At 63.9% G+C, this 450,521-nt stretch carries 438 protein-coding genes, 1 tRNA gene, 8 pseudogenes and 1 riboswitch (2 of these 448 running past the window's edge); of the genes and pseudogenes, 176 read left to right on the forward strand and 271 right to left on the reverse strand.

Annotation, left to right across the window (positions count from 1 at the left end):
• The 11 genes from M9955_05355 to M9955_05405 form a co-directional block, all read left to right on the forward strand.
• Positions 1 to 955, forward strand: the 3' portion of a protein-coding gene (locus M9955_05355) for an ABC transporter substrate-binding protein (GenBank protein MCO5081070.1). It extends 164 nt beyond the left edge of the window; 955 of the gene's 1,119 nt are visible here — the last part of the coding sequence; its start codon lies off the left edge, out of view; the stop codon is at positions 953 to 955.
• Positions 952 to 1,689: an ABC transporter ATP-binding protein gene (locus M9955_05360; protein ID MCO5081071.1), complete on the forward strand. Its 738-nt coding sequence runs from the start codon at positions 952 to 954 to the stop codon at positions 1,687 to 1,689. The genes M9955_05355 and M9955_05360 overlap by 4 nt, the downstream gene beginning before the upstream one ends.
• Positions 1,658 to 2,662, forward strand: coding sequence for a branched-chain amino acid ABC transporter permease (locus M9955_05365; GenBank protein ID MCO5081072.1), 1,005 nt, complete (start codon positions 1,658 to 1,660; stop codon positions 2,660 to 2,662). Before M9955_05360 ends, M9955_05365 begins: the two co-directional genes overlap by 32 nt.
• Complete coding sequence (locus tag M9955_05370; GenBank protein MCO5081073.1) at positions 2,659 to 3,414, forward strand: ABC transporter ATP-binding protein; 756 nt, start codon at positions 2,659 to 2,661, stop codon at positions 3,412 to 3,414. The genes M9955_05365 and M9955_05370 overlap by 4 nt, the downstream gene beginning before the upstream one ends.
• 8 nt (positions 3,415 to 3,422) lie before the next feature.
• The gene (locus M9955_05375) at positions 3,423 to 4,301 is read left to right on the forward strand and encodes a branched-chain amino acid ABC transporter permease (protein MCO5081074.1); all 879 of its coding nucleotides are present in this window, start codon (positions 3,423 to 3,425) and stop codon (positions 4,299 to 4,301) included.
• A gap of 18 nt (positions 4,302 to 4,319) precedes the next feature.
• The gene (locus M9955_05380) at positions 4,320 to 4,652 is read left to right on the forward strand and encodes a cupin domain-containing protein (protein ID MCO5081075.1); all 333 of its coding nucleotides are present in this window, start codon (positions 4,320 to 4,322) and stop codon (positions 4,650 to 4,652) included.
• A gap of 11 nt (positions 4,653 to 4,663) precedes the next feature.
• Positions 4,664 to 6,187 (forward strand): AMP-binding protein, encoded by a 1,524-nt coding sequence (locus M9955_05385; GenBank protein MCO5081076.1) that lies wholly within the window; start codon positions 4,664 to 4,666, stop codon positions 6,185 to 6,187.
• An 18-nt stretch (positions 6,188 to 6,205) separates the two neighbouring features.
• Positions 6,206 to 7,372: an acetyl-CoA acetyltransferase gene (locus tag M9955_05390; protein MCO5081077.1), complete on the forward strand. Its 1,167-nt coding sequence runs from the start codon at positions 6,206 to 6,208 to the stop codon at positions 7,370 to 7,372.
• A 3-nt stretch (positions 7,373 to 7,375) separates the two neighbouring features.
• Positions 7,376 to 8,137: an aldolase/citrate lyase family protein gene (locus M9955_05395; protein MCO5081078.1), complete on the forward strand. Its 762-nt coding sequence runs from the start codon at positions 7,376 to 7,378 to the stop codon at positions 8,135 to 8,137.
• A gap of 51 nt (positions 8,138 to 8,188) precedes the next feature.
• Positions 8,189 to 9,169: a LysR family transcriptional regulator gene (locus tag M9955_05400; protein ID MCO5081079.1), complete on the forward strand. Its 981-nt coding sequence runs from the start codon at positions 8,189 to 8,191 to the stop codon at positions 9,167 to 9,169.
• Positions 9,170 to 9,350: 181 nt separating this feature from the next.
• Positions 9,351 to 9,914 carry a class I SAM-dependent methyltransferase gene (locus M9955_05405; protein MCO5081080.1) on the forward strand — a complete coding sequence of 188 codons (564 nt, stop codon included), beginning with the start codon at positions 9,351 to 9,353 and terminating at the stop codon, positions 9,912 to 9,914.
• A 32-nt stretch (positions 9,915 to 9,946) separates the two neighbouring features.
• Here M9955_05405 and M9955_05410 read toward each other — a convergent pair whose 3' ends face one another.
• The 33 genes from M9955_05410 to M9955_05570 form a co-directional block, all read right to left on the reverse strand.
• Positions 9,947 to 10,183, reverse strand: a complete 237-nt coding sequence (locus M9955_05410) for a DUF2274 domain-containing protein (protein ID MCO5081081.1) — start codon at positions 10,181 to 10,183, stop codon at positions 9,947 to 9,949.
• A 1-nt stretch (position 10,184) separates the two neighbouring features.
• Entirely contained in the window at positions 10,185 to 11,423 is a 1,239-nt protein-coding gene (locus tag M9955_05415) for a TrbI/VirB10 family protein (GenBank protein ID MCO5081082.1), read from the reverse strand.
• Positions 11,424 to 11,428: 5 nt separating this feature from the next.
• A complete protein-coding gene (trbG, locus tag M9955_05420; protein ID MCO5081083.1) occupies positions 11,429 to 12,520 on the reverse strand; it encodes a P-type conjugative transfer protein TrbG in 1,092 nt (363 codons plus the stop codon).
• Complete coding sequence (trbF, locus tag M9955_05425; GenBank protein ID MCO5081084.1) at positions 12,517 to 13,200, reverse strand: conjugal transfer protein TrbF; 684 nt, start codon at positions 13,198 to 13,200, stop codon at positions 12,517 to 12,519. Before trbF ends, trbG begins: the two co-directional genes overlap by 4 nt.
• A 2-nt stretch (positions 13,201 to 13,202) precedes the next feature.
• A complete protein-coding gene (gene trbL, locus M9955_05430) occupies positions 13,203 to 14,555 on the reverse strand; it encodes a P-type conjugative transfer protein TrbL (GenBank protein ID MCO5081085.1) in 1,353 nt (450 codons plus the stop codon).
• Position 14,556: 1 nt separating this feature from the next.
• Positions 14,557 to 14,889, reverse strand: coding sequence for a putative entry exclusion protein TrbK-alt (gene trbK-alt / locus M9955_05435; GenBank protein MCO5081086.1), 333 nt, complete (start codon positions 14,887 to 14,889; stop codon positions 14,557 to 14,559).
• On the reverse strand, positions 14,876 to 15,637 hold the full coding sequence (gene trbJ / locus M9955_05440; protein MCO5081087.1) for a P-type conjugative transfer protein TrbJ: 762 nt from the start codon (positions 15,635 to 15,637) through the stop codon (positions 14,876 to 14,878). Before trbJ ends, trbK-alt begins: the two co-directional genes overlap by 14 nt.
• Positions 15,634 to 18,093: a conjugal transfer protein TrbE gene (trbE, locus tag M9955_05445; protein MCO5081088.1), complete on the reverse strand. Its 2,460-nt coding sequence runs from the start codon at positions 18,091 to 18,093 to the stop codon at positions 15,634 to 15,636. The genes trbJ and trbE overlap by 4 nt, the downstream gene beginning before the upstream one ends.
• A 15-nt stretch (positions 18,094 to 18,108) precedes the next feature.
• Positions 18,109 to 18,390 (reverse strand): VirB3 family type IV secretion system protein, encoded by a 282-nt coding sequence (locus M9955_05450; GenBank protein ID MCO5081089.1) that lies wholly within the window; start codon positions 18,388 to 18,390, stop codon positions 18,109 to 18,111.
• The gene (locus M9955_05455; GenBank protein MCO5081090.1) at positions 18,390 to 18,722 is read right to left on the reverse strand and encodes a TrbC/VirB2 family protein; all 333 of its coding nucleotides are present in this window, start codon (positions 18,720 to 18,722) and stop codon (positions 18,390 to 18,392) included. Before M9955_05455 ends, M9955_05450 begins: the two co-directional genes overlap by 1 nt.
• Positions 18,719 to 19,714, reverse strand: a complete 996-nt coding sequence (gene trbB, locus M9955_05460; protein MCO5081091.1) for a P-type conjugative transfer ATPase TrbB — start codon at positions 19,712 to 19,714, stop codon at positions 18,719 to 18,721. Before trbB ends, M9955_05455 begins: the two co-directional genes overlap by 4 nt.
• A gap of 189 nt (positions 19,715 to 19,903) precedes the next feature.
• Positions 19,904 to 23,269, reverse strand: coding sequence for a VPA1262 family protein (locus tag M9955_05465; protein MCO5081092.1), 3,366 nt, complete (start codon positions 23,267 to 23,269; stop codon positions 19,904 to 19,906).
• A 54-nt stretch (positions 23,270 to 23,323) separates the two neighbouring features.
• Positions 23,324 to 23,749 (reverse strand): CopG family transcriptional regulator, encoded by a 426-nt coding sequence (locus M9955_05470; GenBank protein ID MCO5081093.1) that lies wholly within the window; start codon positions 23,747 to 23,749, stop codon positions 23,324 to 23,326.
• A 7-nt stretch (positions 23,750 to 23,756) separates the two neighbouring features.
• Complete coding sequence (locus tag M9955_05475; GenBank protein MCO5081094.1) at positions 23,757 to 25,739, reverse strand: conjugal transfer protein TraG; 1,983 nt, start codon at positions 25,737 to 25,739, stop codon at positions 23,757 to 23,759.
• 40 nt (positions 25,740 to 25,779) lie between these two features.
• Entirely contained in the window at positions 25,780 to 27,519 is a 1,740-nt protein-coding gene (locus M9955_05480; GenBank protein MCO5081095.1) for a relaxase/mobilization nuclease and DUF3363 domain-containing protein, read from the reverse strand.
• 244 nt (positions 27,520 to 27,763) lie between these two features.
• Positions 27,764 to 28,480, reverse strand: coding sequence for a lytic transglycosylase domain-containing protein (locus tag M9955_05485; GenBank protein MCO5081096.1), 717 nt, complete (start codon positions 28,478 to 28,480; stop codon positions 27,764 to 27,766).
• A 4-nt stretch (positions 28,481 to 28,484) separates the two neighbouring features.
• A complete protein-coding gene (locus M9955_05490; protein MCO5081097.1) occupies positions 28,485 to 28,832 on the reverse strand; it encodes a DUF736 domain-containing protein in 348 nt (115 codons plus the stop codon).
• A gap of 67 nt (positions 28,833 to 28,899) precedes the next feature.
• Positions 28,900 to 29,445 (reverse strand): conjugative transfer signal peptidase TraF, encoded by a 546-nt coding sequence (gene traF / locus M9955_05495; GenBank protein ID MCO5081098.1) that lies wholly within the window; start codon positions 29,443 to 29,445, stop codon positions 28,900 to 28,902.
• Positions 29,442 to 29,963, reverse strand: a complete 522-nt coding sequence (locus tag M9955_05500) for a DUF2840 domain-containing protein (protein MCO5081099.1) — start codon at positions 29,961 to 29,963, stop codon at positions 29,442 to 29,444. The genes traF and M9955_05500 overlap by 4 nt, the downstream gene beginning before the upstream one ends.
• Positions 29,960 to 30,211 carry a hypothetical protein gene (locus M9955_05505; protein ID MCO5081100.1) on the reverse strand — a complete coding sequence of 84 codons (252 nt, stop codon included), beginning with the start codon at positions 30,209 to 30,211 and terminating at the stop codon, positions 29,960 to 29,962. The genes M9955_05500 and M9955_05505 overlap by 4 nt, the downstream gene beginning before the upstream one ends.
• The gene (locus M9955_05510; GenBank protein MCO5081101.1) at positions 30,208 to 30,861 is read right to left on the reverse strand and encodes an AAA family ATPase; all 654 of its coding nucleotides are present in this window, start codon (positions 30,859 to 30,861) and stop codon (positions 30,208 to 30,210) included. The genes M9955_05505 and M9955_05510 overlap by 4 nt, the downstream gene beginning before the upstream one ends.
• On the reverse strand, positions 30,858 to 31,994 hold the full coding sequence (locus M9955_05515) for a replication initiator protein A (GenBank protein MCO5081102.1): 1,137 nt from the start codon (positions 31,992 to 31,994) through the stop codon (positions 30,858 to 30,860). Before M9955_05515 ends, M9955_05510 begins: the two co-directional genes overlap by 4 nt.
• Before the next feature lie 18 nt (positions 31,995 to 32,012).
• Positions 32,013 to 32,294 (reverse strand): helix-turn-helix domain-containing protein, encoded by a 282-nt coding sequence (locus tag M9955_05520; GenBank protein ID MCO5081103.1) that lies wholly within the window; start codon positions 32,292 to 32,294, stop codon positions 32,013 to 32,015.
• 138 nt (positions 32,295 to 32,432) lie between these two features.
• Complete coding sequence (locus tag M9955_05525; GenBank protein ID MCO5081104.1) at positions 32,433 to 32,747, reverse strand: DUF2285 domain-containing protein; 315 nt, start codon at positions 32,745 to 32,747, stop codon at positions 32,433 to 32,435.
• A 220-nt stretch (positions 32,748 to 32,967) separates the two neighbouring features.
• Positions 32,968 to 33,192, reverse strand: coding sequence for a DUF6499 domain-containing protein (locus M9955_05530; GenBank protein ID MCO5081105.1), 225 nt, complete (start codon positions 33,190 to 33,192; stop codon positions 32,968 to 32,970).
• Positions 33,193 to 33,305: 113 nt separating this feature from the next.
• Positions 33,306 to 33,578, reverse strand: coding sequence for a DUF2285 domain-containing protein (locus M9955_05535; GenBank protein MCO5081106.1), 273 nt, complete (start codon positions 33,576 to 33,578; stop codon positions 33,306 to 33,308).
• Between the two features lie 111 nt (positions 33,579 to 33,689).
• Positions 33,690 to 33,944 (reverse strand): helix-turn-helix transcriptional regulator, encoded by a 255-nt coding sequence (locus tag M9955_05540; GenBank protein MCO5081107.1) that lies wholly within the window; start codon positions 33,942 to 33,944, stop codon positions 33,690 to 33,692.
• Positions 33,945 to 34,138: 194 nt separating this feature from the next.
• On the reverse strand, positions 34,139 to 34,468 hold the full coding sequence (locus M9955_05545; protein MCO5081108.1) for a DUF736 domain-containing protein: 330 nt from the start codon (positions 34,466 to 34,468) through the stop codon (positions 34,139 to 34,141).
• 612 nt (positions 34,469 to 35,080) lie between these two features.
• Entirely contained in the window at positions 35,081 to 35,962 is an 882-nt protein-coding gene (locus tag M9955_05550) for an HlyD family secretion protein (protein ID MCO5081109.1), read from the reverse strand.
• Positions 35,959 to 36,168: a DUF1656 domain-containing protein gene (locus tag M9955_05555; GenBank protein MCO5081110.1), complete on the reverse strand. Its 210-nt coding sequence runs from the start codon at positions 36,166 to 36,168 to the stop codon at positions 35,959 to 35,961. Before M9955_05555 ends, M9955_05550 begins: the two co-directional genes overlap by 4 nt.
• Positions 36,165 to 38,222, reverse strand: coding sequence for an FUSC family protein (locus M9955_05560; GenBank protein MCO5081111.1), 2,058 nt, complete (start codon positions 38,220 to 38,222; stop codon positions 36,165 to 36,167). Before M9955_05560 ends, M9955_05555 begins: the two co-directional genes overlap by 4 nt.
• 1 nt (position 38,223) lies before the next feature.
• A complete protein-coding gene (locus M9955_05565) occupies positions 38,224 to 38,691 on the reverse strand; it encodes a MarR family transcriptional regulator (protein ID MCO5081112.1) in 468 nt (155 codons plus the stop codon).
• A 316-nt stretch (positions 38,692 to 39,007) separates the two neighbouring features.
• On the reverse strand, positions 39,008 to 39,481 hold the full coding sequence (locus M9955_05570) for a hypothetical protein (protein ID MCO5081113.1): 474 nt from the start codon (positions 39,479 to 39,481) through the stop codon (positions 39,008 to 39,010).
• 213 nt (positions 39,482 to 39,694) lie between these two features.
• Between M9955_05570 and M9955_05575 the strand changes: the two genes are divergently transcribed.
• Complete coding sequence (locus M9955_05575) at positions 39,695 to 40,717, forward strand: IS110 family transposase (GenBank protein ID MCO5081114.1); 1,023 nt, start codon at positions 39,695 to 39,697, stop codon at positions 40,715 to 40,717.
• 397 nt (positions 40,718 to 41,114) lie between these two features.
• Positions 41,115 to 41,210 (forward strand): annotated as a pseudogene (locus tag M9955_05580) (carboxymuconolactone decarboxylase family protein).
• A gap of 10 nt (positions 41,211 to 41,220) precedes the next feature.
• Here M9955_05580 and M9955_05585 read toward each other — a convergent pair.
• From M9955_05585 to M9955_05635, 11 genes are all read right to left on the reverse strand, one after another.
• Entirely contained in the window at positions 41,221 to 42,147 is a 927-nt protein-coding gene (locus M9955_05585; GenBank protein ID MCO5081115.1) for a DUF2493 domain-containing protein, read from the reverse strand.
• Between the two features lie 334 nt (positions 42,148 to 42,481).
• Positions 42,482 to 43,522 (reverse strand): toprim domain-containing protein, encoded by a 1,041-nt coding sequence (locus M9955_05590; protein MCO5081116.1) that lies wholly within the window; start codon positions 43,520 to 43,522, stop codon positions 42,482 to 42,484.
• Complete coding sequence (locus tag M9955_05595) at positions 43,522 to 47,934, reverse strand: strawberry notch family protein (GenBank protein MCO5081117.1); 4,413 nt, start codon at positions 47,932 to 47,934, stop codon at positions 43,522 to 43,524. Before M9955_05595 ends, M9955_05590 begins: the two co-directional genes overlap by 1 nt.
• A gap of 409 nt (positions 47,935 to 48,343) precedes the next feature.
• Positions 48,344 to 49,078 carry a hypothetical protein gene (locus tag M9955_05600; GenBank protein ID MCO5081118.1) on the reverse strand — a complete coding sequence of 245 codons (735 nt, stop codon included), beginning with the start codon at positions 49,076 to 49,078 and terminating at the stop codon, positions 48,344 to 48,346.
• Positions 49,079 to 49,400: 322 nt separating this feature from the next.
• Positions 49,401 to 51,545 carry a ParB/RepB/Spo0J family partition protein gene (locus M9955_05605; protein ID MCO5081119.1) on the reverse strand — a complete coding sequence of 715 codons (2,145 nt, stop codon included), beginning with the start codon at positions 51,543 to 51,545 and terminating at the stop codon, positions 49,401 to 49,403.
• A gap of 555 nt (positions 51,546 to 52,100) precedes the next feature.
• Positions 52,101 to 53,306, reverse strand: a complete 1,206-nt coding sequence (locus M9955_05610; GenBank protein MCO5081120.1) for a DUF932 domain-containing protein — start codon at positions 53,304 to 53,306, stop codon at positions 52,101 to 52,103.
• Positions 53,307 to 53,520: 214 nt separating this feature from the next.
• Positions 53,521 to 54,333, reverse strand: a complete 813-nt coding sequence (locus M9955_05615; protein MCO5081121.1) for a hypothetical protein — start codon at positions 54,331 to 54,333, stop codon at positions 53,521 to 53,523.
• Between the two features lie 74 nt (positions 54,334 to 54,407).
• Complete coding sequence (locus tag M9955_05620; protein ID MCO5081122.1) at positions 54,408 to 54,899, reverse strand: GNAT family N-acetyltransferase; 492 nt, start codon at positions 54,897 to 54,899, stop codon at positions 54,408 to 54,410.
• Between the two features lie 32 nt (positions 54,900 to 54,931).
• On the reverse strand, positions 54,932 to 55,216 hold the full coding sequence (locus M9955_05625; GenBank protein MCO5081123.1) for a DUF1778 domain-containing protein: 285 nt from the start codon (positions 55,214 to 55,216) through the stop codon (positions 54,932 to 54,934).
• Between the two features lie 117 nt (positions 55,217 to 55,333).
• Positions 55,334 to 56,623, reverse strand: coding sequence for a site-specific integrase (locus tag M9955_05630; GenBank protein MCO5081124.1), 1,290 nt, complete (start codon positions 56,621 to 56,623; stop codon positions 55,334 to 55,336).
• A 402-nt stretch (positions 56,624 to 57,025) separates the two neighbouring features.
• The gene (locus M9955_05635) at positions 57,026 to 57,505 is read right to left on the reverse strand and encodes a hypothetical protein (protein MCO5081125.1); all 480 of its coding nucleotides are present in this window, start codon (positions 57,503 to 57,505) and stop codon (positions 57,026 to 57,028) included.
• 264 nt (positions 57,506 to 57,769) lie between these two features.
• Between M9955_05635 and M9955_05640 the strand changes: the two genes are divergently transcribed.
• Positions 57,770 to 58,576 (forward strand): endonuclease, encoded by an 807-nt coding sequence (locus M9955_05640; GenBank protein ID MCO5081126.1) that lies wholly within the window; start codon positions 57,770 to 57,772, stop codon positions 58,574 to 58,576.
• Here M9955_05640 and M9955_05645 read toward each other — a convergent pair.
• From M9955_05645 to M9955_05670, 6 genes are all read right to left on the reverse strand, one after another.
• On the reverse strand, positions 58,570 to 59,598 hold the full coding sequence (locus M9955_05645; protein MCO5081127.1) for a hypothetical protein: 1,029 nt from the start codon (positions 59,596 to 59,598) through the stop codon (positions 58,570 to 58,572). The two genes, M9955_05640 and M9955_05645, sit on opposite strands and share 7 nt — an antisense overlap.
• Positions 59,591 to 60,391 (reverse strand): ABC transporter ATP-binding protein, encoded by an 801-nt coding sequence (locus M9955_05650; GenBank protein ID MCO5081128.1) that lies wholly within the window; start codon positions 60,389 to 60,391, stop codon positions 59,591 to 59,593. The genes M9955_05645 and M9955_05650 overlap by 8 nt, the downstream gene beginning before the upstream one ends.
• On the reverse strand, positions 60,388 to 61,389 hold the full coding sequence (locus M9955_05655; protein MCO5081129.1) for an iron ABC transporter permease: 1,002 nt from the start codon (positions 61,387 to 61,389) through the stop codon (positions 60,388 to 60,390). Before M9955_05655 ends, M9955_05650 begins: the two co-directional genes overlap by 4 nt.
• Positions 61,386 to 62,234 (reverse strand): ABC transporter substrate-binding protein, encoded by an 849-nt coding sequence (locus M9955_05660; protein MCO5081130.1) that lies wholly within the window; start codon positions 62,232 to 62,234, stop codon positions 61,386 to 61,388. The genes M9955_05655 and M9955_05660 overlap by 4 nt, the downstream gene beginning before the upstream one ends.
• Before the next feature lie 3 nt (positions 62,235 to 62,237).
• Complete coding sequence (locus M9955_05665) at positions 62,238 to 64,205, reverse strand: TonB-dependent receptor (protein ID MCO5081131.1); 1,968 nt, start codon at positions 64,203 to 64,205, stop codon at positions 62,238 to 62,240.
• Positions 64,206 to 64,395: 190 nt separating this feature from the next.
• A riboswitch (cobalamin riboswitch) is annotated at positions 64,396 to 64,602 on the reverse strand.
• 40 nt (positions 64,603 to 64,642) lie between these two features.
• On the reverse strand, positions 64,643 to 65,344 hold the full coding sequence (locus M9955_05670; GenBank protein ID MCO5081132.1) for an adenosylcobinamide amidohydrolase: 702 nt from the start codon (positions 65,342 to 65,344) through the stop codon (positions 64,643 to 64,645).
• Positions 65,345 to 65,574: 230 nt separating this feature from the next.
• Between M9955_05670 and M9955_05675 the strand changes: the two genes are divergently transcribed.
• Positions 65,575 to 66,396, forward strand: coding sequence for a histidinol phosphate phosphatase (locus tag M9955_05675; protein ID MCO5081133.1), 822 nt, complete (start codon positions 65,575 to 65,577; stop codon positions 66,394 to 66,396).
• Positions 66,393 to 67,742, forward strand: coding sequence for an aspartate aminotransferase family protein (locus M9955_05680; protein MCO5081134.1), 1,350 nt, complete (start codon positions 66,393 to 66,395; stop codon positions 67,740 to 67,742). Before M9955_05675 ends, M9955_05680 begins: the two co-directional genes overlap by 4 nt.
• On the opposite strand, the gene M9955_05685 is transcribed toward M9955_05680, so the two are convergent.
• Positions 67,732 to 68,967 carry a Zn-dependent hydrolase gene (locus M9955_05685; GenBank protein ID MCO5081135.1) on the reverse strand — a complete coding sequence of 412 codons (1,236 nt, stop codon included), beginning with the start codon at positions 68,965 to 68,967 and terminating at the stop codon, positions 67,732 to 67,734. The genes M9955_05680 and M9955_05685 overlap by 11 nt on opposite strands.
• A gap of 260 nt (positions 68,968 to 69,227) precedes the next feature.
• Between M9955_05685 and M9955_05690 the strand changes: the two genes are divergently transcribed.
• A complete protein-coding gene (locus M9955_05690; protein ID MCO5081136.1) occupies positions 69,228 to 70,013 on the forward strand; it encodes an HAD-IIA family hydrolase in 786 nt (261 codons plus the stop codon).
• Here M9955_05690 and M9955_05695 read toward each other — a convergent pair.
• Complete coding sequence (locus M9955_05695; GenBank protein MCO5081137.1) at positions 70,003 to 72,129, reverse strand: LamG domain-containing protein; 2,127 nt, start codon at positions 72,127 to 72,129, stop codon at positions 70,003 to 70,005. The genes M9955_05690 and M9955_05695 overlap by 11 nt on opposite strands.
• 398 nt (positions 72,130 to 72,527) lie before the next feature.
• Here M9955_05695 and M9955_05700 point away from each other — a divergent pair, with 398 nt between their 5' ends.
• The 4 genes from M9955_05700 to M9955_05715 all read left to right on the forward strand — a co-directional run bounded on the left by M9955_05700 (position 72,528) and on the right by M9955_05715 (position 77,859).
• Positions 72,528 to 74,090 carry an ABC transporter substrate-binding protein gene (locus M9955_05700; protein MCO5081138.1) on the forward strand — a complete coding sequence of 521 codons (1,563 nt, stop codon included), beginning with the start codon at positions 72,528 to 72,530 and terminating at the stop codon, positions 74,088 to 74,090.
• A 183-nt stretch (positions 74,091 to 74,273) separates the two neighbouring features.
• Positions 74,274 to 75,254 carry an ABC transporter permease gene (locus tag M9955_05705; protein MCO5081139.1) on the forward strand — a complete coding sequence of 327 codons (981 nt, stop codon included), beginning with the start codon at positions 74,274 to 74,276 and terminating at the stop codon, positions 75,252 to 75,254.
• A 5-nt stretch (positions 75,255 to 75,259) separates the two neighbouring features.
• A complete protein-coding gene (locus M9955_05710; protein MCO5081140.1) occupies positions 75,260 to 76,195 on the forward strand; it encodes an ABC transporter permease in 936 nt (311 codons plus the stop codon).
• Positions 76,192 to 77,859, forward strand: coding sequence for an ABC transporter ATP-binding protein (locus M9955_05715; GenBank protein ID MCO5081141.1), 1,668 nt, complete (start codon positions 76,192 to 76,194; stop codon positions 77,857 to 77,859). The genes M9955_05710 and M9955_05715 overlap by 4 nt, the downstream gene beginning before the upstream one ends.
• A 46-nt stretch (positions 77,860 to 77,905) precedes the next feature.
• Here the strand turns inward: M9955_05715 and M9955_05720 are convergent, their stop codons facing one another.
• Positions 77,906 to 79,306, reverse strand: coding sequence for an amidase (locus tag M9955_05720; protein ID MCO5081142.1), 1,401 nt, complete (start codon positions 79,304 to 79,306; stop codon positions 77,906 to 77,908).
• Positions 79,307 to 79,521: 215 nt separating this feature from the next.
• Here M9955_05720 and M9955_05725 point away from each other — a divergent pair, with 215 nt between their 5' ends.
• Both M9955_05725 and M9955_05730 read left to right on the forward strand, forming a co-directional pair.
• Entirely contained in the window at positions 79,522 to 80,478 is a 957-nt protein-coding gene (locus M9955_05725; GenBank protein ID MCO5081143.1) for a phosphotransferase, read from the forward strand.
• Positions 80,475 to 81,419 (forward strand): phosphotransferase, encoded by a 945-nt coding sequence (locus tag M9955_05730; protein MCO5081144.1) that lies wholly within the window; start codon positions 80,475 to 80,477, stop codon positions 81,417 to 81,419. Before M9955_05725 ends, M9955_05730 begins: the two co-directional genes overlap by 4 nt.
• A 64-nt stretch (positions 81,420 to 81,483) precedes the next feature.
• Here the strand turns inward: M9955_05730 and M9955_05735 are convergent, their stop codons facing one another.
• The 5 genes from M9955_05735 to M9955_05755 form a co-directional block, all read right to left on the reverse strand.
• Complete coding sequence (locus M9955_05735) at positions 81,484 to 82,410, reverse strand: helix-turn-helix domain-containing protein (GenBank protein MCO5081145.1); 927 nt, start codon at positions 82,408 to 82,410, stop codon at positions 81,484 to 81,486.
• A gap of 45 nt (positions 82,411 to 82,455) precedes the next feature.
• Complete coding sequence (locus tag M9955_05740; protein MCO5081146.1) at positions 82,456 to 83,262, reverse strand: DeoR/GlpR family DNA-binding transcription regulator; 807 nt, start codon at positions 83,260 to 83,262, stop codon at positions 82,456 to 82,458.
• 378 nt (positions 83,263 to 83,640) lie between these two features.
• Positions 83,641 to 84,648: a phosphotransferase family protein gene (locus M9955_05745; GenBank protein MCO5081147.1), complete on the reverse strand. Its 1,008-nt coding sequence runs from the start codon at positions 84,646 to 84,648 to the stop codon at positions 83,641 to 83,643.
• A 44-nt stretch (positions 84,649 to 84,692) separates the two neighbouring features.
• Positions 84,693 to 85,898 carry an acyl-CoA dehydrogenase family protein gene (locus M9955_05750; GenBank protein MCO5081148.1) on the reverse strand — a complete coding sequence of 402 codons (1,206 nt, stop codon included), beginning with the start codon at positions 85,896 to 85,898 and terminating at the stop codon, positions 84,693 to 84,695.
• Positions 85,899 to 85,906: 8 nt separating this feature from the next.
• Positions 85,907 to 86,656 carry a glucose 1-dehydrogenase gene (locus M9955_05755; protein MCO5081149.1) on the reverse strand — a complete coding sequence of 250 codons (750 nt, stop codon included), beginning with the start codon at positions 86,654 to 86,656 and terminating at the stop codon, positions 85,907 to 85,909.
• A 120-nt stretch (positions 86,657 to 86,776) separates the two neighbouring features.
• Here M9955_05755 and M9955_05760 point away from each other — a divergent pair, with 120 nt between their 5' ends.
• Complete coding sequence (locus M9955_05760) at positions 86,777 to 87,517, forward strand: TetR/AcrR family transcriptional regulator (GenBank protein ID MCO5081150.1); 741 nt, start codon at positions 86,777 to 86,779, stop codon at positions 87,515 to 87,517.
• On the opposite strand, the gene M9955_05765 is transcribed toward M9955_05760, so the two are convergent.
• The 11 genes from M9955_05765 to M9955_05815 all read right to left on the reverse strand — a co-directional run bounded on the left by M9955_05765 (position 87,505) and on the right by M9955_05815 (position 100,199).
• Complete coding sequence (locus M9955_05765; protein MCO5081151.1) at positions 87,505 to 88,236, reverse strand: GntR family transcriptional regulator; 732 nt, start codon at positions 88,234 to 88,236, stop codon at positions 87,505 to 87,507. The genes M9955_05760 and M9955_05765 overlap by 13 nt on opposite strands.
• A 170-nt stretch (positions 88,237 to 88,406) precedes the next feature.
• Positions 88,407 to 91,898, reverse strand: coding sequence for an indolepyruvate ferredoxin oxidoreductase family protein (locus tag M9955_05770; GenBank protein ID MCO5081152.1), 3,492 nt, complete (start codon positions 91,896 to 91,898; stop codon positions 88,407 to 88,409).
• 24 nt (positions 91,899 to 91,922) lie between these two features.
• A complete protein-coding gene (locus M9955_05775) occupies positions 91,923 to 92,276 on the reverse strand; it encodes a RidA family protein (GenBank protein ID MCO5081153.1) in 354 nt (117 codons plus the stop codon).
• 19 nt (positions 92,277 to 92,295) lie between these two features.
• Complete coding sequence (locus M9955_05780) at positions 92,296 to 93,018, reverse strand: ABC transporter ATP-binding protein (GenBank protein MCO5081154.1); 723 nt, start codon at positions 93,016 to 93,018, stop codon at positions 92,296 to 92,298.
• A gap of 2 nt (positions 93,019 to 93,020) precedes the next feature.
• Complete coding sequence (locus tag M9955_05785) at positions 93,021 to 93,803, reverse strand: ABC transporter ATP-binding protein (GenBank protein ID MCO5081155.1); 783 nt, start codon at positions 93,801 to 93,803, stop codon at positions 93,021 to 93,023.
• A complete protein-coding gene (locus M9955_05790; GenBank protein ID MCO5081156.1) occupies positions 93,790 to 94,686 on the reverse strand; it encodes a branched-chain amino acid ABC transporter permease in 897 nt (298 codons plus the stop codon). Before M9955_05790 ends, M9955_05785 begins: the two co-directional genes overlap by 14 nt.
• Positions 94,679 to 95,572: a branched-chain amino acid ABC transporter permease gene (locus M9955_05795; protein ID MCO5081157.1), complete on the reverse strand. Its 894-nt coding sequence runs from the start codon at positions 95,570 to 95,572 to the stop codon at positions 94,679 to 94,681. Before M9955_05795 ends, M9955_05790 begins: the two co-directional genes overlap by 8 nt.
• 29 nt (positions 95,573 to 95,601) lie before the next feature.
• Entirely contained in the window at positions 95,602 to 96,723 is a 1,122-nt protein-coding gene (locus M9955_05800; protein ID MCO5081158.1) for an ABC transporter substrate-binding protein, read from the reverse strand.
• Positions 96,724 to 96,778: 55 nt separating this feature from the next.
• Positions 96,779 to 97,582, reverse strand: a complete 804-nt coding sequence (locus M9955_05805) for an aspartate/glutamate racemase family protein (GenBank protein ID MCO5081159.1) — start codon at positions 97,580 to 97,582, stop codon at positions 96,779 to 96,781.
• Between the two features lie 10 nt (positions 97,583 to 97,592).
• Positions 97,593 to 98,834, reverse strand: coding sequence for a D-amino acid dehydrogenase (locus M9955_05810; protein MCO5081160.1), 1,242 nt, complete (start codon positions 98,832 to 98,834; stop codon positions 97,593 to 97,595).
• A 162-nt stretch (positions 98,835 to 98,996) separates the two neighbouring features.
• Complete coding sequence (locus M9955_05815; protein MCO5081161.1) at positions 98,997 to 100,199, reverse strand: acetyl-CoA C-acyltransferase; 1,203 nt, start codon at positions 100,197 to 100,199, stop codon at positions 98,997 to 98,999.
• Between the two features lie 128 nt (positions 100,200 to 100,327).
• Here M9955_05815 and M9955_05820 point away from each other — a divergent pair, with 128 nt between their 5' ends.
• From M9955_05820 to M9955_05840, 5 genes are all read left to right on the forward strand, one after another.
• Positions 100,328 to 102,127 (forward strand): acyl-CoA dehydrogenase, encoded by a 1,800-nt coding sequence (locus M9955_05820; protein ID MCO5081162.1) that lies wholly within the window; start codon positions 100,328 to 100,330, stop codon positions 102,125 to 102,127.
• A gap of 61 nt (positions 102,128 to 102,188) precedes the next feature.
• Positions 102,189 to 103,433 carry a TetR family transcriptional regulator gene (locus tag M9955_05825; GenBank protein ID MCO5081163.1) on the forward strand — a complete coding sequence of 415 codons (1,245 nt, stop codon included), beginning with the start codon at positions 102,189 to 102,191 and terminating at the stop codon, positions 103,431 to 103,433.
• Positions 103,434 to 103,517: 84 nt separating this feature from the next.
• Entirely contained in the window at positions 103,518 to 104,309 is a 792-nt protein-coding gene (locus M9955_05830; GenBank protein ID MCO5081164.1) for an SDR family oxidoreductase, read from the forward strand.
• A 49-nt stretch (positions 104,310 to 104,358) separates the two neighbouring features.
• Complete coding sequence (locus M9955_05835; GenBank protein ID MCO5081165.1) at positions 104,359 to 105,246, forward strand: SDR family NAD(P)-dependent oxidoreductase; 888 nt, start codon at positions 104,359 to 104,361, stop codon at positions 105,244 to 105,246.
• Positions 105,239 to 105,724, forward strand: coding sequence for a MaoC family dehydratase (locus tag M9955_05840; GenBank protein MCO5081166.1), 486 nt, complete (start codon positions 105,239 to 105,241; stop codon positions 105,722 to 105,724). The genes M9955_05835 and M9955_05840 overlap by 8 nt, the downstream gene beginning before the upstream one ends.
• A 5-nt stretch (positions 105,725 to 105,729) precedes the next feature.
• On the opposite strand, the gene M9955_05845 is transcribed toward M9955_05840, so the two are convergent.
• From M9955_05845 to M9955_05890, 10 genes are all read right to left on the reverse strand, one after another.
• Positions 105,730 to 106,581 carry an amidohydrolase family protein gene (locus tag M9955_05845; protein ID MCO5081167.1) on the reverse strand — a complete coding sequence of 284 codons (852 nt, stop codon included), beginning with the start codon at positions 106,579 to 106,581 and terminating at the stop codon, positions 105,730 to 105,732.
• On the reverse strand, positions 106,578 to 107,510 hold the full coding sequence (locus M9955_05850) for a Gfo/Idh/MocA family oxidoreductase (GenBank protein ID MCO5081168.1): 933 nt from the start codon (positions 107,508 to 107,510) through the stop codon (positions 106,578 to 106,580). Before M9955_05850 ends, M9955_05845 begins: the two co-directional genes overlap by 4 nt.
• On the reverse strand, positions 107,507 to 108,451 hold the full coding sequence (locus M9955_05855; GenBank protein ID MCO5081169.1) for a threonine/serine dehydratase: 945 nt from the start codon (positions 108,449 to 108,451) through the stop codon (positions 107,507 to 107,509). Before M9955_05855 ends, M9955_05850 begins: the two co-directional genes overlap by 4 nt.
• A complete protein-coding gene (locus M9955_05860; protein ID MCO5081170.1) occupies positions 108,448 to 109,476 on the reverse strand; it encodes a succinylglutamate desuccinylase/aspartoacylase family protein in 1,029 nt (342 codons plus the stop codon). Before M9955_05860 ends, M9955_05855 begins: the two co-directional genes overlap by 4 nt.
• A 33-nt stretch (positions 109,477 to 109,509) precedes the next feature.
• Positions 109,510 to 110,601, reverse strand: a complete 1,092-nt coding sequence (locus M9955_05865; protein MCO5081171.1) for a DUF4432 family protein — start codon at positions 110,599 to 110,601, stop codon at positions 109,510 to 109,512.
• Between the two features lie 23 nt (positions 110,602 to 110,624).
• The gene (locus tag M9955_05870) at positions 110,625 to 112,103 is read right to left on the reverse strand and encodes an amidohydrolase family protein (protein ID MCO5081172.1); all 1,479 of its coding nucleotides are present in this window, start codon (positions 112,101 to 112,103) and stop codon (positions 110,625 to 110,627) included.
• The gene (locus M9955_05875; protein MCO5081173.1) at positions 112,100 to 113,191 is read right to left on the reverse strand and encodes an ABC transporter ATP-binding protein; all 1,092 of its coding nucleotides are present in this window, start codon (positions 113,189 to 113,191) and stop codon (positions 112,100 to 112,102) included. The genes M9955_05870 and M9955_05875 overlap by 4 nt, the downstream gene beginning before the upstream one ends.
• Positions 113,188 to 113,970 (reverse strand): ABC transporter permease, encoded by a 783-nt coding sequence (locus M9955_05880; GenBank protein ID MCO5081174.1) that lies wholly within the window; start codon positions 113,968 to 113,970, stop codon positions 113,188 to 113,190. Before M9955_05880 ends, M9955_05875 begins: the two co-directional genes overlap by 4 nt.
• Positions 113,964 to 114,836 (reverse strand): ABC transporter permease, encoded by an 873-nt coding sequence (locus M9955_05885; GenBank protein ID MCO5081175.1) that lies wholly within the window; start codon positions 114,834 to 114,836, stop codon positions 113,964 to 113,966. The genes M9955_05880 and M9955_05885 overlap by 7 nt, the downstream gene beginning before the upstream one ends.
• A 67-nt stretch (positions 114,837 to 114,903) precedes the next feature.
• On the reverse strand, positions 114,904 to 116,064 hold the full coding sequence (locus M9955_05890; GenBank protein MCO5081176.1) for an extracellular solute-binding protein: 1,161 nt from the start codon (positions 116,062 to 116,064) through the stop codon (positions 114,904 to 114,906).
• A gap of 145 nt (positions 116,065 to 116,209) precedes the next feature.
• On the opposite strand from M9955_05890, the gene M9955_05895 reads away from it, so the two are divergent.
• A complete protein-coding gene (locus tag M9955_05895; GenBank protein ID MCO5081177.1) occupies positions 116,210 to 116,983 on the forward strand; it encodes a helix-turn-helix domain-containing protein in 774 nt (257 codons plus the stop codon).
• Between the two features lie 26 nt (positions 116,984 to 117,009).
• On the opposite strand, the gene M9955_05900 is transcribed toward M9955_05895, so the two are convergent.
• The 10 genes from M9955_05900 to M9955_05945 all read right to left on the reverse strand — a co-directional run bounded on the left by M9955_05900 (position 117,010) and on the right by M9955_05945 (position 126,742).
• Entirely contained in the window at positions 117,010 to 118,062 is a 1,053-nt protein-coding gene (locus M9955_05900) for an ornithine cyclodeaminase (GenBank protein ID MCO5081178.1), read from the reverse strand.
• Positions 118,059 to 118,715: an FMN-binding negative transcriptional regulator gene (locus M9955_05905; GenBank protein MCO5081179.1), complete on the reverse strand. Its 657-nt coding sequence runs from the start codon at positions 118,713 to 118,715 to the stop codon at positions 118,059 to 118,061. Before M9955_05905 ends, M9955_05900 begins: the two co-directional genes overlap by 4 nt.
• 2 nt (positions 118,716 to 118,717) lie before the next feature.
• The gene (locus tag M9955_05910) at positions 118,718 to 119,599 is read right to left on the reverse strand and encodes a branched-chain amino acid ABC transporter permease (GenBank protein MCO5081180.1); all 882 of its coding nucleotides are present in this window, start codon (positions 119,597 to 119,599) and stop codon (positions 118,718 to 118,720) included.
• 3 nt (positions 119,600 to 119,602) lie between these two features.
• A complete protein-coding gene (locus tag M9955_05915) occupies positions 119,603 to 120,307 on the reverse strand; it encodes an ABC transporter ATP-binding protein (protein MCO5081181.1) in 705 nt (234 codons plus the stop codon).
• A 19-nt stretch (positions 120,308 to 120,326) separates the two neighbouring features.
• Positions 120,327 to 121,499, reverse strand: a complete 1,173-nt coding sequence (locus M9955_05920; GenBank protein MCO5081182.1) for an ABC transporter substrate-binding protein — start codon at positions 121,497 to 121,499, stop codon at positions 120,327 to 120,329.
• Between the two features lie 31 nt (positions 121,500 to 121,530).
• Complete coding sequence (locus M9955_05925; protein MCO5081183.1) at positions 121,531 to 123,363, reverse strand: branched-chain amino acid ABC transporter ATP-binding protein/permease; 1,833 nt, start codon at positions 123,361 to 123,363, stop codon at positions 121,531 to 121,533.
• A 2-nt stretch (positions 123,364 to 123,365) separates the two neighbouring features.
• A complete protein-coding gene (locus M9955_05930; protein MCO5081184.1) occupies positions 123,366 to 124,547 on the reverse strand; it encodes an FAD-binding oxidoreductase in 1,182 nt (393 codons plus the stop codon).
• Between the two features lie 289 nt (positions 124,548 to 124,836).
• On the reverse strand, positions 124,837 to 125,034 hold the full coding sequence (locus M9955_05935; protein ID MCO5081185.1) for a hypothetical protein: 198 nt from the start codon (positions 125,032 to 125,034) through the stop codon (positions 124,837 to 124,839).
• Between the two features lies 1 nt (position 125,035).
• Entirely contained in the window at positions 125,036 to 126,241 is a 1,206-nt protein-coding gene (locus M9955_05940) for an NnrS family protein (GenBank protein ID MCO5081186.1), read from the reverse strand.
• Between the two features lie 60 nt (positions 126,242 to 126,301).
• Positions 126,302 to 126,742 (reverse strand): pseudoazurin, encoded by a 441-nt coding sequence (locus M9955_05945; protein MCO5081187.1) that lies wholly within the window; start codon positions 126,740 to 126,742, stop codon positions 126,302 to 126,304.
• 209 nt (positions 126,743 to 126,951) lie between these two features.
• Here M9955_05945 and M9955_05950 point away from each other — a divergent pair, with 209 nt between their 5' ends.
• Positions 126,952 to 127,665, forward strand: coding sequence for a Crp/Fnr family transcriptional regulator (locus M9955_05950; protein MCO5081188.1), 714 nt, complete (start codon positions 126,952 to 126,954; stop codon positions 127,663 to 127,665).
• On the opposite strand, the gene M9955_05955 is transcribed toward M9955_05950, so the two are convergent.
• From M9955_05955 to M9955_05980, 6 genes are all read right to left on the reverse strand, one after another.
• A complete protein-coding gene (locus M9955_05955; protein ID MCO5081189.1) occupies positions 127,647 to 127,883 on the reverse strand; it encodes a DUF1858 domain-containing protein in 237 nt (78 codons plus the stop codon). The genes M9955_05950 and M9955_05955 overlap by 19 nt on opposite strands.
• A gap of 85 nt (positions 127,884 to 127,968) precedes the next feature.
• Positions 127,969 to 128,430: an Rrf2 family transcriptional regulator gene (locus M9955_05960; GenBank protein ID MCO5081190.1), complete on the reverse strand. Its 462-nt coding sequence runs from the start codon at positions 128,428 to 128,430 to the stop codon at positions 127,969 to 127,971.
• Between the two features lies 1 nt (position 128,431).
• A complete protein-coding gene (locus tag M9955_05965; protein ID MCO5081191.1) occupies positions 128,432 to 128,863 on the reverse strand; it encodes a group III truncated hemoglobin in 432 nt (143 codons plus the stop codon).
• Between the two features lie 71 nt (positions 128,864 to 128,934).
• A complete protein-coding gene (locus M9955_05970) occupies positions 128,935 to 129,273 on the reverse strand; it encodes a metal-sulfur cluster assembly factor (GenBank protein MCO5081192.1) in 339 nt (112 codons plus the stop codon).
• Positions 129,270 to 129,800, reverse strand: coding sequence for a DUF2249 domain-containing protein (locus tag M9955_05975; protein ID MCO5081193.1), 531 nt, complete (start codon positions 129,798 to 129,800; stop codon positions 129,270 to 129,272). The genes M9955_05970 and M9955_05975 overlap by 4 nt, the downstream gene beginning before the upstream one ends.
• Positions 129,801 to 129,817: 17 nt before the next feature.
• Positions 129,818 to 131,173 carry a hypothetical protein gene (locus tag M9955_05980; GenBank protein MCO5081194.1) on the reverse strand — a complete coding sequence of 452 codons (1,356 nt, stop codon included), beginning with the start codon at positions 131,171 to 131,173 and terminating at the stop codon, positions 129,818 to 129,820.
• A gap of 323 nt (positions 131,174 to 131,496) precedes the next feature.
• Here M9955_05980 and M9955_05985 point away from each other — a divergent pair, with 323 nt between their 5' ends.
• Positions 131,497 to 131,787 carry a DUF6522 family protein gene (locus M9955_05985; GenBank protein MCO5081195.1) on the forward strand — a complete coding sequence of 97 codons (291 nt, stop codon included), beginning with the start codon at positions 131,497 to 131,499 and terminating at the stop codon, positions 131,785 to 131,787.
• A gap of 32 nt (positions 131,788 to 131,819) precedes the next feature.
• Here the strand turns inward: M9955_05985 and ccoS (M9955_05990) are convergent, their stop codons facing one another.
• The 10 genes from ccoS (M9955_05990) to M9955_06035 form a co-directional block, all read right to left on the reverse strand.
• Positions 131,820 to 131,963, reverse strand: a complete 144-nt coding sequence (ccoS, locus tag M9955_05990) for a cbb3-type cytochrome oxidase assembly protein CcoS (protein ID MCO5081196.1) — start codon at positions 131,961 to 131,963, stop codon at positions 131,820 to 131,822.
• Between the two features lie 65 nt (positions 131,964 to 132,028).
• A complete protein-coding gene (locus M9955_05995; GenBank protein ID MCO5081197.1) occupies positions 132,029 to 132,814 on the reverse strand; it encodes a DUF2189 domain-containing protein in 786 nt (261 codons plus the stop codon).
• A 12-nt stretch (positions 132,815 to 132,826) separates the two neighbouring features.
• Positions 132,827 to 133,042 (reverse strand): hypothetical protein, encoded by a 216-nt coding sequence (locus M9955_06000; GenBank protein MCO5081198.1) that lies wholly within the window; start codon positions 133,040 to 133,042, stop codon positions 132,827 to 132,829.
• The gene (gene ccoP / locus M9955_06005) at positions 133,039 to 133,920 is read right to left on the reverse strand and encodes a cytochrome-c oxidase, cbb3-type subunit III (GenBank protein ID MCO5081199.1); all 882 of its coding nucleotides are present in this window, start codon (positions 133,918 to 133,920) and stop codon (positions 133,039 to 133,041) included. Before ccoP (M9955_06005) ends, M9955_06000 begins: the two co-directional genes overlap by 4 nt.
• A 3-nt stretch (positions 133,921 to 133,923) precedes the next feature.
• Entirely contained in the window at positions 133,924 to 134,094 is a 171-nt protein-coding gene (locus tag M9955_06010) for a cbb3-type cytochrome c oxidase subunit 3 (GenBank protein ID MCO5081200.1), read from the reverse strand.
• Between the two features lie 5 nt (positions 134,095 to 134,099).
• Positions 134,100 to 134,834 carry a cytochrome-c oxidase, cbb3-type subunit II gene (gene ccoO / locus M9955_06015; GenBank protein ID MCO5081201.1) on the reverse strand — a complete coding sequence of 245 codons (735 nt, stop codon included), beginning with the start codon at positions 134,832 to 134,834 and terminating at the stop codon, positions 134,100 to 134,102.
• Between the two features lie 2 nt (positions 134,835 to 134,836).
• On the reverse strand, positions 134,837 to 136,498 hold the full coding sequence (ccoN, locus tag M9955_06020) for a cytochrome-c oxidase, cbb3-type subunit I (protein ID MCO5081202.1): 1,662 nt from the start codon (positions 136,496 to 136,498) through the stop codon (positions 134,837 to 134,839).
• Positions 136,499 to 136,509: 11 nt separating this feature from the next.
• Positions 136,510 to 136,950 (reverse strand): Rrf2 family transcriptional regulator, encoded by a 441-nt coding sequence (locus M9955_06025; GenBank protein ID MCO5081203.1) that lies wholly within the window; start codon positions 136,948 to 136,950, stop codon positions 136,510 to 136,512.
• 265 nt (positions 136,951 to 137,215) lie between these two features.
• On the reverse strand, positions 137,216 to 137,689 hold the full coding sequence (locus tag M9955_06030) for a redoxin family protein (protein MCO5081204.1): 474 nt from the start codon (positions 137,687 to 137,689) through the stop codon (positions 137,216 to 137,218).
• 2 nt (positions 137,690 to 137,691) lie between these two features.
• The gene (locus M9955_06035) at positions 137,692 to 138,264 is read right to left on the reverse strand and encodes a MarR family transcriptional regulator (protein MCO5081205.1); all 573 of its coding nucleotides are present in this window, start codon (positions 138,262 to 138,264) and stop codon (positions 137,692 to 137,694) included.
• A gap of 87 nt (positions 138,265 to 138,351) precedes the next feature.
• Between M9955_06035 and M9955_06040 the strand changes: the two genes are divergently transcribed.
• Positions 138,352 to 139,086: a hypothetical protein gene (locus M9955_06040; protein MCO5081206.1), complete on the forward strand. Its 735-nt coding sequence runs from the start codon at positions 138,352 to 138,354 to the stop codon at positions 139,084 to 139,086.
• 81 nt (positions 139,087 to 139,167) lie between these two features.
• Entirely contained in the window at positions 139,168 to 139,683 is a 516-nt protein-coding gene (locus tag M9955_06045) for a DUF2478 domain-containing protein (protein MCO5081207.1), read from the forward strand.
• 16 nt (positions 139,684 to 139,699) lie between these two features.
• Here the strand turns inward: M9955_06045 and M9955_06050 are convergent, their stop codons facing one another.
• The 3 genes from M9955_06050 to M9955_06060 form a co-directional block, all read right to left on the reverse strand.
• A complete protein-coding gene (locus tag M9955_06050; GenBank protein ID MCO5081208.1) occupies positions 139,700 to 140,020 on the reverse strand; it encodes a cupredoxin family copper-binding protein in 321 nt (106 codons plus the stop codon).
• A 10-nt stretch (positions 140,021 to 140,030) separates the two neighbouring features.
• Entirely contained in the window at positions 140,031 to 140,552 is a 522-nt protein-coding gene (locus M9955_06055; GenBank protein ID MCO5081209.1) for a DUF4142 domain-containing protein, read from the reverse strand.
• Positions 140,553 to 140,641: 89 nt separating this feature from the next.
• On the reverse strand, positions 140,642 to 141,340 hold the full coding sequence (locus M9955_06060) for an RNA polymerase sigma factor (GenBank protein ID MCO5081210.1): 699 nt from the start codon (positions 141,338 to 141,340) through the stop codon (positions 140,642 to 140,644).
• Positions 141,341 to 141,432: 92 nt separating this feature from the next.
• On the opposite strand from M9955_06060, the gene M9955_06065 reads away from it, so the two are divergent.
• Together M9955_06065 and M9955_06070 are read left to right on the forward strand one after the other, a co-directional pair.
• Entirely contained in the window at positions 141,433 to 141,732 is a 300-nt protein-coding gene (locus M9955_06065; protein ID MCO5081211.1) for an XRE family transcriptional regulator, read from the forward strand.
• 56 nt (positions 141,733 to 141,788) lie between these two features.
• Positions 141,789 to 142,025: a hypothetical protein gene (locus M9955_06070; GenBank protein ID MCO5081212.1), complete on the forward strand. Its 237-nt coding sequence runs from the start codon at positions 141,789 to 141,791 to the stop codon at positions 142,023 to 142,025.
• A gap of 12 nt (positions 142,026 to 142,037) precedes the next feature.
• On the opposite strand, the gene M9955_06075 is transcribed toward M9955_06070, so the two are convergent.
• Entirely contained in the window at positions 142,038 to 142,886 is an 849-nt protein-coding gene (locus tag M9955_06075) for a LysR family transcriptional regulator (protein ID MCO5081213.1), read from the reverse strand.
• A gap of 107 nt (positions 142,887 to 142,993) precedes the next feature.
• Here M9955_06075 and M9955_06080 point away from each other — a divergent pair, with 107 nt between their 5' ends.
• The 3 genes from M9955_06080 (at position 142,994) to M9955_06090 (ending at position 145,977) form a co-directional block, all read left to right on the forward strand.
• A complete protein-coding gene (locus M9955_06080; GenBank protein ID MCO5081214.1) occupies positions 142,994 to 143,641 on the forward strand; it encodes a 5-formyltetrahydrofolate cyclo-ligase in 648 nt (215 codons plus the stop codon).
• 105 nt (positions 143,642 to 143,746) lie between these two features.
• Positions 143,747 to 145,339 carry a cytochrome c oxidase subunit I gene (gene ctaD / locus M9955_06085; GenBank protein ID MCO5081215.1) on the forward strand — a complete coding sequence of 531 codons (1,593 nt, stop codon included), beginning with the start codon at positions 143,747 to 143,749 and terminating at the stop codon, positions 145,337 to 145,339.
• An 11-nt stretch (positions 145,340 to 145,350) separates the two neighbouring features.
• Entirely contained in the window at positions 145,351 to 145,977 is a 627-nt protein-coding gene (locus M9955_06090; protein ID MCO5081216.1) for a Tim44/TimA family putative adaptor protein, read from the forward strand.
• On the opposite strand, the gene M9955_06095 is transcribed toward M9955_06090, so the two are convergent.
• The gene (locus M9955_06095; GenBank protein ID MCO5081217.1) at positions 145,978 to 146,328 is read right to left on the reverse strand and encodes a DUF488 domain-containing protein; all 351 of its coding nucleotides are present in this window, start codon (positions 146,326 to 146,328) and stop codon (positions 145,978 to 145,980) included.
• 336 nt (positions 146,329 to 146,664) lie between these two features.
• On the opposite strand from M9955_06095, the gene M9955_06100 reads away from it, so the two are divergent.
• The 5 genes from M9955_06100 to M9955_06120 all read left to right on the forward strand — a co-directional run bounded on the left by M9955_06100 (position 146,665) and on the right by M9955_06120 (position 151,246).
• Positions 146,665 to 147,930 carry a Glu/Leu/Phe/Val dehydrogenase gene (locus M9955_06100; protein ID MCO5081218.1) on the forward strand — a complete coding sequence of 422 codons (1,266 nt, stop codon included), beginning with the start codon at positions 146,665 to 146,667 and terminating at the stop codon, positions 147,928 to 147,930.
• A 252-nt stretch (positions 147,931 to 148,182) separates the two neighbouring features.
• Positions 148,183 to 149,742, forward strand: coding sequence for an aldehyde dehydrogenase family protein (locus M9955_06105; protein MCO5081219.1), 1,560 nt, complete (start codon positions 148,183 to 148,185; stop codon positions 149,740 to 149,742).
• 128 nt (positions 149,743 to 149,870) lie between these two features.
• The gene (locus M9955_06110; protein ID MCO5081220.1) at positions 149,871 to 150,485 is read left to right on the forward strand and encodes a LysE family translocator; all 615 of its coding nucleotides are present in this window, start codon (positions 149,871 to 149,873) and stop codon (positions 150,483 to 150,485) included.
• A gap of 16 nt (positions 150,486 to 150,501) precedes the next feature.
• Positions 150,502 to 150,729 (forward strand): hypothetical protein, encoded by a 228-nt coding sequence (locus tag M9955_06115; protein ID MCO5081221.1) that lies wholly within the window; start codon positions 150,502 to 150,504, stop codon positions 150,727 to 150,729.
• A gap of 91 nt (positions 150,730 to 150,820) precedes the next feature.
• Complete coding sequence (locus M9955_06120; GenBank protein ID MCO5081222.1) at positions 150,821 to 151,246, forward strand: OsmC family protein; 426 nt, start codon at positions 150,821 to 150,823, stop codon at positions 151,244 to 151,246.
• Positions 151,247 to 151,306: 60 nt separating this feature from the next.
• Here M9955_06120 and M9955_06125 read toward each other — a convergent pair whose 3' ends face one another.
• Positions 151,307 to 151,951 (reverse strand): carbonic anhydrase, encoded by a 645-nt coding sequence (locus tag M9955_06125; protein ID MCO5081223.1) that lies wholly within the window; start codon positions 151,949 to 151,951, stop codon positions 151,307 to 151,309.
• Between the two features lie 92 nt (positions 151,952 to 152,043).
• Between M9955_06125 and M9955_06130 the strand changes: the two genes are divergently transcribed.
• Positions 152,044 to 152,457 (forward strand): ACT domain-containing protein, encoded by a 414-nt coding sequence (locus M9955_06130; GenBank protein ID MCO5081224.1) that lies wholly within the window; start codon positions 152,044 to 152,046, stop codon positions 152,455 to 152,457.
• 16 nt (positions 152,458 to 152,473) lie between these two features.
• On the opposite strand, the gene M9955_06135 is transcribed toward M9955_06130, so the two are convergent.
• The 3 genes from M9955_06135 to M9955_06145 form a co-directional block, all read right to left on the reverse strand.
• Positions 152,474 to 153,508, reverse strand: coding sequence for an aspartate-semialdehyde dehydrogenase (locus M9955_06135; protein ID MCO5081225.1), 1,035 nt, complete (start codon positions 153,506 to 153,508; stop codon positions 152,474 to 152,476).
• A gap of 321 nt (positions 153,509 to 153,829) precedes the next feature.
• On the reverse strand, positions 153,830 to 155,017 hold the full coding sequence (locus tag M9955_06140; GenBank protein ID MCO5081226.1) for a caspase domain-containing protein: 1,188 nt from the start codon (positions 155,015 to 155,017) through the stop codon (positions 153,830 to 153,832).
• A gap of 18 nt (positions 155,018 to 155,035) precedes the next feature.
• Positions 155,036 to 156,070, reverse strand: coding sequence for an OmpA family protein (locus M9955_06145; GenBank protein MCO5081227.1), 1,035 nt, complete (start codon positions 156,068 to 156,070; stop codon positions 155,036 to 155,038).
• Between the two features lie 237 nt (positions 156,071 to 156,307).
• Between M9955_06145 and M9955_06150 the strand changes: the two genes are divergently transcribed.
• From M9955_06150 to M9955_06175, 6 genes are all read left to right on the forward strand, one after another.
• Positions 156,308 to 157,138: a UDP-2,3-diacylglucosamine diphosphatase gene (locus tag M9955_06150; protein MCO5081228.1), complete on the forward strand. Its 831-nt coding sequence runs from the start codon at positions 156,308 to 156,310 to the stop codon at positions 157,136 to 157,138.
• A gap of 41 nt (positions 157,139 to 157,179) precedes the next feature.
• Positions 157,180 to 158,418 (forward strand): DUF3419 family protein, encoded by a 1,239-nt coding sequence (locus tag M9955_06155; GenBank protein ID MCO5081229.1) that lies wholly within the window; start codon positions 157,180 to 157,182, stop codon positions 158,416 to 158,418.
• A gap of 12 nt (positions 158,419 to 158,430) precedes the next feature.
• On the forward strand, positions 158,431 to 159,108 hold the full coding sequence (locus tag M9955_06160) for a class I SAM-dependent methyltransferase (protein ID MCO5081230.1): 678 nt from the start codon (positions 158,431 to 158,433) through the stop codon (positions 159,106 to 159,108).
• 105 nt (positions 159,109 to 159,213) lie between these two features.
• Complete coding sequence (locus M9955_06165; protein ID MCO5081231.1) at positions 159,214 to 159,603, forward strand: DUF6152 family protein; 390 nt, start codon at positions 159,214 to 159,216, stop codon at positions 159,601 to 159,603.
• A gap of 5 nt (positions 159,604 to 159,608) precedes the next feature.
• Complete coding sequence (locus M9955_06170) at positions 159,609 to 160,058, forward strand: hypothetical protein (GenBank protein ID MCO5081232.1); 450 nt, start codon at positions 159,609 to 159,611, stop codon at positions 160,056 to 160,058.
• Positions 160,059 to 160,139: 81 nt separating this feature from the next.
• Positions 160,140 to 160,898, forward strand: a complete 759-nt coding sequence (locus tag M9955_06175) for a DUF805 domain-containing protein (protein MCO5081233.1) — start codon at positions 160,140 to 160,142, stop codon at positions 160,896 to 160,898.
• Between the two features lie 57 nt (positions 160,899 to 160,955).
• Here the strand turns inward: M9955_06175 and leuB are convergent, their stop codons facing one another.
• From leuB to leuD, 4 genes and pseudogenes are all read right to left on the reverse strand, one after another.
• The gene (gene leuB, locus M9955_06180) at positions 160,956 to 162,068 is read right to left on the reverse strand and encodes a 3-isopropylmalate dehydrogenase (GenBank protein ID MCO5081234.1); all 1,113 of its coding nucleotides are present in this window, start codon (positions 162,066 to 162,068) and stop codon (positions 160,956 to 160,958) included.
• A gap of 109 nt (positions 162,069 to 162,177) precedes the next feature.
• Positions 162,178 to 162,564: pseudogene (locus tag M9955_06185) on the reverse strand (RidA family protein).
• Positions 162,565 to 162,568: 4 nt separating this feature from the next.
• Positions 162,569 to 163,399, reverse strand: coding sequence for a hypothetical protein (locus tag M9955_06190; protein ID MCO5081235.1), 831 nt, complete (start codon positions 163,397 to 163,399; stop codon positions 162,569 to 162,571).
• Positions 163,400 to 163,449: 50 nt separating this feature from the next.
• Positions 163,450 to 164,055: a 3-isopropylmalate dehydratase small subunit gene (gene leuD, locus M9955_06195; protein MCO5081236.1), complete on the reverse strand. Its 606-nt coding sequence runs from the start codon at positions 164,053 to 164,055 to the stop codon at positions 163,450 to 163,452.
• Between the two features lie 129 nt (positions 164,056 to 164,184).
• Between leuD and M9955_06200 the strand changes: the two genes are divergently transcribed.
• Positions 164,185 to 164,952 (forward strand): DUF72 domain-containing protein, encoded by a 768-nt coding sequence (locus M9955_06200; protein MCO5081237.1) that lies wholly within the window; start codon positions 164,185 to 164,187, stop codon positions 164,950 to 164,952.
• Between the two features lie 186 nt (positions 164,953 to 165,138).
• On the opposite strand, the gene M9955_06205 is transcribed toward M9955_06200, so the two are convergent.
• Positions 165,139 to 166,308 carry an FAD-binding oxidoreductase gene (locus M9955_06205; protein MCO5081238.1) on the reverse strand — a complete coding sequence of 390 codons (1,170 nt, stop codon included), beginning with the start codon at positions 166,306 to 166,308 and terminating at the stop codon, positions 165,139 to 165,141.
• A 92-nt stretch (positions 166,309 to 166,400) separates the two neighbouring features.
• Between M9955_06205 and M9955_06210 the strand changes: the two genes are divergently transcribed.
• Together M9955_06210 and M9955_06215 are read left to right on the forward strand one after the other, a co-directional pair.
• On the forward strand, positions 166,401 to 167,297 hold the full coding sequence (locus tag M9955_06210; protein ID MCO5081239.1) for a CoA ester lyase: 897 nt from the start codon (positions 166,401 to 166,403) through the stop codon (positions 167,295 to 167,297).
• Positions 167,298 to 167,334: 37 nt separating this feature from the next.
• On the forward strand, positions 167,335 to 167,541 hold the full coding sequence (locus M9955_06215) for a DUF1737 domain-containing protein (protein ID MCO5081240.1): 207 nt from the start codon (positions 167,335 to 167,337) through the stop codon (positions 167,539 to 167,541).
• Between the two features lie 14 nt (positions 167,542 to 167,555).
• Here the strand turns inward: M9955_06215 and M9955_06220 are convergent, their stop codons facing one another.
• Positions 167,556 to 167,978, reverse strand: a complete 423-nt coding sequence (locus M9955_06220) for a metallopeptidase family protein (GenBank protein MCO5081241.1) — start codon at positions 167,976 to 167,978, stop codon at positions 167,556 to 167,558.
• Positions 167,979 to 168,155: 177 nt separating this feature from the next.
• Between M9955_06220 and M9955_06225 the strand changes: the two genes are divergently transcribed.
• Genes M9955_06225 through M9955_06235 form a run of 3 tightly spaced genes read left to right on the forward strand, consistent with a single transcriptional unit; the run spans position 168,156 to position 173,912 of the window.
• On the forward strand, positions 168,156 to 169,151 hold the full coding sequence (locus tag M9955_06225) for a hypothetical protein (protein ID MCO5081242.1): 996 nt from the start codon (positions 168,156 to 168,158) through the stop codon (positions 169,149 to 169,151).
• Positions 169,093 to 170,526: a DNA polymerase Y family protein gene (locus tag M9955_06230; GenBank protein MCO5081243.1), complete on the forward strand. Its 1,434-nt coding sequence runs from the start codon at positions 169,093 to 169,095 to the stop codon at positions 170,524 to 170,526. The genes M9955_06225 and M9955_06230 overlap by 59 nt, the downstream gene beginning before the upstream one ends.
• The gene (locus M9955_06235) at positions 170,523 to 173,912 is read left to right on the forward strand and encodes an error-prone DNA polymerase (protein MCO5081244.1); all 3,390 of its coding nucleotides are present in this window, start codon (positions 170,523 to 170,525) and stop codon (positions 173,910 to 173,912) included. The genes M9955_06230 and M9955_06235 overlap by 4 nt, the downstream gene beginning before the upstream one ends.
• A 149-nt stretch (positions 173,913 to 174,061) precedes the next feature.
• On the opposite strand, the gene fba is transcribed toward M9955_06235, so the two are convergent.
• The 3 genes from fba to M9955_06250 form a co-directional block, all read right to left on the reverse strand.
• Complete coding sequence (fba, locus tag M9955_06240) at positions 174,062 to 175,126, reverse strand: fructose-bisphosphate aldolase class II (GenBank protein MCO5081245.1); 1,065 nt, start codon at positions 175,124 to 175,126, stop codon at positions 174,062 to 174,064.
• Between the two features lie 103 nt (positions 175,127 to 175,229).
• Positions 175,230 to 175,871 (reverse strand): dihydroxyacetone kinase subunit DhaL, encoded by a 642-nt coding sequence (gene dhaL, locus M9955_06245; GenBank protein ID MCO5081246.1) that lies wholly within the window; start codon positions 175,869 to 175,871, stop codon positions 175,230 to 175,232.
• 2 nt (positions 175,872 to 175,873) lie between these two features.
• Positions 175,874 to 176,872 carry a dihydroxyacetone kinase subunit DhaK gene (locus M9955_06250; protein MCO5081247.1) on the reverse strand — a complete coding sequence of 333 codons (999 nt, stop codon included), beginning with the start codon at positions 176,870 to 176,872 and terminating at the stop codon, positions 175,874 to 175,876.
• Positions 176,873 to 177,035: 163 nt separating this feature from the next.
• On the opposite strand from M9955_06250, the gene M9955_06255 reads away from it, so the two are divergent.
• From M9955_06255 to M9955_06270, 4 genes are read left to right on the forward strand one after another with little or no spacing between them, the layout of a single operon-like run.
• Entirely contained in the window at positions 177,036 to 178,010 is a 975-nt protein-coding gene (locus tag M9955_06255) for a zinc-binding alcohol dehydrogenase (GenBank protein MCO5081248.1), read from the forward strand.
• Between the two features lie 8 nt (positions 178,011 to 178,018).
• Positions 178,019 to 178,414, forward strand: coding sequence for a 6-carboxytetrahydropterin synthase (locus M9955_06260; protein ID MCO5081249.1), 396 nt, complete (start codon positions 178,019 to 178,021; stop codon positions 178,412 to 178,414).
• A 4-nt stretch (positions 178,415 to 178,418) separates the two neighbouring features.
• The gene (locus tag M9955_06265) at positions 178,419 to 179,465 is read left to right on the forward strand and encodes a glycosyltransferase family 4 protein (protein MCO5081250.1); all 1,047 of its coding nucleotides are present in this window, start codon (positions 178,419 to 178,421) and stop codon (positions 179,463 to 179,465) included.
• The gene (locus tag M9955_06270; protein ID MCO5081251.1) at positions 179,462 to 180,223 is read left to right on the forward strand and encodes a class I SAM-dependent methyltransferase; all 762 of its coding nucleotides are present in this window, start codon (positions 179,462 to 179,464) and stop codon (positions 180,221 to 180,223) included. The genes M9955_06265 and M9955_06270 overlap by 4 nt, the downstream gene beginning before the upstream one ends.
• Positions 180,224 to 180,235: 12 nt before the next feature.
• Here M9955_06270 and M9955_06275 read toward each other — a convergent pair whose 3' ends face one another.
• The 4 genes from M9955_06275 to M9955_06290 all read right to left on the reverse strand — a co-directional run bounded on the left by M9955_06275 (position 180,236) and on the right by M9955_06290 (position 185,035).
• Entirely contained in the window at positions 180,236 to 180,517 is a 282-nt protein-coding gene (locus M9955_06275; GenBank protein MCO5081252.1) for a hypothetical protein, read from the reverse strand.
• A 1-nt stretch (position 180,518) separates the two neighbouring features.
• A complete protein-coding gene (locus tag M9955_06280; protein MCO5081253.1) occupies positions 180,519 to 181,739 on the reverse strand; it encodes an aminomethyltransferase family protein in 1,221 nt (406 codons plus the stop codon).
• 130 nt (positions 181,740 to 181,869) lie between these two features.
• Positions 181,870 to 183,429: an NAD(P)/FAD-dependent oxidoreductase gene (locus M9955_06285; GenBank protein ID MCO5081254.1), complete on the reverse strand. Its 1,560-nt coding sequence runs from the start codon at positions 183,427 to 183,429 to the stop codon at positions 181,870 to 181,872.
• Positions 183,416 to 185,035 carry an NAD(P)/FAD-dependent oxidoreductase gene (locus M9955_06290; protein MCO5081255.1) on the reverse strand — a complete coding sequence of 540 codons (1,620 nt, stop codon included), beginning with the start codon at positions 185,033 to 185,035 and terminating at the stop codon, positions 183,416 to 183,418. The genes M9955_06285 and M9955_06290 overlap by 14 nt, the downstream gene beginning before the upstream one ends.
• A 149-nt stretch (positions 185,036 to 185,184) precedes the next feature.
• Here M9955_06290 and M9955_06295 point away from each other — a divergent pair, with 149 nt between their 5' ends.
• Genes M9955_06295 through M9955_06305 form a run of 3 tightly spaced genes read left to right on the forward strand, consistent with a single transcriptional unit; the run spans position 185,185 to position 187,800 of the window.
• The gene (locus tag M9955_06295) at positions 185,185 to 185,976 is read left to right on the forward strand and encodes a methyltransferase domain-containing protein (GenBank protein MCO5081256.1); all 792 of its coding nucleotides are present in this window, start codon (positions 185,185 to 185,187) and stop codon (positions 185,974 to 185,976) included.
• A 6-nt stretch (positions 185,977 to 185,982) separates the two neighbouring features.
• A complete protein-coding gene (betI, locus tag M9955_06300; protein ID MCO5081257.1) occupies positions 185,983 to 186,699 on the forward strand; it encodes a transcriptional regulator BetI in 717 nt (238 codons plus the stop codon).
• Positions 186,700 to 186,717: 18 nt separating this feature from the next.
• Complete coding sequence (locus tag M9955_06305) at positions 186,718 to 187,800, forward strand: extracellular solute-binding protein (GenBank protein ID MCO5081258.1); 1,083 nt, start codon at positions 186,718 to 186,720, stop codon at positions 187,798 to 187,800.
• 61 nt (positions 187,801 to 187,861) lie between these two features.
• Here the strand turns inward: M9955_06305 and M9955_06310 are convergent, their stop codons facing one another.
• The 4 genes from M9955_06310 to M9955_06325 all read right to left on the reverse strand — a co-directional run bounded on the left by M9955_06310 (position 187,862) and on the right by M9955_06325 (position 191,837).
• Positions 187,862 to 188,890: an SIS domain-containing protein gene (locus M9955_06310; GenBank protein MCO5081259.1), complete on the reverse strand. Its 1,029-nt coding sequence runs from the start codon at positions 188,888 to 188,890 to the stop codon at positions 187,862 to 187,864.
• Between the two features lie 97 nt (positions 188,891 to 188,987).
• On the reverse strand, positions 188,988 to 190,274 hold the full coding sequence (locus M9955_06315; protein ID MCO5081260.1) for a cysteine desulfurase-like protein: 1,287 nt from the start codon (positions 190,272 to 190,274) through the stop codon (positions 188,988 to 188,990).
• 23 nt (positions 190,275 to 190,297) lie between these two features.
• Positions 190,298 to 190,969 carry an amino acid ABC transporter permease gene (locus M9955_06320; GenBank protein MCO5081261.1) on the reverse strand — a complete coding sequence of 224 codons (672 nt, stop codon included), beginning with the start codon at positions 190,967 to 190,969 and terminating at the stop codon, positions 190,298 to 190,300.
• A 70-nt stretch (positions 190,970 to 191,039) separates the two neighbouring features.
• Positions 191,040 to 191,837, reverse strand: coding sequence for an ABC transporter substrate-binding protein (locus tag M9955_06325; GenBank protein ID MCO5081262.1), 798 nt, complete (start codon positions 191,835 to 191,837; stop codon positions 191,040 to 191,042).
• 470 nt (positions 191,838 to 192,307) lie between these two features.
• On the opposite strand from M9955_06325, the gene M9955_06330 reads away from it, so the two are divergent.
• A complete protein-coding gene (locus M9955_06330; protein ID MCO5081263.1) occupies positions 192,308 to 193,399 on the forward strand; it encodes an LLM class flavin-dependent oxidoreductase in 1,092 nt (363 codons plus the stop codon).
• Positions 193,400 to 193,414: 15 nt separating this feature from the next.
• Here M9955_06330 and M9955_06335 read toward each other — a convergent pair whose 3' ends face one another.
• The 4 genes from M9955_06335 to M9955_06350 all read right to left on the reverse strand — a co-directional run bounded on the left by M9955_06335 (position 193,415) and on the right by M9955_06350 (position 197,191).
• On the reverse strand, positions 193,415 to 193,804 hold the full coding sequence (locus tag M9955_06335) for a cupin domain-containing protein (GenBank protein ID MCO5081264.1): 390 nt from the start codon (positions 193,802 to 193,804) through the stop codon (positions 193,415 to 193,417).
• 131 nt (positions 193,805 to 193,935) lie between these two features.
• A complete protein-coding gene (locus M9955_06340; protein ID MCO5081265.1) occupies positions 193,936 to 194,880 on the reverse strand; it encodes a 2-hydroxyacid dehydrogenase in 945 nt (314 codons plus the stop codon).
• Positions 194,877 to 196,166 (reverse strand): phosphopyruvate hydratase, encoded by a 1,290-nt coding sequence (gene eno / locus M9955_06345; GenBank protein ID MCO5081266.1) that lies wholly within the window; start codon positions 196,164 to 196,166, stop codon positions 194,877 to 194,879. The genes M9955_06340 and eno overlap by 4 nt, the downstream gene beginning before the upstream one ends.
• Complete coding sequence (locus M9955_06350) at positions 196,163 to 197,191, reverse strand: aminoglycoside phosphotransferase family protein (GenBank protein ID MCO5081267.1); 1,029 nt, start codon at positions 197,189 to 197,191, stop codon at positions 196,163 to 196,165. The genes eno and M9955_06350 overlap by 4 nt, the downstream gene beginning before the upstream one ends.
• A gap of 166 nt (positions 197,192 to 197,357) precedes the next feature.
• On the opposite strand from M9955_06350, the gene M9955_06355 reads away from it, so the two are divergent.
• From M9955_06355 to mtnA, 3 genes are all read left to right on the forward strand, one after another.
• A complete protein-coding gene (locus M9955_06355) occupies positions 197,358 to 198,485 on the forward strand; it encodes an S-(hydroxymethyl)glutathione dehydrogenase/class III alcohol dehydrogenase (protein ID MCO5081268.1) in 1,128 nt (375 codons plus the stop codon).
• Between the two features lie 100 nt (positions 198,486 to 198,585).
• A complete protein-coding gene (gene gfa / locus M9955_06360) occupies positions 198,586 to 199,155 on the forward strand; it encodes an S-(hydroxymethyl)glutathione synthase (protein ID MCO5081269.1) in 570 nt (189 codons plus the stop codon).
• A 132-nt stretch (positions 199,156 to 199,287) separates the two neighbouring features.
• Positions 199,288 to 200,391 carry an S-methyl-5-thioribose-1-phosphate isomerase gene (gene mtnA, locus M9955_06365; protein ID MCO5081270.1) on the forward strand — a complete coding sequence of 368 codons (1,104 nt, stop codon included), beginning with the start codon at positions 199,288 to 199,290 and terminating at the stop codon, positions 200,389 to 200,391.
• Positions 200,392 to 200,409: 18 nt separating this feature from the next.
• Here mtnA and pcaF read toward each other — a convergent pair whose 3' ends face one another.
• The gene (gene pcaF / locus M9955_06370) at positions 200,410 to 201,618 is read right to left on the reverse strand and encodes a 3-oxoadipyl-CoA thiolase (protein MCO5081271.1); all 1,209 of its coding nucleotides are present in this window, start codon (positions 201,616 to 201,618) and stop codon (positions 200,410 to 200,412) included.
• Positions 201,619 to 201,678: 60 nt separating this feature from the next.
• Positions 201,679 to 202,308 carry a DUF480 domain-containing protein gene (locus M9955_06375; GenBank protein ID MCO5081272.1) on the reverse strand — a complete coding sequence of 210 codons (630 nt, stop codon included), beginning with the start codon at positions 202,306 to 202,308 and terminating at the stop codon, positions 201,679 to 201,681.
• Positions 202,309 to 202,401: 93 nt separating this feature from the next.
• Between M9955_06375 and M9955_06380 the strand changes: the two are divergent.
• A pseudogene (locus M9955_06380) lies at positions 202,402 to 202,883 on the forward strand (hypothetical protein).
• Positions 202,884 to 202,926: 43 nt separating this feature from the next.
• On the opposite strand, the gene M9955_06385 reads toward M9955_06380, so the two are convergent.
• Genes M9955_06385 through sdhC form a run of 4 tightly spaced genes read right to left on the reverse strand, consistent with a single transcriptional unit; the run spans position 202,927 to position 206,342 of the window.
• Entirely contained in the window at positions 202,927 to 203,706 is a 780-nt protein-coding gene (locus tag M9955_06385; protein ID MCO5081273.1) for a succinate dehydrogenase iron-sulfur subunit, read from the reverse strand.
• Between the two features lie 10 nt (positions 203,707 to 203,716).
• Entirely contained in the window at positions 203,717 to 205,549 is a 1,833-nt protein-coding gene (gene sdhA / locus M9955_06390) for a succinate dehydrogenase flavoprotein subunit (protein ID MCO5081274.1), read from the reverse strand.
• A gap of 3 nt (positions 205,550 to 205,552) precedes the next feature.
• Complete coding sequence (gene sdhD / locus M9955_06395) at positions 205,553 to 205,936, reverse strand: succinate dehydrogenase, hydrophobic membrane anchor protein (GenBank protein MCO5081275.1); 384 nt, start codon at positions 205,934 to 205,936, stop codon at positions 205,553 to 205,555.
• A 7-nt stretch (positions 205,937 to 205,943) separates the two neighbouring features.
• Entirely contained in the window at positions 205,944 to 206,342 is a 399-nt protein-coding gene (sdhC, locus tag M9955_06400) for a succinate dehydrogenase, cytochrome b556 subunit (GenBank protein MCO5081276.1), read from the reverse strand.
• A 362-nt stretch (positions 206,343 to 206,704) separates the two neighbouring features.
• Here sdhC and M9955_06405 point away from each other — a divergent pair, with 362 nt between their 5' ends.
• Positions 206,705 to 207,088, forward strand: coding sequence for a hypothetical protein (locus M9955_06405; protein MCO5081277.1), 384 nt, complete (start codon positions 206,705 to 206,707; stop codon positions 207,086 to 207,088).
• Positions 207,089 to 207,090: 2 nt separating this feature from the next.
• Here the strand turns inward: M9955_06405 and M9955_06410 are convergent, their stop codons facing one another.
• A complete protein-coding gene (locus tag M9955_06410; GenBank protein MCO5081278.1) occupies positions 207,091 to 208,278 on the reverse strand; it encodes a GGDEF domain-containing protein in 1,188 nt (395 codons plus the stop codon).
• 133 nt (positions 208,279 to 208,411) lie between these two features.
• Positions 208,412 to 209,821, reverse strand: a complete 1,410-nt coding sequence (gene leuC, locus M9955_06415) for a 3-isopropylmalate dehydratase large subunit (GenBank protein MCO5081279.1) — start codon at positions 209,819 to 209,821, stop codon at positions 208,412 to 208,414.
• Between the two features lie 328 nt (positions 209,822 to 210,149).
• Between leuC and M9955_06420 the strand changes: the two genes are divergently transcribed.
• Positions 210,150 to 211,256 carry a phosphatase PAP2 family protein gene (locus M9955_06420; protein MCO5081280.1) on the forward strand — a complete coding sequence of 369 codons (1,107 nt, stop codon included), beginning with the start codon at positions 210,150 to 210,152 and terminating at the stop codon, positions 211,254 to 211,256.
• 27 nt (positions 211,257 to 211,283) lie between these two features.
• Here M9955_06420 and M9955_06425 read toward each other — a convergent pair whose 3' ends face one another.
• Complete coding sequence (locus M9955_06425) at positions 211,284 to 211,847, reverse strand: MgtC/SapB family protein (protein ID MCO5081281.1); 564 nt, start codon at positions 211,845 to 211,847, stop codon at positions 211,284 to 211,286.
• Positions 211,848 to 212,031: 184 nt separating this feature from the next.
• Here M9955_06425 and M9955_06430 point away from each other — a divergent pair, with 184 nt between their 5' ends.
• The 3 genes from M9955_06430 (at position 212,032) to msrB (ending at position 214,198) form a co-directional block, all read left to right on the forward strand.
• The gene (locus M9955_06430) at positions 212,032 to 212,478 is read left to right on the forward strand and encodes a GNAT family N-acetyltransferase (protein ID MCO5081282.1); all 447 of its coding nucleotides are present in this window, start codon (positions 212,032 to 212,034) and stop codon (positions 212,476 to 212,478) included.
• A 57-nt stretch (positions 212,479 to 212,535) separates the two neighbouring features.
• Positions 212,536 to 213,726, forward strand: coding sequence for a VWA domain-containing protein (locus tag M9955_06435; protein ID MCO5081283.1), 1,191 nt, complete (start codon positions 212,536 to 212,538; stop codon positions 213,724 to 213,726).
• Between the two features lie 70 nt (positions 213,727 to 213,796).
• Positions 213,797 to 214,198, forward strand: a complete 402-nt coding sequence (gene msrB, locus M9955_06440) for a peptide-methionine (R)-S-oxide reductase MsrB (protein MCO5081284.1) — start codon at positions 213,797 to 213,799, stop codon at positions 214,196 to 214,198.
• 12 nt (positions 214,199 to 214,210) lie between these two features.
• On the opposite strand, the gene M9955_06445 is transcribed toward msrB, so the two are convergent.
• Together M9955_06445 and M9955_06450 are read right to left on the reverse strand one after the other, a co-directional pair.
• Positions 214,211 to 214,555, reverse strand: a complete 345-nt coding sequence (locus tag M9955_06445; GenBank protein ID MCO5081285.1) for a hypothetical protein — start codon at positions 214,553 to 214,555, stop codon at positions 214,211 to 214,213.
• 12 nt (positions 214,556 to 214,567) lie between these two features.
• Positions 214,568 to 215,734 carry an MFS transporter gene (locus M9955_06450; protein MCO5081286.1) on the reverse strand — a complete coding sequence of 389 codons (1,167 nt, stop codon included), beginning with the start codon at positions 215,732 to 215,734 and terminating at the stop codon, positions 214,568 to 214,570.
• Positions 215,735 to 216,030: 296 nt separating this feature from the next.
• On the opposite strand from M9955_06450, the gene M9955_06455 reads away from it, so the two are divergent.
• Complete coding sequence (locus M9955_06455; GenBank protein MCO5081287.1) at positions 216,031 to 216,930, forward strand: SH3 domain-containing protein; 900 nt, start codon at positions 216,031 to 216,033, stop codon at positions 216,928 to 216,930.
• Between the two features lie 194 nt (positions 216,931 to 217,124).
• Positions 217,125 to 217,871 (forward strand): phosphatase PAP2 family protein, encoded by a 747-nt coding sequence (locus M9955_06460; protein MCO5081288.1) that lies wholly within the window; start codon positions 217,125 to 217,127, stop codon positions 217,869 to 217,871.
• Here the strand turns inward: M9955_06460 and pyc are convergent.
• Positions 217,862 to 221,320 carry a pyruvate carboxylase gene (gene pyc, locus M9955_06465; GenBank protein ID MCO5081289.1) on the reverse strand — a complete coding sequence of 1,153 codons (3,459 nt, stop codon included), beginning with the start codon at positions 221,318 to 221,320 and terminating at the stop codon, positions 217,862 to 217,864. The two genes, M9955_06460 and pyc, sit on opposite strands and share 10 nt — an antisense overlap.
• Positions 221,321 to 221,540: 220 nt before the next feature.
• Between pyc and M9955_06470 the strand changes: the two genes are divergently transcribed.
• Entirely contained in the window at positions 221,541 to 221,921 is a 381-nt protein-coding gene (locus M9955_06470) for a YciI family protein (GenBank protein MCO5081290.1), read from the forward strand.
• Between the two features lie 71 nt (positions 221,922 to 221,992).
• On the opposite strand, the gene M9955_06475 is transcribed toward M9955_06470, so the two are convergent.
• The 9 genes from M9955_06475 to M9955_06515 all read right to left on the reverse strand — a co-directional run bounded on the left by M9955_06475 (position 221,993) and on the right by M9955_06515 (position 231,607).
• On the reverse strand, positions 221,993 to 223,111 hold the full coding sequence (locus M9955_06475; GenBank protein ID MCO5081291.1) for a branched-chain amino acid ABC transporter substrate-binding protein: 1,119 nt from the start codon (positions 223,109 to 223,111) through the stop codon (positions 221,993 to 221,995).
• Positions 223,112 to 223,248: 137 nt separating this feature from the next.
• Complete coding sequence (locus M9955_06480) at positions 223,249 to 223,581, reverse strand: hypothetical protein (protein ID MCO5081292.1); 333 nt, start codon at positions 223,579 to 223,581, stop codon at positions 223,249 to 223,251.
• Positions 223,582 to 223,615: 34 nt separating this feature from the next.
• A complete protein-coding gene (locus tag M9955_06485; GenBank protein MCO5081293.1) occupies positions 223,616 to 224,341 on the reverse strand; it encodes an ABC transporter ATP-binding protein in 726 nt (241 codons plus the stop codon).
• Entirely contained in the window at positions 224,341 to 225,642 is a 1,302-nt protein-coding gene (locus tag M9955_06490; GenBank protein MCO5081294.1) for an ATP-binding cassette domain-containing protein, read from the reverse strand. The genes M9955_06485 and M9955_06490 overlap by 1 nt, the downstream gene beginning before the upstream one ends.
• Positions 225,642 to 227,159 (reverse strand): high-affinity branched-chain amino acid ABC transporter permease LivM, encoded by a 1,518-nt coding sequence (gene livM, locus M9955_06495; GenBank protein MCO5081295.1) that lies wholly within the window; start codon positions 227,157 to 227,159, stop codon positions 225,642 to 225,644. The genes M9955_06490 and livM overlap by 1 nt, the downstream gene beginning before the upstream one ends.
• Before the next feature lie 7 nt (positions 227,160 to 227,166).
• Positions 227,167 to 228,069: a branched-chain amino acid ABC transporter permease LivH gene (locus M9955_06500; protein MCO5081296.1), complete on the reverse strand. Its 903-nt coding sequence runs from the start codon at positions 228,067 to 228,069 to the stop codon at positions 227,167 to 227,169.
• 323 nt (positions 228,070 to 228,392) lie between these two features.
• Complete coding sequence (locus tag M9955_06505; GenBank protein ID MCO5081297.1) at positions 228,393 to 229,394, reverse strand: 4-hydroxyproline epimerase; 1,002 nt, start codon at positions 229,392 to 229,394, stop codon at positions 228,393 to 228,395.
• 10 nt (positions 229,395 to 229,404) lie between these two features.
• Positions 229,405 to 230,679 carry an FAD-binding oxidoreductase gene (locus M9955_06510; GenBank protein MCO5081298.1) on the reverse strand — a complete coding sequence of 425 codons (1,275 nt, stop codon included), beginning with the start codon at positions 230,677 to 230,679 and terminating at the stop codon, positions 229,405 to 229,407.
• Positions 230,680 to 230,695: 16 nt separating this feature from the next.
• Positions 230,696 to 231,607, reverse strand: a complete 912-nt coding sequence (locus M9955_06515; GenBank protein ID MCO5081299.1) for a dihydrodipicolinate synthase family protein — start codon at positions 231,605 to 231,607, stop codon at positions 230,696 to 230,698.
• Between the two features lie 100 nt (positions 231,608 to 231,707).
• Between M9955_06515 and M9955_06520 the strand changes: the two genes are divergently transcribed.
• Positions 231,708 to 232,376 carry a GntR family transcriptional regulator gene (locus M9955_06520; protein ID MCO5081300.1) on the forward strand — a complete coding sequence of 223 codons (669 nt, stop codon included), beginning with the start codon at positions 231,708 to 231,710 and terminating at the stop codon, positions 232,374 to 232,376.
• A 12-nt stretch (positions 232,377 to 232,388) separates the two neighbouring features.
• Here the strand turns inward: M9955_06520 and M9955_06525 are convergent, their stop codons facing one another.
• Positions 232,389 to 232,733, reverse strand: a complete 345-nt coding sequence (locus tag M9955_06525; GenBank protein ID MCO5081301.1) for a hypothetical protein — start codon at positions 232,731 to 232,733, stop codon at positions 232,389 to 232,391.
• A 214-nt stretch (positions 232,734 to 232,947) separates the two neighbouring features.
• On the reverse strand, positions 232,948 to 234,444 hold the full coding sequence (locus tag M9955_06530) for a CoA-acylating methylmalonate-semialdehyde dehydrogenase (protein ID MCO5081302.1): 1,497 nt from the start codon (positions 234,442 to 234,444) through the stop codon (positions 232,948 to 232,950).
• Between the two features lie 154 nt (positions 234,445 to 234,598).
• On the opposite strand from M9955_06530, the gene M9955_06535 reads away from it, so the two are divergent.
• Positions 234,599 to 235,480, forward strand: coding sequence for a LysR family transcriptional regulator (locus M9955_06535; protein ID MCO5081303.1), 882 nt, complete (start codon positions 234,599 to 234,601; stop codon positions 235,478 to 235,480).
• A gap of 12 nt (positions 235,481 to 235,492) precedes the next feature.
• On the opposite strand, the gene M9955_06540 is transcribed toward M9955_06535, so the two are convergent.
• The 4 genes from M9955_06540 to M9955_06555 all read right to left on the reverse strand — a co-directional run bounded on the left by M9955_06540 (position 235,493) and on the right by M9955_06555 (position 239,697).
• A complete protein-coding gene (locus M9955_06540) occupies positions 235,493 to 236,746 on the reverse strand; it encodes a D-amino acid dehydrogenase (protein MCO5081304.1) in 1,254 nt (417 codons plus the stop codon).
• A gap of 18 nt (positions 236,747 to 236,764) precedes the next feature.
• Complete coding sequence (gene alr, locus M9955_06545) at positions 236,765 to 237,880, reverse strand: alanine racemase (protein ID MCO5081305.1); 1,116 nt, start codon at positions 237,878 to 237,880, stop codon at positions 236,765 to 236,767.
• 111 nt (positions 237,881 to 237,991) lie between these two features.
• Complete coding sequence (locus tag M9955_06550; GenBank protein MCO5081306.1) at positions 237,992 to 239,230, reverse strand: multidrug effflux MFS transporter; 1,239 nt, start codon at positions 239,228 to 239,230, stop codon at positions 237,992 to 237,994.
• Complete coding sequence (locus M9955_06555) at positions 239,227 to 239,697, reverse strand: MarR family transcriptional regulator (GenBank protein MCO5081307.1); 471 nt, start codon at positions 239,695 to 239,697, stop codon at positions 239,227 to 239,229. Before M9955_06555 ends, M9955_06550 begins: the two co-directional genes overlap by 4 nt.
• Positions 239,698 to 239,832: 135 nt before the next feature.
• Between M9955_06555 and M9955_06560 the strand changes: the two genes are divergently transcribed.
• Both M9955_06560 and yghU read left to right on the forward strand, forming a co-directional pair.
• Positions 239,833 to 241,881 (forward strand): M3 family metallopeptidase, encoded by a 2,049-nt coding sequence (locus M9955_06560; GenBank protein ID MCO5081308.1) that lies wholly within the window; start codon positions 239,833 to 239,835, stop codon positions 241,879 to 241,881.
• Positions 241,882 to 241,927: 46 nt separating this feature from the next.
• Entirely contained in the window at positions 241,928 to 242,803 is an 876-nt protein-coding gene (gene yghU, locus M9955_06565; GenBank protein MCO5081309.1) for a glutathione-dependent disulfide-bond oxidoreductase, read from the forward strand.
• A 9-nt stretch (positions 242,804 to 242,812) separates the two neighbouring features.
• Here the strand turns inward: yghU and M9955_06570 are convergent, their stop codons facing one another.
• Together M9955_06570 and M9955_06575 are read right to left on the reverse strand one after the other, a co-directional pair.
• A complete protein-coding gene (locus M9955_06570; protein MCO5081310.1) occupies positions 242,813 to 244,546 on the reverse strand; it encodes an adenylate/guanylate cyclase domain-containing protein in 1,734 nt (577 codons plus the stop codon).
• A gap of 140 nt (positions 244,547 to 244,686) precedes the next feature.
• The gene (locus tag M9955_06575) at positions 244,687 to 244,911 is read right to left on the reverse strand and encodes a hypothetical protein (GenBank protein MCO5081311.1); all 225 of its coding nucleotides are present in this window, start codon (positions 244,909 to 244,911) and stop codon (positions 244,687 to 244,689) included.
• Between the two features lie 214 nt (positions 244,912 to 245,125).
• Between M9955_06575 and typA the strand changes: the two genes are divergently transcribed.
• Positions 245,126 to 246,943: a translational GTPase TypA gene (typA, locus tag M9955_06580; protein ID MCO5081312.1), complete on the forward strand. Its 1,818-nt coding sequence runs from the start codon at positions 245,126 to 245,128 to the stop codon at positions 246,941 to 246,943.
• Between the two features lie 56 nt (positions 246,944 to 246,999).
• Here typA and M9955_06585 read toward each other — a convergent pair whose 3' ends face one another.
• The 4 genes from M9955_06585 to M9955_06600 all read right to left on the reverse strand — a co-directional run bounded on the left by M9955_06585 (position 247,000) and on the right by M9955_06600 (position 250,364).
• Positions 247,000 to 247,914 carry an SMP-30/gluconolactonase/LRE family protein gene (locus M9955_06585; protein ID MCO5081313.1) on the reverse strand — a complete coding sequence of 305 codons (915 nt, stop codon included), beginning with the start codon at positions 247,912 to 247,914 and terminating at the stop codon, positions 247,000 to 247,002.
• A gap of 111 nt (positions 247,915 to 248,025) precedes the next feature.
• Positions 248,026 to 248,661 carry a class I SAM-dependent methyltransferase gene (locus tag M9955_06590; protein ID MCO5081314.1) on the reverse strand — a complete coding sequence of 212 codons (636 nt, stop codon included), beginning with the start codon at positions 248,659 to 248,661 and terminating at the stop codon, positions 248,026 to 248,028.
• A gap of 89 nt (positions 248,662 to 248,750) precedes the next feature.
• Positions 248,751 to 249,599, reverse strand: coding sequence for an amino acid ABC transporter permease (locus M9955_06595; GenBank protein ID MCO5081315.1), 849 nt, complete (start codon positions 249,597 to 249,599; stop codon positions 248,751 to 248,753).
• Between the two features lie 12 nt (positions 249,600 to 249,611).
• Positions 249,612 to 250,364, reverse strand: coding sequence for a transporter substrate-binding domain-containing protein (locus tag M9955_06600; GenBank protein MCO5081316.1), 753 nt, complete (start codon positions 250,362 to 250,364; stop codon positions 249,612 to 249,614).
• A 288-nt stretch (positions 250,365 to 250,652) separates the two neighbouring features.
• On the opposite strand from M9955_06600, the pseudogene M9955_06605 reads away from it, so the two are divergent.
• Together M9955_06605 and M9955_06610 are read left to right on the forward strand one after the other, a co-directional pair.
• Positions 250,653 to 250,802, forward strand: a pseudogene (locus M9955_06605) (DUF2312 domain-containing protein).
• A 104-nt stretch (positions 250,803 to 250,906) separates the two neighbouring features.
• Positions 250,907 to 251,167, forward strand: a complete 261-nt coding sequence (locus tag M9955_06610) for a DUF2312 domain-containing protein (GenBank protein MCO5081317.1) — start codon at positions 250,907 to 250,909, stop codon at positions 251,165 to 251,167.
• Between the two features lie 457 nt (positions 251,168 to 251,624).
• On the opposite strand, the gene M9955_06615 is transcribed toward M9955_06610, so the two are convergent.
• Positions 251,625 to 251,888, reverse strand: coding sequence for a helix-turn-helix domain-containing protein (locus tag M9955_06615; GenBank protein ID MCO5081318.1), 264 nt, complete (start codon positions 251,886 to 251,888; stop codon positions 251,625 to 251,627).
• A 177-nt stretch (positions 251,889 to 252,065) separates the two neighbouring features.
• Here M9955_06615 and M9955_06620 point away from each other — a divergent pair, with 177 nt between their 5' ends.
• From M9955_06620 to M9955_06640, 5 genes are all read left to right on the forward strand, one after another.
• Positions 252,066 to 254,195, forward strand: coding sequence for an AAA family ATPase (locus tag M9955_06620; protein MCO5081319.1), 2,130 nt, complete (start codon positions 252,066 to 252,068; stop codon positions 254,193 to 254,195).
• A gap of 27 nt (positions 254,196 to 254,222) precedes the next feature.
• Positions 254,223 to 254,564, forward strand: coding sequence for a hypothetical protein (locus M9955_06625; GenBank protein ID MCO5081320.1), 342 nt, complete (start codon positions 254,223 to 254,225; stop codon positions 254,562 to 254,564).
• Positions 254,527 to 256,116: an AAA family ATPase gene (locus tag M9955_06630; protein MCO5081321.1), complete on the forward strand. Its 1,590-nt coding sequence runs from the start codon at positions 254,527 to 254,529 to the stop codon at positions 256,114 to 256,116. Before M9955_06625 ends, M9955_06630 begins: the two co-directional genes overlap by 38 nt.
• A gap of 97 nt (positions 256,117 to 256,213) precedes the next feature.
• A complete protein-coding gene (locus M9955_06635) occupies positions 256,214 to 256,936 on the forward strand; it encodes a hypothetical protein (GenBank protein ID MCO5081322.1) in 723 nt (240 codons plus the stop codon).
• Positions 256,933 to 257,691 (forward strand): metallophosphoesterase, encoded by a 759-nt coding sequence (locus tag M9955_06640; GenBank protein MCO5081323.1) that lies wholly within the window; start codon positions 256,933 to 256,935, stop codon positions 257,689 to 257,691. The genes M9955_06635 and M9955_06640 overlap by 4 nt, the downstream gene beginning before the upstream one ends.
• Before the next feature lie 121 nt (positions 257,692 to 257,812).
• Here the strand turns inward: M9955_06640 and M9955_06645 are convergent, their stop codons facing one another.
• Positions 257,813 to 259,252, reverse strand: a complete 1,440-nt coding sequence (locus M9955_06645) for a DNA cytosine methyltransferase (GenBank protein ID MCO5081324.1) — start codon at positions 259,250 to 259,252, stop codon at positions 257,813 to 257,815.
• A 685-nt stretch (positions 259,253 to 259,937) separates the two neighbouring features.
• On the opposite strand from M9955_06645, the gene M9955_06650 reads away from it, so the two are divergent.
• The gene (locus M9955_06650; protein ID MCO5081325.1) at positions 259,938 to 261,461 is read left to right on the forward strand and encodes a Fic family protein; all 1,524 of its coding nucleotides are present in this window, start codon (positions 259,938 to 259,940) and stop codon (positions 261,459 to 261,461) included.
• A 108-nt stretch (positions 261,462 to 261,569) separates the two neighbouring features.
• On the opposite strand, the gene M9955_06655 is transcribed toward M9955_06650, so the two are convergent.
• Positions 261,570 to 262,256 (reverse strand): hypothetical protein, encoded by a 687-nt coding sequence (locus M9955_06655; protein MCO5081326.1) that lies wholly within the window; start codon positions 262,254 to 262,256, stop codon positions 261,570 to 261,572.
• A 209-nt stretch (positions 262,257 to 262,465) separates the two neighbouring features.
• On the opposite strand from M9955_06655, the gene M9955_06660 reads away from it, so the two are divergent.
• Complete coding sequence (locus tag M9955_06660; GenBank protein ID MCO5081327.1) at positions 262,466 to 262,618, forward strand: hypothetical protein; 153 nt, start codon at positions 262,466 to 262,468, stop codon at positions 262,616 to 262,618.
• A gap of 100 nt (positions 262,619 to 262,718) precedes the next feature.
• Here M9955_06660 and M9955_06665 read toward each other — a convergent pair whose 3' ends face one another.
• Complete coding sequence (locus tag M9955_06665) at positions 262,719 to 263,159, reverse strand: DedA family protein (GenBank protein MCO5081328.1); 441 nt, start codon at positions 263,157 to 263,159, stop codon at positions 262,719 to 262,721.
• Positions 263,160 to 263,243: 84 nt separating this feature from the next.
• Positions 263,244 to 264,689 carry an NAD-dependent succinate-semialdehyde dehydrogenase gene (locus tag M9955_06670; protein ID MCO5081329.1) on the reverse strand — a complete coding sequence of 482 codons (1,446 nt, stop codon included), beginning with the start codon at positions 264,687 to 264,689 and terminating at the stop codon, positions 263,244 to 263,246.
• Positions 264,690 to 265,246: 557 nt separating this feature from the next.
• Here M9955_06670 and cueR point away from each other — a divergent pair.
• Positions 265,247 to 265,645 (forward strand): Cu(I)-responsive transcriptional regulator, encoded by a 399-nt coding sequence (gene cueR, locus M9955_06675; protein ID MCO5081330.1) that lies wholly within the window; start codon positions 265,247 to 265,249, stop codon positions 265,643 to 265,645.
• 104 nt (positions 265,646 to 265,749) lie between these two features.
• On the opposite strand, the pseudogene M9955_06680 reads toward cueR, so the two are convergent.
• From M9955_06680 to M9955_06695, 4 genes and pseudogenes are all read right to left on the reverse strand, one after another.
• Positions 265,750 to 266,097: pseudogene (locus M9955_06680) on the reverse strand (efflux RND transporter permease subunit).
• Between the two features lie 293 nt (positions 266,098 to 266,390).
• Positions 266,391 to 266,939 carry a hypothetical protein gene (locus M9955_06685; GenBank protein ID MCO5081331.1) on the reverse strand — a complete coding sequence of 183 codons (549 nt, stop codon included), beginning with the start codon at positions 266,937 to 266,939 and terminating at the stop codon, positions 266,391 to 266,393.
• 644 nt (positions 266,940 to 267,583) lie between these two features.
• Positions 267,584 to 267,808, reverse strand: a pseudogene (locus tag M9955_06690) (nucleotidyl transferase AbiEii/AbiGii toxin family protein).
• On the reverse strand, positions 267,801 to 268,394 hold the full coding sequence (locus tag M9955_06695; protein MCO5081332.1) for a type IV toxin-antitoxin system AbiEi family antitoxin domain-containing protein: 594 nt from the start codon (positions 268,392 to 268,394) through the stop codon (positions 267,801 to 267,803). Before M9955_06695 ends, M9955_06690 begins: the two are co-directional and overlap by 8 nt.
• Before the next feature lie 516 nt (positions 268,395 to 268,910).
• On the opposite strand from M9955_06695, the gene M9955_06700 reads away from it, so the two are divergent.
• The 9 genes from M9955_06700 (at position 268,911) to M9955_06740 (ending at position 276,056) form a co-directional block, all read left to right on the forward strand.
• The gene (locus tag M9955_06700; GenBank protein MCO5081333.1) at positions 268,911 to 269,153 is read left to right on the forward strand and encodes a copper chaperone PCu(A)C; all 243 of its coding nucleotides are present in this window, start codon (positions 268,911 to 268,913) and stop codon (positions 269,151 to 269,153) included.
• A 170-nt stretch (positions 269,154 to 269,323) separates the two neighbouring features.
• Positions 269,324 to 269,656 (forward strand): metalloregulator ArsR/SmtB family transcription factor, encoded by a 333-nt coding sequence (locus M9955_06705; GenBank protein ID MCO5081334.1) that lies wholly within the window; start codon positions 269,324 to 269,326, stop codon positions 269,654 to 269,656.
• 72 nt (positions 269,657 to 269,728) lie between these two features.
• Positions 269,729 to 270,772, forward strand: coding sequence for an ACR3 family arsenite efflux transporter (arsB, locus tag M9955_06710; protein MCO5081335.1), 1,044 nt, complete (start codon positions 269,729 to 269,731; stop codon positions 270,770 to 270,772).
• An 11-nt stretch (positions 270,773 to 270,783) separates the two neighbouring features.
• Positions 270,784 to 271,206, forward strand: coding sequence for an arsenate reductase (glutaredoxin) (arsC, locus tag M9955_06715; protein ID MCO5081336.1), 423 nt, complete (start codon positions 270,784 to 270,786; stop codon positions 271,204 to 271,206).
• Positions 271,207 to 271,339: 133 nt separating this feature from the next.
• On the forward strand, positions 271,340 to 272,542 hold the full coding sequence (gene chrA, locus M9955_06720; GenBank protein MCO5081337.1) for a chromate efflux transporter: 1,203 nt from the start codon (positions 271,340 to 271,342) through the stop codon (positions 272,540 to 272,542).
• Positions 272,543 to 272,675: 133 nt separating this feature from the next.
• A complete protein-coding gene (locus tag M9955_06725; GenBank protein MCO5081338.1) occupies positions 272,676 to 273,011 on the forward strand; it encodes a metalloregulator ArsR/SmtB family transcription factor in 336 nt (111 codons plus the stop codon).
• A 29-nt stretch (positions 273,012 to 273,040) separates the two neighbouring features.
• On the forward strand, positions 273,041 to 274,450 hold the full coding sequence (locus M9955_06730; protein ID MCO5081339.1) for an FAD-dependent oxidoreductase: 1,410 nt from the start codon (positions 273,041 to 273,043) through the stop codon (positions 274,448 to 274,450).
• On the forward strand, positions 274,447 to 275,661 hold the full coding sequence (locus M9955_06735) for an MFS transporter (protein MCO5081340.1): 1,215 nt from the start codon (positions 274,447 to 274,449) through the stop codon (positions 275,659 to 275,661). The genes M9955_06730 and M9955_06735 overlap by 4 nt, the downstream gene beginning before the upstream one ends.
• A gap of 218 nt (positions 275,662 to 275,879) precedes the next feature.
• On the forward strand, positions 275,880 to 276,056 hold the full coding sequence (locus tag M9955_06740) for a hypothetical protein (protein ID MCO5081341.1): 177 nt from the start codon (positions 275,880 to 275,882) through the stop codon (positions 276,054 to 276,056).
• A gap of 248 nt (positions 276,057 to 276,304) precedes the next feature.
• Here the strand turns inward: M9955_06740 and M9955_06745 are convergent, their stop codons facing one another.
• Positions 276,305 to 277,273: a LysR family transcriptional regulator gene (locus M9955_06745; GenBank protein ID MCO5081342.1), complete on the reverse strand. Its 969-nt coding sequence runs from the start codon at positions 277,271 to 277,273 to the stop codon at positions 276,305 to 276,307.
• Between the two features lie 110 nt (positions 277,274 to 277,383).
• On the opposite strand from M9955_06745, the gene M9955_06750 reads away from it, so the two are divergent.
• The gene (locus M9955_06750) at positions 277,384 to 277,617 is read left to right on the forward strand and encodes a heavy-metal-associated domain-containing protein (GenBank protein MCO5081343.1); all 234 of its coding nucleotides are present in this window, start codon (positions 277,384 to 277,386) and stop codon (positions 277,615 to 277,617) included.
• A gap of 74 nt (positions 277,618 to 277,691) precedes the next feature.
• Positions 277,692 to 279,638 carry a cation-translocating P-type ATPase gene (locus M9955_06755; GenBank protein ID MCO5081344.1) on the forward strand — a complete coding sequence of 649 codons (1,947 nt, stop codon included), beginning with the start codon at positions 277,692 to 277,694 and terminating at the stop codon, positions 279,636 to 279,638.
• Between the two features lie 147 nt (positions 279,639 to 279,785).
• Here the strand turns inward: M9955_06755 and nirK are convergent, their stop codons facing one another.
• From nirK to M9955_06860, 21 genes and pseudogenes are all read right to left on the reverse strand, one after another.
• Positions 279,786 to 280,985 (reverse strand): copper-containing nitrite reductase, encoded by a 1,200-nt coding sequence (nirK, locus tag M9955_06760; GenBank protein MCO5081345.1) that lies wholly within the window; start codon positions 280,983 to 280,985, stop codon positions 279,786 to 279,788.
• A gap of 61 nt (positions 280,986 to 281,046) precedes the next feature.
• Positions 281,047 to 281,490 carry a pseudoazurin gene (locus M9955_06765; protein ID MCO5081346.1) on the reverse strand — a complete coding sequence of 148 codons (444 nt, stop codon included), beginning with the start codon at positions 281,488 to 281,490 and terminating at the stop codon, positions 281,047 to 281,049.
• Positions 281,491 to 281,744: 254 nt separating this feature from the next.
• Complete coding sequence (locus M9955_06770; protein ID MCO5081347.1) at positions 281,745 to 282,206, reverse strand: hypothetical protein; 462 nt, start codon at positions 282,204 to 282,206, stop codon at positions 281,745 to 281,747.
• A gap of 51 nt (positions 282,207 to 282,257) precedes the next feature.
• Positions 282,258 to 283,310: a type II glyceraldehyde-3-phosphate dehydrogenase gene (locus M9955_06775; protein MCO5081348.1), complete on the reverse strand. Its 1,053-nt coding sequence runs from the start codon at positions 283,308 to 283,310 to the stop codon at positions 282,258 to 282,260.
• A 51-nt stretch (positions 283,311 to 283,361) separates the two neighbouring features.
• The gene (locus M9955_06780; protein MCO5081349.1) at positions 283,362 to 284,534 is read right to left on the reverse strand and encodes an acetate/propionate family kinase; all 1,173 of its coding nucleotides are present in this window, start codon (positions 284,532 to 284,534) and stop codon (positions 283,362 to 283,364) included.
• A 16-nt stretch (positions 284,535 to 284,550) separates the two neighbouring features.
• Positions 284,551 to 286,938 (reverse strand): phosphoketolase family protein, encoded by a 2,388-nt coding sequence (locus M9955_06785; protein ID MCO5081350.1) that lies wholly within the window; start codon positions 286,936 to 286,938, stop codon positions 284,551 to 284,553.
• 19 nt (positions 286,939 to 286,957) lie between these two features.
• Positions 286,958 to 287,491: an SRPBCC family protein gene (locus M9955_06790; GenBank protein MCO5081351.1), complete on the reverse strand. Its 534-nt coding sequence runs from the start codon at positions 287,489 to 287,491 to the stop codon at positions 286,958 to 286,960.
• A 14-nt stretch (positions 287,492 to 287,505) separates the two neighbouring features.
• Positions 287,506 to 287,961, reverse strand: a complete 456-nt coding sequence (locus M9955_06795; protein MCO5081352.1) for a DUF411 domain-containing protein — start codon at positions 287,959 to 287,961, stop codon at positions 287,506 to 287,508.
• Complete coding sequence (locus tag M9955_06800) at positions 287,958 to 288,887, reverse strand: ribose-phosphate pyrophosphokinase (GenBank protein MCO5081353.1); 930 nt, start codon at positions 288,885 to 288,887, stop codon at positions 287,958 to 287,960. Before M9955_06800 ends, M9955_06795 begins: the two co-directional genes overlap by 4 nt.
• A complete protein-coding gene (locus tag M9955_06805) occupies positions 288,884 to 290,434 on the reverse strand; it encodes a thymidine phosphorylase family protein (GenBank protein MCO5081354.1) in 1,551 nt (516 codons plus the stop codon). The genes M9955_06800 and M9955_06805 overlap by 4 nt, the downstream gene beginning before the upstream one ends.
• Positions 290,431 to 291,795 (reverse strand): MBL fold metallo-hydrolase, encoded by a 1,365-nt coding sequence (locus tag M9955_06810; GenBank protein ID MCO5081355.1) that lies wholly within the window; start codon positions 291,793 to 291,795, stop codon positions 290,431 to 290,433. Before M9955_06810 ends, M9955_06805 begins: the two co-directional genes overlap by 4 nt.
• A 5-nt stretch (positions 291,796 to 291,800) precedes the next feature.
• Positions 291,801 to 292,472, reverse strand: a complete 672-nt coding sequence (locus M9955_06815) for an isoprenylcysteine carboxylmethyltransferase family protein (protein MCO5081356.1) — start codon at positions 292,470 to 292,472, stop codon at positions 291,801 to 291,803.
• Between the two features lie 3 nt (positions 292,473 to 292,475).
• Positions 292,476 to 292,754, reverse strand: coding sequence for a DUF2933 domain-containing protein (locus M9955_06820; GenBank protein ID MCO5081357.1), 279 nt, complete (start codon positions 292,752 to 292,754; stop codon positions 292,476 to 292,478).
• A gap of 60 nt (positions 292,755 to 292,814) precedes the next feature.
• Complete coding sequence (locus M9955_06825) at positions 292,815 to 293,429, reverse strand: Spy/CpxP family protein refolding chaperone (protein ID MCO5081358.1); 615 nt, start codon at positions 293,427 to 293,429, stop codon at positions 292,815 to 292,817.
• 57 nt (positions 293,430 to 293,486) lie between these two features.
• Positions 293,487 to 294,656: a beta-propeller fold lactonase family protein gene (locus tag M9955_06830; GenBank protein MCO5081359.1), complete on the reverse strand. Its 1,170-nt coding sequence runs from the start codon at positions 294,654 to 294,656 to the stop codon at positions 293,487 to 293,489.
• A gap of 26 nt (positions 294,657 to 294,682) precedes the next feature.
• A complete protein-coding gene (locus M9955_06835) occupies positions 294,683 to 296,107 on the reverse strand; it encodes a multicopper oxidase family protein (GenBank protein MCO5081360.1) in 1,425 nt (474 codons plus the stop codon).
• Between the two features lie 63 nt (positions 296,108 to 296,170).
• Positions 296,171 to 296,590 carry a hypothetical protein gene (locus M9955_06840; protein ID MCO5081361.1) on the reverse strand — a complete coding sequence of 140 codons (420 nt, stop codon included), beginning with the start codon at positions 296,588 to 296,590 and terminating at the stop codon, positions 296,171 to 296,173.
• Positions 296,591 to 296,719: 129 nt separating this feature from the next.
• Positions 296,720 to 298,108: pseudogene (merA, locus tag M9955_06845) on the reverse strand (mercury(II) reductase).
• A gap of 125 nt (positions 298,109 to 298,233) precedes the next feature.
• Positions 298,234 to 300,183, reverse strand: a complete 1,950-nt coding sequence (gene cadA, locus M9955_06850) for a cadmium-translocating P-type ATPase (GenBank protein MCO5081362.1) — start codon at positions 300,181 to 300,183, stop codon at positions 298,234 to 298,236.
• A 365-nt stretch (positions 300,184 to 300,548) separates the two neighbouring features.
• Positions 300,549 to 301,064 carry a hypothetical protein gene (locus M9955_06855; GenBank protein ID MCO5081363.1) on the reverse strand — a complete coding sequence of 172 codons (516 nt, stop codon included), beginning with the start codon at positions 301,062 to 301,064 and terminating at the stop codon, positions 300,549 to 300,551.
• 5 nt (positions 301,065 to 301,069) lie between these two features.
• Positions 301,070 to 302,164 (reverse strand): XRE family transcriptional regulator, encoded by a 1,095-nt coding sequence (locus tag M9955_06860; protein ID MCO5081364.1) that lies wholly within the window; start codon positions 302,162 to 302,164, stop codon positions 301,070 to 301,072.
• Between the two features lie 842 nt (positions 302,165 to 303,006).
• Between M9955_06860 and M9955_06865 the strand changes: the two genes are divergently transcribed.
• A complete protein-coding gene (locus tag M9955_06865; protein ID MCO5081365.1) occupies positions 303,007 to 303,447 on the forward strand; it encodes a DUF305 domain-containing protein in 441 nt (146 codons plus the stop codon).
• Between the two features lie 55 nt (positions 303,448 to 303,502).
• On the forward strand, positions 303,503 to 303,835 hold the full coding sequence (locus M9955_06870) for a four-helix bundle copper-binding protein (GenBank protein MCO5081366.1): 333 nt from the start codon (positions 303,503 to 303,505) through the stop codon (positions 303,833 to 303,835).
• Positions 303,836 to 304,017: 182 nt separating this feature from the next.
• Here M9955_06870 and M9955_06875 read toward each other — a convergent pair whose 3' ends face one another.
• Entirely contained in the window at positions 304,018 to 304,473 is a 456-nt protein-coding gene (locus M9955_06875) for a cytochrome c (GenBank protein ID MCO5081367.1), read from the reverse strand.
• A 196-nt stretch (positions 304,474 to 304,669) separates the two neighbouring features.
• Positions 304,670 to 307,192 carry a heavy metal translocating P-type ATPase gene (locus M9955_06880; GenBank protein ID MCO5081368.1) on the reverse strand — a complete coding sequence of 841 codons (2,523 nt, stop codon included), beginning with the start codon at positions 307,190 to 307,192 and terminating at the stop codon, positions 304,670 to 304,672.
• A gap of 165 nt (positions 307,193 to 307,357) precedes the next feature.
• Here M9955_06880 and M9955_06885 point away from each other — a divergent pair, with 165 nt between their 5' ends.
• The 3 genes from M9955_06885 (at position 307,358) to M9955_06895 (ending at position 309,974) form a co-directional block, all read left to right on the forward strand.
• The gene (locus M9955_06885) at positions 307,358 to 307,555 is read left to right on the forward strand and encodes a heavy-metal-associated domain-containing protein (GenBank protein ID MCO5081369.1); all 198 of its coding nucleotides are present in this window, start codon (positions 307,358 to 307,360) and stop codon (positions 307,553 to 307,555) included.
• Positions 307,556 to 307,845: 290 nt separating this feature from the next.
• A complete protein-coding gene (locus M9955_06890; GenBank protein ID MCO5081370.1) occupies positions 307,846 to 309,195 on the forward strand; it encodes a hypothetical protein in 1,350 nt (449 codons plus the stop codon).
• 191 nt (positions 309,196 to 309,386) lie between these two features.
• On the forward strand, positions 309,387 to 309,974 hold the full coding sequence (locus M9955_06895) for an SOS response-associated peptidase (protein ID MCO5081371.1): 588 nt from the start codon (positions 309,387 to 309,389) through the stop codon (positions 309,972 to 309,974).
• A gap of 48 nt (positions 309,975 to 310,022) precedes the next feature.
• On the opposite strand, the gene M9955_06900 is transcribed toward M9955_06895, so the two are convergent.
• From M9955_06900 to M9955_06910, 3 genes are all read right to left on the reverse strand, one after another.
• Positions 310,023 to 313,286 (reverse strand): error-prone DNA polymerase, encoded by a 3,264-nt coding sequence (locus M9955_06900; protein ID MCO5081372.1) that lies wholly within the window; start codon positions 313,284 to 313,286, stop codon positions 310,023 to 310,025.
• A gap of 174 nt (positions 313,287 to 313,460) precedes the next feature.
• Entirely contained in the window at positions 313,461 to 314,855 is a 1,395-nt protein-coding gene (locus M9955_06905; protein MCO5081373.1) for an MFS transporter, read from the reverse strand.
• 6 nt (positions 314,856 to 314,861) lie between these two features.
• Entirely contained in the window at positions 314,862 to 315,101 is a 240-nt protein-coding gene (locus M9955_06910; GenBank protein ID MCO5081374.1) for a DUF2798 domain-containing protein, read from the reverse strand.
• Positions 315,102 to 315,221: 120 nt separating this feature from the next.
• On the opposite strand from M9955_06910, the gene M9955_06915 reads away from it, so the two are divergent.
• From M9955_06915 to M9955_06925, 3 genes are all read left to right on the forward strand, one after another.
• Positions 315,222 to 316,130, forward strand: a complete 909-nt coding sequence (locus M9955_06915) for a LysR family transcriptional regulator (protein ID MCO5081375.1) — start codon at positions 315,222 to 315,224, stop codon at positions 316,128 to 316,130.
• A gap of 107 nt (positions 316,131 to 316,237) precedes the next feature.
• Positions 316,238 to 317,254: an NAD(P)-dependent alcohol dehydrogenase gene (locus tag M9955_06920; GenBank protein ID MCO5081376.1), complete on the forward strand. Its 1,017-nt coding sequence runs from the start codon at positions 316,238 to 316,240 to the stop codon at positions 317,252 to 317,254.
• 175 nt (positions 317,255 to 317,429) lie between these two features.
• Positions 317,430 to 317,801 (forward strand): hypothetical protein, encoded by a 372-nt coding sequence (locus M9955_06925; protein ID MCO5081377.1) that lies wholly within the window; start codon positions 317,430 to 317,432, stop codon positions 317,799 to 317,801.
• Positions 317,802 to 317,951: 150 nt separating this feature from the next.
• On the opposite strand, the gene M9955_06930 is transcribed toward M9955_06925, so the two are convergent.
• The 8 genes from M9955_06930 to M9955_06965 all read right to left on the reverse strand — a co-directional run bounded on the left by M9955_06930 (position 317,952) and on the right by M9955_06965 (position 324,871).
• Positions 317,952 to 318,254 (reverse strand): GNAT family N-acetyltransferase, encoded by a 303-nt coding sequence (locus M9955_06930; GenBank protein ID MCO5081378.1) that lies wholly within the window; start codon positions 318,252 to 318,254, stop codon positions 317,952 to 317,954.
• Between the two features lie 160 nt (positions 318,255 to 318,414).
• Positions 318,415 to 319,371, reverse strand: a complete 957-nt coding sequence (locus M9955_06935) for a class I SAM-dependent methyltransferase (protein ID MCO5081379.1) — start codon at positions 319,369 to 319,371, stop codon at positions 318,415 to 318,417.
• 14 nt (positions 319,372 to 319,385) lie between these two features.
• On the reverse strand, positions 319,386 to 319,757 hold the full coding sequence (locus tag M9955_06940; GenBank protein ID MCO5081380.1) for a hypothetical protein: 372 nt from the start codon (positions 319,755 to 319,757) through the stop codon (positions 319,386 to 319,388).
• Positions 319,754 to 321,001 (reverse strand): methylamine utilization protein, encoded by a 1,248-nt coding sequence (locus tag M9955_06945; protein MCO5081381.1) that lies wholly within the window; start codon positions 320,999 to 321,001, stop codon positions 319,754 to 319,756. Before M9955_06945 ends, M9955_06940 begins: the two co-directional genes overlap by 4 nt.
• Positions 321,002 to 321,119: 118 nt before the next feature.
• Positions 321,120 to 322,349: a FixH family protein gene (locus tag M9955_06950; GenBank protein MCO5081382.1), complete on the reverse strand. Its 1,230-nt coding sequence runs from the start codon at positions 322,347 to 322,349 to the stop codon at positions 321,120 to 321,122.
• A 98-nt stretch (positions 322,350 to 322,447) separates the two neighbouring features.
• Positions 322,448 to 323,239: an AraC family transcriptional regulator gene (locus M9955_06955; protein ID MCO5081383.1), complete on the reverse strand. Its 792-nt coding sequence runs from the start codon at positions 323,237 to 323,239 to the stop codon at positions 322,448 to 322,450.
• A gap of 119 nt (positions 323,240 to 323,358) precedes the next feature.
• Positions 323,359 to 324,165 carry a DJ-1/PfpI family protein gene (locus M9955_06960; protein MCO5081384.1) on the reverse strand — a complete coding sequence of 269 codons (807 nt, stop codon included), beginning with the start codon at positions 324,163 to 324,165 and terminating at the stop codon, positions 323,359 to 323,361.
• Between the two features lie 163 nt (positions 324,166 to 324,328).
• On the reverse strand, positions 324,329 to 324,871 hold the full coding sequence (locus M9955_06965; protein MCO5081385.1) for an SRPBCC domain-containing protein: 543 nt from the start codon (positions 324,869 to 324,871) through the stop codon (positions 324,329 to 324,331).
• Between the two features lie 116 nt (positions 324,872 to 324,987).
• Between M9955_06965 and M9955_06970 the strand changes: the two genes are divergently transcribed.
• Both M9955_06970 and M9955_06975 read left to right on the forward strand, forming a co-directional pair.
• Positions 324,988 to 325,920, forward strand: coding sequence for a LysR family transcriptional regulator (locus tag M9955_06970; GenBank protein MCO5081386.1), 933 nt, complete (start codon positions 324,988 to 324,990; stop codon positions 325,918 to 325,920).
• Positions 325,921 to 326,222: 302 nt separating this feature from the next.
• Positions 326,223 to 326,894 (forward strand): hypothetical protein, encoded by a 672-nt coding sequence (locus tag M9955_06975; GenBank protein MCO5081387.1) that lies wholly within the window; start codon positions 326,223 to 326,225, stop codon positions 326,892 to 326,894.
• A gap of 209 nt (positions 326,895 to 327,103) precedes the next feature.
• Here M9955_06975 and M9955_06980 read toward each other — a convergent pair whose 3' ends face one another.
• From M9955_06980 to M9955_06990, 3 genes are all read right to left on the reverse strand, one after another.
• A complete protein-coding gene (locus M9955_06980) occupies positions 327,104 to 328,624 on the reverse strand; it encodes a DNA polymerase Y family protein (GenBank protein ID MCO5081388.1) in 1,521 nt (506 codons plus the stop codon).
• Positions 328,539 to 329,288 carry an ImuA family protein gene (locus M9955_06985; GenBank protein ID MCO5081389.1) on the reverse strand — a complete coding sequence of 250 codons (750 nt, stop codon included), beginning with the start codon at positions 329,286 to 329,288 and terminating at the stop codon, positions 328,539 to 328,541. Before M9955_06985 ends, M9955_06980 begins: the two co-directional genes overlap by 86 nt.
• Before the next feature lie 399 nt (positions 329,289 to 329,687).
• Positions 329,688 to 330,164 carry a very short patch repair endonuclease gene (locus tag M9955_06990; protein ID MCO5081390.1) on the reverse strand — a complete coding sequence of 159 codons (477 nt, stop codon included), beginning with the start codon at positions 330,162 to 330,164 and terminating at the stop codon, positions 329,688 to 329,690.
• 134 nt (positions 330,165 to 330,298) lie between these two features.
• Here M9955_06990 and M9955_06995 point away from each other — a divergent pair, with 134 nt between their 5' ends.
• From M9955_06995 to M9955_07020, 6 genes are all read left to right on the forward strand, one after another.
• Complete coding sequence (locus M9955_06995; GenBank protein ID MCO5081391.1) at positions 330,299 to 331,375, forward strand: DNA cytosine methyltransferase; 1,077 nt, start codon at positions 330,299 to 330,301, stop codon at positions 331,373 to 331,375.
• Positions 331,368 to 334,370, forward strand: coding sequence for an ATP-binding protein (locus tag M9955_07000; GenBank protein ID MCO5081392.1), 3,003 nt, complete (start codon positions 331,368 to 331,370; stop codon positions 334,368 to 334,370). The genes M9955_06995 and M9955_07000 overlap by 8 nt, the downstream gene beginning before the upstream one ends.
• A complete protein-coding gene (locus M9955_07005; GenBank protein MCO5081393.1) occupies positions 334,367 to 336,106 on the forward strand; it encodes a response regulator receiver domain in 1,740 nt (579 codons plus the stop codon). Before M9955_07000 ends, M9955_07005 begins: the two co-directional genes overlap by 4 nt.
• 143 nt (positions 336,107 to 336,249) lie before the next feature.
• Entirely contained in the window at positions 336,250 to 337,089 is an 840-nt protein-coding gene (locus M9955_07010; GenBank protein ID MCO5081394.1) for a DUF3883 domain-containing protein, read from the forward strand.
• 586 nt (positions 337,090 to 337,675) lie between these two features.
• On the forward strand, positions 337,676 to 338,983 hold the full coding sequence (locus M9955_07015) for a hypothetical protein (GenBank protein MCO5081395.1): 1,308 nt from the start codon (positions 337,676 to 337,678) through the stop codon (positions 338,981 to 338,983).
• Complete coding sequence (locus M9955_07020; protein ID MCO5081396.1) at positions 338,973 to 340,181, forward strand: hypothetical protein; 1,209 nt, start codon at positions 338,973 to 338,975, stop codon at positions 340,179 to 340,181. Before M9955_07015 ends, M9955_07020 begins: the two co-directional genes overlap by 11 nt.
• Here M9955_07020 and M9955_07025 read toward each other — a convergent pair.
• A protein-coding gene (locus tag M9955_07025; protein ID MCO5081397.1) for an IS3 family transposase occupies positions 340,178 to 341,325 on the reverse strand; the annotation gives its coding sequence in 2 pieces (ribosomal slippage) (positions 340,178 to 341,076 and positions 341,076 to 341,325; 1,149 coding nt in all). The genes M9955_07020 and M9955_07025 overlap by 4 nt on opposite strands.
• A 62-nt stretch (positions 341,326 to 341,387) precedes the next feature.
• Between M9955_07025 and M9955_07030 the strand changes: the two genes are divergently transcribed.
• Positions 341,388 to 343,640 carry a VPA1269 family protein gene (locus M9955_07030; GenBank protein MCO5081398.1) on the forward strand — a complete coding sequence of 751 codons (2,253 nt, stop codon included), beginning with the start codon at positions 341,388 to 341,390 and terminating at the stop codon, positions 343,638 to 343,640.
• 35 nt (positions 343,641 to 343,675) lie between these two features.
• Entirely contained in the window at positions 343,676 to 344,428 is a 753-nt protein-coding gene (locus tag M9955_07035; GenBank protein ID MCO5081399.1) for a hypothetical protein, read from the forward strand.
• A gap of 196 nt (positions 344,429 to 344,624) precedes the next feature.
• On the opposite strand, the gene M9955_07040 is transcribed toward M9955_07035, so the two are convergent.
• Positions 344,625 to 345,347, reverse strand: coding sequence for a hypothetical protein (locus M9955_07040; protein ID MCO5081400.1), 723 nt, complete (start codon positions 345,345 to 345,347; stop codon positions 344,625 to 344,627).
• Positions 345,348 to 345,896: 549 nt separating this feature from the next.
• Complete coding sequence (locus M9955_07045) at positions 345,897 to 346,079, reverse strand: hypothetical protein (protein MCO5081401.1); 183 nt, start codon at positions 346,077 to 346,079, stop codon at positions 345,897 to 345,899.
• A gap of 365 nt (positions 346,080 to 346,444) precedes the next feature.
• Between M9955_07045 and M9955_07050 the strand changes: the two are divergent.
• Positions 346,445 to 346,567 (forward strand): annotated as a pseudogene (locus M9955_07050) (DUF2312 domain-containing protein).
• Positions 346,568 to 346,622: 55 nt separating this feature from the next.
• Here the strand turns inward: M9955_07050 and M9955_07055 are convergent.
• A complete protein-coding gene (locus M9955_07055; protein ID MCO5081402.1) occupies positions 346,623 to 348,068 on the reverse strand; it encodes an amidase in 1,446 nt (481 codons plus the stop codon).
• 536 nt (positions 348,069 to 348,604) lie between these two features.
• Here M9955_07055 and ccoN (M9955_07060) point away from each other — a divergent pair.
• The 9 genes from ccoN (M9955_07060) to M9955_07100 all read left to right on the forward strand — a co-directional run bounded on the left by ccoN (M9955_07060) (position 348,605) and on the right by M9955_07100 (position 357,164).
• Positions 348,605 to 350,215 (forward strand): cytochrome-c oxidase, cbb3-type subunit I, encoded by a 1,611-nt coding sequence (ccoN, locus tag M9955_07060; protein ID MCO5081403.1) that lies wholly within the window; start codon positions 348,605 to 348,607, stop codon positions 350,213 to 350,215.
• Between the two features lie 9 nt (positions 350,216 to 350,224).
• Positions 350,225 to 350,956 carry a cytochrome-c oxidase, cbb3-type subunit II gene (gene ccoO, locus M9955_07065; protein MCO5081404.1) on the forward strand — a complete coding sequence of 244 codons (732 nt, stop codon included), beginning with the start codon at positions 350,225 to 350,227 and terminating at the stop codon, positions 350,954 to 350,956.
• A gap of 10 nt (positions 350,957 to 350,966) precedes the next feature.
• The gene (locus tag M9955_07070) at positions 350,967 to 351,119 is read left to right on the forward strand and encodes a cbb3-type cytochrome c oxidase subunit 3 (GenBank protein MCO5081405.1); all 153 of its coding nucleotides are present in this window, start codon (positions 350,967 to 350,969) and stop codon (positions 351,117 to 351,119) included.
• A gap of 2 nt (positions 351,120 to 351,121) precedes the next feature.
• Positions 351,122 to 351,985, forward strand: coding sequence for a cytochrome-c oxidase, cbb3-type subunit III (gene ccoP / locus M9955_07075; protein ID MCO5081406.1), 864 nt, complete (start codon positions 351,122 to 351,124; stop codon positions 351,983 to 351,985).
• A 149-nt stretch (positions 351,986 to 352,134) separates the two neighbouring features.
• Positions 352,135 to 353,694, forward strand: a complete 1,560-nt coding sequence (gene ccoG, locus M9955_07080; protein ID MCO5081407.1) for a cytochrome c oxidase accessory protein CcoG — start codon at positions 352,135 to 352,137, stop codon at positions 353,692 to 353,694.
• Positions 353,691 to 354,188, forward strand: a complete 498-nt coding sequence (locus M9955_07085; protein ID MCO5081408.1) for a FixH family protein — start codon at positions 353,691 to 353,693, stop codon at positions 354,186 to 354,188. Before ccoG ends, M9955_07085 begins: the two co-directional genes overlap by 4 nt.
• Positions 354,185 to 356,467, forward strand: coding sequence for a cadmium-translocating P-type ATPase (gene cadA, locus M9955_07090; protein ID MCO5081409.1), 2,283 nt, complete (start codon positions 354,185 to 354,187; stop codon positions 356,465 to 356,467). Before M9955_07085 ends, cadA (M9955_07090) begins: the two co-directional genes overlap by 4 nt.
• Positions 356,464 to 356,655, forward strand: coding sequence for a cbb3-type cytochrome oxidase assembly protein CcoS (gene ccoS, locus M9955_07095; GenBank protein MCO5081410.1), 192 nt, complete (start codon positions 356,464 to 356,466; stop codon positions 356,653 to 356,655). Before cadA (M9955_07090) ends, ccoS (M9955_07095) begins: the two co-directional genes overlap by 4 nt.
• A 104-nt stretch (positions 356,656 to 356,759) precedes the next feature.
• A complete protein-coding gene (locus M9955_07100; GenBank protein MCO5081411.1) occupies positions 356,760 to 357,164 on the forward strand; it encodes a host attachment family protein in 405 nt (134 codons plus the stop codon).
• A gap of 79 nt (positions 357,165 to 357,243) precedes the next feature.
• On the opposite strand, the gene M9955_07105 is transcribed toward M9955_07100, so the two are convergent.
• Both M9955_07105 and M9955_07110 read right to left on the reverse strand, forming a co-directional pair.
• Positions 357,244 to 358,080 carry a universal stress protein gene (locus M9955_07105; GenBank protein ID MCO5081412.1) on the reverse strand — a complete coding sequence of 279 codons (837 nt, stop codon included), beginning with the start codon at positions 358,078 to 358,080 and terminating at the stop codon, positions 357,244 to 357,246.
• A gap of 218 nt (positions 358,081 to 358,298) precedes the next feature.
• On the reverse strand, positions 358,299 to 358,820 hold the full coding sequence (locus tag M9955_07110) for a GNAT family N-acetyltransferase (protein MCO5081413.1): 522 nt from the start codon (positions 358,818 to 358,820) through the stop codon (positions 358,299 to 358,301).
• Positions 358,821 to 359,098: 278 nt separating this feature from the next.
• On the opposite strand from M9955_07110, the gene M9955_07115 reads away from it, so the two are divergent.
• Entirely contained in the window at positions 359,099 to 359,926 is an 828-nt protein-coding gene (locus M9955_07115; GenBank protein ID MCO5081414.1) for a universal stress protein, read from the forward strand.
• Between the two features lie 117 nt (positions 359,927 to 360,043).
• On the opposite strand, the gene M9955_07120 is transcribed toward M9955_07115, so the two are convergent.
• The 3 genes from M9955_07120 to M9955_07130 form a co-directional block, all read right to left on the reverse strand.
• Positions 360,044 to 360,202: a DUF3309 domain-containing protein gene (locus tag M9955_07120; protein ID MCO5081415.1), complete on the reverse strand. Its 159-nt coding sequence runs from the start codon at positions 360,200 to 360,202 to the stop codon at positions 360,044 to 360,046.
• A 94-nt stretch (positions 360,203 to 360,296) separates the two neighbouring features.
• On the reverse strand, positions 360,297 to 363,476 hold the full coding sequence (locus M9955_07125; protein ID MCO5081416.1) for an efflux RND transporter permease subunit: 3,180 nt from the start codon (positions 363,474 to 363,476) through the stop codon (positions 360,297 to 360,299).
• Between the two features lie 12 nt (positions 363,477 to 363,488).
• Entirely contained in the window at positions 363,489 to 364,628 is a 1,140-nt protein-coding gene (locus tag M9955_07130) for an efflux RND transporter periplasmic adaptor subunit (protein MCO5081417.1), read from the reverse strand.
• Positions 364,629 to 364,997: 369 nt separating this feature from the next.
• Here M9955_07130 and M9955_07135 point away from each other — a divergent pair, with 369 nt between their 5' ends.
• The gene (locus M9955_07135) at positions 364,998 to 365,612 is read left to right on the forward strand and encodes a TetR/AcrR family transcriptional regulator (protein ID MCO5081418.1); all 615 of its coding nucleotides are present in this window, start codon (positions 364,998 to 365,000) and stop codon (positions 365,610 to 365,612) included.
• Here M9955_07135 and M9955_07140 read toward each other — a convergent pair whose 3' ends face one another.
• On the reverse strand, positions 365,613 to 366,200 hold the full coding sequence (locus M9955_07140) for a hypothetical protein (GenBank protein ID MCO5081419.1): 588 nt from the start codon (positions 366,198 to 366,200) through the stop codon (positions 365,613 to 365,615).
• Between the two features lie 187 nt (positions 366,201 to 366,387).
• On the opposite strand from M9955_07140, the gene ispG reads away from it, so the two are divergent.
• Together ispG and M9955_07150 are read left to right on the forward strand one after the other, a co-directional pair.
• Positions 366,388 to 367,638 (forward strand): flavodoxin-dependent (E)-4-hydroxy-3-methylbut-2-enyl-diphosphate synthase, encoded by a 1,251-nt coding sequence (gene ispG, locus M9955_07145; GenBank protein MCO5081420.1) that lies wholly within the window; start codon positions 366,388 to 366,390, stop codon positions 367,636 to 367,638.
• Between the two features lie 16 nt (positions 367,639 to 367,654).
• Positions 367,655 to 368,488 (forward strand): lytic transglycosylase domain-containing protein, encoded by an 834-nt coding sequence (locus tag M9955_07150; GenBank protein MCO5081421.1) that lies wholly within the window; start codon positions 367,655 to 367,657, stop codon positions 368,486 to 368,488.
• Between the two features lie 44 nt (positions 368,489 to 368,532).
• Here the strand turns inward: M9955_07150 and M9955_07155 are convergent, their stop codons facing one another.
• Both M9955_07155 and M9955_07160 read right to left on the reverse strand, forming a co-directional pair.
• Positions 368,533 to 370,854: a response regulator gene (locus M9955_07155; GenBank protein ID MCO5081422.1), complete on the reverse strand. Its 2,322-nt coding sequence runs from the start codon at positions 370,852 to 370,854 to the stop codon at positions 368,533 to 368,535.
• A gap of 101 nt (positions 370,855 to 370,955) precedes the next feature.
• On the reverse strand, positions 370,956 to 371,837 hold the full coding sequence (locus M9955_07160; protein ID MCO5081423.1) for a polyprenyl synthetase family protein: 882 nt from the start codon (positions 371,835 to 371,837) through the stop codon (positions 370,956 to 370,958).
• Between the two features lie 166 nt (positions 371,838 to 372,003).
• On the opposite strand from M9955_07160, the gene M9955_07165 reads away from it, so the two are divergent.
• The 6 genes from M9955_07165 (at position 372,004) to M9955_07190 (ending at position 376,032) form a co-directional block, all read left to right on the forward strand.
• Positions 372,004 to 372,711, forward strand: coding sequence for a transglycosylase domain-containing protein (locus M9955_07165; GenBank protein MCO5081424.1), 708 nt, complete (start codon positions 372,004 to 372,006; stop codon positions 372,709 to 372,711).
• Between the two features lie 141 nt (positions 372,712 to 372,852).
• Positions 372,853 to 373,035, forward strand: a complete 183-nt coding sequence (gene rpmF / locus M9955_07170) for a 50S ribosomal protein L32 (GenBank protein MCO5081425.1) — start codon at positions 372,853 to 372,855, stop codon at positions 373,033 to 373,035.
• A gap of 94 nt (positions 373,036 to 373,129) precedes the next feature.
• Positions 373,130 to 373,528 carry a hypothetical protein gene (locus tag M9955_07175; GenBank protein MCO5081426.1) on the forward strand — a complete coding sequence of 133 codons (399 nt, stop codon included), beginning with the start codon at positions 373,130 to 373,132 and terminating at the stop codon, positions 373,526 to 373,528.
• 128 nt (positions 373,529 to 373,656) lie between these two features.
• On the forward strand, positions 373,657 to 374,241 hold the full coding sequence (locus M9955_07180; GenBank protein MCO5081427.1) for a 5-formyltetrahydrofolate cyclo-ligase: 585 nt from the start codon (positions 373,657 to 373,659) through the stop codon (positions 374,239 to 374,241).
• 53 nt (positions 374,242 to 374,294) lie between these two features.
• Entirely contained in the window at positions 374,295 to 375,119 is an 825-nt protein-coding gene (locus M9955_07185; GenBank protein MCO5081428.1) for a YmdB family metallophosphoesterase, read from the forward strand.
• Positions 375,120 to 375,261: 142 nt separating this feature from the next.
• Positions 375,262 to 376,032 (forward strand): TerC family protein, encoded by a 771-nt coding sequence (locus M9955_07190; protein MCO5081429.1) that lies wholly within the window; start codon positions 375,262 to 375,264, stop codon positions 376,030 to 376,032.
• A 168-nt stretch (positions 376,033 to 376,200) separates the two neighbouring features.
• On the opposite strand, the gene M9955_07195 is transcribed toward M9955_07190, so the two are convergent.
• The 5 genes from M9955_07195 to M9955_07215 all read right to left on the reverse strand — a co-directional run bounded on the left by M9955_07195 (position 376,201) and on the right by M9955_07215 (position 383,182).
• Positions 376,201 to 377,640, reverse strand: coding sequence for a PLP-dependent aminotransferase family protein (locus M9955_07195; GenBank protein MCO5081430.1), 1,440 nt, complete (start codon positions 377,638 to 377,640; stop codon positions 376,201 to 376,203).
• Positions 377,641 to 378,206: 566 nt separating this feature from the next.
• Complete coding sequence (locus tag M9955_07200) at positions 378,207 to 379,835, reverse strand: hypothetical protein (protein ID MCO5081431.1); 1,629 nt, start codon at positions 379,833 to 379,835, stop codon at positions 378,207 to 378,209.
• A 541-nt stretch (positions 379,836 to 380,376) separates the two neighbouring features.
• Complete coding sequence (locus M9955_07205) at positions 380,377 to 381,372, reverse strand: cytochrome-c peroxidase (protein ID MCO5081432.1); 996 nt, start codon at positions 381,370 to 381,372, stop codon at positions 380,377 to 380,379.
• Between the two features lie 451 nt (positions 381,373 to 381,823).
• A tRNA-Arg gene (locus M9955_07210) sits at positions 381,824 to 381,900 on the reverse strand.
• Between the two features lie 118 nt (positions 381,901 to 382,018).
• Complete coding sequence (locus tag M9955_07215) at positions 382,019 to 383,182, reverse strand: M20 family metallopeptidase (protein MCO5081433.1); 1,164 nt, start codon at positions 383,180 to 383,182, stop codon at positions 382,019 to 382,021.
• Positions 383,183 to 383,370: 188 nt separating this feature from the next.
• On the opposite strand from M9955_07215, the gene M9955_07220 reads away from it, so the two are divergent.
• Positions 383,371 to 384,507, forward strand: a complete 1,137-nt coding sequence (locus M9955_07220) for a D-alanyl-D-alanine carboxypeptidase (GenBank protein MCO5081434.1) — start codon at positions 383,371 to 383,373, stop codon at positions 384,505 to 384,507.
• An 8-nt stretch (positions 384,508 to 384,515) separates the two neighbouring features.
• Complete coding sequence (locus M9955_07225; protein MCO5081435.1) at positions 384,516 to 385,646, forward strand: GTP-binding protein; 1,131 nt, start codon at positions 384,516 to 384,518, stop codon at positions 385,644 to 385,646.
• A gap of 13 nt (positions 385,647 to 385,659) precedes the next feature.
• Here the strand turns inward: M9955_07225 and M9955_07230 are convergent, their stop codons facing one another.
• The 5 genes from M9955_07230 to M9955_07250 form a co-directional block, all read right to left on the reverse strand.
• Positions 385,660 to 385,890, reverse strand: a complete 231-nt coding sequence (locus M9955_07230) for a sulfurtransferase TusA family protein (GenBank protein ID MCO5081436.1) — start codon at positions 385,888 to 385,890, stop codon at positions 385,660 to 385,662.
• Positions 385,887 to 387,218 carry a hypothetical protein gene (locus M9955_07235; protein MCO5081437.1) on the reverse strand — a complete coding sequence of 444 codons (1,332 nt, stop codon included), beginning with the start codon at positions 387,216 to 387,218 and terminating at the stop codon, positions 385,887 to 385,889. The genes M9955_07230 and M9955_07235 overlap by 4 nt, the downstream gene beginning before the upstream one ends.
• 165 nt (positions 387,219 to 387,383) lie before the next feature.
• On the reverse strand, positions 387,384 to 388,334 hold the full coding sequence (locus M9955_07240; GenBank protein ID MCO5081438.1) for an acetyl-CoA carboxylase carboxyltransferase subunit alpha: 951 nt from the start codon (positions 388,332 to 388,334) through the stop codon (positions 387,384 to 387,386).
• A gap of 61 nt (positions 388,335 to 388,395) precedes the next feature.
• The gene (locus M9955_07245) at positions 388,396 to 389,343 is read right to left on the reverse strand and encodes a site-specific tyrosine recombinase XerD (GenBank protein MCO5081439.1); all 948 of its coding nucleotides are present in this window, start codon (positions 389,341 to 389,343) and stop codon (positions 388,396 to 388,398) included.
• Complete coding sequence (locus M9955_07250; GenBank protein ID MCO5081440.1) at positions 389,340 to 389,498, reverse strand: histidine kinase; 159 nt, start codon at positions 389,496 to 389,498, stop codon at positions 389,340 to 389,342. Before M9955_07250 ends, M9955_07245 begins: the two co-directional genes overlap by 4 nt.
• 136 nt (positions 389,499 to 389,634) lie before the next feature.
• Here M9955_07250 and M9955_07255 point away from each other — a divergent pair, with 136 nt between their 5' ends.
• Genes M9955_07255 through M9955_07265 form a run of 3 tightly spaced genes read left to right on the forward strand, consistent with a single transcriptional unit; the run spans position 389,635 to position 392,331 of the window.
• Complete coding sequence (locus M9955_07255) at positions 389,635 to 390,222, forward strand: shikimate kinase (GenBank protein ID MCO5081441.1); 588 nt, start codon at positions 389,635 to 389,637, stop codon at positions 390,220 to 390,222.
• Positions 390,219 to 391,337, forward strand: a complete 1,119-nt coding sequence (gene aroB / locus M9955_07260; protein MCO5081442.1) for a 3-dehydroquinate synthase — start codon at positions 390,219 to 390,221, stop codon at positions 391,335 to 391,337. Before M9955_07255 ends, aroB begins: the two co-directional genes overlap by 4 nt.
• Before the next feature lie 10 nt (positions 391,338 to 391,347).
• Positions 391,348 to 392,331, forward strand: a complete 984-nt coding sequence (locus M9955_07265) for a CBS domain-containing protein (GenBank protein MCO5081443.1) — start codon at positions 391,348 to 391,350, stop codon at positions 392,329 to 392,331.
• Here M9955_07265 and M9955_07270 read toward each other — a convergent pair.
• Positions 392,317 to 392,508 (reverse strand): DUF1192 domain-containing protein, encoded by a 192-nt coding sequence (locus M9955_07270; protein ID MCO5081444.1) that lies wholly within the window; start codon positions 392,506 to 392,508, stop codon positions 392,317 to 392,319. The genes M9955_07265 and M9955_07270 overlap by 15 nt on opposite strands.
• 103 nt (positions 392,509 to 392,611) lie before the next feature.
• Between M9955_07270 and M9955_07275 the strand changes: the two genes are divergently transcribed.
• Entirely contained in the window at positions 392,612 to 393,616 is a 1,005-nt protein-coding gene (locus M9955_07275; GenBank protein MCO5081445.1) for an NAD(P)H-quinone oxidoreductase, read from the forward strand.
• 26 nt (positions 393,617 to 393,642) lie between these two features.
• Here the strand turns inward: M9955_07275 and M9955_07280 are convergent, their stop codons facing one another.
• Positions 393,643 to 393,936 (reverse strand): hypothetical protein, encoded by a 294-nt coding sequence (locus tag M9955_07280; GenBank protein MCO5081446.1) that lies wholly within the window; start codon positions 393,934 to 393,936, stop codon positions 393,643 to 393,645.
• Positions 393,937 to 394,402: 466 nt separating this feature from the next.
• Positions 394,403 to 394,882, reverse strand: a complete 480-nt coding sequence (locus M9955_07285) for a VOC family protein (GenBank protein ID MCO5081447.1) — start codon at positions 394,880 to 394,882, stop codon at positions 394,403 to 394,405.
• A gap of 307 nt (positions 394,883 to 395,189) precedes the next feature.
• On the opposite strand from M9955_07285, the gene M9955_07290 reads away from it, so the two are divergent.
• Positions 395,190 to 395,891 (forward strand): DUF1013 domain-containing protein, encoded by a 702-nt coding sequence (locus M9955_07290; protein MCO5081448.1) that lies wholly within the window; start codon positions 395,190 to 395,192, stop codon positions 395,889 to 395,891.
• Positions 395,892 to 395,933: 42 nt separating this feature from the next.
• On the opposite strand, the gene M9955_07295 is transcribed toward M9955_07290, so the two are convergent.
• Positions 395,934 to 398,339, reverse strand: coding sequence for a transketolase (locus tag M9955_07295; GenBank protein MCO5081449.1), 2,406 nt, complete (start codon positions 398,337 to 398,339; stop codon positions 395,934 to 395,936).
• Positions 398,340 to 398,470: 131 nt separating this feature from the next.
• Here M9955_07295 and M9955_07300 point away from each other — a divergent pair, with 131 nt between their 5' ends.
• On the forward strand, positions 398,471 to 398,935 hold the full coding sequence (locus M9955_07300; protein MCO5081450.1) for an Lrp/AsnC family transcriptional regulator: 465 nt from the start codon (positions 398,471 to 398,473) through the stop codon (positions 398,933 to 398,935).
• A gap of 2 nt (positions 398,936 to 398,937) precedes the next feature.
• On the opposite strand, the gene M9955_07305 is transcribed toward M9955_07300, so the two are convergent.
• A complete protein-coding gene (locus M9955_07305; protein MCO5081451.1) occupies positions 398,938 to 399,774 on the reverse strand; it encodes an MBL fold metallo-hydrolase in 837 nt (278 codons plus the stop codon).
• 174 nt (positions 399,775 to 399,948) lie between these two features.
• On the opposite strand from M9955_07305, the gene M9955_07310 reads away from it, so the two are divergent.
• Positions 399,949 to 400,698, forward strand: coding sequence for a YebC/PmpR family DNA-binding transcriptional regulator (locus M9955_07310; protein MCO5081452.1), 750 nt, complete (start codon positions 399,949 to 399,951; stop codon positions 400,696 to 400,698).
• Complete coding sequence (locus M9955_07315; protein ID MCO5081453.1) at positions 400,695 to 400,991, forward strand: SelT/SelW/SelH family protein; 297 nt, start codon at positions 400,695 to 400,697, stop codon at positions 400,989 to 400,991. Before M9955_07310 ends, M9955_07315 begins: the two co-directional genes overlap by 4 nt.
• Here M9955_07315 and M9955_07320 read toward each other — a convergent pair whose 3' ends face one another.
• The 10 genes from M9955_07320 to htpX all read right to left on the reverse strand — a co-directional run bounded on the left by M9955_07320 (position 400,992) and on the right by htpX (position 410,985).
• Complete coding sequence (locus M9955_07320) at positions 400,992 to 401,255, reverse strand: metalloregulator ArsR/SmtB family transcription factor (protein ID MCO5081454.1); 264 nt, start codon at positions 401,253 to 401,255, stop codon at positions 400,992 to 400,994.
• 31 nt (positions 401,256 to 401,286) lie between these two features.
• Entirely contained in the window at positions 401,287 to 402,534 is a 1,248-nt protein-coding gene (locus M9955_07325) for an MFS transporter (GenBank protein MCO5081455.1), read from the reverse strand.
• Positions 402,535 to 402,642: 108 nt separating this feature from the next.
• On the reverse strand, positions 402,643 to 403,113 hold the full coding sequence (locus tag M9955_07330) for an NUDIX hydrolase (protein MCO5081456.1): 471 nt from the start codon (positions 403,111 to 403,113) through the stop codon (positions 402,643 to 402,645).
• Positions 403,114 to 403,273: 160 nt separating this feature from the next.
• On the reverse strand, positions 403,274 to 404,110 hold the full coding sequence (locus M9955_07335) for an EamA family transporter (GenBank protein MCO5081457.1): 837 nt from the start codon (positions 404,108 to 404,110) through the stop codon (positions 403,274 to 403,276).
• A 118-nt stretch (positions 404,111 to 404,228) separates the two neighbouring features.
• Complete coding sequence (gene purH, locus M9955_07340) at positions 404,229 to 405,845, reverse strand: bifunctional phosphoribosylaminoimidazolecarboxamide formyltransferase/IMP cyclohydrolase (GenBank protein MCO5081458.1); 1,617 nt, start codon at positions 405,843 to 405,845, stop codon at positions 404,229 to 404,231.
• An 85-nt stretch (positions 405,846 to 405,930) separates the two neighbouring features.
• Positions 405,931 to 406,422, reverse strand: a complete 492-nt coding sequence (gene tsaA, locus M9955_07345; GenBank protein MCO5081459.1) for a tRNA (N6-threonylcarbamoyladenosine(37)-N6)-methyltransferase TrmO — start codon at positions 406,420 to 406,422, stop codon at positions 405,931 to 405,933.
• Between the two features lie 6 nt (positions 406,423 to 406,428).
• Positions 406,429 to 406,635 (reverse strand): molybdopterin-binding protein, encoded by a 207-nt coding sequence (locus tag M9955_07350; GenBank protein ID MCO5081460.1) that lies wholly within the window; start codon positions 406,633 to 406,635, stop codon positions 406,429 to 406,431.
• Between the two features lie 100 nt (positions 406,636 to 406,735).
• On the reverse strand, positions 406,736 to 408,385 hold the full coding sequence (locus M9955_07355) for a heparinase II/III family protein (GenBank protein ID MCO5081461.1): 1,650 nt from the start codon (positions 408,383 to 408,385) through the stop codon (positions 406,736 to 406,738).
• A gap of 141 nt (positions 408,386 to 408,526) precedes the next feature.
• Positions 408,527 to 409,969, reverse strand: coding sequence for a methyltransferase domain-containing protein (locus M9955_07360; protein MCO5081462.1), 1,443 nt, complete (start codon positions 409,967 to 409,969; stop codon positions 408,527 to 408,529).
• The gene (gene htpX, locus M9955_07365; GenBank protein MCO5081463.1) at positions 409,927 to 410,985 is read right to left on the reverse strand and encodes a zinc metalloprotease HtpX; all 1,059 of its coding nucleotides are present in this window, start codon (positions 410,983 to 410,985) and stop codon (positions 409,927 to 409,929) included. Before htpX ends, M9955_07360 begins: the two co-directional genes overlap by 43 nt.
• 96 nt (positions 410,986 to 411,081) lie before the next feature.
• On the opposite strand from htpX, the gene M9955_07370 reads away from it, so the two are divergent.
• The 4 genes from M9955_07370 (at position 411,082) to M9955_07385 (ending at position 415,245) form a co-directional block, all read left to right on the forward strand.
• Entirely contained in the window at positions 411,082 to 411,303 is a 222-nt protein-coding gene (locus tag M9955_07370; GenBank protein ID MCO5081464.1) for a DUF1674 domain-containing protein, read from the forward strand.
• Positions 411,304 to 411,420: 117 nt separating this feature from the next.
• Positions 411,421 to 412,290, forward strand: a complete 870-nt coding sequence (locus M9955_07375) for a transglutaminase family protein (GenBank protein MCO5081465.1) — start codon at positions 411,421 to 411,423, stop codon at positions 412,288 to 412,290.
• A gap of 268 nt (positions 412,291 to 412,558) precedes the next feature.
• Positions 412,559 to 414,037, forward strand: a complete 1,479-nt coding sequence (locus M9955_07380) for a pilus assembly protein (GenBank protein ID MCO5081466.1) — start codon at positions 412,559 to 412,561, stop codon at positions 414,035 to 414,037.
• A 278-nt stretch (positions 414,038 to 414,315) separates the two neighbouring features.
• Positions 414,316 to 415,245: an SMP-30/gluconolactonase/LRE family protein gene (locus tag M9955_07385; GenBank protein MCO5081467.1), complete on the forward strand. Its 930-nt coding sequence runs from the start codon at positions 414,316 to 414,318 to the stop codon at positions 415,243 to 415,245.
• Between the two features lie 112 nt (positions 415,246 to 415,357).
• Here M9955_07385 and acs read toward each other — a convergent pair whose 3' ends face one another.
• Positions 415,358 to 417,313: an acetate--CoA ligase gene (acs, locus tag M9955_07390; protein MCO5081468.1), complete on the reverse strand. Its 1,956-nt coding sequence runs from the start codon at positions 417,311 to 417,313 to the stop codon at positions 415,358 to 415,360.
• Between the two features lie 212 nt (positions 417,314 to 417,525).
• On the opposite strand from acs, the gene M9955_07395 reads away from it, so the two are divergent.
• Both M9955_07395 and holA read left to right on the forward strand, forming a co-directional pair.
• The gene (locus M9955_07395) at positions 417,526 to 418,572 is read left to right on the forward strand and encodes an NAD(P)-dependent alcohol dehydrogenase (protein ID MCO5081469.1); all 1,047 of its coding nucleotides are present in this window, start codon (positions 417,526 to 417,528) and stop codon (positions 418,570 to 418,572) included.
• 69 nt (positions 418,573 to 418,641) lie between these two features.
• Complete coding sequence (gene holA, locus M9955_07400; protein MCO5081470.1) at positions 418,642 to 419,685, forward strand: DNA polymerase III subunit delta; 1,044 nt, start codon at positions 418,642 to 418,644, stop codon at positions 419,683 to 419,685.
• A 25-nt stretch (positions 419,686 to 419,710) separates the two neighbouring features.
• On the opposite strand, the gene M9955_07405 is transcribed toward holA, so the two are convergent.
• The 8 genes from M9955_07405 to hemE all read right to left on the reverse strand — a co-directional run bounded on the left by M9955_07405 (position 419,711) and on the right by hemE (position 428,363).
• The gene (locus M9955_07405; protein MCO5081471.1) at positions 419,711 to 420,577 is read right to left on the reverse strand and encodes a ParB/RepB/Spo0J family partition protein; all 867 of its coding nucleotides are present in this window, start codon (positions 420,575 to 420,577) and stop codon (positions 419,711 to 419,713) included.
• A gap of 15 nt (positions 420,578 to 420,592) precedes the next feature.
• Entirely contained in the window at positions 420,593 to 421,390 is a 798-nt protein-coding gene (locus M9955_07410; GenBank protein MCO5081472.1) for a ParA family protein, read from the reverse strand.
• Complete coding sequence (gene rsmG / locus M9955_07415) at positions 421,387 to 422,022, reverse strand: 16S rRNA (guanine(527)-N(7))-methyltransferase RsmG (GenBank protein ID MCO5081473.1); 636 nt, start codon at positions 422,020 to 422,022, stop codon at positions 421,387 to 421,389. The genes M9955_07410 and rsmG overlap by 4 nt, the downstream gene beginning before the upstream one ends.
• Positions 422,019 to 423,884, reverse strand: coding sequence for a tRNA uridine-5-carboxymethylaminomethyl(34) synthesis enzyme MnmG (gene mnmG / locus M9955_07420; protein ID MCO5081474.1), 1,866 nt, complete (start codon positions 423,882 to 423,884; stop codon positions 422,019 to 422,021). The genes rsmG and mnmG overlap by 4 nt, the downstream gene beginning before the upstream one ends.
• Positions 423,885 to 423,973: 89 nt before the next feature.
• Complete coding sequence (mnmE, locus tag M9955_07425) at positions 423,974 to 425,287, reverse strand: tRNA uridine-5-carboxymethylaminomethyl(34) synthesis GTPase MnmE (protein ID MCO5081475.1); 1,314 nt, start codon at positions 425,285 to 425,287, stop codon at positions 423,974 to 423,976.
• An 86-nt stretch (positions 425,288 to 425,373) separates the two neighbouring features.
• Positions 425,374 to 426,639: a transcription termination factor Rho gene (gene rho, locus M9955_07430; protein MCO5081476.1), complete on the reverse strand. Its 1,266-nt coding sequence runs from the start codon at positions 426,637 to 426,639 to the stop codon at positions 425,374 to 425,376.
• A 156-nt stretch (positions 426,640 to 426,795) separates the two neighbouring features.
• Positions 426,796 to 427,335, reverse strand: coding sequence for a protoporphyrinogen oxidase HemJ (gene hemJ / locus M9955_07435; protein MCO5081477.1), 540 nt, complete (start codon positions 427,333 to 427,335; stop codon positions 426,796 to 426,798).
• The gene (gene hemE, locus M9955_07440; GenBank protein MCO5081478.1) at positions 427,335 to 428,363 is read right to left on the reverse strand and encodes a uroporphyrinogen decarboxylase; all 1,029 of its coding nucleotides are present in this window, start codon (positions 428,361 to 428,363) and stop codon (positions 427,335 to 427,337) included. Before hemE ends, hemJ begins: the two co-directional genes overlap by 1 nt.
• 399 nt (positions 428,364 to 428,762) lie before the next feature.
• On the opposite strand from hemE, the gene M9955_07445 reads away from it, so the two are divergent.
• Genes M9955_07445 through dnaQ form a run of 5 tightly spaced genes read left to right on the forward strand, consistent with a single transcriptional unit; the run spans position 428,763 to position 432,407 of the window.
• Complete coding sequence (locus M9955_07445; GenBank protein MCO5081479.1) at positions 428,763 to 429,578, forward strand: kinase/pyrophosphorylase; 816 nt, start codon at positions 428,763 to 428,765, stop codon at positions 429,576 to 429,578.
• Positions 429,579 to 429,609: 31 nt separating this feature from the next.
• Positions 429,610 to 430,209, forward strand: coding sequence for a Maf-like protein (locus M9955_07450; GenBank protein MCO5081480.1), 600 nt, complete (start codon positions 429,610 to 429,612; stop codon positions 430,207 to 430,209).
• Positions 430,202 to 431,041: a shikimate dehydrogenase gene (locus M9955_07455; GenBank protein ID MCO5081481.1), complete on the forward strand. Its 840-nt coding sequence runs from the start codon at positions 430,202 to 430,204 to the stop codon at positions 431,039 to 431,041. The genes M9955_07450 and M9955_07455 overlap by 8 nt, the downstream gene beginning before the upstream one ends.
• On the forward strand, positions 431,038 to 431,634 hold the full coding sequence (coaE, locus tag M9955_07460) for a dephospho-CoA kinase (GenBank protein MCO5081482.1): 597 nt from the start codon (positions 431,038 to 431,040) through the stop codon (positions 431,632 to 431,634). The genes M9955_07455 and coaE overlap by 4 nt, the downstream gene beginning before the upstream one ends.
• A gap of 56 nt (positions 431,635 to 431,690) precedes the next feature.
• Positions 431,691 to 432,407: a DNA polymerase III subunit epsilon gene (dnaQ, locus tag M9955_07465; protein MCO5081483.1), complete on the forward strand. Its 717-nt coding sequence runs from the start codon at positions 431,691 to 431,693 to the stop codon at positions 432,405 to 432,407.
• Positions 432,408 to 432,459: 52 nt separating this feature from the next.
• On the opposite strand, the gene secB is transcribed toward dnaQ, so the two are convergent.
• Positions 432,460 to 432,960 carry a protein-export chaperone SecB gene (secB, locus tag M9955_07470; GenBank protein MCO5081484.1) on the reverse strand — a complete coding sequence of 167 codons (501 nt, stop codon included), beginning with the start codon at positions 432,958 to 432,960 and terminating at the stop codon, positions 432,460 to 432,462.
• 110 nt (positions 432,961 to 433,070) lie between these two features.
• Positions 433,071 to 433,568 (reverse strand): membrane protein FxsA, encoded by a 498-nt coding sequence (gene fxsA / locus M9955_07475; GenBank protein ID MCO5081485.1) that lies wholly within the window; start codon positions 433,566 to 433,568, stop codon positions 433,071 to 433,073.
• A gap of 196 nt (positions 433,569 to 433,764) precedes the next feature.
• On the opposite strand from fxsA, the gene M9955_07480 reads away from it, so the two are divergent.
• From M9955_07480 to M9955_07500, 5 genes are all read left to right on the forward strand, one after another.
• Complete coding sequence (locus M9955_07480; protein ID MCO5081486.1) at positions 433,765 to 434,469, forward strand: Tim44/TimA family putative adaptor protein; 705 nt, start codon at positions 433,765 to 433,767, stop codon at positions 434,467 to 434,469.
• Between the two features lie 27 nt (positions 434,470 to 434,496).
• On the forward strand, positions 434,497 to 435,597 hold the full coding sequence (locus tag M9955_07485; protein ID MCO5081487.1) for a murein transglycosylase A: 1,101 nt from the start codon (positions 434,497 to 434,499) through the stop codon (positions 435,595 to 435,597).
• On the forward strand, positions 435,597 to 436,133 hold the full coding sequence (locus tag M9955_07490; protein MCO5081488.1) for a Smr/MutS family protein: 537 nt from the start codon (positions 435,597 to 435,599) through the stop codon (positions 436,131 to 436,133). The genes M9955_07485 and M9955_07490 overlap by 1 nt, the downstream gene beginning before the upstream one ends.
• Positions 436,130 to 436,492, forward strand: a complete 363-nt coding sequence (locus M9955_07495) for a helix-turn-helix domain-containing protein (protein ID MCO5081489.1) — start codon at positions 436,130 to 436,132, stop codon at positions 436,490 to 436,492. Before M9955_07490 ends, M9955_07495 begins: the two co-directional genes overlap by 4 nt.
• A gap of 67 nt (positions 436,493 to 436,559) precedes the next feature.
• Positions 436,560 to 436,946, forward strand: coding sequence for a DoxX family protein (locus M9955_07500; protein ID MCO5081490.1), 387 nt, complete (start codon positions 436,560 to 436,562; stop codon positions 436,944 to 436,946).
• Here M9955_07500 and M9955_07505 read toward each other — a convergent pair whose 3' ends face one another.
• The 5 genes from M9955_07505 to hslV all read right to left on the reverse strand — a co-directional run bounded on the left by M9955_07505 (position 436,947) and on the right by hslV (position 441,010).
• Complete coding sequence (locus M9955_07505; protein ID MCO5081491.1) at positions 436,947 to 437,906, reverse strand: DUF1402 family protein; 960 nt, start codon at positions 437,904 to 437,906, stop codon at positions 436,947 to 436,949.
• A gap of 140 nt (positions 437,907 to 438,046) precedes the next feature.
• A complete protein-coding gene (hslU, locus tag M9955_07510) occupies positions 438,047 to 439,360 on the reverse strand; it encodes an ATP-dependent protease ATPase subunit HslU (GenBank protein ID MCO5081492.1) in 1,314 nt (437 codons plus the stop codon).
• Entirely contained in the window at positions 439,360 to 439,959 is a 600-nt protein-coding gene (locus M9955_07515; protein MCO5081493.1) for a DUF2585 domain-containing protein, read from the reverse strand. The genes hslU and M9955_07515 overlap by 1 nt, the downstream gene beginning before the upstream one ends.
• Before the next feature lie 3 nt (positions 439,960 to 439,962).
• Positions 439,963 to 440,469, reverse strand: coding sequence for an acetyltransferase (locus M9955_07520; protein MCO5081494.1), 507 nt, complete (start codon positions 440,467 to 440,469; stop codon positions 439,963 to 439,965).
• Entirely contained in the window at positions 440,453 to 441,010 is a 558-nt protein-coding gene (hslV, locus tag M9955_07525) for an ATP-dependent protease subunit HslV (GenBank protein MCO5081495.1), read from the reverse strand. Before hslV ends, M9955_07520 begins: the two co-directional genes overlap by 17 nt.
• A 193-nt stretch (positions 441,011 to 441,203) precedes the next feature.
• Here hslV and hisB point away from each other — a divergent pair, with 193 nt between their 5' ends.
• From hisB to coaA, 8 genes are read left to right on the forward strand one after another with little or no spacing between them, the layout of a single operon-like run.
• The gene (gene hisB, locus M9955_07530; GenBank protein MCO5081496.1) at positions 441,204 to 441,803 is read left to right on the forward strand and encodes an imidazoleglycerol-phosphate dehydratase HisB; all 600 of its coding nucleotides are present in this window, start codon (positions 441,204 to 441,206) and stop codon (positions 441,801 to 441,803) included.
• Complete coding sequence (locus M9955_07535) at positions 441,800 to 442,279, forward strand: DUF2628 domain-containing protein (GenBank protein MCO5081497.1); 480 nt, start codon at positions 441,800 to 441,802, stop codon at positions 442,277 to 442,279. Before hisB ends, M9955_07535 begins: the two co-directional genes overlap by 4 nt.
• Complete coding sequence (gene hisH, locus M9955_07540; GenBank protein ID MCO5081498.1) at positions 442,279 to 442,929, forward strand: imidazole glycerol phosphate synthase subunit HisH; 651 nt, start codon at positions 442,279 to 442,281, stop codon at positions 442,927 to 442,929. The genes M9955_07535 and hisH overlap by 1 nt, the downstream gene beginning before the upstream one ends.
• Entirely contained in the window at positions 442,926 to 443,225 is a 300-nt protein-coding gene (locus M9955_07545; GenBank protein ID MCO5081499.1) for a DUF1330 domain-containing protein, read from the forward strand. The genes hisH and M9955_07545 overlap by 4 nt, the downstream gene beginning before the upstream one ends.
• A 1-nt stretch (position 443,226) precedes the next feature.
• Complete coding sequence (gene hisA, locus M9955_07550) at positions 443,227 to 443,988, forward strand: 1-(5-phosphoribosyl)-5-[(5-phosphoribosylamino)methylideneamino]imidazole-4-carboxamide isomerase (GenBank protein ID MCO5081500.1); 762 nt, start codon at positions 443,227 to 443,229, stop codon at positions 443,986 to 443,988.
• Positions 443,985 to 444,770 carry an imidazole glycerol phosphate synthase subunit HisF gene (gene hisF, locus M9955_07555; protein MCO5081501.1) on the forward strand — a complete coding sequence of 262 codons (786 nt, stop codon included), beginning with the start codon at positions 443,985 to 443,987 and terminating at the stop codon, positions 444,768 to 444,770. The genes hisA and hisF overlap by 4 nt, the downstream gene beginning before the upstream one ends.
• A 19-nt stretch (positions 444,771 to 444,789) precedes the next feature.
• A complete protein-coding gene (locus M9955_07560) occupies positions 444,790 to 445,110 on the forward strand; it encodes a phosphoribosyl-ATP diphosphatase (GenBank protein MCO5081502.1) in 321 nt (106 codons plus the stop codon).
• Between the two features lie 7 nt (positions 445,111 to 445,117).
• A complete protein-coding gene (coaA, locus tag M9955_07565; GenBank protein MCO5081503.1) occupies positions 445,118 to 446,077 on the forward strand; it encodes a type I pantothenate kinase in 960 nt (319 codons plus the stop codon).
• Positions 446,078 to 446,099: 22 nt separating this feature from the next.
• Here the strand turns inward: coaA and M9955_07570 are convergent, their stop codons facing one another.
• From M9955_07570 to iolG, 3 genes are all read right to left on the reverse strand, one after another.
• Positions 446,100 to 447,239 carry a phosphatase PAP2 family protein gene (locus M9955_07570; GenBank protein MCO5081504.1) on the reverse strand — a complete coding sequence of 380 codons (1,140 nt, stop codon included), beginning with the start codon at positions 447,237 to 447,239 and terminating at the stop codon, positions 446,100 to 446,102.
• Between the two features lie 97 nt (positions 447,240 to 447,336).
• The gene (locus M9955_07575) at positions 447,337 to 448,167 is read right to left on the reverse strand and encodes an SDR family oxidoreductase (GenBank protein MCO5081505.1); all 831 of its coding nucleotides are present in this window, start codon (positions 448,165 to 448,167) and stop codon (positions 447,337 to 447,339) included.
• Position 448,168: 1 nt separating this feature from the next.
• On the reverse strand, positions 448,169 to 449,158 hold the full coding sequence (gene iolG / locus M9955_07580; protein MCO5081506.1) for an inositol 2-dehydrogenase: 990 nt from the start codon (positions 449,156 to 449,158) through the stop codon (positions 448,169 to 448,171).
• Positions 449,159 to 449,325: 167 nt separating this feature from the next.
• On the opposite strand from iolG, the gene iolC reads away from it, so the two are divergent.
• Positions 449,326 to 450,521, forward strand: the 5' portion of a protein-coding gene (iolC, locus tag M9955_07585; GenBank protein ID MCO5081507.1) for a 5-dehydro-2-deoxygluconokinase. The gene runs 724 nt beyond the window's last position; the window shows 1,196 of its 1,920 coding nt (coding positions 1-1,196); the start codon lies at positions 449,326 to 449,328; its stop codon lies beyond the right edge, outside the window.

The following is a 450,521-nucleotide window of genomic DNA, read 5'->3' on the forward strand; positions in this document are numbered from 1 at the left end:
CGGCGTCCTGGGCCGAAAGCTGGAGGTGATTGTCGAAGACAACCAATCCAATCCGCAGGAGGCCGTCACCGTTTATCGGAAGATGGTGAATTCGGATAAAGTCAACATATTCTCTAGTGGCTGCGTATCAGCCGGCAATACCGCCGCAGCTCCCATGTTGGCGAAGGCTGAGCTTCCGATGATCCTCTGCTCAATTCTGCCGTCGCAGAAACGCGACGTCACCTGGGCGTTCACTACTGTACCGCCGGCGGGCTTCGAGGTCGAAAAACGGTTGGAGTATCTGCGCGACAAGACCCAGGTCCGCAAGGTCGGCGTGCTCCATGACCCGACGCCCTACGCGCTCTTGCAGAAAGATGTCGCGCAAAAGGTTGCGGCGAAATACGGCATCGAAGTCGTATCGGTCGAGGCCTATCGGCAGGACGATGCCGACCTCAGCGTTCAACTCAGCAAAATGCAGGCTGCCGGCGCGGGAGCAGTCATCAAGATCGGCCTTGGCGGGACGACGTTGACCGCAGCCAAGAACCTCAAGCAGCTCGGCTCGAATATGCTGCTGCTCACGAGCCTGGAAGACCTCGCTGTATTCAAGCCGGTCGCAGAGGTATTGGGCGACAAGTTCTTCTTCGTCGCTTCACCGTCGCAGGTCTATGATGCCTATCCTGACGGGCCACTGAAGACTGCGATCGGAGACTTCCTCAAACCGTGGCGTGAAAAGTTCGGCGCCCGCGACCCGAACTGGGCCTCCCGCGGTTGGGACAGCATCATGCTAACTGCGGAGGCCATCGAAAAAGGAAAATCTTTCGAAGGTGCGTCAGTACGCAACAATCTAGAGAAGATCACCGGCTTTCAGGGCACGACCGGCACCTACGATTTCTCGGCCGACCAACATCAAGGCATCTCGACCAATCCCTTCGTGATCGCCCAGATCATCGACGGCAAGGTAAGGATCGCCAAATGACAACCGCGACTGTCCAACAGACGGCCGGTCCGGTTCTCGAATTGAAGGGACTGAGTGCCAACTACGATCACGTCGAAGCCCTGAAGAGCGCCGATATCCATATCGGAAAAGGCGAACTCGTTGCGGTGCTCGGTCCGAACGGCGCTGGAAAGTCGACGCTTCTTCGCGCGATCATGGGGCTCGTGCCTAATCGGGGCGACGTCCGCTTCTTGGGCAGCAGCCTGCCACGCCGCGACCCCGTCGGAGCGGCGAGTCGGGGGGTGGTGCTGGTGCCGGAAGGGCGCGGCATTTTCGGTCCGATGACCGTCTACGAGAATCTTGAGCTCGGTGCATACAGGATCGGTCGCGACCGGCATGAGTTTCAGCGGCGCTTGGCACATGTCTTCGAGCTTTTTCCTCGACTCAAGGAGCGGCTGACACAGGTCTCAGGCTCAATGTCGGGCGGCGAACAGCAGATGGTCGCAATTGGCCGCGCTTTGATGGCTGATCCGAAGGTGCTGCTGCTCGATGAGCCGTCGCTCGGTCTCGCTCCTCGTGTCACCGACGAAATCCTCGATACGCTTGGCCAACTGAGCGCGAGCGGTCTGCCAGTGCTGCTAGTCGAACAAAAGGCACCACTCGCGTTGAAGCTTGCTCGCCGGGCCTATCTTCTTTCCCTCGGTCGCATCGTGGCAACGATCGATCCCCGCGAGGTGAAATCGCATGACGAACTCGCCCAGTATTACTTCACCTGACGCCGCCATGATCACTGACCGCACAGCCTTGCAACGCTCCCGCCCGCTCGCCACGATCGGCATTTGGGTCATTTGCATACTAATTGTCGGCTACGCGGTGATTTTTGGTGGATATATTTCAACCGTCATCGCGTTCGCGCTGATCTACAGCGTCTTCGTGTCGGGGCTCAACATCTTCATGGGCCTGACAGCGCAGGTGTCGTTCGGGCAAAGCGCCTTTGCAGCGATTGGCGGTTATACGTCCGCCGTGCTGACAACGACCTATGAATGGATGCCCGTTCCAGCGATGGTCGTGGGAATCGCCTTAGCGCTGGTCATTGCTTTCCTGATCGGATTTCCGACGCTGCGCCTTAAGGGCCACTACCTTGCCATGGCGACGCTCGCCATTGGCCTTATCACATATGAGATTGCCGTCGAATGGGAGCCGGTGACGCAAGGCTATCTCGGTATTTCCGGCATCCCGCCACTCGGCATAGGGCCGTTCGAGGCGGTGAGCGATCGCCAAATATTGGTCACACTATCGATAATCGTAATCCTGGTTGCACTCGCCATCACCAACATCCGCCGATCGCGGCTTGGTCGCGCTTTCGCGGCGATTGCCGGCAGCGAAGAGGCGGCGAGTGCGCTCGGCATTAATGTCGCCCAATACAAGCTGCTGTCCTTCCTGCTTGCCGCGGTTCTTGCCAGTATCTCCGGTTCGCTCTTCGTCCATGTTGTTGGTTATGTCAGTCCTGAAGTTTTCGGCCTCCACATGGTCGTCCAAGCCTTCGCCATGGTCTATATCGGCGGTCTCGGCACGGTCGTCGGCCCGATCATCGGTGCACTGATTGTCAGCCTGCTGCCTGAACTTTTCCGCAGCTTGCGCGACAGCCAAGACCTCGCCTATGGCGTCGCATTGATCCTGATTCTGATCTACGCGCCCAAAGGTTTGGCGGGTCTAGCAAACGCTCTCGACGCGCGGAGGGCGAAATGAACGCAATCCTCGAAGTCCGGAACGCGACGCAACGTTTCGGTGGGCTTGTCGCGCTCAACAACGTCAGCTTCTCCGTACCGTCAAAGGGCGTGACGGCGGTCATCGGCCCGAACGGCGCCGGCAAGACAACGCTTTTCAACATCATTGCCGGCACGTTTCCGTTGAGTGAAGGCACGATCTTTTTAGGCGGCGAGGATGTTACGCCGTTGAAGCCCGCAACCAAGGCGGCGCGTGGCCTGATCCGCACCTTTCAGCTCGTAAAGCTTTTCCGGGACCTGACTGCGATCGAAAACGTCAAGGTAGGTTTCCACCTGCAGACCAAAGGCGGCCTCCTCGCCGCGCTTGTGCGGCCCGGTTGGTTCCGCAAGGCCGAACGTGACGTCGATGTCAGTGCGGCGGAGTTACTCGATTTCGTCGGCTTGGGAGAGGTGAAGGACAGCCCGGCATCTGTACTCCCCTACGGGCAGCAGCGACTTCTGGAGATCGCACGTGCGCTCGCTGCCAGGCCGCAAGTTCTATTGCTCGATGAGCCAGCGGCTGGACTTAACGCGGAGGAAAGTGAGCGGCTGGCGCAGACGATCCGCCGGATCGCCAGTGATGGCACCGCCGTCTTGCTCATTGAACACGATATGAAGCTGGTGATGGGCATCGCCGATGACGTCGTAGTCCTCGACTATGGTCGCAAGATTGCCCATGGCACGCCTGACACGGTCAAGAAAGATCCCGCGGTGATCGCGGCATATCTCGGATAGGGATCGCCATGGACAGTCTCAACCTCATCTTCCAGAGTCTTGTCAGCGGCATCAGCATCGGCTGTGTTTACGGCCTGATCGGCATCGGCTTCTGCGTCATCTACAATGCCAGCGGTATCGTTAATTTCGCCCAGGGCGCCTTCGTCATGCTGGGCGGGATGATCACCTACGTCTTAATGGACCGGTTCCATTGGCCATATCTGTTTGCAGCGATCGGCGCTGTTGTCGTGACAGCCGCCGTCGGGGCGGGCCTTCAGCGATTGGTGGTACGGCCACTCTGGAAACGCAACGCCCCAATGTTCGTGATGATCCTAGCGACGCTCGCCGCCGAAATCGTCATCGAGCGTCTGACCTTCTTTCTTGTCGGCGACCAGCCCAAGACTTTGCCCACCATCAGCGACCTACCGCCTGTCATGCTCGGCGGGGTGGCGATCAACTTCCAGTCACTCCTCATCATGGTGGGTTCGGTACTAATCGTCGTGGCGCTCGGTCTATTTTTCAAATCCACACTTATCGGCAAAGCCATGCGGGCAGTCTCGATTAATGCTGAGGCGGCCGCACTCCAAGGCATTCCGGTATCGCTGATGCTGACGCTCGCCTTCGCGCTAAGCGCTGTGCTCGGTGCGGTTGCTGGCATATTGCTGACGCCCACACAGTACACAGCCTTCAACATGGGCGTGCCTTTCGCGATTTCCGGCTTCATTGCCGCCATTATCGGCGGTTTCGGCAGGCCGCTCGGCGCCTTTCTCGGTGGCATTGCACTCGGCCTCATCCAGTCGATGGCGATCCTCGAACTCGGTGCAGGCTCCAGAAACGTCGCAGCGTTGTCCCTGCTCCTCCTCTTCCTCTTCTTCCGCCCCTCCGGACTGCTTGGCAGTTCGCGGTGACAACTTGGGAACACAACCATGAACATAAAATCAATCGATTGGAATAGCATCCCTTGGACGCCTGTGCGCGAAGGCGTGGAACGCAAAGCCATCTCGGGCGAAGGTGCTACGGTTGCTTTGCACCGGTTACAACCGGGCCACGAGCCGAAGCCGCATTCGCACGAAAACGAGCAGATTGCCTACATTCTCAAAGGCACGATTCGGTTCTTCGTGGGTGAGGAGGTGCGCCTGATTGGCCCAGGCGAGCTCCTGGTGATTCCTCCGAATGTCCGTCATTGGGGCGAGGTGGTGGGCGACGAGGAGGTGCTGAACCTCGACGTCTTCACGCCGCCTCGGCCGGAATACGGTTGAGGAGGCGGATCGTGAACATTGGACTATGGTTGGCCCGTACGGCCGAATGTTTTCCGAACCTGCCCGCCGTCGCATTGGGCACGCAAACGATCGCCAACTATCGCGATCTCGCTAACGAGGTTGCGCGCCTTGCCGGCAGTCTAACGACGAGGCTGGGAGTCAAGCCGGGAGACAGGATCGCCATCGCTGCGAAGAACGAACCGGATTACGTCACGGCGCTCTACGCGATCTGGTTTGCTGGCGCTGTTGCCGTACCTTTAAATGCCAAGCTGCATGCGCAGGAGATCGCTTACGCGCTCGAACATTCCGGCGCGCGCGTCGTCTTCGCGTCAAAGGGGTTGGATTCGGATGTTGCCAGCTCAGCCGTCACGAACGTGACGCATCTAATCACGCTCGGCAGCCCAGCTTTCCACCAACTCTGCAATGGTGACCCCATAAAACCGGTCCTACGCGCCGCCGATGATCTCGCGTGGCTATTCTACACCAGCGGCACGACGGGGCGGCCGAAGGGCGCCTGCCTATCGCATCGCAATCTCGCCGCCATGTCTTATGCCTATCTTGCCGAAGTCGATCCCACAGCGCCGGGTGACTCGATTGTCCATGCGGCCCCGATGAGCCATGGCTCAGGCCTTTACATGATGGCGCATATTCTGCGTGGTGCCATCAACATTGTGCCGGAATCGGGAGGCTTCGAAACAGACGAGATTTTTACGCTGGCGCAACATTGGCGCCGCATGTCGCTTTTTGCAGCGCCGACCATGGTCAAGCGGATGGTCGCGCAGGCGTCGGGCGCAGACGTTTCGGCTTTCCGCAGCATCGTCTACGGCGGCGGACCGATGTATGTCGAGGACGCCGTTGCTGCGCTCGATGCTTTTGGCCCACGCCTTGCCCAGATTTATGGTCAGGGCGAGACGCCGATGACGATAACCACACTCGATCGCTCGATCATTGCCGACCGTAGCCGGCCTGATTGGCGCGCCTGCCTGGGCAGCGTCGGCCGGCCTTTCGATCTTGTCGACGTCATCGTTGCGGGAGAAGACGACCAACCGCTGCCACTTGGCGAGACCGGCGAAGTCCTGGTGCGTGGTCCGACTGTGATGAGCGGCTACTGGAACGACGAAGTGGCCACCGCGAAAACTCTCCGTAATGGCTGGCTGCATACGGGCGATATCGGTGCCTTTGACGGAAGCGGCAACCTTACGCTCAAGGATCGCTCCAAGGACGTGATCATCTCTGGCGGCACGAACATTTATCCGCGCGAGGTAGAAGAGGTACTTCTCTCCCACTCCGGCGTGCGTGAAGTCTCGGTCATCGGTCGGCCGGATTCCGAGTGGGGCGAAGTTGTCATCGCCTATGTGGTCGGGGATGTTTCGACCAGCGAATTAGACGCCTTGTGCCTCGCCAATATCGCACGTTTTAAGCGGCCGAAGGACTATGTGTTCGTGGCGGCATTGCCAAAGAACAACTACGGCAAGGTCGTCAAGACGGAACTGCGTGAGTACGACGCTAAGTCAGTGCTCACCAGAACGGAATAGCACGGGCGGGAGGAAATTATGACTGATCCAATTATCGTGGGCTGGGCCCATACACCTTTCGGCAAGCACGAAGACAAGGATGCGGAAGCGCTGGTGGCCGACGTCGCCGGCGCTGCCATTGAAAACGCCGGGTTGGAGGCCGACGACATCGACGCCGTTTTCGTCGGCATGTTCAACAGCGGCATGTCGAAACAGGACTTTCCGGCAAGCCTCGTGCTGCAATCCGTTCCGGAGCTGCGCTTCAAGCCGATGAGCCGGGCGGAGAATGCCTGCGCCTCGGGGAGTGCCGCCCTCCATGCCGGCCGTAATTTCCTCAAGGCGAGACAGGGGCGCAATGTCCTCGTCATCGGCGTAGAGAAGATGACCGGGACGAGCACGGCGCATGTCGGCGACGCGCTGCTCGGCGCGAGCTACCGCAAGGAGGAAGCCGACATGCCGGCGGGTTTCGCCGGCGTGTTTGCCCATATGAGCCGCGCCTATTTCCAGAAATTCGGCGACCAGTCGGACGCGCTCGCCATGATCGCGGCCAAGAACCACCGCAACGGCGTCGACAACCCCTATGCGCAGATGCGCAAGGATCTCGGCTTCGACTTCTGCCGCACTATCAGCGACAAGAATCCGATGGTCGCGCCACCGCTCAGGCGGACGGATTGCTCGCCCATTTCCGATGGTGCCGCCGCCCTCGTACTTTCGCTCGATGATGACGCTATGAATTTCAGGCGTGCAGTCCGTTTCCGCTCTGCCGCTCACGTCAATGATCACATGCCGCTTTCAAAACGTGATGTCTGGCGGTTGGAAGGCGCGTCGGAGGCCTGGCGGCGGGCGCTGGAGGCGGCAAACGCCAGGATCGGCGATCTCTCCTTCGTGGAGGTGCACGACTGCTTCACCATTGCCGAGCTCATGTCCTACGAGGCCATGGGGCTGACGGGCGAAGGTGAAGGCGCAAGGGCGATCCTGGAAGGTTGGACCGAGAAGGACGGGCGGCTGCCGGTCAACCGCTCCGGCGGCCTCAAGGCGAAGGGCCATCCGGTCGGGGCGACCGGCGTTTCTATGCATGTGCTCGCCGCCATGCAGCTCACCGGCGAAGCCGGCGACCTGCAATTGCCGAAGGCTGACCTGGCCGGCGTGTTCAATATGGGCGGCAGTGGCGTCGCCAATTACGTCTCGATATTGGAGGCGGTGTAAGACATGCTTGGCACCAAAGGAGGCTTACGCCAGCGCACGCTGGCGGGTGATATTCTGGGCGGCACGTTCCAGAAGACGCCTTCGCGTCATATTACCGAAATACTGGCGCTAAGTGGGCTTGATTTTGCGGTTGTCGACGCTGAGCATGCTCCATTCGGCATTGAAGCTATCGATGACATCCTAGCGGCGGCAAAAGGATTTCCCGTACTCGTACGAATCCCGGCGCTAGGCTCGCCACTTCTCGGCCAGAGCCTCGATGCAGGGGCGACCGGCATCGTCGTTCCGCATGTCGTCGACAGGGAAAGTGCGGCTGCCGCAGTTGCTGCCGCACGTTTTCATGGCGGCAAACGCGGGCTTTCGGCATCCGGTCGAGCAGGTCTTTATGGCGGTCTGCCACTCGACGGCTACATGAAAGCGAGCGACGCCGATGTCAGCATCTGGTGTCAAATTGAGGATGCAGAGGCCATCCGTAATATCGAAGAGATCTGTGCCACACCCGAAGTCGACGTTCTTTTCGTGGGACGGGCGGATCTGATGCAATCGCTCGGAGCATCGCGGCTCGACGATCCCTCTGTAGAGCGCGCCGTGGCGCGGGTTGCCGAAGTGGCCCAGGCCACAGGCAAGCGGCTGGCTATCTTTCTAGGTGATACCTCGGAGGTGACGAAATGGAAGTCGCTTGGCTTTTCAATTCTCGTTTGCGGCTCAGATCAGTCTATGCTCCGTTCCGCGACACGATCCATTAAAATGGTTGCTGACGAAGGGTAACTTTGAAATTTCCTCATCAGTTGTTTCCATATTAATAGTCAGAAATCGGGAATGGCAAAAAGTGCTAGCTTTATAGAACTTCGCCACCTACGTTACTTCGTAGCAGCCGCCGAGCATGGCAGCTTCCGGAAAACGGGAGCAGCCCTAGGCATATCGCAGTCCGCCATCAGTCGATCCATACGTCATCTCGAAGACAGACTCGGCGTGTCACTCTTTCATCGCCACACAAGCGGGGTGTCACTTACCTACGCTGGCGAACGCTTTCTTCGTCGAACGCGGCAGGGTCTTAGGGCCATCGACGAAGGCGAGCGAAGCCTTGCCGTAATAGGGCGTGGTGAAGAAGGCGTCTTACGAATTGGCATTTTTTCGTCGCTTGCCTCGGGATTTTTATCCGATTTGCTCGGAACTTACGAAAAGACACACAATAAAGTTCGGCTGGATTTCATTGACGGAAGTCCAGCGGATCACATTGCAGCGATCAGGCAACTCCAACTTGATGTGGCATTTATAACCGGCACATCGGCGTGGAGCGATTGTGAAACACAGCACCTCTGGTCCGAGCGCGTTTTCGTGGTACTTCCTGACCATCATCCTTTGACTGTAAAAAGCGAGGTTGGCTGGGCGGATTTAGCTGGAGAGGTTTTCATTGTCAGCGATATTGCTCCTGGCCCAGAGATTCACGATTATTTGGTCCAACGGCTCGCTGATCTTGGCCACCACCCACAGATCGAGCCTCAAAAAGTAGGACGGGACAATCTACTTACTCTCGTGGCACTGGGGCGCGGATTGACGGTAACAAGCGAAGCAACCACAGCAGCACGAATTCCGGGTGTCGTTTATCGGTCGATTGTCGGTGAGGTACTTCCGTTCAGCGCTGTATGGTCTTCGAAAAACGATAATCCCGCCTTTCGGAAATTGCTTAGTCTAGCCCGATCGATGGCGCGCTCAAATAAGAGAAAGGCTTACGGTCATATGTCAACTGATGGAGCAGATCCCATTTCTTCCCTGCAAAATTTCAGCTCCTCGTCATAATGCGGGCAATCATTTTTGGGATAAGCCGATAAGCTCGCAGCGTTCCTCTCCCAAGGCGATGAAATTTCTCCACGAGTGATCAAATCGCGGCTGTAGCTAGCGGGTTGCAGCGGTGTTTATTGTCGCTTCAATACTGGCGATCAGGTCAAAATCCGATCGCAAAGACCGTGCGAGGATTGATATGGTTCGTACAACCCCCTTCGACTTCATCCAGGAAGCGACCCGTCAACATCGTCAACGCCATCGCTGTGGCGCTTACACTTTCGAAGACGGAGCCGGGTTGATCGCTCTGGCGAAAGCGGAGGCGCCCCGGCGGGTTGTCGAGCTCGGGACTGCACTCGGCTTTACGGCTTGCTGCCTTGCATTTGGTACCGACGACACAATGGTCGACACCGTTGAAGGCGATCCGGAGCATGTAATGCTTGCCCGTCGATATATTGCCGAAGCTGGGCTTCAAGATCGTGTGAAGGTTCATCAAGGCGACTTTCACTCTGTCCTGCCGCGTCTTGTCGGTCCCTATGATCTCGCTTTTTTTGACGGCTTTGCGCCTGATGATAAGCTTATCTGGGAACTATGCATGCTCTTGCGAGATGGCGGGGTGCTTGTTTGCGCTAACCTTGGCCTTGCCGAAGCTTCTAGCAGACGCGCCCTTGAACATGACCTTACTGATCGTTCTCGGTGGACAAAGATCGCAACATTGGAGGGCGGCTCCACACAGGTATACCGAAAGCTACCCGAGAAATGATGGCAGGAGCTTCTACAATTCGGATGAAATCGTCAGCACTTTGTAGAAGAGAGGTTCGTGCGCTTCATCTTCATAAAGCCTCGATCCGTCGCGATGAAGCGCTCCAGCATGGGCACGATCAGGCGGACGGGATCGGTCGGCGGCTGCCCGGCGTCGCGGCCAAGGATTTCGGCATAGGCGATCAGGTCGCGATGGAGGCTGGCAGGCAGCTCCACCGCGACCTTCACGGGCTTGTCGTCGGCGATCGGGCCGAGTTTCAGCTTCGCCATGTCAGCCTCCATACGGTTCGAGGACGAGATCGCGCGTGACGATCACCCGGACGGGGAAGCCCGGCCGGATGGTCAGCGTCGGCGCGATGTTGAGCTGGCGGCTGACGATCTGCTGGCCGGTCTGGCTGACGCTGTTCGACGCCCCCTGACGGAGCGCCTGGACGAGGCTGTTTTCGTTCTGACTGGTTCCAGCTTCGGCGCCAACGCTCAGAATCGTGGACAGCGCGGCGGCCTTGAACAGCTCGCCCCAATGGTAATCGACGCCATCCTCTAGACCGGCATAGCCTTCGGCGTCGGCGCCGGGCTGGCGTTCGAGCACGATCGAGCGACCGTTGGGGAAGATCAGTCGATTCCACACCAGCAACACGCGGCGTTGGCCGAAGCCGACGCCGTTGTCATACTGGCCGATGACGCGCGTGCCCTGTGGGATGAGCAGGATCTTGCCCGTCGGGCTGTCGTAGATGTTCTCTGTCACCTGCGCGGTGATCTGGCCAGGAAGATCGGAGCGGATGCCGGTGATGAGCGCGGCGGCAATCACCGCCCCGGCCTGAAGCACGTTGACCGACGCGGGCGCCGTGACGCGATCGGGCGAGACGGTGCGCTTGTCGGGTGTCTGATTGAGGAAGGCGAGCTGGCGGTCCTGCGCCGAAGGCGTCGAGGGCTGCGGCGCGAGGCCGAGGCTGGCGAGGTCGGTCTGCGGAATCGGCGTCGCAGTTGCAGTCGTCGGGCTGCTCGCCGGCCGCCTCTCGGTGGAGGAGAACAGCCGCGCGGTGCGTGCGGACTCAGTTTCCTGAAGCCGGCGCTGTTCCTCCTGACTGATGCCGGGATTCGGCATCGCCATCGGCGGGACGGGCACGGCCTGGCCGGCGTTCTGCGCGCTGAGGATCGGACGGCCAAGATCGCCGGGCAGAGGCGGACCGAGCTTGGGCACGCCGGAATAATCCTTCGGCAGACCGGCGAGGCCGTCCGGCGTGGTGCGGTTGTCGGTGGAATAGAGTTCCTGGCCCTGATTGCCGCCGTGGCGGGTCTGAAGCGCATAGATCAGCGCGCCGCCGAGGCCGACGCTCGTCACCAGCGCGATCCCGGCGAGCGCCTTGCGCGACAGCCGGGTGACGCGCGGCGGCTCGGGGCGCAGCCGCATGGTCGCGGCCGGCTCGCCGGTCAGCGGCCGGGCGTCCTCCGCCGCCTCCGGCGAACGCGGGCCCTCCGGCTTCTGCCCTTCTTCCTTTCCGGAATCGATCTCGCTCACGATGCCGGCCTCCCGTCAGTCCGGGAGATGCGGACGTGCTTCTGATCCTTCGCCGCGCCAAAGCGCAGCTCGGCCGCGGCGAAGAGGCGATCGACGATCATGTAGTTGCCGCGCACGCGGTAGTTCACCAGTTCCGAGGTGTCGCCCTCGGGGCCGACGACGAAGAGCGGCGGCATCTCGCCCTGGCCGATGCCGCGCGGAAACTCGATGAACACCTGCTTGCCGTCGTCGAAGGCGCGCAGCGGCCGCCATGGCGCGCGGTCGCCCGTCACCTCGTAACGGAAATTGACCTTCGCCAGATCGATACCGGACGAAACGGGCTGCGCGGCCTGCGCCTCGGTATTCTGCCGGCGCAGCGCGATGAGCTGGTCCTGCGGATACTGCCACGAGACCGAGGCCATATAGGTCTTCTCGGTCGAGCGCAGTTCCATGTGATAGGTGCGCCGGTCGGTATTGATGACGAGATTGGTCATCAGCTCGGGGCGCGTCGGCTTGACGAGGATGTGGACCTGCTTGCCAGTGCTCGTGCCGCTCTCGGTGTCGCCGATGATCCAGCGCACGGTGTCGCCGGCGGCGACGGGGCCGGAGCCGACGAGGGTTTCGCCGGGTTGGAGTGCGATGTCAGTGATCTGCCCCGGTGACGAATAGACCTGATAGAGCGCGCCATCGACGAAGGGATAGACCTGCATCGAGTTGATGAAGCCGTTGCGCACGGGCTGCACGCGCGCGGCGGCATTGGCCTGATTGACGCGCACGGTCGGGTCGGCGGCTTCCGGCTCGGGTTTGCTGTCCTTACCGACCGGCTTCAACTGGCCGGGAAGAGGAAGCGGCTTCGGCAGTTCCACCACCCTGACCGGCGCGGGCGGATCGGACGCCTGCACGGCTGGCAGCTCGTTATCGTAGGAGATTTCCGGGGGCTTCTCGAAGGTCGCGCAGCCGGCGAGCGTCGTCGTGCAAATCAGCAAAACCGGGAAAACGGATTTACGGAAAATCCGGGAACCGCCGAAGCGGAACCCCGCAAAGGCGGGATTGAGGAAAGCCGATAATCCCACTCTCCGAGGGGCGACTTTGCGGAGGGCGGGTGTCATTGTCCAAGCTCCTTCGACCAGTTGATGGCGTTGATGTAGATTCCGAGCGGATTGGCACGGAGTTTGTCGGCATCTCGGGGCGGCTGCACGGCGACGGTGAGGATGGCCGACCAGCGTTCGGTGCTGCTGAGCGAGCCGTCCTGATAGCGGCGCTCGATCCAGGCGACGCGGAAGCTCGACGGCGAGGCGCGGATGACGCTGGAGATTTCGATGGCGACCTGGACCTTGCCGACATTGGCGAAGGGATCGTTGGCGCGGGCGTAATCGTTGAGCGCCAGCGCGCCGCCCTGCGTGGTGAAGTCGTAGGCGCGCAGCCAGTTCTGCCGCACGATGATCGGATCGGCGGGAATGCCGCGCACCTCTTCAATGAAGCGCGCGAGGTAGAAGGCGATCTGCGGATCGTTCGGCTGATAGTCGGCGGTGGCAGGCGCCACGGTCTGCGCCTGGCCGAGCTTGTCGACCTGCACCACCCACGGCACGATCGAGCCATTGGCGGATTGCCAGACCAGCGCGGCGGACAGGCCCGCCGACAAAGCAAGCGAGCCGAAGGCCATCAGCCGCCAGTTTTTCGCCTGCACGCGAGCCGAACCGATGCGCTCGTCCCAAACCTGCGCGGCGCGCTGATAGGGCGTCTCGGGCTGCGGGGATTTGCCGTAATGGGTCGATGGTCGTTTGAACATGATCAGTCGCTTTCGGAGAGGTTGACGGAGGAGCCGCCGCCATGGCTGTCGCCGCTGCGCACGGCATGGGCGGCGGCCTGAACGCCGTGGGTCATCTGCTGCGAGCGCTTCATGCGCTGCGCCCAGGCGGGCGGCTGATTGGGAGATGACATCGCGGCGGATGCTGCGCCGCCACCGGCGTCCCCTCCACCCGAACCGGATGAGCCTTCGGCGATCTCCGTCGCGGCACGGCTGCCGGCCTGATAGCTGGATTTGAGACTGTCGGCGGCCCGCGAGGCCGCGCGCTTCAACGGCGAGATGGCAGCCTGCGCGCCGGCATTGGCGACGCCGCCAAGGCCGGAAGCGACGCCCGATGCGCCGGACTGACCGGCGGCGCCAAGGCTGTAGGCGGTGGAGGCTCCACCGGCGAGTGCGGCCCCGCCACGCGCGGCAGCGGCAGCGCCGCCCGCGAGCGCCGCGCCACCGGAGGCGACGGCGCCGATAGCCGCTCCACCCGCCGCAACCATGCCGCCGGCGGCAAGGCCGGTTCCGATCGCCGCGCCCGCGCCGAGCTGCGGGCCGCCGGAGACGAGGCCATTGGCGATGCCGGGACCAAAGATGCCGAGCCCGAGCAGCGATAGCGCCGCGAGCACGATCGCCATCGCCTGATCGATGCTCGGCGTGGCGCCCCCGAACCCAGCGGTGAACTGCGAGAACAGCGTCGAGCCGATGCCGATGATGACGGCCAGTACCAGCACCTTGATGCCGGACGAGATGACGTTACCGAGGACGCGCTCGGCCATGAAGGCGGATTTGCCGAACAGGCCGAAGGGGATCAGCACGAAGCCGGCGAGCGTCGTCAGCTTGAACTCGATCAAGGTGACGAAGAGCTGAACGGCGAGGATGAAGAAGGCGAGCAGCACCAGCGCCCAGGCGAACAACATGCAGGCGATCTGGATGAAGTTCTCGAAGAAGGACCAGTAGCCCATCAGGTTCGAGATCGAATCGAGCAGCGGGCGGCCGGCGTCGAGGCCGGTCTGCGCGACCTTGCCGGGTTGCAGCAATTGCGCCGTGGTGAAGCCGGTACCGGACGCCTTCAGGCCGAGGCTGGCGAAGCTCTCGAAGATGATTCGGGCGAGATTGTTCCAGTTGGAGATGAGGTAGGCGAAGACGCCGACGAACAGCGTCTTCTTGACGAGGCGAGCGATGATGTCGTCATCGGCGCCCCAGGACCAGAACAGCGCGGCCAGCGTCACGTCGATAACAATGAGGGTCGAGGCGATGAAGCCGACCTCGCCACGCAACAGGCCGAAGCCGCCGTCGATATAGCGGGTGAAGACCGCGAGGAATTGGTCGATGACGCCGGTGCCGCCCATGTCAGCGCGCTCCGCTCATGGCCGGCGCGGGAACGCTCGCGGGCGCATCGGCGACAGCGGGTTGGCCGAGGAAGCGGCGACGGTTCTCGGCCCACGCCTTCAGGCAGGACGGATCGCGCGGCCCGGCTTCACCAAGGCCGCTGCATCGTGCGAGTTCCGCATCGAGCGGATCGCGCGCGATTATTGCAGGCCCCGGCATGGTGAAATCGGCCTGACGGTCGTCGGGACGGTTCATGTCGATCACCGCCGCGACGATGGCGAGCGCGACGAAGGCTATGGCGCCGATGCGCGCGAGGGTCTTGCCGTCCATCACGCCGCCCTCAGTTACTGCCATAGAACATCTGCGCGTTGCCGGGCTGATAGCCCGTGCCCGGCGTCAGAAAGCGACGGCGCTGCTCCTGCCCCTGCGCGGCGGCGGCGGCCTGTTCCGCCGATTGCAGCGCCTGTGCGCGGCCATTGGCGGAGACGACGGCGGTGAGATCGGCGAGTTGTTGCGCCTGAAGGGCGAGAAGCTGATTGCCCGCCTGCGTCGCCTGAAGAGCGCCGGTCGCCGACTGGCTCGCGCCGACCAGTGCCGACATCTGCGTCGAGTTGGTCGAAAGGTTGCCGACAACGGTCGCCTGCGTGCGCATGGCGTCCTGCAAGCCGCCGACCGTGTTCTGCCAGCGGGTCTTGGCGTCGGCGATGAGCTGCGCGTCCGAGGCCGACACCGAGACATTGGCGTATTTGCTTTGGAACGCCTGATCAATCGACTGGACATTGTAGGCGATGTTCTGCGCCTGGTTCAGAAGCTGTTGGGTCTTCTGGACCGACTGCTGCAACTGTTGGAGCGACGAATACGGCAGGCTCGCGAGATTGCGGGCCTGGTTGATGAGCATCTGCGCCTCGTTCTGAAGCGAGGTGATCTGGTTGGTGATCTGTTCGAGGCTGCGCGCGGCGGTGAGCACGTTCTGCGCATAGTTCGAGGGATCGAACACGATCCATTGCGCGTGGGCGGGCGTCGCCAGCATTGGCGCGAACGCCACGGGCGCGGCGAGGAGCGCCAGGGCGAAACGCCGGGCGCAAATACGGGAACGGATCATGGGAGAACCTCCGTGGTTTTCGTTGGCGGGATGACGTTGGTGAGGTCAGCGATCATGTCGGCGGCCCAGGCGAGGCTGTTTTCGCAGAGCCATTCGTAGAGGAAGCCATTCGTGCCCGAGCGCGCATGGACCTCGGCGATGAGCTGCTGATGCTGGCGCGAGGACGCAGCGCAAAGCGACAGCGCCACCTCGGAAAGGCCCAGCTCGAACAGCCGGTTGCCGCGTCGCGACTGGCAGTAATAGTCGCGCTTGGGCATGGCCCGCGCGACGATCTCGATCTGGCGATCGTTGAGACCGAAGCGGCGATAGATGGCGGTGATCTGCGGCTCGATCGCGCGTTCGTTCGGGAGCAGAAGCCGGGTCTGGCAGCTCTCGATGATGGCGGGCGCGATAGCGGAGCCGTCGATGTCCGACAGGCTCTGCGTGGCGAAGATGACGCTGGCGTTCTTCTTGCGCAGCGTCTTCAGCCATTCGCGGAGCTGGCCGGCGAAGCCTTCGTCGTCGAGGGCGAGCCAGCCTTCATCGACGATGATGAGCGTCGGCGATCCGTCGAGCCGGTCCTCGATGCGGTGGAAGAGATAGGCCAGAACGGCGGGCGCGGCCTCCGTGCCGATCAGCCCTTCGGTCTCGAACGCCTGCACGGTGGCGGTGCCGAGATGCTCGCTCTCAGCGTCGAGCAGCCGGCCCCAGGCGCCGCCGATGCAATAGGGACGCAACGCCTGTTTGAGGTCGTTGGACTGCAACAGCACGCAAAGGCCGGTGATGGTGCGCTCCTCGACCAGCGCGGAGGCGAGCGAGGTCAGCGCCGTCCAGATGTGCTCTTTCACCTCCGGGCTGATCGCGACGCTCTCGCGCGTGAGGATGGCCACGATCCAGTCGGCGGCCCAGGCGCGTTCGGCCGTATCATCGACGCGGGCGAGCGGTTGCAGCGACACGCTGGCGGCGCTGCCCTCGGTGAGGCCGCCGCCGAGATCGTGCCAGTCGCCGCGCATGGCGAGCGCCGCCGCCCGGATCGAGCCGCCGAAGTCAAAAGCGAACACCTGTGCGCCGGCATAGCGCCGGAACTGCAAGGCCATCAGCGCCAGTAGCACGGATTTGCCGGCGCCGGTCGGGCCGACGATCAGCGTATGGCCGACATCGCCGACATGGAGAGAAAACCGGAACGGGGTCGAGCCTTCGGTCTTGCCGAACAGCAGCGGGGGTGCTGCAAAGTGCTCGTCCCGTTCCGGCCCTGCCCACACCGCTGACAAGGGTATCATGTGGGCGAGATTGAGCGTCGAGATCGGCGGCTGCCGGACATTGGCGTAAACATGGCCGGGCAACGAGCCGAGCCAGGCGTCCACGGCGTTGATGGTCTCGGGCATCGCCGTGAAATCGCGGCCCTGGATGACCTTCTCGACGAGGCGCAGCTTCTCGTCGGCGGCACGCGGATCGGCGTCCCACACCGTCACGGTGGCGGTGACATAGGCGATGCCGGCATAGTCGGCGCCGAGTTCCTGCAATGCGAGATCGGCGTCCGCCGCCTTGTTCGAGGCATCGGTATCGACCAGCGCCGAGGCTTCGTTGGTCATCACCTCCTTCAGGATCGCGGCGATGCTCTTCCGTTTCGCGAACCATTGACGGCGGATTTTGGTCAGCAGCTTCGTTGCGTCGGTCTTGTCGAGCAGGATGGCGCGCGTGGACCAGCGATAGGGAAAAGCGAGCCGGTTCAGCTCGTCGAGCAGGCCGGGCGTCGTCGCGGTCGGAAAGCCGGTGACGGTCAGCACGCGGATGTGCTGCGAACCCAATCGCGGCTCCAGCCCGCCGGTGAGCGGCTGATCGGCGAGCAGCGCATCGAGATACATCGGCGTCTCGGGCACGCGGACACGATGGCGCTTGGTAGAGACGCAGGCGTGCAGATAGGTCAGCGTCTCCGCGTCATCGAGCCAGACGCATTCCGGCATGAAGGCTTCGACCAGACGCAGGATGCGGTCAGTGCGGTCAGCGAAGCCGGTCAGCGCCTCGCGCGGATCAAGGCCCCTCTGGTCGCGCCCCTCATAGAGCCAGCTTTCCGCGCGGGCGGCGTCTTCGGCGGGCGGTAGATAGGCGAAGGTCAGGAAGTAGCTCGACTCGAAATGCGCGCCGGCTTCCTCGAAGTCGGCTTTGCGCTCGGCATCGACCAGCGCCGACGCCGAATCCGGGAACGTGCTCTCGGGATAGCGGTTCGAGACATGGCGCTGCGCCTCGACGAAGATCGCCCAGCCGGAGCCGAGACGACGGAAGGCGTTGTTCAGCCGTCCGGCGACGGCGACCAGTTCGGCGGGCACGGCCGAATCCAGATCGGGGCCGCGAAACCGCGCGGTGCGCTGAAACGAGCCGTCCTTGTTGAGCACGACGCCTTCGCCGATCAGCGCCACCCAGGGCAGGAAATCGGCGAGCCGGCTATTCTTGTTGCGGTATTCGGCAAGGTTCATCATCGGCGCGGCCCTCGCTCAAACCGACAGGTGCGCGGGGATGCGCAGATGACGGCGCACCACATCTACGAAGAGCGGATCGCGCTTGGCCGCCCAGACGGCGGCGACGTGGCCGACCGCCCAGATGGCGAGGCCGACCAGCCAGAGGCGAAGCCCGAGGCCGACCGCACCCGCCAGCGTCCCGTTCAGAATGGCGATGGCGCGCGGGGCGCCGCCGAGCAGGATCGGCTCGGACAGCGCCCGGTGCAGCGGGACCGTGTAGCCGGGAACCTCTCCGACCTGTTCATTGAGCCCGGCCATCAGACGAGCGCCCCGCCGCTGAATGAGAAGAACGACAGGAAGAACGAGCTGGCCGCGAACGCGATGGAGAGGCCGAACACGATCTGGATCAGGCGGCGGAAACCGCCCGACGTGTCGCCGAAGGCGAGCGCAAGGCCCGTGGCGATGATGATGATGACCGCGACGATCTTGGCGACCGGGCCTTCGATCGATTGCAGGATCTGTTGCAGCGGCTGTTCCCACGGCATCGACGAGCCGGAGGCATGGGCGGGCGCGGCCGTCATCAAACCGAGGACGGCAACGGAAACCGACGCGGCGAGGCGGCGGCGCAGGCGAGAAATGACAGGCATCATGAGAGGCTTCCTTCTTCGGGCTGGGGAGAAACGGGATCGAGGGCGATGACGCGGTAATCGCCATCGGGCCCGAGGCCCTCCACACGGGCGAGTTCGGCAAGGCGGCGCTTGGAGCCGCGACCGGCGAGCACGGCGACGAGATCGATCGTCTCGGCGATCAGCGCGCGCGGCACGGTGACGACCGCTTCCTGGATGAGCTGCTCCATCCGGCGCAGCGCGCCGATGGCCGAACCCGCGTGGATGGTGCCGACGCCGCCGGGGTGGCCGGTGCCCCACGCCTTCAACAGATCGAGCGCTTCGCTACCGCGCACCTCGCCGACCGGGATACGGTCGGGGCGTAGGCGCAGCGACGAACGGACGAGATCGGAGAGCGAGGCGACGCCATCCTTGGTGCGCATGGCGACGAGATTGGGCGCGGCGCATTGCAGCTCGCGCGTATCCTCGATGATGACGACGCGATCGGAGGTCTTCGCCACCTCCGCCAGCAAGGCGTTGGTCAGCGTCGTCTTGCCGGTGGATGTGCCGCCGGCGACGAGGATGTTGGCGCGAGACGCAACGCCCTGACGCAGCGCCTCGGCCTGTGCCGCCGACATGATGCCGGCCGCGACATAATCGTCGAGCGTGAACACCGCGACGGCAGGCTTGCGGATCGCAAACGCGGGCGCCGCGACCACAGGAGGCAACAGGCCCTCGAACCGCTCTCCGGTTTCCGGCAACTCGGCCGAGACGCGCGGGGCGCCTGCATGGACCTCGGCGCCGACATGGTGCGCGACCAAGCGCACGATGCGCTCGCCATCGGCGGGCGAGAGCCGCTCCCCTGTGTCAGACAGCCCTTCAGAAAGACGATCAATCCAGATGCGCCCGTCCGGGTTCAGCATCACCTCGACGACGGAGGCGTCTTCCAGAAACCGCGCGATCGCCGGGCCGAGCGCGGTGCGCAGCATCCGCGCGCCCCGCGCCAAGCCTTCAGAATTGTGATGTGAAGCCTTCATGTCGCGCCCCAAGTTCAGCGGGGATCGACAGACCTTCCCCTTGCGGGGTCGATTAAAAGAGCCCGATTTAGGGCGGATTCAACAAGGATTTACCGGCGTAGTAGCGTAGCGTGCAAATACAGGAGAACGGCGGAAGGGACAATACTGCGTTATAGACCGTCCATCCGTAGGTGCGAGCAGGCATGTTAACTATTGACTTCCGCTTGTCGACTCGTCGAGTGAGTTCAGCAGCGCTTCCGCTTGGTCGAGGAACGCGGCAAGTTCGCCCGGCTTGCCCGTACTTATCGACTGCCATTCACTCATCGGCCGGACCATCGCAAGCTCGCTGGCGCTCTGCGACAGTTCGTCCAATTCGCTGACGGTCATGCCTCGGCTGCGGAGGTAATACTGCGCCCACCGGGTAAAGGTCAGAAGCCACATCGCAACCGTCAGGGCGGCGTTCCACCGTGTCCAGTCGGAAGTGCTGGCAAGGGGCTGTTGCACCGTTCGCTGCTGCCGCCTCAGGATCGCCTTCAGCGACTTTAGGCTGGCCTGCTGCCGCTCGGGGCTACCGTGGGCGAAGAGATACGCGGTAATATTGGTCGTCTGGCCCTCGCGCGCTCGGTCAAATAGCGGCGTCTTGTGTTTGGGCTCCGGCTCCAACATAGCGGCCAGCTCTTGAACCCAGATATCGCAGGCATCGTCGAATTTGGCTCGATCATTCTGCAATAGCGGAGAGATCACATCCTGGAAAAGCCACGGCTCTGCCCAGGCTAGTTGGCGCATGTGCCCTCGCATCGAATTGACTAGGTGTCTCAACTCGTCCGCGGGGATCGTCGCCCGCAACGCCCCATGCAGCGCTGCTACCAAGCCGCTGTAGGTCTCTTCTGCCTTAGGATTCCGTGCCGCGCGTTGAACCATCCAGCCCAAAGTTCGCACCTGCTCATCGTATGGAAAAGCAGCGAGCAATTGCAGCACGATGGCGAGCCCTCCCGCTTTTTCCAGCCGCCGCTCGATTGCATTCAGTCCTAACCACTGCAGCAGGCCGTTGCCGCTGCGCATGAGGCGCTCCCGTTGCACATCGCCGATGTCAAACTGCACTGACAGCGAAATCTCGCTGACGATTTGGCCCAATAGGGACAGCCGCACCACATCCTGAACTTGAGGCTCGTCTGGCACAGAGACTATCTGGGCTTCGGCGATCGCCAGCAGAGCGTCGGGCGCATACCACCATAAAAATTTGATGGCGAAGAACTCCGACCAGGTCAGGGCTGCGTATTTAGTTGGATGGAATAAGTGGTCAGGGTGATAAGAGCTATGTAACAGACTCTCGATGGGCTCCCGCAAAATCCGTGCGTCCATCACGGCTAATTCCTTGTCGGCCCCGTCGTACGCCCGGTGGAATGATGCCTGGATGAACTGCGCCAGAAACTCCAGAAAGCTGCGCTCGGATTGTAGCTCTCGATGGTCGTGGTCCCCAGCGTGTGAATGCGCGAGTAACTCACCTATCACCGCCCAAGCCCGGGTGAAACACGCGAAGTCACCTGTCTGTTGGTCAAGACAATTGCGCAAACCAGCCGTACCGGGCAACGCGAGGGCGTCACCCTTGAGAAGCCCCAACGTCGCTATCTGAGCCTTCAACGGCTCGCCGCTCAAGCCTTGGAGAGATGCCTCGCCAGTCCAATTGCACAGCACATCGCCAGCTTCAGCCATATCTAGGAAACGTAGCGGCTCATAACGCCGCGGCGCTGTCGCCGACGCCGTCGAGTCGAGAAGAAGACGCATCGGCGGGTTTTCGGTCTCGCCGGCGCCCTGCACGGCTTGCGCCTCCTGGACCAACCCAATCTTGTAATCCTCGACCTTGAGGAGGACATCCATGGGAATTGGTGTGACCAGTAATGGATAGTTTTCCGCGGCTTTCTGAAACGAATTGGACAGGTTGAAACCTGCTACCGGCAAACCGTCCGGAGCCATAATCAAAATATAGCGATCATGCAGCCGGCCTTCCTTTAGGCCGAAAATGCGAAGCTTTATGCGTTTCAAAAGGTGGCGATTTTGCTCACAGTTCGCCAACAGGTTGTCAATCCCGCTTGGGGACGGATTGTCGGAAGCTGGCTGCGTAGCCTCGTTCGCCCTCGATGGCTTGGGCAGGGACCTGAAGACAACGTAGTCAGCCTTCGGGGCGGCATAGAGCAACATCAGGCTTAGGCCGGCCGACTCGAAATAAGGATCGAAAATGATCACCTGATGCTGGTCGTACCTCGCCAGCAGCGTTTTGAACCATTCCACGAATTGAAGTCGCCCCTCGCCGTCGCCCTGGCCCCAACGCGGGAAGAACCGCCCCTCCGACTTCGGTGGGTGGAGCCGGGCAAGAAGCGATGCGAGATCGCGGCTGATCGGGACCCAAGGGTCGGCCGCACGCCCACCGATGCGGTTGGTGAAGCCCAAATTGTCGCGATTGATCGTTAGGGCTGCCTTTGTCCGCTCTGACGCGGCCGCCCGAGTGGTTTTTTCCAGCCAGTCGAACTTGACCGGGTGGGCGCCGTGGCCCAGCACGTGACCTTGTAGATGAAGCTCCCGAATGTACCCAATTCGCCACCGGCAACACAGCGTCCCCTGGCGGGAATGGTCGTCATCGAAACCGAAGATCTCCAGTTCAGTGCTGTCGGTTCTGCCGTGCAGCTGGTCGCTTAGCTCGAATTGGCATTGGAACACGCCCTCCGCATCGCGTTCCGCCATGGCGATGCCCGAGTAAGCGATTTGGTCACCATTCGTGATGCTTAGACGAAACTGAAAAGCGGCAAAGTTCGGCACCTGCATCTGGTTGAACCGGGCAACCAAGGCAAGCGGCTTGTCGATCCAACTCACGCTCAACAGGGACCTCTCTTGGTCGTCCAGCGCGGGAAAAACCATCAATTCCAGGTCGCCAAACCGGGCGGCGTCGGCACCGCCGAAGTCCAGACCTGTATCTGCGTTTAGATGTTCGATGATTGTTTCAGTCAGAACGACGTCGTAGTTCTGACCGAGGCGAAACAGCGCCCCCTTGTCAATTTGGCTGATTGAAGCGCTCAATGCACCAGCTCCGCCGTGAGGACTGGACGGCGAAACACGGTCATGCGCATCGCGGTTGAGTAGATAAGCGACGGGGCGATAGACGAGCTTATCGGCGGGAAGTGAGGCCACTCCAAACCGTGCCCTGATCTTGTCGGGGAGTCCAAGCTTCAATTCTTCGCTGATTGCCGCAATAGTTCGACCTGCGCTCAATTGCCGGAGGATCTCCGCGCAGTGGACGCTTTTGACGTACAGGTTCAGCCGAATAACCTGCGCATTGACGGGTCCAAAAGGACGGAAGTTATTGTCGTTGCTGGAAGACCAGCTATCGCTTGAATGGTTGTAGGGGAGCAGGCGACCGTAAAGGATTCGATTTTCAAGTGACTGTGTGGATTTTATTTGCAATATCCAGAGTTGAAGCGCACAGGCGCGCGCATCTTTTGAGAACAATCGCGCCAGCCGGCTATCGCTGAGGAGATCTTCCAGAACTGGAGCTGTAATTTCTGTATCGGCATCTTTCCGCATTGTCACGTCGCCGCCTTGAGCTTGGATGGCCTGTCTAAATTAGCCGGTATCACATCATTCTTCTAACACAACATCCTCCGCGATCTCCTGCCGCAGCTTCGGCCCCTTGGCTAGCCGCCGCCCGAGCGCAGTGACGAAGGCGCCGTAGCGCTCGGCGGCCTTGGCGTGCGCAGCCTTCGCAACAGGTTCGGAGAGCGTGGGCGTGGTGGCGAGCCAGAAGCGCACGAACACGGCGAGCATCTCGACGGAAATCCCGACATCGCGCTCAAGCCGGACCATGCGTCGGTCGAACTGGTCGAGCCTTTTGGTGATCGCGGCTTCCTGCCGCTCGGCCGCGTCGGGCGACAGGAAGGATTCGATCGCGGCCTCCGCGATCAGCGAGCGGGATTGATCCCGCCGCGCGGCGTGATCGGCGAGGCGGTTCATCACGGCGGGATCGAGATAGACGGATAGGCGCTGCTTGCGGGCGGGTTTGCTCATCGGCGCCTCACAGGTCCATACCGTCGGCGGGATCGAGCGACGCCTGACGCGCCACACCCTGCATGAGCCGGTTCATCCGGCTGTTGCGGGCGGCGTCATCCTCATCGTCGTCGTTGAGGCCGATCTCGAACTCGTTCTCGATCGCCTCCGTCTTCTCGACCGGCTGTACGCGGTTGAGTTCGGGCTGGCGGCGACGTTCGGATTCGGTCGGATCGTCATCATCGGCTTCCGGTGCGGGCTTCGGTTCCGCGATCTGCGGACGCGGCGGCACGGGCAACGCGGTCCAGTCATCCGGGCGGCCCTGCGTCGCCTTCAGCGCGGGCGGCGGCAGGATTCGTTCCTGCAAACGACGATCTTCGAAGTAGCGCGCCTTCTTCGCCCGGATCGGCGGCGTGCCCGCGACCATGACGATCTCGTCGGTCGCGGGAAGCTGCATCACCTCGCCGGGGGTGAGCAGCGGCCGGGCGGTTTCGGAGCGCGACACCATCAGGTGCCCGAGCCAGGGCGACAGGCGACTGCCGGCATAGTTCTTCATCGCCTTCATCTCGGTCGCGGTGCCGAGGGCGTCCGACACACGCTTGGCGGTGCGCTCGTCATTTGTGGCGAAGCTGACGCGCACATGGCAGTTGTCGAGGATCGAGTTGTTGGCGCCATAGGCTTTCTCGATCTGGTTCAGCGACTGCGCGATCAGGAAGGACTTGAGGCCATAGCCGGCCATGAAGGCGAGCGCAGACTCGAAGAAGTCGAGCCGCCCCAGCGCCGGAAACTCGTCCAGCATGAGCAGTAGCCGGTGACGCCCGGCTTTGGCCTGCAAGTCTTCGGTCAGGCGGCGGCCGACCTGATTGAGGATCAGGCGGATCAGCGGCTTGGTGCGGTTGATGTCCGAAGGCGGCACGACGAGGTAGAGCGTCGTCGGCTGCTTGCCCTCCACGATGTCGGTGATGCGCCAGTCGCAGCGGCGCGTCACCTCGGCAACCACGGGATCACGGTATAGACCGAGGAAGGACATGGCGGTGGAGAGCACACCCGACCGCTCGTTGTCGGATTTGTTCAGCAACTCGCGGGCGGCGCTGGCAATGACCGGGTGCGGCCCCGCGTCGCCGAGATGGGCGGTCTTCATCATGGCGGCGAGCGTCGACTCGATCGGACGCTTGGGATCGGAGAGGAAGGCGGCGACGCCGGCGAGCGTCTTGTCCGCCTCGGCGTAGAGGACATGGAGGATCGCGCCGACCAGCAGGGCGTGGCTGGTCTTCTCCCAATGGCTGCGCTTCTCCAAGCTGCCCTCGGGATCGACCAGGATGTCGGCGATGTTCTGGACGTCGCGCACCTCCCACTCGCCGCGCCGCACTTCGAGCAGCGGATTGTAGGCCGAGGATTTGGCGTTAGTCGGATCGAACAGCAGCACGCGGCCGTGCCGGGCGCGGAAACCGGCGGTGAGCTGCCAGTTCTCGCCCTTGATGTCGTGGACGATGGCGGAGCCCGGCCAGGTCAGCAGCGAGGGGATGACGAGGCCGACGCCCTTGCCGGAACGGGTCGGCGCGAAGCACAGCACATGCTCCGGTCCGTCGTGCCGGAGATAGTCGTGGGTATAGCGGCCGAGCACGACGCCATCGGGGCCGAGCAGCCCGGCGGCCTTCACCTCCGCGGCTTCGGCCCAGCGCGCCGAGCCGTAGGTCTCGACTTTCTTGGCCTCGCGCGCCCGCCAGACCGACATGCCGATGGCGACGGCGGCGGCGATCAGACCGCCGGACGCCGCGATATAGGCGCCCTCGACGAAGATCGACGGCGCATAGGCGTCGTAGCCATACCACCACCAGAAGAAGGCGGCCGGAAAGTAGAAGGGGAAGCCCAACACCTTGAACCATGGCGTCCCGAGTTCGGGCTGGAAGGCGAGCCGCCAGGCGACCCATTCGGTCGCGCCCCAGAGGCAGACGAGGACGATGGCGAAGACGGCGAGGATCTGGCCCCAGAGGATTTTCGTCGCGGACATAGGCAATTCCTTTTTGGGCAAAGGTTCTCAGGCGAAAGGATCAGAGGCCGAGGCCGCGCTTGCGCCCGAAGCTCCAGTCGATGCCGCCGTCGTCGCGGGCGATGCCGGAGACGTGGCGGCCGAGCTGCTTTTCGAGCGAGGGCGTCCACGGCACGAGTTGGAAGCCGAGGCCGTCGTCGATCATGGCGAAGCGGCCGGAGGCGAGCGTGAAGCGCTGGCGATAGGAGCCGGCGACATATTCGCCGCCGCCGGCCCTGTTGAAAGGTTGGCCGGTCTCGGCGGCGAGCTTCTCACCGAGCGCATCCAGCTCCCGGCCGCGCAGCGTCTCGATCAGGTTGCGACTGAAGGTGACGCGCTGGCCGTGCCGCTCGCCGAAGCCCTGTTCGACCAGATGATCGGCGCGGGCGTTCATGGCGTTACGCACCTCGGCGCCAAAGCCGCCCTCTGACAGGGCGACCGGCTCGCGGGCGATGTTCTGGCGGTCGAGCCAGGTCGCCCCGGTCGCGGTGATCTGGCGATCGATGTCGAGATCGGAACGCACGGCGAGCGCCACGCGGCGTTCGCCTTTGGCGTCCTCGAACCTGCGCAGCTCGACGATCGATCCCGTCGCGCTGTCGCCGGCAGCGTCGAGATCGCGCAGCCTGATGTGATGGGTCCGGCCGTCGACGCCGTCGACCACGGCATAGGCCGTACCCTTCAGCTCGTCGTCGAGACCGCGAGCCACCAGCCGACCGATGATCGGCGTGTCGAGATTTTCGGCGGCGAGCACATAGCCCGCCGATCCGCGCTCGATGCCGCGTTCGGTCAGCGCCCGGTGCATCCGCTTGATGATGTCGCCGCGCTCGCCCATCTCACGCAGCGTCGCCTCAGCGTCGTCGGCGATCATCCATTGGCTGGGCGCGACCTGATCGGCGAGGCCGAGGGATTCCAGCTTGCGCAGACGCCCGGCCTTCAGGGCGTGATATTCGTCGGGCTTCGTTTCGCGGTCGGGCGCCATGTCGATGACGCCGGTCTCGCGCCCGTCGCGGACGAGCTGACGATCGAGCTGGGTCCAGCGCTCGGCCTCGACCTGCCGCTCCAGATCACGGTGGATGTCGAGATCGGTGCGCGGTCCCAAGTCCTGCGTGACGAGATCGGCGGCACGGGCGCGCATCCCTTCCTTGATGTAATCGCGTGCGATGACGAGATCTTGCCCGTCCTCGGCGCGGCCGCGCAGGATGATGTGGACGTGGGGATTGTCGGTGTTCCAATGATCGACGCCGGCCCAATCGAGCTTCGTGCCGAGGTCGCTCTCCATCTGGGTCATCAAATCGCGGGCGAAGCTCCGGAGGTCGGTCATCTCCACCGCGTCCTCCGGCGAGACGATGAACCGGAAGTGATGGCGGTCTTCCTCGCAGCGCTCCGCGAAAGCCCGGCCATCCACGTCGTCGCGGTCCGGTCCGAACAGCCGGGCCTTCTCTCCGTCACGGGTCACGCCTTCGCGGCGCAGATAGTTGAGATGGGCTTTGAGCGGCGTGGCGCGCGCATGGTGGCGCACCACCCGCGTCTTGATGACGACGATGCGGGAGCGGCCGGTCAGGAGACGATTGGCGCGAACGCTCGCCGTGCGGCCACGGCCGAAGGTCGAGCGGTTGCCGGGGGTGATCCTTCCCGAGCGTGAGATGCGGGCGCCGGCCTTCTGCGCGGCGGCAAGTGCCTGCGCAATGAAGGGGCGCGCGGCCTGTTTGCCGGATGAGCGGATGCGGCCTGGCCGGACGCGGAAATCGCTGTCGCCGGTCATGGCCGAGACCCCGCACATCGCGTCAGGCCACGGATAAAGCTCACAAATCGGCAAAACTGCGAGGTGCGCTTAAAATTCGCACCTCGCGAAATCGCTGCATAACCTATTGAAATAACACGACCGCCAACCGCCGCGCCTCGCGGCTTTTTATCTCGCCATCCTCCGGTCGTGTTGCCCGTGCTCCCCCTCAGCGCCCTCCATGACACGCTGGAACGCGCTATCGTGCGATCAGGAACCCGCGCGATCATGGCGCCGTTCCTCCGCTCGCCCGCGCGACGAACAGGCCATTCGACTGCGGCACGATGGCGGAAACATCGCGCACGATCGGCGTCGCCGGAGCATCGCTCGGCGGACGTTCGGCCGGCACGGAATCGGCGGTCGGCTTGCTCGTCTGTTGCGTGACGAACAGCGCCGAACGTGTCCAGGCCAGCGGATCGATCGCCGCGACCATGGTGACGCCGGGATCGCCGGTGCCGTCGAGATTGGGCGCGACGGCGGCGACATAGGCGCGGGTCTCGGGCGGCAATGGGCGCCCCCTCAGCGACGCCTCGTAGCGACCGGGTCCGGCGTTGTAGGCGGCGATCCAGCCGGGCGATCCGTAGCGATCGTAGAGCAGCCGGATGTAGGCCGCGCCTGCGATGATGTTGTCGTGCGGATCGTAAGGGTCTGCACCGAGACGATGGCGGATGCGCAGATCGCTCCATGTCGTGGGCATCACCTGCATCAGGCCCATCGCGCCTTTGGGCGAAATGGCGCGCGGATCGCCGTTGCTTTCGGCGGCGAGCACGGCGCGTATCCAGGCAATGGGAAGCTGGAAACGTTGCGCCGCCTCGGCAATGTGCTCGCCATAGGGATCGCGCGGCGACGGGCGGATGACGCCCGGCGGTTGCGCGAAGGCCGGTCCCGAAATCCCGCAAGCGAGCGACAGGCCGGAAAGGAGAAGGAAGGCGGCGCAGCGCATGGCGTCACTCCTTCCCGTCGTATTTGGACTGGCGGCTCCAGTGCAGCGACCAGGCATTGCCCGCGTCGTCGTCACGGAACAGGTTGGCGCGGATCGGCTGCGGCAGAGCCGGATCGTCGATGACCAGTGCGAGGTATTCGCCCGCGCGCTCGCCGGTGCGTTTCCAGGCGGCGCCGATGTCGCCAGCGGCCTCGTTGTTCATGCCGTCGAAGACGTGGACGCGATAATCGGGCGCGTTCGCGGCATCCGACGGTTCGGCCGCGATGATGATGACGTCCTGGTTCAAATGCAGCGTCGTCAGATGTCCAATGAAGCCGGTTTCGTCGCGGGTGAATGTGCCGATCTGTGGCATGGTCCTGTCCTTCGCGGCGAGGTTGGAGAACCATCAACGGGCACCGCTCCCGCCGATGGGAAAGCGGTCAGCGTGTCGGCGCACGCCAGAAGAAGCGGCCATCGCCGGCTTCGTCGGTGTAGAGGGGCGTTGCCTTGCCGATGACGTCACGCGCGGGAAGCGGGCCGAAATAGCGGCCGTCGAGGCTGTCCGGCACGGACGGGTTCATCAGGAAGATGTCGCCATCCGCGATGCGCCGGCAGCCCTGCCAGACCGGCAGCGGACGGCCGCGCCTGTCGTGATCGAGCGCGTCGCCGAAGGGCACGCCATCGACCGTCACGGCGTTGCCGGTCCGGCAGACATCCTGCCCCGGCAGCGCGGCGATGTGCTTTAACAGCGGCACGCCGCGGCCGATATAGCCGCGCCCGACCATGAAGTCGGCGAGCGGCTTGTCCGGCATCACCGCGACCAGATCGCCAGCTTTGAGATGGCGTGGCGCATCGAGATCGTAGAACCCGATCGGCGTGCTGGCCGAAGCGTTCCACAGCAGTTTGACCGGCAGGGAAACGCAGGACGCGATGGCGACGCCCATCACGGAAAAATACGTCACCATGACGTAGCCGAAGCGGGTCATCCTTCAACCCTCCGCCGCTTGAGCCACGCCTGATGGCGTTCCACCGTGTAGGCGCGCGGCTCGTGGCCGGCGCTCAGACGGTGATGAACATGGCGCCAGTGGTCGGGGCAGACTTCGCAGGCGTCGATGCCGGCGGCTTCCACCGCGTCGATGTGGCGGAGCACCTGTTCGACCTTGGGCCAGCCCTCGATCTTCAGAAGAATGTCGCCACCGGGGCGCACGAAAGGAAGCGTCTGGTAGGGCTCGCCGGGCTTCACCGCGCGCACGATGTCGATGCGCGAGATGATCGTGCCGAAGTCGTTGGCCGCCCAACGGACGAAGGCGAAGATGCTGCTGGGACGGTAGGAAAAGACGCGGCGGCGGCGGTCGAGCACCTGCTCGTGCGCCTCGCGACCGAACCTGATCCAGTTCTCGATGCGCTTCTCCACCCAGGTCAGTTCGACATAGGTGAGACTGTCGGAGCGTTGCGCGATCGGCACGGGGCCGCCGCGCACGCGGGGGGCCGCGTCGCCGGTCATGATGGGTCTCCAGGGGTCGAGGGGAATTCACGCGCGAGCAACTCGCGCAGCATGTCGGCGACGGTGACGCCGCGCTTGAACGCGGCGATCTTGATCCGGCCGCGCAGATCCGGCGTCACGTCGATGGTGAGCCGCGCGGTGAAACCGGCGGCCTCCGCATCACGAAGCGGAACATCCGTCGCCTTGATCCACTGTTCGGGATCGGCGGGCCGGGCGGCGAAGCCGCGACGGATCGGGCGTTCGCTCATCGCGCCGCCCTCCCGAGACGTAAGCTTTCGATTTCGTCGGCCAGCGCGGCGATCTCGCGCGCGCCGGGCGCGGCATCATCGAGTTCGCAGACGAGGCGGCCTGATTGCGCGGCGACGGCAAAGGCGATGCGCTGGCCGATGGTAGCGGCGAGCACCGGAGGATCGTGATCGGCCAGTGTCTCGGCCGTTTCGCGCGCGAGCAAGGTACGGGCGGCGCGACGATTGAGCACGAAGCGCGCGGTTAGCTCGGGCCGATAGATGCGCGCCTCGGCAACGAGCGCCAGCATCTCGGCCGAAGCCCAGCCATCGAGCGGCGACGGTTGCACGGGGATCAGCACGAGATCGGCGGCGAGCAATGCCGAGCGCATCAGGCCGGCGACGCGCGGCGGCCCGTCGATGACGACGTGATCGGCGTCGCGGGCAAGCTCTGGGGCCTCCCGATGCAGCGTATCGCGCGCCAGGCCGACGACGCCGAACAGGCGCGCGAGGCCCTCGCGGCTGCGCTGCTGCGACCAGTCGAGCGCCGAGCCTTGTGGGTCCGCGTCGATCAGCGTGACCCGCTTTCCCTTTCCGGCCCATTCTCCGGCCAGGTTCAGCGCCAGCGTCGTCTTGCCGACGCCGCCCTTCTGGTTGAGGAGGGCGACGATCATGGCCGGCCTCCCGAGCGGCTACCGAAAGGAAGCTGCGGGGCGTCGGGCGCTGGCTGACGCGCAAGATTTCGGCGCGTTTTTGCGCCCGAACCGAGGGCGTCAGCGGCCTCTCGGATGAGGTTTTCCACCTTGCGCGCGCGCTCTACAGAGTTAGATTCTTTGTTAGACTCTAAGTTAAAGGCGCGAATTTCTGTTGTGACGCTTGGGGTTACACCCCGTTCGGGTTCCTGCTGGCACGATAGGGCGGTTCCCGATGGCACGTGTCCACGGGTTCCCGATGGTACGAGGCCATCCACAGGTTTTCCACAGGGCGGAAATGGCTCAAAGGCGAGCAGCGTGCGGCCGCCGATCTCGACTTCGAGAAATAGCCGGTAGCCGGGCAAAGGCTGGCGGCGGATGATGTCGCGCAGCTCGAAGGCGAAGCGTTTGAACGGCGACAGCGCGCCGGATTTCTGGTGCAGATGGCGAAAGTCGAAGCGCCAACCATTGCGCTGCCGACCGCCATGCTTGCGCACGATGCGGTAGAGCCAGCGTTCGAGGCCGCCGACCAGATCGAAGTAGGCGCGGTCGATGGTCAGCACGAGCGCGTCATCGAGCACGGCCTGGTAGAACCAGTCGGGCAAGATCATCTCGATACCGTCGGGCCGACCGTTGCGGTCGGTACGCTCCTTCCACTCGTTGATCCACGAGAAGCGGTGACGGCGACCCTCGGCGGGCTGGCGGATCGACGTGCAGACGGTGGTGGACTGGAGCCGGTCGAGCGCGGCCTTCAGGCGCTGGTAATCGCGCAAGCTGGTGCCGCGGCCGATGAAGCGCAGGATTTCGTAAGGGGTGGCGGCCATCAGGCGTGAAGTTCGCAAGCCCGCATCGCGCGCTTCGACGATCTGGCTCGCCGCCCAGATTAGGATGTCGGCGTCCCAGATGGTCGCCATGCCGTGATTGGGCACGGCCTCGACGCGGATCGTCACGTCACCAGCGACGAAATCGATCGGCGCGACGCGATGGGATTTGGAGAGGGAAAAGAACGGATAGGCCATGAGATCCTGCGCGTCTCGTGGCGCGAAGTCGCCGGGGAGCGCCCGGAACAGATCGAGCTGTTTGCGCTCCGATAGGGACCGATGCCGCGCCGCCATTGGGAAAGCCGCCTGCGGTCAGCGTGCGTAGCGGCCGGGCTGCGGCATGGCGGGCAACGTCTGCCGCTTGGCCGGCAGCACCGCGCCGCGCGGGTCGGAGGTGGAGGTGACGGCGCCGCGTGCCGCCCAGGCTTCGAGATCGTCGACTACATAGACGACGCGGCCGCCGAGCTTGCGATAAGCCGGGCCGGTTCCATAGGTGCGATGCTTCTCCAGCGTACGGGCGGAAAGGCTGAGGAATTCAGCGGCTTCCTTGGTGCGCAGAAAGCGCGGCGGCATAAGTGAGAGATCGGGTCGCATGGGTCGGCCTTTCGTGGGTTCGTGGACGTCGTCGAAGATCGACGGCGGACGAAGGCCACGATGGCGAAGGGAAACCTGCGAGATGGAGGACGAATTTGGGGGGTATCGATTTCCTCCCCTATCGGGCGACGGATCGCGCTAATCTGGGCGACGATGACGAAGCAGCTTGAGATAGCCGCCCGCGATCATGGCGCGGGCATCGCGGATGAGCGTCTTCACGGCCTGGCGGACCGAGGACGTTTGCCATTCATCACGGCTAACGGAATCGATATTGAAAATGACCTGCGCAATCTCTCGCCGCGTGGCGCCCGCGCGATAACCGTCGAACGCTTGCAGCATCCGGCGCAGGCGCGCCCGCTGCTGGCGGGTCAGGCGTGTGTCCGGCGGGATCGCGCGACCATGGATGGCAGCGAGAAAGCGATGGACCGCTTCGAGCCGATCCAGTCCCTCCATGCCGAGTGGTACGAGCGCGGCAGTGGGCGCAACGTGGTCATGGATGAGCTGAAGATGTTGGCCATTGCCGAGGTCTATCAGGACGTAGGCGGCGCCATCTACGTTCAACGAAACCGTAGCGTCCATTTTCGGCAAGGGATTTACCGGCAGCAGCGCAGGGGGCGCAGCCCCTAGCACAACAATGCTGCTGTCGTGCTGAGGCAACCAGAATATCGGGGCATCAGGTGGAGCTTTCAGGGGGTCGGTCGGGAAATCGCAACCCCCATTGCTGGCGGATTCTCTCTGTCAGCACTTGCGGGTCGATCACGGAGCGAGCGAATGATTCAAAATCATGATCGTAATCGTCGTTGCGACGGAGCCACTCCCAAGCGATGTCGGATGCGGTGAGAGCATCGACGTGGTCGTAGTGCGCAGACAAGCGCCATTGGGATGCGTCCGGCGTCATCGCGTTCCTCCCCTCGTTATTTCAAGGTGCGGGGGGATCGACACTTCCCGGAAAAGTTGCTTTCAGGAAGTCCATTTGGGTGCAGAGAGTGATGCCGCAGCGGCATCGCCCTATCAGTGCTGCTGGTTTTCGCGGACGAGTTCCCGATAGCCGTGTTCGGACATCCATTGCGCACGGGCCAGGTGAGTGTCATGCACATGACGACAGCGCTGCGGATCGAGATCGGGATCGAGGCCAAACAAAATCTGCACGGCTTCGCGCCAATTGGCGCCGTCGCGCGCCGCATCGAGCAGGCGTAGATAGAGCTTCATATGCTCACGGTCGTAAGGCGTGAGTTTATTGCTCTTCGGCGGTTCATTCAGAAATGTCGGTAACGCCTGTCCCATTAGGGCGCCTCTTTACGCGACTCTTGCCTATCGCTTCCCGCACTATGTGTCATTGATCCAAGACACACGAAAGGCCAAATGGTTCGCGCACAAGGCGGCCTGATAAGCAGATCAGTCTCCTGATTTTCGTGTTTCCTGATCATCGAGCAACAGCAATCCTTTGCCTGTGTCGGTCGACAGGAAAACGATGCCTGCGGCTTCCAATGCCCGCCTGACCTGATCAGATGTCGATTCATACACCCTCAGCCCGCTCTCGGACTCAAGGCGTTTCAACGCGGTCAGCGATACTCGGGCCTTGTCAGCGAGCGTCTCCTGCGTCCAACCCAGCAACGCGCGTGCGGCCCGCGACTGTCGGGCGGTGATCATGCATGATCACCTCCCATCGCGACCGGCGCGCATTCCAGAACTACGGCTATTTTAGTCGTTCTTGTTTAAAACGCTACTCGAATAAATGGCTACTGCACTCGTATTTTTGGTTTTAGAACAGCGCAACACCGAACTGATTCGGTCGGTGGTGGAAATTGGCCCCGGCCTTTCGGGCCGGGGCCTTGCACCGGGGCTCAGTCGCCCCGGCGCCCGTTGGGGCGGGACCAGATGAGCGAGTAGGTCTCGCCGTCCTCGTCGTCGAAGAGGTTGGCGTAGATGGGAGCGTTGAAGCTCGGATCGTCGAGCTTGAGACCCAGGTAGTCGCGGCCCTCGTTGGCGGAGCGCTTGGACCAAGCTGCGCCGATCTCGGCGCGGCCGACCAGTACGCGGTGGCTGGGGGCGTTCTCGCCGGTGGAGCGCATGTCGGGGACGATGCGCACGCCCTTGGCCTGGACGCTGAGGGTAACGATTTCGCCGGTGAACTCGTTCGTGCCGGTCTTCTTGAAGGTGCCGATGGTCGCCATGGTAAGTCTCCGTTTTCCGTTTTCGAGCCCGCACCATGCGGCCTCGATGGCGATCGACGAGCCGGAGGCGACCGACGACGCATCGCTTGCGACCGAAGCGCAGCGGAGGACGGCGCAGACGCGATTTTCTTGCCTCGCGAGGAATGGGTGAAACCCAGGGGAAGAAAGTCGTGACGCGCCGTTGCGGCATAGGCGGTCGAGGCTCCAGCCGTCCTTCGGCCAGATCAGCCCATCGAAGAGGCCGTTTGGAGCGCTCGCCAACGGATTGGGAACGGAGACGATGGCGGGCTTTTGTTATCGGAAAGGGATTGCGCCGATGAAACACCAGCGTTGTCCCACCTTCCCGGTCGGCTCGCGAGCGCTTTTCCACCGCGTCTCTTCGTCGCCGGAACGTCCGCCCCTCGTATTGTTCGGCTCTGTGACGGGGCGCCACCGCTCCAGCTCACTCTGCCCAGTCACACTAGACTAGCGATGCTCTAGATCGGAGAGGGCATGAAGCGAGCAGGTCCTCGACACCGGTTGGCTTCTGGACATCGAGATCGTCGTTTTTCCCACACCGACGACAACTGTGGGCGTTCGGTTGTCACGGACACCGAAACGGCCCGATAGCAGTCATCGGTCATTACCCGACAAAACAGAAACGGTTGCGGTACGGCCGGCGATGAGGTGCACGCCCGCGGGCAGATCATCGATCGCGATCCGGACGGGAATGCGCTGGGCCAGACGGACCCAAGCGAAGGTCGGGGCCACATTGGCGAGAAAACCTACTGTGTCGCTGCGCTCTCTATCTTCTATACCACCGGCAATACTGACGACACGGCCGAAGATCGAACGAGGCTCTCCCATGACATCGATTCGAGCCGGATCGCCGGTGTGGATGCGAGGCAGTTTTGTTTCCTCGAAATATCCCGCGACGTAGAAGCTATCTTCATCGACCAATGCCCCGATAGCGCTTCCCGCGGTCGCGTAGTTGCCCGGGCGCAGCGAGAAATTGGTGATGATGCCGTTGACCGGTGCTCTCACGCTGGCGCGTTCGAGATTGAGGCTCGCCACATCTCTGCTCGCAAGCGCTGTTTCGTATGCTGCTTCAGCCTGCTTTACCGTGGCTTCAGCCTGCTGCCTCTTTTGAAGGCTTACGACTTCGTTCGCCGCCAGTTTTTGGTACCGATCGTGATCCATGCGAGCCAGATCCAACGCCGCCTTGGTGTTGGCCACCTGAGCTTCCGTCTGCCGGAAGGCAATCTCGAAGCGGCTGGTATCAATTCGGAAGAGCATGTCGCCTTTACGCACGTTCTGATTATCATTAACCAGAACCTCGCTGACAAGGCCCGACACATCAGGCGCCAGACGCACCACGTCGGCACGAACGTGGCCATCACGTGTCCAAGGCGCGTCCGTGTAGTAGGCCCAGATATACTGGCCCAAGATCGCCGCACAGACCACCATGACCGCGGTCAGAAGGAAGCGACCGGAAAGAACAAGACGAGTTTTCATAATTGATATCGTTGGCAAAGGAGCACGAGCACTCCCAGAGTGGAAACATAGGTGGCAAGCTCGAAAAGTGGGCGATGCCACACGAACCGGTAAAAGCCGATGCGCGCGAGCCCTCGTCCAAGAAGACGGCTAATAACCAAAGCGGAAAGCGCCAGAACGATTAGCGTTGGGATGAAGACGCCGTAGATATCGATTTGCTGAGTCATGTGGCGACCCTCGTTATCTCACGCTGCGGTACTACCGGTCCGAAGTCTGCGGCATCGGGGAAAAGGCAAAGCCGCAACGAAGCGAGCAACATTCGCAATTTGCGGCTGCTCCCATCGCCGGGAGCGCGGAAAGTTTCGGCAAGACATGCGTCAATGATGTTGGTGAGCCGTTCCGGAGCCCGCGCAACCCCTTGCGTCGTCCCGACGTAGAAGTCAGTTACCTCACTGAAGAGTGAACCCAGCGGGCCGTCCGCCAAAGCCGGCGCTTCAACTCGGAAGTCGCGAAGATCAGCCAGATTTATTCCGACTCTCAAGTCGCGCAGAAGATCTGCCGATGCCACGTCCGAATCGGGAGAGACAGCGGCAATCCTCGGGGCGAGCAACCCGAGCAGGTCGAGCAGCCGGTGAACGATCCGGTCGCGATCGAGCTTCGGGCGAGACATGATCGTCGCAATCTCCCGGTGCGCGGCTCGGAGAATACGGCGAGCGCTAGCTTCCGCTCCAATGGACTTGACGAGGCCGGTCGCAATCATGGCACAAACCCCGGCTAGTACTGTCGCGATATTATTGTTGAGAAAGGATGCCAGATCCATGCTCAATCGCGCTGACAACACCAGCATGAAAATAAAATTCACGCAAAGCCCCATACCAACAAGAAAAAGCGATGGAACGGCGAGGCAAACACCCGCGGGTATCAGAAAAAGACCCAGCGCTGCGACCAGCGGTACGAAGCCATCCACTATCGGCAGGACGGCAAAAATGTAAACGAAAGCGAAGAGAGCAGCCCAAACGTTGATGGTGACGAACTTCCGCATTGCGGGAATCGGATCGTCTATCGCAGCCAAAATGCAGCAGAATACTCCGGCCAGCTGCGCCACCGCCATTCCGTCGGACTGTCCCGAGCCTATCCAGAACAATGTCCCGAGTAAGATGGCCAGGGCAGCGGCGAGCGCCGACACGAAGGCCATACCATAGTCCAAATGCGGCCGCACTTGGCCGGATGCGGCAATGATGCGGCGGGATCTGGAGGAAATTTTCTCATCGCGGATGTCAGCCCGCAAGCTCTGGCAATCGCTCCAGATTTCGACGAGGTTGTGCAAGCGGTGCGATGCGTTGACGAGAAGCGCTCCTTCCCAGGTGAAGTTCTGCTCGTTTGCTGCCTCGATCGCCGCAATGTCCCGATGTAGCCCAGCCTTTTTCCACGGACTAGCATCTGCTCCATGCTCGACCCATGCGGCAACCCGCTCGAAAACCCGTTCCGCCTCTGTGGTAGCGGGAGTTGAGAGCCGCCTCAGAGCCGCGAGATGATCCTCAATCGTTGATAGGAGCGGGAGCAGCAATACCATCCGCTGCTGCAATCCGCGCATGAGGTCTGTAAGCTCGCTGTGATGGGACGCATCGTAGGAGACGTGTGTGGTAAAGGCTCGCATGTCGACAGCATCGGATGCGAGACGCTGACGCTCCCTTACTTTGGCATCTGAAGCCGTTCCCGAGAACGAGTCACGCACAAGTGTTGCGGCGTTGGACAGCCACGCGTCGACCCGGCCCAGAAGGACAGGCCCAGCATGACGCGGGAAGACAATGCGGCTGACAAGTGCTGCACAGATGATCCCAAGGCCGATTTCCTCGACACGCGCGACAGCCGTGTCGAAGGCGTTGCCTGGTGTGTCCACCAGCGGCAGCCCGGCCATCAGGACCGTATAGCCGGAGAGTTGGAAAGCATAGCTTCTAGGCGTTCTGTCGAGCAGGCTGACAAACAGGCAAATGCCGACCCAAAGCGCGATTGCAATAGTCAGGATTTCCGGCGAGTTCACCAGATTCGGAACGAGAACGACGGTCATGATACCGCCGGCAATCGTGCCGAAAAGACGATAAACAGCCTTGGAGGTGATTGCGCCGGAGAGGGGATGTGCGACGATATAGACTGTGCCGACGGCCCAATAGGGCCGGGACAGGTCGAAGTAAATCGCTATCCCGTACGCCATCATTGCCGCGGCGAATATCTTTGCCGAGAAAAGCACATCTGCAACGGGCAAGGCGGGACGGTTCGGCATATCAGGGCCTTCGCTTGCCTAAACGAACCCCGAGAGCTGCACTCATAGCATGCAGAAGCCGCTGCGTTGCCCGGATGTCCTCGATACCGACGCCTTCCAAAAGCTCGCTTCGCAATTGCGCGAAAACGTGCTCGCTGCGGGCGGCAAGTGCACGCCCTTCCTCGGTCAAGAAAATGCGCTTCGCACGCCGGTCGCGATCATCTTCCTGCCTGCGGACCAGCCCGTCCCGCTCAAGGCTGTCGAGAACCCGGACCACCGAGGTTCCTTCTAGGCCAAGCATGTCTGCCAATTCGTTCTGGCGCTTCCCGTCGCCGTGACGACTGAGCATCGTCAGTGGCAAGGCGGTGGCATCTGAAAGACCCTGGTCGGCGAGGGCCTGTGCAAGCGCGCGTCGCCAGGACTGCGCGACAGCCATGAGCTGAGGAGCAAGCTCGGCGTTGGTATCGGGGACATTTGTATGTATCATCATTAAATGACATATCACCTATTCGACTCTGAGATGACATACCATCTATTCCGTGTCAACTCCCCTTTTCGAGTCGCCGAGTCGTCGACGCCAATCTGAACAAGTCCTGGCCCGGAGGGATGGTGGCCGCCATCGCCGCCCCGCACAGGAATGTGGTCGCGCCGACCGAAGCCGCGCCGACGATTGAGAACACGATCTGCTAGGCTTACCTCCGCCAGCTACGCAATTGGGATCACTGTCGCCGCTTATGAAATAGCAGGCCGGAGCAGCATAAGAAAAGCAGAAGGCCGTATCAGGCCTTCTGCGAATGAGGGAGGCTTCACGCCTCCCAAATGTCATCTTTCACGGACCGGTAAGCCGCAATGAAACGCACGCCGGTTTCGCGCCGGATCGTCCGGAAGATGTCTTGCAAGCCCTCCAGCGAGGCGGCCGGCACAAGCCCGTAGCCCCGCAGGCTCCTGCGGTAAGCATCGACGCTGCCATCGGCGTAGATCCAGACGTGATCGATAACCGAGACCGGTCCCTTGTCGAGCCAGGCTGCCTGAAAGAACCAGCTTCCCTCGTTCATGATCTCCCAAAGCGCGTCACCTTCCGGCGTGCCACGTTCAGCGTCGATCTCTGCCTGAAACGCAACATCATGGCGAAGATCGGCGAGAACTTGCTCGATCTTCGAAAGCGTCATGTCATGAACCTGACGGGCGAAGTCCGTCTCGCATGCCTTGCGGTTTATCTCGATCTGAGCCTTGAAGCCGAGAAACGTGTCGATGAGCGGTACCGGATTGAAGTCGAACATATAAATCTCCTTTTCGTTCTGACGAAAAGGGACCACACCGCAGTCCGTGAGGAGTCAGGGACCCGGAGCGCGGCCGCCGTGCGGCGAGCGGGGGAACCGAATTTCCGGCGCGGACTCATGGCCGCGACTGAAATTGATGATGTGGACGGCCCTCCGAACCCGTCGCGCGAGATGCTAAGATCATTCTGCGCAACTCAGAGAAGGAACCGTGTCATGACTTTCGAGAAGATCACTGTCGTCGGCCTGGATCTGGCCAAGAACGTGTTTCAAGTTCATGCTATCGATGACGTCGGCAATGTTATTGTCCGGCGGCAGCTTCGCCGAAATCAGCTCCTGCATTTCTTCGAGCAGTTGCCACCCTGCCTCGTCGGCATGGAAGCTTGTTCGACTTCACATTACTGGGCGAGGGAACTCGGTGCCTTGGGCTTCGATGTGAAGCTTATGCCTCCGGTATATGTAAAGCCGTATGTGAAGCGCGGGAAAAACGATGCAGCAGATGCCGAAGCGATTTGCGAGGCAGTCACCCGTCCAACCATGCGCTTCGTACCGGTGAAAAATTGCGAGCGTCAGGCTCTTCTTATGCAGCACAAGACCCGAGATCTTTTTGTGCGGCAGAGAACGGCTCTGATCAACGCACTCCGAGGCCATTTGGCCGAATTCGGTATCATCACGCCTCAAGGAAAGTTCGGGCTGAAAGCTGCTCTCGAAGCCTTACACGTCGCGAAAGACCATCTTCCTGAACCGTCGTGGCAACCCTTCAAGCACATTCAGATGCAGCTAGAAGAGCTGAGCAATAAGATCGCCGAGCTTGATCGCACCATAATGCAGTGGTGCCGGGACCAAGCTGCCGCTCGGAGGCTGATGACCATCCCAGGCGTCGGCTTTCTCACGGCGGCCGCAATCGCGGCTTCGGTTGGGAATGCCGAGGAATTCAAATCAGCGCGACAGTTCGCGGCTTGGCTTGGCTTAACGCCGCGACAAAATAGTAGTGGCGGAAAGGAGAGGCTAGGGCGGATCAGCAAGCAGGGCGATCGGACAATCCGACGATTGCTGGTAGTCGGCGCCACTGCCGTCATACGACGAGCGCGCATTGATGCTCCATCATTCCCGTGGATCGCGAAGCTCTTGCAGCGCAAACCGGCACGCATGGTGTCGGTAGCGATCGCCAACAAGACCGCCCGCGTCGCGTGGGCTCTTCTGAGAAGAGAGGAGACTTACCGGCACGCAGCCGTTTGAAGGAATCCGGCTCGGCAATCGTCGACCGGAGGAATGAAGGACTGAGTAATGATGGCGAACCGGTTGGACCGGGGATGGAGCAAAGCCTAGGTTCCCCCAGAGCCTTGAGCTCGACAAATTGATTGGCTCTCCATCCGCGGACTTCATCAGGGCCAGTGGCTACAATGCCACGATAAAAGGCCGGACACATGACTGAACCTGACCGATCCCATCGATACAGAGTCTTGCATTCCACGGGCCGTCCACACATGGGGGAACCGTTCGTCCTTGACGCCGGAACGGCAGGTGTAAACTTGGATGTCAGAAGAAGAGCCCCCGCGCCCAAAGGGCGCGGTCCTTGTCCGGCGGTGAGCCGGCCCGGGCAACATCGAACTCCTGGATGAATCCTTAGGAGAAGGAGATCGTCGAAATTCTGATGCAGATCGCGGTCTATGCAGGATTCCCCGCCGCGCTCAATGGGCTGTTCGCGGCGAAAGAGGTTTTTGCGAAGTAGGTGGCGGCGCTCACGCGCCACCCTTGCCAAACCGATAGACCGGGATGCCCATCTTGCGAGCCTTGTCGGCGAGATTGTCCTGAATGCCGGTGCCAGGGAAGATGATGACGCCGATCGGCAGGACGGCAAGCATTTGATCGTTGCGCTTGAAGGGCGCGGCCTTGGCGTGTTTCGTCCAGTCGGGTTTGAAGGCGATTTGCGGCACCTTGCGGATGTCGGCCCAGCGGGCGGCGATCTTCTCGGCGCCCTTGGGCGAACCGCCGTGCATCAGCACCATGTCGGGGTGCTTGGCGTGGATCTGGTCGAGCTTGGCCCAGATGAGCTTGTGGTCGGTGCTGTCACCGCCGGAGAAGGCGATCTTCGGTCCTGCGGGCACGAGCACCTCGGTCTCGGCGCGGCGCTTGGCGGCGATGAAGTCGCGGCTGTCGATCATCGCGGCGGTCATGTTGCGGTGGTTGACCTTGGAGCCGGTGCGCGGTTTCCAGCTCGACCCGGTGTGCTGCTCGAAGTGGTCGGCGGCCTGGTCGCGCATCAGCTCGAAGGCGTCGCGGCGTTCGATCAGGGTCTGGCCCTCGGCGGTGAGGCGTTCGAGTTCGCTCGCTTTGACCTCGCTGCCGTCCTGTTCGCGCTGGAGGCGGCGCTGCGCCTGCTCGTTGTCGTCCAATTCGCGGTCGATCCGGTCGGTGGCGCGGTGGAAGAGATTGACGGTCGACCACAGGAGATCGTCGAGGTCGGGTTCGAGGCGCGTGTCCTCCATCGTCGAGATCAGCGCGTCGAAGATGTCGGCGATGGCCCCGGCGACGCGATTGCCCTCGGGGAGCGGCCGGGGGTCGGGTTCGTCCGCGAAGGGACGGTAGCCGTAGAGCTGAAGCTCCTGCAGAACGTGGTCGGTCGGGGAAGAGGCGTGGTGGGGTTCGTAGTCGTCGTGCCCGCTCATGGGATGCTCCGTCGATTGGACCGCGACCATCGCGGCCTTCTGGCGACGAAAGCCCACGGGCGGAACGGCCCAGCACCCGGAGCAAGGCGAGAGGGCCGAAGCGCAGCGGAGGATGGCGAAGGCCGGCTATTTTGCTTCGCGATGGAAAGCGGCCCGCAGGGACGCGCCGGAACCGAAGGTCAGCGAAGCTAAAATAGCCGGGCGCAGCCATTGCCGGGACGGGCCGTTTGTGGGCCGATCGCCCTCTCGAAGGCCGTGGCGCGGTTCTTTTCGACGGATGAACGCATACCTGCGGGTATGATGACGGCGGTTCTCACCACCTTCCCGGCGCCGGCTACGCTGCCCGAGCCATGAAGCGGGCGACGTCCTGGGGGGCGAGTTGCACCCGGAGATTGGCCCGAAGCGCGTCGACGCCGAGCTGCCGGAGATCCTCGTTGAAGTCCCCTGATATCGGCGAGAGCGTGATCGCCTCGATCCCTGCCGCGTTCGCCCGTTCGATCAATGTCGCCATCGCGCCGTCGCCTGCGGGATCATTGTCGCGAATGATGTAGAGCCACCGTAGCGTGTCGGGGAACAGGATGGCCGCGAGGTGTGATGCGGATAATGCGGCCGCTGCCGCCATGCCGGGAATGATCTCACGCACTGACAGGACGCTTTCGATGCCTTCGCCCGCCGCCATCACGTCGCCGGGGATACCGAAGCGAACCGCGTGCCCGAGCAGGTCGCCCATCGCCTTGCGCGGCGTGTCGATCGGCGCCTTGTCGGAACCGTCTGGCGCGAGCCAGGTGCGGTGTGCGCCGGTGATCTGACCGGACAGATCGGTGACGGCGGCGATCAGCGCCGGCCACGTCTCGGTTGGGCTGTCGTCGTCGGGCCGATAATAGCAGCGCGGATGGAAGCGGAGGTTTCCGGTTCCGTGCAAAGCCGTGACGCCGCGTTTGCGCAAATACGTTTCCGCGATCGTGCCGCCGATCGGCTGCGACATGGCAAAAAGCCGCCGCGCCGCCTCGGACGAGCCGGTTTGCACTGGCGCCCTTGTGTGCATCCTCGGCGGCGGCTCCGGTTCAGGATGCGGCAGACTGAGGAACCGCCGGGCCTCCTCGGCGACATCGGCGAAGTCGACGAGACCGAGAGATTCGCGGATCACGTCGAGCAGGTCGCCATGCTCTCCCGTCGCGGCGTCGGTGAATTTGCCGGCCGGGCCTTTGGGCGAATCCTTCAACCGCACGAACATCGAGCGTCCCGGCGTATTGCGCACGTCGCCGACCTGCCAGTAGTTGCCTTGGCGGCGGCCGGCGTCGAGATAATGACGGCACACCGCCTCGGCCTGCCGGCCGAGACGCTGCGCCAGATCGGAAGCGTCGAGACGCGCCATCACGCCACCTCCCGATCCGAGATGCGCGCCACCGGGTAGGTATCGAGCAGTTTCGCCAGCACCGTGGGACCGGCGGCGTCGACGGGGACGAAGAAGCGCAGCTTCCACGAGATGATCTCGGTGAAGAGGCCATAGGCGCGCAGGCGCTCGCGCATCGCCTCGGTGAACCCCGAAAGTTCGATGCGATTGGCGCCCATGACGCGGACGCGGCGAAGCTGAAGACCTTCGGCGAGGTCGAGGATGGTCCGCCCGTCGATTAGCGCGGCATAGGCGTCATCGGCGGACAGACTGGAGACGCCGGATTCCGCTGCATTCGCCGCCCACGCGGGCGACACCCGCCGTCCGATGATGCGTTCGCCGTCATCGGTCTGGAGCCGATAGACCCGCGTCGACTCGTTCGGCAGGCGCTTCCAGACCGGCAGAAGCAGGCCGGCGACGATGTGCAGCGTGCTCTCGGTGAAGGCCGGCACGTCATCGAGTTCGCGCGTCCATGCCAGCGCGAAAGTATCTCGGTCGACTTCTTCCCAGTGGCTGTCAGCCATCATCTTGAACGAGGCGTGATGGTGCTCCATCGGCCGGATCAGCCGGACGCGACGTTCGATCTCGCCGTCGTCGAGCATCAGCGAGGGCGCCGGAACCTGCACCGCGGCGCGGCCCGATTTGGCGTTGACCAGTAGCTTGCCGTGATCGGCATCGACATAGGCCAGCGCATCGTCGAGCGTCATCGGCCGGTTGCGGCGCTTCTCGGCGATGGTGAGCAGCCGGGTTTCGGCGCCGGTCGTGGGATGCGTGTAGATCGTCTTGCGGTCGGTGACGGTGAAGCTTTCGGCCGTCAACGTCTCCAGCCCGACGTCATAGACGCCGCTGGCGATCGCGCCCTGCACCTTGGCGTCGAGCAATTGCTCGAAGGCGGTGAAGAGGATGCCCTGAAGCTCGATGGTCAGCGCCAACAGGCGATTGAGGAAGGTGGTGATCGGCGGCAACTCGTCCTTGACGCCATTGGTGTCCATCAACTTCAGGCCGGTCGCGCTCTCGAAGCGTTGAAGCGAGCAACCGTCGATCTTGCCGCGCACGATCAGCAGATAGAGCTGGCGTAGCGCATCGCGGGCGTATGGCGATTCCAGATTGTCCTCGGGCCGGAACAGGCCCTGGCCGCCGGTCTGCCGCTGTCCGCGCGTGATGGCGCCCAGCGTGTCCAGCCGCCGGGCGATGGTCGAGAGAAAACGCTTCTCCGCCTTCACGTCGGTAGCGATCGGTCGGAACAGCGGCGGCTGCGCCTGGTTGGTGCGGTTGGTGCGCCCCAGGCCCTGAATGGCGGCGTCGGCCTTCCAGCCCGGTTCGAGCAGGTAGTGGATGCGCAGACGCTGGTTCTTCGCCGACAGGTCCGCGTGATAGCTACGGCCCGTGCCGCCGGCGTCAGAGAAGACGAGGATGCGCTTTGCATCATCCATGAAGGCGGCGGTTTCGGCGAGATTGGCGGAGGGCGCGCGGTTCTCCACGGCAAGGCGGTCGCCGACGCCGCCCGCGCCGGACTTGCGCACGATACGGCGTGAGCGCCCCGTCACTTCGGCCACCATGTCGGTTCCGAACCGCTGTACGATCTGGTCGAGCGCGCCGGGCACGGGTGGCAGCGATGCAAGGCGCTCGATCAGCTCGTCGCGGCGGGCGACGGCTTCGCGGCTTTCGACGGGCTGGCCATCGCGGAAGACCGGCCGCGACGACAGATTGCCCTCGGCGTCGGTGAAGGGTTCATAGAGTTGGGTGGGGAAGCTGTGCGCCAGATAGTCGAGCACATATTCCCGAGGAGTGATGTCGACGCGGACGTCGTTCCATTCCTCGGTGGGGATGTCCGCCAAACGGCGCTCCATCAGCGCTTCGCCGGTCGAGACGATCTGAATGACGGCGGCATGGCCTTCCTCCATGTCGCGCTCAATGGAGCGGATCAGCGTCGGCGTCTTCATGCTGGTGAGGAGATGGCCGAAGAAGCGCTGCTTGGTCGACTCGAAGGCCGAGCGGGCAGCGGATTTGGCCTGCCGGTTCAGCGTGCCGTCGCTGCCGGTGATATTGGCGGCTTCCATCGCCGCGTCGAGATGATTGTGAATGATCGAGAACGCCCCGGCATAGGCGTCGTAGATGCGGCGCTGTTCATCGGTCAGCGCGTGCTCGACCAGCTCGTATTCCACGCCGTCATAGGAGAGCGAACGCGAGGTGTAGAGGCCGAGCGAACGCAGATCGCGCGCCAGCACCTCCATCGCCGCGACGCCGCCATCCTCGATGGCTTCGACGAACTCGGCACGGGTGGCGAAGGGAGTGACGACCGATGCCTGCAAGGCACAAATCGCTCCAGTGGAGCGATTTGAGGAAGGAACGCCCCGAGCCTCCGGCGAGGGGCCTGAGCCGCCCCACAGGCCGAGCCGTTGCGCATAGGCGAGATTGTGAACCGTGGTGGCGCCGGTCGCCGAGACATAGACGACGCGGGCGTCGGGCAGCGCATGTTGCAGGCGAAGGCCTGCGCGCCCCTGTTGCGAGGGGGCGACGTCGCCGCGTTCGCTTTTTCCGCCGCCGGCGTTCTGCATGGCATGGCTTTCGTCGAAAATGAGCACCCCGTCGAAATCGGAGCCCAACCAATCGACGATTTGCCGAACGCGCGAAACCTTCTCGCCACGCTCGTCGGAGCGCAGCGTGGCGTAGGTTGCAAATAGGACGCCTTCGGTGAGCACGATCGGCTTGCCCTGCGGGAAACGTGACAGCGGCGTCACCAGCAAACGCTCCATGCCGAGCGCCGACCAGTCGCGTTGCGCATCCTCGATCAGCTTGTCGGACTTGCTGATCCACACGGCCTTGCGGCGACCCTGCATCCAGTTGTCGAGGATGATGCCGGCGGACTGGCGGCCCTTGCCGGCGCCGGTGCCATCGCCGAGCATGAAGCCACGGCGGAATCGGACGGTGTTCGAGGCGTCGGCGGGCGCGGCGCTCACGCTGTCCCAGGTCTCATCGACCGTCCACGATCCGGCGAGATGGTCGCCATGCGCTTCGCCGGCATAGATGACGGTTTCGAGCTGGGCGTCGGAGAGCAGAGCCCGGATGTTTGTCGGCAGCATTGGCCGATAGCTCGGCTTGGGCGGCGCGACGCTCGCCATCGCCGCCGATTGCACCAGCTTGGTGGGGTGGCCCTGAGAACCGGGAATACGGATCGACTGCAATCCGTATTCCTCATAGATCGCCTCAGTCAGGTGCGCGCCCTCGGGCGGCGTCCAGTCCACGATGTCGTAGGCGAGCGGAATACCCTCGGGATCAACGACGCCGGAGGCAGTCGGGCGAGCCATCGTCGTGCGGGCGAGAGTGCCCCGCACCGTTTTCGGCGGAGCGGCGGAAATAGGCGCCGCATTGGCGGGCAGCGTGACAGGCAGGCGCGCGGACACATGCGTCCCGATCCAGTCGAGCAGCGTCGCGGCATCGGGCGCCATGCCTGGTGAGGCCGGGAACGTCGTCGGATCATCGGCGGGCAGCTTGTCGATAACCGTCAGGCGCGTCGGAAAGGTCGTCCCATGCTTGGCATAGACCGCGCCGGCGATGGCGGCGCTGAACACGATGCGTCCGCGCTCCTGCAAGCGGACGAAGGCGTCACGCCAGTCGGGCATATCGGGACCAACATTGGCGCCGGTGATGGCGACAAGTCGGCCGCCAGGCGCGAGCCGGTTCAGCGCTGAGGCGATATGGCGGAAGCCGGCGTCCTGCACGCGACCCGCGACATGCGCCATCGCCGAGAACGGCGGGTTCATCAGCACGACGCTGGGAACCGTGGCCAGATCGAGATGATCGTCGATCTGCGCCGCGTCGAAGCGGGTGACGGGAATGGCCGGAAAGAGGAAAGAAAGCAGGTCGGCGCGCGTGTCGGCCAGTTCGTTGAGGATCAGCGAACCGCCGGTTGTCGCCGCCAGGATGGCGAGCAGGCCCGTGCCGGCCGAGGGTTCCAGAACGCGGTCGGCAGGCGTGATCGCCGCCGCCGTCAGTGCGGCGAGGCCCAGCGGCAGCGGCGTCGAAAATTGCTGGAGCGCCTGGCTTTCCTCGGAGCGGCGGGTGTGCGTCGGCAGGAGGGCCAGCACCTTCCCCAGCACGGAAAGGCGTGCAGCCGGAGAAGCGGTTTTGCGGAACAGCGCTTTTCCGTATTTGCGCAGGAACAGGACGGTCGCGACCTCGCACGCCTCGTAGGCCGCTTTCCAATCCCAGGCGCCCGATGCGTCGGACGCGCCGAACGCGGTTTCCATCGCGCGGCGCAGGATCGCGACATCGATCTGTGCGCCGCGTTCGAGATGAGGAAGCAGCCGTTCGGCAGCGGCGAGAATCCCCGACGACGGGGCGAGCAGACGCGACGTGGCCGGCGCGGCGGCCACGGTAGACAGGATGTTCATGGGATGAAGCCTCGGAGAGCGGAACTGGACAAGCCCGCGCGCCGCTCTCTCTCGACCGCCCGGACTCACCCCGTCCCGGCGGCCCTCTCACTCTCAAAGACCGGACATGAGAAAAGCGCCCGACCGCGAGGTGGGCGCTTTTCAGAGGATCAGTTCCAGTGTTCGTCCAAGATCTCGCCGGCGACGAGCGCGCGGGCTTTGCGTATCAGATCATCGCCGCAGATCGCTATGTGGCCGAAGAACCTCGCATGGGCGCCGTGCTCCCAATCGGCATAGGCGCAATGTTCGAGTAGCAAAAAGCCTAACGCTCGCTGCCGCCAGGCGTCGGCAATAGCGCGTATATTCGACCCGTTGCGGGCCTCCCCGAAGTGCAGAAATCAAATTGTCTCTTGTAGCGCTTGGTCGCGCACTATTTCCACCGTAGCCATTGAAGCGTCAAGTCCTCATGCGATCTGTCGTCCTCCCAACTCAGCGTCAGCCAGTTAGTAGAAGTAGGATAAGAGATCAGAAACCGGCCTGGTCGATATTTTGCGTCACGCAGCCATGGATACTTATTTAAGTCGGCTTCTTCGAACAACAAAACGAAGCGAAGCCCCATGATATTAATTGCAAGAGCTTCGATTTCGTCATGCTCGTTTGTCAGGGGCTGGAACTGAAAGCGCAGCGTGTTCTCAGTCATGTCTCCCGTGTTCATAGTGCAGTACAAACCCGCACCACCCGACCAGTGCCGAGGGTCATCGAGCAGGTCAAGAAGCAAAGCATCACGAGAGAATGCCCCCGAAAGTCGTTCGCCGCCGCGTGCCAGATTCCGCGACACAGCCGCTGCTTTTGCCGTCTTCAACAGCCAGCGTTCGAGGTCATGCCCGGAGATAATTGCATGCCGTGAACCGTTATCGTGTTTGAGATACGACATGAGCGACGCGAAAAAGTAATGCGCCGCCGAATCGAGCGGGCTAAGTGAGCTGTTGTGCTTGGTACAAAGGCATTTCGCTTCTATCGGCGGGAGGATTTTCACTTCACCCGCTTCGAGCCATGGAACGCCAGAGATCGAAAAATCGCCGCCGTCCATCAATACATGGCAGACGGAGTTCGAGATTATATGTTCGCCGGAAATCGGCGCAACGCACGAACCCAGCTCCTTCATGTAGCATCGTTCGACGCGCCCGGTCGAAGGCAATGCACGTAGTCCAAGAACAGCAGGCGACTTGTGCCATCTGTTATTGTTGAAGCAACAAAGCCGCGCGGGTTTAGTTGAACCACACGGACATGGTCCGTTTAAAACCGCCTCTTCCTTTCGCTTTCGTTCGCCCATAACGTTGCTTTATACAGCAAAGCATGACTTCGTGTGCGTCAAAATTTCAGCCGCGTCAGGCTCCTGAAACGAAAAAGCCCGGTGCGAAGCCGGGCAAGTGTGGGTCTGGGGATGGCGGCGGAGAGCGGATTGCGCCGCTCCCCACCGGGATCGATCACTCGACGGCGATCATGGCGTCCTCGTCTTCCTCGACGTTGGCGGGCTCTTCCTCGTCGTCATCTTCGGCGAGGAAAGCAGGAAGCGCTTCATCGCCATCGGTCTGACCAACGGGCCCGACAGCCCCGTCGCCATCGGCGCCCTTGAGGCGCAGCGGCTCGGGCAGCCAGCCGGTATCAGCGAGCAAGCGTTCAGCCTCCTTGGCCATGTCGCCCTTCTTCATGTGGTCGATGAGCTGCGCGGCGCGCTCGCCGGCGCCTTCGCGAACGGCTTCGAGAATGCGCGCTTTGGTGACGCGGCCGAGATAATTGCCGACCGTCGGCCGCCATCCGACTTGCGCCATGTCGAGACCCGTCGCCCGCGCCAGCCGATCGGCCTGCGCCAGCCGGACCTTCAGCCCATGCTCGCTGACGCCAGAGCCGCTATAGGGGTTCGGCCGCTCATAGAGCGCGTTGACGCCATAGCTGACGCAATGGGCAAGCAGCTCCATGCGGTTGTCGTCGTCGAGCGCCACGAGCCAGCCCCACAGCGCCTCGTCATCGGCCGGAACATGATCGCCCCAGCGCTCATGCCGATCGGTGACGGCTTGCGCGGAGGCGCTATCCTTCAACTCCTCGGCCTGCGCCGTGAAGTGGATTGGCCGGACATTGGCCTCCAGCGCGCCCGTCGCCGGGCGATGCAGGAACGTGTCCGACACCAGCTTGTGCAGCAGTGCCGTCATGGCGACATGCGGATGGCTCGCCACGGCATCGCGCAAGGCAAGCGTGCGATGCGCCGTCAGCTCGGTGATGAGGCGTTCGGGCAGCGGCTTGATGCCGTCCTCCTCGTCATCCTCCGCCGCCGACGCGGGCTGGCCGCCGATGGTGATGACGGCGCGCTGGATGGCGAGCGTCGCCGGTTCGCTGGTTTCGGGATTGCTGACCTCCGGGCTATCGTCACCTTCCGGCTCGACAGGCCGTTCGTCCTCCGGGCGGACATAGCCGCGATCGACGACGAGCTTGCCGTTGGCGTCGAGGGTCACGAAGACGCCGGCGATGGTGATCTCGGTCGGATCGTAGCGCACCGGCCTGTTGTCGAGTTCCTTCAGTGCCGCCTCGATCTCGCCAAGGCGCTGATCGATCTCGTCCGGCAGTTCGTCGGCGCTGTCATATTCCTCGGACAGGCGATCAAATTCGGCCTGCAAGGCGTCGCGCGTCGCCTGTTCCGCCTCGCTCATGTCGAGCGGCGCGCCGGAAATCTCCCGCATTCCGTGGATGACGCCGTAGGGAATGCTGAGGGCGGCTTCGACCCATTTCCAGCCTTCGGCGGCGATCTCGTCGGCCGCCGCCTTCAGCTTCTCGGCGACCAGGCGATCGAGCAGGGCGGCATCCTGAAGCCAGCCTCCGTCGTCCGACTGGAAGAGGTCACGCAGCACGATGCCACCGGCCGCCTCGTAGGCGTCGATGCCGACGAACACGGCGCGCTTGTCGGAGGCGCGCACGGTGGTCTCGGTCAGCATCCGCCGGACCTGCCACGGCTCCTTCTGCCAGCCGGCGCTGATCGTCTCCCAGACCTGTTCCTGGCGGGCATGGTCAGCCGAGACGGTGAAGGCCATCAGCATTTCCAGCGTCATGCCGTCCTCGGCATAGATGTCGAGCAGCTTCGACGACACTGACGCGAGGCGCAGGCGCTGCTTCACCACGTTGACGCCGACGAAGAACGCTGCGGCGATCGCCTCCTCGGTCATGCCCTTGTCGCGCATGGCCTGAAACGCCCGGAACTGGTCGAGCGGATGGAGCGGGGCGCGGTCGATGTTCTCGACCAGCGAGATTTCGTCGATCAGAATGCCGCTTGCCGCATCGCTGACGACGCAGGGCACGGGCGCGGTCTTGGCGAGACGCTTCTGCTTGGCCAGCAGTTCGAGCGCCCGATAACGGCGGCCGCCCGCGGGCACCTCGAACATGCCGGTCTCCTGATCTTCGGCGCCGAGGACCGGCCTGACATGCAAGGACTGGATCAGGCCACGTCGGGCGATGGACTCGGCCAGCTCCTCGATCGACACGCCGGCCTTCACGCGCCGGACATTGGCTTGGGCGAGCATCAGCTTGTTAAAGGGGATGTCGCGCGACGACGACAGGGTGATCTTCTGAATGGCAGACGCCATGGTCTTTACTCCGCGACGGACGCCGAGAGCCTCTCTCTCGAACCAAAATCCGTCACGAAGCGAAGCGCCACCCTCTCACTCTTGGAGGGCAGCGCCACGGAATCAGACAAACGGAAAAGCACGGAAGCGCAAAGCCGGAGATGCGGACCTGGTGCCCAAAGAGCAAACAGACAGAAGATTAGATTGGGCGCGAAAAGCGGGCCTTGCTTGACCAGACTTCCTTTCGATGCTTTCTTTTGTGTGGATTTGCAGCTTGGTCAAGAAACTGGGCTTCGCACTTCTGGTAAGCGTCACCGCGTGGATGGCGTCACTTCCAAGTCTCACAGTGGATACCAAATTCACCGTGAAAATGGAGGTAAGTATGCAGGTACACGTAGATGCAAAGGTGCAAAGTGAAGCGGGCGTTCGTGTGAGTCCTTGGTGGTGAAGCTGATCCGCGCAAGTGACGGTGCTATGTAGTTATGGCTTGGATATTGACCTAGACGACGCCAGAGGGTTCGATTCCCTCGCTCACACCAAACTTCTTTGCTTTGCCCGCTTCTCCCCTTTGCTGCATCAAGCCGCTCGATCGAGCAGCTTCTTTGCCTTCGCCTCCATGTCGAGGCGGGCGTCCTGATGCGGCTTGTCGCGCGCGACGGCCGTGATGCCTTGCACGAAATCGAAGATGCTCTCGGGCGGACGGCCTTCCTCGGCCAGCACCGCGTCGATGATCTTGCCGGTCTCGGCCTTCGAGAAGCCGCGCCGGCGTAGAAAATCGCTGCGATCCTCGTCCGTGCGCGCCACGATCCGCTCGCGCGCCGCCTTGATGCCGTTGATGAAGGGCATGGGCGACGAGTTCGCGAAGTTGAGCAGCGCCGGCGCCGCCTCATGGGCAAAGCGCGAGGCGGCATATTTGCTGTGCCGGATGCTGATCTCCTCGAAATCCTCGACGCCCCACAGGTTTCGATTCTGGCAGACTGCGCGCAGATAGAAGCTCGCCATGCCGAGCGTCTTGGCACCGACCTCCGAGTTCCAGGCGTAGAAGCCCCGGAAGAACAGGTCGGGCGAGCCATCCGGCAGCTTGCCGGCCTCGATGGGGTTCAGGTCATCGACGAGGAACACGAACACATCGCGGTCGCTGGCATAGAGCGTCGTCGTGTCCTTCGAGATGTCGACACGCGGGTTGTAGATTCCCGTCGACCAGTCGAGCACGCCCGGCACTTTCCAGCGCGTATCGCCCGTGCCGTCGCCGGCGATGCGCTGCACCGCCTCGACCAGTTCGTGATCGTAGATGCGGCCATAATCCGGGCCGGTGACGGCGCGCAGTTCGACGCGGCTCCCTGAAACGCCATCGCCGGTTTCCAGCGTCTTGATCTGCTCGGCGCGGTTCGACGTCAGGCCGTATTGCAGATTGATGCCGGCGAGCGCCGCAGGAAGCTGGCGCAGATAGGCGGCAGGAGCGCCGACCTGGCTCGCCAACTGGCCGAAGCTCCAGTGCGTCGGAGCCACGGGCGCCTCGGCGCCGGGCAAGATCAGCGACAGCCGCTCAGGATCGGTGCGGCTCGCCTCGACATGGATCAGCGCCGTTTCCACCACGCGGGTCCGGCTACGTTCGGACCGATCGCGCACCGAGCGGGCCAGGTCGCCGAGTGACAGGAACCGCTCATCGTCGGGCCGCGAGAACCACTCCGACGACACCCGGCCGACGCGCTCGCCGCGCGTGACATCCACCTTGTAGCCGCCGCTGAGATCGCGGCGGGCATCGAGAACCTGCATGTTCATGGGAAAACCTTCCATGACGGGCGCCGAAAGCCTCTCTCTCGGCGCTCCACCCGTCACGGAAACTCGATCCGCACTCTCACTCTACAGGGGATGTTGCAGGATCTCCCCATAAAAACGGGCGCCAGCAACCCTGATACTGGCCCAGAAGAAGACTTCCACCAAATCCAGACGGGACAACTTCTGCAATTTCATGCCCAATTCAGCTTCCGGAAATTTAGATGCAGGTTTCTCCAAACAGTGCGGTGCTTTGTTCACCTACGAGCTTCTGAAATTCACCGTAGCACTTCGACAAATTAAGGCATTGCGTCTTCAATTCGCGCACTATGGTCTCCAGCTTGATTGGATCACTGCCTCCTACCCCGTAGAAGGGCTTTCCACTATTTCCAGATGGCAGTCGCTTCATCATCTGCGTTATCCCAAGTTCCACATGTGGGGTGAAGCGATGAGTATGCTTGCTGCGGAAATCGTCCGTTGCCGTTTTATAGTCCCGCGCGTCGACAGTATTGAGAGCCTTGATCAGTCTCTTCCAGGATCGCCAGGATTTAGCCAGTTTCGCGGCTATCCCTTCATGGATGTCCCAGTCTTCAGGAAGAGTCGCAAAATCGTCCGACCATTGTTCCCCTTGTTGCAGACAATTCGCCTGATGAGATAGATGTGCGATCGCAAAGTAAAACCTGGCTTTGATCGTGTAGGGGGCGAGAAGAGCCGTTGAGGCCAGGTCTTGCACGAATTCATGCAGCAGATCGTTTTTCCGGCGAAGATCCAGCCCTTCCAAGACCGGCTGCCATGCCTCTAACCGTGTTGTGAGATCGATCAGATGATTGATGCTGTTGGCCAGTTCTCGCGCAGCATCACCAGCCATAGTCCGGTAAACCATTTGCTGGAGGCCGAATCTCGCATTCAGATTAACGTTTTGTGGTGGTTTGAACCAATCATATTGCATAAGTGGCGTACATGGCGCGGTGTTGCGGAGCGCTGTCCGGTATTCAGAATATTTTGATGTGAGAAAAATATTTCTTGTATTCATCAAGAATTCTTTTTTTTCTTCGGTCTGCGTCTGCAAATCTGTGTGAAGGCAAGGACTTCAGAGCCGCTTAACGTTCATCTCTTCAGCATTTTTTCGATGGTGTACATAGGCATAACGAGCCGCATCGAATCCGGGAGGCGGACGAACCCATTGCCTTCATAGAAGGCGGCGGCGCGCTCATTGAACGCGTCAACGACCAGCATCGACGAACCGATGGTCGAGGCGGATGCGTAGGCGCGTTGCACGGCATCGGCGAGCAGGATCGCCCCCAGGCGCTCTCCTTGCCGTGCGCGCGACACCGCCAGACGGCCGACCAGCGTGGCGCTCACCAGCGGATAGCGCGGGATATGCTTGCGGGCGGCGGCGGGAACGTCACCCTGCGGCAGGCCCGTTGCGCAAAGCGAGTAATAGCCGAGCACTGTTCGGGGCTGCTCCGGCTCAATGAGGATGAAGATGCCGTTTGCCTTGCGCCGCACGTCTTGGCTCGCCTGCGTCCGCAAATAGCGGTCGAGGCTATCGACCCCGCAAGAGAAAGCATCGCGATCGTGATCGGCAGAAAGCGGCACGATCTGCAAATCCGGTTGGGAAGATGCCATTCTTACGGGGCGACCCGGCGCTTGTGGTCGGCGAGCGCACGCTGAAGACGATCGCTCGGCGCGGGCGGATTGATCAGGGCATTGAAGAAAGCCTCGCGATCACGGTCGGAAAGCACGAGCATTTCATGCTCGGTGATCGTCCGGCGAGCTGTCTCAGCGAGCGCCGTTACGCAGAAGTCGCTCACCTTGCGCTGCGACAGGTAAGCGGCACGCTCGATGAGATCCTTCGTCGCTTCGTCAACGCGGAATCCGAGCCGTTCAACCCGCCCTGGCGCGTCCCGGTGCAATCTGGTCTGTCTCTGTGGCATGAGTGATGGCCTGAGCAAGTTTTCATTCCTTCGAATATGTACGTCCATTTGACTAACAATGCAAGGCTAATTGCCGCCGGGGGCGGAGTGCAGTTTTTAGCCCTCTGCGATCACGCTGCCTGCCTGTCTTTCTGCCTGCTTGAAAATTCCGGCTTTGTCCTCTTCATCCAACAGGGAAGCGATTTCCTCGCAAGTGCGTGTGACGGCGAGTTTCAGTGCCTCGTCGATATGGACGTAGCCCTGGGTCACGCTTTGAGCGGCATGGCCAAGCAAAGCCCGGATCGTCAGTTCGGAGAAGCCGAGATCGCCGGCAACGCTGCCGAAGGTATGGCGTAGCGTATGCGGCGTGACACCCTCGATCCCGACGCTGGCGCAAAGCCTGAAGAGGCACGCCTTGGCTGACGTGAAATGCCCCTCGGTGATATCCGATGGGAAGACATATGGATTATTGCCCCGAACCGGTTGACTGGCGGCGAGCTCTGCAGCGGAAGGGCCGACCGCACGGATCTGCGCATCGCTCTTGGTGTCAGGGAAAGCCACGTAGCCAGCCTCGGTGTTGAGCCAACGGCGTTCCATGCCCTGACCCTCGGAAATGCGGAAACCTGTAAGCGCCAGGAAGCGGATGATGGCGAGGGCCACCGGGCTCTCGCCGCTGCGTTCCGCGTGTCGCATCGCGGTGCCAAGCTTCTTAAGCTCGGCCACGCTCAACCGGCGCTGCTTCTTCTTGCCGGCGAGTTTTCGTGCGCCGCGACTTGGATGGCTTTCGAGCTTGTCGAGACGGGCGGCATGGCCAAGGATGCTCTGGAGTGTTCCGACCGCGCGGGAGGCAACGCCGGGTCCGCCGGTCGTGACGCCGCCTCGACCTCCGCCTCGCGGCTTTGCCGTCTTGCCGGCCACGATATCCGACTGCATCCCCTCGATATCGGCCACTTTCAGCGTATGGGCGAGACGCTTGCCAAGGAGCGGCTTGATATGCGTCTCGATACGGCTCTTGTCCATGGCCAGCGTGGATTTCTTGATCGGTCGATTGCGGCGGCCGAGGATGCGGCCAGCCTCGGCCTCGATGAGATACCAATCGCAGAGATCGGCAACCGTGACCTGCCGATGAGGGTTCTCGTCGGTTTCTGCCGGGTCTTCACCGGCGGCGACGGCGCCGAGCTTGATCTTGGCTTCGTCGCGCGCGTTCTCGACGGTCATGACACCGAAGCGGCCGATATTGATGCGGCGGCTTTTACCCTCGGCGTTCCGGTACTGGATGATGAAGGTCTTGATGCTGGCCTTGGTCACGCGGACGCCGAAGCCCTTCAATTCTCCATCCCACAGGAATGCTTGCCCCGTAGCCGGCGCCTCCAGCGCATCCACGGCCTTTTTCGTCAGCTTGGCCATTTCGTTTCCTCGCTCTGCTTACACGGCTTGATAATAGCACCCGTGTAAGCAATATGTAAGCAGTGTAAGCGAAATTTTTGGCCTAGCATGGCGAATTGTGGCGAATGAGTAAGTCTATAAGTCAATGATTAATAGTATATTTTCGTATTTTTGGTGTCTGTGGCGTATGGTTGGCTTAATCTTGCCAAGGTTGGGGTCGAGGGTTCGAATCCCTTCGCCCGCTCCAGTTTTCCCAACCATTCGAAGCCGCGGGCGACGCGGCTTTTGTCGTTTCAGGCGGCTGAAATCGCAAGGCGCGGAAGCGGCTCAAAGGGCAGTGGTTATGGCGCGGTCACCGTTCGCGGATTCGACAGAGCGTGAAATCACAGCGTCGCTCAAATGAAAGGCAACGCTCGGTGGCCATCATTGGAGCTGGTCGCAGGTCAATCCTCCCAACGCTCCTGCCTCGCTCAGTTGCTTCTCGCATACATCGATATTTGCAGGGTTGGCTGGATCTCCCTCACAAAAGATCGCCTTCCTTTTATCGGCTAAATCGCCAACACACCAGAAGTCGGCTCGCTCGCCTTCCATTGGAGCGCACGAAGTATAACAAGTCTGGACTTCATTGAGACAAGCCGCCTGCTGCGTGTTTCGCGCGGTGGCACATGGTGACAGTTCGTCCTTCAGGCAAGTGAATTTGTCGGCGGGCGCAACGCCGCTGCATTTCTGGTTTCCGGCCGCCATGCACGCGTCATAGGTCTTGTAAAGGGCTGCTATGCAGGCTTGGCCCGGGCCTTCGCACTGTGTCCTGACGCACTGAACGCCGCCGTCTGCAGACGCGCTGCCTTCAGCGAGGCCAATGAGGCAGAAAGCTAGAAAGAGCGTCACGACGACGCGTCGCATGGCTCACTCCCAATACGAAGGCGCGAACAGCTTATCTATCTATCGTGGGTACGCAAGGACAACGGCGTCCCCAAGCTGCAAGGTGACCAATTGCGGAAACGACGCAGCGCGAAATCGCCGCTGGAGGACGCCGCAATGTAGGGGAAAGCTTCGTGGATGACGGCGAAGCTTCTTCGATGCGCACGCCGCAGAGCCCGTGCCTGAATCCGATAATATAGAGGGCTTGCTTTTGTTCTATTTTTGTTCTCATAATGAAGAATGCAGATGGCATTCAACTTCGGCGCCGTCGAAGAAATGACGTGGGTACGGGATCAGCTTCGGCCTCGCTATGGCGACTTCGGCCCTGTTCCCGTGCGAACGCCTATTGGTCAACTCGTGAACTCGTCGATCAGCGGTCGTACGCGCGATGAAATTTCATTGGCCGCCTATCGACGGCTCGTGGACGCCTATCGGGAATGGCCCGACCTCGCACGAGCATCGGCGGGCGATGTCCAGGCCATGATCGGCGACGTGACCTTTCCCGACGTCAAGGCGCGTCATCTGTGCGATGCGCTTCATGTCATAGCAGCGTATCAGCCGAGTTTCGACCTGACGTTTCTTGGCAGCCTGAGTGTTGCGAAAGCGCTCGCATGGCTGGAGCGCTTGCCCGGCGTCGGCCGAAAGGTCTCTGCGTCTACCCTCAACTTCAGCACGTTGAAAATGCCGGCGTTCGTCGTCGATACGCACATACTGAGGATACTGGGGCGATACGGATTCGTCCGAAGCAATGCTGATACACGAACCGCCTATGATGCGATAATGGCGACATTGGATGCGTGGAGCGCCGACGAACTGGCAGAACTTCACATATTGATGAAATGCCTTGGTCAGACCATCTGCCGCGCCGATCTTGCCTGTTGCCCTGATTGTCCGATCCGTCAGCGCTGCAAGGCCGCTATCTGTTCGGAAACCGGCCGGGCGGCGCAACGCGAACGCGGGAGTCATTTTCGTCCTGGTGGCCAACGGGATAAGCACCATCGAGCCCGCATGGCGGTCTCGCCGCGTCATCCCGAAATCGGCTCTGTTCAGTGACCGGGCGCATCGTCTTCGGCCGTGCCATCGTCCCGTTCGTAGGCCTTCAGCCATTCGACAACGCAGGCAAGCCTTGAGGCATCCATCTGGGCTCGAGCCAGGTGCTCCATCTGACGCAGCGCTACGCGAAGTGCGGCGCGTCCCTGCCTGCTTTGCGACGCTTCCCGATCGGCAGGCGGCTTTCCGCTGTCGATGGCGACGAGAACCCGCCGCTTCGTCTCCACGGCTTCTCGATCTCCGTAAGCTTCGAGAAGTTTCTGAAAACTTGCATGGAGCTCCGGGTCGAAATCCTTCTCCTCTCCCATCGGGCCGATGACGGGGTTGCCGGGGTGCAACGCTCCGAGCGGCATCAGGCCTTCGGGGATCGGAGTATTTGCGGAGTGAGTACGGCCGGTGCGCAGGAGTTTGGGCAGCACATGGGTGTGCGGTCCCGGCGGAGAAACGCCGCCGGTGTCGGGGCCTCCGATCTTTTGATAGACTTCGATGCGGCCGATATTGGTCAATGCCACCCGATGTGGATGGCTCGCAAGGATCGCTGGCATGGCGCAGTTGTCGTGATCGAACAAGGATCGTCCCAGATTCGAACGCAATTCGCCGAGCAGCTTCGGATCGCTTGTTCGTATGCAGAAATCGCACTGCGGCAGCGAAAGGCCCATATCGAAAAGAATGCCGGTTCGGTCGATCCCCCGGATGGCGCCGTCGTCGGGGCCGAGTTCGGTCAGCACGCTGCGGGCTTCGCGGCGCGCCCGCCGCTCGGGCAGGCAGAGCGCAACGCCCTGGCTCCAGCGATGGCGTTTCGGGCTCAGCGTCTCGTAGGCGACCGCCCGCACCTCCGCCAGCTTTCGGCGCTCGATCCTGATCGCGCCGCGCCTCGTTGCGCGCGTCAGCGCAAAGCTGTCGTCGATGACTGGCGTTTCTCCCTCGTCCTGATGGAACTCCGCGATGGCGCCGAACGTGCCCATGCTCCAGCCGCTCTGCCAGTCCGCCAGATGGAGGCGCAGCAAATGTTCGAGGTCAAGCATCGGAGCTTCCTTTCGCAACCTGGACCGAGAGATCGAGGGGGTGAACAAGGAGGTGTCCTTCCACATCGGCGATATGAGCGCTGATCCCATAGACAGTGCGCAGATGTTCCGAGGTCAGCACGGCGCGCGCCAGTCCGTCTTCGGCGATCCGGCCGGCGTCGAGAAGCACGAGCCGGGTGCACCAGCGCGCCGCGAGCCCGAGATCGTGAAGCGACGCGACGACGCTGCGGCCCTCGGCGGCAAGTGACCGGAACGTCCGCATCAGGCTGATCTGGTGCGCCGGGTCCAGTCCCGCGACAGGCTCGTCGGCGAGCAGCAGCGGCGTGTCCTGCGCCAGCGCGCGGGCAATCAGCACGCGCGCAAGCTCGCCGCCGGAAAGCTCAGTGACCTTGCGTCGGCGAAACTGCGCGACATCCATGCGCCGCATCGCGTCGTCCACTGCGGCCCGATCCTCGCGGGAGAGCGGCGAGAAGGGCGAGCGGTGCCGCGTCCGCCCGAGCGAAACGAGCGTGTCGACCGGCACGGCCCAGGCGACGTCCCGCTCCTGCGCAAGATAGGCGACGCGCGCCGCCCGTTCGGCAGCGGAGAGCCGGGCGGCATCGTCGTCTCCGAGCATGACGATCCCGCTGCGCGGCGACAATTGCAGGATCGCGCGCAGCAGGGTTGATTTGCCCGCGCCATTGGGGCCGATCAGCCCGATGAACTCACCCGGCCGCACATCGAACGAGACGCCCTTGAGCACCTCCGCGCCGCCGAGCGAAGCGCGCAGATCGTTGACGGAAAGCAGCGTCATGCCAGCCTGCTCCGCGTGCGATAGACCAGCCACAGGAAGAACGGCGCGCCGACGATCGCTGTCAGAACGCCGAGCTTGAGGTCACGCTCGGGCGCGATCAGGCGAACGAGGATGTCGGCGGTAAGGACGACGCAGGCTCCGCCCAGCGCGCTCGCGGCAAGCAGGCGCGACGGACGCGCGCCGACGAGCGGCCGCAGCAGATGCGGCACGACGAGGCCGACGAAGCCGATCGCTCCCGCGACGGCGGTCGCCGCGCCGACGGACGCGGCAGTGCCGAAGACCGCGAGGAACTGCACGCGCCGCATGTCCACGCCCATGCTCGCCGCCGTGTCGCCGCCCAGCGTCAGCGCATCGAGCGGACGCGCGAGCGCCGACAGCATGACCCAGCCAAGGATCATGAAGGGGCCGGCCAGCCAGACATGCAGCATCGAGCGGTCAGTGAGCGAGCCCAGCATCCAGAACATGATCTCCATCGCGGCGAACGGATTTGGCGAGAGGTTCAGCGCCAGCGAGGTCATCGCTCCGGCGAAACTCGATACAGCGACGCCGGCAAGGATGATCGTCAGCGTGCCGCCGCGCATTCCCGCCAGCGCCTGCACGACCACGACCGCCAGGAACGCTGCCGCCAGCGCGACCAGCGGCAGCGCCAGCGGAAAGACGGCGGTCAGTCCGGTGTAGATGGCGAGAACCGCGCCGAGCGACGCCGAGGGGCTGATGCCGATCAGGCCGGGCTCCGCCAGCGGATTGCGCAGGTAACCCTGCAAAGCCGCGCCGGACAGGCCCAGCGTCGCGCCGATCATCAGGCCGAGCACGGCGCGCGGCAGGCGCACCTCCTGCATGATGAGCGCGACCGCATCGGCCTTTTCGGAAAACAGAGCGCGAAGACTGTCGCCGAATGCGATCGCCGCCGGGCCGACGGTCAGCGACAGCACGAGGAGCAGGGCTGCCCCGGCGCCAAGCAGGGCCATCAGCACATGGTAGCGCCGGTCGTCGCTCACCGCCTCGCCTCCCCGTCGATCCCGCTTGCGCCGCGCTGCAGGATTCGCGCTGCCTCGGCGGTAAACGGCGCGCCGCAGAGCGTGTAAGGCGCCGGCACGGCAACGGAGGCGGTGCGCGCGGCAAGGGCGCGATAGGCAGGATGGGCGAGATTTTGCTCGGCAAGCGCCGGTGCGCCGTAGCGCGCTCCGTCGGTGACGAGCAGGTCCGGCTGCGCCATCACCAGCAGTTCGAGCGGCAACCGCGCCGTGCCCGACAGTCCGAGTTGGACCGCCATGTTGGTCAGGCCGGATGCCGCGATGATGGCGTCCACGAGCGTTCCGCTCCCGGAGGTGTAGCTGTTCGCGTAATAGGTCGCGACGGCGATATCCGGGCGCCTGCCCGCGTCGAGGGATGCAAGCCGGCGGTCGAGGTCCGCGATCAGCGCCTCGGCCCGCTCCCGGCGGTCGAGGATTTCCCCCATGCGGGCGAGGTTGGCGCGCACGTCTTCGAAGGAGTTTTCCGGCTCGAACTCCTCGACGCGCACGCCGAGCCGGCGCAGCAGCTCGACCGTCGCGCGCGTGGAGTAAGACCCGGCGAGGACGAGATCGGGCTGCATGAGGAACACTTCCTCCGCCAGCCCGTGATTGACGGCGTAGCGCCCTGCGTCGGCGGCAAGCACCGACGTTCCCGGATCGCTCGCGAGATAGGAAACCGAATGGAGCTGCCCCTCGCCCGCGATCAGCATCGCCATCTGGTCCGTGCAGGCGTTCATCGACACGACGCGTTTCGGCGCGGCCAAGGCCGTTCCGCCGACGGCCAGCGCCAGCAGGGACACGAACGCGATGCGAAGAGCGAAGGCAGGCATGCGTCAGAACGATCCCCTGATGCCGAGGAATGCGGTGCGTCCCTGCGTATTGTAGCCGAACACTTCCTCGTATCGCTCGTCGAAAAGATTCTCGACGCGCCCATAGGCCTCGAAATTGTCGTTGAACCTGAAGCTGCCGCCGATGTTCACGACCGTATAGGCATCAAGCGTCACCCGGGGCGGCAGGCTCGGCACGAAGGCCACGTCCTCCATCCGGCCGTTGAACACGGCCTCCCCGAAGACGCGCGCGCGGTTGTCGTAAAACACATAGGCCGCGCCGATCGATCCGGAATGCTCCGGCCGGCGCACCTCGGCCAGCCGCGGCCCTCCGGCGAAGGTCTGCTCCGTCGCGTCGGTATAGGTATAGGTCGCGTTGGCGCTGAAGCCGTTGAAGAGATCGAGCGTCGCCGAGATCTCGACGCCCTGGCGCTTGCTCTTGCCGTCGCGATTGACCGGCGAGGACAGGAAGTCCGGCGGTCCGCCGAAGACGGTCGCGATCTCGTTGGTGAGGTTCTGGTTGAAATAGGTCACGTCGAGGACGAGCCGCCGGTCAAAGAACCCCTGCTCGACGCCGATGTCCCACCCCAAACTCTTTTCCGGCACGAGGTCGGGATTGCCCGCGAAGGTCGAGGGGATGTAGCCGAACTGCTCGAAGAAGGTCGGATTGGTGACACCGGTGCCCACCGACGTATGCAGCCGCGTCTCGCTGCCGGGGATCTTCCACGCGCCGCTGAGGCTGTAGGTCGTCGCGTCGCCGAACCTGTCGTTGAAATCGCGGCGCACGCCGGCGTTCAGGTAGAACTGGTCGAGGAAGGCGCCCCGATATTCGCCGACGAGCGAATGGCTCTCGCGGCGGAACGTCTCGTCCAGATGCGACGGCGCGAAGGTCTCGCGCTCCCATTCGTAGCCGCCGGTGATCTGGTGCGTGGCCGCCAGAAAGCCCGGCGTATCGAACTGATAGCTCGCCTGATAGGTGCCGTTGAGACGGTCGCCGTCGTTCGAGGACAGCATGCCGTCGCTGAAATTCTCGCGATGGACGTCGCTGCCGGTGAAGCGGGCTTTTTGCGTCAGTGCGCCGTCGAGAGAGACGTAGGTCGCGCCGACCGAGCCGAAGAACTCCTGCGTGGAGGTCCAGTCGTCGCTGTCGATCACCAGCCCGTAATAGGGGCCTGGCGCATAGTCGGGCGCGCCGCCGCTGGAAAAATCCTGGCCGTCCACGTCGCTCTTGCGGTCGACATAGCGCAGCGTGCCGTCGACGGTGAAGTTCTCCGAGAGATCGACCGTGAACTTTCCGTTCAGCGTGGTGTTGCGATCGCCATCCTTCTCGTTGCCGAAATCGGAGATGTTGAACCCCTCTGTGCGGCGGAACGCGCCGGACAGCGCGACGTCATAGTTTTCCGCGCCGCCGGACAGCGCCACGCCGCCGAGGAAGGTGCCGTCCGTGCCGGCTTCGGTGCGGGCGTTGACACGAAACCCGTCGCGCTCGCCGCGCCTGGTGATGATGTTGACCACGCCGGCGGTGGCGTTGGAGCCCCAGAACGCGCTTTGCGGCCCACGCAAGACCTCGATACGGTCTATGTCTTCGACCAGCAGGCTGCCGAAGTCGAATTCGCCGGACGATGTCTCGCTGGCTTCCACGCCGTCGATCAGCACCAGCAGATGGTTCGCCTCGGCGCCGCGCACGCGCACCTGCGTCATGCCGCCGAAGGAACCCGTGCGCGACACGGCGAAGCCCGGCACCTGCCGCAGCGCGTCCGCCACATAGCGCACCTGATTGCGTTCGAGCTGCTCGCCGGTGATGACGGTAAAGGCCCGTCCCGACTTCTCCTGCTCGACCGGCGTCAGGCCCTCCGTGACCAATACCGGAGAAAGCTCGATCGTTCCGTCGTCGCGTGTCTCAGCGTCCTGCGCGCAGGCCGCACCGGTCATCGCCAGCGCCACGGTGCCGGCCCAAAAAATCTTCGTCTGCATTCCTGCCCCCAAACGGCATCGGCGGGACGACGGACGTCATCCCGTGGTTTCCTGAAAACCGCAGGCAGGCAGATTCGACGGGCAATCGACTTGCGACAGACATTACACCCTCGGCCGTCTCCGGCATGCGGCAACACTTCTCACGTGTCACCGCCACGGACGACCGCGCCTGACCACACCCCGTGGACAAGCATGGGTGACCGGAACAGGCAGGTCTCCTGACTTCCGCGTCATCGCCTTCTCCCGCCTTCCCGGAAGTCCGAGGACCGCCAGTGGCATCGTGGAAAAAGGCTCAACGGTTACAGTTGCGGGGGCAGCTGCGGCTTTGGCCGGTTCCGGCCTCACCGCATTCCCTTTTCATCCGCCTCTCGGCGGAACCAGTTCCGTCGTCACGTTAGGAAAATGCGCCGCCATTTGTCAATGCGCCGCGACGCGGCTCAAGGCGCTGCGACACTTATGGCCGGGCCTGCACAGGCAATCGATCCTCTTTCCGCACACCATTCACCCGCCGCCTTGAGGGTGGCCGCATAGACGCTGCTTCCAATAGCCTCGCCGACCGGGGTGTGCATCCCGGCAAAGGACTCGTGGTTCGGCCCATCCGGCGCACTGATGACAACGCAGTCCGTCCCGGTTCCCGTGACGATCTCCTGCTGGTCCGGTCGTCTGTATCCGACCTCAAGCAACGCTACCGTTCGCGCCTGGGTTGCGAGTGACAATGCCTCCAGCAGCGCCGCATCCGAAAGCGGAACGGACACGGCGCAAAGGATGTTGATCGTCCCGACGTTGCATGGATGCAGATCGGACCGAACCCGCTTGCCGACATGTTCGCCGTTATTGAGACCGAGCGTTACGACGCAGTCGGCGTTGACATGCTCCACACAACTCAATGCGCGTTCGTATCGCGACACATTGCGCGCCGTCATGAGGCCAACGGCCTCGCCGAGGCCACGCTGCATCAGCTTTCCGGCAAACCATGTCACGGGATCTGTTGTGTGTCGCAATTCCTCATTGCCGACCTCCAGCCACGCAACCTCGCGGGAACGGACAAAGCCTGGCCGACTGACGGCCCAACTCGCCATGGTCTGCATTTCGGTGAAGCGCGCCAGAAGCCACGGCCGTTCACAAGTGATCTGAAACAAAGGAACCCTCTCTTCTTACATCCACCACTTTGCCCCGAATCCGCGAGAATACACCACCGGTGCTCGCCTAGGACTGCGTTGGCCGCTGCATCCATCAAATCATTGCTGTGCTTCCAGCCGGGACGAATGTGGATGGACGTCGCCGCCTCCATTGGACAAGACGTGTGAACGCAGGATGCCGGGCTCCGGCTCGGCGCGATGTCACAACAAGTCGAGTGGCGCTGGATAGCATGACCCTTACAGACGAAAGACCCGGCGTCATCCCGGATACAGCAGTGCTCTCGCGCTTTTGCGATGAACTGGCCGAAGGCGCGCGCAAGATCGCGCTGACATATTTCCGCAGCCCCGTCGCCTACGAGCGCAAGGCCGATCTTTCGCCGGTTACGGTCGCCGATCAGGCGATCGAGGCCTATCTGCGCGATCGTATCCAGGAACGTTTCCCCGATCACGGGATCGTCGGCGAGGAAGCGGAGGAAAAGGCCGGGACGCGCTTCACCTGGTACATAGATCCCATCGACGGAACCAAGAGCTTCATTTCGGGCATGCCGCTGTTCGGCATCCTGGTCGCGCTTTATGACACGGAGCGCCGCGCGCCGGTGGTCGGCATGATAGACATGCCTGCATTGGACGAGCGCTGGATCGGCGACGGCAGTGCGACCTATCTGAACGGAAAGCGCGTTCACGCAAGCAACTGCGAGAGCATCGGCGACGCACAGATCTACACCTCCTCGCCGGATATGTTCTCCACCGATGAATGGGCCATCTACGACCGTTTGAGCCGCCGCGCGGCCTTCCGCCGGTTCGGCGGCGACTGCTATCTCTATGCGCTGCTGGCGTCCGGCTTCTGCGATCTGGTGGTCGAGATGTCGCTGAAGCCGTTTGATTTCATGGCGCTGATCCCGGTGATCGAGGGTGCCGGCGGTGTCATTCGGGACTGGGAGGGTGCGGTTCTGACGCCCTCGTCGGACGGCAGGGTCGTGGCGGCGGCCACCGAAAAGCTGTTGCAGCATGCGTTGGCCGACACCGCTGGAGCAGGAGCGCGGCCATCATGACCGGGACGGTTCGTCCGGACGATCAGTTCCGGACCATCCTCACGCTCAACGCCTTCGATCCACATGCGAGCGCTCCGCTCGACGATTCGCTCGACCGGCTCGTCAAGCGCCGGCTTCGGAACTCGGGCGAAAGCTCGGTGCTTTTCTACCGTGAGCCGATCAACCCGATATCGGCGCAAGGCCAGTTCATTCAGGGCGCGGACGGACGACGCTATCTGGACTTCTACAACAATGTGCCGTCGATCGGTCATTGCCATCCCCGCGTCGCCGAAGCCGTCTACCGGCAGATGCTCGCGGTCAACAGCCATTCCCGCTATCTCTACGAAACGGTCGAGACCTACGCGGAAGAGCTTCTGGCCACCTTCCCCGCCGAGCTCTCAAAGGTGGTGTTCACCTGCACCGGCAGCGAGGCCAACGACCTCGCCCTGCGGCTAGCGCGCTGCGCCAGCGGCGGCCATGGCGTCGTCGTGACGCGCGCCGCCTATCATGGGAACACCGCCGCGGTGACCGAGGTCTCGCCGTCTTCCTACAAGAAGGGCGAACCGCCGGCCTTCGTGAAGGTCATCGATCCGCCAGATCCGAAACTGTACGGCCCGGACCTTGCAGAAGGCTTCGCGGCGGCGGTCGCCAATGCGATTTCGGAGTTGAAGGCGGAAGGCCATGGCTTCGCCTGCCTGCTGGCCGACACGATCTTTTCGAGCGACGGCGTCTACAGTGACCCGCCGGGGTTCCTCGCCCCTGCGGTGGAGCGCACACGGGCGGCGGGCGGCCTTTTCGTGGCCGACGAAGTGCAGCCGGGCTTTGGCAGGACCGGCGCCGGCATGTGGGGATTTGCACGGCATGGCGTCGTGCCCGATATCGTGACCATGGGCAAACCCATGGGCAACGGCTTTCCCATCGGAGGCGTGGTCAGCCAGCCGGGCCTGATGGAGACGCTTGTCGAACAGTTCGGCTACTTCAACACATTCGGCGGAACGCCGGCCGCCGCGGCGGCCGGACAGGCAGTGCTCGACGTCATCCGGGAAGACGGCCTGATCGCCAATGCGGAGGCCGTGGGGCGTTTCCTGCGATCCGAACTGACCGCGCTCGCCAAGGGCTCCGAGTTCTTGGAGGACGTGCGCGGCAGCGGGCTCTATATCGGCGTATCCGTCGCGTCGCGGCGCAAGGGCGCCAGCGCGAACGACGACGGGGCGAGCCGCATCGTCAACAGGCTGCGCGAGCGCGGCATTCTGATCGGGATCGCGGGCGAACGCGCCGACGTCCTTAAGATCAGGCCGCCGCTCTGCGTCACGCGCGCCGATGCCACCACGCTTGTGGAGCAGCTCGCTGCCGTCATCAGCGAGTGACGAGTTCCTCGAGCACGCCGGTCAGCCAGGCCGCGCCGAGCTGAAGGTCGGCCGGATCGCTCCACTCGTCCGGATGGTGGCAGAGGCCGGCGCGGCTTGGCACCGTCAGCATCAGCGCCGGGCAAACTTCCGACATCATCAGCGCATCGTGGCCGGCGATCGTGTCGGCGGAAACCGGGTTCACGCCCATGCTCGCAGCAACGCTCTCCGCGATCGCGCCGAGTTCAGGGCTGAAGGTGCCGGGAATGCGCAGGTCGTCGCGCACGATCTCGTAGCCGACGCGCGCTTCCGCGGCAGCCGCCTCGATGGCCTCCAACAGCTTGCGATAGCAGTCTGCGATGAGGTCGCCGTCCGCGGAGCGCAGCTCGACGGAGAGCGTCGCTGCGGAAGGCACTGCATTCTGCGAGTTCGGCTCGACGATCAGCTTGGCGACCGATGTGTGCAGCGCGAGCGGCGGCGCCTCGTCGGCCATGGAACGCACCACGGCGATGATGCGCGCCGCGGCAAACAGGGCGTCACGTCGCCGCGCCATCGGGGTTGGGCCGGTATGCGAGGTCTCGCCGAGAAAACGGATGTCGATCTTGTGGGCTCCCCACCAGCGGCGGAAGATGCCGAGACGCGCGCCGGCGGTTTCGAGCATCTCGCCGCACTCGACATGCAGCTCGACATAGGCGGAGGGAAAGGGCGGCGGCGCGTCTTTCCCGAGGAAGCCGATCGCCGCCAGCGCCTCGCGCGCCGTGACGCCATCCTTGTCGGGCCGGTCGAGCTCGACGTCGGGATCAGAGCGGCCGACATAGGCCGCCGAACCGAGGAAGGTGCGGAAGCGGGCGCCCTCCTCGCCGGTCCAGGCGACCACGGCGAGATTGGCCTTGGCGGCGCCTTCGCTGCCGGCGAACCGGGCCTTCAGCTCGGCCACGGCGGCCAGGGCGGCGATAACGCCATATGCGCCGTCATAGCGGCCGCCGAAGGGCTGGCTGTCAATGTGCGAGCCCGCCATGACGAGCGGTGCATCCGGTCCGGCGAGTTCGGCGATGCCGAATATGTTGCCCATGCGATCGACGCGCACTTCGAGGCCGGTCTCCCGCATCCATGCGACCAATTGCCGGCGCGCCGCTCCGTTGGCGGGCGTTGCCTCCATGCGGTCGACGCCGCCATCGCCTGTCGAGCCGATCTCGGAGAAGGCATCAAACCATTCGACGAATCCGCGCGGACAACGAACTTGCATTCCAGTCTCCCTGATCGGCGGCCGGCACGGCCGCCTGCCCGGCACAATGCGGGCCAACGCCTTTATCACAAACGCTTCGGCTTCCACCTTTTCAATGTCCGGAATGGCTGGCGAACGGGACAGCAAAGGAAGAGTGAAGATCAAGAGATGTCGGGTACGGAAGCGACGCCATAGAACCGGACGACCGGGAGCGCCGGCGTGCCGGCAGTTGCCGACCGACTGTCCGAAGTGCTGGTAGAAAACAGACACGGATATCGCGCATGAATGCCATCGGAATATCGGCCGTCATTTCTGATCTGGACGGCGTCGTCTATCGCGGCGAGGAAGCAATTCCCGGCTCGATCGAAACGATCAGGGAGTGGGCGCGGCGCGGCATTCCCTATGCCTTCGTCACCAACAATGCGACGAAATCAGCCGAGGCGTTCGCCACCAAGATCAGGCGGCTCGGCGCACCGGTTGAGGCGGCGCAGGTCGTGACGTCGGCCGAGGCGACCGCCAGCCATTTCGGTACGTCCTTCGCCGATGGAACCCGCACCTTCGCCATTGGCGAAGCCGTGCTGATCGGGGCGCTTGAGCGAGAGGGCGCCGATCTGGTCGATGCCGACGACGCGGCGGTGGTCGTGCTCGGCTTCGACTACGCGCTGAGCTACGCCAAGCTGCGCACGGCGGTGCGCGCCGTAATGGGAGGCGCGGCGCTCCTTGTCACCAATCCCGACCTGATTACGCCCGCTGAGCGGGGCTTCGATCCATGCGTGGGCGCGTCGCTGGCGGCGATCACCGCGGCGGTGCCTGCCGCGAGGCCAGTGATCGTCGGAAAGCCCTCGCCGATCATGATCCGCGAAGCCCTGCGCAGGATCGGCGGCGATCCGCGTTCCACGATCATGGTGGGCGATCAGGTCGCAACGGACATCGTTGCAGGACAGGCGGCGGGCCTGCGCTCGTTCCTCGTCCAGAGCGGTGTCGCAATCGGTGAAGACAACCGCGCCGTTCCGGACGCGGTCTATCCCAGTCTGTCTCAAATCCCCTTCGACCAGCTCAGCTCCTGAGCATCAGTTCCAGCGCGTTGTCGACAACCTTCACCATAGTGTTGTCGAAATCGTTCCAGGCCATCGAGCCGGCGAGCGCGATAGAGCCGGCCGAGAACACCGCGCCGCCGCCTTCAATCGGGAAATAGACGATGTCGCTGCGCACGATCTCCGGAAGTGCGTCGCCGCCCTGATCCGGCAGGCCGACATTCTGCTCCTCCACGACATGGATGTACTCCCTGCCGACGCCGGTCGAGGAGGCGAGCAGCAGGGCATGCGGCGGACTGCCCAGAGCGACGTCGAAACGGTCGATCTCGTCGGCCACCGCGCCGCCGAGAACATGTCCGAAGTCGCCGACGATCTCGTCCTCTATGCCCGCGAAGATTGCCGCGCCGACACCTTCCCGGCTTGCCGGCAGACGACGATACCCGCATCCCTTGGACCAGCCTTCCGCGGAGAAGCCGATGCCGACGAGCCTGTGCGGGCCGAGGCCGCGATTCTTCCAGATGCCGCCTTGTTCGCCGGTGTAGACGTGGGCGCGTTCGCCGGCGGGTGCATCCCAGCAGCGGGTTCCTGAATTGTCCCGCCTGACCTCGATGAGCCACGGCCGTTCGGGGTCGCGGGTGGTGACCCAGTAGAAACCGTTGCCGCCGAGATACATGAGCCGGCCGCCGCTGTGCAGATGCGTCTCCAGATGGTTGCGCGCCTGTCGCGTCCAGTATTCCGGATGGGAACCGGTGATGACCACCTTGTAGCGCGACAGCAGGGCGGCTCCCTCGCGGTCGAGATCCTCGTCGGTCGCGACATGATAGGCGCGGCCGCGCTTTTCCAGCCACTCCACCAGATAGAGGTCGACCGGGAAATGCCGATAGGAGTCGGTCAGCCAGTTCGGATAGCCCGGACGCACATGAACGAGCGGCCGGCGACGCGAGGAATACCGGCAGACGGTGCCGTCCGTATGCGTATCGTAGCAGGAGCGTCCGAGCTCGATATGGCCATGGAGGTATTCCTCGTCAGGGTCCAGCTGCTGCCGATGCGCCATCACGGAAGAGAAATCGAGCTTGGCCAGCCGCTCGTTGCCATAGGCGAGATAGGTGTCGGTCGGCATCAGCAGCAGGATGTCGGCCCTGGCATCCGCCGCGCCCATGACGAAGAGAGGTATGCGCTCGACCGTGGCGCCGGCTTCCAGACGCACACAGTAGACGCCGCTGGCGAGATCCTTCGGCAGGGTGAATTCTAGATCGTAGTCCCAGCCGGAATCCACCATGTCGTCCTCGTGGAACTGGAGTGCGCCATACTCTTCGGGCGTCTGGATGAAGGAATCGCTGTGGCCGTCCCAGTTCCAGCCCGTCACGGCACGTTCGACGCCGTTATAAAGCATGCCGGGCTCGGACATCCCCCCGACCGCATGGAGCCGCCGGCTTGTGAAATCGCTCGTCGTCGCCCAGGCGAAATCGGGCTTCGCGCCGGGCTCATTGTCCGAAAGAGCCCTCCAGAAAAGGCCGAGCGCGTCGATCTTGCCGTTGTAGGCATCGCGCGGCGAATCGCCAGCGCCGACATCGGATGCGGCAAGCAAAAGCCTGCCGCCCTTCGGCGTGGCCACCGCCTCGCCTTGGGAAACCGCGCTGTCCACTGAAACAAAGGCGGTCTTCGGGGAAACGTGCAGACGCGCGCCGTCGGGCGACAGCACGCAGGTGACGCGTATCCATGTGCGGGCGACGAGCCGCGCCGGATTGCGCAGCACCGTCCGGCCGTTCAGCCTGAGTTCGACGCCGCCGCCTGCCACGACAAGCGCGAGATCATCGTCCGGAAAGGCCCAGATCGCTTGCGCAGCGCTGCGCTCTGGCACGGTCGGCCATATCCAGCAGGAAACAGTGAGAGCTTCGCCACGACCGGCGGTCGGCAGCGGCAGGGTGGCATAGGAGCCGACGGCCGTCTCCTGGAAGCGACCCGGCAGGATGCGATCGAGCACATCGCGCCGCTCCTCCGTGCCGACCCTGGATTCGCCACGGGCGCCCGGACCCGTCACCAATCGCTCCAGGACGGCGCGGACTTCCGGTTCGCACGTGCTTATCGCCATGCGGACGGCATCGCCCGGCCGGCGCGACCATTCTTCGAAATAGGCGAGCACTCTCATATGGGTCCCTTCCCTGCCTGACCATGGTTGGTGGGTCCTGTTTTAGTTACCTGCGACATGTGTCGGCCACTGGCCGCGGTCGAGAAAGAAAGAGCGGAAACGAAATACTGCGCCCATGGTCACGCGGCGCCGCGCGAACGCGAAAAAAAGCGCCGACAGCGATTGCCGCGACCATGTGGGCAAGCCTTTTCCGGGTCTGCGACGATGCGGTAGGGACGGTATTGGCGCGAAGCACAGAAACGGAATTGTGGAGCGCGGGAAATTCGGAAATGCTGCGCTTGGACTACAGTCGTGACGGACCTTTGGAAGCTCAGACGCAGGGAAGGGCGACTAGCCGGCTTCCACGGCCAATCTTGGCAATCTACGATGCGTCGCAAAGACCAATCAGGGGAACGACAATGATAGACAGACGAACTCTTCTCCAGGGCGCTATGCTGGGCGTCGGCGCGGCCGGACTGGGCAGGATCAATCCGGACTTTCTGTTCACATCCGCCTTCGCCCAGGAAAATCGCCCGCTGCGTTTCCTCGGCGCCGAGGCTCTGACGGGCAACTGGGACCCGACGACCCACACCAATCTCGGGCAGCTCATCGTCGAAGGCTACGTGATGGGCTATCTCACCCGCGCCCCCATGCGGCCGGACAATCCAGAAGAATTGATCTTCGAGCTCGCCACGTCGCTGACGCCGATCGACGAGCACACGCTCGAGGTGAAGCTGCGCGAAGGCGTCAAGTTCCATGACGGCACGCCGTTCACCTCCGCCGACGTGAAGGCGACCTACGAGTACGGCTCGCAGCCCGACCGCCCGGCCCAATGGTATCCAGGCCCGGTCACCGTCGACATCGTCGATGACCTCACCTGTCGCATCAACACCAAGGCGCACGGCTATCCTGCCGCGCTCTACTATTACCTGTCCTCGTTCCTGCCGATCATGGCGGCCAAGGATGTGGAGAACAAGGCGCAGCTCAGCGCCCGCCTGAACGGCACCGGCCCGATGAAGTTCGTCGAGCAGAAGGGCGACTCCACGTTCCTGGAAGCCTATGACGGATATTTCGCCGGCAAGCCGAAGCTGCCCGGTCTGGAGTACCGCTATGTCGGCGACACCACGACCCGTGCGCTTTCGCTACTCAACGGCGAGGTCGACATGATCGAGCGTCTCGAAGCCGAACAGGTCGAGACGTTGAGCGGCGACGATCGGTTCGTGATCAACAAGGCGCTATCGGTGGAAAACAAGTATCTGTTCTTCCGCTGCTCCAAGCCGCCCTTCGACAACGAGAAGATCCGCCTGGCGGCATGCCACGCGATCGACCGCGCCTCCGTCCTCGATGTTCTCGGCGTATCCGGCGCGCCGTCCAAGGCCCACATCTCGCCGGTCAAGTTCGGCTACACCGAGGTCGCGGAATATCCCGAGTTCGATCCGGAGAAGTGTCAGGCACTGCTGGCAGAGGCCGGCTTCCCGAACGGCGAAGGCCTGCCTGAACTCACCTACTACACCTCCGTGGGCTTCTATCCGAAGACCAAGGAATATTGCGAGCTGATCACAGCGATGCTCCAGGAGCAGGGCTTCAAGGTGAACCTCCAGACGCTTGAGGTGGCTGCGTGGGGCAATCTGCTCTACGACAAGCCCGGCGGCGGCGAGGGCAACATGATCGACTGCGGCTGGTGCACGGGCTCGCCGGAGCCGGATCTCGTGCTGCGCACGCACTTCCATTCCTCGTCCAAGCGCATCACCGGCATCGTCGATCCCGAGATCGACGCCGTGCTGGACAAGGAGCGCAACGCCACTTCGGTCGAGGAACGCAAGAAGGTCCTGCAGACCGAAACGCTGCCGACCATCGCCCGCAAGGCGCCGGCCTACGCGCTCTTCACCTCGGTGTTCATCCACGCCTATACGAAGAAGCTCGAAGGGCTGTATATCTACCCCAACGGCATGCAGGACGTGACGAAGGCGGTTCTGGCCTGATCTGGCCGGGAGGCGGCGCCCTGGCCGGCCGCCGCCTTCCGCCGTCCTCGATAGAACGGCAAGACTACACCGTGGTCCTGAGCCAGCGCCGCGGATCGTCCAGACGGAAGCGTGGGCAGGCGCGCCGTTCCCGGTTAAAGCCCTACCGTCGTCGGCGCGACGGCGGGACAAGGAATTGGGCCCATGCTCTTTGTTGAATTTCTTGTCAAACGCATCCTTCAGGGGATCGTGATCGTTGGCATCACGAGCCTGCTGATCTTCACGCTCCTGCGCGTCGTTCCCGGCGATCCCGTGCGGTTGATCGTCGGCGGCATGGCTCCGGACAACGTTGTCGAAGAGGTGGCCGAGAAGATGGGCCTCCGCGACCCCATCATCGTCCAGTACGGCCGCTACATGGCCCGGCTGCTGCAAGGCGATATGGGCCAGTCCTATCTCAGGCCGAAGAGCGGCATGATCGCGGCGGGCGGCGAATATGTCGATCCGACGCGAGCCGACATGGCGCCGGTGGCGGATCTCATCCTCGAGCGCGTGCCGCTGACGCTGCAACTCGCCGGAGTGTCACTGATTTTCGCGCTGATTGTCTCGCTGCCGATCGGCATTGCCGGAGGACTCAATCCCCATGGCTGGCAAAATCGCGTCGCTTTCGGCGTGCAGTCGGCCTTCGTGTCGATTCCGAATTTCTGGCTTGCGATCATCCTCATCCTGTTCTTGTCGGCCAAGCTCCAGCTCATCCCGGCGCTCGGCTACAAGGGCTTCGCCTACGTCATCCTTCCGGCGATCGTGCTCGCGGTCGAAATCGCCCCCTTCATCATCCGCACCCTGACGACATCGCTTTCCGAGGTGATGCAGTCCTACTTCATCGACGAGGCGAAGGTGCGGGGCCTTTCACGCTCGCGCATCGTCTTCGGCCATGCGTTGCGCAACGCTTCCGTGCCGCTCATCAACCTGCTCGGCATCCAACTCTCGACATTGATCGGAGGCGTGCTCGTCGTTGAGTATATCTTCGACTATCCCGGCCTTGGACACCTGACGGTGATCTCAGTGGTGGGGCGCGATTTCCCCACCATCCAGGGCATCGCGATCACGGTCAGCGCCGTGTTCGTCTTCATCAACATCCTCGTCGATCTCGTCGCTTATATGATCGACCCGCGCGTGGAGATCTGACGACCATGGCGGACACACTGGCGATTTCCCAGAACGAGCAGGCGGACGCGGCCGCGCTGGCGCAGCAGGGCGACAAATCGGTCACGCGGCGCATCATGCAGAAGGCGTGGCGCACCAAGACCTTCCAGTTCGGGTTCTGGATCTTCGTGGTGATGGTGCTGGTCTCGCTCATATGGCCCGAGATCAGTTCCGTGAGCGCGACGAAGATGGCGGTGAAGGACAAGTTCCTGCCGCCGCTGTTCATCGGCGAGAAATGGAGCTGGCTGCATCCTCTGGGCACCGACCAACTCGGCCGCGACATGCTCATGCGCTGTCTGGTCGGCCTGCGCTATTCGCTGATGATCGGCATCATCACCGTGGTGGTGATGTTCGTCGTCGGTTGCGGGCTGGGTCTCGTCGCGGGCTTCAAGGGCAAGTGGTGGGATACGGTGATCATGCGCATCACCGATGCGCAGTTGTCGGTGCCGATGATCATCCTCGCCATCACCATCCTCGGTATTTCCAGGCCGACGGTGCCGACCATCATCCTGGTGCTCGGTCTCTCCGGCTGGCCGCTTTATGCGCGCGTCGCCCGGAGCGCTGCGGTGACGGAGCGCGAGAAGGAGTATGTGCGGGGTCTTCGCGTGCTGGGCGCGGGCGACTGGCGCATCCTGCTGCTCTACGCCGCGCCGAACATACTGCCGCCGATCGCCTTCGTGGCCGTGCTCGACATCGCCCGCATGATGATTTTCGAAGCGATCCTTGGCTTCCTCGGCCTCGGCATCCAGCCTCCGACGCCGTCTTTCGGCTCGATCATCGCGGACTCGCGAAAATATCTCATCAACGCCTGGTGGATAGCGACCATGCCCGGCGTCTTTCTCGCCATTGCGCTGACCTCGATCAACCTGATGGGTTCGTCGCTGGAGAAAGCCCGCAACGCCGTCTATGGAGGCGCCCGATGAGCGAACAGGTATCTCCCGGTCCGGCTCTTCTCGACGTCGCCGGGCTCAAGGTCGCGGCGGGAGACAGGCTGCTGCTCGACGACATCACCTTCTCCGTCGCGACCTCGGAGATTTACGGGATCTACGGCGAGAGCGGCGCGGGCAAGACGATGCTAGGGCGCGCGCTGGCCAACTGGCTTCCGGAAGGCGTCCACCGCTCCGGCGGTTCCGTCACCTTCGCGGGCCGCGACATCGGCTCGCAGGGCGCCGATCGGGTGGTGACCGGCCGCGACGTCGCCTATATCGGCGCCAAGCCGCAGAGCGCGCTGGACCCGACCGTTCCGGTCGGCCCCCAAATCGTCGAGAAGCTGCGCTGCGTCCGCCCCGAACTGACGCGGGAAGAGGCTGAACGACGCGTGCTCGACCTGCTGAGGGAGGTGCGGATCGCCTCGCCCGAGGACCGCTTCCACGACTATCCCTCGAAATATTCGGGCGGCATGATGCAGCGCGCCATGATCGTCGACGCGCTGTGCGCCGATCCGGCGCTGCTGATCGCCGACGATATTGTCCGGCCGCTGGACGTGACCGTTGCGGCGCAGATCATCACGCTGCTCAAGGACCTTTGCCTTAAGCGCAAGATGGCCGTCGTCGTTCTGGCCTCCTCGTTGCCTTCGCTCCGCCAGATCTCGACCCGGATCGGCGTGCTGCATGAAGGCCGGATCATCGAGGAGCAGGCGACGGAGGACCTGCTGGCCAGGCCGCATACCGAGTATACGCGCGAGGCGATCGGCCATGTGCCGCGCATCTGGTCCACGAACGAGACGCCGCCGGACCGGTCGCGGCCCGATGACAAGCCGCTGATGCAGGTGCGCAACGTGTCGCGCACCTATCACGTCCGCAAGCGAGGCACCTTCCGCCAGTTCAACGACGTGCGGGCCGTCCGCAACGTGTCCTTCGACATCAAGCCGCGCGAGAATCTCGGCATCGTCGGTGAATCGGGCTGCGGAAAATCGACCCTCACCCGCATGCTGACCTGGCTGGAGGAGCCGGACAGCGGCGAAATCCTGCTCAACGGCCAGTCGCTGGCCAAGTATACGGGCAGGCAGCTGCTCGAAAAGCGGCGCGAGTTCCAGCTTCTGCTCCAGGACCCCTACAACAGCCTGCCACCGCGCACCACGGTCGGGCGCATGATCGAGGAGGGCCTACGTCTTCGCAGTGTGCCCGCCAGGGAAATGCGCGAGAAGGTGAAGCATGCGATGAGCGAAGTCGGTCTTTCGCCGGCGATCTACGACGATCTTCCGAACGCGCTCTCCACCGGCGAGCGCCAGCGCATCTCGATCGCCCGCGCGCTGGTGCTGGAGCCCAAGCTGCTCATCCTCGACGAGACGCTTTCAGCTCTCGACCAGGGCGAGCAGGCCAAGCTGATCGACCTTTTCGCCAAGCTGCAGGAAAGCAGCGACCTGACCTATGTCTTCATCTCGCACGACCTCGCCATGGTGCGTAAAGTCTGCAACAGGATCGCGGTCATGTATTTCGGCGAGATCGTCGAGATCGGCGACAATCGTTCGATATTCTTCGACCCGAAACATGCCTACACGCAGACGCTTCTGGCGGCGGCCCCCACCCTCGACGAAAAGCCCTTCGAGGCCCGCAACGAGATGATGGTCGAGGCCGTCATCGGCTGATCCGGTGGTTTGGCCGTCCGCTTCGTTTGCGGACGGCCGGGCTGCGTCAGTGGCGCGGTTCGGTCGGCCAGTCCATCGCGAAGCCGCGACGTTCCTCCAGCGCCCTGGTGATCTGAAGCACGCCCAGATCGTCGAAGCGATGGCCCACCACCTGCACGCCGATCGGCAGCTTGCGCCCGTCGAGGCGGAAACAGACGGACGATGCCGGCTGGCCGGTCTGGTTGAACATGGCCGTGAAGACGGTATGCCCGAGCGGCTTGTCGCGGAACATGCCGGGTTCCTCGGCCGGAAAGTTCACGACGGGCAGGGTCGGCGCCAGAAGATAGTCGAATCCCTCCATCGCCGCGAACAGCTTGACGCGCATGCGAGAGATTTGGCCGAGCAGCACCCAGGCGTCCAGCGCGCTCATGGTCTTGGCCGGCTGGCACCAGTCGCGCACATAATCCAGGAACTCGTCCGGCTCATGGGGCGGCAGCGACAGCATCTCGGCATAGCCGCGGATCATCAGCCAGCGATCGATCGGCTCGTAGCAATCCTCGTCGAGCGGCGAGACGAACGGCTCGACGATCGCTCCGTCGGCCGCCAGCGCGCGGCCTGCATCCTCGACCGCCTCGACCACCGCCGCCTCGGGCTTCGGGCCGAAACCCATGTCGGTCAGGATTCCGATCCGTAAGCCCTTCACGTCGCGGGAGAGCGCGTCCTGATATTGCGTGGCTTCCGGCGGGAAGCTCCACGGGTCGCGCTCATCCGCGCCCGAAAGCACGGTCATCAGGTGGGCCATATCCTCCGTCGTGCGCCCCAGCGGCCCCGCCGAGCGCATGAATTCCGGCATCAGATGGGGAATCCGGCCCTGAGTCGGCTTGATAGAGGCGAGCCCGCAATGGCTGGCCGGACAGCGCACCGAGCCGGCAATGTCGGAACCGACCGAGAGGAACCCCATCCCGCTCGCAAGCGACGCGCCGGCGCCGGCGCTGGACCCGCCCGTATTGAAGGCTGTGTTCCAGGGATTGCGGATGATCCCGAACAGGGAACTGACCCCTGCCGCGAGCAGGCCGCAATCCGGCATGGTCGTCTTGGCGAAGATGACGGCCCCGGTTTCCTTGAGGCGGGCTGCGGGCGGCGAATCCATCTGCGAGGGCGGCGCGTTGCGGTTGGCGGCGATGCCATGGAAATAGGGCCAGCCCTTCATCGCCACGCTGTCCTTGACGGTCATCGGAACGCCGTCGAGCAGGCCCATTGGTCTGCCGTCGCGCCAGCGCTTCTCGGAGGCTTGCGCCGCGGCCAGCGCCTCCTCCGGCCGGATGGAGAAGAGGGCGTTCAATTCGCCGTTGAACCGGTCAACATGGTCAAGGACGACCTTGAGCACCTCCACGGGTGACAGGTCGCCTTTGCTGAAAGCGCTCGTAAGAGCACGTACGCTCGTATTGGCCAGATCGCTCACGGACATTCATCTTGATCCTGTTAGACGTGTGGGCCGAACTGGCCTCCATGCTTGGAGCCTAGCCGGGCAGCGTGCACGCCGCATCCATTTTGGATCAGGATCATGTTTTCGTGGAAGAGGAGACAAGCCCGGCGGTGACGCGCCGCATGACAGCCGCGGCAATGCCGTGCAAACATGACGGTCGATCAGCCGGGACAAGAACATCGGTAATGGATGGGACGATGACAGACAGCGACAAGGAGAAGGACCCGGTGCGGGACCTGCTCGCCCAGGTGCCGGGCTGGGCGGACAGACCGGTGGTCATCGAGCCGGCCATCCCGGTGCTCGCCTCGCCGAGTTGGCGCGGTGTGGACGGCGATTCGCTGCTGGCGCGTGACAAGGAGAGCGGCGCCACTCTGTTCATCAAGTCCATGCATGCCGACACGGCGTTCTACATCGACGTCAAGGCGGCTTTCGACGCGGCCGCCAGGGCGGGCGACGCCGGCATCGGCCCGCGCGTGATCAAGGCGGACGCGGCCAGCGGCGTGCTGATCACCGAGGACCTGACCGGGGAATGGCGCGTGGCCGGGCTCGAGGCCTGCCGCAACCCGTCCTTCATCGACAAGGTTTTCGACGCGCGCAGGCGGTTTGGCGAGGTGGCGCCTCTGTCGGGCGACGTCGATGTCTTCGCCGATATCGAGCGCTTCCACGCCATAGTTCTTTCCAGCGGCGCCCCGACGCCTGCCGACACGCCGTGGCTGGTCGACACGCTTCGCTTCGCCGCCGAGCAGATCGGCAAGGGAAGCGGCGCCAGCATGCCGATCCATGGCGACGGGAACGTGTCCAATATCCTCGTCAACAAGCAGGGCGAGGTCCGCCTCGTCGACTGGGACAGGGCGGCGAATGGCGATCCGCTGGAAGATGCCGGCAGCTTTCTGGTCGAGGCGTTTCCCTTTGAGCCGGAGGCCCGCGACGCGTTCCGCCGTAACTTCCCCGATCTCGACGAAGCGGCCTTCGATCGTGCGCGCATCATGGGCGTCGCCGATGACCTGCGCTGGGGCCTGATTGCGGCGATCCAGGCCCATTTGTCCGAGCGGCGCGTGAACGAGTTCTACAAATTCGCCAACTGGCGTTTTCTCAGGGCTCGCATGGCGGTGCGCGAGCCACGGTTCGGCGAACATCTGCGGAGGGCTGCATGATCGTCAAACGGCGTCTCGGCGAGGCACGGACACAATACGAGCACGATGTGGAGGCGGCGATCCGCCGGGTGCCCGAGTGGAAAGGCCGGGACGTCGTCTACGGCATGCTGGTCGGCGGTTTGAACAATCGCAACTGGCGCATCCAGGTTGCGGGCGATCGTACCGACTATTTCCTGAAAATCCCCGGCGAGGGAACGGAGATGTTCATCAATCGCGAGGCGGCCAACGAAGCGGCGAATAACGCCCATCGTCTGGGCATCGCCCCGCGCGTGGTGTTCTTCGACGCCGCGGATGGACTCGAGGTGCACGAATTCCTCGATGGCTACCGCGCCTGCACGACGACGGATTTCGGCGACCCATCGATCCAGGAACGGGTGATGAACCTCTACAAGACGTTCCATGGCGGTCCGAAGCTGTCGCTCACCAAGACGATCTTCGATCTTATCGACGAGCATTTCGAGCAGGCGCGTTCACTGGGATCGTGGCTGCCGGAGGATCTTCCTTGGCTGCTTCACTATTACGAGCGGGCGCGGGCGGCCTTCACGGCCTCCGGCTTCGATCTCGTCTCGTGCTTCAACGATCCCATGCCCGGCAATTTCCTGGTTGCCGAGAACAAGCCGATGAAGCTGATCGACTATGAATTTGCCTCCACGAACGAGCGCGCATACGAGCTCGGCGTCCTGTTCGGAGAGATGTTCTTCGACGAGAGGAAAACGCTGGAGCTGCTGGAAATGTACTATGGAGAGGTGCGTCCGGACCTCGTCGCGCGCGTCTATGTCTGCCGCGCGCTCGCCGATCTCAAATGGGCATCCTGGGCGGTCGTGTGCCGCAAGTTGAACGACTGGGATTTCGACTTCCAGAAATACGGCGTCTGGAAATATATGCGCGCCCGCGATCTGTTCTACGATCACCGTTGGGACGACTGGCTCCGCGCCATTTGAGCCGCTCGGTCCACGCTGTCGATCGGGCAGCTCAGGAACTGGCTGCCCGGTCCGGGCTCTTCCCCTATGCGGCCTGAAAGGCGGGCAACGCGACCTGCGGCTTCGCCCTGAAGGCCGTATCCTGGCGGACCAGCCCGGACTGTCGGGCGTCACGCGGCGCGATGCGGAAATGCTGGCTGAAGGCACGCGAAAAGTGCGAAGCGTTCTTGAAGCCCACCAGATAGGCGATCTCGGAAACGGTGACGGCAGCCTTGGGATCGGCGACCAGCAATTCGTAGGCGCGCTGCAGCCGCTTCGCCTGGATGAACTGGCCAACGGTCGTGTTGTTGTCCCTGAACAGCTTGTAGAGATAGCTCAGCGAGATGCGATTGGCCTTGGCGATCTTCTTCGGCGACAGATTCGCGTCGTTGAGATTGTCTTCGACATAATCGAATATGCGCTGTTTCAGCCGATAGCGCGTATGGCGTCCGATCGCGGCTTCCTGACGCTGTTCCGAACCGAGCACCAGCGTGACGAAATTAATGATCTCGGTCGCGAAAGCCTCGGCATTTGGCGGGTTTTCGTGCCGGAACGTACGCACGATCATATAGACCAGACCATGCAGCAATTCCGCCATGCGGCTGTCCTGATCGAAGCGCATTCCGAGATGGTCCTCGATGGAGGACAGGCGGCTGCGCATGTCAGCGGCCGGTATCACGATACGCCAGTAGCTCAGCCCTTCATGCGAGGACAATTCGTAGAAGCGGTCGCTTTTGAGAAGCAGATAAGCGCCGTGATGAGCCTCGCCGCTGCGATCGTCCTGGCAGAAGCTTATCGTCTTCCTCTCCGGGATGATGACGTCGTAGGCCGGAAGCGCGCTGCCGCGGCTGTCTCCGCTTCCAGAATTTGTGTGACGCGCGCTGTCGCAGTCCACGCGCGAGATCGAAACGCGTCCAAGCCTGTACTCGAAACTCGCGGCGGCCTGCTTGGTGTGACCCGACGAAACCAACATGCGCATTCCCCTTTTTGCGACAACTCGGCGGAGCCGCCCGGCGTCTTACGCGCCGTTCGCGACGATCAACTTCACTCCTGACTTCGTGATGGCCTGATCGAGGCCGCTTTCGGGGGCCTCGTCCGTCACAAATACATCGATGTCCTGCCAGTTCGCGAAGGGCATCAGCGATGGCTGGTTGAACTTGGTGGCATCGGCCACAAGGACGGAGCGCGCGCCGCGCATGGTCATCGCCCGATAGATCGCGGCGGCCTCGTCGTCGGCATCATAGATGCCGTGCCGGTCGACTCCCGAAGCGCCGACCACAGCCCAGTTCGCCTGAAAGGACTCGATGCCGAGCAGCGTCTGCTGCCCGAACACGTAGCGCTCGCCCGGATGTGCGCGCCCGGCCAGAAAAAGCGTGCGGATGGTCGGGTTGTGGCACAAGGCCTCCGCCACACCGAAATCATGGGTGATGACGGTGAGATTGCGGCACCGCGCCGCCATGCAGCGCGCCACATGATTCGTCGTCGCGCCGGCCCCGAGGAGGATGACCTCGTTCTCGGCAAAGAGCTTGCAGACAGCGCCGCCGATACGCTGGCGCTCGTTGATCTTGAAGCGCAGGCGCTCGTGGATAGGTGCTTCGAATGCGAATGGACGTGCTGCGCCGCCATAGGTGCGGTTGATGAGACCCTGGTCGTTGAGCTCCATCAGGTCCCGCCGGATCGTCTCATGCGAGACCCCCAATGCCGACGCGAGCTCCGATGCCCGGATCGTGGGAGACGCATTCAGTTCCGAGACGATCCGCTCGTGACGCTCGGCTTTTGAAAGCCGCGGCTCCGCTAGACTGACGATGTCCGTTGGCAACTGCAAAACAGGCCTCATCTGCGGGCCGGCTGCATGAGATCGAACGGCCTTGATAGGAGAGTTGCACCAAATGTTGCAACTGTCCACACAAAGAATCGCGTGCATAGCGCAAAAATGCGTGAAAGGGCGCAAATCGCGGCAAGTTTTGCATTTGGGATGTGGAATCTTCCAACATCGGATCGAGCTACTGGCGCTGATTTCCGCCGCAGACGCCGGTGCGATCGGGCGTCAGGCTCGCAGTAGTTGGGAATGGCATGAACAAGCCGCACATATCTCGGCACGCCGTCGGTATGGATCACAGCGAAGGCATTCGGCTTTCCTGTGCCGGCAAGCCTGAACTCGTTCAGCAGACAATCAGGAGAGAATGCAGGCCTTTCAATACACTCAGGCGAGCCCGGCCGCCTCCGCTGCGCGGATGGCGAAGGATGTCGCAAGCGGCGCCACCTTTTCCGCATCGGCGCCGGCGGCGTTGCCGGCGCGTGCGCGATCGGCGATGCCGACGAAAATGACAGCGAAGCGAAACAGCGCGAACGCCACGTGGAATGACGTCAGCACCGGGGTGGGAACGGCGGAGGCATAGTAGCGGGCGACGAACTCGTCTTCCGCCGGCAGCGCGAGCGCCTTCCGGTCGAGCCCCAATATCCCACCATACTCGTCCGGCGCGCTACGCCACGGCATGCAGCAGAAGCCGAGATCCGCCAGCGGGTGGCCAAGGGTCGAGAGCTCCCAGTCGAGGATCGCGACGACGCGCGGTTCGGTCGGGTGGAAGAGCATGTTGCCCAGCCTGAAATCGCCATGCGCGATCGCCACGCAGCCGTCGTCGTCCGGTTGGTTCTTCCGAAGCCATTCGATGACCTGATCGAGCGCCGGAATCCGTTCCCCGGGCGATTCCTCATATTGCCGCGACCAGCGGGCAATCTGCCGCGCGAAATAATTGCCCGGACGCCCATAGTCGCCGAGACCGAAGGCATCCGGGCGCACGGCGTGCAGCTTCGCCATGGCATCCGCCATCGCGAAGTAGATCTCACGGCGTTCGCCTGCCTCCACCTCGAGTAGCGAGGCGTCATGGAAGACGCGGCCCTCCAGCCGCTCCATCAGGTAAAAGGGGGTGCCGACGATCCCAGTGTCCTCGCAGAGCAGTATTGTTTTCGGAACCGGCACGTCGGTTGTCTCAAGCGCCTTCAGCACCCGGTACTCGCGTTCGACCGCATGAGCGCCGGGCAGGATCGGTCCGGCCGGCTTCTTACGCAACACCATCCGCCGCGCGCCGTATTGCACGAAGAACGTCGGATTGGACTGACCACCACCGACGCGCTCGATGCCGAGCGGCGCCCTGCCGAACCGCGCGGCCAGGAAATCGTCGAGCCGGTCGACGGAGAATTCCGGGATCATCGCCTGCATCGCAGCCTTGTTCGCAAAACGGTTTCCGGCGAGTCCTATTTCGCCACCGGCCACGACCAGAAATCGTTGCCTTCCTGCTCGAGGTGATTGTTGAGAACCATCTTGTGGACCTCGTCGGCTCCATCCACAAGCCGCGCCTGCCTGGCATAGCGATAGATCCACTCGATGACGGTGTCCTTGGAATAGCCGCGCGCGCCGTTGATCTGGAGTGCGGTGTCGGCGGCCTGGTGCAGCAGGTTGGCGACATGCACCTTGGCCATCGAGACTTCCTTGCGCGCGAAGGAGCCCTCGTCGAGCGCCCATGCCGCCTTCATCACCAGAAGCCGGCCGATCTCGATCTTCATGGCGAGGTCGCCGAGCATCATCTGGATCGATTCGCGCTTCGACAGGCGCTGACCGAACCCGAAGCGCTCGGCCGCGTAGATGCGCGCGATCTCCACGCAGCGCTTCGACAGACCGAGCCAGCGCATGCAATGTGTAAGCCGCGCCGGCCCGAGGCGGATCTGTGTCGCCTTCAGCCCGTCGCCTTCCTTCATCAGTATGTTCTCGGCAGGAATCTCCAGGCCTTCGAACACCAGTTCGCAGTGCCCGCCATGCTCCTCCGGTCCCATGATCGGGATACGCCGCTCGATGCGCCAGCCGGGCTGATCGCGGTCGAACAGGAAGGCCGTCAACCCCTTGCGGGGATCCTCGGACGTCCGGGCAATCAGGATGAAGTGCTTGGCCTCCCCCGCGCCGGTGATGAACCACTTGCGGCCGCGCACCACGTAGCGATCGCCCTTGCGTGTCGCGGTCGTCAGCATCATCGACGGGTCGGACCCGCCGCCGGGGTGTGGCTCCGTCATGGCGAAGGCGCCGCGCACGGTGCCGTCCACGATCGGCTTCAGCCAGCGCTCCTTCTGCGCCGGCGTGGCGACGGCCTCGAGCAGCATCATGTTGCCGTCGTCCGGCGAAACGGAGTTGAAGATCATGGGGCCGAAGATCGAGCGGTTCATGGCCTCGTAGCAGACTGCCATGCCGACCTTGCCGAGACCCTGCCCGCCGCTCTCTGGCTTCAACTGCAGGCACCACAAACCCTGCGACCGCGCTTCCGCGCGCAGGCTGTCGGCAAGATCGAGCCGGATATTCTCGTGCTCGTCATAGTTCGACCGGTCGGCCTCCAGCGGCAGGACGCGATCTTCCACGAAAGCCGCGATGCGGCTGCGGAAATCCTCGATGCGGGGCGAAATCCTGAAATCCATGACACGACCTAGAGCGATGAGACGAGATGGCCGCCATCGACGACGATGGACGAGCCGGTGATGAAACTGCCCGCGTCGGAGGCGAGCAGGAGGAGGGCGCCGTCGAGTTCCCCGGCGCGGCCCAGCCGCCGCTGCGGAATGCGCCTGATGAGCGCCTTGCCGGCATCGCTCGAGAAGAAATCGCGGTTGAGGTCCGTCTCGATATAGCCCGGACATAGAGCGTTGACGCGGATGCCGTAGCGCGCCCATTCGAGCGCCAGCGCTTCCGTCAGGCGTATGACGCCGGCCTTGCTGGCCGCATAGGAGGAGACGCTGCCCGCGACGCGATGGCCGAGAATGGATGCGATGTTGACGATCGAGCCGCTCTTGTCCTCGGCCTTCATCCTCCGCGCGGCGGCCTGAGCGACGAGGAAGACGCCCTTGAGATTGGTGTCGAGGACGCGATCCCAGTCGTCCGCCGCGATGTCGAGCGCCGGCTTCGAATCCGAAACGCCGGCATTGTTGACGATGATGTCCGGACAGCGCGCGGACGATCCTATGGCAGCGGCGACCGAGGCCGGATCGGCAACGTCGAGCGCGACGGCTTCGGCGCTGCCGCCCGCCCCCGCGATCTCGGCACAGAACGCCTCAAGCACATCGACGCGGCGCGCTGCGACAACGACATGCGCGCCATGAGCCGCGAGCGTGGCGGCGAAATGCCTGCCTAGGCCTGCCGAAGCTCCCGAAACGAATGCCGTCCTGCCTTGTAGATCAAACATATCCGGACTTCAAAAACGAGCGAACGCTCGCTATATATCTTGGCAACGACAGTCTTGGCAAGGTGGCCGTGCATCGTGCATGACATGGCCGGCATGCGAAGCGGGAAGAGGGGGTGGGCAGTGACGGAGCGATCATTCGCGAATTTGCTTGGCGCCCGCACGCCCGAGCATCTGTGCACGCGTATCTTCGAGCGACACGCGGCGAACATCCGCGTGAAAAAGCCGCAGGTCGCGGTAAAGAATCTCGTCGGCATCGTCGCCGCTTTGCTGAAACTTTCGAACAGGCAGGGTTTTCACGCCACCTCGCTACGCAATCTGGCCGACGAGACCGGTCTCAGCATGGGCGGGCTCTATTCCTACTTCGACAGCAAGGACGCGCTGCTGGTGATGATCCTTGAGGAAGTGGAGAACGCCGTATCGGAGTTGTTCGCAGCCGTCCCGCTCGAGATTCACGACGATCCGGCGAAACATCTGCGATGGGTGATTGAGGGCCATATCCGGCTGACCGAGATAATGCAGCCCTGGTTCGCCTTCGCCTACATGGAGGCGAAGTCTTTTCCGAAGAAGACGAGGAGCGCGGCCGTGGAAAGCGAGTTGCGGACGGAAAGCGAGATTGCGCAGATCATCGAGCGGGGTGCCGCGCGAGGTGTCTTCCATGTAGCAGATCCGGGCCTCGCGGCGGCGCTGATAAAGCCCCTGCTGCAGGACTGGTACGTGAAGCGCGCCAAATACCGCAAGCGCGGCACCTCCATCGACGCCTATGTCGCGGCAACGACGGCATTCGTGGAACGCGCGCTGATGCGCCACGGAGAGGATGCGGCGCCGCCCGAACCGGCGCAGCCAGCGGGTCAGGAGATGTAGAGCTTGGCGGCGCCTTCCTTCAGGATGTCGACGATTTCCTCCTGACGCTTGACGATGATGTTGCGCAGAACCTCGATCGACTTCTTCTCGTCGCGCAAACGGAGGACTTCCAGCAGTTCCAGATGCTTCAGATAGCTCACCTCGTGCAGGCCTTCTCCGGACGAGTCGGCCCAGCGGATGAAATGGATGCGCGCATTCAGCTTGCGCAGGGCCTCTACCAGCGCCTGATTGTGGCTCAGCCCGACGAGGCGCTCGTGGAACGCCTCGTCATTGGCGATGGTCTCGTCCCTGGTAGCGGTCTTCCGGTTGTTGTAGGCGCCGGTCCAGAAGTCGATGAGTTCGCAGATCTCGCTGTCGGCGGCGCGTTGTATGGCGAGGCGGACACCCTCCGTCTCGAGGATGACCCGCAATTCGTAGAGATCGATGATTTCCTGCGTATTGATCTTCGGCCGGAAGAAACCCACCGACGGCTCGAATTGCAACAGCCGTTCGACGACGAGCCGGTTCAGCGCTTCGCGGACCGGCGTCCGACTGACGCCAAAACGCTTCGCCAGTTCAACCTCGTTGATACGCTCATTCGGTTTGATGTCGTAGCTGAGGATCAGGTTGCGAAGCCCGTCATAGCTTCTCGTCATGGCGCTGCCACCGGCGCCACGGCCCTGGATGACCTTGGGCTCCCTGCGCCTTGGCGTCTTCGCTGGCATGCTGTGTTCGTTCACTGACGTTCCTTCGAATCTCCGCGCGGCATGACCGTATTCCCGCCACGCGACATTTTGCTTCTGGTAGCAGATCGACGCCCTCATACAAACCGCGAGGAGGAAGGTTCCCGTTCCACCGGGAGGTCTCTAGCCGCGGCAAAACGCCTTACGCAGGGAGTCCTGCCATATCTCTACTCGGCTGCCTCCACGACAAATTGTCGAGGGCGTTCGAATTGCGCAAGAAGCGCCACCTCCTCCGTCTTCACGGCTTGCAGATTGCGCTCCTTGACGTGGCCGAAACCGCGGATCTTCAGTGGCAGTTCTGCGATACGCACGGCGATGTCGTAGTTTTCGCCGGAAAGCTTCGACAGCAGGCGATCGATGAGAGCGATATAGTCGACGACGAGTTGCCGCTCGGTGCGCCGTTCCTTCGTGTAGCCGAAAATGTCGAGTTTCGTGCCGCGCAGCCCCTTCAGCCGGGCGAGGATGCGGAAGAGCGGCAGCACCCAGGGTCCGAAAGTGGTCTTGCGTGGTCTGCCGGTCACCGGGTCCTTACGTCCCAGAATGGGCGGCGCAAGGTGGAATCTCAGCCGAAGCCTGTCGCCGTCGAACGTGTCGGCAAGCTGGGCGAGGAAAGCGCCGTCCGTGTAGAGGCGTGCGACTTCGTATTCGTCCTTGTAGGCCATCAGCTTGAAGAGACTGCGCGCGACCGCCTCGCTGAACTGCCGGCGTCCAACGGGTTCCGCCTTGCGCACGCGTTCTACAACCCCCGCATAGCGTGCCGCGTAAGCGGCGTTCTGGTAAGCGGTGAGAAAGGCAACGTGGCGCGCGTGCATCTGTTCTTCGGTCTCGGCGGCTGCCGCCTTCTTTGTTCCGCGTGCCTCGACCAGCCGGGTCACGCCTTCCGGGTCGATCGCCGCCCGCCGTCCCCATTCGAACGCCGCCTTGTTCATGGCGACCGCCTCGCCATTGATCTCGATGGCGCGCATCAAGGCCTGTTCGGAAAGCGGCACCGCGCCGGATTGCCAGCCATAGCCGAGCAGAAACAGGTTGGCGGCGATCGTGTCGCCCAGAAGCGCCAGCGCCATGCGGTTGGCGTCGACGAAGTGGCTGTTCTCCTTGCCCACCGCGGCCGAAAGAGCGCGCTTTACGCGCTCCACCGGCAATGAAAATTCGATGTTGCGGGTGAAATCGCCCGGCAGCACTTCGGCCGTGTTGGCGACGACCCTCGTCCGGCCCTGCTTCACTCCGGCCAGCGCCTTCGCCGTACCGGCGACCGCTATGTCGCCGCCGAACAGGAAATCGGCGCCGCCGGCTCCGATGCGGATCGCGGTGATGTCTTCCGGCTCCCTGGCGATGCGGATGTGGCTGAACACCGCGCCGCCCTTCTGGGCGAGCCCGGCCATGTCGATAACGCCGCAGCCCTTGCCTTCCAGATGCGCAGCCATCGACAATATGCCGCCGACCGTGACCACGCCCGTGCCGCCCAGACCGGTGACGAGGATGTTGTAAGTGCCGTCGATTTCCGGCAGCACCGGATCGAAGAGGCGGATGTCCGACGACGCCGCGGCTTTCACCGGCGCGGGCTTGCGCGGCTTCGCGCCGCTCACCGATACGAAGGAAGGGCAAAAGCCCTCGACGCAGGAAAAATCCTTGTTGCAGGCGGACTGGTCTATCCGCCGCTTGCGGCCCATCGGCGTTTCGACCGGCTGGACTGCGACGCAGTTGGATTGCACCCCGCAGTCGCCGCAGCCTTCGCAGACGCGCTCGTTGATGATGATGCGGCGATCGGGGTCGGGGAATGTGCCGCGCTTGCGCCTTCGCCGCTTCTCCGCGGCGCAGGTCTGATCGTAGATCATCACGGTAACGCCCTTCACCTTCGCCAGCTCCTGCTGGACCGGGATGAGTTCGCTTCGGTGATGGATCGACGTGCCGAACGGCCAGGGCGTGTTGCGCGGATATTTGTCGGAATCGTCCGTGACGACGGCGATCCGCGAGATACCTTCGGCCGCCACCTGCGCAGCGATCTTCGGAACGGACAGGCCGCCGTCATGGGGCTGGCCGCCCGTCATGGCGACGGCGTCGTTGAAGAGAATCTTGTAGGTGATGTTGACGCCGGAGCCTGCCGCGAAACGCAGCGCCAGCGAGCCGGAATGGTTGTAGGTTCCGTCTCCGAGATTCTGGAAGACGTGATCGCGCGTCGAGAAGCCTGCCTCTCCCACCCAGCTGGCGCCCTCGCCACCCATCTGGGTGTAGCCTTCGGTCGAGCGATCCATCCACTGCGTCATGTAGTGACAGCCGATGCCGGCATAGGCGCGCGCACCTTCAGGAATTCTGGTCGACGTGCTGTGCGGGCAGCCGGCGCAGAAATAAGGCGTGCGGTTGGAGACGTCGCCGGTCGTGTGCAAACGCTGCTGGGCTGCCTCGATGCGCTTCAGCCGCTCGCCCAGCGCTTCCGAACCGCCGCCGCGCTCCTCAAGCCTGCGGCCGATGGCGATCGCGATGTCGTTGATGTCGAGCGCCGCATAGGACGCAAGCAGTTCGTCGCCCTGCTCGTCCTTCTTGCCGATGACGATAGGGGCGCCCGACCGACCATAGAGAATATCGCGGATCTGGCCTTCGACGAGGCCGCGCTTCTCCTCGACCACAAGAACGAGATCGAGACCCTCCGCGAAGGAAAGAATGCCCTGCGGCTCCAGCGGCCAGGTCACGCCAATCTTGTAAAGCCGCACGCCCAGCGCCTCCGCGTCGGCAGCCTCGATGCCGAGATCCTGCAAGGCCTGCCGGACGTCGAGATAGCTCTTGCCGGCGGAGACGACGCCGATGCGCGGCGCAGAGCCGCCCTTGAAGATCAGCTTGTCGAGGCCGTTGGCGCGGGTGAAAGCCTGCACGGCGGGAATCTTGTAGCGATGCAGCCGTTCTTCCTGCGGCAGGAAGCCGTCGCGCGGGCGGATGTTGATGCCGTCCGCCGGCATGGCCACGTCGGTCGGCATGACGATATTCACGCGATCGACCCCGCCGCGAACGATGGTGGTCGATTCAACCGTGTCCTTGACGCATTTCAGCCCAACCCATGTTCCGGAAAAGCGGCTCATGGCAAAGCCGTAAAGGCCGTAATCGAGGATTTCCTGCACGCCGGCCGGCGACAGGATCGGCATCATGGCGTCGACCAGCGCATATTCGCTCTGATGTGCGGTAGTGGAGGATTCCGCCACGTGATCGTCGCCAAGCAACGCAAGCACGCCGCCATTCGGATCGCTGCCGGCGAGATTGCCGTGGCGGAAGACGTCGCCGGTGCGGTCCACGCCCGGGCCTTTGCCGTACCAGACGGCGAAGACGCCGTCGACGCGGCCCTCACCGCGCATCGTCACCTGCTGGGTGCCCCAGACGGCGGTGGCGGCAAGATCCTCGTTGAGGCCCGGCTGGAACTTTATGTCGGCCGCTTTCAGCTCGCGCGCGGCGCGCGTGAACTGCTGGTCGACGCCGCCGAGCGGCGAGCCGCGATAGCCGGACACGAACCCGGCCGTGCGCTTGCCGGCACGGCGGTCACGTTCGCGCTGCATCAGGCACAGGCGGACGAGCGCCTGGGTACCGGTGAGGTAGATCAGATCCTTGTCGAGGTCATATTTGTCGCCCAGCGACACCTCGGCGAGCGGCTGCTCCGTCTTCACTGCAACACCCATCGCGCCTCTCCTGTGCTGATCGCCTCAGCGGGCGGCGGTGACCTGAATCTCCACCGTGAACTGCGGAGCGGCCAGCCGCGCCTCGACGCAGGCGCGTGCCGGCGTGTGCCCCGGCGCGACCCAGGCGTCCCATACCGCGTTCATCTCGGCGAAGGTGCCGATGTCGGACAGCCAGATTGTAGCCGTGAGGACTTTCGAACGCTCGCTGCCGGCCGCGGTCAGAAGCTCGTCGATCTTGGCAAGGATGTCCCTGGTCTGTTCGGTTACGGACTGGCCTGGTGCGCGCAAGGCGACCTGGCCGGCGGTGTAGACGAGGTCGCCGTGGACGACCGCCTGACTCATGCGCGGCCCGGCTTCGTGGCGGACGATGTTCGACATTGGCTTTCTCCTTGGTAGGTCAGACGGCTTCGCCGCCCAGATAGAGCTGACGAACCTGATCGTCAGCGAGGATGGTTTCCGCCGCGCCCGACAGCGCGACCTGCCCCAGCACCAGCACATAGGCGCGATCGGAGATGGCCAGCGCTTCGGTGGCGTTCTGCTCGACCAGCAGCACTGCAATGCCGGTCCGCTTGACGATCTCCACGATGGCGTCGAACACCTCCGTCAGCATCAGCGGCGACAGGCCGGCCGATGGCTCGTCCAGGAGCAGGTATCGCGGCGACGGCATCAGGGCGCGGGCCAGCGCCAGCACCTGACGTTCGCCGCCCGACATGGAAAAGGCCTTGTCCCGCAGCTTTCTCTTCAGCATCGGATACGCCGCCAGCAGTTCCTCCATGCGACGGCGACGGTCTGCGGCCGGCATGAAGGTGCCGCCGAGATCGAGATTCTCCCAGACGGTCAAGGAGCCGAAGACATTGTCGGACTGTGGCACGATGGCGATACCGCTCTGCCGAACGCGCCGATCCACGGACAGATCGCCGACCGGTCGGCCGTCGACGAAGACCTGTCCGGTACGGGCGCCGAGATAGCCTGCGGCGACCTTGAGGCTGGTCGACTTGCCCGAGCCGTTCGGCCCGATGATGGTGACGATCTCGCCGGGACTCGCTTTTAGCGAGAGGCCCCTGAGGATGTCCACGCCGGGAACGTAGCCCGCCCAGACGTCTGTCAGTTCGAGGGACATGATCAGGCCTCCACCGGAGCGGTCATACGCTTCGCGCCCCGGCCGAGATAGGCTTCCACCACTTCCCGGTTGTCGAGCAGTTCGGACGGCTTGCAGTTTGCGATGATCGTGCCACAGTCCAGCACGACACAGCGGTCGCACAGCTTGCCGATGAAACCCATATCGTGCTCGACTACCACCAGCGTCACGCCCTGCTTGCGGATCTCGTGGAGCGTGTCGACAAGCGTAAGCCTGAGGGCGGGATTGACACCCGCAGTCGGCTCGTCGAGCAGCAGCAGTTTCGCCCCACCCAGAACCGCCGCTCCCAGCGCCAGCAGTTTCTGCTGGCCACCCGAAAGCGCGGCGGCCGGCCGGTCGGCGACCGGACCGAGCGACAGCCTCTCGATCATGTCGAACACGCGCCGCCGGGCCGCGCGTTCTTCCTGACGCACCTTGCCGGGCTGCAGGAAGAGACTGAATACGCCGCTGCCGGAGGTCTGCTGGACGGAGGTCAGCAGCACCTCCGCGCAGCTCATCTTCGCCGGCATGCGCGGAAGCTGGAAAGTGCGGCGCATGCCAAGCTGGCTGATGCGATGCGGCGCCATCGCGCCAATCTCGCGGCCGTCATAGGAAATGCGGCCGCCGGAGGCCCGAAGGAAGCCCGAGACGATGTTGAGCAGCGTCGTCTTGCCCGAACCGTTCGGCCCCAGCAGGCCGACGATCTCGCCCTGCGCGACCTCGAGAGACACGTGCTTCAGCACCTCGAAGCCGCCAAAACTCTTGGAAACGCCCTCAGTTCTGAGCATCTATCTTCCGCAACCGCTCGGGGATCGCGCCTTCTGGACGGGTCATGAGGAAGGTGAGCAGGAGAATGCCGACGATCATCATTCTCAACGCGCCGGCGAGCTCGGACGGAAAGCCCAGCACGTCCTTCAGGAACAATGCGCCGACGAAGATGAACTGGACCACGAAGGCGCCGAGCAGGGCGCCCCAATGGTTGCCAATGCCGCCGATGATGACCATCGTCCAGATCAGGAACGTGCCGAACGGGATCAGGTCCCCGGGGCTGATATAGGCGATGTAGTAGGTCGACAGCGCGCCGCCGAGCGCCGCGATGCCCGCACCGATTGCCATGGCGCGGACCTTGCACCAGACGATATCGTGGCCGAACGAGACCGATAGGTCCGGCTGCTCGCGCAGCAGTCTCAGCATGCGGCCGAACTGCCCTTCCGTCAACCTGCTGGCGATGAAGAGGCAGACGAGCAGCGCGACGACGGCCAGCGCCAGGATAGCGAAGAGCTCCGTGCGCCCGGCAAGTCCGGGGAAAAGCCGAACCGGCGCACCGATGCCGCCGGCGCCGCCAGTTGCCCAACCTTCGTTGATGAGGACGATACGGAAGATTTCGGCGATGCCGAGCGTGGCGATCGCCCAGTATTCGGCGTCCAGATTGCGCCCCAGCCGGCCGATGAGCGCCCCTGCCGCAGCCGCCACGACGACGCCGATGGCGACGCCGACAGGCACCGGATAACCGGCGCTGGCGGAGATCGCGGCGGCATAGCCGCCGATCCCGTAGAACGCGATCTGGCCAAAATTCATCAGGCCGCTGACGCCGGCCTGAAGGTTCAGGCTGATGGCGACGATGCCGTAGAGGGCGGCGACGATCAGAACGTGAAGCAGGAAATCAGACACGTTTGCTCTCGCTGTGGAAAAGGCCGCGCGGCCTGAACATGAGCGTGATGACGAGCAGGCAGAAGCCGGCGGCCGGGCCGTAGGCGAGCGGCACGTAGAGGAAGGTCTCGCCTGCCAGCGGGCCGAAATTGATGTTGGTGACCAGCGTTTCGACGATCGCCAGCAGCAGCACGCCGAAGATCGCGCCGATCGGGCTGCCGAGACCGCCGACGATTGCCGCCGCGAAGACCGGCAGCAGCAGGTCCTGTCCGAGATTGAAATGAACCTGACTGCCGATCGCCAGCAGCGCACCGCCTATCGCCGCGAAGGCGCCGCCGAGAAAACCGATGATGTCGACGACGCGGCCCGAGGAGATGCCGCAGGCCCGCGCCAGATCCGGCTGCGCGGCGACGGCGCGCATGGAGCGGCCGAGATTGGTCTTGAACAGCAGGATCAGGAAGGCGATCACGACCAGCGCCGTGACCGCGAGGATGACGATCTGCGTCGTGGTGATGACCGCGCCCATGAACTGGTGCGGAACGTCGATCGGCAGATCGAAGCGTTCCGAACGCGTCCCGGCCACGGCCTGTATGCCCGAACGGATGATCATCGCCACGGCCAGCGAGCCGATCATGGCTATGACGGGCGAACTCCTGAGGAGTCTTGCGAAGGCGAAGCGGTGCAGCACCACCGCGATCACGCCGGTAAGCAGGGCGGACATGATCACGCACAGCCACAGCGGCAGAGCGAAGCCCGAGAGCACAAGTCCCAGAAACGCGCCGATGGTGGCATATTCCGTCTGCGCCATGTTCGGAAACCGGACCATGGCGTAGACGGTGCTGAGCCCGAGGGTGACCAGCATGAGGTCCCCTGCCCTGAGCAGCGAATCGACCAGAAACTGCATCATGAGGCCACCCTCCGCAACCGTCCGCGCGATCAGGCGCTGACGACCGAGCCGTCCTTCACGATCGCGCGAAGATAGTCCTGCACCGCGCGTTCATTGTCTCCGTCGAGCTTGATGAGGCCGGTCGCGCCCTGGAACTCCAGTTCGCGGGCCGCCGCCAGCACTGCGGCCGGATCGGTCGAATTCGCCTTGTTGATCGCCTCGGCGGACATGGCGACGGCATCGTAGAGATAGCCGTTGAAGGCCGAGCGGAAGGCTTCGCTGTACTTCTTGGTGTAGGCATCCTGATACCAGGCGCTGTCCGGACCGATGAAGTTGACTTCCGCGCCGAGCTGACCCTCGACCGTTTCCTTCGGCGCGTCGCTGATGCACATGGTGAGGTAGATGCCGAACCACGGCGTCTGCTTCTGGCCGAGTTCGAAGGCCTCGCGATTGATGATCGCCGCCTCCTGGCCGTAGGCCGAATAGACGTAGACGTCCGGCTGGAAGCGCGCGACCTGTTGCAACTCGCGGCGATAGGACGACTGGCCTTCGGTGTAGAGCAGCGTCTGCACGACCTCGCCGCCGGCGGCCTGGAAAGCCTTGGCGAACTCCGCGTTCATGCTCTCGCCATAGGCGTTGTTCGGCAGGATGATCGCGGCCTTGCCGAAGTTCTTGTCGCGCAGGGCGGTCGCGGTGAAGCGCGCCATCAGGTCGTCGAGGCCGATCACCGAGAAGGCGCTGCCACCGCCGGACTGGCGCAGCTTGACCGAGGACGAGCCGCAATTGACGTGCACAACGCCTTCGCGGGCCAGCGCCTCGCGCAGCGGCACGGTGATGCCGGAGGAATACTCGCCCATCACCACCTTGGCGCCGTCTACCGAAACGAGCTTTTTGGCGGCGTTGAGCGCGCTCTGCGCATTGCCGGCGGAATCCTCGATGATGACTTTGAGCTGCTTGCCGAGCACGCCGCCGGATGCGTTGATCTTCTCCACGGCGAGTTCGACGCCGCGGCGCTGGTCCTCGCCGATCGAAGCGCTGGCGCCGGTGAGCGGCAGCACGGCGCCGAACACCATCTCTTCGCCCTGGGCAAAAAGCGCCCTCGGCATGACGGTAGCGGCCAGAGCGCCCGTGGCGGTCGTGGCAATGAATTTACGTCTGGTGATGTTAGCCATTTCTGTCTCCCATTGGTGATCTGGCTGGTTTTGATTGCGCGGGCTGCGGCGCGTCTCAGCGCGCCTGCAGCGAAAACAGGTGTCCGCCACCGGCAATGATGTCGGTGACACCGGCAAGCCTCAGGCAGTGCCATGCGAGCGCATGGTCGCTCGATGTGACGGGCAGGCCGGCCGCGGCTTCGATCTCGTCGATCACCTCGGTCAGGCGCAGGCTGGTGCAGGATACGAAGACCGCATCGAGGGCGGCCCGGGCAGCGAGGTTCTTGATTCCTTCGACGATGGACTGCGGAGAAATCCGCGCCGCCTCGCGATCGTCGAGCTTGTCGAAGGTCCCGAAGGCAGCGACATTGACGCCGCGTCCTTCGAAGTACTTCCTGACAACTTCATTTACGGCAGGCGCATAGGGCGTCACGACACCGATACGTTTCGCGCCAAAGGCGTCGAAAGCCGCAAGTGCAGCCGTCACCGGCGTCGTGCAGGCGATGCCGGGCCGCGCTTTCCTGATCTGCTCGAAGACGAATTCCTCGCCGAGCGTCATCGTCGCCGAGGTGCAGCCGAATCCCACCACGTCGAGCGGCAGCCCCGGCAGGATCAGCTCCGTGCCCGGCGTGATGCGCGCGCCGATGGCTCGCAGCGTATCCGGCGTGATGTCGGCGTCGTTGAAGACGCGCGTGCAGTAGATGCCGACGCCGTCGAGCGGCAGCAGGCGGCGGAACTCGTGCTCCATCGTCTGGTCGGTCGCCAGCACCACGAGCCCGATCGCCGCACGCCGGGCGATGCCTTCATCCAGATCGCAAGGCAGAACGCCTGCGTCCAAGAAACTGGAGGGCTTGCCGGAATGAGCGGCCGATACGGTCATGTCGGGTTCCTCAATCGACGATGGATTCAAGCGCGAGCGCCGGCTTCCGGCCGGCGACCACATCCGCCAGGATGCGAGCCGAACCGTGCGACATCGTCCAGCCGATATGGCCATGACCGGTGTCGTAATAGAGATTGCGGTGGCGCTTTCGGCCGATGATCGGCAGGTTCGTGGGCGTCATCGGGCGCAGGCCGGCCCACATCTCCGCCCGGTCATGCCGCGCGCCGTCCGGATAGAGTTCGCGCGCGACGCCCGCCATGAACTCGAAATCCTTCGGCTTGTGGCTTTTGCTATAGCCGGAAATCTCCGCCGTCGCGGTGACGCGCACACGATCGCCGAAGGGCGAGATCGCGACGAGATTCTCCTCGTCCACGGAGCCGATGGTCGGCGGCGATTTGGCTCCGTCGACGGGGATTGTGAGGGAGTAACCCTTGACCGGATAGATGGGAAGAGAGACGCCGACGGTTCTCGCCAGAGCGCGGCTCCCGTTGCCCAGCGCCATCACATAGGCGTCGGCCTTGATGGTTCCCTTGTCGGTACGGACGCCACGGATCTCGTCCCCGGACGCTTCCATGGAGAGAACGCGTTCGCCTGTGCGAATCTCGGCGCCGTTCGCCGTGCAATACGCTGCAAGCGCGGTGGTGAACTTGTTGCAGTCGCCGGTCTCGTCGGTGGGGCAGTAGATCCCGCCGGCGATCTTGTGGCCGACCTGGGCCAGCGACGGCTCCAACGCCAGCACCTGCTTGCGGTCGAGCACTTCGATCTTCTGGCCGCTCCGCGCCAGGACCTGCATGTGGTCGATGCCTGCTTCGAGCCGGCCCTGCGTGCGATAGAAATAGAGGATGCCGCGGTCGACACGGTCGTAGCGGATGTCGAGCGCCGAGAGCGTCTCATGCAGGATGGATTGGGAATACGTCGCGAGGCGATGCTTGCGTATCGTGTTGTATTCAGACCTGCTTTTCGTGCATTGAGCAAGAAACTTGAGCGACCAGGTCCAGAGCGCCGGGTCTAGGGACGGTTTGAAGCGCAGCGACTGATCCCGCATCACGAGCGATTTCAGCAGGATCATCGGCGCGTGCGGCGACGACCAGGCAAAGGAGTGGCCGGGCGCCACCATGCCGGCATTGCCCCAGCTTGTCTCGATGCCTGCGGCCTCGTTCTGCTCGACAAGCACGATCTCATGCCCGTCCTTCAGCAGTTCGTAGGCAGCCGTCACTCCGACGACGCCGCCACCCATGACCAGAATTCGCATGTGGACCCTCAAGGCGAGATGGCGATTGCGATCCTCTTCGCACCATCGCCACTCAATTGTAATTCACTATTGTCGACAAAGTTGCGTTTTGATGTGCGTTTGTCAACCGGCTTTATTTAAGGTTCGAATTTTTCCGCTGTCGCAGCAGCGTCGCCCGTGCCCTCAATTGATCTCGAAGAGGCCGGCAGCGCCCATGCCGCCACCCACGCACATGGTGACGACGACGTGGCGGACGCCGCGGCGCTTACCCTCGATCAGCGCATGCCCGACCAATCGGGCTCCCGACATGCCGTATGGATGGCCGATGGAAATCGCGCCGCCATTGACGTTCAGCTTTTCGGGGTCGATGCCCAGTCGGTCGCGGCAGTAGACGACCTGCACCGCGAACGCCTCATTGAGTTCCCAAAGGCCGATGTCGTCGACCGTCAGCCCGTGCGCCTTAAGGAGCTTCGGCACCGCGAAGACCGGACCAATCCCCATCTCGTCCGGGTCGCAGCCCGCAACTGCAATGCCGCGATAAATGCCGAGCGGCTTAAGGCCGCGCCTTTCCGCCTCCCGCGCCTCCATGATGACGCTCGCCGACGCACCATCCGAGAGCTGCGAGGCATTGCCGGCGGTGATGTATCGGCCGGTCTCTATAGACTGCCCGCCGGAAAACACCGGCTTCAGGCTCGAAAGGCCTTCCAGCGTCGTATCGGCGCGATTGCCTTCGTCGCGCTCAAGCGTCGCCTCGATGCTCTTCTCCTCGCCCGTCGCCTTGTCCTTGACCCTCATGACGCTCTTCAGCGGCACGATCTCCGCGTTGAAGCGACCTTCGGCCTGCGCCCGCGCCGTGCGCTGCTGGGAGGACAGCCCGTACTCGTCCTGGACTTCGCGCGAAACGCCGTAGCGGGCGGCGACCACCTCGGCGGTTTCCAGCATCGACATGTAGATGTCGGGCCGGTGCGCGACCAGCCATGGGTCCTCGGACCGGTCAAGGTTCATCTTTGGCGTCTGCACCAGCGAAATGGACTCCACCCCGCCGCCGACAGTCACCGTCATGCCGTCATGCAGGATCTGCTTGGCCGCCGTGGCGATCGCCATCAGGCCCGAGGCGCACTGCCGGTCGATCGTCATCCCGGCAACACTGGTAGGCAGACCCGCACGCACCAGTGCCTGGCGCGCAACATTCATATGGGTTGATCCCTGCTGCAATGCGGCTCCCATGATGACGTCGTCCACTTCCGCCGGATCGACGCCCGCCCGCGCGACAGCGCTGGCGATCGCATGACCTGCCAGTTCCTGCGCCTGCGTATTGTTGAAAGCGCCGCGATACGCCTTCCCGATCGGCGTTCGCGCCGTCGATACGATCACTGCTTCTCTCATCTTTTCCTCCGTCCGGAACCGGCAAGCACTATCGAGTGTCCTTACTAAACTGTACAAATGTACAATTTTTGTCGACAGCCTACAAGGCCGGAGTTATATCGGCCATCGACCAGTTTCGGGAGGTTTGCATGTCGATGATCGTGGACCGGCGCGAGCTCGACTTTATCCTGTTCGAATTGCTCGACATCGAGCGCCTATGCCGCCATCGCCGCTACGCGGCTTACGATGCCGGCGCGGTGCGTCAGATGCTCGACACGGCGCAAGGAATCGCCGAGGAGCATTTCCTGCCGGCAGCTGCCGAGGTGGACGCCGACGAACCCCGCTTCGTCGACGGCAAGGTACTGATGCCCGCCGCGACCGGAGCGGCGTTGAGGGCCTACGCGCAGGCAGGCTTTTTCGCGCTGCCCTTCGCGGAGGATATCGGCGGACTGCAGGCTCCGTGGGTGCTCCACACCGCCGCCAGCGGCATGCTCGTCTGCGCCAACACGGCGGTGACGAACTACGCCTTTCTCACGATCGCGGCGGCCAACCTCCTCAACGCGTTCGGATCGGAGGAACTGAAGGCCCGCTTCCTGCCTCCGATGCTCGAAGGCCGCTGGTTCGGCACCATGTGCCTGTCGGAGCCGCAGGCCGGTTCTTCGCTTGCCGATATCCGGACGATCGCAACGCCCGGCGATGACGGTCTCTACCGTATCCGCGGCAGCAAGATGTGGATCTCCGGCGGAGAGCACGACATCTCGGACAACATCGTCCACATGGTGCTGGCCAGGATTCCGGACAATCCCGCCGGCAGCAAGGGCATCTCTCTTTTCCTCGTACCCAAGCGTCGCCTTGAGGAGGACGGTTCCGCCTGCCGCACGAACAACATCGCGCTTGCCGGCCTCAACCACAAGATGGGGCAGCGCGGCACCACCAACTGCCTGCTCAATTTCGGCGAAAGTGGAGAAACGCTCGGCTATCTCATCGGCGAGCCGCATCGCGGCCTCGAATATATGTTCCATATGATGAACGAGGCGCGCATCGGGGTTGGCCACGCTTCAGTGATGGCGGCGCTCGGCGGCTATCTCTATGCGTCGGATTACGCGAGGACGCGCGCGCAGGGTCGTCCGATCGACCAGAAGGACCCGCTCGCACCGCAAGTGCCGATCATCGAGCATGCCGACATCCGCCGCATGCTGATGGCGCAGAAGGCGGCGGTGGAAGGCGCCCAGGCGCTGTGCCTTTACGCGGCGACGCTGGTCGACGAACTGGCGATCGTGGATGATGCCGAGGAAGCCGTCTGGCTTCGCGCGCTTCTTGGCCTGCTGACACCCGTGGTCAAATCCTGGCCTTCGGAACATTGCCTGGAAGCCAACAAATGGGCGATGCAGGTGCTCGGCGGCTACGGCTATACGCGGGACTATCCGCTGGAACGCCTCTATCGCGACAACCGCCTCAATCACATCCATGAAGGCACGTTCGGCATACAGGGCATCGACCTGTTGGGCCGCAAGGTCGGCGGCGACAAGGGCCGCACGATGCGGCGCTTCATAGCCTTGATGCGCGAGACCGGGGAGACGGCGAGCCGCATCGAACGCCTGTCGGAAGACGCCGCAAGGATGGCCGAATGCATCGATGCTCTCTCCGAAACGACCGACGCGCTGCTCGGTTGCGGCGACCCGGCTATCCGGCTCGCCAACGCCACCGTTTATCTCGATGCGTTCGGCCATGTCGTCATCGGCTGGATGTGGGTCCGGCAGGCCATCGCCGCCGCGAACGCGCTTCGGATTGGAACCGGGGCAGAAGACCCGTTCTACGAAGCAAAACTGGCGACCTGCCAGTATTTCATCCGCTACGAGCTGCCACTGGCGGTCACGCGCCTGAAGCTGTGCGCCGCACTGGATACCACCTGCCTCGACGCGCCGCCGACGATGTTCGGCAGCGGCTAGGCTTGGAGTCGAAGCTGAGTTATCCAGTGTGCCGATGGAGATCTCAGGCCCAGCCGATAGCATGCGCGACCGCGGAGCGCCGAAGCGCGCCGCGCAGGAAAGAGCGCTCAGGACGCGCCGAAAAATCGCGGAAGGCGCGATTCAGGTGCTCGCGGCGCGCGGGGTCTCAGGCCTGACCCATAGGGCCGTAGCCAAGGAAGCCGGTGTCAGCCTCGCGGCAACGACCTATCACTTTGAGACCAAGCAGGACATCCTCGCCGAAACGTCGCGCATGCTGATGGAAGGCTATCTGGAAGCCTTCCGGCGGCTGGAAAGACGCGTGCGGGCCGGCGAAGAGACCGCGATCCGCTCCATGGACGATCTCGTCGAGCGCGTGGTGGGCAACGCGCTTGGCCGCGAAAGGACGCGTTCGCTCGCCTGGTGCGAATTGATGCTGCATGGCGGGCGGCACTCCGACGGACGCGCTCTCGCCCAGCGCTGGTATGCGGAACTGGACGCGATCTGGGATGAGATCGCCGACATACTGCCCAGCCGCTCACCGCTCCGGCCGGGCGCCGCGATCGACATCGTCGTCGGTTTCAGCATCCTTTTGCATCCGCTGATGCTGGAAGCCGGGACAGTCTCCGACCTGCTGCATGGAACCATTGCTCTCGACCAGTTGAAGGAAGCCAGGACGGACGTCGAGCCCGGCACGCCCTCGCTCGACACGCTTCGCCCGCGACAGATCGAGACACGTGGGCGGCTGATCGAGGCGGCGATCGAAGTGCTTGTCGCCGAAGGGACAGCCGCTGTCTCTCATGCCGCCGTGGCCGAACGGGCCGGCATGGTGCGCAGCGGTCCGGGCTATTATTTCCCCACCATCGAGGGGCTGCTGCGCGCCGCGCAGACCGCGCTGTTCGAGCGGGCCAAGTCCCGCTATCGCGCCGGCATCGGCGCGACGACGGCGACAAAGATAGACGCAGCCCGTCTTGCCGATCTCACCACCACGATTTTCTTTCGCGAACTGCTTGAATTCGCCCGCGAGAATGTCGGCTACTATTCGGTCTGGATGAGCGCGGCGCAGAACGCGCAACTCCGCCCGACAGTCAGAAGCGCCCTGCTGGACCAGCACCACGCCTGGGCGAGACGCCTGAAGACTGTGCATCACGGTGCGGTGCCCCATGCCGCGCCATTGCGCTTGCAGGCGCTTTTCGTCGGCAAGCTGATCCGCGGCATTGCCGGCCAGCCTGACAACATGGATCTTTCGCGCTCCCGCGAGGATTTTGCCGCTGCGATTGGCGAAGCCATGGCGCTATCGAACCGATAAACTGTACATACGTACAAATTCACTTGTCATGCTGCATTGTGAAGCCTATTCACGCGGCATGCGATCCATGAACCGGAGGCCGTCATGCTTGATACCGCATCGCTCTTTTCGCTCGACGGGCGCATCGCGCTCGTCACCGGCGGGTCACGCGGCATCGGCAGGATGATCGCGGAAGGTTTTCTGTCGCAGGGCGCGCGCGTCTATATCTCCGCGCGCAAGGCCGACCAATGCGACGCAGCCGCGAGGGAAATGGGGCCGAACTGCTTCGCGCTTCCCGCCGACGTTTCGACGGTGGAAGGCGCGCAGGCGCTCGCCGCGGCATTCACCGCACGCGAACCGGCCCTCGACATCCTTGTCAACAATGCCGGCGCGGCCTGGGGTTCGGACTTCGAGACCTTCCCCGAGGCCGGCTGGGACAAGGTATTCAACATCAACGTCAAGGCTCCCTTCTTCCTCACGCAGGCGCTGTATCCCGCGCTCAAGGCCAGCGCCCGGCCAGCCCGACCGGCAAAGGTCATCTCCATCGGCTCCGTCGACGGCCTGCGCGTCAGCCCTTGGGAAACCTACAGCTACCAGGCGTCGAAGGCCGCGATCCACCATCTGGTGCGTAGGATGGCGGCGCGGCTGATCCGCGACAATATCGTCGCCACGGCCATCGCGCCGGGCGCCTTCCCGTCTGACATGAACCGGGCGGCCCGCGACCATGGCGAGGACTATGTGGTTTCCATACCGGCGGGCCGCGTCGGACGCCCGGAGGACATGGCGGCGGCGGCGATCTATCTGGCCAGTCGTGCAGGGGATTACGTGGTCGGCGAGGTGCTGACCGTCGATGGCGGCGTCGTGCACGCCTGTCCGCCCGATATGGTCGATCCGTGACGGGCATCCGCCAACTTCACACGCAGCGCGACAGGAATTGAGAAGCGGAATGATCGATCTTTCGGGAAGGGTGGCAATCGTCACCGGGGCAGGCTGCGGCCTCGGCCGCGAGCACGCGCTGCTGCTGGCAGCGCGCGGCGCCAAGGTCGTCGTCAACGATCTTTCGGAAGCGCCCGCCGACACGGTGGCAGAGGAAATCCGCAAGGCCGGTAGCGAGGCGATGGCAGCCGCCGCGTCGGTGACCGATTTCGATGCGATGCAGGCGATGGTCGCGAAGGCGCTGGAGCGATGGTCGCGAGTCGACATTCTGGTCAACAATGCCGGCATCCTGCGCGACAGGACCTTCGCCAAGATGGACCTCGCGGATTTCCGGATGGTTGTCGACATACATCTCATGGGTTCGGTGAACTGCACAAAGGCGGTCTGGGACCATATGCGGGCGCAGAATTATGGACGGATCGTCATGACGGCATCGTCGTCGGGCCTTTACGGCAATTTCGGTCAGTCCAATTACGGCGCGGCCAAGATGGCCCTGGTCGGCCTGATGCAGACGCTCGCGCTGGAGGGCGCACGCAACAACATCCGGGTGAACTGTGTCGCGCCCACTGCGGCCACGCAGATGCTTGAAGGTCTTCTGCCGAAGGCCGAACTGGACCTGCTGCGGCCTGCATGCGTCAGTCCGGCGGTGCTCGCCCTCGTGCGTGAGGATGCGCCGACGCGCACGATCCTCTGCGCGGGCGCGGGCGCGTTCGAGACCGCGAATATCACGCTGACCCCCGGAATATTCCTCGGGGAAGGTGCGGAGGTGGCGGACGTGATCGTCCAACGGTGGGATGAGATTTCCGACCGCCATGGCGAGATCGTGCCGGGTTCGGGCGAGCAGCAGGGACGGCTCGAACTTGCCAATGCCGGCTATAGGCGCGCGCCGAATGGCTGATACAGGCATTCGCGAGGTGACAAGCGCTACGACCGGCCTCGTCGGCTATGCTGCGCGGATCGGCGAGGAGATCGGGGTTTCCAACTGGATCGAGATCGACCAGTCCCGCATCGACTCCTTCGCCGAAACGACGCTCGATGGCCAGTATATCCACGTCGATCCGGAACGCGCTGCGTCCGGGCCTTTCGGCGGCACGATCGCGCACGGCTTTCTGACTTTGTCGCTGCTCAGCCGCATGTCTTTCGACGCCCTCCCCGCGATCGGGGATGCGAAGATGGGCGTCAACTACGGCATGAACAGTCTACGCTTTCTGACGCCGGTAAAATCCGGGCAGCGCGTGCGCGGACGCTTTCTGCTGCGCGACATAGCGCGCAAGGACGAGAACCGTGTCCTGATCACCTACGACGCCACTGTCGAGATCGAGGGAGCCGTGAAACCCGCGCTCGTCGCCGAATGGCTTATAATGACGATATTATGAGCCGGCTATAGATCGGCATCTGAAGTCGAGGCGGCTCTCGCTCGCTCGGTCTTGTGGGCGAGACCAGCACCCATAATCAGTTCATGCTCATGCGGCGGCAGCGTGCGGAGCTTTGGTTCCAGCAGCGTATCTTCGAACCCGACGAATTCGAGCGCCGGACTGAAATCCGAGCCCCAGTGGAGATTTTGCGGTCCGAAGGTCTCGAAGAGCAGATCGACGAAAGGTTCCGCGAACCGATGCGGGGGAACGGGATCGACGGCATAGAGACCGGAGATCTTTACGCCGACATTTGGCAGATGCGCCAGACGCAGGAGCGGATCGAGCCTTCGCCTTGCTTCTGATGGTGCGGGAATCCGCTCGCAGCGGCCCGGCAGGCCGAGATGCGAGAACAGGAATTCGCAACGGTGAAACTGCTCGATCAAGGGCTGCAATGCGGCGATCGCTTCCGGCCGCGCGTTCAGCGAGATGATAGCCCCGCTGCGCTCAAGCCGCTCCCACATTACGCGCGGCCATGCTAGCAAGGCCTCCGCCGCTCGCACGTCCGGCAGATAGACAGCGATTCCGCAATGACCGGCGGCGATCTGTGCCTCAATGGCCCCGAACGATGGGACCGGGTCCGGCTGCAGGAAGGCGACGCTCGCGATCCATGGCCGCGTCGTTGCCAGTTCGCGCACATAGGCGTTGTTGTCCGGATCGATGCCGTCCGCCTCGTAGCAGACCACCAGGCCGGCCTCTATCCCGTACCGTGCCATCAGCCGCTCATAGGCGTCCACTTCCGACATGCCGCGAAGGATCGGCACGCCCTGCGAAGGACCAAAACCGTGGCGGAACAGATGGAGATGCGCGTCGGCGATCATTCCCGTCCGTCCAGCGTGTCCAGGATCATCTCTGCGGCGAGCAGGCCGTGCAACGCGTCATGCGGGGTGACGGGCGCCTGAGAAATGCCCGCGCGGATTCCCGACAGGAAAGTTTCAAGCTCGGTCCGGAGCGGATCGTCGTCCGCGGCGAGTTCGATCCGCCGGTGAGCCCTGCCGAAAACATCGATATGGCTAGCGGCCGACAGTTCGGCACTGCCGTCGGCGCCGACGATCTCGACCCGGTCGGGCGGGCACTCAATACCGGGATGCAGCCAGGCCGTGGAGAGCTGCCAGGTCGCACCGCCGGTACTTTCAAGCTGCGCCACCGTCAGCGAGCGGGCAGTCGCGCGCGGCCGCCGCGTCGCCCTTGCGGAAGCCGCGGTGCCGCCGTCGAACCAGAGGGCGAGATCGATGTCGTGGATCATGGTCATCAGCACCGGATCGATGTCGGTGTAGCGTTCAGCATGGCTGGCGTCGCGGTATCGGCGCGAGCGGAAATGCAGGATTTCACCGATTTCGCCGGCGGCGAGAATGTCGCGCAATCGCCGGTGGCCGTCCGAGAAGCGCAGAATGTGCCCGGGCTGCAGGAAGGCTGAGCTTCGCGCTGCGAGCGCTTCCAGTTCGCGCATCGTCGCCGCGTCCGGCGTCACCGGCTTCTCGACCAGCACCGGAATGCCACGCTCCAGCGCGGCGCCCGCAAGCGGCGCATGCGCCTCGGCCGGCGTGGCGACGACGATCCCGTCCGGCGCGAAGCGATCGAGAAGCGCAAATGCGTCCACGTCACGGTCGGAGAGCCGGAACATGCCGCCGAGACGCGCCAGTTCCGCCTCGCGCGTTTCCGCGACGGCGAGTTGCATCCCGCCGATGGCGGTGAGCGTTTTCAGATGCTCCTTGCCGAACGCGCCGCCGCCCGCGACCATGATCCTCATGGACCGGCGCCTTCCGCGCCCGCGCCGCAGATCAGCGCGCAGACATGCCGGCTTCCGGAAAACACCGGGTGCCCGCTCTGGAGCGCCGCTATGGACGCCGCCCCGGAAAGATCGGCGGCGATGCCGAACTCGAACCACAGCCATTGCGATGCCGCGAGCATGGCGTCGTCGGAGACGAGCACGACATCCTCGATGTTGCGTCTGGCGATTTCGAACAGACGTTCGTCGGTACGGCGGCAGCTCATGGTCGGGACGCGGCTGGTGATTTCCGGCAGCGTGACGACATGGCCGGCTTCAAGGCTCGCCTTGATCGTCGGCGAACCGGTCGGTTCTACCGCGATCACCCTGACATCCGGCCGCCGCGCCTTGATCGCGGTGGAAAGGCCGGAGATCAGCCCGCCGCCACCGATCGCTACCACGATCGTGTCGAAATCCGCGATCTGGTCGAGGATTTCGAGCCCCAGCGTTCCTTGCCCCGCGACGACGAGCGGATCGGCGAACGGATGAAAATAGGCCGCACCGGTCGTACGGACATGGTCGAGCGCCGCTTCGTTGGAGACGCTCCAGTCGGAGCCGACGATACGCACATCGGCATTCCAGCGGCGCATCTTCTCCACCTTGGCCGGCGATACGTTTTCGGGCACGTAGATGACTGCCGGAACGCCGGCCACACTCGCCGTACGCGCCACCGCGAGACCGTGATTGCCGCCGGATGCCGTAACGATGCCGTTGCGGATCTCCCCCTTCGACGCGCCGAGCAGCCGGTTCATGGCGCCCCGCGCCTTGAACGATCCCGTGACCTGATTGAGCTCCAGCTTCATCGTCACGCGCGCGGCCGACGGGAGCGGATCGCGAGCGAGCAGCGCCTCCATCACCGGCGTGCGCCGCACATAGGGAGTGATGCGTTCGCGCGCGGCCTCGATATCGGAAATGCCGATCATGCCCGTCCGCTGTACGGCGAGGCCACGACCACGCAGCAATTGCCCGGCGAGACGCGACCGGGATGACGGCGGCCATAGACGATGCCGTCCACGCCATAGTGCAGCGTGATCGGCTGGGAGGTCAGATCCCAGATGCGGTGGATGCGGCCGGCGGGCTGACCCGCCGATACCTGCGTGCCGTTGACATGGAAAGGCTCGAACACGCCCTCGACCGGCGCGTAGACATAGGCAGGCGGACCGGCAAGTTCGAGCACAGGACGCTCGGCGGCGGGGGCAGGGGGCGCAACAGACTCCAGCACGCCGAGATGGGCGAGCACGTTGCGGACGCCCCGCCGGCAGATTTCGAGCGCGTCGAGCGAGACGGTGCCGCAACCGCGCATCTCCGTGCCGACCGTCACCAATCCCGTAGCGCAGGCTGTGGCTGTCGCCGTGCGCTTGTCGCCGAGGTTGGAGATCACGACGTTGTAAGGCGCGTCGAAGGCCTGGACGGCGGCGACGTTGCGGCGATGCAGATCAGGATCATTCGTCGGCTCAATGATGGCGCTGGGCAGGATGTCGAGCGAAGAGCCGCCGGAATGCAGGTCGAGAAAGGCGTCGGCGATCGGAAAGATGCGGTGCGCGACATAGGCGGCGATCTGCTCGGTGATGGAACCCATCGCATCGCCGGGCCAGACCCGGTTGAAGTTAAGCCCGTCGACCGGCGAGGTGCGCATGGCGGCAAGAACGGCATGAACATTGTTGGCAGGCATCAGGATCAACCGGCCCTGCACAGCGCCGGGATCGAGCTCGCGCGCCAGTTCGCCGATGGCGATAGGCCCTTCATATTCGTCGCCATGGTTGCCGCCCTCGATGACGACGGTCGGGCCTTCGCCATTGGCGATGACGGCGATCGGCACCTGCGTGACGCCCCAAGCGTCGCCATGCGGCGAGTGGGGGATGTTGACGAAGCCGAGTTGCCGCCCCGGTCTGTCGAAATCGACAGTGGTGAAGGCGTTTCCGGTATAGGTTTCGGCGGTCTTGAGCATGCAGCCTGTCTTTTCTTCCTTGGCGGCCATTTCCTACCGGCCGCGGATGATCTTGATGTCTCGTTCGAGCGATACGGCTTCGGCGGCATCGACAGCGCCGAAGCGGAAGGAGGTCCGGAACGCTTCTCCCGGCCGCACCCACACGACCTGCCCCCTGGCCATGGCGGCGGCAAGCCCGTCGGGCGCGGCAGTGGCGGGCAGGACCAACCCCAACGCGTCCTTGTCGGAGCCTCGCACCATCCAGCGCACCGCATAGGGCAGTTCGTCGGCGCGCCAGCTGACGAAATCGGCCGAACCATCCGGATGTTTCTGCAGCGCATGCGCCCAGCCGTCGCTATCCGAAGCCGCAGTCATGGTGAGCACCAGTTCCGGCATCACCGGGACGCCCGGCCTGATCTCGCGGTGCGAGGAAGGATCGGCAGCGATGGCGCGATGATAGGCGACGATGGCCGCGTCCTCGTCGTCGCGCAGCTTCGGCTGCCGCACGTCCGCGTCCGTGCGGTCGTCGCGCACGGTATCCACCAATATCGCGCCGTCGACCGGGCGGAGATTGATATGGGCGAGGTAGAGGAAAGGCAGCGGATTTCCGCCGATGTTCTCCACGTCCACGAAGACTTCCAGCACCGTTGAATTCTCGCGGATACGGACACGTGGCCGGGAAAGGAAATTGTGGTGGAAGTCCAGCGTGTCGCGGGCGTTGCCGGTCAAGTCGACGAAATAGCCGGCATCATCTTCGCCGAAGACGAGTTCGGCGTCGGTGTAGGGCAGATTGGGCAGTTCGCCGTGCAGCGGGTGCGTGTCGCCCGGCCCCGGATTGCCCATGGAGGTCCCGCCGCAGTGCAGGAACAGCGCGCCATAGGTCCTGAAATACTCCCGTGTCGGATAGGGCTGGTCGAACATGGTGCGCATGGTGAGGCTGCGCCCCGCATACACCGCATCCCATATCTGCTGGCCCTGGAACGGCAGGAGCGTGACCGTCCCGGCGCCATTCCCGACGCGCAGGCCTGCGACGCCTGACGGATAGCGGAAGGCCGTGGCGGCCAGCGCGCCTAGCGCTGCTACGCGCTTCTCGCGCTCGCCGAAAAGCGCTGGGTCCAGCGTAACGGACACCTGACGGTTGGTCATGGACATTCCTCTTTCTCGACCTTTCACTTTCGCGCCGGGCGCGGCACCGCATTGGCTTCGAGCTTGTGCCCCATGCGTTTCAGCAATGCTGCAGAAGCCTTGCGTATCTCGGCATAGATGCCGCTTTCATCGAGTGCTGGAAAGCGCCCCTCATCGAGAACAATCCTGCCGTCGATGATGACGGTATGCACCGACTTGGAGCGTGAGGCATAGAAGAGGTTACGGATCATGTTGGTGGTCGGCACCATTTCCGGCCTGTCGAGCGTATGGATGACGATATCGGCGCGCTTCCCCGGTTCCAGCGAACCGATACGATCTTCGAGCCCCACCGCCCGCGCGCCGCCACGCGTCGCCATGTAGATGCCATCCTCGGCGATCAGGTAGGTGCGGTCCATGTGCACGTCCCGCACGGCCATCACCGCGAGATTTGCCTGACGCCAGAGGTCGAAATCGTTCGACCAGTTGGGCGAATCGGAGCCGAGGGCAATATTCGCGCCACGCCGCCAGAGTTCGGCGTGACGGCCGTGCAGCGAACTTCCATGCCCCCACATCATCGAGGCGGCCGGCGCCCAGGCGATCGACGTGCCCCGCTCTATCAGCGCGTCGCATTCCGCATCGGTCAGGTGATTGCCATGGCCGAAGGTGACGTTGCGGTCGAGGAAACCCGTCTCGAAAAGGTGGACAAGCGGATCCTTGCCGAAGCGGCGGCGGTCGGCTTCCGTATCGGCGGGGCTGTAGGACTGATGGATATTGAGCGTCACGCCGGCGCTGTCGGCGCAAGCCTTCGCTTCCATCATCAGTTCCTCGCTGGCCGTGCCGAGGCCCAACACCGCAACATGCCCCGTCACCAACGCGTCGGGATCGGCGTTGCGTTTCAGTTCCGTGCCGAGAACAGCCAGCGCCTCGGCGCGTGTCTTCGGCGCACGGCGAAGTTCGGTGTGCAGACGCGCCTGCGCGGCACAGGTGGCGCAACCATCGCCGGCTTCCTTGCCCTGCGCAAAACCCTGCGGCTGGTCCCAGATGAAGGCATCTCCGATGACGGCACGCACGCCGACCTGTTTAGCCGCGCGGGCCGCCATCTCGGGCGTCAGAACGGTGCCGGCTTCCATGAAGCAGGTGGTGCCGTTCCTCACCATCTCCATGCAGGCGAGCAGCACGGACAGATATTCGTCCTCGTCGGTGACGTTGTTGTAGAAATGGCCCTCGAACGTGTCGAAGGCGTCGCTCTCCACGAGATGGTCGGGCAGTGCTCCTCGATACAGGTGGAACGAGGCGTGGAGGTGGCATTCGATGAAGCCCGGATGCACCGGCGCTCCGTGTGCGTCGATGCTGTGCGCGGCCGAATAGCGCGCGCCGATTTCGGCGTCGTCGCCCACGGCGAGGATGCGGCCCTTGCCGTCAACGGCGACTGCGCCGTGCTCGAAAATGGTGGCGGCATCGTCCATGGTGATGACGTAGCCGTTGCGGATCACCAGTTCCGCCTTTTCCCGTGGAGCGTTCATTCCTCGTCCTCCCGCAAAAGGGTGGCGGCGCTCTTCGCCCATTCGAGCGTCACGCGTTCGCCCGGTGCTAATCCTTCGATTTCCTCGTCGCGAAGCTCGGCCCAGAGGATCGCACCGGACGCCGGGCGCGCACCGACACGGACGCTGTTCCCCTGATAGACAAGTTCCTCGACAACACCCATGACGCTCGATCCCGGCGTTGCGGCGTGCTCGCCGCGCCTCAGACGGATAGCTTCAGGCCGCAGCGACAATGCCGCACGCTGGCCCTCCCGCAACGGCGTTTCGGGCCTTGTCGCGAAGAAGACGCCGCTGTCCGCCTTCAGCAGGACGCGCTCTGCTTCCAATGCCGCGATCTCTCCGCGCAGGAGATTCGTCGCGCCGATGAAATCCGAAACGAAAATGGAATTTGGCCGCCGGTAGATATCGCGCGGCGCGTCGTACTGGACGATCCGGCCCCGGTTCATGATGGCGATGCGATCCGACATGACCAGAGCCTCCGTCTGGTCATGGGTGACGAAGACGAAGGTCGCGCCGAGACGCTTCTGGATGGCGCGCAGTTCGAGCTGCATCTGCTGGCGCAGCTTCAGGTCGAGCGCCGAAAGCGGCTCGTCGAGCAGGAGCACGCGCGGCTCGGCGGCAAGCGCGCGGGCCAGCGCCACACGCTGCGCCTGCCCGCCGGAAAGCTGCGACGGCTCGCGCTCCCCGAAACCTTCGAGCCGCACCAGCGCCAGCATCTCGTCGACGCGGGCGCTTATGCGGGCGCGCTCCCAGCCTTTGAGCCGAAGCGCATAGCCGATGTTTTCGCGAACGGTCATATGCGGAAAGAGCGCGCCGCGCTGGAAGACAAGGTTGGTCGGCCTGCGTTCCGGCGGTCGACTGGTGACGTCGTCTCCATAGATGCGCACCGCGCCGGTCGTTGGCTGCTCGAAGCCGGCAATAATCCTGAGCAGCGTCGACTTCCCGCAGCCGCTGGCGCCCAGCAGCGATACGAACTCGCCTTCGGCCACACTGAAATCAACGCGTTCCAGGGCGGTGACCTGGCCGAACTGCTTGCGGACTCCGGCGATATCGACGGCAGCTGTGTTCACGAAGCCTTCTTCCGGTTGAGGATGTTGGAAGCGATGACGAGACAGGCGAGCAGCGCGAACAGCATGGTCGCGATGGCGTTGATGGACGGGTCGATGCCGCGCCGCATCAGGCCCCAGACCAGCACCGGCAGACTCTGCTGATTGCCGATGTTGAACCAAGTCACGACAAACTCGTCCAGTGACAGGGCTGCGGCCAGCAACGCCGCGCCGATGACCGACGGGCGGATCAGCGGGAAGGTGATGTCACGGAACGCCCGCCACGGCGAAGCGCCGAGATCGCGCGCTGCCTCCAGCGTGCTGAAGTCGAAATTCTCGAGCCGCGCGTTCATGGTGAGCACCACGAAGGGCAGGCTGACGAGGATGTGGCCGAAGGCGGTGTTGAGCAGACCCTGCGGCATGCCGAGCGCGCGGAAGAATACGGCGAGCGAGATGCCGATGACGAGCAGCGGCACGATCGCCGGCAGCAGGCTGGCAGACAGCAATGCGGCGCGCAAGCGAGGCTGCTTCAGCGCCACCAGCCCGAAGGCGAAGGCGCAGCCGAACAGGCCCGAAAATACCGCCGACACCAGAGCGAGGATCAGGCTGTTCGTAAGCGCCGTCGTCATCAGCGGATTGGAGAACGCGTTGGCGTACCAGGAGAGCGTCAGCCCCTCGATCGGCATGCTGAGACGCGGCGAGGTGGTGACCGAGAAGAGCACGATCACCGCGATCGGAGCGTAGAGATAGGTGAGCACCAGCGCGACGAAGCCGGCTGGCACAAGCCGCTTCAGCCTCACCATCGCGTCACCCAGCGGATGAGCCGCACGACGGCGAGATAGGCGATGAGCATCACCGCGACGACGACGAAGGCCATGGCCGCGCCGAGCGGCCAGTTGGACCCGATGCCACGGAACTGGTCGGCGACGATGTTTCCGATCAGGAGGCTCTGCGAACCGCCGACGAGGCTCGGCGTGACGAAGTCACCGGCGGCCAGCAGAAAGGCGAAGGCGAAGGCGGTCCGCAGGCCCGGCATCGCCATCGGCACAAGCACGGTGCGCAACACATGCAGGCGCCCTGCGCCGAGGTCGCGCGCCGCCTCCAGATGATCGCGCGGCACGTTGAGCAGGGCCGAGTAAAGCGGCAGAACGGCCAGCGGCAGCAAGAGGCCGCTGAGCGTGATCACCACCGCTATATTGCTGTAGATGAGGAACTCCAGCGGTTCATCGATGACGCCGAGCCACATCAGCGTGGAATTCAGCAACCCCTGTTTGCCCAGGATGGTGCGCCAGGCATAGATGCGCACCAGATAGCCGCTGAACAGGGAGAGCAGGACGATCTGCAGGATCAATTGCCCCCGCCGCTCGAAGACGAAGCGCATGCAGCAGGCGAGCGCGAAGGCCGCCGGCACCACGATCAGCGTGGTGACGAAAGCCACGCCGATGGTGCGCAGCATCAGCGCCTGATAGAGCGGCGAGGTGAAGATCTTCACGTAGTTGGCAAACGTGAAGCCGGGGATGAGCGTAAAGCCTTTCGCCGTCCAGAAACTGATGACGAAGAGACAGAGCATCGGCACGGCGAAGAAGACGACGTAGAACGCGCCCGCGGGGAGCAGCGGCCCCAGCGGGCGGCGAGCGCCGCCCATCGATGCAGTCGTTGCATCCGCCATGATCGTCAGCCGAAACCTCGTTCGAAGCGGGCCGCCGCGTCTTTGGAAGAGCGGCGGCCTGAAAGCGTCACGACGCCTTGAAGGTCTGCCAGGTTTCCACCCAGGCAGGAGCGCCGACGACGTCGCCGTCCGGCTCCTGCGGCGGGACGACGATCTGGGTGCCAAGGATGCCGCCGCCGGGCTGGCGCACATTGTCATAGGGGAACATGTTGCGGATGTCCTCCTTCATCAGGTCGTACGCAGCTTCCACCGTGCAGCCCGAGGCGAGTTCGGCGGCGAGCGCCGCATTCGACTCCGGCTTCGTCATGAAATCGATGAAGGCGTAGGCATTGTCGATGTTGGGCGCATCGACCGCGATGGCGTAAGCGTCCGACCAGAAGAAGGTTCCGTCGACGGACGGTGAGCCGACTACCAGTTCCACGCCCTTTTCCTTGGCGATCATCACCTGATAGGCCCAGCCGCCGATGCCGATGGAAGCATCGCCGCGCACCAGCACGTCGGCCATGTCGCCATGCGAGGAACCCACGGTGACGACGTTGGGCTTCACCTTGAGCATCGCGTCCAGAACCTGCTGGAGTTGGTCCGCGGTGAGGCGGTTGGGCTCCGGCATGTCGAGCGATTTCGCCCACAGCCAGATATTGCCGAACGGATCGTCGAGGAGAACCAGCTCGCCCTTGTACTTCGGATCGGCGAAGTCGGTATACTTCGCCGGCATCGCGTCCCACTTCTTCGGGTTAAAGACGCAGGGCTCGTCGCCCCAGATGATCGGGATGCCGTAGGTCTTGCCGTCCTTGACCAGCCACGGCGCGTCCTTGAAGGCAGGCCAGAGACCGGCGGCGGTCGGAATGCGGCTGAGGTCGAGCGGCTGGAAGAGTTCGGTGTTAGATTTCAGGATTGCGGTCTGGAAATCCTTGTTGGGCGTCAGGATGTCCATCGCGCCGCGCCCGCCTGTGTTGAAGCGCGTCAGCGCCTCGTCGGCCGCCGACTGGAAGGAGGCGTTCATCTTGATGTTGTTGGATTCCAGGAACGACTTGGCGACGTTGCCGCCATGCTCGCCGTCCCAGCCGAGAAAATTCAACTCGCCGCCGAGCTTGGCCTGCGCCGAGGCTTCGCCCGGGAGCCCGAGCACGGTGAGCGCCGAAAGTCCGGCTGCCCCCTGCAGAAGGCGGCGACGGCTGACGTCGGCGTTGAGCTTGGCGTCGAGAAACATGCGCAATCTGTCGTCCACGATCGTTCTCCTCTCGGGCCTGTCGGGCAGCCCGCTGCGTTTATCGTTCCCCTGCACCGGCCAACGCCGGCAGCGATTGTGATTAGGGATCGTTTCGTATATGAAGTCAAGTATCACTGATGAAACTACAAGTAAGGCAGCCGGAATGGATCAGCCCGCCGTCGAAGACCGTGCCGGCTACTCGGCGCCCGCGCTCGAAAAAGGCCTCGACATCCTCGAACTGCTGGCCGCCGAGGGCGAGCCGATGAGCGCCCGCCAGATCGGGGAGAGGCTCGGACGGTCGAAGAGCGAGATCTTCCGCATGGTCTATGTGCTGGTGGAACGCGGTTATCTGCACCGCGACGCCGCGACGGACCAATTGGCGTTAAGCAACAGGCTGTTCGAACTCGGCATGCGCACGCCGCGCTCGCGCACGCTGGTGGAGGTGGCGCTGCCGGTGATGGAACGGCTCAGCAAGTCCGTCGGCCACGCCAGCCATCTTGTCGTGGTCGCCCGCGGGGAAACGGTGGTGATCGCCAATGCCGCGCCACAGGCGGAATTCAATTTCTCGCTGCAGCTCGGCTATGGCAACGCCGCGATCGAGGCGTTGTCCGGCCAGACCATCATCGCCTTCCAACCGCCGCAGCAGCGCCGGGCCATGATCGAGGAAGGGTTGAAACTCGCCGACGGCAAGCAATTGCCGGACGATCTCGAAGGCCAGCTCGACAGGATCGCCTCAGGCGGGTCGATCGTCGCGCCGAGCCATTTCCTCGTCGGCGTCATCGACATATGCGCACCGGTCCTGGATCGAGGCGGCAGGGCTATCGCCAGCATCGTCGTGCCGTGCCTGCAGCAGATCGGCCGTCATGAGGATTTCGGGGCAGTCCGCGATCACGTCGTGGCAGCCTGCCGCGAAATCTCCGACGCGCTGCTGGTCTGAACGGTTTGCGATCCCGCTGGACTGCTTCAATGTTTGGATGACATGCCGGCGCGAAGCAGCATGCCGAACAGGTCGCGCGGCTCGTGGGGATCGGCCAGCATGTCGAGTTCCTGATAGAGGCCTGTCTTCAGCAACTGATCGCGCACGTAGCACAGCGCCGAGAAATCCTCGACGGCGAAACCGACGGAATCGAACAAGGTGATCTGCCTCGCGCTGTGGCGTCCCGGCGCGCTGCCTGCGATCACCTGCCAGAGCTCGGTCACCGGATAATCCTGAGGCAGCTGCTGTATCTCGCCTTCGATGCGTGTCTGCGGCGGATACTCCACGAAGATGTCGGAACGCATGAGGATGTCGCGATGCAGTTCGGTCTTGCCGGGACAGTCGCCACCGACGGCATTTATATGGACGCCGGAGCCGACCATGTTGTCGGTAAGGATGGTGGCGTATTGCTTGTCGGCCGTCACGGTCGTGATGATGTCCACGCCTTCGACCGCCTCCTGCGTCGATCTGCAGACGGTCATGTCGAACCCGAGACCGGAAAGATTTCGGACGCATTTCTCGCTGGCCGAACCGTCTATGTCATAGAGACGGATGCGATCCACGCCGAGCAGCGCCTTGAAAGCCAGCGCCTGGAATTCGGCCTGCGCGCCGTTGCCGATGATCGCCATCGTATCCGCGTCCGGCCGGGCGAGGTGCTTCGCCGCGACGGCGGAGGTCGCGGCGGTGCGCAATGCCGTGAGGATCGTCATTTCCGACAGCAGCGCCGGATAACCGGTATGAACGTCCGCCAGCATGCCGAAAGCGGTGACGGTCTGGCGGCCGTCTCGCGTGTTCTTCGGATGACCGTTGACATATTTGAAGCCGTAGACGTTGCCGTCGCTCGTCGGCATCAGCTCGATGACGCCTTCGGCACTGTGCGAGGCGATGCGCGGCGTCTTGTCGAATGCGGGCCAGCGACGGAAGTCGGCCTCGATGTAGCCGGCGAGTTCGCGCAGGAAACGCTCGACGCCGACCTGCAACACCAGTTGCATCATGTGGTCGACGCTGACGAAAGGCACGACGTTCAGATTTGCGATCATGCGCGTTGCTCTCCGTCGGAAGGATCGATCGTCCGATGCGCATTGTGCCGACGCATCATCCCGGCAAGCCGCGGATCGTCGCTTTCGAGAGCATCGATGGCCGCGGCGGTGTCGTAGATCCGTTCGTCCTGCCCCATCTTGAATTTCGCTTCGAGCCGGTTGATCGGCATGTCGAAGCCGAGAATGTGCGGCATGCGCCGCTCCATGCCGCCCGGCCCAAGCTCCCGCATTCGCCAGCGGTCGGGCCGATCCTTCTCCAGCACGTCCACGAGTTGCAGCAGATGACGCGCCGTCATCTGATCGTTCAGGGCCACCGGTTTGCCGTGGCAGTGGGCGACGGCGAAGTTCCACGTCGGCGCGCTGTCGCGAACGGGATTGCGCGGATACCACGAGGAGGAGATATAGCCGTGCGGACCGTGGAAGACGGCGACCGTTTCCCGGCCTTCCGCGATCAGGATGCTGTGCGGGTTGGCCCGGGCGAGATGGGAGACGAGCGTTCCGTTCTCGCCGCGTGCGCGATTCAGCGTGAAAGGCAGGTGCGAGACGACCAGGCCGGCCGGGCCGGTCGTCACCACCGTGGCGAAGGCCGCGCTCTCGATCAGGTCAAAAACCTCGTCGCGCGAGAGCGGCGCGAATTCCGGCTTGGAATACATGATCAGCTTCTCTGGACGCGTACCGCCGGTATGAGCCCCTGCGGCCGTATCAGCAGCACCGCAATCACCCCGGACAGAACGATGGCGTCGCGATAGGGTGCCGCCGCTGCCGGCAACGTGGCCTGCAGAAGCACCTCGACGATGCCCAGCAGGAAGCCCCCCGCCACCGCGCCCGGCAGACTGCCGAGCCCGCCGACCACCGCGGCGATGAAGGCTTTCAGCACCGGCGTGAAACCCATCAGCGGATCGACGGAGGCGCGCTGCGCCACCCACAGCATCGCCGCCAGCCCCGCCAGCAGGCCGGACAGAAGAAAGGCCGTGGCAATGATGCGGCTCGCCGGGATGCCCATCAGGCGCACGACGTCGAAATCCTCGGCCGCCGCGCGCATCGCCGTACCGGTGACGGTGCGGCGCAGGAAGATTTCCAGCGCCACCAGCGCCAGAACCGACACCGCTATGGAGATGGACGGGCCGATGCCGATGGTGAAGTCGCCGAGCGAGAAAGCACCGGTCATCCAGCCCGGCATGGCGACGGCCTGCGGCCGCGCCGACACACCGTTCTGGAAGACGACCTTGAGCAGGCTGGAGACGGCGAAACTGGTCAGCAGCAGGCTGGTGACGCTCGCCCCGCGCATCGGCCGAAAGGCCACGCGCTCCATGGCGACCGCCGCAAGCGCGCCGCAGGTCACCGCGACCAACACAGCGGCGGGGAACGGAAATCCAAAGAAGATGGCGGCGAGCAGGGCGTAGCCCGACACGGTCATCAACTCGCCATGCGCAAAGTTGATCAGCCCGACGATGGAGAAGACGATCGCCAGTCCGAGCGCCAGAAGCGCATAGACGCCGCCGAGGCTGACCGCGTTGATGATCTGCTGCGCAATCATTTGCTAGGCCCCCAGATATGCCCGGCGCACCAGGTCGGAACTCGCCAGTTCCTTCGCCGTGCCGGAAAGCGCGACCTCGCCATTGGCGAGCACCGTCGCCCGGTCGGCGATCTCCAGCGCCAGCGCGACGTTCTGCTCGACCAACAGCACGGTCAGCCCGTTGCGGCGCAGCTCGGATATCAGGTCGAAGACCGTGTCGATGATCTGCGGCGCCAAGCCGAGCGACGGCTCGTCGAGCAGGATCAGCTTCGGCTTCGACATCAGGGCGCGCGCTATGGCGAGCATCTGCTGCTCTCCGCCCGAAAGATTGCCGCCCTTGATCTGGTGATAGCGGCGCAGGATCGGGAAGAGGTCGAGCATCTCCTCTTCCCGGGTTCTGGCGTCCGCCGCCGTCAGATGGACGGCCCCGCCCAGCCGCAAATTCTCGGCCACGGTCAGGCTGGAAAAGATGCGCCGTCCTTCAGGCACCAGGGCGACGCCGAGACGGGCGATCGCCTCGGGCGCGCGTCCGGTGACGTCGGCGCCGTCGAGAACCACCTTGCCGCCCGCCGCCGGCACCAAGCCGGCGATGGCGCCGAGCGTCGAACTCTTGCCGGCACCGTTGGCACCGACGAGGGCTATGATCTCGCCACGGCCGACGGCAAGGTCGACGCGGCGTACCGCCTCGACCTCGCCATAGCGTATCCGAAGGGCCTCGACGCTCAGCATCAGTTTGCTCGATGCCGGATCACGGGGCCGGAACGTCTTCGGCCGCCGGAACGAGCGTCTCGATGTGCTTCTGCTCGCCGCCCTCATAACGCATCAGCGCGACGGGACGCAGCGGCATACGGTCGGTGCCGGCATAGGTGATCTTGCCCGTGATGCCGTCGAAATCCTTGAGGTTGGCGATGGCGTCGCGAATGGCCTTGGGATCGTCCGAGCCCGCCGTCGTCACCGCGGCATCGAGGATCAGGCCGATCTCGTAGCCGTTGACCTCGTAGGTCGATTCCGGCTTGTGGCCGGCATATTTCTCGAAGGCCGCGTCGAAGGCCTCGAGCTTCGAGCCCGGCTCGGCATAGCCGGCGGCCGTGTAGACCACGCCGTCGACGAGACTGCCCAGCGCCTTGATGGTGGGCGTGCCGATGGCGTCCGCGCCATAGACCGGAATGTCCACGCCGGCGGCGCGCAGTTGCTGGATGAAGGCGGGGAAGTCCGGCTCATACGCCGCCGTCATGATGAGATCAGACTTTTCCGCCAGACCCTTGATGTTGGTGACCTCGGCGGAGAAGTCGGGCTGACCCATGGTGAAGGTGCCGCGGCCGACCACCTTGCCGCCCTTCTTTTCGAACACCTTGCCGAAATATTCGGGCAGGTTGGCGGTGTAGGTCGCGTCGGGCGACGTCAGCAGATAGACGGTCTTCTTGCCCTCGGAGATGGCGAAGTCTGCCACCGCGGTCGCCTGCACGTTGTCGGCGGGATAGGTGCCGAACATTACGTCGCCGACAGCCTGGGTCAGCACCGGAGCCGAGCCGCACAGCGTCAGCGTGGGGATGCCGAGCGGCTGCGTGAGTTGGCCCGCCGAGATCGAGGGATCGGCGTCGCACGGTGTGATCATGATTTTGGCGCCGGCGTCGATCAGTTCCTGCGCCACGGTCGCGGTCTGCGCCGTGTCCGAGCGGGTGTCCTTGATGATCAGGTTGACCTTGTACTTGCCGCCGAGGCCGCCCTTGGCGTTCAGTTCATCGATCGCCATGCGGAAACCGGCCAGAGCCGGCTGGTCGTAGGGCGCGAGGCCGCCGGTCTGTGCGGTGGCGGCGCCGATGATGATCTCCTCGGCGAAGACGCCATTCGACGCGGCGGTCGCTGTGGCGAAGACGGCGGCGGCGAGCGCCAGACTGTGAAGACGGTATCTGCTCGGCATGTCGGTTCTCCTTCTGGATCGGTCTTGGCTGTTATTGGTTCACGGCTTCGGTTCTGGCGCGCGCGGTGCGGCTGCCCAGATAGGCTGCGATGACGTCGGGATTGCTCTGCACCTCGGCCGGCGTGCCATCGGCGATGACCCGGCCGCGATCGATGACGACGACGCGCTCGCAGAGATTCATCACCAGGCGCATGTCGTGCTCGATGAGGATGACTCCGATCCGCCGCTCGGATCGGACGGCGGACAGGATCGCGACCAGTTCAGCCGTCTCGACAGCGTTCATTCCGGCGGCCGGCTCGTCCAGCAACAGATAACGAGGTCTGAGCGCCAGAGCGCGCGCCACTTCGAGGCGGCGGCGCTGGCCGTAGGCGAGGCTCGCGGCAGGACGGGCGGCAAACCTCTCAAGACCCATGCGCTGCAATTCGCGCATGGCCGCCGCTTCAGCATCCGCAAGGCTGGCCTGGACCTGCCGCGCGGCGACCACCACGTTCTCCATCACGGTCATGCGTGGAAAGACGCGGATGTTCTGGAAGGTGCGGGCGATGCCTGCGCGTGCGAAGGCAAAGGCCGACGGTCTTTGCACGGGCATGCCGATCGACACCGCGCCGGACGTCGGTTTCACATCGCCGGCGATCATGTTGAGCAGCGTCGTCTTGCCGGCGCCGTTCGGCCCGATGATACCGGTGATGGTGTCGGGATCGAAGGCCAGCGTCACCCCGTCGACCGCGACAACGCCCGCATAGCGGCGCGACAGGTCCTCGGTCGCGATACGGCCTGCATCCTTCTGCGTGGGTGGTTCGGAAAGCGCGGCGGAAGGCTCGCTGTCCCGGCGGCGCAGCAGATTGAGCTCACGATCGCCGAAGAGACCGGTAGGGCGACGCCAGATGACGAGGATCATCGCGACGGCGAGCACGCCCTGCGTCAGGCCGAAGAGCACGGGCAGTTGCAGACCTAAGAATTCGCCGCCTCCCTCGAAGCGGCGGACGACCTCGATGATCGCGATCGTCACGGCGACGCCGGCAAAGGCGCCGAGCGAGGAATTCATGCCGCCGACGATCAGCATGGCGAGCATGGTGAAGCCGAGATCGAAATAGAAGTCCTTCGGCGAAAAGGCGCCGAGGAACTGCGCCATCATAGCGCCCGCCGCCATGGTCGCCACCGCGCCCAGCACCCAGGCGGCAAGGCGCGCGGTGCGGTGATCGACGCCGACCGCTGCCGCGCCGCGCTCGTCGTCGGAGGCGGCACGCGACGCGAGGCCGAACGACGTCTCGCGAAACAGCCGCGCCGCACCCAGCGCCAGCGACGCGACGGCGATCGCGGTCCACAGCCCGACCTCGCGCGGCACGCCGTAGAAAGGCTGGCTGCCACGCGTGATGCTGCGGCTGGCGACCAGCACCGTATAGATGATGATGAGCATGGCGAGTGTCGCGATGGCCATGCTCGATCCCGAAAGCCTAAGCAGGGGCGTGCCCGTGGCGAGGCCGATCAGAAGCGCGAGTACCAGCACCACTGCCAGCGCCGCGAAGAAGGGCAGTTCGTAGCCGGCAAAAAATGGCGGCAGGTCCTTCAATGCCGTGCGCTGGAGCGCCGCTGGCATGGTCAGCAGCCCGACCGCATAGGCGCCCAGCCCGACAAAGGCGGCATGGCCGAAGGAGACAATGCCCGTATTGCCGGAAAAGATCTGGAGGCCAAGCACCGCCGTCAGCATGATCGCCGCATAGGTGACGACGCGCTGCATCGCGGCATTGCCGAAAAGATAGACCGCCAGCGCCGCCAGGATCAGCACGGCAGCCATGCAAAGCGCGTCTGCTGTGGCGTTGCGGAATGCCGCGGGCATGAAGGAGAGGCCCGAGCGTTCAGCCATCGTCAGGCCGTTGCAAGCCGGGCCGCCCCGAACCGGGCCGGCGAGAACGGCGAAAGGATCGGCTGATCGCCCTGCGTGACCAGCCTGGCGATGGCCTCTCCGACAGCAGGCCCGGTCTTGAAGCCGTGTCCGGACGAGCCGGCCGCGACCACGAGCCCTTCGACGCCCGGCATGGCGCCGATCACGGGAAGATCGTCGGGACTCATGTCGTAGAGGCCGGCATAACCCGGCCGGATGCCGAGGTCCGCCATCGACGGGATGCGATCGAGGAAGGTTTCGAGGATTTCGACCGATTCCGCTTCCTCGACTCCTTCCATGTAGGAGTCGGGATTTTCCACGAGGCGCGGCCGCACCACCTCGTCGTGACGCACGCCGGTGCCGCCGCCGGCCCATGTGCCGGCGAGGATCACGCCTTCATTATCGGGCCGCGCATAGTTGCGGGAGATGTCGTCGCACCATGCGAAGGGCATATATTGCCGCGCCCTGCCGCGCGCATCCAGCACCGCCATCGGATGACGCTCGATGTGAAGCGGCAGGTCGAGCCCGACAGTGGCGAGCAGACTTCGCGTCCACGGGCCGGCGGCAAGCATCACCGTATCGGCCTCGATGAGCGTGCCGTCGGCAAACTCGACCCCCGCGACACGGTCGCCTTTACGGACCAGCCGGGATACGATCGTGTTCTGGAGGATCTTTGCGCCACGGTTGCGCGCTGCCTTGGCTATGGCGTTGGTGGCGCCGAAAGCGTCGGCATAGCCGTATTCCGGCTCCCATATCGCAAGGGCGACGTCATCCAGCGAGAAGCCCGGCGCCGCGTCCGCGAATTGCCGCGGGCTCAAAGTCTCCATTTGCGCGCCCTCGCCCCGGATACGCTCGGCGGCGGCGGCCCAGTCGGCCTCGCTGTCCTTGCCGCAGACCCACATCATGCCGATCTGGGTCACGAAGGAGCCTTCGCCCGCGATCTCCGGAAGCGAAACGAGAATCTCCCGGCCTCGTATGGCAAGCTGCGACAGTTCCGGCATCAGATAGAAGGCGTGCAGCAATGCGGACGACTTTCCGGACGGTCCGCCCGCCGGATGAGTCTGCTCTATCAATGTCGGCTTCGCACCCGCCTCCGCCAGGTGGTAGGCGACGCTCGACCCGACGATCCCGGCTCCAACGACGATGACGTCGTTCCCATTCCGCATTGTCGTTCCCCGCAACATTCTGGTGCTTTTAGGGCAAGCTAAGACCAGCGGCCGCCAGGTGTCAATATCTCTTCATAAATTACGTGACAGCAAACCTCTGAAATGAAATCAACACTTCGATGTTCCGCAGAATGCGTTCGACAAGTAGCCGCAGGGCCACCTCGATGGTGGCAGCCCTGATTGGGATGAGGGGGTTCGCATGGGCCGTTTGCGTGTCGCAGTACCAGGCGTGACGCTGAACTCACGCCTGCTGCCCGTCTTCGATCTCGCTTTCGCTGTACGCAAATGCCTATTGCCGATCGGCAATCTGCCGCTCGGCATAGGAAAGCCAGTCCCGCAACAGGCAGCGATCTTCCTTGGAGAAAGCCGAGCGCCGCTTCAGATCGCCGAAGCTGTCGTCGGGATGGCACCGGTCGTAGGCTTCAGCGGCAATTCGCTCGAGATCGCCCGACGACGGGAAACCGGCCGGTTTTGCTGGATGCGCCATGTCAGGTCGGAACCTGATTTGACTGTCTGGCGCGCAGACGGGGTCTCGCCAGCATGCCACCGAACAGGATCACGTATCCCAGGAACGCCACTGGCCAGAGAAGCGATGAGCCGTGCAACAGCACGGTCGACGCCGGAAAGAACACGGCCAGGATGCGCAAAAGCGCGGAGGCGACCACCGCCGTGAACATTGCGCAGACGGGTGGGCTCGCCTTGAGGTCACGCCCGGTATGGCCGAGCGTGGCGCGGGCCATGACCGCAAGCGTCATCGATCCGATGGCGCCGGCTCCGAACGCGTGGATTCCTGCAACGGCGGAAACATGGTCCGGAAACATCGCAGCCGCGCCGGCCAGCAGGAAACCGAGCGGAACGAACAGGAACGCCACATGCAGGATGAGCACGAGTGGGTCGCGAAACGTCCTGTATCCCGCCCAGCGCGCAAGCCTGACGGCGTTTGCGAGACCCGCGGCAAGCAGCAGCAAGCCCGTTTCGGATCGCTCGGGCGACAATGTCCATGCCGCGAGCGCCAAGGTGGACAGCGCGATGATCGCGGTATCCGCCCGTCCGAAGGGTTGCGGCAGACGGCCCGGATTCTCCCGCACCAGCCAGTTTCGGGTGAAGCTCGGGATGATCCGGCCGCCGATGATCATGATGAGGACGATGGCGGCGGCGATCGCGAGGCGCCGGCTGATTTCCGAGACGCCGGCAAAGTGCACTTCGACGTGAAACAGGATGTTGGCGCAAAAGAGAGCCGCCAGCGGCAGGAGCACTTTCAGATTGCGCCAGTTCCGGCCGGCGACGATCTCGATCGCCGCCGCAGCCGCAACGGCGGCGAGAAAGGCGCTGTCGATCAGGAGTGCGGCAAGCCAGCCTATTTCTGCCGAGAAGAAAACGGCGATCCGTCCGGCCAGCCACAGCAGGAACAGAAGAAGCAGCGGCAGGCCCTGCACCGGCAGCCGGCCGGTCCAGTTCGGGATTGCCGTCAGCAGGAAGCCGGTAATGACCGCCGTCAGATAGCCGAACAGCATCTCGTGGATGTGCCAGTCGACAGGCACGAAAAGGCTTGCCGTCTCAAGTTGCCCATAGAGCAAGGGCAGCCAGAAGAGAATCGCCAGACCGGAATATGCCGCGCCGGCGAGAAAAAACGGCCGAAAACCGTAGGACAGGATGGCCGGATAGTTTCCCGGCCGCGTGCGCGGCACCGCCATGTGCATTCCTCGACGAGTCACGGCCGATCTTATCGGGACCGGCCGAACCTCATTTGTGCGTCAGTTGGTCGGGACCTGCTCAAACAGCTCCGCGAACACTTTCTTTGCCTTGCCGGTCTGCTTGGCGGCCTTTGCCTGTTCCAGATTGACCGGCTTGCCGACGACGACCAGCGCGACCATGCCCATGCCGTAATGCGGCAGGCATTTGACGCCGTAGACGCCTTCCTTGTCGACGGTCACTGTGATCTGTTCGTTCATCTTTCCCTTGAAGGGCGCAGCGCCTTCCGGAAGCATGTCCTTGATGCTCTCCGCATTATGCGATTTGTCGGTCGGCACGAAGGTAACCGTGTCGCCGGGAGCCGCCACCACATAGTCGGGCTGGAAGACCATCGCTCCCTTTTCGCCCTTGTTGAGCATCTGGACCTGATGATCCGCAGCCTGCGCCGCGCTCGCCAGCAGCAGCCCTGCAAGTGCCGCCGCGATCGTGAATACATGTCTCATGGTTCTTGCCTTTCTTTCATTTCCAGCGCTTGCCGTTGCGCCGTTTCTAGGCCGGCGCCTCCATCTCAACTTTGCAGAAACGCAAATAAAACCGGGAAGAGAGAGGCCATAGGTCGCGGCCGGTTTACCTTGCTGTGCGTATCGACTTCTGAGATAGGTGGGATGTCTGGACTCGGCCGCGCGTCATGCGCCGATGGTTGAAAGGAGCGATGGACGTGAACCACCGCCTCGACCGCTCTCTGATTTCCGGACTGCCCGTATTCGAAGGCCTCGATGCGGGTAGTCTCGATGAGATCCTCCAAAGCGCAAGATCGCTGCGCGTGGAAAAGGACACCACCATTTTCGAGCAGGATGCCGAAGCGCATTCCTTTTTCGTCCTGCTCGACGGCCGGGTGCGCGTGGTGAAGACGACGGCTGATGGCCAGCAGGTCATCGTGCGCTACATCGTGCCGGGAGAGCTGATGGGCATTGCGCAGGCGCTCGGCCGCACCACCTATCCCGCCAGCGCGATCGCCGTCGTTGATTGCGTCGTGCTCGTATGGCCCGGGCGGCTCTGGCCGGAATTCGCCACCGCTTACCCGGCCTTCGGCATGAACACCTACAGGACCGTCGGTTCGCGCCTCAACGACGTCCAGACGCAGGTCATGGAGATGGCGACCGAGCAGGTAGAGCAGCGCGTCGCCCACAGCCTGCTGCGACTGATCAAGCAATCCGGCAGGAAGACGGATGAGGGCATCCTCATCGACTTCCCCATATCGCGTCAGGATATTGCCGAGATGACCGGCACGACGCTCCATACCGTCAGCCGGCTCCTGACGGCCTGGGAGGAAAAGGGGCTGGTCAGGAGCGGGCGCCAACAGGTGACGGTCGTGGCGCCACACCGCCTGATGGTGCTGGCCGAGGGTCATTCGCGGGAGCGGTGACCGGGCTGCCGATTGCTTCGGTCGATCTCGGCGAAAAGCTCTCTTCGGAACTGTACGCCGTCGATCTCGTGCTCGCGGATCGCATCTTCGACGGTATGGAACGACGCAACCGGACAGCCGATGCACAGCAGATGGTGGCGCAGAATGACGCGGATCGTCGCCGGCCATTGCCGCATGATGTCGTCCATCATCATATCTTCGTGGTAGCGCTTGACCATGGTTCTTCCTCCGCTGAGGGAAGGAGGGACAATAGGCAGGGACGACACGCATCTTCGTTGCGCTCCGACAAACGCCCGACATTGATCAGGCAGCCGGTCTCGCGACGGAAATGTCGTTGCCAGGCCCTGCACCAGCAAGGAAATCGGGCGGCGCAAGCACGATGTCGGCCAGCGTATGCCGGTCGAGCGTCTCCTGAAAGGCCGCTATCGCCTCGGCCAGCAGACGCGAGAGCTTGCAGCTTCGCGTGATGACGCACTGATTGCCCGTGACAAAGCATTCGACCAGGGCAAAGTCGGGTTCGGTCAGACGCAGCACGTCGCCGATGCGGATGGTGTCGGCGGGCCGATTGAGCGCGAGGCCGCCCGAGCGGCCGCGCACGGCCTTCAGATAGCCGGCGCGCGTCAGGGTGTTGGCAACCTTGTTGAGATGCGTCTTCGAGACGTTGAATGTCCGTGCGGCCTCCTCGATGGTGATCAGCCGTTCACCGGCGGAGGCCGCATACATCAGCATCCTGAGCGCGTAATCCGAGAAACTCGTCAGCCGCATCTCAGGCCCCTTCTTCCGACCCGCCTTCATGGACGACAAGATCCGTCAAATCCTGCTCGGTGATAGGTTCGACGAGCAATGTGTCCTTGCCTCGGCTGAAGGCAACGGCCAGACGGAACGAATGGGCGATGCGCATGGCGCGATCCATGAACAGGCGTGCGACTTCGGGCGGGCAGAGCCGCGTGACAGTTGCGCGAAACAGGGCGAGCCAGCGCCTGAAATGCTCGTCTCCAAGTTCGGGAATGGCCAGATGCGGCGGCAGCGGACGGCCATCATAGCGTCCGGTACGCAAGAGGGTCGCCGACCAGAAGTCGCACATCTTCGCGAGGTGCCGGGGCCACTCGTCAGCCGTGATAGCGCGGTTGAAGATCGGCCCGACCAGATCATCGTTCCGGATCGCGTCATAGAAGCCATGGACGACGTCACGGATCATGGCCTCGTCCAGAAGCTCCGGCAGGGGACGGCCATCGACGATGATCGACCTGCGGTTCACGGCATCACTGCTCATCGGCGAATTCCCCCACTCCCGGCGCCGAACTTGTGACCGATCGCACCGCTGATCATTTCCGGCGACCATGGGGGGTCGTAGGTGAGAAGCACGTCCACCTGTTCGATGCCGGACACGATCCATACCGCCGAATGAACCGCATCCTTGAGATAGGCAGCGGCCGGGCAACCCTTCGTCGTCGTCGACATCTCGATGCGAGCCGCACCCCGATCATCGACATCGACACGATAGATCAGGCCGAGATCGACGAGGTTTTCCCCGAGTTCGGGATCAATCACCATCCGCAGTGATTCCAGCACCGCTTCGCGTAGCTCGTTTCTTGTGTCCCCGCTCATGCCGCGCCCGTCCCTTCCCCGCGGCGGATCACGATCCTGTAGGAGCCGTCCGGCTGCTGCTCGCCGCGCCAGAGGCAACCGCGCGTCTCGATTTCCGGGAACAGGAAGCGCGGCTCGCGCGGAAGCAATGCGACGAGAGTCGCGCCGGGAGCGATCGCCTCGACGGCTTCCAGCGTTTTCACCATCGGCTCCGGCGGCATCAGATCGCGGCAGTCGATTTCGATCGACGGGAGCGGCCAGTCACCCTGCGTGCTATCTGGCACCGCCGGATGCTGCTCCGCTGAAGACGGCGCCGCGTCGACAGGCATGAAAAGAACTTCCCAGTCGCCACCGCCGATTTCCCGCGCGGCCGGCTGGAAGCCCCGCGCGCCCAGCACCTGGAACAGGGGGAGCGGCTTGAACGTCGCGAGCAAGCGCAGGCTCTGCCCGGGTGCAAGCGCCTCCACCGCCTGCATGATCGCGCTGAAGGGCTCTCCGCCATCGCGCAGGATCGGACGGACGTCAAGTTCGTAAGGCGGTTGGTTCATGATTATCTCCAATGCGTCTAGCGACCGCCCGAAGCGGCCATGAACAGGCGCGGCAGGCGCGTGCCTTCCGGAAGTCGCAGCGAGGCCGAGACGTTTGCCAGCCGGCGGGCGAGGACAAGTTCGACGACGATAGCCAGCGTGGCGATGCAGACGACCGCCGAGCCGAGCCGGAACAAAGTGAGTTCCTCCGCAAGCAATGCGCCTGTCGCGGCGAAAACCCCGGCGAAATAGAGGATGAACCACGGGCCGTCGCGGCGCTCCGCGACGAGATCCTGAACGCGCGGCGTCGGCTTGCGGCCCATGACCGGACCGTAGCATTCGAGCCAGGTCAGGAAGGGAACGATCTTGTAGAGCTGGGACAGTGCGAGGCCGCTCAGCCAGCCGAAGAAGACGAGGTAGACGAGCGCGCCGACATGCCGCTCCAGCGTGCCGCTGGCGACAAGGACGCCGCAAAGCAGCGCCGAGGCGAAAAGTGCGGCAAACGCGCCTCCTGACGCCTTGATGTTCAGTTCCAGCTGGCGGCGCTTCCGATGACGGTAGAAGAAAGCAAGATCGGTGCCGTAGAGAACCAGCGCGACGAGCCCGCAAATTCCCGCGACGCCGAAGGAGAGGGAGGTCGATGCTCCGAGCGCCAGTTCGAGCAGAACACCCAGACCGAGGGCCAGCAAGGCTGCGCTGCCGCTCAGCCAGACCCAGCGGGATGTGGCGCGCTCGTGATCCGGCGCAAGCATGAACATCGGCAGTAGCCGATAGCTGACGCCCACCGCCGAGAAGGTCAGCCAGCCGCCGATACCCATCGCCGCATGCAGCGGAACGAGCCGCCCGCGCTCCGCCGCCAGTCTCTCAGCCGGTATCCAGCCGGACAGGAGATGCGCGAAAAGCGAGCCGAGGAAGGCCAGAACCAGCAGGCAGATGAGACCGGTGGCCACGAAGCGTGCCGGGAGCGGCAGCGGCCGGGCGCGCCACAGCGTCTCTCCCAGAATCCAGATGGCCATCGCGAAGCCGAGCGGCAGGAGGCAACCGCCGAGGATGAGAAAGGGCAGGTCGCTCTCAAGTGTCCCGGCAAGCTGCAGGAAGCCCGCGAGAAGAAACCCAAGTCCCGCCATCAGGCATGCCAGCACGGGCAGCGCCAAGAACGGGCGCCACAGCGGCTTGGCGACGAGCACCGGGACGAACTGGAAGAGCGCGCCGCACATCAACAGGCTGAGCCAGCCGATCGCCACCAGATGGACGACCACCAGCGTCTCGGGCGCTTCGATGGCGTGGCTTGGGAAACCGTATCCGACAGCCATCAGCGTCTCGGCAAGGATGAGGCAGACCAGCGACACGGCAAAGAAAGCCATGGTCCAACGCGAGAGTGAGGCGCCGATCACGACATCATCCGCCTGATCGATGCAGTTCGTCGATCTTCAGATTGCCTCGGCGCGGCGAGATCGCCGTCGCGCGCCAGCCGGCGTTCCGCGCGCTTCGGCAAACGCGCGGCCGTATGGAAGAGTCCCGGCATGGCTGTCGGCGGCCTCGTATCGTGCTCTGGATTCAAGCCTATGACGGCGAGGGCCGAATGCCACCACGCTGCTCTCAGGATGCTCATTGCATCAACTCCTGCCTTTGCAGGTCGATCTGGATATTCCGGACGAAAAGATATATTGTCAATCTATCTTTTCGTTGCGCCTGCGCAAACTGGGACCGGAAATTCATGCGGCTCGAATCCAATGAGAAGGGCGACCTCTTCGTCGATCCCGAATTCCTTTCGAAGAGGCTTTGCCTCACGCCGCACGAATTGCAGCGGCGGATGAGGATTGGTCTCGTGACCAGCTTGGTTGAAGCGGGAGCCGACGACGACCTAGGGAAGCGCCGTATCACCGTGCGATGCGGCAGCACCGCATGGCGCGCAATCGTCGATGACGGCAACAACATCACCAGTGAAGAGCTGATCAGCCTTGGTGAAACGAAGCGGGGAGCGCCCGAACCCGGCGGGCGCTGCTGAGCTGCGCCCGAGCATCGGAGTGGCTGCGAAGCCTACTCCTCGTCGTCGAACAATATCCGCTCGGCGGCTCCGTCGAGATCCTCGTACTGGCCGCTGCGCAAGCTCCACAGGAAAGCGACCAGAGCCGCCCCGCCCAGAAGCAGTGCGATAGGGATGAGAAAGACGAGGCTGCTCATTCAGACCGTTTCACTGTCGGATGGAAACGGTCTGGCCGCCGCTATGATCGCGAGAGCCGGGCAGGTCACCTGATCGCCCTGTAGCTATGCCAGGTCGCATGGCCGAGAAGCGGAAAGACGATAATCAGGCCAAGCAGTCCGGTCACCGCGCTGACCAGGAAAAACGCGAGGACGATGGCGCCCCAGGCAAGCATCACGGGAAGGTTGTTCCACACCAGCGAGATGCTGGTGCCCATCGCCGTGAAGGCGTCCGTGTCCTCGTCCAGAAGCATCGGCACGGCGAAGGTGCTGATGGCGAAGGAAAAGGCCGCGAACAGGCCGCCTACGGCCGTGCCGACGACGAGCATCCCCCAGCCTTCCGGCGTGGTCAGCAGCATGGACACCACATGGTCGAGCCCGGGAAAAGGCCGTAGACCGAAGAACAGCGCATAGATAATGACCGCGGCGCGCATCCAGACCAGCATCAGCAGGCACAGGATCGCCCCCGTGAACCAGACCTGCGCGCCGGATGCGGCTCGCACGAAGATCATGCGTGCGAGGCTGACGGGCTTGCCGGTCTCGATGTCGCGGCTCTTCTGGTAGAGGCCGATGGCGACGAGCGGTCCGACCACCATGAAACCGGCCAGCGCCGGAAACAATATGTAGTCCAGCCCCAGCGCGAACAGACCCCAGACGATGACGAGCGAAACGGCGAAGACCGCCACGCCATAGGCGAGGCTTGGTCCCGGACGGTTCCAGAGATCGCGCCAGCCGCTGCCCAGCCAGCCGATCGCGGCGCTGGCCGGCAGATTTCGTCGACGCTGCGCGGCGAGCGGAACGGGGGCGGTTTCAGTCCGTTCGAACGTGCCCATGACCGTTCTCCTTCAACACGAAGACCTAGCCGCGCGGTATGCGCCGTCCTGGCCGGCATCCTTCACATGCGGGACGCAGGCCGGTTGCGACGCGAGCGCGACGTAGACAAGGTGAGCGTTCGCGGCAGCGAGAACGAGAAGGCCCGCCGCCACGCCCGCCAGCGACAATCCCTTCCAGCCGCGCGGTATGAGGCGTCCCGAGGTCGTTTCGTTGTGCAGGGACGTCATTGCACGCCAGCCCCCAGAGAATGAACATAGAGGGACAATATCCTGATATCTGCCGGCGTCAGACGCCCGCCCCAATTGGGCATATGGCCCTGCCGACCGGAATAGACCGTCGAATAGATAGACTGGACGTCGCCGCCATAGATCCAGTGATTGTCCGTAAGGTCCGGCGCGCCGACCTCGTGCATGCCCTTCGCGTCGTCGCCGTGACAGGATGCGCAATTCGCGGCGAATATCTCTTCTCCCGCCGAAAGCTGCGCAGCGTCGCCGGTCTGCGTGCCCTCTGCTGAAAGCGATCGGACATAGGCGACCACGTCGCCGATCTGTTCGCGCGAAAGCATGCCGTCGCGGCCGAAGGCCAGCATCTGCGAGATGCGCGTGTCTTCATTGGTGGAATTGATGCCGACGCGGATGGTTTCCTCGATGGTTCCGGGCTCGCCGCCCCATAGCCATGCCTTCGCGGTGAGGTCCGGAAATCCCGGGCCACCAGTGGCGTTGACGCCGTGGCAGGCAGCGCAATTGTCCACGAACAGGGTGCGGCCGGTCTCTCGCACATGACGCATCAGAGTCTCGTCACCGAGCGCTTCCGCATAGTCCGCCGTCGTCACCTTCTCCGTCCAGGAGGCCCCGCGCTCGGCTGTCGCTTCCTCGACCTGCCGGGTCACGACCTCGCGCTGGTCGATGCCGAGCAAGCCCTTCGTGTAGGTCCATCCCAGCGGCCAGGCGGGCATCAGCAGCCAGTAGACGATGGCGAACAGGGTCGCGGCCGCCAGAAAGAAAAACACGACGCGCGGCACCGGCGTGTTCAGCTCTTCAATGCCGTTCCACTCATGCCCGGTGGTCATCCGGCCCGTGACGGAGTCAAGCTTCTCCGTTGCCATCGGCTACTCCCCCGGCCTGTCGTCCTTGTCGAGAATACTGTTCTTGGCCCGGTCGAAGCGTTTCCTGTTCCCGGGCCAAAAGGCATAGATCAGAACGGCCAGCGCCAGCGCGATCAGATAGAAAAGACCCCAACTCTTGGCGAAGGCCACGATGGACTGGTGATCGAATTCCATCCCCCTTATTCCTCCGCCGCAGCCGTCTGCTTGTAGGGAGCCTCGGTCAACCGGCCGAGGATCTGGAGATAAGCGACCAGCGCATCCATCTCGGTGAGGCGCCCCGGATCGCCGTCGAAGGCGCGGACATTGGTCGCCGCGCCGTAACGTTCCGAGACACCACCCGACGCATCGCTATCCGGCGCGGCCTGACCGTAGGCATCGGCCGTGGCGCTGGCGATCATCTCGTCCGTGTACGGCACGCCGACCGCCCGCTGCGCCGCCAGATGCTCGCCGAGATCGTCGATCTTCAGCGCGTTGCGCTGCAGCCATCCGTAGCGGGGCATGATCGATTCCGGCACGACGTCGCGCGGATTGACGAGGTGCGCAACATGCCAGGCATCGGAATACTTGCCCCCCACCCGCGCCAGATCGGGGCCGGTGCGCTTCGATCCCCACAGCATCGGATGGTCGTATTGCGACTCGACGGCAAGCGAGAACGGACCATAGCGCTCGACCTCGTCGCGCAGCGTGCGGATCATCTGCGAATGGCAGGCATAGCAGCCTTCGCGGATGTAAAGGTTGCGGCCGGCCAGTTCGAGCGGCGTGTAGACGCGCATGTCGGGCGCTTCCTCAACCGTCTCGTGGATGGTGAAGAGCGGAGCGATCTCGACAAAGCCGCCGATTGCCGAAACGCCGATGATGGCCAGCACGAAGCCGATGGCGCTGCGTTCGATCTTGCGATGGAAGAACTCGCCCATGCTCACTCTCCCGGCTGAACGGCCGCGCCGGCGGGCAGATCCGCCTCGGCTTCGCGCTCGCTCGTCCCCAACCGCGGCATGCGGATCGTCATCCAGACATTGTAGGAGCCGACGACCGCGCCGGCGAGGAAGCACAGGCCGCCGACAGTGCGCGCGATATAATAGGGATGCATCGCGACGAGGCTGTCAATGAAGGAATAGGCCAGCGTGCCGCTGTCATTGTAGGTCCGCCACATCAGCCCCTGGATGATGCCGGAATTCCACATGGAGAAGACGTATATGACGGTGCCAGCGAGCGCGAGCCAGAAATGGACCTCGACCAGCTTCGGCGAATACATGCGCTCCTGCTTCCACATCCACGGCACCAGCGCGTAGATCGAGCCGAATGTGATCATCGCCACCCAGCCGAGCGCGCCGGCATGGACATGGCCGACGGTCCAGTCCGTGTAATGCGAGAGCGAGTTTACGGCGCGGATCGCCATGAACGAACCCTCGAAGGTCGACAGCCCGTAGAAGACGGCCGCGACCATCATGAAGCGCAGCGTGGCGTCGTCGCGCACCTTGTGCCAGGCGCCGTTCAGGGTAGCGAGGGCGTTGCCGGCCGACGCCCAGGACGGCACCAGCAGCACCACGGAGAAGGTCATGCCGAGTGTCTGCACCCATTGCGGCAGTGCCGTGTAATGCAGGTGGTGCGAGCCCGCCCACATATACATGAAGGTGATGCCCCAGAAGCTGATGATGGAGAGACGGTAGGAGAAGATCGGCCGTCCGGCCCGCTTCGGCAGGTAGTAATACATCATGCCGAGGAAGCCCGCCGTCAGGAAGAAGGCGACCGCGTTGTGGCCGTACCACCACTGCGTCATCGCATCCTGCACGCCGGAGAACAGCGAATAGCTCTTGGCATGGCCGAACGAGACCGGCACTGCCAGGTTGTTGACGATGTGCAGCACCGCCACCACCAGGATGAAGGCCATGTAGTACCAGTTGGCGACGTAGATATGCGGCTCCTTCCGCCGCTGCAGCGTACGGATGTAGATCAGGAAATAGACGACCCAGACAATCACCAACCAGATGTCGGCATACCATTCCGGCTCGGCATATTCCTTGGACTGGGTCAGCCCCATCAGATAGCCGCTGGCCGCCAGCACGCAGAACAGATTGTAGCCGATCAGCACGAACCAAGGGCTGAACTGGTCGGGAAGACGCGCCCGCGAGGTACGCTGGAGCACATGAAAGGACGTGGCGATCAGCGCATTGCCGCCGAAGCCGAAGATGACGCCGCTCGTATGCACCGGACGGAGACGGCCGAAGCTCGCCCATGCCTGATCGACGAAAGTCAGTTCCGGCCATGCCAGCAGCGCCGCCACCCAGACGCCGACGAACATGCCGACGACCGCCCAGCCCATCGCCAGCACGATGCCGGCGCGGGTGGGATCGTCATAGTAGCGGGAAAGTCTGCTCTCGTCGGGTTCCGGCTCGTAATATCCCGCCATCACCGCGAAGGCGAGGGCGAGACTGAAGGCGAGCACGATGAAGCCGTGTATGCCCAGCGGATCGCCGCGGCCGCCTGCCGCCATGGTCAGGCCGATGATGGCCAGCACGAAGAGGGTGAGAAGGGAATACTGCCGTTCCGTGACCGTCAGCCCGGATATAATCTTGACCATATCTCTCGACCTCATGCCGCGTGCAGATCGATGTCCAGAAGAGATCTCAGCGCTCTTCTGTTGCGGGTGATGTCCGCCAGGGTATATTTGTCGAGCACCGCCAGATAGGCGTCCAGGGCCTCGCCGAAGATACCTTTCAGGCGACATGCCGGCGAAATGGCGCAATTGCCCGACTGCATGCATTCCACGAGCGAAAAGTCCTCCTTGGTCGAGCGGACCAGTGTTCCGATGTTGATGCTGTCGGGCGTTCTCGCTAGCCGGATGCCGCCCTTGCGGCCACGCGCGGTATCGATAAAGCCGAGCCTGCGCAGCATCAGCGCCACCTTGAGAAGATGGTTGCGCGAGAGCCCGTATGCCTCCGCGACATCGCTTACGGTGCAGCTGCGATCATGTCGCATCGCCACATAGATCAGCATTCTCAGCGCATAATCGGTGTGAAGCGTCATGCGCATCGGCTATGGTCTCTCCGGCATGGGTCGGATCGCATCGTCACCGGAGAAGCGGAAACCGCATTGCCGGGCTGCGGTACCGGTCGCTTGCGCCCGCGCTCGCCGATGGCTCTGGCCGCATGAAGTCGACCATGGCTTTCCACCTCTCTTAACTGGCATTCAGGATACCACTTATCAGACACTTGTCACCCTCCCTACGGTTCAAAGCGTCGCAGCGGCGCGCAAGCTCGCAGCACCGTCTTCCGCCGACAACCTGCTCGATCGAATGCTACATGGGCTCGGCCATCAGCAAACCGATTTCCGCGCCCACTTTCAGATCGTCTTCAGCGCCGAAGGAATGGCGGCGCACCCTGCCGGTGCGGTCGATGAGGACAAGGCTCGGCGTTCCGCGCATGCCATACGCCGCCATGGTGCTGGGTATCGGTCCATCGCCAGCCGGGCGGTCGACCGCGACCGGAAACGTCAGGCGATATTCGTGGATGAAAGCGGCGAGCGCCACCGGCGTCATCGCCTCGTGATGTTCGAAGACCGTGTGAATGCCGATGACTACCACCTCGCTCCCCGGGAAGATCGCCGCGATCCGCTGGGCTTGGGGAATGCCGGAGCGCACGCAGCCCGGGCACAGCATCTGGAAGGCATGCAGCAGGACGACCTTGCCGCGCAAAGCGCCAAGCGTCATTGGCTCGGGCGTGTTGAACCACTGCGTGACATCAAGTTCGGGAGCGGTATCGAGCGAACTCATAGTCAGGCGTCCTCCTGTTCGAGGCAGATTTGAGCGCCATCGGTTTCCGAAAGCGGCTCCTTAAGCAGCGTGCAAAAATGCGACCCCATACGTGACGGGTCATCATCACGCCGGAAATACCGGCAGGTCCGGCACAGGCCGAACGGCCTGCCGCCATTGCGGCGGATCGTGGAGCGCAAGGCGCGTTTCAGCATGGCGACGATGGAGGAAATCTCGTCGCCTGCCGCTCCGGCGACATCACGGGCAAGGCCCAGCAACGGATCTTCCGCGAGCGCTTCCAGTCCCTTCGCAGTCAGGCTCAGATCGATCGAGCGTCGGTCCCTGTCACTGGCCTGACGGGCAACGAAACCTTTCTGCTCCAGCGCGATCAGCGTCTGGGATACCGTCCCGCGAGTCGAACCCAGATAGGCTGCCAGGCCGGCCGGCGTCCGGGAAAAACGGTTGGCGCGCGCAAGGTAGCGCAGTGCTTCCCACTGCGCCGGGTTGAGACCGTGGATCGTCACGCCGCTACGCACCAGCCGTTCGATCCTGTCGATCAGCCGCGCTGCTTCCAGCGCTGACTCGGAAACTACCATGATAGCGACTCGCTATTGACTCGTTCGCTTCTTTCAGCATGATCCATATAGTAGCGACTCGCTATTATCAAGTTGCGGAGCACGATCATGCCTGGAACAAACATCCGAACCCTGCTTCTCTCGACGGGCTTTCTGGCGGCATCGGCCATGCTGGCTACGGCGCATGGCATCAAGGCGGAAAAGGATGTCTCGGTGGCACCGGCCTTCGACATCACCGGCGCCGAGGCGACCACGGACGGACGCCTCGCAACCTTCTCGATGGAAGTCGTCGGCGAGGCGGGCTCGCTCATCCCGGAAAAGACCGGCAAGCTGGAAGGGGCCAAGGTCGACGCCTATGTGTGGCCAACCAGGCTCGATCCTGCTGCCGCCGGATTTGAAGCGGGATCGGGAATCCTGGCGCTTGCCATCACGGCTCATCCGGACTTCGACGACACGCCGCTCTATGACGAGAACGGCGATGGCGATCCGGCCAATGACGGCGCCGGCTGGCATTCGCATTGGGTCGTGCTCGGCGAGGATGCTGCCTGCGCCGGCGGCCTCAAGGTCCGCGATGTCTCGCCCGGCCAGGATCTGCTGCCCGACACCGCACCCGGATTGCCGCTCGCGCTCGACAGTCCTGGCATGAGCCCGCTCATCAAGGGCAGCACGGTGCGTATCACCGTGCCGGTGGCAGACGCCGAGAACGTGAACTTCGACGCGGTGGCGGCGCATCTTCAGGTCAATGCGGAGGGCAAGGCGCCGCTGCTATGCGTGACCGGGACCTACAAGATCGCATCGGGCAACCTGTCGCTGCCAGGCGTTATCGTGAAAAAGGCGAACTGAAGCCCCGGGATTGGTCGGATAAAGGCAGACCGCATGACCGATTCGGCAAACAGCCTTCGCCATGCTATGGAAAAACTTGCTATGTCCGCGCCTGGCACCATCGCCGTCATTGCAAACCATGAAGGGCTGGACTCTCCGGCCCTCCTCGCCGCTGCGGCCACCGACTGGTCGATGGCGGGCGCGCGGGTTGTCGGATTGCTTGCGCGGAACACAAGCCCCAACGAGACATGCAGCGCTGGCTCCTTGCAGGACATCGCCTCGAACGGCGAATATTCGATTCGCCTCGATACGCCTCCCGCTCTCACGACCTGCCATCTCGACGTCGCGGGGATGGAGACGGCATGTGCGGGCCTGCTCGAACAGATTCCCTCGGCCGATGTCGTGGTCCTCAGCAAGTTCGGCAAGCTCGAGGCGATGCAACGCGGTCTTTGGGCGGCGTTCGCGGCTGCCGTAGCGGCGGAAAAGCCGCTGCTGACGACGGTCTCGCAGAAGCATGTCGCGGCCTTGAAAACCTTTGCGCCCACGGCCGTCTGGATCGATGCCCGCCTGCCCGCGATCGGAGAATGGTGGCGCGCAGTCGCGCCACGGCACGCGTGAAGATCCGGCCGTACCCTTATTCAGGTTCGACTGTGAGGCTGCCCTTCATGTTCGGATGGAAGCGGCAGTAGAAATCCACGGTCTCCGCCTTGTCGAGCGTTTGGGCAACCGTCTTCTTCGGTGGGATCATCACCTCCCACCCGCCCCTTACGGTCGCCGTGTGGGCCAGCGCGTCCTTGTTGACCCACTCGATCGTGTCGCCGGCCTTCGCTGTAATGACGGCCGGAGAGAACGTCAGCTTGTCGATGACGACCTGGATCGTCTCGGCCTGCGCCTGAGCGACGCCCATGGGCAGAACAAGCGCGAGCGAAAGCCACAGACGACGCTCGATTGGCATGACATTTCTCCTATTCCAGCTCGGCCGCCACGTGCTCGGCATGCGCCTGATGGCCCTGGAACAGCTTCAGGCCCGTCTCCAGCAGACCCTTGAGCTCGGCGTTTTCAGCCGACGGGATCAGCAATGTCTCCAGTGCGCCATTCACCTGCTTGTGATAGGCGACCTCGTTCTCGACATAGGCCTTGTCGAAGGCCGCGCCGTCGAGCGAGGCGAGTTCGGCGCGTTTATCGGACGCAGCCTGAGTCAACGCCTTGCTCGTGTCGTTGTCTTCAGGCGTGACGCCCAGCTTCTTGACGAGATCCAGCGCCTGGACGTTGACCGCCTCATGATCGCGGATCATGTCGTTGGCGAAGTCGACGACCGCGTTGGTTTTCGATTTCTCGACGGCCAGCTTCGCAGCCTCGATGTCGATGACGCCCGCCGTGTAGGCGATATGGGCGATTTGCGGGTCGGTCGGCTTGTCCTGGGCCAGGGCGGCGGACCCCGCGAGGCACAGGGCGGCCAGCGCCGCCAGTATCGATCTTGCAGGCATGAATATCTCCTCTCGCCGGTGCAGCAGCACCGCGTGTTTTCGGTTGGCACGGATTGGATGTCGTCCGGAAGGAAACGTTCCCGGAAAAATCACGCGTCGAAGCCGAGCCGCGCGAGAACCGCAGCGGTCAGCCGGTCGCAGCGTTGGCCCGCGAACGGAAAGGCGTCGAGCAGGACGGGGCCAATTTTCGCGTCGATTTCCTTGCGGACAAGGGCACGGGCGCGATGCAGCCGTGTCTTCACGGTCTGCGGCTGCACGCCGAACAGTTCCGCTGTCTCCTCCACGCTCATCCCTTCGATCACCCTTGCGATGAAGACGGTGCGGAAGGCTTCGGGAAGATTTTCGGTCGCCTGCTCCACCAGTCGTAGAATCTGACGTTGTGCCATGGCCCGCTCCGGATTGCCGCCCTCGACGTTCAGGGGAAACGGGATGATTTCCGCTTCAGCTGACGCAGCCATGGGCGCAAGGCCGTTCCCTTCGGCCCGCCGCTTTTTGCGCAACCGGCCGAGCGCCTCGTTCATGGTGATGCGCGACAGCCATGTCGAGAGCAGCGAGGCGCCTCGGAAAGCGTCAAGGTGCGAAAAGGCCAGCAGATAAGCTTCCTGCACGACGTCTTCGGCTTCTGCGTCGTCGCGGACGACGGCTCGGGCAATGCGATAGAGGCGCTGGTTGTTCCGTTTCATGATTGTCCGGAACGCATCCCTGTCGCGCGCGAGCGCCCGCGACACCAGATCCATGTCATCGGACCTTGTCTCCGGTGCAGGGATTCGGGCTTCCTTCAGGCGCATGGAGGTCTCCTTGTGGCCCATTGGATGACGCTTGCAGGAAAAGGTTCCCGGCCGCATCCTGATCGCGCATTTCAAAGGAGACAATATCGATCGTGATAACGGGAGCTCAGTGCCGCGCTGCGCGTGCCTTGGTCGAATGGACACGGGACGTGCTGGCGCGCAAGGCCGGTGTCGACGTAGCCGTCATCGAGGCGTTCGAGCGCAGGCTCGACGATCCGGGCATCGACGACCGGCGAAAGATCGAGCGTGCGCTTGAAGCCGGAGGTGCATCCTTCATTCCCGAGAATGGCGGAGGGATCGGCGTCCGGCTCAAATTCAGCCGCGCCGATGTCCGCAGGATCGCCACGCTCGAAGGCGAAGGCGGAGCCGTCGGTACGGACGACGTGCCTTGAGAACGCGGCGGGGTCGCGCACAAAGAATTCGCGCGGCCGAATCCGGCGCGGAGGTAGTGGCGTCCGGCCCGGCGCCGGACGTGACATGGGAGGACCTTTCCGAGGCGGAACAGGCGGCGCTGAAACGCATGAATCGTGGCCGCTATCCCGATCTGGACGAAGCCCTTGGCGAGCGGCTGACCCACCTCGGATTGGCAGTCCGAAGGCCCGAAGGAACAGGCATCAGCCGTAAGGGCCGTGCACTGGTCATCGACAGGCTGCTGGAGGGCCGACGGGAAGACCCGGATCGCTAGCGCTAGCGTCGGTCAGTGTTCCCTGACCACCTCCTTCAGGCCGCGCAGCGCTTCCTGGACATCGTCACGGGTCTCGGCGGATTCCGGGTAGACCGCGTATGCCGGATAGGTGAATTCCGGGGCGCCTTCCACCAGTTCCAGTTGTCCCGCATCGAGATGCGGCTTGACCACGCCCTTCCTGAAATAGCCCATGCCGCCGGCGCGCAGTATGTAGCTGAGACCGAGCGGCCCCAACCCCACAAGGAGGCCGGGCTCACCGAAAGCGGCCGGGCCAAACCCATGCTGCGCGGCGAATTGCGGTCCCCAGTCGACATGGACATAATCCGGCGGCCGGGACGCATCATCCCCACGAATGGTCCTGACGAGTACCAGTTGCTCTTCCTCAACCAGCTCCACCTTGAAGCCCGGTAGCATCTTCGGCGCGTAGAGAACCGCCACGTCCAGCACGCCCGTGCGCAGCTGTTCCAGCAACTGGTCAGGCACGCCGACATGGGCATGGATCGCGATCTTGGGCTGCTCCGCCTTCATCCAGACGAGCCAGTCGAGCAGCAGCGGATTCCACAGGCTGAGCTCGCCGCCCAGCGCCACGACACTGGTGCGTCCCGGCGGGATGGTCAGCTGTTGCCGCGCCCGCTCCCAGATCTGGACGAAGGATTGCGCGAAGCGCTCGAACTCACGGCCCGCCGGCGTCAGCGTGGCGCCGTTGCGCGTGCGCACGAACAGCCGGCGTCCGAGCCCTTCCTCGAGCGTGCGTATACGCGCGCTGACTGTGGTCTGCGTCACGTGAAGTCGGTCCGAGGCCTTCAGAAAGCTTCCCGTATGAACGATCTCCAGAAACGTGCGGGCGCGGTCGATATCCATGGCCACCACTTCAATGCAATATTTTTGCACTCATACAGCATTTAATTCCGTTTGCCTTCCGGTTTTCAGCCTCTCAGGATTGATGCCGACAGTCCGGAAACCCAGCGATGCCAGACGACATCGAGACAGCCGAATACGCTTCACCGCCCTGCTTCATGCATGAACTCCAGCCGGATTACCGGGTCGGGCCCCTGCGCACGGATGCCTGGAGCGACGTATCGAAGTGGCGAAGGGCCGAGCGCACACGCCTCCTCGAAGCGCGTCTCGCCCTCACGCCGGACGATCGCCAGGCGCGCTCGTCGCGCATAGCGAGCATGCTCGACCTGACCATCGGCAAGTTCAGCGGCCGCGTCGTCGGCACCTACTGGCCGTTCAAAGGGGAGCCTGATCTCCGCAACTGGGGAATCCGCGTCATAGAGCGCGGCGGACGCATCGCGTTGCCTGTCGTGATCCAGAAGGGATGGCCCCTCGAATACCGGATCTGGTCGCCGGGCGATCCGCTGGAGCGCGGCGTCTGGAATATCCTCGTGCCCTCGCGAGGCCCTGCCGTGCAGCCGGATGTCGTGATCGCGCCGGTCGTCGGCTTCGACGACGCGCACTATCGCCTCGGCTATGGCGGCGGCTTCTTCGACCGCACGCTGGCGATCATGCCGCGAAAGCCGCTGGCGATCGGCGTCGGCTATGCGGAGGCCCGGATACCGACGATCCATCCCCAAACCCATGACATTCCGATGGATGTGATCGTCACGGACTGATCGAAAAGACGCAGGCGCGGCCTGTTTCCCTATTGCGACGACGGACTCAAGACGCCGTCCTTTTCCGAAACCGCCAAGCCTGCCATGACAGAAAGGCAGGAGGCCATGTCGGACGCGACCGCGATAGAGGACCCGAGACCCGCATTTCTCACGCGCTGGCTGTTTTCGACCAACCACAAGGACATCGGGACGCTCTACCTGATCCTGTCCATGCTGTCGGGCATACTCGGCACGGGCCTGTCCGTCGCGCTGCGGATGGAGTTGCAGGAGCCCGGGCTGCAGTTCTTCGCGGATCCGAACCTCTTCAACGTCGTCGTCAGCTCGCACGGGCTGGTGATGATCTTCTTCGTCATCATGCCGGCGCTGATAGGCGGCTTCGGCAACTGGTTCGTGCCGATCATGATCGGCGCGCCGGACATGGCGTTTCCACGCATGAACAACGTCTCGTTCTGGCTGCTCGCGGCCTCGCTCGTCCTGTTCATCATGTCCATGTTCATGCCCGGCGCCTCCGGCGCGCCCGGACATGGCGGCGGCTGGACGCTCTATCCGCCCTATTCGACGGCAGGCCAGCCAGGACCGGCGGTCGATCTCGTCATCCTGTCGATCCACCTGTCCGGCGCATCCTCCATCCTCGGAGCCATCAACTTCATCACCACCATCTTCAACATGCGTGCGCCAGGCATGACCCTGCACAAGATGCCTCTCTTCGCCTGGTCGATGCTGGTGACAGCGTTCATGCTGCTGCTGGCCCTGCCGGTGCTTGCCGGCGCGATCACCATGCTGTTGACCGACCGCAATTTCGGCACGGCCTTCTTCGTGCCGGAGAACGGCGGCGACCCGATCCTCTACCAGCATCTGTTCTGGTTCTTCGGGCATCCCGAAGTCTACATCATGATCCTGCCGGGCTTCGGCATCATCAGCCACGTCATCTCGACCTTCGCGAAGAAGCCGATCTTCGGCTATCTCGGCATGGCGTACGCCATGGTGGCGATCGGCCTGATCGGTTTCGTGGTGTGGGCTCACCACATGTTCACCGTCGGGATGTCGGTCGATTCGCAGCGTTATTTCGCCTTCGCCTCGATGGTCATCGCCGTGCCCACCGGCATCAAGGTCTTCTCGTGGCTGGCGACGATGTGGGGCGGCTCGATCACCTTCAGGACGCCGATGCTTTGGGCGACCGGCTTCGTGCTGCTCTTCACAATTGGCGGCGTCACCGGCGTGGTTCTCGCCAATCCGGGCATCGACCGCGTGTTCCACGACACCTACTATGTCGTCGCGCATTTCCACTACGTGCTGTCGCTGGGCGCGGCCTTCGCCATCTTCGCCGCCTGGTATTACTGGTTCCCGAAGATGACCGGCTACATGATGAGCGAGACGCTCGGAAAACTGCATTTCTGGCTGACCTTCGTCGGCGTCAACCTCGTCTTCTTCCCGCAGCACTTCCTGGGTCTTGCCGGCATGCCGCGCCGCTACGCGGACTACCCGGACGCGTTCGCCGGCTGGAATTTCGTTTCCTCGGTCGGCTCCTATATCTCGGCGGCGGGACTTGTCGTCTTCTTCATCGCCGTCGCGGAAGCGTTCGCGCGCAAGCGCGAGGCGGCCGGCAATCCGTGGGGTGAAGGCGCCACGACGCTGGAATGGACACTGTCCTCGCCGCCACCCTACCACCAGTTCAGCTCGCTTCCACGGATTCGCTGACGGAGGCCGCGATGACCGAAGCCGACGCCGCTGCCAGCAGCCTTCCCGCGCTCGTCCTCCTGTCGTGCTGGTGGGCGCTCCTGTCGACACTGGATATATTCTTCGGACCGAACTGGCCCGGCGATGCTGCCCCGCACGCATCGCGGCCACGCAGGAAAGAGACGCCGCCCGCCGAGCCTGATCCGCGTTTTGCGGAGATTTGCAGGCTCGATCCACGCTTCGGCGTGACGGCGTTCCTCGCTGGCGCGCAAAAAGCATACGAGATAGTCCTCCAAGCCTATGCGCGGGACGACATCCACACGCTGCGCGAGCTCCTTTCGACGGAGGTTATGGAGATCTTCCAGGAGACCTGCGCGGATCGGCGCAAAAGGCGGGAAATACTGGAACTGACGCTGATCGGCATCGAGTCGGCCGAGATCGCTCACGTCCGGACGACTGTCGAGGCCTTGGAGATCACAGTGCTGTTCCGCAGCCAGATCGTCAAAGCCGAGCGTTCGGCGCCTGGTGATGTGATCCGCGGCGATCCCGTCGCGATCCAGTCGACAGCCGACCGCTGGACCTTCGCGCGTGCGCTGCCGCTCAAAAGTGACTCATGGGTAATCGTCGAGACCGACGGCGAGCAAGGCGAACTGGCGTGATCACTTTCCGTCTTCGATGAATTCCTTCAGCACGACGGCCTGATTGTGCGCCTCGTCCTTCGCACCGTAGAGAAGCGTCACCAGGCCCTTGCCGCCTCTGGTTCGCAGGGTAGCGATCTCCTCGCCCTTCTCATCGAGTTCAGCCCGGTAGCGGCGGCGGAATTCCGGCCATTTGTCCGGATCGTGCCCGAACCACCGGCGCAGTTCGGCGCTCGGCGCGATCTCCTTCAGCCAGAGGTCGACCTTGGCTTCCTCCTTCGTCAGCCCGCGCGGCCAGAGGCGGTCAACGAGAATCCGAAGGCCGTCCCCGGAAGCCGGCTTCTCGTAAACGCGCTTCAACTGGAGTTTCATGCCGGCCTCGTTCGCGCGCATCGGACAGGCAATGGCATCATTGCGCCGGACACGACAAATCTCCTCGGCGGAATCGATCCAGGACGAAGGCCCAGTATCCGGGGCATGACGTTGCCTCACAACTGAAATTAAATGCAGCGTGGATGCAAAAAATCGCACGGGAACGGCGTGCCGACATAGTCGGCTGCGACCGGAACGTTCCGTCGATCCGGCGCCGATCGCCTATAGCGACAGCATATCGCCTAAAAATAGGTCAGTAACACTGTCTCTGGTTGCGAAGGCCTTGCCCGTATTTTATGCAGATGCCGCAAACCAATCCAACTCTCAGGAGCCATGATGGCTGACGACAGTCTTCTCGACAACGCGCTGGTTCGCCTGGACGAAGCAGCGGCTCATCTCAACATCGACCCGGACGTGATCGAGAAACTGAAATACGCGCGAGAAACCACCAAGGTTCGCCTGATGATCCGCATGGACGACGGATCGCGAAAATCCTTCCTCGCATGGCGTTGCCGCTACGACGACACGCGCGGCCCGACCAAGGGCGGCATCCGCTTCCATCCCGACTCCACCGCCGACGAGGTTGAGACTCTGGCGTTCTGGATGACCTTCAAATGCGCCGTGATGAACCTGCCCTATGGCGGCGGCAAGGGTGCCGTCCAGGTCGATCCGCGCAAGCTGTCCAAAGCCGAGCTGGAGCGCCTGTCGCGCGCCTACATTCAGGCTTTCGCCCGTATCATCGGGCCGGACCGGGACATTCCCGCGCCGGACGTCTACACGAATTCGATGATCATGGGCTGGATGGCCGACGAATATGCGCAGATCGTCGGACAGGCCGAACCCGCCGTCATCACCGGCAAGCCGATCGCGCTCGGCGGCTCGCTCGGCCGCGGCGATGCGACGGCGCGCGGCGGCTATTATCTGGTCCGCCACCTCGCCGAGGACCTGGGCCTCAGCCAGACAATGCGCGTCGCCATTCAGGGCTTCGGCAACGCCGGCCAGCACATTGCGCGGCTCCTCGCGGCCGACGGACACAAGATCGTCGCCGTCTCCGATTCCGAAGGCGCCGTGAAAGCGGATGTCGGGCTTCATATCGACATGCTTCTCGACGCCAAGGCTCAGGGAAAATCGGTGGCCAGCACGGTGGGCCAGGGCGGACACGAAAGCCTGAGACAGGATGACCTTGTCGGCGTGGAATGCGATTTGCTGGTGCCCGCGGCATTGGAGAACATGATCCACGACGGAAACGCGGCGTCGGTCAAGGCAAAGCTCGTCCTCGAACTCGCCAACGGTCCCGTGACTCCCGAAGCCGACACGATCCTCGCCGGGAAGGGCGCCACGGTTCTGCCGGACATACTGGCGAATGCCGGCGGCGTCACCGTCTCCTATTTCGAGTGGGTGCAGAACAGGCAGGGATACTACTGGCCCGTCGAGGAGATCCACGAGCGGCTGCGGACCATCATGGAGCGCGAGGGCCGTGCGATCTGGCGCGTATCGAGAGGAAAGGACGTGACGATGCGCACGGCCGCCTACGTCCATGCTCTGGGTCGCCTCGCCGAGGCCATCGAGGCGCACGGCACGCAGAGCTTCTTCACAAGCTGAGGCCAAAGGCTCCCCGCCCAAAGGTGGGAGCTTTCATTCAGGCGAGAGGCGGAAACCGCCTCCGCCTTCATGGACAGGTCCACAGGCCGGCGACGTCGAAACCTTTCAATTGGCACAGAAGCTGATCCGCTTGCGGGCAGGATCGCCTGAAGCTATGCCAGTCCCACACAAGACGTGAACACGACATCCCTTGATCGGCGGCACCTGTGCTTACGCCGAATGACCGGATGTTCAAGATCAAGAGGTTCCTTCATGACCGGCACCACGCGCATCGCTGACGATGTGAAATCACTGCTCGCCTCGCTCGGCGTCGATCCCAGGCTCACGACGGGCGGTTCACGCGCGGTGCGCACTCCGCTGACGGGCGAAATCATCGCCAATGTCCGCGAAAGTTCCGCCGGGGACGTCAAGGCAACGATCGGCCGCGCGCAGGAAGCTTTCCTCGCCTGGCGCAAGGTCCCGGCGCCCCGCCGCGGCGAATTCGTGCGGCTGCTCGGTGAGGAACTGCGGGCCGCGAAGGCCGACCTCGGGCGTCTCGTCACCATCGAGGCTGGCAAGATCGTGTCGGAAGGCCTCGGCGAAGTGCAGGAAATGATCGACATCTGCGATCTGGCGGTCGGCCTCTCGCGCCAGCTCTACGGCCTTACCATGGGTTCGGAGCGTGCCGACCATCGTTTGCAGGAGCAGTGGCATCCGGCCGGCGTCGTCGGTGTCATTTCCGCCTTCAACTTCCCCGTTGCCGTGTGGAGCTGGAATGCCGCCCTCGCCTTCGTCTGCGGCGACAGCGTGGTCTGGAAGCCGTCCGAGAAGACGCCGCTGACGGCGCTTGCCACGCAGGCGCTCGTGGAGCGGGCCGCTGCGAAATTCGGCGATGCGCCGGCTGGACTTTCGTCGGTCATCGTCGGCGGCCGCGACGTCGGCGAGGCGCTGGTCGAGGACGAGCACGTGCCAGTCGTCTCCGCCACCGGCTCGACGGCCATGGGCCGCATCGTCGGCCAGAAGGTGGCGGCGCGCTTCGGGCGCGCCATACTGGAACTCGGCGGCAACAACGCCTCGATCGTCGCGCCGTCCGCCGATCTGGATCTGGCGCTGCGCGCCATCGCCTTCGGCGCGATGGGCACGGCCGGCCAGCGCTGCACCACGCTCCGTCGTCTCATCGTGCATGAAAGCGTGTACGATGCCCTCGTGGAGAAGCTGCGGCGCGTCTATGCGTCCGTCTCCATCGGCAATCCGCTTGCCAGTGACGCGCTCGTCGGGCCGCTGATCGACAGGGCCGCCTTCGACAACATGCAGAAGGCGCTTGCCGAAGCGAAGGCGCTGGGCGGGAAAATAACCGGCGGCGAGCGTTTCACCGATGGCGTCGCGGCGGACGCATTCTATGTGCGGCCGGCGCTGGTAGAGACGCCGGAGCAGGCAGGGCCAGTGGTCGCCGAGACGTTTGCGCCGATCCTCTATGTGCTGAAATACAAGACGATCGACGATGCCATCGCGCTGCAGAACGGCGTGCCGCAAGGTCTGTCGTCATCCATGTTCACCACCGATCTGCGCGACGCGGATCGGTTCCTGTCCGCCGGCGGTTCGGATTGCGGCATCGCCAACATCAACATGGGACCGTCCGGCGCCGAGATCGGCGGCGCTTTCGGCGGCGAGAAGGAGACCGGCGGCGGCCGCGAGAGCGGCTCGGATGCCTGGAAAGCCTATATGCGCCGGCAGACCAACGCCATCAACTACGGCAATGCCATGCCGCTGGCGCAGGGCGTCAGGTTCGACATCGACGCCTCGGGAGAGGACAAGGGCTCCGCTTCCGCCTGAGAGCCTGCACGTCGGTTCCAACGAACCGCCGCATTCCCTAAAACTTTCGCACCTCCGCGGATCGGGGGTGCGCCGTGGCACACGATGCGATAGGCTGGTTGCGCACCAACACTCCGAGCGGAGCGTCCATGGAACTCTCGTCGCTTTTTCTCTTTGCCGGCGCGCTTCTGGTTGCGGCCGGTTCGCCGGGACCATCGATCGCCGCGCTCATCGCGCGCGTCATCAGCAAGGGTTTTCGGGACGTCTTTCCGTTCCTGCTCGCCATGTGGATCGGCGAGGCGATCTGGCTGTCGCTGACCGTCTTCGGCCTCGCCTACATCGCCCAGACCTTCCATCCCGTGTTCGTCGCGGTGAAATGGGCGGGGGTGGCCTATCTCGCATGGCTGGCCTTCAAGATGTGGACGGCGCCGGTCGCCGTTGGGGAGGGACAGTTGCCGCGCGAGGATTCGTCCCTGAAGCTATTCCTGACCGGCATGGCCGTGACGCTGGGAAATCCCAAGATCATGATGTTCTATCTGGCGCTTCTGCCGACCATCATCGATCTGAATTCGGTCACCATGCTGGGTTGGGCCGAACTCACGATCACGATGACATTGGTGCTCGTCGCCGTCGACGTCGGATGGGTGCTTGCCGCGGCGCAGGCGCGACGGCTGATCCGCAGCCCGCGCGCCATGCGAGTCGCCAACCGTATCAGCGCCGGCACCATGGCGGGCGCGGCCGCCGCGATTGCTGCCCGGTCCTGAGCCTGGATCGGCCGGATTGCGTGCGCTGACTGCGATCGCCGCCTTCCTCGCCGGCTTGGCGGTCGGCTATGTCCTGTCGATAGGCGCCTATATCGTTCTGACGGAATTCGGGATTGTCTTCGACCGGGATGGCGGGATCGGAATGGGTTTCGCTTTCTTCATAGGGCCGCTCGTCGCCATTGCGTTTGGCGTTGCCGGCGTCATTCTGGTGCTGCGGAGGAAGCGGACCGAGCAACCTCGCTGATATCGGCAGTAGCCGATATGCGCCCGTATCCTATATTGGACTCGGCGCCGGTCGCGGCCCGGACAGGATTTTCAACCCAGGGAGATTTTTCATGGATCGCACAGCTTCAGCCGTCTGGAAGGGAACGCTCAAGGAGGGTTCCGGCACGATCGATCTGCAGAGCGGCGTCTTCAAGGCGCAGCCCTATTCCTTCAAGATGCGCTTCGAGGATGAGAGCGGGAAATCCGGCACCAATCCCGAAGAGCTGATCGCAGCGGCCCATGCGAGCTGCTTCGCCATGCAGCTTTCGCATTTCCTGGCCGAGAACGGCACGCCCGCCGAGAAGCTGGACGCCAAGGCCGCGGTGACACTGGTGCCCGGCACCGGTATCACCAGAAGCGCGTTGACGCTGGTTGGCACCGTTCCGGGGCTGGATCAGGCGAAATTCGGCGAACTGGCGGAAAAGGCCAAGGCCAACTGCCCCGTCTCAAAGGCGCTCGGCGCGATCGAAGTGACGCTGGACGCCAAACTCGCCTGATCGACGGCATTTCGATCCGGAGCGACAAGCCGGGCCGCATCGAGCCCGGCTTTTTCGCGCTCACGCGAGGTCGGGACGCTCGAAATCGCCGGTATTGCGGTTCATGATCCAGAGTTCGCCTGTCGAGATGTCGAACCATGCGCCATAGAGATTGAGCTTGCCCTTCTCCTCAAGGATGCGCACGCAGGGGAAGGTGCGCAGATTGGCGATGGAGAAGCGTATCGAGATGCGTTCGAGCGCCGTCTGGCGCTCCGTCGCCGTCATCATCGAGTTCTGGGCCACGATATCGGCGGAAGGCCCGATCAGGCTCATCCATTTGCCGATGAAGTCGCCAGGCGAGAGCGGTTCGGCACCGGTGCTGAGGGCCGCCTTGATGCCGCCGCAGCGACCATGGCCCATCACGACGATGTTGCGTATCTTCAGGCTCTGGACCGCGAATTCGAGCGCCGCCGACGTCGAATGGAATTCGCCATCGGGCTCGTAGGGCGGCACGAGATTGGCGACGTTGCGCAGCACGAAAAGCTCGCCCGGCCCGGCATCGAAGATCGTTTCCGGCGCTGACCGCGAGTCGCAGCAGGCGATCATCATGATCTCCGGGTTCTGGCCGTCTCGCGCCAGCGTCTTGTAGCGGGCGGTCTCGCTTTGATAGCGCCCGGTCATGAAGTTCCGATAACCTGTTAGCAAGCGTTCCGGCAGATGGGTCATGATGCTATCGCTTACCGCGACAGGATCATCGGATCAATCGCTTGTTGCGATGCAATATGCGAAGCGCCAACTATGACAGCTGCGGGGACGGTATGAGCGGCGAAACGGACCTCCAGCGACTGCTTTCGGCAATGCAGCCGGTGCTGGCGACCGGAACCTATGTCTTCGCCACGCTTCCGCCCGAAAAAGCGATGCCAGCGCATGCCGAATCCCTGATGACGTTCAGGGAGGCGGAGGGCACGACACTGATCCTGACGACCGCCGCAGCGGAAGCCGCGGCGCTGCCATCGATCTTCCGCTGCCGCATGATCACGCTCACCGTACATTCCTCGCTGGATGCCGTCGGCTTCATGGCGGCGATCACGCAACGCCTCGCGGCGGCCGGAATCGGCGTCAATCCCGTCTCTGCCTTTCATCACGACCATCTGTTCGTGCCGGAAGCACGGGCGGAGGAAGCGATGACGATCCTGCGGGAGATCAGCTCTGACACGAGCCCTCCCCCTTGAAGGGAGGAACCCGGCGCTACGCCGCCTTCTGCTTCGGCTGGATGAGGCCCCTGGCGACCAGCAGTTCGGCGATCTGGATGGCGTTCAGCGCCGCGCCCTTGCGCAGGTTGTCCGACACGATCCACAGGGCGAGACCGTTCTCGACGGTCGCATCCTCGCGAATGCGGGAGATGTAGGTCGCGTCCTCGCCGGCGCTTTCGACCGGCGTGATGTAGCCGCCGTTCTCGCGCTTGTCGATGACGAGGCATCCCGGCGCGTCGCGCAGGATGTCGCGCGCCTCGTCCGCCGTGATCGGCCTCTCGAATTCGAGGTTCACGGCTTCCGAATGGCCGATGAAGACCGGCACGCGCACGCAGGTCGCGGTCACCTTGATCTTCGGGTCGAGCATCTTCTTGGTCTCGGCGACCATCTTCCACTCTTCCTTCGTGTAGCCGTCCTCCATGAACACATCGATGTGCGGGATGACGTTGAAGGCGATCCGCTTGGTGAACTTCTTCGCCTCGACCGGGTCGGCGACGAAGACGGCGCGGGTCTGCGCGAACAGTTCGTCCATGCCTTCCTTGCCGGCGCCGGAGACGGACTGGTAGGTCGAGACCACGATGCGCTTGATGGTCGCGGCATCATGCAGCGGCTTCAGCGCCACCAGCATCTGTGCGGTCGAGCAGTTCGGATTGGCGATGATGTTGCGCCTGGAGAACTGGTCGATGGCGTCCGGATTCACTTCCGGCACGATCAGCGGCACGTCGGCGTCGTAGCGCCAGGCCGACGAATTGTCGATGACGACGCAGCCCTGCTTGCCGATCTTCGGCGACCACTCCTTCGACACGTTGCCGCCGGCCGACATCAGGCAGATGTCGGTGTCCGAGAAATCGTAGGTGTCGAGCGCGCGCACCTTCAGCGTCCGGTCCCCATAGGACACCTCGGTGCCCTGGCTGCGGCGCGATGCGAGCGCCACCACCTCGTCGGCGGGAAAGCCGCGCTCTTCCAGGATGTTCAGCATCTCGCGGCCCACATTTCCCGTGGCGCCGGCAACCGCTACCTTGAAACCCATTGCAAAAAATCTCCTGTCGCTCTCCGCCTGGTTGGCTTGGAGGTACCCGCCGGCCATTGCGGGTCCCGCCTCCCTCCGGCCGTATCCGGGGAGAGGACGGATGGCCAAGGGAGATCAGACCGTTTTGCCGGTAGTGGCTTTGCTGGTCGTTTTGGCCGGGGCTTTGGCGGAACGGAGACGCACGCGATCAGCCGAGGCTCCATGGCCCGGAAAATCGAGTGCAATGAGCGCCGTGAGCAGGCCGCGCATGTAAAACTCCGTCGTCGGGCGCGCTTTTACGCGCTTTGGATCAGGAGTCAATCAGCGATACGGGCTTCGATATCAGCGACAACCGTTCTCCGCCCATTTCTGAAGCGCCACCTTGAAACGCGGGCCAAGGGGATGCGGCAGGCGCATGATCGATACGTCGTTCGCCTGATATGTCTTCGCCTGATCGCACAGCGCGGTCTTGGTCCAGCTATGGCAACTGACGCATTGGGTGTCCCACATCTGCTTCTCCAGCCCTTCGACAGGCGGAAAGGCGGGCTTGCCGGTGATGAGCTGCGCAATGCTCTTGCCGTCGAGCTCCGGCTCGCCGAAGTCGATCGGACCGTCGAAGGAGACAGGCGCATCGTTGCCGAGCTTCGGGATCAGGGCGCGAAGCTGGTTCGCGGCCACCTGATCGCCCGAAGCCCTCGGCGTTTCCGCAGGCTTTGTCTTGGTTTCCGCATCGGGGGCGGTGCCGACGATCAGGGGCTGGTTCGTCGCCACTGGATTGAGCATCACCTCGTCGATGAGCGAAGCGTTCACCCACGGGCGCTGGCGGCCGCCGGTGGCCTTGTAGACGGCGCCGGTGATCCGCGTCATCACCGTCGTCAGTTGCACGTTTTCATCGCCGATATGGTCGATCAGAGCTTCGGTGAAGGGCGAATGCTCGCCATTGCCGTCATAGGCGACCTCATTGGGGCTGGTGGCGAAGGCGATCAGCGTGCCGTTGCCGCCATCCTCGAACTGCACCTCGGCAAGCCCCTGCTTGGCATTGGAGAAGCCGCCCTTGCGCGACGAGAGCGGGTTGTTGCGGCAGGCATCCAGGAAGACGAGACGAACCTTGGTCTCGCGCGAAAGCTGGCGCAGGATGAAGTCGAGCGACACGGTCTCGAAGTCGAGCGACGTCTCGTCCTCGAGAACGGCGTCCACGGGCAGCAGATAGTTGCGGCCGGAGACCTGCACGCCGTGGCCGGCGTAGAAGAACAGCGCCAGGTCGGCGCCGCGCACCACCCTGGCGAAATGCGCCATAGTGGCCTGCGTCTCGGCCTTGGTCTGGTCGAAGCCCGATACAACCTCGAAACCGAGCGATTTCAGTTTTCCGGCAACGGCTTCGCCATCGCCGACCGCGTTCTTGAGCACAGGCAGACTGGCATAGTTGGCATTGCCGAGGACGAGCGCGACGCGGCGCTCGGCCGACGCGCCGGCAAGCGATGCCAGCAAAAGCAGGAAGGTCAGGGCGATTGTCGAAATCCGCAGACTCATCGACGCGCCCGCATAGGTTCAGTTGGCCGTTTCCGTCGCCGAAAACTCGATCCGCCGGTTGAGCGACTTGTTCTTGGCGGTGTCGTTCGGAACGATCGGGCGGCTCTCGCCGTAGCCGACGGCAGCGATGCGGTTAGCGGAGACGCCGGCATGCACGATATATTCACGCACCGATTTCGCACGCCGCTCCGACAGAGCCTGGTTTTCGGTATCCGAACCATCGCTGTCGGTGTGGCCCGACACCTGGACCTTGAGGCTCGGGCATTTGGTGACGGCGTCGAGCACGCTGTCGAGAACCGGGCGGCTTGCCGGATCGAGCCTGGCGCTGCCGGAGCGGAAATAGATCGCTCCGGTGCGCGACAGCACGTCGAACCGGTTGGCGCATTCCTCGCTCGTGTATTCGGCCTTCGTCGCGTCCGTGGCGATGGGACCGACGGCCTGCGTCGTGGCCGCTACCTGCACCGGCGCCGGCTGGCTGGGAACGTCCGTACCGAAGATGAAGTCGAAAGAAACCGAGGCCGTGGGCACGATGTTGGTCACGCTCGCCGCACGCTCGAGCTTCTCGATCGCGGGCAGGAGACCGAAATCCTCCACTGCCACCGCTACCGGCACCTGCGAGGCGACCGATACGACGCTGTCGCTGATCATGGTGACGATGACCTTGGCCTCCATCTCCTTTTCGATGCCGTGGAGCGACAGGGTGAAGGGAAGCGACATCACCATGCGTCGTTTCTGGGGCAGATCCGCAAAGGCCGCCGGGTCGACCCTGGCCGTCACAGTGGCGGTCGGATACTCGAACGTCTCGAAGAACAGGAAGCGCATGCGCACGTTACGCAGGTCGACTCCGGTATCGACGGAATTGAGGTCGAAGGAAACGAAGGCCGTCCCGTCGGGCTCGATGAGGCCGGAAATGTTGCGGATCGTGTTGGTCTCCACGATCGTGTTCTTCTTCACCGATTGATAGGTGAGCGTCGATTGCGCCGGGTCGAGCACCCAGGCCGAAGCGGCGAGGGCGGCGCCTTGTATCGTCAGCAGGAGGGCGGCGGCGAGCAACAGAACGCTCAGGCCGCCGGTTTCCCGGCTTCGTTTCGTGAATGCAGGGATGCACGACATTTCCGACCTCTGGGTTCCTGACACAGACACTTCCGGAAAATTCGCAGCAGACTATCCAATCAGAATACTGCAATCGACTCAATCTTGCGAGAGGCGATTGAAACAGCCGATCCCGCCGGTCGCATGCGTCCGGCGCGCCGTCATTCGCCCGTCATGGATTTTTGCTCAAAGCACCCCATGACGAAGGACGGTTCCACTGATTCCAATGTTCAGCCGCGAACATATCGCGCGCTGTTCATTTCCGATGTGCATCTGGGAACGCGCGGCTCGCAGGTGCCCGCCCTGCTGGAATTCCTGAAGGAACACGACGCGGACACGATCTACCTGATCGGCGACATCATCGACGGATGGCGGCTGCGTCAGGGCTGGTTCTGGCCGCAATCGCACAATGACGTGGTGCAAAAGCTTCTGCGCAAGGCGCGCAAGGGCGCGCGCATTGTCTACATCCCCGGCAACCACGACGAGTTTCTGCGCGAATATTGCGGCACCGCCTTTGGCGGCGTCGAGATCATGGACACCGCCATCCATGAAACGGCCGACGGCAAGCGCTATCTCGTGATCCATGGCGATATCTTCGACGTGGTGGTGCGGCACGCCAGATGGCTCGCCTTCCTCGGCGACTGGGCCTACGAGATCGCCATGTGGCTGTCGCGCCGCGTCAACATCGTGCGGCGGCGGCTGGGCTTCACCTACTGGTCGCTGTCGGCCTGGGCGAAGCAGAAGGTCAAGCACGCCGTCAACTTCATCGGCAAGTTCGAGGAGACGCTGGTCGCCGAGGCCCGCCGCGAAGGCGTGGACGGCGTCATCTGCGGCCATATCCACAGCGCTGCCCTGCGTGACTTCGGCGGGCTGACCTACATCAACACCGGCGACTGGGTCGAAAGCTGCACCGCCGCCGTCGAGCATTTCGATGGCCGCATCGAGATCATCGAATGGTCGCTGCTGTCGCGTGCGCTCCATCAGCAGCGCAGCGCGACCGTCCCGCTCTGGCGCCGCCGCGCCGCCTGATCCCTCGAACCGACAGGACCGCCGTGAACTCCGTTTCGTCCATCCGGCCCGAAGTTTCTTCCTCCACGAAGCGGCAGGCGGCCGCCCGGCTGCGGCGCGCGGTCCGGCAGAACCCGGCCTTTTCCGGGGCCGGCATTGCCGAGCGTGTCTTTGCCCGGATCTTCAGCGGCCTCGTCTATGCCCAGATCTGGGAAGACCCGGATGTCGACATGGAGGCGCTCGCCATCGAGCCGGGGAATCGCATCGTCACGATCGCGTCCGGGGGATGCAACGCTCTTTCCTACCTGCTGGCCGATCCCGCTGAAATCGAGGCGGTCGATCTCAACCGCACGCACGTTGCCTTTAACCGGCTGAAGCTCGCGGCACTGAACTCGCTCCCGGACTACGACAGTTTCTTTCGTTTCTATGGCGGTGGAGACTGTTCGAAGAACGCGGAACTCTATCGGCTGCATGTACGGCCGCAACTCGATCCGGAAACGCGCGCCTATTGGGAAGGACGCCGCCTTTCCGGCCGCCGGCGCATCTCGATCTTCTCGCGCGGCCTCTATCGCCACGGACTGCTCGGTCTCTTCATCGGCGCCGGCCATCGCGCAGCGCGGCTATACGGCGTCAACCCGCGGGAACTGCTCACTGCAAGGAACGCGGAGGAACAGCGCGCCTTCTTCGACAAATCGCTCGCGCCGCTCTTCGACAAGAAACTGATCCGCTGGGTGACCGGCCGCAAATCGTCGCTCTACGGCCTTGGCATACCGCCGCAGCAATACGACGCGCTGGCAACGGCAGGCGACGGCATGGCTTCGATCCTGCGCGAACGACTCGAGAAGCTCGCCTGCGACTTCCCGCTTTCGGAAAACTATTTTGCATGGCAGGCCTTCGGCCGCCGCTACGATGAGGCAGGTCCGCTGCCGCCCTATCTTCAGCGCGCGAATTTCGAGGCCGTTCGCACCCGCGCGAACCGGCTAACCGTCACCAACGCTTCCTTCGGCGAGTTCCTGTCCTGCAAGCCGGACGCCAGCGTCGACCGCTTCGTCCTGCTCGACGCGCAGGACTGGATGACGGACGGCCAGCTCCACGATATGTGGCATGAGATCACCCGCACGGCCGCCCCCGGCGCCCGCGTCATTTTCCGCACGGCTGCCGCCGGGAGCATTCTCATCGGCCGTCTGACGGCTTCGTTGCTGGATCGCTGGGAATATCGCGAAGAGGAGTCACGGCGGCTTCATGTGCGCGATCGTTCCTCGATCTATGGCGGCTTCCATCTCTACGTTTTCAAGGGCTGACGAGCGACCGCGATGGCGACCGAGATCGAACACGCCCGGCTGATGGACGGCATCTACCGCCACCAGCGCCATTTCTACGACGCGACGCGCAAATTCTATCTTCTGGGCCGCGATCCGATGATCGCCGGCTTGCGGCCGCCTGCCGGCGGCAGCGTCCTGGAGATCGGCTGCGGCACCGGCCGCAATCTCGTCAAGGCGGCACGCCGGTATTCGGATGCGCGCTTCTTCGGCATCGACATATCCCGCGAGATGCTGGAGACGGCGGGCCATGCGATCTCCGCCGCCGGCTGCCGCGACCGCACGCGTCTCGCCTATGCGGATGCCGCCGGTTTCGACGCGGAACGCGCCTTCGGCATTCCCGCCTTTGACCGTATCTTCATCTCCTACGCGGTCTCGATGATCCCGCAATGGCGCTCTGTCATCGCCAACGCCGCAGCACGGCTGGCACCCGGCGGTGAGCTGCACATCGTCGATTTCGGCGATCTCGCCGGCCTGCCCCGATGGACGAAAGCGGCGCTCTATGCATGGTTGCGCTGGTATCATGTGACACCGCGCCCCGATCTCTTCGCGACCGGCGCCGAGACTGCACAGCGACTCGGCGGCAATCATGAGGAGCGGCGTCTTTACCGTGGTTTCGCCTGGATTTCCGTGATCCGGGCCGACCGGGAGACGGGCTTGGACGTCCCATGAAAGATCGCCGGTGGCGACGCTTGTGACAGCGCCTCTCATCGCGTTGTGATTTGACCTGTATGCGAAGCGACATAGCTTCTCCGACAGATACAGCGAGGTGCCGTCATGATCTCCGATCGAATCGCACGATCCGCCGCCCGTTTCGCCCTGATTGCCGCCGTCATGACCGGCGTCCCGGCCGCCGCCCATCACGGCTGGTCCTGGACCGAGGACGGGATGTTCGAGTTGAGGGGGATCATCACCGATATCTATTTCGGCAACCCCCATCCGACGCTCGATGTGGATGTCGAAGGCGAGAGCTGGAGGGTCGAGCTGGCAACGCCTTCGGCCACCACGCGCGCGGGGTTCACCGAGGACACCGCGAAGATCGGCGACGAGGTGACCGCGCTCGGCAATCGTTCGCGCGAAGAGACCGAACGGCGCATGAAGGCGGTGCGGATAACGGTGAACGGCAAATCCTACGACGTCTATCCGAGCCGCGTTCCGCCGGCCTGACGTCGATGGATTTATTCGGCAGCGTTGAGCAGTTGGCATTCGTCCAACTGCTCAAATCGTCCTTTGTCGTCTATCCGATCGTCAACGCACTGCACATTGCCTCGATCGGCATGCTGCTGACCTCGGTGCTCCTGCTCGACCTCAGCGCTCTCGGCCTCCTCCGGCCGCCCGGCGGAGCGGCTTTCATGGCGCTGATGCGCCGCACCGCCCTGATCGGCTTCGCCTCGGCTGCCGCGACGGGCCTGCTCCTCTTTTCCGTCCGCGCCGCACACTATGCGGGCTTGCCGGTGTTCCAGCTCAAGCTCGGCCTGATCGTCCTGGCGGGTTTCAACCTCCTTATCTTCCTGCGCCTCGAACCTCGCGATCCCGGCAAAATACTGCGATGGTCGGCCGCCGGCTCGCTCCTGATCTGGTCGGGCGTGCTGCTTTGCGGCCGCTTCATCGGCTTCGTCTGAGCGCCGGGCAGGCGCGATTTCCACAGGCCGGCTTGCCGAATGCATGGCGTTTGGACAGTGTGGGGCCAAACGGAGGCGGGCATGCGCGGCGAGATTCTGCATTACGACGTCAGTCAGGGCATCGGCTTCATCAGCGCCGACGACGGAACGCGCTACATGTTCTCGCGCAACGATCTCATGCAGTCGCAACGCATTGGGAAGGGCCTCAAGGTCGATTTCCGTCCCGACGGACAGAATGCGCGGGAAGTCTATATCGCCGACCCGCGTGGCCCCGTACCATCACAGGCAGGCCGCGCCGGAGCGACCAGCGTGCCTTCCGTGGGGCAAAGCCCCGCCCAGTCCGCTGCTCCGGGAAGCAATCAGGCCGGCCAGCCATGGGCGCCGCCCGCTGCGCCTTATCCTTCCATGACCGGCGGAGCGCCGGATCTCGGCGTCTGGGGCTATTTCCGGTATTGCGTGACGTCCGGCTACGCCAATTTCCGCGATCGCGCCCGACGGAAGGAGTACTGGAGCTTCATCCTGTTCTACATGATGGCAATGATGGCGATTTCCTTTGTCGGCATGGTGATCGACGGTGTGATCGGCAATATGGACGATGGCGGCGTGCCCTTCGTCACGATGGTCGTCATGGGGCTTGCCGTGCTCTTTTTCATGGTGCCGGCGATCTCCGTCACCGTCCGGCGCTTCCACGATGTCGGCCTGTCGGGCTGGCTCTACCTGCTGTTCGTCGTCCTGTCCTTCGTCTACATCGGAGGCATCATCATTTTCGTGATCACCCTCATCGCATCGCAGAAGCACGACAACAAATGGGGACCGGTGCCGAGCGGCATCCGGATGTAAAAAGCCGCCCGGCAGGGGCGGCTTCGTTCGCGCGAGACCGTGCGGCAAACACGGCGCCTATGCGATCAGCGCCTGGAACTTCTCCGCGATCTTGTCGCCCATGTCTGCCGTGCCAAGTTCGATGCAGCCGTCCGACATGATGTCCTTCGTGCGGTAGCCCTCGTCGAGCACGGCGGCGATCGCCGATTCGAGGCGGTCAGCCTCCGACACCATGTTGAAGGAATAGCGCAGGCACATGGCGAAGGACGCGATCATGGCGATCGGGTTGGCGATGCCTTTGCCGGCAATGTCCGGCGCCGAGCCGTGCACGGGCTCGTAGAGCGCCTTGCGGCTGCTCGTCTTGGGATCGGGCGCGCCGAGCGAAGCCGAGGGCAACATGCCCAGCGAGCCGGTCAGCATCGCCGCCACGTCCGACAGCATGTCGCCGAACAGATTGTCGGTCACGATCACGTCGAACTGCTTGGGCCAGCGCACGAGTTGCATGCCGCCGGCATCGGCCAGCATGTGGTCGAGCTTGACGTCGGAATATTTCGCCTTGTGCGTGGCCGTCACCACCTCGTTCCACAGCACGCCGGACTTCATGACGTTGCGCTTTTCCATGGACGTGACGTGGTTCTTTCGCGTGCGGGCGAGTTCGAAGGCGACACCCGCTATGCGCTCGATCTCGAACGTGTCGTAGACCTGCGTGTCGATGCCGCGCTTCTGGCCATTGCCGAGATCGATGATCTCCTTCGGCTCGCCGAAATAGACGCCGCCGGTCAATTCGCGCACGATGAGGATGTCGAGACCTTCGACCACATCCTGCTTGAGCGAGGAGGATGCGGCCAGCGCCGGATAGCAGATGGCCGGGCGCAGGTTGGCGAAGAGCTGCATATCCTTGCGCAGGCGCAGCAGACCGGCTTCCGGACGCACATCGTAAGGCACGCCGTCCCACTTCGGCCCGCCGACGGCGCCGAACAGCACCGCGTCGGCAGCCATCGCCTTTGCCATGTCCTCTTCCGAGATCGCCTTGCCGTGGGCGTCGTAGGCGCAACCGCCGACCAGGCCTTCCTCGGTCTCGAAGCCGGCGCCGAACTTGTCGTTCATGATCGCGATCAGCTTCTTCACTTCAGCCATGGCCTCGGGGCCGATTCCGTCGCCGGGCAGCAGGAGAAGTTTACGCGATGCCATTGAAAATCCCTCTCGATGAAGTCGGGCCTTGCTAACCTCCGAAGCCATCAGGCGCAAGGCATTTGATCGCGCGGCGTCGCCGGGACGTCCTGTTCGTTCATACTGCAATTCAGGGATTGCGCCTGAGCGCCGTCACCTCGATCTCGATCTTCATTTCCGGCTCGGCAAGATCGCAAACGACGAGCGTCGCCGCCGGTCTGATATCGCCGAAAGCTTCGCCGAAGACCGGGTAGACCGCCTTTACGAAGGCACGGTCGGTCACGTAGTAGTGCGCCCGCACCACGTCGGCCATGTCGAAGCCGGCATCCGTGAGCGCCTTGCGGATGGTATCCAGCGCATTGCGGGCCTACTCCTCCACCGCATCCGGCATCGACATGGTGGCATAATCGTAGCCGGTGGTGCCGGCCACGAAGCACCAGTCGCCCTGCACGACGGCGCGGGAGTAGCCGGCGGTCTTCTCGAAGGGCGATCCGGTGGAGATCAGCTTGCGGGTCATGGGATCACTGCCGGTTTGGGCCGATGGCGGCGTCCATCGCCGTCTTCAACGACGCCGGCCACGTCGCCGGATCGGGCCATGTCATGATCTGCGGATCGCCCTGCTGTGCGAAATAGAGTTTTTTCGCCTTCGGGTCGATTGCCATGAAACTGTCGGAGACGCCGCAGGCATGCGGCACGCAGCCATAGCCGGTGACCGTGCCGTCGTCCTGCAATTCCGCGTCGCCGCCGGTGAGCAGGCCGGTAACCACATCGGTCAGATCGTTGCCCAGCAGCGCCTTCGCCGCATCGTATATGGCGGCGTTGTCGAAGGCCTCGACCATGTAACCGGTGGCCTCCGGGTCGAAATCGTCCCAGCCGGTGTCCGGCTGCGGCGTGAAGGAGAGATCGCCGGCCGTGCGGACGCCTTCGTCGGGCGACCAGTATTGCAGCGCCGCCGTTTCACCGGGAAGCAGGAAAGGCACGAAATAGATGCGCGAATCGCCGATCGAAGCCGGCGGCGCCCCGCAATCCTCGCCGACCACCACGTCCCTGAGCGCTCCGTCCTTCTTCCAGACGATCACGGTAGAAGTGCCGCACTGGTTGCCGCCGTCGCCCACCGAGAATAGCGCGACGCTCGTCTCGCCGACCTTTGTTTCCTTGTCGAAGAAGACGGCGTAGTTGCGCGCGATCTCCCGGCCGTCATAGGTCAGGACCTTCTCGTAGTCCTCGTTCTGGGTGATGGTGAAGGTGCCGCCGTCGAACGGTATGTTTTCCGGCGGCGCGATATCCTGCGCCAGCACGGGACCGGCCAGCAGTCCGACGATGCCGAGGGCGGCAAACGTCTTGCGAGCCATCATCGCCATCCTCCACGAAACAGCCGGCGCACCCCGCGGCAGAGCTTCGGTCAGGCCCAGGGCCGGCTTTCGGCGGTGGCCTGCTCGAAACGATCGATCGCCGGCGCCTTTTCCATGGTCAGGCCGATATCGTCGAGGCCGTTGAGCAGGCAATAGCGCTTGAAATCGTCAAGGTCGAACTTGATGACGCCGCCGTCCGGCCCACGTATTTCCTTCTCCTCGAGATCGACGGTGAGCGTCGCATTGGACCCGCGCGAGGCGTCGTCCAGCAGCTTTTCCAGATCCTCGGCGCTGACCGTTACCGGCAAAATGCCGTTCTTGAAGCAGTTGTTGTAGAAGATGTCGGCGAACGAGGTCGAGATCACGCAGCGGATGCCGAAATCGAGCAGTGCCCATGGAGCATGTTCGCGGCTCGATCCGCAGCCGAAATTGTCGCCGGCGACCAGAATCTGCGCCTTGCGATAGGCCGGCTTGTTGAGCACGAAATCCGGATTTTCGCTGCCGTCCTCGTTGAAGCGCATCTCGGCGAACAGGCCCTTGCTGAGACCCGTGCGCTTGATGGTCTTCAGATAGTCCTTCGGGATGATCATGTCCGTATCGACGTTGACGATCGGCAGAGGCGCCGCGACACCCGTGAGCTTGTTGAATTTGTCCATGGCCGTGCCCATTCCTGAATTTCAGCCTGCTTTACACAAGCCGGCAGCGGATTCAAAGGGCGTTCACCGGCTATTGAGATAGCAGCGGTTCGCCCTTGATCGCCGGAGCCGTGGCGCCATCTCCGTTTCATGGGCGCTATTCATGTCGGCACGGCGGGCTGGAGCATATCATCCGTATATAAAGCGGATTTTCCGGCGACCGGCACCCATCTCGAGCGATACGCCGCCCGCTTCGACTGCGTCGAGATCAATTCCTCGTTCTACCGGCCGCACCGGCACGAGACCTATACGCGCTGGGCAAATTCGGTGCCGGACGGTTTCCGCTTCTCGGTGAAGGTGCCGAAATCGATCACCCACGAGAAGAGGTTGAGAAACTATGACAGCCTGCTCGACGCATTTCTCGGAGAAGTTTCGGGCCTCGGCGACAAGCTTGCCGTGCTGCTCGTGCAGACGCCGCCCAGCCTTGCTTTCGAGGCGTCCACGGTCGAGGTCTTTCTGCGGGCGGTCCTGTCCGCCAGCACCGGCCGAATCGTCGTCGAGGCCCGTCATGGGAGTTGGTTCAAGCCGGAGGCTGAAAGCCTGCTCGCAGACCTCGGCGTGGCGCAGGTCGCCGCCGATCCTCCGCATGGAGGCAGCGTTGCTCCCGCAACAGCCGGTCGAACCGGGATCGCCTATTTCCGTTTTCACGGCCGGCCGCGCATCTACTATTCCAACTATGATGCTGCCGCCCTCGAAGGGATCGCGTCCGACCTCAAAATGGCGGCCCACGGCGGTCCGGTCTGGTGCATCTTCGACAATACCGCCGAAGGTCATGCGCTCGCCAATGCGCGCGATATGCTGGCGCTGCTCGGCAGCGCGCGGGATGGCGACGGGCCACCGGGCTCGATCAATCGCTAAATTCCTGCGGAATTCCTTTGCCGGGTGGTTATCCGCCCGGCCTATCCTGACGCACGCGCAATCGGAGAAAAGCATAGATGAGATCGGCGGCGGCGGCATTTGCAGCGCCATCGGCGGAACGGCCGATCCGAAGATCGAGACGGTCGAGCCCGAGCCCGAGCCGGCGCAATAGCGATCGGCGAACGCTCAGATGACGTTCAGCTCGCGGAACGGCCTGCCTTCCGCCACCCGCTCGTAGCCGAAGGCAGAGCAATCGATGGTGCGATAGCCGCCATGGACGATCAGTTCGGCGATGGCTCGGCCCACGGCGGGAGCCTGCTGGAGGCCGTGGCCGGAAAAACCGTTGGCGAACAGGAAGTTCGAAACTTCGGGGTGTGGTCCAATCACGCCATTCTGATCCAGCGTGTTGTAGTCGTAGTGCCCGGCCCAGGCGCGGGTCGGCTTGATCGCTTCGAAGGCGGGGATTCGGGTCGCAAGCGTCGGCCAGATGATCTCTTCGAACAGCGGCCAGTCCGGCTCGAAATCCTTCGGATCGGCCGCTGCCTCGCCTTCCGACGTCTCGGCGCCGCCGGTGAGGTAGACCGAGCCCTCCGGCCGCACATAGATGCCGCCCGGATCGACCAGCAGCGGCATGTCGGCATATTTTTCACGCGCCTCGAAGACGAAGACCGTGCGCTTGCGCGGCTCGACGGGAAGGACAAGTCCGGCCATGGCCGCGACCTTGCCGGCATTGGGACCGGCGGCGTTCACGACCGTCCCGGCTTCGAGCCGCTCGCCCGTGTCGAGCGTGACGCTGGTGACCCGGTTGCCGCTGCGCTCGATGCCAGTGACGCTCGCGGTGATCAGATCGACATCCATCGTCTTCAGCGCCTTGCGCAGAAGCCCGAGCATGGCATGCGCGTCGAACCAGCCTTCGCCGCTGCGGCCATAGACGCCGCCGGCGACACCTTCCGCCGATAGCCAGGGAAAGCGCCGCTCTAGCGCGTCCGGTCCCTCAAGCACGACATCCGCCCCTTCGGCAACCTGTGTCCGGTGATTGGCCTCCAGAACCGGCAGACCCTCTTCCGACGCCAGGATCAGGTACCCGCCCTCGCGGAAGGAGATATCGGCTTCCATCCCGAACTCCTCCTTCAGCCGGCGGAAGAGGCCTAGCGTGAACCGCGACAGGCGGATGTTTTCCGGGATGGAGAACTGCTGGCGGATGGACGCCATGGACAGGGTGGTCGCGGCATGCGGGAATTGCGGATCGCGCTCGACCAGCGCGATACGGCCGCCAAAACCTTCCTTGCGGAGGAAATAGGCGACCGAGCTTCCGACGATGGCGCCGCCGATGATGATGACGTCGTAGCGTGACATTCCGAGCCTCGAAAATCGTGGCCGACAGAACCAGCTTTGTCGTTGTCCCGCAAGGTCTTGCCTATAGAGCCAGACGGGAGCATGACAACCGGATGCAGCCAGTCATTCGCAAATTCCGTTTACGGCGATCCGTCCTCTACGTGCCTGCCACCAACGGGAAGGCGCTGGCGAAGATCGAGTCGCTTCCCTGCGACGCGGTCGTCGTCGATCTGGAAGATTCGGTCGGCTCGGCCGAGAAGGAAGCGGCGCGCGAATCGCTGAAGCGTTTCTTCGCTGGAAGGTCGTGGGGCGCGCGCGAAATCGTCATCCGCGTCAACGCCCTGTCGAGCGAATGGGGCGTCGACGACCTGACGCTCGCGGGATCGCTCGCTCCCGACGCCATCCTGCTGCCGAAGGTCGAGACGCCGCGCGACATTCTGGAGGCGAACGACGCGCTGGACGAGGCCGACGTGCCGGAAACGACGGCGCTATGGGCGATGATCGAGACGCCGCGCGCGATGCTCAATATCGGCGCGATCGCCGAACTCGGCCGTGACCGCTCCTCGCGGCTCGCCTGCTTCGTCGCCGGCGCCAACGATCTGGTCAAGGAAACCGGGACGCGCGACACGCCCGACCGGCGCTACCTGACGCCGTGGCTCATGCAGATGGTGCTCGCCGCGCGGGCCGGCGGCATCGACGTTCTGGACGGCGTCTTCAACGATTTTCGCGACCTCGACGGTTTCACCCGCCAGTGTACGGAATCCGCCACGATGGGTTTCGACGGCAGGACGCTGATCCATCCGACCCAGATCAGCCCGGCCAACACGGCCTTCTCGCCCCCGGCGGAAGCCGTGGCGGACGCGCAGGCGATCGTCGCCGCCTTCGCCAGACTGGAAAACGCCGGCAAGGGCGTCATCCAGATCGACGGCCGCATGGTTGAGCGGTTGCATCTCGATCAGGCCGAAAGGCTGCTGGCGAGGGTTGCCGCAGCAACGGACCGAGGCGCATAATTCTCCGACACCTCATTCCCGCAACGGCTGTTCTCCTATGAAACTCTACCGCTTCCTCACCGGTCCTGACGATGCAAGCTTCTGCCACAAGGTGACGGCTGCGCTGAACAAGGGCTGGCACATCTACGGTTCGCCCACCTACGCCTATGATTCGGCGAGCCAGACCATGCGCTGCGGGCAGGCCGTGGTGAAGGATATCGAAGGCAAGGATTACGATCCGGCGATGAAGCTCGGTGAACAGTAGCAAGGGCGAAAAGCTTACTCGACGCTCGCCTCGATCCGCTCCATGTCGTCGTCCGAGAGGCCGAAATGGTGGCCGATCTCGTGGATCAGCACATGGGTGACGATGTCGCCCAGCGTCTCCTCGTTCTCGGCCCAGTAATCCAGTATGGCGCGGCGGTAGAGGGTGACGCGGTTCGGCCCCTCTCCCGTCGCCGGGTTCCAGCGCTCGGCGATGCCGCGCCCCTCGAATAGGCCGAGCAGGTCGAACGGCGTTTCGAGCGAGAGATCGTCCATGATCTCGTCGGTCGGGAATTCCGCGATCTGGATGACGATCTCGCCGGTCAGCTTGCGAAAATCTTCCGGCAGATGCGCATAGGCTTCCAGCGCCATGAATTCCAGTTCATCGATTGAAGGCGAAAGCTGATCATGCCAGGCGCGGGTCTGGTAGATGCGGGCCATGCGTGCTCCTTTTGCCCGCATATAGCCCGTTGTCCGGCGCCTTTCGAGCCCCCGAAAACCTGCTCTTCCATGCCTTCTTCCGTCTCAAAGGAATAAATTCCTTCAGGTCGGCTTGACTCCGCTGCTCTCTTCTGGAATCCATTGGAACATAACAGGAACATATGCAGTGTGAACGCCATGGCGGCGACCGCCCGGGCGCAGGAGATCCTTTTTGCCCTGCGCCGCAAAATCGCGAAGATCGAAGGCGTTCTGCCCGAAAGGCTGGAGAATGCCGGTCCCGAAACGCATGCCACTGTCCTGCGTCGCGGGGGACGGCCCGTGGCGGAGACTTTTCCGTCCGGCGCGGCCCGTTTCGATGCCGGTCTGGGCGGGGGGCTGCCTGCCGCCGGGCTGATCGAGGTCCATGGGGCGGCTACCCGTGACGCGGGTCCAGCCGCAGGTTTCACTGTGGCGCTAGCCGGTCTCGCCGCCGGCCCGTCAGGAATGCTTGTGTGGATCGGAACCGGAGAGATCTTTCGGGAAGCCGGATGGCCTCATGCGCCGGGGCTTGCTGGCCGTTTCGGCATCGGCCCCGACCGGCTGCTTCTGGCGCAGGCCGAAAAGCTGGTGGATGCGCTCTGGATAGCCGAGGAGGCCGCCAGCCTCGAAGCGCTGGCCGGCATCGTGCTCGAAATTCGCGGCAGCCCGCAGGCACTCGACCTCACCGCGACGCGGCGTCTGCACCGTCGCGCGCTGGCGGCCGGACATCCGCTCTTCCTCCTGCGGCAGGCGGGTTCAGCCGAGCCGACCGCCGCGCCCATCCGTCTCGTCGTATCGCCTGCTCCCGCGGGGTTGCGTCCGACGCTGGCGGGGCCGCTCGAAGGATCGATCGGGCCGCCGGCCTTCAGGATTTCGATCGACAAGAGCCGAACATCCCCGCCCGCCACTTTCACCCTGGAATGGAACAGCGAAGCGCGCGCCTTCGAGGAGAGAGACCATGTCCCTGCTGCCGACGATATCTTCTCCGCAAAGAATACTGGCTCTCTGGCTGCCGCTCCTGTCGACGGAGCGGATCTTTCGCCATCGCTTCGGGAAGTCCTGGCGTTCCCGCCTGCCGCGCGGAACGCCGCCTCTGGTGGTCAGCCACCGGGAGGACAATACGCAACGCATCGACGCGCTCGACGCGCGCGCTAGCGCCCTGCGCCTGAGGACGGGCATGGGTATCGCCGATGCACGCGCCATGCATCCCGCCATCGAGGTCGTGGAGGCGGAGCCGCAGGCCGACCGGAAGCTTCTCGAAAGCATCGCCGACTGGTGCGACCGCTACACGCCGCTGGTCGCGCTGGAAGGCGATGACGGGCTTTTTCTCGACATCACCGGCTGCGCGCATCTTTTCGGCGGCGAGCGCGCCCTGCTGGACGACCTCCTTTCCCGTCTCCATCATCAGGGTTTCGAGGCCCGCGCCGGCGTGGCTTCGACACCCGGCGCGGCATGGGCAGCGGCCCGCTGCCACGGCGCCCGGATCGCGCCTCCCGGCGAGGAAGCGGATCTGCTGGCGCCGATGCCACTGGCCGCGCTGCGCCTCAATCCCGATATCTGTGCCGGGCTGGAAGGCGTCGGTCTGCGCACCGTCGGCGCCCTCATGCGGATTCCGCGCGCGCCGCTCGTGCGGCGCTTCGGCAAGGAGGTGGCGCTGCGCCTCGATCAGGCGCTTGGCCATGTCGAGGAGGCGATCTCGCCGCGGCTGCCGGTTCCCGCGCTTTCCGTCGAGCGGCAACTGGTCGAGCCGATCAGCCTCATCGAGGACATCGAGGAACTTCTGTTCCTGCTGGCGAAAAGCCTGAAAACCGATCTCGAACGGCGCGGCGAAGGCGCCGAGCGGCTGCAGCTCCTGTTGTTCAGGGTCGACGGCGCGGTGAGCCGCATCGCCGTCGGCGCCTCGCGTCCTTTGCGCGATCCCTCCATCATCCGAAAACTGTTCCATGAGCGCCTGACGACGTTGGGCGACGAGATCGATGCCGGCTATGGTTTCGAACTCATCCGCCTGTCGGCGCTCGTCGTTGCCCGGCTTGAAGCCGCCCAGACCGACCTCGACAGCCGTTCGGCATCGCAGGACGCCGATGTCGCTCTCTTCGCGGACAGGGTCATGGCACGGCTCGGTGCGGCGAGCCTGCTGTGCCCCGCGCCGGTGGAAAGCCATATTCCCGAGCGTGCCGTGAACCTGGTGCCGTTTCCCGAGGCTCGCCGAGGCAGGCAGAAACAGCCATCGGAAAATCCGTTTGCGCTGCAGGAACGTCCGGTTCGTCTTTTTCCTCATCCCGATCCGGTGGATATGGTCTCCGTGTGGGAGTTCACCTTTCGCTGGCGACGGACGATCTACAAGGGCGTGAGGGTGGAAGGGCCGGAGCGCATCGCGCCGGAATGGTGGCGGGACGAAGGAGAGGCCGCGACCCGCGATTATTTCCGCGTCGAGGACGAGGATGGCCGCCGCTACTGGCTGTTCCGGGAAGACCGCCTCTCTGTCCTCGAAAACCGCGAACGCTGGTTCATGCACGGGTTGTTCGCATGACCGCGCAAGCGCTTCCGCGCTATTACGAATTCGGCGTCCAGTCGAATTTCTCCTTCCTGCGCGCCGCCTCCAAGCCGGAGGAACTGGTGGTTGCCGCCTGCCTTCTCGGTCATGCCGGCATGGGTCTGGCCGACCGCAACACCGTGGCCGGCGTGGTCCGCGCCTGGAGCCAGTCGAAGCACATCCAGTTGGAGGAGGACGCCGAGCCCCTGAAATTGCCTTATCATCCGGGCGCCCGGCTGGTCTTCGCGGATGGCACGCCGGACGTGCTCGCCTACCCGCAGAACCGCGCAGGCTGGGGCCATCTCTGCCAGCTGCTCACGCAAGCGAATATGAGGCCGGAAAGTCCGAAGGGCGCGCCGCTTCTTTATCGAAACGACATTTTCGAATGGGGCGATAAAATCTCGCTGGCCGTGCGGGCCGATTGCGTGACCGCCGACGAAAACGAGATGGCGTTTGTCCGCGACCTGAAGGAGCGCTTCGGCGCCTCGGTATGGCTTGCCGTCGCGCCGGCTTTCGACGGTCGGGACAGGCAGCGTCTGGCGCAGGCGCAGATCATCTCCAAAACGTTCGGCGTGCCGCTGATGGCGGTGAACGACGTGCTTTATCACGCGCCGGACCGCCGCTCGCTGCAGGACGTGCTGACGGCGATCCGCCTCAATACGCCGGTGCATTCGGTCGGCCTCGAACTCACCCGCAATGCCGAGCGCCATCTCAAGGCTCCCCTGGAGATGGCGCGGCTTTTCCGCGATTGTCCCTCGGCGATCAGTGAGACCGTCCGCTTCGCAAAAACGCTGAAATTCTCGCTCGAAAAGCTGAAATACAACTATCCGGACGAGAAGACGCGCGACGGAGCGACGCCGCAGGAGGAACTGGAACGCCTGACATGGGAAGGCGCAGCCTATCGCTGGCCGGATGGTATCAAGGACGAGTACCGGGAAACGATCGAGAAGGAGCTCGCGCTCGTCGCGAAGCTGAAATATGCGGGCTATTTCCTCACCGTCCACGACATTGTCCGGTATGCTCGCGAGGAACTCAAAATCCTCTGCCAGGGACGGGGCTCGGCGGCCAATTCGGTGATCTGCTACTGCCTGCGCATCACCGATATCGGCCCCGACCGTATGGAGGTGCTGTTCGAGCGTTTCATGTCGGAAGAACGCGGCGAGCCGCCAGATATCGACGTCGATTTCGAGCACGAGCATCGGCCGAAAGTGCTCGAATACGTCTATGAAAAATATAGCCTTAAGCACACTTCGCTCGCCGCCGCAGTGATCTCCTATCGCTCGCGCTCCGCCATGCGCGAGGTCGCCAAGGCGATGGGTCTGTCGGACGACACGATCGACGCGCTGGCGTCCAACACGTGGCGCTGGACGGATGCCAATCTCGGAGTGACGGAAGCCAAAGGAGCCGGTCTCGACATGAGCGAGTCGCTTACGAAGCGACTCTTCGAGAGCGTCAACGCCATCCTCGAATTTCCGCGCCATCTGTCCCAGCATGTCGGCGGCTTCGTCATCACAAAAGACCGGCTGGACGAGATCGTGCCGATCATGAAGACGGCGATGGACGACCGCAGGATGATCGAATGGGACAAGGACGATCTCGATACGGTCGGCCTGTTCAAGGTCGATATTCTGGCGCTGGGCATGCTCACCTGCCTGAAGCGCTGCTTCAGCCTGCTGGAAGAACACTATTCCGACGAGCGCGATAAGCATGCCCGGCCATACGCGCTGGCGACTTTGCCGCCCGAAAGAAAAGACGTCTACGACATGATCAGCCGCGCCGACACGCTCGGCGTCTTCCAGATCGAAAGTCGAGCGCAGATGTCCATGCTGCCGCGCCTGAGGCCCAAGAATTTCTACGATCTGGTCATCGAGGTTGCCATCGTTCGGCCCGGTCCAATCCAGGGCGACATGGTGCATCCTTATCTCAGAAGGCGAGAGGGGATCGAGGAGCCTGATTATGTGAAGCCGGAACTCAAAAGCATATTGAAACGGACTCTTGGTGTGCCGCTGTTTCAGGAACAGGCAATGAAGATTGCTATGGTCGCTGCGAAGTTTCCTGCCGACAAGGCGGACAAGCTGCGTCGCGCCATGGCCACCTTCCGCCGCACAGGCACACTCCCCAAGCTGAAGGACGACTTCATCGGTGGAATGATCCGGAACGGCTATCCTCCGGAATTCGCCGAGCGCTGCTTCAAGCAGATCGAGGGGTTCGGCGAATATGGCTTTCCGGAAAGCCATGCCGCCTCATTCGCGCTTCTGGTCTATGCGTCCTGCTGGTTCAAGACCTATTATCCGGACGTCTTTTGCGCGGCGATCCTCAATTCTCAGCCCATGGGCTTCTATGCGCCGGCGCAATTGATCCGTGACGCGCAGGATCACGGCATCGAAATCCTGCCGGTCGACGTCAACCACTCGGACTGGGACTGCACGCTGACCCCGGCCCCCTTCGATCCTTCCCGCGTCACGCCGCGCCATTCGACCATGCGCAAGGTGATCCGCAGCCGCCATGCGGTGCAGTTGGGATTCCGGCAGATAAAAGGCCTGCCCGACAAAGCAATGATCGAATTCGTGAACTGTCGCGGCGCCGGCTATACGTCCGTGCGCGATGTCTGGCTGCGGTCAGGTCTCGAGCGCCGACAGATCGAGGTATTGGCGCAAGCCGACGCGTTTCGCTCCATCGGGCTCGACCGACGCGCCGCGCTCTGGGCCGTGCGCGCGCTGGATGCGAAAAATGCGACGGAAAACCTGCCGCTTTTCGACCGCGCCGATACCGTGCTGCGCGATCTGGAGCCGGAAGCAAAGCTACCGACCATGCCGCTTGGCCAGCACGTCATCCACGACTACCGCTCGCTCGGCTTTTCGCTGAAGGCGCATCCGCTTTCCTTCTTCCGCGAAAGACTGGATCGTCTGGGCATTGTGCCGAATGTGCGCCTACCAGACATTCGAAACGGCGCGCGCGTGTCGGTGGCCGGCCTCGTGCTGGTCCGCCAGCGGCCGGGTTCGGCCAGAGGCGTCATCTTCATGACGCTGGAGGACGAGGTGTCCATCGCCAATGCGGTCGTCTGGGAAAAGACGTTCGAGCGCTTCCGCTCGGTCGTGCTCGGCGCGCGTTTCGTCCGCATCGACGGCAAGCTGCAATCGGTGTCGGACGTCATCCATGTCGTCGCCCATCGCATCGAGGACCTGACGCCATGGCTGTCAGATCTGTCGGAGAAGGCGGCATCCATCGATACCTACGCGCCCGCCGACGAAGTGAAATATGGCGGTTATGATCCGAAGGCCAAACGCATGCCGTGCAATGCCGCGCTGGAAAATGCGCAACGAAAGGAGGAACTGGTCCGCGATGCCCGCAGCGTCATGCCGAAAGGCCGCAACTTCCATTGATCCGGCAAGTGGGCAAAAAAAGGAACGCCGTGTCGTTCACCGGCAGCCAGCCGTACTCATCGCAGATCGGGAATGCCGGCCGGCAGCGTCGTTGCGTTCATGACGATCGGAGCGGCGTCTTGCGTAGCATCCGCATGGTCGCCTTCCACTCACCCGATCTTCGGATCGAGCTCGCCGGACTTGTAACGCTTGGCCATTTCCGAGACCGGGATCGGCTTGATCTTCGAGGCATTGCCGGCCGTGCCGAACTCTTCCAGCCGCTGCCTGCAAAGCTTCGTCATCGCCGCCATGGCGGGCTTCAGATATTTGCGTGGATCGAACTCGCTCGGGTCCTCCGCGAACACCTTCCGGATCTGGCCGGTCAGCGCCATACGATTGTCGGTGTCGATGTTGATCTTGCGCACGCCGTGCTTGATGCCGCGCTGGATTTCCTCCACCGGCACGCCCCAGGTCGGCTTCATCTTGCCGCCATACTGGTTGATGACGTCCTGAAGCTCCTGCGGCACCGAGGACGAGCCGTGCATGACGAGATGCGTGTTCGGCAGCTTGCGATGGATCTCCTCGATGACGTTCATGGCGAGCACCGCGCCGTCCGGCTTGCGGCTGAACTTGTAGGCGCCGTGGCTGGTGCCCATGGCGATTGCCAGCGCGTCGACCTTGGTTTCCTTGACGAATTTCACCGCCTCGTCGGGATTGGTCAGCAGCTGGTCGTGGCTGAGCTTGCCCTCGGCGCCATGGCCGTCTTCCTTGTCGCCCATACCGGTTTCGAGCGAGCCCAGCACGCCGAGCTCGCCCTCGACCGAAATGCCGCCCAGATGCGCCATGTCGACCACCGTCTTGGTGACGCCGACATTGTAGTCCCAGTCGCCCGGCGTCTTGCCGTCGGCCTTGAGCGAGCCGTCCATCATCACCGAGGTAAAGCCCGACTGGATCGCGGTCATGCAGGTTCCCGGCTCGTTGCCGTGGTCGAGATGCACGCATACGGGAATGTCGGGATAGATCTCGGTGACGGCATCCATCATGTGCTTCAGCATGATGTCGTTGGCATAGGCGCGCGCGCCGCGCGAAGCCTGCAGGATCACCGGCGCGTCGACGGCCGCCGCCGCCTCCATGATCGCCAGCGCCTGTTCCATGTTGTTGATGTTGAAGGCCGGAACACCGTAGCCGTGCTCGGCCGCATGATCGAGCAACTGTCTCAGCGTGATGCGGGCCATGAACGTCTCCTCACGAAATTGGCAAGATGATTGGGGAGGCCATAGTGCAAATTTTCGTGCCGCGACAGAGGCCTTTCGCCGCGCTTCCGGTTCGTTCCGGGTTTTAATCGGTTAGGCTCTTGCGCATGGCCTCGATCACCACGACGGCGGACGCCGCGCCGGGATCGACATGGCCGAGCGAGCGTTCTCCGAGCCGTTCGGCGCGCCCCTTGGCGGCCACCATCGCCTTGGTCGCCTCCGCACCCGCGGCGGCGGCGTTGGCTGCCGCGCGGAACGCATCCGCCAGGCTTGCCCCGCCGGCGGATTTCTCTCCCGCCGCCTTCGCTGCGGGCGCCCATGCGTCGATCATCGTCTTTTCGCCGATCTCCGCCTTGCCGCGATCCTGTATGCCCTTGGCCATGGCCTGGAACATGCCGACGACGTCATCGGCCCCGAGTTCCGCCTTGCCCTTCACCGCGGTAGCGGCGCGCATGAAGGCCGTCGCATAGAGCGGCCCGGAGGACGCCCCGACCGCGTTGAGAAAGGATTTCGCGGCCGTGTTGAGCACCGTCGTCGGATCGGCGGCGCCGTCGAGCGCCGCAACCGCATCGCGCGCGGCGCCGAAGCCGAGCGACATGGCGATGCCGTGGTCGGCGTCGCCGATGACGCCGTCCAGTGCACAGAGCCGCTCCTTGTCGCGCTCGATCGCTTCTGCGATCGCCGCAAACATGATTTTCAGTCGGGCAGAATCGATCATCGCCGTCATCCTCAACCGGCCCGGAACATGGCGCAATCGCAGGGATGGTCGAGCATCTGCTGCAACTCGCCGTCCATGCGATGCAGCGTGATCGAGGCGCCGGCCATCTCCAGCGACGTGCAGTAATTGCCGACCCATGTCGCATGGGTAACAAGCCCCGCATCATCGAGCCGCTGCCGCACCCGCCGGTTCATGATGTAGAGTTCCATGAGCGGCGTCGAGCCGAGCGAATTGACGAGCACCGCGACCCTGTCTCCGCGCGAGGGGGACATCTCGGCGAAGATACGGTCGACCATGTCGTCGACGATTCGGTCGGCTGCCGCCAGTCTGCCGCGCGACACGCCGGGCTCGCCGTGGATGCCCATGCCGATCTCCATCTCGTCTTCGCCAAGCTGGAAGTTCGGCGTCCGTGTCTGCGGCAGCGAGCAAGGCGACAGAGCCACGCCCATGGAAAAGGTCTGGTCGTTGGCCTTGCGCACGATGCGCTCCACCTCGTCGAGGCTCTTCATCATGTCGGCGGATGCGCCGCCTGCCTTGAAGGTGAAGAAATTGCCGGCCACGCCGCGCCGCTTCGCCTTGTCCTTCGTCGCCACGTCGTCGGTGGTCAGCACGGTGCGGCACTCGATGTCCTCCATCGCCGCCATCTCGGCCGCCATGTCGAAATTCATCACGTCGCCGGCATAATTGCCGTACTGGAACAGCACGCCGGCGCCGCCATCGACGGCCTTGGCGCATTCGAGGATCGGGTCCGGCGGCGGCGAGGCGAAAACGTTGCCCACCGCGCAGCCGTCGGCGAGGCCCTTGCCGACGAAGCCCAGAAAGGTCGGCTCATGCCCGGAGCCGCCGCCAACGACGATGCCGACCTTGCCGGGCCGCGGCCCATCGACGGCGACAACCGAGCGCGGACTGCCGTCGACGCGCCGAAGATGCCGCGGATGAGCGGCAAGCACGCCGTCGAGCATTTCGTCCACGGCCCTGTTGCCGTCATTGATGATCTTCTTGGTCTGCAAGGCATCCTCCCGAACGCAATCGGCGCGATAGTACCTGTCACGATCCGGAATTCCAGTGTCGGAGCGAGGAGATTTTCTCTCCATGTCATGGGCTTGATTTCATGGGCTTGCGGCGAACCGCGCATTCGGGCCTATTGCACGCGACAGCAGGAGCCTTTCCGCCATGCCCGTTTCCGAGGCGCTCTGGGTCGTCGCGCCTGCCATCTGCCGGCTCGAAACGACCGGGTATGAAGTGCCGGCGGGCTATGTGGAGATCGAGACAGTCTGGTCGGGTATCAGCCGCGGCACGGAGGCCCTCGTCTTTCGCGGCGACGTGCCGGCAAGCGAGTGGCAGACCATGCGCTGTCCTCTTCAGGAAGGCACTTTTCCCTTCCCCGTGAAATACGGCTACGCGGCGGTGGGTGTGGTGACCGAGGGGCCTGCACACCTTGCCGGCCGCGATGTGTTCGTCCTTCACCCGCATCAGGCGCGGTTTTCCGCGCCCGAAAGCATGGCGATTCCGCTGCCGGAAAATGTGCCGCCGCGCCGCGCGGTGCTGGCGGCCAATATGGAGACTGCTCTGAATATCGTCTGGGACGCGGACGCCGCACCGGGCGACCGCATCGCGATCATCGGTTCGGGCGTCGTCGGCGCGCTGGCCGGTTGGCTTTGCACGCAGCTTCCCGGCGCCGAGGTGATGCTGGTGGATACGAATGCCAATCGCGCCGGTCTTGCGGCCGCGCTTGGCTGCGGCTTCGCGCTGCCGGAAGAGTGCCCGGAGGATTGCGACATCGTCATCCATGCCAGCGCCAATTCGGCCGGGCTTGCCACCGCGCTTGCAGCGGCGGGCATGGAAGGGACGATTGTCGAAGCGAGCTGGTACGGCAATCGCGACGTAGCCGTGCCGCTCGGTGGCGCTTTTCACAGCAGGCGGCTTCGCATCGTCTCCTCGCAGGTCGGGCAGGTTTCCGCCGGACGCCGCGTGCGATGGCCTCACCGCCGACGCCTGGAAAAGGCGCTTTCCCTGCTTGCCGATCCGCGACTTGACGCGCTGGTCAGCGGCGAAACGGAATTTTCCGCCTTGCCGTCGCGTTATGCCGCAATACTTGCCGATCCGGAAACGCTCTGCCATCGCGTCCGCTACGGCCGTTCCGCATAGGAGTCACAATGTTCGCCGTCGAAGTCCGCGATCACATCATGATCGCACACAGCCTGAAATCGCCGGTCTTCGGGCCCGCGCAGGGATTGCACGGCGCGACCTTCGTCGTCGACGCCGCCTTCTTCACCGACGATCTCGATGCCAACGGGCTGGTCGTGGATATCGGCCTTGCGACGGAAGAGTTGCAGGCGACGCTCGCACCGCTGCGCTACAGCAATCTGGACGAGGTAGAGGCGTTTGCGGGCAAGATCACCACGACCGAGTTCCTGTGCAGGCACATATTCGATGCGCTGGCTGAGGCGGCGCGCGCCGGCCGTCTGAAGGACGGCGGGCGGGTGAGGAAAATCCGCGTCCAGCTGCACGAAAGCCATGTCGCGCGCGCCTGGTACGAGGCCGCGGTCTGAGGGCATGACCGATACCGTCCATTTCGCCGTTCCCGGCGATCTCGACACGCCAACCGGCGGCTACGGCTACGATCGCAGGCTGGTCGCCGAACTGCCGACGCTCGGCTGGTCTGTCGAGCATATCCGCCTGCCCGACGGCTTTCCGAACCCCGGCTCGAATGCGCTGGCTGAAACAGCCGCGCTTCTGGATCGTCTGTCGGACGATGGGCTGCTCATGATCGATGGATTGGCCTTCGGCGCCATGCCCGAGATCGCCGAAATTCTTGCCGGCCGCCTTCGTCTCGTTGCAATGGTCCATCATCCGCTTGCCGACGAGACGGGCCTGTCTTCATCGGTCGTCGCCCGGCTGGAGGAATCCGAGCGAAGGTCGCTGCGGTTTGCCCGGCAGGTGATCTGCACCAGCCGCACGACGGCCGAGCGGTTGATAAGCGGCTTCGACGTCGAGCCGTCGCGATTGACGGTCGCGCTTCCCGGAACGGATCGTCAGCCCCGAAAGGCGGCGCGGCAAGGTCCGCCGACGATCCTGTCGCTGGCCGCCATCGTGCCAAGGAAGGGTCACGACGTGCTGATCGGTGCGCTTTCGAAGCTGGCAGGTCGCGAATGGACCTGCCGCATCGTCGGCGCGCTCGACCGCGATCCGGAATGGGTGAAGTTCCTGAAGACGCAGACTGCAAAGTCGGGGGTTGCCGATCGCATTGTATTCGTCGGTCCGGTTACCGACCCGGCGGAAAAATTAAGGGCCGCCGACATCTTCGCGCTGCCCAGCCGTCACGAGGGCTACGGCATGGCCTTCGCCGAGGCGCTGACGCATGGCCTGCCGATCGTCGCCTGCCGGGCCGGAGCGGTGCCGGAGGTCGTGGCGCCGGAGGCAGGGTTTCTGGTGCCGGTGGACGACACGGACGCTTTTGCGGAAGCGCTGGCGACGCTGCTCGACAAGGACGAGATACGAGTGCGCATGTCGGAAACCGCCTGGCGGGCCGCGCAGGATCTGCCAGGGTGGGACGATACGGCGCGAAGCGTCGCCTCAGCGCTGGAGCGCGCCGCCATATGAGCTTCGACACGGCATGGCTCGACCTGCGCGAACCAGCGGATCATGCCGCGCGGGACGGGACTCTTCTGGCTCGGGCGCAGGAACATCTCGCCGGCACGGACAATCCGCTTGTCGTGGATCTCGGCTGTGGCACAGGCTCCACATTCAGGGCGCTCGGCGCGGTAAGCACAAAATGGCTACTCATCGACCATGACGAGGCGCTGCTGGCCGAAGCGCGCCGCCGATGCGGCGCAGACGTTTCGACGGTGGCCCTGGATCTCGGCGACCCGGATCGCATTCCGCTGGATGTCACACGGCTCGTCACCGCCTCCGCGCTGATCGATCTCGTCAGCGCGGAATGGATCGACGCCTTTGTCGAGCGGCTCGCGGCGAAACGCGTCGGCCTTTATTCCGCGCTCAACTACGATGGCATCATGCAATGGGTTCCCGCCGATGCTGCGGACAGTGCGGTGGTCACGGCATTCAATCGCCACCAGCACGGCGACAAGGGTTTCGGGCCGGCGCTCGGCCCCCAAGGCGGTTCGCATCTCACAGATGCGTTACGCCGTCATGGCTTTGCGGTGGCGACCGCGCCGAGTCCGTGGATGCTCGACCGGTCACACGCCGAACTTCAAAGCGTGCTGCTGAAAGGCATCGCCGGCGCGGCAATCGAAGCAGGATGTCAGGAAGCTGTTGGCTGGCTCAATCGCAGGCTGGACGCACTCCCGAACCTTCGCGGCAGGATCGGCCACCTCGACGTGCTGGCCCTGCCGGCATGAACGCGCGGATCGTCAGCCCGAAAATCCCATCCGCTTCAGCCAGTCTTTGCCGATGCCCCGGTCGCGAATGATCTTCAACGGGTCCTCCGAATCGAGGCGCGAGCAGATGCGATAGACTTCAAGCGTCTCCGGCCCCATCTCGCCGCGCTTATAGAAGAACATGGCCGCCGCGTAGCGCGCGCGGCCCGACCATTCCTCGCCGAGCGGCGTGTTGACCAGCGCCCAGTGGTCGGCCGTCTCGGCATCGTCAATGCGAGGATGCGGATCGGTTCCGTCGCCGGGGGGACGGGCCATGTCAGCGCTCGCCGGGCGGGTTGGCGGTGCGGCGGTCGAGTTTTATGAAAGGGCGCGGCACGACACGCGCGCGCTTCATCAATTTCTGATATTGCAGCTCCCGCATCGCGTAGATCTCGACCCAGAGATCGTCCACGACCGTGTCACCGTAGGGCCGCGCGAGGCTGGCGATGGCGATGTTGCGCTTGGCCGTCGGCGACCAGATCGCGGCGCTGACCAGCCCGACCTCCGTCAGCTTCCGATGGTAGACGATGGCGTGCTCGGCCGGCACGTTGCCGTCGATCTCCAGCCCGACCAGCACGCAGCGCAGGGCGCGTTTGCGGCGCGCTTCGAGGATGGCGCGACGGCCATTGAAATGCCCCTTCTTCCCGTCGACCATGAAACCGAGACCGATCTCGGCCGGCATGCGCACCCGGTCCTGCCGGACGGCATGTTCTGCGGTCACGAAATCGGCATTGGCGACGATCAGCCCCGCCTCGATACGGGCGCGGTTCAGCGCCGTGTAGCCGATGGCGCGGATGCCATGCAGCTTTCCGGCCTCAAACAGCCGGTCCCAGAGGGAGAGCGCCAGTTCCGCCGGTACGAAAAGTTCGTAGCCGAGGTCTCCCGTGAAACCGGTCCGGGAGATGGTCACGCTTCCACCCTCATGTGGAAACTCGGCAAGATCGAAAATCTTCAGCCGTTCGACGCCTGCGAAGCCGGCGTCGCGCAGCACCGCATAGGATGTCGGCCCCTGCAGGGCGAGGCCGGCGACGGCTTCCGTTTCCTCCTCGACGGCGACGTCGAGACCCATGGCGCTGTCCAGCAGCCAGGGCAGTTGGCGTTCCTGGCAGCAGAGCCGAAAGCGCGTCTCCGACAGGCGGAACAGCGTGCCGTCGTCCAGCACATGGCCTTCGTCGTCGCACCAGGCCGTATAGTGCACGCGGCCGGCGGCCAGCTTCGCCACGTCGCGCAGCGTCACCTTGTTGCAGAGCGCTTCGGCGTCGGGACCCTCGATCCGGTATTTCACCATGGGCGAGATGTCGAAGACCGCCGCCTGGCTGCGGATGGCGAAATATTCCAGTTCCTCGTCCCACAACGAATGCGGCGCGCGATAGCCGCCCCATGAGTACCAGTCGTTGGTCTTCGCCAGCGCGTCGATGCGCGGCTGGAACGGCGTGTCCAGGCGCAGGGTGCGGAAGTGGAGTTGAGCGGGAGTGTGTGGGGACTGGAGCATCGTCATTCGAGAATGCTCCGGCCGTCAAAGGACCCCCACCCCTTACCCCTCCCCACAAGGGGGAGGGGGGCGTCGACGTTGCAGAATCCCCCTCCCCCTTGTGGGGAGGGGTAAGGGGTGGGGGTAAGTCTCGCCATCATCGCTGCCCCAAAATCCGCCTTGCCGCGTTCAATCCCGGCACGCCGGAAACACCGCCGCCCGGATGCGAACCGGCGCCGCAGAGGAGCAGCCCCTCGATCGGCGTGTCGTAGCCCGACCAGCCGGAGACCGGCCGCGACATCAGCATCTGGTCGGCCTGCAACTCGCCGTGGTGCCAGTGACCGCCGGGCATGCTGTAGCGCGTTTCGATGTCCAACGGCGTCAGGAGTTCCAAGTGCAGCACGAAAGCGCCGATGCCCGGCGCGTGGCGTTTGAGCTGCGCCATGATGGCGGAAAGCAGCTTAGGCTTGCCGCTTTCCCAGCCCTCCTTCAGCGCATAGGGAGCGAACTGGACATTGGCCGACAGCACGCATCCGCCTTCCGGCGCGAGCGACGGATCAGCCACGTTCGGCAGAGCGATCTCCATCACTGGCTCCGGGGAAAATCCACCATACTTTGCGGGATTGAACGCCCGTTCGACATGATCGGCCGATGGCGCGATCACCAGCCGGCCATTCAGGAATTCTGGCGCAACGCCATCGAACTGCGGCACGCGCGCGAGCGCCAGATGAAGTTTCGCGACATTGCCCTTCATCCGGATGTTCGTGACCTTGCGCACAAAGCCCGTGTCGAGATGGCGCGTGCCGACAAGATCGAGAAAGGTCGCGCGCGGATTGATGGCCGACAAGATCGTCTTCGCGCGCAGTTCCTCGCCGGACGCGAGCACAACGCCGGCCGCGCGATCGCCATCGAGCACGATCCTTGAAACCGCCGCTCCGGTACGGACCGTCGCGCCGCTCGCCACGGCCGCCTTCTGTATCGCCTCGGCCACCGCCCCCATGCCACCTGTGGGCACGATCTGCACAACGGCCGCCCCGGCGACCTCTCCGGCAAGGCGGTAGTAAAGGCCGAGCAGCGATGTCGGCGAACGCGGGCCGAGATGGCACCCAAGCACCGCGTCGAAGGCCAGCAATCCGCGCAAGCGCTCGTCTTCCAGATGCTCGTCCAGAACGTCGGTGACGTTCATCAGCAGCATCCGCAGGAAGTCGCGCATGTCCTCCCTGCCGAGCTTCTTGAGCGACCAGCCGAGCTTCGCGAGGCCCGCCCCTTCGCCCAAAGACATACTTCCGGGATCGGGCGGCCGGCGCGTCATCAGCGGTCTGAGAATGGCGGCGTAGCGCATGAGCTGCGCCCGCAAAGCCTGCCATGCTTTTTCTTCCGCCGCGGACGTCCCCGTCAGGCTCTCGCCATAGGCGCCGTGCAAAATGAGCGGAGCGGCGTTCCCGGAAAGGGCTACGGTAGGTGCGAAATCCTTCGCCTCGAACCCGAGCCCATGCCTGCCGAGATCAAGCGCCCTGAAAACGTCCGGATGAAGCCGGTTCAGCACATGCGCCGTCGACGCGCGAAAACCCGGCGCGAATTCTTCCGTGCGCGCCGGGCCGCCTACTTCCTCCGCGGCTTCCAACACGACCACCTTGCGCCCCGCCTTGGCAAGAACCGCGGCGGCGACGAGGCCGTTATGGCCCCCGCCGATGACGATCACATCAGATGACGTCATGGGCGTCACTCATGTGATGGGTCGGCCTTGCGAGGTCGCGCAGGATTTCGACTGCCGCATTGCGACCGGGCGCGCCCATGACGCCGCCGCCCGGATGGGTCGAGGAGCCGCACATATAAAGCCCGCCGACGGGCGAGCGGTATTGTGCATAGCCGGGCACCGGCCGGTTGAAGAGGAGCTGGTCGAAGGTCAGCTCGCCCTGAAAGATGTTACCTTCGGTCAGGCCGGTCTCGGCCTCGATTTCGCGGGGCGTGCGCACCTCCATATGCACGATGCGGTCACGGAAGCCCGGCGAGTATTCGGCGATCTGGGAAATCACGCTCTCCGCAAAACCGTCACGGTCGGCGTCCGTCCACTCGCGGCCGGTGATCTTCGGCGGCGCATATTGCACGAAGCAGCTCATGAAGTGTTTTCCCGGCGCCGCCATGGTGGGGTCGAGCGTCGTCGGGATCACCATGTCTAGGAAGGGATCGGCCGACCATGTCCCGGCCTTCCAGTCGTCATAGGCGCGCTCCATGCGCTCGACGGAATCGGTAAAATGCATGTCGCCGCGATAGCAGGGCGAGTCGTCGGGCAGCGCCGGAAACACCGGCATCGAATCCAGCGCGATGTTCACCTTGCCGGACGAACCCCGTATCTTGAAGTTTTTCACCCGCCTGAGAAAAATGTCGGGCAGCTCCCTTTCTTCGACAAGCTTGAGAAAGGTGCGCTTGACGTCGGCGTTCGACACGACGAGCTTGCCGGGGATCTCATCGCCGCCGGCGAGCACGACGCCTCTCGCCTTGCCGCCCTTCACCAGCACGCGCTCCACCTCCGCGCCGGTGCGGATCGTGCCGCCGGCGGCGCGGAAGGAATCTGCCAGCGCCTTCGTCACCGCGCCCATGCCGCCCCGCGCATAGCCCCATGCGCCCACGGACCCGTCGACCTCGCCCATATAGTGGTGAAGCAGCACATAGGCCGTGCCGGGCGACATCGGCCCGAGCGCGGTGCCGATGATGCCCGACAGCGCGAAATTCGCCTTGATGACGTCGGTCTCGAAATACTCGTCCAGAAAATCCGAGATCGACATGGTCCAGAAGCGCAGCGTCAGCGCCATTTCGTCCGCTGCGAGGCCGGCGAACTTCCTGCCGAGATAGAGAAGTTCACCGATGTCGCGCGGCCGGAAGCTGGTGGGATCGGGCGCGGTGCGCATCAGCAGCGGCTGGATGAAGCGGCATTGCCGCGTCACGTCGCGCGCGTAGCGGTCATAGGCCTCCGCGTCGCGCTTCGAGAAGCGGGCGAATTCGCGCCGGTGCGCGTCATGGTCGCGATAGTTGGCGAGATAGTCGCCGTCGCGTGTGAACACCGCGCCGCCCTCATAGGGGATCACCTGCAGGCCGAAGCGCGGCAGTTCGAGATCGCGCATGATCTCGGGCCTGAAAAGGGAGCAGACATAGGAGCAGTTCGAGTAGAGGAAGCCGGGCGTGAGTTCGCGGCTGGTCGCCGCACCGCCGAGCCAGTCGTTCTTCTCAACGACGAGCACGTCGAGGCCGGCGCGCTGGAGATAGCACGCATTGACGAGCCCGTTGTGGCCGCCGCCGATGACGATCGCGTCCCAGATCTTCATGTCATAGCTTCCATCGTGGCAGGGAATTTCGCACGGCCCACAAACATTTGTCCAGTCATATTGAATGAACGTTCAACAAACAAATCTTGCGTTCGCGGCGGAATTCGCTAGTCTCGACGGACGAATTCGATGGCGCAAGCGGAGATTCCGTGAACCAAGCCGCCGCTGAACCGGAATATGACGACACCGCCATTCGCTTCCTCGAGGCGCTTTGGGGCGATGGCTATCTGTCGCCCGGCGGTCCGGAGGAAGTCGATCGCGTGATCGCCGGCTTGCCGCTCGCGGGGAAGAGTGTGCTGGATATCGGCTGCGGCGCGGGTGGCGTGACGCTGCATCTCGCCGCCAGCCATGGAGCCGGCCACGCGACCGGCTACGACGTGGAGCTACCGGTGATCGCCGCCGCCCGGCAGCGCGCACGCAAGGCCGGCCTGTCGGACAGGCTCGACTTCGTCCATGGGCCGCCCGGTCCCTTGCCTTTCGCCGACGACAGCTTTGACGTCGTCTTTTCCAAGGACGCGATGCTCCACGTTGCGGACAAGGATGCGCTCCTTGCAGAAATTTTCCGTGTCCTCAAACCTGGGGGTGCGCTCGCGGCCAGCGACTGGCTGATCGGCCATGACAGCGAGCCATCGACCGACATGAAGGCCTATGTCGCGGCCGAAGGCCTGTCTTTCAGCATGGCCTCGCCCGACCGCTACCGGCTGGCGATGGAACGCGCGGGGTTTGAAGACATTGTCCTCACCGATCGCAATGGCTGGTATCGCGAGACCGCGCGCGGCGAACTGGAACGTCTCAAGGGACCGCTCTACGAGGCCGTGTCGCGAACCATCGGAAAGGAATATGTCGACAAGAATATCCGCACGTGGGAGGCGATGCAGAAGGTGCTTGACAGCGGCGAGCACCGGCCCACTCATCTGCGCGCCCGGAAGCCAGACCGGTAGCCGGCGATGTGGAGCACGGTCGCACAGATGAAGACTTCGGCGCTCAGGGCGGCTGCGGCCGAATCCGACGGCAGGGCGGAGATCGAGAGACGAGGCCGCAAGGCATCGAAGGAAACGCGCCGCCAGCAACTGATCGAGGCGACGATCGATTCGCTTGCGCGGCGCGGCTATTCCGAAACGACGATGGCGGATGTCGCGGATGGCGCCGGGCTGTCCCGGGGCATCGTAAACTTCCATTTCGAAAGCAAGGAAAAGCTGCTCGTCGCCACGCTGCAATACATGGCTGATGAGTATTCCGCCCATTGGCGTGCTGCCCTGCTGAAGGCCGGGCAGGAGCCCGCAAGCCAGCTCCGGGCTCTGGTCGCCGCCGATTTCGACCGCTCGATCTGCAACAAGCGCAAGCTTGCCGCCTGGTGCGCCTTCTGGGGCGAGGCGAAGTCGCGTCCCACCTATCAGGCGCTGTGCGGCGCACGCGATGAGGCCTACCAGCGTCAGTTCGTCGAACTCTGCGTCAGCCTCAGGGACGAAGCCGGCTACGCTTACGATCCGGAAGCGACGGCGCTGGGCTTGAGCGCCATGCTCGAAGGACTTTGGCTGCGGCTGATGATGGGCACCGAGCGCGTGAGCCGCGAGAGCGCGTTGCGCACGGCGATGGAATACCTCACCTCGGTATTCCCGAAGCATTATCCGCGCATGGCCGCACGGCCGAAACAGATCGCATAACCAGAGAGGGGAACCGCAATGACGGGTTTGACACGACGTTTGGCACTGGCGCTGACGTTGGCGAGTGCGCTCGCCGGCGGAATGTCGGCCGGGGCGCGGGCGGAGGATTCCGAACTGATCATCTTCGACTGGTCGGGCTACGAGGACCCGTCCTTCCACCCGAAATACACCGAGAAACATGGCGACTCTCCGACCTTCACCTTCTTCGGCGACGAGGACGAGGCCTTCGAGAAGGTGCGCTCGGGCTTCAAGGCCGACCTTGGCCATCCCTGTTCGCAGAGTGTGGTGAAGTGGCGCGAGGCCGGCCTGTTGCAGCCGCTCGACACGTCGAGGATCGAGGGATGGGGGGACCTCAATCCGGCAATCATGAAGATGAAGGATCTCGTCACCTCGGCGGATGGGCAAGTCTGGTTCATGCCCTGGGACTGGGGCAATTCGCTGCTCACCTACAATCCCGAAAAGGTTCCGGCCGAGGATATCAAGTCGCTGAAGATCCTGGCCGATCCCAGATACAAGGACCGCGTGTCCATTCCCGACAATGTCGACGACGCCTATGCGCTGGCGGCGTTGGCCATCGGCATGAAGGACTGGACGACGATGACCGACGACCAGTTCAGGCAGGCGTCCGACTTCCTGCGCGAGGTCCACAAGAACGTGCGCCTCTACTGGACCGACAACACCGACATCGTTCAGGCGATAGGCGGCGGCGAGGTCGATCTCGCCTGGGCCTGGAACGACGCCGCCGCGCAGCTTCAGGTACAGGGCATGGATATCAGGAGCACGCGCGACACGGCCGAAGGCTCGTCCACCTGGGTCTGCGGCTATGTCCGCTACAAGGATGCGCCGGGCAGCGCCGACAAGGCCTACGATTATCTGAGCGCGATCAACCAGCCGGAAGTCGCGACCTTCCTGCTTTCCGACTGGGGCTACGGCCATGCGAACGCCAAGGCGATGGCGGAGATCGATCCGAAGGTCGTCGCCGAGAAGGGCTATGCGGATGTCGACAAGTTCCTCGACAGGACGCTCTTCCAGACGCCGCTCAATCCCGACCTCAAGCTGAAGATGATCGCCGAGTTCGAGAAGATCAAGGCCGGATATTGAGCCGGCACGAACGGATGTCGTGACTGCCGGCCGTGTAAGACAAGCCTCGAAGGGCCTGTTCTCAGACGGTTCTGGTGACCTTCTTCAGGAGGCGCGGCGCGTCGGGATTCTCGCCGAGCGCGACGGAAAGCCCCTCGACGAAACGGTAGAAGCTGACGATCCGGCAGATCGGATTGAGCAGCGGATGACCCGCATCGATGGTCGACAGCCGATGTCCAGCTCCGCCCGCCGCACCGGCGACGAAGACGCTGGCGCCGGCCGCGGCAAGATTGTCCACCGCCGTCGCGATACTGGTGTCCGACCGGTCGTTGCTGGCGAAGACCAGTGCCGCGAAACGGTCGCGCGCCAGCGCGATCGGCCCGTGCTGGACTTCGGCCGCGCTGTACGACTCCGCATGCAGCCGGCACGTCTCCTTAAGTTTCAACGCCGCTTCGCCTGCAATGCCGAGACCCGGGCCGCGGCCGATCGTGTAGAGCGAATGCGCTGCCGCCGCCGGCAGAGCGGCAGCCGACCAGTCGCATTCGAGCGCGGCTTCAAGCCGTTCCGGCAGACGGGCCAGCGCTTCGAGAAGTTCCGCGTCCTCGCTCCAGTAGGCGACGAGGCTCGCCAGCGCGACGAGCGACGCGACGAAGGATTTGGTCGCTGCGACCGCTTTTTCCGGCCCCGCCATCATTGGCAGTACGCTGCCAGCGGCGTTGCCCACCGCCGAATTGGTGACGTTGAGCAGGGCGACCGTTCGCGCGCCGCCTTTCGCCGCGCGCTCCTGCAGGCTTACGAGATCCGGGCTGCCGCCGGATTGCGACACCGTGAGCAGCACGCCGCCGCCGAACTTGAGATCCGCGCCATAGACGGAGGCGACGGATGGCCCGACCGACGCCACCGGAATGCCGAGCCGCTGCTCCGCCATGTATTTGAAGTAGGTGACGGCCTGGTCGGAGGAGCCACGCGCGCAGGTAGCCAGGAAGCGCGGTTCCTCCCGGCGCAGCCGCTCGCCTTCCTCGCGATAGATGCCCGCCTCGGCGATCTGGCGCGCGACGACTGCTGGCGCCTCGCGGATCTCGGCAAGCATCTGGGTCGAGGAACTGGTCACGTCTGTCTCCGTCAATAATCGCGACGCGCTTTAGCGCATCAGGCATCGTTCCCGCTACGGGCAGATGACCACAATTGTGTAAGACAGCCGCGTGGGGTCAGGCAGCCTGCGCCACGATCTCCTTGAGCGCCGCGCCGAAGCGCTTCACTTCCTCGACGGTGTTGTAGTGGACCAGCGAGGCGCGCACCGCACCGCTGTCCATCGACAGCTTCAGGCGGGCCATCAGTCGTGGTGCGTACATATGGCCGTCGCGTATGCCGATGCCGCGTTCCGCCATCTCCTCCACGATCATCTGCGGCGAAAGCTTGCCGATGTTGAAGCAGAAGGTCGGGACGCGCTCGGAAATGCGCGCCTCGTCAGCGACGCCGTAGATCGTCGCCCCCGCCGCCTTGAGTTGCTTCATCATCTCGCGCGCCAGATCGACCTCGTAGGCGCGGATCGCGCCCATGCCGGCGACGATGTTCTCCCGTCGCGACCGGTTGTTCGACGGCGCTAGATTGCGGCCGATGGATTCCAGATAGCGCACGGCGGCGTCCATGCCCGACACATTCTCGTAGATGAAGGTACCGGCCTCGACCTTGTAAGGCGGCTCGTCCGGAATGAAATTCTCGCGGAAGGTGGGCAGACGCTTCAGCGTCTCATACTTGCCCCACAGAAAGCCCATATGCGGCGAAAAATTCTTGTAGCCGGAGCAGACGAGATAGTCACAATTCCACGCCTGCACGTCCATCAGCCCGTGCGGGCCATAATGCACGGAATCAAGGAACACCTCGGCGCCTGCGGCGTGGGCGATTTTCCCCACCGAAGCCACATCCACGATCGAGCCGATCGCATGCGCGGTGACGGTGCAGGCGACGAGCCGCGTCCGCTCCGAAACCAGCGGCTTCAGATCGTCGGGATGCAGATTGCCGTCATCGCGCATGCGCCACCATTTGAAGGTTGCGCCCAACGGCTCCAGCGCCAGCCAGGTCGCGATGTTGGCGTCGTGGTCCATGTCGGTGACGATGATCTCGTCGCGCCCGTCTTTCGCGCCGGCGATCATCTGGCCGATGCCGAGGCTGACCAGCCGGATGAACGACGTTGCGTTCATGCCGAAGCAGATTTCTTCGGGCCGGAACGCGTTGATGAGGATCGCCACGCTCTCGCGCGCGTCCGCGACCGCCTTGTCGACCTGCACGCTGCGGCCGTAGCGTCCGCCCCGCTGCACGTTGAAATCGACGAGATGGGTGGTTACGGCGTCGAGCACGCTTTGCGGGATCTGCGCTCCGGCGGCATTGTCCATGAAGACAAAGGAGCCGGCGCGCTTCAGCGCGGGAAATTGGGCGCGGATTGCTTCGACTGGGAATGATGCCGCGTCCGCTGCGGCGGTCTGTGTGGAAGTCACGTCAACATCCTTCAAAAATGATACTAGCGCGTCGCGGTCTTGCTGCGTTTCTCGATGTAGCCGACAAGACGCACCATCGGCCAAAGAAAGGCGAGATAGACGAGCGCCGCCCCGATGAGCGGCGTGGGATTCGCATAGAGCGCCTGCGCGTCGTTCGCTTCCTTGAGCAATTCGGGCAGCGCCACAGCCGACGCCAGCGACGTATCCTTGAACATGGACACGCAATTGCTGGTTGTCGGCGGAATGACGAGGCGGATCGCCTGCGGCAGCACGACCTTGCGCAAGGTCAGCACGAAGGGCAGGCCAAGCGCCTGCGCCGCCTCGAACTGGCCGCGCGGAATGCTCTCGATGCCGGAACGGAAGACCTCCGCCGAATAGGCCGACATCACCATGGAAAAGGCGAGCACCGCCGAAGCCCATGACGACAGGCGGATGCCGACAAAGGGCAGCGCATAATAGATCAGGATCAGCGTCACCAGCACCGGCATGGCGCGAAAAATGTCGATATAGCCGATCGAAAGCCAGCGGAACGGCGAGGGCGCGTAGAGGCGGACCAGGCTGATCACCAGTCCGAGCGGTATGCCGACGCCAATGCTCATCAGACCGAGCAGAAGCGTGTTGAGCAGACCGCGCAGCAGGGCCGGAAAGGCCGAAACCAGCACCTGGCCGTTGAAGAAGGTATCGAGCAGCGTCATGGCTTCTCTCCGCCAGAAAAAACCGTGCCGGCTCTCGGCCGGCACGGGTCAATCGCGAAAGGAGGACCGGTCAGGCCTTCGGCAGCGGCGCTTCGGTGATGGTCGAGGACCCGGCCGGCGCGTCGACACCGAACCACTTCTTGTGGATGTCGTTCAGCGCGCCGTCCTTCTTCATTTCGGTCAGCGCGTCATTGATCTTGCCGAGCAGCGGATGATCCTTGGTCATCATCAGGCCGTACTGTTCGCCGGTCTTGATGCTGTCGACCACGGCCAACCCCTTCATCTTGGTGAAAGCGTACTGCATGCCGGGCACGTCGCTGACGACGCCGTCGACACGGCCGGCGGCGAGGTCGAGCAACACTTCCTGCTGCGTGTTGTAGCCTTTCACCTCGGCAAAGCCCTGCGCTGCCTGATTCTCCTTCGACCACTTCTCGCCGGTCGAGCCGGACAGCACGCCGACCACCTTGCCGTTCAGGTCGGCGAGCGTCTTCACCGCGCCGTCGGTCTTGGCGGCGATACCCATATCGGAATCGTAGTAGGGCTGGGTGAAGGACTGCGAGCCCAGACGCTCCTTGGTGATGGTGATCGAGGAGATCGCCACATCGATACGGCCGGAGCTGGTGGCGGCGAAGAGGGGCTGGAAGTCGAGCCCCTGGACCTCGACGGTCATGCCGATGCGCTTGGCCGCCTCGGTCACGATGTCGACCTCAAAACCCTCGAAATTGCCGCTCTCGGCCTTGAATTCGAAAGGCGGGTTGTTCGGGTAGGAACCTACATTCAGCACGCCCTCGGCCGAGGCGGCGGTCGGGCCTCCCGCAATGCCGATGGCGGCGGCGAGAATAAGCAAATTGCGACGCGTGAAGTTCATATCGTTTCCCCTGTTGTGATCCGGCCGGTCCGTCCGCCCGGTTGTTGTTGCCGTCCGCTTTCCGGGCGGAGCGTCAATTCAGTGTTTCACCATACGGCACATCGCCGTCGCCAGCCGCTCACGATCATGGCACGCGCGGATGGGCGACAAAATTCTGGAAGCATTCCGGGGAGGCTGACAGGCGCCAGTCCAATGCGAATCCGGGCGCGAATGCCGCTGGCCTCGGTCGCGAACATGGACTGCGGCGGCATGAACGACACAAGGACCCTTTCGTCAGAGGACCGCGGGCATAAAAGTAGCAGATGCGGTCGGATGCTATCCGATGTGTGGCACATTTCAAGGCAAAAGTTTTAAGCCTAAAAGTTCTTGCCGGAATTGACGGTCTGGGAAGTTTCCACAACGCTCCGAATCGCTGTTTCAGGCTTGAAATATCTGCACGACACCGTAGCCTGCATGCGAGGAACCTGTCCATGATCAAGCAGCATCCGCTCAAAGGCTCCAACCGGCTGAAGCTCGGCATTTTCTCGACCAACGCGGATGGCGGCCTCGCGATCACCGACGTGCCGGAACGCTGGCTGGCCACATGGCAGGACAATCTCACCGCCGCGCAGATCGCCGATCGCGCCGGTCTCGAATTCACCCTGCCAATCGCGCGCTGGCGCGGCTTCGGCGGGCGCAACCGCGTGCGGGAATGGTCGTTCGAGACCTTCACATGGGCTGCTGGTCTGGCGGCCGCGACCGAGCGCATCGGGCTGTTTATGACGGTGCATGTGCCATTGGTTCACCCGCTCTACGCGGCGAAGTCGCTGGCGACCGTCGATCACATCAGCCAGGGCCGGGCCGGCCTCAACATCGTCTGTGGCTGGAACCCGAAGGAATTCGGCATGTTCGGCACGCCTTTGGTGGAGAAAGGCTACGATCAGGCCGCCGAATGGATCGCCATCGTCGAAAGGCTTTATGCATCAGATGCGCCTATCGACCATGAAGGGGAATACTATCACCTGAAGCAGGCGGTCAGCCGTCCCGCAAGCCTGCAGATCCCGCGCCCCGTCACAATGAACGCCGCCTTCGGCGGGCCGGGCCGGGACTTCGCCGCGGCCAATTGCGACTATCTCTTCACCACCTTCTCCGAAATGGCGGATGCCGGGAAGCATGTGGCGGACATACGCGAGCGCGCGGCGAAGATCGGGCGCGAGGTCGGCGCCTATACTGTGGCGCATGTCGTTTGCCGCGAGACGCAGGCGGAAGCCGATGCCTACCACGAGCGCTATGCCGTCACCCTTGCCGACCACCCGGCGGTCGATGAACACATGGCCGGCAAGAAGGAGTTTTCCCAGTCGCACGACAAGCATGCCTACGACCAGTACCGGCAGCGTTTCGCCGGCGGCGCCGGCTCCTATCCGCTTGTGGGAACGCCGCAGCGCATCGCCGAGGAGATGATCGCCATTGCCGAGCAGGGATATGAGGGCATCGCGCTGACCTTCGTCAACTACACGCAGGAACTGCCCTATTTCTGCGATCGCGTGCTGCCTGTTCTTGCGAAGGCGGGTTACCGCTCATAGGTTTGGCGACTTGCGTCACTTCGCGGGCGTCGCCAGCGGTTTGTCGCGTTCGACGACATAGGTGGCGATGACCTTGGTCGGCTTGTCGCCCACCGCGCGAACATTGTGCACCGCATTAGCCGGAATGGCATAGGAATCGCCGGCCTTGAGCGTGATTTCCGGCTGACCGTCGATCGCCAGTATCGACTCGCCTTCGAGGATGTAACCGGTTTCGATGCCCGGATGCGAATGCGCGCCGGATTGCACGCCGGGCGACACTTCAGCGATACCAATCACCGTCTTGTAGCCATCGGGAAAATCGAGAGCCTGAAGCGGCGTCCGCTTTATGCCCGACGATGCATCCTGAGCCAGTGCCGCGCCCGACAATGCAAGGAGCGCGACCGCTCCTGCGATGAGACCACGCATTGAAACCTCCTCCTTGGTACGGCAGATGCCATCCTGCGGCGCGGAGAATGCCGCGTCCGGAGATTCTTCGCAATGAATGGCTATGCGGGACCTGGCGGCATTGCTGCCGGGCCGGGCAGGTCGGACGAAGATCATGCGACGCGATGCAGCAGAGGCTCGCCGCTGCGGAGCCGCCGGCAGTTCTCGACCGCGACGCCGAGACTGCGTTCGAACGTTTCGCGGGTCAGCCAGGCGATATGCGGCGACACGACGACATTGTCGAGCCTGAACAGAGGATTGTCGGCGAGCGCAGGCTCCGCCTCGAACACGTCGAGGCCAGCCGCGCCGATATGCCCGGCGGCAAGAGCGTCATAGAGGGCCGTCTCATCGATCAGTGGGCCGCGAGCGACATTGATGACGATCGAGCCGGGCTTCATCGCAGCGAGCGACGCCCGGTCGAGCCATGCTCGCGTGGTGCCGTCGAGCGGCATGTGCAGTGACAGAATGTCGGCGCGCGCCAGCAGCTCATCCTTGGTCAGATAAGGATAGTGCACATCCTCATAACGCGTCCGTCCCGTGTAGACGACATTGGCGCCCATCGCTGTCAGCACCGGCGCCAGCAGCCGCGGCACCGCACCGAAGCCGACAATGCCGATGGTCCGTCCGGCAATCTCGCCAAGCCCGCTTTGCCATTCCATCGGCCATGACCAGCCATCGCCGCGCCGCGTCAATCCGTCGAAGGCAACCAGCTTGCGCAGGCAGGCGAGCATCAACAGCAGCGTCTGCTCGGCGACGGCGCGACTGTTGGTACCCGGCATGTTGCAGACCGCAATGCCCCGCGCCCGCGCCGCGTCGAGATCGATCGTATTAACGCCGACGCCGATCTTCTGGATGAGCTTCAGGCGCGGAGCCGAGGCGATCGCCTCGGCGGTCACGGGCCGCAATATGTGCCAGAGCACGTCGCTTTCCGGCAGCAGATCCCGATAGGCACCCTCTTCCTGCTCGCTGCACAGCGAGACATCGAGACCATCGACGGCAAACGTCTTGACGTGCTCCGACAGCCAGCGCGCACCATCGAAACGGAAGAGGACCTTCACCCGCGCCCCCATGGCAGGGACGCGCGCAGCGGCAGCGTGCCGCCGGTCGGCAGCTCCTCGCCGACCCTCAGCCCTTCGTTCCACTTCGCCATGCGTTCGGAACGCGTGAACGAGCCGACCTTGAGTTGCGGCACGTTCCAGCCGACGGCGAGATGCACGATGGTTACATCTTCCGTTTCGCCAGATCGCGCCGAGACGACGGCGGAATAGCCCGCATCCTTGGCCGCGTTCAGCGCGGCTTTCGTCTCGGTCAGCGTGCCGGCCTGATTCGGCTTGATGAGAATGGCGTTGCAGGCTCCGACTGACGCCGCGTGGCGCACGCGATCGGCGTTGGTGACAAGGAAATCGTCGCCGATGATCTGCAATCCCGGCCCCGCCGCCTGCGTGAAGGCGATCAGCCCCTCCTCGTCGTCCTCGCCAAGCGGGTCCTCGATCGAGACGATCGGATATTTCTTGACCCAGTCGAGCAGCATGTCGGCCATGCCGGCGCGGTCGAGGCTGCGGTTTTCACGGTCGAGTCGATACGTGCCGTCCCTGCCGAACTCGCTGGCGGCTATATCGAGCGAGATGGCGACGTCCTCGCCGGGACGATGGCCGGACCGTTCGATGGCCTGCAAAAGCGTGGACAATGCTTCCTCGTTGGAGTCGAAAACAGGCCAGAAGCCCCCCTCGTCGGCGACACCGGCCAGTTTGCCCTGCTCGCCGAGCAGTTTGCCGGCGGCGCGGTAGACATCCGCGGTCCAATCGAGCGCCGTGGCGAAATCGGGCGCGCCGACGGCCACCACCATCAGATCCTGTATGTCGATCCGCCGCCCGGCATGCGCGCCGCCGCCAAAAATCTGGATCTCGGGCAAGGGCAGCGTGCCCGGCCTGCCGTCCCCTGCCAGATACTTCCAGAGCGGTTTGCGGCCTCCGGCGGCCGCGGCATGGGCGACGGCCATGGAGGTCGCGATGATGGCGTTGCCGCCGAGCCTTGACTTGTTCGGCGTGCCGTCGAGCGCGGTCATGCGGCCGTCGATCGCGGACTGATCCTCGGCGTTCATGCCGAGAAGCGCCGGCGCGATTTCGTCGCGCAGGCCGGCGAGCGCCTTGGTCACATCCATGCCGCCCTGCGCAGCCCCGCCGTCGCGCAGGTCGACGGCCTCGCCGCTGCCTGTCGACGCGCCGGCCGGGGCGATGGCGCGGCCACGCGCGCCGCCGGCCAGCGTCACATCCACCTCGATGGTCGGGCGTCCGCGCGAATCCCAGACACGGCGGCCGGCGACGGCTTCGATTTTCATGCTCATGCAAGGCTCTCCTGCCGCCAGGCGGCGGCGATGGCGGACAGATGTTCGACCGGATTCTTCAGGAAGCGGATGGCGAAGGCGCGGACCCGCTCCTTGTCTTTCTCCGCGGTGATGTATTCGACGGGCGACTTGCCGTCGATGCGCGCCAGCAGCAGGCCGGGCAGCAAGGCCGCGACGCGGGCTTCCAGCGCGGCTGCGGGCTCCCATCCGATACCGGCGCGATAGCTGTCCACGATGGCCTGGAAGCAGTTGAGGAAAGCATGGCGCGCCGGCGGCGTCCAAACGCCTTTCAGCAGCATGTGGTTGAGCAGGAATGCGAGATCGAAGGCCGGATCGCCGAACCATGCGCATTCGGCATCGAGGAAGACGGGGCCGTTCGCTCCGGCCAGAATGTTCTTCGGGCTGACGTCGCCATGCACGAGACAACGCTTCGTCGCGGCCGTGGCGCGCGAAAGACCGAACAGGCGGGCTTCGAGGTCGGGATGCTTTCCGGCCGTCGCTTCCAGATAGGGTTCCAGCCTGATCGCGTGGAACGCCGCGTCGGTGGCGAAGCGGGCCGCGATCTCGGGCCTGTCCGCCGTCGCCGCGTGGATGGCCACAAGCGCCTCCCCGACCTTCGCCGCGAATGCCGGATCGGCGTGGCCGTCGCGCAGTTGCGCCTTCCAAAGTGGGAAATCGGCGGGCGGCAGGAAGCGCATGACGACCAGATGGCTCTCGGCGTCCTCCGCGACGAGTTCGGGAACATTGTCCGGCCGGATCGACCCAGCGACCCGCATCCATTCGGCCTCGAAATGGCTGCGCTCCAGTGGCGCCTCCCATACGGCAGCCACCTTGAGCCTCGCCAACGCGCGTTTCACGCAGAAATCGCCCTTTGCGGTCGAGAGTCGCCAGATTTCCGACGAGACGCCGCCGCTGAGCGGCACGAGTTCCGCGCGCTCATCGAGACCGAGCACGCCCAGCCGGCGAAGGCCGGCCAGCACTCCGTTTTCCGCGTGCGCGCGATCGTCGGTTTCGCCTGGGCGCATATCGTCGTCTCTGTCCCTCTGCCGCTTCCGGCAATATCAGCTAGGTGTCGCTGCCGAAAGGCATCTTCGCCCTTCTCGGGCCGCATCTCGTCGCGCGAACGGGTTGCTTCCTGTTGCCCTGCTGTGCTTCACAGTGGTTCTATTCTGCATATCAGGGAGACCGTCCATGAAGACCCGTGCCGCCGTCGCCGTCGCAGCTGGAAAGCCGCTGGAGATCATGGAGGTCGACCTTGATGGCCCGCGCGCTGGCGAGGTGCTGGTCGAGATCAAGGCGACCGGCATTTGTCACACCGATGAGTTCACCCTGTCCGGCGCGGACCCGGAAGGTATTTTCCCCGCCATCCTCGGCCATGAGGGCGCAGGCGTTGTGGTCGACGTCGGACCCGGCGTGACCTCGGTGAAGAAGGGCGATCATGTCATCCCGCTCTACACGCCCGAATGCCGCCAGTGCCCGTCCTGTCTGTCGCGCAAGACCAATCTCTGCACCGCCATCCGTGCCACGCAGGGCCAGGGCCTGATGCCTGACGGCTCCAGCCGCTTCTCCATCGGCAAGGACAAGATCTTCCATTACATGGGCTGCTCGACCTTCTCGAATTTCACCGTGCTGCCCGAGATCGCCGTCGCCAAGGTCAATCCCGACGCGCCTTTCGACAAGATCTGCTACATCGGCTGCGGCGTCACGACGGGAATCGGCGCTGTCATCAACACGGCCAATGTCGAAGCTGGCGCGACCGCCGTCGTCTTCGGCCTCGGCGGCATCGGCCTCAACGTCATCCAGGGCCTGAAGCTGGCAGGCGCCGACATGATCATCGGCGTCGACCTCAACAACGACAAGAAGGCTTGGGGTGAGCGCTTCGGCATGACGCATTTCGTCAACCCGAAGGAGATCGACGGCGATATCGTGCCGCATCTGGTCAACATGACCAAGCGCGGCGCGGACCAGATCGGCGGCGCCGACTACACTTTCGACTGCACCGGCAACGTCAAGGTGATGCGGCAGGCGCTCGAAGCATCGCATCGCGGCTGGGGCCAGTCGATCATCATCGGCGTGGCCGGCGCGGGCCAGGAGATTTCGACGCGTCCGTTCCAACTCGTCACCGGCCGCGTCTGGAAGGGCACGGCCTTCGGCGGCGCGCGCGGCCGCACAGATGTGCCGAAGATCGTCGACTGGTACATGGACGGAAAAATCCAGATCGATCCGATGATCACCCACACGCTTTCGCTGGACGAGATCAACAAGGGCTTCGACCTCATGCACGAAGGCAAGTCGATCCGCAGCGTTGTAGTCTACTGACAGAAGGTGCATGCTGCCCTCGCTGAGCGGGGACACTGAACTCTGGTCATCGTGAATCCGCTGCGGACATGATTCGTTTCATCGCAAGGGAGGAGAAACGATGCCGGAGAAGCTGCATCCGAAAATCGATAACGGCCTGCCGAAGGAAAACCCCGGCTTTGCCGGCGGCACGCTGATATGCCTGTGTACGAGCAAGCCGGTGAAGGCGAAGGTCAAAGGACAGGTCGCCCACAACCACGCCTGCGGCTGCACCAAATGCTGGAAGCCGGCCGGTGCGGTGTTTTCCGTCGTCGCCGTGGTGCCGACTGCCGATCTCACCGTCACTGAAAATGCCGACAAGCTGAAGGTCGTCGACCCGTCCGCGCTCATCCAGCGGCACGCCTGCACGGAATGCGGCGTCCACATTCATGGTCCGGTAGAGCGCGACCATCCGTTCAAGGGACTCTCCTTCATCCATCCCGAGCGCTTCGAGGAGGACGGCTGGGCGCCGCCCGGCTTCGCGGCATTCGTCTCCTCGATCATCGAATCCGGTGTCGATCCGAACCGCATGGCAGGCATCCGCGCGCAGCTGAAGGTGAGCAGCCTCGAACCCTATGACTGTCTCAACCCCGGCCTGATGGATTACATCGCCACCTGGACCGCCAGGAAGTCCGGAGCGCTTCCGGCCTGAAGCAAGGCAAGGCGCGGTGGAGCGCGCTCTCCGCCGTGTCTTGCCCTCCGCGCCTGCCGAAACAGGTTCCCTTTTCTCGTCGACTTGCTCTATGTGTGCGCCACCATAGGAGTGGCGAGAGGAAGCGTATTCATGCATGTCGACGGCAGGCACTACCGGACCATCTGGCTGAACGCCGACGGCAGGTCCGTCGACATCATCGACCAGCGCTGGCTGCCGCATGAGTTCCGTGTCGAGACGCTGAAGACGATCGCGGATGTCGCGATCGCAATCCGCGACATGTGGGTGCGCGGCGCGCCGCTGATCGGCGCGACGGCCGCCTATGGCATGGCGCTCCAGATGACGGTCGACGCCTCGGATGCGGCGCTCGATCGCGCGTGGGAAGAACTGCATGAAACGCGCCCGACTGCGATCAACCTGCGCTGGGGCCTTGACGACATGCGCAACACGCTGCGTCCCGTTCCGCAGGGCGAGCGCGTCGCTGCCGCTTACAAGCGCGCGGCGGAGATCGCCGACGAGGACGTCGCCATCAACCGCGCCATCGGCCGCAACGGGCTTGAGATCATCAAGGCGATCGCGGCGAAGAAGAAGCCCGGCGAGCCGGTGAACGTGCTCACCCATTGCAATGCCGGCTGGCTGGCGACCGTCGACTACGGCACGGCGACCGCCCCGATCTATCTGGCGAAGGAAGCCGGCATTCCGGTCCATGTCTATGTCGACGAGACGCGCCCGCGCAATCAGGGTGCGCAACTGACGGCGTGGGAGCTCGGCGGCGACGGCGTGCCGCACACGCTGGTGGTCGACAACGCCGGCGGGCACCTGATGCAGCACGGCATGGTCGACATGGTGATCGTGGGCACTGACCGCACGACTGCAAATGGCGACGTCTGCAACAAGATCGGCACCTATCTGAAAGCGCTCGCCGCGCGCGACAACGGCGTGCCCTTCTATGTCGGCCTGCCGTCGCCCACCATCGACTGGACGGTGCATGACGGAGTGAAGGAAATACCGATCGAGGAGCGGTCCGCCGACGAAGTGAGCTTTGTGCAGGGACGCGGCCCGGACGGCAAAACGGTCAGCGTGCGGATTTCGCCGGAAAGCACGAAAGCGGCTAACCCTGCCTTCGATGTGACGCCGGCCCGGCTCGTCACCGGCCTGATCACGGAACGCGGCGTCTGCGAAGCGTCGCCCGAAGGCATGTTGAAGCTCTTTCCGGAGCGGCGTCCGAACCGCTGATTCCATCCGGGGAGCCGATCAGACACTTTCCAGCACAACCGCGATACCCTGGCCGACACCAATGCACATGGTTGCCAGCGCCAGCCGGCCGCCGCGTTCGCGCAGTTCCAGCGCCGCCGTGCCGGTGATGCGAGCCCCCGACATGCCGAGCGGATGGCCGAGCGCGATCGCCCCGCCGTTCGGATTCACATGCGCGGCACCCTCGGCGATGCCGAGTTCGCGCAGCACGGCGATGCCCTGAGAGGCGAAAGCCTCGTTCAGTTCGATCACGTCGAAGTCGACCGTCTTCAGGCCGAGCCGCGCGCAGAGCTTCCGCGTTGCCGGGACCGGCCCGATGCCCATGATGCGCGGCGCCACACCGGCGGCCACGCCGCCCAGAAGACGCGCGATCGGCGTCAGCCCGTGCCTCCTCGCCGCTGCCTCCGAAGCGACGACAAGCGCCGCCGCGCCGTCATTGACGCCGGAAGCATTGCCGGCGGTTACCGTGCCGCCGACCTTCCTGAAGGGGGTTGCCAGCTTCGCCAGAGCCTCCACGGTGGTGCCCGCGCGTGGATGCTCGTCCTTCGTCACCACGACGGGATCGCCCTTTTTTTGCGGGATGCTCACTGGTGTAATTTCCCTGGCCAGCCGGCCACTGGCTTGCGCGGCCACCGCCTTCTCCTGGCTGCGCGCGGCGAAGGCGTCCTGGTCGGCACGCGAGACACCGAACTCCTCGGCCACGGCTTCGCCCGTCTCCGGCATGGAATCGATCCCGTACTGCGCCTTCATCAGCGGGTTGACGAAGCGCCAGCCGATCGTCGTGTCGTAGATCTCGGCGTTGCGCGAGAAGGCCGTTTCGGCCTTCGGCATGACGAAGGGCGCGCGCGACATGCTTTCTACCCCACCGGCGATCATCAGTTCGGCCTCACCGGCCTTGATCGCGCGGGCAGCGGTGATGACCGCGTCCATTCCCGAGCCGCAGAGCCGGTTGATGGTGGTGCCGGGCACGTCCCTGGGCAATCCGGCGAGCAGCAGCGCCATGCGCGCCACGTTGCGGTTGTCCTCCCCGGCCTGGTTGGCGCAGCCATAAATCACGTCGTCGACAGCGGCCCAGTCGACTGCGCTGTTACGCTCCATAAGCGCTTTCAGCGGCACGGCGCCTAGGTCGTCGGCACGAACAGCTGAAAGCGCGCCGCCGAACCGGCCGATCGGCGTGCGAATGTAATCACAGATAAACGCTTCCGTCATTTTAACTGTATCCGCCCCCCGCCTCTTTCCCTGTCGGGCCTGGTGTTCCGAACCTGTGAGCTACCGCTCGCTCAGCCGCCTTACCTGTTCGCTCAATGCAGCAACCTGCTCCTCGAGCGCGGCAACGCGCATTTCCATGTCGGATGCGGGAGCCTGTGTGGTGGGTAGTGCAGTCGGCACCGCCACCGCTCCCGTCAGCAGTTGCGCGTAGCGCTCCTCGCGCTGGCCGGGGGCACGCTCGATCAGTTGCACGAGGGGCGGCCGGCGGCCGATCAGCATATCGAGTTCGCCCCGCAGATCCTCGATCGACGGGAAGCGCGCCATGCGCTCGGCTCGCGCCATCAGTTCGTGCGCCGTCTGCGGCCCGCGCAGCAGCATCAGCGCGACCAGCGCGATCTGGTTCTGCGCGAGCGAGAATTTTTGCGCGAGCAGATGCTCGTAACGCTCCACGCGCGAGGCGAAGGCCTGTCGCACCAGCCCCTTCTGCTCAAGCGTGCCGAGTGCGCGCCGCACTTCGACGATCTCCAGCGCCATGACGGGCTCGCGCGCCGTCTTCTGGTTGGCTGCGGCATGCGCAGAGTTAAGCGTCAGCGGATAGACGTCGGGCGTCAGCTCCTTCTTCTCGGCAAGACAACCAAGGATGCGCGCTTCGATCGGATTGAGAATGGGGAGTTCGTTGTCGCCGGTCATCTGTCGTCTCTGGCATCGCAATCGATTTTACACCGTGACGATTTACACGGCTGCGCTTTGGGTGTCTCCTGCCGAAGAGCATTGGAGGGCGCAATGTTCTTCGGTATATCGACACTTCAGACCTTTCACGTTCTCGTCAGTCTGGCTGGCATCGCGACGGGACTGATCGTGCTTGCAGGCATGCTGACCTCGCGGCACAAGGATCGTCTCATTCCGGTTTTCCTGGGCACGACATTGGTGACGACGCTGACCGGGTTCCTGTTCCCGTTCAACGGATTCACGCCCGCGCTGGGTGTCGGGATCATATCCACGATAGTGATGGTCTTAGCGTTGCGCTGTACTGGCGGCACCTTGCCGGCCGCTGGCGCGGTATTTTCGTACTGACGACAGTGACAGCACTCTATCTGAACACATTCGTGCTGGTCGTGCAGCTTTTCCAGAAGGTGCCGACGCTGAACGCGCTGGCGCCAACTGGTTCCGAGCCGCCCTTCGCCATTGTGCAGGGCGTGGTTCTGCTCGGCTTCATCACCGCCGGGTGGCTCGCCTTCCGCCGCTATCCGCCGGCGACGACATAGCGCCCTGCGAGGCCGCCGGCGTCACGCGACCAGCAGCGCTGCGTCAAACCCGCCGCTCCACCATCATCTTCTTGATCTCGGCGATGGCCTTCGCCGGATTGAGGCCCTTGGGGCAGGTCTGTGTGCAGTTCATGATGGTGTGGCAGCGATAGAGCCGGAACGGATCTTCCAGATTGTCAAGCCGTTCGCCCTTGGCCTCGTCTCTGGAGTCGATCAGCCAGCGATAGGCCTGCAGCAGCACGGCGGGGCCGAGATAGCGGTCGCCGTTCCACCAGTAGCTCGGGCAGGAGGTCTGGCAGCAGAAGCAGAGGATGCACTCGTAGAGGCCGTCGAGCTTCTGGCGGTCCTCATGGCTCTGCAGCCACTCCTTCGCCGGCTCCGGCGAAACCGTCCTGAGATAGGGGTCGATCGAGGTGAGCTGTGCGTAAGGAACGGTCAGGTCGGGCACGAGGTCCTTGACCACCGGCATATGCGGCAACGGATAGACCTTCACCGGTCCCGAAATGTCGTCCATGCCCTTGGTGCAGGCGAGCGTGTTCGAGCCGTCGATGTTCATGGCGCAGGAGCCGCAAATGCCTTCGCGGCAGGAGCGGCGCAGCGTCAGCGTCGGGTCGATCTTGTTCTTGATGTAGAGCAGCGCGTCCAGAACCATCGGCCCGCAATCCTCGAGATCGACGAAATAGGTGTCTACGCTCGGATTTTCGCCATCGTCGGGCGACCAGCGATAGATGCGGTATTCGCGCAGATTCTTGGCGCCCTCGGGCTTCGGCCAGGTCTTTCCGGGCCGGATCTTCGAGTTTTTTGGGAGTGCGAGTTCGACCATCTATCGCTCCTCAATACACCCGGGCCTTGGGCGCGATCTTTGCCGGATCGATGCCGCCTTCGGAAACCGGCAGCATCGTCTCCGTGTGCACCGGCCGGTAGTCGAGCGTCACCTTGCCGGCGTCGTCCACCCAGGCCAGCGTGTGCTTGCGCCAGTTGGCGTCGTCGCGCGCGGAAAAATCCTCGCGGGCGTGAGCGCCACGGCTTTCCTTGCGGGCTTCGGCCCCATGCACCGTCAGGATGGCGTTGGCCATCAGATTGTGCAGCTCGAGCGTCTCCACGAGGTCGGAGTTCCAGATCATCGAGCGGTCGAAGACCTTCACATCCTTCAGCTCGTCCCAGATCGCCGACACGCGCCTGCAGCCGTTCTCAAGCGATTCCTGGGTGCGGAAGACGGCGGCGTCCTCCTGCATGGCGCGCTGCATCTTCTCGCGCAGCACCGCCGTCCGCGTGCCACCATCGGCATGGCGCAACCGGTCGAACCGCTCCATGATCCTGTCGCAGGCGGCGACGTTCAGCGCCGGCACGGGAGCGTCCTTGTCGATCACCTGCGCCGCCTTGATCGCCGCGGCGCGGCCGAAGACCACGAGATCGATCAGCGAGTTGGAGCCCAACCGGTTGGCGCCATGCACCGAGGCGCAGCCGGCCTCGCCCACCGCCATCAGGCCGGGCAGCACGCGGTCCGGATCGTCCTCGGTGGGCGACAGGACCTCGCCCCAATAATTCGTGGGAATGCCGCCCATATTGTAATGCACGGTCGGCAGCACCGGGATCGGCTCGCGGGTGACGTCGACGCCGGCAAAGATTTTTGCCGATTCCGAGATGCCCGGCAGGCGCTCATGCAGCACGGCCGGGTCGAGGTGATCGAGATGCAGGAAGATGTGGTCCTTGTTCTTGCCGACGCCGCGGCCTTCGCGGATCTCCAGCGTCATGCAGCGCGAGACGACGTCGCGCGAAGCGAGGTCTTTCGCGGAGGGCGCATAGCGCTCCATGAAGCGCTCGCCTTCCGAGTTGACCAGATAGCCGCCCTCGCCGCGCGCACCCTCGGTGATGAGGCAGCCGGCGCCGTAGATGCCGGTCGGATGAAACTGGACGAACTCCATGTCCTGCAACGGCAGGCCCGCGCGCGCCACCATGCCGCCGCCGTCGCCGGTGCAAGTGTGAGCGGACGTAGCCGAGAAATAGGCTCGCCCGTAGCCGCCGGTCGCCAGCACCACCATCTTGGCCGAGAAGCGGTGGATGGTGCCGTCGTCGAGGTTCCAGGCGACGACGCCGGTGCAGGTGCCATCCGGCTCCATGATCAGGTCGAGCGCGAAATATTCGACGAAGAACTGCGCGCTGTGGCGCAGCGACTGGCCGTAGAGCGTGTGCAGGATGGCGTGTCCGGTGCGGTCGGCCGCCGCGCAGGTACGTTGCACGGGCGGACCGTCGCCGAAGTTCATCATGTGGCCGCCGAAGGGACGCTGGTAGATCTTGCCTTCCTCCGTGCGGGAGAAGGGCACGCCGTAGTGCTCGAGCTCGTAGACGGCGGCAGGCGCCTGCCGGACCATGTATTCCATGGCGTCGACGTCGCCGAGCCAGTCCGACCCCTTGACGGTGTCGTACATGTGCCACTGCCAGGAATCCGGCCCCATGTTCTGCAGCGATGCGGCGATGCCGCCCTGCGCCGCGACGGTGTGTGAGCGCGTCGGGAAAACCTTGGTGATGCAGGCCGTCTTCAGGCCCTGCTCGGCCATGCCCAGCGTCGCGCGCAGACCTGCGCCGCCTGCGCCCACCACGACGACGTCGAACTTGTGGTCGACATAGGTGTAGGCCGGGCTTGCCTTTTTGTCCGCTTCAGCCACGGCTCAACCTCCAAAAGTCAATTTGAGGATCGCGAAGAGCGAAACGATGCCGATCGCGACGGTGAAGAAGGTGTTGAGCATCAGGACCACGACCTTGCTTCCTTCCCCGTGCACGTAATCCTCGATGATGATCTGCATGCCGAGCCGCATGTGGTCGAGCGCGACGATCAGAAAAAGCGCCACGGGCAACGCGACGAGCGGCTGGGCCAGCGAGGCGCGCACGTCATCCACGGTCGCGCCGCGCAGCGACAGCACCCAGCCAATGACGAAAAGCGAGAGCGGAACCAGCGCGACCGCGGTCAGCCGGATGCGCCAGAAATGCTCGGTGCCTTCCTTGGCGGAGCCGAGGCCGCGCACCTTGCCGAGGGGTGTTCGCATATCGGTCATGGCAGCCTCATCCGATCAGGAAATACACGGCCCAGGTGGCGACCGTCAGCGCCACCGCGCCGATCACCGTCGCCCAGGCGAGTCTGGAGGCGGTGTGCTTTTCAAGGCCCGCGCCGACATCCCAGACGAAATGCCGGATGCCGCCGAGCAGATGCAGGAAGATGGCGAGGGTATAGCCGAACAGGACCAGCAGCCCCAGCCACGACGTGATCAGCCAATGGACGAAGGCGAAATGGTCGGGCGAGGTCGCTGCGGCGATCAGCCACCAGGCGACAAGCAACGTGCCGACATAGAGCGCGCCGCCGGTGATGCGATGCAGGATCGACATCGTCATCGTGATCGGCCATCGATAGATGGACAGATGTGGCGACAGCGGTCTCTGGCGGGTGGCTGTGGATCTGCTCATGGCTCCCCCGTAGTCAAACCCTTGGCCCCGTCGAACCGACAAGCGCCGAAAGCGGCATGGCGTCGATCATATACGACCTCGGATCGACGCGTTCTAATGCGCTTTTCGCACTGCGTCAAAGCCGGAAAATCATTCAACTGCCGTGATTTAGTCGATTCTCGGAAAGCAGCGTCCCTTGCGACGTTCTTCAATCGATTTGAGTTTTCGGGCCGCGGCCGGACATTGCTATGGCCGTGGACCGCCATGCACGTTAACCATAATTCCCTTCAGTCAGCCCGGTTTGGAACGATCGCTGTTAACAAAGGTTAATTCGCGGTTAATGATGCGTGTGACGCGGCGCGTGGCTCTGACGGAGAACGATGATGGTCTGGAAGGAAAAGATCGGCGTGCTCGGCCTGTCGATAATGCTCGCGGCCGGTGCAACGGCGCTGGGCACGGCCGGGTCGGAAGCCGGACAGCGCGACCGCGACTACGCCTATGCCGATTCGTACGGCAATCTGGTGATCTACAGCCGCGCCGGCTACAAGCGCATCGTCATCGGCCAAGGGCATCTGGCGGCTGAGCTCAATGCCTATTCCGGCGCCGAAGACGCCACGGACGAACCGAATATCGTCCGCCTGAACGACCAGTACAATCTGGTCATCGACTGCTACCGGCCGCCGGTGCTGCTGAAGGGGCGCAGCTACATGTATGGCCTTCGGGACGGAGAATTGCCCGAACCGTCCGGGCGTTGCGCGGGCCAATAACGTTACGAGGCGCGTAGCGCGCCGGATATGGACTCTTTCCGTTGCGATATGCGGACGAGGTCACGTCCGTCGCGCTTTGCCTGATAGAGCGCGTCGTCGGCCCTCCGCATGAGCGCTTCGAAGGTCTCGCCGATGGCGAGTTCGGCAACGCCGAAGCTTGCCGTGAATCGCCGCTCGCGGGGAAGCCCTTCGATCGTCATCGCGCTGAAGGCCGAGCGTGCGCCCTCCGCGAAGAGCCGCGCGGCGGCGAGGTTCGTTCCGGGCAGCAGGATGGCGAACTCTTCACCGCCTATCCGCCCGGCGACATGTCCCGGCGAGGCCGCCTGCTCCAGGAAACCGGCGAAGGCGGCAAGGACGAGATCGCCCGCCGCGTGGCCGTAAGTGTCGTTGACCGCTTTGAAGTGGTCGAGGTCGCAAGCCACCACCGAGACCGGCAGGCCCTTGCGCCGCGCACGCTCGATGGCATGCGCCGCCTGGCTTTCGAAGCCGCGCCGGTTGCGCAGTCCCGACAGAGTGTCCGTTTCCGATTTCGCCGTGGCGTCCCGGAGTATGTCGCCGGCGAGGACGATCATCGTGATCGTCGCGATGGTGAACGCGAACATCGTCGCCAGGGTTTGGGAGATCATCGCGTAGTAGCTGTCGAGATAGGCGGAGGGATTCTCGCCCCAGCCGCCGACGGCATGCGCGATGAGAGGCTTCGACAGGAAATGCAGCGCGCTGGCGGCGAGAACCGCAGCGAACAGATAGTCCAACTTGCGCCTGGCGCCGGCGAGGACGACGCCCGCCGCGACCGATTGCATCGCGAAATAGGCCCACTGGAACGCCATCATCCGGGTGAAGGAATGCCTCGGCAGGTCGTTGACGAAATAGGCGATCAGCGTGCCGGCCATGACGATCGTCAGCGACGCATAGGCAGGCGATCGCACCTGATACCGGCCGGCCAGACCGATGTTGAAAGCGCTCATGCCGAGCAGCAGCACCGCGGCGCTGAACGCCAGCATCAGAGCGTCGTCACCGAAAAACCTGATGCCGAATTCGATGACATAGTAGATCACGCCGCAGGCATATGCGCATGCGAACAACCGCGCGGCCCGCCGGACCGGGCCGTAGATCGACATCGCCAGAAACGATGCGGCGATCAATCCGGACACCACCAGATTGATCATGACGATGAAGGTAGCTCCGCTCATGGCGCCCCGTTGCTTGCGCGTCCACAGAAACACAACGACGCGAAGAACGGGTTAATGACGAACGGCAAGCCTGCCCGACTTTACGAAAGCGGAACTGCGGCCGGCGACCCATCCGGACGCCGGCCGGGCTTTCTCAGTGCCAGTCGCGGATATCGACGAAATGGCCTGCGATCGCGGCGGCAGCCGCCATGGCCGGCGAAACCAGATGCGTGCGGCCCTTGAACCCCTGGCGGCCTTCGAAGTTGCGGTTCGAGGTCGAGGCGCAGCGCTCATAAGGACTCAGTCGGTCGTCATTCATGGCGAGGCACATGGAGCAACCCGGCTCGCGCCAGTCGAAGCCCGCCTCGATGAAGATCTTGTCGAGGCCCTCGCGCTCCGCCTGTTCCTTCACCAGGCCGGAACCCGGCACGACCATCGCGTTGACGGTCGGCGCCACTGTCTTGCCCCTGGCGACGGCGGCGGCCGCACGCAGATCCTCGATGCGGCCATTGGTGCAGGAGCCGATGAAGACGCGATCGACAGCGATGTCGGTCATCTTCGTGCCGGCGGTCAGCCCCATATACTCCAGCGCGCGCTTCTTGGAGTTGCGCTTGTTCTCGTCCTCGATCTCCTCCGGATTCGGCACCACGCCGGTGACCGATGCGACATCTTCGGGCGAGGAGCCCCAGGTGACGATGGGCGGCAGCTTGGCGGCGTCGAGCACGATCACCTTGTCGTAGTGCGCGCCCTCGTCGGACTTCAGCGTCTTCCAGTAATCGAGCGCCATGTCCCAGGCCTTGCCCTTCGGCGCGCGCGGCTTGTCCTTCACATAGGCGAAGGTCGTCTCGTCCGGCGCGATGAGACCGGCGCGGGCGCCGCCTTCGATCGACATGTTGCAGATCGTCATGCGGCCCTCCATCGACAGCGAACGAATCGCCTCGCCCGCATATTCGATGACGTAGCCGGTGCCGCCGGCTGTGCCGATCTCGCCGATGATGGCGAGGATGATGTCCTTGGCCGTCACGCCTTCCGGCAACTGGCCGTCGACACGCACCAGCATGTTCCTGGCCTTCTTCTGGATCAGCGTCTGGGTGGCGAGCACATGCTCGACCTCGGACGTGCCGATGCCGTGGGCCAGCGCGCCGAAGGCGCCGTGCGTCGAGGTGTGGCTGTCGCCGCAGACGATGGTCATGCCGGGCAGGGTGAAACCCTGTTCGGGGCCGATGATGTGGACGATGCCCTGGCGGACATCCTTCTCGGAATAATATTCGACGCCGAAGTCCGCTGCGTTCTTCGCCAGAGCCTCGACCTGGATGCGGCTCTCCTCATTCTTGATGCCGTTCACACGGTCCGGCGAGGTCGGCACGTTATGGTCGACCACGGCAAGCGTCTTCTCCGGATGGCGGACCTTGCGGCCGGCCATGCGCAGGCCCTCGAAGGCCTGCGGGCTGGTCACCTCGTGCACGAGGTGGCGGTCGATATAAAGCAGGCAGGTGCCGTCGTCCTGGCGGTCGACCACGTGATCGTCGAAAATCTTATCGTAAAGGGTGCGCGGTGCGCTCATTTGCGTAAATCCGTCGATGTGCAGAAGAAGGGTGAGCCGGGTCTTGATGCGACGCCCGGAAGCGCGGGATCAGCGAAGTCGGCTGGTCAGCGCACCGGAAATCCGCGCGAAGAAACGCGCCGGCAGACGCTTCCTGTCCTGCAGCACGAACCCCTTGTAAGCCGGATCTCCGAAGAGTTCTTCCATGCGCGGGCTCATACCAGCCTTTTGGCGGCACGGCAATTGTGACGTAGGAGCAGCCTCCCCGGCCGAGTGGACACCCGCAAAGCGGAATCTTAACGCGCCTCGGCTACGAAAGGCCGTCACTCGCGCCTCGGGACGATACGGCATGCTGACTTCGACGGCAAACGTTGCACGGAACGCCTCCGCCGCGCCGCTCGCATTCCTTGCGAAATCGGTGGTGTCCCATGCGGGGCTGGCTTTCTTCACGGCCCTTTTCGCGGTCGCGACGCTCGCCACCTCGGCCCTGATCGACCGGCCGTTCCACTATGGCATGGCGGGACGGCTGTCGAAGCTCTACTCGGTCATGGTGCCGGTGTTCCTCGCCATCCTCCTGATCGGCGCCTTCATCCGGATGGCTTCGGTGGAGAGGCCCGCCAGCCCGGCCCGGCATTTCGCCCGCAAAATCCGTGGCTTCGCCTGCGACTCCGAGCGCCTCGTCGGCATGGCCATCATGTCTGCGCTGCTCGTCTGGTTCATGGCGGGCTTCGCCTTCATGAAGGAATCCATCCCGGCGCTGCAGCCCTTCGACTGGGACAGCACGTTCCGGGACTGGGACCGGATGCTGTTCGGCGGCGTCGATCCGTGGCGGCTGACCTTCGCCGTCTTCGGCACGCCGGCCGCGACGACGCTGATCAACGCCGCCTATCACGCCTGGGTGTTCGTCATCTACATGACGCTGCTCGCCGCGGTCTTCGGCGTGCTCCCCCGACGGCAGCAACTGGTTTTCCTCTATGCCTTCATGTTCACCTGGGCAATCGGCGGCGTCGCCCTTGCCGCGATCTTCTCCTCGGCGGGTCCCGTCTATTTCGAGCGGCTTGGGCTTGGCGGCGATTTCGAGCCGCAGATGGCCCTCCTGCGTCAATTCAACGAAGTTTCGCCCGTCTGGTCCCTGACGGTGCAGGAGATGCTCTGGACGGCCTATCAGAGGAACGGCGGCGACATCAGCGGCATCAGCGCCATGCCCAGCATGCATGTCGCCTCGAGCATAGTCGTCATGCTGCTCGCCTACCGCATCAATCGCGGGCTCGGACATCTCATGCTGGCCTTCACGAGCGTGATGATGATCGGTTCGGTTCACCTCGGCTGGCATTATGCTGTCGACGGGCTTTTCGGCGCTGCCGTCGCGCTGGCTTGCTGGTATGCGGCGGAAAGGGTCGCCGCGCTCGATCTGGCGTTTCAGCACCGCATGCTTCCGCGCGTCGGCAGCGACTGAACCGTTCCTGTATCGCGAACGCTCCGGTCAGTCCGGTTTCTTGCCCGGCAACGACGGCTTTGTCCCGGCATCCCGATCTCCTCTGCCGTCGTCCAGCTTGTCATCAGCGAACCCGAGCTTGACCTCGAATGTGTGCAGAACGCCGAGCACGATGACGACCATGAGCGTGCCCAATCCGGCGAGTTGCCAGTAGCCGAAGCCTGCCGCCAGTCCGATCGCGCCCGCGAGCCACATGCCCGCCCCTGTCGTCAGGCCATGCACCTCGCCTTTCGAGAACATGATCGTGCCGGCCGCGAGAAAGGCGATGCCGGCGGTGATGGCCTCGACCGCGCGAATGGGATCGACGCGCAACGAATCCTTGATGGGATCGGCCTGGAACATCGGGGCGTGCGAGATCTCGACGGTGAGAACGCCGAATGCGGCGGCGGCGATGCAGACGAGGATATGCGTTCGCAAGCCGGCAGGGCGGCTGCGCCATTCACGCTCGATGCCGATCACCGCGCCGAAGACGGCTGCAAGCAGCAGCCTTGCGACGATCACCGGAAAAGGCGTGAAGGTCGGATGGCCGAATTCCTCGACAAGCGCTTCCAAGAATTGCCCCTCATACAATTGCCGGCTTTAACGCAGAAGCCGGCCACAGGTTCCGAAACCGTGGCGCCGACCAAAGGTCATTCCCCAGGTCTGATTGTCCCAGCCGTCCGCTTCCGTCCGGCCAACGGCTTGACAGGCGGTTGCGGTCACACCCCTCTGTCACCAGGCAAACGGGAGTCCCGAGATGGCCGAAATCCTCGTACGTCCGCTCGATCAGTCGGATCATGAAGCGTGGAAGGCGTTGTGGACCGCTTATCTGACCTTCTACGAGACCTCCGTTTCGGAAACCGTCTACGACACCACATGGCGGCGGCTGTTCACCGAAGGCGAATTCGAGCCTCGTGGATTTCTGGCGCTTCTCGATGGCGCGCCGGTGGGGCTGGTGCACTATCTCCATCACCGCTCCTGCTGGTCGGTGGAAGGCAACTGCTATCTTCAGGATCTGTTCGCCGACGCGTCGGCGCGCGGAAAGGGCGTCGGCGCGGCGCTGATCGAGGCGGTACGGAAGACGGCCGCCGCGCGGGGCGTCACCAATGTCTACTGGATGACGCATGAGACCAACACAACCGCGCGCCGCCTCTACGATCATGTGGCCCGACGGACCGGCTTCATCGAATACGACCTGCTCTGAAGCAGGCGTCGCGGAACGAGATTGACTTGGCCGCGTCCCTGACGCGATATCACGCGCATGTTCCTGCCCCTTTTCCTCGAACTGAAGGCCGCGCGCGTTCCCGTGTCGCTGCGCGAATATCTCTCCCTGCTGGAGGGCATGGAGGCCGGGCTCGTCACCTATGACGTCGAAGGCTTCTACTATCTCGCCCGCGCCGCGCTGGTTAAGGATGAAAGGCACATAGACCGCTTCGATCAGGTCTTCTCGCACGTCTTCAAGGGCGTCGAGGCGGTATCCGGCGAGGCTGCGGTCGATGTCGCCAGCCTGCCGGAGGAATGGCTGCGGCGATTGGCCGAAAAGCATCTCACCGAAGAAGAGAAGAAACTGGTCGAAGCGCTCGGCGGCTTCGAGAAGCTGATGGAAACGCTGAGGAAGCGGCTGGAGGAGCAAAAGGGACGGCATCAGGGCGGATCGAAGTGGATCGGCACGGCCGGCACCTCGCCCTTCGGCGCCTATGGCTACAACCCGGAAGGCGTGCGCATCGGCCAGCACGAAAGCCGCAACCGGCGCGCGGTGAAGGTGTGGGACAAGCGCGAATTCAGGAACTTCGACGATTCCGTCGAGATCGGCACGCGCAACATCAAGGTGGCGCTGAAGCGCCTGCGTCGTTGGGTGCGCGAAGGCGCCGACGAGGAACTCGACCTGCCGGGCACCATCCACGCCACCGCCGAACACGGCTATCTCGACGTGCAGACGCGGCCCGAACGACGCAACGCCGTAAAACTCCTGATGTTCTTCGACGTCGGCGGCTCGATGGACGACCACATCAAGGTCGTCGAGGAACTCTTTTCCGCCGCCGGTGCGGAGTTTCGGCAGCTCGAATATTTTTATTTCCACAATTGCCTTTACGAAGGCGTCTGGAAGGATAACCGGCGCCGGCACTCCCAGGTCATCCCAACCTTCGACGTGCTTCACAAATACGGCCACGACTACAAGGTGATATTCGTCGGCGATGCCGCCATGAGCCCCTACGAGATCATCCAGCCGGGTGGCTCGGTCGAGCACTGGAATCCGGAGGCGGGATCGGTCTGGCTTTCCCGGGTGCGGCAGCAGTGGCCGAATGCCATATGGATCAACCCGATGCCCGAGAAGCATTGGGGCTACAGCCAGTCGACGCGGCTGATCAGCGACCTCTTCGATGGGCGCATGTATCCGCTGACGCTGTCTGGCCTCGAATCGGCCACGCGCGAGCTTTCCCGCAGGCATTGACGCGACGTATGCTGGAGAAGGGGCAATCCGTCTCCTATATTCCGTGCATCCCCAGATCCCGGAGGCATCCATGGACAGCCACAGCTTTCCCGTCACGCGCACAGACGCGGAGTGGCGCGTCAGACTCACGCCCGAGCAGTATTACATCATGCGCCAGCACGGCACCGAGCGCCCGGGCAGCTGCGCCCTGCTCCACGAGAAGCGCGCCGGCACCTTCACCTGCGCCGGCTGCGACCAGCCGCTGTTCAAGTCGACGCTGAAATTCGAGAGCGGCACCGGCTGGCCGAGCTTCAACGATCCCGTGCCCGGCTCCGTCGAAACCACCGTCGACCGCAGCCATGGCATGGTGCGGACCGAGGTGCATTGCGCCGCCTGCGGCAGCCATCTCGGCCATGTTTTCCCTGACGGTCCGCCGCCGACCGGCCTGCGCTACTGCATCAACGGCGTTGCGCTGAATTTCGAGCCTGCCTGACCTCGCGGGAAGTCAGACCAGCGTCGCGATGACCAGCCAGACGGCTGCGCCGAGCGGCGCGATCTGGGCTCGCCAGCCGCCCGCGCGCCCCGATGTGCGCCATACGGCGAGGAACAGGAAGATGTTGTAGGGCAGCGGCGCGAAATGTGTCGCCAGCACCAGCGGCAAGGGCAGTTCCAGCCCGAGCAGCGCGACCGCGAGCAGCGTCGAGACGATATTGATCGTCGTCCCGACAAGCGCCATGTCGCGCCAGAAGAGCAGGTTCAGCGGAATTTCGCCGCGCCAGCGCGCCGCTATGAAGCCGCCGAAGCCGTTCCGGCGGAAATGCTGTATGCCGTTTTGCGCGTCGTCCGCCACGCCGTCACGATATCATCGATGTCGGAAATCGGCACGATGTACGACCGGGGCCAGCAGCGCGGCAACGAGCAACATGACGGCGACGGCGGCGAAGACGGGAGCGATACCCGTATGCTCTGCGACGAGGCCGGTGATCCATGGTGCGCCGAGCACGCCGATGGAGGTCATCGTCGTCACCACGCTCATGCCTGTCGAGGGAGCCATGCCTTCGTGATTGCCCGCCGCGGAAAAGGCGATCGGGATCATGTTGGCCGCACCGAGCCCGGCCAGCGTGAAGCAGGCGAGCGCCAGAGCCGGCCACGGCGCGACGAAGGCGCAGAGCATCCCGAGGCCCGCGAGCAGGCATGACGTCTGGAGCGTTCGGACCGCGCCGAAACGGCGGCGTATGCCGTCGCCGAGGAACCGCATCAGCGCCATTGCCCCGGCGAAACAGGCGAAGGCGAGGCCGGCGATTCCGATATCCACACCCAGTTCCTTTTCCATGAAGAGCGCGCCCCAATTGCGCATCGTCGCTTCCGGGAGGACGCAGATGAGCGCGATCAGTCCGACGACATAGATCGTCGGCAGCGTCGGGAAGGCGAAGCGGCGCATATGGACCGCCGGTTCGGGGCGGTCGCCGCCGACGATATGCCGCCATGCCGCCGCCAGCAGCACGCCGGTCAGAGCCGACACGAACAGCGCGTGGACCACAGGTCCGAAGGCCTGAATGACAAATCCTCCGACACCGCCGGCAAACCCGCCAAGGCTCCAGAAGCCGTGGGTCGACGACATGATTGGCCGGGCAAGACGCCGCTCGACGGTGACGGCATTGGCGTTCATGGCCACATCCATGCCGCCGAGCATCGCCCCCATCACGAAGAGCGCCAGCGAGGCCAGCACGGCATTCGGCGCCAGCACCGCGAGGGGCAATGTCACAACCGAACATACGGCCAGCGGCAGCACGACCGGCCGCGAGCCGAATCTCGACATCGCCAGACCGCCCGCCGGCATTGCGCAGACGCTGCCGAGGCCGAAACCGAGCACCATCAGCCCGAATGTGGCTTCGCTGACGCCCAGCCGCTGGATATAGCTGGGAACCTGCGCCGCCCAACTGCCGACGATGAATCCATTGATGAAGAAAAAGGCGGCGACCGCCCGCCGTCCGCGCTGCGCGGACACAAGAGGATTGGAAGCGTCCATTCAGTGCCTCGGCGCGACGAACGCCCCATTCCTAGATCGATGCGATGGCAAGTCAATGCTGACGGATACGGGCGAGATGGCTTGGCACGGAAGGAAGTGCAGCGGCCGGCCGGCGTCTCATTTTCCTTTATTTTTGGCTCTGTATGGCATTGCGTCGCATGAAAGGCGCATCTTGGCCACATTCTCGTCAGATTCTCCGTCAGAAAGAAAGTTGAACAAAAAGTGAGCGTTGCCCGGCGGAGCGCGGGGGTTGTTCCGTTTCGCGAGGTATGACAACGCCGATGTGGAGGGTTGTGATGAGCATCCCCGCTGGAGAGACGCGCCGGCCACGCATTCAATGGCATGATGACGGGTCATCCCCGCGCGCGCGTAACGTGATCTTCGACGATGCCTCGCCCTACAAGGCGCTTGGCCTGGCAGTTGCGCTCGGCATTCTGTCGATCGTCGCCGTTGTCGGCGTGATCCAGTTTCAAAGGCAGGGCATGTGGTCCGACGTCGGCTCCTCGATCGTGGAGGAAGCGCGGGCAACTCCCGCGGAAGCAGTAGTCGCCGATGCGAAACCGGACCCTGCCATAACGAAGCCGGCTGCGGTTGATGTTCCGGCCGCCGCAGCCAACACAACCAGCATCAGCGCCGCAGATACGGCCGCGCGCGCCGAGCCTGCCGCGATCGTCGAGACGGCCGAGGCGCTTGTCCGCAGCGTGGGTGCAGAACTTTCGGTCCCCGCTTCCACCGACGCTCAGGCCAAGGTCGAGGCGATCCGTGCCGACGAGATCGAGGCAGCGGCTCTGGAGCCATTGACCACCGGCGATCCGCGTTGGCAGATGGTCGAGACGGCCTCGATCGCGAACGAACCAGAGACCGAATCGCCGGATATCGCGGAACTTCTGGCCTTCGCGCCGGTTCCCGAACCCGCCCCGCGAAAGAAGCAGCAGACTGCCCTCGCCGCAATGCAGGCCAGGCCCGAGCCGTCCGAAGTCAGGCCGGAAAAAGTGTCGGCCCGCACTACGGGACTTTCGCTCGCAAAAATCCGCAGTTCCGTCTTCCTGCGCGCCCGCCCGGCCGATGGCTCGAAGGTACTGGTCACCATTCCGCGCGGAACCAATGTTCAGGTCGATCCGGGATGTCGTCACTGGTGCGCGGTCACCTATGACGGCAAACGCGGCTTCGTCTACAAGAGCTTCCTGAGCCGCTGAGCCCGGTGGCTGCAGCCAATTTGCCTGTTGGTTTCGGACGGCCGTCATCCGATCCCAGCGTCCTCGACCGGGTATCTCGAAGCATTGAAACGGTGGGCAAGTCGCCGCCAGGCGGGCTCCATTGCGACCAGCCATTGACCGGATCGTGAAAGAGATAGGATAGTCCGGCTGGGATTTCCGGTGGAGCTTCGGCTTTGAAATCGGCATGCGGGGACAAGGGACGCTCCTCTGGCGGCGTGCTCGCCGGCGAAGCGACATTGCCCCGACGGATGCTGCCGTTCGCGGCGCTGGTGGCCATTCTCGTTCCCGCCGCGGTGGCGGTCGATCCCGTCGCCGGTACGCTCTATGCCGACTGGCCGCGCCCCTTATGGCTCGTGGCGGAATTCACGACGCATTTCGGCGAGGCGCAGTGGATTCTGGCGCCTACCGCGCTGATCGCGCTCGTGGCGTGGGTACGCAATCCCGCTGCCGCGCTGGATATGGAAGCACCCCCGTCGAAGCTGGTTCGCATCTGCGCATTCCTCTTCGCCGTCTCGGGGAGCGCTTTGCTGCTGGCAAGCATCCTCAAAAGCGTGTTTGGCCGCGCCAGGCCGCAGCTGATGCAGACCGTGGGGCCATTTTCATGGCAACCGGGTTCGTTCGAGGCCACGCATATGAGCTTCCCGTCCGGTCACGCCGCGTCGATCGGCGCCGCCTGCATGGCAGCGGCGCTGCTTTGGCCGCGATTGCGCTTTTTGTTCTTCGGCGTCGCGGTCTGGCTCGCGCTGACGCGCGTTTTCGTCGGAGCGCATTATCCCAGCGATGTGGTCGCGGGGTTGCTGCTGGGCGTTGCTGTCACGCTCTGCCTTGCGGCTGTCACGGAGCGTCGCGGCTTTCTTGCCTTCCCGGAAGCCGGCCGGCCCAGATCGTTCGGACACGCCGCCGCTGAACCTCAGCCGTAGACGACAAGCAGGTCCTTGGCGTCGATCTGGTCGCCGGCCTTGACCAGCACCTCGGCGATGGTGCCGTCGCGCTCGGCATGCAGCGCCGTCTCCATCTTCATCGCTTCGATGGACAGGAGAATGTCGCCGGCCTTCACCGGCTGGCCGGCCGCCACGCCCAGCGTCGAGACGACGCCCGGCATCGGCGCGCCGACATGCGCATCACTGCCGGGTTCTGCCTTTCGCCGGGCCTTGCCGTTCGATGCGCCATGCGCCCGATCCGGCACCTTGACGCGGCGCGGCTGGCCGTTCAGCTCGAAGAAGACGGTGACCATGCCCTTGTCGTCGACCTCGCCGATGGCGAGGCAGCGCACCACCAGCGTCTTGCCCTTCTCGATGTCGACGAAGATCTCGTCCTCCGCCTTCATGCCGTAGAAGTAGGTCGGCGTCGGCAGCACGCTCACCGGACCGTAGATTTCTGAGGCGGTCGCGAAGTCGGAAAAGACCTTCGGATACATCAGCCATGAAGCGAACTCGTATTCGCCGAGCGTGCGGCCGAGCTTCTCCTCGATCTCCTTGCGGCTGCCGGCGAGGTCCGCCGCCTTGAGCAGCGAGCCGGGACGGGCCGTGGTCGGCTTCTCGCCCTTCAGCGCCTTCTTCTGGAGCTTTTCCGGCCAGCCGCCCGGAGACTGGCCGAGATCGCCGCGCAGCATCGACACGACCGAGTCCGGGAAGGCGATGTCCTTCGCCGGGTTCTCCACGTCGGCCACGGTCAGGTCCTGACTGACCATCATCAGCGCCATGTCGCCCACCACCTTGGACGACGGCGTCACCTTGACGATGTCGCCGAACATGAGATTCACGTCGTGATAGGCCTGCGCCACCTCGTGCCAGCGCGTTTCCAGCCCGAGCGAGCGCGCCTGCTCCTTGAGGTTGGTGAACTGCCCGCCGGGCATCTCGTGCAGATAAACCTCGGACGCCGGCCCCTTCAGGTCGCTCTCGAAAGCGGCGTACTGGTTGCGCACCGCCTCCCAATAGAACGAGATCTTCCTGATCCAGCCAGTGTCGAGGCCGGGATCGCGCTCCGTCCCTTTCAGCGCCTCGACGATCGAACCGAGGCAGGGCTGCGAGGTATTTCCGGAAAAAGCGTCCATCGCCGCATCGATCGCATCGACGCCGCTTTCCACGGCAGCGAGCACGGTGGCGGCCGACAGGCCGGACGTGTCGTGCGTGTGGAAGTGGATCGGCAGGTCGGTGGCGTCGCGCAACGCCTTGAACAGCACTCGCGCCGCCGCCGGCTTGAGCAGGCCCGCCATGTCCTTGACGGCTATGATGTGCGCGCCGGCCTTCTCCAGTTCACCGGCCAGGCCGACATAATATTTCAGGTCGTACTTCGCGCGCGCCGGATCGAGAATGTCGCCGGTGTAGCAGATCGCCGCCTCGCAGAGCTTGCCCTCCTCCACGATGGCGTCCATCGAAACGCGCATGTTCTCGACCCAGTTCAGGCAGTCGAAGACGCGGAAGAGATCGATGCCGCCGCTTGCTGCCTGCTTCACGAAATGCTTCACCACATTGTCGGGATAGTTGGTGTAGCCGACGCCGTTGGCGCCGCGCAGCAGCATCTGGAGCAGGATATTGGGCGCCTTCTCGCGCACCAGCGCGAGGCGTTCCCACGGGTCCTCGGTAAGAAAGCGCATGGCGACGTCGAAAGTCGCGCCGCCCCAGCATTCGAGCGACAGAAGCTGCGGCAAGGCACGCGCATAGGTGCCGGCGATACGGGCAATGTCGTGCGTCCGCATGCGGGTTGCCAGCAACGACTGATGACCGTCCCGCATCGTGGTGTCCGTCACCAGCACACGGCTTTCGCCGCGCATCCACGCTGCGAATTTTTCTGGCCCCAACGCGTCGAGTTTCTGCTTCGCGCCATCGGGAATCGGCCCTGTGAACCACGGCACGACGGGGGCGGCCGCGTCCGGGTTGGGTTTCGCCCGCCCGCGCGTCTCCGGATGGCCGTTCACCGAGACGTCGGCGAGGTAGTTGAGCAGCTTGGTCGCGCGATCCTGCCGCTTCACCTGCGCGAAAAGCTCCGGTGTCGTATCGATGAATTTCGTCGTGTAGGAATTGTCGTGAAAGCTCGGGTGATTGATGATCGCTTCGAGGAAGGTCAGGTTGGTGGCGACGCCGCGGATGCGGAACTCGCGCAGCGCCCGGTTCATGCGGGCGATGGCTTCGCCCGGCGTCGGCGCCCAAGCGGTGACCTTTTCCAGCAGCGGATCGTAGTAGCGGGTGATGACCGCGCCGGAATAGGCCGTGCCGCCATCGAGCCGGATGCCGAAACCCGTTGCGCCGCGATAGGCGGTGATGCGGCCGTAATCGGGAATGAAATTCTGCTCGGGATCTTCGGTGGTGATGCGGCACTGGAGCGCGTGGCCGTTCAGCCGGATGTCCTTCTGCGCGGGCACGCCCGATCCCGGCGTCCCGATGTCGAAGCCGTCCAGTATGTGTATCTGCGCCTTGACGATGTCGATGCCGGTCACCTGCTCGGTGACCGTGTGCTCGACCTGGATGCGCGGATTGACCTCGATGAAATAGAACTTGCCGGTGTCGGCGTCCTGCAGGAACTCGACCGTGCCGGCGCCGATATAGCTGGTCTCGTTCGCGATCTTCAGCGCGTAGCTGCAAAGCTCCTGACGCAGCGCGTCGGAGAGATAGGGAGCGGGCGCGCGCTCCACGACCTTCTGGTTGCGGCGCTGGATGGAGCAGTCGCGCTCGAACAGATGCACCGCGTTGCCATGCGTGTCGCCGAGGATCTGGACCTCAACATGGCGCGCGCGCTCGATCAGCTTCTCCAGATAGACCTCGTCCTTGCCGAAGGCTGCCTTGGCCTCGCGCTTGCCTTCCGTGACCTCGCGCATCAGGTCGGCCTCGCTGCGGATAGCGCGCATGCCGCGTCCGCCGCCGCCCCACGACGCCTTGAGCATGACCGGGTAGCCGATCCCGGCGGCGAGCTTCTTCACCGCCTCCATGTCGTCCGGCAGCGGATCGGTGGCCGGCACGACCGGCACGCCGACCTCGATGGCGAGGTTGCGCGCCGCCACCTTGTTGCCCAGACGGCGCATCGTCTCCGGTTTCGGTCCGATGAAGGTGATTTCCGCTTCGCCGCAGGCTTCGGCGAATTCCGGACTTTCGGAGAGCAGGCCGTAGCCGGGGTGGATGGCGTCCGCGCCAGACAGCTTCGCCACGCGCATGATTTCCTCGATCGACAGGTAGCTCTCGATCGGCCCCATATCCCTCGCAAGCCACGGGCCTCGTCCGACCTGATAACTTTCGTCGGCCTTGAAACGGTGCAGCGAGTATTTGTCCTCCTCAGCCCAGATCGCCACGGTTTTCAGGCCGAGTTCGTTCGCGGCGCGGAAGACGCGGATGGCTATTTCCGAACGATTGGCGACGAGGATTTTCGTGATCGGCACGCGACGCTCCGGAGACAGGAAGGCTAGCTGCATTTGACTAGCGGATAATTTGTGCAGTGCAAACAGAAATGGCAATGCGGACGCGTCCCGGCGCGTTTTGGTTCGGAAGCAGGCGGTTGACGCCGCTATCCGGAAGACAGGCAATCGGGCTTTTCAGGCGCGATTGCTGTAGGACATCATCGAGGTTGCAGTTGGCGGTCTATAGAGGAGAGGCGTTCGCATGCTCTACGCAATTCTTGCCTATCACGTCGAGGATGTCGTGACGTCCTGGTCGGAGGAACAGGACAGGGCGTTGATGGAGGACCTGCACAAGGTTCATGCCCGGCTGACGAAGGAAGGCCGCCTTGGACCGGCGGCGCGGCTCGACCCGACGGCGACGGCCTGCACCTTGCGCGGACCGGGCGACGGCATGGTGATCGACGGACCTTTCGCCGAAACGAAGGAGCAGCTCCTCGGCCTCTATGTCATCGACTGCGCATCCCGCGAAGAAGCCGTCGCCGCAGCACGGGATCTGCGCCGCGCCAATCCCACGGCGGTTTACGAGATCCGGCCCATCTCGCTTTATCTTCCGGGCGTCGCCTTCCCCGTCACGGCCGCGTAGCTTGCCGATCCGCCCAAAGAAAATGCCCGGCGCTTGCGCCGGGCATCCTGTCCTGTCGAACGAAGTTCAGATTACTGGTTTTCGAAGTAGCTGTACTTGCCGTCGTCGCCCTTCTTCCAGGTGTACATCACATAGTCCGGACGGGTGATGTCGCCCTTGGCGTCGAAGCCCAGTTCGCCGATCGCGGTCTGGAACGGACCCTTGGCCTTGATCGCTTCCGCAACCTTCTGCGGGTCGAGGTCGCCGGCCGCCGCAGCGCCGCCGGCGATGACCTGCACCGCCGCGTAGGCGTAGAGCGTGTAGGCTTCCGGCTCGAAGCCGGCAGCGCGGAACTTCTCGACGATGTCCTTGGCGGCCGGATTCTTGCGCGGATCCGGCGCGAAGGTCATCAGCGTGCCGTCGACGGCGTCGCCGGCGATCGAGGCAAGCTCGTTCGAGACGATGCCGTCACCCGACATGAAAGCGGCCTTCAGGCCCTGGTCGGCCAGCTGGCGCATGATCAGGCCGGCTTCCGTGTGCAGGCCGCCATAGTAGACAGCCGACACGCCGGCTTCCTTCATCTTGGCGATGAGGGCCGAGAAATCCTTGTCGCCGACATTGATGCCTTCATACATGGCTTCGGTGACGCCGGCGCCGTTCAGCGCTTTCTTGGTCTCATCGGCAAGGCCCTGACCATACGGGGTCTTGTCATGGATGACGGCGATCTTGGCGTCCTTGAAATTGTCGGCCAGATACTTGCCGGCGACGATGCCCTGCTGGTCGTCGCGGCCGCAGGTGCGGAACGTGTTCCACAGGCCGCGCTCGGTGTATTGCGGGTTGGTCGAGGCGGGCGAGATCTGCAGGATACCGTTCTCGGCGTAGACTTCCGAGGCCGGAATCGAGACGCCCGAGTTGAAGTGGCCGACGACGAACTTGACGCCGTCCGCGACGAACTTGTTGGCGACCGAGATGCCCTGCTTCGGATCGGACACGTCGTCGCCGACGACGACCTTGATCTGCTCGCCGTTGATGCCGCCGGCCGCGTTGATGTCGGCTGCGGCCTGCTCGGCGCCCTTCTGGAGCTGCGCGCCGAACGCGGCGTTCGGACCGGTGATCGGACCGGAAACACCGATCAGGATGTCCGCCCAGGCGCTGCCGCTGAACGCGACGAGCGCGGTCAGGGCAACTGCGGACAAGAGTGACTTCTTCATTGACTGACTCCCATTGTACGAGCGGGCGAAAACGATGCTTTTCGTGCGATGCCCACCCTATCGCAGAAAGCGAACATTGCCGATTTCCCGGCAGTTGTCACGCCGATTTGGGGCCAAATCGGCGCGAATGGTTTATCTCAGACCTTCGCTTTCCAGCTCAAGGCTGACACCCTTTCGTAGAGCCAGGGGTATTGGGTTACCATCTGCCGTGTCCGCGTATAGCGGTAGGCAAGCAGCCCGACGGCGGCGAGGATGACGAGGTCGGTGAAATAGTGCGGCGCGCTGATGAAGGGACCGCCATAAAGCGCGTAATGCAGGAAGCGCACCGCGGCCGCCAGGAACAGCGAGTAGACGAGAAAGCTCGCCGGGTTCTGCCATACGCGCGCCACGGCGCGGCCGGTCATCCAGGTCGCCCAGCAGGCAACGAGGAAGAAGATGAGTTCCCCGGCGTAGAAATGTTCGGTGATCATCGAGAGGATCATCTGCGTCTGCTCCGATGCTTTTTCAGTGACGCCCGCCTTCGAGATAGGCGGCGCGGACTTCCGGATTGGCGAGCAGTTCCTGCCCGGTGCCGCTCATGGTGACGTTGCCGTTGACCATGACGTAGCCGCGGGCGGCGAGCTTGAGCGCGCCGAAAGCGTTCTGCTCTACGAGAAAGACCGTCAGGCCCTGCGATCTGTTGAGTTCGCGGATGGCGTCGAAGATCTGTTTCACGATCAGCGGCGCGAGGCCGAGCGAAGGCTCGTCGAGAAGCAGGAGCTTGGGCCGGGCCATCAGCGCGCGGCCGATGGAGAGCATCTGCTGCTCGCCGCCCGACAGCGTGCCCCCACGCTGGTTGATGCGCTCCTTGAGGCGCGGGAAGAGCTGGAAGATCTTCTCGACGTCCTCATCGTAGTGTTTGAGGCCGTCGAGGCTTGCGCCCATCTGCAGGTTTTCCATCACCGTCATGCGCGGGAAGATGCGGCGTCCCTCCGGCGATTGGGCGATCCTCAGCCGTGCGATCTCGTGCGTCGGCATCTGCGTGATGTCGGTCCCGGAAAAGACGATGCGGCCGGCGCGGGCGCGGGGGGCGCCGAAGATCGTCATCATCAGCGTCGACTTGCCGGCGCCGTTGGCGCCGATCAGCGTCACGATCTCACCCTGATGCACCTCGACGGACACGCCGTTCAGCGCCCGGATATTGCCGTAATAGGTCTCGACATTGTCGACCTTGAGCAGGGGCTCGGCCATCACTTCTTCTCCCCTGCCTTGCCGCCGGTCTGCGCTGCCAGCGCCTTCGCCTGCCCGATCCAGTCCTCGCGGTCGATGCGGCCGTCGAAGGCGAGATAGGTTTCCACCACGATGATGTCGTCGCGTGTCCAGGCCGCGATCTGCTCGAAATGGAAGATGCCGTTTTCGTGGAGCTTGCGCTCGTTGACGGGTCCTATGCCCTTGATCCGTGTCAGCCGGTCCGGCGCGCCGCCGCGCGGCGCGGCGAGCGCGTTCGATACGCCGGAAGATGCGTGGCGGGCTTCCGCCGCCTCCACGAGCCGCGCCTTCGACGCGCCGGGCGAAACCTTGACGATCTCTTCCTCGTCGCTGTGGCTGATCGTGTCGGAGACGGGGCCGGCCATCATGGAGGACGACGCGCCGGGTCCATGCTCCGGATCGGGCTCGGCGTCCAGTTCCTCGATCACTCCCTCGTCGCCGACCTCGATCAGCACGTCCGTGACTTCCTCGTCGTCCACGCCGAGATAGGCGGCGATGACCTTCGGGTCGCTCTTCACGGAGGCAGGGTCGCCGTCCGAGATCTTGCGGCCGTATTCCAGCACGACCACGTGATCGGAGATCTGCATGACCACCGACATGTCGTGCTCGATCAGCAGGATTGACGTGCCGGTGTTTTCCTTGATGTCGTTGAGCAGGGCGTTTAGCGCCAGCGACTCCTTGGGGTTCAGACCTGCGGCGGGCTCGTCGAGGCAGAGCAGTTCCGGCCCCGTGCACATGGCTCGCGCGATCTCGAGGCGGCGCTGCGCGCCATAGGGCAGGTCGCCGGCCGGATCGTCCGCCCGGCTGACCAGGTCGGCCTTCTCCAGCCAGAACTTCGCCAGCTCCACCGACTCCCGCGAGGCGTTGGCGTACCCCCCTATGCCGAGCAGCCCGAGAACCGTGAAGCCCGAGGCTTTCATCAGCTTGTTGTGCTGGGCGACCAGCAGGTTCTCCAGCACCGTCATGCCGGAGAAGAGCCGGATGTTCTGGAACGTGCGGGCGACCTTCGCCCGCGCCGGAATCTCGTGGTTGGGCAGGCGCTCGAGCAGATAGGCGGTGCCGTCGCGCCGCCTGAGCGTTATCATGCCCTCGCTCGGCTTGTAGAAGCCGGTGATGCAGTTGAACACGGTCGTCTTGCCGGCTCCGTTCGGGCCGATCAGCGCCGTGATCTCGCCGCGCCGGGCCTCGAAGGAAAGATCGCCGATGGCGATCAGTCCGCCGAACTTCATCGACAGATGCTCGACGGTGAGGATGGCGTCGTTCATGGAAGCTGCCGCACTCATCAGCCGTGGCCTTCCTTGGTGAATTCGCTGGACACCGACTTCCTCTCGAAGAGGAAGGCGGTGGGCTCGCGGCTGCCGACGAAGCCGCGCGGCTTCCAGATCATGACGATCACCATGGCCATGCCGAAAAGCAGCATGCGGTAGAGTTCCGGCGTGAAATCAGGCCCGAACACCTGCTTGAGAAACTGCAGTTCGCGCAGGATCTCCGTGCCGCCGATCATCACCGCGGCGGCGACCGCGATTCCGGCCAGCGAGCCCATGCCGCCGAGAACGACGATCGCCAGAATGATGGCTGACTCGATGAAGATGAACGATTCCGGGCTCACGAAGCCCTGGCGGGCGGCGAAGAAGGAGCCCGCGAAGCCCGCGAACATGGCGCCGATGGCGAATGCCGTCAGCTTGGTGTTCGTGGTGTTGATACCCAGCGACCGGCACGCGATCTCGTCCTCGCGCAACGCCTCCCAGGCCCGGCCGACGGGCATGCGGCGCAGACGAACGGTGACGAAGGCGGTGAGCAGCGCCAGCAGCAGGATGAGATAGTAGAGGAAGATCTTGTAGTAGACGCTCGACGTCGGCAGGTCGAAGACCTTGGCGATATAGTTGGGGTCCGCCACGTTGAAGGTGAACCAGCCGAAGAAATCGACCTTGGGCACGCCCGAAATGCCCGCCGAGCCGTTCGTCACCTCGCGCCAGTTGATGAGCACGAGGCGGATGATCTCGCCGAAAGCCAGCGTCACGATGGCGAGGTAGTCGCCGCGCAGCCTGAGCACCGGAAAGCCGAGAATGACGCCCCAGAACGCCGCCATGAGGCCGGCCGCCGGCAGCAGAATCCAGAACGACCAGCCGAACTCGGTTCCGAGAAGCGCGTAGGAATAGGCGCCGACCGCATAGAAGGCGACGTAGCCGAGGTCGAGCAGGCCGGCGAGCCCGACGACGATGTTCAGGCCCCAGGCCAGCATCACATAGATCAGGATCTGGATGCCGAAATTGTCGATCCATTTGAGCGAGCCCTGCAGGCCGGATGCGAAAATGGCGAGAGCGGGCACCAGGAACATGATGACGACCGCGACCGCCGTCCGCTTCGCGCGGAATGCCGGAAAGGCGCGGTCGGCGTAGACCAGCGCAGCGGCCAGCACGATGAAGACCCAGGTCTTCCAGACGGCGAGAAGCTCGATCACCCAGCCGCGGAAAGGCGGATAGAAGACGACGAGCCCGAGCAGGAACGCGACCGGGACCGCCAGCCCGATCTTGCGGAAGATACTGCCCTCGCCACGCTCCATCGCCGGATGGATGAAGGCGATGGTGAGGAAGCGCACGATCATCACCGCCCCGACGACGAAGGCCAGAAGGCCCCAGCGCTGCACCAGGATGAGCTCGTTGCGGATGTTCTGATCGGTTTTCAGGCCGATGAAGAGGACGAAGAGGCCGAAGGAGATGACGCCTGCATAGAGCGCCTCCCGCAGGGCGCGGGCGATAAGCGAGGTGTCGGCCTGGACGGTGGTCGTGACGGCTGCCATGATGACCTCAGACCTTTTCGACTTCGGGCCGGCCAAGTATGCCGGAAGGCAGGAAGATCAGGACGATCGCGAGGATCGAGAAGGCCGCGACGTCCTTGTAGTCGATCGAGAAATAGGCCGACCACATGCTCTCGATGAAGCCGATCATCAGGCCGCCAAGCACTGCGCCGGGCAACGAGCCGATGCCGCCGAGAACGGCCGCCGTGAAGGCCTTCACGCCGGGCACGAAGCCGTCCGAGAAGGCGACGACGCCGTAATACATCAGGAACAACGTGCCGGCCACGGCGGCGAGCGACGCGCCCATGATGAAGGTAATGGAAATGGTGCGGTCGACGTCGACGCCGAGAAGAGCAGCCATCTTGCGGTCCTGCTCGCAGGCGCGCTGCGCGCGGCCAAGCGCGGTGCGGTTGACGAGATACCAGAAGATGGCGAGCAGCGAGATCGTCACCACCACGATGATGATCTGCTTCAGCGAGATCGATATGCCTGCAATGTTGTAGACTTGGCTCACCATAGGCGGGATCGGCTTGTTGCGCGGACCCTGCGTGACCTGCACGAAGTTCGACAGAACGATCGACATGCCGATGGCGGTGATCAGGGGCGCGAGACGGAACGAGCCGCGGAGCGGCCTGTAGGCGATCTTCTCGATCGTCCAGTTGTAGAGGCTGGTCAGCAGCATCGCGACCACCATCATGATCAGGAGCGCGATCGCCACCGGGACGGCATAGAAGGCGCTCACCAGGATCAGGAAGACGATCAGGGCGATGAAGGCGCCAACCATGAAGATGTCGCCATGGGCGAAGTTGATCATGCCGATGATGCCGTACACCATCGTATAGCCGATCGCGATGAGGCCATAGATCGACCCCAGCGTCAGCCCGTTAACAAGCTGCTGGACGAAGTATTCCATCTGTCTGCGGCTCCCCTGGAATGTCGCCTGCCGGTCGCATTCCTTGTTGTTGGTTACCCAAGTCCTCGTGTGCCTTCAATCGGAAGCAACGCGAATCTATACACCGTTCAAGAGCTGTCCCCTCTGCTCCGGTCCGCTTCGTGGTGCGGCGCGCACACCCATGGACCACCGCGAAGCTAGCATTGGCCCAACGCAATGTCATTGTTCAATCACGCCAGATTTTGGCGTTTCGCGCAACAAATCGTCGTCAATGCTCGGGTGACGCAGCGAAACATGCGCATGCAGACGCCTTTGCGACCAAAGTATGATGCCCTCCCGCAAGCTCAGGAAACCACGAATCCGTGCGCGAACGGATCGCGGTCGTCGATGAAGATCGTGTTCAGTCCCGTCTGCCGCGCCCACCCGCCGATCGAGGGAACGATCGCCGGCTTGCCTGCCACGCTGGTCTCGCGCTCGACGCGACCCCTGAACAGCGAACCGATGATCGATTCGTGCACGAAGGAATCCCCTGCCTTCAGTCTTCCCTTGCCGTGGAGATGGGCCATGCGCGCGGACGTGCCGGTGCCGCAGGGCGAGCGGTCGATCGCCTTGTCGCCGTAGAACACCGCGTTGCGCGCGTCGGCATCCGCATGCTGTGGCGCACCGGTCCACAGCATGTGCGACAGGCGGTTGATGCCGGGATTCTCCGGATGGACGAAGCTGTACTTCTCGTTGAGCCGCCGGCGCACCACGGGACTCCAGGCGATGAAATCACCGGCCGAATGATCCGCCATGTCACGATAGTTCGCCTGCGGCTCGACGATGGCATAGAAATTCCCGCCATAGGCGACGTCCACGGTGATCTCGCCGAGCGTCGGACAGTCGACCGTCAACTCTTCAGCATAGAGGAAGGACGGCACGTTGGTGATGCGCACCTCCTCGACATAATCGCCTTCCTGCCGGTATTCGGCGATCACCAGACCGGCCGGCGTGTCGAGGCGCAGCACGCCCGGCGTCTTCGGGCGGACAAGACCGTTCTCGACCGCCATGGTCACCGAGCCGATGGTGCCGTGTCCGCACATGGGCAGGCAGCCCGAGGTCTCGATGAACAATATGGCGATGTCGCAGTCCTCCCGCGTGGGCGGATAGAGGATCGATCCGGACATGACGTCATGGCCCCGCGGTTCGAACATGAGTCCGGTGCGTATCCAGTCGTATTCGGCGAGGAAATGCGCCCGCCGCTCCATCATGGTCGAGCCCTTCAGCTGCGGACCGCCGCCGGCCACGAGACGCACCGGATTGCCGCAGGTGTGGCCGTCGATGCAGGTGAAGATGTTGCGGGCCATGCGAAGGGTCTCAGAAGCGCTGTGGTGAGAAGGGCGAAACGTCGATCGGCGGATTCTTGCCAAGGACGAGGTCGGCGATCAAGCGGCCGGTCGCGGCGGCCTGCGTGAGGCCGAGATGGCCGTGGCCGAATGCGTAGAAGACGCCGGGCGATCGGGCGCGGCCGATTACCGGCACCGAATCCGGCAAGGAGGGGCGGAAACCCATCCACTCGCGTCCGCCTGCGGGGTCGAGGCCGGGCAGGAAGCGGCGCGCCTTTTCCAGCATCGCCTTCGAGCGGGCATAGTTCGGCGGATGTTCGAGACCGGCGAGTTCCACCGCGCCGCCGATGCGAAGTCCTGTGTCAAGCGGCGTGACGACGAAGCCGTGTCCGGAAAAGATAAGCTGCCGCTTCACGTCGAACGACGTCCGGGGCAGCGTCGTATTGTAGCCACGCTCGGTCTCCAGCGGTATCCTGTCTCCGAACAGGCGGGCGAAGCGATGCGACCATGCCCCGGCGGCGATCAACAGGTACCGCGCCTTGCGCACGGTGCCGTCGCGAAACCGCAAGACGACCTCCGTCTCGCCCTGCACGGCACGCGCAAGCTTCGCTGTCTCAAGTTCGGTCTGTACGAACCGGACGCCGAGGCCCTCCGCGTAGGTCCATATGGCCTTGCCGAGCAGCTTCGGATCGGCGACCGTCTTCCAGCCGGGCACGAAGGTGCCCTTGACGAATTGTGGCGAGAGACCGGGCTGCAGCACCGCCAGCGCCTTGCCTGTCACATGGCGGTATTCGATGCCGCAGCGCTCGCGGGCGGCCCAGCCGGGCAGCGAGGCCTGGAATTCCCCCTCACTCTCGTAGAGTTCGAGCGAGCCGTCCTCACGCAGCATATGGCGCGTGCCGGACCGATCCATCAATGCCATCCACTCGGATTCGGCAAGCTTCATCAGCGCGCCCTGCGCCGTCAGCGCCGCCTCGTATCTCGAGGCCGCGCCCGCCCGCCAGAAGCGCCACAGCCATGGCGCCAGTCTCGGCAAATAGGCGGGCGGGATGGCGAGCGGGCCGATCGGGTCCGCCAGCCAGCGCGGCAGGTTGCGGATCATGCCCTTCTGCGAAAGCGGCAGCACATCCGAAAAGGCAAATGCGGCGGCGTTGCCCGAACTTGTTTCCTCGCAGATGCCGGTACGGTCAAAGACCGTGACCGACAATCCGGCCTCCGCCAGACAGGCCGCCGCGCAGATGCCGACAATGCCCGCGCCGACGATGGCGATATCGATGTCCGCCGGCAGGGGCTGAGAGGTTGCCATGGTATGGGAATTCCGGTCAGGCCGCCTTCGCCACGGTCAGCTTCGGCAGTTCTGGCCGCGTCGCGATGGCGTCCCTGACGATCTTTTCGACATTGGCGCGGCGCTCACCGGCGAGCGGCTGACGCGGCATGCGCACGCGGTCGTTGGTGCCGATCTCCAGCACTTCCGCCAGCTTGATGTTCTGGACGAGATAGGTGGAGACGTCGAGATCGAGCAAAGGACGGAACCAGCGATAGATCTTCAGCGCCTCATCATAGCGCCCCTGCTTCATGAGCTGGTAGATGGCGACGGTCTCCTTCGGGAAGGCGGTGACCAGGCCGGCGACCCAGCCGACCGCACCGATGGCCAATGCTTCGAAGGCGAGATTGTCGACGCCGGTGAACACGTCGAAACGGTCACCGAAACGGTTGAAGATCTCGGTCGAGCGGCGGATATCGTCGGACGATTCCTTGATGGCGACGAAGAGATCGTCGGCGGCGAGTTCCGCCATGACGTCGGTCGTCACATCGACGCGATAGGCGATACGATTGGAATAGATCATCACCGGCAGGCCACCGGCCGATGCGACGGCCTTCAACGCCGCGACGGTTTCTTCCGGGTTGGTGTGATAGATCGGGCTCGGCACGACCATGAGACCGTCCGCTCCGGCCTTTGCGGCGCGCTTTGCCAGCGATGCCGCGTCACGGGTGGCGGCTTCATTGATGGTGAGCAGAACGGGACGCTTGCCGGCCACTTTGCGCGCGGTCTGGAACACTTCCAGCTTCTCGTCATGGCTGAGCATCGGGCCTTCGCCGAGCGAGCCGCAGACGATGAGCGCGTCGCAGCCGGCATCCATCTGCAGGCCGTAGCAGCGCTCCATTTCGGCGTGGTCGAGCCGGTCGTCCTCGGTGAACTTGGTGGTGACGGCGGGGAAAACTCCATTCCACATTGGCTTCGCGCTCCTTGAAATCTAATATATCAATCATATATCACGACAATATCCCCTGTTGTCAATTGCGATTTTCAAGTGATATCCCAAAAGAGAGCACATGAATCAGGCGCTAGAGATTCGCGACACGGAACCTGCGGCGTTCGAGCCGGTGGCCTTGAAGGCCTACCGCATGCTTGAGCGCCTGATTGTCACGCTCGAACTGGCGCCGGGTTCCGTCACCACGGAAGGCACGCTCATCCAGAAGCTCGGCCTCGGCCGCACGCCGGTGCGGGAGGCGATCCAGCGCCTTGCCTGGGAAGGGCTTGTCGACGTGCGCCCGCGCGCCGGTCTGGCGATCGCGCCGCTCCATGCCAGCGACTGGCTGCGGGTGCTCGAGGCGCGCAAGGGCGTGGAAGTGGTACTGGCCCGTTCGGCGGCGCGTTTCATCACCCGGCCCATCGCCGAGCATTTCCACGCCGCGGCGCTCGCGATGCAAAAGGCGGTCGTTCAGAACGATCCGCTAAAATATCTCGACGCGGACAAGCAGCTTGACGAGGCGATGGCGTTGGCGTCTGACAACCCCTTCGCGGCGCGTCTTGCCGCGCCCCTGCAGACGCACAGTCGCCGCTTTTGGTATCGCTATCAATCGGCAAGCCTCGCGGAAGCCGCCGAGCATCATGTACATGTGATTCGCGCCATCCTCGACGGCAACGAGGCGGAGGCTGCTGCGGAAACGGAACGGCTGATGGCGCTGCTTCTTCTCCAGGCGCGTGTCGCGCACCGATAGGCGAAATCCTAGTCAGGTGTCGCGGCCTGCGATCAGCGTCTTGCTGTCCCAACCTTCACCGGCCGAAACGAGACAGCTAATCCCGTCGGGGCGGGTCGCGAGAATCGTCCATGTGCCCGTGTCGGACACGAAGATTTCCATCACCGCGCTCTGGTTGACCATGCCCACCGCCATCGGCGTCTCGCGAAAATCCTTCGAAAGCTTGCCGACAATATCGGCACGCACGCCACAGACCGGTGCTTCCTGGGAGAGTGCCGGGCTAGCGATGCAGAAACCTGTCAGAATGGCGGCTATGGAAATGGAAACACGGGTCATGGCGACCTCCTGTCTGACGACTCGCAGCAGCCAGCGCCGCATCGAGGGCGTCGTCAGCCAAAGTCGAATTTGGTTCCTTTCTCCACCTGATCGCCTCCCTGCGAACCGGCTGCGAATTCAAGGACTCACGCCTACCGACGTTCCATCACGTTTGGATTTCGCGATGTAACGTCCGGTGACCGATTTTCGCAGGACACTAATAAAAAAGGCGGCCCGAAAGCCGCCTTTCCTGCGTTTTGCTTAGCGAGCCGTGAGGTCAGTTCATCGTCGGAATAACGAACTCCGCGCCGTCCTTGATGCCGCTCGGCCAGCGCGAGGTGACCGTCTTGGTCTTGGTGTAGAAGCGGAAGGCATCCGGGCCATGCTGGTTGAGGTCGCCGAAGCCCGAGGCCTTCCAGCCGCCAAACGTGTAATAGGCGATCGGCACGGGGATCGGCACGTTGACGCCGACCATGCCGACCTGCACGCGGGACGCAAAGTCGCGCGCGGCATCGCCGTCACGGGTGAAGATCGCAACGCCATTGCCCATCTCATGGTCGTTGGCAAGCTTGATGGCGTCCTCGTAGCGGGGCGCACGCACCACCGAGAGCACCGGCCCGAAGATCTCTTCCTTGTAGATGCGCATGTCGGGCGTAACGTTGTCGAACAGGCAGCCGCCGAGATAGTAGCCGTTCTCGTAACCCTGCATCCTGAAATTGCGGCCGTCGACGACGAGCTTCGCGCCCTCCTGCACGCCGAGATCGACGTATCCTTTGACGCGGTCCAACGCCTGCTTCGTGACCAGCGGACCGTAGTCGGCACTGGAATCGGTCGACGGGCCGACCTTCAGGCTCTCGACGCGAGGGATGAGACGCTGCATCAAGCGGTTTGCCGTGTCCTCGCCGACCGGGACCGCGACGGAGATCGCCATGCAGCGCTCGCCGGCGGAGCCATAGCCGGCGCCGATCAGCGCGTCGACCGTCTGGTCCATGTCGGCGTCCGGCATGATGATCATGTGGTTCTTGGCGCCGCCGAAGCACTGGACGCGCTTTCCGGATGCGCAGCCGCGCGCATAGATATACTGCGCGATCGGCGTCGAGCCGACGAAGCCGATGGCCTTGATGTCCGGATCGTCGAGGATGGCGTCGACCACTTCCTTGTCGCCGTTGACGACGTTGAGGATGCCGGCCGGAAGGCCCGCCTCGATGAAGAGCTCCGCGATCCGCATCGGCACGCCGGGATCGCGCTCCGAAGGCTTCAGGATGAAGGCGTTGCCGCAGGCGATCGCCGGGGCGATCTTCCAGAGAGGGATCATCGCGGGAAAATTGAACGGCGTGATGCCGGCCACCACGCCGAGCGGCTGGCGCATCGAATAGACGTCGATGCCGGGGCCGGCGCCGTCGGTGAACTCGCCCTTCATCATATGCGGTGCACCGATGCAGACCTCGACCACTTCGAGGCCGCGCTGGATGTCGCCCTTGGCGTCGGCGATGGTCTTGCCGTGCTCGCGCGCCAGCAGTTCGGCGAGGCTGTCATATTCGCGCTGCACGAGTTCCAGGAACTTCATCAGCACGCGCACGCGACGCTGCGGGTTGGTGGCGGCCCATGCCGGCTGCGCCGCCTTGGCGTTCTCGACCGCGGCGCGCAGTTCGTCCTTCGAGCCGAGCGCGACCTTGCCGCGAACCGTGCCGTCCATAGGCTGCATCACGTCCTGCGTGCGCCCGCTGTTCGAGGCGACGCGCTTGCCGCCAATGAAATGCCCTACGACGTCCATGCCGCTCACTCCCTTTCATATCTGTGAATATTTGCATTTTCCGCTTTTGCGCCGGGCTTTGCAACGCGAGCGGGTGACAAACCGCTGTGCATGGAATAATCAACGGACAGGGCCTGAATGTGAAATCACGCAACAATCGGAGCGCAACCGGCCGATGAACTGGGACGACGTACGCATCTTTCTCGCTGTCGCGAGAGCGGGACAGATTCTTGGCGCGGCGAAACGGCTCGACCTCAACCACGCGACGGTATCGCGCCGGATCGCGGCGCTCGAGGAGTCTTTCCGCGCAAAGCTGTTCCGCCGCCTGACGACCGGCAGCGAACTGACGCCGGCTGGCGAGCGCTTCCTCGCCATTGCCGAGCGCATCGAGGCCGAGATGATCGGAGCCCGCGCCGAGATCGCCGGGGAGGGAGAGGCGGTGTCGGGCACGGTGCGGATCGGCGCGCCCGACGGCTTCGGCGTCGCGTTTCTCGCGCCGCGGCTGGGAAAACTTGCCGAGCTTCATCCCGATCTCAAGGTTCAGCTCGTGCCGGTGCCTCGGTCCTTCTCCCTGTCCCGCCGCGAGGCCGACATAGCGATCACCACGGAGCGGCCGACCGAGGGACGGCTGGTTGCCGCCAAGCTTGTCGACTACACGCTCGGCCTCTACGCCTCGCGCGGCTACGCCGAGGCATATGGCTTGCCTGCCTCGCGCGCCGAACTGCCGCGTCACAGGCTGGTCGGCTATGTGCCGGATCTGGTCATCAACCCGTCGCTGGACTACGCGGCCGAGTTCTCGCCGGAGTGGAATGCCGGCTTCATGATCTCCTCGGCGCTCGGCCAGACCGAAGCGGTGCGTGCCGGCGCCGGTATCGGCGTGCTGCATGCCTTCATCGCCCGCGCCCTGCCTGAACTCGTGCCGGTGACATCCATCCCGCCGATCCGTCGCGCCTACTGGCTCGTCTACCACGAATCCGTTCGCGGCCTGTCGCGGATCGAGGTGGTGACAGGCTTCATCGCCAGGGCCGTCGAGGCGGACAAGGTGCTCTTCGGCTGAAGACGTCGTCGATCAGCCGTAGCGTTCGATCGACAGGTCGCGCGTGTCGATGTCGGGTTTTCGGCCCGAAATAATGTCGGCAAGAACGCGCCCCGAGCCGCACGACATGGTCCATCCCAGCGTACCGTGTCCGGTGTTGAGATAGAGATTGGAGAACTTCGTCGCCCCGATGATCGGCGGGCCGTCCGGCGTCATGGGACGCAGACCGCACCAGAAGCTTGCGCGCGACAGGTCGCCGCCCCGCGGGAAAAGGTCGCCGACGGAATGTTCCAGTGTCGCGCGGCGCGCGTCGTGCAACCTGAGATCGTAGCCGGATATTTCGGCCGTGCCGCCGGCGCGGATGCGGTCGCCCAGCCGTGTGATCGCGACCTTGTAGGTCTCGTCCATCACCGTCGATTCCGGTGCGCCGCCGGCATCGGTGATCGGCACGGTGATCGAATAGCCCTTCACCGGATAGACCGGAGCGGAGATGCCGATCTTGCGCAGCAGGATTGGCGAATAGCTCCCCAGCGCCACGACATAGGCGTCGGCAGTCAGGAGACCGGCGCTGGTCGCGACGCCGGCCACCTTGCCGCCCTCGACGACAATCCTGTCGATGTCCGTGCCGAACCGGAAGGTGACGCCGCGGCCGGCGGCATGCGAGGCGAGGCGCTCCGTGAACATCTGGCAGTCGCCGGTCTCGTCGCCGGGCAGCCTGAGACCGCCGACGAATTTTCCCTTCACCTTCGCCAGCGCCGGCTCGACCGCGATGCAGCCGGCCGGATCGAGCACCTCGTAAGGCACGCCGAACTGCTTCAGCACCTCGATGTCGCCGCCCGTGCCCTTGAGCTGCTTTTCGGTGCGGAAGAGCTGCAACGTGCCCTGGCTGCGCTCGTCATAGGCGATGCCGGTCGCGGCGCGCAGTTCCTGAAGGCGGTCGCGGGCATATTCGGCGATCGGCACCATGCGCGCCTTGTTGACCGCGTAGCGTCCCGCCGTGCAGTTGCCGAGCATCTTGACGAGCCAGGACCACATATAGGGATCGAGTGCCGGGCGTACGACCAGCGGCCCGTGGCGCATCAGTAGCCATTTGATCGCCTTGACCGGCACGCCCGGACCCGCCCATGGAGAGGAATAGCCGGGAGACACCTCGCCGGCATTGGCGAAGCTGGTTTCCAGCGCCGGCCCGGTGCGGCGCTCCACCACCGTCACCTCGTGCCCGCCCTCCGCCAGATAGTGCGCGGTGGTGACGCCGATCACGCCGCTGCCCAGAATGAGAACCTTCATTGCCCTCTCCGATCCAGTTCAGGCGCCGACATAGCGGCGATGGAAACGGGCACCGAGCCCGGTCAGGATTTCATAGCCGATGGTGCCGGCATGTTCGGCAACCTGATCCACCGACTGCTGCGGGCCGATCAGGTCGACGAGATCGCCGGGTTTCAAGGCGCCGGGCGCCAGCGACGTGATGTCCAGTATGATGCTGTCCATCGAAACACGCCCCGCGAACGGCAGCCGCGCGCCCCTGAAGAAGGCCGCGCCCATGGCGCGCCGGTGCCACCCGTCGGCATAGCCGAGCGAGATGGTCGCGAGCCGCATGGTCGCGCGTGCGCGCGACGCGTAGCCGTAGCCGATGCCGACGCCGTCGCCGATCTCGCGTGTCTGCACCACCTTGGCCTGCAGGCGCACCACCGCCCGCATGGGATTGTCCAGCCCCGGTGTCGGGTTAATGCCGTAAAGTGCGGCACCCGGCCGCGCCAGATCGTAGTGGTAGGCGTCGCCGAGAAACACGCCGGACGAGTTGGCAAGCGACGCGGGCGCCGGCGGAAGCAGACGCCGCAGGCGATCGAAACTCTCGCGCTGGAGCGCATTGGCAGGATTTTGCGGCTCGTCCGCACAGGCGAGATGGCTCATGACGAGCCTGATGTCCAGGCCCGCCAGCCTTTCGGAATGCGCCGCCAGTTGCTCGACTTCGGACGGCACCATGCCGAGCCGCGACATGCCGCTGTCCACCTGAAGCACGGCCGGCAGCGAACGACCCAGTATGCGCGCCAGCGCGGCCCAGCCGTGGGCCTGTTCGAGGCAGTTGAGCACCGGCGTGATGCGGGCTTCCGCGGCATAGGGTTCGGAGCCGGGGGAGAGTCCGTTCAGGACATAGATCGCGACATCGCGGTGCAAGGCTTGCCGCAAGGCGAGCGCTTCCGAGAGCTGCGCCGTGAAGAAGTGCGAGCAGCCCTCGCCGGACAGCGCGTCGGCGACCGCGACCGCACCGACGCCGTAGCCGTCTGCCTTGATGACGCCGGCACAGTCGGTGTTGCCAAGTCTTGCTTTGAGAATCCGGTAGTTCTCGCGGAGCGCGGCAATGTCGATGGTGAGAATGGCGCCAGCGATGATTTCGGAGGCGTCCGTCTGCGTTGAAGTCAATTCATCCCGCTCATGTCGTCAGTTGCACCGGTCGAGGGCCGCGCCAATACCAGCACAGGCTAGGCCGACGTATGCGACAAGGCAACTTTCCTGTTGGTCCTGCGCGGAATCTCAATCGTTGCCGTCGACCGGAAGCGGCAGGGCGGGTTCCGGCACGCGTTGCCACAAGAGCCACGCGACGATGGAGATCAGGCCCATGGCCGGGATCACGGTAGCCAGCGCGGTGACAGGCTCGCCGATCAGCGCGCAAATCGAACCGCCCAGCAGGCCACCCCCCATCTGTACGAAACCGCTCAGCGACGAGGCCGCGCCGGCATTCTGCGGGAACGGCGCGAGCACCGCCGTGGTGAGCGCCGGCGTCATGAAAGCGATACCGAAGGCGCCAAGCGCCACCGGACCCATGACATTGAACAGGCTCGGCGGCAGAAGATGAAGCAGGGCGAAGAGGAGGACAGCGCTGACGCCGACGAACACCAGGCCGATCGGCACGAGGCGCATGGCGCCGATTCGCCCGATGAACTGTCGGACGGTAACGGCGCCCAGAAAATAGCCGCCCGTCTGCATCAGCATGGCGAGGCCGAACTGCGTGGCTGTCAGCCCGACGCGCTCCATCAGGATGAAGGGCAGAACCGTCGCCTGTGTGTAGAGCGCCCCGACCGCCGCGCCGAGCACGACACTGCACAGCACGAAATAGGGCGTGGCAAGCAGCATGCCGTAGGATTTCGCCAAAGCGCGCGGACGGATGCGGGAAAGATCGCGCTTGACCGTCTCGACGAGGCAGAAATGCACGGCGACCATCAACCCGACGCCGACCGCGACCATCAGCAGGAAGATCGCGTGCCAGCCCGCGACCTCCATGGTGATGCCGCCGAGCGTCGGCGCGAAGGCCGGGCCGACCGCCAGGATCATCCCGATCAGGTTCATGATGCGCGCGGAGCGCTCCTTGGTGAACAGGTCGCGCACGACGGCGCGCGATACCGCGACGCCGACCGCCGCGCCAAATCCCTGTATCAGCCGCGCCACGATCAACGCTTCTATGGTCGGCGCGACCAGCGCGATCAGCGAGCCGACCACGTAGATGCCGAGAAAGCCGAAGGTGACCGGCTTGCGACCGAGCCCGTCCGATAGCGGTCCACAGACAAGCTGCGCGAAGGCAAAACCGGCGAAGTAGACCGACAGCGTCATCTTCACGGCCGCTTCGGTGGTGCCGAAAGCGTGCACGATCTCGGGCATGGCGGGCGTGAACAGCGACATCGAAATCGGGCCGATCGCGACGAGCGCCGCCCCGATCAGTGAAACGCGCCGTTCGCTCATCACCGGCGCAACGGGCCGGACCGGCTGCATGTTCATGCGGCGGAACTCTGCTGACCACCTGCGCGGGACTCGGCGAGATTGTCGCGCGCGGCGCGCAGCAACGTCATGAATCGTTCCCAGTCCCTGCCCCCGATACCTCCGGACGCCACGAGGCGCGTGTCGAGCGCCAGCGCCTTGATCTTGCCAAGCACCTCACCCGCCGTTTCGGTCACCTGCACCAGCTTGGCCCGGCGATCGGTCGGATCGGCCACGCGGCGCACAAGCTGCTTGGCCTCCAGCCGGTCGAGGAAGCCGGTGACGGTCATGGCCTCGACACCGATCCGTTCGGCGAGGACATTCTGCCGGACCATCCCGGCGCGCGCCGCATGCGCCAGCACCCTCGCCTCGCCCGGCGTCACGCCAAGACCGGCCTCCGCGACGCGCCGGTCGAACTCCGCGCGAACCAGGCGTGCTAAGTCGGTCACGAGAAACCCGAAGCTCTCCGGATCGACGTTTTGGGACATCTTTGGCCTTATAATAAGTCTACCTTACAATAAGATTGGCTTAGTATAGCAGTGGCTGCCGGTCAAGACGGGTTGCGGCGCGCTCGATGCCGGCCTACATCCGCTCGGCATCGAACGACCAGGAACGACCAGCCCGTGACCGAAACAGTCAATCTCGCCAGCCATCCTCTGACCCGTTGGACCGGCTCGCTCGGCCTGCCAGACTTCTCCCGCATTGGCGACGGCGATTTCGGGCCGGTCTTCGACGCGGCGCTTGCCGCGCATCAGACCGAAATCGAGGCGATCGCCGGCAATTCCGCCGCGCCGACGATCGAGAACACGTTGACCGCGCTGGAACTTTCGGGTGATGCGCTCGATCGCGTCTCCGCGATTTTCTGGTGCCGCGCCGGCGCCCACACCAACGAAGCGATCCAGGCTCTGGAGCGCGACATATCGCCGAAGATGGCGCGCCACTACTCGGCGATCTCGATGAACGAAAAACTGTTCGCGCGCATCGACGACCTTTATCGGCGCCGCGAGGAGCTGAAGCTCGATCCGGAAACGCTGCGCGTGCTGGAGAAGTCGTGGAAGGGCTTCGTGAAATCCGGCGCGAAGCTGGATGCGGCCGGCAAGAAGCGGCTGGCGGCGATCAATGAGGAGCTCGCCTCGCTCGGCGCGCGGTTCGGCCAGAACGTGCTGGCCGACGAGCGCGACTGGGCGCTGTTCATCGAGGAGGCGGACCTCGCCGGTATTCCCGATTTCCTGAGGAGCGCCATGGCGCAGGCCGCCGAGTCGCGTGGCCGGAAGGGCCGCTACGCCGTGACGCTCTCGCGGTCGATCTACGAGCCCTTCACCACATTCTCGATCCGCCGCGACCTGCGCGAGAAGGCGTTTCGGGCCTTCACCATGCGCGGCCAGAATGGCGGCGAAACCAACAACACCGAAGTGGTGCGCGACACGCTCAGGCTGCGCGCTGAAAAGGCCAGGCTGGTCGGCTACGAGACCTATGCCGCGCTGAAGCTTGACGACACCATGGCCAAGAAGCCGCAGGCCGTGATGGATCTGCTCAATCCGGTATGGGAAAAGGCTCGCGCCAGAGCCGAGGCCGATGCGGCGGAACTCGGCCGTATCGCCGTATCGGAGGGCGCGAACGAGAAGATCGCGGCGTGGGACTGGCGCTTCTATCAGGAGAAGCTTCGCGCCGAGAAATACGCCTTCGACGAGGCGGAACTAAAGCCCTATCTCCAGCTCGAACGCGTCATCGAGGCCTGCTTCGACGTCGCGCAGCGCCTGTTCGGCCTCACCTTCGTCGAGAAGCATGGCATCCCGGCCTGGCACGAGGACGTGCGGGTGTTCGCCGTCAGAAATGCCGACGGCAGCGAGCGCGGCCTCTTCCTCGCCGACTATTTCGCGCGCCCGTCGAAACGTTCCGGCGCATGGATGAGCTCGCTGCAGTCCGGCTACAGGCTTGGCGACGGCTCTACGCCGATCATCTACAACATAATGAATTTCGCCAAGCCGCCGGCCGGCGAGCCCGCTCTGCTTTCGGTCGACGAGGCGAAGACGCTCTTTCACGAATTCGGCCATGCGCTGCATGGCATGCTGACCGAGGTCACCTGGCCGTCTGTCGCGGGCACCTCGGTGAGCCGCGATTTCGTGGAACTGCCTTCCCAGCTTTACGAGCACTGGCTCACCGTGCCCGCCATTCTGGAAAAGCATGCACGCCACTATCGCACCGGCCAGCCCATGCCGAAGGAGCTTGTCGACAAGATGCTGGCGGCGCGCAATTTCGCCGCCGGCTTCAACACCGTCGAATTCACCTCTTCGGCGCTGGTCGACATGGCCTATCACTCGCGGCCCGACGCGCCCACGGACCCGCTCGGCTTCGAGGCGGAGACACTGAAGAAGCTCGATATGCCGGACGCCATTGTCATGCGTCACCGTACCCCCCACTTCCTGCACGTGTTTTCCGGCGACGGCTATTCGGCCGGTTACTACTCCTACATGTGGTCGGAAGTGCTCGACGCCGACGCATTCCAGGCCTTCGAGGAAACGGGCGATCCGTTCAATCCGCAAATGGCCGAGAAGCTGCGCCTGAACATCTACGCGGCGGGCGGCTCGAAGGACCCCGAAGAGCTTTATCTGTCGTTCAGGGGCAAGATGCCCACGGCCGACGCCATGATGGCGAAGCGCGGACTGGCCTGAGGCGGAACGCGCCGCGCCTGATAAATCAGCAACTTGGGATTTCGACATGACCGACGCTTTCACCTACACGCCGCCGAAAGTCTGGACCTGGGACAAGGAGAATGGCGGCACCTTCGCCAGCATCAACCGTCCGGTCGCCGGACCGACCCACGAAAAGGAACTGCCCGTCGGCAAGCATCCGCTCCAGCTCTATTCGCTGGCGACGCCCAACGGCCAGAAGGTCACCATCATGCTGGAAGAACTGCTGGCGCTCGGCCACGCCGGCGCGGAGTACGACGCATGGCTCATCAAGATCGGCGACGGCGACCAGTTCGGCAGCGGCTTTGTGAAGATCAACCCGAATTCGAAGATCCCGGCGCTGCTGGATCGCTCCGCAACCGAGCCGATCCGCGTCTTCGAATCCGGCTCGATCCTGTTCTACCTCGCTGAGAAGTTCGACGCGTTCCTGCCGTCGGCAATGCCCGCGCGGGCCGAAACCATGTCGTGGCTGTTCTGGCAGATGGCGAGCGCGCCCTATCTCGGCGGCGGCTTCGGCCATTTCTATGCCTATGCGCCGGCCAAGTTCGAATATCCTATCAATCGTTTCGCCATGGAGTCCAAGCGCCAGCTCGACGTGCTCGACCGGCGACTGGCCGAGAGCGAGTATCTGGGCGGTCCGGACTACACCATCGCCGACATGGCCGTTTTCCCCTGGTATGGCGGGCTCGTCATGGGCTGGCTCTATGACGCCGCCGAGTTCCTCTCGGTGCACGAATACAGGAACGTGCGGCGCTGGGCCGATGCCATCTATGCGCGGCCGGCAGCGAAGCGCGGACGCATGGTGAACCGCATCAGCGGCGATCCGGCCGGCCAGCTTCGCGAACGCCACGACGCGGGCGATTTCGAGACGAAGACTGAGGACAAGCTGGCCGCCGCACGCTGAGGCCGGGGCTCAGGCCGCCGTTCCTGTCGCTGCGACGAGCACGGCGGGCGCGGTATCGAGCGTCGCCCCGGTCGGGACGACGCGCAGCCTCAAGGGCTGGGAACGGCCGCGGATTTCGACCGTGCGCATCTCGTAGCCGGTCATGTCGATACCCGACAGTGTCGCGGCCTGCTCCGAGATGACGATGGCCGCGTCGAGTTCCTTGGCGACCGATTCCAGCCGGCTTGCGATATTGACCGTGTCGCCGATCGCCGTGACGCCCATGGCGCGACCGTAGCCCATCGTGCCGACGATCGCGGGTCCGGCATGAATGCCGATGGCGATACGCAGAGGATGATGTTTCAGCTCGTCGGCAAGCTCCTCGCTGACGCGGGCGAGTTCGCGCATGATGGCCGCGGAGGCGACCAGCGCCTGACGGCAGGCTTCTTCCCGCGCGACGTTCAGGCCGAAGATCGCCATCGCGCCGTCGCCGATGAACTTGTCGAGGCGCCCTCCCGCTTCCTCAACCGCCTTGCCGACGACGCCAAAATAGCGGTTGAGCAGGAACACCGTGTCGAATGGCAGCTTGCGATCCGAAATCGCGGTAAAGCTCCTGATGTCGCAGAACAGGATGGCGACGTCCTGTTCGCGGCCGGGCGTCAGCAGCCCGCCCGCGGCGAGATCGCCGATATTGCGGCCGGCCGCCAGCAGCGGCGACACCTTGACGTTCCCGGTCGGCCGCAACTGGCAGGCAAGACGCACGTCGGCGGCGGCATGGATGCGGACAAGCGTCGTCCGCTCGATTTCTCCGGGCGCAGGCAGCGCGCCTATCCCGTCAAGCACCTTCACGCGGCAGGTGGAGCAGCGCCCGCGTCCGCCGCAGACGGCGTTGTGAGGAATCCCGCCGAGCCGGCTCGCTTCCAGCACGCTGTAGCCGCGCGGGATACGGACAGTGCGTCCGTCGGCATAGCGGATTTCGACCACGCTGTGGCGTTCCCGGTATGCGCGCAGCAGCCTCAGAAGAAGAACGAGCGCGACGGCTGATCCGTATGCCGCGTAGGTTATTGCCGAGATCCGGCTCCGCATCTCGACCGCGTGGGCGATCACGGTGCGGTCGATGCCGTCGCTTCCCGTATAGAGCATGTATTGGACCGTCCGCCCGGCATTGACGAAGCCGAGCACGGCAAGAACCGGGACAAGGGCGGCGATGATGACCAGCGGGACGCCCGCATCGGCGAACCAGGGACGGTAGCGGAGCCAGAAATAGACGCCGAGGCAGCCGTGCAGCCAGATGACGAATACGGCAAGGACCTGCCGCACGCCGATATACGGCGACCATACCCATAGCGAATTGGCCACATATTCGTAGGTGTCGTCTATCCCCGACAATGTGCTGTAGACGCGGGTGCCGACGACATGCTCGGCGATCAGAAGCGGAATGAGCAGGCCCAGAAGGACTTGCGCGGCTTCGCGCATCGGCATCACGAGCGTGCGGCGGCGGTAAAGCGCCACCAGCACAAGGGTTACGTGAACGAACAGCGAGCCGTAGAACAGAAGAGTGCCCGGCAAACTGCGCCAGACCATCAGAAACCACAGACGGCCCGCTTCCGCCGCCTCCAGCGAAATCAGCGCAAGCATGTGATTGATGAAATGCAGGACGACGAAGGTCATCAGCACAAGGCCAGAACCCAGCCGCGCGTTCCGCAGCCATTGCTCTCCGGTGCGGCGCCCGGCCGTCCACTGACGGGGTGCGAGTTCTGACATGCGGCGCGTCATCCGGAAAGCGATGCGCACACCTTTACAGTCGCGGCGCTGATCGGCAACGGCTTCGCTGGATCGGTTTCGGTGAACACACCGTGACCTGAACGCAAGCGAAGCGCCGGGTCAGCCAGGAAGGTGTAATTTTAATTCTTGCGCATCCGGTGGCGCACGGCGGGCTTTTCAGCCGCTGCCGTGGAGATCCTTGCAGGCACCGGTTCGGCAACGCCGCGCTTCACAGGCCCGGTAATGATGAAATCGAGGCCCATTCCGGCGTCGTCTTCGGCAATCATCGCGTCGCGCGGCTTCACGGAGCCCCGATCGTAGGCGAACGAAGCCGTGCCGGCCACCACAAGGGCTACCGTAGCCAAGCCCATCCGCATCCAGTGATCGCGAGCGCGTTTCATGGTCCTCGAACAATCGCAAGCACGACAAGTTCCAACGTTAAGCGTAAAATTCTAAACGATCGGTAACCGCGTGGGCAGGCAGGCCCTTTCGCATCTGCGAAAAACCCTGTATGAGCGCGCCAACGAAATGCGGCGCAGCCTGCGGCGCGCCGATGGCCAAATCCCGAGACCGAACATCATGAAACTTCGCAACATCGCGATCATCGCGCACGTTGACCATGGCAAGACGACGCTGGTCGACGCGCTGCTCAAGCAATCCGGCTCCGTCCGCGACAACCAGCGGGTCGCCGAGCGCGCCATGGACTCCGGCGACATCGAAAAGGAACGCGGCATCACCATCCTCGCCAAGGCGACTTCGGTCGAGTGGAAGGACACCCGCATCAACATCGTCGACACGCCGGGCCACGCCGATTTCGGCGGCGAGGTGGAACGCATCCTCAACATGGTCGACGGCGCCATCGTTCTGGTGGACGCGGCCGAAGGCCCGATGCCGCAGACCAAGTTCGTCGTCGGCAAGGCGTTGAAGGTGGGTCTCAAGCCGATCGTCGCCATCAACAAGATCGACCGGCCGGATGCGCGTCACGTCGAGGTCATCAACGAGGTGTTCGATCTGTTCGCCGCGCTCGACGCCACCGACGAGCAGCTCGATTTCCCGATCCTCTACGGTTCGGGCCGCGACGGCTGGATGGCCGAGAACCCTGAGGGCCCGAAGGAAGACGGCCTCGCGCCGCTGTTCGACCTCGTGTTGAAGCATGTCGAGGAGCCGAGGGTCGAGCAGGGTCCGTTCAAGATGATCGGCACCATCCTCGAGGCGAACCCCTTTCTCGGCCGCATCATCACCGGCCGCATCGCCGCCGGCGCACTGAAGCCGAACCAGGCGGTGAAGGTTCTCCATCACGACGGCTCGCTGCTGGAGAACGGCCGCGTTTCGAAGATTCTCGCTTTCCGCGGTCTCGAGCGCCAGCCGATCGAGGAAGCGCAGGCGGGCGACATCGTCGCCATTGCCGGCCTGTCCAAGGGCACCGTCGCCGACACCTTCTGCGATCCGGCCGTGGCCGAGCCGATGGTCGCCCAGCCGATCGACCCGCCGACCGTCACCATGTCCTTCCTCGTCAATGACAGCCCGCTCGCCGGCACCGAGGGCGACAAGGTGACGAGCCGCGTCATCCGCGACCGCCTGCTGAAGGAGGCCGAGGGCAATGTCGCGCTGAAGATCGAGGAATCGGCCGACAAGGATTCGTTCTACGTTTCCGGCCGGGGCGAATTGCAGCTCGCGGTTCTCATCGAGACCATGCGCCGCGAAGGCTTCGAGCTTGCCGTGTCGCGCCCGCGCGTCGTCATGCAGAAGGGCGAGAACGGCGAATTGCTCGAACCGATCGAAGAGGTCGTCATCGACGTCGACGAGGAGCATGCCGGCGTCGTCGTCCAGAAGATGAGCGAGCGCAAGGCGGAGATGGTCGAGTTGAAGCCGTCCGGCGGCAATCGCCAGCGCCTGGTCTTCCACGCACCGACGCGCGGCCTGATCGGCTACCAGTCCGAGCTTCTCACCGATACGCGCGGCACCGCCGTAATGAACCGGCTGTTCCACGCCTATGAGCCGTATAAGGGCGAGCTGCCCGGCCGCACCAACGGCGTGCTGATCTCGAACGAGCAGGGCGAGGCTGTCGCCTACGCGCTATGGAACCTGGAGGATCGCGGCCCGATGGTCATCGACGCCGGCGTCAAGGTCTATGCAGGCATGATCATCGGCATCCACTCACGCGACAACGACCTCGAAGTGAACGTGCTGAAGGGCAAGAAGCTCACCAACATCCGCGCCGCCGGCAAGGACGAGGCGGTGAAGCTCACCCCGCCGATCCGCATGACGCTGGAGCGCGCGCTTGCCTGGATTCAGGACGACGAGCTGGTCGAGGTGACGCCGAAGTCGATCCGGTTGAGAAAACTCTATCTCGACACCCACGAGCGCAAGCGCTTCGAAAAGTCGAAAGTGGCTTGAGCCTGTCCACAGGTTGAAAACCGACGGCTCCGCGAGCCGCCGGTTTCAATGGCGGATCAATACACCTTCGCGCCGTTGACCATCAGCCGGACGGCATAGAGCGAGGTCGTGCCGCAGATGTAGAGCACGTTGCGCTTGGGGCCGCCGAAGACCACGTTGGCAACCACTTCGGGCACCTTCACCTTGCCGATCAGCGTGCCGTCCGGATCGTAGCAGTGGACGCCGTCTGCCGCGCTCGTCCAGATGCGTCCGTCGGAATCGAGGCGGAATCCGTCGAACAGGCCGGCCGTGCAGTCGGCGAAGACCTTGCCGCCCGAAACCTTGTTCTTGCCGCTCACCTTGAAGACGCGCATATGCGCCGGGTTCTTCTCGCCATGCGTACGGCCGGTGTCGACCACGTAGAGCAGGCTTTCGTCGAGCGAAAAGGCAAGTCCGTTCGGCCGCACCATGTCGGTGATCACCGCCTCGATCTCGCCATTCGTGTCGACGCGATAGACGTTGCAGGCGCCGATCTCGCTTTCGGCCTTGTTGCCCTCGTAGTCGCTGTCGATGCCATAGGCCGGATCGGTGAACCAGATCGTGCCGTCCGACTTCACCACCACGTCGTTTGGCGAGTTTAGCCGCTTGCCCTTCCATCTGTCGGCGATGGTGATGACGGTGCCGTCGTGCTCGGTGCGGCTGACACGGCGGCCGCCATGCTCGCAGCTCACGAGCCTGCCCTGACGGTCGGTCGTGTTGCCGTTGGTGTTGCCGGCCGGCTGGCGGAAGACGCTGACCGAGCCGTCCGTCTCGTCATAGCGGAGCATGCGATCGTTGGGGATGTCCGACCAGACGACATAGCGGCCGGCGGCGAAATAGGCCGGTCCTTCGGCCCAGCGGCAGCCCGTATAGAGCTTGTCGACCTGCGCCGTCCCGTTGAACAGGCGCGCGAAGCGCGGATCAAGGACCTCGTAGTAATCGGACGCAGCCATGTTCCCTCCCGGAATGCATTGTTTCGGACATCACGGCCATGGCGACGTCCGGAGTTCGAAGCGGGCGGACTCTTTCCGAGTTTCCTCGCTCTGGCAAGCCGGCTCCGGCGATCAAAGCACCTCGAAGACGAAAGTCTTCACATGCGCCCCGGGATCGCCGACCGCGTAGCACCGGTACCACGGGCTCTCTTCCACCGTCCGCCATCTGCCCTCTCGTTCGAGCGTATTGAAAACGGCGCGGAAGCCGCCCGCATCGAGCACCTGATCGCGAACCGTGAAGATCCCGTGCCCGCCACTTCTCGTGATTCGGACGAGCTCGTGCAGTCCCGAGGCCGGCGCGTGGCCGAGCGTGAAGACGCCGGCCGAGAGGAAGGCGCGGAAATGCCCGTCCGGCCAAGGCAGGGCGGCGCCGAGCATCGCCTGTTTCAATTCGCCATAGACGCCCCGCGTGTCTGCTATTGCCAGCATTTCGGGCGAAAGATCAAGGCCTGCAATGTCCTGATAACCCAGCGCCCTGAGGGACGGACCGGACAGGCCGGTGCCGCAGCCGACATCGAGCAGCGGTCCCTCGCCGGCCTGCACATGCCGCGCCACCCAGGCGGTGATCAGGAACGGCAGCAGATAGCCGAGCGCCGCTGTCTCGCTGTCATAGGTGACGGCCCACTGCGCGTAGGATTTCGACACCTCTTCAGCCGATTTCGCCGAATAGACTGCATCCAGCGCCGCGTTGGCCTTGTCGAGTTCCACGAGCCGTCTCCTGCTGCCGGCGCAGGGTGGAAGCGAAAGGCCCGCGCGTCAATGGCTTGGAGCACACGTCCGTCTTGTCCTGAAAAGCGCTAGCGCGCTTGCCTCTTGCGCAACCGGCGTTCCAGCCCGCGTAGCGCCAGCGAAAGGCTGATGGTGAGCAGAAGATAGATGTAGGCGACGATGGAATAGGTTTCGAAGAAGCGGAACGTACCGGCGGAATAGACCTTGCCGAGCTGCGTGATATCGGCGACGCCGAGCACGGAGACGAAGGAGGAATCCTTCACCATCGTCACGAAATCGTTGCCCAGCGGAGGCAGGATGGTGCGCATCGCCTGCGGGAACACGATCAGCCGGAAGCTCTGCCAGCGCGACAGGCCGAGCGCCTTCGCCGCCTCGATCTGCCCACGGTCGACGGACTGGATGCCGGCGCGGAAGACTTCCGCGATGAAAGCCGCATAACCGATGGTCAGCGCGATGACCGCGCGCCACAGATAGGAAACGTCGCGCACCTGCAATTCGCCGAGCCAGCCGGCCTGCTGCAGCGGCGCGGTTACGCTGTTCCAGAAGGCGACGAACACCGGCACGCCGGCAAAGGCGATCCAGAACAGCAGGACGAGAAAGGGTATGCCGCGGCAGATCTCGACATAGAAGCGCGCGATCTGCCTCAGCCACAGCGAACCCGACAGCGACATCAGCGCAATGCCGAGCCCGAGCAGAGAGGCGAGCGTGAATCCGACAAGGGTCACATAGATGGTGATCCACGTGCCCTGGACGACGGTCCTGAAGATCTGGCTGTAGAGGTCGCTGGCGGCGATGGCGATCGCGGCCGCGAGCGCAATGGCCGCCAGGGCGACCAGCCAGTAGGGAAAATCGGCCTTGGGGCCTGCGCCGGCGCGTTTCCGATCCGCCGAAATGCCGCCTGCGGCAAGCTCATCCAAGGCCGGCCGTGCCTATTGGGCGTCGGGCTTGTAGTCGACGAACCATTTCTGCGTCAGGCGGTCGAAGGTGCCGTCGGCCTTCAACGCCGCGATGCCGGCATTGATCGGCGCGACGAGATCGGACCCCTTCGGGAAGATGAAGCCGAAGTCCTCGGCCTGCAGCGGCTCGCCGATCATCTTCAGCTTGCCGCCCGAATTGTCGGAGATCGATTTGCCCGCGGCGCTGTCGGTGAGCACGAGGTCCACGTCGCCCGCCTGCAGCGCGGCGACGGTCGAGGCGAAGGTGTCCATGAGCTTGATGCGCGGATTCTGCTCGTTGCCGTCCAGCACGTTGTAGACGGCGACGTAGAAGGGCGAGGTGCCGGCCTGTGCGCCGATCAGCAGCTTGTCGTCCGCGGCGAAGGATTTCGCGTCGGTGAAGCGCGTCTCGTCGCCGCGCACCAGCATGAAGATTTCCGACTTCATGTAGGGATCGGAGAAGTCGACCTTTTCCTTGCGGTCGTCCTTGATGGTGATGCCCGTCATGCCCATGTCGTACTGCTTGTCGGATACGGCCTGGATCATCGCGTCCCAGGACGTGTTCTGGTATTCGACCTTGAAGTTCAGCCGCTTCGCGATCTCCTCCATGGCGTCATACTCCCAGCCGGCGGGCTTGCCGGTCTTGGCGTCGACGAACTGCAGCGGGAAATAGGCGTTCTCCGTCACGATGACGACGGTGCGGCCGCCAAGATCGGGCAGGGTCTGCGCCGCCGCGCCAAACGTCATGGCGAGAAAGGCGGACAGGACAAGGGACAGGGCGCGAAACGACACGGGCGAAACTCCTTGCGGTGATCGGGCCATTCCGGATGGCCTCGCGCAACATTAGCCTTGCCGCCATGCCGTTGCAAAGACTCAGAATTTCGGGATTCGGCCCATCCCGGATATTTGTGTCGCGCCGTGCGGCCGGTTGGCGAAGAACACGGAAGAGCTTGACCCGGGGAGCGCCATCGGGCATCGGAACCGCCCATCCAGCGGCCAGCGAGTCGCGTCCTCAGATCATCTCCGGAGAGCCCCATGGCCGATGAAATCACCGACTCCAGCCAGACCGTCGCCGCCGGCCAGTTGCGCGCGCTGATCGAGCGCATCGAACGGCTCGAGGAGGAGAAGAAGACTATCGCCGACGACATCAAGGACATCTATGCCGAGGCCAAGGGCAACGGCTTCTAATCCCCGGTATCTCCTGTAGTGGAGCTTTGATTTCAACATCTTATGTAGGCCACACCTTCCACTGCTAGACGACAGTGGAGATGCCGAGACGAGGACCAGAAATGGCAGACGAAGTAACCGACTCCTCCCAGACCGTGGCCGCCGGACAGCTGCGGGCGTTCATCGAGCGCATCGAGCGCCTCGAGGAGGAGAAGAAGACGATCGCCGACGATATCAAGGACGTATACGCCGAGTGCAAGGGCACCGGATTTGACGTGAAAGCGGTGAGGCAGCTGGTCAGAATCCGCAAGCAGGACCAGGCCGAACGCCAGGAAGCCGAAGCGATCCTGGAATTGTACATGGCTGCCCTCGGCATGGCGTGACGGTTCCGCCAGCGCCCCCGCATAGGCTGGCCTAGTTCATCAGGGCCCCGCAGGTCAGCGCCGCGGGGCCCTGTGTTATGGCTCTTGAGCTAGGCGGCGAGTTCCCGCTGCCTCGGATCGAAGTCCTGGATGCCGAGGAGGTGGCCAATCTCGGCAATCAGCAGCTGCCTCGTCCATGAGGCCGACCTTCTTACGCCATGCACCATCTGTAAGGCATTAGCGGGTCCCAGCCGTCCGGCCGGCTATACCTTCCATGTTCCTGTTCGTAGTCGCGGCCCTTCGAGCCACGCCTGGTGATGCGCGATACTACTAACCGCGTGTTCTGCATCTGGATGCGGTCTCGCTTCTCGTGGAAGCAGTCTAAGACATCGCGCTGCGACCTCGCGGATTGCGCCTGTCGATGTCAGAGGTGGGTGCCGAGGATCATGAAAGGCATAGCAGGCACAGCAAAAGCTGATCATTCGCTCTGCAGCTTCGGCCTTCCGATCTTACCCTTCCGGATACTCAAGCCAGGACCCCGGACCTTCGTCTCCAGCAGGAACTCGATCCCCTCCCGCTCCAATGCCTGTTGGACGCGAATGGCGGTTTCGAGGCTCACCGACTCGCATGCTTCGATGCGGACGAGCGATCGCTTGCTTACCCCCGCCTTCTTGGCGAGGTCCTCAGCCTTCATGTCGAGAAGGACTCGCGCAGCGCGCAGCAGTTCGTAGGGAGCGTGCATCCGTCGGTTCTAATAGCTGCAGCAGCTCGACGCTAGATGCCGCGCGCTGGCGTTAAGACGCCAAAAATGGCGTCTGGACGCCAGCATTGTGAAGCCTTATGCCTGCGGTTGTTTAGAGGCGAATCAAGGATTCGCACCGGGCCTCACCCGGCAGCACGATCATCTTGGGGATTCGATATGCCACGTTCCAAGCTTGCGTCAGCCGAAGCGGCGCGCGCTGCAAAGCCCGACCTGCTGGCTCGTGCCTTCCTCGACATCCTCGCGCGAGAGGACGGCGTGCGTGCCAAGTCGATGTTGCGCTCCGGATCGGGAGAGGAGTCCGATCCGGTCGAAATCCTCCTCGACGACCTCATGGACACGCCTGCCGAAGAACGGATCTCGGTCCGGCCGGACGTGGCGGCCGTCGCCGTGCTGGCCGCGCGTGCCATCGAGCGAGAGACAGGCCTCACGCGTATCCTTCGCCGAGGCGCACCAGTGGTAGCCGTGGCCACGCACACGCCCGACCGCGTCGCTCCCGTCCAGAAGGTGTTCGAGGCGTGTGCTCTCCCCGGCGACCGGACCGTCGTGACCCATCACCGTGACTCCAGGCGCGGGAGGGAAGAGGTCATGCTGATCGCTCGCGATGGCACCGACAAGAATGACAAGCCTGATCGGGACAACGAAACGATCGCCTACGCTCTCCACATGCGCTCGACCATCATCGGGATTGCGCCCGATCCCCGCCGTCAGTTGCCGCGCGACCTGATGCGCTCGGCGGAGTATCAGCTGGAGCTGCCAGAACTCGACGCAAGCGCCCTGGCGCTCGTCATCGAGGCGGTCACGGGCAAGCAGCCGCCGCGCGCGATCGATCCTATCGCCGTCCGCCTGCTCGACGTGGCTGACCTGGTGCTCGCCCTGCGCCCTGACCGTAGTCCCGAGGACTGTATCGCCAGGCTCGAAGAGCTCGTCGCGAAGAAGGGCGAATTCCACTCGGATGGTCCTTCGCTCGAGGAACTCGACGGATACGGGGCGGCGAAGGACTGGGGCCTCGAACTGGTGGCCGATTTCGCGGACTACAAGGCCGGCCGCATCCGCTGGGACGAGATCGACAACCGCGGGCTCCTGCTCTCTGGCCCCCCAGGTGTCGGCAAGACCAGCTATGCGCGCGCACTGGCGAAGTCAGCCCGCGTGCCGCTTGTCGCGACAAGCGTCGCCGACTGGAACGCGGCGAGCTATCTCTCCGGCACGCTGCAGGCGATCAAGGACGCCTTTGCGCGGGCGCGGCAGGTGGCGCCCTGCATCCTGTTCATCGATGAACTAGATGGCATCTCGGACCGGGCGCGTTTGAGAGGCGACTACGTCGAGTACTGGTCCCAGATCGTCAACCTGTTCTTGGAACTGCTCCAGGGCGTGGAGGAGCGGCCTGGTGTCGTGGTGATCGGCGCAACGAACCATCCGGACATGATCGACCCGGCGGTAAGGAGAGCCGGCAGGCTGGACCGGGAGATCGAGATCGAAATCCCGGACGTTCGGACCCTCGCCAGCATCTTCCGCCATCATCTCGGCGAGCAATTGCCGAACAACGATCTGATGCCAGTGGCGCTTGCTGCCCGCGGCAGCACGGGTGCCGATGTCGAAGCCTTCGTGCGCCGTGCCCGAGGTGCGGCGAGGCGGGCGCGACGACCACTGCACCTCGCGGACCTGCTGGCGGAGGTTCGCCTGAACCGGGAACCACCGACGCAGGAGGAACGCCGTCTTATTGCCGTCCACGAGGCCGGCCATGCCGTTGTAGCCAGCCTGTTGGGAGGCATGGAGGTCGTCGGCGTGTCCATCGGCGACCTCGAGGGCCTAACTCAGGTCGCCAATGTCGATCGTGCCGCGTCGCTGGATCACTGCAACAACGTCCTGTCGATGCTGATGGCGGGGCGAGCCGCGGAAGAACTCGTGCTGGGAACTGCATCGGCAGGTGCGGGAGGTTCTGAGACATCCGACCTGGCGCTCGCGACCGAGCTCGCCAAGAAGATCGAGCTGAGATTCGGCTTCGGACAGTATGGCCCTCTTTACCTCGGGGAGGGCAGGTACGACCCGCTCACGACGGTGCCAGGCCTCCTGCAATCGGTGAGCAAGCGTCTCACGCACGCGACGTCCCAGGCGAAGGAACTCCTAGCTAGGAACCGGGCGGCCTTCGACACCGTGACGGAGGCCCTCGACAAGAACGGCTACCTGTCCGCCCTCGAGGTCAAGGAACTCATCGACCGCGGCAAAGCAGCCTGCGTGATGGAACCCATCTCTCGTTCCTCGGAACGCTCTCCGGCGCTGGGCAACTGACTTCGAGAACTGGTGGAGGATGGCCGAATGATCCATTTTGGGCGAGACGACGAACGGGATCCGTTCTTCGATTTCCAGCTGGGAAGGCTGCGTGCGCTGGTCGCGGACATCGAACGCATCGGCGACGGCGCTCCTCCGGAAGTCCTGGCTGGTCGAGATACCCCTCTCCTCGACCGATGGGTTGTCGGACAGCGTTTAGTTCCTTGCCTGGCGGGCCTCTCCACAGGGCATCCCAAGCTGCCGGGCCAGAACAGGCTGATCGGCACATCGGACCTCTGGTTGCTTTCCGACGATCGCAGTTGGGCTCGAACGCTTTCACGCTGGTATCGGCTTGGTCGCCCGGCCGAACATTCCAGCGATCATTCGTGACCTCCCCATGACGGACGAGAGGACCCGTGAGTACCAGCTGTTCAAGCGGCGCGAGAAAGCCGTCAAGGGCGGCGCGCGGTTGCCGACGGAGGAGGAACTCCTGCGCGGCATGCCCTTCTTCCGCGATGATCTCACGAGCGACATGCGTGAATATGGCGATCGGTTCGCCCGCCGGCTCAGGAAGCGGCAACGCCTCGATCTGCAGCCGATCGTCTCGTGCCTCGAAGATCTCGCGGTCGAGCAGAGCCTCGACAGCCTGCGTGCCTTCGAAACCTCGCTGGACGACATCCCTGACATCCCCGGCATTCCGCTACATGCCGCTCGGCTTCGGTGCCTCTTGTACCGGGCTGGGTTCGGAGATGCCAATGCGGCGGCAGCCATTGCGGGCGAGATGGCAATCCTCGCCATGAAAGATGCCAGGACCACCCACAAGCCGAGGATGCTTTGGTGCGCACTAGCGTGGTCGGCTTACTCGCGCGATATCGACGAGCAGCAGAGGGATGGGCGGTACCGCGGTTATGCGAAGGGACTGGAGTTCCAGCATGAACTTCGCAGCTACTCCTACCTTTTCAAGAAGGCCATCCTGCAGGCGAAGCCGGAAGAAGAGGCAGCACAGGCTGCTCCAAAGGAAGCGGCTCCCGAGGTCGAGACCGATAGCGATGAACCGACCGAATTGCCCGCCACGCCGGAGGGCCATGTAGTCGTGCTCCAGGAAGTGGGGAATCCCACCGCCTCCCAAGGCAAGGAGGTGGTGAAGGAATTCAAGCAGATCACCGGGCGCCCGCTCCCTGTGCCGGTCACTCCGGACCTTGCCGCTGTCCGTGCCAAACTTGTCGATGAGTTCCCCTATGCGACCTTGCTCGTCGACCAGGTTCTCAAGGGGCTAGTGGGACGGCAGCATCTCAGCATTCGACCGACCGTTCTCCTTGGTCCGCCAGGTTGCGGGAAATCCCGCTTCGCAAGGAGGCTCGCCGAAGAGCTCGGTGCTCCCTACGAGCTCATTCCATGCGGCGGCATGAGCGACAGCGTTCTCGGCGGGACGCCGCGGCGATGGTCATCCGGAGAGCCCAGCCTTCCGATGCTGGCCGTGCGCCGCCACGAATGCGCGGGTCCTGTCATCATCCTGGACGAGATCGAGAAGGTCGGGAGCGGCCGGCACAACGGCAACGCCCATGACGTTCTCTTGGGATTGTTCGAGCCGGAAACTTCAAGTCGCTGGCACGACCCGTATATCCAGGCGGCCTGCAATCTGTCCAACGTGACATGGCTCATGACGGCAAACGAGGTGGAGCCCATTCCTTCGGTGCTGCGCGACCGCTGCCGCGTCCTCCGCTTCCCTGAGCCTGGTCCGGAACATCTGCCGCTCCTTTCCGTCCGCATCATGGAGCGGCTCTATGCCGATCGGGGCCATGACCCGCGATGGGCGACGCCTCTGGAAGGATTCGAACTGGCGGCCGTGGCCTCCGCCTGGAGCGGCGGGTCCATTCGCAAGCTCGAGCGCATCGTGGAGCAGCTGGTCGAGGTACGCGAACACGAAAGACGGCTGCAGTGATGACTCGCGTGGAAACTCCCCCAGGACCTCGACAGCCACCTCCTCCGGCACAAGGCCAGAGGGATCCCCTTCAATTTCGCCATGAGGAGAGAAGCCCATGACTGCTGCCACGCCCAGCTCAGCCCATCCGACACGCCAACCACCCTATGACCGCCTCTTCAGCAAGCTTCCGGCGGATTCCAGATCGGCATCGGCGCATCCCGACCCGGACGAGGCGGTCGCGCCTCCCGATGGGGGCCATGCTCACAGGCCAAAGCGGACCCCGCCAGTTTTAACCAGGCTTGCAGTTCACGAGGCCAGCCATGCGGCAGCGCGCCTCTATCTCGGGCTCGGCACGATCACCGCCCTGTCCATCGATGCTCGGCAGGGTGGACATGTGATGGCTCAGATCGACGAGATCCGCGACCACACCGAAGAACATCTGACCGCTCATCTCGCCGTGATGCTCGCAGGCCGAGCGGGAGAAGAGGAGTTCATCAAGACCATCGGAGCCTCTGGCGATGGAGTGACAGAGGGCAGCGACCTTGAGCAGGCGACGCGGCTTGCCTATGCCATGGAGACTTCGATGGGGTTCGGGCAGAACATGCCGCTCCTCTTTCGTCGGTGCTCGGACTGGCCGGAGCACCTTGCCAGAAATCCGACGCTTGCCGAGGCCGTGAACAGGCGTCTTGAGGCGGCCTATGGAGCAGCGCTCAAGATCGTCAGGAAGCAGGAACCCGCCATCTCGTACCTCTGCGGCCAGCTGCTTCAGCGGGGGACGCTGGAAGGATCCGAGCTGGGACGTGTGATGGCGCACGCCAGGAAGCTCATCGTCGGATGAGGCTGTGGATCCTCTCCGACCTCCATCTGGAATATGCAGACCTCAGGGAGCCGCTCCAGCCTCCCGACGCGGATGCGTGCGTCATGGCCGGAGACTTGTGCCGCGGCATCGACAACGGCATCCGCTGGCTGACCAAACACATTGTGCCCGCGATGCCCTGCATCTACGTGGCCGGCAACCACGAGTTCTACAAAGGTTCGATCAAGGAGGGAATCGCAGCCGGTCGCGCGGCAGTCAGGGAGGCACCGGGCGTCCATTTCCTTGAAAATGATGCCGTCACCATCGGCGGCATGCGTTTCCTTGGTGCCACCCTTTGGACCGACTTCCGGATCGACGGCACGCCGGAAGCTGCCATGGACCACGCCCGCAGGCGGATGAACGATTATCGGCAGATCGCCTGGCAGAAGAAGCCCTGGAAGCGGTTCCTGCCCGTTCACAGCTACAGGCTGCACCAGGACTCCAGAGCCTTCCTGGCGCGGGAACTGGAAGCAAGCTCCTTGCCTACGGTCGTGGTGACGCATCACCTGCCGCACCCGGCGTCAATTCCGGAGCGCTTCAAGGGCGACCCAACGAATGCAGCCTATGCTTCGGACCTTACCGACATCATCGTGGATTCCCCGGCGATGCTCTGGGTCCACGGTCACATGCACGACAGCAGCGACCATGTGGTCGAAAGCACTCGCATCGTCTGCAACCCTCGCGGTTACGGGGGCGAGAATCCGGGTTTCGATCCAGCATTCACTATCGAAATCTGAAGGAACGATCGGCCTGCCGCGGATAGCCAGCAGGAGGAGCGGGCCATTTTACCTAGAGGTGTGCCGCAACGATGGCTCCGACCCGCACAGACGCGGCTGCGACATGCAGCATTCTGTTCCTTCACGCCCTCAGGGCATGCCACTCCCGATACAGCCGCAACGCGCGTCTGATGTCCGATTTCTTGCCTGCGCTGAAAGCCTGCAGGTCCAGCGCCTCTTCCAGGCGCCGCGCCTCCGTCCCTGCACAGGCGATCGCCCGGCCGCCGAGCAGCTCGTGAGCCTTGCGCACCCGCCACTTCACGTTGGCGACGAGCTGGGGTGCAAGTTTCCGGGACTTCGCCAGCCACTGGCCGAAGTTACCCGGCACCTCCGGCCACGTCTGGCCATGGTGGCGTCGCAGGATCTCGGTTCCGATGATGCGAGCCATGGGAGCTGGCACCGCGTTCGCGATCATCTGGTCCACGTCCCGGCTGCGGCAGCCGGACCAGTCCCAGTTCCTCGGAAATCCCTGGATGCGGGAGGTGTCGGACTGCGTCAGCACGGTGGCATTCGCCGCAGGCGCCGGATCGGCAGGATGGGGATTGTCGAGATATGACTGACGAGGGCGCTCCCGGGAGGTCCTCACGATGGCCGGCGCGGCTTCGTCGAGGGAAAATACCCCGCGCCCGTCGAAGTAGGGCCGCATGAATACCGCCTCGACATAGTTGGAGTCACCTGGATGCGGCACGTAGGTGCTCGGCTGCGGCCGCCTGGCATTGCGGATCGTCGGGTTCGGCTCGTCTGCCGACCACACGCCACGTCGACCTGGCGAGCGGGGATGGTTGTAGACGTGATCCCCGAGGCCATCGCCGAACAGCTCCCGCAGGGACATCGGCCTGGCAGCCGCTGCCTTCCGGATCGAGGAGTCCATGAAACCGTCGCGCTCGCCGCGTCGTCCGATGACCAGCAGGCGCTTCCGGCGCTGAGGGACACCGTAATAGGCGGCATCCACCACGATCTCGGTCATCCCGTAGCCTGCCCGGGATAGCATCTCCTTGCCGTCCAGCCAGGCGGCGGAGTTCCTCGCCCTCTGGACATTCTCCATGACAAACCATTCAGGGGATGCGGCGCACACGTACAGCGCGAATATCCTGGTATGATTCGCGCGCTCTCCTTCGGTCCGGAGACCCGCTGGCGAGAAGTCCTGGCAGGGCGGACCGCCTACGATGATGTCGGGCCTGAGCGCCGCTATCCGGGGCGCGAAGAGGGCGACATCCGTCAGGTCGGCTTGGGTCGCGTGATAACCGACATTCCGGTTATAGACGGCGACTGCCGCGGGACTGGAATCGTATGCCGCCAGCATCCGGAAGCCCGCCTGCCGGAGGCCCAGGGACATGCCGCCGGCGCCTGCATAAATCTCGACCGCTGTCATCGACGATCGGCCGACGACCTCGGAAGAAGCCGATCCCGTGAAAATCCCCTCGGTGTCCCGATACAATTCTGCCCACTCCCCTACACCCCGAATCTCAATGACCGGGTGATGGTTAAGGGATGACGAATCCGCCGTGAAGCGCAGCGGCACGCATTGAATGTCGCATCTATGTTGATGCACATGCCATTTCTGTCGATCTGTTGTCCTTTTTCTCCGAGGCAGGCAGCGTGCGAGCAGTCGTATGTCGGTCATCGAAACGTCGTAACGTGGTCGTTTCAGCTTGAAGCCTTCCTCGGGTTGTCGAGGAAATCGTGACCGAAGGCGATCCGCTGCGATCGAAGGTCTAGGGAACAGTCGGCGAGCCGGCGCTCTGGGTCATCGGCCGCTACAGGATGGGGTTCAGGATAGCGCCGACGGTCCGTCGTCGCTGCCGACCGTGCCCATAGAGTAAGACCTGCCGGAAGGCCTCGGCACGCGTGTGGCAGGATGGCTGTTGGACGGCTTCTGCGCCCGATGGTGCACAAGCCGAATGGCAGCGGATGCCGCGCGGCATTTCCAACGTGCCCGCGAGCCTCCACTCGGCCACCGCATCGCTGAACGATGCCCAACCTGTCGTAGTGGCCGATGCGCTTCATACAGATTCATTCATCGCGTAAGTCGCGAATGTTTTCAGTTTTCCGACATTAAGCCACGGTTGTTTTCGGAATGTCTCCGCTTGCCCTTGCTAAAGCCTGCACGAGCGAGCATATTCTTAAGTGCCAAAAGTTTTCGTCTTGACCCATTAAGTTCCGATTGTTTTCAGAATATCGGATGCCGCGATGCCTAAGGAGCAAAAATGAGCGAGTTCCCCGAGTTCGTGCTGTCGACAAAGGAGAATTCTCTGAAGGTCTCGCGCGCTGTCGCGGCGAAGAGGTTGCGCGAGATCGGAAGCCGCCTTTACACGACCCACATGCTCGAGGACCGAGTGACGCTTGTCCGCCGCAACGTCTGGAAGATCGTCCCTCTCTATTTTCCTGACGCCATCGTTGCCGACCGGACCGCCCTGGAGCAGAAGCCTGCCGATGATGGTTCCGTGTTCCTGATTGCCAGAACCAAACGAGATGTCAATTTGCCAGGGATCGTTATCCGCTCCCGCAAGGGACATGGCAGAATAGAAGGCGACTACCCGATGCGCGCCAACTTGTACTGCACGTCGCTTGCCCGTACATTCGTCGAAAACATGGTGCCGTCCAGGTCGAGAAGCGGGATTGCCAGGACAGCTTCACGAACGGAGATCGAAAATCACCTTCTCAACCTATACCGCAGCGGCGGCGAGACAGGCATCAACATCCTGCGTGACCAGATCAAGAAGGTCGGGAAGGAACTTGGGCTGGCAGATGAAGCCCAACAGCTAAGCTCCATGATCGGCACATTGATCGGCACTCAGGAAGCCAGGCTCACATCGCCGGCCGTGGCCGCGCATTTATCCGGAGAATCCTACGACCCGCAGCGGGTGGACCTCTTAAACAAGATTCACGACGTTCTCAGAAGCAGGGCGCCCCAGGCCCCCCTCCTATCCAGCCTCACGCCTGGAGCGGCGATCAATCAGGCTTTCTTCGAATCCTACTTTTCCAACTTCATCGAAGGAACGGAGTTCGAGCTCGACGAGGCCGAGGACATTATCTTCAAGGGAGCCATTCCCGAGGAACGGCCTGCCGATGCCCATGATATCGTAGGTACGTTCGAAACGATTTCGGACCCCGCCGACCATGGGCGCGTTCCTCTAAGCTTCGATGATTTCGTCACGCTCCTGAAGAGCCGGAACAAACGCATCATGGACGCACGGCCGGAGAAATCGCCTGGCCAGTTCAAGACGAAAGACAACAGGTTCGGGATGGTAGCCTTCGTCAAATCCAGTGAGGTCGTCGGGACGCTCCGGGAAGGTTTCAAGATCTACCAGCGTTTCGACAGCGCCATCGATCGAGCGATCTTCATGATGTTCCTGGTCGCCGAGGTTCACCCGTTCAACGATGGCAATGGCAGAACTGCCAGAATCATGATGAATGCGGAACTGACGGCAGCAAAGGAAACAAGGATCATCATTCCGACCGTCTACCGATCGAACTACCTTGAAGGGCTTCGGATGGCGACCAATGCCGGAGACCCACACACGCTCATCAGAACGCTTGAATTCGCGCAGCGTTACGTCCACGCGATCAATTGGTCGACCATCGAAAGGGCGACGTCCCTTCTTTCAAAAACGAACGCTTTTGTCCGCCCGGAAGTGGGGGACCGAGAAGCGATCAGACTTCGTCTCCCACGTCCGGAAGATGACGAGGACGGCAGCGGGGGAGACATGTCGGGCGGACCAAGGCGCTAGCGCCCCGGCCGCCGGGAGAGGGACGGATCGCGGTCGGCCCGTTGCCATGGCAGGCCGCTCCCTCGCATTCCGACGAAGGCCAAGATGGCTCGACATCCCCGCAGCGGTCTAGCGCTGGTACGTCTCAGGCGATCTCGTGAACGCCTCCTCGCAACGCGTCGAGCAGAACCAGTGCACGGGCGGATGCGATCTTGCATACGCGGAATATGGCGCGTGCATCCTGCAGACCGGGTCGATCCAGGCAACGTCCACGGCGTCGGTCATCTGGATCGAGAAGAGCGGGACCCTGGTGGCCACGGATCGAAGCGAGGCTTGGCCCAGCGGCTCGACGGATATCCCTTTCGCTTCCGCCAGTTCCGCGATCGGCTGCGTGGCGAGCAGTCGGCCTGCCGATGTAGAAGCAACGATGCGAGAGGCGATGTTGACGGTGGCGCCGAAGAAGTCGGCATCCCTTCGAATGACAGGCCCATAGTGCACTCCGGCCCTGACAAGAGGGAGCCGTGGGTCGGCCCGGCATTTTGGAAGGAGATCGGCAAGCGCCCGAAGGGCCACATCAGGATTCGGGAAGGCAAGCATGGCCTCGTCGCCGATCCATTTCACCAGCCGCCCGCCATGTTCGAGGGCTTCGGTCACATGTTGCTCAAATGCGATCAGGATGGCGAGTGCGGCTTCGTCGCCAAAGACATCCGTGATCGAACTGAACCCCGACAGGTCAACGAACGCTATCGCCGCTGACGGTCCCCATTCTTCGGCCGACCCAAGCCGTTCTTCGGTATCCATCGTCTTGTCTTTCAAGGCACCAGCGACATCCTTATATCGCGACATCCGCGATTGGTGCCAGCACCGGTCCGCTGCCATTCGGTGAATGCGCGAGGAGGACCACGCCGCAGGCAGTAGGCGAGACCGACCCACGGAAGGGGCCACCAGCCGAAAGCGCCCTCGGTCGCGATTCGACCCGCGTCGTCTCCTGAAACACGACTTCCATCGTCAGGACGCTGTCAGCCTTGAAGAGGACAGGGCTGCTCTGGAAGGCGGGGGACGCTGCTGAGGCGCGCGACCGACCCTTGGGAGGCTATCTCGGTGGCATCATGAACACGCTGGCTCCGGAGCCCGGGATACCCAGCCAGCAGGGACCCGATGCGCAGACGGTCGACTGACAACTCGATGTCGTCACAATGGCCGTCAAGGTGCCGCAGAGCTGCCTCGCCTTCATTGCTGGAACGTCGAGCTGACGAGGGCGGCTGGTGTTCGCTTGCCTTATCCAAGAATTCCGAGCGTTGCGGCAGCGACGGCCACGTAGCGGGCCGCCTTGGCGACCGCGACGATCGCCACGAAGCTCCAGAACGGCTCTCGAAGGATGCCCGCGGCAACGGTCAGGGCATCGCCGCCGACGGGTGCCCAGCTCAGCAGGAGGCTCCATCGTCCCCAGCGGCGGTACCACCCGCTTGCGCGGCCCAGGACCGAAGGACTGACAGGAAACCATCTTCTGTCGCGGAGGCGGTCCACGCTGCGTCCAAGGGCCCAGTTCAGGACGGCTCCGAGCACATTGCCGACGGTGGCGACTGCAACCAGCAGGGCGGGAGAATGCGTGCCCGCCGCTAGAAGTCCGGCGAGTACCGCCTCCGATTGCGCCGGCACGATCGTGGCGGCAACGAACGCCGCCGCAAACAAGCCTCCAAGGATTCCAATGTCACCCATGGAGGAGGCCTTCGACTGCTGCACTGATCACGAAGCCAGAACCTTCGTCGGAATCAAGGGAAGCAGGGTAGCGCCGACGACGAGTCAGATGCCGCCCATGCAGAGATATTTCATTTCGAGATATTCCTCGATTCCATGGCGGGACCCCTCCCGGCCGATGCCGGACTGCTTCATTCCGCCGAAAGGCGCGGCTTCCGAGGACATGCGGCCTGTGTTGATGCCGACCATGCCATATTCGAGAGCCTCGGCGACACGCCAGACGCGCTTCAGGTTGGATGCAAAGAAGTATGCGGCGAGCCCGTAGATGGTGTCGTTGGCCTCATGCACGATCGCGTCGGCATCCTCGAAGCGGATGATCGGTGCCAACGGGCCGAATGTCTCCTCCTGCGCCACCTTCATCTCCCGGGAGACGTCGGTGAGGACCGTTGGCTGGAAGAACGTGCCTTCCTTGCCGATACGATTGCCCCCGCATTGCACTCTGCCGCCTTTCGCCACGGCATCGGCGATGTGGGATTCGATCTTGGCCAGCGAGTGGCCATCGATCAGCGGTCCGACGGTTACATCCGGATCGAAGCCGTCGCCGACGGCAAGGCGGCGGACCTTCTCCACGAACTTGCCGACGAACTCGTCATGGACATCCGACTGGACATAGAGGCGGTTCGCGGAAACGCAGGTCTGCCCGGCGTTCCGGAACTTCGCCTGAATGGCGCCGTCGACGGCCGCGTCGACATCGGCATCGTCGAAGACGATGAAGGGCGCGTTGCCGCCGAGCTCCAGGCTGACCTTCTTGATCTGGTCCGAGCACTGGCGCATGAGCAGCCGCCCAACCTCGGTCGAGCCCGTGAAGCTGATCTTGCGGACCTTGGGGTTTGAACAGAGTTCGCGGCCGACCGCATCGCCTTCGGATGCGTAAACAAGATTGAGAACGCCTTCAGGAAAGCCAGCCTGCTCGGCCAAGGCGAACATAGCGCCCGCAACGAGCGGCGTCTGCTCAGCAGGCTTGAGCACGATCGCGCAGCCCGCGGCAAGAGCCGGCGAGATCTTGCGCGCCACCATCGAGGCGGGAAAGTTCCAGGGAGTGATCGTGCCGACGACGCCGATCGGCTGCTTGATCACAAGCATGCGGCGGTCAGCCGAAGGGGCGGGGATCGTCTCGCCATAGATGCGGTTCGCCTCTTCCGCGTACCACTGCACGTAAGCGGCTGCATGCGACACCTCCGACCGCGCTTCGGCAAGCGGCTTGCCCATCTCGGCGGTCAGTATCGCAGCAAGATCATCCGTATGGGCGACGATCAACTGATGCCAGCGCCACAGCATGTCGCTTCGCTCGCGCGCGGTCAGCGCCGCCCATCGAGGCTGCGCGGCATGCGCACTGTCGATGGCCGCGCGGGTCTCCTCGATGCCCATGTCAGGCAGCTCTGCCAGCAACGCGCCCGTCGACGGGTTGAACACCTTGAACGTCCGCCCGCTGACGGGCCTACCCAGCGAACGCGCGCGGCCTATGGCATTGAAAAGGTCCGGCGATTTCATGCGGTCGGACAACGGATAGTGTAAGGGCAATGCCTGACTCCTTCTCAGGGCGGGCGGGTGTCTGTTTACTGGCGATGCCGTGTACTCCTCACGACAGGGCGGCGCATAGGGCCTTAGGCCACATGGAATAGACACCAGGGAGAAATGCCCGTCGTGCAGGAAGGGTGCGGCGATTGAGCGCGTTGGGAGAGGTCGCCGCTTCGGTTCCACTTCAAGGCTCAGCCGCGCCGTGCACGGACACAGGAAGCGAGCCGCGGCCTTGAACTCACACCATAGGTAGCGCGGCGCGGCGGCCCGCAGTCGGGGACGAACCTTGCAGACGGCGGTTCTTCGCACCGGAGGAGCCGCTCATGGATGCCGAAGCGTCGGGCTCCAACCGACTGCTGGCCGGGGAACACACACCCCTGTGCCCCCGACGCATGGGCATCTTCATGCTCGGAACCATGCGGGGAATGTATCCGAACAGGAGGGCCAACCTGGCACTCTGGCGATTAGGGGCTTGAGCTTCCACCTGCTGGAGGGTTTAGGTTCACGCGACTCGAGCCAGGAGCCCCGCGATGAACATAGGCACCGCAGCCGCCAGGTCCGGTCTTCCCGCGAAGACCATCCGATACTACGAGGACATCGGCCTCCTGAAGCCGGACCGCGCGCTCAACGGCTACCGCGACTACTCGGCCGCGGATGTCCATCGCCTTCGGTTCCTCCAGCGGGCGCGTGGCCTGGGCTTCTCCGTCGAGGAATGCAGGCAGCTCCTGTCGCTTTATGGCGACGCACACCGGGAAAGCGCCGAAGTGAAGGCGATCGCCTTGGCCAGGCTCGAGGACATCGACAGGAAGATAACAGAACTATCGGCCTTGAGGACCATGCTGCGGCACCTGGTCGACAACTGCCATGGCGACCACAGGCCCGAATGCCCGATCATCGATGGCCTCGCCGGACCGAGCGGTCCGCACTAGGCGGCGATGCTTATGGAAACGCGGGCGATGGCGGTTGAGCTGACGATGGGCGATCCTGCGGGGATCGGGACGGAGATCGCCCTCAAGGCCTGGCTGACGCTCCCCGACCGCACCGCCCTCGATGCCTCGAGGGCGTTGCCATCCGGATCCTGGATGATCTGAAGCGCGACGGCGGGTTCGCCGTCGAGAAGGCTGCGCAACGCGTAGGAGTCGGTGCCCAGCTCCACCCGCGCTACATCGCGCAGCCGTGTCGTCTGCCCGTCCGGGCCAGTGCTGACGATGGTCCCGCCGAACTGTTCTGAAGACCGCAGTCGGCCCTTCGCGTTCACCGTTACCTGGAACTCGGCCGACGAATCCGGCTGCTGCCCGATTCCGCCCGCCGCTACCTGGACGTTCTGTTCGCTCACGGCATCGATCACGTCCGATGCGGTCAGCCCAGGAGCGGCAGGCAACGACTCTCATCTGCCGCGCCCACTATCCCGCGATGCAGTCGCTGATCGGCTTCCTCGCAGACGAATGCTGCACAGCTGCTAGCAGTCGTATGTCGATCATCGAAACGTCGTAACGTGGTCGTTTCAGCTTGAAGCCTTAGGGTCCAGTACGCAGGCGATTCCTGTCCCTGCATCAGCCACGCTTTCTGCCTAGATGTCGAACGCATCGGCCCGGGTCCTCTTTCATGAGGCCCGGGCCGACAGAGGGTGGCGCCGCAGCGGTGCCAACCAGGCTGTGGCGCTTTCGCCAGCCGCTAGGAGAGCGACCGCGGGTCCAGCGGCAGTTCGGGCATCCCGAAGGGTTCGCTCGTCTCCGCGCACCGGCGGCGCTCCCTTTCCACGATGACCTCCCAACGCTGTCCCGTTGCGGCATGGAAAGCACGGAGGCGCTCCAGCGGCTTTTCCAGGTGCGCGAACACCCGCCGCTTGATCGCTTTGGCCGAGCCACCGCTCGAGAGCGGGACCACGCGCGCCTGCCGCCGGAAGGGGTCGCCGTCGAACGCGAGTTCCGGCTTCAGTGCCGGGTCATCCGGCAGGAAGAAGACGGCCGGCGACCAATAGGTGATCGACCGGGCTCCCGGGAGCAGGGGGATCATCGTCGTCCGGTGCGCGTAGGTGCAGTAGCTGCCGGGGCGGGAGATGTCCTCGTCACCACAGGGACGGTCCGTGACCTCGGTGCGTCCCTGGGCGAAGCGGGCATGGAATTCGCGGCCGTCATCGTCCTTGGGCCTGGCATAGTCGGGCAGCGGAGCCGCATGGGTGCGGAACGCGTCCGCGATAAGCTTGTTGATCTGGTCGTGCATCTGGATCTCCCATGGTTGAATTCCGTGGGTCCGCCATCGGAGCCGCACGGCAGAGGGGCCAGTGGCCAAACGAGGTCGTTTCGATGCTGGGAGAGGTCTCGTCCGGGGGCACGTTGCTCACCCGGGGCATCGCGCTTCTAGCCGCGACAGCCGATGAGATCCAGATCCCTGGTCAGACAATCACTCGGCACGGTGAACCGTTCATGAACCAGGATGGCGATGGGGACGTGGGTCTCTGCACCCAGGACAGAGCGGAACGCAAGGCGGGAGTACACGCGGGGAACCAGACCATGAACGCCGGGTTCGCCGATGGCAGCATCAGCCGAGCGCATGTTGCGCCTGCCTTGCACGGAAGCAACGGGTGGTGAACAGAAGCGTTGAGTCGGCAAGCCGTGTCCCGCTTGTGTCGCCAGGGCCGCCGAACCCGAAACCGGATTATCAGAACTGAAAAAGGCAGCTCCCTCTCGAGGCTGCCTTTTTGATTCACCCTTAGGTGATAACTTTGCAGACCCTCTCGGGCCAGTGCGATCGTAACCGCAGTTCTAATATATTCCGTCACACTTCCGTAGTCAAAGACTTCGACCGTTCGCCCGGTGCGGTGAGTTCCTCGAGAAGCTGCCATGCCCGCTCCTCGATTTGGGCCTCATGTCTTCGGAGAAGCGGTCGATCAGCCTGTAAACCTTTGAAAGCGACGTTCCGCCTTTGAAGGATAGACTGTCGCCATGCTCACTCCCATACAGGACGCCGAGTGCCCAGACGACCATGATATCCTTTTCCAGAATCGAGGCGGGCCGCCCGATCTGCTCCGCCGCATAACCGAGCGCATCCCGACGATCCTTGAGGGAGTGCTTGAAAAAGCGCTCAGGCAACGCGTTCCGCCTCTTCCACAGCCTTGACCACCCATTCTGGAAGTCTCGATCTTGCCCGCTTGATCTTGGCCCATTCCGCTGGCCCTAGCACGCGGCGGATCTTCACGGCGCTTTCCTTGCCTCTTTCCTTGCCCATGTAGGCCATGGCCCGGATAGCTTCCCCTGCAGGCTGGTTCGGCAGGATGGTCTGCCACTCGGGCGCGTGCCGCACCTCGACTGGATTTGTGCCGAGCTCGAGGCGTCCGGGTTGACCGGGTGTCAGATATACCTGCCGGATCGGCTGCTGCGTGGTCAGCCCAAGACGGTTCGCCGCCACGGCGCCGTGCGGTACGATCCGCTTCCTTTTGGCCTTCGAATAAGCACGGACCACCTTCTCCGGCGAAGGCGGATATGACCCGAACTTCCCGCGCACGGGCACAACGTACATGCCTCGGGAAATCCGGATGATCTCGCCGGCCCTGGCAAGGCGGGAAAGGGTCTGGTCGATCGCGCCACGGGAAGCAATTCGTTCAAGCGAACGAGCGCTTACGATCGAACCCTCCTTCTTGCTCTTGAGCGCGTGGCGCACTTTCTCCATGATCGTCATGGCTCTCTCCTGTCAGAAAGACTTGTCGACGTTTCTGACAAAGATCAAGGGTTACGCCTGAAATTCCAGAGGCTTGTTAGTCAACCGCAAACGCGACCTTCACCTTTGGGTTCCGACATGGCAGCCGCTGGTCAAGGGTCCGGTGGTGCGTGCGCAGAAGAACTCCTGCTGTCCTGGTCGGCCAGCAGGACTTCACGTTGCCATCGGGCTGCACGTCCTGAACGGTTTCTCACGCCAGGCAGGACCACCCCACGGCAGCCGTTCGGTTGGCGAGTGGCGGGCCTTCGGCCGTCGTAGCGATTCATCACTGCTATGCGATTGTCCTTGTAAGACTATCCGCCAGCCTCGGGAACGATGTCCCTTCGAAGGCTGAACATTGGTATCCTTCGAAAGGAGATTGACATGCTTCGCAGAACCGCGGCGGTCCTTGCCGCTTTCCTCGCTCTCGTAGGCCCGGCGGCCTCTCATGACTTCACGGCCGGAACGATCGAGATCCGCCACCCCTGATCCCGTCCGATGCCGCCGTCGGCCCCTGTCGCCAGCGGCTACATGACCCTGACGAACTCGGGCGCGGAGGCCGACCGCCGGGTCGGAATCTCGTCCCCTCTTTCCGAGCCGGCCGAGATCCACCGCTCCGCGATCGAGAACGGCGTGGCCAGCATGCGGCCTGTCGACGGCCTTCCCCTGGAACCCGGAACGACCGTGGATTTCGCCGCCGAGAAGCTGCACGTCATGTTCATCGGCCCGAGCGGCAGATGAAGGATGGCGACAGACTCCCGGCCACGCTCGTGTTCGAGAAGGCGAGCCGTCGAGATCGAGTTCGTCGTCCAGCGTCGGCAGGGGAGGCCGCCCCAGCTATCGCCCGGCCGTAGCCCGTCACAAAGCTGACACATCCTGTATAATATCCTTAGATCGAGAAAGGCAGATGAATGGATAAAGAAGCAGCTCTTGCAGCCTTGGCGGCTCTCGGCCAGGGAACTCGTCTCGACATCTTCCGGCTCCTCGTGAAGGCAGGCCCTGAAGGACTCCCCGCAGGCGAGATCGCGGAGCGTCTCGGAACCGTCCAGAACACGACCTCTTCGCACCTGAAGATCCTTTCGCAGGCCGGACTGATCCGCGCCGAGCGCGACGGGCGGAGCATCCGCTATGCCGCGGACATGACAGGGTTCCGCGATCTGCTGGCCTTCCTGATGGAGGATTGCTGCACCGGCGCGCCGGAACTCTGCCGTCCGGTGATCGACGCCATTACCTGCCGCTGCTGAGCAGCAACGCCGCCTGAAGGATTCATCATGACAGACACGACACTTGCCGAGCCTCGCGAGGCGCCAGCCGCCATCGGCTTCTTCGAGAAATACCTGACCCTGTGGGTCGCCCTATGCATCGTGGCAGGCATCGCGCTGGGCTATCTGGCGCCGAGCTTCGTCGGAACGGTCGCACAGGCCGAGGTGGCCCGCGTAAACCTGCCGGTCGCCGTCCTGATCTGGCTGATGATCGTGCCCATGCTGCTGAAGGTCGACTTCGGCTCGCTGGCCAAGGTGGCGACCTATTGGCGCGGCATCGGCGTCACGCTGTTCATCAACTGGGCGATCAAGCCGTTCTCCATGGCACTGCTCGGCTGGCTCTTCATCGGCTGGCTGTTCCGGCCCTACCTGCCAGCCGACCAGATCGATTCCTACATCGCGGGGCTGATCATTCTGGCGGCCGCGCCCTGCACGGCGATGGTGTTCGTCTGGTCGAACCTGACCCGAGGCGAGCCGAACTTCACCCTCTCGCAGGTCGCCTTGAACGACGCGATCATGATCGTCGCCTTCGCGCCGATCGTCGGCCTGCTCCTCGGGCTGTCGGCAATCACGGTCCCATGGGACACGCTGCTCCTGTCGGTCGTCCTCTACATCGTCCTGCCCGTGATCGTCGCGCAGGTCCTGCGTCGGCAGCTCCTTTCGAGAGGCGGACAGGCCTCGCTCGACCGCCTGCTTTCGCGGATGCAGCCGCTTTCATTGATCGCGCTCCTCGCGACCCTGGTCCTGCTCTTCGCCTTCCAGGGCGAGCAGATCGTCTCGCAGCCGATGGTGATCGCCTTGCTCGCCGTGCCGATCCTGATCCAGGTCTACTTCAACTCGGGGCTCGCTTACCTCCTCAACCGGATCTCGGGCGAGCGCCACTGCGTCGCCGGACCTTCGGCGCTGATCGGGGCTTCCAACTTCTTCGAGCTGGCGGTCGCCGCCGCCATCGCGCTGTTCGGCCTGCAGTCCGGAGCGGCCCTCGCGACGGTCGTAGGCGTGCTGGTCGAGGTCCCGGTCATGCTGTCGGTCGTCTGGATAGTGAACCGTTCAAAGGACTGGTACGAGCGCGGCCCTGCGGTGAAGCGGGCATCCTGACGGAGGCGATCATGACGATCACTATCTACCACAATCCCGCCTGCGGCACGTCCCGCAACACGCTTGCCATGATCCGCCAATCCGGCGAGGAGCCCGAGGTGATCGAATACCTGAAGGCACCTCCCTCGCGGGAGAAGCTTGTCGAGCTGATCGCTGCGATGGGGATTTCACCGCGCGGTCTCCTGCGCGAGAAGGGAACGCCGTATGCGGAGCTCGGGCTCGGCGATCCCAAGTGGAGTGACGACGAGCTGATCGACTTCATGATGGAGCATCCGATCCTGATCAACCGACCGATCGTGGTGACACCTCTTGGCGCGAAGCTATGCCGCCCCTCCGAGGCCGTGCTCGACATCCTGCCGAACCCGGACATCGGCCCCTTCACCAAGGACGACGGCGAAGTCGTGATCGACAGCGACGGCAGGCGCGTGCGCTGACATCGCGTCGCTGACTGCCCGGCACCTGTACGGATGCGTTGATCCAGATAGCGCCGTGTGGGAGACGGTGGCGTTCCGGAACTGATCGGAAGGAGCTTGCCACCGAGATTGTGGCGAGGGCGGAGAGCGGAATATGGAAGCTAGCAAGAAGGTGGTCGGAAGCGCCGGGGAGGTGTTTCGGGTCTTCCTTGGGTTGGGCCTGACATCCTTCGGCGGTCCCGTCGCACATCTCGGCTACTTCCGGGAAGCCTTCGTAGTCCGCCGGAAATGGATGAGCGAGCAGGCCTATGCAGACCTCGTTGCCCTCTGCCAGTTCCTGCCCGGCCCCGCGTCAAGCCAGATCGGCATGGCGATCGGTCTGCGGCGTGCGGGCTACCTCGGTATGCTCGCGGCCTGGGCCGCGTTCACGCTGCCCTCCGCGATCCTGCTGGTCGCCTTTGCCTTCGGGGCGGCGGCTGTCGGCGCAGAGAGCGGCGCGGGCTGGGTACAGGGGCTCAAGGCGGCCGCGGTGGCCGTGGTCGCGCATGCGGTGCTCGGCATGGCGAAAAGCCTCGCTCGGGACAGGGAGCGCGGCACGATCGCCGTGCTCGGCATGATCATCGCAATGCTGATCCCGACTGCCATCGGACAGGTCGCGGCAATCCTTGCGGGCGGACTGGCCGGGTTTGCATGGCTGCGGGCACCCGATGTCGACAATGGTGTGCACGAGGTTCTGGGCGTGACGGTCGGCAAACGGGCGGGCGCGGCCTTCCTGCTGGTCTTCCTTGTCCTCCTGATCGTTCTGCCCGCGCTCGCAGCCGCCACAGGCGACGGGGCGTTGCGAATGGCCGACAGTTTCTACCGGGCGGGGTCCCTCGTGTTCGGCGGAGGGCATGTCGTCCTGCCGCTGCTCCAGGCCGAAACGGTGGAAACCGGGCTTGTCAGCCGTGAACTATTCCTCGCCGGCTACGGTGCCGCCCAGGCTGTGCCGGGCCCGCTCTTCACCTTCGCCGCCTATCTCGGAGCCGTTCACGATACCTGGCCCGACGGGATCGTGGGGGCATCGATCGCGCTCACTGCGATCTTCGCGCCATCGGCGTTGCTGGTGCTCGGTGGATTGCCCTTCTGGGACGGACTCAGGACATCGCCGACTGCGCGCCGCGCGCTGATGGGGGTAAACGCGGCGGTCGTCGGCCTTCTGGCAGCCGCCCTCTACGATCCTGTCTTCAGCGAAGGTGTCACATCTTCCGTTGCCATGGCAATCGCGGCGGTCTCCTTCGTTGCCTTGGCCGTGTGGGCCGTTCCGGCCTGGGCCGTGGTAGTTGCCGCCGGGGGACTTGGCTGGGTGCTGCTTTAGAGGGTCGAGTGGGAATCCGGCGACAGCCTGCAGGCAATCCTCCGGCAGGCGGATGAGGCTCATCACGCCTCATTATTTCGACGATCATCGAAATTCATTTGACGATCGCATTTGCCTCAGCCACACTATTTCGATGAAACTCGAAATAGCAGCATCCCAGCTCGAGGCGCTCGGCAACCCGACGCGCCTGCAGCTCTACCGGATACTCGTCCGCGCTGGAGGCGAAGGGCTGCCCGTGGGCAGCGTCCAGGAGAAGCTCGGCATCGCCGCCTCCACTCTTTCGCACCACCTCAGGAAACTCGTCGACGTTGGCCTCGTCACCCAGGAACGACAGGCGACGACGCTCATCTGCCGCGCGCAGTATCCGGCCATGCAGTCGCTGATCGGCTTCCTCGCAGACGAGTGCTGCGCTGATGGCTCCTGCCCGCCCGAACCCCGCCGCAGCAGCGCCTGCGAACCCGCCCGCTAGACAAGGAGAGCCAAGTGAATGCGATTTCTATGCCCGATCTTCCTGTCGCCGTCATCGGGGCCGGACCAGTCGGACTGGCCGCCGCGGCCCGGCTTGTCGAGCGCGGTCTCCGTCCCGCCGTGTTCGAGAAGGGAGTGCGCGTAGGCGCGGCGGTCCTGGAGTGGGGCCATGTCCGCGTCTTCTCGCCGTGGGACTACAATGTTGACAAGGCCGCCCGAGCGCTGCTGGCGGACAATGGCGTCACCGCTCCGGCGGGCGAGCATCTGCCGACCGGCGAGGAGATCGTGAGGGACTACCTCGAGCCGCTGTCCAAGGTGCCCGCCATCGCCGACGGGCTGCGCCTTGGAGCCGAGGTGACGGGCATCACCCGGCTCGGCCATGACCTGATGTCCAACGAAGGGCGTGCGGACGCTCCCTTCGTTGTCCGTTACCGCGATGCCGCGGGCGAGCAGCGCATGCTTGCAAGGGCGGTCATCGACGCGTCCGGAACTTGGTCTAGGCCCAACCCCATGGGCGTCGATGGCCTGCCCGTTCCCGGTGAGGTCGAGGCTTCAGACCGGATCACCTACGGGATTCCGGATGTGGCAGGCGCGGATCGCCAAGCCTACGAGGGAAAGCGGGTCCTCGTCGTCGGCAGCGGGCACTCCGCCATCAACGTCGCGCTCGCGCTGCTCGAACTCCAGGCCGAGGCTCCCCACACCGAAGTCCTTTGGGCGCTTCGGCGCAACCGCCTCGAGAAGCTCGTCGGCGGCGGGCTGAACGACCAGCTCCCCGAGCGCGGGGCGCTCGGTATTGCGGCCAGGGACGCGATCAAGGCCGGACGGCTAATAATTCTCGCTCCGTTCGCGGCCGAGCGCGTCACGAGCACAGGTGGACGCCTGTTGGTGGAGGCAACGCTCGGCGGCGTGCCTGTCATGGAGGTGGTCGACCGCATCGTCGTCGCCACCGGCTTCCGCCCTGACTTCTCCTTCCTCCGCGAGGTCCGCCTAGCCCTCGATCCCGCCGTGGAGGCGCCGCCGACGCTCGCCCCGCTGATCGACCCCAACTTCCATTCCTGCGGCACCGTCCCTCCGCACGGGATCGACGAGCTCAGCCATCCGGAGCCGGGCCTGGTCATCGTCGGGTCGAAGTCCTACGGCCGCGCCCCCACCTTCCTGATGGCCACGGGCTACGAGCAGGCGAGGTCGGTGGTCGCGGAAATCGCAGGAGACCAGGTTGCCGCGCGCGAAGTCCGTCTGGTGCTTCCCGAGACAGGTGTCTGCAGCGCTCCCGCGGCGGCTTCCGCATCCTCCTGTTGCGGAGGCGCAGCCCCGTCAGACGTGGACGCATGCTGCGTTGATGACGCGGTCGCCAAGGCGGAAGGCGAGGCCGGATGCGGGTGCTCGGGGAAGCCCGTAGCACCCGTTGCCGCCAGCGCCTGCTGCCAGAGCGCGCCTTGACGGCAGTTCCGGATACGGGTGACAGCCGATGGTTCATCAGCGCCCTCGGAGCGGCACAGATATGCTCCTGGGGGACGTTGTTCTACGGCTTCCCGCTGATTGCGGAGGCGATGCGGACGGACCTCGGCTGGTCGAAGACGGAACTCTACGGAGCTGCTACCTGCGGAATGCTGCTGGCGGGACTAGCGGCATATCCGGTCGGGGCCGCCATCGACCGCGGACACGGACGCTACCTGATGACAGGGGCATCTGTTGTCGCGGGCCTGTTGCTGGCCGCCTGGTCCCAGGTGACAAGCATTGTGGCGTTCTACGCGGTCTTGGCCGTGCTCGGCTGCATGCAGGCGGCGACGCTCTACGAGCCTGCCTTTGCCGTGATCGCGCGTCGGGTTGGACCGCTTGGCGCGCGCAAGGGCATCACCGCCCTGACGCTGTGGGGTGGCTTCGCCAGCACTGTCTTCATCCCCGTCATCCAGTTCCTGATCGACACGCAGGGGTGGCGCGGCGCGCTCCTTGTCATGGCCGCCGTCAATGCCGTCGTGTGCGGCGGCCTCTACCTCCTGGCAATCGATCCCCAGAAGGACGCTCCGGTCCGCGTGCACCATCCGGACGAGTCGGCGCCGCTCGCCGGGCGTGCCGCGGTCCGTGCGGCGATGCGCAGGCCCGCCTACTGGGGCCTCATGCTCGCCTGGATATCCTACGCGGCGGCCTTCTCGTCACTGACCTACCACTTCTATCCGCTGCTGCTGGAGCGCGGACTGGACTCCTCGGGCGTGGTGATGGTGCTGGCGGTGATCGGTCCCGCGCAGGTGGCAGGCCGGGTGCTGATCCGCGCTTTCGCCTCCGAGGCTCCCGTTCGGAAGCTGGGATCGGCAATCGTGATCGTCTTTCCAATGGCGGTGATCGGGTTCGCATACGCGCCGCCGCAGGTCGCAGTCATCGCTGCCATCGCCGCATTCTACGGTGCCGCCAACGGCATGATCACGATCGTCCGCGGACTTGCGGTTCCCGAGATGGTCACCCGCGAAGCCTACGGAGCGGTCAACGGATCGCTCGTCGCGCCGATGAACATCATGCAGGCAGTCGCGCCGCTGGCGGCCGCCGTCATCTGGCAGGCGAGCGGCGGCTACGGGGCGGTGCTCGCTGTCATCTTTGCCGGATCGCTGACCTTGTGTGGGGGATTCTGGTTCGCCTCGGCTCGGACGATCTCCTAGTTCGCGAACGGCGGCCCAAGCTGGATGCGGGACACGTCTGCGAGGCAGAGGCGTACGTCCCTGTCCAAGGATGTGGTGGATCACACCTCGAGAGCGGCCCTTTGTGCTAGGTGCCAGTTCCCGGGCCGTGCGGCCGGCACCGATCAACGTCGCGGACGCGCTGCCCGTCCAGTTCCCACATCCATGCTGGGCCGCACGTTGGCGACAACGTCGATGTCTTGGCCTCGCCTGACCGCCTGCAGGAGCCCAGGGACATCGTGGTCGGTGCGGTGACGAAGCTCCTGAAGGGGATAGACTGGCCGGAAGGATTCCGTCCCCTCGACCCGCTGTTCACCCTCATGACGACGGACGAGATGCCGGCGTCGGACTGGATTGAGAGCCAGGAGGTCGACTGAGGCTATATCTCGTTCCCGAAGGCCTGAAGGTCCAAGGCCCATGGCGTGACCGCCGCATGGCAAGCTCCCGAACAAGAAGCGTATCGGGATAATGACCGTCGGCTTGTTCGCTAATTTCACGCCATCATGAACCTGGCCCCGCTCCTCATACGCTGACCTGGTCATGGATAGCCGTTCCGCTTCGGGCGACCGATGTCCGCCAGAAGTCAGGTTGGTGGAATCCCTCGGGTCTCAAGCGCTATTCAAGATTAAGAACGGTGTCCCAGGCTCACCCTACGCGAACCTTTCGAGGAGCTTGGCTTGTGTGCCGTCTCCGACATAGGTCCGGCCCGCAGCCCCTCTAACAAGGGTGCTTCCTGCGCCAATGCTTCGGCGAGAAAGTCCAGGAACGCCCTGATGCGTGCGGTCTGGCGCAGATCCTCATGGGTCAGCAGCCACAGGTCCAGCGTGAAGTCCTCGGGCAGCGGGGCGATCCGCACGAGTGCACGCTCGAGATCGGCAAGGCCACAGGGCAGCGGCGCAAGCCCCATGCCAGCCTGGGCGGCGGAGAGGGCGGCAGCGACGGAGTTGGTGCGCAGCATCGGCTTTGCCTCCGGGAGGAAGCGGGCGACGCGGCGCACGAGCGCCTCGTGCTCGGAATCGAAGCCAATCCAGTCATGCTGCGCTAGATCAGGCTCCGGATGCCGGGCCCGGTAGTCGGCGCTGGCGTAGACGGCAAAGGCGAGCCGCCCGACGCGACGCCCAACCAGGGTCTCGGCGGGCGCGTTGCCGACGCGCAGCGCTACATCAGCCTCGCGGCGGCTGAGATTGAGGGCGACGTTGCCGACCACGAGTTCAATCTCGATGCCCGGATAGGCCTTGCGGAACGCGGCGAGGTGCCGGGGCAGCAGGCCGAAGGCGAGCATGTCGATGGTCGTGATGCGGACAGCGCCGCTGAGGCGCAGATCCTGCCCGGTCACCTTGCGGCCGAGGCTTGCAATCTCCTCCTCGACGCGAAGGGCACCGTCACGCAGCTCCTCTCCGGCTGGCGTGAGCAGATAGCCTCCCGGCTGCCGCTCGAAGAGGCGGACGCCCAGTTCCGCCTCGAAGGCGCCGATGCGGCGGAATACCGTGGAGTGGTTCACGCCGAGCGTGCGCGCGGCGCCGGAAAGCGAACCCGCCCGCGCCACGGCGAGGAAGACACGCAGGTCGTCCCAGTTCTCCCGCCTTGCATCCATGCAAAGGCACCTTTCAGAGATCGCCAATCCCGCTGCACTCTCGCACAGCCTATGTTCCCAGTCGAGGCAAGGCTTCAACAGGATGCCGAGCCAGGCGAAAGGAGAAGATCATGTTCCAGAACACCACCACCAAAACCGTCCTTCGCAGCGACGAACTCTCTTGCCCGTCCTGCGTGCCGAAGATCGAGAAGGCCTTGCGGGACCTGCCGGGCGTGGAGACGGCCGCCGTCCGCTTCAACACCGGAAAGATCGAGGTCGAACACGATCCGGGGCGGACGAACGTCGACGCGCTGGTCCAGGCGATCCGCGGTGTCGGCTACGAGGCCCGACCCTCCGCCTTCTGATGCCCTCGATCTCCGCCGCGTCCCCACAGGCGCGGCGGATGCTTGCCAACAATACCAATGAAAGGGTGGATGAAATGTCTAGTCTCCTGGCGATGATAAGGGGTGCCATCGCACATCCCGCGAGGCGTCGCTTCTGGCTCACCATCGGCAGCGGCGGCCTCATCGCGGTCGGCCTGATCGCGCGTTATGGGTTCGGCATGATCGATCTGTGGGCGGCGCTGATGGTCGCGGCCGCCCTCATTGCCGGATCGGACATCGCCATCCGGGCCTGGCGGGCGCTGAAGGTCCGGCATCTCAGCATCGAATTGCTGGTGACGATCGCCGCGGTAGGCGCGCTCTCCATCGGCGAAGTCTGGGAGGCCGCCGCCGTCACCTTCCTGTTCATGTTCGGCGCATGGCTGGAGATGCGCACCATGGGCCAGACCCGCGGGGCGTTGAAGGCGCTGCTGGATGCTGCTCCCGCGACCGCGACAGTGATGCGCGATGGCGTGGCGGTCGAGATTCCGGCCCATGCAGTCGCCATCGGCGAGACCGTGCTGGTCAAGGCAGGGCAGCGCATCCCCGTCGACGGCGAGGTGACCGAGGGCGCGGCCGCGGTCAGCGAGGCCGCCATCACTGGCGAGCCGATGCCGGCCGAAAAGGCGCCCGGTTCCCGTGTTCATGCCGGCACCATCGCCGAGAACGGCCTGCTGCGCATCCGCGCCACCAATGTCGGGGCCGACACCACGCTCGCCCGCATCATCCAGCGCGTCGAGGAAGCCCAGGAGGAGAAGGCACCGAGCCAGCGTATGATTGAGCGCTTCGCGCAGTGGTATACGCCGTCGATCATCGGGCTTGCTGTCCTCGCCTTCGCCTTCACGCAGGATATAAGGCTGGCGCTGACCCTGCTGGTCGTGGGCTGCCCCGGCGCGCTGGTGATCTCGACGCCCGTGTCGATCGTTGCGGGCATCGGCCGGGCTGCGCGCAGCGGCATCCTGATCAAGGGCGGCCAGCATCTGGAGAGCGCGGGAAAGATCGACACGCTGGCGCTCGACAAGACAGGAACGCTGACCGAAGGCAAGCCGCGCCTGGCCACGGTGATAGCACTGAACGAAATGGCCGAGGACGAGTTGCTGCGTCTCGCCGCCACGGCCGAGGCCGGCTCGGACCACCCGCTAGGCCGACCGATCGTAGAGGCTGGCCGACAGCAGGGGCCGCTGCCGACGCCCGAGACGCTCGACGAGCATGCCGGGATGGGCATCAGCGCCCGCATCGAAGGCCGCGAGGTTGCCGCCGGGAACCGCCGCCTGATGGAGAAGCTCGCCATCCCGCTGGGTCCGGAAGGCGAGGCCGCGCTGGGCCAGTTGCTTAAGGCCGGGCAGACGCCAATCCTGGTGGCGGCGGACGGCAGGCTGATCGGCTTGCTGGGCATGTCCGACATGGCTCGCGAGGGCGCCAGGGAGGCCATCGCCCGCCTGCGCGACATCGGCATCGGCCGCGTGGTCATGCTGACCGGCGACCAGCATGGCGCGGCGCAGGCCATCGCCAGCGAGGTCGGCATTGACGAGGTCCATGCAGGTCTGATGCCCGAGGACAAGCTAGAGCTGATCCGCCGCATGAAAGCCGAAGGCGCGCATGTCGCCATGGTCGGCGACGGCATCAACGACGCCCCCGCGCTCGCCGCGGCGGACACCAGCATCGCGATGGGAGCTGCGGGGAGTGACGTCGCCATCGAGACCGCCGACATCGCTCTGCTCAAGGACGAGCTGGGCAAGATTCCGGAGGCCATGGCGATCTCGCGCGCGACGCTTGGTAACATGCGCCAGAACCTGGCAATCGCGCTGGTGACGGTGGCGGGCCTGCTCGCCGGAGTGTTCTCGGGCAATGTCCACATGGCGGGCGGCATGCTGGTGCACCAGCTGTCGGTGCTGATCGTCATCGCCAACGGCATGCGGCTGTTGCGTGTCCCGAGGGCGGCAAAGCCTTCGAACGCCGATCAGGGAATGCCTGCGCCGACCGCAGCCGCAGCGGCCAGGACCTGAGTTCGATGGCCGTAGCCCCTGCGCCAGTCGCAGGGGCTACGACTCCGTCACACAGGATACGCAGGCTTCAATGCGCCAAAGTCCTCCGCCGGGCAGCCCTCGCTCGGCACCGCCCGGCTCGTCGTCCGAGCCTGCCAGGCGGCGAACTCAGTGGCCGCTGTCGTGCTCGTTCGGGGGCGCGTTGAAGACCTCCAGGTTCTCGGGCCCCTCGACAATCAGGTAGCCTGCGAGGCCTCGTTCGGCACGCGAAAGCGCGTGGTCCACCAGGACGTAGCGGCCGGGCACCTCGCACTTGAACTCCACGATGTTGGCCGACCCGGGGGGAACCGAAATGCTCTGGACATCGGTGATGGGAGGGCTGGTGACCGACCCCAGCTGGTACGCCCGGTCGAAGATCTCTCCGATGACGTGGAAGCCTGAGGTGTAGTTCGGCCCACCCACGCCGAAATAGATGCGGACCGTCTCGCCGACATTCGCCTTCAGCGGATAGTGGTCGGTCAGCGCACCGACATGGCCGTTGAAGACGAAATATTCCGGCCGCTCGTTGAGGAGCTTCTCGTAGCTCTCGGTCAACAGCCCGCTGCTGCCGAACGGTTCCTCCGTGTAGATCTCCCCCTGCATGACGTAGAATTCACGATCGACAGGCGGCAAGCCGTCCTCAGGTTCCACGAGGATGAGGCCGTACATGCCGTTGGCGATATGGAGGGCGACGGGCGGCACGGCGCAGTGATAGACGTAGATGCCTGGGTTCAGCGCCTTGAAGGTGAAGGAGCGCTCCTCGCCCGGAGCGGCCGTGGTCGCGGCTGCGCCTCCTCCGGGCCCGGTGCAGGCATGAAAATCCACGTTGTGCATCATCCAGCTGTCTTCGGGATTTTTCAGGTGCACTTCCACCGTGTCGCCCACCCGTGCCCGCACGAACGGTCCGGGCACGGTGCCGTTGAACGTCCAGAAGCGAAACATGGCCTTTTCGTCGAGGTGGGCTTCGACCTCCTTGGTCTCGAGATCAACACGGACCGTAGCCGGTTCCCGCCGCGTGAGGGGAGGGGGTATGTTCGTCGGGTTCTCGGCAATGTCCGCCATGGAGGGATGGACTGGATTGACCGAATAGATGCGGTTGCTCAGGCTGCCCGAATAGGTCCTGTGCCGGGATGCCTGGGTGCCGCCCGACTGGGCAAGCTCCATGCCCGCATGCGTTGGATCGGTGCCCCCCGTCTGCGCCAGGGCATCGGCCGTCAAGAGGCCTCCGACCGTCGCTCCCACCGAACCGACCAGCAAGCTGCGCCGGCTTACGGACCCGCGGTCCTCGTCGGACTGTTCGGACAGCACCGACGGCTTCTTCTCTGACATGTTCGACTCTCCATTGGAATTTTCGTGAAGTTGGCCTGACCTGCGCGGCCCACTCCGTGGGTCAGTCGCCGCCCGATGCAGTCCCGGAACCGACCTCGGCCGTGAGTTCGGCCATGCGGGTTTTTGCCTTTCCGGGAAGTTTCGCCGTCTCCGCCGATTCAAGGTTGGCCGTGCCATCGCCGACCTGGATCAGTCCAACCATTCCCATCGCGAAATGGGGCAGGCACTTGTAGCCGTAGATTCCCTCCACATCGAAAGTGACGGTCACCTCCTCGTTGATCTTGCCTTTCCACGGCTCGGCGCCTTCGGGCAGCATCTCTTTGATGGATTCCGAATTGTGCCCTTTGTCGGTGGCCACGAACTTCACGCTGTCGCCCGGCTCGATCTTGAGGAAGGCCGGATCGAACTGCATCGGCTGGCCCTCGGGCCCCTTGTTCAGCATCCGGACCTCGTGTTCGGCAGCCAGCGCTCCATTCCAGGCAAGCCCCGAGACTGCGGCAACCATGGCAACTGCGGTAAGTCGCTTCACGTTTTTTCCCTCCTGCGTCGTTGAGTAGACATAGCGCCGTGAACCACGGCGGCACACGTTGGCTAACGGACCCCTCCTAGCTAAGTTCCGCTGAGCGACGATCGCTGGGGCAGGAGCACGGCGGGAGGTGTCGGCAGCTCCGGGTCCCGAGCAAGCCGGGACGCTGTAGACCGCGGGACATGGGTGTCCTGTAACCCCGCGTTTCGGCCTGCATCACCCGCCATGCGCCCTTAGCCATGGTCATTCTGGCATGCGAGATGCCGCTTTGCCAGCCACAGCGCTATCGGAGGAATGACCAGCCATTGTAGAACCGGCAGAAGACCTGTTCCGAACGGTGGAACAAGGGGCATTAGATCGGAATAGCTCCATCGGTGGCTGACCGATGTGTGATAGAGTTCAAGGACCACCGTCGCGGCAAGTCCGACCGCCATATAGGCCAGCACGGGAACAGGGCGCCGCCGCGCTACCCAGTGCCGTGACCCAGCGACGAGCGAGGCGCTCCAGAAGGCGGCGAGCGTTATGACCACGTCGCCGTTCGTCGCAGAGAGGCAGAGCTTCGCTGCCTGCCAATGCGGCATCTCGGCCATGCCTTCGAAGGCAGGAGCCTGCAATATCTCCCACGCGAAATGGAGGAGAAACGCGAAGAGCGCCAACGGTGCCTCGGGAAAGCGCGACCATGACTCCGCTGACATTGGATTCCTGCACCTCCTGCGCCGATGCCGACGCGAAGCAGCCGATGGCCTTCAGTTCGCTTCTTTGGGATGCGCCAGCCTTCCGATGCCGAGGGCGGCATCAGTGCGGGCCATGGATGCCCTCCCGTCGGTCTCGACTCCGGCCAAGGCACGGATGGCGTCGATCGTCTCCGGAATGACGATCGCCTGGTTGTCCACCATGTAGGCGTAGTAGAGTTCGTTGCCTTCCACCTTCAGCATGTCTTCCCACACCGCGACCTCGTACAGGTCGCCGTGCGGCCGGCCGATATCGAGCATCCATTCCTTGACGGCGTTCAAGGCGGCAAGGCCACGGTCGATCCGCACCAGGGCGATCCGGGAGGACTCACGGAACGCGTCCAACACTTCCGCCTTGGTAGTCGGCCTCGTCAACTCGACGTTCCAATAGTGAAGGTGGGACAGCGTCTGCGGCACCTTGACGGCCATCGTGACGACATCGAGATCGGGATCCACGGTCTTCGCGTCGGGTCCCTGATGGCTTGGGATGTCACGCTCCGGCACCATCGTGTTCATGATGCCCCCAAGATGGCTCTCCCAAGGATCGGTCGCGCGCCTCAGCAGCGTCCCCCTGGCCTTGCGGAGCAGTCCGGCCCGCTTCAAGGCGGACAGCGTCCTGACGATCGACGTAGTGTTGCAGGAGACTACGCGGGTCGCATCGCGTCCCAGGGCGCTTTGGTAGGAACACTCGGCGACGAAGGAGTGTCCCGTCGCGTCGTGCTTCTCGCCTCCCTGGAGGATGAACTTCTTCGACATGCCCCTGTAGGTTTCGATGTTCGCGGCGGCGACCTTCTTCGGAGTGCAGTCGACCACCACGTCGGCGTCCGCGAGGAATTCTTCCAGGTTCCCCGCGACCTCGATGCCGCTGGCTGACATCTCAGCCGAAGCTTCGGGACGTGCGGCGTATATCCGGAAGCCCTTGCCGCTCGCCACCTGCATGCGCCAGTCCGCAGCGACGTCGGCCACCCCCGCCAACTCCATGTCATCCTGGAGGACGATGGCTTCCGCCACCCGCTTGCCGATCACGCCGTAGCCATTCACTGCCACTCTGGTCTTCCTGCTGGTCATCTTCGTTCTCCATTGATCCGGGCTGGCCATGTGCAGCCGCGGCGATAACCGCTACGCTCCTGGAAGCAGCCGAAGCACTTCCCGCGCGACTTCCGCTTCCTCGTCGGTGGGTATCACCAGGACTCGAACCTTCGATTCCGGGCTGCTGATCGAGCGTTCGCCCCTGAGGTTCAGGTCGGGGTCGACCTGCACGCCCAGCCACCGGGTCGCCCCTCCGATCAACCCGCGGACGGCCGGAGAGTTCTCGCCAATGCCTGCGGTGAAGACCAAGGTATCCAGTCCGCCGAGCGCGGCGGCAAGGGACCCGATTTCCCGTCCGGCGCGGTAGACGAAGGCATCAACCGCCTCGCGCGCCTCGCTGCTGTCGGATTCGAGCAGCCGCCGCATGTCCCCCGTGCTCCCGGAGATTCCGAGCAGGCCTGACTGATGGTAGAGTAGCCTGGCGACCTCCTCGGCCCGCATGCCTCGCTCCTGCAGCAGGTACAGGACCACGCCAGGGTCGAGCGAACCGCATCGGGTGCTCATCACCAGGCCATCGAGGGGCGAGAAGCCCATCGTCGTTGCCACGCTCTTGCCGCCTGCCATGGCACAGAGGCTGGCGCCGCTTCCGAGGTGGGCGACGATCACCTTGCCTCCGGCTGCAGGACCGAACGACTTCCTTAGTTCGGAAGCGATGTAAGCGTAGGAGACCCCGTGGAAGCCGTATGAGCGCACGCCCGATTCCGACAGCTCGCGCGGAAGCCCGTAGGTCGTGGCGACGGCCGGCCGTTCCACGTGGAAGGCGGTATCGAAGCATCCGACCTGGGCGGCGCGCGGAAACATCCTCTTCGAGGAGTCGACGATTTCCATGTTCCGCGGCTGGTGGATCGGAGCCAGCGGGACCAGCCGACGCAGCTCCTCCACGACTTCATCGTCAAGAAGCACAGGAGACGTGAACCTCCGCCCTCCGTGGACGATCCGGTGGCCTACTGCATCAGGCTCGGCGATGCCGCTGGAACGGATCTCGTCGGCGGCGATCCCGACCGCCGTCCCGATGTCAAGCGGTCCTCTGCCAAGGTCCCGTTGCCGAGGAGGCTCCCCGCCTCCGGAAAGCCGGAGACGGGGATTCGCATCGAGGGATTCGATGCTGCCCTTCATCAGGCGCGGCAGGCCGCTGCGCCTTTCGAAGAGCGCGAACTTCAGGCTCGACGAGCCAGCGTTCAGTGCCAGGATCGCTGGAGCCAATGCTGCGGCCTCCCTGCTAGTCGCCCGACCACTGCCAGTCGCGGACCTCGGGCATGTCCTGCCCATGCGCCCTGATGTAGTCGTGGTGCTCGAGGAGTTTCTCCTGCATCATCTGCCGCAGGCTCTCGCCGCTCGCGCGAATGGCAGGCGTCCTTTCCACCACGCTCTGCACCAGGTGATAACGGTCAAGCCCATTGAGCACCGTCATGTCGAAGGGCGTCGTAGTCGTGCCTTCCTCGTTGAAGCCCCGGACGTGGAAGTTGCCGTGGTTGGTCCTTCGGTACGTCAGCCTGTGTATCGTCCAAGGATAGCCGTGGTAGGCGAAGACCACGGGCTTGTCCGTCGTGAACAGCGCGTCGAACTCGCGGTCCGTGAGGCCGTGGGGGTGGACCTCGCGGGGCTGCAGCGTCATCAAGTCGACCACGTTGACGACCCTGACGTTCAGGCCAGGCATGTGTTCCCTCAGGATCTGGACCGCGGCGAGCGTTTCCACCGTGGGCACGTCCCCGGCGCAGGCCATCACGAGGTCGGGGTCGCCCGAACCGTTACCCGAAGCCCAGTCCCAGATGCCGATGCCTGCGGCGCAATGCGCCCTCGCCTGGTCCAAGGACAGCCACTGCCACGAGGGCGCCTTTCCAGCGACCACGATGTTGATGCGGTCCCACGTGCGCAGCACATGGTCGGTGACGCAGAGCAGGGTGTTCGCGTCCGGGGGAAGGTAGACGCGCACCACGTCCGCCTTCTTGTTCAGCGCGACGTCGACGAACCCGGGATCCTGGTGGCTGAAGCCGTTGTGGTCCTGCTGCCAGACGTGGCTCGTCAGCAGGTAGTTCAGCGAGGAGACCGGGCGCCGCCACGGAATGTCCCGGCAAGCGTCCAGCCACTTCGCATGCTGGTTGAACATGGAGTCGACGATGTGGATGAAGGCTTCGTAGCAGGAAAACAGGCCGTGCCGTCCGGTCAGCAGGTAGCCCTCCAGCCATCCCTGGCACGTGTGTTCCGAAAGGATTTCGAGCACCCTGCCTTCGGGACCGAGATCGGTGTCCTCCGCAAGGACCTCCTCCATCCAGGCACGCGGCGTTACCTCGAAGACATCCTGGAGCCTGTTCGAAGCGGTCTCGTCCGGGCCGACGAGGCGGAAGTTGCGGCTGGCTTCGTTCGCCCGCATCACCTCGCGCAGGAAGCCGCCCATCACCCTCGTTGCCTCAGCCTTCCTCTCGCCGGGGCGGGTGACCTCGATGGCATGCGGAGCAAGCCCGGGCATCTCGAGGCTCTTGCGCAGCATCCCGCCGTTGGCATGGGGATTGGCGCCCATGCGCCGCGTTCCCGCCGGCGTGGCGGCGAGGACCTCCGGAACCGGGCTGCCGTCCACTCCGAACAGCTCTTCGGGGCGATAGCTTCGCAGCCAGTCCTCGAGCATCCTGAGGTGCTCGGCGTTGCCCGCCAGGCCTGAAAGCGGCACCTGGTGCGACCGCCAGAACCCTTCGGTCTTCAGGCCGTCCACCTCCTTCGGCCCGGTCCAGCCTTTCGGGCTGCGCAGGACGATCATCGGCCAGCGGGGACGTTCGTTCGTCCCACTCGTTCCGCGGGCATCCTCCTGGATCCGGCGGATCTTCCCGAAGGCCTCGTCCAGCGCCGATGCCATCCGCTCGTGCATCCCGGAAGGATCGTCGCCCTCCACGAACAGCGGTTCGTGCCCGTAGCCGACTAGCAGCGAGCGCAGCTCCTCCCGCGGGATGCGGTCAAGGACGGTCGGGTTGGCGATCTTGTAGCCGTTGAGGTGAAGGATCGGGAGCACGGCCCCGTCGTGCGCGGGATTCAGGAACTTGTTCGAGTGCCAGGCTGCCGCAAGAGGCCCCGTCTCGGCTTCGCCGTCGCCGATCACGCAGGCAACGACCAGGTCCGGATTGTCGAAGGCGGCGCCATAGGCATGCGACAGCGCGTATCCCAGCTCCCCGCCTTCGTTGATGGAACCCGGCACTTCCGGCGCGGCATGGCTCGGGATTCCCCCAGGGAACGAGAACTGGCGGAACAGCTTCCGCAGCCCGGCCTCGTCCAGGGAGACATCGGGGTTCAGCTCGCTGTAGGCACCCTCGAGATAGGTGTTGGCGACCATGGCTGGGCCCCCGTGTCCAGGCCCGCAAACGTAGATCACGTTCGCGTCGTGGACTTTGATCACCCTGTTGAGGTGGGCGTAGATGAAATTCAGCCCCGGCGATGTCCCCCAGTGTCCGAGCAGCCGCGGCTTCACGTGCTCAAGCTTGAGCGGCTCACGAAGGAGCGGATTGTCGAGGAGGTAGATCTGCCCGACTGTGAGGTAATTCGAGGCGCGCCAGTAGGCATCGATGCTACGCAGTTCCTCTTGCGAGAGCATTCCCCGGGCTGCTTGCGCGTCTTCTTTCATGGCCAGTGCTCCTTTTCCGCTATCCGCCTAGCCGCATTCCACGAGGGCCCGCGGTTGCGTCCTGTGTTTCGAAATGCCGCGCGGCATCCGCCGCCATCCGGCCCGTGCACCATCGGGCGTAGAAGCCGCCCAACAGCCGACCTGCCGCACGCGTGCCGCGGCCTTGCGGCAGGTCGTACTCTATGGACACCGTCAGAACCGACGAGGAGGCGTCGGCGACCACGGTGAACCCCATCCTGTAGCGCCCGATGACCCAGAGCGTCGGCTCGCCGACGGTGACCCAAGCCTTCGTGCGGGGCGGATCGCGTTCGGTAACGATTTCCTCGACGGCGAGTGGAATCCCGAGGAAATTTCCGGCGAAGCCGAACCTCGATCCGACGGCCCGCGTACCTCCGGCATCCATGTGGACGTTCATCCGCGAACCCATCATCGCCCAGGAGCGCTGCTCCATGTGGGCGGACAGGTTCCGGTGGTCGTCCAGGTAGCCGAACACGTCGGCATCCGACGCGTCGATCCGGCGCGTGGATGCCGCGGAATACGCGAAGCCCGGCATTGCCGCTGCTCCCTCTATTCGCCGCCAGCCTTGTAGAAGACCACAGGAGCTTCCGATGGCTGGCGCGGGACAGCATACACCTCGTAGGAGGCGGAGGGATCATCCCCCATGCCCAGCGAACCCTGGGGCATTCCCGGAACCGCCAGCCCGGCGACCGCCGGCCGTTCCTCGAGCAGCTTTCCGATGGCTTCGAGCGGGACGTGGCCTTCGAGGAAGTAGCCGCTCACGGCAGCTATGTGGCAGCCTTCCATCTCGGCGGGCACGCCTGCCTGCTTCCGTATCGCTGAAAGGTCTTCCAGGTCGACTGTGGAGACTTGGTATCCCGCCTTCTCCACCGCCTCGGCCCAGGCATGGCAGCACCCGCACCAGGGAGTCTTGTAGACCGTCATCTCGGCCGCGGCGGCCACGGCCGCGGGCGCCGCGACCAGCACGGCGAGGGCGGCGAAGAATGATCTGCTGAAGGTGTTCATGGGAGATTCGCTTTCTTGTTCGAGCTGATCGGGAGACTGCCGCCCATGGCCTCGGCGACAGCGTCGGCCAAGATCGCGGAGAGGTCGATGGCGTTCGAGGGATGGATGACGGAATTGGCCGAGACGACAGCCGCCGCCTTCTCCTTGAGACCCCGGTAGGTTTCCTCCGAGAACAGCGCGTGGACGGCGACCAGGACCGGACGCTCCAGGCCTTGTTCGCGCATCTGGTCGGCCGTGACCGCCATCGTCCGGCCCGAGGACACGATGTCGTCCACGATGACCGGCGTGTGTCCGGCGAAGTTGGCGAGGTCAGGCACGGCGACCTCGACGTTCCTGTCGCCGTACCTGGTCTTCCGAAGCACCTGCCAGGGAGCGCCTATGGCGCCCGCCACCTCCGAGACCCACTGCTCGCTTTCGATGTCGGGTCCGAGCAGGAACGGGCGGCTCACGTTCGCCCTGATCCATTCGGACAGGAGCGGCGCGGACCGGACGGCGCGCGCGGGGATGTCGTACACCTCGTCGAGGCTGGCATAGCGATGAAGGTGCGGGTCGACGGTCACGAGCCAGTCGAAGTGCGAGGAGACCATCCTCGCGAAGGTGAGGGAAGTGATCGCCTCTCCCGGCTGGAAGCGGCGATCCTGCCTCATATAGGCGAGATAGGGAGCAACGAGGCCGACGTTCGAGGCGCCAAGGTCCCGCGCGGCGTCCGCCGCGAACAGGAGCCGCAGGGACTTGTCGTCCGGACGGTCGAGCGTGCAGACAAGCGCCACGGCGCGGTCCCTTGGATCGGTCGCGAAGCGCAGGTAGGTCTCGCCGTCCGGGAAGTTGCGCGTTTCCAGCACTCCTATCTCCCAGCCGAGGGCGGCGCCGAGCCGCCCCGCCATGGATTCGTTGCCTGGCAGAGCGAAAACGATCGGCCGTGTCATGTTCTGGGCTCCCTCTCTATTTCGAAGATCGCAAGGACGTCCCGGGCATAGTCCAGCGCGTATTGCAGCTCTCCCGTCGTATCCGAGCACACGGTGCAGAGCGGTTGCCCCTCTTCGACCGCCGCCCCCAGCGTGACGTGCATCTCGACCCCGGCAGCCTTCGATCCGGGAGCGCCTGCCAGCTTCGCCACCCTGGCGATGCGTCGGTTGTCGATGGAGCGGATCGTGCCCCGATGCGGAGCCACGAGGGGCATCCTCTGGCGGGCCACGGGCGGGACCCGCATGCCGCCCTGGGCCTCGCAGATGCGCTGGAACTTCGCCCAGGCTCTTCCGTCCGCGATCGTGCTTTCGGCCAGCGCCTTGCCTGCGCCAGGCTCCGCACGGCCGCCCAATTCGAGCAGCGCGCCCGCGAGCGTGCAGGCTCGCTCCCGCAGGTCCCCCGGCGCGTGCTGTGCCTGCTGGAGCACGGCAAGCACGTCCATGGCCTCGAGCGCCGGGCCGATGCCGCGGCCGACCGGCTGCGAGCCGTCGGTAAAGACCGTCACCGACTTCAGCCCGAAGGCTTCGCCGACCATGGTCAGGCGCGCCGCGAGCGCCTTGCCCGCAGCCTCGCTCCGGACCTTCGCCGTAGGGCCGACGGGGATGTCCAGGACAAGGTGGGTCGATCCCGCGGCGATCTTCTTCGACATCACCGATGCGACGAGCTGCCCCTCGGAGTCGATGTCGAGGGCGCGCTCGATGCGGATGAGGATGTCGTCGGCGGGGCTGAGGCGCACGGCGCCTCCCCAGACGACGCAGCCCGACTCCTGCTCGACGACGCGGCGGATATCCGCAAGGCTGAGATCGACCGGAGCCAGGGTCTCCATGGTGTCGGCCGTGCCTGCGGGAGAGGTGATCGCCCGGGAGGACGTCTTCGGCATCGTGAGGCCATGCGCGGCGGCGATCGCTACGACGATGGGTGTCGTGCGGTTCCCGGGCAGGCCGCCGACGCAGTGCTTGTCGACCACGGGCGACGCGTCCCAGTCGAGGCGGTCGCCGATCTCGACCATCGACCGGGTAAGCGCGAGCGTCTCGGCATCGTCGAGCGGGAACGCGGAAGTTGCCGTGAGGAAGGCCGACAGCTCCACGTCCGAGTAGCGGTCAGCGGAGATGTCCGCCAGGATGGCCGCGAAGTCACGGTCGTCGAGCCGGGTCCCGAAGATCCTCCCCCGTACCCTGCCGAACGACTCGACCGGATCGGGATGCCGCACGAAGATAGCCGCCCCGTCCGCTGCCCGCAGGTGATCCCACGCGGTCTCGGAGAGCCCGGCCTCGTCGATTTCGATGATGTCCGAGGAGACCTGGTAAAGCGTGGCGATCACTTCCCGGCCGTTCGCCGAGAGCAATACGCGGGAGTTGGCGGAAAGCCCCTCCGAGCGGCATACGTGGCAGTCGGTCCGCATGAAGACCACGGCCTCGTGCTGGGTGTGGATTCCCAGCCGACGTGCCCTCAGCGGATGGCCTTGTCGCGGGGCCGCCTGCGCGGCCGGGTTGTTCTGTCCAGTCATTCAAGAACCGCCTTTTCCAGATGTTCGGGGACGCGGCACGGCCAGCCGAGGTCGTCCTGTATGCGCCGGCGCAACGCGTCCGACGCCTCGGGCTCCCCGTGCGAGATGAACGTCATCCTGGGCGGTCTCCGGAAGCCGCCCAGCCATTTGATGATCTCGTCGGCGTCAGCGTGGGCGGAGAGCATCGGGAGGTTGGCGACCTCGGCCCGGACCGGGATGTACTCGCCATGGATCTTGATGCGGTCCGCCCCGTCCAGCATGATTGCCCCGCGTGTCCCCGCAGCCTGGAAGCCGCTGAACAGGATCGTGTTCCGGGCATCTGGCGCGTACTTCTTCAAGTGATGCAGGACGCGACCGCCGGTTGCCATGCCGCTCGCCGAGACGATCACCTTTGGCATCGGGTTGGCGGTGAGCGCCTTCGATTCCTCCACACCGCGGATGTATTCCGCGATCCCGCAGGTACGTTCGCATTCCTGAGGCGTGAGCCGATGGTCGTCGAGGTGGCGGTGAAGCAGTTCGGTTGCATTGATCGCCATCGGACTGTCCAGGAAAACGCGCACGTTGGACAGGCGCCCCGACGCAATCAGCCGTTCGAGATGGTAAAGGAGAGACTGGGCGCGCCCGACCGCGAAAGCGGGAATGATAACCGTCCCACCGCGCGCCGTCGTCCGGTTGACGATCTCCGCCAGCGCGTCCTGCGAGTCCCTCTCGTCGTGGCGCCTGTTCCCGTATGTGGACTCCACGACCACGTAGTCCGCTTCCGGGACGGCTTCGGGGTCCACCATTACCGGGTCGCCAAAGCGGCCCAGATCCCCGGAGAAGGCGATCTTTACCCCTCCCCATCTGCATTCGATCGAGGCAGCTCCCAGGATGTGCCCGGCGCGCCTCAGCAGGATTTCGGGGCCGTCCGGCAGGGCACGGCGCTCGTGGAACGGCAGCGCCTGGAAGTGCAGCAAGGCGGCCTCGGCATCTTTCAGCGTGTACAAGGGAAGTGCGGGCTTGTGCCTGGAGAAGCCGTGCCTGTTGGCGTATTCGGCATCCTTCTCCTGAAGGAAGCCGCTGTCCTTCAGCAGGATTTCGCACAGCTCCACCGTCGCGTGCGAAGCATGGACCTTCCCCCGGAACCCGTCCCGCACAAGCGCGGGCAGGTAGCCGGAATGGTCGAGATGCGCGTGCGTCAGCAGGACCGCGTCGACGCTCGCCGGATCGACAGGAAACTTCGCCCAGTTGCGAAGCCTCAGCTGCTTGAGGCCTTGGAAGAGGCCGCAGTCGACCAGCACGCGCCGACCGTCATGCTCGAGGAGGAACCGCGAGCCCGTCACGGTGCCCGCGCCTCCCAGGAAGGAAATCGACAAGGTCATGGAATTCAGCTCCGTCCGTTCGCCTCGCCGCCTTTGGCGAGGATTTTAGCCCACCGGGGCAGGAATGCCGGGACCCCGGCAGCATAGCGGTCGTAGGCCTCCCCGAAACGGACGCGCACATCGGCCTCCTCGCGCCGGGCAAGCCGCACATACATCGCGACGAGTACCGGGAACATCGCGAGCGTCAGCAGCGTCGGCCACTGCACCAGGAATCCCAGCAGCACCAGCACGAACCCCACGTACTGCGGATGGCGGACGTACCCGTATGGTCCGTCGGTCGCCAGACGGCCGTTCCTCTGCGCCTCGAATAGCACCTGCCAGGAGGCTGAAACCAGCAGGAAGCCTCCGCCGCTCAGGACAAAGCTGAGGAGGTGGAACGGCCCGAAGTGGGGATTCCCCCGCCAGCCGAGGGTCATCTCCAGAAGGTGCCCGGCGTCATGGGTGAGCCAGTCCGTGCCCGGATAACGGCTCTGCAGCCATCCGGACAGCAGATAGATCGTGACGGGGAACCCGTACATCTCGGCGAACAGCGCAATGAGGAAAGCGCTGAAGGCCCCGAAGGAAGTCCAGTCGCGGCTGCTCTGAGGCCTCGAGAAGCTGAAGGCGAAGAGGATGAACACCGCACTGTTGATCATCACCAGGCTCCAGAGGCCATAGGCGGAAGGGGACGCCTCCATGCCTCACCCCTCCGCATCGCCTGCACGCGGCCGCGCCGGAGAGCGATGATGCCCGCCGTGAGCATGGCCTCGATGGAGGAACAAATGGAGCAGCGGACAGGCAAGCAGGAGCGCGAACGGCAGGTAGCCGAGGACGTGCAGCCTGTGCTCGAAAAGGAGCACGGAAGCGCCGATCAGCAGGAAGCCCATGGCGACGAGGCTCGCCTTCGACCTCCAGAACCCGGACCGCTCGTCTCCACCGGGCCGGGTATCCTGGGGACGATCAAGACTGTTTGCTGTCATCGGCGCTCTCCTGTCGTTCGCTGGAAGCCAGGCACGCGGCAGCCGCGCGCCCGGCGGCAATCACATCATCCCGATCGGGGCCAGCAGGCTGTCGGCAGCCGCCTTCTGCGTATCGTCGAGCGCGGCGTAGAACGGCTCGACCGCTGTCCTCAGCCGCTGCACCGCTTCGAGCCGGGCCGCCAGCTGTCGCTCGCGTCTCTCGAGGGACGCGGGCAGTCCCTGGTCAGCCGCTGGCTGCTGCATCGTTCCCGCGTCTGCGCGGGCGTTCTCGCGGAGCGCGGCGGCGACCGCCTCCCACAGGGGCTGCTGAGCGTCCGTCACCTTGAGTTCCGTGCGCAGGAAGGCGATCCGTCCCTCGACATGTTCGGGAGCCATCATCTTCCCCATCATGCCGTCCTGCATCCCGGTCCCGCCGGACATCATGCCCCGCATCATGCCCGCATGGCGGCCCATCATCTCCTGCATCATCTTCATCATGTCCCCGCCCATCATCCCGCCGCCGGTCATGCCGCCGGGCATCGCGGCTCCCGCATCGGGAGCGGAGGCCGGGGGCTGGGCGGCCGTCGCGGCCGGGGCTGTCGTTTCGGCGGGAGCCGGGTGATGCGCGTCCTCGGCATGGGCCGGGAACGCTAGCAGCAACGCGGCCGCGAAAGCAGTTTTGGAAAGGGTGTTCATGGAGGTGCTCCTTGAGAGGAAAAGCCCGGGCGGCGGGATTGCCGCCCGGGACATCGGTCACTGCGCCTGGAAGGTGATCCCGTTCGGCCCCTTGCCGACCTCGTGGGTGCGGACGACGGACTGCGTGGCCACGGAGATCTCGGAGACGGTGCCGTCGAGGATGTTGGTGACGAAGACGTGGGCGCCGTCGTCGCTGACGGTGACGCCGTGCGCTCCCTTGCCCGTGGTGATCGTCTTCACCACGTCGCCGCTCGCCACGTCGATCACGGAGACGGTTTCGTCGGGTTCGGTCTCGCTGCCCTGGTTCGCCACGTAGACGAACTTCCCATCCGGAGTGGCATGCATCTGGATCGGGGAGCGCCCGACATCGATCCGGTCGGTGACCTGCAGGGTCGCCGTGTTGATCACGGCCACCTTGTTCTCGTCCCTCAGCGAGACGTAGACACGGCTGCCATCGGGCGTGAAGCCGACCTGCACCGGGGCCTTGCCGACTTCGATCCTGTGCATTTCGTTGAGGCCCTGCACGTCGATCACGGAGACCGTACCGTCCTCCACGTTGGCAACGTAGATCGTGCCGCCGTCAGGGCTCATCCGCAAGCCGTGGGGATAGTCGCCCGTGGCGATTTCGGTGACGGTTCGTCCCGTGGCAAGCTCGATGACCGAGACCGTGTCGTCGCCCGAGTTGGAGACGAAGGCGCGCTCCCCGGCGGGGTCGGCGATCACGTGGGCAGGATGCGAGCCCACGTCGATCGTGGGAACGGGGCCCGAGGCGAGGCTTTCCGGATCGAGGACGATCAGTGCCCCGCCCGCCTCGGAGCCGCCGTGGCCATCGCCGCCATGTCCGTCCTCGGCTGGCGCGTGGCCGGCCTCCTCCTTCGTTCCGGCATGCCCGTGGCCTCCTTCCTTCCCGACGGGTGTGCCCACCGCGAGGAGCTTGTCCGCCTTGGGCACGAACTGGACGTTATGCGGGGTGACGGCGACCGGGACGATCTCGACCTTGCCCGCGGCGAGATCGATCCGGCTGACGGAGTTTCCGTACTCGTCGGCGGTGTAGACAACGCCTGCGGAGGCGGTCTCCGCGCTCGCTTCCGCGGCGAGCGGGCCGAGCAGCGCGAGCGCGGATGCCGTAGCCAGCGCTGCCAGCGCGATCCGCCGGGAGATCGATGCTTGGAAGGTAGAAACTGCGGCAATGGCTCGTGCCGGACGCTTGGTGTTCGTGGTCTTCATGTTCTTCATCTTTCTTTGCGCGCGGCTCAGCCGACGTATTCGACGACGGTCATCATGCCTGCGGCCATGTGGTAGAGGTGGTGGCAGTGGAAGGCCCATGTGCCGGGATTGGAGGCGTCGAAAGCGATGGTGACCGCCGTTTCAGGCGGCAGCCACACCGTGTCGCGCCGTGCGCCCTCGAACCTTTGTCCGTTTACCTCGACCACCTGGAAGTGGTGCCCGTGGAGGTGCATGGGGTGGCCCATCATGCTGTCGTTGCGCATCGCCAGCTCCACGCGGTCGCCGGCGCGGACCCGGAGGGCAAGGCGGTCGTCCCAGGTCCTGCCGTTGATGGTCCAGACGTAGCCTTCCATCGTCCCGCCCAGGACGACCGGGTGAGTCCGGAGCGCGAGGCCCTCCGGGACCGCGTGCGCCGAACGGAGCTTCCGCTCGAACACGAGGTCGAGCGGCGGTGCGGCCTGCTCGCCGGCCGAGGCAACCTTCTCGACCCTGCCTCGGGTAGTTGCCAGAACGAATCCGGTCCGCTCGACGGCTCCTTCGCGCAGCGCGAGGATCGGCCATGATCCCTCCTCGGATGGGATGCGCAGGCGGATGTCGATCCGCTGCCCCATTCCCAGCGGGAAGCGCCGTCCGTGAACGGGAACCACCGGGTTTCCGTCAACCGCGATCGCCTCGCCTTCGAGGGCACCGGTGTCGATCCAGAACGCGGTCGCGGTCGCCCCGTTGATGATGCGCAGCCGCACGGATCCGCCCCTCTCGACCCGGAAGACCTCAGGGTCGTCCAGCGTGCGGTCGTTCGCCAGGTAGGCATCGTAGTCGATGTCATTGATGTCCATGGCGGCACCGTGGCCTCCGGCACCCGAGCCGTGTCCGCCGTGGCCCCCTCCATGGCCCGACATGGAAGAGCCAGTCAGTCCTGCCAGGAGCTCCTCGGGCTCCTTGAAGCTGAAGTCATGCAGCAGCACGACGGCTTCCTGCTCGTCGAGCCCGGCTTCCGCAGGGTCGGATACGATCAGCGGCGCTGCGAGGAGCTGCTGCTCCTGCAGTGTGTGGGCGTGCATCCAATGCGTGCCCGGGGTCTCGAGCGGGAACGCGTAGTCGTAGCTCTCGCCGGGCTGCAACAGGGGCTGGGGCAGGTCCGGAACGCCATCCTGCCCGAAGGGCGGCGTAAGCCCGTGCCAGTGGATCAGGGTTGGCGCTTCAAGCGCGTTCTCCAGGCGGACGTGGAAGGCCTCGCCGGCCCGCAGGGCAAGTCCCTGCTGCCCGCCCTCCCGCACGAGGCCGTAGATCTTGGCGGCGCGCCCGCCGACCTCTATGATACGGCTTTCGGCACGGAGCAGTGTCGGTGTTGCCGCGTGGGCCGCGCCCGAGACGATCAGGGGCGCGGCAGCGCTAGCGAATGCGCACGCCGCCGAAGACGCCAGGAACTGGCGCCGGGTGATCATGTTCATGGTTCAAAGCTCTCATGGTTCGTGACTCCTTCAGGGGAGCGCACGAACCGATGGCGCGTGCGCTCAGGCGATCACGGAGAGCTTGGGAGGACGGGACAGGGTCGGTGGATCCCGGGGAAGCGAGGCGGAAACCATTGCGGGCGTCGCCAGGATTCCTGCAATGCCGAACGTGATTTCCCCGGACGGAACCGGGACGCAGACTGCACAGGAGGTGGCCGACATGCAGCAGTCGTCCTGGCCTTCCTCGTCGGCGTGGTCCTCGTCGCAAGGGACGGAATGCGCGTTCGCCTGATGCCCGTGCGGAGCGTTAGCGGCAACATCGGCATAGCCGTTGACGATATGCGCCTCACCGCCATGCGCGTGCGCGGTGCCGAAGCCAACCAAGGAAACGGCAACAAGAACGGCCAGCAGGAAGGCGAGAAGTCGCGCGGCGGGTAGCGTCGCCGTTCCTCTCCTTGCTGCGTTGGCCGGGTTCAGTTGCAAGCTTCTTGTCCTTCTCGCGCCTTGGACTATCCATGATAGTCCGGGATGCCGCAATACTTCTTGTCCTGGATCAAAGTGGGGCAAGGTGGTAGGCAAATTCATTTAACAGCCGCCGAAAGGTGTTGATCGCTATCCCGCGCAACAAGAGAGTTTCGCGACATCCTTGTCGAAGGCTAGCGCGGCTAGCTTCAGCCCCTCGACCGTCGTGAGGTAGGGGAACAGCGTTTCGGCAAGGTCATCGATGGTTAGCCCGCAGCGTATCGCCAGCGCCGCGGTCTGGATGCTGTCGGCGCCCTCCGGCGCGAGGATATGCGCTCCGACCAGCTTGCGGTTTTGCCGTGCTGCGACAAGCTTGATCATGCCGCGCGTGTCGCGCGCCGCGAGCGCGCGCGGCACGTTGTCGAGGGAAAGCACCGAAGTCAGCACCTGGTGCCCGGCCGCGCGGGCTTGCGCCTCCGTCAGCCCGACGCTGGCGACCTGTGGATCGGTGAATACGATGGCAGGCATCGCAGAGGCATCGTAGCGCATGCTGTCGCCATCCAGCGCGTTCCTGGTCGCCAGCTTCGCGCCGTAGGCCGCCATGTAGACGAATTGGTCCCTGCCCGTGACATCCCCTGCCGCATAGATGCCAGCGGCCGTCGTCCGCATCAGGTCGTCCACCACAACATAGCCTGCGGCGGAGGTATCTACCCCGGCTTCCGCCAGGCCGAGGCCTTCGGTGTTCGGAACTCGCCCGGTTGCGAACAGGAGTTTCGCCGCGTCGAGGACCCGGTCCATGCCATCGTGCACGACGGCAAGCTGGATGCCGACGTTGCTCTTGCTGGCGTGTCGGTAGACGACACCGCTTAGGACCTCTACGCCCTCGTCCGCGAGATATCCCTCCAGCGCCGCGCTGATCTCGGGTTCCGCCTCGGGGAGCAGGCGGGACCGACAGACCAGGGTAACGGCAACGCCCGCGCGGGCGAACAGCTGCGCCAGCTCAGCGCCGATGTACCCCGCGCCAACCACGATCATCGATCTTGGAAGCTCCGTAAGCTCGAGGGCCGTGGTGCTCGTGAGGTAAGGAACAGATTCGATCCCGGAGATCGGCGGAATCGCGGGTCGGGCCCCCGTGGCGATGACAATCCTGGGGGACGACATCCGCTCTCCCGCGACTTCGATGCCGCCGTCCACGAGCCGTGCGCTGCCCTCACGGTATGTGATGCCCTCATAGGCCCGTAGGAGGTCTGAATACTTCTCCTTTCGGAGGCCTGCGACCAGTTCGTCCTTCTGGCGGACCGTCTCGCTCCAGTCGATGACTTCGGCATGTCCGGAGATTCCGGCGAAGCGGACAGCCGCCCGCGCGTTGTGGAGGGCTTCCGTTGCCCTGATCAGCGCCTTGGAGGGCACGCAGCCGACGTTTACGCAGGTGCCCCCGATCGTGCCGCTCCCGACCAGGACGACGCGTGCGCCCGCCTCAGCGGCAGTGATCGCGGCAGAGAATCCTGCGGATCCTGCTCCGAGGACGGCAAGGTCATAGCGGTTCGGTTCTGTTGTGCTGTCTGTTTCCATGGATCTTTTCCTTGGCGCTCACGTCAACATCGGCACGACTTGCAACCACCACCCGGTGCACGCGTCGCGGCGGCGATGGCGCTACCTCTGTTTCACGCGTTCTTGCGGTAGAGCCTGAGCAGCTGCGCGTTGATCGCTACGATGATCGTGCTAGCGGACATGAACACCGCGCCGACTGCCGGTGTCATCAGGAACCCGGTCCCGAAGGTAATGCCCGCTGCCATCGGTATGGCGATGGCATTGTATCCGGTCGCCCAGATCAGGTTCTGCACCATCTTCCTGTAGGTGGCGCGGGACAGCCCGAGGATAGCCGCGACATCCCTCGGGTCGCTCCTGACCAGGACCACGTCGGCGGACTCCACCGCGACATCGGTTCCGGCTCCGATCGCGACGCCAAGGTCTGCCTGCACGAGCGCCGGCGCATCGTTCACGCCGTCGCCGACCATGGCAACCTGGAGACCTCGCGCCTGCAGCTCCTTGATCTTCGCCGACTTCTCGTCCGGAAGCACCTCGGCGAAATACTCGGCGATCCCGAGCTCGCGGGAAACGGACGCAGCCACGCCCTTTGCGTCTCCCGTCAGCATGATGGAACTGATTCCCAGGGCCTTCAGCTCCGCGATCGCCTCCCGGGACTCGGGCCTGACGATGTCCGCCAGCGCGAACAAGGCGCGCGGCTTGCCGTTCCGCACGAGTACGACGACCGTCTTGCCTTCTGCCTCGAGCTCGCCGAGTTGGCTGCCTGGCACCGGATTGCCCTGCCTGGCGAGGTGGCCGGGACTCACGATGCGGATGTCCTGTCCCTCGACCTCTGCGACGATGCCCTCGCCCGTGAGGTTCCGGACCTGGCCCGGAGCGGGGAAGGCGATGCCCCTCTCCTTCGCGGCGGCGACTATCCCCTGCGCGATCGGATGCTCGGAGTGGCTCTCCACCGAGGCGGCGAACCGCAGTTCTTCCTCTTCGCTTCCATCCGCGAGAAGGACGATGTCGCTCACCCCGAACCGCCCTTCTGTCAGCGTTCCCGTCTTGTCGAAAACGACCGCGTCCAGGTTGCGGGCGCGCTCGAAGGCAGCGCGGTCGCGGATCAGAAGACCGCTTCCTGCACTGAGGGACGTGCTCACGGCGACGACCAGCGGAACCGCCAGCCCGAGCGCATGTGGGCAGGCGATGACCATGACCGTCACCATGCGTTCGATGGCGAACTGCCAGCTCTCGCCGGCCGCGACCCAGTAGACGAGTGACCCGATACCCACGGCAAGGGCGATGTAGGTGAGCCAGGCGGCGGCGCGGTTCGCGATGTCCTGGGTTCGCGAGCGCGTCGCCTGAGCTTCCCTGACAAGATTGATGACCTGGGCCAGGTAGGTCTTGTCGCCCGTTGCAGTGACCTCGATGGTCACGGCATTCGCGCCGTTGATCGCGCCCCCGATCGCGCGGTCGCCCGCTTCCTTCGACACCGGGCGGGATTCGCCCGTCAGCATCGCTTCGTTGAACGAGGACCTGCCTTCAACGATCGCGCCGTCGACCGGGACCTTGGCCCCGGGCCGGACCAGGACCCGGTCACCCGGAACGAGTTCGGATATCGGGACCTCGGTAACGGCTCCGTTGGCGTCCAGCCGTGCTGCCGTGTCCGGGAGCAGGCGGACGAGCTCTTCGAGGGCTCGGGACGCTCCCATGACCGAACGCATCTCGAGCCAGTGACCGAGGAGCATGATGACGATCAGCGTCGCCAACTCCCAGTAGAACGACATTCCGGGGAGGCCGAAAGTGACTGCGGCCGAGTAGATGTAGGCGACGGAGATGGCCAGCGCGATCAGCGTCATCATGCCGGGCTTGCCCGCGCGCAGCTCTGACGTGAAGCCCGTCAGGAACGGCCAGCCGCCATAGACGTAGATGACGGTCGAGAGAGCGAACAGCAGCAGCTCGCTTCCGGGGAAATCCAAGGCACCGTCGATGCCCAGCCAATGCTGGATCATCGGGGACAGGAGCAGGACGGGCGGTGTCAGTAGAAGAGAGATCCAGAACCTGCGCCGGAAGTCGGCCACCATCTCGCCGTGGTCATGCCCGCCATGTCCGGACTGGCCGCCATGATCGTTTCCGCCCGTCGGCTGATGCTGCTGATGATGATGATGATGATGACCATGACCATGGTGGCCATGATGGCCATGGTCACCATGCCGCTTGCCTCGACCTTCCACCGCGTCCATTGAGCACCCCGTTTGCCGCCGTCTGCGCGGCCCTGTCCCTGGTCTTTCGGGCACTATTCACCTTCCAGCAGGTGGAAGGTCAAGCGCGTGGTTGGCGATGTTTGTCGGGCTTTTGCACACCAACACCCGAAGTTGTGGGAAGTGCGCCGCCGCAGGGACCGCAGGAGTTTCTTACAAGCGTCTTCGCCCATTTGGCAGGACAGGCATCATTTGGTTCCGGAACGAGAAAGGAGCGCCGTCAGCTCCCGGGTCTTCAGCTCTCCCAGCCATTTGCGGCAGTAGTGGCTGGGAACTCCTATCCGGGCGAATCCCTTCCGGTGGGCCACGAGGTCCTCGAGGCTGACCAGTCGGTCGGCATGGCCGTTTAGGATGCCGAAGCGGTTTGAGGCGGTGTCCGGCCCCGAGGCGAGCCATGCCTCGGGATCGTCCAGCGCGTGTGCCCACAGGTCTCGCTCGCCATCGTGCAACGCCGGCCCGCCTTCCATGAGAAGGACTCTCGCACGCTGCAGGTCGGTGACCTCGTGTGGCGGCCGCGCCAAAGAAGTCCTGAGCTCGCGGTCATCGATCCAGGTCTCCGGATCGCGGTTCTGAAGCCCGGTATGGGTTTCCAGCACGCACTGCACAACCGTCTCGACCCTGTGGCGGAAGGCGATTTCCTTCCAGAGGCGATGTGCGTGTGCAGTGAGGATCAGGTTCGTGTCGACGTAAACGCGTTTCCGCACCGGGCCTACAGGTCGAAGTTCTTCTCCAGTCCGTGACCCTCAAGGAGTCGGCCAAGCCCGTCAACCGTCACGCCAAGGATCGCCGCCGCTTTCCTCACTGAAATCCTGCCTTCGCCTATGCCTTCGGAAAACGCCGACAGGAAGCGGCGCCCGAATGGGAGAACGGACTCGGTGCGCGGGGTCCGTCTCCCGTTGTTCACAAGGAGGCTCCGGTCGATCCCGTCCGCCTGCGGTTTCGTGATCCAGCCGAGGTTGAGCACGCGGTACATAAGCGCGAGGGATGTCACTCCGAACTCGTCGGCCGTCCGGTTCAGCCAGTCCACGGTAGCGACCTGGGATGTCCGGTACTTGGCAAGCTTGAACGCGGGAGTCAGCAGCGTGATCGCGAACTTGTCCGCGAGCTTTTCCGTCCTTGCCTGCTTCTTGGTCCCTTGCCCGTCGATATAAGCAGGCGGGAGCTCCTGCCACGTAAGGACGTGGAAGAGTTCATGGGCTAGGTCGAAGTTGCGTCTGCCCTCTACCTCGTGTCGGTTGACCAGTGCCGCATTCAGCCCGACGGTATGGCAAGCAGCTCCGGAAATCGAAGGGTCTGCATCCACCATCAGCACCAGCGTATCCAGATCATCCTCGATTACCCTCGCCAGACGTGCAGCGGGCACCGAATCTCCGAAGTGCTTGGCGGCAAGCCGTTCGGCGGCGGCTTCGGCCTCTTCGAGGCTCGAACGCTCGCCCAGGCCCAGCGTCGGGAGTGTGACCGGCAGGTCTCCGCTCCGCTCGGCGAGCGCCCTGTATGCCCCTAGCCATGCCTTCGCCTTCTCTTGGAAATCCCCCAGACGAGCATCGGCCGCCTCGCCGGACTTCCTCCAGCAAAACGCAGCCTTGTGGCGGAGCCTGAAAGGATCCGTGAAGTAGTCGATGGGCAGCTGCAGCTCCTGCACAAGCGCGACCAACTCGGGTGCCTTCAGCGAACGCGCGCCGCTCTCTATCGCCTGGACTGTCTGGCGGTCGTTGAGTTCGAGAAGCGCCGCAATGTCGGCCTGGGATAGGCCTTTCTCGTCACGGAGCATGCGCAGCCGCTGGCCTATCAACGAATTCGTCATACCAGCCTCCGGTGTGTGCCTTATACCTAAATTGCACATAGGCAATGTGCAAGGAATTAACGCAGTGATCTGAATTGCATTCAAGTGGCAGGCGGGGTGGCCGTCCAGACCGTTGGCATCGGAGACGCACCGCAGCACGGCGGATCGATTCCGCATTGTGCGAGTTCTTGCTTCTGCCGCAGTGACAAACTGGCTGACGCGCTGCGTCCCGTTAACCGGAATCTCGGTTATCGAGTGCCGCCCGGGAAGCGTCCTTCAAGCGCATGTGCGTGCTCCTCTTCGCAGCCTTGAATGTGAAGTATGCAAGGAGCGGCCGTTGCCCTTGGGAGCGTGCAGTGTCGCAGCTGCGCTCACCACCTTGGGGCAGACACGGAGCCTTCGTACGGAACAACCTATGCCGGGCATCGTTAGGAGGCAGGAGGCCCCTGACGATGCCCGTTGCTCCCCTGGCCAGGATACTGGCCTCGGTCCTGTTGTCGATCGTGCTGGTGAGCGGTGCCATCGGTGCTGTCATCGAAATGGAGGCACCTCTCCCGGGAGGGGCATCGCCTTCGCTCCACGTTCCGCAAGACGAACACGCTGAAGCTGAACACTGTCCCCACCTGTCTAGCGGAACCCTGCAGTGTTGCTCGCCCATCCATTGCATCTGGGTAGCGATCCCGGCCATGGCCGGGCTGCTCCCTGAACCGACAGGAGGGCAGCAGGTAAGCCATGTGCCGCAAGTCACATCCTCTACCGCTGTGTTCCGCCTCGACCGACCGCCGGACGCTTGATCCCTTCCACCCTCCACCGCGGCGCCCCGTTATGGGTGCCGGAGCAAATTCTTTCTGGAAGGATCAACCATGCGTATGACCACAGCAGCCGCCACCGCGGCACTCGCCATCTCCATCGCCAGCACTGCGTTCGCGCAAGATAGCTCCAGTTCCGATGCCGCGATCGCGGACTTCCCGGAGGCATGTGCCAAGGCGGGCGCAGGCGCCGGGGAGCAGAATGCCTCCCATGGCCAGATGGACATGTCGGCGATGCAAGAACATCAGCGCGCCGCCATGGAAGGCATGATGGAGCCGGACCGCAACATGAGGAAGGGCATGATGGCCGACGATCCGGATGTCGCCTTCGCTTGCGGCATGATCGCCCATCACCAGGGCGCGATCGTCATGGCGGAGACGGAGCTCAAGTACGGCGACGACGAGGCCATGAAGGCGCTGGCGGAGGAGATCATCGCCGCCCAGAAGCAGGAAATCGCCGAGATGACCGCGTGGATCGAAGAGAACGCAAAATGAGGCGGAGTCGCGCGACTTCGGTCCCGCGTACCGTCTCTCAGCAAGGAGAAAAGGAATGCATCACATCAGCCCGGAAATGAGGCGCTGCATCGACGAGTGCCTGAACTGCTATTCGGTCTGCCTCTCGACCGCGATGGGCCACTGCCTCGAGATGGGCGGCGAGCACACGGAGAAGAAGCACTTCACGCTCATGATGGCCTGCGCCGAGATATGTCGGACATCGGCCCATTTCATGCTGATCGGCTCGGAGCACCACAAGCATACCTGCCGCGAATGTGCCGAGATCTGCGACGAGTGCGCGGACGACTGCGAGCGGCTCGGCGACATGCAGGAGTGCGTGGACGCCTGCCGCCGCTGCGCCGAGGAATGCCGCAAGATGGCTGCTTGACCCGGTAGTTCCGTCCCCGGCAAACCCGATGTTGCCGGGGATGGCTCTCGGGGAGCGAGGCATGATGCCAAGGCAACTCCATCCGGTTCCGGCAAGGACAGGCAGCCGTGGCGGACAGGAGCTATCGTCAAGTTCAAGGCGTGGGAAGGACCAGCAGCCTGGAGACCAGCCATTGGGTTGGTTCAGCGGCCCTCATCTGCTTCCCGTCGACTCAGTTCCTGCTGATAGGCGCGCTCCTTCTCGGGCCACGTGCTCTTGATATAGGTCAACACAGACCGGATCTCGTCGTCGCTCAAAACGCCCTCGAAACCAGGCATGTCGCTCTCGTAGCTGCCGCCCACGACGGCTGCAGGACCTTCCTTCGAAATACGGAACAGGATGCCGTCCGCATGGTGCCAGGTGTGTCCGGAGGCATCGTGAGGAGGGGCGGGCATGCGGCCCGAAGGCAGTGGCTTCTTCCAGTCGGGCTGGCCTTCAAGGTTCGCTCCATGGCATGCCGCGCAGTGTCCGGCATAGAGCTTCCGTCCCTGCGCGATGGCGGCCCGCTCGTCGGAGCCGAATCCTAGATGCCACAAGACGAGAGCAGCGATTCCGGCGACCGCCGCAATGATGCCGAGTAATGCTCCCTTCCAGCTCATTTGCGTCCGCTGAAGAACAGGCAGTCCACCTGCGCCGCGACTGTGAGGACGAGGACTAGCTGTAGCAGGAGCCAGACCGGCCCGCTGCCCGTCATCATGTCAACCGTTCCGTCGTCCATCATCGTGGCCTCCCCGTGGCGGCAGCCTGTGCGCGCGCATAAGACTTGCGCCGAAGTCCTTTCTTCGTGGCCTGGCCTCATCTCACGGCAGCTGCGGGCACCGCCTCTCCAGCGGTCCTGTCTCGAAGCGGTGCCTGGAAGCGCTTCAGCCTCAGCGCGTTGCCGAGGACGAAAACGCTGGAGAGCGCCATCGCCCCTGCCGCCAGCATAGGCGACAGCAGGATACCCCAAGCCGGGAAGAGTACGCCCGCGGCCACCGGAATGAGGGCGGCGTTGTAGGCGAAGGCCCAGAAGAGGTTCTGTCTGATGTTGCGCATCGTGGCCTTCGACAGGCCTATCGCGTTCGCCACGCCTGTCAGGTCGCCCGACATCAGCACCACGTCGGCACTCTCGATGGCCACGTCTGTTCCGGTGCCGATTGCGATGCCGACATCCGCCTTGGCGAGGGCAGGGGCGTCGTTGATGCCGTCGCCGACGAAGCTGACTACCCGGCCACCCTCGCGCAGGCGCTTGATCGCCTCGACCTTGCCATCAGGGAGCACCTCGGCCACGACCTCGTCGATGCCGAGTTCGGCGGCGATGGCCTCGGCCGTACGCCTGCTGTCCCCCGTCACCATCGCCACCTTGAGGCCGAGCGCGTGGAGGGCGGCTATGGCATGCGGGGTGGTCGGCTTGAGCGGGTCGGCCACCGCGACCAAGGCCGCCAGCCTGCCGTCGACGGCAGCAAACAGGGGGCTCTTCGCCTTCCTGCCGAGTGCCGCGGCAGCTTCAGCGAATCCTTCCACGTCGATGCCGAGCTGCCTCATGTAGCGGTCCGCGCCAACAGCGACATCATGGCCGCCGACCCGTGCCTTCACGCCGAACCCTGGCACCGCCTCAAAGTCCTCGGCGGGAGGGACGGTCAGGCCCTCGCGCTTGGCAGCGGCGACGATCGCGGCGGCGACCGGATGCTCGGAGCCCGCCTCGGCGGCAGCGACCAGCGACAGCACCCGGTCGCGCTCGAATCCTTCGGTTACCTCGAAGTCCGTCAGCTCGGGTCGGCCCGCAGTCAGCGTGCCCGTCTTGTCGAGCGCCACTACGTCCGTTGCCCTCAGGGTCTGCAGCGCCTCGCCGTTCCGGAACAGAACCCCCAGCTCCGCCGCCCGTCCGGTGCCGACCATGATGGAGGTCGGCGTCGCCAGGCCCATGGCGCAGGGGCAGGCGATGATCAGAACGGCGACCGCGTTGACGAGCGCGAAGGTGACGGCAGGCTCCGGGCCAAAGGCGAGCCAGACCAGGAAGGTGGCCGCGGCGGCCGCCATCACGGCGGGCACAAACCATGCCGTCACCTTGTCGACAAGGGCCTGGATCGGGAGCTTCGAGCCCTGCGCTGCCTCGACCATCCTGATGATCTGCGCCAGTACGGTGTCTGCGCCGACCTTCGTCGCGCGGAAGTTAAAGGCTCCGGTCTTGTTGACGGTGCCGCCCGTCACCTCGTCGCCCTCGCCCTTCGTCACGGGGACGGGTTCGCCCGTGAGCATGGACTCGTCGACGAAGGACGAGCCGCGCAGGACGACGCCGTCGACGGGTATCCTGTCGCCTGGGCGCACCTGGAGCACGTCACCCTCGATGACCTCTTCCAGCGGGACATCAACGAACTCGCTGTCCCGCTCAACCCGGGCGGACCTGGCCTGCAGGCCCATGAGCCGCTTGATCGCCTCGCTGGTCCTGCCCTTCGCCTTCGCCTCGAGGAGACGGCCGAGCAGGATCAGCGTGACGATCACGGCCGATGCCTCGTAATAGACGTTGGCGGTCCCCTCGGGCAGCGCCGAGGGCGCGAAGGTGGCGACGACGGAGTAGGCCCATGCCGCCGTGGAACCGAGCACGACCAGGGAATTCATGTCGGGCGCGAGGCGCAGCAGGGCAGGCACGCCCTTCCTGTAGAAGCGGAGTCCGGGTCCGAACTGGACGGCGGTCGCCAGCACGAAGAAGGCGAGGTAGAGCGGCTGCTGCCCGACGTTCATCAGGAGCCAATGGTGCAGCTGCGGCAACAGGTGCGATCCCATCTCGAGCAGGAAGATGGGCAGGGTCAGCGCTGCCGCGATCCAGAAGTCACGCCGGAGGCACCGCAGCTCCTTGTCGCGGGCTTCCTGCCGCGCGTCTGCTGCAATGCTTCCCGACGCGATCCGGCGCGGCTCGTATCCTGCCTCGCGGACGGCAGCCTCGATCGCGGCGAAAGGGACGGGGGACGGTGCCTTGATCGTCGCCCGTTCCGTTGCGAGGTTAACCGAGGCCTTGAGTACGCCGGGAACGGCCGCGATGGCCTGCTCGACGCGGCGCACGCACGAGGCGCAGGTCATCCCTTCTACCTCGATTTCCGCCGTTTCAGTGGCGACCTCGTATCCGACATAGCTGATAGCCTCAGCCACCGCCTGCGGCACCGGAGAGCCATCGTAGGTGACGGATGCGGTCCCGCTGGCGAGGTTGACCGCGACGGATCTTACCCCGGGCACCTTCGCGATGGCCTGCTCGACGCGGCGCACGCACGAGGCGCAGGTCATTCCCTCGACCGGAAAGGCTTGGCTCTGGCCGAAGGCATCGCTTCTGACGTGAGCATTCATCGTGCCTAGTTTCCTTCTGCGACTGTCCCGGCGACCGATGTAGTTGTTCCAGTTACTGGAAGGTCAATAGCCAGCGAGGCGTCTTCGGGATCTTGACCTTCCAGCGGCTGGAAGCCCCATCTTCTGCCCATCGGCATTTCGTGACACCAAACGAAGGAGATGAAAGTGCTGAAGCTGAACGTTCCCGACATGACCTGCGGCCATTGCGCGGCGGCGGTGACAAAGGCGGTGAAGGATGTCGACGCTTCTGCCGTCGTCCAAGTTGATCTCGCCACCAAGACGGTAGCCGTAAGTACGGCAGCCGACCCCAGCAAGGTGAGCGCGGCGCTTGCCGACGCAGGCTATCCCGCCAGAGCGGCTTGAGGCGGAGGGGTCGCCAAAGGATTACTGCCGGGCGACTCCCACGCCCAGTCGGGGCCGACGAGGGTTCGCAGCAGGCCAGGAGGCTCGGTCTTGTAGACTGGGATGAAGTTGCGTTTCGGCCAAGTCGACCCGAGCTGACCGTCCCTTGGAACCGCAGCCCGGTTGCCTTGAGGGAGGAATGTCGTTTCAGTGTAATCGAAGAGTCAGGCGCAACGGGTTCCAACCTTCCCGGTTTGCGGCCCTGCGCCGCAGACGGGAAGCGGACCGTTGCCGGATCCGGAGACACAGGCGTGTCGGGTCACATCGAGGATGCCACGAAGAGCCTTGACCTCTATCGGCTAATGGCCGGGTTCTTGCACGGCATGAGCCACGCGCAACTGAGTCAGGAGCCGGAACGGATTGCCGGGCTGCTAGTGCCTGCTCCGGACGGCTACTCGAAGCGGCAGCGTATCGAAGCTGCTCTTGAGAACCTCACGCAGGAGGAGTTGGCGCGGCTGGCACTCAAGTTCGCCGCCGATCGCAATGACATCCCGCTCGAGGAAGCAGGCCGGAAGGTGCTCGAGGCGGCCGAGCCGCCGTTGACGCAGATCACACGCCGAGACGTTGCGCGAATCTTCGGCGACGATCTCGCCGGCGAGCGCAGCACGATAGAGGTAGTCGAGGCTTGCTTTCCGCTTTCTTCTCCATTCGAAATTTTCTTCGGAACCAGCGGCAAAGGCCTGCGCGACCAGATCATCCGACACATGGATCACAATCCCGGCGACTGGTCGGTCGAAGACCTGTTCGGGAAGATCGGCGCCTTCGATTGCTCGAGGGCCAGGTTCGGTGCCTTGCTCGAACAGGCAGTGCACCCGCTTTCCCGATCAGGCGATAAACAAGCGGAGTTGGTCATCGCCTTGAACAAGGTCCTTTTGCGAGATGGATATGAGCTGGCACAGGATGGAGAAATCTCCGGTCACCCGATCTTCACTTTCCGCTCTCGGGCGCATGGGGTCGGCGGCCGGCCGAAGAACCTGATCTTTGCCTCGCGAGGACCAAAGCCCGAGATCGGGTTCGCCGACGCGATCAACAACGACATTGTCATCCTGTCTGGCGAAGAGAGCTGCCTCGTCTACGACCGACCGATCGGAGCGAGCGGCCTTTCGTGGTCTGACCTTGTCGCCTGGTGGGGCGAGGTTACGCCGGGGGCCAATGCAGCGGATCTAGGAGCGCGTCTCCAGGAATCCTTGGCCTCGGACGCAGAGCGCAAGCTGTTCGCGACCTACTTCAAGACCTATCGTCGTTTCCTGGGCGAGGCGCTGCCTGCGCTCCTGCCGCAGGTCTACCTTCATTATGATCCTGCCATCGCGAAGACCTTGCGTCACCGCCTGCCGCTGCCGCGCCAGCGGATGGACTTTCTGATACTGCTTCCCAACCGTCATCGCATCGTGATCGAGGTCGACGGCAAGCACCACTTCTCGGAAGGCGACCTTCCCTCATTGAAGGTGTACGCCGAGATGGTGTCATCTGATCGCGAATTGCGCCTTGCCGGATACGAGGTCTATCGGTTCGGGGCGAATGAACTAGTTGGGGACCACGCCGAGGCGAGGATCATCGGTTTCTTCCACAAGCTTTTTAGGCTGCACCACATTTCAAGCTGATTGCGGTCCATCCAGACCATGAGGAGGTGGTGCGGTCGGAGGCTGATCACTGCATGAGGATCGTCGCGGCGCATACTCCGCAATGGCTTTTTGTATAACCGATTCTCCGGTTATATGCGGAAGAGCGGTTCATTGCTTGTCGAGGGCGCGCGACGGGCTGACGGCGCTCCTCCAGCAGCGAGAGCATGTCGATGTGCAACGACTACCGCCTGAAGGTCGACGTTGGGACCATCATTGAAGAGTTCGCGGACCTAAAGATACGGATTCGCTTCAACGAAGGCGTGCCTAACCTTGAGCCCCGGGACGACATCAAGATAACCGATACCGGGCCGATCGTTCGTCGGGCTGTGGATACGGAGGAAGCCGAACTGGTTCAGCGCCGCTGGAGCTGGCCGGGGTCGAACAAGCGGCCAATCTACAACTTCCGTTCAGAAGGTCGCGACTTCGCGTCAACCCGATGCCTGATCGTGGCCGATGGGTTCTACGAGTTTACGGATCCGAAGGATCCAGCGAAGAAGCGGAAGGACAAATGGCTGTTCACGATGCCCGGACGGTCGGTCTTCTGCATTGCGGGCATCTGGCGCTCGCATCCGGAGGTTGGCGAAGCCTTCACCATGCTCACGACCGCGCCCGGTCCTGATGTGGCTCCTTACCACGACCGCCAGATCGTGATCCTGGAGCGCGATTCCTGGGCGGGCTGGCTCGATCCCAACGTTCCGGCGCAGTCCCTGATCAGGCCACTTCCTGCTGGAGCCCTTGCGGTGGAGCAGGTCGGGTGAGCGAAGCATCGCAAGCTTGTCCGTCCCGGTGGTCTGCGGCCATCCCCGCTATCGAAAATCCCGCGGCTTCACCCTGAGCCTGTCTATGTGCAGGTCGGGGATGTAGATGTCGCGAGCAGCGGGTCCTCTTGTTGGCACGCCGCGTGGATCGGGTGTGGGGCTGCCTGAGTGGAATTCGTCACCGCGGCCATGCGGAAGTGGGAAGGTGTTGTCCCTCTGCCCGATGTCGGCAAGCTCAGCGGACATGTCGGTGAGGTGGTGCGCCACGAGATGGACGACTTCGCCCTCCCGCTGAATCCGTCCCCTAACCGCGAACATGGGCGCGCCCAGGATGATGCGGCGGTGCTTCTCGAAGACCTTCGGCCAGACCACCAGGTTGGCGATGTCGGTCTCATCCTCCAGCGTGATGAACATGACGCCCTTTGCCGATCCGGGCCGTTGACGGACCAGCACGATACCTGCCGCTTCAAGCCAGCGCCGATCCCGAGCACTCATTGCTTCATGGCAGGTGACGATGCCGCGCCTGGCCAGGTCCTGCCGCAGGAAGGAAACCGGGTGCCTGCGCAGGGAAAGCCCCGTGCGGCCATAGTCGGCGACGACTTGGCAGCCTTCGGTCATCGGCTTCAGCGGCACGGTCGGTTCATCGAGTTCCGGCACCGTTGCGGCCTCGCGGGCGGACGCCGCTGCAAACAGCGGCAGCGGCTCGTCGCGTAGTCCTTTGACCTGCCAGAGCGCCTCCCGCCGTTCGAGGCCGAGCGACGGGCGGAAGGCGTCGGCATCGGCCAGCTGCTTCAATGCAAGCGCGGGGACTCCGGCCCGGTGCCAAAGATCATCGACAGAGCCGTAGGGAGTGTCGGCGCGGGCGGCGACGATGGCGGCGGCGTGAGCGTTCGCCAGACCCTTGACCATCCGCATGCCGAGCCGGACAGCGAAGCGGCTGTCGTCATCGGTCGGCTCCAGCGTGCAGTCCCAGCGGGATGCGTTGACGCAGACCGGCTGCACGTCGACGCCATGCTCGATCGCGTCCCTGACGATCTGAGCCGGCGCGTAGAAACCCATCGGCTGGGAGTTGAGGAGTGCCGCGCAGAAGACATCCGGATGCCAGCACTTCAACCAGGCTGAGGCATAGGCGATCAGGGCAAAGGACGCCGCATGGCTTTCGGGGAAGCCATAGGAGCCGAATCCCTCCAGCTGGGAGAAGGTCTTCTCGGCAAACGCCTGGTCGTAGCCGCGGTCGACCATGCCCTGGATGAGCTTGGTCTTGAAGGCGCTGACCCCGCCCGTGAACTTGAAGGTGGCCATGCTCTTTCTGAGCATGTCGGCCTCTCCAGGCGTGAATCCGGCGCATTCGATTGCCACCCGCATCGCCTGTTCCTGGAAGAGCGGCACGCCGAGCGTCTTGCCGAGCACCTTCTCCAGTTCCGGCGTCGGATAGTGGACGGGTTCCAGCCCCTCGCGGCGGCGGAGATAGGGATGAACCATGTCGCCTTGGATCGGACCGGGTCGGACGATCGCCACTTGCACGACGAGATCGTAGTAGGTCCGGGGCTTCAGCCGCGGCAGCATGGACATCTGCGCCCGGCTCTCGATCTGGAAGGTGCCGAGCGTGTCGGCCTTCCTGATCATCGCATATGTGCGCGGGTCCTCGGCCGGAATGCTGGCGAGGTCGTAGTTGATCCCCTTGTGCTCGGCGAGCAGGTCCAACCCCTTCTTCATGCAGGTGAGCATGCCGAGCGCCAGCACATCGACCTTCATGAACTTCAAGGCGTCGATGTCATCCTTGTCCCATTCGATGACCTGGCGGTCGGCCATGGCAGCCGGCTCAATGGGGACAAGGTCGTCGAGGCGGTCGCGCGTGAGCACGAATCCTCCGGGATGCTGCGACAGGTGCCGCGGCGCGCCCATCAGCTGCCGTGCGAGGTCCAGTGCCAGCCGGAGGCGGCGGTCAGCCATATTTAGGTTCAGTTCCCTGACGTGCTTTTCGCCGACGCCTTCCTCGGACCAGCCCCAGACTTGAGAAGAGAGCGTTCGGATCAGGTCTTCGGTTAACCCCAGAGCCTTGCCGACATCGCGCAGCGCACCCTTGGAGCGATAGCGGATGACGGTCGAGCAGAGCGCCGCTCGGTCCCTGCCATAGGTATCGAAAATCCACTGCATGACGATCTCACGCCGCTCATGCTCGAAGTCGACGTCGATGTCGGGCGGTTCCCGACGCTCTTCCGAGACGAAGCGCTCGAACAGGAGATCGTTGCGGGCAGGATCGATCGAGGTGATGCCGAGCACGTAGCAGACGGCGGAGTTTGCCGCTGACCCGCGGCCTTGGCAGAGGATGTCCTTCGAGCGGGCGAAGCGGACGATCGAGTTGACGGTGAGGAAGTAAGGCGCATAGCCGAGCTTCTCGATCAGCTTCAGCTCGTGGTCGAGGGAGGTGCGGACATTGTCCGGGACGCCTTCCGGATAGCGCTGCTCAGCCCCTTCCCAGGTGAGCTTCTCCAGCGTCTGCTGTGGGGTCAGCGCGGGATCGTCGCGTTCCTCCGGATATTGATACTTAAGCTCGTCCAGAGAGAAGCGGCAGCGCTCGGCGATCTCGAGCGTTCGCGCGAGTGCCTCCGGATAGCGGGAGAAGAGGCGGTGCATCTCCTCGGCGGGCTTGAGGTAGCGGTCGGCATGACGCTCGCGCCGATCGCCAAGCTCGTCAATGGTGACGTTATGCCGGATGCAGGTCACTACGTCCTGCAGCATGCGTCGCCCCGCTTCGTGAAAGAGCACATCGTTGGTGACAACGGTGGGCACGCGCAGGGATGCGGCAAGTTCCGAGAGCTCGTGAAGCCGCAGCTGGTCGTTCGGCCGACGGCGGAGGGTCAGAGCCAGATAGGCTCGGTCGCCGAAGACATCACGCAGGCGCCGCAGCCGCAAGGCGGTCTGCTCATCCGGCTCGTCCGGCACGAGAATGGCAACGAGTCCTTCGCCATAGGCGGCCACGTCCTCCCAGTGCAGGATACACTTGCCCTTGCCGCCCCGCTTTTTGCCGAGCGAGAGAAGCCGGCAGAGCCGCGAATAGGCGGCTCGGTCTGTTGGATAGACGAGAACCGACATGCCATCGGCGAGATCAATGCGGCAGCCGACGACCAGCCTCACCCCGGCGGTCTTTGCTGCTTCATGGGCACGAACGATTCCCGCCAAGGAATTTCTGTCGACGATGCCAAGCGCGTCGATGCCGCAGGCTGCCGCCTGGGCGAACAGTTCCTCACAGGAGGATGCCCCGCGGAGAAAGCTGAAGTGGCTGGTTACCTGTAGCTCGGCGTACCGCACGGAGTGCTATCCCTGAAACTGCAGCATGTTCCTATTTCGTTCTAGGCTGAATGTCGACGGATCACGGCTATCGGTGTGGCTGCGTAGGGGTGGATTCCTGACCGACCGCTTCTGGGCGGCGCAGTCGGGAAAGCAGCCATTCGGGCGGTGCCACACCTCGACAGCAATGCACCCTCAATCGCGGCCATCGCCCTCCGGCATACGGCCCGTCACGCCCCACCTCGAAGCAACCAGAGCGATGCCAGCGAGTAAGGCGCCAACAGCAAATGTCAGTTGCAAGCCTGCGTCGCTCCCTTGACCCAGAACGGGCAGCACTCCCTGGGAGCCGAGGACGAACAATGTCCCCATCGTGGACGCGCCGGAGATGAGTCCGACATTCCGGCCGAGGGAGAGAAGACCCGATGTCACACCGCGCTGTTCCTTTGTAGTGCCGTTCATCACACTTGTGTTGTTTCCGGCCTGGAACAGGCCATATCCGGCGGTGATGGTAACAAGGCTGAGAATGTAGCCCGACGTTCCCAACATTTCAGGTAGAACAAGCATCAGCAACGATCCGCCGGCGACCGCGATGAGACCTCCATTGACGACCCTTGTTGCACCCGCTCGATCGACAAGCCGTCCGGCAGGAACGCCGACGAGGGCTGCCACGACCGGGCCGACCGACATCACCAGACCGATAGCCAAAGCATCGAGTTGGAGTACGTCCGACAGGTAAAAGGGAGCAATGACGAGCGTCGCCATCATGATCGAGGACACGAGCGCCAGCGAGATGATGCCGGCACTGAGGCTCCTGCGGCTGAACAGGTCCAGCCGGACCAGGGGCGAAGTGACCTTCGATTGGACGATAAGGAAGGCGATGAAGCCGCCGATCGCCAGCCCGATGAGCATCATGGCCGACTGGATACCGCCCTGCATCGTGGCAGCGAGTGCATAGGCGCTCAGGCTGAACGCCAGCAGAACCATTCCGGTGACATCGAGCGACGCCGGCTGCCTCGATAGAGCCTCGGCAGGAAGCACCTGACGTGCCAGCCCCCAGCTTGCCGCTCCCGCTGCTGCCATGAAGGCGAAGATCGCGTGCCAGCCCATGGCCGAGATCAGGAGGCCTCCCAAAGATGGTCCCAGCGCCGTTCCCGCGGCTGACATGGTGCCGAGGAGCCCCATCGCTCTCCCCGTCCGCTCCGCCGGTACCAGGTCTCCGACCATCGCAACAGCCAGCGCCATCATGATGGCTGCGCCCAGCCCCTGCATTGCCCTCGTCATAACCAGCATCCAGAGCTGGGAGGCGAAGGCGCCAAGAAGGGCAGCCGCAGAGAAGACGACCATGCCGAGAAGGAGCAGGCGTCGACGCCCGAACATGTCGCCCAGTCGCCCGGCGGTCACTATGGTGGTGGTGACGGCAAGGAGATAGGCAATGACGACCCACTGCACATCCTGGGGCGTCGCCATAAAGGATTCGGCGAAGGCCGGAAGCGCCACATTGGCGATGCTGGTTCCTAGTGAGGGAAGTGCCATCGCCAGCGACAGGGCAGTGAGCTGCCAGGCGGGATTCTGATGCTTCAAGGGGGACATGGCAGGTCAACGGGAGCCTGCGGCCGGCGCCGCCAGAAGAAAGCCAATTAGCCGGCGCGTGACGGGCGCCACGACCCGGACGACGGGGAACGCGATCATCCAAGATGGCAGCCAGGAGCCAATCCAGAGGCTGGCGAATCCTTCAACCAGTCCGGCGCTGCGATAGGTGGCGATGCCGGAGACGATGAGGGACATCAGGCCCGAGAGGACGAAGCCGAAGGCGACAGGTGCGAGACGGGAAGGCATTTAAGTTCTCCAATGAGAAAATCCTGTCCGTCAGCTAGTCCTTCGCGATATGCTGCGGAACGCGCAGCAATTGCATCTAGTCCGTGCACGGCGCGCCATGTGTCCGCCAGAGGGCGCCCGATGCCTGATCTCAACCTGCTTGTGACGCTGGACGTTCTGCTTGCCGAGGGCAGTGTGGCCGCCGCCGCACGGCGCCTACGTCTCAGTCCTTCGGCAATGAGCCGGACGCTGGCGCGTCTTCGGGAGGCAACTGGAGATCCGCTGCTGGTGCGGGCTGGCCGCGGCCTGGTGCCGACGCCTCGCGCGGTAGAACTGCGCAGCCAGGTCGGCCCCCTGGTCGATGCGGCCAATGCGGTGCTTCGTCCGGCGGCGAAGCTCGACCTTGCCACCCTCCACCGCCGCTTCACGTTGAGGACGAGCGAGGGCTTCGCCGAAACCTTCGGTCCGAAGCTTCTCGCGATGCTGTCCGAGCAGGCGCCGCACGTCACGCTGCAGTTCATCGGAAAGCCCGACAAGGATTCGGCACCGCTTCGCGAAGGCGAGGTGGATGTCGAAACCGGTGTAATCGATGCCGCAACGGCGCCCGAGCTGCGCGCCGTTCCCCTCTTCGAGGACCGATGGGTCGGGGTTGTGCGCGAGGGGCATCCGCTGGCGTCGGGCAAGATCAGCGGCGACACGTATGCCGCTGCCGATCATGTGGTCGTGCTTCGGCGCGGCCTTCACAGCGAGGACATCGAAGCGGCCGTCTATACGGCCGGCCGTGAGCGACGTGTCGCAGTGATCGTCAACGGCTTCTCCACCGCCCTTTCGCTGGTGCGGCAGACGGAGCTGGTCGCCACCGTGCCGGAGCGCCATACGGAAGGGCTCCGGAAGGGGATGCACAGTTTCGTCCTGCCCTTGGATCTCGCACGCTTTACTGTCTCAATGCTGTGGCACCCGCGCATGGACGGCGACCTGGCGCATCGCTGGCTCCGATCCTGCCTGAAGGCGGTCTGCTCCGGATCATCGATGCGCCGCGCCACCAGCTGACGTTGCGTTTGACGCACGGATCGAGTGCAGACGGCGCGCCTTCCGCTGCTGCGCCGTGTGGCCCTAAATTTCGCCACCATGACCCCTGAGCCTTCGGAGAAACCCAGATGATGACCGCTGAGGCGACATCCAGTCAGCTGCCGCCGACCATGCGGGCGGCGGTCATCGATCGGTTCGGCGGCCCCGACGTTGTAGCCGTCCAGTCAGTGCCGGCGCCACGCTTCGGGGTCAACGACGTTCTCGTGCGGGTTCATGCTTCAACAGTGAGTGCGGCGGACCACCGCCTGAGAGCTCGAGACCTCCCGAAGGGAATGAGTTTGCTCGCGATGCCTGTCGTGGGATGGCGACGGCCACGTCGACGAATCCTTGGCATGGATTTCGCAGGAAAGGTCGAAAGGGTCGGACCGGGTGTCACGCTCTTCCACCCTGGTGACGATGTTGTTGGCGTGACTGGAAGCGCCTTCGGCGGGCACGCCGAATATCTCTCAATCCCAGAGACAGCCGCCATTTGCAGGAAGCCGGCCAACCTCCCCCCGGCGGATGCGGTGGCCCTGATGTTCGGTGGTCACACGATGAGCGAGGTCGTGCGGCGGCGTGCAATCAGCCGAGGCGACAAGGTTCTGGTCAATGGTGCGTCAGGTGCCGTCGGAAGTACGGCAGTGCAAGCCGCCAAGCACTTCGGTGCGACAGTCACAGCCGTGACGAGCGCGCGAAACGAAGACTTCGTTCGTGAACTCGGAGCCGACCATGTGATCGATTATCAGCGGCAGGATTTCGCCACCTTGGGCCGTAACTACGACCTGGTCATCGACTGCGTCGGCAACGCTCCCTTCAGCCGAGCCATGCGCTGCCTGGAGCCGGGCGGCACACTCGTGCTCGTCGCGGTGAGCGGCTTGCAGGACATCCTGCTCGCACGGCGAAATTCCCGCCGCTCAGGCATCGATGTCATCCCGATCAACTTCAAGGCATCCAAAGCGGATGTGCGTTTTGCACTTGAGCTATTCGAGGCCGGTACACTGAGGCCGGTTCGCGGCACCACCTATCGCCTCGAGGAAATACAGCGTGCACACGCGCACGTCGATGAAGGACGCAAGAGAGGCGCCGCCGTGCTGGTCCTCGAATAGCTATTCCCCTGACAAGCCACGCAATTTCCACGAGGAGTATCATGAGCACGATCGCTACATGTATCCGAATACAACAGGTCTCCCTGTCAGATCATTCCGACTTCGAGGTGGTATCGGGTTCCGTCCAGAAGCCTACAGATCACTCGTGCGGGTCAGCGCTATATACGATCTTGTCGTGACCACGCCGTTCATGTCGCCCTGGACCTTCACCATCACCCTTGGGGCAATCCAGTACCTTCACGATGTAGTTGGCTTGCCGGGTGGGCTTCCGGCCTTCGAGTCGACGCACCTGCTCTTTGGCGGGTTGATGGGTTCCGTCGTCGTGGTCTGGTCGCTCGTTAGACTGCACCTTGGTTTACCCGTCTTGGGTCGTTACGACGCCGTCGCCCGGATGCTGTTCGCTCTTTGGCAGATCTACGTGGTCGCGAACGGGGGAACACCGATCATTCTGATCTTTACCGTCTTCGAGGTGGCTTTCGGCATCCTGCAGGCGATGCCGATCAAAAGGGAGCGTTCGCCGGAAATCGGGGGCTCCGTTCCAAGGTAACTCTGGCGCCTGTCTAGCTTGCGGGACTCGGGGAGAATTCCCGACTGTCCAGGTCGCCCCTTCGTCCAGATGTGAGAAGGAAGTCATCTACAATGGTAGAGACGGATGTATCATCTCTTCGAGCCCCGGAACGGCTAGACCGGACCGATATCATAGCTGTTCCGCCCTTCGCTTGAGCCGCACCAGGGCGTGCGGCCTGCCCATGTCGTCCAGCGGTTTCTCGCCGACTTCGCGGAAACCGAGCGAACCGTAGAACGCGAGCGCCCGCGGGTTTTCCCGGTACACTTCCACCTCTAGTTCGCCCTTTCGGCTGGCAGCGTCTTTCACGAGCTGCTTGCCGATGCCGAGGCGGTGGAACTGAGGCGAAACGAATAGGCCGCCGATGAAGCCGTCGAGTAACGCGATGAAACCGACAGCCTCCCCATCATTGTCGGCGACGGTGATCTCGGCCATGGGCATGTAGCGTTCCCGAACGACCTCCTCGTCAGACCGGATCTGGTCAAGACCAAGGAAGGCATGCGCGTTCTCTGATGCCGACCGCCAGATGGCGAGGCAGCGCTCCAGGTCGAGGGAGGCTTCGTAAGGGCGGAGACGGAGGGAAGTCGTCACGGTGCTATGCTTTCCTGATTACGACGGAGGAGGTCAGGTGTTTAGCGAAGGATGGGCCGAGGCGAGACAGCGGCTCTGTCCGGACGAGCCATCTGCTATCAGGCAGGAGCGGCTCCAGGAATGGAAGGCCCGGCGCGTAGGCGAAGCATCCGCCGGGCTTCAGCGATTCGAGGATGCGCATGTAGGTCTGTGCGTAGGCTTTCGCCTGCGCCCCTGACCTCAGATGGGCGTGCGTAAAATGGAGGCTGAAGGACTGGTGGGCTATCACGGTTCCCCAGGCGCCGCGAGCGAGGGGCGCTTCAAACCAGCTCCCCCTGAAGATGCCGTCCGACTCCGTGGCGTTCTGGTCGATGCCGTAAACATCCCGGCGTCCCATGCCGCGGAGATGGCTCACCAGCCGCCCATCCGGACCGCAGCCGAGGTCAAGCACCGGGCCGGCCAATCGGTCGGGATCGAGGCCGAGGACCTGGAGCTGCACGGCCGTTGAATAGGTTGCGCAGACGGGAGTATCCGACTCATCCAGCACCCGGGCGAGAGCGCCTGCTTCATCAAGCGTGTCCCGGATGAGCAGGCACAGGCGGTCGTGATGTCGCGACACAGCCGCCGCTGATTCCGCTGCTGCCGCTTGGTCGGGAGTGTCTTCCAAGAGCCCCAGGTGGAACTCGTCCAGGAACCGCGAATAGAGCCTCGTGATCTCCGACTGCCGTCCGGTATCCAGATGAAGGTACTGGTATTCCCGTGTGAGATACGCCACCAGTCCGCGTGACATGTGCGCCGCCAATTGGAGGCGGCTCCGTGCGCCCTGCATCTCCGTCGCGAGAAGCCGCCTCCGCGCGCGGATTCTGCGGCCCATCCGCGGCGAGAGGCCGCGCAGGGCAGGAGAGGCTGCGGCGATGTCACGGATGCGGATCGAGCTAACATCCCTGAGACGCAGTCGCAACAGACCGAGCGAAGCGGGCATGGCCATATCAGCCGTCACGACTGATACTCCGGCGCCTGTTGCGTCTCCCCGTACCTTGCCCGCCGCTCCTGTGCAGTGAGGTTCGAGAGGCGGTTCCTCAAGGACGCGATCTCCTTTCGGAGCAGGTCGTTCTCCGTCCGCAACTGCCGGATCCGGGATTCGGCCGCCCGGGCATGATCGACCCCGAGTTCGTGCCGGGTGACAATGGCATTCGGCGAGGCGCTTCTCCGGGGCGCCGGGTCGGTTCCGATCAAACCCCACCAGGACGTCCCCATGCTCTTCACCAGCCGATCGGCTGCGAGCGCGGCCGCCGCCCGTTCCCCTGCGTGATCGGAGCCCAGCATTCCAAGTATCCGGTTGAGCTTGATCAGGTCGGAATATCTCATTGCTGCTCCTTGGCTGTGGTGGAACTCAATGCGACGCGGCTATGGGCCGGCGCCTCCTCGTCGAGGGTCTGCAGGAACGCCTCCAGCGCCGCCAGTTCCTCGGTTGCCAGCCCGAGCGGCTGAAGTTCGGAATGCCCGGCGGGCGCTGCCGGAGCGCGGTTGTAGTGGTCGACGACCTCGGCCAGCGTGCCGATCTGCCCGGCATGCATGTAGGGAGGCCTGGACGCGACGTTCCTCAGCGACGGAGCTTTGTAAGCCCGCTCCAGCTCGTGGCCATCGACGGTCATGAACCTGAGCTCCGCGCAGTCCTCCGGACCGGCGTCGCTGTAGCGGCCGAGGCAGTTGAACGGGTCGGATTTCACCGCCAGCGCGCCGGTCGCCCTTCCTGTGTCCTCGGGCAGGCCGGGTGCCGCGGGCACGCCCGTGTTGTGGAAGTGGTTGTCGGTGAAAAGCGGTCCGTTGTGGCAGTTGATGCAGCTTCCCTTGCCGATGAAGATGCGGAGGCCCTCCAGCTCCTGTTCGCTCATGATCCCGGCGTCCGGGGCCTCTCCGGACGAGAGAACCGAGGCATACCTGTCGAACCTGCTCTGGCCCGGCAGGATGCCGCGTTCGAACGCGGCGATCGCCTTCCCGACATTGGCGAACACGCGATTGACCGAATCCTTCTCGGCTTCATCCATCCTCTCCCAGGCCTCTGTCGCCTGTGGTGTGCCCTCCGGGGCGGCATGCGAAGACAGCCCCTCCAGGGCAGGAAGCGGGCCGAACACCTGCTCGTAAGGTTCCGCGTAGTGCTCCGCCACGAGCCGGGCTACCGCAGTCCTGTCGGTGCCGTGCTCGACCGGGCTCTCTAGCGGTCCAAGCGCCTGGGACCACAGGCTGTCCTTGCGGCCGTCCCAGAAGAGCCACGGGCTATGCCCCATCCCCGCGATCGGCATCGTCCGGCGGTTCGTGGTTCCCACGCCCCTGGCGAGGGCCAGGTCGTCCTGGAACTGCCTGTCCGGAAGATGGCAGCTCGCGCATGCCACCTTGCCATTGCCGCTCATCCGCGTGTCGAAGAACAACGCCTCTCCGAGGGTCGCCGCGGCCGGATCGTCGGCCACCTGATTGGACGGGTCTGCGGGAAGCGGCGGCAGGTTCTCCAGCGACAGAGACCCGATGAGCCTGAGTTCCTCGTCCGTCCAGTCCGGACCCGAGTCCCACGGCGTACAGGCCGCGAGAGGCAGCGCGACAAGCGCGGCAATCATGAATGTGGGACCAATTCCTGTTTTGCGTGGCATGGCGGTTTTCCATAGAAAGCAGCGGCAAGGCATTGCAGGCGCGCCGGAAGCGCGCCTGTGCCTTCATGTGTGAAGAGGGCTGATTTCAGAGCACGAGATTGAAAACGGTCTCGTCCTGTCCGGCTGGACCGTCGACCTCTACCTCGATCGTCCACCAGCCGGGCATGTTGAACTTCATCCCCTCTACCAGGTAGCGCCCTTCACCGAGGCTCTTGGTGACCTCGGGCGCTGTCGGAAGGCCATGTCCGTGCTGGGGCATGCCGCCGTCGATCGCGACCGAGGCCCCGTCGACGGGTTTGCCGTCCGCTGTCTTCAGTTCGACGGTCCAGGTATGGATGGGCCCGACTGAGATAGGCTCCACGTTAGGACTGATCGTCGTGACATACGTTCCTCCTGCCGACGTCTTCGACAACGCCAGGTCTAGGTCGTCAGGCGGGGTCATCATCGACATCGCCGCGTACGCCAGGCCGCCTGCGGCCAGGACTGCTGCCGGGGCGATCCATAGCATCTTGCTCCACCTGCTCTTGCGATTCTCCATTGGGGACTCCTGAGGATTGGGTGTCTCCATACCCGCAGGAATAGGCGATGCGGTGGGCCGAGGATTGAACGAAGGGGCTACGGGGTTCGGATTCGTCATCCGCCAGGTGATGACGGCAAGCCATATCATCCAGGCCAGGCTCAGAACCCAGGCAGCTATGATGGCGGCGGACTGGGAGGGGGAGAAGCCTTCCGAGCCCGCTAGCCATCCCTGGGCAAGGTAGGCAATACCTGTGAGGGCCATCAGGTAAGATATCGCACGAAAATACCCGGTCGTGGCCAAGGACGCGCCGACCAGTATTAACGCCAGCCCGAGCATGAAGTCCTGGTAGCTCCTGAGGCCCCACTCCAGCCAGCGGATGCCTTCCGCTACCGCGAAACGGGCCGCCTTCTCGGCATCCGGCGCGCTCGCCCAGGCGTTCACGGCATGTTTGAGGGCCACGCCGTCGACTGCCTGAAGGGTGCCATACAGCGCCAGCGTTGCGGCCGCAGCGCCCATTCCGAAACGGCCGAGCCACGCCGCTGCTCCGCCCTGCAGGCGTGAAGCCGACGCTAATGTGATCAGCCCGGCGAGAAAGGTGGCCATGGCCGCGAACTGCCCGACATGCACGGCAGCCCAGATGTCGTCTCCGGCGTAGGTCGCGAATATGGCGTGATGGTCATTGGCGTCTCCGCCCGCGTGGAACTGCGTGACGGCGATGTAGAGAACCTGTCCCGCGAGCAGCAGGCTGGCCGAAAGGCCCAGCGACGTACGCGCACCGAATGCTTCGTTCTTCATGGCGATGCTCCTCGTCTCTCGACTTTGAGGAGCGCCATCTACGCTCGACGGATCGCCGTGGCTTGAACGTAGGGGCTGATTGCCTTCCGTGGCGCAGCCTAGGCCAGCATGCGAGTGGACTGCAGTGTATGGTCGAGCCGCAACGCTGTCGGCGCCAGCCCGAACATTCGGCGGCAGGTTCGTGTCAGGTGCGCCGAGTCCGCGAAGTTTGCGGCGTGGGCGGCCTCTGTCCAGGAGGTCCCGGTGTAGCCCAGGCCCAAGGCCCTGTTCAGCCGCGCCCATAGAACGTAGGCTCGGAACGGCACTCCGGTCTGTTCGACGAACAGATGCCTCAGGCGGCCCTCGCTCAATCCGGCGACCCGCGCTATCTCCGCGAGCGTCAGGGGTTCGTCGAGGCGGCGCCAGATTTCTTCGATGGCGGCGACGATCCTCGCGTCCGTGGTTCGCTGGAGCGGTCCCGCGTCTCCGGCTAGTCGGGCCAGTGTTTGGGTGGCGGTGGCGGCCAGCGTCTCGTCGTCAGCCCCGTCGTTGTATTGCGCCGCCAGGGGTGTGGCCAGGCTCCGGGCCTCGTCCTCGTCCAGAGCGGCGATCGCATCAGTGCCGAACCTTTGGAGGAGCTTGCCTCCCGTCACCGATTCCGGTTCGACGAAGATTTGCGCGACCTGGTTGCCGGGGGCCTGGAAGATGTGGGGGAGGTCGGAAGGGATCACGGCTGCAGCATACCGGGTCCAGGGCAAGGACGCGTCCGGCCTGAACTGGACAGCGCCGCTCAATCCCAGCGAGAGCTGGATCGCATGGTGGGCGTGGCGGTCGCCAGCGGCGGCCGCAAGGCCGATCCAGAGGCTGCCGCCCTCCCAGAAAATGAACCTGCCGATCCCCGCGATCTGCATCCTGCTTCCACCTTCGGACCAGAAGATGGAAGATAAGACGCCCGCCATGGAGCGCGCAACTCCGCGCAGATGCGAGGCCAAAGAGTGTCGGCGCGAACCCGCGCGCCTCTTGCCCGGTGTTATCCTGCCACGCCCAGTTTTCGCGCATCGGCCACGAAGCCTTCGAGCGTCGACGCGGTGAAGGCAGCGATCTCCGGCCTCGCAGTGTGGAGCGATCCCCCAGGAAACGGAGGCTCGGGATCGTACTCCGCCACCAGCAGCACGGACTCAGCGAACGGCTTGCCACGGAGCTGCGCGACGAGAGACAGGCCAAGGTCGAGTCCGGCAGACACGCCAGCCCCGGTGATCACGTTCCCATCCACCACGACCCGCGAGTCGACGGGAGTGGCGCCGAACTCGGAGAGGAGCGGTCTCACCGACCAGTGGGAAGTCGCCCGCTTTCCATTCAACACGCCGGCGGCGCCAAGAACAAGCGATCCGGTACAGACGCTGGTAACGTAGACGGCGCGTTTAGCCCGGTCGCGAATGAACTCGAGCGTGGCCCCGTCGCGGGCCGCCGCCAGCGTGCCGGCCGTGCCCCCAGGCGTGAACAGGACCGTCAAGTCGCGCGGACAATCATCCATGGTGACCGTTGGCTGCATTGCGACGCCAAGATCGCTGGGCACCGGGCTGAGATCCCTCTGATTGGTGACCAGATGCACCGTCGCGCCTGGCATCGAAGCCAGCGAATGGTAGGGGCCAATCAGGTCGAGGGCAGTGAAGCCGGGATACATGAGCATCCCGATCTGCTCGTTGCCATCGAGGCGCATCCCCGACGGCAGGTCGAGCATTGCCTCGACGGCCTCTGACGCCTCGGCACGAGTGGCCAGCGGCGGGAGCGTGGCAGCCATCAAGGCCGCCAGCAGGGTTCTGCGATCAAGTTCCATGGTTGCTGTCCTTGAAAAGGAGGGGCGTGCTCATCCACGCTTCTCCTCCTCAATATCTGGCGGTGTCGCGCCTTGCTTGAACGAAGGGGCTACAGGGTTGGAGCTTCAACCGCCCCAAGGAGGAGACGCGCACCGCGGGACGTGCAGACGGCCTTCCAGCGGCTCAGGCTGAGGTGCTTTCCCGCGGTCCCTGTGCTGCGACCATCTCCGCCGGAGTCCGACCGCTCTCAGCCTGTTTCTTCAGGGCCGCGTTCATCGCCTCGAAATTCCCTCGGAACTGCTCTGGGTCGATGAACCAGAGCCCGATGCCGCTGAACCTCTCCCCGTGAACCAGGCGGGTTCCGCGTTCATGGGACTCCAGCAGGAAGTAATGCTCGCCGTCGAAAATCCGGGGAAGCAGGAAGCGGCCTAGCCAGCGGAACTCCTTGTTCTCGTCCGCGGCAAGCACCCTGGGGCGGAAGGTCATCTGCTTTCCCTTCTGCGGCTCCATCGTGTTCTCGAGCACGGCGCCCTGCGCGACCTCGCCCTTCATGGACACGATGAAAGGATTCCAGGAGCCGTAGGCGGCACCGTCCGTGAGGACCGACCAGACCCGCCCGGGGTCGGCGTCGATCACAACTTCCGTGGTGATCTCCCGCTCGGGAGCGAGAGTGAATGCGGTTGCGAGAGCAGCGGCTACAGCGGTGATCGAAAGCAGCGTGTTCATGGTCGTTTTCCCTTGTAATGGCCGCTTCATCCGAAGCGGTGACCAGAACGTACGCGTCGTCTCCATCAACGGGAATTGCCTAAGAACGTTTGGCTGATATACGTTTCTGTATGGCCATGAAGAACGACATAGGCTGGGAGTTCTGGCGAACCTTTCTGGCGGTGGCGAAGACGGGGAGCCTCTCGGCCGCCGCGCGAAGGCTGTCGCTGACCCAGCCGACGGTCGGCAGGCATGTCGACAGTCTCGAAGCGGCCGTTGGAGCCCCGCTGTTCACTCGCTCCCAGACAGGGCTGGTTCCCACTGCAACCGCCCTTGCGCTCGTTCCGCATGCCGAGGCCATGGCCGCCTCTGCAGAAGCGCTCAAGCGGACCGCATCTGGGGAGGCTGAAGCCGAAAGCGGGGTCGTGCGGCTCGCGGCCAGCGAGATCATGGGGGTGGAGGTGCTGCCCTCCTTGCTGGCGCCCTTCCGCGCGGCGCATCCTGGCGTCGTGCTGGAGGTCGCCCTCAGCAACCAACAGGAAAACCTCCTGCGCCGGGACGCCGACCTCGCAGTGCGGATGGCGAGGCCCACGCAGGAAGCTCTCGTCGCGCGAAGGATCGGGCAGGTGCCGATTGGCCTATACGCCCACCGCAGCTATGCGGAGCGCAGGCGGCTGCCGGCGAATCCTGCCGAGATTTTCGAGCACGAGCTCATCGGAGTGGACCGGGATGCAGGCCGACTCGGCGGACTCGCCATTGCGGGTCGCCCTCTGACCCCGGACGTCTTTGGCTATCGCAGCGACAGCGACTTGGCCCAGCTTGCCGCCCTCCGCGCGGGGCTCGGAATCGGCGTATGCCAGGTTGCTCTCGCCCGCCGCAGCCCGGACCTTATCCCGGTGCTTCCTGATCAGATCCAATTTCACCTCGAAATGTGGCTCGTCATGCACGAGGACCTGAGGACGAGCCGCAGGATTCGGCTTCTGTTCGATCATCTCTCCGGCGCGCTGTCGGAATATGTTCGCGCTGCTGCGTCCCCAAGAGACGAACCAATGCTGCAACCACCGCATTGAGGAACGTTTCCTACCGAATGCTTGCCCACCGATGATCCGCGTCAGGAAGCCGACGCCCGCAGCGGAGAGACAAAAAGAAGATGTTCCTGTGGCTCTTAGTGGCCGTGACATTGGTTGCTGCGCTCCTCCTTTGCCTGCAGGCGCTCAGGTGGCTCGACGCTCGTCGCGCTCGCTCGGCGTGGCGGAACCTGGAAAGCGCCGGAGGCCCGGGGCCTCGAAGATTCGATCCTGCCATAGTAGCCGGCTTACCGGACCCGGCGCGCCGCTTCTTCCTTTTCACGATCAGCCCAGGCGCTCGCCTCGTGACGGCGGTTTACATCGAAATGACCGGGGAACTGAGCCTCGGCACAAAGGCCACGCCCAACTATATGCCGATGCGGGCGCGGCAGATCGTGGCGGGAGCGCGTGGCTTCATCTGGCTGCTGCACGCTGGATCGGGGCCAATGCGGTTTTCCGGATCCGACGGCTACTTCGACGGAATCGGGTGGACCCGGTTCTGGTTGCTGAACCTGTTTCCCGTCGCGCGCGTCAGCGGGCGGGGTGATGTCGCGCGTTCGGCGGCAGGTCGGGCCATTGCGGAGTCGGTGTTCTGGGCCCCCGCGACCCTCTTGCCCGAACACGGCGTTCAATGGGAGCCGGTGGACGGCGATACAGTGCGCGCTCGTGTCTCCCACGGCGGGCATGAACACCTGCTCGACCTGACCGTGGCAGAAGACGGGCGCCCGCTTTCGGTCCTGATCCAGCGCTGGACCCGCGAGAACCCTCAAAGGGAATGGCGCCTGCAGCCGTTTGGGGGAAAGATCGAGGAGATTGCCGAGGTGGACGGCTATCGCCTTGCTACGCGCGTCGAGGGAGGCAACTGGTTTGGCACGGAGGACTATTTCGCGTTCTACCGAGCGCGGGCGACGCGGATCCAGAACCTGCCCAATGCTAGGCCGAGTTCCCCTTCAATCATCCCGCGGGAGCGCCACTAGGGGATCGAGGACGATAGCAACTGGGTCGCCGAGAGCGCCCCGCCTGCTGACCGGCCGCTTCTGCCAGGCAGCACCTAAGAACTGGGAGCCCGGTTCCGGCCCACACCTAAACTAGAAATTGGTCGCTTCCGAGCGACAGCTTTCGAGAAGCGACCGGAGGTCGCCGAACGGAAGTAATGGGGTCGGAAGCGGTCGCTGTAACTTGAGCCTTAGCCAAAGATCCCATGCAGGAACCAGTGGTGCGATCCCGTTTCCGGATCTTCGCCGTCACCGGCGCGATAGATCCAGTACCTCTCCCCGGCATCGTCCTCGACCCGGAAGTAATCCCTGACTGCCGCCAGTTCGGCATCGCGCTTCCACCACTCCCCGAATACACGCTCGGGGCCATCGGCGCGGCGCACCCGCCTGCGGACCCCGCGCCAGGTGAAGGTGGCGGGAGGATGGTCCGGGAGGAGCGCCACCGTCTCGATCGGCTCCGGCTTGGGGAGCAGTCGCGCTGGTCGTGGCCACTGGCCTGTCCACGTCTCATCGAGTTCCGGAGCGAGAGGCGGAATCCTTGCCATGGAGCGTTCAGGCACATCGCTCTGGACGGGTGCGACGCGGAACAGGCGTTTGCTGCCCACCCGGTTCGCCAGGACGTCCACAAGGTCGGAAACGTCTGGTGTGCTAGGCTCGACTAACGACGACGGTGATTGGCTGGCAGCGAGCGGCTGCACCATGGTGGCGGCCAAGGCTAGGGTTTCGATGCCGAAGCCTGGATCGATCTTCTCGACCTTGTCGCATAGCATCCGCGACAGGCGTGCGCGGTCCCTGGTCGGCATGGCGGTGCCGATGCGGATGACCTGCCGGAGGCTGTCCACCCGCTCGCAGATGAGGTCGAGTCGGCGGGCGCCAAGACCGCGCGTTTCCAACTCTAAGCAAAGCTTGCCGACGAGAGTGTCGATGTAGCGCTTGATGGTCTCTGCCGCGCCGATGGGTTCGGCGAAGGACCTGCGGACTTCCGCCACATCCGCGGGACGCCCGGGACTGATAGGCTCCGCTAGCGCACCAAGCGCCTGGTCGATGCGCCGCCAAGGCTCGGGGCCGAACCGCAGCGTGGTGGGCGCACGCGGCCGCGACATGAGGTCGGCCACCGTCTCCAGGCCGAGTCCGTGCATCTCCGCCACCACCGTCGGGTCGATCCGAAGTGCCGCGACCGGGAGAGGAGCCAAGGATTCACGGCCGTGTTCCGCGGCGACGATTACGCTGGGGGAACGGCCATACCGAGCGACGGCATGGGCGAGGCCCCATGTGTCGGCCACTCCAATGCCGCAGGCATAGCCCGCTTCCGTCAGGCGGCGGCAGAGATCCTCGAGGAGTGCCTCTTCGCCTCCCAGAAGGTGGGCTGCCCCTGCGATGTCCATTACGATGCCATCAGGAGCATCGGCCGCGACGACGGGCGTGTACCGGAGTGCCCAGAATGCCAGCCGCTCCAGAGCGTCGGCAACACCTTCAGGGTCGGCGTTCTCAATGCGCAGGCCCGGAACCAAGACCTGCGCCTTGGCGAGGGGCATGCCCGGGCGGAGTCCTTGCCGAAGGGCGGATTCATTGGCGGCCGTGACGACCCGACGGCGACCGTTGGACCCTGCAAGCACGAGCGGCTGGTCAGCCGGAAGCGTATCGCCGCCCAAGGCCCGTCTGAACCGATTCGTTGGAAAGTTCGCGAGGAAGACCGAGACGACCCTGCTCATCGCACGCCTCCAGCTCGAAGTCCGCACTCTCTCCGGCGCGCGCCCGTATGAGCTCGACCAGCCAGCGGTGACGGCCGACGCCAGGAACCGGGAGAGGCCGTGACGGCAGGACGGAAACCCGCCATCTTGTCGATGCCGCGGTCGGCTGTCCGAAGTCGGCCGCTTCCGTCTGGCGTCGCCAGCGGCGCAGCGCGATGCCCATCGTTCGTGACGCTTCCGCTGCCAGTTGCAGCCGCCGGGACGTCGTCATGGAGAGGTGAGAGACCTCTGCCACCACGCAGCCCAATCCACCGTGGCGAAGTCCTTCCTCGAAGCACGATAGGACCGACTTCTCGTCGTGCGCCTCGACATAGATTATGCGATCCGGAGTCAGCCCTGCCTGGGCAATCGCCGGTGCGAAGAGATCGCGTCTCGTAATACACCACAGCACCTTCCCATTCGTCCGCGCAGCAATGCCTGCCACGAACAGAGCTGCCGCCGCACCGTCCACCGCTCCGGTGCCGCCGCCAGCGACCTCATGCAGCGCTCCGAGCGCCAGACCTCCACCAGGAAGCCTGGAGTCGACCGCCTGAAGTCCGAACGGCAGGACTTCACGAGCCTGCCTACGGCCGGCTTCGATCACCGCGATGCTCGCTCGGAGGGCCTGTACGTCCGCCTTAGACACCGTATTCACCTCGGTATACGGACAATGTTCCTATTTCGTTCTGGTTCGAGCGTCGAGTCGAAAATTCTCGCTCCGCCGTTCAACGGTATCCGCCGGGCGCGAAAGCAGACACAGTCGACTGGCGTGGTGACAAAGCGCTGCAGGCAACTGTCCGCAAGATCGATCCGGCAGCCGTAACCAAGGGTGTCTGCCCTTGGGGTCGAGGAGAGGGCACGCGCATGACGTGGCGCTATGCTCATTCTTCGGTGGGAGGTGCGACCGACTGGTCCCCGTTTGCGGCCCTGTATAGATAGGACATAACCGGGTTTCCGGTTATCGGAATCCCGCCTCCACCGGGGAATGAACGACATCGGAGGTGGGCTGCGGCGGCATCATCCCGTCGGCACGTTCGAGGAGGTGTCAGCCCTTTGATCGCGATCCGCTTTGATCCGGGGCTGCGCTTGCTCGGGCTTCGGCAATGGCAGTGCCGGGGGACAGGAACGCGCGCAGTTTCTCCTTCAGGGTTTCCGTATCACGCTTCTTTGTCTCGCACTCCCATATCTTCAGCACGCTCCATCCGTTGGCTTTAAGCTGTAGCGTCTGCTCCCTGTCGCGCTCGACGTTCCTTAGGATCTTGGCCTTCCAGAATTCCGTTCTGGTTATCGGTAGCCTCCCCTTGCCGCAGTCATGTCCATGCCAGAAGCAGCCGTGGACAAAGATCACCTTCCGCTGTCTACGGAACACGATATCCGGCCGACCGGGGAGATCCGCCTGATGAAGGCGATAGCGATATGCCATCGCGTGGAGCAAACGACGGACGGCCATCTCGGGTGCCGTGTTCGCGGATTTGACAGCTGACATCAGGCGACTGCGCTCAATGGGATTGTAGATATCCATGCCTGGCGGTATCCGACGTGCAAAACGCGAGAAACTATCGATGCGGTGTTGCACAGGAGAAAATGCCGCACGGCTAGGCTTTTCGTTACGAGCTTGCAATAAACGGTCGGAGCGCTCTGCAACTCTTTGGAACGATGCCCGACACTCCCGAACGATCCGATCGCCAGCTGAAGGTAGTTGATTTCTTTTGCGGTGCCGGGGGCATGAGCTTTGGCCTGTCCCAGGCGGGATTGCGGATTCTGGCTGGGATCGACAACTCGAAGGACTGCCAGAAGACCTACGAAGCGAACGTTCCCGGCGCGAAGTACATCCGTCGCGATCTCACCCGGCTTTCTACGAGGGAGCTGGCGCGGCGCCTGGGCATTGCTCCCGATGACCCGCATCTGGTCTTCTGTGGGTGTTCGCCATGTCAGTTCTGGAGCAAGATCCGCACCGACAAGACCAAGTCAGTGCGCACCGCGTTCCTGCTGAAGCAATTCCAGAAGTTCATAAAGGCTTTCCGGCCCGGATTTGTCGTCGTCGAGAACGTACCCGGCCTATTCCGCAGGAAGGACAACGACATCCTGCGCGACTTCCACGATTTCCTGCGTCGGCTTGGGTATGATTTCGCCCACGATATCGTCAACGCGCATCATTATGGAGTACCGCAGAACCGCTTGCGGTACCTCCTCATTGCATCGCGCTTCAGCAAGCTTGAGACCCTCCCGCCTCCTTCCGAGGGCAGCGGCTTGAGCGTCAAGGATGTAATCGGAGCGGCCAACGGTTTCCCCCGCATCGCCGCAGGCCACCGGGATGCCACCGAGTTCATCCACACGACCATGGCGCTTTCCGAAAAGAACCAACGTCGGATACGCTTGACGCCAGCTGACGGCGGTAACCGCACGTCATGGGCAGGCGACGACGAGCTTCAGATCGACGCCTATCGCGGGCGGGACAACGTATTCAGGGATGTCTATGGCCGAATGTCGTGGGACAAGCCCGCTCCCACGATCACCACGCGCTTCCACAGCTTGAGCAATGGCCGCTTCGGCCATCCGGAGGAGCATCGGGCCATCTCCATCAGGGAAGGCGCGTCGCTGCAGACCTTCCCCCGGGACTACACTTTCTTTTCCAGCAACCTTGATGGCCTGGCAAGGCAGATCGGAAACGCGGTGCCTCCGGAACTCGCCCGGCATATCGGCAGGCATCTGATAGCGGTGAACGATGGCTAAGATCCAGACGCGCGCACGTGCGGTCGATATGCTGGGTCGGCAGCAGATCGCAGGCGTGCAGAACGCGCTGGCAGAGCTTTTCAAGAATGCCTTCGATGCTTACGCCGACCGGATAGCGGTGGACCACTTCGAAGATTTCGGCGCCAACGGAGAAGGCTTCCTTCTGATCCGCGACGACGGGTTCGGGATGACGGAGGAGGACTTCATAGGGAAGTGGCTTGTTCTCGGTACGGAGAGCAAGGCTCGTCTCGAGCCGCCCTACATACCAGAAGGCAAGGCGCGTCGGCCCGTCATGGGCGAGAAGGGCATCGGCCGTCTCGCGATTGCCCTTCTCGGAGAACAGATGCTCGTCCTTACGAGGGCAAGGAGGGCAGAGGGGGTTCACGACCTGGTCGTCGGTCTTGTCCATTGGGGCCTGTTCGAGATACCCGGGATCAATCTCGATCAGATCGACGTTCCGGTCTCGACCGTTTCCGACGGTGGCCTGCCCTCCCCGGAACTTCTCGCAGGGATGCGAAATCAGCTGACCGAATGCGTTGACCGGCTGAACGCGGGCCGACCTGAGCTGGACCTCTCCAGGATCAAGGCTCAAATCGATTCCTTCGCTCCGGATGTCTCCAGCGTCTACAGGTTCCTGAAGTCCGCCGAGACCGACGAGGTCCACCTCACCCTCGAAGACGGTGGGATCGGAACGCATTTCCTGATTGCCCCGAGCAATCCCGTCATCCGCATGGAGATGCAGACGGAGCTGAGGGAAAGCGACTACGGCTTCCGCAAGCAACTGCTGGGGTTCGCCGACACGGTCTTTGCCTCGGAACCGGGCATCCCCTTCTCAACCTCCCTAAGGCGATGGGGTCCGGGAGATGTCGTCGGCACCGAACTGCTCGACCCGGCTACGTTCTTCAACAGGGACGAGTTGGTGAACGACTCGGACCATTACCTCTCTGGCACCGTGGACGAGTTCGGGCAGTTCTCGGGAACGCTGCGTGTCTACGGAGATACCTATCAGCCCCTGGAGATCCCCTGGAGTGGGGCCAGCGGACGCGAGACGAGATGCGGTCCGTTCGCCCTCAGCTTCGGCTACCTGATGGGACGGAATTCGGAGTCACGCCTGCCCCCGGAGAAGTGGGCTCCACTAAACGAGAAGCTTGATCATGTCGGGGGCATATACATCTACCGGGAAGGCATTCGCATCCTTCCCTATGGAGACGGTTCGTTCGACTGGCTCGAGGTCGAGAAGCGGCGCTCCAAGAGCGCGGGCTATTACTTCTTCTCGTACCGTCGGATGTTCGGAGCCGTGCAGCTCAAGCGGGGCTTGAACGACGAGCTGAAGGAGAAGGCGGGGCGCGAAGGCTTCCAGCAGAATGAGGCCTACCGCCAGTTCAGGGATATCCTGATGAACCTCCTGGTGCAGCTCGCAGCTGAATTCTTCCGGAGCACGGCGCCGAATGCCGCGACCTTCGAGAAGGTTCAGGCTGAGCTGAAGAAGCAGTCCCAGGCTCTCGAACGTCAACGGAAGCGGTCCCAGGCACGCAGGCAGACCTTCATCCAAGGGCTTCAGACGTTTTCGGCAGATCTCGATGCGGGATTGCCCGATTCCGAGGTCGCGAACCTGCTGAAGGTCGCGCGCTCCAGGATGGATGCTGCAGCGCGACTGCAAGACCAGGACAAGGCAGCCGCCGCCCTGGTGAGGGCGGAACAGGATGCCATGAGTTCGCTGGCGGCGCTGCGGGGGAAGTACACCCGGAAGCGCCCGACCGGGGTGGCCCTTGGACGCGAGCTCCAGCGCGATTGGGAGGGCTATCTCGCTGCACGCGACCGCCTGGAAACAGAGGTGTTCGCCCCTTTCGAGCAGGAGGTAAGCAACACGCTCGGAGCGGTCGCGGCTCAAGCCCGAGTCTACATCGACCAGCGCAAGCGGCTAGAGGAGCGCCTCAAGCTCTTAGCGGCCGAACGCAAGAAGGAGCTAGCCGAGGCATCCCGTCAGGCCAACGCCACGGCAACGGAAACACGCCAGACCGTCTTCACCATAGCGGAACGCGCCAGACTCGCATTGGATGAGACGGTCCGGTCGATCGAGGCCGATCTCCATCGGACGGATCTCGCCACGATGGCCCCTGACAGGATCGAGTCCCTTCGCCGACAGTGGGAGGAACACCTGACCGAGGTGGAAGGGCGTCATCGCGATTCTCTCATGGCGGCTCGCGACATGCTCGCCTCGCTCGCCGAGAACCTGCTGTCTTCGGGTGGCGAGGAACCAGCCCAGATCATGCAGGCGCTCGAGGAGCGGGTCATGGCGCTCGAGGAACAGGCCGACGAGGATTTCGAGATGGTGCAGCTGGGACTTGCCGTGGCCATCATCAATCACGAGTTCGCGGCATCGATCAGCAGCGTGCGGAAAAGCGTGCAGCAGCTGGGCCAATTGTCACGCCGGGCCGACGGGCTGCGCCCGCTCTACGAGTCGATCCGGACGAACTTCGAACACCTGGACGGCCACCTCAACCTGTTCACCCCGCTCCAGAGGCGGCTGCACAGATCAAGGGTCCGGATCGAAGGCGCCGATATCCGCAACTACTGCACGGCCCTTTTCGCAAACCGCCTCGAGCGGCACCGTGTCGAGTTCAGGGCCACGGACCGCCTCCTAAAGACCGTCGTAGAGTGCTACCCCTCGACGCTGTACCCGGCCATCATCAACATCGTCGACAACGCGATCTACTGGCTAAGCCAGGTGAAGGGGGCTCGCTTCATTGAGCTCGATGCCGACGAAGACACGATTTACATCTCCAACAACGGGCCCGCAATCGAGGCTCGCGATGCAGAACGCATCTTCGAGCGCAGCTTTAGCAGAAAGGTAGGCGGGCGAGGACTGGGCCTTTTCATTTCCAGCCAGGCTCTGAAGGCAGAGGGAATGAACCTCTCGATAGTTGATGCCCCTCGATCTGGTGCCAACGTCACCTTCGCCATCACACTCGACACTCGTGGAGCGAACCCTTGAGCGAGGTCCAAGACTACTCCCTGACCGCGACGAAGCGCTATCTGCAGAGCGTAGTCTTCGTGGATGACAAGCTCTACCACCGTGTCTCGTACGCGGGAGATGTGAAGGTCGAAACGCCGACCTCCATGAAGATATTCGCCTCACGCACCGACAGGAAGCCCATCGCCAAGGCTGCGCGCAGGCCCCAATCCTCGGAGGAATCTCCAGCCGATCCCCCAATCAAGGAACCGACGGAAACGACCAAGGGTGGACCAGAGGTGCCGCTCAAGCTCTATGATGAGGTGGCCGCTGCAATGTCGGAAGGGCGAGAGCCCGCCGAGGTTTTCAATGCCAAGGATTTGGTAGCAAGTTTTGCCAGGAACCGCATCGTCTGCGCGCTCTACGAGCCGGAGAAGGATTTCGCGACCGACCCCGACTCGGACATATTCAAGCTTTGCGAGCGTGCCGACGCGGTCATCTTCGACTGGGATCTCTACAAGGATGCAGGACAAAGCGTTCTGACCCTCATTTCAGGACTCGTCGCGGAGGGCCAGACTACGGTCCCGCACCATGTGCGGCTTTGCGCGATCTACACGTCGATGCCGGACCTCGCGAAAGTCGCCAATACGATCTTCGAACAGCTCATGAGCGACGGAGCGACAGTCGAACCTCTCGACAAAGATCCCCTGATCCTGATCGCAGGGTCCACCCGGATCGTGGTTCTAGGAAAACCTGCGCCCGGACGCCTACCCGACCAGAAGCGTGCTGAGGTTAAGGAAAGCGATCTCGCGGATCGCGTCATCGACGAATTTGCATCCATGCACGAAGGGATCCTTCCCTCCCTTGTGCTCAACAGCTTGGCCGCCATCCGGAGCAACTCAAAGAAAATCCTAGACAAGTTCCGGAGGGATCTGGACGGAGCCTTCCTCGTACATCGCGGAGCCGTCTATCCAGACGACGAAGCTTTTGAACAGATACCGGAACTGCTCGCGGAAGAGGCGCTTGCGGTCATGATCGACACCGCCTCCCTCAAGACGGAGCTCGCCAACAAACTCGTTGCTGAATTGGCCGATGCCTTCAAGCTCACGCTGGATTGGGCTGCAAAACCCGGCAGGGTCACGCCGGCTGCAGGTGTCTTCGCTACCCGGTTCCTGAAGGAGGGCCGCGGAGGCGTGAAGGAGGATGTCAAGGTTGACAAGAAGCGGATCGAACAGCTGCACGAGGCGTTGGATCAAACGAAGACGGCCCATCTCAGGCTGGCGAGCCTCTACAACACCAGGACGCAGTACGGAACGCGCCGCGACCTCTGTTTTGGAACGATCATCCGGACGGTAACAGAGCAGGAAGCCGAGTACTCGGTTTGCCTGATGCCTCTGTGTGACAGCATCCGCCTTGACAGCACAGCAGGGAAGACCTTCCGCTTTCCGTTCTGGCGGCTGCAGACGGGTGCCGTGAAGGGTTCGAAAGGCATAGTCGTGGAGTTGCCGGAAACAGGTGACTACCTGGAGCTTCACAGCTACGGGAAGCCGCGCGACCGCATGTGGATCGGCGAATTCGAGGCATCTGACACGAGGACCGTTGCCGCCTCGCGCGAAGATGGACGATACCTCTACCGCAGAAAGGACCAGGAAGTTACCCTGGAGTGGATCGCGCAGCTGAAACCTGGTCATGCGCAACGTATTGCCCACGACATCGGCTCCGCGTTCTCCCGGGTGGGGGTGCTCGAAGCCGAATGGCTGAGGTGGCAGTCGGAGTAGGTGCGGACGAACCATGAAAAATCCAACAGCCGGCCAGATGCCGTTGGCAATTCGGGCATGATAATAGGTTCGATACCGACCGCCCTCATCATTCGCTCGCACCCGATGTTCACAGGCGACCGCTCGGCCGCTATTGTCCGCCAATGGCTGGTAGAGAATGGTCGGATGAGGAGAACGAGGCGACCATCGCCGAATACTTCGACATGCTCGCCATGGAGTTCCGCGGACAGCCCTTCAGCAAGGCCGAGCATAACCGGGCGCTCCAGCACGTGACGGGCCGCGGCCGCGGCTCTATCGAGTACAAGCACCAGAACATCAGCGCCGTCTTGATGGGTCTCGGCGAAGCCTGGATCGACGGCTACAAGCCAGCCTTCAATTACCAGCGCACCCTTGAGACCGCCGTTGTCAGCTGGCTTGAAGCACATCCGGACTGGCTTGAACGGGCCCCGGCCTACAGTCCCTCTGTCACAGCCGAGGTCAAGGAGCCGCATTCCCTTTGGGTCGGGCCTCCGCCAACGCTCTCGAACCAGCCCGATCCGACGGAGCTTCAACACGCCATGGCGGTCGCGGCTCGCCACGACGTGGCGGGGCGGGATGAACGCAACCGTGCACTCGGACGAAGCGGTGAGGCGCTCGTGGTCCGCCATGAACGCCAGTCCCTGTTGCAGGCTGGGCGCCGGGACCTGGCCGATCGTGTTAGGTGGGTGTCGGATCTGGACGGGGACGGTGCCGGATACGACATCGTCTCGTACCAGCCCGATGGACGCGAGCGTCTCATCGAAGTCAAGACTACTAACGGCTGGGAGCGGACCCCCTTCCACATTTCGGCCAACGAGCTTGCCGTGTCGAAAGAGCGGCAATCCTGCTGGACCCTCCTGCGACTGTGGAATTTCTCCCGGGAGCCGAAGGCATTCGAGCTGTATCCTCCTCTGGAAGCGCACGTCGCGCTGACCCCGACCAGCTTCCTCGCGATCGTCCGGTGACGAGATCACTGTGGGTCGGCCGCAGATCAATGCGACCCGCATCTCGGATCAGGCCCGCAGGCTCGGGCACGCGTTCTGGACCCATGGTCTGCCAACGAATAGATAACCGGGAAAGCGGTTATCGGCACCAGTCAGCGGGCCACCCGGAGGACGCACGCTCCGACTGCGGGTCAGACTGGCAACAAGCCTGATATTGCACCCTCATGCCGCTCGAGCGTCCGCCGCTCTCTCCCTGGAACCAAGCGAACCCGGACCGTGATGAGACATGTTCCGTCGCCGTTCCGATAAAGCATTCCTGATCGAAACCGATACATCTTGTTAATCCTGTCCCCTGTCGATGTTCAAACTTGCCCGAAGCTCCGCGTGCCGGTGATTTCTTAAGTACTGATGCCGTAGCCGGATCCGCAGTGGCGGGGGCTGCGGGATGGAACTTGAATCTGCGATCTATGATGACGGAACGACACCGGGATTCCTGGTGTTCGACGTGCCTTACCTGTGTTCGCCTCCCGTCTTTCCCGGATTGTCGGCCCGGTCTCCCACGCGAGTCCTGCTTCCAGTCCTGGCTGTCCGGTTCCCCGGAGGCGCCGTGGCAGTTCCGGACGAAGCCCTGAGCTGGGGGCGCCACCTGGCGGACAAGGGGGTCAGTTCATTCCAGATCCGCCGTCGCCTGAACTCGGTGGGCCGCCTTCATGAGTTTGCCCAGACGGTGGCCGCAGACCGGATGTCCCAGCCGGGAGCAATGGACCTGCTCGTCTGGGAGTACCTCAGAAGCCGGGTAGAGAACCCGGTCGACCCCGGCGCGCGTCAGTTCCAGCACTGGCAGCCTGTGCAATACGAGGTGGTCCGGACCGAGTTCCGGGACCTGGTGGATTTCGGCCAGTACTGCGCCAGCTACACCGGGCCGACCTCGCCGATGGGATCGGCTTTCAAGGCGGGCAGCGCGGTCTGGGTGAAGGTCGACCGCTCCCTGTCGGCTGACCGCCTTCTGGCTCATCTGGATGCCCAGCAGGCCCGCTGGCATGCCCTTTTGGGTGCCGATACCCCTGCGCCGCCGAGCGGGCTCAAGCGGCTGGCGACGACTCTCGGACGGAAGAAGTCGTCCTCGGACACCACGCTGTCGATCGAGGAAGTCGATGCCATCATCGACCGGGAGAAGAACCTCATGTTCAGGGCGCTATGGATCGAACTCGCCTACGCGGGTCCAAGGCTGAGCGAAACGCTGAACCACTGGCGATGCGATGTCCTGGATACTTCGTATTCGAAGCAGTTCTTCAATGCCCCGGTCAAGGGACCGTTGCTCATCTTCGCACACCCGATCCACTCCCGTTACACGGGATCGTTCGAGGAAACGGTGAAGACCAGGAAGCAGGTGCTGAAGGACCGCTACGGCCTCGCGCCACGTCCTGACGCAGGCGGCAGGAACCAGCGCGCCGGATGGAAGGGGATGACGATCTTCAATCCCGACCTGCAGATCACCCACGGGACCTGGACGTGCAACAAGCGAGCGGCGGAGTTCGAGGAGCTTTTCGCCGAGATCCTCGATCTCCACGGCTCTCTCCGGACTGATGCGATGCACCCATACCTGTACGTCAACTCCAAGAATGCCGCCTTCCTGGGCGAGCCGCTAAAGGTCGGCAACGTGGAGGAAGCCTTCGACCGGGCATGCGTCCGCGCAGGGGTGACACCCCATGGCCCGGGTGCCCACCTGCATGGCCTCCGCCACTTCTATCGCTGGTACGCCACCCACGCGCTCGGGCTCTCCGAGGAGATCGTGCAGCTGATGATGAGGCAGAAGAGCGTCACCAGCCAGCGTGCCTACGGAAAGCGGTCGGGAGATGTCCACGATGCGATGGAACGCCTGAATGAGAGAGGGGATCGCAACCATGAAGCTTGAACTACGAAACGAACTCAACCTCGATGCCTCCGATCAGGAGCCTGGAAGCTACTTCAACGTCGGCAAGCAGCCAGTTCTCCTTCGAGTGCCCGACATCGATGAACTCCGCGCCTTGTGGGACGAATTCGACCGGGAACTTCGATCATCGCTGAAAGAGCTCCTGCTCATGCCCTACGGACAGGTGGTCGAGCGCCTGGGCAAGCTCGGCTTCCGCGGCGCGGAGGCGGAGAAGCGATCGGACGTGCTCTTCGGCTTGCTGACGAGCGGCAACCCGGCGAAGTCGTCGCACTTCCGGAAGTCCGCGATGGCCGATGCGGCCATCGCCCTCCAACTCATCCCGGATCGCACTCCGCACGGAAAGGCGCGCAAGAGGGTCACGCGGGGAGAAGGCTCCATAGAGGAATACGCCCTCTCGATGTCCAAGGACCAGCAGAGGTCGCTTATCGAGGCGATAGTCGACATGGATGACATCGATGGCTGGCTGGTGGTCACGCAAGGCAGCCAGGTGGGCTGGGGCGAGCTCCGCGATGGCCTCGTCGCGGCGACCGACCCTGCGGCCTTCCTGCACAATCTCGCAGAGCAGGTCGAAAAGCACATGGGCAGCCGGGACACCCTCGTGAAGCGTCGTTCCGGTGAAGGAAAGATCACGTTCGCGCCGTCCTGGTTCGGGCAGTTCCTGGCGCGTAAGGGCGTGTGGGCCTGGCCGGCGAGATATGTCTCCAGGATTGCTTACCTGTATCCGGCGAGGCTTGCTCCGCTAATCACCCGCATGTCCATTGAGGCGGACTACCGCCCGCTCGCGGACAAGGTGTTCCGCTATCACCAGGACCAGCGCAACACGGGCGCGGTCCTTTCAATGCAGGTATTCGCCATGGCCGGACTTGCAGGGAACGCGTGGTCCAACGGCGGGGAACCGGGATTCCGCTGGTATCCGTTGCTTTCCTTCAAGAGCGTTGGTTCCGAATTCGGGAATACCATCGGCGCATCCTTGAACTCGGTCTATAGGATCGCGGTGGAGCATTTCGGCCACGAAGTGTCTGATCGTGACGAAGCCAAGCTCTTCCTTCACGCGCTCAGGCTGAAACATGTAGGCGTGGAGGCGTTCGACTGGACGGCCCGTCCCACTAGCTTCAATACGCAGGTTGCATCCAAGCTTCTGCAGATTGGCCTGCTGCCGGTTTTTCGGACACGAGGTTAAGCTAACATAGCTTTCTCCTCGAACTCGACAGGACTCAGGTAGCCCAGTGTCGAGTGCCTCCGTCGGGGGTTGTAGAAGCGCTCGATGTAATCGAACACATCTGCCCTTGCGTCGTCCCTTTTCCTGTAGACCTTGCGGGCTGTCCGCTCGGTTTTCAGCGACGAGAAGAAGCTCTCCATCGCGGCATTGTCCCAGACGTTGCCCGACCGGCTCATCGAACAGGTGATGCCATGGTCGGCCATCAGGCGCTGGAACTGCTCGCTTGTATATTGCGATCCCTGGTCCGAGTGATGGAGCAGGCTGTCGGGTTTGCCTCGGCGCCAGATCGCCATGATGAGGGCGTCGGTCACGAGCTGGGCCGTCATCTCTGCCTTCATCGCCCAACCCACGACACGGCGGGAGAACAGGTCGACGACGGCGGCAACGTAGAGCCATCCCTCGGCGGTCCAGATGTAGGTGAAGTCGGCGATCCACTTCTGGTTCGGCGCCGATGCCTCGAATGCGCGGTCAAGCAGGTTGTCCGACACGGAGGCTCGCTCGCCCGTATCCTTCGGCAATCCACGGCGTCGGGGCCGAGCACGCAGCCCGTTCTCCCGCATGAGCCTTTCGACACGATGAAGGCCGCAGGAGAAGCCTTCGGCCAGCACGTCATGCCAGACACGACGGGCGCCATAGGTTCGGTCGCTGCTCTTGAAGCTGCGGTCGATCCGGGGAATGAGCACCTCGTCGCGCCGCGACCGGGCGCTGGGGCTGCGGTTGAGCCAGGCATGGAAGCCCGAGCGGGAGACGTCCAGCGCACTGCACAGCCATGCCACCGGCCAGATCGAACGGTGCTTCGCGATGAAGGCGAATCTCATATCGCTTCCCTCGCGAAGTAGGCTGCGGCCTTTTTTAGGATGTCGCGTTCCGCCTTCAGCTTCGCCACTTCCTTGCGCAGCCGGTCGATCTCCTGCTGCTCTGGCTTCATCTGACCATGGCCGGGAAACGCATGCTGTCGATCGGCAGCGAACTCCCTGACCCACTTGCGCAGCACGTTCTCGTGGAGATCCAGATCACGGGCAGCCTGCGCAACAGCAACGCCTCGATCCTTCACCAACCTCACCGCCTCAAGTTTGAACTCGCGGCTGAACTTCCTTCTCTGCATTCCCACTCTCCAGTTCCGTCAAACACCTTATCTCGGTGTCCACGAAACCGGCAGCAGGCCAGATGCCTGTCACGGAGGTTCCGGAGCACGTCCGCTCCTGGGCAGTGCAACTCCGCGAGGTTCTCCGGTACTTCGATGTCAAGACGATCCAAGGAGTGGAAAGGTCACTGAACCTCTGGCTCATATTCCTGATGACGCTTGAGCCGGACGAAGCCCCCGTGGATTTCCAGTCAATATCGCGGACCGCACACATCCACGACATCCGGAACGAGAACCAGCGAACCTTCCGCGTCTTCCTGGATTCGTACTTCAGGGATGATCCCCGGGATCAGGGCAACCGGGCGTTGACCGCCCTGCAGAAGGCATTTTACCTCGCGGCAGTCAGGGACGGGTTCCAGCATCTCAACAACCCCGTGGAGATGAAACTCGACGTGATCTCCAGGAAAAACGCCAAGACTCGGGATGTCACCCACAGGAAGCCGCTGGAAATGGAGGCGTGGGAACTGATCGTTCGCAAGAACAGAGAGGGCGACTACGCCTTCGCAAGGAGCCTGGGACCCAAGAGGTTTCACTATACGCTGAGGAACCCGGAAACCGGCGAATACGACCATGTATTCTGGCCGGCCGAAGCGATCATCGTCGACATAATCCTCAATTCGGGCATGCGCCATATCAGCGCCAGGTGGGCGGATAGCGGGCAAGGGGACGAGGAGATTCTTGATGCCGTCAACCTGAAGATGATCCCGAATCCGCATCCCTCAGCCACGCTTGGACGACGGGAAGCATTTCTCCGGCTGGTGACAGTTCCCGACAAGGTCCAGCGGAAGCTGGTCGGAATGTATGTAGGCATCAACAAGTCGGGCAAGCAGTTCGTCATTCCGTGGTGTGATCCTGCGATCATCAGCGCAGTCCATCGGATGCAGGCCCTCCAGGAAAAGTACAACCCTATCAAGAGTGCCGTGAAGCCGATCGAAGGCGGCCTCCGGCAAATGACACGCGGTGCCGAGGAGCGTTTCCCAGACATCTACCCGCTGTTCGCCGATCCGGCCAATCCCAGCAACATGGCAGTGAGCGATACGAAGGTTCGGACCTACTGGAAGGAGTTGCTGCGGGAATGCCAGCCTGCCGTCAACGAGCTTTTCGGGCACGAGTACCCCTTGATCGATGACGACGGGATGGTCTTCGACCTTCATGCCCTTCGGGTGACGATGGTGTCCAACCTGCTGGAGGCAGGGGTCAGCCTGGAGATCGTGAGGGACCTGGTAGGGCATGCCACGTGGATGATGACGTGGTATTACAACGGTCGAAGAAGCGCCATGCTCCATTCCGCCGTCCAGGAGGTGATGGCCAGGCGGACGGAGGCACACGATGCGCTGGCCTCCGGGAACCGCGAGGCTATTCTTGAATACGCAGATGAGGCTATCACTCCAGACTTTGTCGAAAACCATGTAGGCAAGGAGATGCTCCGCCGATACGCCGAGCGAAAGAGCCTTCCTCCTTTCAGCGTATTCGTCCATGGCATCTGTCCGGGCGGCAGTTGCGCCACAGGCGGAGAGCGGATCTCCGAAGGGAAACACAAGCCTGTGTGGCGGGAGCGGGCATGCGCCATGTGCCGCTATCGCGTGACCGGGCCGAAGTTCCTCCCCGGCATCATCAATCACCTGAACAATCTCATGGCCGAGATGCGGCTTTCAGCGAAGCGAGCCAAGGAGCTTGGCGACGAGATCGAGCGGATTGAGGCCGAGACCGGCAAGCCGGCGCACGGGCTTCGGCGGGCACAGCAGGCAGAGAGTGGCTCCCGTGACCTCCTGAGCAAGGAGTATGCCGCAGAGATGAAGGTGCTGCAGATGGTCCGACAGGTGGTGGCGGTGGCTGCCGCGAAGGGCGCGTCCGCGGATTCGATCCTGCTCCCATCCGTGCCGGACTTCGATCTCAGCCAACTTGAATACGGCTTCGACGAGGTCCATGAGTTCGAACTCATGCATACTCTGGTCAAGGAAACGAGGATACTGCCCGCCTCGATCATGGAAATCCCTTCGGGAATCGAGGAGAACCTCAAGGCCATGGTTCGGGAGATCCTTCGTGCGAACGACATGTCGGAAATCGCATACCGGATGTCAGGTTCCGACGAGAAGGAGATCTGCATCAGGATCGGAGATGCCCTGCTTCAGGAATATCCCGAACCCACGCGGTTCCAGCGGCTGCTTGAAGGCGCCGTCCGACTGGAACCGGAGGTTCTGGAAACCATCCGGACCGAGGTCAGCTTGCTGGTCGCTCCAGGCACCCCTCAGCTTCGGATCGGACGCGTGGCATGAATGCCCCCGATGACTCCCTCACGGCGGAAGCCTTGATGAACCGCTTGGTCTCGGAAGCCGAAAGGATTGGCGATGCTCGTCGGCTCGGGACACTGTCACGCCTCGTCGAAGCGTGCGACGAGCTGTTGTCCGGCGAGGCCTATCGCAGGGCTAAGGCAGCCCGACGCGATCCGGAGTTCTTCAATCCCAACTTCCTGCGGCTGAACTCGAATACGGTGCACCAGTATGTGAGGCTGAGGGCGCATCTTGAGGGAGGCCGCACCTCCTGGACAGGTCCCGTCGCGACAACGATCAGGGCCGAAAAGGACCTGATGGCGTACTTGAAGCTGCGCGAACAGGAGGCGAAGCGCCCCGGCGCCGCCCGGTCCAGGGGACCGAGATCCCGCAAGCTGGACGAGATCGTGAACGGGCTTCAGAGCATCACGGACCAGGCGGTTCTGAGGCAGGCGCTGGCCGATGGCAGGCAGTGGAAGAAGGAGCTGGACATCGTGCTCTCGACGCTGCGGCGCCTGCCTGATTTCGATATCGATGCGTTGAGAGAAGGCAAGGTGCTTGCTCCTCGCCCTGCCGCGGGCGGGCCGAATGCCCTCGCTCCCGAGGATGCCAAGACCCTGCGGAAGCTGCTGGCGCGTCTCAGGGACAACGACGGGCTCTCGGACTTCGGGCTCGTCTTCAGGAATGGAAGGGTGAAGATGGACTTCGCTCCGGGAAGTGACCTCGTCCTGCCGGAAGAGATGTCTCTGCTTGCCAGGCTAGCGGATGTCCAGCTGTTCGAAGAAAGTGGATGAAGACATCACAAGAGCTGACCTTCCTTGGGCAAGACGACCGCCAGCATCGGTCGATGCGCTTCCCACGTAACCGGATATCCGGTTATGGGTAGTGAAGACAGCAATCGGGCAGACGGAGAGGTGCGGCTCGCCCTGTGCCCCGTCGCTTCGGATGTCGCGCGCGAGGCAAACAACGTGGGCCCCTTGTCGAGGCCGATTACCTGGGCGCTACGCATTCGAACCTTTTCAGGATCTCTTCCCAGACGATAACGCCAGGGTCAGAGCTGGAACCGGATCGGCGACGCGAAAGCGCGGCGACGACTTCAGCCCGCCAATCCTCGCTCTTGAGCGCGAGCGGGAAGGCCGCGAGATAGGCCTCCATCTCGAGCAACTCGGCCGCGGACACGCTCCGCGCATCAAGCATGGCGACGAACTCGCGTTTCAGCAGCGGCGACAAGCGGTCCCAGTTCTCCGCGACGGCCTCGTCGAAGTATTCCCTCCCTGCCGACATCCGCTGACGGAGCTTCCAGATGCCCTGGGGCGAGGCCGCGACAAGGGAAACCGCTTCCTTGTGAAGCATCACTTCAGTGCCCCGATATTCTATGCCGAACAGGTTGCCCTTGATCTCCTGAGAGCCAAGAAACGCCAGAAGGTCCTGCTTGCGGTCCCGAACAATCCTGAAGGCGTCGAACGGCAGTCCCTCCGTCAGCCGAACCACGTAATCCACCAGTTGCGGCTGCCCGGCCGATTGCTGGAGCAGGCCATCGCGCAGGGCGAGGAACCTGTCCAGTCCAGATTCCGCGACTTGTTCAGGCGTAGCGGAATCCAGCGCAAGGAAGAGATGTGCCCTTGAGCTCTCCGGAGTCGCCGTCGACCATAGGACGGCTTGCAGCGACCGACCCTCGGACCCGTACACCGGGAGGCCGGCCTCCTCCAGCATGTCCGCGATTCTGGATGGTCGATACCCATGCTGCTCCGAGACAAATCCTTCCTCCGCTTTGTTGAAACGTTCGTCCATCAGTTCTGATCTCCTCCGCACCTTGGCGATCGATGCTGACCCGGATCCAGGAGCATGCCGGAACGGTGCATCAAGAGTGGAATTGCTTTGCTTCGCGCTTCGGATCGCCTTCGGTCCAAAGTCGCGGTTGTCATTGCTGCCGGGCTCCGGCCCCCGTGATCAACGAACACAGCTCGGCGGGGCGTGAGCTTGAGCTTGATGCACGCCGTGCCCTTCTCCTCGTGAAGCGGTTCGGCGAAGCGAGTGGGTCAGCCCCACGACGCACGGATGCCTTTTTCTGCCGAGCCGCCAGCGGCCGCTCAAGCGGCGTCGGTGTCCTGTTCCTCGTCCTTCATCGAATGCTCGATGATTTCCGAAATGAAACTCAGGTCACCGAGTGCGCGCTTCTTCGCTTCGACCCACACCTCGGCATTGTAGGACCTCGATGCACGACTTGGCCGGCCGTCCGACTGGTTTCCTGCCCATTCCCATTCAACCCACAACCGTCCAGCGCAGCCATCGCTGACTGGATCCAGATCCAACAGTGTAGCCGGGCTTGATCCCAAGGCGGTCGGGCATCGGATGGGCAGGGCCGATCGCTACGTATTCGGTGTAGCTGCCGTCCTCATTTGGCTTCAGCCTGTAACCTCCGTTGGTACTGGCAATCTCGTTCATCGAAGTCTCCGTTTCGTTGGCAGACCGCGTGCATGCACACGGCCATGACGGCCCGACCCCGTTATTCTCTAATCAGCTCGGGAGGCCTCGCTTAGGGTGAAAGTCGTACTCGCCAGGGGCACCGTCCTGTAACTCTCTTAGGTCGGAGGGTCCAGATCCCTGGTCGGCGACGTACTGCAATGCTAATACATCTCTCAGTGCCCGGCCTGCGGCCGGGTCCGGAAGCCTGGCAGCAGCGACTATGCCTCCGACGAAGGCTGTGCCACGCAGTCGCCATCGGGGACGGCTACGGCGCTGTTGAGGGCGCGCCGCCCCCGATGGCTGGCGTTCCAGACTGGATCGTAGGCTACAATGTCACGTACGGGGGAAAAGGCTTCGACACAAAGGCGATCCGCACCATTATCCGCCTGCGGAAAAAGGACCAGGCCGAGCGCGAGGAGGAGGAAACGATCCTCGACCTCTACAAGGCCGCCCTCGGTATGGCGTGACGACTTCTGCCAGCCGCTGGATCAGGGGCGAACGACGCTCCGCAAGCCGATCGAGTCAGATCGCGCAGATTTCAGGCTTTCGTCCGATCCACGGCGCGGCTTCTTCGGCCTGGGCGGCAAGACGCAGTATAGTCGCCTCGTCGCCGTGGCGACCGACAAATTGAATCCCGACCGGCGTGTTGCCGTTTACCATCCCGAGCGGCACCGACATTGCGGGAAGGCCCGAGATGTTATGTGAGAACATGAAGGCGGCATCGGACCAGCGCGCCAGATAGTGCTTGCGATCGCCGTCCTTCATCGACCAGTAGCCGACCGGACGGGGCAACTGCGTGAGTGTCGGGCTGACAAAGACATCATAGACGGCCAGCTCTGCACAGATGCTCTGCCCGGCTTTGCGCACGGCGCCGATGCTTGCGGAATAATCTGTCGCCGAAAGGGTCTTTGCATATTCGAGCATCGCCCAGTTGAAGGGCTCCAGTTCCTCCTCGCGCGGCGGTCGACCCACGAATGCGGCATGCTGGGTGAATTCGGTGAAGGTTTCCACCGCGATGATGTCGTTGTAGCGCCACCATGCGGCTTCGAGATCGGTCTTGATGTCGTATTCCTCGACCGTATGCCCGAGGCCTCCAAGCAGCTTTACAGTTGCCTCGACCTCCGCCTTGACCTCGGGCGCAAGCGGTGCGCCGAAGGGCGCGGTCAGCGTATAGCCGATCTTCAGTCGGCGCGGACGGTCGGACAGACCGGACAGCCAGCTCTTGTCCGGGCGGGGTGCGTGATAGGGGTCGCCCGGCAGATTTCCCGACGCCGCGTCGAGATAGGCCGCGGTGTCGCGAACCGTGCGCGTGTTGCAGAGGAAGTAGATGCAGCCGAACCACATGTCCGCCTCGTGCGGGCCGTAGGTCAGCCTTCCGCGGGAAGGTTTAAGCCCGACCACGCCGCAGCACGAGGCCGGGACACGAATGGAGCCTCCCCCATCGGAGGCGTCTCCGATTGGCACCATGCGCGAGGCGACCGCGGCAGCCGTGCCGCCGCTCGAACCGCCCGCGGTGATGGCCGGGTACCACGGGTTGACGGTCGGGCCGTACATCCGCGGCTCGGAAGTGATGCACCAGCCGTATTCCGGCGTGTTGCTGCGTCCGAAGGGCACCAGCCCGGATGCCTTCAGCTTGTCGACGATACCGGAATCGACCGGACAGACGAAGTCCTTGAGATATGGCGTGGCGGAGGTGAGCGGCGTATCCTTCCACATCGTGCCCAGATTCTTGAGGAGAAAGGGAACGCCGGCAAACGATCCTTCGACGGGCGCCGCGCTCAGGGTACGCGCCAGATCGAAGGTCTTGATCACGACCGCATTGAGCGTCGGGTTGATGCGCTCGATGACGGTGATCGCCGTCTCGGCGATCTCGGATGCCTTGACCTGTTTGCTGCGCACCAGTTCCGCGACCCCGAGTGCATCGGACTCGGCGTAGAGTCTCACGAGGTCTTCCGTCACGGCTCCCATGTAGTCCTCCTCCTTACGGGCCTGTCTTTGCGCGCCTTGAACACAGGGAGACCTGCCGGCCGGGCCGGCGCCCGTTCATTTGGCCGGAACGGTTTAGGGCGATCGGTCGGCGTCGAAGACCCTCTCCGGTCAGCCGGCCCTGCATTCTGCCGCGTCCTACGTCGTTTCAAGCGTCATTTCGATCAAATCAACTCGGCCCGGCCATAAGATGTTCGGAACCGGATAATGTCCATGGCCGGCAGGCCTGCCGAGAAGCACAGCAATGAGTACGTCCATTCCAGTGCCAGTGTGACTGAGAGGCGGCGTCGCCCGGCATCGGGCGCCGCAAGCACGACAACCAGATGGCCACCTGTTCATCGACTGGATCGCTATCGTGCAGCGTCCAGCGGACGCGCCGGGGAGCCGGTCCAGGGAGCCGCTGAATCAGCCGGCAATTGACTTGGATCAAGGCGGAAAGGCCTCATATCACAAATGGGTGTTCCCACGGACCGCAGTGAATGCGGTCTGCCGCTCCAATTGCGGTCGGGGATCATCTGATGAAATACGGCACTGCTATCATCGTCGTCGGCCTCGGCGCGTTTTTCGCGCTCCTCGGCGCGGCCTTCGCCGCGGACGACCTGTTCCGCGCCCATATGTGGGTGCTCGTCATCGTACTGGCCGCCTCGGCGGCCGTGCTCCTGCGCAGGACAAGCTTTGCGCCTGCCGCGCCGGTCGATCCGTCCGCCTATATGGACGATCCGATCCGCTACGGCGCGATCGCGACCATGTTCTGGGGCGTCGTCGGCCTTCTCGTCGGCGTCGTCGTGGCGCTTCAGCTCGCCTATCCCGATCTCAACATCGAGCCCTGGTTCAATTTCGGCCGCATGCGGCCGCTCCACACCTCGGCCGTCATCTTCGCCTTCGGCGGCAACGCGCTGATCGCCACGTCGTTCTACGTCGTGCAGCGCACCAGCCGCGCGCGTCTCTTCGGCGGCGATCTCGCCTGGTTCGTGTTCTGGGGCTACCAGCTATTCATCGTCATGGCCGCCACCGGCTATCTGCTGGGAGGCACCCAGGGCCGCGAATACGCGGAGCCTGAGTGGTACGTCGATCTCTGGCTGACGGTCGTGTGGGTGGCCTACCTGCTCGTGTTCCTCGGCACGATCTTCAAGCGCAAGGAACCGCACATCTACGTCGCCAACTGGTTCTACCTCTCCTTCATCGTCACCATCGCGATGCTGCATGTGGTGAACAATCTGGCGATGCCCGTCTCCTTCGTCGGGTCCAAGAGCTACTCGCTCTTCTCCGGCGTGCAGGACGCGCTGACGCAGTGGTGGTACGGGCACAACGCCGTCGGCTTCTTCCTGACGGCGGGTTTCCTCGGCATGATGTATTACTTCGTGCCGAAGCAGGCCAACCGCCCGGTCTATTCCTACCGCCTGTCGATCATCCACTTCTGGGCGCTGATCTTCCTCTACATCTGGGCCGGCCCGCATCACCTGCACTACACCGCGCTGCCCGACTGGGCGCAGACGCTCGGCATGGTGTTCTCGGTCATGCTGTGGATGCCTTCCTGGGGCGGCATGATCAACGGCCTGATGACGCTGTCGGGCGCCTGGGACAAGATCCGCACGGACCCCATCATCCGCATGATGGTCATGGCCATCGCCTTCTACGGCATGTCCACCTTCGAAGGTCCGATGATGTCGATCAAGGCGGTCAATTCGCTCAGCCACTACACGGACTGGACCATCGGCCACGTGCATTCCGGCGCGCTCGGCTGGGTCGGCCTGATCTCCTTCGGCGCCATCTACTACATGGTTCCGAAACTGTGGCACCGCGAGCGCCTCTACTCGATGCGCCTCGTCACCTGGCATTTCTGGCTCGCGACGCTCGGCATCGTCGTCTACGCGGCGGTGATGTGGGTGGCCGGCATCCAGCAGGGCCTGATGTGGCGCGAATACGACGAGCAGGGCTTCCTGGTCTACTCCTTCGCGGAGAGCGTCGCGGCCATGCATCCCTACTATATCGTCCGCGCCCTGGGCGGCGCCCTCTACCTCGCCGGCGCGCTGATCATGGCCTGGAACATCACCATGACCATCCTCGGCCGCCAGCGCAAGGAAGCGCCTTTGCCCGGCGCCGCCCCTGCCCTGCAGCCGGCCGAATAGGAGCTTTCAATGTCCCTTATCGACAAACACGCAATACTTGAGAAGAACGCGACGCTTCTTCTCGTCGGCTCCCTGCTGGTGGTCACGGTCGGCGGCATCGTGGAGATCGCCCCGCTGTTCTACCTGCAGAACACGATCGAGAAGGTGGAGGGGATGCGTCCCTATTCGCCGCTCGAACTCGAAGGCCGGAACATCTACGTCCGCGAGGGCTGCTATGTCTGCCACAGCCAGATGATCCGGCCCTTCCGCGACGAGGTGGAGCGCTATGGCCACTACAGCCTGGCGGCGGAGTCGATGTACGACCATCCGTTCCAGTGGGGCTCGAAGCGCACCGGACCTGACCTCGCGCGCGTCGGCGACCGCTACTCGAACGAGTGGCACGTCGAACATCTTGTCGATCCGCGCTCCGTGGTGCCGGAATCGATCATGCCGCGCTACGGGTTCCTCAGGGACAAGACCCTCGACGTCAAGAACTTCTCCACCCAGCTGGTCGCCAGCGCGCGTGTCGGCGTGCCCTATACGCAGGAGATGATCGACAATGCCGCGGCGGATCTCGTGGCGCAGGCCGATCCCAATGCCGATACTTCCGGCATCGAGGCCCGTTACCCGAAGGCGAAGGTCGGCGATTTCGACGGCAATCCGCAGGCGGTGACGGAGATGGACGCCCTGGTCGCCTATCTGCAGATGCTCGGCACCCTGGTCGATTTCTCGACCTACGACGAAGCGGCCGGTTACCGCTGAGGAGAGCGCGATGGAAACCTACACCGCCATGCGGCAGTTTGCCGACAGCTGGGGTCTGCTCTTCATGGCCCTGTTCTTCGTCGCCACGGTGCTCTTCGCGTTCCGGCCGGGCAGCCGGAAGAGCGCTGACGATGCGGCCCGTATTCCTCTCAAGGACGATTGACCATGAGCGACAAGCATATTGACGAGTTTTCCGGCGTCGCCACCACCGGCCACGAGTGGGACGGCATCAAGGAGCTCAACAATCCTCTCCCGCGCTGGTGGGTCTGGACGTTCTACGGCACCATCGTCTGGGCGCTCGCCTATACGATCGCCTATCCCGCCTGGCCTTTGATCAGCAGCGCCACCACGGGCATGCTGGGATATTCGAGCCGTGTCGAGGTTCGCAAGGAACTCGACGCCGCCGAGGCGGCCAAGTCGGACTACGTCGCCGCGGTGAAGGCCAAGAGCGTGACGGAGATCGAGGCGGACGAGCAGCTCCGCGCGTTCGCCACGGCAGCCGGCGCGGCAGCGTTCAAGGTCAACTGCATCCAGTGCCACGGCTCCGGCGCGGCCGGCAGCGCGGGCTATCCCAACCTCAACGACGACGACTGGCTATGGGGCGGCAAGCTCGACGACGTCTATCTGACGATCACTCACGGCATACGCTTCGCCGGAGACGACGAAACGCGCGTCTCGGAGATGACTTCCTTCACCGACATACTGACCGGCGACCAGATCGCCGAGGTCAGCGCCTATGTCGCCGGCCTGAGCGGCACGGCCTCCAGTCCAGATCTCGCCGCGAAAGGCGCTCCGGTCTTCGCCGAGAACTGCGCCAGCTGCCATGGCGAGGATGCCAAGGGAAACAGGGAGCTTGGCGCGCCTGACCTTACCGACGCCATCTGGCTCTATGGCGGCAGCGAGGCGCAGATCGCCCAGCAGGTGCGCTCGCCCCGCAACGGCGTGATGCCGGCCTGGGGCGCGCGCCTCGGCGACACGACGGTGAAGGAACTGGCCATATTCGTCAATTCACTGGGCGGCGGAGAGTAGTCCGCGGGAGACGGACAACCCTCAAATCGCGCTCCGTGCGAAGGCCCTGCCCTCCGGGACAGGGCCTTTTGCTTTGAGCCATTCTTGACCTGCGTCAAAGCGGGGAAGCGACGGCCACCTTATCAGGCATCCAGGAACAAAAGGATGCCATCGTGAGCCAGGCCGATGTAGAAAGGCTGGAAGCGGAGCCGGTGAACGCCGCGCACAACCGCCAGCCGCTCTATGCACCCCGCAAGAAGATCTTCCCGAAGCGCGCCAGCGGCAATTTCCGGCGTTTCAAATGGCTGGTGATGGCGATCACGCTCGGCATCTACTATCTGACGCCGTGGCTGCGCTGGGATCGGGGTCCGTTCGCGCCCGATCAGGCGGTGCTGATCGACCTTGCGCATCGCCGCTTCTATTTCTTCTTCATAGAGATCTGGCCGCAGGAATTCTTCTACGTCGCCGGCCTTCTGATGATGGCGGGCATCGGCCTCTTCCTCGTCACGTCCACCGTCGGCCGCGCGTGGTGCGGCTATACCTGCCCGCAGACCGTCTGGGTGGACCTTTTTCTCGTCGTCGAACGCTGGGTCGAGGGCGACCGCAATGCCCGCATGAAGCTCGACTCGGGGCCATGGAGTTTGAACAAGCTGGCCAAGCGCATTTCCAAGCACGGTATCTGGCTTCTGATCGCGATCGCCACCGGCGGCGCCTGGATTTTCTACTTCGCCGATGCCCCAACCCTCGTCGGCGAGGTCGTCACGGGCGCCGCCGCGCCCGTCGCCTATTCGACCATCGCCGTCCTGACGGCAACGACCTACGTGTTCGGCGGCCTGATGCGGGAGCAGGTCTGCACCTATATGTGCCCCTGGCCGCGCATCCAGGGCGCGATGCTCGACGAGAACTCGCTGACGGTCACCTATAACGACTGGCGGGGGGAGCCGCGCTCGCGGCACATGAAGAAGGCGATCGCCGCCGGCCTGCCGGTGGGCGATTGCATCGACTGCAACGCCTGCGTCGCCGTATGCCCGATGGGCATCGATATCCGCGACGGCCAGCAGCTCGAATGCATCACCTGCGCTCTCTGCATCGACGCCTGCGACGCAACCATGGACAAGATCGGCAAGGAGCGCGGCCTGATCTCTTACGCCACGCTGAGCGACTACAACGCCAACATGGCGCTCGCCACGGGCGGCGGCGCCCACGCCGTCGATCCGAAGCTCGTGCACACGCCTGAAGGCAAGCTGTCGCAGAAGGTGGCCGATTTCCACATCCGCAAGATCTTCCGCCTGCGCACCTTCATCTATCTCGGCACCTGGACCCTTGTGGGCGTGGTGCTGCTTTATGCGCTATTGACGCGCGACCGGCTCGAGGTGAACGTGCTGCACGACCGCAACCCGCAATTCGTCACCCTGTCCGACGGCGCTATCCGCAACGGCTATACCGTCAAGCTCCTGAACATGGTGCCCGAACCGCGCACGATCCTTGTCTCGATCGATGGATTGCCCGGAGCTGCAATGAGCATTATCGGCATGGAGGAAGCGACAGGTGGGCAGGCCGCCATCTCGGTCGAGCCCGACCGCCTGAAGACGCTCAAGATCTTCATCCGGCAGCCGCGCGAGGAAGTGGCCGGCCCTGCCGTGAACTTCAGGTTCGTGGTCGAGGATCGAGCCAGCCACGAGCGCGACGAATATGTCGCCACCTTCAATGCCCCGGAGACGTCACGATGACCGCGCAGACCGACAAGCCGAAGGAATTCACCGGGCGGCACATGCTGGCGATCATGCTCGCCTTCTTCGGCGTCATCATCGCCGTCAACGGTGTCATGGCGACCTTCGCGACCCGGAGCTGGAGCGGACTGGTGGTGGAAAACACCTATGTCGCCAGCCAGCAGTTCAACGAGCGCGCCGCAGAGGGCCGGGCGCAGGCGGCGCTTGGCTGGAAAGGGACGCTGGACATTGACGGCGCCGGCGTCAGCTACAGCCTTGTCGATGCCTCGGGAGCGCCCGTCGCGGTGAAGGGCGTCGTCGTCAGGTTCCGTCATCCGGCCTATGAGGCGGCGGACCGGACGCTTGTTCTGGAACGCATGGCCGACAACGCTTTCGCCACGTCCGAGACCGTGCGCGACGGTATCTGGATCGTCGAGGTCGACGCAGACACCGGCGCGGAGAAGCCCTTCCGCGACGTACGGCGCATGACCGTCGCCGACGGGGCGGTGAAATGACCTGCTGCGCGCCCGGCGCGGAACTGGCTCTCGACCGCGAGCAGGCGGCGGAGGCCGGACCATCCGCGGACGAGTTGCGTCTGGCAAGCCAGACGCTCGGCAACGGGCTACTGCAGACCGATCTCGCTGTGCCCGCCGCCCATTGCGGCGCCTGCATCCAGAAGATCGAGTCGGCGCTGTCGGCCCTCCACGGCGTCGAAAGCGCGCGCGTGAACCTCTCGACCAAGCGCGTCGCAGTCCGCTGGCGCGAGGACAGCGCGCCGCCGATCGTGCCGACGCTCAACGCGCTGGGCTATGCCGCGCATCTCTTCGACAACGAAACGGAGACGGAAGACGGCACGCTCGCCGAACTCATCCGCGCCCTTGCGGTATCGGGCTTCGCGGCGGGCAACATCATGCTCTTGTCCGTATCCGTGTGGTCCGGGGCTGAAGACGCCACGCGCGACCTCTTCCACTGGATATCGGCGCTGATCGCGATCCCCGCGCTGGCCTTTGCCGGCCGCATCTATTTCCGTTCGGCCTGGCAGGCGCTGAGCCACGGCCGCATGAACATGGACGTGCCTATCGCGCTCGGCATCTCGCTCGCCTATGCGATGAGCCTCTACGAGACCATCACGCATGGGCCGCACGCCTATTTCGACGCGGCCGTCTCGCTGCTGTTCTTCCTGCTCATCGGCCGCACGCTGGACCACGTCATGCGCGACCGCGCGAGAGCCGCGGTCACCGGCCTTTCGCGGCTCGCGCCGCGCGGCGCGCTCGTCGTGCGCGCGGACGGCGCGCGCGACTATCTGCCGATCGCCGAGCTTGCTCCCGGCATGACGATCATCGTACCGGCGGGTGAACGCATTCCGGTGGACGGCACGATAGCGGCCGGCGCGTCAGAGCTCGACTGCGCCATCGTCACCGGCGAAAGCGCCTCGCGGCCCGTCGGCGCCGGGGACGCCGTTCAGGCCGGTACGCTCAACCTGTTGCAGCCGCTCACCATGGTCGCCACCGCGGCGGCCAGGGATTCGTTCCTGTCGGAGATGGTGCGCCTGATGGAAGCGGCCGAAGGCGGCCGCGCCCGCTATCGCCGCATCGCCGACCGCGCCTCCGCTCTCTATTCGCCGGTCGTGCATCTGACGGCGCTTCTCACCTTCATCGGCTGGATGATCGTCGCCGGCGACTGGCACCATGCGCTGATCATCTCCATTTCCGTTCTGATCATCACCTGCCCCTGTGCGCTCGGCCTCGCGGTGCCGATCGTGCAGGTCGTGGCCGCCCGTCGTCTTTTCGAGAAGGGCGTGATGGTCAAGGACGGGTCGGCGATGGAACGTCTCGCGGAGATCGACACCGCCGTCTTCGACAAGACGGGGACGCTCACCATAGGCGCTCCGCGCCTGCTGAACCTGGGCGAGATCGACGCCTCGTCCCTGTCGATCGCCGCCGCCATTGCCGGGCATTCGCGCCATCCGCTTTCCCGCGCCATCGTCAGTGCCGCCGACGGACAAGCGATCAGCGCCGTTCCCTTCGATACCGTCTCCGAAATTCCGGGACAGGGCCTGGAAGCGGAGCGCGACGGCGTCGTCTACCGGCTCGGACGCGGCATATGGGCGGTCAGGGATCACGGCGCGCTTGACGGCCTCGTCGGCGCGACGGTGCTTGCCGCCGACGGCAGGCTGCTGGCCGCATTCCGCTTCGAGGATCGTCTGCGCGCCGAAGCGGCGACCGCCATCGATGCCTTGAAACGGCAGGGCATAGCCGTCGAGCTCCTGTCCGGCGACGCGCCGGCCGCAGTCGGGGCCGTGGCGGGAGCGCTGGGGGTCGACCGTTTCGAAGCGCAGGTCCAGCCGGGCGGCAAGGTGGCGCGGCTGGAGGCCATCGCGGCCGGGGGCGGAAAGGCTCTGATGGTCGGCGACGGCCTCAATGATGTGCCCGCGCTGGCCGCCGCTTATGTATCCATGGCTCCCGCCAGCGCCGCCGATATCGGCCGCAACGCCGCCGATTTCGTATTTCTGCACGAAAGCCTCTCGGCTATCCCGCTGGCCGTCGACGTTTCGCGGCGCTCGGGCCGCCTGATCCGCGAGAATCTGGCGCTGGCGATCGGCTACAATGCCATCGCTGTGCCGATCGCCATACTGGGTTACGTCACGCCGCTGGTCGCGGCGATCGCCATGTCCCTCTCGTCGCTGATCGTCATCGGCAACGCCATGCGCCTGCTTGCGGGCTCGGGCGGGACACCGGCCAGAGCGCGCCGCCGCGATAAGATCGTCGCGGGAACGCCGGCCATCGCGTCATGAACAATCTTTTCTTCCTCATTCCAGTTGCGCTGTTCCTGGGCGGTCTGGGGCTTGTCGCGTTCATCTGGGCGCTGCGAAGCGGCCAGTATGAGGATCTGGACGGAGCCGCCGAACGCATTCTTCTTGAGGATCAGGCGCCGAACGACACGGCCCTCCATGCATCCGGGTCGCGGCGTCGCGGCGGTTGATGCCGATCAAGGATCGGAGCCGCCTCTTCCCGTACATGATGACAAGTATACTGGCAGTCTTCCGGGATATCTGGAAGATCGCGTCACCATAGCAGGAGATAAGAATGATTTTGCCGAACGACACGACCGTTGCAGTGGCCGATGGCGAGAATTTGCGCCTTTTCAGGAACAAGGGCCACGAGCCGCATATCGAACTGGTCGCGCTCGACACGCCGGATATGGATGCGGACAGCCGCGACTCCGGCGGGCGGCATCGCAGCGTCTCGGCCAATCCCGACCGTTCCCGGCTGAAGGAGGACGCCTTCGCGGCCGCCGTCGCCGAAACGCTCAAGAGCGAGGTGCTCGCTGGACGTATAACGGCGCTTTACGTCATCGCCGACCCGCGTTCGCTCGGCGAGATTCGCCGCCACTACCACACGGAAGTGCAGGCGAAGCTGGTCGGTGAACTGGCCAAGGACCTGACCCGCGCATCCGTTGAGACGATCGCCAGCGCGATCAGCAAGGCCTGATACCGGAGAACGGAAAAGGGCGGCCGAAACGATGTTTCGGCCGCCCTTGTTTTTGTCGGATGTCGGACGCCGCTCCCGGTCAGTGGGAGAGCAGGATGGGCATCCTGAGATCGGTGAGCACGCCCTGCGTGGCGCCGCCCAGCACGAAGTCGCGCATGCGCGAATGGCCGTAGCCGCCCATCACCAGCAGGCCGCAGCCATTCTCCATCGCCGTTCTTTGCAGCGTGGATTCGATGGGTCCATCCTCGGCCTGCGAGGCGATTGTTTCGGCATTGCGGCCGCTTGCGCGCAATGCGTGGACCAGCCGGTTGGCGGCGTCCTTCTCCTTGATCGGCTTTTCGTCGAGCACGGTGATCACGGAGATCTTCGACGCCCGGTCGAAGGCGAAGGCGGCATCGCCGACGGCGCGTGCCGCGGCGCGGCTGCCATCCCATGCCACGGCGACATGGTCGAGCGAATGCTTCTCCTGGCCCTCCGGCAGAAGCACGACAGGCCGGCCCGAACCGAAGATGACGGCCTCGGCGGTCGCTTCGGCGGTCATGTTGTTTGCCTCGAGGCCTATTATGCTCAGGTCGAAATAACGGGCATGGGCGGCTGCGATATCGACGAGCCCCGCGACAGGCCCGGTGACGGCTTCGACCGTTGCGGAGACGCTGGCTTCCGCGGACTGTTCCTTGATCGAGGCAAGCAGGACTTCGCCGCGCCTGCGGCTCGCCGCCTCGGCATTGCGGATCATCTGCGGCGTGTCGAGCAACATCCGTGAAAGGGCGTTCGAGACGTCCGGCAGATCGACATTGATTGCGAGCGCATGCATCTCGGCGCCGATCAGCGCGGCGAAGGCGGCGGCGCGCGCCGCGAACGCCTCGGAAGAGGCCTCGGGATAGGTAACCAACGGAACGAAGGCTCGCAAAGTCATGACCACATCTCCTCAAAGAAGGGCGAACCGAACCGGCCGCCCACCGTTCCCGTCGTTCATCGCACCACCCCTCGCTTGCGGCATTGATCAGGCTCAAACAAGCGAGACGGTCGTATGAACCTCTCTTACAGAGGAAAAAGGGTATCGCCAACGTTCTGTCGGCGATACCCTTTGCACAGGCTCTGCCTGCCGGTAAAAATCCGGCCGCCCGGTATTCCTCAGCCGAGCCGCTTGCGGATCAGCACCAGGGATGCGTCGTCCGGAAAGCTCTCGGCGACGAAACCCTGCTCGCGCTCGAGTTCGATCGCCTCATGGTTCTCGCGGTTCTCGATCGATTCGAGAACCTTGACGCCCTTTGCCTCGGCGAACCGGGCGACATGGCGCAACAACTCCCAGGCGACGCCCTTGTGCTTGAAATCGGCGCGGACCGAGATCGCAACCTCGCCGCGTTCGAGCGCGTCGTCGCAGGCCAGCATGGCGGTCGCGATGATCGTCTCCCCGTCTTCGGCGAAGGCCAGGAAATTCTCGCTTCGCTGGTGATCGACATTGGTCATCGCCGCGAGCCGGTCATGGCTCAGTTCGCGCACGCCGGCAAGAAACCGGAAGCGCAGATCTTCGGGCGATACATGGTGAAAGAACTCCGCCAGCGCCGGCTCGTCCTGCGGGCGTACCGGCCGCACGTGCATGTTGATACCCGCGCGCGTTATGACGTCGTAGCTCCAGTCGTTGCTGGCTTTCATGGTACTTCTCCAGACTTCAGGCCCGGAAAGGCCGGGCGATGTTGACGATCCCGTCAGGGCTATCCCTTTCCGGTCGTTTCCTCTGATGCTTGTGTCGTTTATGTTGAGATCACTCTGAGGCCGAAACCGTTTGCGGTCATTGATGTCGATCAACAATCGCGCCGGTTGTTATCCTCCGGCCGCATCGGAGGGAAAGAGCCGCAGGGCGATTGATCAACGTCAATGTCGCCGCGACGGGCGTCGCCTAGCCTTGCGACGACATAGTTGCTTGGAAAGGCATGATCGTGAGCTACAAATCCATTCTCGTAAATCTGGACATCGATGGCCCGGTCGCTCCGATCACGGCGCTGGCGGCGGATCTGTGCGCGCGGTTCAATGCGGAGATGATCGGTTTCTGCGCGGCGGACGCCGCCCTGCCGGTCACGGGACCGGAGGGTGGCGGTCTGGCTGTCGAGGCATGGCAACAGATGCGCGGCGAGATAAGCCGGCGCTTCAAGGAAGTACGCGCCGAATTCGAGCGCGCCGCCGGCGATGTCTTTGAAAAGCGATGGCTGGAAGCGCTCCAGACACCGACGCGCGGGCTGATCGAAACGGCGAGGGTTGCGGATCTCATCGTGGTCGGCGCTGCGCGCGGAGCCGCGACCGGCGACGGCTTTCGCGCGGTCGACCCCTCGGCGCTGGCGCTCTCGGCAGGTCGACCGATCCTGATCGCGGCGGACGGCGCGACGAGCCTGCGTCTGAACACCGCCGTTGTCGCCTGGAAAGACACGCGCGAGGCGCGCCGCGCCGTTGCCGATGCCGTCCCGCTTCTGCAGGCGGCCGGCGACGTGGTTGTCGTTTCCGTCGCTGCCGATCCCGACGGCTGGGTCAGGGAAAGCGTCCGCGACGTCGTGGCCTTTCTTACGCGCCATGGCGCAAAAGCCCGCCACGAGGTGATCGAGGCGGCCGACGAAGAGGCAGGGCTCGTTGACTTCGTGATGGCTTCGCGTGCGGATCTCGTCGTCTCGGGCGCTTTCGGACACAGCCGCTTCCGCGAATGGGTGTTCGGCGGCGTGACCCGCTCGCTGCTCGACGAGACGGCGCTGAACCGCTTCATGTCGAGCTGAAACTGGGCGCGTCGAACTCGCTTCGGCGGCGACCCGATCTTAAAGCAAGCCTAAAACTCTCCCGACCTCGCGGGCGAGGAGCACTTGCTGCGTGCTGTGCAGTCCATAGATCCGCTGTCAGATGCGGCCCATCAGGAGCAGGATCAGAAGCACGACAAGGATGACGCCGACAATGCCCGAGGGGCCGTATCCCCAGCCGCGCGAATAAGGCCAGGCCGGTATCGCACCCAGCAGGATCAGGATGAGAATGATGATGAGGATTGTGCCGAGCGTCATGGGTTCCCCCGAAGAGTCCGTTTCAACACGCCGACAATGCAGAAAGCCGGTCCGAGGTTCCCGAACCGGCTTTTCCGCTGACTTTTGAAGACCTCTACTCGGCCGCCTTCGGGTAGGCGATGGCCGGCTCGGTGACACCCTCCTCGGCGCCTGCGCCGGCTGAATCGGCAGCCTTGCGCCGGAAGATCCTGTCCTTGAGGCGCCCGAGCCAGCCGCGCTCACCCGGCCGGCGCTTGTCGCGGGTGAAGACCATCAGCATCGACGGCGTCACCACCAGCGTCAGCACGGTGGCGAAGGACAGGCCGAAGACGATGGCCGACGACAGCGCGATCCACCATTGGGTCGACGGCGCATTGATCGTCGTCTCCTGATGGAAGATTTCCAGCCCAAGGCCGAAGGCGATCGGCAGCACCCCGAGGATCGCCGACAGCGCCGTCAGCACGACGGGTCTGGCACGCTCGCGGCAGGTCTGGAGCACGGCGTCGAGCTTGTTCCAGCCCTCGTCGCGCAACCGGTCGTAGGTATCGATCAACACGATGTTGTTGTTCACCACGACGCCCGCCAGCGCGATGATGCCGATGCCGGACATGACGATGACGAAGGCCTGGCCGGTGAGCATCATGCCGAGCAGCGCGCCGATCGTCGCCATGACGACGCAGGAAAGCACGAGGATCACGCTGGTGAACTTGTTGAACTGCGCGAGCAGCACGATGAAGATCAGGAAGATGGCGGCGCCGAAGGCGTTGCCGAGGAAGGCGCTCGCCTCCTCGCTGTCCTCGTTGGAGCCGCCGAGCTTCCATTCGATGCCGGGCAGATTCATGCCCGAGACGACCCTGGTCACCGCCGCCTGCACCGCCGCAACCTGGTAGCCCGAGGCGACATTGCCCTGCACGGTGATGGTGCGCTTGCCATCCACGCGGTTCAGGATGCCGGTGGTCTTCTCCGGCTTGCGGGAAACGAAGTTGGAGATGGGCACCGAGCCCTGCGCCGTTTCCAGCCGCAACTGGTCGAGCGAGGCCAGCGTACGGCGATCCTCGGGCAGCCTCAACCGGATATCCACCGCATCGTCGGCGCCCGCCGGCCGATAGTCGGTCAGCTTCAGGCCGGTCGTGACGAGCTGCACGGCCGTGCCGACAGCCATCGGACTCACCCCGTACTGCGCCGCCTTGGAACGGTTGACCTCCAGTGCCCAGTCGACGCCGGGTGGCGGCAGCCCGTCGGCGAGATCGATGACGCCCGGCACCTTTGCCACCTCCGCCGCGACTTCGCGCGCCCTGTCGTTCAGCCCCTCCGGATTGACGGCGGAAAGCTGGACCTGGATGGGCTTGCCGGTCGGCGGCCCCGCATCCGGCACGCGCACTTCGACGTCGACGCCGGGAATGCCCGCCATGGCGGTGCGCAGCTCGTCGAGGATCTCATGCGCCGGCTTGCGCTGGCGCCAGTCCACGAATTCGTACTGGATGACGCCGATCACGTCTTCGGGGATCTCGGCGCCGCCGCCGCGCGTCTTGCCGACGCGGGTGTAGACCGACTTGATGCCCGGCCAACCGAGGATACGGTCCTCCGCCTCGCGCGTGGCCCGGTCCTGCTCGTCCAGCGAGAGATTGCCCCGCGCATGCACGTAGAGCAGGCCGTAATCCGGCTCGACATTCGGGAAGAACTCGACCCCGGCGCCGTATTTGGAATAGGCGAACGGCACGGCGACGAGCAGCGCCACGGTCAGCACCAGTACCGTCTTCGGATAGTGCACGGCCTTGTTGACGACCGCCATGTACCAGCCGTCCTTGTGCTCGTTCTCGTGATGCGCCGGCGCCTTGGCGAAGAGCGCGCCTATGGTCGGCGCGAAGATCAGCGCATAGGCCATCGAGGCCGCGAGCGTGACGATGAGCGTGATCGGCAGGTATTTCATGAAGTCGCCGATGATGCCCGGCCAGAACAGCAGCGGCGAGAAGGCCGCGATGCGTGTCATCGTCGCGGCGATCACCGGGCCGGCCATGCGCTTGGCCGCTTCCTCGAAGGCCTGTTCCTTCGGCATGCCCTCCGACATGCGCCGTTCGGCATATTCGGTCACGATGATGGCGTCGTCGACCAGCATGCCAACAGCGAGGATCAGGCTGAACAGCACGATCATGTTGATCGTGTAGCCCATCAGTCCGAGCGCCAGGATGCCCATGAGGAAGGACGAGGGAATGGCGAGGCCGATCAGCAGCGAGGCGCGGCCGGAAAGCGCATAAAGGATGACGATGAAGACGAGGATGACCGCGATCAGCACATGGTTCTGCAGATCGGTCAGCAACTGGTTGACGAAGACCGACTTGTCCTGCGTGTAGGTCACCTCCATGCCTTCCGGCATGGTCTTCATGAATTCGTCGGCGACGTGCTTGGCGCCGTCGATAGTCTGGACGATGTTGGCGCCGATGCGCTTCTTCACCTCGATGGCGATGGCGGGCTTGCCGTCCAGCCGCGTAATGGTCTCGGCGTCCTTGAAGGTCGCACGCACGGTGGCCAGGTCGCGCACGCGCACCACGGCGTCCGGCCCCGCCACCACGGGCAGGTTGGCGACGTCCTCCGGCGTTTCGATCAGCGCCGGCACCTTGATCGCGTATTTGCCTTCCGCGCCTTCGATGGCGCCCGCCGCGACAAGGTTGTTCGAGGCGCCGATGCCCTGGATGAGCTCGTCGAGACGAAGCCCGTAGGAGGAGAGGCGCATCGGATCGATGATCGCCTCGACCAGTTCGTCACGCGATCCCTGGATCGTGCCCTCCAGCACGCCCGGCACCTCCTCGATACGATCGCGCAGCGTCTTGGCGGCCTCCGTCAGGATGCGTTCCGGAACATTGCCGGAAAGCGTCACGACGAGAACCGGGAATTCCGAGACGTTCACCTCGTTGACGGTCGGCTCCTCGACGCCCGCGGGCAGGTCGCGCTTGGCGTCCTGCACCTTGTTGCGGGTGTCGATCAGCGCATCGCCGAGATCGGTCGACGGATCGAACTCGACCAGGACGTAGCCGCCGCCCTCATAGGCGGCCGACTTCATCTCCTTGAGGCCCTTCAGGCTCTTGAGCTTGGTCTCGACCGGACGCAGGAGCAGGCGCTCCGAATCTTCCGGCGAGATGCCCTGGTAGATAAGGCTGACATACATCACCGGAATGGCGACGTCCGGCTCGGCCTCCTTGGGCACGGACTGATAGGCCAGCGCGCCCGCGACGATCAGGAAGAGCAGGACGGAAAGGGTCAGCCGCGCATTGCGTATCGCAAGCTTGACGATATCCATGGGACGTCCGTTTTAGTTGGTGCCGGTGAAGTTGCCGGCGAGCTTGTCCAGCACCGCCCGGTCGGCAGGCACCGCATTGACGACATCGCCTTCGGCGACCAGATCCTGCCCGGCGACGACGATCTGCGCATCGGCGGGAATACCGCCGAGCACGAAGCCCCTGGCCGTGTCGTCGACCAGATCGATCGGATAGAAGACGATCTTCGATTCCCGGTCGACCGCGCGAATGCCGAGATCGCCGTTCGCGTTCAGGGTCACGACCGAGCGCGGCAGCACGACCGCGTCGGTCGACGCCGCCCGTACGGTGATCTCCGACGTCATGCCGGCCGGTATGCGGTTGTCCGGATTGGGAATCGCGACCTCGATGCGGAAAGTTCGGGTGGTGGGCGACGCCTCGCGGCTGATGTAGCGGACCGTGCCCTTGACCGTCTCGCCGTCGACCAGAACCGCTTCGGCGGTATCGCCGATGGCGACGTGGCGAAGGTCGCGCTCGCTGATCTCGCCTTTCACCAGCACCGGATCGAGGCTGAGCAGCGTCGCCACCTCGCCGCCCTGCATCACCGAACTGCCCATCTCCACCGACACCTTGTCGACGATGCCGGTGAACGGCGCCACGATGCGGTTGCGGTCGAGCTCCGCCTGCGCCTGTGCGAGCTGGCTTTTGGCCTGCGCAAGCGCGGAAACCGCCGTGTCGAGCTGGAGCTTCGGCAGGTTGCCCGTGCGGGCCAGCCGCTCTGCGGCTTCCAGTTCGGCCTGACGCTGCTTGACGATCTGCTTCGCCATCTCGACCATCGCCGGCTTGTCTTCGGCGCCGAGCAGAAGGATCAGGTCGCCCGCCTTGACGTGGTCGCCCTGCTTGACCGGAAGCTCTTCAATGATGCCGGCGGCGCGTGTCGCCAGAACGGCGCGCTTGTCGGCCTCCGTCTGCCCGGAAAGCCTTATGGCGCGCGCATGCTGGATGCGCGGCGGCGTGATCACGGCGACGGTGCGGGGCGCGGCCTTCGGCTGCTCGGGCATCGCCTGCTCCGCAGGCGCGGCCTCGCCCTCTGCGGATGCGCTTCCGACGGACGAGAATTTGCCCGTTCCCATCCACGCCGCGAAACCGACGAGCACGGCGACGGCCGCCAATTTGTGAAACCTGAACTTCGCCATGATCCGTATTTCGGTCCTGTTTCAGGAGGCTGCGTCAGGACGAGCCATCGGTCGCGTTTTCGTGCGGCAATGTGGTGGCGCACGCGACGATGTTCAATCCGCATCTTCGATTGTCTACGTCCCGGTCGGGCTGACTAGCCCATCCTTTCTTTGCGGGACAGTGATTAATATTCATGCCTCCATCAGCGGAAACGCAAGCTCGCACGGATGGCGCGAACCGCTCCCGGTTGTCGGATGGAAATCAGCCCACCGACGATCGGGACGCCATGCATCTCCACATATGGCACGCGATGACACATTGACAAATTTTGTATTTTTGTCAATGATGCTTTCCATGATTGAGATTGCCGCTGGCCGGGGTTGCGCGGCGTGAGCCTTCTGGTTTCCGAAACCTACGATGCGGGGGTCGCCGCAGACTCCAAGCGGGCGCGCGTGCTGGAAGCCGCCATGAAGGTCGTGCTCGTCTACGGCTATCATCGCACGACGATGGACGACATAGCGCGCGCCGCGCAGATGTCGCGGCCGGCGCTCTACCTTCTGTTCAGGAACAAGGCCGAGATCTACCGGGCCATCGCCGGCCGTATGTTCGATCAATCGCGGCAGCGCATGCAGGAATTGCTGGAAGGGCCGGGTTCGCTCGGCGAACGGCTTTATGCGGCGATCGAGGCCACGATGATCGACATGATATGCGCAATCAAGCAGTCGCCTCACGGCGCCGAGATCCTCGATCTCAGGAACGAACTCGCCGGCGATCTCGTGAAGAACTGGCATAGCGGCGTGGCGCGCCTGTTCCGGGCCGCCATTGCCGAGGAGACGGGCCGCACGGGCGTCGACCTGAAACAGCGCGGGCTGTGCGCCGAAGTGCTCGCCGAACTTCTTGTCGACGGGCTGGAGGGCATGAAGATGCGAACCTCCGACGATGCCGCGCAGGCCGCCGCGGCGCGCCAGCTCGTTCGCGTCATCGAGCTTTCGATCGAGCGCTGATCACCAGTCCTCATAAGCCGGGCACTGGCCTGCGGCCGTCTCGCTGAGCAGAAACGTCCTGTCGTCCTTGCCCGGCAGCAGTTCGACGCCGTCTTCCTCGCCGTCGTCGCACCCTTCCGTCATGCGGATGCGGCCGGTGGCGGCGAGGTCAACCAGCAGCTTGTTGCCGTCGCGGCGGCGGATGACGACACCGCCGCCATCGCATTCGACTCCGCAGAAGATGCCCTTGCCGTCTGCTGATGGCGCGCATTCGCCGAATGCCTGGAGCGGACGGCCCTGCTTCTGGTCGCGCAAGCCGACGTGCAGTTGAAAATAGTAGTTGCGCTGGCCCTTGGGGAAAAACTGGTCCGGCTCGTGGATCTCATAGGCAAGCCTGAAGTCCATCTTCGCCACGCGCTGGTCGGGATGCGTCTGCAGGTGCCTGGCGTCGTAGATGCGGCCAAAACAGGCGTGCGCGCCCTGCCGGGGCGCGACGATCTTGGCGAGTTCGCCTTCCTTGCCGGGTTCAACCGCCTGGGCGATCAGCGGCGGCGGCGCCAGAAGACAGGCGGCGGCCAGCGCAAGACCGAACGAAACAATGTGTCGCATGGCACCCCGCCCGGAAATCCAGACCATTCGCGAAATTCTCATGAAAACACGGCAAGAAAAGGAAGCGGATCGTCGATATGATGGCAACGATGCGCGGCAGGGCGTCGCTTGACAAGGACCCGCATTGACAAGCGTCCGGCGCTCAGCCACCTCAAGGCCATAATTTCCGTCGAACGGGACAACCGGCATGACCGGATATTTCTCTTCCCCATTTCCTCGCAGGCGCTCGGTCGGCGTCGATGTCGGCGGCGTGCTCGTCGGCGGTGACGCTCCGGTCGTCGTGCAGTCGATGACCAACACCGATACGGCCGATGTCGACGAGACGGTCGCGCAGGTGGCGGCGCTGCACCGCGCCGGCTCGGAGATCGTGCGCATCACCGTCGACCGCGACGAGAGCGCTGCCGCCGTGCCGGCGATCCGCGAGCGGCTCGACCGGCTGGGCGTCAACGTGCCGCTGGTCGGCGACTTCCATTATATCGGCCACCGCCTTCTGGCCGATCATCCGGGCTGCGCCGACGCGCTCGCGAAATACCGCATCAATCCGGGCAATGTCGGTTTCAAGGAGAAGAAGGACAAGCAGTTCGCCTCGATCGTCGAAATGGCGATCCGCTACGACAAGCCGGTGCGCATCGGCGTCAACTGGGGCTCGCTCGATCAGGCCCTGCTGACGCAGCTGATGGACGAGAACCAGGCGAAAGGCTCGCCTCTGACCGCGGTTCAGGTCATGTACGAGGCAATCGTGCAGTCTGCGCTGATGTCGGCCGAGATGGCGGAGCAGATCGGGCTTGGGCGCGACAGGATCATCCTTTCTGCCAAGGTGAGCGGCGTACAAGACCTGATCGCCGTCTACACGCAGCTTGCGACGCGTTCCGACCACGCGCTGCATCTCGGCCTGACCGAGGCCGGCATGGGATCGAAGGGCATCGTCGCCTCGTCCGCCGCCATGGGCATTCTGTTGCAGCAGGGCATCGGCGACACCATCCGCATTTCGCTGACGCCAGAGCCGCGCGGCGACCGCACCCGCGAGGTGCAGGTGGCGCAGGAACTGCTCCAGACCATGGGATTCCGGCAGTTCGTGCCGATCGTCGCGGCCTGCCCCGGCTGCGGGCGCACCACGTCCACCGTCTTCCAGGAGCTCGCGCAGAAAATCCAGGAGGACATCCGCGCCAACATGCCCGTCTGGCGCAGCCACTATCCGGGCGTGGAGGAACTCAAGGTCGCGGTGATGGGCTGCATCGTCAACGGGCCGGGCGAATCCAAGCATGCCGACATCGGCATTTCGCTGCCCGGCACCGGCGAGATGCCGACCGCTCCCGTCTTCATCGACGGCCGCAAGGCCGCCACCCTGCGCGGCCCTGACATCGCGGAGGAGTTCCAGAAGATGGTCGCCGACTATATCGAGCAGCGCTTCGGACGTGGCAGGGCGGCGGCCGAATAGGCGCGTTCGCGCGGCGTTGGCGGCGACATTCGCCTGCCTGCTCGCGCTCCCCGCGCGTGCCGATCCGCCCGCCAGCATCAAGCGGCCGGTCACGGTCGGCCGCATCTGCCATCTCATCGAGACCCATGCCAACGCGAACCGGCTGCCGCGCGATTTTATGGCGAGGTTGATCTGGAAGGAGAGCCGTTTCGACCCGGAAGCGGTCAGCCCGGCCGGCGCGGAAGGCATCGCCCAGTTCATGCCGGGCACCGCGAAGATGCGGGGGCTCGCAGATTCCTTCGATGTCGAGCAGGCGATACCGGCCTCGGCGAAATATCTCGGCGAACTGAAGACCGGCTTCGGCAATCTCGGCCTCGCCGCCGCGGCCTACAATGCCGGAGAGACGCGCGTTTCCCGCTGGCTGAGGAGCGGCGGTTTCCTGCCGCTCGAAACGGAGGACTATGTGCTCGACATCATGGGCGAGCCGGCCGACAATTTTTCCACAGCCTCCTATGCCGGCACGGTGCAGCCGCTGGACGCAAACCTTCCCTTCGCCGAAGCCTGCCGCAAGCTGCCCGTCATCATGGCGGCCACCATTCCCATGGCGCGCATCCATGTGAAGCCGTGGGGCATCCAGGTAGCAGGCAATTTCCGCCGCGCCGCCGCGATCCGCCAGTGGACGCGGGTGCGCAACCGGTTTCCGGCGCTGCTGGCGGAGCATGAGCCCGTGGTGAGCCGCGTGCGCACGCCGATCGGCCGGCGCGGCATCTACGCGGTGCGCATCGGAGCGGACAGCAGGGCGGATGCGGACGTGATCTGCCAGAAACTTCGCGGCGCGGGCGGCGCCTGTATCGTCACCCGCAACAGGTAGTGCGATCCAGCAAAGTGCGTTGCAGTTTTTGCGTCCGGACCGTTTCAGGCCGACTTGGCGACGACGCCGTCGGTCAGCCACGCATTGATCTTGGCGCGCAGGCGGTCCGGCGAGATCGGCTTGGCGAGATAGTCGTCCATGCCGGCTTCGAGGCACTTTTCCCGATCGCCCTTCAGCGCATGCGCGGTGACGCCGATGATCGGCGTGCGGCCGCCGGTTCGCGCCTCGTCCGCGCGGATGGCGCGCGTTGTCTCGTAGCCGTTCATCTCGGGCATCGACACATCCATCAATACCAGCTTCGGCCGCAGGGAGCGGAACATCTCCAGCGCCGTCCGGCCATTGGCGGCGATCCGGTACTGCAGCCCGATGCCGTTGAGAATCTGGGCGAACACCATCTGGTTCACCTCGTTGTCCTCGGCGATCAGGATATCGATTGCAACCGGCAGGGGCCGGGTCGCCGGCTGCGGGGCCACCTGCGCCAGGCTCTCCGGCTGGAGCGGCCTTGATATGCCGGTCAGCTCCGGTTCGTGGATGTGGCTCGCCGGCGTCGTCTTGGAACGCGCCTTCTGGATCGCCGAGATGATGGCGCCGAGCAGTATCGAGGACCGGGCCGGTTTCGTAAGCTGCGCAGCGATGGCGTAGTCGAGCACGAGGCGGCTGAGATCCATCTGGTCCACGGAGCTGAGCAGCACGATCGGCACGGATTGGGTGCGATCGTCGGAGCACATGGCCTTGGCGACGTCGGCGCCGTTCATGCCGGGCATCTGATAGTCGAGGATGACGCAATCGACCTGGACGCCGACCTCATAGGCCCGATTCAGGAAGGCGATCCCCATCGCCCCCGATTCGGCGGCGGCGCAATCGAAACCCCAGCTGCGCAGCTGCTCCACGAGGATGTCCCGGTTGACGGGATTGTCGTCGATGACGAGCACGCGCGCTCCGGTGACGTCGGTCGGCACCGGGACGGCCTCGTCCGGCGCCGCGTTGACAGGCATTCTGGCGGTAAACCAGAAGACGGACCCCCGTCCCACTTCGCTTTCGACGCCGATGCGCCCGCCCATCATGTCCACCAGGCGCGCGGCGATGGCGAGGCCGAGTCCCGTTCCTTCATGCCGGCGCGTCGAGCTGCTGTCCACCTGCGCGAACTTGTCGAAGACGGTCTGCACCTTGTCGGCCGGAATGCCGATGCCGGTATCCTCGACACGCACGCTGAGCGTCACCATGCTTGCGTCGCGCTTGCCCGAAACGTCGATGAGCACGTGGCCCTTCTCGGTGAACTTGACGGCGTTTCCAAGCAGATTGGTGATGATCTGCCTGAATCGCCCGACGTCGCCGACGACGAAGCGCGGAAGGCTTGGATCGATGCGGACGATCAGTTCGAGATTCTTCTCGGCCACGCCGGCGGAAATCAGCGCCGCGACATCCTCGACCGCTTCGGCGAGCCGGAACGGCGCCGGGTCGAGCGTCAACTGCCCGGCGTTGATCTTGGAGAAGTCGAGGATGTCGTTGATGATCGTGAGCAGCGAGTTGCCGGACTTGACGATGACGTCCGTGAATGTCCGCTGGCGCGCCGTGAGCTCGGTGTTCGCCAGCAGCTCCGCCATGCCGAGCACGCCGTTCATGGGCGTCCGGATCTCGTGGCTCATATTGGCCAGGAATTCCGACTTGGCCCGGTCGGCCGCCTCGGCCCGGGCCAGCGACGCATCGGATTCGGCGAAGGCGCGCCTTATGGCGCGTTCCATCGGTCGGAAGACCATGATCGCCGACAGCGCGAGAACGATCAGCAGGAGCGCGCCGCCCCAGCGAAGCGTACGGTCGATGGCGTTGTCGGTCCGCCGCCTCTCATTATCCACCGCCTGGCGCGCGCGCTCCAGCATGGGCTGCGCGAACAGTTCGTTCTGGTTCCTGATCTCCCGCAATATGCCCTCGTCCGCGACTTCAGACGAGGCGAGGCGCTTCATGTTCCGCAGCATGTCGCGTGCCGACCACAGCGGATCGCCGTTGACGGAAGCCGAATCCAGCAGCCAGTTCGCCCGGTTGGACAGTTTCGGGCGGATGCGCGCGAAGCTCAGTTCAAGCGCGTCGATCCGGGAATCCAGCCGTTCGGCATGACCCCATGCGGCCGTGACCAGCGCATCACGCGTGCCGGGTCGCCAGTTGTCGACGGCCTTCTCGGCAAACTTGGTGGCGCTGTCCAGCTCGCCGCCGATCTGCGAGATCGAGGTCGAGAGATTGTCGATCTCGTGCCGCAGGTCGTTCACGCGGTTGAGCATGAAGAGCAGGCAGCCCGATGCGATGGCGAAAACGACGAGCGCCGTCAGGTATCTGTATCGGATCGACCGTAGGAACGGCGAATAGGATTGCACGCGCTACCCCGCAACCTGACACGCGTTCGAAGACTGGCGGATTAGGCGGGATTTGAATTAATATTTGGTGGAAATCGCGGATGACGGCAGTTACCGCAGCGTCAATGCCGGCGATTGGCGATGAAGCGCGCCGCCGCCTTCAGCACCTCCGCCTTCGGGCCGAACGGCGCGAGCAGGGTTTCCGCCTGCTCCGTCAGCCCTTCAAGCTGCTCGCGCGCCCATTGCGCGCCGTGCAGTCCGACCAGCGTGGCCTTGCCGGCTTCGGCGTCCTTGCCGGTGGCCTTGCCCATCACGTCGGCGCTTGCCGTGAGGTCGAGAAGATCGTCGGCGAGCTGGAAGGCGAGCCCTATCGCCGATCCGAATTCGGCCAGAAGCTGCCGGTTGCCCTCGGACGCGCCGCCGACCATGGCGCCCGCCTCGCAGGCATACCGGATCAGAGCGCCCGTCTTCATCGCCTGCAGCCTGATGATGCCGGCCTCGTCCGGCTTTACGGTTTCGGCCTCGAGATCCAGCGACTGCCCGCCGGCCATGCCGCCGACGCCCGCCGCCCGCGCCAGGCCGAGAACCAGGGCCAGCTTGCGGTCGGCGGGAAGCAGCGTCTCGTCGTCGGAAATCAGGTCGAAGGCATAGGTGAGAAGGCTGTCGCCGGCGAGGATCGCGGTCGCCTCATCGAATGCCTTGTGCACGGTCGGCTGGCCGCGTCGCAGATCGTCGTCATCCATGGCCGGCAGGTCGTCATGAATGAGCGAATAGCAATGCACGCATTCCAGCGCGCCCGCGACCCGCAGCGCCGCCGCCTTGTCGCCGCGGAAGAGCGCCGCGCTCTCCATGACGAGCAGCGGCCGCAGCCGCTTGCCGCCGTTCAGAACGCCGTGCCGCATCGCCGCGACCAGGCGAGAAGGACGCGCGATCTCGCCGTCGCGCGGGCGGTCCTCCAGCGCCCTGCCGAGAAAGCGCTCGACGGCCACGGCATGCGCCGCCATAGCCTTTTCGAAGCCGTTTTCCGCCCCTTCGTCCATGGCCGGCAGCGGTAGCGGACAGTCAGGCGTTGCGCAAGCAGCCTCGGCCCTTTATGCCGAAGACCCACAGAGCGGGAACGGACGGTTGATCGAACCGGCGATAGAAGCGGAGCTCTCGGAGCCCGAGGCCATGAGTGCGCGAAAGGGCGAGACACGCAGGGGCATGCGTTTCTGGGGCTTCCGGCTTTTCAAGATCGCGCTGGTGCTCGCCCTCGTCCCCGTCGTGCTGACGATCCTCTATCTGCCTTCCTTCGTACGGCCGGTCTCGACGCTCATGCTGGCGGATCTCGCAACCCTTCAGGGTTATGATCGCCGCTGGGTGCCGCTCGATGAGGTCGCGCCGGTCATGGTCAACTCGGTCATCATGTCGGAGGACGGGCAGTTCTGCTCGCATCACGGCATCGACTTCGGCGAACTCAGGGGCGAGATAAACGACCTGCTCGACGGCAGGCCCATCCGCGGCGCCTCGACCATCACCATGCAGACGGCGAAGAACCTGTACCTCTGGCACCGCCCGCTGGGTTCCGTGCGCAAGCTGATCGAGCTGCCGCTGGCCGTCTATGTCGATGTCGTCACGCCCAAGCGCCGGATCATGGAAATCTATCTGAACATCGCCGAATGGGGACCGAACGTCTACGGCATCGAGGCGGCCGCGCAGTACCACTTCAACAGGTCGGCTAAGGATCTGACGCGCCGGCAGGCGGCGCTGCTGGCTGTGACGCTTCCAAACCCCTATACGCGCAATCCGGCCAAGCCCTCGGCCGATCTGAGGCGGCTTGCCGCGCGTGTCGAGCGGCTGGCGGCGCGCTCCGGCGCCTATGTGCAGTGCGTGCAATAGGCGCAGGCGACAATTTTTTTTGTTGAATGCTGGCCAAGCCGGCGCTGAGCGTGTATAGGCACGCCACTTTCCGAAGACCCTGGCCCGGAAAAGGCCCTTTTAACCGAGGGCGTCAAGGGCTTTTGACCGACTGGAACGACCATGGCTGTACCGAAAAGAAAGACCTCGCCGTCGAAGCGCGGCATGCGCCGTTCGGCCGACGCGCTGAAGGCTCCGAGCTACGTGGAAGACAAGAATTCCGGCGAAATGCGCCGTCCGCACCACATCGACCTGAAGACCGGCATGTATCGCGGCCGTCAGGTGCTGGAAGCGAAAGAGAGCTGAGCGGCTTTAGCCCGGCAGCATGAGGAGACCGGCCGCGCGCCGGTCTTTTTGTTTCCGACCTGATCTGCAACGCGGGAAAAGAAAGCGATCGCCCATGCTGAGCGCCGTGCCGCTGCTGGTCATACCGCTCATCCTCTACAATCTCGGGCTGGTGCTCGAACCGGGCAGTACCGGCCTCTGGGAGGGCGGGCTGTTCTCGGTTTCCATGATGTCCGGCGGAATCTGGACCATGACGCTGGGCGACGCGCTCATCGTGCTGACGCTCGTCTTTCTTTTCGTGGAGATCGTGAAGTCTACGCGCACCTCGAACGTGTCGATCATAGACCATCTCCTCTCGACTTTCGTCTTCGTGGCCTATCTGGTCGAGTTCCTGCTGGTGCAGGGCGCGGCGCATCAGGTGTTCTTCATCCTGATGGTGATCACGCTGATCGACGTTCTGGCAGGTTTCTCGGTGTCGCTCCGCGCCGCCGGTCGCGACGTCAATTTCGGGTAGCAGACCGCTTTTCCATTCCGACGTCCTGTGCCTGCAGGCGCTATCCCGCAGGCTCCCGACTTTGTAAGTCTCGACGTATCGGCCTCATCGGGGTTGCTAACATGCATGCATTCGACGGGCCCGGTCCCTTGCCGGACGCCAGAGGCGTCAAGAAGGAGTTGCGACGGCAGGCACTGGCGCGGCGCGACGCGCTCGACCCGTCTTGGCGCATCGAAGCATCGCTCGACATGGCCGCGATGGCGGAAGCGGCGATCGACTTCGAACCCGGCGCCGTCGTCTCCGGCTTCTGGCCGATCCGCTCCGAGGTCGACATCCGCCCCCTGATGTTCTCCCTGCGCGAGAAAGGGGCGCGGCTCTGCCTCCCCGCGATCCTCGACAAACAGACCATCGTTTTTCGGGAACTGGTGCGCGGTGCGCCGCTGGTGGACATGGGTTTCGGCACCGCCGGGCCGGGGGCGGAGGCTGAGGTGCTCGATCCGGCCATCATGCTGGTGCCGTTGGCAGCCTTCGACCGTCGCGGCCACCGCATCGGCTACGGCGCCGGCTTCTACGACCGGGCCATCGCCAGGCTGCATGCCGCCGGCATGGCCCCGCGCCTGATCGGCGTCGCCTTCGACTGCCAGGAGGTGGAGCGCGTGCCGGATGAACCCCACGACGTGATCATATCTGAACTTCTCACCGAAAGCGGCCTGCGCCGCTTAAACCTGGCATGACTTCCCGAACCCACTGCTTGCGCGGCTTCGGTGCCTGCCGCTAGAAGGCCTGCATGAGACTCCTTTTCCTCGGCGACATGGTGGGCAGGAACGGACGCACGGCCGTCTGGGAACAGCTGTCCGGGCTGATCGCGGACTTCCGTCTGGATTTCGTCATCGTCAACGGCGAGAACGCGGCAGGCGGCTTCGGCATCACCGAGGAAATCTATCACCGCACGCTGGAGGCGGGGGCGGATGTCGTGACCACGGGCAACCACGTCTGGGACCAGCGCGAGGCGCTCGAATTCGCGCCGCGCGAAAGCCGCTTCCTGCGGCCGGCGAACTTTCCGAAAGGCACGCCCGGCAAGGGGTCGGGCCTGTTCATGGCGAAGAACGGAGCGCGCGTGCTTGTCGCCAACATTATGGGCCGCGTCTTCATGCACCCCGATCTCGACGACCCATTCGAGTCGGCGGAAGGCATATTGCGAGACTGCCCGCTCGGCGAACAGGCCGACGCGGTGGTGATCGATTTCCATGCCGAGGCGACGTCCGAGAAGATGTGTTTCGCCCATTTCGTCGATGGCCGGGCGAGCCTTGTCGTCGGCACGCATACGCATCAGCCAACCGCCGACCACCAGATCCTCAACGGCGGCACGGGCTATCTGACGGATGCCGGCATGTGCGGCGACTACGATTCCTCGCTGGGCATGGACAAGGAGGAGCCGCTGAACCGGTTTCTCTTCAAAGTCCCACGCGGACGGTTCGAGGTCGCTGCCGGCCCCGCCACGATCTGCGGCCTCGGCGTGGATATTTCCGATCGTACGGGCCTCACGGAGCGGATCGCGCCCTTGCGGCTCGGTCCGCGGCTCGAGGAAACCGTGCCTGCTTTCTGGCGCTAGAGCAATTCCGGCGAAATCCGGATCGCTCTGGAACGCCTTGTAGTAGATTGTCGGAAATTCCACTGCCGAGACATTGACGAGCGGCCTTGCGCTCCCTACCTCACGCCGCAATTTCCCATTGCGAGAAGCGAGCTTCCCCAGAATGCCGATCGTCGACTTCCTGGCGCCCTATTTCGCCTTTGTGAACGATCCGACGGCATGGGTGGCCTTGCTCACGCTGGTCGTGCTCGAGATCGTTCTCGGCATCGACAATCTGATCTTCATCTCCATCCTCACCAACAAGCTGCCCAAGGAACAGCAGGCGCGGGCAAGACGCCTCGGCATCGGCGCGGCTTTGGTGATGCGGCTGGTGCTGCTCGCCACGATCTCCTTCATCGTCCAGTTGACCCGGCCGGTCTTCACGCTCTTCGACCACGGTTTTTCGTGGCGCGATCTCATCCTTATCGCAGGCGGCCTGTTCCTCGTCTGGAAGGCGACCAAGGAGATCCACCACACCGTCGACCCGCAGGACCACAAGGATTCCATGATCGGGGAGACGCTTCAGCTTTCGATGGGCGGTGCCATCTTCCAGATCCTGCTGCTGGATCTCGTCTTCTCGGTGGACTCCATCATCACCGCGGTCGGCATGACCGACGAGATCGCGATCATGTACATCGCCGTCATCGCGGCCGTGACCGTCATGATGCTGGCGGCCAATCCGCTCGCCAATTTCATCGCGAAGAACCCGACCATCGTCATGCTGGCGCTGGGCTTCCTGCTGATGATCGGCATGACGCTGATCGCCGACGGCATGGGCTATCATGTGCCGAAGGGCTACATCTACGCGGCGATGGGTTTTTCCGCGCTGGTGGAAGCGCTCAACATGCTGGCGCGGCGGCGCAAGGCCAAGCCAGGCTCGGCGCGCGAGCACTGAACAAAGGCCTCGTGACTCTGGCCGCGAGCCTCCTGCGTCAGTCGTGTTTGATGACCATGGTCCTAAGCGCTGAAAATTCGTAAAGGGCCTCAAAGCCCGCGCGGCGGCGGCTCGCTTCTTCAACGGCGGGTCTTGCTTTTTTGGACTAGCCGGCTGTCTCGCGCCGTATCAGCGGGCCGGCAGGAGACCCCTGACAATGTCGGCGAGACGTTTGGCTGCCGGCTCGATATGGCGCTCCTGCACTGCGGCGAAACCCAGATGCAGCGCATTGGGAGCCGGCGCCCGAACGGCGTAGAACGAGAGCGGCCTGACATGCAGGGATTGCCTGGAAGCCTCGTACTGGACGAGATGCGCAGGTACGCCCGCCGGCAGCGACAGGACCATGTTCATGCCCCCCGGAGGACCGGCGGATCGGGTAATATCGCCCATATGCTGGTTGAGCGCTTCCACCAGCAATTGCTGGCGATGCCTGTAGACCAGCCGCGCCTTGCGGATGTGCTTTGCATAGAGGCCCTGATCGATGAAATCGGCAAGGGCCGCCTGCAAATGCAGCGGCGGTTCCAGTCCGTTCATGAACACCGCCCGCTCGGCTGCCGCCACCATGTCCTCCGGTACGACGAAGAAGGCTGTTCTGAGGCTCGGGAAGAGCGTCTTGGAGAAAGTGCCGACATAGATCACGCGCCCATGCGGATCGGACCGCTGCAGCGCAACCAGCGGCTGCCCCACATAGCGGAACTCGCTGTCGTAATCATCCTCGATGATCCAGGCGTTCTCGCGCCTCGCCCACTCGATCAGCCTGCGCGCCCGGCTTTCCGCCAGCCGGGCGCCTGTCGGCATCTGATGCGTCGGCGTGACATAGGCCATCTTCGCCGACGGCAGGAACGGTTCCACCACCAGCCCGTCTCCGTCGACCGGTATCGCGACCACCTCCAGTCCCAGTCCCTTCACGACCTCGCCGACGATAAAATAGCCGGGGTCTTCCACGAGGCAGCGGTCGCCCGGTTTCGCCAGCATGCGGCAGAGGGCCGAAAGGGCGCCACGAGCCGAACTGGTGACGAGCACCTGCCGCGGCTCGCATATCAGTCCGCGCGCGACCACGAGATGTTCAGCCAGCGCTCGGCGAAGTGCGGCAAATCCTCCGATATGAATGCTCTCCCCGGCCAGATCGGCCGTCATCTGGCGATAGCGGCTGCTGAGCAGCCGACCCCACCGTTCCGCGGGAAAGAGATCGAATGCCGGCATGCCCGGGGAAAACGCCGGATAGGGAGGCGGCATCTCGCCCCGGTTCTGAACACTTCCCTCCGGCGGTGAAGCGGTACGCGGATGTCGCTGCACGACCATCGGAGCAGCCACGGTGCTCACGAAGGTCGCCGACCGCCCTCTCACTTCCAGCAGGCTCTCACCAAGCAGCCTGTCGTACACCGCCGTGACGGTGCCGCGCGACACGCCAAGATCCTTGGCGAGCGACCGGGACGAAGGCAACGCCATGCCGCTCGGCATTTCGCCTTGCATGATCGCATTGCGCAGCTGCTGCGCCATCTGCTCCTGCAAGGGCTCGGCCCTCGCGCGGTCCAGATCAAGCCAGTCGAGAAGAGCCCGACGCCGCATGCCGATCCCTATCCGGCACAAACGCGAGCCGAACGAGGCGTGCTGTAACACCGGGCTGAAAATCTCCGCCGGACTCCGGCGCGACAAGTCCGCTGTCTCATCGCCGTACGACTCCCTGCGGGAAACTGTTTGGGACAGGGTGGAAGGCTTCGATGGATATTTTTACCGACGGGCAGGACTGGCCTGCACTCGCCCGGCACGCCGCCCAAATCCCATCGAGCCTCGCGGCAATCCTGCCGTTTCGCCTCGCCAGCCGTCGGTCGGAATAATCCAATCTGGTCGGACATTGCTCTAAACAAGCCTTCCGCCGGAAAATGCGATCATGAACTTTTTCCGTCCCGATTGACATCGGGACAGCTTTTTTTGTTTCGGCTGCGTCAGTATTCTACATACATCGCAAACATGCTTGCGCAGTTGCTTCGCAATTGCATTGCCATTCAAGCCTCGCGCCCGATGCTCCTGACCCCATACGAATTGCACGATCGGTCGGGTGGGCAGAGGAACGCCGCCTTTCGGCGTAGCAAGCGGCGAAGGGCTGCCGTTCCTCGTCGGCAGCCCTTCCCGGATCAGATGAAGTTGAAGGGTATGAAATCAGCGCTGGTGGTCGCCTCGAAGACCGCGACCAGATGGACGTCGTCGGGCGACACCTGTCCGGCGGCGTTTGTCGATACGTAGAACGCCTGCGAGTTCGCGCCGTTCTGGATGATCACGACCACGTCGCGGTCGGCGCCGATCGCCAGCTTGCCCGCGCCGCTGCCGACCCTCTGCTCGATCTCCTGCTCGGTGTTTATGTCGGCATCATTGTCGAAGATGATCACGTTGCTCGCCGTGGCATCCACGCCGGTGCCCGCAATCGTTCCGGTCGGCACTTCCAGCACCACCGCCGGACCGCCGAGGAATGCCGTGAAATCCGCCCTGTCGCCGTTCAGGCCAGGATCGAAGCCGCCATTCGCCGCGAGCGTATCCCTGCCGTTCGCCGTGAAGGTTCCCTCGAACACGACACGATCGCTGCCGCCGCTGGTGATTATGAAATCGTCGCCACCGCCGCCCCGGATGACATCATTGCCGCCGAAGCCATTGATGATGTCGTTGCCGTTGCCGCCGCTGATCGTGTCGGCGACGGGCGATCCACCGAGGATATCGTTGCCAGCGCCGCCGGTGATGGTGCGGCCGAGATTGTCGATCGCATCCGCAAATATGATCTGGACGCCGACCGGCGTGCTCGTCAGACCGCTGGCGTCGACGGTCGTGATGCCCGTGGTCTCGATACCTGTGAAATTCGGCGGAGCGTTGCTCAGCGTGCCGTCGAGATCGAGGAACCTCGCTCCCTTGACGTTGGTCATGTCGATATCACCGCCATTGTAGGTGGTGAAATCGATCTCGATCCGCTCCAGCCCGTTCATCGAACGCAGGTTCAGCGGCGTGCCGCCCTGCGCGGTGATCTGGACGACATCAGTGTCGCCGGAGGACGGATCGCTCAGCGCATCGCCAACGGTCAGCGTGGTGCTCGATGCCTGCACGATCTCCGCGGCGCTCGTGAACTTGAAGTCGAACGCATTTTCAGGACCGTTGCGGAAAGCGCCCTGCGCATCGGCGAAATCCCGCCCCGGCGTCAGCAGGAATGTGGTGGGCGCACCCTGCACGATGCTCTGGCCGAGCAAGGTCGAAGCACCGTCCGGCGTGACGTCGGCGACGACTTGTGTGACCGCCGTCGCGTATTTGCCGACGCCCGCCTTGATCGCCTCGTTGATGATCGAGCCAAGCGCCACGATCTTCGTGGCCTGGTCGAGCGGAATTCCGCCCGGCACCACGCGCTCCAGCGCCACGGCCTGATAAAAGCTCTGGGAGTTGAGGAAGAACTGGATGGCGGCTTCGACGTTGATGCCGGCCGCCTGGGCCTGCGCGACACCGACGATTTCCTCATATGCCGTCCGGATGGTCTGCTCGAACGTCAGGGCGCCGAATTTCTGCTGGAACTGGAGGGCGCCGGCCCCGACCGAGCCCAGATTGTTCGCAAAGTTTATGAAGCGGTTCTCCTGGTTGAACTGCGCGTAATAGGGATCGCTCAGGTCGGTCGAGTTGGCAGGCGATTCGATAAGGAACTCGAATCCTCCCGCATTTGGAATTGAGCCGGTGAAGAACTGATATGTGCCTGCCACGACGCGAACGTCGTCCGATCTTGTAAACCAGACCATTGCATTGCTCCTCTCTAGCTTGGCTAAAGTATTTCCAAGAGGATATTGCGGACGGGTTTGGAGAGCCGAGAAGGTCCAGTTTTTTCGAATCTCGGCAGGCCAGAGCGTGCTCGATATGCGACGGGCCTGCGCAGCGGCGGCAGCTTTGTCCTAGGAGCTAGGCAGTCGACGGCTGACCTGAAGAGGATATTGATTAATCATAACAAAGGCTTCGGCCGCGTAGCCGGACGCATTATGAGCGAGCCGGCCGCGATATGTCCCTCGGTTCCCTTGGCGGTTGGCCACGGAACACCCGGCCGGCAATGATCACATCAACGTCATTAAGCGATTTTGGCTATATGCCAGAACTGCGCATACACTTGCAGAAACATGGCCAAAAACTTCTTCCGACCACTGTTCTGAAGTGCCTCTGAACGAAGTCCGCAATGCCTCAGCAGACGGGATCGCAGACATCCAGATCAGCGAGGCATGGTCCATAAGAGAAAGCGCGGCCGGCGCTCCTGGCGCCGGCCGCGCTTTTTTCAAGCCTATGTGTCTGGTCCTATTTGACCTCACCCGTGGGCCGCGGCGTCGTCGCCGTTTCGGCGGGCAGGATCGGATACACGATCTGCGGAACGGTGCCGGTCAGCGAGTCGAGAAACGCCGTGATCGCCTCGACTTCATTGTCGTTGAGATCCTCACCCAGTTGCGAGGTGCCCATGATTGCGACGGCCTGCTTCAGATCCCAAACCTTGCCCGAATGGAAGTAGGGCGCGGTGACGGCGATGTTGCGCAGCGGCGCGGCGCGGAAGACATAGGAATCGTCCGCTGTCGCGGTGACGGCGAAGCGGCCCTTGTCGCCCGCCGGCAGGACGTCGGCGCCGGGCTTCTCGACCAGACCGAACGGATAGTAGCCGGTGCCGCCGACATTGATGCCGTTGTGGCAGGATGCGCAGCCCTTCTCGATGAACAGGTCGAGGCCGGCCTTCTGCACGTCGGTCAGCGCGCCGTCGTCACCGTTGAGGAACGCGTCGAATGGAGCGGGCGTGATCAGCGTCGCCTCGAATGCCTCGATCGCCTTGGCGAAATTGTCGAAGCTGACCGGGTCCGCCTCGTTCTGGAATGCCGCCTTGAACCAGTCGACATATTGCGGCATCGAATTCAGCGTTGCCACGACGTTTGTCGGCGTATTCGCCATCTCGACGCCGGCCTGGACGGGACCTTTTGCCTGGGCCTTCAGATCCTCGGCGCGTCCGTCCCAGAACTGGGCTTCGTTGAACACCGCGTTCAGCGCGGTTGGCGCATTGCGCGGGCCCTTCTGCCAACCGTGTCCGATCGACGTCTCGAGATTGTCATCGCCACCGGTCGCCAAATTGTGACAGGAGTTGCAGGAGAAGACGCCTGAGGCGGACATGCGCGGATCGAAGAACAGCGCCTTGCCGAGCGTGATCTTCTCCGGTGTGATCGGATTCTCACTCACGGCGGGCGTGGTCGACGGCAACGGCTTGAAGACATCGAGCGCTTTTGTGCGGAGTTCGTTGGCGTGCGCAGCGCCCATGAAGCATGCTGCTACGGACGCGGCCAACACGATACGCAGAGTGCTTCTTTTCATAATAAACCTCACTCTTTTTGCCAAGTTTTCATCAATCGAGGATCTTCGCATTTCCAGGAAACCGTAGCTTGCGAGCACCTGCGGGATGTTGACTTGGATCAATACGTCGCTTGATTGTTTTCACTGTCGGCGGAGGACAAATTTCATCTGGCCGGCGCAAGAAAGTTGACGCAGCGGCAAGGGGAGGGAGAGACTTTTTACAGCAAGGTGACATCCGGGCGCGACCAGACGGCCGCTCATTCCCGGTCGTTCTGCAAAATCCCGGATAGTATTGGATATTCGAGTGGTGGTGGTGGGAGGTGAAACCTCGAACCGGAACGAGGCCGCGACTGCGGCCCCGGGCTTTCGCCTGCCCATCGGAGGCGTGAGCGAAGCGAACTGCCGTGAGATATGGAAATGGTGATCCCGACAGGAATCGAACCTGTGACCTACAGATTAGGAATCTGCCGCTCTATCCTACTGAGCTACGGGACCACGCGGACGCACTCATACATACTTTCGAACTGTTCGCCAACCGCCGGAATCGCGCCCGGCGGACCTTTTCATTGACGTCCGGCAGCCGGCCGGAGCGGCTTTCCTGAAAAGCGCCGGATCAGGCCGCCAGGGCTGTTTCCGCCAGTCTGACCCAGTAGCTCACCCCGTGCGGGATGGCCTCGTCGTTGAAATCATAGGCCGGGTGATGCAGCATGGCGGAATTGCCATTGCCTATGAAGATGAAGGCCCCCGGCCTCGCTTCAAGCATGTAGGAGAAATCCTCGCCGGCCATCAGCGGCGGCACGGAGCGCACCACGCCGGCCTCGCCCGCGACGGCGGCGGCGACGTCGCCGGCGAAGTCTGTCTGCCCGGGATCGTTGACCGTCACCGGATAGTTGGCGTCGTAATCCATCTCGATCGTCGCCCCGCTCGCAGCGGCAATCCCCGCGCAGATTTCCCTGATGCGCCTCTCGGCGAGCGCCGCCAGCGATTTGTTCAGCGTACGCACTGTGCCGGCGATCTCTGCCGATTCGGATATGATGTTGTAGGCGTCGCCCGCATGGAACTTCGTCACGCTCACCACCAGCGCTTCGACCGGGTCGGCGCTGCGCGACACGACGGACTGGAACGTCGTTACCAGCTGGCTGCCGACCACGATCGGATCGATCGTCACATGCGGCATGGCGGCGTGGCCGCCGCGGCCCTTGATCGTGATGGTGAATTCGGCGGTTGCCGCCATGATCGGCCCGGGACGGATGGCGAACGCGCCGACGGGCAGGGACGGCATGTTGTGCATCCCGAACACGCGTCCGATATTGAAGCGCTCCATCATGCCGTCCTTGACCATCTCCAGCCCGCCCCCGCCGCCTTCTTCGGCCGGCTGGAAGATCACGGCGACGCTGCCGGCGAAGTTCCGCGTCTCGGCCAGATATTTTGCGGCGCCGAGCAGCATCGCCGTGTGTCCGTCGTGACCGCAGGCGTGCATGATGCCCGGCGTCTGCGAGCGATAAGGCTTGCCTGTGATCTCCTCTATCGGCAGCGCGTCCATGTCGGCGCGCATGCCGATCGTCGGACCGTCGCCCTTTCTGCCTTTGATCAAGCCGACCACGCCGGTGCGGCCAAGTCCCGTCACGATCTCGTCGACGCCGAATTCCTTCAGCTTCCCGGCCACGAATGCGGCAGTCTTGAACACATCGAAATTCAGCTCCGGCTGCTGATGAATCTGCCGTCGCCATCCGGCGACTTCGTCCTGCATTTCAGCAACGCGGTTCAGAATGGGCATGGAACGATCTCTTGCTGGCAGCGCCTGTGATGCAAAGGGCGGATTTGCGGCTTTGCCTTGGTCACGTCATATAGGGTAGATAGCAGGTACCGGGCGCCGGATTGAGGAAAGGTCTGCCCGAACCATAGACGATACGGTCGCATGATCTCAAGATGGCGGCTGTCCCGGTGTCACAGGTCCGCTTCGTAATGCGCAACGGTTTTCGATTCTTCCCGGCTGTCTTCTCCGCCCTGATCGCGCTCGCCGCACCGGCCGGCGCCACACCGTCGCTGCTGTTCGATCTGACGGACGAGCGGGTTATCTCGCATGAGGAGGCCTTCCAGCGCTGGTTTCCGGCTTCGCTGACCAAGCTGATGACGGCTTACGTGACGTTCCGCGCCATCGAGGCGGGGGAGCTTCGCCTCGATTCGCCGATCGTCATGTCCAAGAAGGCCGCGAAGGAACCGCCAAGCAAGAGCGGCTTCAAGCCCGGCACGGTGCTGACCGCGGACAACGCGCTGAAGCTGATGCTGGTGCGCTCCAACAACGACATCGCCATGGCCCTCGGCGAGAATGTCGGCGGTTCGGAAGCGGCCTTCGCAGAACGCATGAACACGGAGGCCGCGCGTCTCGGCATGACCGATTCGCATTTCGTCAATCCGAACGGCCTGCATTCGCCCCAGCAGTACACCACGGCGCGCGATCTCGCCTTGCTGGTCGCTGCGCTGCGCCGGGATTTTCCGCAATTCATGTCCTACTTCTCGATCGAGGGCGTGATCGTCGGCAAGAAGACGCTGACCAATTTCAACCTGCTGGTCGGCCGCTATGACGGCGTCGACGGCATGAAGACCGGCTTCGTCTGTCCTTCCGGCTTCAACATGATCGGCACGGCTACCCGCGACGGCCGCACGCTGGCCGCCATCGTCCTTGGGCAACCTTCCGCGACGGTGCGGGCGGAAGCCGCAGCCGCCATGCTCGACCGTGGTTTCGCCAATCCGAAGGTCGGAGGGGATACGCTGGCGATGCTCTCGCGCTACGGCTATGAAAGCCCCGCGCCGAAGGACATGCGCGACATCATCTGCCCGAAGCCGGTGAAGGCGGAGAAGCCCGAAAAGCAGCCCAGCGAGCAGGCCGAGGAAGAGACGAAATCCCCCTATGCCATGCCTTACGACCATCCGCTGACGCTGGTCGCGGTCACTACCGGAGGCGCCACCGGCCCTGTGCCCAAGGCCTACGCCGAGATGCTCGCCAACAACTACGCCGACGTCCCGGTGCCGACGCCGCGTCCGCCCTATCCGGAGCCGACGCAAGCCGGCGTCCCTGCCCAGCAGGGCGACGGCAACTAGAAGACAAGATGTTCCCGATCCCCGTTTCCGTCATCACCGGCTTCCTCGGGGCCGGCAAGACCACACTGCTGAACCGGCTGCTCAAGGACCCAGAGCTCACCGACGCAGCTGTGATCGTCAACGAGTTCGGGGATGTGGCCATCGACCATCTGCTGGTCGAGCAAGCGTCCGACGGCGTCATCGAATTGTCGGACGGCTGCCTCTGCTGCACGGTGCGCGGCGAACTGGTCGACACGCTGGCCGACCTCGTCGACCGCCTCCAGAGCGGACGCATCGCGCGGCTGTCGCGCGTGATCGTGGAAACTACGGGGCTCGCCGATCCGGTTCCTGTGCTGCAGTCGATCATGGGACATCCCGTATTGGTGCAGGCATTCCGGCTCGACGGCGTCATCGCGCTGGTCGATGCCGTCAACGGCGCGGCAACGCTCGACGCCCATGTCGAGGCGGTGAAGCAGGTCGCGGTCGCCGATCGCATCCTGATCACAAAGCGTGACCTGAAACCGGACACGGATGCGCAGACGGAGCTGGAAGCGCGCATCCGCCGTCTCAATCCGAATGCGCCGATCCTGTATGTCGGCGCGCCGTCAGCCGGCGCGGCCTCGCTGCTCGCCTGCGGCCTCTACGACCCCGTCACCAAGACGGCCGACGTGCGGCGCTGGCTCGGCGAAGCAAGCGACCACGATCCTCAGGGGCATAGCCACGACCATCACGATCACCAGCACACGCATGAGGGCGGGCATGACCATGCCCATCACCATCATCATGACGACCGCGTCCGCTCTTTCAGCCTGGTCCATGACGATCCCATCCCCTACGCTGCGGTCGCCACGTTCCTCGAACTGCTTCAGTCGACGCAGGGTGAAAAACTCCTTCGGATGAAAGGGATCGTCGAACTGTCTGAGGACCCGTCGCGGCCGCTGGTCGTTCATGGCGTGCAGAAGCTGATGCATCCGCCCGCGCGGCTGCCCGCCTGGCCGGATGAAAAGCGCGGCACGCGGCTGGTGCTGATCGGCATGGACCTGCCGGACGATTATGTCCGCCGCCTTTTCGCCGCGATAACCAACCGCCCGGCGGTCGACACGCCGGACAGGCAGGCGGTCGCCGACAATCCGCTCGCCATTGCAGGCTTCCGGCCGTAGGCGGAGGACAATCTTAGCCGCGTTCGATCAGGAAGCGATGCCCGCCCTCGACGCGCATGCTGTCGACCAGCCGGTGGCCGTCTTCCTGCACGAAGTTCGGGATGTCGATCGCAGCGAGCGGATCGGTCGTCTCGACCCAGAGCCGGCTGCCCGCACTCATGCCGGCAAGTCGTTTGCGTGCTTTCAGCACGGGCAGGGGACAATTCAATCCCCTGAGGTCGTAAATGTCGGGGCTTCCGGTCAACTGCCGAATATGCTGCCAAAACGCTTGCGCATGCCGCCCAATATGCCGGGCTTCCCTTCGGCTGGCTGGGCCGGGACCACCTGAGCGGTTTCGGGCGTGGCATCCGGCGCTGCTTCCGCGGCAGGCTGGACCTTGGCAGCGGGTTTCGCCTCGCTGGCCGCGAGTTGCTTTGCTTCTTCTGCGGCCTTTTTGGCCTCTTCGGCCTGCAGCTTCGCCAGCCGCTTCTCTTCCGCCGCGCGCTCCTTGGCGAGCCGCTTTTCCTCCTCGGCCTTGCGCTTGGCCTCCTGCTCGCCCTCCAGCGCCGCCATCTTGCGGCCGGTGGGCGAATCGATGCGGCCCATGCGCGCCGTCTGCGACACGGTGCCGTCATGCGCCATGGCCGGCGGTTCGACCGAGATACGCTCGCCGCGCGCGCGCTTCTTCGTCCACTCCGAAACGAGCTTGGCTTCCTGCAGGCCGTTGATGGAATCCCTTGGCGGCGTCGCGCTGGCGGAAGAGGCCGCCGAGAACGCCGCCTCGTACTTCGTCTGATAGCTCTTGTAGGCCGAGACGAGCTGGTCCGGCATCGTGCTCGCCGGGCAGGCGCCCGTCGGCGAAAACGTCACGCCGTCCTCGGTGATCTGGTTGAAGACGTAGCGCTTCTCGCAGACATCGACCTTCACCGGCATGCGGGTAATCTCGAACTGGACGTAGCCTTCCTTCAGCATCGTCCAGAACGCGTAGTTCGGATCGTTGCGGTAGCGCGCCATGTTGGCCGCCGTCATGCGGAACGGGAATGACTGGATCTGGAACTCGGTCTGCCCGCCCCGGAACGCATCGCGCGCGAAGGCGTATATCTGCTCCATCTGCTGGTTGTTCATGGAGAAGCAGCCAGAGGACGAGCACTCGCCATGCACCATCAGATTGCTGCCCGTGCGGCCGTTGGCGCGGTCATAGGCGTTCGGATAGCCGATGTTGAAGGCGAGATGATAGCTGGAGTTGGGATTCATCTGCGCCGGGCGGACCGTATAGAACCCCTCTGGCGACTGGCGGTCGCCCTCGGTGAATTTCGGGCCGAGCTGCCCCGACATCTTGCAGATGTTGTAGGACGCGACGAGGGCATAGCGGCCGTTCGTCTTCTGCTTCCAGATCTCGAGCTTGCCCTCTTCCTTGAAGACGCGCGCCAGGATCGACGAGGTACGCGTCATCCCCTTGGCCTGCATCTCCTTGACCAGCTTTTCGGGAAGCTGCGCGCTGGCGCCGCCGGCCATGTCGAGCGTCGACTCGGTGCAGCCTGCCGCGAAAACCGCGGCGCTGAGCAATCCGGCACGGAGAAGTTTGGCGATCATGCGTCCGAATATCGACTATGGTTCGACGTGAAACCCGTATCAGGCAACGACCAATAGGGCGGTTAACCTTGAAAATTCCTTACCGCAAGCCTTGAGGCGTTGCCTCACCCGAATGTCATCGCCCTACCGACAAGGCGGATTTATGGCAGGATTTGGCCGGCCTGCCTACAGGTGCCGCCCGATTGCGAGATATTTCTCCCGGCGCTGCTCGCGGAAATCGGCCTTGGAGGAAACGAGTTCGCTCAGAGCGCGCCCGATCTGGTCCCCGGTCGCCTTCATCACGGCCTCGACGCCGCGATGCGCGCCACCCAGCGGCTCGGGAATGATGCCGTCGATGATCCTGAGCTCCAGCAGGTCCTGCGCCGTGATCTTCATGCTGGTCGCCGCATCCTTGGCGCGGGTCGAATCGTGCCAGAGGATCGACGCCGCGCCTTCCGGCGAGATCACCGAGTAGATGGCGTGCTCCAGCATGTAGACGCGGTTCGCCGTCGCGATGGCGATGGCGCCGCCGGAGCCGCCTTCGCCGATAATGACCGAAATCGACGGCACCTTGAGGCCGAGACAGGCGGAGGTCGACCGCGCGATCGCTTCCGCCTGCCCGCGCTCCTCCGCGCCGATGCCGGGATAGGCGCCTGCCGTGTCGACGAGGCTGATCACCGGGATGCTGAAGCGATCCGCCAGTTCCATGATGCGCACGGCCTTGCGGTAGCCTTCGGGCTTGGCCATGCCGAAATTGTGCTTGAGCCGCGTCTGCGTGTCCGAACCCTTTTCCTGGCCGATCAAAGCCACCGATTCGCCGCGGAAGCGCGCGAAACCGCCGACGATCGCGTGGTCGTCGCCGAAGGCACGGTCGCCCGCCAGCGGCGTGAAATCCGTGAACAGCGTCTTCACGTAGTCGAGGCAGTGCGGCCGGTCCGAATGCCGCGCCACCTGCGCCTTCTGCCAGGGCGTCAGGGCTTTGTAGATGTCGCGCAAGGCATCCTTCGAGCGTTTCTCCAGCCTCGAGATTTCCTCGGTGACGTCGACCGCCTGTCCGTTGTCGGCAAGCCGCTTCAATTCGAGGATCTGACCCTCCAGATCCTGCACCGGCTTTTCGAAGTCGAGATAATTGTACATGCGCGAGCGGTACGCCTAATCCGGAAGTGTCAGGACGCCAGAGGCGGGAAATCGGGCGAAATCACGACGTGACATAGCGATCCGGCGCCGGATCGGCAAGCGGATGGTGCTCGTTGACCAGCCGGAGCAGCCTTTCCTCCAGGACGTGCGTGTAGATCTGCGTGGTCGATATGTCGGAATGCCCGAGCAATTGCTGGACGGCGCGCAGGTCGGCGCCATTCTGCAGCAGGTGGCTGGCGAAGGCATGGCGCAGCACGTGCGGCGACACCCTGGCCGCCGGAATGCCGGCCCGCGCCGCAAGCCCCTTGAGCTCGCGCGCGAAAACCTGTCGCGGCAGGTAGCCGGTTTCCGAATCAGCGGGAAAGAGCCAGGGATTCTCCTTTCCGTCCGGAACGCGGCCGCGTTCGTCAAGCCAGGCGCGCATCGCTTCCCGCGCCTTGTCGGAAAGCGGCACCATGCGTTCCTTGTTGCCCTTGCCGCGCACCATGAAGAAGCGGTCGTCGCGCGTGGCGACACCGAGCGGCAGGCTGACCAGCTCCGAGACACGCAAGCCGGTAGCATAGAGAACTTCGACCAGCGCATGCAGGCGAACCGCTGCCGTACGATTGCCGTCGGGCGGATTTGCCGTCTCCATCGCGGCACGTCCGAGCAGGCGGTCGGTCGTGTCCTCGCTCATCGTTTTGGGCAGCGTGCGCGCCCTGCGCGGGCTGTCCAGCACGCCGGTCGGATCGTCGCCCCGCAGGCCTTCGGCGTAGAGGAACTTGAAGAACTGCCTGAACGCCGAGAGTTTTCGTGCCTGCGATGAGGCCGCGAAGCCCTGCGCGGCAATGCTGTCGAGATAGGCGCGCAGTTCCGCAGAACCCGCCGCCGCGAGATTCTGGCCCTTTGCGCCGAAATATGCCGCCGCATCCTCGAGATCCCGGCGGTAGGAAGCCAGCGTGTTGTCGCTCGCCCCGCGTTCGGCGGCCATCATTTCCAGAAAGGCTTCGATGCGGGCGGCGGCTTTCATGGCTTGTCGGCGGATTTCAACCTGTCTTCGATGGAGACCGGCACGACAATCTCGCCCGGTGTCGGCTTCACCAAGAACACCAGCGCCAGCATCGCCCCGTAGGCCAGAGCCACGAGCACGGCGATGATCGTCAGGAACCGGAACAGCGTCGGCATTCCGCCCGAGTCTCCTTCACCCGTGCCCTTATGGGACGCCGACGCCGGGGAGGCAAGGCGGGCGCACGCGCTTCAAGCAACTTGACGCAACAGAGCTTTTCATGTCGTTACGGCGCCGACGAGGATGATGACGCCGATGGCCAGCGAAGAGATCGTAGCGGAAATCCTGACCCGGCTCGGCAGGCGCTCGATCGTGTTTGTCGGTCTGATGGGCGCCGGCAAGACAGCGATCGGCCGCAAGGTGGCGGCGACGCTCGGCCTGCCGTTTCTGGACAGCGATCAGGAAATCGAGGCGGTTTCGCGCATGACCGTCCCGGAACTCTTCGAACGCTACGGCGAGCCCGAGTTCCGCGCTCTGGAACAACGCGTGATCGCGCGGATTCTGGAGCAGGGACCGCAGGTGCTTTCCACCGGCGGCGGCGCCTTCATGAACGAGCAGACGCGGAGCCTGATCGCGGGCAGCGCGGTGTCCGTCTGGCTGAAAGCCGAAATCGACGTCCTCATGGACCGCGTTTCCAAGAAGCAGAACCGGCCGCTGCTCAAGGCGCCGGACCCGCGCGCGGTGATGAAACGGCTGATGGCGGAACGTTATCCCGTCTACGCCACAGCCGACGTAACGGTTCCGACGCGCGACGAGAAAAAGGAGATCATCTCGGCCGAGGTGATCAACAGCCTGTTCGACCATCTGGCGGGCCGGAAGATGGCCACGGAGACCGCAGGATGAACGCTGAAACCGGGAAGGTCGACGTCGGGCTTGGCGATCGGTCCTACGACATTCTGATCGGCCCCGGCCTGATCGGCCGCGCGGGCCGGGAAATCGGGCAACGTCTGCCCGGCGTCCGCGCAGCCATCGTCACCGACGAGAACGTCGCCGCCGCCCATTTGCCGAAGCTTGCAGAAAGCCTCGAAGACGCAGGTATCGCCGCGACGGCTATCGTCCTGCCGGCCGGCGAGAAGACGAAAAGCTTCGACGCGCTGCAGCAGGTCGTGGATGGCGTGCTGGCCGCGCGACTGGAGCGCCGCGATGTCGTCATCGCGCTTGGCGGCGGCGTCATCGGCGACCTCACCGGTTTCGCCGCCGGCATCGTGCGGCGTGGCATGAACTTCGTGCAGGCGCCGACCTCGCTGCTGGCGCAGGTCGATTCCTCCGTCGGCGGCAAGACAGGCATTAACAGCCCGCGCGGCAAGAACCTTGTTGGCGTGTTCAACCAGCCCCGCCTCGTGCTGGCCGACACCGGAACGCTCGACACGCTGCCGTCGCGCGAGTTCCGCGCCGGCTATGCGGAAGTGGCGAAATACGGGCTGATCGACCGGCCTGACTTCTTCGCCTGGCTCGAAAGGAACTGGCGCGAAGTCTTTTCCGGCGGCCCGGCGCGCGCGCAGGCGATAGCCGAATCCTGTCGCGCCAAGGCAGAGATCGTGGCGCGCGATGAGTTCGAGACCGGCGACCGCGCCTTGCTCAATCTCGGCCACACATTCGGCCATGCGCTGGAAGCCGCGACGAATTACGACGGCAACCGCCTTGTGCACGGCGAGGGCGTCTCGATCGGCGTGGCGCTCGCGCATCGCTTCTCGGCGCGGCTGAACCTCGCAAGCCCCGACGACGCGGCGCGTGTGGAGGCGCATTTCCGCGATGTCGGCCTGCCCTGGCGCATGGCCGACATTCCCGGCCCCCTGCCCGATGCCGAAACCCTTCTCGGCTTCATCCAGCAGGACAAGAAGGTCACGCGCGGCACGCTCACCTTCATCCTGACCCACGGCATCGGCCAGTCTTTCATCGCCAGGGACGTTCCCGCATCGGAGGTTCTGGCGTTCCTCAAGGAAAACCATCCGGGATGACGGGCGGCCGATGACCATAGACCCCTGGGCCATCGCGACAATCGCGCTTCTGGCGCTGGGCCTCGGCGCGGTGCTGTTCCATCGACCGCTGCTGGGACTTCTAGGCTATGAACTGTGGCCCACCGAACCGCAGCGCACCGCTCGCGAGGAACTGATGTCCTCAGTCGAGGAACTGCAGCGGGAAGGCGGGGCGGTGACGCATGACCGCGCGCGCGTCGGCGGCCTGCTGGACCTGCATGAGCTGGAAGTCTCCGACGTCATGGTCCACCGCACCAAGATGCGCTCGGTCAATGCCGACATGCCGCCGGAAGCCCTGCTGCGCGAAATCCTCCAGAGCCCGCACACCCGCATGCCGCTGTGGCGCGGCACCGCCGACAACATCGTCGGCGTGCTGCATGCCAAGGACCTGCTGCGCGCCCTCAACGAGGTCGGCAACGACTTTTCGCGCATCGACGTGGCGAAGATCGCGTCGAAACCGTGGTTCGTGCCGGACACCACGACGCTGGAGGACCAGCTCAACGCGTTCCTGCGCCGGCGGAGCCATTTCGCCATCGTCGTCGACGAATATGGCGAGATGGAAGGCCTCGTCACGCTGGAAGACATCATCGAGGAGATCGTCGGCGACATCTCCGACGAGCACGATATCGACATGCAGGGCGTCAGGCAGGAGGCGGACGGGTCGGTCGTGGTCGACGGCTCCGTGCCGATCCGCGACCTGAACCGCGCGCTCGGCTGGGCGCTGCCCGATGACTGGGCGACCACGATTGCCGGGCTGGTGATCCACGAGGCGCAGTCCATCCCCGACGAAAAGCAGGCCTTCACCTTCCACGGCAAGCGCTTCATCGTGCTGAGGCGCGAAAAGAACCGGCTGACCCGCATCCGCATCCGTCCGCTTGCCGCCGCGACGGCCGATGCGATGAAGCCGCAGCCGACGGCGGCTGAGCCGGCAGGCGCGCCGGGTATGACGCCGAAGCCCGACCTACCGGCGGAATAGCGCCTCCGCAGCCGACTTGCTGGCGCCCTTGGCTGAAAGCTCGCCTTCGAGCCGGCCGATCTCCGCGCGCAGAAGTTCGATCCGTTCCGTCAGTTCGCCCACCGACAGCAACGACAGGTCCTGCCCGATCTCGTGCGCCTTTTTCGGCTTTTTCGGTTCGTCGTCGAAAAGCGCCATTTCCACTCCCTTCGCTTTGCAGTACCGGACGGTCAGCATAGATAGTCCAACGCGCGCAACGGGCAAATGCCCGATGGATTGTCGTGGAGCAGAAGGGGACGACATGACTGACACGCTTCCCGACCGGATGACGGCGATCGCGATCACGGAGCCCGGCGGTCCGCGCGTGCTGAAGCCTGAACGCCGTCCGCTGCCCGAACCCGACACCGGCGAGATCCTGATCCGCGTGAAGGCGGCCGGCGTCAACCGGCCGGACGTTCTGCAGCGAAAAGGCGCCTATCCGCCGCCGCCCGGCGCATCCGACCTGCCCGGCCTTGAGGTTTCCGGCATCGTTGTCGCATGCGGCGAAGGCGCCGAACGCTGGCGCATCGGCGCGGAGGTCTGCGCGCTGACGCCCGGCGGCGGCTATGCCGAATACGTCAAGGTGCACGAATCCAACGCCTTGCCGATACCGCACGGCTTCACTTTCACCGAGGCCGCGGCGCTCCCCGAAACCTTCTTCACCGTCTGGCACAACGTCTTCGAGCGCGGAGCGCTGAAGCCCGGCGAGTTCCTGCTGGTCCATGGCGGCAGCTCCGGCATCGGCACCACCGCGATACAGCTTGCCACGCAACTCGGCTCGAAGGTCATCGTCACCGCCGGCTCGGCGGAGAAATGCGCCGCCTGCGAGAAGCTCGGCGCAGTGCGCGCCATCAACTACCGCACGGAGGATTTCGTCGCCGTGGTCAAGGAGGTCACCGGCGGCAAGGGCGCCGACGTGATCCTCGACATGGTAGCCGGGGACTATGTCGCGAAGAACTACCACGCAGCGGCGATGGACGGGCGCATCGTCCAGATCGCCACGCAGGCGGGAGCGGTGGCGAGCGCGGATTTCGCGCGGCTGATGATGAAGCGGCTGACGCACACCGGCTCGACGCTCCGCCCGCGCGGCGTCGAGTTCAAGGGCGCTATCGCGGCCGCGCTTGAGGCCAATGTCTGGCCGCTGCTCGCCGAACGCCGCATCGCGCCTGTGATGGACATGATCTTCCCGCTCACCGAAGCCTGGCGCGCGCATGAGCGGATGGAGGAAGGCGAGCACATCGGCAAGATCGTGCTCGACGTGGCGTAGGGCCGACGGCGCACCGGGGATGGCGCTCAGTCCTCGCGCAGCCTGTCGAGCAGGGTGCGCATGTAGAAGCGCATGCAGGCTTCCGCCGCGATCATGCCGCGCCGGCCGAAATCGTTGACGCAGTCCGCGCGCGCGAAGGCGACCGTCCGGCAGCGGCGCGTCTTGCGGCAGGCGCGAAAGCGGCAGCGCAGGGGCGCGTCGTCCATATCCGCGCCGACGGCGAGGGCAAGCGCGAGCATGCGGTCGAAATCCGGGATCTCGCGCAGCCTGGCGAGCGTTTCCTCCCGCAGCGCGGCGATCCGCACCGCTTCGCCCTGCACACCGCTGGCACCGTCTTTCTCGCCCAGGCAAATCTCCTTTCGGCATGAAGGATCGTTCCCGCGCGCGATCGTCGCGGCGGGTGGGAAACGGACGCATGGCAGGCGTCGAGGCAATGAAATTCGAGACGCGCGCCATGCGTCCGTCCGATGGCTTGCCCTGCCGCCGGCCCGGCTGCGTCACGAGGCAGCCCGTCGGCGACGGCTCGGGCCCGGACCTGGGGGCTCATCGCCCAGCCGCACCACCGTCAGTGCGACCGGCCCGGCATCGACGCTTGCCCGGATGCCCGGTGCGCATCCGTTCCCGGCGCAAGCGATTTCGAGGCGGGATTATGCGCGCACTTTTCCGGACGGGGAGAAAATAGCGCTGGCATTCTTGATTCTATTGGGAAATCCGGCGAATCCATCCCCGTCGGCCGGGACTACGCCGGGGTTTGGACCGTTTCCTTCCGGCAACCGGGGGATCAAGTCAGCCGCGGCGCGGCGCCTCGATTGCGGCGACGTCGATCTTGCGCATGTCCATCATCGCCTCGAAAGCGCGCTTGCCTTCCGCGCCGCCAACCGCCAGCGCCTCGGTCAATACGCGCGGCGTGATCTGCCAGTTGACGCCCCACCGGTCCTTGCACCAGCCGCAGGCGCTCTCCTGACCGCCATTGCCGACGATGGCGTTCCAGTAGCAGTCGGTCTCTTCCTGATCGTCGGTCGCGATCTGAAACGAGAAGGCCTCGTTGTGCTTGAACATCGGACCGCCATTGAGGCCGATGCAAGGGATGCCGAGGACCGTGAAATTGACGACCAGAACGTCGCCTTGCTTGCCGGATGGAAAGTCGCCGGGCGCGCGATGGATGTCGCCGACGGCGCTGTCAGGGAAGGTCTCCGCGTAAAAGCGGGCGGCCGCCTCGGCGTCGTTGTCGTACCAGAGGCAGATCGTGTTCTTGGGGGTGGACATCTCGCTTCCTTTGCTTTCGAGCCGTTGCTTCGGGGCGCGCGCATGGGTTTGCTTCGATAGGGGAACGGGCAACGCGCACGGGAGAATGACGTTCCGGGCGCGTGATTTCCGACAGCACGGCCAAGAAATTCAGCGAACCGGAATAAGGCACGCCGGAACGGCGCGAATTCCGGCCTTCGCGATGCCTTTCCCGCTTTTCGTTGCTCTTTGCATGCATCCCGGCTATATACCTCCCCGATTTCCCAAAATTGGTGGCTTTGCCCACCGCCCGCGAAAGGGACGCGGGCGAACGAGAGGATATTTTTCGATGGCCAATACCCTGCTGATGCCCAAGGCGACCGCCGTCTGGCTGGTCGACAACACCGCGCTTTCCTTCGATCAGATCGCCCAGTTCTGCACGCTTCACCCGCTTGAGGTGAAGGCTATCGCCGACGGCGAATCCGCGCAGGGCATCAAGGGCATGGACCCGATCATGACCGGCCAGCTGACCCGCGAGGAGATCGCGCGCGGCGAAGCCGACGAGAATTATCGCCTGAAGCTCTCGGACCCGAAGGTGCGCGTGCCGGAATCCAAGCGCAAGGGTCCGCGCTACACGCCGCTCTCCAAACGGCAGGACCGCCCCAACGCCATATTGTGGCTGGTGCGCAACCATCCCGAACTCAAGGACGCGCAGATCTCGCGCCTCGTCGGCACGACCAAGGCCACCATCGAACAGATCCGCGAGCGCAAGCACTGGAATGCCGCGAATCTCGTGCCGATGGACCCGGTGACGCTCGGCCTCTGCTCGCAGATCGACCTCGACATCGAGGTGCAGCGCGCCTCCAAGGGCCTCGCGCCGGCCGCGCCGACGGGCGACACGCTGCTGCCGGCCGCACTCACCGAGCGCCTGACGCCCGAAACCGAGAAGCCGAAGCGCGACGAGGACGAGGAACTCGACGCGAATGCCGTCTTCGCCAAGCTTTCGGCGCTGAAGTCGAAGGAGCCGGCTGAGGACGATTCGGGCGAATAGGAAAGATCGGTGAGCAGATGGCGCCGGCTCGCCGTTCACCGCTCACAGATCTCCGTTCACAGCCCTCAAATGCCGTATTGGCCTTCCCGGCGTGAGCGCCTGCGCCGCCGCGACGATGCCGGCGGCGTCGATGCCGAAATGGCGGTAGAGCGAGCCGAGCGAGCCGGTCTGTCCGAAATGCTCGACGCCGAGCGAACGCGTGCGATGGCCGGCCACCGAGCCGAGCCAGGCAAGCGTTGCCGGATGGCCGTCGATGACCGTGACCAGCCCGCAATGCGGCGGCAATCCGTCGAGAAGCCTTTCTATGTGGCTCTTCGCATGGACGAGCCCCTTTTCGCGCGCGTGTGATGCGGCGGTCCAGCCGGCGTTCAGCCGATCGGCCGAGGTGACCGCCAGCAGGCCGATGTCGCGGCGGTCCTCCCCCATCAGGCCGACTGCCTCGATCGCCTCCGGCGCCACCGCGCCGGTATAGGCGACGACGAGTTGCGCGTTCGGCCCCGGCTTGCGCATCCAGTAAGCGCCGTTGATGACGTCCTCGGCGAGTTCGGACGTCATCTGCCGCTTCGGCTGGTCGATGGTGCGGGTGGAAAGACGCAGATAGACCGAGCCGCCGACATGATCGCGCAGCCATGACAGCGGGTCGGGCTCGGCCTCGCCATCGCGCTGCACATAGTCGAAGGCCCAGCGCATGATGGCGGCCAGTTCGTCGACGAAGGCCGGCTCGAAGCTCGCCAGCCCGTCCTGCGCCATGCCGATCAGCGGCGTGGCGATCGACTGGTGCGCGCCCCCTTCGCCGGCCAGCGTGATGCCGGACGGCGTGGCGGCAAGAATGAAGCGCGCATCCTGATAGCAGGCGTAGTTCAGCGCATCGAGCCCGCGCTGGATGAACGGGTCGTAGAGCGTGCCGACCGGGATCAGCCGTTCGCCGAAGATCGAATGCGACAGGCCGAGCGCCGAGAGCAGGATGAAGAGGTTCATCTCGGCGATGCCGAGCTCCATGTGCTGGCCCTTGGGCGAAAACGTCCAGTTGTAGGTGGACGGAATGCGCTCGGCCTTGAAGACGTCGGCCAGTTCCTTTCGGGCGAAGAGGCCGCGGCGGTTCACCCAGGCACCGAGATTGGTCGAGACGGTGACGTCGGGCGAGGTCGTCACGATGCGGTCGGCGAGCGGAGCGTCCGACTTGCCGATCTCATGCATGATGAGGCCGAAACCCTGCTGCGTCGACATGGCCGGTTGCGCGCCGAATTCCAGCGTTTCCGGCACGGGCAGGCGTGGCGCGTGATAGCGGCGGGCGCCCTTCGCGTTGAACGGTACCTTCGCCAGAAAGGCCTTCAGTTCGGCCGGCGTGGCATCAAGCCCCTCGAACGGCTCCCATTCGCGGCCGGCACGCACCTTCAACGCCTCCTGCAAGGACGCGACCTGCGCCGGCGTCATCAGCCCGGCATGGTTGTCCTTGTGGCCCGCGAGCGGCAGGCCGAACCCCTTGATCGTGTAGGCGATGAAGCAGACCGGCCGGTCGTGCTTGCGCGCCGCCTCGAAGGCTTCGAGCAGCGACGGCATGTCGTGGCCGCCGAGATTGCCCATCAGCCGGGCGAGTTCGTCGTCGCTGCGGCTGTCGATCAGGCGCGAGACGTCGCCCTGGTCGCCGAGATCGTCGCTGAGGCGCTTGCGCCATGCCGCGCCGCCCTGGAAGGTGAGCGCCGAATAGAGCTGGTTGGGGCAGGCGTCGATCCAGTCGCGCAGCTTGTCGCCGCCCGGCTCGGCGAAGGCGGCCTGTTGCAGCTTGCCGTGCTTGATGATGACGACATCCCAGCCGAAATTGCGGAACATCGCCTCGAAGCGCGCCCACAGGCCCTCGCGCACCACGGCGTCGAGGCTCTGGCGGTTGTAGTCTACCACCCACCACGTGTTGCGCACGCCATGCTTCCAGCCTTCGAGCAAGGCTTCGAAGATATTGCCCTCGTCCATCTCGGCATCGCCGATCAACGCGACCATCTTGCCTTCCGGCAGGTCGCCGCCCCAGCCCTTGGTGCGGATGTAGTCCTGCGCCAGCGAGGCGAAGAGCGTCTGCGCCACGCCGAGACCGACCGAGCCGGTGGAGAAATCCACGTCGTCGGTGTCCTTGGTGCGCGAGGGATAGGATTGCGCGCCCTTGTAGCCGCGGAAGTTCTTCAGCTTCTCCAGCGTCTGGTTGCCGAGCAGATACTGGATGGCGTGGAAGATCGGGCTGGCATGCGGTTTCACCGCAACGCGATCCTCCGGCCTGAGCACCGAGAAGTAGAGCGCCGTCATGATCGTCGCCAGCGACGCGGAGGAGGCCTGGTGGCCGCCGACCTTCAGCCCGTCCTCGCTGTCGCGCAGATGGTTGGCGTTGTGGATCATCCACGTCGCGAGCCAGAGCACCTTGCGCTCCAGATCGCCGAGCATCGCCACTTTCCTGTCGGCCATGACCGCTTCTCCCGGTTCCGAAAGCCAGCATAGGGCGTGATCGGGGGCGAAACCGATCAAAAACAGGTTGTTTGAGCCATCGATTTGGCTCAAATATCCAAGAAATCCGCCAAAGCAGGTGAAATGAACCAATGTCGGAAATAGACGACATCGACCGCAAGATCATTGCCGCGCTGCAGGCGGACGGCAAGATCACCGTCAACGAACTGGCCGAACAGGTCGGGCTGTCGCCCTCGCCCTGCGCGCGGCGCGTCCGGATGCTCGAACAGGCCGGCGTCATCAAGGGTTATGCCGCCATCATCGACCAGAAGAAGGTCGGCCTGCCGATCAGCGCCTTTGCCTCGATCAAGCTGGAGCGCCAGCGCGAGGACGCGCTGGAACGTTTCTCCAAGGCGGTGGCGCGCTGGCCGGAAGTGGTGGACTGCTATCTGATGACCGGGCAGCGCGACTACCTGCTGCGCATCGTCGTGCGCGATCTCGAGGCCTATGAGCACTTCCTCAACGACAAGCTGACGCGCCTCGACGGCGTCGCCTCGATCGAGACCAGCTTCGCGCTGAAGCAGGTGAAGCGCTCCGAAATTTTGCCGATCGGTTAGAGCTACACGCCCTCCAGCACCACGATGGTCGGGCGGTCCGGCAAGGTCTTAAGCGTCACCTCCAGCGAGCGGCCGTCGCGATAGTCGACCGCGAAACCCTCGCCCATCAGGCCAAGGAATTCGCCGAGCGGCGTCGAGTGCCGGTGCATGGGCAGGATCATCGAGGAATAGAGCCGTGTGGCGATCTCGCTCATCGAGCCGAGCGACTGGGTCATGCCGCCGTCGATCGGCACCATCAGTATATCGAGCCGGCCGATCGCGCCGTATTGCTGGTCGCTGAGCCGCGTATGCAGGTGGCCGAGATGGCCGATGCAGAGATTGGCGACCTCGAAGATGAAGATCGAGTTGCCGTCGCGCTCCAGTTCGCCGCCCCAGTTGCGGATGTCGGTCGGCACATTGCGGATATAGACGTCGTCGACCACCACGGCGTGCCTTGCAGGACCGCCTTCCGGATTCCAGCCGCGCAGCACATACCCGATGCGCGGATCCGGAGCATCGGTGAAATGGGTGCGGTGCGCCTTGTTCATGGTGACGACGTCGGGCAGCGGATCGCCGCCATAGACGCCCGAGAAATCGGTGGCGATGCGCACGCCGCCGGGAGTCTCGATGATATAGGTGGAATGGCCGGCATAGGTGATCCTCACCGGTCCGTCGACGAAAGTCTGCGTCAGGGTCGGCGCCGGCGAGAAGCTGGCATAGGTGACACCGGGCAACGCGTTGGCAATCGCCACGCATCTGCTGGGGACCGGCGCTTCCTGCGCCTGCGCCGGAGCGATCAGCCACAGCAGGGACAGCGAAACGATTGCCGCGACGGATCTGACGATACGGCTGGCAGGCATGAGGAATCTCCGCGGCTGGCAGTCGGCGCCCCTCCCACACTATGCACCGCGCGCGCCGAGCAGGATGTCACAAATGCGCGAGTGACCAGATATGCCGCCGACTGGACCTTTTCCGGCGATTTATTTATATAGCCGGCCATTCCGAACATCCCGATAGTCACGAACAGGGGCACTATGGCCGGCCATTCACAATTCAAGAACATCATGCACCGCAAGGGCCGCCAGGATGCGGTGCGGTCCAAGATGTTCTCCAAGCTCGCGCGCGAAATCACGGTAGCGGCGAAGGTCGGCTTGCCCGACCCGGCCATGAACCCCCGCCTGCGCCTCGCCATCCAGAACGCCAAGGCCGAATCGATGCCGAAGGACAACATCCAGCGCGCCATTAACAAGGCGTCCGGCGGCGACACGGAGAATTATGAGGAAGTGCGCTATGAAGGTTACGGCCCGGGCGGCGTCGCCCTCATCGTCGAGGCGCTGACCGACAACCGCAACCGCTCGGCCTCCAACGTCCGCGCCGCCTTCACCAAGGCCGGCGGAGCGCTCGGCGAAACCGGCTCGGTGTCGTTCATGTGGAACCGCGTCGGGGAAATCTACTATCCGGCATCGGCCGGCGACGCTGACAAGGTGATGGAAGCGGCCATCGAAGCCGGCGCCGACGATGTCCAGTCCGACGAGGACGGTCACACCATCATCTGCGCCTTCGAAAATGTCGGCGACGTGTCGAAGGCGCTGGAAGCGGCGCTCGGCGAGGCGGAGAGCGTCAAGGTGATCTGGCAGCCGCAGAACAACGTGCCGGTCGACGAGGAACGCGCTCAGTCGCTGATGAAGCTTGTCGCCACGCTCGAGGACGACGACGACGTGCAGAACGTCTATGCCAATTTCGAGGTGGACGAAGCCACCCTGGCGAAGCTCAGCGCGGCGTGAGCGAAACCCGGCGCCCCGCCATCCGCATCACCTACTGCACGCAGTGCCAGTGGCTGCTGCGCGCGGCATGGATGGCGCAGGAGCTGCTGTCGACCTTCGGGCCGGATCTCGGCGAGGTGTCGCTGGTGCCCGGCACCGGAGGCATTTTCGAGATCACCTGCAACGGCGCACTGATCTGGGAACGCAAACGTGACGGCGGCTTTCCCGATGCCGCGAAGCTGAAGCAGCTGGTGCGCGACGAGGCCTTTCCGGACCGTGAACTCGGCCATTCCGATCGCAAGAAGGCGGAATGATCAGGCCTGCCAGAACTGATCCAGCCACAGATTGACCTTGACGAAGCCCGGCGTGCTGACGCTGTAGAAGCGGCGCGTGCCCTCGGCGGTGACGATCACCAGTCCCGCATCGAGCAGCACCTTCAGATGCTGCGACACGGCAGGGCGCGAGACGGGCAGGCCGGCGGCGAGCTGGTTGACGGTCTTTGGGCCGCGCCTCAACTCCTCGAGCAGATAGCGGCGGTTGGGATCGGCGATGGCTGTGAAGGCATCGATCGTGACCATCCGCTATTTGTGCTGCAACTGCGAAGGAAACTCAACTCTCCTGTTCGGGCCTGGTGCGCGGATCGAGGCGCGTCGCCTCCGGCGTGACCGCCCGATCCGCCGGCATCGTCTTGAACGCCTCGCGCTCGTCGACGGGCACCGGTGCGCGGCGGCTGATGCGCCGCGCGGCATAGCCGGCGAGCAGCACATGGGCGAACGCGCTCGCCAGGAACAGGCTTTCGGGGCGCATGGTGGTCATCAGCGTCGAGCCGATGATCGGGCCGATGATCGTGCCGAAGCCGTAGAGCAGCAGCAGGCCGCCCGAGACCTTCACGAAATCCTCGGGCCTGGCATGATCGTTGGCGTGGGCGACCGCCAGCGAATAGAGCGTGTAGGCGAAGGCGCCGTAGGCCGCCGTCATGGCGATGACGAAGGCGCCGGAACGCGGCGTGAAGAGAAAGATGACAATACCCACCACGGCCGCCGCCGCGGCCGCGCCGATCAGCACGTAGCGGCGGTCGGTGCGGTCCGAGAGCCGGCCGACAGGCATCTGCAAGGCCGCTCCCGCGACCACGACAAGGCTCATCATCAACGCGATCTCGGCCGTGCTGATGCCGATCTGCGCGCCGTAGACCGCGCCCAGCGTGCCCCACGCGCCGTTGGCGACGCCAATCAGCAGGCAGGCGACGAAGGAGACCGGCGATGTGGCGTAGAGACCGGCAAGATCGAGGCGGACATCCTGCAGCGGCTGCGGGCTGGCCTGCGAGGACACCGCCGTCGGGATCAGAGCCAGACAGAAGAAGATGCCGGCGACCATGAACAGGGAGTCCTGTCGCACGTCGCCCATGGCGACGATCATCTGCCCAACCATGATGGAGCCGTACGTCACCATCATGTAGAGGCCAAAGACGGTGCCGCGGTTCTCGTTGGTCGCCTTCTCGTTCAGCCAACTCTCGATGATCATGAAGGCGCCGGCCATGACGAAGCCGGTGAAGGCCCGCAGCATGATCCAGACGGCTTCGCCGATGATCAGTCCGGTGAGCAGCGCGACGATTGCCGCCGATGCTGCGAAGGCGCCGAAGGCGCGCACATGGCCGGCCTGACGCACGAGGCGCGGGGCAAAGAAGCAGCCGGCGACGAAGCCGCCCGCCCACGCCGTGCCCATCAGGCCGAGCGAGAGGGTGGAAAATCCTTCCGCCTGGCCCCGCAGCGGCAGTAGCAGGCCGTGCAGCCCCGAGGCCGCCAGCAGGAAGGCCGTGCCGCGCAGCAACGAGAAGATGGGTCGATAGGTTGCGAACATGGCTCCACCCGGCTCGAATCGGTATTCCGAGGCGACCTTATCGATTCTTGTGGCGAGACTAGAGCCTGTTATGGCCCATGGACAGATCCGCGCTTGCGGCCGATCGATTCAGCCTGATGCGGAGGAGGAGACACTGTCGGCCGAGATCCCGGAGACGAGGGTCGCCAGTTCCGGCTCGTCGATCAGCGTCGCGGCATCGGCCGGTGACAGCCATGCGCGCTCGCGCGTGGCGGCTTCCTTCCATTCCGGCAGCACATCGTCCGCGATGAGAAGGAAGACGGTTACCTCGACCGGCACGAAGGCGTCGGACAGACGTTTCCAGTAGCGATACTTGCCGAGCGGCTCCTTGCGGGTATGTCCCGTCACGCCGGCTTCCTCCCGCGCCTCGATCAGCGCCGCCTGCCTGCCGTCCTTTCCTTTCATCGGCCAACCCTTCGGCACGATGAACCGGCGCGTCCCGCGCGACGTCACCAGCATGACCTCCGGCCTGCCGTCGCGCAGCCGGAAAGGGATCGCCGCGACCTGGCGGATCGGTCTTCCCTTTTTCGCCTTGCGAACGGCGGCCTTCTCGTTCGGCATGCCGGCCAATTGCCTCCCAGCTGTCAGGTGACGGGAAATAGCACGGGTCGCCTGCTGCCGTCCTCCTTTCGGGAAAACGTCGCGCCGTTGCGAATCGTTGCCCCGCCCGCCAATAGTTAGACGGCGAATGATCGCGTCACGCAACCCAAAAGAAAGACAGTCAGGCGCTGGCCAGCGCGATCACCCCGCAGCCTACGATGACGGCCGACAGGAGGCGTTGCGCGACGGGTCTTTCGTGAAACAGCACGATGCCGATCAGGGCAGCGAAAATGACGCTGGACTCACGCACCGCCGAAACGGCGCCCAGCGGCGCAAGCGTCTTGGCGTAAAGCACGAAGCCATAGGCCAGGACGGCCAGCAATCCGCCGAAAAGCCCGAGCACGAAGGTCGATCCCGACACGTTCATGCGCCTCAGACGGCGGCGTCCGAGAATCATCAGGCCCACGGGAAACTCAAGCAGGAAGAGCCAGCCTATGTAGGTCATCGGATCTTCCGAATGCCGGACGCCGATGCCGTCGACGATCGAATAGCCGGCTATCGTTATGCCAAGTATGGTTGCGACGCCGATGGCGCGGGGATCGGCCCGATGCCGCCCGCGCGGGAAGGCGAGCAGCGCGATGCCGCATGAGATGGCTGCGAGCCCTATCCATCCGAGCGGCGTCAGCGTCTCGCCGATGAATACGAATGCGCCGAGCGCCACCAGCGCCGGCGCGAGGCCGCGCTGGATCGGATAGACCTGGCTCAGGTCACCGAGCCGATAGGCCTGGAAGAGCAATCCATAGTACGCATAGTGGATCAGCGTCGAAAGGCCGACATAGAGCCAGATCTCGCTCGACGGCGGCGGCGATATGATGATCAGGAATGCGCCGGCGACCGCATGGGAGAGCGAAACGGCCGCGATGACGACGGCGCGGTCGCTGGCGCCCTTGACGACGGCGTTCCAGCTCGCGTGCAGCACCGCCGCGAAAAGCACGATGACGAGAGCCGTACCGGACATGAATTGCTTTGCCAGCTAGGACAGGACGAGCCGGCATGCGCCAAACCGGGCCGAAACGCAAAGGCGAAATGCTGTGCCAGCCCGTCCCGCACCGGAATCAACGGCGGCCTGCGGAACCTCAGTGGCGGAAGTGACGGGTGCCCGTGAACACCATGGCGAGGCCATGTTCGTCGGCCGCCGCGATCACCTCGTCGTCGCGCATCGAGCCGCCGGGCTGGATTACGGCCGTGGCGCCGGCCTCCGCAGCCGCAAGCAATCCGTCGGCGAAAGGAAAGAAGGCGTCGGACGCGACGATCGAGCCTTTCGTCAGCGGCTCGGAGCGGCCCGCCGCCTCGACGGCGTCGAGCGCCTTGCGGGCCGCGATGCGCGAGGAATCGACGCGGCTCATCTGGCCGGCGCCGATGCCGACGGTCGCGCCATCCCTGGCATAGACGATGGCGTTCGACTTGACGTGCTTGGCGACGCGGAAGCCGAATTTCAGATCGGCGAGCTCCTGCGCCGAAGGGGCGCGTCTGGTCACCACCTTCAGATCCATGTCGTCGACGCTCGCCGCGTCGCGCGACTGCACGAGCAAGCCGCCCGCCACAGATTTCACGCCGACCCCTGCCGCACGCGGGTCCGGCAGGCCACCGGTAACCAGCAGACGGAGGTTCTTCTTCGCCGCGATCAGCGCAACCGCCTCGTCCGTGGCGGCCGGCGCGATGATGACTTCGGTGAAGGTCTTCACGATCTCCTCCGCCGCCTCGCCGTCGAGCAGACGGTTGACCGCGACAATGCCGCCGAAGGCCGAGACGGGATCGCAGGCCAGCGCGGCGAGATAGGCCTCGCACAGCGATGCGGCTTCCGCCACCCCGCACGGATTGGCGTGCTTGATGATGGCAACGGCCGCCGTGCGCGCCGGATCGAATTCGGCGACCAACTCGAAGGCGGCGTCGGTGTCGTTTATGTTGTTGTAGGAGAGCTGTTTGCCCTGCAGCTGACGCGCCGTTGCGACGCCCGGCCGCGCCTCGCCCGTGACGTAGAAGCCGGCCGTCTGATGTGGATTCTCGCCGTAGCGCATGACGGTGTGCAGCCTGCCGCCAAAAGCGCGAAACGCCGGCTCCTCGATGTCGAGCGCTTCCGCGAACCAGCCGGAGATTGCCGCGTCATAGGCGGCGGTGCGGGAGAAGGCTTTTGCCGCCAGCTTCTTGCGGAACTCCAGCGACAGACTGCCGATATTGACCTCAAGTGCGTTGAGGACGACGGCATAGTCTTCCGGATCGACCACCGTCGCGACATAGGCGTGATTCTTGGCAGCGGCGCGCACCATGGCCGGACCGCCTATGTCGATGTTCTCGACGACCGAGGCGTAGTCACCGCCCGACGCGCGAACTGCCTCGAAGGGATAGAGGTTCACGACCAGAAGGTCGATCGGCTCGATGCCGTGCTCGCGCATCGCCTCCCGATGCTCCGGATCGCCGCGCACCCCGAGCAGCGCGCCATGCACGGAAGGGTGAAGCGTCTTCACCCTTCCGTCCATGATTTCCGGAAAGCCGGTGAGCTGCGAAACGTCGCGCACCGGGATGCCCGCATCGGCGATGGCCCTGGCGCTACCGCCTGTCGAGACGAGCTCGACCCCGCGTGCGGCGAGGGCGGCCGCGAAGTCGACGAGGCCGGCCTTGTCGGAAACCGACAAAAGAGCGCGCTGCACCTGCACGAGATCGGGCGCCGGAATATTCTTGGACGGCACAGCCATGGAGGATTCCTGCAAGGAAAAGGAGATGGCCGCGCCCTACCATATAGAGCCGCCAAGTCAAAGCGCAGGTGTCGCGCCCCGGCCGTCAGCCGGTCTCGAAATCGCCGGGTTGCGGCGGCGCAATCGGCGTGAACAGAGTACGGTCGGGCTTGAGATCGAGCAGGGGCGTGCCATCGAGGCAGTCCATGCCACGCACCATCAGGTTGGCGCCGTCGCGTTGGACGAGCGTGGCAAGGGAGGTGCCGATCGGATTCGGCCTGACGGGAGACCGCAGCGAGAACGTTCCTCTTGCCGATCCGTCATTGGCCGGGCTTTGCCGCACCAGATCCCGGCGCGACAGATGAAGCCAGTACAGCACCTCGATGCGTTCGAAGCGTTCGATGCCCTCCAGCGCGGCGACCCAAGGCTCGAAAAGCTCGATGCGGCACAGCGGGCCGTCAGGACGACCCTGCCGAGGCGTCTTCAGACGCGACGTCCACGGCGTATGAATCCTGCCGATGAAGATCAGGCCCGCATCGTCTGGCGGCGGGATGGCGACGGCGACCTCGCCATTCCTGATCTCGTTCTCGCGGACCATCCGCGGTCAGTCGACAGCAACCATAACGTCCGACGCCTTGATGACGGCATAGGCCTGCTTTCCGACCTCGAGCGCCAGATCGTCGACGGCCGCGTTGGTGATGGAGGCGGTGACGGCGGAGCCGCCTATGTCGAGCACGACATGAGCCGTCGTCGCACCCTTGGTGATTTGCACCACCTTGCCACGTAGCAGATTGCGGGCACTGATCTTCATGATGCGCTCTCCCTTGCCGGAAAGACAGATTGTTATGTTCGGGCATATACATCGGTCAAGCACGGAGATACCCGCGCGACGCCGCTTCTGTCCGCCGGCGTCAGCGGCTGGACCGCGTGAAACGCCAGCGCACCTGATGCAGCTGTGAGGCCCGGAACGAGAGCACGATCTGGCGCGTGCGGCGCGGCCCGATGATGGAGGCGAAGAAGATCGAATCCTCGACAGTCGGCGCGACGTCCGGAGAGGCCAGCGTCCAGCGCTCCTGCTGCGGCGTTCCGAGCACCAGCCGGTCACGATCGTCACGAAAAAGCTCGATATCCGGATGCAGGTGGAAGCGCACCGAGACCGCGTCCTGAGTGGTGTCGCGGACCTTCTCGCCCTTCGGGCCGAAGAAGCGATCCACGCCGGTGAGCACATAACCTTCCTCGGAAAGGTTCAGTTCGCGCTCATGCAATATGCCGAAGCGCGCCATATAGCCGTCATGGCTGGCCACGAAGCCCTGCCGGCCCGGCTTGTCCAGCCTGACCGAGCGCACTTCCTGCGGGCCTTCGACCAGCGGCGTGCCCAGCCAGGCGACGATATTGGGGGGCAGGCTGAAACGCGCCGAGGACGTGTCGTTGAGCGTCGCCGTGGAATGCGCGGCGGTAGCGCGCCCCAGTGGCCGGAAATCCTCCACGCCATAGGCGTCTACGCCTGAATTGACGATGATGTTCTGCCGGCCCGAAGACATCTCGAAGGAGAGGCACCCGGCATGGGCGCGCTTCGAAACGTCGAGCGGCGGCGGCGCGCCGGTATCCGCAATGACCACCGTCGCGCCGAGCGCCAGACGCTCGTAACCGGAATGCGGCGCATGCAGCAGCGGCGCCCCGACCGTCTCGTCATGGCGCAGTATGGCCGCGATCCGGTCCTGGATCGTCGCGCCCATGCCGTTGAAGCGGGCAAGCGAGCCGTCGCCATGCCGGAAGAAACGCAATGCCGGCAGCATGCGCTCGACCGCGCCGATCAGCTCCTGCGGCGGCGTCTCCGCCTGGTTGGCATAGGTCTGCCGCAGCGGCAGCAGATCGGCGAGCAGTTCCAGCACCGACAGTGGGTCACGCGAGATGTGGCCGCCATCCGGCAGGATCTGGCGGTCGAGTTCCAGCGCGAGGTTGCGCGTCGCGCTGCGCAGCGCCGATGGCGGCGCCGGCAGCGAAAGCGCGGAAAAGGCGAGCGCGATACGGCCCCGCAGCCGGTCGCGGCCATCGGGCATGTCGGAGGCAACGGAGCGCAGATAACGAATCTGGACGGCAAGCGATTTCAGGAAGGCACGGTAAAACGGAAACTCGGCCCCCTGCAGCACGACGGGCGAATGCTGCAGCCACGCGATGATGCGCTTGGCCACCGTCGCCGGCTCCCATGCGGGACCGGCGATCCTGCCGCCGTGGAGCGCGATCCAGTCGGAGACGAGCGAACGCGCATTTGCCGCGGCGAGATCGGAGCCCGCGGCGCGCATATGGCGCAGCCAGCGGAAGCCATGGAGGCTGCGCAGCCAGCGGCTGTTGGCGACCTCGATCTGGAAGGGCGACTCCTCGCCTGTTTCCACCAGCTGCCCGGCCAGAGGGAAGCGGCCATGATAGATCTCGACGGCGATCTGTGGATCGGCAAGGCGCAGATCGGGCGGCGCGATCAGCACACGCTCCGGTGTGCGGCCGGCATAGCGCCACCGATAGTTCGGCCCGGCGCGCAAACGGCGGCTCGCCTGCTTCCACATCCTGCGGGCAACCAGCGCCCAAAGGCGCGGCGAGTTGCCTCCTCCGCTTGCCAAAAATGCCCACTCCTGACCGTTCGCCCCCGGTGCCGAGATAACTAAGGTGATTCAGCCTTTTTCGCGAGCGCTGAAATGACCGGCCCGTCAGACGGCCTTGATGAGGCGGGCGGCGAAGAAGCCGTCGAGCCCGGAAATGCCCGGCTCCGCCAGCACCAGATCGGCCGGTGTCGTGCGCAGCAATCCCTCGGGGGTGACGAAGCCGGCGATTCCCGGCAATTCGTCCGGCGTGATCGGATCGAGCCGCGCGACGGCGTGTTCGGCGAGATGACGCCGGACAAGCTGTTCACCCTCCAGCGGGTCGAGCGAGCAGTTGGAAAACACCAGCCTGCCGCCCGGCTTGAGCAGGTCGAAGGCGCGCGCCAGCAGCCGCGCCTGAAGGTCGGCGAGCTTTTCCACATCCTGTGGCGATTTGGTCCAAGGCACGTCGGGGTGGCGGCGCACCGTACCGGTGGACGAGCACGGGGCGTCGAGCAGGATCGCGTCGAAAGGCGCAGATGGAGCGTAAGTCGACACATCCGCCTGCACGATGTCGGCGGCGAGGTTCAGGCGATCGAGATTGGACCGCAGCCGGTCGAGACGGCTTTTCGACAGATCGACCGCCGTGACATGCGCCCCTGCGAGTACGAGCTGGGCCGTCTTGCCGCCCGGCGCGGCGCAAAGATCCGCGACACGCTTGCCGCCGATTTCGCCGAGAAGCCGGGCTGGAAGAGCGGCGGCGGCGTCCTGCACCCACCAGTCGCCGTCGGCGAATCCCGGGAGGTCCGGCACCGGCGCGGAGAGGCGCGAAACCCGCACCGACCCGGTCGGCAGCACGAAACCGCCGAGCCGGTCTGCCCAGCCGTCTGCATCCGCCTTGACCGAAAAATCCACCGGCGCCTCGTGGCGGTGGGCAGCGAGAATGGCGCGGGCCTTCGTCTCTCCATAGGCATCGGCAAGACGGGACCGGAACCAGTCAGGCGCGTCGACCGTCTCGTCCAGCGTCTTCGCCAAAGACCGTTCTTTCGTCCGCGCCACCGAGCGCAGAACGCCGTTCACCAGCCCGGCAAAACGCTGCGTGCGCGGATCGCCCTTGGCATGCGTGACGGCGAGGTCGACAGCCGCGCTGTCCGGTATGTCGAGGAACAGGATCTGGGCCGCGGCGACGTGCAGGATATGCGTCAGCGTCGTGGCGTTCGCCGGCAGCGGCCGTTCAAGCTGCCGGTCGAGCAGCCGGCCGATTGTGACACGGAACCGCAGCGCGGTGGTGAGGATCGCCCGGACGAGCGTACGATCGCGACCCTCGAGCGCGCGGAACTGCGGATGTCCGTGCTCGGCGTCGGTCAGGCCGTCGAGCGGTGTCTTCGCATCGATGACGGCTGCGAGCAGCCGGGCGGCCGCCATCCGCGCCGCGAGACCGGGCACGGATGGTTCCGGCGCGAGACGCGGCCCCTTTCTCTCCCGCTGCTTTTTCGTGCGAGGCGGCTTGCCGCCCGCCGGGCGTTCACTCACGACCAGCGGCCTTTGGGTCCGGTCGGATTGCGACCCCAGGGCCCGCCGGGCTTCTTGCTCTCCGGCGGCGGGGATGGCGCATCACCTGACGGCGCGCCCCATGGGCCGCTCGGAGACGCGCCGCTATCCGTCGCGCGGCCCGACATTTCCGGACGCGCAGGGGGCGTGTCAGGACGGCGCGGCGCTTGGGCACGGGGCTCCAGTCCGACGCCGTCACGCGCCATCTTCTCCAGCGCGGCAATACGGTTTCCCGTGTCCGGATGTGTTGAGAACAGATTGTCCATGCGCTCGCCGGACAGCGGGTTGATGATGAACATATGCGCCGTTGCCGGGTTGCGCTCCGCCTGCAGGCTGTGGATGCGCTGCGCGGCGGCCGCGATCTTCTTCAGGGCCGAGGCGAGCCACAGCGGATTGCCGCAGATTTCCGCGCCGCGGCGGTCGGCGGAATACTCGCGCGTGCGGCTGATCGCCATCTGCACCAGCATGGCGGCAAGCGGCGCGACGATGACGGCCACGAGCACGCCTATGAGTCCCAGCGGATTGTTGTTCTCGCGGCTGTTGCCGCCGAAGAAGAAGGCGAAGTTGCCGAGCATTGAGATCGCGCCGGCAAGCGTCGCCGTGACGGTCATGGTCAGCGTGTCGCGGTTCTGGATATGCGCCAGCTCGTGCGCCATGACGCCCGCCGCTTCCTCATAGGAAAGGCGCTCCAGGAGGCCAGTCGTCGCGGCCACGGCGGCATTTTGCGGATTGCGTCCCGTGGCGAAGGCATTGGGCTGCGGGCTGTCGATCAGATAGACCTTGGGCATCGGCAGGCCTGCGCGCCTTGCGAGCTCGGAGACGATGCGGTGGAACTCCGGCGCGGTGCGCGCATCGACCTCGACGGCGTTATAGGCGCGCAGCACCATCTTGTCGGCATTCCAGTAGCTGAACAGGTTCATGCCGGCCGCGATGATGAACGCGATCGCCATGCCGCCCGATCCGCCGATGAGGTAGCCGACGCCCATGAAGAGCGCTGTCATCGCGGCCAGAAGCATTGCGGTGCGCATCACGTTCATCATTCACTCCGGACGCCGCCTCGTTTCTCTGGCGGCAAGGTCATCTGGCCTATATCATGGTATGAGGACTGCACGCTTTCAATGATCGCACGCGCAATGACCCAATCGAACGAAAATGCACCCGAAACGCCGACGACGGCGACGCCCGCCAGGGCGCTTTCGCCGGCGGCACGGCGCGCCCTGGAAGAAGCTGCCGGCCGCCGTGCCGATTACGTGGCCAGCGAGGCCCGGTTGCCGAAGGAAATCGGTGGGCGCAAGGGGCTGGAACCGGGCCGCTACGGCGATTGGGAAGTCAAGGGCCTGACAAGCGACTTCTGACACAGGCGACTTCTGACCTCTGCGTCGACACGATCTTTCGGGCAGGCTGGAACCGGATCCGCCCGCGCAGAGTTATGCGTGCTGCTCCCCGATAGCGGCGATGAGAGGTTCCCGACGATGCATATCCGGCTCGGTTATGAAATCGCGATCGATTGCGATGCGCCGACACATGTCGTTTCCATGCTCGACGTCAATCGCGACCGGCAGGCGGATATCCAGCGTCAGACGCGGTTCATGACAAATCCTTCCGTTCCGGTGAGCTGCTATGTGGACAGCTTCGGCAACACCTGCCGCCGCTTCACCGCGCCGTCCGGCGGGGTGAGAATCCTCTACGACGCCGTCGTCGAGGACAGCGGGCTGCATGACGAGGTGAACACCCTCGCCGGCGAGACGCCGGTGGAGAAGCTGCCCAGCAATGCGCTCGTCTACCTGCTCGGCAGCCGATACTGCGAAACGGATCACCTAAGCCAGCAAGCATGGAACCTGTTCGGCCATCTCCCGCCCGGCTGGGCGCGCGTGCAAGCGATCGTGGACTACGTCCACAACCGCCTGTCATTCAGCTACGGCTACGCGCGCTCGACGCGCACCGCCGCGCAGGCGCATGAGGAACAGGTCGGCGTCTGCCGCGATTTCGCGCATCTCGCCATCGCGCTTTGCCGCTGCATGAACATACCGGCGCGCTACGTGAACGGTTTCCTTGGCGACATAGGCGTGCCTGCGGACCCGGCGCCGATGGATTTTTCCGCCTGGACGGAAGTCTATCTCGACGGCAAATGGTACACGTTCGACGCCCGCCACAACAGGCCGCGCATCGGCCGCGTCGTCATCGCACGCGGGCGGGACGCCACCGACGTCCCGCTTCTGCATACGTTCGGGCCGCACCGTCTCACGACATTCAAGGTCTGGACCTACGAGCAGGAAAGCCATCCGGTGCGGCCGCCCGTGCAGGGTATCGACCGCACGATGACCAATCGCATGATAGCCTGACGGCATATGTGTCAGAATGGCACGCCTTGCCGTGTCCCGCATCGGGGCACCGAAAGACCGCGTTAACCTTTCCTAAGATTGACGGGGAAGTCGGTCCGGTCACATTTCCCTAGGCGATCGGTCATTAAGGCTTGCGTAACCTTAATGAAACCTTGGCATCAATGATTTCAACATCTTGTCAGGCCTCACCTGCCCAAGACTGACGGTTTGAGCGAAATCGGCAGCGTTCCTGCTTGGCCTGCGCCAGAGGCCACAGAGGAACGAGAAGATGCGCTCATTCCAGACTTCCACCAGTGTCGCGAAACGATTCGCTGAAGATCGTCGCGGCAATTTCGCAATCCTGACCGGCATCGTGCTGACCACGGTCACCATGGCCGTCGGGATGGCGGTAAATACCGCCCAGTCCTACCATGTGAAATCGAGCCTGAGATCGGCGCTCGACGCGGCGGTGACCTCGACCGCCTACGACATCACGACCGGCAGGATAAAGCCGGACGATGCGCAGGCGAATGTCGAGAAGTTCCTCAACATCAATGGCCGCGCAGTCTTCTCCACGCAGGGCGAGTACACGCTGCTCCCGGTGGTGGTGGACACGACCGCCCGCACCATCGCGGCGACCGCCTATGCCAATGTCGATCTCGCTTTCCCGTTTTTCGGCATGGAGGACCCGCGCGTCACCATCGAGAGCGCGGCGCTCTATTCGGACAAGCAGATCGAGGTGGCGATGATGCTCGACGTCACCGGCTCGATGGGCAAGACGAAGAAGACCGACAAGATCGGCGACCTGCAAAATGCGGCAAGAAACGCCGTCAAGACGATGCTCGACGAGCAGGATCCGAAGAAGCCCCGCATCCGTGTCTCGATCGTGCCCTACGCATCCGGCGTCAATACGGGCGGGCTAAGCAAAAACGTCTTCTTCGAAAGCTCCGGCAGCGGCGATCTCCCGCCGGCACAGGACAGCGCCGTCATCAAGGCGGCGACCGGAAAGACGGAACTGCCTTCCTACAAGGAGTATCTGAAGATCGTCGCGGACAGCTTTCCGGCTCCGGCCAAGACGAAATGCGCAACGGAGCGCAAGCTTCTCGACGGCACGGCGGATCTCAGCGGTGATGGGCCCGACACAGTACGCAAGAATAAGAGCGACAAAGCCTATTGGGCCATGGTCAATCGCGACGATCACATGACCACCAGCGGCATGAACAGCTGTCCGGATGCTCCTGTCATTCCGCTCACCGCGGATGCGACGGCGCTCCTCGACAGCATCAAGGATTTCAAGGCCAGTGGCTACACGGGCGGCGCCATCGGCATCCAGTGGACCTATTACATGCTGTCGTCAAAATGGCGCGACGTCATAGCGGATGCAGGCCTCGGCAGCGGGCCTTCGCCCAGCAATCCGAAGCATCTTGCCAAGGTCGCTATCCTTATGACCGACGGCCAGTTCAACACGGCCTATGCGGGCGCCGGCAGCAACTACAACGGTCAGGGAAATCTCGCCCGCAAGAACGCCGAATCGCTCTGCAAGAACATGCGCAACGAGGGCATCGAGATATTCACAATCGGCTTCGACCTCAACAATCCCGACATGTCCGAAGCGGAGCGCAACGCCGCCAAGGGTGTCCTGAAGAATTGCGCCTCGACCACGCCGTCGACGACAAAACACTATTTCGAGGCGTCCACCGGCGAGGAACTCGACGCCGCCTTTCAGGCGATCATCGCCAACACCGAGAAAATCGCGCTGACGAAATAGCGCTCCAACTAAAAAGGCCGTCGTTCCCTCGGGAACGACGGCCTTCCGTGACTTTCGTCCAGCGCGCGACCGTCAGCGATGACTTTCGTCATCGGCCGCACGTGACCGCGCTTCAGCGGAGAGGCTGCTCTCCGTGAAGGCAATCCGCCGAGATCACGCTCTGGCACACGAAACCACTCGACATCGGATCACCTCCTTTCAATTGGTTGGACACGACGGCAATGTGGGATATCCCGTTCCGCTTCGCAAGAGCGAAAGAGACCGGCCGGGAGAGAAGAATGCGCGAACAGCAGATCATGGCCGAAGGCCTGCAGTTTCCGGAGGGTCCGGTCGCCTCTGCCGACGGATCGGTTCTCGTTGTGGAGATCCAGCGCAGGACAGTCACGCGTGTCGCCGATGACGGTAGCGTCGAAAGACTGGCGGAACTGCCCGGCGGACCGAACGGTCTCGCCATGGGGCCCGACGGATTTCTCTACATCTGCAACAATGGCGGTTTCCTCTTCAACGAGATCGACGGTCTGAACCGCGTCAAACCGGGCGTGCCGGAAGGCTATGCTGGCGGCTGGATCGAACGCCTCCATCTCGCTACGGGCCGTCGCGAAGTGCTGTACCGGACTTGCGGCGAACACCCCCTCGTCGGACCCAACGATCTGGTTTTCGACAGCCATGGCGGCTTCTATTTCACCGATTTCGGCAAGATCTACCCGCGCTTCCGTCCCAATGGCGGCCTTTACTACGCGCAGGCGGACGGGTCGCGGATCGTCGAGATCGCCTATCCGATGATCCTGCCGAACGGCGTCGGCCTCTCGCCGGACGGCCTGATCGTCTATGCGGCCGAAACGGAGACGGGAAGGCTCTGGGCCTTCGACCTCGAAGGTCCTGGACAACGCAAGCCCCCGGCCTCGAGCGCACCGCATGGCGGCCGACTCGTCTGCGGCCTTGGCGGTTACCAGCGGCTCGACAGCCTTGCGGTCGACGCTGCCGGCAACATCCATGTCGCCACGCTCGTCACCGGATGCATCACGGTGATCAGCCCGGCGGGCGAGGTGCTCGACCAGGTCATGACCGGTGATCCGATGACGACGAATGTCTGCTTCGGCGGTCCGGAACTGAAGACCGCCTACGCCACGCTGTCAGGAAAAGGGCAGTTGGTACGCTGGGAAGGCGAGCACAGGGGCTCGCCTCTGCCCCATGGAGACTTTGCGTAAGTCTGGGACAGCGTACGGACCGGCTTGCCGGCCCAAGCCCCGCGCCTTTCGGAAGTCGCGGACGTTCGAGGCGATGCCCCGCCCAATGGCGCATCGCCTCGCCGGCGGCTTCCTAAGCTCTCTTGTTCTGGCGGTTCACAACCAGATCGTCCACCACCGCTGGATCGGCCAGCGTCGAGGTGTCGCCCAGCGAGCCGAAATCGTCCTCCGCGATCTTGCGCAGGATACGGCGCATGATCTTGCCGGATCGCGTCTTCGGCAGGCCGGGCGCGAACTGGATCTTGTCCGGCGTCGCGATGGCGCCGATCTCCTTGCGCACATGCGCGATGAGTTCCTTGCGCAGATCCTCGGAGCCCGCCTCGCCGGCCATCAGCGTGACGTAGCAATAGATTCCCTGACCCTTCACGTCATGCGGATAGCCGACGACCGCCGCTTCCGAGACCTTGTCGTGGCTGACGAGGGCCGATTCCACCTCGGCGGTGCCCATGCGGTGGCCGGAGACGTTGATGACGTCGTCGACACGGCCGGTGATCCAGTAATAGCCGTCATTGTCCCGCCGGCAGCCGTCGCCGGTGAAATACTTGCCTTTGTAGGTGGAGAAGTAGGTCTGCACGAAGCGCTCGTGGTCTCCATAGACGGTGCGCATCTGGCCCGGCCACGAATCGATGATACAGAGATTGCCGCTCGCCGCTCCCTCCAGCACCTTGCCGTCGCCGTCCACCAGTTGCGGCTGGACGCCGAAGAAGGGCCGCGTGGCGGAACCCGCCTTCAGGTCCGTTGCGCCCGGCAGCGGCGAGATCAGGATGCCGCCCGTTTCGGTCTGCCACCAGGTGTCGACGATGGGCACCTTGCCGTTGCCGACGACGTTGAAATACCATTCCCATGCTTCGGGATTGATCGGCTCGCCGACCGAGCCGAGCACGCGCAGCGACTTTCGCGATGTCTTCTTCACCGCGGCATCGCCCGCGCCCATGAGCGCGCGCAAGGCGGTCGGCGCGGTGTAGAAGATATTCACCTGATGCTTGTCGATGACTTCCCAGAAGCGCGAGACCGACGGATAGTTGGGCACGCCCTCGAACATCAGCGTGGTCGCGCCGTTGGCCAGCGGCCCGTACAGGATGTAGCTGTGGCCCGTCACCCAGCCGACATCGGCGGTGCACCAATAGATATCGCCGTCGTGATAATCGAAGACGTATTTGTGCGTCATCGACGTGAAGACGAGGTAGCCCGCGGTCGTGTGCAGCACGCCCTTCGGCTTGCCGGTCGAACCTGAAGTATAGAGGATGAAGAGCGGGTCTTCCGCTTTCATCTTCTCCGGCTTGCACTCCGCCTTCACGTCGAGGATTTCGTCGTGGTACCAGAGGTCGCGGCCGTTGGCCCAACCGATCTTGCCGCCCGTGCGCCGCACCACCAGCACGTTCTTGACCATCACGTGGTTCTTCGCGGCGATGTCGATGGCCTTGTCGGTATTCTCCTTCAGCGGGATCGTCCTGCCGCCGCGCAGCCCCTCGTCGGCGGTGATGACGAAGGTGGATTCGCAGTCGATGATGCGGCCCGCGAGCGAATCCGGCGAGAAGCCACCGAAGACAACCGAATGGACGGCGCCGATGCGCGCGCAGGCGAGCATCGCGTAGGCCGCCTCCGGGATCATCGGCATGTAGATGGTGACACGGTCGCCCTTCCGGACGCCGTGTTTCTTCATCACATTGGCTAGCCGGCACACACGATCGTAGAGCTCGTTGTAGGTAATCTTCTTGTCGTCGTAAGGATTGTCGCCTTCCCAGATGATCGCGGTCTGGTTGCCGCGCTTCTTCAGATGACGGTCGATGCAGTTATAGGCGACGTTGGTCTGACCGTCCTCGTACCACTTGATCGAGACCTTGCCGTGATAGGATGTGTTCTTGACCTTGGTGTAGGGCTTGAACCAGTCGATGCGCTTGCCGTGCTTGCCCCAAAACCTGTCCGGGTTTTTGATGCTTTCCGCGTACCATTTGAGATACGTCTCGTTGTCGATCAAAGCGTCTTTCTTCCACGTCGGCTGGACGCGGTGGATATGAACCTCGGACATGATGTGCTCTTCCCTCCCACGAGCCCGGGAGCCCGCATGCTTCTCAAATCTGGCATCTAGTATCAGTTCTGCCCGTGGGGCAACATCTTACCTTCGGATTAGGCAAAAGGGCGGAGACGCGCCTTCGGCCTACGCCGGGCGGCGGTCTTGACGGACCGGCGCGACGCGCGTCTTCTGGCGCCGGGATAGTCCGAAATACCCGGAGCGACGCCATGGCCAAGGTACGCGCACTCGTTCTCGAACGGCAGCATGAACTCGCCTTGCGCGACATCGAGCTGCCGATGGAGGTCGGTCCGGACGCAGTGAAGATCCGTATCCATACGGTGGGCGTCTGCGGCTCCGATGTCCATTACTACACGCATGGGCGCATCGGCCGCTTCGTGGTCGAACAATCGATGGTCCTCGGTCACGAGGCCGCCGGCACCGTGGTCGAGGTGGGCGCGGAGGTTAAGCATCTCAAGGTCGGCGACCGCGTCTGCATGGAACCCGGCATCCCCGATCCGAACTCGAAAGCGAGCCGGCTCGGCCTCTATAATGTCGATCCTGCCGTCATCTTCTGGGCGACGCCGCCGGTTCATGGCGTGCTCACGCCGCATGTCGTGCATCCGGCGAACTACACGTTCAGGCTGCCGGACAATATCAGCTTCGCGGAGGGCGCCATGGTCGAGCCGTTCGCGGTCGGCATGCAGGCCGCGCACAAGGCGGGCATCGCGCCCGGCGACACGGCGGTCGTGCTGGGCGCCGGGCCGATCGGCACGATGGTGGCGATCGCCGCGCTGGCGGGCGGCTGCGCCCGCGCCATCGTCGCCGATCTCGCCCAGCCGAAACTCGACATCGCGGCGAAATATCAGGGCGTGATCCCGGTCAACATACGCGAAAGCAACCTGGTCGAGGAAGTCGCACGACTGACCGAGAACTGGGGTGCCGATATCGTTTTTGAATGCTCCGGCTCGGCCAGGGCATGGGAGACGATCTTCGATCTGCTGCGCCCCGGCGGCGCGATTGTCGCCGTCGGCTTGCCGGTCTCGCCGGTACCGCTCGACGTCTCGACCTGCACGACGAAGGAAGCGCGCATCGAGAGCGTCTTCCGCTACGCGCACCAGTACGAGCGCGCGATCGCGCTGATGGCGTCAGGGCGCGTTGACCTGAAACCGCTCATATCCGGGACTTTCACCTTCGAGGAATCGATCAAGGCTTTCGAACGCGCCGTCGAGGCGCGGCCGAGCGACGTGAAGCTGCAGATCGTACTCGATTCCTGAGCCGCATTACCGGCCGTACCCGCAGCATCAGGGCTGGACGCGCTCCACGGAAATGCGCACAAGCATGCCATGGCGCAGAAGAAAGCACATGAGGTCGACGCCTGGCTGTCCCGCCCGCAGCCGGACGCCAGAGTCGTCCTGATCTATGGGCCCGATCGCGGCCTGGTATCGGAGCGCGCGGTCCGTTTCGCGAAGTCCACGGGCCTGCCCGCCGATGATCCCTTCGTCGTCGTGCGGCTCGATGCGAGCACGCTGGAAAAGGACTCCGGCCGGCTGCTGGACGAGGCGCATGCCGTCGCCATGTTCGCGCCCCGCCGGCTGATCTGGATCCGCGGCGCCGGCGGTGACAAGAGGCTGGCTGATGACGTGAAAGCGCTCCTTGCGCGCCCCTCCGAGGACGCCATCATCCTGATCGAGGCGGGCGACCTCAAGAAAGGCGCCGGTCTTCGCGCGGCCGTGGAGGGCGGCGCATCCGGCATGGCCCTGCCCTGCTATGCGGATGACGGGCGGGAACTCGACCGGTTGATCGACGAGGAACTCGCGACGGCGGGACTTGCTATCGATCTCGAAGCAAGGCGCTTGTTGCGCGACAGCCTCGGCGGCGACCGCATGGCGTCGCGCAGCGAGCTTCAGAAACTGGCCCTCTACATGCGTAACGAGAAGCACGTTACGCGCGACGATATCCTGGTCGCCATCAGCGACGTCGCGGAATCGAGCGTGGATGAGATCATCGATGCCGCCCTCGCAGGCGATGTGACTACGGCCGACGCGGCGCTGACGCGCGGGCTGGCCAGTTCGGGCGCAACCTTCCAGATCCTGTCTGGTGCGATGCGGCAGCTACAGTCGCTGCATCTCATGCGCGCTGCGATCGAAAAGGGTGCAAGCGCGTCCGGCGTCATGGCCGCAGCCCGGCCGCCTGTCCATTTCAGCCGGCGCACCGCCATCGAGAAGACGCTTTCGATCTGGACCGCGGAACACATCGAGCGTGCCTTGACGCGTCTGCAAGGCCTTGTCCTGGCGACGCGACGGCGTCCCGAACTCGCCGCCGCCTCGATTCGCCAGGCCATGCTCGGCCTGGCGGCCGAAGCGGCGGCCGCCAGTCGCCGGAGATAGTTCCGGCAGAATTATCGCTTTACTTTCAATCCTTTAGGCGACGGCACAGGTCGTCAAGCTGCTCCAGGCTGCGATACTGGATACGCACTTCTCCACCCTGCCCCTTGTGAGCAATGGAAACGTTGAGGCCGGTGCTGTCCGTCAGCAGCTTTTCAAGCGCCAGCGTGTCGGCATCCTTCTCGCGGCGCGCGGCAGGCGCCTTCTCCGGCGCCGCCGGCTCCTGTGCCAGAGCTTCCGCCTGACGCACCGAAAGCCCCTCGCTGATGATCCGTTTCGCCAATCCTGCGGGGTCGGCTGCGGTCACAAGCGTCCGCGCGTGACCTGCGGAAAGCTGGCCATCAACCAGCATATCGCGAATCACCTGCGGCAGTTTCAGCAGCCGAAGCGTATTGGCGACATGGCTGCGGCTCTTGCCGATCACCTGCCCGAGATCGGCCTGCGTATAGCTGTGCTCGTCGATAAGCTGCTGATAACCCTGCGCTTCCTCCAGCGGATTGAGATCGGCGCGCTGCACGTTTTCGATAATGGCGAGCTCGAGCGCCGTTCGATCGTTGACCTCGCGCACGAGCACCGGGATTTCCGCAAGCCCCGCACGCTGCGCAGCCCGCCAGCGCCGCTCGCCGGCAATGATTTCATACCGCCCCGGCACGGGCGCCGAGCGCACGATGATAGGCTGCACAATCCCGTGCTCGCGTATCGATTGCGCAAGATCGGCAAGTTCCTCCTCGCGGAAATTGCGGCGTGGATTGCGCGGATTCGGCGAAACGAACTCGATCGGAACCTTGCCGTCGGCTCGCGGCACGCTTTGCTCGGGTTCGGATGAGCGGTCGATTTCCCCGATTAGCGCTGCAAGCCCGCGTCCGAGACGCTTTCGTGAAGGATCGTCGTTCATATATCAATCCAATCGTCAGGCTGCCCGGGACTGCCGTTCGCGCCGGATCACTTCCGACGCCAGTTGCAGATAGGCCTGGCTCCCGGAGCACTTGAGATCATAAAGAATGGCCGGCTTGCCGTAGGATGGGGCCTCGGAAACGCGGACGTTTCTGGGTATGACCGTCTTGTAGACCTTGTCGCCCATATTCGCCCGCACATCCTCGACGACCTGATTGGCCAGATTGTTGCGACCATCGAACATGGTCAGCACGATGCCCTGGATCACGATCTTTGGATTGATGCTGCGCCGTACCTGATCCACGGTTTCCAGAAGCTGGCTCAAGCCCTCCAATGCGAAAAACTCGCACTGGAGGGGCACCAGCACGGAATCCGCGGCAGCCATGGAGTTCAATGTCAGCAGATTGAGCGAGGGCGGACAGTCAATAAGCACGTACGAAAAACTGTTGGCGCCCGCGGCAAAGTCGCACAATGCATTGCGAAGCCGCAGCACGCGATCCGGCGCCTGCGAAATCTCCATTTCAACGCCGAGAAGATCGAGGGTCGATGGAATGATAGAAAGGCCGGGCACCACTGTGGGTATCGCGGCGTCGGCAATTCCGGCGTTGCCCGTCAGCACGTCATATGACGATACAGCGCGGTCGCGACGATCAATCCCCAATCCGGTGCTGGCATTGCCCTGGGGGTCGAGATCCACGATCAACACGCTTTCGCCGATTGCGGCGAGTGCCGTCGCCAGATTGATGGCCGTAGTCGTCTTTCCGACCCCACCTTTCTGGTTGGCTACGGTGATGATTCGCAGCTTGTTGCTCATTCTTTCCGCCGCTGGAGGTTCAATATTTCCAGAATCACACTTCCACGCTCGACTGCGCTGGGGCGTTCTATCAGATCGAATCTCCAGTCGTCAGCGCTTTCTTCCAGCTCCCTGCGATAATCCCGGCCTTTGTGAAAGAGGGCTCTCGTTGTGCTTGAGAACAATGGATAGGCAAGCTCTAGCAATATCGGCAGCGGCGCCAGAGCGCGGGCCGTGACGATTTCCGGATTTGGCAGCATGCCCGCGATTTCTTCAATCCGCCTTACATGCACTTTAGCCGGAAGTGCCAGCTCGCGAACCGCTGTCTGAAGAAATGCAGCCTTTTTGGCATTGCTCTCGATAAGATCGACGCTTGCATCTGCGCATTGCTTCAGAAACGTCGCAACGACCAATGCCGGAAACCCACCGCCCGAACCAAGGTCCATCCACCTTTTTGCGCCTCTGGCGAGAGGCAAAAGCTGCGCGCTGTCAACTACATGCCGCATCCATAGCTCGCTCAAGGTCGACGGCGCGACGAGATTGATCCGGGCCGCCCATTTGCGGAATAGTCCCTGCAGCTGCAACAGACCTGCAAATGTTTCACGTGAAACTGGGCCTACAACGCGTTCGAGGGCAATCAGTTCGGATTTCAAGCCGCGCGGCCTCGCTGCATCCCGGCGGAATGCGTGAGCAGAATAGCGAGCGCCGCCGGGGTCATCCCCTCTATTCGCTGGGCCTCTCCAATCGTCATCGGTTTACGATGCAGTAATTTCTGCTTCAACTCGTTGGAAAGCCCGGGAAGCGCCTGATAGTCTATATCCTGCGGCAATCTCCGACCCTCTTCGTCACGGATACGAATCGATTCTTCTGCTTGGCGGTCGAGATAAACGGCATACTTCGCATCAGTCTCAAGCCTTTCAAGCGTCGTTGTATCGAACGCGCCGAACTGCGGCCAAATAGCCAGAAGTTGTTTTATCTCTATATCGGGATAGGACAGCAACTGAAAAGCCGAGCGCCGAACACCATCCCGATTGAGCTGCAATCCATGGCGCGATGCTTGCGTCGGAGTCAGGGACACATTTTCCGCCATTGCACGCGCCGCCGCCAGTTGCTGCATGGCGTCTCTAAATCGTTCGGAACGCGCCGACCCACATATCCCGAGCGTCGATGCGACAGGTGTCAGCCGTTCATCCGCGTTGTCCGCTCGAAGGGAGAGGCGGTATTCCGCACGCGACGTGAACATACGATAAGGCTCGCTGACTCCGCGGCTCGTCAAATCGTCAATCATCACTCCGATATAGGAGCGGGTTCTGTCAAACACATAACCGTCATCGCCGGTCGCCCGGCGCGCGGCGTTAATGCCGGCAACCACGCCTTGAGCAGCAGCTTCTTCGTAACCCGTCGTCCCATTGATCTGTCCGGCAAGAAAGAGTCCCTGCATAGCGCGGGTCTCCAGCGTCGGAGACAATTCGCGGGGATCAATGTGATCGTACTCGATCGCATAGCCCGGCTGAACCATGACAGCCTTCTCCAGCCCTGGGATCGTTTTTAGCAGTTGAAGCTGTGCATCCTCCGGCAGCGAGGTCGATATTCCATTCGGATAGACCGTGTCGTCATCAAGCCCTTCGGGCTCAAGAAAGATCTGGTGGCCATCACGATCCCCGAACTTGACGATCTTGTCCTCGATCGATGGACAATAACGTGGCCCGACACCTTCAATCGAACCTGAGTACATCGCCGACCGATGAAGATTGTTCCGAATGACCTCGTGTGTAGCGGCCGTCGTTCGCGTGATGCCGCATTCGATCTGCGGCGTTTCAATGCGATCGGTCATCAGCGAGAACGGCAACGGATCGGCGTCGGCTGCCTGCTTGTTCAGGGATTGCCAATCGATCGTTCGGCCGTCCAGGCGCGGAGGTGTGCCTGTCTTCAGTCGGCCAAGCGAAAAACCTATGCGCCTCATGGACGCCGCAAGGTTTATAGATGCCGGCTCGTTCACACGCCCCGCCACGATCTTTCGTTCACCGATATGGATGAGCCCTCGAAGGAATGTCCCGGTCGTCAACACGACCGCGCCACACGATAATTCCCGACCGTCAGCCAACAACAGGCCCGTAATCACATCATCGTTCGCAACAAGCTCCGCTGCTTCTCCCTCAATGACAACCAGGTTCGGCTGGCTGGACAGCGCCATCTGCATTGCATTTCGATACAGTTTGCGGTCGGCTTGAGTTCGCGGCCCCCGTACTGCGGGACCCTTGCGCCTGTTCAACAGTCGGAATTGAATGCCGGCTTGATCGGCAATACGTCCCATAAGCCCGTCAAGCGCGTCGACCTCGCGCACCAGCTGTCCCTTGCCCAGGCCGCCGATTGCGGGATTGCACGACATCGCCCCGATCGTGTCGTATCGGAGCGTAACCAGCGCCGTCTCTACGCCAGCGCGGGCAGCCGCAGCCGCCGCTTCGCATCCGGCGTGCCCGCCACCAACGACAACGACGTCAAATCGCAAAGTCATTTCCCGTATCCTATCTTATCGGGCGATTTTAGAGTCGTTTCACGTGAAACGCAAAAGTTGGCGCAGGAAGGCGTGTTTCACGTGAGTCATTATTTGCCGATGCAGAATGTCGAAAAGATCGAGCCCAAAAGGTCTTCCACGGCAATTTCTCTCGTAATACGGCCAAGCGCATCACCGGCCAGCCGTAGTTCCTCGGCCCGCAACTCCAACGGCTTCTCCGCCAACGCATTATGAATGTGGCCGACACTTCGTGTCAGCAGCTCTACGTGCCGCAAGCGGGACGGAAGGATTTCCGTGGCAGGCGCCATACTTTTCACGGCAACCGCAAGCATGGTTAGCAATTCGTCAAGACCAGCGCCGCTGCTTACGGAAACTTCAAGATCATACCTCCTGTCTCCGTGGTGAGCCAAATCCGCCTTGGAACCGATAAATCGAACATCGCGAAGACCTTCGGGCGGACCGACATCCTCGGCTTCAGTGACATCCGACAGAAACAGCACAAGGTCGGCCCCTCGCGCCCGCCGTAGTGCGCGTACCACGCCTTCCTGCTCTACCTCATCGCCGGCATAGCGGATGCCCGCAGTATCGGTAATCCGCACCTTATAGCCCTCAAGATCGAGAGAGACCTCGATCAAATCCCGAGTCGTTCCAGCCTGGGACGAGACTATGGCCACATCCCGACGAGCCAGAGCGTTCAGAAGGCTGGATTTCCCCGCATTCGGCGCTCCGAGAATGACAACATCGAGTCCGTCTCGCACGATTTCCGCGCGATGAAAGCCGGCACAATGGGCAGTGATCTCGCCGGCCAGCGCGTCGAGATCGCTCCAGATCGACGCCGAGACTGTATCGGGCACATCGCCCTCATCCGCGAAATCAAGTTCGGCTTCGATCATTGCCCTTGCGCGCAGGAGGCTCTCCCGCCAATTGCGGTAAAGCATGCCCTGCCGCCCGTCGGCATTTGCCTTCGCAAGACGACGCTGCGCTTCCGTTTCTGCGGAGATCAGATCGGCTAGGCCTTCCGCCTGGGCAAGATCGAGCTTTCCGTTGATGAAGGCGCGGCGGGTGAACTCCCCCGCTTCAGCGAAACGCAACCCGGGGATGCCCCCAAGCACATTCAGAATCGCGGCAACTACCGCCCGGCCGCCATGAGCATGGATTTCAACACAATTCTCGCCGGTGAAGCTGCGTGGCGCAGGCTGCCAGAAAATAAGCCCGCGATCGAGGATATCGCCTTCCTGAGAACAGATATCGCGCAGCGCCATCTCCCTCGCGCGTGGCAGGCCGCCCAGAACCGTTTCGCAAACGAATCGAGCACGGGGACCGGATACCCGTATGACGGCGATCCCGGACGGCAAATTGCCACTTGAAAGCGCAAATATCGTGTCTTGCATCCAGCCGCTCATCCAATCGACCGAGCGCGACGCACCAGAAATGTCACACGTGAATCACGACGGGTTCTGCGTCCCGAATCATTCCGAGTCCGAATCGATTACGTATTCATCGAATCGAAGAAGTCGGAATTCGTCTTCGTCTGCTTGAGCTTATCGATCAGGAACTCGATCGCGTCGGTCGTGCCCATTGGCGCAAGAATACGGCGGAGCACGAAGATTTTCTGCAGATCCGACCGGGGAACCAGAAGGTCCTCCTTACGCGTGCCGCTCTTCAGGATGTCCATCGCAGGGAAGATGCGCTTGTCGGCAACCTTGCGATCAAGCACGATTTCCGAATTGCCCGTTCCCTTGAACTCCTCGAAGATCACTTCGTCCATGCGGCTGCCCGTATCGATGAGCGCCGTTGCGATGATCGTCAACGAACCGCCTTCCTCGATGTTGCGGGCGGCGCCGAAGAAGCGCTTGGGCCGCTGCAACGCATTGGCGTCCACGCCGCCCGTCAGCACCTTGCCCGAAGACGGAACCACCGTGTTGTAGGCGCGGCCGAGGCGCGTGATGGAATCGAGCAGGATAACGACATCGCGGCCGTGCTCCACCAGCCGCTTGGCCTTTTCGATCACCATCTCGGCGACCTGGACGTGCCGCACCGCCGGCTCGTCGAACGTCGAGGACACGACCTCACCCTTCACCGACCGCTGCATATCGGTGACCTCCTCCGGCCGCTCGTCGATGAGCAGCACGATCAGGTAGCATTCCGGATGGTTGGCCGTGATGGAATGCGCGATATTCTGAAGCAGGACCGTCTTGCCGGTACGCGGCGGCGCGACGATCAGGCCACGCTGGCCCTTGCCGAGCGGCGCCACCAGGTCGATGACGCGTGCCGACAAATCCTTCGTCGTCGGGTTCTCCGTCTCCATCTTCAGCCGCGAGTTCGGATAGAGCGGCGTCAGATTGTCGAAGTGGATCTTGTGGCGGATCTTCTCCGGGTCATCGAAATTGATCGTGTTGACCTTGAGCAGCGCGAAATAGCGCTCGCCCTCCTTTGGACTGCGGATCGGACCCTCGACGGTATCGCCCGTCTTCAGCGAGAAACGCCTGATCTGCGACGGCGAAATGTAGATGTCGTCCGGTCCCGGAAGATAGTTTGCATTGGCCGAGCGCAGGAAACCGAATCCGTCCTGCAACACCTCCACCACGCCGTCGCCGATGATCTCCACATCCTGCGAAGCCAGCTTCTTGAGAATGGCGAACATCAGCTCCTGCTTGCGCATGACGCTGGCGTTCTCGACCTCGAGCGACTCGGCGAACGCGATCAGGTCCGTCGGCTTCTTGTTCTTGAAATCCTGAAGTTTCATTTCCTGCATGAGAGGAGCTCTCGAGAGTCGAATACGGAAAATACGCCAGAGCAGCGCGCTGCGTGCCGGAACCGCCGAACCTTGAAGACGGGAGGCGCATAGGCAAGGAGGGAAGTATGCGCTTGTAGCGCCGCGCCCCGAAAAGAGCAAGGCGCGAATTGCGCCTCAGAACGGCTTCACGATCACCATGATCACGATGACGATCATCAGCAATGTAGGGATTTCATTGACGAACCGCCAGTGCCGGGCCGGCTTGACGTTCTCGTCTCTTGCGAAGCGCCGGACCGCTGCCGACAGGTAGCCGTGACAGGCGGACAGTGCGACGACGCCTGCCAGCTTCACGTGGAGCCATCCTCCCTGGAAGCCAAAACCCTTCCACGCCAGCCATAGTCCCAATGCCCAGGAAACCACCATCGCCGGATTGATGATGCCGCGCAGCAGCCGGCGTTCCATCACCTTGAAAGTTTCCGATTGCTGCGAACCTCGCGCCGTGTCGGCGTGGTAGACGAAAAGGCGCGGCAGATAGAGCATTCCCGCCATCCAGGCGATCACCGCGATCACATGCAGCGCCTTGATCCAGAGATAGAGATCGTCCGGCGCCAGCCAGAAAAGAAGCACCGTCAGCAGGATGAAGACGACAACTGCGATCCCGGCGCGCCGCATGGCGACATGACCGCTGCCATCCGTGCCCGACGGCGACGACATCAAGCCCTCCCGCGCACGCGAGCGACCATGCGCTCGACATGCGCTATCGGCGTTTCCGGCGTGATGCCGTGTCCCAGATTGAAGACAAGCGGGCCACCGCCGAGCGCTTCGAGGATCGCGTCGACACCCTCGTCCAGCGCCCGTCCACCGGCAACAAGCCGCATCGGATCGAGATTGCCCTGCACCGCGCCTTCCGATTGCAGGCGTCGGGCAGCGGAAAGGGGAAGGCTCCAGTCAAGCCCGAGCGCCGTCACCCCGGTCCTGCCGCGATAACCCTCGTAGAGCGCTCCCGCGCCCCGGGGGAAGCCGATGATCGGCACCTCCGGATACTCTTCCCGTATGCTCGCCACGATGCGCCGGACAGGCTCCACGCAAAACGCCTCAAAGGAAGCCTCGTCGAGCACGCCGGCCCAGGAATCGAATATCTGCACCACATCCGCGCCGGCAGCGATCTGCCGCTTCAGATAGGCGGCCGAGTGATCGGCCAGCACGGCGAGCAGCTTTTGCATCGCCTCCGGATTCCGATATCCGAAGAGCCGCCCCGGCGCCTGGTCCGGCGTGCCGTGACCGGCGATCATGTAGGTTGCCACCGTCCAGGGCGCGCCGCAGAAGCCGATCAGCGTCGTCTCGCCCGGCAGCTGGCGGCGCAGACGGGTCACGGTCTCATAGACCGGAGCCAGCCTCGCATGAAAGGTCTCGCCGTCCAGCCGGCCGATCTCGTCGGCCGTTATCGGCGTCATCAGAGGTCCCTTGCCCTCCTCGAAGCTCAAATCCCGTCCGAGTGCATGCGGAACCACGAGAATGTCCGAAAACAGGATCGCGGCGTCGAATCCGAAACGTCTGATCGGCTGAAGCGTGACCTCGACTGCCAAATCCGGATTGTAGCAGAGGTCGAGAAAGCTCCCGGCCCGTTGCCGGGTCTCGCGATACTCCGGAAGATAACGGCCTGCCTGACGCATCATCCAGATCGGCGGCGGAAAGGCCTTGGCTCCTTTCAGCACGTTCAGGGCAATTCGCTCACTCGTCACTTGGCACTGCCCTTTCCGGTCAGACTCAAAGAAAAGATGATTTCAAAGAGTCTTCTGATTCTACGACTCTGTTTGAATCGGGAGTAGGCATAAGGTCACAACCCCTGCGCGGATATACGAAACGAACGCGCATGACGAAGCCGTTCGCCACAGCCTGTGAACATCATACATAGAACCTGTTTCATCAGCAGAAACAAGCATATGCCGCAAGGCCAAAAGCACGCGGTATTTTGACAGGCGGGCGCGATCACCGGTCGTCCGCGGTGTTTTCCACACCACCGGATCGATCTCCCGGCGCAGCGAATTGTGGACAAGACGGCTTCTGATACAGTCGCCCCGGCCGCCGCGCCGAGGCGGTGACGGTTCTCCACAGGCATCAACAGGCAAGGCACCAGCGGTGTGAACAAACCCCAGAGCTTCTTTCATCTGCATCTGATCTCCGACGCGACAGGCGAGACGCTGCTCGCGGCCGGCCGGGCCGCCTCGGCGCAATACAAGGATGCCCGCGCCATCGAACACATTTATCCGCTGATCCGCACCGAGCGGCAACTGCAGAAAGTTTTCGAGGAGATCGACAGCGAACCGGGCATCGTGCTTTACACCGTGGTCGATCAGGCGCTTGGGCGGCAGATCGACGAGCGCTGCCAGCAGATGGGCTTGCCTTACGTCTCGGTGCTGGAACCTGTTCTCGGCGTCTTCCAGTCCTATTTGGGTGCTCCCGCCGGACGGCGCGTCGGCGCCCAGCATGTGCTCGACGCCGAGTATTTCAGGCGCATGGATGCGTTGAACTTCACCATGGAGCACGACGACGGCCAGTTGCCGCTCGACATGGACGATGCGGACGTCGTCCTTGTGGGCATCTCGCGGACGTCCAAGACGCCCACAAGCATCTATCTCGCGAACCGGGGCATAAAGACCGCGAACATACCGATCGTTCCCGGCGTGCCGATGCCGCAAGCCCTGATCGAGGCGACGAAGCCGCTGATCGTCGGACTGATCGCCACAGCCGAACGGATTTCGCAGGTACGCCAGAACCGCGTGCTCGGCAGCGGCCACGACGCGTCCGAATATACGGATCGCGCAGCAATTGCCGCCGAGCTTACCTATGCGCGGCAGGTCTGCACGCGCCACAGCTGGCCGATGATCGACGTGACACGGCGCTCGATCGAGGAAACGGCGGCCGCCATCGTTGCCCTCAGGGGAAAGTCGCGTTAGGTCCCTGAAACGATCCGCCGAGGGCGTTGCAATGTCTGTCCCCATCATCCTTGCATCCGGCAGCCCGTTCCGGCGGCAATTGCTCGAAAACGCCGGTGTGCCGTTCACCGTCATCCGGCCCGATATCGACGAACGGGCGGTCGAGGCGCCGTTGCAGTCTGCGGGCGTCACGCCTGAAGACGTGGCGCAGATCCTTGCCGAGGCGAAAGCGCAGAACGTGTCCGAACGCCGCCCTGATGCGATCGTCATCGGTTCCGATCAGACTCTCTCGCTTGGCGACGAGGTTTTCCATAAGCCGGCCGATATGGAAGCGGCGCGTCGGCATCTCCTGAAGCTGTCCGGCAAGACGCATCAGCTCAACAGCGCCATTGCGCTCGCCCGTGGCGGCGAGACCATATGGCGCTGCGCCGACGTCGCGCGCCTCACCATGCGCGAGCTGGAGCCCGCCTTCGTCGGCCGTCATCTGGCGCGGGTTGGCAAAAAGGCGCTGGAGAGTGTCGGCGCCTACCAGATCGAAGGGGAGGGCATTCAGCTCTTCCGCAAGATCGAAGGCAGCTATTTTACCATTGTCGGCCTGCCGCTGCTGCCGCTGCTGGGGGAACTCCGCAATCTGGGCGCGATCGATGGCTGAGCTTTTGAAGGCCTTCGTCTGCGGGCATCCCATCGCCCATTCGCGTTCGCCGAAAATCCACGGCTACTGGCTTCGCCAGCATGGCATCGCCGGCAGTTACGAGGCCGTCGACGTCGCGCCGCCGGATTTTGCGGCCTTTCTCAGGTCGCTCGCGTCCCACGGGTTTCGCGGCGGCAACATAACCATCCCGCACAAGGAAGCCGCCTTCGCCCTTGCCGATTGTCGCGACGAGGCAGCCGAAGCCATCGGCGCGGCCAACACGCTGTGGCTGGAGGACGGAAAGCTGCACGCCAGCAACACGGACGCCTACGGCTTCGCTGCTAATCTGGATGCCCGCGCGCCTGAATGGCGGCGGGCGCGCGCCGCGGTCGTGCTGGGGGCCGGCGGATCGTCCCGCGCCGTCGTGCATGCGCTGAAGTCGCGCGGGATAGCTGACATACGCATCGTCAACCGGACGTTGGCGCGCGCCGTCGAGCTGGCGCATCACTTCGGCGACGGTGTCAGCGCGCACGAGGCGGCGATCTTGCCCGAACTCCTGCCCGGGGCCGATCTCGTCGTGAACACGACGTCGCTCGGCATGAAGGGCGCAGGGGACCTGCCGTCCGATCCGGCATTCATGGCGTCCGGCGCCATCGTGACGGATATCGTCTATGTGCCGCTCGAAACGCCGTTCCTCGCCGCCGCGCGGCGCCATGGCCTGAAGACGGTCGACGGACTCGGCATGCTTTTGCATCAGGCCGTGCCCGGCTTCGAGCGCTGGTTCGGCGTCCGACCGGAGGTAACGCCGGAGCTGAGTGCGATGATCGTCTCGGATCTGGATGCCGGCAGATGATCGTGCTCGGCCTCACCGGGTCCATCGGCATGGGCAAGTCGACCACGGCGCAGATGTTCCGCGACCAGGGCGTGCCGGTGCACGATTCCGACGAGGCGGTGCACCGGCTCTATGCAGGCGCTGCGGCACCGTTGATCGAGGAAGCCTTTCCCGGAACCGTGGCCGAGGGGGTCGTCGATCGCGCCGAACTCGGCAGGCGCGTCATTTCTGACGCGACGGCATTGAAGCGGCTGGAGGCGATCGTCCATCCGCTGGTGCGCGCCGATGCGGACGCCTTTCTTGCGCGCCACAAGGCTGCCGGCGCGCCGCTCGTCGTGCTCGACATCCCGCTTCTGTTCGAGACGAAGGGCGAGGGGAGGGTCGACCGTATCGCCGTCGTGACCGCGCCCCCCGAAGTGCAACGCGAGCGCGTATTGGCGCGCCCGGGCATGACGGCGGAAAAGTTCGAGGCGATCCTCGCCAAGCAGGTCCCGGACGCCGAGAAGCACCGACGCGCCGACTTCGTCATCGACACTGGCCACGGCATGGAAGCCGCGCGACAGGCCGTGGCCGGGATCATCCACAGATTGAGCGGCGCCGGCGCAGCCTCCTGACAAACAGGGCTTGCGGCCGCTCCCGGATCGCGCCCATCTAGGACGCGGAGAAAATCATGCGTGAGATCATATTCGATACGGAAACCACCGGCCTCGATCCGAAGGAGGACCGGGTCATCGAGATCGGCGCTATCGAACTTGTGAACCGCTTTCCGACCGGCAAGACCTTCCACCATTACATCCACCCCGGCGATCGCCCGATCCATCCCGACGCGCAGGCCGTACATGGCATCAGCCTCGAGGTCCTGGCGGGCAAGCCGGCCTTTTCAGGCATAGCAGGCGACTTCGTGGCTTTCATCGAGGGCGCCAAGCTGATCGCACACAACGCCAATTTCGACATCGCTTTCATCAACGCCGAATTCGCCCGCCTTTCCCTGCCGGCAGTGGACGCTGGCCGGGTGGTCGATTCGCTGGCGCTTGCCCGCCGCAAGCATCCGATGGGCCCGAACTCGCTCGACGCGCTCTGCAAGCGCTATGGCATCGACAACAGCCGGCGCACCAAGCACGGGGCGTTGCTGGATTCCGAACTGCTGGCCGAAGTCTATATCGAGTTGATCGGCGGCAAACAGGCGGCGCTCATCCTCGAAACGACGACGACCATCGCCGTCGGCGTCGAGGTTGACGACAGCCATGTCGTCTCCGGCTACGTGCGGCCGACGCCGCTGGCGCCGCGCCTGACGGAGGAGGAGCGTTCCGCCCACGCAAGCATGGTGGCGGGACTGGGCCAGAACGCCATCTGGACGAAACTCGCGCCGTCCGAAGCGGCGGAATGAAAAAGCCCGGCGCGAGGCCGGGCGTTTCCTGAGGTTCGCGTCTTCGGTCCGGTCAGCTGACCTGGACCTTCGCCTTGGCCTGCTCCTCGGCGATCTTCTGCTGGAACATCTGGGCGAAATCGATCGGGTCGAGCATCAGCGGCGGGAAGCCGCCATTGCGGGTCGCCTCGGCAATGATCTGGCGCGCAAAGGGAAAGAGAAGGCGCGGGCACTCGATGAAAAGCAGCGGCAGCATGTGCTCCTGCGGAAAGCCCTCGACGCGGAACACGCCGCCGTAGACGAGCTCGACGTTGAACAGCACGTCCTTGTCGTGCGAAGCCTTCGCGCTCAGCGTCAGGTTGACGTCGAAATCCTTGTCCGACAGCGGGTTGGCGGCGACGTTGACATTGATGGCGATGCCCGGTGCGGCTTCGCGGCCGCGCAGCGAATTCGGCGCGCCCGGGCTCTCGAAGGAAAGATCCTTCACATATTGCGCCAGCACGTTCAGCGCCGGCGCCTTGCCGTTGCCGCCATTGCCCTTGACGTCGTTGCCCTTCGCTTCTTCATTGGCCATCGGCCGCTATCCTCATTGCCTGGGCGGGCGGATGCCCGTTTCAAAGTGGCGGTTGGCTAGCATGGCGGGGCCTGCCTTACAAGCTTGGCCTGAAAACGGGAGCCTCCGCGTCACTCCTTGCCGATGCGCCAGGGCGAATCCGGGTTGGGGCCGCGGGAATAGTCGGCTTCATCGAGATCCACGACCGGGCCGCGCGCCTGCGTCCTGTCGCCGGACCAGCGCGTCTGGCCGAAACCGCCGCGGAATGTGGTGAAGTTTCCGGACACGGCGATGCGGCTTTTCAGCCGCCGCCAGACGAATCCGCGCACGCCGGGAACGAGCAGCAGCAATGCCACGACATCCGTCAGGAAACCGGGGATCAGCAACAGGACCGCCGCGACGACGGTCATCACCGCGCCGACGACATGCTGGCCGGGATCGCGGCCAGCCTGAAGCTCGGTCTGGGCGCGGGCGAGCGCGCCCAGGCCGCCGGTCCTGAGCAGAACCGCGCCCAGCACGAAGCTTGCCAGAACGAGGCCTAGGGTCGGCAGTACGCCGATGGCGCTTCCGACGACGACGAAAGTCGCGATCTCGAGCAGGGGCAAAGCCAGGAGAAGAATTGGGATCAAGCGAATGTGGTCCGTTCCAAGGAGTGTCGATCATCACGGAAAATGCATCGGCCCGATGGCTGGCGCATCTTCTCATACATAGGTATGGAGGGCCATGATTTGAATGATCGCCGCATGCGATCTATATGGTTTCTCTATTGCACCCGGCGTGCAACGGCCTGTCTTCACGGTGGGCAGGGAACGGTTGGCGGACGAAATGGAATATCTCGACTTCGGCACGATCTTTTTTCTTGTGGTCGCGATCGTGATCTTCATACAGCTGCGCAATGTGCTCGGCCGCCGCACGGGCAACGAGCGGCCGCCCTTCGACCCCTACACCGCGGCGCGCAACAAGGCGGAAGAGGCGCCGGCCGATTCGGACAACGTCGTTTCGCTGCCGGGTCGGAAGAAGCCGGCCGAAGGCGAGAACGTCTATGCCTCGATCGACGCTTTCGCCAAGCCTGACACCGACCTGAACCGTGGCCTGCGCACGATCAAGGATGCCGATTCGGGCTTCGAGCCGAAGACCTTCGTCGACGGCGCCAAGATGGCTTATGAAATGATCGTGATGGCCTATGCCGACGGCGATCGCAAAACCTTGAAGAACCTGCTGTCGCGCGAGGTCTATGACGGTTTCGTCAGCGCCATAGGCGAGCGCGAGCAGCGTTCGGAAAAGGTCCAGTCCTCCTTCGTCGGCATCGACAAGGCGGATATCGTCGCGGCCGAGATGAAGGCTTCTGAAGCGCACATCACCTTGCGCATCGTCAGCGAGCTGATTTCCGCGACCCGCGACAAGAGCGGCGAAGTGATCGACGGCGATCCCGAAACCGTGGCGGAGGTGAAGGACGTCTGGACCTTCGCGCGCGACACCCGCTCCCGCGACCCCAACTGGAAGCTGGTCGCGACCGAAGCGGAAGATTGATTCCGGGACGGCTGCGGGTTGGCCGTCATGTCCCTTTCTCCCCTGTTCCGACCCACGGATTTCGGCAGCCTGCCCGGCTGGCGCGACGATTTTCAGTCTCTGGCGTTCGATGCGTTTCGGCGCTCCGCCCTACGGATTCACGTGAAACCATACCGCAGCGGCAAGCTCGGCGTCGCCGTCGAGAGCTTCGCGACGGGCTGTGCGGAGGCGCGAACTGTCGGCGGGATGGCGGACACAGACGCCAGAAGCTTCTTCGAGCGTCATTTCGTGCCGGCGCTGATCGCGCCTGAAACCGGGGCCGGCTTCGTGACCGGCTTCTACGAGCCCGAAGTGGAGGCCTCGCCGGTCTGGACTCCCGCCTTCACCGTGCCGCTGCTGTCGCGTCCGGACGATCTGATGGATGTCGACGACGGCAACCGCCCCGCTGGCATGGATTCGTATTTCGCCTTCGGCCGGCAGACGGCGTCAGGCATCGTGCCTTACTGGGATCGCGGCGAGATCGATCGCGGCGCGCTGCGGGGCAGGGGGTTGGAGATCGCTTGGCTTGCCGACCCGGTCGATGCCTACTTTATCCATGTCCAGGGCGCGGCGCGGTTGAAGATGACCGATGGCCGGCTGCTCCGCGTGACCTATGCTGCCAAGACCGGTCATCCGTTCACCGGCGCCGGCAGGGTGCTCGCCGATCTGGGAGAAATTCCGCTTGAAAGGGTGACGATGCAGTCCATCCGGGCGTGGTTTCGCATCAATTCGCATCGGGTGAACGAGATTGTCTGGCGGAACCGATCCTATATTTTCTTCCGCGAGGCGCCTGTCGATGACCCGGCGCTCGGACCCGTCGCCGCGGCGAAGGTGCCGCTGACGCCCGGCCGTTCGATTGCCGTCGATCGCCTGCTGCACACCTTCGGAACGCCGTTCTACATCGACGCTCCTACGCTCACGGCGTTCGACGGAAAGCCGTTTCGCCGCCTGATGATCGCACAGGACACCGGCTCCGCCATCACGGGGCCGGCGAGGGGCGATCTGTTCGCCGGTTCGGGCGATGCCGCGGGCGAGATCGCCGGCGTCGTGCGCAGCGCGGCCGAGTTCTACATCCTGTTGCCGCGCCCGCTTGTCGAGGCGGAGCTCTGATGGCGACACGCGGCCATAAAACGCTGACCGACGACGACCGCATATTGTGGAACAGGGTCGCGCGTTCGGCGACGCCGCTGAAGGGCACCGCGCCGCTTGCGCCCGCCGTCCTTCCGCCGGAGCCGGAGCAGAAGCAGGCACCTTCCGCATCGCCCCCTGTCGCCGCATCCCCGCCGCCGGTCAAGATGCACAGGGTGGGACGGCACCTCGATCGGCCGACGCACGACAAGCTCGCCAGGGGCCGGCTGGAGATCGACGCCAAGGTCGACCTTCACGGGCTTACGCAGCACGAGGCATACGGGCTGCTCCTGTCTTTCCTGCACCGCGCCCACGCGTCGGGCCTGCGTTACGTGCTGGTCGTCACCGGCAAGGGCTCGACCAACAAGGGAGACGGCGTGCTGCGCCGGGTCGTGCCGGAATGGCTGACGACGCCGGCTTTCCGTTCCGTCGTAAGCAGCCACGACGGCGCGGCGCGCAATCATGGCGGGGCGGGCGCGCTTTATATCCGGCTGCGTCGGACAGGATCGCAGCCATGACGCCCTTCGGCGAAAGGCTCCGCGAATTGCGTCGCCAGCGCGGCATCGCGCAGAAAGACATGGCGAAGGCGCTCGGCGTCAGCGCGGCCTACCTCTCCGCTCTGGAGCACGGTCATCGCGGTCTGCCGAACTGGGCGTTCGTGCAGAAGGTGATCGGCTACTTCAACATCATCTGGGACGAGGCGGAGGAGCTTGAGAACCTCGTCTGGAGCTCGCATCCACGCGTGACCATCGACACGTCCGGCCTCTCTCCCGAGGCGACGCGTCTGGCGAACATGCTGGCGCAGCAGATCGGGCAGCTCGATCAGGAAACCCTGCATGCGCTTGCAGCCACGATCGAGGCGGCTGAAAAAAGCTGATCCGCCTGTCGGAATAGCGCCGGAGCGTTCGTCCTTGTCGCAGTTCCTTGGACAGGGAGACGGGATCGTGAACGATCGGACAATGAGGATCGCAGGCTGGACGCTGACCGGCCTCTACGCCCTTTTCATGCTCGGCGCATCCGTGGCGCCAAAACTTTCCGGCATGCCGATCGCGGCCGAAACCATGGTGTCGCTGGGATGGCCGCCGGAATACACGCTGATGATCGGCGTGATCGAACTTGGCTGCGTGTTGCTCTATCTTTTCCCGAAGACGAGCGTGTTCGGTGCTGTCCTGACCATGGGCCTGCTCGGCGGCGCGATGGCGACGCAGATCCGGGTCGGCAATCCGCTCTTCAGCCACGTGCTGTTCAGCATCTATCTCGGCCTGTTCATGTGGGGCGGCATGTGGCTGCGCGATCCAGCATTGCGCGCCATTTTCCCGTGGCGGCGCTGATCAGAACAGCGCCTGCAACTCCGGAAGCTTCTCGTTGACCAGCCAGCCATAATAATTCTCTTCCGGATAGCGCGGTTCCTCGCCCTTCGACGCACGTTCCGCATTGTCGCGCTTGAGCGCGGCGGCGCGCTCCTCCGGATTGCCGAGATTGTAAAGCGTGGCGGTGATGCCGGGATTCTGCGAGATGTCGAAGCCGGCGATCGAGCGATAGGAATCGATCGACTTCTTCAAGGTCGCGGCCACATAAGGCAGCGTCAGGTCGGGGTCCATGATCGTCTCATAGACCTTGTTCGGTTCCGCGGCGTCGAGCCGGGGCAGGCCGGAAACCTTGCTCACCAGATCGCTCATCTGCAGCGCGGTCAGCGGATTGAGCTGGCCGATGCCGAAAGTCTGCCCGGCATAGAGCGGCTGGAAGAAGACGGCGGAAAAGCGCTTGTTTGGGAAGGATTGGCCGCCGACCTGCTTGCCGCGGAAATTCTTGTCCCAGACCCGCTCGCGGCAGGTCCAGACATCGTAGCTTCCCTGTTCGCCATCGCAGGCGGAAAACTGCGGTCGCTGCACGAACTGCGCGATGTCCTCGCCGTCATAGGAGAAGCTGAGGCTGTTGGTGAGGTAGGACGCGGCCTTGACGTAATAGGTCTGGAGTCGGTCGTAGGCATCGATATTGTAGGTGTGCTCGCCGACGATGGCGCCGACCATATGCATAGGGTCGATCCCGTATTCCGCCGACACCTGCACGATCTTCTTGCGCAGCTTGGCGTCGTTCTTCAGCAGGCGGTAGACCTTGCGGTATTTCGCATCATAGGTGGTCTTCAGCGCCTGCGTCCGCTTGGCCGATGCGCCGGGCACGTCGGGCTGCTCGGCATTGCGGTTTCCGGGGGGCACCGGCGTCGCCGCCTGGGCCGCCACGACGCCGAAGGCGAGGAAGAGGCCGCCTGCCAGGAGGGAGAGAACTTTCATCGATTGCCGCACCGTGCCCGAAACCGTGCCGCGACCCTATGGGAAAGCCCTCGAACGAGTCGAGGGCTTCCGGTCAAATCGCCGCGATCGGGAACGCGAAGACAAGGCCCGTGCAGCAGAAATGTCGCGGTGATCCGTCGTTAAAGGATGAATCGCGACAAATCTGTGTTCCTGGCCAGATCGCCGACATGCTCTTTCACATAGGGCGCGTCGATGACAACCTCCGAGTCCGACCTGTCGGGCGCGTGGAAGGAAATCTCGTCCAACACCCTTTCCATCACCGTCTGCAAGCGTCGCGCACCGATATTCTCGACCGTGGCGTTGAGGTCGACGGCGATGCCGGCCAGCGAATCGATGGCGTCGTCGGTGAAGGAGAGTTCTACTCCCTCGGTCTTCATCAGCGCGATATACTGCTTGATGAGGCTGGCCTCGGTCTCGGTCAGGATGCGGACAAAATCCTCCTTCTCCAGCGCCCGAAGCTCGACGCGGATCGGCAGGCGGCCCTGCAGTTCGGGCAGGAGGTCCGATGGCTTGGCGACATGGAAGGCGCCCGAGGCGATGAAGAGGATGTGGTCCGTCTTGATCGGCCCGTATTTGGTCGCCACGGTCGTGCCCTCGACCAGCGGCAGCAGGTCGCGCTGCACGCCCTCGCGCGAGGGGCCGCCGGAGAGGCCGTCCTGACGCGCGGCCACCTTGTCGATCTCGTCGATGAAGACGATGCCGTCATTCTCCGCCGATTCCAGCGCGCGCCGCACGACCTCGTCCTGATCGAGCAGCTTGTCGGACTCGTCGTTGATCAGCAGGTCGTAGCTCTCCTTGACGGTCGTCTTGCGCGTCTTGGTGCGCTTGCCGCCCATTGCCTTGGAGAGCATGTCGTTGATGTTCATCACGCCGATATTGGCGCCCGGCATGCCGGGGATTTCGAAGCTCGGCATGCCGCCGGTGCCGGTGTCGGCCACCTCGACCTCGATCTCCTTGTCATCCAGCTCGCCTTCGCGCAGCTTCTTGCGAAAGGAGTCGCGGGTCGCAGGCGAGGCGGTCTTGCCGACAAGGGCTTCAAGCACGCGCTCCTCGGCATTGATATGCGCGCGCGCCTTCACGTCCTCGCGCATCTTCTCGCGGGTTAGGCCTATGGCCACCTCGACCAGGTCACGCACGATCTGCTCGACGTCGCGGCCGACATAGCCGACCTCGGTGAACTTGGTCGCCTCGACCTTGACGAAGGGCGCGCCGGCGAGTCTCGCCAGCCGGCGCGAAATCTCGGTCTTGCCGACGCCGGTCGGGCCGATCATCAGGATGTTCTTCGGCATCACCTCTTCGCGCATCTGGCCTTCGAGCTGCTGGCGCCGCCACCGGTTGCGCAGCGCGATCGCGACGGCGCGCTTGGCGTCCTTCTGGCCGATGATGAAGCGATCGAGTTCCGAAACGATCTCACGGGGAGAAAAAGTCGTCATTACACACCACTCTGCCACTCTTTGATGAACTCGAACGGATAGAGCAGCATGATCACGTTGAGCGTAAGGTTGTCGCGGATGATGGCGCCGATCACGATCTCGAACGCGACGCCAAGCAGGATCGTCATCCATATGGGGAGCCTTGCCGCCAATGCAAAGCCCACCACCATCCACAGCGTGTCGGCCACCGAATTGAGGATGGAATCGCCGAAATAGTCGAGCGAAATGGTGGCTTCCCGGTAGCGGTTGATGATGATCGGGCTGTTCTCCAGAACCTCCCACGCCGCCTCGATGATCACCGCCCCGGCGAGCCGCCATGACCAGTGCCATTTCCGGAAGAACAGCCACAGCAGCGCGTAGAACAGGAAGCCGTGGATGATGTGGGAGAATGTGTACCAGTCGGCGATATGCTGGGAGTTCTCCGAACTCTGCACCACGCCGTGCCACAGCTTTACGGTCCCGCATTTGCAGATCGCGGGGTGGCCCTGCCAATGGAGAGCGATCGCCTGCGCGACGATGACAAGCAGCGCCAGCCCAAGAGCCCATTGCCAGCGCCTGATCTCGTTGCCCTGCGCCACCCCCGTTTTCCCCGAAACCATCTTTCACTCCTCCGCGTCGCGCGCCATGAGCAGCGCTGGGCCGTAGATCGACGTTCTTTCCCCTATGGCCCGAAAGCCGGCCTTTTCATAGGCGCGTATGGCGCGGAGATTGCGCGGGTCGGGGTCGATGACGAGGCGCGGCGCGCCTTCCTCGAAGAGGTCTTCGGCGAATTGCGCCAGGATGGCCGAGCCATGCCCTATGCCGAGCAGTTCCGCCGGACCGATGGACAGGTCAATGCCCACCGTGCCGAAAGGCTGGTCCTGATAGGGATGGTCGTCTTCCAGATGCGGGTCGTAGGATTGCAGATAGGCGATCGGCCGTCCGCCGAGCTCGACGATCAGCGGCTCGACCGAAATACTGTCCATGTGCTCGCGGATGTGGGCGATCTCGGTCTGCGGATCGCCCCACCATTCCGCGATGTGGGGCTCGGCCAGCCACGCCGCGATCATCGGCAGATCGTCTTCCTCGACGGCCCTGAAGGCGTAGCGGAGACTACGCCTGGGCGCCATTGATCGTCTCCACGATCACGCTGTGGTTCGTGTAGACGCAGATGTCGGCGGCGATCTGCATGGCCTTGCGGGCGATGGCCTCGGCGTCCTGATCAGTGTCGATCAGCGCGCGGGCGGCGGCGAGCGCATAATTGCCGCCCGAACCGATGGCCATGACGCCGTGCTCCGGTTCCAGCACGTCGCCGGTGCCGGTGAGGGCCAGCGATACGTTCCTGTCGGCGACCAGCATCATCGCTTCCAGCCGGCGCAGATAGCGGTCGGTGCGCCAGTCCTTGGCGAGCTCGACGCAGGCGCGAGTGAGCTGGTCGGGATACTGTTCGAGTTTCGCTTCCAGCCGCTCCAGTAGCGTGAAGGCGTCGGCGGTCGCCCCCGCGAAGCCGGCGATGACGTTGCCGTCCTTGCCGATGCGCCGCACCTTCTTGGCGTTGCCCTTCATGATGGTCTGGCCGAGGCTGACCTGTCCGTCGCCGGCGATAACCGCCTTGCCGCCCTTGCGCACGGTCACGATGGTCGTGCCATGCATGATGATTTCATTCGACATGTAATGTTGCTCCGATGGCGCGCGATCCCGAAACGGCAATCTGCGCGGTACGAGGTGTTCGCGCTCTATGTATGCCGGCAGGGGCGCTTTGCAAACGGGGTGCCGGCAAGACCGCATCGGGAGTGTCGATCAACTGGCAATCGCCGATACATGCTGCTACAGAGACGCCGTTTCGATCCGGGAATTCAACGACATGGCTTCGCGCAAGGCTTCCGTCAGCCGCAAGACCAAGGAAACGGAGATCGCCGTTTCCGTCGATCTCGACGGCACGGGAAAATCGACCATCCGCACCGGCGTCGGCTTTTTCGACCACATGCTGGACCAGCTCTCGCGCCATTCGCTGATCGACATGACGATCGAGGCAAAGGGTGATCTCCACATCGATGATCACCACACGGTGGAGGACACCGGCATCGCCATCGGCCGCGCCATCGCCGACGCGCTGGGCGAGCGGCGGGGCATCATGCGCTACGCCTCGCTCGACCTCGCCATGGACGAGACGCTGACGCGCGCGGCGGTCGACGTGTCCGGTCGCCCGTTCCTCATCTGGAATGTCTCCTTCTCCGCGCCCAAGATCGGAACTTTCGACACCGAGCTGGTGCGCGAGTTCTTTCACGCGCTGGCGCAGAATGCCGGCATCACGCTGCATGTCACAAATCATTACGGCGCCAACAACCATCACATCGCCGAAACCTGCTTCAAGGCGGTGGCGCGCGTGCTGCGCGCGGCGCTCGAGCGCGACCCGCGCCAGCCGGATACGGTGCCGTCGACCAAGGGCAGCCTGAAGGGATGACCACCTATGTCGTCATGGAACGGCCGGTTGTCGCGCCCGAAAAGGGCGGCGATGCAGCGTTCGTGCGGCAGGGTTTTCACTGGCTCGCCTTTCTCGTGCCGGTCTTCTGGCTGCTCTGGCATCGGCTCTGGATCGAGGCGGCTGTCGCGCTCGGACTCGTTCTCCTGTTGTCCGCGGCCGGCGAGATGGCGGGGTTCGGCGCGGCCTCCTCGCTGCTCGCGCTGCTGGTGTCGATCTATTTCGGGCTGGAAGGCGCGACGTTGCGCCTGCGCGCGCTCGCCCGGCGCGGCTGGACGGAATGGGGCGTGGTGGAGGCGGACAGGATTGGCGATGCCGAATTGCGCTATCTGACATCGATCGGCGACGACGGCGAGCCGGAAGCGGTCGCGCCATTGCCCGTGACCGCTTCTCATCCGCGGTCGGCGGCGTCCACGCCGCGCGCCATCGGCCTCGTGCCTTACGCGGGAAGACCCTGATGCGCGTCGCCATCATCGACTATGGCTCCGGAAACCTCCGCTCGGCCACAAAAGCCTTCGAGCGCGCCGCGCGCGAAAACGGCGTCGATGCCGAGATCGACCTGACCGCCGATGCCGCGCGTGTCCGCACCGCCGACCGCATCGTCCTGCCGGGGGTCGGCGCCTATGCGGATTGCCGCGCCGGGCTGGACGCGGTCGAGGGCATGATCGAGGCGATCGAAGAAGTCGCGATCGGCAAGGGCCGCCCCTTTCTCGGCATCTGCGTCGGCATGCAGTTGATGTCGGAACGCGGGCTGGAGAAGACTGTCACGAACGGCTTCGGCTGGATTTCCGGCGATGTGAAGGAGATCGCGCCGGCCGATCCGTCGCTGAAAATTCCGCAGATCGGCTGGAACACGATTCACGTGAAACGGCGGCATCCGCTCTTCGCTGGCATTCCGACGGGGCCGGACGGCCTGCACGCCTATTTCGTGCATTCCTATCATCTGGAGGCGACGAAGCCGGATGAGCTTGTCGCCGAAACCGACTATGGCGGGCCGGTCACCGCCGCCGTCGCGCGCGACAATTTTGCCGGCACGCAGTTCCATCCCGAAAAGAGCCAGGCGCTGGGCCTGGCCCTGATCGCCAACTTCCTGAGGTGGAAACCATGACCGAGACGCCGAAAAAGGGCTACTGGATGGGGATGGTCGACGTCACCGACCCCGAAAACTATCCAAAATATATCGCGGCGAACAAGGCGGCCTTCGACAAATACGGCGCGAAATTCCTCGTGCGCGGCGGGCGCGGCGAGGTTTTTGAAGGACCGGCGGCGTCGCGGCTGGTGGTGATCGAGTTCGACAGCTACCAGACCGCGCTCGATTGCTTCCATTCGCCCGAATACCAGGCGGCGCTGAAGCTGCGTAAAGCCTATTCGACGGCGCATTTCGCGGTCGTGGAAGGCGCCTGACGTGATCCTCTTCCCCGCCATCGACTTGAAGGACGGCGTGTGCGTCCGGCTGAAGCTCGGCGACATGGAACAGGCGACCATCTACAACGCCGATCCGGCCGCGCAGGCGGTCGCCTTCGAGATGCAGGGTTTCGAATGGCTGCATGTGGTAGATTTGAACGGCGCCTTTGCCGGCAAGGCCGTGAACGGCGCGGCGGTCGAGGCGATCCTGAAGGCGACGAAGAACCCGGTGCAGCTCGGCGGCGGCATCCGCACGCTGGCGGACATCGATGCGTGGCTTGAGAAAGGGCTGAGGCGCGTCATCCTCGGCACGGTCGCGGTGCGCGATCCGGAACTGGTGAAGGAGGCCTGCCGCCGTTTTCCCGGCCATATCGCCGTCGGCATCGACGCGCGAGGCGGCAATGTCGCCGTCGAGGGCTGGGCGGAAGCCTCCTCGCTCGGCGTGATCGAGCTGGCGAAGAAATTCGAGGGCGCTGGTGTGTCGGCGATCATCTACACCGACATCGACCGCGACGGCATATTGAAGGGCATCAACTGGGATGCGACGATCGCGCTCGCGGAAGCCGTCTCGATCCCCGTCATCGCGTCGGGCGGCCTCGCCTCGATGGACGACATTCGCCGCATGACCATGCCGAATGCGCAAAAGCTCGAAGGCGCGATATCAGGCCGTGCGCTTTATGACGGGCGCCTTGACCCGCTGGAGGCGCTGGCGCTGCTGCGCGGTGCGCCTGAAACATCCGTTGCTGGAGGCAGAGTGTCGTGACCCTAAAAGCCCGCGTCATCCCCTGCCTGGACGTAAAGGACGGCCGCGTCGTCAAGGGCGTGAATTTTGTCGACCTGATCGATGCCGGCGATCCTGTGGAGGCGGCCAAGGCCTACGACGCGGCCGGTGCCGACGAGCTCTGCTTCCTCGACATCACCGCGTCGTCGGACAATCGCGAGACGATCTTCGACGTCGTCGCCCGCACTGCCGAACAATGCTTCATGCCGCTGACGGTGGGCGGCGGCGTGCGTCAGGTGGCGGATATCCGCAAACTGCTGCTTGCCGGCGCCGACAAGGTGTCGATCAACACGGCGGCGGTGAAGAACCCGGATTTCGTCGCCGAAGCCGCCGACAAGTTCGGCAACCAGTGCATCGTGGTCGCCATCGATGCCAAGAAAGTTTCGAAGGATGGCGAGAACGATCGCTGGGAAATCTTCACCCATGGCGGACGGCAGGCGACCGGCATCGATGCGGTCGACTTCGCCCGCAAGGTAGTCGATCTCGGCGCGGGCGAGATCCTGCTCACCTCGATGGACCGCGACGGCACCAAGACCGGCTACGACATCGCGCTGACACGCGCCGTCGCCGATGCAGTGCGCGCGCCGGTCATCGCGTCGGGCGGCGTTGGCACGCTCGACCATATGGTCGCGGGCATCCGCGATGGCCATGCCACGGCGGTGCTGGCGGCCTCCATTTTCCATTTCGGCACCTACACCATTGCCGAAGCCAAGGCGTACATGGCAAAAGCCGGCCTGCCGATGCGGCTCGACCGCGCGGCCTGAAAGCCCGCCGGGGGGACAGATGAGCGGTTTTTCCCTTGCCGAACTGGAGAAGATCGTCGCCGCGCGCGCGTCATCCGGCGCCGAAAATTCCTGGACGGCGAAGCTCGCCGCAAAAGGCATGCCCAAAGCGGCGCAAAAACTCGGCGAGGAGGCGGTCGAGACGGTGATCGCGGCGGTGTCCGGCGACCGCGCGGGTCTGGTGTCGGAGAGCGCGGACCTTCTCTATCACTGGCTGGTGGTGCTGCATCTTGCCGGCGTGCCGCTGTCGGAGGTGATCGAGGAGCTTGAACGGCGCACGGCGCAATCCGGTCTTGCCGAAAAAGCCGCGCGGGGAGGGTGAGGCAGGCATGGACGAGTTTGCGACAATCCAGAAATACTCGCCCTACCGGTTCTTCTCGGCCGCGGAATGGGCAGGCTTTCGCGCCGATACGCCGCTGACGCTGACCGAGGACGACGTGCAGCGGCTGAGCTCGCTCAACGATCCGATCGACCTCGACGAGGTCCGCCGCATCTATCTGTCCCTGTCACGCCTGCTTTCCGCCCATGTCGAGACGAGCCAGTCGCTTTTTGCCCTGCGAAAGCGCTTCTTCAAGGCGGACAACGCGATCAAGACGCCCTTCATCATCGGCATTGCCGGATCGGTCGCCGTCGGCAAGTCGACCACGGCGCGCATCCTGAAGGAACTGCTGCGCCGCTGGCCGACGAGCCCGCAGGTCGATCTGGTAACCACGGACGGCTTCCTGTTCCCCAACCAATTGCTGCGCGAGCGCAACCTCATGGAGCGCAAGGGCTTTCCGGACAGCTACGACGTCGGCGCCATCCTGCGTTTCCTGTCGAGTATCAAGTCGGGCCAGACAAGCGTGCGCGCGCCGGTCTATTCGCACCTGACCTACGACGTCATGCCCGGACAGTTCGTCACCATCGACCGTCCGGACATACTGATCTTCGAGGGACTGAACGTGCTGCAACCGCGCGAACTGCCGAAAGACGGCAAGTTCGTGCCCTTCATCTCGGATTTCTTCGACTTCTCCATCTATCTGGATGCCGAAGAGACGCTGATCCACGAATGGTACATCACGCGCTTCATGCGGCTCCGCGAGACGGCCTTCCGCAATCCGGAATCCTTCTTCCACCGTTATTCGCAGCTTTCGGAAGATGCCGCCCGCGCCATCGCCGAAGGCCTGTGGGGCAACATCAATCTGAAAAACCTGCGCGAGAACATATTGCCGACGCGTCCGCGCGCCGATCTCATCCTGCGCAAGGGCGCCGATCACCTGATCGAGGAAGTGGCGCTCCGCAAGCTGTGAGCGCCGGAAAGGCTCCGGCCCGTCAGGCCGCGCTGGAGGCCATCACGCCTGATTCCGCCAGCCCAGGGCGTTCCGCGGCTGCGAGGCGAGCGCGGTCTGGAATCCACCTGCGCATCGCAAAATAGACGACGATGGTGAGCGCGATCGCCGCATAGCCGTCGACGGCATAATGCCAAGCGAGATAGACCGAGCTCGCGAGCACGAAGACGACATAGGCCATGGCTGCCAGGCCGAGCAGCCGGCTGCGCTCCAGGAGGAACAGGGCGTTCAGCATCACCAGCCCGACATGCATGCTCGGAAAGGCCGAAATGCCGGAGCCGAAACCGGGCAGGCCCTTTTCATAGAGCATCCAGAGATAGTTCTGATAGTAGGCGGCGGAGCCGTCGAATTCCGCGTTCTGCGCGAGGAAGGCCATCTGTTCGGCGAAACGCGCAGGGTCGCCCGTCACCTGCCCATAGAAGGCCGGACCGGCGCAAAGAAAGATGCCGGCCATGATGTTGCCGACCAGAATCCACGTCAGCATGAAGGTCATGAGGTAGCGGGTGCGGATCGTCTCCGTCTGGCGCGAGGTGACGACATAAAACAGCGCCCCGAAGCAGAAGACGAACCACAGCACGCCGTAATTCCATTCCACGAAGGCGAGCAGCCAGTCGTGGCGGCCGAATTCGAACAGGAAGCGCCATGGGTCCACGCCGAAATGCAGCATCGCATCGATGTCGGCGAACTGACGCTCGTAGGGAAAGCCGGCCTGCCACGCCGAAAGGCCGTTTTTCACGGAGGTGAAGGTTCCCTGGAAGAACATCAGCGCCATAAGGAGGCAGATGCCCGCAACGAAGTAGGCGGCGCGGTCGGCGCGGAAGATGTGCCGCGCGGCGAGCTGCCGGCGGCGATCAAAACGATGCATCAGGAAGCCGTAATGGGCGAGCAGCGCCACCGCCGGAAACACGAAGCCGAAGACCATCAGCCACTTGCCGAGATAGCTCGAATAGGTAGCGAGATGGGAGAAGCCGGTCACGTCGAGAAAGGCGAGGCCGAGCACCGTGTAGAGCGCGACGGCGAGATAGAGCGGCGCGTCGGCGCGCAGGCAGTTCCAGAACGCCGCCGCGAAAGCGGAGCGTTGCCGTTTACCGGCAAGGATGCGGAAGGCGGCCACGATCTGCATGGCCGCCTCATAGCAGGGGAGTCTCTATTTTCGGTTAGCGTCTGTCTCCGAAAACACGGCCGGATTGTGCAAGTCCGTCCGTCCGCCGGCGCTTCCCTTATTCAACCGGCGGCGGCGGGAAGGGTGCGTTGGCGGCGCCGCGCACCTGCTGGTCGAAGTCGATAATGGAGCCTGTCATCATGCCGCTCTCGTCGCTCGCCAGATAGGCGATGGCGCGCGACACCTCGTCGGTTTCCAGCAGGCGCCCGAACGGCTTGGTCTTTTCCGCGTCGGCGAGCCAGCCTTCTTCCGCACCGTGATAGGTCTTCATGATCCGGTCCTCGCCCGGCGTGTTCATATGGCCGATGGTCAGGCCGTTGACGCGGATGTTGTAGCTCATGACGCTGTAGGCGACATTGCGCGTCAGCGTGATGAGCGCGCCCTTGGAGGCGCTGTAGGCGGTGATGAAGCTCTGGCCGCCATGGCCCGACATCGAGATGATATTGACGATGGAGCCCTTGATCTTCTCGCGCTTCATGACATGCAGCGCATCCTGCATCAGGAAGAACGGCGCACGCACATTGACCGCGAACATGGCGTCGAAAAGCTCGGGCTTCGTGTCCCAGATCGTGCCGCGATCGGTGATGCCGGCCGAGTTCACCAGAATGTCGACCCGCCCGAAAGCCTTGTCAGCGGCGGGAACGATCTTCGCCACATCGTCCTGCCTGCCGAGATCGGCGGCGACGAAGACGGTTCTGACGCCCCGGGCTTCGAGCGCGGCCTTGACCTTGTTGCCGCGCGTTTCGTTGCGACCGGTGATGACGAGGCCGGCAATGCCGCGATCGGCGAAAAGATGCGCCGCGGCCTCGCCGAGACCCTGCGTCGCGCCGGTCACCACGGCGACCTTGCCCTCCAGCGAGAGGTGTTTGAAAGAATTCGGATCGATCATGTCAGCCTACCTTCACCGGCTTGCCGGTCTCCAATGATGCCTGCGCAGCGTCCGCAAGCTGCTGCGCCTTCAGGCCGTCGAGGCCGCTCGGGCTAGGCGCCCTGCCTTCGATGACGGCGTCAATGAAGGCTTCGACCTCGTTGCGGTAGGCATTGGCGTAGCGCTCGAGGAAGAAGTTCAGCGCGGGATCGGTCGTGAAACCGTGCTTGCCGGCGAATCCGACGGTGGTCTCGTGGATATTGCCGGCGGTGAGCAGGCCCTTCGAGCCATGCACCTCGACGCGCTGGTCGTAGCCATAGGTGGCGCGGCGGGAACAGGAGATCTGGCAGATTTTTCCGCTCGCGCTTTTCATGACCACTGCGGCCGTGTCGACGTCGCCCGCTTTGCCGATGGCGGGATCGACCAACGACGAACCGACGGCGTAGACCTCGACCGGGTCCTCGCCGAGCAGGAAGCGGGCCATATCGAAATCGTGGATCATCATGTCCCGATAGAGGCCGCCCGAACGCTCGATATAGGAGACCGGCGGCGGGGCGGGATCGCGCGACAGGATCGAGACGAGCTCCACATTGCCGGCGACGCCGTCGGCGATGCGCTTCTGCAGGGCCGCGAAATTCGGGTCGAAGCGGCGATTGAAGCCGATCATCAGCGGCACGCCGGCCTGTTTCACGCGCTCCAGCGTCTTCACGATGCGGGCGGAGCTGAGATCGACGGGCTTTTCGCAAAGCACCGCCTTACCGGCCGCCGCCGCGCGGTCGATGTAATCGGCATGGGTATCGGTCGGCGTGCCGATCAGGATCGCATCGATCGACTTGTCGTCGATCAGCTCGTCGGCGGTGCGCACCGGGGCTCCGGTCGCCTTCGACAGAGCATTGGCGCCATCGGGCAACGGATCGGCGATGCCGGCAAGTCGCGCGCGTTTCGACGCCGCGATGTTGCGCCCGTGAATCTGCCCGATGCGCCCGGCGCCGAGCAGCGCGATGGAAATCATCAGAATCCTCCCAGTGATGATATTTCAAAACAGAATGAATATTCCATATTGACTTGTCAATGGAATTTCCGTTTCATAACCTGATCCCGCGATCGATTCATATGTTGCGTCCGCCTTGCGCCCGGATGCAACGGGCCGCGCGGCGCCCGGAATGAAAAGGACCATCCATGGCGACAACCAGGACGCTCGACGTCATCACGATCGGCCGCTCTTCCGTCGACCTTTACGGGCAGCAGATCGGCTCGCGGCTGGAGGACATAGCCTCCTTCGCCAAGTCGGTCGGGGGCTGTCCGGCCAACATAGCGGTCGGCACCGCGCGCCTCGGGCTGAAATCGGCATTGCTGACGCGCGTCGGCGACGAGCAGATGGGGCGCTTCATCCGCGAGCAGCTGGCGCGGGAAGGCGTCTCGACGGAAAGCGTGATCGTCGACAGGGAGCGCCTCACCGCGCTGGTGTTGCTGGCGGTGCAGGAAGAGGGCGTGTCGCCCATGATCTTCGTGCGCACCGACTGCGCCGACATGGCGCTGTCGCCGGACGACGTGGACGAAGCCTTCATCGCCTCGGCGCGCGCCATCGTCGTCACCGGCACGCATTTTTCGCGGCCCAACACGGAAGCCGCGCAGCTCAAGGCGATCCGGGCGGCGAAGGCGGCGGGCGGCAAGGTGGTCTTCGACATCGACTATCGGCCGAACCTCTGGGGTCTGGCCGGCCATGCAGAAGGTTTCGAGCGCTATGTGAAGTCGGAGAAGGTCACGGCAAGGATCAGGCCGGTGCTGGCCGATTGCGATCTGATCGTCGGCACTGAGGAGGAAATCCGCATCGCGTCCGGCGCCGACGAAGTGCTCGGCGCGCTGAAGGCGATCCGCGCGCTTTCCGACGCGACCATCGTGCTGAAACGCGGGGCGATGGGCTGCATCGTCTATGACGGCGAAATCAGCGACGATCTGGAGGACGGCATCGTCGGCGACGGTTTTCCGATCGAGGTCTACAATGTGCTGGGCGCGGGCGACGCCTTCATGTCGGGCTTGCTGCGCGGCTGGCTGGGCGGCGAGAGCCTGAAGACGGCGGCGACTTGGGCCAATGCCGGCGGCGCCTTCGCCGTGTCGCGCCTGCTCTGCGCGCCGGAATATCCGACCTTCGAGGAATTGCAGTTCTTCCTGAAGAACGGCAGCCGCCACCATGCGCTGCGCAAGGACGAGGCAATCAGCCACGTCCACTGGGCGACGACGCGCCGGCGCGACATCCCGCTGCTGATGGCCTTCGCCATCGACCATCGCGTGCAGCTGGAGGAGATCGCGGCCAGGGCCGACGCGGAGGAAAGCCGGATCGGCGCCTTCAAGGTGCTGGCGGTGAAGGCCGCCGC

It is taken from the genome of Rhizobiaceae bacterium (assembly GCA_023953845.1).
GTDB lineage: Bacteria > Pseudomonadota > Alphaproteobacteria > Rhizobiales > Rhizobiaceae > Arvimicrobium.

What these genes read in the sequence shown, in the direction of transcription:
- M9955_06045 (MCO5081207.1), top strand. Translation starts at nt 139,168, where the DNA reads ATGTCCGCGCCTGGCACCATCGCCGTCATTGCAAACCATGAAGGGCTG.
- M9955_06770 (MCO5081347.1), bottom strand. Translation starts at nt 282,206, where the DNA reads ATGTCAGCGGAGTCATGGTCGCGCTTTCCCGAGGCACCGTTGGCGCTC.
- M9955_07175 (MCO5081426.1), top strand. Translation starts at nt 373,130, where the DNA reads ATGCTGAGCGCCGTGCCGCTGCTGGTCATACCGCTCATCCTCTACAAT.
- M9955_05410 (MCO5081081.1), bottom strand. Translation starts at nt 10,183, where the DNA reads ATGGCGAAGCTGAAACTCGGCCCGATCGCCGACGACAAGCCCGTGAAG.
- M9955_06810 (MCO5081355.1), bottom strand. Translation starts at nt 291,795, where the DNA reads ATGACCTTGTCGATTTCCTTCCTGGGAGGCGCGGGCACCGTGACGGGC.
- M9955_07405 (MCO5081471.1), bottom strand. Translation starts at nt 420,577, where the DNA reads ATGAACGACGATCCTTCACGAAAGCGTCTCGGACGCGGGCTTGCAGCG.
- M9955_06800 (MCO5081353.1), bottom strand. Translation starts at nt 288,887, where the DNA reads ATGACACGGCCGATCGTTTTCGCTCTGCCAGGCAACGAATCCATGGCG.
- M9955_05635 (MCO5081125.1), bottom strand. Translation starts at nt 57,505, where the DNA reads ATGCGACGCGTCGTCGTGACGCTCTTTCTAGCTTTCTGCCTCATTGGC.
- M9955_05805 (MCO5081159.1), bottom strand. Translation starts at nt 97,582, where the DNA reads ATGACCGTATCGGCCGCTCATTCCGGCAAGCCCTCCAGTTTCTTGGAC.
- M9955_06865 (MCO5081365.1), top strand. Translation starts at nt 303,007, where the DNA reads ATGCGTATGACCACAGCAGCCGCCACCGCGGCACTCGCCATCTCCATC.
- M9955_07515 (MCO5081493.1), bottom strand. Translation starts at nt 439,959, where the DNA reads ATGGTTTCGGGGAAAACGGGGGTGGCGCAGGGCAACGAGATCAGGCGC.
- M9955_07240 (MCO5081438.1), bottom strand. Translation starts at nt 388,334, where the DNA reads ATGTACAATTATCTCGACTTCGAAAAGCCGGTGCAGGATCTGGAGGGT.
- M9955_06600 (MCO5081316.1), bottom strand. Translation starts at nt 250,364, where the DNA reads ATGACGTTTGGCGCGGCGGCGCAGACCCTGCCCGATCTTGGCGGCCGC.
- M9955_06475 (MCO5081291.1), bottom strand. Translation starts at nt 223,111, where the DNA reads ATGAAGAAGTCACTCTTGTCCGCAGTTGCCCTGACCGCGCTCGTCGCG.
- M9955_05705 (MCO5081139.1), top strand. Translation starts at nt 74,274, where the DNA reads ATGCTCTTTGTTGAATTTCTTGTCAAACGCATCCTTCAGGGGATCGTG.
- M9955_05455 (MCO5081090.1), bottom strand. Translation starts at nt 18,722, where the DNA reads ATGATGCCTGTCATTTCTCGCCTGCGCCGCCGCCTCGCCGCGTCGGTT.
- fba (MCO5081245.1), bottom strand. Translation starts at nt 175,126, where the DNA reads ATGGCCCGCATCACGCTGAGACAGTTGCTCGATCATGCGGCCGAGCAC.
- M9955_06510 (MCO5081298.1), bottom strand. Translation starts at nt 230,679, where the DNA reads ATGGCAACCTCTCAGCCCCTGCCGGCGGACATCGATATCGCCATCGTC.
- M9955_07450 (MCO5081480.1), top strand. Translation starts at nt 429,610, where the DNA reads ATGTCTGTCCCCATCATCCTTGCATCCGGCAGCCCGTTCCGGCGGCAA.
- M9955_05930 (MCO5081184.1), bottom strand. Translation starts at nt 124,547, where the DNA reads ATGCGGAATGGGAACGACGTCATCGTCGTTGGAGCCGGGATCGTCGGG.
- M9955_07255 (MCO5081441.1), top strand. Translation starts at nt 389,635, where the DNA reads ATGGCCAGCGAAGAGATCGTAGCGGAAATCCTGACCCGGCTCGGCAGG.
- ispG (MCO5081420.1), top strand. Translation starts at nt 366,388, where the DNA reads ATGACCGGATATTTCTCTTCCCCATTTCCTCGCAGGCGCTCGGTCGGC.
- M9955_06275 (MCO5081252.1), bottom strand. Translation starts at nt 180,517, where the DNA reads ATGGCCCGTCCCCCCGGCGACGGAACCGATCCGCATCCTCGCATTGAC.
- M9955_06090 (MCO5081216.1), top strand. Translation starts at nt 145,351, where the DNA reads ATGACCGAAGCCGACGCCGCTGCCAGCAGCCTTCCCGCGCTCGTCCTC.
- M9955_06615 (MCO5081318.1), bottom strand. Translation starts at nt 251,888, where the DNA reads ATGCACGCTCCCTACGAACTGCTGCGCGCTGCGCGAGTCCTTCTCGAC.
- M9955_06000 (MCO5081198.1), bottom strand. Translation starts at nt 133,042, where the DNA reads ATGACGTCCCTGCACAACGAAACGACCTCGGGACGCCTCATACCGCGC.
- M9955_07545 (MCO5081499.1), top strand. Translation starts at nt 442,926, where the DNA reads ATGACCGAGACGCCGAAAAAGGGCTACTGGATGGGGATGGTCGACGTC.
- nirK (MCO5081345.1), bottom strand. Translation starts at nt 280,985, where the DNA reads ATGTCAGAGAAGAAGCCGTCGGTGCTGTCCGAACAGTCCGACGAGGAC.
- M9955_06965 (MCO5081385.1), bottom strand. Translation starts at nt 324,871, where the DNA reads ATGAACACGCTGCTTTCGATCACCGCTGTAGCCGCTGCTCTCGCAACC.
- M9955_07195 (MCO5081430.1), bottom strand. Translation starts at nt 377,640, where the DNA reads ATGCGGCGTCGGGCTCTTCTCGACTGGCTTGATCTGGACCGCGCGAGG.
- trbE (MCO5081088.1), bottom strand. Translation starts at nt 18,093, where the DNA reads ATGATGAACCTTGCCGAATACCGCAACAAGAATAGCCGGCTCGCCGAT.
- M9955_07380 (MCO5081466.1), top strand. Translation starts at nt 412,559, where the DNA reads ATGCGCTCATTCCAGACTTCCACCAGTGTCGCGAAACGATTCGCTGAA.
- M9955_07275 (MCO5081445.1), top strand. Translation starts at nt 392,612, where the DNA reads ATGACTGACACGCTTCCCGACCGGATGACGGCGATCGCGATCACGGAG.
- M9955_05575 (MCO5081114.1), top strand. Translation starts at nt 39,695, where the DNA reads ATGACTTTCGAGAAGATCACTGTCGTCGGCCTGGATCTGGCCAAGAAC.
- M9955_07285 (MCO5081447.1), bottom strand. Translation starts at nt 394,882, where the DNA reads ATGTCCACCCCCAAGAACACGATCTGCCTCTGGTACGACAACGACGCC.
- M9955_06695 (MCO5081332.1), bottom strand. Translation starts at nt 268,394, where the DNA reads ATGACGATCATGGAGAAAGTGCGCCACGCGCTCAAGAGCAAGAAGGAG.
- M9955_05675 (MCO5081133.1), top strand. Translation starts at nt 65,575, where the DNA reads ATGACCCTTACAGACGAAAGACCCGGCGTCATCCCGGATACAGCAGTG.
- M9955_05375 (MCO5081074.1), top strand. Translation starts at nt 3,423, where the DNA reads ATGGACAGTCTCAACCTCATCTTCCAGAGTCTTGTCAGCGGCATCAGC.
- M9955_05450 (MCO5081089.1), bottom strand. Translation starts at nt 18,390, where the DNA reads ATGGCCGGGCTCAATGAACAGGTCGGAGAGGTTCCCGGCTACACGGTC.
- M9955_05750 (MCO5081148.1), bottom strand. Translation starts at nt 85,898, where the DNA reads ATGGATTTCAGGATTTCGCCCCGCATCGAGGATTTCCGCAGCCGCATC.
- M9955_05695 (MCO5081137.1), bottom strand. Translation starts at nt 72,129, where the DNA reads ATGAGAGTGCTCGCCTATTTCGAAGAATGGTCGCGCCGGCCGGGCGAT.
- M9955_07485 (MCO5081487.1), top strand. Translation starts at nt 434,497, where the DNA reads ATGTCCCTTTCTCCCCTGTTCCGACCCACGGATTTCGGCAGCCTGCCC.
- M9955_05735 (MCO5081145.1), bottom strand. Translation starts at nt 82,410, where the DNA reads ATGTTGGTTTCGTCGGGTCACACCAAGCAGGCCGCCGCGAGTTTCGAG.
- arsC (MCO5081336.1), top strand. Translation starts at nt 270,784, where the DNA reads ATGACGATCACTATCTACCACAATCCCGCCTGCGGCACGTCCCGCAAC.
- M9955_06260 (MCO5081249.1), top strand. Translation starts at nt 178,019, where the DNA reads ATGTTCGCCGTCGAAGTCCGCGATCACATCATGATCGCACACAGCCTG.
- M9955_07130 (MCO5081417.1), bottom strand. Translation starts at nt 364,628, where the DNA reads ATGGCGAAGTTCAGGTTTCACAAATTGGCGGCCGTCGCCGTGCTCGTC.
- M9955_05570 (MCO5081113.1), bottom strand. Translation starts at nt 39,481, where the DNA reads ATGTTCGACTTCAATCCGGTACCGCTCATCGACACGTTTCTCGGCTTC.
- hisH (MCO5081498.1), top strand. Translation starts at nt 442,279, where the DNA reads ATGCGCGTCGCCATCATCGACTATGGCTCCGGAAACCTCCGCTCGGCC.
- M9955_06795 (MCO5081352.1), bottom strand. Translation starts at nt 287,961, where the DNA reads ATGAACACCTTCAGCAGATCATTCTTCGCCGCCCTCGCCGTGCTGGTC.
- M9955_07140 (MCO5081419.1), bottom strand. Translation starts at nt 366,200, where the DNA reads ATGCGACACATTGTTTCGTTCGGTCTTGCGCTGGCCGCCGCCTGTCTT.
- M9955_06820 (MCO5081357.1), bottom strand. Translation starts at nt 292,754, where the DNA reads ATGACAGCAAACAGTCTTGATCGTCCCCAGGATACCCGGCCCGGTGGA.
- M9955_05885 (MCO5081175.1), bottom strand. Translation starts at nt 114,836, where the DNA reads ATGGCGGATGCAACGACTGCATCGATGGGCGGCGCTCGCCGCCCGCTG.
- M9955_07040 (MCO5081400.1), bottom strand. Translation starts at nt 345,347, where the DNA reads ATGCTGGAGGAGGCCGGCCTCCCGGTGTACGGGTCCGAGGGTCGGTCG.
- M9955_06805 (MCO5081354.1), bottom strand. Translation starts at nt 290,434, where the DNA reads ATGACTGGACAGAACAACCCGGCCGCGCAGGCGGCCCCGCGACAAGGC.
- coaE (MCO5081482.1), top strand. Translation starts at nt 431,038, where the DNA reads ATGATCGTGCTCGGCCTCACCGGGTCCATCGGCATGGGCAAGTCGACC.
- M9955_06520 (MCO5081300.1), top strand. Translation starts at nt 231,708, where the DNA reads ATGAATCAGGCGCTAGAGATTCGCGACACGGAACCTGCGGCGTTCGAG.
- M9955_06265 (MCO5081250.1), top strand. Translation starts at nt 178,419, where the DNA reads ATGACCGATACCGTCCATTTCGCCGTTCCCGGCGATCTCGACACGCCA.
- M9955_07560 (MCO5081502.1), top strand. Translation starts at nt 444,790, where the DNA reads ATGAGCGGTTTTTCCCTTGCCGAACTGGAGAAGATCGTCGCCGCGCGC.
- M9955_05850 (MCO5081168.1), bottom strand. Translation starts at nt 107,510, where the DNA reads ATGAGGATCATGGTCGCGGGCGGCGGCGCGTTCGGCAAGGAGCATCTG.
- cadA (MCO5081362.1), bottom strand. Translation starts at nt 300,183, where the DNA reads ATGGTGGCCGACTTCCGGCGCAGGTTCTGGATCTCTCTTCTACTGACA.
- M9955_05840 (MCO5081166.1), top strand. Translation starts at nt 105,239, where the DNA reads ATGGCTGATACAGGCATTCGCGAGGTGACAAGCGCTACGACCGGCCTC.
- M9955_05900 (MCO5081178.1), bottom strand. Translation starts at nt 118,062, where the DNA reads ATGATCGCAAATCTGAACGTCGTGCCTTTCGTCAGCGTCGACCACATG.
- M9955_06385 (MCO5081273.1), bottom strand. Translation starts at nt 203,706, where the DNA reads ATGGTCGAACTCGCACTCCCAAAAAACTCGAAGATCCGGCCCGGAAAG.
- M9955_06030 (MCO5081204.1), bottom strand. Translation starts at nt 137,689, where the DNA reads ATGAGTTCGCTCGATACCGCTCCCGAACTTGATGTCACGCAGTGGTTC.
- M9955_05855 (MCO5081169.1), bottom strand. Translation starts at nt 108,451, where the DNA reads ATGATCGGCATTTCCGATATCGAGGCCGCGCGCGAACGCATCACTCCC.
- M9955_06625 (MCO5081320.1), top strand. Translation starts at nt 254,223, where the DNA reads ATGATCCATTTTGGGCGAGACGACGAACGGGATCCGTTCTTCGATTTC.
- M9955_06525 (MCO5081301.1), bottom strand. Translation starts at nt 232,733, where the DNA reads ATGCGGCGCTGGCTGCTGCGAGTCGTCAGACAGGAGGTCGCCATGACC.
- M9955_06825 (MCO5081358.1), bottom strand. Translation starts at nt 293,429, where the DNA reads ATGAACACCCTTTCCAAAACTGCTTTCGCGGCCGCGTTGCTGCTAGCG.
- M9955_06050 (MCO5081208.1), bottom strand. Translation starts at nt 140,020, where the DNA reads ATGCCAATCGAGCGTCGTCTGTGGCTTTCGCTCGCGCTTGTTCTGCCC.
- M9955_07045 (MCO5081401.1), bottom strand. Translation starts at nt 346,079, where the DNA reads ATGAACGAGATTGCCAGTACCAACGGAGGTTACAGGCTGAAGCCAAAT.
- M9955_05720 (MCO5081142.1), bottom strand. Translation starts at nt 79,306, where the DNA reads ATGTCCGTGAGCGATCTGGCCAATACGAGCGTACGTGCTCTTACGAGC.
- M9955_06420 (MCO5081280.1), top strand. Translation starts at nt 210,150, where the DNA reads ATGCTGACTTCGACGGCAAACGTTGCACGGAACGCCTCCGCCGCGCCG.
- M9955_05815 (MCO5081161.1), bottom strand. Translation starts at nt 100,199, where the DNA reads ATGAGAGAAGCAGTGATCGTATCGACGGCGCGAACGCCGATCGGGAAG.
- M9955_06355 (MCO5081268.1), top strand. Translation starts at nt 197,358, where the DNA reads ATGAAGACCCGTGCCGCCGTCGCCGTCGCAGCTGGAAAGCCGCTGGAG.
- sdhC (MCO5081276.1), bottom strand. Translation starts at nt 206,342, where the DNA reads ATGAGCAGATCCACAGCCACCCGCCAGAGACCGCTGTCGCCACATCTG.
- M9955_06995 (MCO5081391.1), top strand. Translation starts at nt 330,299, where the DNA reads ATGCCCGACACTCCCGAACGATCCGATCGCCAGCTGAAGGTAGTTGAT.
- hisB (MCO5081496.1), top strand. Translation starts at nt 441,204, where the DNA reads ATGGCTTCGCGCAAGGCTTCCGTCAGCCGCAAGACCAAGGAAACGGAG.
- M9955_05730 (MCO5081144.1), top strand. Translation starts at nt 80,475, where the DNA reads ATGATCGTCAAACGGCGTCTCGGCGAGGCACGGACACAATACGAGCAC.
- M9955_05370 (MCO5081073.1), top strand. Translation starts at nt 2,659, where the DNA reads ATGAACGCAATCCTCGAAGTCCGGAACGCGACGCAACGTTTCGGTGGG.
- M9955_06775 (MCO5081348.1), bottom strand. Translation starts at nt 283,310, where the DNA reads ATGACCAGCAGGAAGACCAGAGTGGCAGTGAATGGCTACGGCGTGATC.
- M9955_06530 (MCO5081302.1), bottom strand. Translation starts at nt 234,444, where the DNA reads ATGGACGTCGTAGGGCATTTCATTGGCGGCAAGCGCGTCGCCTCGAAC.
- M9955_07495 (MCO5081489.1), top strand. Translation starts at nt 436,130, where the DNA reads ATGACGCCCTTCGGCGAAAGGCTCCGCGAATTGCGTCGCCAGCGCGGC.
- M9955_07395 (MCO5081469.1), top strand. Translation starts at nt 417,526, where the DNA reads ATGGCCAAGGTACGCGCACTCGTTCTCGAACGGCAGCATGAACTCGCC.
- M9955_05995 (MCO5081197.1), bottom strand. Translation starts at nt 132,814, where the DNA reads ATGGGCACGTTCGAACGGACTGAAACCGCCCCCGTTCCGCTCGCCGCG.
- M9955_07320 (MCO5081454.1), bottom strand. Translation starts at nt 401,255, where the DNA reads ATGGTCACGATCGATGCCTTCACAGCCATCGCCGATCCCAACCGCCGC.
- trbB (MCO5081091.1), bottom strand. Translation starts at nt 19,714, where the DNA reads ATGAAGGCTTCACATCACAATTCTGAAGGCTTGGCGCGGGGCGCGCGG.
- M9955_05770 (MCO5081152.1), bottom strand. Translation starts at nt 91,898, where the DNA reads ATGGGTGTTGCAGTGAAGACGGAGCAGCCGCTCGCCGAGGTGTCGCTG.
- M9955_07410 (MCO5081472.1), bottom strand. Translation starts at nt 421,390, where the DNA reads ATGAGCAACAAGCTGCGAATCATCACCGTAGCCAACCAGAAAGGTGGG.
- M9955_06500 (MCO5081296.1), bottom strand. Translation starts at nt 228,069, where the DNA reads ATGGAATACTTCGTCCAGCAGCTTGTTAACGGGCTGACGCTGGGGTCG.
- M9955_07570 (MCO5081504.1), bottom strand. Translation starts at nt 447,239, where the DNA reads ATGCAGATCGTGGCCGCCTTCCGCATCCTTGCCGGTAAACGGCAACGC.
- M9955_05665 (MCO5081131.1), bottom strand. Translation starts at nt 64,205, where the DNA reads ATGCAGACGAAGATTTTTTGGGCCGGCACCGTGGCGCTGGCGATGACC.
- tsaA (MCO5081459.1), bottom strand. Translation starts at nt 406,422, where the DNA reads ATGGTCCGCGAGAACGAGATCAGGAATGGCGAGGTCGCCGTCGCCATC.
- M9955_05535 (MCO5081106.1), bottom strand. Translation starts at nt 33,578, where the DNA reads ATGGGACAGGCGTTACCGACATTTCTGAATGAACCGCCGAAGAGCAAT.
- M9955_06905 (MCO5081373.1), bottom strand. Translation starts at nt 314,855, where the DNA reads ATGTCCCCCTTGAAGCATCAGAATCCCGCCTGGCAGCTCACTGCCCTG.
- M9955_05525 (MCO5081104.1), bottom strand. Translation starts at nt 32,747, where the DNA reads ATGGAGGGACTGGATCGGCTCGAAGCGGTCCATCGCTTTCTCGCTGCC.
- M9955_05715 (MCO5081141.1), top strand. Translation starts at nt 76,192, where the DNA reads ATGAGCGAACAGGTATCTCCCGGTCCGGCTCTTCTCGACGTCGCCGGG.
- M9955_05505 (MCO5081100.1), bottom strand. Translation starts at nt 30,211, where the DNA reads ATGAGCGAACGCCCGATCCGTCGCGGCTTCGCCGCCCGGCCCGCCGAT.
- M9955_06815 (MCO5081356.1), bottom strand. Translation starts at nt 292,472, where the DNA reads ATGGAGGCGTCCCCTTCCGCCTATGGCCTCTGGAGCCTGGTGATGATC.
- M9955_07350 (MCO5081460.1), bottom strand. Translation starts at nt 406,635, where the DNA reads ATGAAGATCAGTGCCCGCAATCTGCTACGTGGCAAGGTGGTGCAAATC.
- hslV (MCO5081495.1), bottom strand. Translation starts at nt 441,010, where the DNA reads ATGTCGAATGAAATCATCATGCATGGCACGACCATCGTGACCGTGCGC.
- dhaL (MCO5081246.1), bottom strand. Translation starts at nt 175,871, where the DNA reads ATGACGGCGATGATCGATTCTGCCCGACTGAAAATCATGTTTGCGGCG.
- M9955_06945 (MCO5081381.1), bottom strand. Translation starts at nt 321,001, where the DNA reads ATGATTGCCGCGCTTGTCGCGCTGCCTCTCGCGGCCTGTACGCCGTGG.
- rho (MCO5081476.1), bottom strand. Translation starts at nt 426,639, where the DNA reads ATGCAGGAAATGAAACTTCAGGATTTCAAGAACAAGAAGCCGACGGAC.
- M9955_06190 (MCO5081235.1), bottom strand. Translation starts at nt 163,399, where the DNA reads ATGGCTCGCAAGACGTTTGCCGCCCTCGGCATCGTCGGACTGCTGGCC.
- M9955_05600 (MCO5081118.1), bottom strand. Translation starts at nt 49,078, where the DNA reads ATGAAGGAGCTGGGTTCGTGCGTTGCGCCGATTTCCGGCGAACATATA.
- M9955_06110 (MCO5081220.1), top strand. Translation starts at nt 149,871, where the DNA reads ATGGAACTCTCGTCGCTTTTTCTCTTTGCCGGCGCGCTTCTGGTTGCG.
- sdhD (MCO5081275.1), bottom strand. Translation starts at nt 205,936, where the DNA reads ATGACCGATATGCGAACACCCCTCGGCAAGGTGCGCGGCCTCGGCTCC.
- M9955_05605 (MCO5081119.1), bottom strand. Translation starts at nt 51,545, where the DNA reads ATGGCGTCTGCCATTCAGAAGATCACCCTGTCGTCGTCGCGCGACATC.
- M9955_06075 (MCO5081213.1), bottom strand. Translation starts at nt 142,886, where the DNA reads ATGGATATCGACCGCGCCCGCACGTTTCTGGAGATCGTTCATACGGGA.
- betI (MCO5081257.1), top strand. Translation starts at nt 185,983, where the DNA reads ATGTGGAGCACGGTCGCACAGATGAAGACTTCGGCGCTCAGGGCGGCT.
- M9955_06640 (MCO5081323.1), top strand. Translation starts at nt 256,933, where the DNA reads ATGAGGCTGTGGATCCTCTCCGACCTCCATCTGGAATATGCAGACCTC.
- M9955_06350 (MCO5081267.1), bottom strand. Translation starts at nt 197,191, where the DNA reads ATGCGCCCAGGCGAAACCGACGATCGCGCGCACGCGGAAAACGGAGTG.
- M9955_07220 (MCO5081434.1), top strand. Translation starts at nt 383,371, where the DNA reads ATGCGCAACGGTTTTCGATTCTTCCCGGCTGTCTTCTCCGCCCTGATC.
- eno (MCO5081266.1), bottom strand. Translation starts at nt 196,166, where the DNA reads ATGAGCATGAAAATCGAAGCCGTCGCCGGCCGCCGTGTCTGGGATTCG.
- M9955_06910 (MCO5081374.1), bottom strand. Translation starts at nt 315,101, where the DNA reads ATGCCTTCCCGTCTCGCACCTGTCGCCTTCGGCTTCGTCCTCTCGGGC.
- M9955_06150 (MCO5081228.1), top strand. Translation starts at nt 156,308, where the DNA reads ATGACGAAGGACGGTTCCACTGATTCCAATGTTCAGCCGCGAACATAT.
- M9955_05680 (MCO5081134.1), top strand. Translation starts at nt 66,393, where the DNA reads ATGACCGGGACGGTTCGTCCGGACGATCAGTTCCGGACCATCCTCACG.
- M9955_07200 (MCO5081431.1), bottom strand. Translation starts at nt 379,835, where the DNA reads ATGGTCTGGTTTACAAGATCGGACGACGTTCGCGTCGTGGCAGGCACA.
- M9955_07115 (MCO5081414.1), top strand. Translation starts at nt 359,099, where the DNA reads ATGATCGTGAGCTACAAATCCATTCTCGTAAATCTGGACATCGATGGC.
- M9955_05510 (MCO5081101.1), bottom strand. Translation starts at nt 30,861, where the DNA reads ATGATCGTCGCCCTCCTCAACCAGAAGGGCGGCGTCGGCAAGACGACG.
- M9955_05685 (MCO5081135.1), bottom strand. Translation starts at nt 68,967, where the DNA reads ATGCAAGTTCGTTGTCCGCGCGGATTCGTCGAATGGTTTGATGCCTTC.
- M9955_05950 (MCO5081188.1), top strand. Translation starts at nt 126,952, where the DNA reads ATGGACGTGAACCACCGCCTCGACCGCTCTCTGATTTCCGGACTGCCC.
- M9955_06990 (MCO5081390.1), bottom strand. Translation starts at nt 330,164, where the DNA reads ATGGATATCTACAATCCCATTGAGCGCAGTCGCCTGATGTCAGCTGTC.
- M9955_06915 (MCO5081375.1), top strand. Translation starts at nt 315,222, where the DNA reads ATGCCTGATCTCAACCTGCTTGTGACGCTGGACGTTCTGCTTGCCGAG.
- M9955_06750 (MCO5081343.1), top strand. Translation starts at nt 277,384, where the DNA reads ATGTTCCAGAACACCACCACCAAAACCGTCCTTCGCAGCGACGAACTC.
- M9955_05825 (MCO5081163.1), top strand. Translation starts at nt 102,189, where the DNA reads ATGCGCGACCGCGGAGCGCCGAAGCGCGCCGCGCAGGAAAGAGCGCTC.
- mnmG (MCO5081474.1), bottom strand. Translation starts at nt 423,884, where the DNA reads ATGACTTTGCGATTTGACGTCGTTGTCGTTGGTGGCGGGCACGCCGGA.
- M9955_07505 (MCO5081491.1), bottom strand. Translation starts at nt 437,906, where the DNA reads ATGAAAGTTCTCTCCCTCCTGGCAGGCGGCCTCTTCCTCGCCTTCGGC.
- acs (MCO5081468.1), bottom strand. Translation starts at nt 417,313, where the DNA reads ATGTCCGAGGTTCATATCCACCGCGTCCAGCCGACGTGGAAGAAAGAC.
- M9955_05530 (MCO5081105.1), bottom strand. Translation starts at nt 33,192, where the DNA reads ATGACGCCGGACGCATCCCAATGGCGCTTGTCTGCGCACTACGACCAC.
- ctaD (MCO5081215.1), top strand. Translation starts at nt 143,747, where the DNA reads ATGTCGGACGCGACCGCGATAGAGGACCCGAGACCCGCATTTCTCACG.
- M9955_07480 (MCO5081486.1), top strand. Translation starts at nt 433,765, where the DNA reads ATGGAATATCTCGACTTCGGCACGATCTTTTTTCTTGTGGTCGCGATC.
- coaA (MCO5081503.1), top strand. Translation starts at nt 445,118, where the DNA reads ATGGACGAGTTTGCGACAATCCAGAAATACTCGCCCTACCGGTTCTTC.
- M9955_07245 (MCO5081439.1), bottom strand. Translation starts at nt 389,343, where the DNA reads ATGAAAGCCGCCGCCCGCATCGAAGCCTTTCTGGAAATGATGGCCGCC.
- M9955_06170 (MCO5081232.1), top strand. Translation starts at nt 159,609, where the DNA reads ATGGATTTATTCGGCAGCGTTGAGCAGTTGGCATTCGTCCAACTGCTC.
- M9955_06635 (MCO5081322.1), top strand. Translation starts at nt 256,214, where the DNA reads ATGACTGCTGCCACGCCCAGCTCAGCCCATCCGACACGCCAACCACCC.
- M9955_06785 (MCO5081350.1), bottom strand. Translation starts at nt 286,938, where the DNA reads ATGAAAGAAGACGCGCAAGCAGCCCGGGGAATGCTCTCGCAAGAGGAA.
- M9955_06255 (MCO5081248.1), top strand. Translation starts at nt 177,036, where the DNA reads ATGCCCGTTTCCGAGGCGCTCTGGGTCGTCGCGCCTGCCATCTGCCGG.
- M9955_07535 (MCO5081497.1), top strand. Translation starts at nt 441,800, where the DNA reads ATGACCACCTATGTCGTCATGGAACGGCCGGTTGTCGCGCCCGAAAAG.
- M9955_06730 (MCO5081339.1), top strand. Translation starts at nt 273,041, where the DNA reads ATGCCCGATCTTCCTGTCGCCGTCATCGGGGCCGGACCAGTCGGACTG.
- M9955_06930 (MCO5081378.1), bottom strand. Translation starts at nt 318,254, where the DNA reads ATGGCCGAGATCACCGTCGCCGACAATGATGGGGAGGCTGTCGGTTTC.
- rpmF (MCO5081425.1), top strand. Translation starts at nt 372,853, where the DNA reads ATGGCTGTACCGAAAAGAAAGACCTCGCCGTCGAAGCGCGGCATGCGC.
- trbJ (MCO5081087.1), bottom strand. Translation starts at nt 15,637, where the DNA reads ATGATCCGTTCCCGTATTTGCGCCCGGCGTTTCGCCCTGGCGCTCCTC.
- M9955_06055 (MCO5081209.1), bottom strand. Translation starts at nt 140,552, where the DNA reads ATGCCTGCAAGATCGATACTGGCGGCGCTGGCCGCCCTGTGCCTCGCG.
- M9955_06665 (MCO5081328.1), bottom strand. Translation starts at nt 263,159, where the DNA reads ATGGGTGACATTGGAATCCTTGGAGGCTTGTTTGCGGCGGCGTTCGTT.
- M9955_07335 (MCO5081457.1), bottom strand. Translation starts at nt 404,110, where the DNA reads ATGTCCGGTACGGCTCTCGTCATCGTGCTTTTCGCGGCGGTGCTGCAC.
- M9955_06210 (MCO5081239.1), top strand. Translation starts at nt 166,401, where the DNA reads ATGCAGCCAGTCATTCGCAAATTCCGTTTACGGCGATCCGTCCTCTAC.
- M9955_05545 (MCO5081108.1), bottom strand. Translation starts at nt 34,468, where the DNA reads ATGGCGACCATCGGCACCTTCAAGAAGACCGGCACGAACGAGTTCACC.
- M9955_07520 (MCO5081494.1), bottom strand. Translation starts at nt 440,469, where the DNA reads ATGGCGCCCAGGCGTAGTCTCCGCTACGCCTTCAGGGCCGTCGAGGAA.
- M9955_06960 (MCO5081384.1), bottom strand. Translation starts at nt 324,165, where the DNA reads ATGGAACTTGATCGCAGAACCCTGCTGGCGGCCTTGATGGCTGCCACG.
- M9955_07035 (MCO5081399.1), top strand. Translation starts at nt 343,676, where the DNA reads ATGAACCGCTTGGTCTCGGAAGCCGAAAGGATTGGCGATGCTCGTCGG.
- M9955_05475 (MCO5081094.1), bottom strand. Translation starts at nt 25,739, where the DNA reads ATGTCCGCGACGAAAATCCTCTGGGGCCAGATCCTCGCCGTCTTCGCC.
- M9955_07325 (MCO5081455.1), bottom strand. Translation starts at nt 402,534, where the DNA reads ATGTTCGCAACCTATCGACCCATCTTCTCGTTGCTGCGCGGCACGGCC.
- ccoS (MCO5081196.1), bottom strand. Translation starts at nt 131,963, where the DNA reads ATGAGCAGCCTCGTCTTTCTCATCCCTATCGCACTGCTTCTGGGCGGG.
- M9955_05640 (MCO5081126.1), top strand. Translation starts at nt 57,770, where the DNA reads ATGGCATTCAACTTCGGCGCCGTCGAAGAAATGACGTGGGTACGGGAT.
- typA (MCO5081312.1), top strand. Translation starts at nt 245,126, where the DNA reads ATGAAACTTCGCAACATCGCGATCATCGCGCACGTTGACCATGGCAAG.
- M9955_05560 (MCO5081111.1), bottom strand. Translation starts at nt 38,222, where the DNA reads ATGCCGAACCGTCCCGCCTTGCCCGTTGCAGATGTGCTTTTCTCGGCA.
- M9955_05865 (MCO5081171.1), bottom strand. Translation starts at nt 110,601, where the DNA reads ATGACCAACCGTCAGGTGTCCGTTACGCTGGACCCAGCGCTTTTCGGC.
- M9955_05895 (MCO5081177.1), top strand. Translation starts at nt 116,210, where the DNA reads ATGGATCAGCCCGCCGTCGAAGACCGTGCCGGCTACTCGGCGCCCGCG.
- M9955_07000 (MCO5081392.1), top strand. Translation starts at nt 331,368, where the DNA reads ATGGCTAAGATCCAGACGCGCGCACGTGCGGTCGATATGCTGGGTCGG.
- ccoS (MCO5081410.1), top strand. Translation starts at nt 356,464, where the DNA reads ATGAACAATCTTTTCTTCCTCATTCCAGTTGCGCTGTTCCTGGGCGGT.
- M9955_07375 (MCO5081465.1), top strand. Translation starts at nt 411,421, where the DNA reads ATGCATATCCGGCTCGGTTATGAAATCGCGATCGATTGCGATGCGCCG.
- M9955_06470 (MCO5081290.1), top strand. Translation starts at nt 221,541, where the DNA reads ATGCTCTACGCAATTCTTGCCTATCACGTCGAGGATGTCGTGACGTCC.
- M9955_07330 (MCO5081456.1), bottom strand. Translation starts at nt 403,113, where the DNA reads ATGCCGAACGAGAAGGCCGCCGTTCGCAAGGCGAAAAAGGGAAGACCG.
- M9955_07490 (MCO5081488.1), top strand. Translation starts at nt 435,597, where the DNA reads ATGGCGACACGCGGCCATAAAACGCTGACCGACGACGACCGCATATTG.
- dnaQ (MCO5081483.1), top strand. Translation starts at nt 431,691, where the DNA reads ATGCGTGAGATCATATTCGATACGGAAACCACCGGCCTCGATCCGAAG.
- M9955_06455 (MCO5081287.1), top strand. Translation starts at nt 216,031, where the DNA reads ATGAGCATCCCCGCTGGAGAGACGCGCCGGCCACGCATTCAATGGCAT.
- M9955_05915 (MCO5081181.1), bottom strand. Translation starts at nt 120,307, where the DNA reads ATGCTGAGCGTCGAGGCCCTTCGGATACGCTATGGCGAGGTCGAGGCG.
- M9955_05905 (MCO5081179.1), bottom strand. Translation starts at nt 118,715, where the DNA reads ATGTATTCCAAGCCGGAATTCGCGCCGCTCTCGCGCGACGAGGTTTTT.
- M9955_06165 (MCO5081231.1), top strand. Translation starts at nt 159,214, where the DNA reads ATGATCTCCGATCGAATCGCACGATCCGCCGCCCGTTTCGCCCTGATT.
- M9955_06280 (MCO5081253.1), bottom strand. Translation starts at nt 181,739, where the DNA reads ATGACGATGCTCCAGTCCCCACACACTCCCGCTCAACTCCACTTCCGC.
- M9955_05650 (MCO5081128.1), bottom strand. Translation starts at nt 60,391, where the DNA reads ATGACGCTGCTTTCCGTCAACGATCTGCGCGCTTCGCTCGGCGGCGCG.
- M9955_05970 (MCO5081192.1), bottom strand. Translation starts at nt 129,273, where the DNA reads ATGAGCGGGGACACAAGAAACGAGCTACGCGAAGCGGTGCTGGAATCA.
- M9955_05835 (MCO5081165.1), top strand. Translation starts at nt 104,359, where the DNA reads ATGATCGATCTTTCGGGAAGGGTGGCAATCGTCACCGGGGCAGGCTGC.
- M9955_05700 (MCO5081138.1), top strand. Translation starts at nt 72,528, where the DNA reads ATGATAGACAGACGAACTCTTCTCCAGGGCGCTATGCTGGGCGTCGGC.
- M9955_07290 (MCO5081448.1), top strand. Translation starts at nt 395,190, where the DNA reads ATGGCCAATACCCTGCTGATGCCCAAGGCGACCGCCGTCTGGCTGGTC.
- M9955_06755 (MCO5081344.1), top strand. Translation starts at nt 277,692, where the DNA reads ATGTCTAGTCTCCTGGCGATGATAAGGGGTGCCATCGCACATCCCGCG.
- M9955_06585 (MCO5081313.1), bottom strand. Translation starts at nt 247,914, where the DNA reads ATGGCTGCGTCCGATTACTACGAGGTCCTTGATCCGCGCTTCGCGCGC.
- M9955_05565 (MCO5081112.1), bottom strand. Translation starts at nt 38,691, where the DNA reads ATGATGATACATACAAATGTCCCCGATACCAACGCCGAGCTTGCTCCT.
- M9955_06610 (MCO5081317.1), top strand. Translation starts at nt 250,907, where the DNA reads ATGGCAGACGAAGTAACCGACTCCTCCCAGACCGTGGCCGCCGGACAG.
- M9955_05860 (MCO5081170.1), bottom strand. Translation starts at nt 109,476, where the DNA reads ATGCTCAAGACCGCCGAAACCTATACCGGAAACGCCTTCACCACTGTC.
- M9955_05645 (MCO5081127.1), bottom strand. Translation starts at nt 59,598, where the DNA reads ATGCTTGACCTCGAACATTTGCTGCGCCTCCATCTGGCGGACTGGCAG.
- M9955_06375 (MCO5081272.1), bottom strand. Translation starts at nt 202,308, where the DNA reads ATGACCGGCGACAACGAACTCCCCATTCTCAATCCGATCGAAGCGCGC.
- M9955_06870 (MCO5081366.1), top strand. Translation starts at nt 303,503, where the DNA reads ATGCATCACATCAGCCCGGAAATGAGGCGCTGCATCGACGAGTGCCTG.
- mtnA (MCO5081270.1), top strand. Translation starts at nt 199,288, where the DNA reads ATGCATGTCGACGGCAGGCACTACCGGACCATCTGGCTGAACGCCGAC.
- traF (MCO5081098.1), bottom strand. Translation starts at nt 29,445, where the DNA reads ATGACCCGCTTCGGCTACGTCATGGTGACGTATTTTTCCGTGATGGGC.
- M9955_06025 (MCO5081203.1), bottom strand. Translation starts at nt 136,950, where the DNA reads ATGCGCATGACGCTTCACACCGATTATGCGCTGAGAATGCTGATCTAT.
- ccoO (MCO5081404.1), top strand. Translation starts at nt 350,225, where the DNA reads ATGTCCCTTATCGACAAACACGCAATACTTGAGAAGAACGCGACGCTT.
- M9955_06480 (MCO5081292.1), bottom strand. Translation starts at nt 223,581, where the DNA reads ATGATCACCGAACATTTCTACGCCGGGGAACTCATCTTCTTCCTCGTT.
- M9955_05755 (MCO5081149.1), bottom strand. Translation starts at nt 86,656, where the DNA reads ATGTTTGATCTACAAGGCAGGACGGCATTCGTTTCGGGAGCTTCGGCA.
- M9955_05785 (MCO5081155.1), bottom strand. Translation starts at nt 93,803, where the DNA reads ATGCTCAGAACTGAGGGCGTTTCCAAGAGTTTTGGCGGCTTCGAGGTG.
- M9955_06285 (MCO5081254.1), bottom strand. Translation starts at nt 183,429, where the DNA reads ATGACGTCATCTGATGTGATCGTCATCGGCGGGGGCCATAACGGCCTC.
- M9955_05595 (MCO5081117.1), bottom strand. Translation starts at nt 47,934, where the DNA reads ATGAACATCCTGTCTACCGTGGCCGCCGCGCCGGCCACGTCGCGTCTG.
- M9955_06135 (MCO5081225.1), bottom strand. Translation starts at nt 153,508, where the DNA reads ATGGGTTTCAAGGTAGCGGTTGCCGGCGCCACGGGAAATGTGGGCCGC.
- M9955_05630 (MCO5081124.1), bottom strand. Translation starts at nt 56,623, where the DNA reads ATGGCCAAGCTGACGAAAAAGGCCGTGGATGCGCTGGAGGCGCCGGCT.
- mnmE (MCO5081475.1), bottom strand. Translation starts at nt 425,287, where the DNA reads ATGAGCGGCTGGATGCAAGACACGATATTTGCGCTTTCAAGTGGCAAT.
- M9955_05395 (MCO5081078.1), top strand. Translation starts at nt 7,376, where the DNA reads ATGCTTGGCACCAAAGGAGGCTTACGCCAGCGCACGCTGGCGGGTGAT.
- cadA (MCO5081409.1), top strand. Translation starts at nt 354,185, where the DNA reads ATGACCTGCTGCGCGCCCGGCGCGGAACTGGCTCTCGACCGCGAGCAG.
- M9955_06950 (MCO5081382.1), bottom strand. Translation starts at nt 322,349, where the DNA reads ATGAAGAACGAAGCATTCGGTGCGCGTACGTCGCTGGGCCTTTCGGCC.
- M9955_07370 (MCO5081464.1), top strand. Translation starts at nt 411,082, where the DNA reads ATGACCCAATCGAACGAAAATGCACCCGAAACGCCGACGACGGCGACG.
- M9955_07120 (MCO5081415.1), bottom strand. Translation starts at nt 360,202, where the DNA reads ATGACGCTCGGCACAATCCTCATCATCATTCTCATCCTGATCCTGCTG.
- M9955_06955 (MCO5081383.1), bottom strand. Translation starts at nt 323,239, where the DNA reads ATGCAGATCGCGGGGATCGGCAGGTTCATTTTCTGGGAGGGCGGCAGC.
- chrA (MCO5081337.1), top strand. Translation starts at nt 271,340, where the DNA reads ATGGAAGCTAGCAAGAAGGTGGTCGGAAGCGCCGGGGAGGTGTTTCGG.
- trbL (MCO5081085.1), bottom strand. Translation starts at nt 14,555, where the DNA reads ATGGGCGGCACCGGCGTCATCGACCAATTCCTCGCGGTCTTCACCCGC.
- M9955_06830 (MCO5081359.1), bottom strand. Translation starts at nt 294,656, where the DNA reads ATGAAGACCACGAACACCAAGCGTCCGGCACGAGCCATTGCCGCAGTT.
- M9955_06035 (MCO5081205.1), bottom strand. Translation starts at nt 138,264, where the DNA reads ATGGTAGTTTCCGAGTCAGCGCTGGAAGCAGCGCGGCTGATCGACAGG.
- M9955_06060 (MCO5081210.1), bottom strand. Translation starts at nt 141,340, where the DNA reads ATGCGCCTGAAGGAAGCCCGAATCCCTGCACCGGAGACAAGGTCCGAT.
- M9955_07125 (MCO5081416.1), bottom strand. Translation starts at nt 363,476, where the DNA reads ATGGATATCGTCAAGCTTGCGATACGCAATGCGCGGCTGACCCTTTCC.
- trbG (MCO5081083.1), bottom strand. Translation starts at nt 12,520, where the DNA reads ATGACACCCGCCCTCCGCAAAGTCGCCCCTCGGAGAGTGGGATTATCG.
- M9955_07295 (MCO5081449.1), bottom strand. Translation starts at nt 398,339, where the DNA reads ATGGCCGACAGGAAAGTGGCGATGCTCGGCGATCTGGAGCGCAAGGTG.
- secB (MCO5081484.1), bottom strand. Translation starts at nt 432,960, where the DNA reads ATGGCCAATGAAGAAGCGAAGGGCAACGACGTCAAGGGCAATGGCGGC.
- M9955_07305 (MCO5081451.1), bottom strand. Translation starts at nt 399,774, where the DNA reads ATGCCTGCCAGCCGTATCGTCAGATCCGTCGCGGCAATCGTTTCGCTG.
- M9955_06505 (MCO5081297.1), bottom strand. Translation starts at nt 229,394, where the DNA reads ATGGCCCGCAACATCTTCACCTGCATCGACGGCCACACCTGCGGCAAT.
- M9955_07165 (MCO5081424.1), top strand. Translation starts at nt 372,004, where the DNA reads ATGAGTGCGCGAAAGGGCGAGACACGCAGGGGCATGCGTTTCTGGGGC.
- M9955_05660 (MCO5081130.1), bottom strand. Translation starts at nt 62,234, where the DNA reads ATGCCTGCCTTCGCTCTTCGCATCGCGTTCGTGTCCCTGCTGGCGCTG.
- M9955_05470 (MCO5081093.1), bottom strand. Translation starts at nt 23,749, where the DNA reads ATGAGCAAACCCGCCCGCAAGCAGCGCCTATCCGTCTATCTCGATCCC.
- M9955_06325 (MCO5081262.1), bottom strand. Translation starts at nt 191,837, where the DNA reads ATGAACTTCACGCGTCGCAATTTGCTTATTCTCGCCGCCGCCATCGGC.
- M9955_06705 (MCO5081334.1), top strand. Translation starts at nt 269,324, where the DNA reads ATGGATAAAGAAGCAGCTCTTGCAGCCTTGGCGGCTCTCGGCCAGGGA.
- M9955_06920 (MCO5081376.1), top strand. Translation starts at nt 316,238, where the DNA reads ATGATGACCGCTGAGGCGACATCCAGTCAGCTGCCGCCGACCATGCGG.
- ccoN (MCO5081403.1), top strand. Translation starts at nt 348,605, where the DNA reads ATGAAATACGGCACTGCTATCATCGTCGTCGGCCTCGGCGCGTTTTTC.
- M9955_06450 (MCO5081286.1), bottom strand. Translation starts at nt 215,734, where the DNA reads ATGGACGCTTCCAATCCTCTTGTGTCCGCGCAGCGCGGACGGCGGGCG.
- leuB (MCO5081234.1), bottom strand. Translation starts at nt 162,068, where the DNA reads ATGGCATCGCGTAAACTTCTCCTGCTGCCCGGCGACGGAATCGGCCCC.
- M9955_06335 (MCO5081264.1), bottom strand. Translation starts at nt 193,804, where the DNA reads ATGCGTGGTCTCATCGCAGGAGCGGTCGCGCTCCTTGCATTGTCGGGC.
- M9955_06935 (MCO5081379.1), bottom strand. Translation starts at nt 319,371, where the DNA reads ATGCCCGCTTCGCTCGGTCTGTTGCGACTGCGTCTCAGGGATGTTAGC.
- M9955_05520 (MCO5081103.1), bottom strand. Translation starts at nt 32,294, where the DNA reads ATGCGACCCGATCTCTCACTTATGCCGCCGCGCTTTCTGCGCACCAAG.
- aroB (MCO5081442.1), top strand. Translation starts at nt 390,219, where the DNA reads ATGAACGCTGAAACCGGGAAGGTCGACGTCGGGCTTGGCGATCGGTCC.
- M9955_05775 (MCO5081153.1), bottom strand. Translation starts at nt 92,276, where the DNA reads ATGTCGAACATCGTCCGCCACGAAGCCGGGCCGCGCATGAGTCAGGCG.
- M9955_06235 (MCO5081244.1), top strand. Translation starts at nt 170,523, where the DNA reads ATGACCGCGCAAGCGCTTCCGCGCTATTACGAATTCGGCGTCCAGTCG.
- purH (MCO5081458.1), bottom strand. Translation starts at nt 405,845, where the DNA reads ATGGCTGTGCCGTCCAAGAATATTCCGGCGCCCGATCTCGTGCAGGTG.
- M9955_06700 (MCO5081333.1), top strand. Translation starts at nt 268,911, where the DNA reads ATGCCGCCGTCGGCCCCTGTCGCCAGCGGCTACATGACCCTGACGAAC.
- M9955_05780 (MCO5081154.1), bottom strand. Translation starts at nt 93,018, where the DNA reads ATGTCCCTCGAACTGACAGACGTCTGGGCGGGCTACGTTCCCGGCGTG.
- ccoP (MCO5081199.1), bottom strand. Translation starts at nt 133,920, where the DNA reads ATGGCAACGGAGAAGCTTGACTCCGTCACGGGCCGGATGACCACCGGG.
- ccoP (MCO5081406.1), top strand. Translation starts at nt 351,122, where the DNA reads ATGAGCGACAAGCATATTGACGAGTTTTCCGGCGTCGCCACCACCGGC.
- M9955_07185 (MCO5081428.1), top strand. Translation starts at nt 374,295, where the DNA reads ATGAGACTCCTTTTCCTCGGCGACATGGTGGGCAGGAACGGACGCACG.
- M9955_07385 (MCO5081467.1), top strand. Translation starts at nt 414,316, where the DNA reads ATGCGCGAACAGCAGATCATGGCCGAAGGCCTGCAGTTTCCGGAGGGT.
- hslU (MCO5081492.1), bottom strand. Translation starts at nt 439,360, where the DNA reads ATGACGACTTTTTCTCCCCGTGAGATCGTTTCGGAACTCGATCGCTTC.
- M9955_06120 (MCO5081222.1), top strand. Translation starts at nt 150,821, where the DNA reads ATGGATCGCACAGCTTCAGCCGTCTGGAAGGGAACGCTCAAGGAGGGT.
- ccoN (MCO5081202.1), bottom strand. Translation starts at nt 136,498, where the DNA reads ATGGTCAAGATTATATCCGGGCTGACGGTCACGGAACGGCAGTATTCC.
- M9955_06010 (MCO5081200.1), bottom strand. Translation starts at nt 134,094, where the DNA reads ATGGAATTCGATCACCAGTCCATCGTGGCCTTCGCCAAGAGTTGGGGT.
- M9955_05880 (MCO5081174.1), bottom strand. Translation starts at nt 113,970, where the DNA reads ATGGTGAGGCTGAAGCGGCTTGTGCCAGCCGGCTTCGTCGCGCTGGTG.
- M9955_06040 (MCO5081206.1), top strand. Translation starts at nt 138,352, where the DNA reads ATGCCTGGAACAAACATCCGAACCCTGCTTCTCTCGACGGGCTTTCTG.
- M9955_05745 (MCO5081147.1), bottom strand. Translation starts at nt 84,648, where the DNA reads ATGATCCCGGAATTCTCCGTCGACCGGCTCGACGATTTCCTGGCCGCG.
- M9955_07270 (MCO5081444.1), bottom strand. Translation starts at nt 392,508, where the DNA reads ATGGCGCTTTTCGACGACGAACCGAAAAAGCCGAAAAAGGCGCACGAG.
- M9955_06100 (MCO5081218.1), top strand. Translation starts at nt 146,665, where the DNA reads ATGGCTGACGACAGTCTTCTCGACAACGCGCTGGTTCGCCTGGACGAA.
- M9955_07310 (MCO5081452.1), top strand. Translation starts at nt 399,949, where the DNA reads ATGGCCGGCCATTCACAATTCAAGAACATCATGCACCGCAAGGGCCGC.
- M9955_07190 (MCO5081429.1), top strand. Translation starts at nt 375,262, where the DNA reads ATGCCGATCGTCGACTTCCTGGCGCCCTATTTCGCCTTTGTGAACGAT.
- M9955_05870 (MCO5081172.1), bottom strand. Translation starts at nt 112,103, where the DNA reads ATGAACGCTCCACGGGAAAAGGCGGAACTGGTGATCCGCAACGGCTAC.
- M9955_05485 (MCO5081096.1), bottom strand. Translation starts at nt 28,480, where the DNA reads ATGCGCTGCGCCGCCTTCCTTCTCCTTTCCGGCCTGTCGCTCGCTTGC.
- M9955_05710 (MCO5081140.1), top strand. Translation starts at nt 75,260, where the DNA reads ATGGCGGACACACTGGCGATTTCCCAGAACGAGCAGGCGGACGCGGCC.
- M9955_06875 (MCO5081367.1), bottom strand. Translation starts at nt 304,473, where the DNA reads ATGAGCTGGAAGGGAGCATTACTCGGCATCATTGCGGCGGTCGCCGGA.
- M9955_06940 (MCO5081380.1), bottom strand. Translation starts at nt 319,757, where the DNA reads ATGAGATATTCCGACCTGATCAAGCTCAACCGGATACTTGGAATGCTG.
- M9955_05800 (MCO5081158.1), bottom strand. Translation starts at nt 96,723, where the DNA reads ATGGCTAACATCACCAGACGTAAATTCATTGCCACGACCGCCACGGGC.
- M9955_06835 (MCO5081360.1), bottom strand. Translation starts at nt 296,107, where the DNA reads ATGAACATGATCACCCGGCGCCAGTTCCTGGCGTCTTCGGCGGCGTGC.
- M9955_07055 (MCO5081402.1), bottom strand. Translation starts at nt 348,068, where the DNA reads ATGGGAGCCGTGACGGAAGACCTCGTGAGACTCTACGCCGAGTCCGAT.
- M9955_06790 (MCO5081351.1), bottom strand. Translation starts at nt 287,491, where the DNA reads ATGCCGGGCTTCGCGTATTCCGCGGCATCCACGCGCCGGATCGACGCG.
- M9955_06200 (MCO5081237.1), top strand. Translation starts at nt 164,185, where the DNA reads ATGGGCGCTATTCATGTCGGCACGGCGGGCTGGAGCATATCATCCGTA.
- M9955_06175 (MCO5081233.1), top strand. Translation starts at nt 160,140, where the DNA reads ATGCGCGGCGAGATTCTGCATTACGACGTCAGTCAGGGCATCGGCTTC.
- M9955_06305 (MCO5081258.1), top strand. Translation starts at nt 186,718, where the DNA reads ATGACGGGTTTGACACGACGTTTGGCACTGGCGCTGACGTTGGCGAGT.
- M9955_05465 (MCO5081092.1), bottom strand. Translation starts at nt 23,269, where the DNA reads ATGCGGAAAGATGCCGATACAGAAATTACAGCTCCAGTTCTGGAAGAT.
- M9955_06290 (MCO5081255.1), bottom strand. Translation starts at nt 185,035, where the DNA reads ATGAAGATCTGGGACGCGATCGTCATCGGCGGCGGCCACAACGGGCTC.
- M9955_05945 (MCO5081187.1), bottom strand. Translation starts at nt 126,742, where the DNA reads ATGAGACATGTATTCACGATCGCGGCGGCACTTGCAGGGCTGCTGCTG.
- M9955_07100 (MCO5081411.1), top strand. Translation starts at nt 356,760, where the DNA reads ATGATTTTGCCGAACGACACGACCGTTGCAGTGGCCGATGGCGAGAAT.
- M9955_06685 (MCO5081331.1), bottom strand. Translation starts at nt 266,939, where the DNA reads ATGCACGACCAGATCAACAAGCTTATCGCGGACGCGTTCCGCACCCAT.
- M9955_05610 (MCO5081120.1), bottom strand. Translation starts at nt 53,306, where the DNA reads ATGAACATGCAGGTTCTCGATGCCCGCCGCGATCTCAGCGGCGGCTAC.
- M9955_06490 (MCO5081294.1), bottom strand. Translation starts at nt 225,642, where the DNA reads ATGAGTGCGGCAGCTTCCATGAACGACGCCATCCTCACCGTCGAGCAT.
- M9955_06330 (MCO5081263.1), top strand. Translation starts at nt 192,308, where the DNA reads ATGATCAAGCAGCATCCGCTCAAAGGCTCCAACCGGCTGAAGCTCGGC.
- M9955_06435 (MCO5081283.1), top strand. Translation starts at nt 212,536, where the DNA reads ATGTTCCTGCCCCTTTTCCTCGAACTGAAGGCCGCGCGCGTTCCCGTG.
- M9955_07070 (MCO5081405.1), top strand. Translation starts at nt 350,967, where the DNA reads ATGGAAACCTACACCGCCATGCGGCAGTTTGCCGACAGCTGGGGTCTG.
- M9955_06410 (MCO5081278.1), bottom strand. Translation starts at nt 208,278, where the DNA reads ATGAGCGGAGCTACCTTCATCGTCATGATCAATCTGGTGGTGTCCGGA.
- M9955_07355 (MCO5081461.1), bottom strand. Translation starts at nt 408,385, where the DNA reads ATGTGGAAGCAGGCGAGCCGCCGTTTGCGCGCCGGGCCGAACTATCGG.
- M9955_06125 (MCO5081223.1), bottom strand. Translation starts at nt 151,951, where the DNA reads ATGACCCATCTGCCGGAACGCTTGCTAACAGGTTATCGGAACTTCATG.
- M9955_06215 (MCO5081240.1), top strand. Translation starts at nt 167,335, where the DNA reads ATGAAACTCTACCGCTTCCTCACCGGTCCTGACGATGCAAGCTTCTGC.
- M9955_05960 (MCO5081190.1), bottom strand. Translation starts at nt 128,430, where the DNA reads ATGCGGCTGACGAGTTTCTCGGATTACGCGCTCAGGATGCTGATGTAT.
- M9955_06140 (MCO5081226.1), bottom strand. Translation starts at nt 155,017, where the DNA reads ATGAGTCTGCGGATTTCGACAATCGCCCTGACCTTCCTGCTTTTGCTG.
- M9955_05910 (MCO5081180.1), bottom strand. Translation starts at nt 119,599, where the DNA reads ATGATTGCGCAGCAGATCATCAACGCGGTCAGCCTCGGCGGCGTCTAT.
- msrB (MCO5081284.1), top strand. Translation starts at nt 213,797, where the DNA reads ATGGACAGCCACAGCTTTCCCGTCACGCGCACAGACGCGGAGTGGCGC.
- M9955_06220 (MCO5081241.1), bottom strand. Translation starts at nt 167,978, where the DNA reads ATGGCCCGCATCTACCAGACCCGCGCCTGGCATGATCAGCTTTCGCCT.
- trbK-alt (MCO5081086.1), bottom strand. Translation starts at nt 14,889, where the DNA reads ATGGCAGTAACTGAGGGCGGCGTGATGGACGGCAAGACCCTCGCGCGC.
- M9955_06485 (MCO5081293.1), bottom strand. Translation starts at nt 224,341, where the DNA reads ATGGCCGAGCCCCTGCTCAAGGTCGACAATGTCGAGACCTATTACGGC.
- M9955_05365 (MCO5081072.1), top strand. Translation starts at nt 1,658, where the DNA reads ATGACGAACTCGCCCAGTATTACTTCACCTGACGCCGCCATGATCACT.
- M9955_06725 (MCO5081338.1), top strand. Translation starts at nt 272,676, where the DNA reads ATGAAACTCGAAATAGCAGCATCCCAGCTCGAGGCGCTCGGCAACCCG.
- M9955_07225 (MCO5081435.1), top strand. Translation starts at nt 384,516, where the DNA reads ATGTTCCCGATCCCCGTTTCCGTCATCACCGGCTTCCTCGGGGCCGGC.
- M9955_05795 (MCO5081157.1), bottom strand. Translation starts at nt 95,572, where the DNA reads ATGATGCAGTTTCTGGTCGATTCGCTGCTCAGGGCAGGGGACCTCATG.
- M9955_05405 (MCO5081080.1), top strand. Translation starts at nt 9,351, where the DNA reads ATGGTTCGTACAACCCCCTTCGACTTCATCCAGGAAGCGACCCGTCAA.
- M9955_07105 (MCO5081412.1), bottom strand. Translation starts at nt 358,080, where the DNA reads ATGACTTTGCGAGCCTTCGTTCCGTTGGTTACCTATCCCGAGGCCTCT.
- M9955_05500 (MCO5081099.1), bottom strand. Translation starts at nt 29,963, where the DNA reads ATGACCGGCGACGCGGCCCCCCGCGTGCGCGGCGGCCCCGTGCCGATC.
- M9955_05480 (MCO5081095.1), bottom strand. Translation starts at nt 27,519, where the DNA reads ATGACCGGCGACAGCGATTTCCGCGTCCGGCCAGGCCGCATCCGCTCA.
- M9955_07160 (MCO5081423.1), bottom strand. Translation starts at nt 371,837, where the DNA reads ATGGCGGCGCATGCCGTGGCCGTCGAGCGCTTTCTCGGCAGGGCGCTG.
- M9955_07010 (MCO5081394.1), top strand. Translation starts at nt 336,250, where the DNA reads ATGGCTGGTAGAGAATGGTCGGATGAGGAGAACGAGGCGACCATCGCC.
- M9955_07575 (MCO5081505.1), bottom strand. Translation starts at nt 448,167, where the DNA reads ATGATCGATCCGAATTCTTTCAAACACCTCTCGCTGGAGGGCAAGGTC.
- cueR (MCO5081330.1), top strand. Translation starts at nt 265,247, where the DNA reads ATGAACATAGGCACCGCAGCCGCCAGGTCCGGTCTTCCCGCGAAGACC.
- M9955_06205 (MCO5081238.1), bottom strand. Translation starts at nt 166,308, where the DNA reads ATGTCACGCTACGACGTCATCATCATCGGCGGCGCCATCGTCGGAAGC.
- M9955_05820 (MCO5081162.1), top strand. Translation starts at nt 100,328, where the DNA reads ATGTCGATGATCGTGGACCGGCGCGAGCTCGACTTTATCCTGTTCGAA.
- M9955_06745 (MCO5081342.1), bottom strand. Translation starts at nt 277,273, where the DNA reads ATGGATGCAAGGCGGGAGAACTGGGACGACCTGCGTGTCTTCCTCGCC.
- M9955_05965 (MCO5081191.1), bottom strand. Translation starts at nt 128,863, where the DNA reads ATGATCCGTGACGTCGTCCATGGCTTCTATGACGCGATCCGGAACGAT.
- yghU (MCO5081309.1), top strand. Translation starts at nt 241,928, where the DNA reads ATGACCGACGCTTTCACCTACACGCCGCCGAAAGTCTGGACCTGGGAC.
- M9955_05360 (MCO5081071.1), top strand. Translation starts at nt 952, where the DNA reads ATGACAACCGCGACTGTCCAACAGACGGCCGGTCCGGTTCTCGAATTG.
- M9955_06430 (MCO5081282.1), top strand. Translation starts at nt 212,032, where the DNA reads ATGGCCGAAATCCTCGTACGTCCGCTCGATCAGTCGGATCATGAAGCG.
- M9955_07030 (MCO5081398.1), top strand. Translation starts at nt 341,388, where the DNA reads ATGCCTGTCACGGAGGTTCCGGAGCACGTCCGCTCCTGGGCAGTGCAA.
- M9955_05925 (MCO5081183.1), bottom strand. Translation starts at nt 123,363, where the DNA reads ATGGCTGAACGCTCGGGCCTCTCCTTCATGCCCGCGGCATTCCGCAAC.
- leuD (MCO5081236.1), bottom strand. Translation starts at nt 164,055, where the DNA reads ATGGACAAATTCAACAAGCTCACGGGTGTCGCGGCGCCTCTGCCGATC.
- M9955_07205 (MCO5081432.1), bottom strand. Translation starts at nt 381,372, where the DNA reads ATGGGCGCTGCGCACGCCAACGAACTCCGCACAAAAGCGCTCGATGTC.
- M9955_06980 (MCO5081388.1), bottom strand. Translation starts at nt 328,624, where the DNA reads ATGAGCAGGGTCGTCTCGGTCTTCCTCGCGAACTTTCCAACGAATCGG.
- M9955_07250 (MCO5081440.1), bottom strand. Translation starts at nt 389,498, where the DNA reads ATGCCGACGCTGTTCCGGTTCCTGACGATCATCGCCGTGCTCGTGGCT.
- M9955_05920 (MCO5081182.1), bottom strand. Translation starts at nt 121,499, where the DNA reads ATGCCGAGCAGATACCGTCTTCACAGTCTGGCGCTCGCCGCCGCCGTC.
- M9955_05540 (MCO5081107.1), bottom strand. Translation starts at nt 33,944, where the DNA reads ATGATCACCGCCCGACAGTCGCGGGCCGCACGCGCGTTGCTGGGTTGG.
- M9955_06650 (MCO5081325.1), top strand. Translation starts at nt 259,938, where the DNA reads ATGAGCGAGTTCCCCGAGTTCGTGCTGTCGACAAAGGAGAATTCTCTG.
- M9955_06765 (MCO5081346.1), bottom strand. Translation starts at nt 281,490, where the DNA reads ATGGTTGCCGCAGTCTCGGGGCTTGCCTGGAATGGAGCGCTGGCTGCC.
- M9955_05955 (MCO5081189.1), bottom strand. Translation starts at nt 127,883, where the DNA reads ATGGTCAAGCGCTACCACGAAGATATGATGATGGACGACATCATGCGG.
- ccoO (MCO5081201.1), bottom strand. Translation starts at nt 134,834, where the DNA reads ATGGGCGAGTTCTTCCATCGCAAGATCGAACGCAGCGCCATCGGCTTC.
- M9955_05845 (MCO5081167.1), bottom strand. Translation starts at nt 106,581, where the DNA reads ATGATCGCCGACGCGCATCTCCATCTGTTCCGCCACGGTTTTGGTCCT.
- M9955_06405 (MCO5081277.1), top strand. Translation starts at nt 206,705, where the DNA reads ATGGTCTGGAAGGAAAAGATCGGCGTGCTCGGCCTGTCGATAATGCTC.
- M9955_05975 (MCO5081193.1), bottom strand. Translation starts at nt 129,800, where the DNA reads ATGAACCAACCGCCTTACGAACTTGACGTCCGTCCGATCCTGCGCGAT.
- M9955_05390 (MCO5081077.1), top strand. Translation starts at nt 6,206, where the DNA reads ATGACTGATCCAATTATCGTGGGCTGGGCCCATACACCTTTCGGCAAG.
- M9955_06515 (MCO5081299.1), bottom strand. Translation starts at nt 231,607, where the DNA reads ATGTGGAATGGAGTTTTCCCCGCCGTCACCACCAAGTTCACCGAGGAC.
- M9955_06540 (MCO5081304.1), bottom strand. Translation starts at nt 236,746, where the DNA reads ATGAAGGTTCTCATTCTGGGCAGCGGCGTGATCGGCGTCACCACCGCG.
- M9955_06620 (MCO5081319.1), top strand. Translation starts at nt 252,066, where the DNA reads ATGCCACGTTCCAAGCTTGCGTCAGCCGAAGCGGCGCGCGCTGCAAAG.
- M9955_05590 (MCO5081116.1), bottom strand. Translation starts at nt 43,522, where the DNA reads ATGGCGCGTCTCGACGCTTCCGATCTGGCGCAGCGTCTCGGCCGGCAG.
- M9955_06535 (MCO5081303.1), top strand. Translation starts at nt 234,599, where the DNA reads ATGAACTGGGACGACGTACGCATCTTTCTCGCTGTCGCGAGAGCGGGA.
- hemJ (MCO5081477.1), bottom strand. Translation starts at nt 427,335, where the DNA reads ATGTCGTCGCCGTCGGGCACGGATGGCAGCGGTCATGTCGCCATGCGG.
- M9955_05585 (MCO5081115.1), bottom strand. Translation starts at nt 42,147, where the DNA reads ATGAGCGGGCACGACGACTACGAACCCCACCACGCCTCTTCCCCGACC.
- pcaF (MCO5081271.1), bottom strand. Translation starts at nt 201,618, where the DNA reads ATGACGGAAGCGTTTATCTGTGATTACATTCGCACGCCGATCGGCCGG.
- M9955_05615 (MCO5081121.1), bottom strand. Translation starts at nt 54,333, where the DNA reads ATGAATACAAGAAATATTTTTCTCACATCAAAATATTCTGAATACCGG.
- M9955_06880 (MCO5081368.1), bottom strand. Translation starts at nt 307,192, where the DNA reads ATGAATGCTCACGTCAGAAGCGATGCCTTCGGCCAGAGCCAAGCCTTT.
- M9955_05725 (MCO5081143.1), top strand. Translation starts at nt 79,522, where the DNA reads ATGACAGACAGCGACAAGGAGAAGGACCCGGTGCGGGACCTGCTCGCC.
- M9955_07020 (MCO5081396.1), top strand. Translation starts at nt 338,973, where the DNA reads ATGAAGCTTGAACTACGAAACGAACTCAACCTCGATGCCTCCGATCAG.
- M9955_07215 (MCO5081433.1), bottom strand. Translation starts at nt 383,182, where the DNA reads ATGCCCATTCTGAACCGCGTTGCTGAAATGCAGGACGAAGTCGCCGGA.
- M9955_05690 (MCO5081136.1), top strand. Translation starts at nt 69,228, where the DNA reads ATGAATGCCATCGGAATATCGGCCGTCATTTCTGATCTGGACGGCGTC.
- M9955_06320 (MCO5081261.1), bottom strand. Translation starts at nt 190,969, where the DNA reads ATGACGCTGCTCGATACCTTCTTCAACGGCCAGGTGCTGGTTTCGGCC.
- M9955_07085 (MCO5081408.1), top strand. Translation starts at nt 353,691, where the DNA reads ATGACCGCGCAGACCGACAAGCCGAAGGAATTCACCGGGCGGCACATG.
- M9955_06160 (MCO5081230.1), top strand. Translation starts at nt 158,431, where the DNA reads ATGGCGACCGAGATCGAACACGCCCGGCTGATGGACGGCATCTACCGC.
- gfa (MCO5081269.1), top strand. Translation starts at nt 198,586, where the DNA reads ATGCCGGAGAAGCTGCATCCGAAAATCGATAACGGCCTGCCGAAGGAA.
- M9955_07265 (MCO5081443.1), top strand. Translation starts at nt 391,348, where the DNA reads ATGACCATAGACCCCTGGGCCATCGCGACAATCGCGCTTCTGGCGCTG.
- M9955_05515 (MCO5081102.1), bottom strand. Translation starts at nt 31,994, where the DNA reads ATGGCGGCGCGGCATCGGTCCCTATCGGAGCGCAAACAGCTCGATCTG.
- leuC (MCO5081279.1), bottom strand. Translation starts at nt 209,821, where the DNA reads ATGAGCGCACCGCGCACCCTTTACGATAAGATTTTCGACGATCACGTG.
- M9955_06270 (MCO5081251.1), top strand. Translation starts at nt 179,462, where the DNA reads ATGAGCTTCGACACGGCATGGCTCGACCTGCGCGAACCAGCGGATCAT.
- M9955_05555 (MCO5081110.1), bottom strand. Translation starts at nt 36,168, where the DNA reads ATGACTCAGCAAATCGATATCTACGGCGTCTTCATCCCAACGCTAATC.
- M9955_05830 (MCO5081164.1), top strand. Translation starts at nt 103,518, where the DNA reads ATGCTTGATACCGCATCGCTCTTTTCGCTCGACGGGCGCATCGCGCTC.
- M9955_06225 (MCO5081242.1), top strand. Translation starts at nt 168,156, where the DNA reads ATGGCGGCGACCGCCCGGGCGCAGGAGATCCTTTTTGCCCTGCGCCGC.
- htpX (MCO5081463.1), bottom strand. Translation starts at nt 410,985, where the DNA reads ATGAACGTGATGCGCACCGCAATGCTTCTGGCCGCGATGACAGCGCTC.
- iolG (MCO5081506.1), bottom strand. Translation starts at nt 449,158, where the DNA reads ATGATTTCCATCGCGCTGCTCGGCGCCGGGCGCATCGGGCAGATTCAC.
- M9955_06105 (MCO5081219.1), top strand. Translation starts at nt 148,183, where the DNA reads ATGACCGGCACCACGCGCATCGCTGACGATGTGAAATCACTGCTCGCC.
- holA (MCO5081470.1), top strand. Translation starts at nt 418,642, where the DNA reads ATGGCGCAGAAGAAAGCACATGAGGTCGACGCCTGGCTGTCCCGCCCG.
- livM (MCO5081295.1), bottom strand. Translation starts at nt 227,159, where the DNA reads ATGGCAGCCGTCACGACCACCGTCCAGGCCGACACCTCGCTTATCGCC.
- M9955_05935 (MCO5081185.1), bottom strand. Translation starts at nt 125,034, where the DNA reads ATGGCGCATCCAGCAAAACCGGCCGGTTTCCCGTCGTCGGGCGATCTC.
- M9955_06080 (MCO5081214.1), top strand. Translation starts at nt 142,994, where the DNA reads ATGCCAGACGACATCGAGACAGCCGAATACGCTTCACCGCCCTGCTTC.
- M9955_06550 (MCO5081306.1), bottom strand. Translation starts at nt 239,230, where the DNA reads ATGAACATGCAGCCGGTCCGGCCCGTTGCGCCGGTGATGAGCGAACGG.
- M9955_05400 (MCO5081079.1), top strand. Translation starts at nt 8,189, where the DNA reads ATGGCAAAAAGTGCTAGCTTTATAGAACTTCGCCACCTACGTTACTTC.
- M9955_05380 (MCO5081075.1), top strand. Translation starts at nt 4,320, where the DNA reads ATGAACATAAAATCAATCGATTGGAATAGCATCCCTTGGACGCCTGTG.
- M9955_07110 (MCO5081413.1), bottom strand. Translation starts at nt 358,820, where the DNA reads ATGAAAGCCAGCAACGACTGGAGCTACGACGTCATAACGCGCGCGGGT.
- M9955_05985 (MCO5081195.1), top strand. Translation starts at nt 131,497, where the DNA reads ATGCGGCTCGAATCCAATGAGAAGGGCGACCTCTTCGTCGATCCCGAA.
- trbF (MCO5081084.1), bottom strand. Translation starts at nt 13,200, where the DNA reads ATGTTCAAACGACCATCGACCCATTACGGCAAATCCCCGCAGCCCGAG.
- M9955_06555 (MCO5081307.1), bottom strand. Translation starts at nt 239,697, where the DNA reads ATGTCCCAAAACGTCGATCCGGAGAGCTTCGGGTTTCTCGTGACCGAC.
- M9955_07300 (MCO5081450.1), top strand. Translation starts at nt 398,471, where the DNA reads ATGTCGGAAATAGACGACATCGACCGCAAGATCATTGCCGCGCTGCAG.
- M9955_05940 (MCO5081186.1), bottom strand. Translation starts at nt 126,241, where the DNA reads ATGGCGGTGCCGCGCACGCGGCCGGGAAACTATCCGGCCATCCTGTCC.
- M9955_07455 (MCO5081481.1), top strand. Translation starts at nt 430,202, where the DNA reads ATGGCTGAGCTTTTGAAGGCCTTCGTCTGCGGGCATCCCATCGCCCAT.
- M9955_06570 (MCO5081310.1), bottom strand. Translation starts at nt 244,546, where the DNA reads ATGTCAGAACTCGCACCCCGTCAGTGGACGGCCGGGCGCCGCACCGGA.
- M9955_06670 (MCO5081329.1), bottom strand. Translation starts at nt 264,689, where the DNA reads ATGAAATCGCCGGACCTTTTCAATGCCATAGGCCGCGCGCGTTCGCTG.
- M9955_06970 (MCO5081386.1), top strand. Translation starts at nt 324,988, where the DNA reads ATGAAGAACGACATAGGCTGGGAGTTCTGGCGAACCTTTCTGGCGGTG.
- M9955_07235 (MCO5081437.1), bottom strand. Translation starts at nt 387,218, where the DNA reads ATGATCGCCAAACTTCTCCGTGCCGGATTGCTCAGCGCCGCGGTTTTC.
- M9955_06895 (MCO5081371.1), top strand. Translation starts at nt 309,387, where the DNA reads ATGTGCAACGACTACCGCCTGAAGGTCGACGTTGGGACCATCATTGAA.
- M9955_06095 (MCO5081217.1), bottom strand. Translation starts at nt 146,328, where the DNA reads ATGAAACTCCAGTTGAAGCGCGTTTACGAGAAGCCGGCTTCCGGGGAC.
- M9955_05550 (MCO5081109.1), bottom strand. Translation starts at nt 35,962, where the DNA reads ATGAAAACTCGTCTTGTTCTTTCCGGTCGCTTCCTTCTGACCGCGGTC.
- M9955_05490 (MCO5081097.1), bottom strand. Translation starts at nt 28,832, where the DNA reads ATGCCACAGATCGGCACATTCACCCGCGACGAAACCGGCTTCATTGGA.
- M9955_06860 (MCO5081364.1), bottom strand. Translation starts at nt 302,164, where the DNA reads ATGACGAATTCGTTGATAGGCCAGCGGCTGCGCATGCTCCGTGACGAG.
- M9955_05810 (MCO5081160.1), bottom strand. Translation starts at nt 98,834, where the DNA reads ATGCGAATTCTGGTCATGGGTGGCGGCGTCGTCGGAGTGACGGCTGCC.
- M9955_06130 (MCO5081224.1), top strand. Translation starts at nt 152,044, where the DNA reads ATGAGCGGCGAAACGGACCTCCAGCGACTGCTTTCGGCAATGCAGCCG.